This is a genomic window from Rhodopirellula sp. SH410 (assembly GCF_055811895.1).
Map to the genome: position 1 here is coordinate 3,340,692 of NZ_CM147949.1, position 461,373 is coordinate 3,802,064.

The window sequence follows — 461,373 nt, forward strand, 5'->3', positions numbered from 1 at the left end:
AGGCAGAGTCACTACCGGCGGCTGCGGCTGAACTCTAAGTTTCCGCCTCGTCCGATCGACGTGAATACGGCGTCTGACGCTCGATGATGGTGTTGCCGGCCGCCCCGCCCCGTCATTTCGGTCCGGTGTTCGGTCCGGTGTCCGGTCCGGTGTTCGGTCAGAAAGGCATCGAACTCGTCGAACGAAATGGTCGCATCGGCGTCGGCCGCAGAAAGCTGGTTCCAGAATCGATCGCTGACTTCGCTCTCGACCAGCAAACCATCACTGTCCGCGTCCATCTCGTCGAACGCTTCGTGGCGCGCGGTCGTGGAAGCTGCGTCGAGTTCCGCCAGCGTGACCAAACCGTCCGCATCCGTATCGACCTCCATCTCAGTCAACATGGCCCACAATCGCACTGACACTTCGTCTTCGGACAGGGCGGCATCCTCGTCGGTATCAAACCTCGTGATAAAGATCTCCGCGTCTCGGTGCAACAAGCCGACGTTCAAGATGCCCGCAGGGTGTTGACCGTCGTCTTGACAGTCTTCCTCGTCTGATTCATTGACTTCATCAACCGGTGTTTCAGGATCATCCACGCCATCGACGGGATCAACGGATTCGTCAACAACGTCGGTTGGGGCCACATCAACGGGTGCTTCATCAGTGGGGATCTCATTGGCCGGTGCTACATCAACGGGTGTCTCGATGGTCGCGGCAGGATCGGCGGGCGCGTACAGGCCTTGGATCGCTGCTACGTCGACCGCCTCTAGACTGCTGAACGATTGACTGGCCGAAACAGACGGAGTTAGCACGCTGCTGAGCACGCCGGTGTGATCGAGTCCGAGCGAGTGCCCGATTTCGTGAACCGCCACGTAGACGAGATCGAACGCCCGATTGCCCGCCGAATTCCCGACTTCCCAGGCATCCGAGATATCGAACTGAATGTCGCCTGCGATGCGAGCTGAATTCACATCATCAGGAAAGTAGGCTCGAGCGAGCGTTCCACCGACGCCGTCAATGTTAGTAAATGCGATGTCGATCGAATCCCGCAGCCCGGCCTGATTGGTTGGCGTGAAGGTAATGTCCGCGGCACTGGACCAAGCCGCCAACGCCGTTTCGATCGCCGCTGTGGTTTCGGCCAAGGAAAGCGAGTCCGGCGAATTGGCAACGTAATAGGATAACTCCGCACCCCCCAAACCCGGGCCATCCCACCCTAAACTAGCCGCCAGCACCCGGCGAGCCTCCAGTGGTTCGGCCGACAATCGGCGAGGTTTGATCGAACGTTCTCGGTTGTGAATGCTGCGGAACAGTGACATCGGCGTGCTTCCTGCGAATAGGTGACGACTGTGAATTGGTTAGAACCAACGGGGCCTGAACTGACAGGGTGTTTCTGCCCACTCGATGTCACACAAAATCTCAAAAAACTTGCTCGCCACAGAAAAACTTGTGGCAATCTTGTGTCCATGTCTGTCAACAGAATCGGTGGGGATAGCGTCCAGGCAGTACAGCGACGCACGTTGTCGACACCCCGCCCTGCGTGCGTTCGCCAAGCCCGTTACCTGCGGGTGCCTTCGCTCGTACGGGGGTGGAACGCCCTGGGAAGTTCTGAATTCCGTTAGGAAATGCGTGCTGTTGGTATCAACGGCCGTTCAGCTGCGGGGGCAGCTTGCCCCTATCGGCGTGTTGATGTCATGAGCCGATTCGCGTCAGCCTCCAGGTGACTGGCGTCACCCGATGCCTGACGGCATTCGGCTCACGATTGCCGCTCGAACTTCGACCGAATCAGCCGGCTGCTAACCGCCCGCTTGGTTCTGCATCATTTGACGCAGCGCTGTGAGCGCTCTCTGCAACTCGGCTTGGTTCAATTCGCTATTGGCGTCAGCGTCGAAGTTGGCGATCATCATCTGGGCAAGCTGTTCGATCGTCGGCATGGTTTGGATGCCCTTCTCAATCTGCGCCGCTTGATTGCCGAATTGGTTTCCAACGTTTTCTAGGTTGTTGAGGTTCGTTTGATTCATACCCGGTGGTGGGCCGCCACGCCCACCCCGAGGCGGTTGTGCGAAAGCGGTTGCAACGAAACAGAACGCTACGACAATCGTTAGGGAAAAAAGGCGATTCTTCATCAGGACACCGTTCTTGTGAAAATGGGGCGAGTGGGCAGAGGAGCTGACGAGTTCCGCTACGGTCGATATTTCGTTGCGTCGAACTTAGGTTTGAACAGTCCTCTCTTGGCCGTCCTCACGTTGTTCTCTCGGCGATGATGGTTCCGTTCGATCAGCGACCGCAATGCCTTCTCCGGCGAAGGCATTTAGTCCGGTTTGCTCCAGCGTGTCACCGTCTAGGGAACGAGCGGAAAATAAGTGGCCGAACGCTCCGCGGTCGGAGTGGTCGACCGCGGAGTGTTCCACCACAATTTCAGACAGTGAATTTTCACTCGGATGGTGATTCTGACGATCAGCCTCCTCCTCGTCGGAAGTACGCAGGTCGGATCGTTCTGATAGTTCGCCTTCGATGGTTCCGTCAACCGTTAGCGTGTTGTCGCCATCGCCCAGTGATGCTGATACGTTTCCGACCACGATGGCCTCGGCGAGGATGCTCACGGTATCGTCATCGACCCCGGCTTGTAGGTTCAAATCCCTCGCGATTTCAGCGGCGATACCTACCGAATTCTGTCCGTCACCGAGACCGACCCGAACGCCGCCGGACACGACAGATTCCTCACCAAACGCTACGGTGTCGTCGCCATCTCCATTGATGATCGCGACGTTATTGCCAATATCACCGTCGACGGCGATTGTGTTGTCGCCATCACCGAGTGAGAGTTCGAGATTCTCTTGGATGGTGGCGTCGGCAGCGACGTAAACGCTGTCGTTGCCACCTGCGGCGTCAACGACAAGGCTTCCGCTGATGATGCCACCGTCGAGGCTGATTGAATTATCGCCGCCACCCAACGCCGCAAAAATGGAATCCACGGCAACCGTATTGGCCGACAAGTCAATGGAGACAATATCGTTGGCATCCGCGCCGCTGGTATCCAAGTTGATAACGATATCATCATCAACGCCCTCGACGACCTGCACGAAGTCGCCGCCGCCCTCCCCTGCCCCCGATTCGGTGACTTGCAACGTACCATCGCCGAGGTCGACGATCGCGATCTCGCCTGCAGCGTCACCTTCGACGAACAATGATCCGTCGACGACAGAGATCGCTGCGGCGAGAACTCGGCGGTTTTCTAGTTGTTCGATGCCGCGTAGGCGGCGTGTCGTGCGGCGTCTCATGGATCGGCTCCAGTTGAGTGAATGGTTGATGGCGAGTGAGCCTCGTCTCTCACTTTACAAGGGCGATTGGACGTGCAATTTGTCACGTTCCGAGTACGGGAATTCGTTGTTTCCGCATCTTTTGATCGGGCGTCGGTTTGCGAGAACTCCCTTGCGTCATTTCAAACGGAGGGACTCGTGGGGTGGCCCATCATCCCATTCAGCCACGAGAGTCGCGACAAACCCGCCGGCCGAATCGTCCGCCAGTCATGCGGTGGCTTGCTTGATCACCTCAGCAAGTGTTTCCGGTGCCGGGGCGTGTATAGCGGTAGTCACCCATTGACTGACACAACGGACGGGGGACAAACTCTTCGTTGGCAAGTCGCTGTTGCGAGCAAAACCATCGCACAACGGTTAACAAGTTAACGAGCAATAAAACGAATCATGAAGAAACTCTTGTTCCTTTGCACCGGCAACTATTACCGTTCTAGGTTTGCGGAGATGTACTTTCGCCATCTCGCAATCCAACACGGTTTAGACTGGAGTGTCGACTCCCGGGGGCTTCGGATCTCACCTGGAAACGTTGGCCCACTGTCGCATTTCACTCAGCAAGAGTGTGATCTGTTGGGTATCGCTACCGGGCCGATGCGAGACCCACAGCCAGTGAGTGAAGCGGACCTTGCGACCGCCGACTTGACGATCGCCGTGAAAGAAACGGAACATCGCTCGCTGATGAATCTGAATTTCCCAAACTGGGAACATCAGATCGAATACTGGGAAATCCATGATCTGGATTTCGCTACCGCGGACGAGGCTTTGCCAGTACTCAGGCAGCATGTCGACGCACTCGTCCAACGCCTGCTAACAACGCCCTCTTCATCCTGAATTGTGGTCGAACGCTCCGCGGTCGATCATTCCGACCGCGGAGCGTTCGGCCACATACTTTCCACTCGATCCTTAGCACCAAGGCAAACGCGAAATCGAGGCGTCGAGCGGTCCGAAATCATTTGCGGACTCGGTCTATCTGATGAACTGGTCAAAGGAACAGGGCGTTGGTTGAGTTGAACTTCGACCGGCAATCGTGAACCGAATGCCGTGAGGCATCGGGTGAACGCGAGTCACGCAACTCGGCTCACAAAAAACAACATGCCGGTAACGCTCCAGTGCGGCCACCCAGTTGGGGTGATTGAGTCCGTCCGGGGACGAATTTTGCAAGATCAGCGGATACCCGAGTCTTGCGCCGAAAAACCTTCCCACTGTACTCCGACGCACCCGTCCGTCGGAGGGACCAAAATAAATCAACAGCCGACACCCACTCCCTCGTCACGGCTCCCCTGCCTAAGCACCAGCCCATTTTCTCGCAGGGCGAGAGCGAAGCCCATTCGCCTCATCATCATCCAGGAAGGACTGCGTGGCGGGATCGAATGTCAGCTTGCGATTTAGGATCCATGACATCGCAGCGGCATGACATGCAACATGTGAATTTCGCATCACCTCTGCGTTGGCGACAGGCAGGTTTCGCGTCTTGACGCAGTCAAAGAAATTCCGCGAATGGGCTGATACATCGAGCCCCACCACTTTCGCGGCAGCGGCTTGCAACTCACGTTTGAGCGTCGGAGAGGAAACATCCGTACCTCCGCTGTCGCCGGTCTCGATCGATCCTTCATCGCCAACAAACTTGACTGGACAAGTACCCAGTCTGGTGTTCCAGTTCGGGGCGCGATCACCAAACGGCGTAGCCAAAAAGTCGAGGACTAACTTGACTCCGTTTTCGTACATGCAAGTAATCCCCTTTTCAGACGGCTCGTACGTGACGGGTGCCGTCTGATCGGCATGATTGGCCCATTGGCATAGGTCGACCGTATGCGCCCCCCAATCGAGCAGTCGTGCGCCCGAATCGAAATCGTAATAGCCACGCCACCCGCCCGATACGTACTTGCTGTTGTACGGACGCCACGGAGCGGGCCCAAGCCACAAGTTCCAATCGACTACCTCACGCGGTGGCGTCGCTTCGCCGGGAAGCCATGCGTTGCCAAGCGTGGGCATGTAGACCGACGCATACATGGTGTGCAGTTTTCCAATCTTGCCTTGATGCACCAAGCGAACGGCTTGTTCAAAATTTGGAACACTTCGCCGCTGTGTCCCTGCCTGAAAGACGCGTTCGGTCTGTTGCATGGTGTCGGCGAGTTGCTGACACAGTTCAATCGTCAATCCGCAGGGCTTTTCGCTGTAGACATCTTTGCCTGCTTGAGCAGCCATCATGGAAGCGGTCGCATGCCAGCGATCACCTGTTGCAATCAAAACCGCATCAATGTCCTTTCGGTCAAGCAGTTCGCGGAAATCTCGATAGACGGCGCAGTCGGAGTTCGCATAGTGGTTGTCAACCAACTGCTTACCCGCCACACGTCGACTCGCTTGCACATCCGCGATGGCCACCGCTTGCACGTCTTTGAATTTGAGCATCGCTGAAAGGTCATAGGTGCAACGCGGACCAACGCCAATCACACCCAATGTCACTTTGTTGCTCGGGGCGACGGCGCCTGCACGGCCGAGCACATGCGAAGGCAGAATCATCGGCACGACTCCGGCAGCGACCGAAGTTGACAGGAACTGACGTCGAGTAGGGTGGAATGGCTGTTTCATCGGAATGCCTAGACTTCGAGTGTGCATGGCTGTGTGAGTGGTGGGTCGGTGGTCAGAGCATTGTACATCAAACGACGACAGCCTTCATGACATGACCCTCGACAGCCATCCGGTTGAATACAGATCCCTCCGTGCGAACTCGAGTTCTGAGAGTTGAAACTCCAACCGATCGTCGAAGCAGTCGTGTTCGTTGAACGCATGTTGACGGTTGCGGAAACCTGTCGCCTATAGAACCCAAATGCGGTTCAGGACTGGATCGAGGCGAAGGAAGTTGACTTTGCCGGCGAGTCAGCTTCTTTGCCGCTTCCTGAGGATGACGACTCAATCGCAAAAGGGCACGAACCTTCAATCCGACCGGTGAACGGCTACTGTCGGACGCAGTACCGGGAACACGACATCGCTCTGTGGCGTTCTTTCACATATGCATTGAAGTGACGCTTCCATGAGAACTTCATGCATAGGAGCTTTACGGACTCGCACATGCGCATAAGTTCTGAGATAGAACCCCGAGATTACCCGATGGGCGCTGGCCCCGGTTACCGCGTGAAACGCGGAGCGTTTCGAGAACCGGGGCTAGCGCCCATCGGCTAATTCAAAACGGAAACTTCTGCTCAGGTGCTTAAAGCGTTTGCTATCCAAACACTACAAGCATAGGTGACAAAGAATCCGAACCCCGTCGTCGCATAAGGGAACGCAATGAAAGCCAACAATAGCGGAGGGCCCGCGATCAACGCAGGCCAGCCATTCTCATTTCGCATCATTTGCGAATCGAAAAAACGCTTCATTCCGCGATAGAGCATGAATCTTGACGCCGTCACGATACACAATCCGAACGCGAGTCCAGTCACCAAGAACACGGGCGTTAACCATCGGGCATCTGAAACAAACGCTGCGTAGGAAGCAATGATCGGGTACATCGGAACCGATACGAACATCGTACCGTCAGCGTGGTTTACTGCCATCTTGCTACTCCCGCGTGCGAGTTTCTCAGCGTCATGGTTTTGAGCAACGAACCCATTGGCAATGGTATGCAATTCTCGATCGAAGTCTACTATTCGTGGTTCTTCTCGGAATTGAGTGGCTGTCATTCAGGATACGGGATTTTCGAAGGCATGGGCTCCTACGTCCAGTGAGCAAAAAGGAACGCTCGGCAAACGCAAGGTCGCCGAGGGGTGACCGCACCACTGGCTCGCTGTCGACTGGATAATCCCTTCCCAAGCCAGCGTTCCCGCAGAGTTTGAGTCCGTCATTTCCGGCACGTGGATTGTATGCGATTCCAGGATGAATCGCAGAATTGCTGGACGCAGCAGTACGTGCCTTCGGAAATCCACCACGTTGGATCGGTCTGGGCAATCGGTAGCGTGCCACTAAATTCCGTGAAGAACCCTGTTCATTGCCTGTCCCGAACCTCCTGTTCAAGCAACCAATTTTCGATAGCCGGATTTTGCGAATTCAACCACGATCAATACGATCGTACCGGCAATCATCCCGACGATCGCGTTGGAGAGCAAGCCTGAACCCCAGGCCAGTGGGCCGCCGATGGTATCGATCTCGGCGAGGCGTGTGCCGAGATGTTCGATCTGGTGATGTAAGAACGGGATCCCGTGAGTTAAGATGCCGCCGCCGACGAGGAACATTGCCGCGGTTCCGGCGATCGATAAAAAACGCATGAGGTAGGGAGCGGCGGCAATGATACCGTGACCGATCGATTGACGAAGGCTCGTGAGGGAGCGATCTTCGGGCGTCTCGATCAACCACATGCCTGCATCGTCGAGCTTCACGATGCCGGCGACCAAGCCATACACACCAACGGTCATCAATAGACTGATTGCGATCAGGACGGTTAGCTGAGTTGAAAAGGTCGCGGCGCTGACGGATCCAAGGGTGATCACAACAATTTCAGCCGAGAGGATAAAGTCCGTTCCAATCGCACCACGAACCTTCGATTTCTCCATCGCGACGAGATCGATGTTTTCGTCAGCGACATGTACTTCGTGCTCATGTTGATGTTCCTCGGCATCGCGAGGATGGAACCACTTGTGGGCGATCTTTTCACATCCTTCGAAGCACAGATAGGTTCCACCACAGATCATCAGCGGGCCAATCGTCCAAGGGACGAAATGACTCAGCATCAGGGCTGCTGGAACCAAGATCGCTTTGTTGAGCAGTGACCCCTTCGCGACTGCCCAGACCACCGGCAGTTCACGGTTGGCTTTCACACCGGTGACTTGCTGAGCGTTGAGTGCGAGGTCATCGCCGAGAATCCCAGCAGTCTTCTTGGCAGCGATCTTGGTCATCACCGAAACATCGTCCAGGACCGTTGCGATGTCGTCGAGCAATAAAAGGAGGCCGCTGGCCATGAGTCGTCCGGTTTTAGATGGAGAAGAAAGGAGTGATGCTGGGTTCGGCGGGTCGTGCATTCCGTTTGGCACGCCAGCAGGTGACATCGAGAGGGTCGTCATCCTGTCCGAAAGCAATTGTGAATCGGCCATCGTAAACGTAGCGTTCACCGACCGGATGATAGCGGGTAGGGCGTCGCATTGTATGCATCCCACTGAATGACCGCAAGAAATCAGTCATGCATGGATCTTTCCCAGGCTGGGCCGGGTCGTACCAGCGATTCGGTACCAGTTGACACCGGTCGAACGAGAGCAAAGACGCGTCCCCATTTCGAGCGAGAATTGCAGACGCATGACTCAACATCATTCGGATCGGCGAAACCCTATTGAAGTATATGGAATATACCCCGACGGCTAAATGCTCACGGCTCACGGCTCACGGCTCACGGCTCACGGCTCACGGCGATATTGGCGTCATTGGCGTCATTGGCGATCCATCCATTGAGTGATGAACGCGACTGCATTCGCCGTGCCCCGTTCCTCGCGAAGACGCCTGCCCAGCTCAGCGGCTTTGTCTCGCATCGTCGAGTCATTGACAGCGATATCGATGGCGGAACAGAGACGTTCAACGGTCAGATCCTTCTGTGGAATGGGAGTTGGTCCGACTCCTAGGCGTTCGACGTGTCGTCCCCAGAAGGGTTGGTCTCCGAAGAACGGGCAGATAACACTCGGTTTGCCCGCCAGCAGCCCGGCAGATGTCGTGCCGCATCCGCCGTGATGGACCACTGCAGCAACCCGCGAAAAGAGCCAGTCATGGGGAGCAGAGTCGATGAATAGGATCGAGTCAGGTTGTGTCTCATCGACCGGCTCCAAGCCACCCCAGCCGCGGGCGATGATCGCCCGCACTCCGGTGCGCCGAACCGCATCCAGAATCAGTTGTGTTATCCGGTCGGGATCATGGCCAAAGATGCTGCCGAATCCAAAGTATACCGGTGGTTCGCCGCGGGAAAGGAACTCGCTCAAGGTAGACGGAGGTTCCCAGTCCTCAACTCTATCGAGAAACCAGAATCCAGTCACCGTCGCGTTCTTGCGCCAATCGTCCGGTCGCGGGATGATGTGTCGGCTGAATCCATGCAAGGCCGGGATGGGACGCCCATCGGGCAACTGCATCCTGAGTCCGGGGCTGGAGGGACCCAGTCCATTCATCACACGCCACTTTCGAACTCTCTTGGCCGTCACTAATAACACTCCTCGAATGACTTGATAAGTCAGTCGACGATACCAAGGTCCCAATGGCAGAGATGGAAATCCCATTGCCGGAAATGCACGTGTTCCCACGAACATCGGGAGATAGAACGCCAACATGCAGGGCACCCCTAGTTTTTCGGCAAAGTCCGGAGCTCCGATAGCCTTTGGATGGTAGAGAATGAGGTCTGGGGCTGTCGCTTTACATGCCATCCAGACATCTGCGATCTGTCGTTCTTGGAGATCGCCAAACTTTGGAAGCATCCGGACGACGGTGGTAAGCGTTTTCCATAGACTTCCCCCGGTCTCCATGAGAATCTTTCCCTCGGGAGTGTGCATGAACTCAATGATGTCGTCATTGACGTAGGCATACCCGAGCCCATTGTTCCTAACAAACGATTCGAAATGCGCACAGGTGCAAATGGTGATCTCATGACCGGATTCGGCTAACGATCGCCCTAATGCGACATAGGGTTGAACATCACCTCGTGTGCCAATCGTTGTGATCAAAATCTTCATGATGTTACTTCTGGCGGACCGTGCCGTTTTGGGAAAGAGTTTCGGTCTAAGTTTCTGTGCAGAAGCTTTCGTATGGAATGAGGGCTCATCCTGGCCCGCTAAATCGTTAGGGTTGACGCTATTGTCCTGCCTTGCATTTCTATTCCAAGGGAAGCAAAAACGTCCCAGCCTCGCCTTTCCCCCACGAAGCGTTGGGAGAGGGAAGACGGGACAATTGGGTCTGGTCGTCAGGAGGCGGAGATGCAGAAGAAAACTTGCGCAATGCAAGAGCACTGCAACCCCAAGGATTTAGCGGTCCAGGCTAGCGCCCAATCGGCTAGTCTCGGGATTCTATCGCAGAACTTAAACGCAGGTGCTTTTCTGCCATTCCGACCATGGAGCGTTCGGCCACAATATCAGACAGTAACTTTCCGCTCGTTCCTTAGTATCGAGCGGCACGATCATGAATTTCGGCGGAGGAAGGATTCAGGGCGGGAAGGGCGGAGCGTCGACGTGCGAGTTCGCTGGGCGCTCGTGGGCGTTGGACTTCGGAGAATGCCGCCCAGAGCTTCCTGCCATCCCACTCATTCGTGTTGGGTTGGGACGAAAAGAGATCCCGCGAGAGCGCCTGACATTGCTCGCGAAGTGGACGCTGCTGGTCCAGGCTGCAGAGTGTCTCGCCGCGACTCCCATCGTCGCCACGTCGGCACGCGGCAAGCCAGGCCATGAGGGCGGTGTACGCAGCAGGTGCATCGTTGGCAGTGCAGGCCGCTCGCAGTCTTCTCGCGGCAACCGCCTCGGGACGGTTATGGTGCGTTCGCCAGGCTGCAAGCAACAGGGCAATGGGCGTGCGAACGGACCAGGCAATAACGGCAGAGACGAGTAGCCCGATGGCCGCGGAGATCCAGAGGCCCAGCCGTCCGGTCTGTTCCTGGTCGACTCGTTGCATGGCGACCTTGGCTTCAGCCACGTCGATCTCGAGACTGCTCAGGGATTCGCTTTGTAGCATTTCCTGTTCGGGATCCCACCATGTGAAAGTAAGTTCCGGCAGCGTGAAATGCCCGGAACTCTGGAACTGATACTTGATGATGTCAACGCGCAGGGCGTTGGCGTCACCGCGTTGCACGGTGTCCTGGACAACAGGTGCTTCCGAGTAGACTTGCACACCCTCGGGCGCGGTGTCGGGCACCGGGGGCATCAGCATCGCCGTGGTACCCTCGACGTTTCGCGTGATGGTGCGGAGGATGACGTCACCGGCTTCGATCGGATTTTCAGGCAGCGGGTTCCATGACTGCTCAATCTTCATTTCGGTGGCGCTGATCACAACGCCCATCGTGTCGGTGCCCGGTGGGCGTTTCGATTTGAATTGCAGTTGGGATGTCATGCCATCCATCGGTACGGCATCCGAAGTGAATGTCTTCTTGCCGGCGAATCGAACTCGGAACGCGGGGATGACGATTTCGCCGCTGCGCTGTGTGTAGAGCGTGAACTCATGCCGCTGGGTGAGGTACGATTCGCCGTCGATTTCTTGACTCCCAACCAGGGGGGTTCCCGCCTTCACGACAATGGTTTGTGGCAGTTCAGGTATGTCGAAGGCTGCGGTACCACTGAAGGGCCCGGGCGAAAAGAGGGTGATCACGATCGGCACCGCTTGCCCGGTCCAGGCGGTCTCTTTGCCAACTTCGGCTTGGACAGCGTCCAATGCAAACGCCGCAGCACTCGATAGGAAGAAGATGACAAACAGTATCGGGCGAAGAGAAGAGTGGAGGGCCTGCAATCGGGGCCTGGATCGTAAATGCGATTGTCGGCAGGATTGCCTGTCATTTTTGACGTCATTTTCGACGAATTGGCTTTCGGATCGGTTGCGGTTTTTCCCCAACCCGGTTGCCAAAAGTTTTGTCCGTTGCGTGTGTCGGTTGAAATCATGCAGGTGACTTCGGACGTTTTTGATTTTCACTGTCCGGCTCATTGCTGATCATCTGTGGAAAGCTGATACCTGAACTTCGCCTTCAGGAAATCAGCAGGCTTCGTTTGCACGCGGCGGAGCCACAGTGCTTGCATCTGCGAATCGGATAGAGGTTGGTCCCCCTCGACTTCGGTCTCCTGCCCGCCTGACTTTTTCAGTTTGTCGAATACGATTTCGTCTGCGCCAAGTTTCTGGTCCCCCATGTCACCGCCGGTCTTGTCCATCCGTTTCGCACGGGCGGTGGCAATGTCCCGGTTCACGCGGGCATCCTCCATTTCAGGATTGAGTTCCAACGCGCGATCGAATCGTTCGATGGCCGGTTCGTATTTGCCTTGCATGACTAGGCAGTTGCCGCGATTGAACTCTGCCTCGGGCGTCGCGCTGCGTGCGAATGCCTGCGCGGCTTTTTCGAACTCGCCCGCGCGAAACCAGGCGACGCCCTGCCAATTGGGATCCCGAAAGGCGTCAGCGGCAGCTTGGAACTCGCCCCGACCCATCAGCCGTTGTCCCTGCTGGTCCGGCGTGAACCACAGACCCCACCAAGTGAAGGCGCCGATGAAAATCGTCAGTGCGATGGGTTTCATGTGGTTGGCTCGGGGGTTGTGCTGCAGACCCGTCGGAATGAGAGCAACGAAAACAGGGCGAGCAAGGGTACCAGCCACCAGCCCGCTTCTGACCACCGGGTGCCGTCTCCACCGACGTCAACGGCTAGGGGTGCTTTCGCCGTACTTCGGACGAGTGAACGGACGTCTTGGGAATCCGGAGTCAACAACGTGACATGAGAATGAAGCTCGGCGGCGGCTTGTTCGATCGCATCGAACTCCGGTGTATCGTCGCGAGCGATGGCCAGAAAGTAGACCGGCAAACTGCTTGCTGATCGAAACCGATCGAAACTCATTTTGTTTTGGTCAAGGACGGTGTCTGTCATCACGACGATGGAACCGCCCGTGTCGCCGAGGGCACGCGCTGCCGTCCGCAGAGCGTCGGCGAGATCATCGCCCGGTTTCGGCATGATGGCCGGACTGATTTCCGCAGCCATCGTCGCCACCACCGAGGTGTCACGTGTGGGGGGTAACACTAAGTGCGACGATCCGGCATACGTCACCAGTCCTAGCGGTTGCCCTTTGCGTAGGGCGGCAAAGTCCGCAACCTTCAGCCTCGCCCGCTCCATGCGGCTGGGGCTCAGATCGGACAAGTCCATCGTGTCGCCTGCTCGGAGTACGATCATCACGGGGACAGGATCGTCCGCGAACGGTGATGGTTCCGCCCGCCACGTCGGTCCGGACAAGGCCACGATCGACAGCAGCCAGGCAACGAGAAGCCCCCAGCGATACCAAGTCGCGGTCGATACGCGGTGGTGTTGTGAGGAGTTGACGGTTCCACCCACCGTCATTGCGTTGAGCAGTTCGTGATCCATCAGCTCGCGCCAGCCACGTAGCGGGTCTTGCGATTGACGCACCCGCCACCAGATGCCAATGGCGACTGGCAGCAGCAACAGCCATGCGGGACGGATGAAATGGAAGTCACCTAGGAAGTTCATTGCTCGAACGACTCCAGTTCAAAGGTGCGCGGATTGACCCGCAGCCTCACGGTCGACATGCCGGCACGCGAAGGGGCACGCCCGGACCACAGCTTCCACGCGTGGGCTGCGAGCGAAACGAGCAAGCTGGCTGCCAGGGGCCAGAAGTACAAATCACGTCGCGGGCGATAGCTCACCGTTTTCACATCCCGCGTTTCGATTTTGTCGAGACGATCATAGATCCCAGCCAGCTCGTCGCGATTCATCGCTAGAAAAGAGCCGCCTCCGGTTGTCTTGGACACCGATCGCAGCGATTCTTGATCAAGCTTTTCCTCGCCCACGGTTGCCGGATCTCCGACCGCGACGGTGTGAATGGTGATGTCGCGGTCTTTGGCCACGCGGGCGGCTTCGGTAGGCGGCGCACCGCTGCCGGTATCGTTGCCATCGGTTAGGGCGATCATCGTTTTGGTGGGGGCGTCGCTGTTTTCGAACAGACTGATGCCCAGCCCCATGGCGTCGCCCAGTGCGGTACGAGGACCCGCCATGCCGACCTGCGTTTCATCGAGCAGCTGCTGGCAGAGTTTCAGGTCAGTGGTAAAGGGCACCTGCAGGAACGGTGCATTGCCGAACACCACCAGGCCGACACGGTCACCTTCACGGCGAGCGAGGAAGTCGCCGAGGACTTCTTTGACGGCTGTGAGACGATTGACGGGCTGGCCCGCCTGGTTGGTGAAATCCTGCTTGTCCATTGAGGCGGACAGATCGACCAGCAGCAGCAAGTCACGCGTCGGAATCGAACGCTCGATCGGTGGCTCCAACCATTGCGGGCGGGCGAGTGCCGCCAGGATCCACAACCACACGACGCCTCGCAGCACGAGGGACATGCCAAGTTTCCGAGACGTCTCTTCGGATGCACCGGCACCCGCTGCCTGTAGACGTGACAGGAATGGCACACGGACCGCCGGTTGCATCCGCTGACGCGGTGGCATCAGCCACCGAACGATCAATGGCAGCGGCGCGAGCCAGAAAATCCAGGCGTGAGCGAAGGTTAGCATGGGGGCGTTTCTTGAACAGAAGATCGCGAAGAACACGTAGGAGTCATTGAGTTCATGGCTCGTCGCTCCCTTCGCGAACGTCTGTCTGGGAATGGTGATTCAGGATCCAGTGGTTGGCGAACGTGCCCACCTCGTCAACGTTGGCGGAATCGAGTTTCGCATAGACCCCCTTCGTCAGCGCTTCGGCAACTGTCGCGGGCACTGGCGCCCCGCCGGTCTCTTCAAGCCATTGGCACCATTGGGAACCGGAGAGCTGTGCGGTGTCGGTCCGGGGGTAGGCGACCAGCGCGGTACGTTTCAAGATTTCGGCGATCTCGGCAATGGTTGTCGATAACTGCAGCTCGCTGAGTGCAGAACGCCGGTAGGCGTTGTCATTCCATTTTCGGCGGAGCCGTAGAACGGCCGCGACGACCACAACGGCTAGCATGGCCAACACCATCCACCAACCTGCTGCCAGGGGCCACCACGGTACCGGCGGTGGCTCGGCAATGTCTCGCAGGTTGTCGAGGCTGGCGGGATCAGGTTTCATCGGGATCTCCCGAGAGCGGCCATCACCTGCTCAGGCAGAGGGTCATGTGTGCAGATCGGCAGAATTGGAATTCGAACCGCACGCAGCCGCTCACGAATCTGATCACAACGGGCTTGGAATTCCGCCTCGAACCGATTCGCGAACGGGGCACCCACCGGCACCGAAGCTCGTCCGTGGCCGTCCGTCGCCTCCATCTGCGGATGGCCTGTCATGCGTACGCCGAGCGGGTCGTAAACCAGCACGGCAAGAACGTCATTGTGTGCAGCCAGACGCGTGGTCAGCTCGCGCGTTGTATCGTCGTCGCCCTGGTAGTCCGTGATCAAGATTACCAAGCAGTCATGTTTCGCCACGTTGAGAGCCCGGCGCAGGGCTTCGTTGAAGTTGCCCGAGCCGTCGGATTGACGCGAGGCTGACAAACGTCCATTGAGCCGCACGAGCTCGTGACAGATTCGCAAGACATTGCTGCGGCTGCGCTGTGGCTTGATCTCGACAAACTCGTCGTCGTCGAACAGGATCGCGCCGATGCGATCGCCGCGGTCGACGGTTCGCCAGGCGGACATCGCAGCGATTTCTGCGGCTGCGGTTGCTTTGGTGGTCCGGGCGCTACCGAAGAACATCGTCATTCGCTGGTCAACGACCAGCAACACGGGACGATCACGCTCCTCCGAATAGACTCGCACATGAGCCGCGCGGAGCCGCGCGGTCGCCCGCCAGTCGATCGAGCGAACATCGTCGCCCTCACGGTATCGGCGTAGTTCCTCGAACGTCATGCCTCGACCACGCAACCGCGACGCATGCCGCCCGCTCAATAGGCTGTGGACCGGCTGACGCGGAAGTAGCGAGAAGTCGCGAGCCTCATACTGTAACTGAACAAGGTCTTCGAGCGTCGCGTGAATTCGCACAGAAGATTTTTGAGCAGCGGCTCGCGGAGGACGCGGAGAGAAAAATTTCATAGTTCTTTGCTCTCTTGGCAACTACGCAACCGCAACTCGTTCCAGAATCGCATCGACCACGTCCTCCCGAGACTTGCCAGCCGCCTCGGCCTCGTAGGACAAGTGCAGCCGGTGCGCCAAGCAGGCGGGCGCGATTGCTTGAACGTCTTCCGGGGATACGAAATCAACCCCGCGTAACCAGGCCCTGGCTCGCGCTGCGGCGTCCAACGCGATCGTTGCTCGCGGACTGGCACCGACCTGGATCCATTTGGCCAGTTCGTGTCCGTATCGCTGCGGCTCACGCGATGCAATCACCAAATCGACCATGTACTGCTCAGCCGCCTCGGCGACATGCACCGCGCCGACCTCTTTGCGAGCGGCAAAGATCGTCTCTTGCGAGATGGGTTCCACAGGTGGACGACTGCCACCGGTGTTTTCAGCACGTACCAGGCGGAGGATTGACAACTCGTTCTCGGCGGCGGGATACGGAACCTTCACGTAGATCAGGAACCGATCCATTTGTGCTTCGGGCAATGGGTAGGTGCCCTCTTGCTCGATCGGATTCTGCGTGGCCATGACGAGAAACAGTTCCGGCAGCTTGTGTGTTTTACCCGCGACCGTGACTTGCCGTTCCTCCATCGCTTCGAGCAAAGCCGCCTGCACTTTTGCCGGGGCCCGGTTGATCTCGTCCGCGAGAACCAAGTTGCCGAACAGTGGGCCCGGCTGGAACTCGAACGTGCCACTATGCTCGCGGTAAATATCCGATCCGGTCACGTCGGAGGGCAACAGGTCAGGCGTGAATTGGACACGGCTAAACTCGCTTTCGATCAGCTTTGACAAGGTCTTGATCGATCGCGTCTTGGCCGTGCCGGGCAATCCCTCCATCAGCACATTGCCGTTTGCGAGCAGGGCAATCACCAAGCGTTCGATCACGGTCTCTTGCCCGATGATCGCTTCGCCCATCTGTTGCTGGACTTGTAGAATCTGTTCGCGTGAGTTCATCACCTGTGCTCGACTAGAAATGTTTTGCGGCTCTTGATGCGTTGATGTATCGATCGACGGATGGGCAGCGTTTTTTGAAAGGCAAGCCTATGGACGGTAGACCGTCTCGGTGAGTGCTTGGTTGCCGAACATATGATAGATGACGCTTCCCGGCTTGCCTCCGTAGGTAAATCCACGCGCGGTATAGCTTGGGGCATCATGGTGAAAATCGTGCCAAGTTTGACCCGCGTCGGTGCTACGCAGGATGCCTCTGCCGCCATGCAGCGTGCTCATCAACATGATTTCCGGCTTGACGGGATCTATGTACAGCGGCCCGCTGTCGAGCGTGGTCACCTCCTGCCAGTTTTTTCCGGCATCGATGCTCTTGAGGAGTTTGGCAGGTCGGCGTCCTTGGTGGCTCCAATAGTTCTCGTGCTGGCCATCGGAGATGAACAGCGTTTCTTCTTCAAGGGGATGTTGAGCCATGCCGTCGACACCCTCCGCCGCATAGGCAAGCTCCCACGATTCACCTCGATCGTGGCTGGCGTAAAGACCGTTCCGTTTGAGGCACTGTGCATAGATGTGCTGACCGCTCGGACTGGTCATCAGGCTGAGCGCATTTTTTGTTTTCAGCGTATGCTTCCAGCTTGCACCCCCATCGGTGCTCTTGAAGACGCCGAGCTGGTAGTTGGATAGGTACATGATGTTCGCGTTGGAGGGATCGAAGCAGAGATCGCCCATCTCGCTGTCATCCAGCCATTTGCTCCAATCACCACCAAATTGCTCTTTCAAATCGAGTACGAGTTTCCAGTGCTCGCCTCCATCATCGCTACGATACAGGCGTGGATGGCGGGTACCTCCGTGACCATGAATGATGGCGAACCAGGTTCGAGGCATTGTGGGGTGTGCTTTGACGACGCTACCGTCGTGGTTTCGCCAGTCTTCGTCCCACCAGTCGGATTCGATGCGCATGGGTTTCCACGTCGCACCGCCATCGCTGGTCTTGAAGACGCCTTGATCAAGCGCGGCCACCATGGCTTGGTGCGGATCGTGCGGACTGATGGCGGGGCCCTGGAAGTAGCACAGCACCTGCAGTCCCGTTGTGCAACCGGTCCAGCTCGCTCCATCATCCGTGCTCCGGCACATCAGGGAACTGTCGCAGGAGAGCCACGTTTGTCCATCCGCCGTGACTGTCGCCGCACTGCACTTTCCTTCGGGCGAAGCGTAACGATTCATGCCTGGATATGAGCCGCGATCCCAGTTTTTATCGATCCGTTGCCGCGTCCAACTATCGCCCCAGTCTGCACTCACGCTCAGCTCACCGAGTGCCCAGAGCATGATTTTACCTTCGCCACTGACGGCGAGGCCCCCCGCGAACCGCTGTCCCGCCCGCCATTTGTGCGGAGAGGATTTGACGATTTCAAACGTGGCTGCGCGATCGCTGCTGCGATGCAAATCGCCGTTTGAGTCAAACGCGAACAGGCTTCCACTGTGGGGGGCGTTCTTGGATGCGGCCCGAACGCTGAGGATGACGCGATCCTTGAGAACCTGTTTCCACGTGACACCGCCGTCACGCGAAACGGCTAGCCCTTTGGATGGTCGGCTGGCAACGCACAGCGTTCCATCGGACAGTACTATGGGAAATGCGGGTGTCGCGTAGGAATTTTCTGCGATCGGTGGCGACGTCAACTCGCTCCAGGATGCCCCATGATCGTGAGAAGTACGAAGAACGCTCGCGGAGTCCAAGGCATAAACACGGCCATCGGGCGCCACGTCAATCGTGTGTCCAATCCCCGGCGTCATGTCATCGCCGACCGACGGCGGTTCCCCGAAAACCGGCAGCCAACTGACGCCACCATCGTGGCTCGCCCAAATCATCCCACAGGTTCCCCAGTACATGTGTTGCGGGTCCTTGGGGTCAATCGCAAACTGACGATTGTGTGAGACGATTTGTTTCCTCGCTAGCACACCCCGTTCGACATCAGCAGACATCTTGCGCCAGGTCACCCCTGCGTCTTGCGAGCGAAACAGTCCCGACAAATCGGTCATCGCCCAGACCTCTTGAGGATTGGTCGGATGCGCAACAACATCCTCGATCCAACCCCCACCGCCAGGCCCGAAAGGACTCCAAACCGAGTCAGCGCAGGCACTTGATGGCACTAGGCTGATCGCTATCAAGAGAAAGGAAACCAGGCTTGACTTCACGAAAACGCACTCCGGTAGATGTGTTCGGCGAGAATTTGAACTCCTCTCGAATGGACGTTAATGTAACGGCGCAGTACCCCACGGTGTAGCACACGGGGGCCATGTCTTGACGCGACAAGGGGCAGGGGGCAGGACAGGGGCAAGGGGCGCGACGCGGAGGCTGTCGATGGGGCGATGTGAGTGACGACGCCCTTGGGTGACACGATTTAGGCGAGTCGGCACCGGGAATCTCGATGCCTACATCATCGAAGTTTCTGAGCGACAGCGAGACAAAGAATGCGTGGAATCAGATGTATCTCATGCCGCCAGACGCCGGGCATCCACGCTCTGGCGAACGTAGCTACTCGGGTGGTTCATTCGCGGTCGCTTGGGAATTGTCCCGAAGTAACGTCCCGATTTCAGAATGATTCGCGGCTAGCGGTGTCGTTCCATTTTGGGAGGTGTTGATCGAGCTGGATGGTCATCGTCTTCTTGAAATCCTTGGCGTACTTGTGGCCGGTTTCGGAGATTTTGTCCATGATACGAACAATAACGTTAAGCCCCTGCGTGGTTTCTGTCTTTTCGATGTGGTGCTTGGCCACGTCCACGCTTTCGAGCGGCACTCCTTTGCAGGCTCGTCTCACGTGCTGGAAGACGCGGTGTTCGGCCGGATTGTACTTCGAGCAGTACGGCGGGTAGTGGCAGATGCGAATCCGCAGATTCAGCCGATTCGAGAGCGACTGCAAGTCTTCTTTGGAAATGGAATGCGCCGCATTGTTGCTGCCCCCACCGTCGCAAAAGACCAATCGTTCGGTTGCTCCGGGATAGCCTTGCCAACCTTGTTAGCTGAACTACTACTCGGTGCTTTCGCAAGCAAACTCGGAAGTATCCTCGCTGTAATTCAAATGCAACGAAGGTTTGTTCTTGGCAACCTCGTAGATGCCATGCGGGATCACGGTACCACTGCTTGAACTGGTAAAGTCATGATAGTTGACAATTGTTGGTTCGAAACCATCGGTCACTCCTTCACGGTAGGAATTCCTGAGCATTTTCTTCTTTTTCGTATCCATGCTGATTACCGACTGGCCCGCATCGAGATACTGCTACTGCAGTTTGGCAATGTTCTCAAACTGGGCGTTGCCGTCGGCATGCTGGCCCATGGTTCGCTTCTTCTGCGGCTTGCGGTGACGGTAGCCCTCGTTCCAAAGCAGTCGTTTGACGATATCCTTGCTGACTGGCGTGCCAAGATCCGCTATTCGCTTTGCTATCTGACGAAGAGAGAGATTCGTCCACTTCACCTCAGCACGCATCGGGTCGCCAGCGGTGTGGTCCTTCAGGACGATGTAGAGGTTTTCGTTGATTTCAGGCGTGATAACTTCCGCTTTCTAGCGGCCGCCGTTTTTTTCGCTGATGCTTGAGATCCTCCGTTGTGGGAGGATTCTCAAGGTCGGACTTGCCTTGCTGAATCGTCTTGGGATCGCAGCCGAACATTTGGCTGAGGTAGGTGATCCCACAGTGGCCTAACTTGGTCGCCTCGACAGCAGCGTAACGGCGCCGATCCCTCTCTCCGAGCGACTCGAGAAAACTGATCATCCTGACTTCGATTTCGGACGAATAGCCGTCCATGGCAAGGTCCTGGGGAGGTGTGATTTCACCCCAGAGTAGGCGATCCTGCTAGGATCACAAATACGGAATCTGTTTCAGGGCAGTTTCTTACTTCCTGAGAAATCTCCAACGAACGCGGAAGGGAGCAGATGGCATGGACTCAGAGCCTTGCTCGACACCCGCAGCGGCATGCCGGTTATCATTTCTTGTCTACCATGACACACCCTCGAAATGCGGTAACTGAGATGAGATGGTTTTTTCTGATCGCACTGATGTGGTTTTCGCCGACCCTGACTTTCGCGGCGGAACGATTCAATGTGCTGTTCATCATTTCCGACGACCTGACGGCGACGGCGCTCTCGTGCTATGGCAATTCGGTCTGCCAGACGCCCCATATTGATTCCTTGGCAGCTCGGGGAACGAGGTTCACGCACGCGTATTGTCAGGGAACCTACTGTGGTCCGTCCCGGGCCTCGTTCATGTCGGGGTACTATCCGCACGCCACCGGTGTGCTGGGTTACACCAATCCGCGACCGCAGATCGGCGATCGGGCGATGTGGTCGGAGCAATTCAAAAACAGTGGCTACTACTCCGCACGGGTGAGCAAGATTTTTCACATGGGCGTCCCTGGTGGCATCCAGACGCGAGGCGATGGACGTGATCATGATGGCGGCAATGGTGCCGATGACGAACGGTCCTGGACCGAGCGGTTCAATAGTCCTGGCCCTGAATGGATGGCGGCCGGCGACGGCGAGACACTCGAGAACAACCCGGACGGCAAAAGGCCCGTCGTCGGCGGAAATACCTTCGTGGTCGTCGAGGCAGATGGCGACGATGGAGTTCACTCCGACGGCAAGACGGCTGAGAAGGCGTCCGAGCTGATTCTCGAGCACGCTGACGAGCCGTTTTGGCTGGGGGTCGGCTTCGTCCGTCCGCACGTGCCCTTCGTTGCCCCGCGTGCGTATTTCGAACCTTTCCAACCCTACGACCAGCTCGCCTTGCCGCAGCGCATCGCCGACGACTGGGACGATATCCCTGTACCAGGCATCAATTACAAGACCAGCGTGAACATGAAGATGGACCTCCGCCGCCAGCGCAAGGCGATCGGCGGATACTATGCCTCCGTCGCCTACATGGACGCCCAGGTGGGCAAAGTGCTGGACGCCCTGAAGCAGTCCGGTGTCGAGGACCGAACGATTGTTATTTTTACCAGCGATCACGGTTACCATCTCGGCGAACATGACTTTTGGGCCAAAGTCTCTCTGCACGAGGAATCCGCAGCGATTCCGCTGATCATTTGTGTGCCAGGGAAACAGCCGGCGGTTTGTGACAGCCTGGTCGAACTCGTCGATCTCTACCCGACCACCGCCCGTCTGTGTGGGTTGGAGCTGCCACCCCATTTACAAGGCATGGACATTTCATCCATGCTCGACGACCCCGAGGCCGAAGTGCGTGATGCTGCGTTCAGCGTCGCACCCATGCGGAAGGGGTTCCTGATTCGCGAAGACCGCTGGGCATATATTCAATACGGTGACGACGGCTCTCGCGGCCGGGAGCTATTCGATATGCAGGCGGATCCCGAACAGTTCACGAATCTGGCTTCCTCGCCGAAACACAAGGACGTTGTCGCTCGACTTCAAGTCAAACTTGCCCGTAAGCTGGCCGATGTCCGCAACAACGACCTGCCGTCGAAATGAGTAGCAGCGTCTCTTCGAGGCACGGATCCGGACGACTTCGAGACACTGATTCGAGTCTCCGAGAGACTTGACTACTCAATCAAAAGACTCTATTCAGCTTTCTATGTGCACCAACTTCGACTCAACTAGCCAATCCAGCGATCTCGATCCCATCGTCCTGACGACGGATCTGACGAAACGCTATGGAGCCTTTGCGGCGCTGAGCAACTGCAGCCTCGAAGTGCGTCGGGGCGAGATTTTTGGGTTGCTGGGTCCCAACGGAGCCGGCAAGACGACGCTGATCCGACTCTTGCTGGGCTATCTCCATGTGACGTCCGGTGCCGCTCGTGTGGCGGGCTACGATCCCGAATCCGACAGCGTGGAGGTGCGGAGACGGGTGGCCTACCTGCCCGGCGATGCGAGATTACCACGGCACATGCGGGGGCGCGGGGTCTTGGAGTTTTTCGCCCAGATGCACCCCAGTGGCGACTTGACCCGGACGCTCGAAGTGGCCGACCGGTTGGACCTCGATCTGTCGCGGCGAGTCGCGTTCATGTCCACCGGAATGAGACAGAAACTCGCACTAGCCGTCGTCTTTGGTCCCCGCACGCCGCTGTTGATTCTTGATGAACCGACCGCAAACCTTGATCCGAGCGTGCGGGGCGAAGTTCTCGCGTTGGTCTCCAGTGAGCGCGACGCGGGACGCACGGTGATGTTTTCATCGCACGTTTTGTCAGAGATCGAGCAAACCTGTGATCGAGTGGCATTCCTCCGCAAAGGTGAGCTAGCCCGGAAACTCGTTATGGAGGATTTGTTTCAGCGTCATCGGGTGACCGCGACTCTGGACCCCGATGCCATCGTTCCAGGAGAGCAAGAAGTGCCAGCGTTCGGAGACGTTCCCGAGAGTTTGCATGGCCTGATTACCGGCTACGAAATTCGGCCGTTGGGGCCACACGGGCGGCGCGTGCAGATTGACACCGCCGGTGATCTCGCGCCCGCCCTCGCTTGGATCGCCTCTCTGCCGCTGCACCATTTGCGTATTGAACCGCTCGGCCTCCATAGCGTCTACGAAGCCGTCCATCTCGGCCGCTCTGATATTACGACCGGGACGTATGTCGAGACGCCCGCTACCGCAAACGAGGTGTCGTTATGATTCCGCTGCGAGACATCGGCATCGACCGCATGATGGTCCGCAAGAACATCGGCCAATCATCGCTGCTCTTTGTGTTTCTAGGAATTGCGATGTTCTCGTTCGGGTGGGTTCGAGTGTGGGTGGTCAAATTGCTCGACATGGGCAAATTCCAAAACATCATCGAGCAGTTCCGTGACTTTGAGCGGTTCGCGCCCGTTCCCTTCGACGCTTTGTTTACCTACACCGGGCGCGTGGGCATGACGTTCGACGAACCGATTGTGATCCTGTGCACGGTGATCTGGTGCGTTGCACGTGGCAGCGATGTCGTCAGCGGGGAACTGGGCCGAGGTACCCTGGAGATGTTGCTGAGCCAACCGATCAGCCGGACGCGATTTCTGTTGTCCCATGCCGTCGTCAGCATGACCGGCCTGATGGCACTGTGCCTTCTGCTGTGGGCCGGCATGACGGTGGGCATTGAAACCACAACGATCACCGAAACGGTACCGGCGCCCACAATCCAGGTGCCGATCTTTGGATTCCAAATACCACTGTCGACCGATCCGCCGACCGAGGACACATTCGTGTTGGGGCAGCGTGTGAGTCCGGCGACCTACACCGCATCCGTGTTGAATCTATTCGCACTGGGATTCTTCATACTGGGCCTGAGCAGTTGCTTCAGCAGCTTTGATCGCTACCGTTGGCGGACCATCGGCGCGGTGATGACGGTCTATGTCATCCAGCTTGTGATGTTCGGGCTCGGCAAAGCTGCCGAGTCGTTGGCTTGGTTGCAGTCGTGGGCATTTTTCCAGTGTTACCAACCACAGAAAATGACCACGCTTGTCAGAGAAGGCAGCCTCAGCTCACCTTGGAGTTTCACGCAACCGATTGAACCCGGTTGGTATCCACCGCTGTTTTATCCCGGTTTGTTGTTTGCAATGGGCGCTGTCTGTTACCTGATCGCGATGATTCAGTTTCACCGGAGAGACCTGCCTGCACCACTTTAAAAAAGCGGCGGGTAGGGCTCCGGAAACTTCGGTTTCGCGGTGCCGTCGATCGCCACGAAGAGCCACCCCCCAATGAAAGCCTGAGGCAGCGTCTGGTCGACGCAGGTGTTCGGGCCTGGGAAATTCAACGTCCTGGACGCCAGAGCAACGATTCGAAATGTAACGTGACGCACAAGCGAGAAAAGAGCGAAGATGATGACTGAATCTGATTCTAACCCGACGCCGGCTGCCCCCTTGTTCCAGTCCGAAGTCGTCTTGGGACTCTGGCCGATCTCGGGAGTGACCACGATGGGCGTGACGGCACGCGACGCGGAGGCGACGATCGCGACGGCAATTGAGTTAGGGGTTCGCGTATTTGACACTGCGTACAGCTACGGTCTCCATGGCGAAGCAGATCGATATCTGGCGGCGGCGATCCGCGGGGATACCGATCGTTTCCATGTGATCAGCAAAGTGGGGCAACGTTATCTTCCTGATGGAACACGGATCGTCGACAGCCGTCCCGGAACGCTTCGCAGCGACGCCGAGGAGTCGTTACGCCGACTTGGAATCGATTGCTTCGGAACTTTGATGCTGCACAGCATTGATGAGAATGTTGAGATTGAACGTAGCGCCGAGGCGCTCCTCGAGATGCGCGACGCGGGCCTCGCCCAGCGGATCGGGTTGTGCAACGCCGACGTCCAGCAGCGCCGACGCTTTGCCGCGGTGTGTGAGTGTCGAGCGATCCAATGTCCACTCAATCTGCTGCAGCGAGAGAATCTCGAAACTGTGATTGCTGATGCGTCCCAGGCGGGCTGCGATGTGCTCGTGTACTGGACGCTGATGAAGGGACTCCTAGCGGGCAAAATTTCGCCCGATCAAGTTTTCCCACCCGGCGACAGTCGCCCGGGCTATGCCGTTTTTCAAGGAGAGCGTCGCGCCCAAGCACACCGTGTCGTGAATCAACTGCGAGACATTGCCCGGGAAACCGACCGGAGCGTCGCCGACTTGGCCGTTTCCTGGACGCTCTCCCAGGTGGGGGTCACAGCCGCACTTGTTGGCGCACGTCGCCCGGATCAAATTCGCGAAATGGCGTCGGCGCGCCCGCTCGATGCCGCTACGCTCAAACGCATGACCGCTGCGATCGAGGAGCTACGATAGAGACCATGGATTGGGATTGGGAATCGGACGACGAGGACATCCACACGGCGTACCACGAAGCGGGCCATGCGATTATCGGCTGCGCGCTGGGGGCGCAGATTCAATCGGTGTCGCTCTCGCAAGCCTCCGTCTACGACGATGGTGAGGATGGGCTGCCCCGCCGGTTCGGCGATTGCATCGTAAACTGGGGACGCGTGGATCCCGATCATCGCTGGCAACAGCAACGGGAATTGCTGACGATCCTAGCGGGCCCCATCGCCGAGTGGGTTTATCGCGGCGAAGACCTCGACGAATTCGATTCGGCGAGTTGGGCGTTGGACGGGCAGCAAGCCCAGCAGTGTGTGGCGAGAATGGTGGTTGGTCATGAGCAACAACTTCGCCTCCTGCAGGGCGTCGTTGCACGACTGCAACAGGTGATTGCCAGTGAACCGGTGTGGCCTGCCGTCGCAGCACTGGCCGACGAGTTGATGATTGGCGATCCCATTGAAGCGGAGCGGGTGGCCGAGTTGGTGCGATTCTGGTGGCAGGAATAGTGATTGACGCTCAACTCTCCGAATCGAGCGAGAGTCGCGGAACCTCCCCGACCATCCACTTCCATTTCCACTCCGACAGATTGCTCGCGACGGGTCGCATCCAGCGGGAAACCCCAGCGACAACCTAAACGCTGTGCTGCTGCAACTCTTCTAGATTTGCGTACTCGAGTGCTGAAATATGGGTGGCCTCGAGGTGGACCTGGGGGGCTTTTCCCGCTTCGTATGCTTCTTTCCAGCGCGCCGCACAGAGGCACCATCGATCGCCGGGCTGCAAGCCAGGAAACTCATACATCGGCATCGGTGTGCTCAGGTCATTTCCCCGGGCGCGACTGAACTCGAGAAACTCAGCCGTCGCTTCGATGCAGACCACATGCACCCCCACGTCTTGACCACCCGTGTTGCAGCATCCATCGCGATAGAAACCCGTCATCGGGTCGGTACTACACACTTCAAGGTCGGTTCCCAGCACGTTTTTGGCACCGGATTGGTTTTGAGACATAGTGGGCCACAGAGTTTCAAGAATGATGGAGGTAGGACGGGACCATTGTCCCGTCCGAGTAATTCTTCAGGACAATGGCTCGCTTGGGGGCGATGGCTCGCTCGGGGGTGATGCTCGCTCGGGACGATGGTCCCAAGCTACGGCTCCCATCCCAGGCAATACGCTGCCGTCGCGACGCGACGTTTCGCATCAGGCGACCGGCACCCATTTGCCGTTTTCGACGTCGCTGCGACGAAGGGCATCGAGCACGCGTTGAGTTTTTATGGCAATCTCGCTGGCCCGAGCATTGGGTGATCCATTCAAAATGCCGTCCGCAAAGTCGCGGATCATGTTCACTTCCTGAGAGTCCGCTTCGCCCGACGCGTGTTCGCAGACGGCATGCTCGGCGGTATGGCGTCCAAAATTCCAGCGACAATTGTCGATTTGCAGATCGTGCATGTGGCACTGCCATTTCGCTTCCGCATCTACGTACGGCAAGACGAAGTCGTCCATCGTCGCATACCCGCGTTCACCGGAGAAAGTCGCCGTTTGTTGATTGACGCAGCGGAACGAACAGAAGAATCCTGCGGTCAGGTCGTCATCGAACTGCAATTCGCCTTGGAACTCTAACGGCACGCTACCGCCATCGTACGTGGAAATTGCACGCCCGGAGACCGAGTGCGGCATGCGATCGCCTGCCGCCCACAGGCTCAGCCGGATGCAGTACCAACCCAAATCGCCGAGGCAGCCGTGCGGTTCCAGATCGGCATTCGCTCGGATATTTCCTGATTCGAACGAATCATCGGCACAGAACGAAAAGTGACTTTGGATGCGGTGCAGTTTGCCGAATCGTTCGGGATCCTCAAGGGAATGTTTCATTGCAGGCAATCGCGCAGAATGATCAAACATCACACCGTCCATGAAGCCCACGCCGGCCGCGCGACAGGCATCGATCATTTCCTTGGCGTCATCGCTATGAACAGCGATGGGTTTCTCGCACAAGACGTGTTTGCCCGCCTTGGCGGCCGCGATCACCCACTGTTTCCGAATCGTCGTGGGCAGAGCGATGTAGACGGCGTCGATATCGTCACGATCGAGCAATGCTTGATAATCGCCCATGGCTTCGGGCCGAGTCAGGGTCGCCTGACCATCACGACCGACGATCACCGGTGGGGTTTCGATGGAACAATCATGGATGAAGGCTTCGGCACGCGAGGAATCGCGACTGGCGACCGCTGCGACAACACTGTTGCCGCTCATCCGGACCGCCTTCCAATTCTTGCGTGCGATCTGAGCCGCACCGATGAATCCCCAACGGACGATGTTGCTAGTTCTTTTCGGCTGTGTCATGGAGATTTTCATCCGTATCGTTGAGATTTACTTTGGATTGGCTGCCATCGGCGTGGGGCGATGGCCGCGCGTCGTTGGGATTGGTGATCGCATCGTCGGTGCGTTCGATGATAACCATACACATGTCGTCGAACTGCACGGCTTCGCCGATATGTTCGAAAACGCTCTTGATGATCTGCGACTTCACGACCGCTGCAGCAGACTCCCCGCCGCTTGGCGAAACGATCGCGCCGCGAACGATGTCACGTAGTGGATCAGTGCCCCATTCTTCGTCATCGATATCCATCGCTTCGTTGATCCCGTCGGTATACATCACCGCCAGGTCACCTTTCAGGAACGGATAGGTTGTGACGGCATATTCCATGCCTTCGTCGATCGCGATGGGCAGCCCCGACTCTTCTTCGCCCGGCTCATGAATCGAGCCATCCGACGCTGCGCGAATGATGGGGTGCATGTGCCCCGCGTTGACGATCGAGATGGTGTCTCGGTGGGGATCGATCACGACAAGTAGGTAGGTGACGAATCGCTCGACATGCAAGCCACTCATCAAATCGTTCAACCGCTCGATGGCGCGGGCCAGGTCCGGCTCACTGGCTAAACAAAACTTCGTCTCCGCAGCAAGCTTCGCCATGTACATTGCAGCGGCCACACCATGGCCGACAACATCCGCGACGACGACACCGACTCGACCGTCCGACAGATCGATGTAATCGAAATAGTCACCGCCGATATGATTGGCGGCTTGGTAATAGCTCTCTAAAAGATAAGTCGGTACGACGGGAGCTTTCGAGGGCAAGAATGCCTGTTGGACTTCGGTGGCGAGTTTGAGATCGGTTTCCACTTCCCGCTGCCGCAACGATTGTTCGTGCAGTCGTGCGTTATTGATCACCACGCTGGCCTGTGCGGCCACACCGGTGAGCAAGTCAATGTCCTCATCACGAAACTGACCGCGACCTTGGGTCGAGTCAATCTGCAGAGCCCCGATCGCTTTGCCGTCGCCATCATGCAGCGGGGCGCACATCATGGATCGAATTGAGAAGTCGGCGATCGATTCGCTACTGTCAAAGCGGCTGTCGTCCATCGCATCGAGTGACAGAATGGTCTCACCGCTATCCATTGTTTTGCGAATGATCGTGCGGCTGATTCGCAATGTCTCCGACTCGTCCACCTTCGATCGCGTCTTGACCCAGCGCGGTAGTAGCCCACCGTCGGGCGATTCCATCACGACAAACCCACGGTCAGCCGATGGAAAGACTTCGAACAGGCTGCCAAGCACCTTGGGCAAGACTTCGTCTAACGAAATCGCCCCCGTGAGGTTTCGATTAATTGCGATCAAAGCCGCCAATTTCGCTTCGGGTGTCGCAGCCATTTTCAGGCCTTGATCACTACTGCGAAATTCAATCTTCGAGCTCGCGACCACCTGCGTGTCGGAATCTTCGACCATCTGGATACCAAAATTGGCACCGTCGAAAGTCATTTGACTGGTTCCGCTGCGGGCAAACTCCGGAACTTCGTCGAGATGGTAACGCAACTCGACTTCACTGATCCGAATCCGGTCGCCTTCAGCGAGGATGTGCGGGCGAGTGAGCAGTTGTCCGTTGACGAACGTGCCGTTGCGACTGCCGAGATCCTCGACGGACCAATCTTTGCCGACACGAACCATTTTCGCGTGATAGCGACTGACCGCACCCGCATCGACGCCGATGTCGCAATCCGGGTGGCGACCGATTCGCATCTCATCGCGATCGAGATCGAATCGTTCCGAGGGTGCACCATGGATGGTGGACGTTACATAGGCCATGACATAACCCTCGTTGCGTATCGTAGGACAACTGACTGACGTAAACGAACTACTTCTTTGCCCGATAAATTTCCGGGTTCAGCGACGGGTCATTGTACATCTTCATCTGCCGGTAGGTTTTGTGCTGCATCCGGGCGGCAAACAAGTCGTCAATGAGCGTTTGCAGACTGTGAGACAAGTCCGCATGTTGGACTTGGCACAATTCTACACGTGCGCCTACTTTGTTCCGGTGTTCGTCATCGGCATCCGTCCGATCACGCTGCTCGGCATAGTGGTACAACCGCAGCGACATGATCGATAGGCGATCGATGGCACTGCCCGCAGTTTCCGTATTGATGGGAAGTGCGGTCGTGTCACCGACACCTGCCTCGGCCAACAGCGCTGTGATCGCATCATCGATTTGCTCGATCATGTCGTTGCGCTGTTGGTTTAGCTTATCGATCGACCTTTTCACTCCGGCGATGCGTTCATCGTTGACCTCGGGACTGCGCGCGATGTCTTCTTCGTGCCACAGTCGATAGTTGAACTCATGCTGGCGACAGACGAGATGCGCGAATCCGTCGTACGGATTTGCGATCGGTTCGTTGTGCCACTTCTGCACACAGTCGATTTGCAACTGCGTGATTTCAGAAACCGGAGGTAGTCGATTCACGGGATTAAACCTCCTTCTCGTCGATCCAGCTCATCATCCGACGCAGGCCCTTGCCCACTTCTTCGACTTGGTGGAGACGTTCGCGGCGACGAGTTGCCTTGAAGAACGGAGCACCGGCGCGGTTCTCGCTAATCCATTTGCGGGCGAACTCACCGTTTTGAATTTCAGTCAGAATCCGTTTCATTTCTACCTTGGTTTCCGGCGTGATGATCCGCGGGCCCGAAACGTAGTCGCCATATTCGGCGGTGTTGCTGATGCTGTATCGCATGTAGCTCAGGCCACCCTGGTACAGCAGGTCAACGATCAATTTGAGTTCGTGCATGCATTCGAAGTAGGCCATTTCAGGCTGGTAACCAGCTTCTACGAGCGTTTCGAAGCCCGCTTTGACCAACTCGCTGACGCCACCACACAAGACCACTTGTTCGCCGAACAGGTCCGTTTCGGTTTCCTCGGCAAAGCTTGTTTCGATCACACCGCCGCGTGTTCCGCCGATGCCCTTGGCATATGCCAGACCAATTTGCTTGGTCGATTCAGCGGCTCCCTCGCCCAGTGCGATCAGGCACGGCACGCCACCACCCTGTTCGTACTCGCTACGAACCAAGTGGCCGGGGCCCTTCGGGGCGACCAACAGGGTGTCGATACCCTTGGGTGGGTCAATCTGACCGAAATGAATGTTGAAACCGTGCGAACACATCAACACGTTGCCCGGCGACAGGTTTTCGAGGATGTGCTCGCGATAGATGTCACCCTGAACTTCATCGGGCAGCAAAATGTTGATGACATCGGCCGCTTTGGTCGCTTCAGCGATCGACATCGGTTGGAAGCCATGCTCGACGGCGAGATCGTAGTTAGCCGATCCCGGACGTTGCCCGATGATGACGTCGCAGCCGCTGTCACGAAGGTTTTGAGCCTGCGCGTGACCTTGGGATCCGTAGCCCAAAATCGCGACAGTTTTGCCTTTCAAGTGCGAAAGATCAGCATCGTTGTCGTAGTAAATCGTTGCAGCCATCGGTGTGGGGACCTTCTCAGATTTCGAGGAGAGTTATTGGTTGAGTGTTTAGAGAGTGAATTTGGTTTTGAACGATCGCGGTGCGTTGCGACCGCGTGGATCAGGCTTTTGCGTTTTCAGCGGCCGCTCGGGCGGACGCGCCATGCTCGCTATCGCTGCGAACCATTGCGATCCGTCCGGTACGGACGAGTTCGCGAATACCGTAGGGCCGCACGCGTTCGATGAATGCCTGCACTTTGCCTTCGCGACCGCTAATCTCGATCATGATTTCTTCGGGACCGACGTCGACGACTTTGCCACGAAAAATATCCACCAGCTCACGGACTTCTGTGCGAACGCCGCCCGCTGGAGCGTTGATTTTTAACAGCAACAGATCGCGTTCGACAAAATCGTTGGAGCTGATGTCGAGTACGCGGACGACCGTGACAATCTTTTCGAGTTGTTTGCGGACCTGTTCGAGCACGCTGTCGTCGCCGACGACGACGAAGGTCATCCGCGACAGCTTCGGATCTTCGGTCTCGCCGACGGCGAGCGAATCAATGTTGAAACCGCGTGAAGCGAGCATTCCAGAGATGTGAGCCAATACTCCGGGCACGTTTTGCACGAGTGCCGAGAGCAGATGACGGTAGTTCGAATTGGCCATGACGCAAAAACACAACCCCGGCGAGGGGTGTAAAAGAGGGAGCGGGTCGCGACGACGAAGAGCGGCATGATAAATTCGCCACCCGTTGCTGCCAAGGGCGGCACCGCGACACCGCTGGGACGAACCCAGGGCTCGATTTGAAAAAAAAAGGTCTGGAGCGGATGGATTCCGCTCCAGACCTTTCATGTCGTTTGAAACAATACCGAAGGAGGGACTCGAACCCTCACTCCCTTGCGAGAACTGGATTTTGAATCCAGCGCGTCTGCCAATTCCGCCACTTCGGCTTGTGAGGTTGCTAAAATATCGTCTCGGACGATTTTGGGCAAACCCCCATCACGCGAGAATCGGTGAGCTTTCGTCGGTTTCTCGTGCGAGTGCGGTTTCCCCGTCGTTGGCACGCTCTGGTTTGCGGGTTCGGGTGCGCCGCTGTTTCGGTTTGCTCAGCCCCCATTCCTTCGTCAACATCTCAAAAACTTCAGGCGTTTCATAACGCACAATGTCCTTACCTTCGGGCATCGGGCCGATCAGGCCGCGGAATACCGGCATGCCCCGCAGCGCCAAGTCGGTGCTGCAATCGTCGACGCCGATTTGGTCGTAGTGTTCCGCCAGGGGATCGATCGCGGGATAATCTCGCATTTGCAGCGTTCCATCGCGATCGCGGGCCACGATTCGGAAGGTGTTTTTGGTCATGGTGGGTTCCTCTGATTAGAGTTTTTCGGGGGGACGTTGCCGGTCGCTTGCTCTGTCAACGAGAGCGAAGCGTGGGGGGGCCCTTTAACCGCGAGCGAAGCGTTTGGGCAAAGTGTTCGAGTAAACGACCACGATGGCACCGACTGCGATCATCGCAAACGGAAACGTCTCGCCCGGTTGCCACGACTTCGTCGCGGCAACTTGCGAGCCACCCGCATCATCAGCCTTCGATCCTGGGGCGGCATGTAGGTTGGCTGAATCGATAAACATCGACTCCACGCCGATGACTACCAACATGATCCCAATTGCCAGAAATAGACTTCGTAACATTGCTCCACACCTCACGAGACTGAAAAGACGCCTACATGCAGATATCGACGGTTCAGGTGTGGCAGCTCCAGGTGACGGTCGGTCGCCGCGATCATCGGCATAGACCTCACAACGCGTCGTGTCTGAACGACGCGACTCGGATGCTTAGGGGCGGTCTTGATTTAGGAACTGATTCACGGTGGCCACGCGTTCTTCCGGTTCAGGTTCCCCCGGCGAGAACAGCGAGCTAAAAAAGCCAGGTTTGGTGGGTTGGCCTGGTTGCGTTTCGGGCCCTGCAAACAGATTCATGGGGTTCAAACGTGCCGGACTGAAGGTTGTCTTGGTGCGCTGCCACGATTCCGAAGTGGTCGTCTTGATATCGCTGAACAAGGTGTTCTTGCGTTCGACGATCCGTTCTTGATCTTTATTCGGAACGAGGAACTCCGGCATCTGCAAGGTTGGCATCTTCCAGTTCATCGGATTTAATTTTGTCGCCATGGATGGCTGTGTGGTCGCCGGTTCCTCGGCGGAGAGTGTCCCCGCACTGGTAACGGTGGTACTGAGAACTAACAGAGCGAGAGCGGCGATTCGAACGCCACCCGAGCGACGTTTCCCATCGCCCGTTGTCCGGCCAGACTTATTCGATAGAGTCTCCAGGGTCGAATTCGACGTTTGTTGCGAGCGACTCATGGTTGTGATACCTGATTTAGGTGACTTTTGTGGGTATTGAGAACGTCATCAGTCCTGGGATATCGCTCGTGCGAGGACAAGACCGCAAGAGCAAAACCGAAATTACTGATGAAGTTTCTTCGTAATGTGTTGGTATTGATCGGATAGAATGAGTTGTGTGATGAGCTGTGTTGCACCTCGACCGGTCACTTTTGCTAAATCCCCTGGTTTCCCTCCGTTCGCCAGCTGGCTTGCTTTGGTATGACTTGCCCTGATTCTGATCCGACACGGACGACGAACGACGCCATCGGACGGGCCAACCGGGAAGACCTGTGCAGCAACCCGGACGGTGGCGATGCGTCTGGGCCAGTGGGCGAGATCACGCGAGCGGGCGCTACGACGCGCAACGAGACCGTCGCGGGCACGATGCACCGGGGGCTGGAGCCTGGTGAGTCGCTCGATCATTTCGTGTTGATCCGACCGCTCGGCGAAGGGGGCTTTGGACAGGTGTGGCTGGCGACCGATGTGCGGCTGGGACGCGAGGTCGCGATCAAGCTGCCGCATCGCAGGCTAGCTCCGGGCACGGTGGAGGCCCGCCGGTTTCAGCGTGAGGCGGAGATCGCGGCCAAACTTACCCATCCAAATTTGGTTCCGATTCTCGAGGCGGTGCTCGACGATGACCTGGCCTATATCGTTTCGGAATACTGTCCCGGCCCGACGTTGTGCCAGTGGCTTCGCGATCGCAGTTCGCCCGTGCCTCCCCGACTCGCCGTGTCGATCGTGGCGCAACTGGCAGATGGACTACGCGTTGCGCATGAACGCGGCTTGATCCATCGTGACATAAAACCGTCGAATATTATCCTGACCGAATCCGAGACTGAGTTTCCGGTGCCTCGTTTGACCGATTTTGGTCTGGCTCGCATTGGTACGGACGCCAGCGACACGCATGTGGGTGCGTTGATCGGCAGTGGCCCCTATATGTCACCGGAACAGGCCGCCGGGAATACTGATGATCATGGCCCGCATTCGGATGTGCATGCTCTGGGCGTTTTGCTGTACGAATTGCTGACCGGGGAAACGCCGTTCGCCTCGGTCAGTGAGCTTGACACGATTCGACGAATTGTCAGCCAAGATCCACCGTCGGTGCGTCAACGACGGCCGTCTTTGTCGCGAGATATTAGCGCAGTCTGTCAACATTGTCTCGAGAAACAACCCTCGCGTCGGTATCGCAATGCAGGTGAGTTGCTAGACGATCTCCGTCGTGTACTCGGTGGCCACCCTCCCCACGCCAGCCCCGTTGGACACGTTGGTCGCACGTGGCGATGGGCAACGCGGAATCGAGGCCTTGCGGCAATGGCAGGGGCAGCAGTGGGTGGATTGATTATCGGCGTGGTTGGTTTGTCGGCCCTAGCGATCGAGGCGCAGAGAAACGCGACGTCGAGTGAGGCATATTCGATCAAACTGAGCCTCGCCCTGGCGACCGCCCAGGAGCAACGTGCGTTCGCTGAGCGACAACGTGGTAAAGCAGAAGACGCGCAGGCGGATGCCCTCGAGCAACAAAGGCTGGCACATCGAACCCGCGAGCGCTCACGGGCGAAGAGCTATACCAGCGACCTATCCATCGCGTACTCACGCCTCCACCAGGGACACCTAGGCGAAGCGAGAAAACTACTCGATCGCCAAATTCCGCAAGCCGGGGAGGTGGATCATCGAGCGATTGAATGGAAGTTACTCGAAAGCGAAGTCAGCTCACGCTACTCTCTTTGGGGGCGGCACGCCGGCCGCGGCACGGAACTCGCCATTCTGCCGCCAAGCGATGACGCGACTCGCCCCGCGACGGTCGTTTCTGCTGCTCTCGATGGGTTCCTCTCTTTCTGGGACGCCGGCACTGGGCGAAAGATGCACGAGCTGACGGGGTTGGATGGGCGGCTCGATGCGATCGCTGCCATGCCGTCGGGAGAACTAGCGATCTCCGGACCGTCCTGGCTGCTGTTCGGATGGTCGGTCGTCTTGATTGATCCGACGAGCGGTGTGACGCTCAAAGTGCTCCATGCTCACCCGACCACCATCGAGTCCATTCGCGTCAGTTCCGACGCCAGCATCATCGCGTCAGCCTCCCGTTATCAGAACATCCGCTGCTGGTCCAGCGAACACCAACGTAGCATCAGTATCGAGAATGGTACTCGTAACCTTGCGTTTGGGTTGACCAGCGATGGCGCGCGGCTGCTGACTTCGCATCGCAATCCGGATTCATTGCAGCTATGGGATACGAGAACCGGTGCGCTGATCGATCGCTGGAAATCTCGCTCGATTGGACAGGTCACCGTAGCGCACCAGCATCCCTACGCCGCCTACGAAGTTGGTAGTAAAAAGGGCTTTGGGCTGGTGAAGACAGACGATCTGAGTCAGCGTCGCTGGATCAATTCGTCCTCACACCCCAACGCCATTGAGTTTTCAGCGAATGACCAGTTTCTTGCGGTTGCCAATAATGGCGTGGGCGTCGAACTTTTTGAGCGAGTTTCCGACGAGGCCAACGGACACGAAGTCCAATCCGATCAACCACCTGAGTATCGCTCCGTTGCTTATGTCGCAGGACTGGGCGGCCGCATCGAGGATATTAAGTTTATCGGACCGACGGAGTTCGTTACCATTTCGATTGACGGAGCGGTTGAACGCTTTGCACCCTGCCAGTCAACCCATGCAGTCCAAACCATCGCGGCGACGGACTCGCATACGATGCTTGCCGTCGAGGGCCCCACGGGAGTGTTGACTCTTAGCCAGACTGGCGAGTTAGCATATTTTCGCGTGCAACCGGATGCGACCGCACGCACCAACGAAGCCGCTGCCCAATCGCTGTGGCATGGGAAGTCTTCGCTGACGTCCGTCGCGGTAACGGATGACGATGGCATGATCGCCGTCACCGATCGGAACGGAAAATTGCATCTACTGACTCATTGGCGAGATCAGACGAATGTATTGCAGTCCCCCACGGTTCGCACGATTGAGATGCCGTCCCTGCCCTCAACAGACGACCTTGGCATGTCCTGTTTCTCGGTCTCAGGGCGGTATCTTGCGATCATGGGCAACCCATCGGAATTGGTTGTTTATGATTTGCACAGCGATATGAGCGAGCCAACGATTCGTCGATCCTATGAAAACAGGCAATTTTGTCTGGCCTTTTCACCGGACGAACGCTCCTTGTTCATTTGCGGCTTTGCAGGGACCGAGATGATCGATTTGGCCACGGACCGTTCTCGCTTTCGGTTGCCAAGCGAAGATTTCGTTCGCACCGCCTGTTTTTCCCCGCAGGGCGACCGGTTGTTTGTTGGCCTGAGAAATGGTTCCATCGCTTGCCTCGACCAAGAAACGGGCGAGGTGCAATTCACCTTGCACAGCATTGATGTGATGGGGAGCCATTCCGACCAAATCGAATCGATGTGTTTTTTAGACAATTCAAAACTCATGACGGTGGGCCCCGAAGGCACGGCACACTTCTGGAACGTTGATCAACGGGTGCAACAGGGGAGTTTTCCAGTGATCCCTCCCACAATGCAGGGAACGCAATGCAAGTGCCTCGATATTTCTCGTAAGGGCGATGCATTGTTGATCGCGTTAGATCGCAGTACGGTTACCGATGTTCATCGCTGGACCTGGCCAATCGAAAACACGCCAATTGAAAACACGCCAATCGAAAACACGTCCTTTGAAGACGCGCCGAGCGACAGCGAGTGAGCGACCGGTGGCTGGGAGCGGTAGCAGGTTCCCGGTGAGACCAGGAAAGAGGATTTGGCTGAGCCGATATTGATTTACTCAGGTTGGTCGGCAAGTCCGAATTTGTGCCGGCGCTGTCGACGCAGGATCCCACGCAGCGTGTCAATCATCAGCCACTGGACGATGGTGAGACAGATTGGACCGGAGAACAGCACAAACTGGCTGGCTTGCTCATTTCTCACCCATTGGACGCCCGCTGCGGCCATCGCAGCCAGGATTGCCATCACGAGAGCTCCGTCGAGAACGAGCAGGCAACACGTCACCGCGGCGGAGCCATAGGTCATCAAACATCCACCCACCAAACCCGTGAATTTGAAGCGTTTCGCACCGATCCACGGATCACTCTCGATCAACACCGTGCGGGACGAATGGTCGATTCGAGAGGGGGGGTGATCGCGATTCATGACAATCTCGAGGGAACATTGGCAAGCCTGTCGGATCGATTGTACTCTTTCCAGACCCGTTGATCACACCGTAGAATTCGCGATGAGAGTCAATCGGCAGCGGTGCGGCGTGAACGCAGCTCAGATCGGCGCCTCGATCTGGCGGGGCGTAATCGCTTCAATGGGTGCCGCCTGCTATCCGCTGCCACTCGAATGAGAAATGTGACGATCCCTGTGGGAACAAAAATAGTCTCGGTGACCGACGACGCGATTTGTCGCGCCGCACGCTGTCTGCTCGCTGGACAGCTTGTCGGTTTACCGACTGAGACGGTGTATGGGCTGGCGGCGCGTGGGGATGACGCCGACGCGGTCGAACAGATTTTCACAGCCAAGAGCCGGCCGCGAAACAATCCGTTGATCTTGCATGTCGCCACGGCCGCCGATGCATGGGGTCTTTTTACCGAAGAGGATTGCCCACACCTTCAAGAGCGGGCGGAGCGGCTCAGTGTGTTTTGGCCGGGGCCGCTCACATTGATTGGGCCCCGCAATCGATCCGTCTTGGATCACGTCACCGCGGGCGGTGACACCGTTGCCGTTCGAGTTCCCGATCACCCCGTTGCCCTTGCGGTGCTGCGGGAACTCGCCAACATCGCCGGACGCGTTGTGCCGGTTGCGGCCCCCAGCGCAAATCCTGCGAACTACGTCAGCCCGACCACCGCTGGGCACGTTGCCGAGGGATTGGGCGAGCATGTCGCGATGATTCTGGATGGGGGCCCCTGCCGCGTGGGAGTGGAGTCCACCATCCTGTTCCTGCCCGCAGACGCGTCACCGCCACGGGTGCTTCGCAGTGGGGCGATCTCACCGGCGCAGCTCAGCGAGGCGATTGGAGAGCCGGTCGCGGGATTCGCGACGCCTCGTAGCGACGCACCGGAGGTTGCCGCGCCAGGCCAATTCGCCAAACACTACTCGCCACGCACCCCGTTGTATCTCACGACCACCGACACGCTCCCCGTCCAACCTCATCATCGGTCTGGCCGCGTCTTACGAATCGTCTTTGGGCCGCTCGAAGATCGTCGAGGCCGAGACCGGGAAGAGGTTTGGACATTCAATCCCGATGGGCTGCTGGAGACGGCCGCGGCTGAGCTATACGCCACGCTTCGCCGCGCCGATGCCCTCGATTTTGAGCGAATCGAAGTGAGCCAATGCCCAGAGGCGGGACTCGGTATCGCGATCATGGACCGGTTGCGTCGAGCGAGTCAAAGGTAGCGGTGCTCAAAGCAATCGTTGTTTGTTAAATCTCGCGGGCAAAGCCCCAGGCACCATGCCCTCCGCCCTCCGCCCTCCGCCCCGCACGTCGCGAGGTGTACCTCGCGGTCCGCTGGGCAGGCGGTTCCACGACGTTCCACTGAGCTTGTGGGCCGGTGCTCAGAGCCTGTTGATGTCGTCACGTTTGCCGTTTCACCGTTCCGAAATCAATCGCCCGCTTAGACTGAGCCGCCGCTGGCGATTGCTCGATCGAGCCGTTCCATCAAGTCACTAGCGAGCAGAGCGCGCTGGTCCAACACGACGCAACTCGCGCCCATTGTTTGGGCACCGTTCAAAGGCACCGGTTTACGGCTTCGCCGCTCGCTGGTGCCATGCATGCTGCGGAATCCCTCGCCGACCGGGAGGCCAATCGATCGCAATCGCTGCAGCGATACCGCTCTGTCGTGGGTCTCGTCGGCGATCAACGCAAACTTGTAGTGTGCCTGCCGTTGCCCGCTCTCTTCCGCCGTCATCGGTTCAACACCGAGACGCGACCAGTCCCACGCGCGCAGGCGAGTGGCCATGGCGCTGCGGTATTGATTCAGTTCATCGAGTGTCGACCACTGTGGTATCAGTACGGCACACTGCAGTGCCGAGAGTGGCAACGTATCGCTGGGGCGGTCAAGGTACGAGCGTAGACGCGCCGCCAAACGGTCATCGCGTGTTAGGATCGCGCCCCCGTTGCCCGTTGAAAGTAACTTGCTACCACCGAAACTCAGTGTCACACAATCGGCCAAGCATCCAACCGGAAGGAAGCTGGCCGGTCCGTCTGGGCCACTAACTTCCCAGCCCGCTCCCGGGACCTGGCACGCGTCCTCGATCAGCTTCCAATTTCGCTGGTCGCAGATCTTCCGAATCGCGAGCATGTCGGCCAGCTCTCCGTAAAGATGGGAAGCCACCACCGCTTTGATCTTCTCGCCTTCGATCTCTTGCAGCGAATTCGGGTCCATCGTCACGCCACTGAACCGCACGTCGGCAAGCACCGGAGTGGCGCCGAGCAGCTCGATGTTGCGGAAGTTCCCGGGATAGTCGTACGCGGCGATCACCACTTCGTCACCCGTCGCGACGCCGCAGCAACGCAGCGCGAGCTCAACGGCTGCTGTCCCGCTACTGCACAATCGGGCCGTTGGTGATACCTCGATGCGGTCCAGATGATCGCGCCACTGTGAAGGGAGAGCTAAGCCACGCGCGTTCGACGCAGTCATCGCTTGGGCCACCACCTCGACGCACTGTCGGTGTATCAAGGAGTCGTATTTCCCCCACTGGCCGCTGGTCCATACGCGTTGCAATGACTCGGCAATTTCCGCGGTCTGGGGTGGCCACGTGGGCCATCCCTTTTCGCCACCGGCCAGCTCAGTCACAGTCCCATCGTCGCGTCGAGTCCGAACATCACGTTCATGTTTTGAATCGCCGCACTACTGGCGCCCTTGGACAAATTGTCAATGACGCAGACAATGACAGCTCGGCCGGGGGCATCCTTTTCGCCCGACACTCGGACGGTCATTTGAACATGATTTGTCATCACAACATGCTTGGTCGCAGGTAGGTGATCAACCACATGAATGAACGGTTGATCTTGATACGCGTGCCGCAGAGCGTCCATCAAGCGAAATTGGACCGACTGTACCGTGTCGCCTTCATTGAGTTTGGGGTGCACGTAAATCGTCGACAGGATGCCTCGGTCCATCGGCGTCAGGTGTGGCGTGAATAAAACCTGGACAGGTTTGCCAGCGATACGGTGGATCAAGTCCTGCATCTCGGGACCGTGGCGGTGTGCGGCGATCGCGTAGGCGGCGATCGAATCGTTGACCTCGCAGTAAAGTGTTCCGAGTTTAGGTGAACGCCCTGCACCACTGACGCCGCTCTTGGAATCGACGATAATGTCATCGCTCTCGATCAAACCGTCGCGGACCAATGGCGCCAGTGGCATGATCGCCGATGTTGGGTAGCAGCCGGGATTGGCGACAATGTCGGCGGTCGCGATTTCATCGGCATAGAACTCGGGCATCCCATACACAACGCTGCCGATACGTTCGGGCCACGGATGCGTGACCCCATACCAATGCTCATACAGGGGCACGGACGAAAGCCGGAAGTCGGCACTAAAGTCGATCACGCGCATACCCACTGCGGCCAACTCGCGGACCGTCTCGGCAGAGGCCCCATGGGGCAGGCAGCACATCGCCACGTCCGCCTGTTCGGCGATCCGAGCGGGATCGAACGCTTGCAGCGCGACCTCGCAACGTCCCGCCAGCGACGGATGGATTTCAGCTAACGGTTTACCCTCGTCCGAGCGGCTCGTCGCCACCGTCAACTCTGCCTGCGGATGAGCGAGCAATAGCCGAGCGACTTCCAAGGCGGTGTATCCGGTCGATCCGATCAGGGCAACACGTATCATGAGCAGATTTCTTGCGAGGTCGAAACAAAATGGAAAGTGTGATGTCGCTGATCGTAACCGATAGGTGGCAATAGTTTCCAGCCGGTGGGCCCGCTCAGTGTGTTCGTGATCGTCTCCTGTACGGGCGTGGCTCTCGTTGGCTACCCGCAGGGCGATTCAACCATGACACCGCGAATCGACGGCATGTTCTCACCGGCGCACTGAAATTTGTTGACGTCGACCTGCAAAGCGGAAACGGCACCGCAGCTGACCGGGACCTCGGTCCTCGGAACTGCACCGTGCCTCGGAACTGCACCGTGCCCCACTCATTCTCATGACAGGTAGCGGCGGCGGAACCGATCTTGCAAAACCACAAAGCTGGGGACCAACACCGTACGAACATACAGCGTGTCGATCAGCACCCCCAGCGCCAGGGCAAATCCCAATTCCGTGATACCGCGCAGTGTGGTTTGCTGGAATCCAACCGTCGCACTGGGGCTCGCTAACCCCAGCCAAGCGATGATCGGTGGCCACCAGGCTGATGCGGTCATGCTCAGGAAGGTTGCCGCCATGACGATCCCGCACGCGGTGACGATCCCGCCGGTCCTCGCAACGGCCCGTCGGACAGCCGCGAGAGATCCCAAGCGGCGGCGTTCTTCGATGATTCGCGTCACAAGATATACGTTGTAATCCTGCCCCACGGCAACGAGGATCACAAACAGGAACAGTGGCAACTTCCAATCGAGGCCGAGAAACTCAGGGCCATCGATCGCGCGGAAAAACCAGTACGTCAAGCCCAGCGTTGCGTAGTAACTCAACAACACCGTTGCGATCAGGTAGAGCGATAGCACGACCCGGCGGAGCACCACGATCAGGACCGCAAGGACCGCGAGGATGACCGCAATTTTGATTCGCCGCGTGTCCCGCAGCGTCACTTCACGCAGGTCCACGATCGATGCGGTTGTGCCGGTGTAGTATAACTCCCATGACGGACCCGTTTCACTCTGCGAGGTCTGCAGTACGCGCCGAGTTTGATCCTCAATCGCCTTCAATCTCGTCGCCGCGGCTTGCGAGAACGGATCCTCTTGGACAATCACGTCCAACCGGATCAGACGGTTCGTGAACTGGGGTTCATTGGCGACGAAGTGAATTCGAGAAAGCCGGTGATTCTGCAATGTGCGGCGTCGCCAAGCCTCCTTGCTGAGCAGCCCCATTTCTCGATCGGGCGGGAAATCACCCAGAGGATCACTGAGTGAACGTACCCGACGCACGCCGTCGATTTCATAGAGCGTCTCCGTCAACAGTTCCCGTGTTGCAGTCAGGGCCGTGGCGGCCTGATCGTTTTTCGCGAGCGCAAGAACCGAAATGGGTGCGAGTTCGCCCCGACCAAAATTGTGGTCGAGTGTTTGCATTCCCAGGCGGCTTCCGGCCGTGCGGGGCAACTGACCGCTCAGATCGTAGGTTACGTCTTGCTCGTGGATCCGCCCGCCGATGGCAGGCATGATCAGCAACAGCCAACCCGCCGCTAGAGTCCAGATGGGGTACCGCGTCAAGGCGATGGATGCAGCATTCCAGGCTCGGCCACCGCTGCTGATCGTCCGATTGCCGGTCGCTTTTCCACTCTCCAGATCCGAATCGCCCAGGGCGCGATTGGACAACAGTGAGACGACCGGTCGCTGGGTGTCATCGGCAATCCTCGTCGGCCAGAAAACGACTGGTCCCAATAAACACAGACATGCGGGGGTCAAGGTGAGGCACACGAACAAGCCAATGCACAAACAAATGGCGATGATGGGCCCGGTGTGGTGAAACTTTCCGAACTCTGCAAACCACATCATGCCGAGCCCGACGATCGTCGTCAGGGCGCTGCCGAGCAGGGCGCTGCTGACGCTCCCGAGGGCGCGTTGGCAAGCAATCGGCCACGGATGAGTGGCCGCTTCTTCCCGCAGTCGCGAAATCAAGAACAAGCAATAGTCCGTGCCCGCACCAAACAGAATCACGACGACGAAAATTCGACTCGTCGTGTAGACCTTCAAATCCAATCCCAGGGACGGGGTGCTTGCCGAGAGACCGGTGAGGGTCGTCACCACGGCAGTCGCAACCATCACCGCCACGGCGATCGTGACCAGCGGCACGGCGACGAGCAGGGGAGCTCGATACACGACCGCGAGAATGATCAGGATCATGATGATGGTAAATGTTTCGGTGTAGGCGATCGCCGAACGCGCCGCCAGCAGCGTTTCGCCGCCGATCGCTGCCGAACCAGTAATCTGGACCTCAAGATCCTTTGCCTGCGCAAGTTCATCGGCACGCAAGTACTCACGCTGATACTCGATACACTGATCGACGAGCTGCCGCAGTTGGGTGAGCAGCTCGATATTGCCGGTCGCCGCCAGTTCGCTGGCCAAGGGGAGCACCGCGATGCGAGCATGATTTCGCTTGAGCTGGTCACCGATGACGGGTTCCTTCCAACTATACACGTCCAGGAGTACTTGCCATTCATCGAGATTCCGCTCGGTAATGGGAATCGTCGTGGTTTCGATGTTGGGATCGAGCACCTTTGCCGAAGCGAGGTCCTCCGCGATCAATGTTGGATCGGCGCAGCGAGCCCGGGCCAGTTCCCCACGATCCTGATAGGCGATCGCTAATCGCGGCTCGTACGCGGTTGGATCGCGTGAAGGGACACGATCGCCAAGCAGTTTATAAAATTCGGCGTCAATCTCGATTGCTTGATCGAACGCTTCGACGGCCACGCCAAGCCAACGCTGGGCGGAATGGTGGGCGGGATCGTGTATCCCGGGATCCGGTACCATGGAGGTCGCGATCTCTCGCTCGGTAGCGTCGTCCAGAGGGGCGAGTCCGTCGATCCCCGCCACGCTCGGTGCGGAATCGTCCGGCGTCGCATGGGGGATTCGATCGGGCTGCGGTAGCAAGACTTCGTTGGGCAGCACGTCACCACATGTGATCCGCTCGGATCGCTGCCAACAGACTTCGCCCAGTCGGTGGTAGATGCGCCGGAGAACATCCAACCCCAACAGATGGTCTCGCGTTGCAAAAGGTTCACCGTCTTTGGCAAAGACGAGCACCATCTGGCTGCGCGCCCGTGTGCCCTTGAAGGCGCGGTCGAGCAACCGTCCCCCCGCGACGCTGTTCTGCGTCGCGGGCAGATAATCAAAGTCGCCGTCCAGGGCTACCGACTTCCACGAAGGTGCAAGCCCCTTGGCGAACACCGCCACCAGCAGCCAGGCAATGACGACGACGCCAGCGTGTGTAACCACGCGGTGGGCGAATTTCGCCGACAGCGGCTTAGGGTTCAATCGGGTTACCTTCTCGCTTCGAACGGGTTGGGGACGCTACCGATCGCTCGGACGCGGCCTGTCGCCGCCTCGATCTCGCTCGCCACCACGATTTCCTCCTTGGTTCCGATCGCCACCACGGTCCGAACGCCGGTCCCGGTTTCCGCCACCCTCGGTGCGACGCTCGGGGCCGCGATAATCCGAAGTACGGCCTCGTGCTGATTCGCCCATCGTCGTATTGCCCAGTGCAGACATCGCCTGCCTGAGCGTCTCGGCCGAAATGTCACCGGAAAATCGTACAATCTCGATCTCACCGCCAGGCTGAGCCGCTCGATCGAGCTTCTCGATCATCGACACGATCAGTTCCAGTAGCGATTCACCTTCGGCGCTCACCAACAGTGTATTGCCAAGCTCATCAACACCGATCGACAGTTTACCATTAAACGAAAAATCGTTGCCACCACCGCTTCGCCCACTTTCGGAATCCTCTAGCCCGGATCCCTCGGTGCGGTTGCTCGAACGTTTGCCGCCATTGTTACCACCGCCACCACCGCTTGAGAATGCCTTGTCGTTGCTGCTGAGCAGATCGCGATAGGCTTCCTTCACGGTATCGGCAATCTTCTCACTGCGACCATAGCGAACGGTGACGAGTTTCGTAAACCGGCTGAGCTTGGGATTGATCGGTTCGGCAACGTCCCACAGTTCGATCAGCTCGCGAATTGTTTGCAGCTGGGCACCTGTTGCGCCGCTGACGATGATCGTTCCGGTATCCGAGTTGGGCAAGAAACGCAACTTGCCACCCTTGGCTAGCCCCGTGGGGCCTTTATCACTCGAGTCGTCGCCGCCAAAGATCCAGCGATAAAAATTATCGGAGTCACCGTTCTTATTCTCATCCGGGTCCTCGAAGTAGTCCTCCAGATCGAGTGTGAGCAGCGTCACGGACGCGTTCTTGATATGAAAAACCTGGTAGGACCGGCTCGGTGGCTTGATGTCGAGCATCAGATTCTCGAGTTTGTCGAGAGCCTTGGTGTCAGTGCTCGATAGAACCAGATTGCCTTGCGAGTCGAGACGGATTTCGACAGGTGCTGGCTGAGAATCCTCCGCCGCGTCTCCCGCAGTCTGGTCAGCGGTCAACATGACCGCAGCGTGCGAGGCTCGCTCGAGCGGATGCCCGACGGCATCGTTCCAGTTCACGATGGGTTCGTCGTCATCGGCGTCGGTCTCGTCCTGCTTAGGCCGGTCGGGCCCCGGTTCGGGATCCTTTTCCGCGGCGGAGTCTTCTTGGGCCGACGGTTCTGCCTCGTCGTCCGCTGCCGGGTTGCGGAACTGGTCCTCGCTGGGAAGGACCAGCTCATTGGGTGACATCGCCTGCCACTGGGCTTTTAGCTTCTTCAGGTACTCGAGCGTTTCCGGGTTGGCTGAGGCTTCGATGACGCGCACGGTTTGGCCGCTACCGCCGGGCGGTGGCAGTTCGCCGAGTTTGATCAGTAGCGACCGTACCTCTTCCATCTCAATTTCATTCGCCCACAACAGTACCTGCCGGTAACTCGTGTTCGCGGCCACGCGAAACTCATCCTCGTCCTTGTCGTCATCACCGCCACCCCCAAAGCCGTAGTAGGAATACCGGCTGCGCCGACTGTTGCTGTCGTCATCTTCCTTGTTCTTGCCCATCAGGAACGAAATCGATTCGGTAACCGCTGCCGCGTCGAGCCGTCTCAACTGCAGTACTTCAAACCGGCGTTTCCCGCCATCGAGGCGTTCAATCAACGACTTGATGATGAATCGGTCTGCGGCGGCCCCGGATACGATCACAGCCTTGTTGTCTTTGTCGACTCGAATCCGCGTTGTCGGTTCGAGCACGTTCATTTCCTGGGCGATCTCAATCAACTTTTCGGGATCCAAGGACACCAATCGGTAGACTTCGACACGGCTCGTCGCATCCGTCAGAGACTGCAGCGAACCGCCGGGAACATCGATACGTTTGATGAATTCTGTCGCGATCGCCACGCGGTCGATGGGCGCCCGGATGAGCACCGAGTTCTGACGCACGTTGGCGACGATGGAGATCTCGACTTCGCTTTTTGCCGCGGGAGGTTGGCCGCTCTGCTGCTGCTGTTGCTGCATCCGCCGCATCATCTCCATCTGATCGCGGCTCATCGGAGCGGCACTCTTTTCTTTGACCCCGAGAAACTCTTCAAGTAATTTTTTTGCTTCTTCGGCCGGTATGTGACGCAATCGAAACTCAGGTGCCAGTGCATCGCGACTGGCCGCGTCACGTTCTTCTTCCAGCAGTCGAGCGACTTCCCGCAGGTTCACGGCAGCATCCATCGCTTCGAGTCGATTCGTCGTCGCCAGAGCCGTCAGCTTTCCCGATCCGCTGAGCATCGGCGTCAGTTCCAGGGCGAGTTTCTCTGCCGACAGCCAGCCCGCATCGAGCATCGTGCGGACGAAGGAGTGGTTGGGCAGGTTCTGCAGTTCCTCGGGGCTGACCCAGTGCACCATGCCCGGGTTAATCGCATCCGTCTTGACGATCGTAATGCCACCTTCGAGCTCGAGCATCGTGAACCCCCGTGCGAGCAGGTGACGATTGATCAGATCGGCAGTCTCGCTAATCGATAGCCGCCCCGGGCTGACTAGGTTCACCGCGTCGCCGGGCAATTCCTGCCAATCGATCGGTTCGCCCGAAATATCCGACAGCCACCCGACCAGATCAATCCAGCCTTGGTTGCGAAATCGGAACCCGACTTTGCCGTCTTCGCCCACGGTCGCCTTGAGCTCCGCGGGATCTCCCTTGGGCAAATCCAAACCGTCACGACGAACGACCTTTGGTGCCTTGGATTCTTCTCCCGGGGCACCTTCTTTCTTGGCTGCATCCTCGCCTTTGGAAGCGTCTGGTTTGGCGTCTTCCTTTCCCGGTTCGCTGGGGCTGCCCGGCTTGGTCGGGGGCGGACCGCCGCGGGATGGCCTCACCATTCCAGGCGGTCCATTGGCGAACGGCCCTTGAGCCTCGGCGCGGGGACCTACCGTAGTCAGAAACGAAACCCCCATCAGGACGAGGGTGTTGGCAGAAAATATCTTCCAGGAAAGACACATAGTGAAAGCAATCGCCAGCGGAAACTAAAGTCAGAGCGAACAAGACATCCGAGAACTCTGGCCGCCTAGTATGACTGCATCCCGGCTCAAAAACAAACCATTCTCAGGTAGTTAAGGGCAGAGAATTTTCTGGCAGGCCTTATCGGCGCGGTAACCAGCCCGCGACCGATGGCTGCTTCTTCAGCCCAATTTCCGATTCGCATCGCAAATCTCGCTCACCTGACTTGAATCGTGCAAAAAACACGACGGCTTCGCCGTTCGGAATGCGTTCATGCCAACGGATCGGCACCGTGATCGCGAAGCCAGTGGCTGGATTGGCGAGGCTTGAGGTCTCTAGCTGCCGTAGTTTTTCGGTGTCGAAGTCCCAGCGGCCGAGTTGAGCCTCGTCCCCAGTCTTGGACGGATCGAGAGCGATGATCGACAGGTGCGACTTTTTCGGGAGTGGCCGCGGGGCCGCCGTGTCAGGCGATCGCAATGGATCGATAGGGTCATGGGTGCGGCCCAGCACAGCAATGGGGTGGCCATATTGGTCGTCAGCCCGAATCGTCAGGTCCACGCCCTCGGTCAATACGACCGGCGATCCGTCGGCAAGTTGATCTTCTCTCTCTTCAGTGCCCGGGTTTCTGAGCCTCGCTTCTTCTTCAGCACTGATTCGCACTCGACTAGTCGCCGCGTCGATCTTGATTTTGGCGGGTTGGAGTTCGATTTTCGGCGTCGAGCCCGCCACGGGGCCAAGTCCACCAAGCATGCTCACCCCCGGCAACACAATCTTGCTCGGATCATCGTCGGACTCTCCGTCCAATGACCCAGGGGGCATGGGGATACCTGGATCAATCGGTTCAATTTTCAGATCGTCCGTTCCTGGGGGCACCGGTCCGCCCGGTGGAGGAAGCAACTGAAAGTTGGGGGCATCGTCTTTCGTCGTGCCTGACCCATCTGACGAATCTTGGTTCGGTGTCGGTGTCGGGGGCTGCAGCGTTCCCGGATCAACCAGCATCCCGGGGTCGACAAGGTCGCCGGGATCAACCAGCTCGCCAGGCTCGATCAGCGAATCCATGTCTGGCAGATCGTCCTGGTCATCGCCGTCAGAGCGATTGCTGTTGGCATCGGGCACGGCAGTCGCCGAACGCCCCGGAGTGGACGATTTTGGTCCTGCTGGGATCGTCTCAGGCGGGTCCCGCAGCGGCTTGTCGCTATCGGATGAACCACGCGGCGGCGTAATAACGCCGTCCTTGGGCGTGTCTTGGTACCCCTCATCGAAGCGAAACTCGGGCGACTCCGCGGGCACATAGCTGGGGTCCGATTCACGCGGGTCGGCGACTTTGGACGACGACGTTTCTGTCAGACGCTCACGGCGAAGTTTGTCGATCAGAATTCGGTTTTCGTAGTCTGCTTCGTAGAGCTGGTCTTCGAGCTGCCGGACCTCACGCTGGAGAGACTGGCGATAAAAGTCTTCTTGTGCCCGACCGCGACAACCTGCCGCAGCGAACAGCAAGCCCGCGCAGAGAACGCCGGCCACCGGCCAGCGGGACGCAGCGGCGCGAGAATCGGCTCCTTTGTCAGCGGTCGTATGGCGGTTTTGAATGCGTTTCAAGGGATTGTTCGCGAGGGAAGTCAGATGACAGATCACTTGGCTAACCAGCGAACTAACAAATTCCACACCCGGCCGTCAACGTAAATAACGGGTGTCTTCCGACGCGATCAAGAAAAGTGCGTTCACGGCCTTGACGCCCCTGCGGATGACTCGATAAACTCCGCCCCTCACAAGCCAATCAAGTTTACTTGGTTGCAACACCTCCGGGGGATTAGCTCAGTTGGGAGAGCGCCTGCATGGCATGCAGGAGGTCATCGGTTCAAGTCCGTTATCCTCCACTCGATACAAGCCCGTTAAACACGTGATTCAATTTTGAATCCGAGTTTAACGGGCTTTTTTCGTTTTCTGCTTGCTTCTTTGCAGTCCTGGATTTCGTGCCACTTCTGACTCCGTGCGTGCCGGGTTTCATGCCGCGCTGGACGTCCTCTCGAAGTCCTCGTCGGTGACCCGGTTGCAGTGGTCACCTGTTGCCAACCCAGCTCTGATCGCAAATCCCGGTCTGTTTCTGCCGAATTGTTGTCGTAGGCTCGGACTGTTCTCGCACCGGTAATGCGGTAGACAGCAGTCCTGACTTCGTCCGTCGCGAGACATCTTCACAGCGTCTTCCTTCCGCTGACGTCGCCACAACCCGCCGTGGCTGGCGTCGGCCGCGCTGCGAGGGCTCCCCGCCCGGTGACCTCCTGCCGCCGCGTTCAGTTATATGGCGGCATCCAGCCGAAGCAGCCGCGACGCATTTCGTGTGCGTCGCCCAGTCGCTTCGCTCGCCCGGAAGAACCAACGCCGGGGCGGCTTCGTGCCGCAGGTGTGGCGAACTTCGTGTCCCCAAAAATTGGAATGAACTATCGTAGTCTCCGGTGCGACGGTGTGATTCTATTGAAAACTCCCCCCGTCACCTTTTATCGCACGTCACCTTTTATCGCACGCGAATCTTCTTTGGGCGTCACGGAATCGAGGTTGATGAGCGATCTATTTGGGATTGGTGTTGCGAATGGCGGGCCGTTGACGCTGCGACGATGATTGGTGTCCACGAACCCAGGCCGATGGCCGGACTAGGTCAGCAGCTAGGGCTTCGGCTGGGCCGCCAAACCATTGGGGTTGACGCTATTATCCTGCCTTGCATTCTTGTACCGGACACCTTCGTGCTGAATTCCGAGACGCGGTCGTGTCATCTGGTGTGGGCCGGTTCCTGCAGAGTCAGTCTGTGCGGGCGCCATGTGGCTGTGGAATTTCTCGCGTGAGGCGATCGGTGCAACATCGATGCAACGGCGTTTGCTAGACTTGGGGTTGATCAGGGGGATCGCCGCCCCCGCCTTTTCTCGACGTCAGTCCCTTTGCACTCCACAGGACGAGATGATGCCACGTTTGTACTCCACGATATTTCTCCTACTAGTCGGTTTCTGGGTAACCGCCCCGCTGCACGATACGTTTGTTCAATCCGCAGCGGCCCAGGACGCTGCGGCTGACTCTGTGACGAAGTACATTCCCGACGACGCTCTCGCAGCTGTGATCGTGACGCCCAACGAATGGATCAACAGCCCGATGCTGGAAATGTTTCCCATCGAAATCGTGCGTGTGCAGATGACTGAGCAGTTCGGCATCGACCCGTTTGATATCGGGGTGGTGAAAGTTGTCGTGGTACTCGACCCCGCGACGATGCAGCCGAGTGTTGGCGCGATTACAAAGCTCACCGGAGAGATCGATTTCGCGAGAGTTCGTGAGGCGATTGATGCCCGCGATGACATGATCCAGATCGGGGGACATGAGACTTATCCCGTCGACGGTCCCCCGGGGACAGTGATCGCGATGATCGATGATGAGACGTTGTTCTTCGGCACGGCGAATCTACTCGACAGGATGCTCGATGCCGAGCACGGGACTGGGAGACTGCCTACGTTGCTGGGCTCGATGCGAGCTGATTCGGGCGTCAAAATCGCGATGGTGATGGAGCCGATTCGCCCGATCGTCAGTCAAGTCGCGCTGCAGAGCGCCAGCAGTCTTGCGCCCGACTTGCAGCCACTGGCTCAAGTTCCCGGGCTGACCGACGCGATCAAAATTGAGGTTGATCTGATTGACAATTCCGGTCGCCTCCGCGTCGCCTTGGTCGGCACCGACGACGTCGCGGCGCAGCGAATTCAGGCCATTTTAATCGATGCTTTGTCCGCTGCACGGGCACTTGGGATTGCCGAGATGAATCGCAGTCTCGCCAGTTCGGGAGAATCCGCCGCGATGCGGGAGGCCACGAACCGCTACGCCAATCGGATCGCAGACATGGTCATCGCGTCAGTGCAGCCGAAGCTCGATGGGGACGAAGTCTCGATCGAGACGCAGTCGCAGGCCAGCCTCGCGACGACGGGGGTACTCGTCGGTCTGTTGCTGCCCGCCGTTCAAGCTGCTCGGACGGCGGCCCGCCGCATGAGTATGTCCAACAATATGAAACAGGTGGGGCTGGCGCTGCACAACTATCACTCCGCATTCAACCGATTACCGCCATCGGCAATTACGGACGATGATGGCAAACCGCTGTTGAGTTGGCGCGTGGCGATCCTGCCGTTCATCGAAGAGCAAGCGTTGTACCAAGAGTTTCATCTCGACGAACCGTGGGACAGCGAGCACAACCTGCCGTTGTCCAAGAAACTGCCCGCCGTGTACAACGCCCCGAACACGCGGACTCCTGCAGGTAAAACCGTTGTCCAGGCCGTTGTGGGCGATGACATCGGTATGCGACCACTCGAGAAAACTCAGTTTCGTGACTTTCTCGATGGCTTGAGCAACTCGATCTTGGTCATGCAAGTCGATCCTGACAAAGCTGTCATTTGGTCCAAACCAGAGGACCTCGAGATCGATATGGAGAATCCCATGGAGCATCTCGGCAGTGCGGAACTGGGCGGGTTCAACGTCCTGATGGGCGATGGGGCGGTGAAGTTCATCGCCAAGAGCATCGACCCCGATCTCTTCAAGAAGCTGCTGACTCGTGCCGGCCGCGAAGTGGTCGATATCCCGTGAGCGGAGTCGGTCGTCGCTCCGCGATCGGAACTCAGGGGCGCGGAGCGATCTACGATACTCATTGTGACCACGATCCCTAGTTGCTGCGTCAACGAATCGAGGGAGGGTCAATGGTCGAGCGAGACATGATGGCTTAGGATTTGTGGCGGGGACCTGGTCTCTGCCCTGGTCCCGTTTTCTTCTGTTTCCACCATTTTACCCCGATTCGCTTGATGATTCTTGCGCCCGAAGCGCTGCTATTCGTCTACTGCGTGTTCATCATCATGGCCTCGATGATGGGCGGGCGGTTGTCGAAACTGTTTCACATGACCCACCTCCGGACGCAGCTGTTGATGAGCGGCGTCGGTGGTCTGATGCTGGGGATCGCGCTGTTGCACCTCCTCCCCGACGCCACTGAGGTACTCGGGTCATCCTCCAGCGCGGGGGCGGCGGCTCTCACGGGGCTGATCGCGATGTTTCTGTTGATTCGGCTTTTTCACACCCATGATCATGGGGCCAAGGAACACGCGGAAATCGCCACCGCGGAAGGAGTGTCCGATCATGATCATTCGCACGACCATGATCATTCGCATGGCCACGACCATGATCATTCGCACGGGCATCATCATCCGCATGGTCATGCGCACAAGGGTCTGAGCTGGGCGGGCATGTTTTTTGGGCTGGCCCTTCACACGGTGATCGATGGCGTGGCATTGGCGAGCAGCGTGATCGCCGACGCGCACCATGGTGCCTGGTTGGGGCTCGCGGGGTTGGGCACGTTTCTCGCCGTGGCCCTGCACAAACCGCTCGATGCTTTCGCGATCACCTCCGTGATGAGCAAGCAGGGTTGGTCGACGGGTGCTCAAAATATTGCCAACGCGTGTTTCTCTCTGTCCTGCCCAATCGGTGCCCTGTTGATGTACGTCGGTGCGACGCGTTGGACGGACAGCACCGCAATCCTTGGCTGGGGATTGGCCGTCTCGGCAGGCTTTTTTATCTGCATCGCCCTTGCAGACCTATTGCCGGAAGTCGCCTTTCACGATCATGACCGTGGGAAGTTGACCGCGGCGTTGCTGCTGGGAATTGGCATTGCGGTGGCGATCGAGAGCTTGCCCGGCCACCAGCATAGTGCTGATGATGGTCACGATCACACGTTCCCGAGCCTGATCGATGCTGCGACCAGCATCGATCCATCACCCTGAGCGAACGTTCTACTGCGCTCGTGCGAACACCCGCGAGCCCGTCCTAGCGACCCGCTGCTGCGCATGCGGCAGGCGCGGGTCGTCAGCCGAGTGCTGAACGCTAACCGATGCCTCGCCGGCATTCGCGCCACTGTCGCTGTTGGAAAGTCGACCAAATCGACACGCCGGCCGAGCACCGGGAAGCCACCCGATCTCGGCCCCTGGCGCGCATCGGCTCATGACTGCAGGACCTGTTCCAAGCTCCACGTCCATCGAACAACGGGGCTGCTGGATCGACTAGAATGCGGGGCCGTCCTTCCTGCCGCAAATATCTTACGAACCGTTCATGTACCGAACCACCGTCTCGATCGCGTTCTTGATCACCACCGCTGCAGGTGGATTTCAGCTCTCAAACGCAGCGGATGTCGACTTTGTGCGGGACGTGCAACCGATCCTGCAAACGCATTGCTATGCCTGTCATGGGGACACCAAACAGAAGAGCGGCCTGCGGTTAGATATCAAGTCCGAAGCATTCAAGGGAGGCGATGGGTGGGGTGCCAGCATCATCTCAGGAGAGTCCGCCGACAGTCCGCTGGTGGAGTTGGTTAGCAGCGACGACGAATACTCGCGGATGCCTCCCGAAGGTGAGCCGCTCACTGCATCAGAGATCAGCACGCTGTCCGATTGGATTGATCAGGGGGCGATTTGGCCCGACGGCGTCGATCTGGCGGAATTGGAAGATCGGATGGATCACTGGTCGTTTAAGCCGATCGTGCCCCCGGAGGTTCCTGTCGTCGAAGCCGATGATTGGGCGCGTTCGGATCTCGATCGATTCATCGTCGCAAAACTCGAAGAACGCGAGTTGATGCCGTCGCAGCCTGCCGCTGCGGTGACGTGGTTGCGCCGCGTAACACTGGACTTGACGGGCCTGCCACCCACGACGAAGGAAGTGGATGAATTTGTAAAACGCCAGTGCGAGGGTGAGTCGGCCTATGTTGCGGTGGTTGATCGTCTACTTGCCTCACCACGCTATGGTGAACGCTGGGCTCAGCACTGGCTCGACGTTGTCCGATATGCCGATACGCATGGTTTCGAAGTCAACACGGATCGTCCTCATGCATGGCCCTACCGCGACTACGTGATCGAGGCGTTCAATCTCGACACGCCATACGATCAGTTTGTCAAGGAGCAGATTGTCGGCGATGCGATGGGCCAGGATGCAGCCACCGGATTTTTGGTGACGGCGTCCGTGCTCTTGCCCGGTCAGATCGGAAAAGATGCGCCGTCGATTCGCTTGGCCCGCCAGGACGCGCTCGATGAGATCGTCAACAACATCGGGCAGACGTTTCTGGGCCTGAGTGTGGGCTGCGCCCGCTGCCATGACCACAAATTCGATCCCATCAGTGCAAAGGACTATTACTCCATGCAGTCCTTTGTCGCAGGCGTTGAGTATGCCGATCGCGAGATCAAAGTACCCGAGACGGAGCCTACCGCCGAGGAACCTATCGCCGAGGAACCTATCACCGAGGGACTGGCCGCGGAGGAAGCCGTTGCCGAGACGCCCGTTGAAAAGCAGGGCAAAGCCGAGGAACCCAAAGCCGATGAGCCAGCGAAGCTAGTGTTTGCGGGAACGTTTCGTAAACCCGATGACATCCATCTACTCAGCCGTGGCGACCCGGAACAGCCCACCGAACAGGTGGCTCCCGCGGTACTCAGCGCGATCGGCGACTTGACGCTCCCCGTGGAGACTGCTGAGCAGGACCGGCGACGCGCACTCGCCGACTGGATCGTTGCCGCGGATAATCCGATGACGTCTCGAGTGATGGCAAACCGGTTGTGGCAGTGGCATTTTGGCGTTGGGCTGGTCGAAACAGCGAACGACTTTGGACGCAATGGCGCGAAACCAACGCACCCGGAACTATTGGATTGGTTAGCGATCCAGCTCACCGATTCTGGCTGGTCGATCAAGCACATGCACCGCCTGATCGTCTTGTCGGCGACGTACCGGCAAAGCGCTGCCAGTCGTCCGGATGCTGCGGCCGAGGATGCTGACGTGCGATTGCTATGGCGCTATCCGTCCCGCCGGCTCGAAGCGGAGGCGATTCGAGACAGTATTCTCGCTGTGAACGGCCAATTGAATTTAGAGATGGGCGGACGCGGCTACCTCTTGTTCAAGCAGCGTGGCGGCCTGTCGGGCTTCACGCCTATTGAATCGTTCACCGGAGACGGGCTTCGCCGGTTGATCTACGCTCATAAAGTTAGGCGCGAGCGGGATGCGGTCTTTGGCGCATTCGATTGCCCCGACGGAGGCCAGAGTACGGCCCGACGTATCGAATCGACGACGCCTATCCAGGCACTGAATCTGTTCAACAGTCGGTTCACGATCGAACAAGCGGACGCGTTCGCGGCGCAACTGCAAGCACAAGCCGCCGACGACCCCGCTGAACAAATTCGCGAAGCATACAGCCGTGGTCTCAATCGAGCGCCCGAACCGGACGAGCTTGCCGACGCGCTCTCGGTCGTTGGCGACCATGGCCTCAAACCATTTTGCCGGGCGTTGTTTAACTGCAACGAGTTTTTGTTCTTGCCGTGACGTGGTCCGTTCGCAGTGACCACGTTATTGGAACCGACCACCCATTTCATCGCCTCAACCATGAACCCATCAATGACTCACCATCCGCACCGGGATTCAGAATCCACCAGATCCCCACCGAGCCGGCGAGGTTTTCTATCTGACGCCGCATCGGCATTGGGGTCCATCGCCCTGTTGGATCTGTTGGCCGGTGACCGCCTGCTCGCTGAACAGCCGGTCATTGATCCCGCCCGCCCATTTGCTGCCCGATCGCCGCATTTTCCTGCGAAGGCCAAGAATGTGCTGGTGATTTTCTGTGCGGGTGCGGTCAGTCAACTGGAGACATGGGACTACAAACCCGAGCTGATTCGGATGGATGGGAAGGCACTCAAGGGAGGCCCGGCGGTCACCTTCCAGGGCCCTGCTGGAGATCTGGCCCGTCCACAGTACGAGTTTCGTCAGCGTGGTGAGACGGGCAAGTGGGTCAGTGATATGATCCCGCACCTCGCTGAACTGACGGATGATTTTGCGTTTGTCCATTCTCTGACCAGCAAGAGCAACACACACGGGCCGGCGGAGAACTTTTTGTCGACAGGAACGCCACTCGATGGGTTCCCGAGCCTGGGGTCTTGGATCAGCTACGGGTTGGGCAGTGAGAGTCAAGATCTGCCGGCATACGTAGCGATTCCCGATCCGCGTGGAGTCCCTCAGAACGGATCGAATAACTGGGGTGCTGGGTTCCTACCGGCAGCGTTTCAGGGAACACCAATGAGTTCCAAGGAACCGCTCCGGAACCTGAGTGCCCCCGGCGTAACGGCAGGTGCGGATCGGGCGGCACGGTCGCTTCTGCAGCGAATGAATCAGCGCCATCAAGAAATGCATCCGGGTGACAGCAAACTTTCCGCTCGCATCGCCAGCTATGAACTCGCTGCCAGAATGCAGCTGAGTATGCCCCAACTTTCAGATCTGAGTTCCGAGCCCGCTCACGTGATGAAGAGCTATGGAGCAGACGATGAGTCCAATCCCGTTCGCGCTGGCTATGCACGCAACTGTATTCTCGCGCGGCGTCTGATCGAGAGTGGTGTTCGCTTTGTCCAGCTCTTCAACGGCGCCTATGCCAGCGGTGGAGAACTGAATTGGGACGGACACAACAAACTTAAAGAGCAGTACGACAAGCACGCTGCGATTCTGGACCAGCCAACGGCCGCATTGATCAAGGATATGAAAGCCAGAGGGTTGCTCGATGACACTCTCATTGTTTGGTGCACCGAATTCGGTCGCATGCCGTTCTTCCAAAAAGGTTCCCGAGGACGCGATCACAATCCCGACGGCTTCACGTGCTGGATGACGGGCGCGGGGGTCAAGCCGGGTGTCAGTCACGGCATGACAGACGAACTCGGTCAAAAAGCCGTCCAAGATATCCGTCCGCTCTATGACTTCAACGCGACGATCTTGCATCTACTCGGGTTTGACCACGAACGCCTGAACTTCGTGCACAACGGTATCGAACGGCGCTTGACCAACGTCGAGGGCGATGTCATTCACGAAATTCTCGCTTGAACTCGAAGGTGCGGAAGGTGGCCGTCGAGGAGCGAGCCGAAGGTTGCTGACCGGTCGGCGGGGCGGATTTTTCTGATCAGCCATTCTCTCGCCGTTCAGTGGGTATACTGCGGGCCCTACCTCTCCTTCCCGCCCCTCTGTTTCGAGCCTCCTCATGCTTCGAATTTCTTTCCGGCCGCGTATCCTGATTGTGGCGAGCTTGATACTCGCTGGCAGCCTACTGCACCCCTCGCTCGTTCGCGCGAACGATGCAGGTACCGACGCCGACACGGGGGGCCCTGAGGCCACTGCACTTGTTCCCACGGACGCCGAGAAGTTTCATCTTTTCATCTTGGCGGGCCAATCCAACATGGCCGGGCGTGGGACGGTTTCTGATGCTGATCGGGAACCTCATCCTCGTATTCTGTCGTTGGGTGAGGATCGCGCGTGGCAACCCGCCGTGGATCCATTGCACTTCGATAAGCCGGGTATGGTGGGGGTGGGCGTCGGACGGTCGTTTGCACTCGCGTACGCTGAACAGCATCCCGACGTCACGGTCGGGCTGATTCCTTGTGCCGTCGGGGGCTCGGCCATCGACACGTGGCAGCCCGGTGGGTTCCACTCACAAACTAAATCACATCCATGGGACGATATGCAGGCGCGTGTGGAGCACGTTGCTGGGCAAGGCGTCCTGAAGGGAGTGCTATGGCACCAGGGCGAGTCGGATTCGAGCGAGTCCGCCTCAGCACAGTATGAAGCTCGGTTGACCGATTTGATTCAACGCGTTCGAGAGACCTTCGAGGCGCCACAGCTGCCGTTCTTGATCGGACAATTGGGCCAATTCACTGATCGTCCTTGGAATGATGGGCGGCGAGCCGTCGATGCGGCACAACGTCGTACGATCGAGCACGTCGATCAAACCGCGTTCGTTTCATCAGACGGTTTGACCGACAAAGGTGACTTGACGCATTTTGACTCCGCTTCGCTGCGTCAATTTGGCGCTCGATACGCAGCGGCGATGCAGTGGCTCGAGTCATGTGTGCCTGTGAAGACACTGGCGCCCGGCGAAGGGAATCCACGGAACAGCGAGGGCGATTTTGTGCGGCTGGCCGATGGCCGTGTGCTGTACGTCTATACGCGGTTCGAATCGGGAACCAGCGATCATGCTTCGGCAACTTTGGTGAGTCGGATTAGCGATGACGGTGGCACGACTTGGAGTGACGAAGACGTGACCGTCATTGATAAGGAAGGCGACATGAACGTCATGTCAGTGTCCTTGCTGCGATTGGCCGATCAGCGTATCGCACTGTTCTATCTAAAAAAGAACTCCTTGACCGATTGTCGGCCCGTGGTTCGGTTTTCAACGGACGAGGCCGAAACATGGAGCGAACCGACTGAAATCATCCCGGACGAAGAACAGGGGTACTACGTCCTGAATAATGACCGAGTCATCCAGATGGCCAGTGGCCGATTGATTGCACCGATCGCATTGCACGCGACTCCCGATCAGTCCAATCCAGACTGGCAGGGAAAAGTGGGGTGTTATTACTCGGACGATAGCGGGCAGCATTGGCAGCGCTCAGAGTCCCTGTTGATGGGATATAATGCGGACGGCGAGCGGATCACGACGCAGGAGCCGGGGGTGGTTGAACGAATCGATGGAAGTTTACTGATGTGGGTTCGAACCGATCAGCAGACGCAGTATCAGAGTTCGTCAATCGATCAAGGCTGTACGTGGACTCCTCTGGAGCCGCTCGGTCTGTCGTCGCCCGTTTCGCCCGCCTCAATCGAACGTGTCCCCGCAACCGGCGAATTGCTGGCGGTCTGGAACGATCACGAGTATCTCGATGCTCCGTCGTCTGCTCGGACGCCCTTGTCATTGGCGGTCTCGCGTGACGAGGGTCGGACCTGGTCACGCTCGATCCCCATCGCTGCCGATCCCGGCGGTTGGTATTGCTACACAGCAATCGACTGGGTGGACGACTCGTTACTGCTCGCGCACGTTGCCGGCCGTCGAGGACAGGGCCAAGAACTGGCGACTTCGGTCATCCGTCGATTGCCACTGTCGCAGATCGACACTCAGTTACTCAGCAGCCAGAGCGAAAGCCGGCAAGAAACCGCGGATCCTGCCAATGAAGAATCGAGCGGAGAGTAGTCGGCGGCTTTCGTGCCATGAAAGTTGTGTCGCTGCGATCGCCAGAACGGAGGATGTCACTGTCTGGCGATGCTCGTTACGCGATGCTCGTTTGCAGCGAGACCGATTCGCGTTCGACTCGGTGAGCGAAGCAACACCTTTCGCGGCCCGCAAGACAATAAAACGCGTCGAATCAAAAGTCGCTACCGTCGCCAGACGGTGAGGCCCACGTTGTGGCGAACGCAGCTACTCGGGCGGTTCATTCGCGGTCGCTTATCGGCCGCGTGAGTCGTCCGTCTGTCGCGGTGCTGACGCGAGGGGCATCGACCACGCTCGGGCTTTGTACGATCGGTGCCGGTGCATAATGAACTTGTCGCAGGTCGCTGCCCGACGGTGCGCCATCGAGCAGACTTTGCAATTTCATTTTCGCGGTAGGTTCGCCTTGGGCTTCCGAGCCAGGCGGGCTGCCCCAAAACCAGCGTCGATTGTTGGCGCCAGCAATTTCCAATTGAACGACTGGATTTTGGCGTAGATCGCCGTGCACGCCGATGCTGGTAATCTCGAGTTTTTCACGATGGGGGGTCAGTAGGAACGCGAGCAGCGCTGCTGCCTGGACCCGTGAGTCTCCGAATTCCCCTCCCACGCCACCGGTTGGGTACGCACCGGGGACGATGATATGAAGATAGTTCACGGTTTCGGAGCGTGAGAAATCGCCCGGCGGTAGCAACACGCCTTCGCCGTCGATGGCAAAGAAACCGGCTCCGTCATGTTCGGGGTGACGGCTGATCACGTGCACCATCGCCACCGGTTGACGGTACTCCAGCCGCACGTTGAGCCGTCCGCCGGCCATTTTACGCACGCCGACAACGCGGCGGACCCATGCGTTGGAGGCAAACGCGGAGGCTACCTTCGCGCAGGCTTGTTCATCGAGCAGTGAGAGTTGGTCCATCGCCGCATCGCGATAGACGGTCTTAATAATGTCCGAGCGGACATACTTCGGCGGTGCAGTGACGTTGATCGCACTGGCCTGGACGCCATAGTATTTATGCGCAACGTATTCGCTGCCCCATTGCTGCCAGGCAGCGTATCCAGCGATCAACAGAATGGCTGGCCACAATATCGACAGCACAGCGGGCGCAGCAACCAACGTCGCGATCCAGCGGATCTTGGACGGTGTGGCTTCCGCCTCAGAACCTTGACGGCGTTTTGTCGAGGTGCGTTTGGGTGGTGTCGATTCGCTCACGTCGCGGCTCTACATCCTTGCAGGAAAAGCGACTCGGATTGGACGTCAGACTCTCGATTACCAAATCTGCAGGTTCAACCGCAAGTCGATCCCGGTTTGCAAGAGCACCTGCTCTCGCACGCGGTCAATCAAACGCAGGCACTGGTCGCTGGTCGCATTTTCGTGGGCGACGAGGTACTGCGGAGCTGATAGATCCAGCGAAACGTCCCCCTCGCGGAGCCCCGACAGGCCCGTGTTGACAATCAGATCACGTGTCGACATGGAGTCGGGATCGATGAACGGCATCACAATGCGAGCGGTATCGGAGGGGCGTCGTTGGCCTCGATGAATCCAAAGTTTCTGCATTCGCTTGGTGAGCGCCGACACTTCTTTGGGTTCAAGTTCGAACTCCACCGTGAGCACGACGAGCCCATCGAGGGTCGACTTGCGGTGAGAAAAGCCAGCTTCCTCGGAAGACAAGGTTTTTGCCGCCCCGGTCTCGTCGAGCACGTCGATCGAACGCACGACCGAGCCGATGTCCCGTCCTTCGGCAGACGCGTTGCCTACCACCGCACCGCCCACGCTGCCGGGAATGCCGACCAAATGCTCGAGTCCGCCGAGTCCCTCACCGACGGTCTTGATCGCCGCGTGGGTCAGTTTGGCGCCTGCGCCCGCCCGGAGGCAATTACCGGCAATTTCCAGCCCCGATGTGGCCGGTCCGCCGAGCGAAATCACCAAACCGTCAAAGCCCGCCTCGCGGACCAGCACGTTACTGCCGTGGCCGAGTATCCGCACGGCCAGGTCGTGTTGACGGGCGGCTTGGATCAGCTGAGCAATCTGAGCGACTTCGACCGGTTCGGCCAAAAAGCGAGCGGGACCGCCAATTCCCAACCACAGGTGCTCGTTGAGCGGCTGATTCTCGCCTACGAGATGCTGCAATTCCGTGGGAAAGACGTCGGTAAGCGTGAGAGTGGATGAGGCAGACACGTGACAGCAAACTCATGGGGGAAAGGGGGGCAGACAGGCAACCACCGGCTCCTGTCGTGAAACAAGCCTCTCGGCCCGTCTAGTTTGACAGCCTGTAGCAGAATCTGCAATCGAGCCTCGCGATTCGCCTATTTTTTGTCTTTGATTTACAGGAACCCGTGCACGTTGAGTCGCTCGTCGAACGCCACAGCCCCCCGGTCGGTCGAGCTTCGATGCAATCAACTCGCCTGGTCGGCGTGCCTTCTCCGAGAGACGATACCAGATCTCCTAGATACACTCGGTTGCTCATAGCGTGTATATTTTAGTCTTTAATCTTTCTCCTCATTTGGATCCCCACCATGCCAACCCCTCGCCCTTTGGACCGTCGCCGTTTTCTGCAAGCCGCCACCGGCATTGGAGGCGCGGCCATGCTGCCCTCCTGGAGTGGGGCCGCCTCTGCCGCTGATTCACCCAACGACCGACCGGTCTTCGCCACGATCGGGTTGCGGAACCAGGGCTGGGCGATCACCAGCAAATCGACCCCCTTCGCGGATTTCGCTGCATTCGCGGACGTCGACGCGAACGTGTTGGGTGAAAATGTCGAGAAGCTTGAGAAGAAAACGGGCAAGAAACCTGACGGATACAAGGATTACCGTGAGGTACTCGATCGCGACGACATCGATGCTGTCATGATCGGAGCGCCGGATCATTGGCACACAAAGATTTCCGTCGAAGCGATGCTGGCCGGCAAAGACGTCTATTGCGAGAAACCTCTGACGTTGACCATCGACGAAGGCAAACTGATCGAGAAGATTGTCAAGCAAACCGGACGCGTCTTCCAGGTTGGCACGATGCAGCGGACCGAATCGGGGCAGCGGTTCCTCCAAGCGATCGCGATCATCCGAGATGGCCGGATCGGCGACATCCGCCGGGTGACTTGTGGAATCAACGGTGCATCGGGCTCGCCCGTGATCCCGGCGGTCGCTGTCCCCGAAGGCCTCGATTGGGACATGTGGCTCGGCCCTGCTCCCAAGGTCGCCTACCGTGCCTTGCCGGAGATGCGAGTCGGTTACGGCGGAGGGGTGCCGCTGTATACCAATTGTCACTACGCCTGGCGGAACTGGTATGAATACTCAGGCGGCCAAATGAACGATTGGGGGGCTCACCATGTTGACATTGCGACATGGGCGCTGGGTGCGGGGGATACCGGGCCGAACAAGATCACACCGGTGAGCTATTCGCTACCGGTGAAGTATGAGGACGGCTATGCGACTGTCGACGATCAGTACAACTCGCCGACCAAGTTTGAAATCCACGCCAACATGCCCGGCGACATTCCGTTGATCATCACCAGCGAGGGCGACAATGGCATTTTGTTCGAGGGTACGAAGGGACGCATCTTCGTCAACCGCGGCAAATTGACAGGGAAACCGGTCGAGGAACTGAAAACCAATCCGCTACCCGAAGGGGCGGTCGAGGCAGTCTATGGCGGCCCGGTGAGCGCAAATCACACGGCGAACTTCGTCGATGCGATGAGATCTCGCGAGCAACCGATCTCCGACGTGTGGTCCCACAACCGGATGCTCGAGATCTGTCACCTGGCAAACATCTCAATCCGCTTGGGCCGCGAACTGAATTGGAATCCCGACACCCGCCAGATTGTCGGCGACGAGCAGGCCAATGGTTTCCTCAGTCGAGAGAGCCGCAAGGGATATGAGATCAACGTTTAAAACGTAGGGACTCAGCGGCCAAGTGCCTTTCGGATGGGACTCATGTCCCATCCGAGGCCTTGGTTCAGTGAACGGTCGCCCAACTGAGAGCTTGGGACGATCGTCCCAAGCTACTCAGAAATGAAATCGAAATGGTTCACGATTTCAAATGCTCGGTCACCGCCTCATGCCAGGGGGCGGACGACCGACGTGCTGCGGTAGTAATCCATCAGTGTTTCAGGCGAAAGCACGCCGCCGCCTAATCCGCTCTTGTTGACTCCGCCATAGGGCACGCCTTGGGCGAACACATTGTGGGCGTTGATCCAACTGTTACCGGCGACCATGGCCTCAGCGACACGGGCGGCCCGTTTGTCGTCCTGGGTCCAGACACTGTTGGCTAACCCGTAATCGGTGTCGTTGGCCATCGCGATGGCCTGCTCTTCGTTGTCAAACTTAGCGAGATAGGCTACCGGGCCAAAAATTTCTTCCTGAGCAGCAACATTGTCGAGCGTGCCCGCCAACAGGGATGGCTTGATGTAATGCCCTGTGTAGCCTTCGACTTCGGCCTCGCTGCCGCCACAGAGGCATTCGGCGCCGCCGGCTTGGCCCTTGTCGAGATATCCGAGCACGCGGCTGCATTGTTTGGCGTTCACGACCGGACCCATGTCGCTCGTTGGATCGAGCGGGTGACCAACGCGGATTTTGTTCATTCTCGCGGTGCACTCTTTGACGAACTCGTCATAGATCGCACTCTGAACGAACCAGCGGGTTGCGTCACAGCAAACCTGCCCCGAGTGGAACGTGATCGCACCGACTAGTTTCTCCGCGGTATCAGCAACGTCGACGTCATCAAAGACGACCGCTGCGCCCTTGCCACCGAGTTCGAGTTTGACCGGCACGAGATTGCGTCCACAGGCTTCACCCACCATCCGTCCGACTTCTGGAGAACCCGTGAACGACATGCGTTTGATTTGGGTGTTGTTGGACAGGGCCGCGCCAGCGCCAGCCCCACTGCCGGTGACCACGTTGATCACCCCGTCGGGAACGCCGACTTCCTTGGCCAACCGCGCCAGGTAGAGTGCCGACAACGAAGTGTCTTCGGCGGGCTTGATCACAACCGTGTTGCCAGCGGCGAGCGCGGGCGTGACTCCCCAGCCGATCAGCAGGAAGGGGAAGTTCCATGGGAAAATGAACGCACAAGCACCCCATGGCTGACGATATTTCCAGGCATCGTAGCCGGGGGAATCGATCTTTTCACGCAATTCAACTTGGCCCGCGAGCTTCACGAAATACCGCAGCGTGTCGACAAAGTTTTGCACGTCACCGGCCGCTTGCGACTCGATCTTGCCCGCGTCGAGGGCCTCGATTTGAGCGATCACCGGTTTATGTTGCTCAACCGCATCTGCCAACTTGCTTAGGATCTCGCCTCGATCCTCCTGAGAGAGTCCCGCCCAAGCTGGAAAGGCGGCTTCGGCAATCTCAACGGCCCGATCGACTTCGGTACCGCTGAGGTCGTGAATCTCGGCGATCTTCTCACCCGACCCCGGATCGATCGTCGCGATCGTATTCCCGGACGCCGCGGGGAAATCCTTGCCGCCCACGAAACTCGGGAATGGACTCTGGCTCAGAAACGCCTCAACTTCAGGAAGCAGTTTGGTAGGGGTGGCGACAGTCATTTACTTACTCTGACGAGGTTTGGGGAGCGAATACGACAACGTTCAGTATAGCGTTTTTGATGGCAAAGATGAAGATTCCGCATCCCGTGCGGTTGGCAAAACGTGCTTTCCCGACGGACATGCCCGCGAGGGTGCGAAACTAGTTGGATTGCATCGCATCATCGATGTCCGTCGCGGCGATTCCGGCGGCACGACCGGTACTGAACGCGGCTTGAAAATTGTAACCGCCAATCCAACCGTCCACATCCAAGACCTCGCCGGCAATGAATAATCCCGGGCAGTGTCGAGACTGCATCGTCCGTGGATTGACATCGGCCAGCGACACGCCGCCGGCCGTCACTTCGGCTTTGGCGAACCCGCGTGTATCGTGAACCGGTAGCCGCCAACCCTTGAGGTGATCGATCAGTTGGTTCACCGAAGCGGCGGAAAATTCAGCGAGCGTTTTCTCACCACTCGGCGTCTTCGCACCGCATGACTGCGCCAGTTCGTTCGCTAGGCGCGAAGGCAGCCACTGCGCGATCAGATTCGAGATCGTCTGTTTCCCGTTTTGTCCGCTCCGCTGGGCAAAGAGTGCTCGCAGATTCGCCTCGCTGAGTTCCGGGACGAGATCGAGTTGCAGGCGCGTGTCACGAAACGACGGTGCTGCCGTGATCGTCCCGCTGACATCCATCGCGGCCGGTCCTGAAAATCCAAAGTGCGTGAATAGCCACGAGGCTCGACGCCGAACGAGCGGTTTTTTCGAAGATGCTTTGGAAGCGTCGTGGACTTCGGCAATGACATCATCGAGAGTCAATCCCGACAAGGCGCGCGTCGCCTCGGTGCCGCCCACCAACGGAACCAACGCCGGCCGCGTGCGAACGATCGTATGGCCCAGTTCAGACAACCACGCATAGGCATCGCCCGTGGTCCCGCAGCCCGGCCAACTTTGCCCGCCCGCGGTAACGATCACGCGATCAGCAGCGAGTTCATGCTGGCCGTTGGCCGACGCCGTCGTCACCCTCCAGCCACCTTTGCTAGCAGGTCGAACCGACTGCACTGCGGACTGCAGTTCCAGTATCGCGCCCGCTTCGATCATATCGCGATGAAGGGCATCGCGCACGTCGATGGCGCGGTTACTCAGCGGAAAAATCTTGCCGGTTGATTCTCGCTTGGTGGCTACCCCGAGTCGGTGAAAGTGCTCGATCGAGTCACTCGGTGACCACTTCCCCACACTCGGTTGCAACCAACGGGCGGCGTGGCCAAACGCCTTCGTAATCCCCCTCGCATCGGTGTCATGCGTGAGGTTGCAACGCGTGCCGCCCGACATCAAGATTTTGACACCGGTCTTGCTCGATTTCTCCAACACGATGACGTCCACTCCGCGGCGCGCCGCCACGGCCGCCGCCATCATGCCAGCAGCACCTGCTCCGATCACAACGATTCGAGGTCGATCTGATTGCGACACGTTAGCTACACCCGCGCGCACAATTTAGACGCTCGTCAATCCCGCTGGCTCGAGCATGCATCTGCGGCCAACGAAATTCGAGAAACGGGGCCATGCCGGGAAACGGGCTTTTTTTCATTCGTTCATTCTAGAAAACGACTGACGTCGGGGGAGGTGAAATCGAGGGTTCCGAATTTAGTAACGCGTGAACAGCAAGTGAGAATTTATCCCGTCGCCCGTCTCGCCAAACGATGGGGGCCCGCGTTCTGGTGAGCGTACCGACGTCCGATTTTCTTCACGCGATACTTCGTGACGGTGAACAGCGAATCGAGATATCTAAAACAGATTTCGGTCGCTGCTAACCGGAATTCCATTCTACGCACTCACCGAGACGATCGCAGCCTCGCTACTCAAGTGGCAGCACATCGACGCTGACTTTGAGTATCGGTTTCCCGCCGCCCATCACGATCCCACGCATCGGACTGATGTCGTCGTAGTCGCGACCGAGGCACATGGGAATATGATCGGTGCCCGCGCGAACCGCGTTGGTGGGGTCGAAGTCGACCCAACCGATCTCGGGGCCCGCGTAGACGCCAATCCACGCGTGTGATTCGTCGCAGCCGACCAAGCGGGGTTTGCCCGGCGGCGGGTACGTTCGGAGGTAGCCACTGACGTACCTGGCGGCCAGCCCTAGGCTCCGTAGGCAAGCGATCTGCACGTGAGCAAAATCCTGGCACACACCTGCTCTCTGAATGAAGGCCGCTTCGGTCGACGTGTGCACGTCGGTGGCCTGCGTGTCGTACCGGAAATCTTGATGGATGTGCTTCGTCAATGCGTCGACCGCGTCGATGATGCTGATGTAGGGTTGCATGATCGAACGAGCGTAGTCGGCGAACATCGTGTTCAGTTCGATACGGGGCGATGCAAAGATGTACTCACTCGCGTTCCAATCCGCTGTGCAATCGCCACGTCGCAGCATCGCAGCAAGGTCTGCCCAGGCCGGTGCCCGTAAGAGATTATCGGCATCGGGGATCGATACGGTCACGCGACTCGAGACGCGCACCCGCAAGGACTGATGTAACGACTCAATTGCAAACGAATCCACCACATTGCCAAAGTAATCCGTGTGCTGATGGCGGGATGTCGGCTCCGGATCGATGTCAACATCGCAGGAATGGCAGATCAGGTGGCAATGAGCTTTCGGCCGCATGCGAAGTTGGTTTTGACAAAGCGCCACCGGCTCGCTGTAACGATAAGCCGTTTCGTGAACGATCTTGTAATCCGCAGACTGCGTCATAGTGTAAGACCAAAGGGCGAGTGCGGTTTGGCGGGCTCGCCGGTCAACGACTGCGAAACCGAAGTGTGGTTGAGGTAGCGGGCTTCAATCGCATTGGCGAGTTTCGGAATCGCTACGCAAACGTTGTCGAGCAGTTCCGCCAATGCGGCCCGACTCCTGTCCGGTCCGCAACGCGAGAGGTTCGTGACATCGGCGACCAGTAGCCGACGCATCAAATCAGCTGCGATCCGCTCATCCTCTCCGAGTCCCACCTGGGCAGCGGAGGTGGGCAACTCCAGGAGGACCTGTTCGATGTCCTGCATCTGAAAACGCAACGAGCGCGGATTCGATTCATCGGTGACCAGTAGGTCGATCGTCGGCGCAGGCCGCGTGAGCGATAAATAGCGAGAGCGATAAGTCATCAGACTGTCAGTCGCTTCCAGAATCGCTTCGCATAAACTGCTCTCGTTTCCCAGCGGCACCGTCATCGTCGCGAGCAGGAGTTCGGCCGTTTGATGTGCCCGCTCGATCCTCCGCCCCAACAGCACAAAACGCCAACCATGCGTCCGCGTCAGGCTCTCCGCGGCCAGGCCACTGAAGGCGAGCAGTAACGTGATGCAGTGATTCAGTCTTTCGATCGCGGCGATGACGTTGCCGCCTCGCGGGCGACTTTCCACAACCACCTCTTTGTGCAGCGCTCGCAGGATCCGGTAGGCATCGAGCGAAATGCGATCTCGTACCGCCGATGCGTTGCGGAGTGCCCCAACCGCCGCAGATTGCAATCCACGCGACGTACTGCCGTCAAAGACACTGTCAGGCAACATCACGTCGAGTCGCGGCATCGCTCCGTTGAGCCCCTCGATGGCATAGTCCGGTTCCAACTGTCCCATCGCCGCGAGTGCGGCGGTCAAGCGTGGCATTTCCGACAACTCATCGAGTTCGTCTTCACCGGCGAGTCGCGTTAGGGTCGTCCGCAGTAATCTCGCGATCGATTCGCAGCGTTCGGTGTAGCGTCCGAGCCAGAATAAATGTTCGGCCACGCGGCTGGGCAACTCCGCGCCGCTGCGATGGAGCCGGATGGTTTCCGATTCCAGCGGCAGTAGTGTCGCCTCATGGTCCACCGGTTCGTTGGTAACGATCCAACAATCCTGCGTCATCTGGCCGCTGACCGCCGATCCACCGAGCAGTTCCGGTCGGGGGCTGACTCGTGCCAATCCCCCCGGCAAGACTTCCACGCCATCGGCCGTCTGCAGCTGGAATGATCTCAGCGTCAAATGCCACGGCTGCAATTTCCCATCACTCCAAACCGGCGTGAGGCTGTGTGATAATCGCTCCTGGCCGACAAAGCGATGCGGTTGAGCTTTAATCCTGCGAACCAGATCGGCCTTTTCCTCAGTCGTCATCTGTTCGGGAATCAAGGGCTCGAATTCTTTGACCGAAAACGCGCCGCGGATGATGAGTTTGTCTAAATTGTTCAGGACGAATCGGCAGGGTCCCTCATCACCGCACCAGTAGGTCGCAACACTCGGCAGCGTGAGTTCTTCGCCAAGCAGTTTACGCGCCGCGGCGCGCAGGAACGGCAACAGTGCGGGCATTTCTGCGATCGTCGCTCCAATCGAATTGACGACCGCGATGTTGCCGTCGCGAATCGTTTGCAGCAAACCCGTGCACCCTTCGATCGCGGCAGGATCGAGTTCGAGCGGATCGCAGTTCTGATCGGAAACGTGTCGCCAAAGGACATCGATCGGCAGCAGACCGCCGAGCGTCTTCAAATTTAATCGCTCACCGCGCACCGCAAGATCGCGTCCCTGGACCAGGGTATAGCCGAGATAGCGGGCCAGATACGCATCTTCGAATTCACGATAGCTACCCGATCCGGGGGCTAACAACGCGACGCGCGGGTTCTCGTTTGCATGGGGCGCCAGGGCGCGGAAATGCGATCGCAAAGATTCGAAGAAAGGTGCCAGGCGGCGGACGTTGGCGCGGCGGTGGAGATGCGGCAGCGCTCGGCTGAGCACGATCCGGTTTTCCAACAAATGTCCCAGTCCACTCGGGGCACGCGTGCGGTCACCCGTCACCCACCATCGACCGTTGTCCCCACGCACAATATCGAAAGCCGTGACGTGCAATCGTTTCGCACCTGCGGTCGCCGGCGGTAACGAACCATTCTCGCTCGCTAACTGCTGGTCACGTCCCAGTTGGTGATAGGAACGGTAGAAGTGCGGGTTGCCCCACACGATCTCTCTGGGAATGATTCGATCGCGAACGAGAATTTGCGGCCCAAGTAAGTCGTCAAGCACCGCTTCGAGTACCCGGACACGCTGCGCCAGACCGCTGGAAAGACTTTTCCAATCCTGATCTTCCAATGCAACCGGAACCGGCCCGAGTTGCCATGGTTTTTGATCGCCATCAAACTGAAACGTCAAACCGTGCTCACGAACGAGCTGCTCGATCTGCACCGAGCGGTCATTCAAGCCGCTGGCGCCGATCTGATTGAACATGTTCTCTATCGTCGCCCATTGCGGGCGGATGAGTTGCCCCTCCCCACGGCACTCGTCGAACCGACCGATCGCCTTTTCATAACTAGCCAGAGAAAAGGGCGTTGCCATGGAAGTCGACAAAGTGTGCAGGCCTTTGGGATGGGTGTCGATGTGTGATCGGACAGTCTAGAGTCGACGCAAATCCATTGTAAGCGGGTAGGGCTCGGATCCGTGGAAGGTCGGCAGTGGAGGCACCTGGATTTCGCCACCGGTCAGTGTGAAGGCATCAAATCTCGCCGTCCGGCGAGACTCAGCTTCCTTCGCGTTGATCGGAAAGTTATCGCTGCAGATACCACCAGGATGGACGGCGTGGTACGTGCAGCCCCCAACGCTCCGTCTCGCCTTCAGGTCGATCAGATCAAACCGCAACGGCGTCTGAATCCCAATCGTGGGGTGCAAACAACGCGGTGGTTGCCAAGCTCGGTACTTGACGCCCGCAACCGCCTGCCCTGTCACACCCGTTTGATGCAGCGGCACGCGGTGGCCCGCACAGGTCACCGCATAACGCAGGGGATCCATGCCCTCGACTAGAATTTGCATCCGTTCGAGCGACGAATCGACAAACCGAGCTGTGCCTGCAGACCCTGCCTCTTCACCCATCACGTACCAGGGCTCGATGGCGCTACGCAGTTCCATCCGCACGCCATCAACCACGAGCTCGCCCATTACTGGGAAACGAAATTCATGGTGGGGAGCAAACCAATCCGCACGCACGGGGGATCCAGAGCGTTGCAGTTGATCAGTCAAGTTCTGCAAATCCTGCCATACGAAGTACGGCAGGAGATAGCGGTCATACAACATCGGTCCCCAGGGGACCAAGGGATCGGTGCACGGAGACTCCCAAAACGCGGCGACGATCCCACGGATCAATAACTGCTGAGCCAAGCTCATCTGCGCGTGTGGCGGCATCTCGAATCCACGCAGTTCGACCAGCCCGAGCCGTCCGGTCGAGCTGTCGGGGGAATACATCTTATCGATGCAGATTTCCGCTCGGTGGGTATTGCCGGTGGTATCGACGAGTAGGTCGCGAAACAGTCGATCGACCAGCCATGGCGGGACGTCGGTACCGACCGGTGGTAGTTGTGCAAGGGCGATTTCCATCTCATAGACGGAGTCGCTGCGGGCCTCGTCCATCCGCGGCGCCTGGCTGGTCGGCCCAATGAATTTGCCACTGAATAGATACGACAGCGACGGGTGATTGTGCCAGCACCGGATCAAACTGCCCAGCAGATCGGGACGTCTTAGGAATGGGCTGTCAGCCGGTTTAGCACCGCCCATGACAACGTGATTGCCGCCGCCGGTGCCGGTGTGATGGCCGTCGAGGTCGAACTTTTCTGTGCCCAATCGCGATAGTCGCGCCTCTTCGTAGAGCGTCTGCGTCAAGTTCACCAGTGATCGCCAAGTTGGCGATGGCTGCGTGTTGACTTCGATCACGCCGGGGTCCGGGGTGATCTTGAAGTAGTCGATCCGATCGTCCGCCGGAGGCAAATAGCCCTCCACAACAACCGGGGTCTCCGTCATGGCGCACGTCTGCTCGATCGCAGAAATCAAATCGAGATAATCCTCCAGACGCTGAGCTGGCGGCATGAATACGTGCAGTCGACCGTACCGAGCTTCCACGCACAGTGCCGTGTGGACGACGTCATCGTGGGTGGGCAAGTCGTCTTCGTCGACGTCGTCGAGTGTTTGTTCGTTGACGGTCGCCGCTGAGGCTTCATCGCGACCATCGGGGCCAGCGCCACCGGTGCCGCCTTGCCGAGCCGCGACGTAACTATCCATCCCACGAATGTTTCTCACGTCGTCACCCGTACCGCGAGCCGAACTGGGCAAGGGGCCGTGGGTCATCGTTGGATCCAACGGCGTTGAGTAAAACGGTGCCGCGCTGTACGAATCCGTCGGCAGCTTGTCTAACGGCAAACGTAGGCCGATCGGAGATTCACCGGGAATGAGATAGATCTTCCCACTGCGAATCGGCCATTTCCCGCCCATCCAACCTGGAAGGGCTTGCCACCATGCTCGGCGCAGCGGCAGGACGTACCCGACCGGCGTGCCGAGACCGTTGCCGAAGGTTCGCATCAGCATCGCCCGTTCGTTGGGATCCTTCAGCCGTGGGTCGGCGGAGTCGATGTCGACGGGTAACCGGTCCTCTTTCCATAGGTAATGGAAGATGTCTTCATGGACAGGGAACGCCATCTTGGCGCTGATTCCGAGTTCGCGTGACAAGACACGGATGAAACTTTGTGCATCCTCGTGGGTGTGCCCGTAATCTTTTCCTTCATCGGCGAGCCATTGCTCGTCGTGCCAGATCGGTTCACCGTCGCGGCGCCACAAACACGTTAGTGCCCAGCGCGGCAACTGCTCGCCGGGATACCATTTGCCCTGGCCGTAATGCAACAAACTGCCACTGCCGATTTGATCCGACTCGGTGAGTTTATCGCGGAATCGCTTGAGAATCACGTTGCTGAGCACGCGCTTGTCCTCGCCCACCGCATCGGTGTTCCACTGTGGATGGTCCATGTCATCAATGGACACGAACGTTGGTTCACCGCCCATGGTCAGTCGCACATCGCCGGCCTCCAGCTGTTCATCGATTTGATCACCAGCCGCGAGAATCTCCTGCCAGGTCGTATCGGTATACGGCTTCGTCACACGGGGGTCTTCGTGCACCCTCGTGACAGTCATCTCATGTTCAAACGAAACCTCGCAGGGCTCGTGACCGCCGGTGATCGGAGCGGCACCGGAATAGGTCGGCGTGCACGCCAAGGGGATGTGCCCTTCCCCGGCCAGCAGTCCGCTGGTGGGGTCAAGGCCGACCCAGCCGGCACCGGGAAGGAATACTTCCGTCCACGCGTGCAGATCGCAGAAGTCTTCCGTGGGACCGGACGGCCCGTCCAGCGATTCCTGGTCCGTGGCAAGCTGGATCAGGTAACCCGAGACGAATCTCGCGGCCAGCCCCATCTGTCGAAATGTCTCGACGAGCATCCAGGCCGAATCGCGGCACGAACCGCTGCACAGAGTCAGCGTCTGTTCGGGAGATTGCATCCCCGGCTCGAGGCGAATTTTGTAGTCAATCTTTTGCTGGGCAATCCGATTGATATCGACAATGAAATCGATGGTCCGTTCGTTGGACTGCGGCAACGATTCTATCCATTTTTTCAGCTCCGGAGTCAACTCCCCCGGTTCCAAATAACTCGCTAACTGTTGGCGTGTCTCCGCGTCGTACTCAAACGGGAATTTGCCTGCGGCGTCATCAACAAAGAAGTTAAACGGATTGATCACGGTCATGTCCGCGATCAAGTCGACGGTGACGCTGAAGTGATCGGTGGGCTTCTCGAAAATCAGTCTCGCAATCGGGTTTGCGAACGGATCCTGCTGCCAATTGACAAAATGCTCATCCGGCGAGATCGTTAAACTGTACGCCGGGATCGGAGTCCGCCCATGATAGGCCGGACGCAGACGCACCAACTGTGGCCCAAGCATGATCTGGCGGTCGTAGAGATAAGAGGTCTTGTGGTGCAGCGCAACGCGAATCGTCATGAGAAAACCAAGGAGAATGGAGGGAGGTGGGCACGGCTCGCGTGAGCTGGCTACTTGTGAGACGCCTGGAAATAGTATTCAGCAAGTGAGTTGCCGACTTCGTTGAGTTCGCGTTGTAAATCGTCGACAAACTCATGCATGCCACCGGCCAGTACATCCTTGACCTCGGCCGTGGCCAGGCGATGCTGAAGGGCATCCAACATCTCGCTCGCTGGGCTGGTCTGCCGCATGCGGGAACTTTGGTCGATCTCGCTGAGGGACCAACCCGCCGATGCGATGCAGTGGTGGACGCTTCGCGGAAATGTGCGGTTGAACAAAAAGAAATCGACGACGTTCTCAACGTCGATGTCGTGGTGGTCCCGCCGGTAGGCTTCGAACCCGCTAATCGCCAGCAGCAACGCTGACCACTGCAGCTCATCGATCGCCGTGCCGACGTGATCCACGCTCGGCAGTAGATTGAAATACTTGACGTCGAGAATTCGAGAGGTCTTGTCGGATCTTTCTAGCATCCGCCCCACGTTCGCAAAGTGCCATGTGGTGTCCTGGGCCATCGTGCTCGCCAACACGCCGCTCCACAGCAGGGCGTGCTGCCGGATATCGTCGAAGAACTGACTGTTGCGGTCGAGCGATTCGTTCCGCGACGCATCGTTGACAAACAGATAAAACTCGTTGATTTGCTCGAACGCTTCAGAGGAGAGTTTCTCGCGAACCCCGCGTGCGTTTTCACGAGCAGCACGTAGGCAAGTCAACATCGAGTGCGGATAAGCATCGTCAAAAGCCAGGAAGTGAACCACATTTTCCTGGTTCGGTGCGCCGTACTTTTCCTTGAACCATTGCTCGTCACCGGTCACGCGAACCAAGGGATCCCAAGGATCGACGAGATTTTCAGGTTGGTCGAGGACCAAGTGCAAGGTGACTTCGAGGAACCGAGCGATATTCTCAGCACGCTCGATTTGGCGACTCATCCAATAAACCGATTCGGCGACGCGGGACAGCATGACGTTGGGTTTGTAATAAGAAGTGAAAAGAAGGGAACGACTCGTGTGTGTTCCGTGTCGGATCTTGTCAAAAAATCCTACTCAACGGATCTTCAGCAAGATCCATCGCAGACAGAATTGATCAACCGCCGCGCTACGGTTGAGCGACAGTTTGGCCGGGGCTTGCGACGACCCAAGTGTCTTTGCTGCCGCCGCCTTGAGAAGAATTGACGACGAGTGATCCTTTTTTCAACGCAACTCGTGTCAAGCCACCAGGCAAAACCCAGACGTCCTCGGGGCTGCGGCAGAGAATATACGGACGCAAATCGACATGCCGGCCTTCGAGCTTGTCACTCGTCATCGTAGGGACACGCGATAATTGCAGTGTCGGCTGAGCGACATAGTTGCGCGGGTTCTCGCGAATTTTCTCCGCAAACTCCGCGCGTTGCTCAGGGGTCGCGTGTGGGCCAATCAGAATTCCGTAGCCGCCTGATTCACCTGCCGCTTTGACAACCAATTCGTCGAGGTGAGCCAGTACATACTCACGATCCTCAATCCGCTCACACAAGTACGTAGGGACGTTGTTGAGGATTGGTTCTTCGTTGAGATAGAACCGGATCATATCCGGCACAAACGCGTACACCACCTTGTCATCGGCGACGCCGGTTCCCGGTGCGTTCGCCAACGCCAGGTTGCCCGCACGGTATGCTCGCATTAACCCGGGAACGCCCAACACGGAGTCCTTGTTAAAGACCTCGGGGTCGAGAAAAGTATCGTCAACCCGCCGGTAAATGACATCCACTGGCTGCAAACCATCGGTGGTTCGCATGTAGACGCGATCGTTCTCCACCAACAGGTCGCGTCCCTCGACGAGCTCAACGCCCATCTGGTGGGCGAGGAACGAGTGTTCATAGTAAGCGCTGTTGTAGACGCCGGGTGTTAACACGACGACCGTCGGATTGAGCATCCCACCCGGACCCATTTGCCGCAGCGTGTGGTAGAGACGCGATGGATAATCGCTGACCGGACGAACGCTGGAATCCGAAAACGCACGGGGGAAGTTCTTCTTCATCACCGCGCGGTTTTGCAGTACGTAGGAGACACCCGAAGGACATCGCATATTGTCTTCGAGCACGTACACGGCACCCTCGTTGTCTCGCACCAAATCCGTACCGGTGATGTGGCACCATACGCCCGCCGGCGGTTTGAGTCCCATGCACTGGGGGAGATAGTGCGGACAGGAGTCAATGATGCGCGCTGGAATGACGCCCTCATTGATAATCCGTCGTTCGCTGTACACATCAGCGAGGAACTGGTTCAACGCACGGATGCGTTGCTTGAGCCCCGCCTCGATGTCCGCCCAGACGCCTGCCGAAAGAATCCGCGGCACGATGTCGAAGGGCATGATTTTTTCAGTGCCCTCATTGTCGCTGTAGACGGTGAACGTGATGCCCATCTGGTACAACGACCGTTCGATCGCTCGTTGCCGACGCTGCAACTCACCGACGGGAAGTCGATTGATCAGATCGACTAACGCGACCGAATCAGGCCGGGCGACACCGTCGTCACGGACCACTTCGTCGTAAAACCCGTCACTTTGATAGCCACTCAAACGCGGCAATTCGTCGCCCTGCGACTGTGACTGGCCGCCCTGGGACTGGGTTTGGCTGGTTGAGGATTCTGACTGCGATTGCATAGAGGGATCCATCTCTCGCGTCGATCAGTCCGCCTCTGATGAACGTGGAAGTTTGTAGGTATGTGATGATCCCCAGTGTACCGTAACGCAGAATCCACAACAGGCTCGCGTTTAAAATGATCGCTAAGGTGGAATCGAATCACGCAAGGCCAAGATGTGTGGCTAGGTGCACGCCACCCCGGATGGCGACCACCTCGCGAATTCCCGCTGAGCGCTCGTCTACGGGCGAATCATCGTGGATCGGAGGCGTGTTGTTGTCCCAGCAAGCTTAGAGAGCGTTGTTCGAACGGGCTTTCCAGTAGGCGCCCAGGTGATAGATGATCCCGCAACTCGAGTTGTGCAGATAATCCGTGTCCGCGATCAATTCTCGCAGTCGCTCTTTTTGCACGTCCGATATCGCGGGATGATCAACCATTAGTGGCACCATCGCTGCCTCGCCAGCCTCGCGTGTGAGATGCCACACTTTGCGATACGGTCCCCATTGAGGGTTGTCGTAGCCCGGCGCGCTCTTCAAAACACGCACCGTCCGCCAGTCGGGACCCAGCATTCTCATCTCTTCAGCAGTCTTGTGAGAGAGAGCCTGGGCAACATTTTGCGAGCGTGTTTCGGCGATTTCGGCCAAGTGTTGCATGACCTCGTCCATCTGTGCCTTGAGGGCGGCATCCTCCTCTAACTCTGAGAGCAACTCTAGCGAGCATTGCATCTGCAGAATTGCGTACGCGGGCGTGTTCTTGTCCGGGGTGGCGGATTGCTGCACCGCTTCGGCGACGTACGTTCGCCACAGTTGATAGTACTTCTCGTCTCTTGTGACGTCCCAGGCGGCGGCGTAGATCATCGGGAGACGCGCGGCCTCGTGGGCCTGAACATTCCACATGCGGCAAATTCCCAGCGGGCAGCGTTTTCCATCAGCCCGACAAAAATCGTAGTTGTTGCCGGGCGTCGCAAACTCGATCATGCGGTCTGCCACGGCTGCCAAGATGGTCCGGATCTCACCCCGCGTCGCTTCATCGGCGAGCGGGCTCCGGTAGTACTTCCAGAGCCCGTGTACTCCGTGCGTGTACTGGTCTCGCGACGAGTTGATGTACACGCTCTTGCCGTCTTCACGGCAAACATTCCTGGCGAGAAATCCCGGCACACCGTGAACGGTTGCGCACCGTCGCACGCCGCTGAATACCTTTTTGATCTGCTCACCGAGGCGTTCGTCTTTCGTGACGGCGTACCTGTCCGTAATGATGCTGAGCATCGCGCCGCCCAAAATCATGCCGTCCTCCATCCCCGTGCTGTATCCGCATGGGTTGGGATACTGTCTCTGGACCTCCTCCGCAGTGGGCAGGTGTGCCAGTTCCTTTCCCGGTTCATAACTGCTCAGGTAGTCAGCAAACGTATCCACTTCGGACTGAAAAAAACGCTCCCACACAACCTCCCAAGCCTGCTCCATTTTCGCCTCCAGTAAAACGGGCGAGGCCGCCGCTGAGGTCTCGCCAACAACTGTGTCGTCAGCGTTGCCAAACGAGATCCATAGCGAAACGATGATGGCAGGTACGATGAACAATCGATGTGATGTCATTTGGGAATTCTGAATCGCGAATTGGGTTTGAGACAGGAACCGACCAGCGACGAACACCGATGATTCCTCTCGATAAGCTTCCTCGATGAGAACAAAGACACCGTCTCATCACTTCTGCTGGCTTCGTCAATCTTCAGAGATGAATTGCCAGGTGTCGCTTAGCCGAGTGTGTGACCATAAATTAAAGGGTGGATGAACAGGGCCACATTGGACGAATCCGGTGCGACCGGCTGGATCATCATCGGTCCACAGGCAGACGGTACCACTTTGTGCCAGCTCAGCTTTGTCAATGCGAAAGAGACCGGCTGAGCATGGCGTGGAAATCGTTTCTCCGGCGCGGACCTTGTTCGCGATCCTGTCAATCGAGGAAGCTGAAGCCGCGTAGGCCAAATGCAACGGCCAGTTCGTTGTCGCGATCCAGACAACCAGTCCAATCGTGGAAATTCCAAGCAGCCGCTCGGTGCGTGAGCGACGGATCACTAGGACAGACGCGATTGCGAAGGCAAACAGGACACACACGAAACGCAGTGTGATGGATTCGAGAGGCCATAGGGATGCCAGCATTGCGAGTGACGCCACGCCAGCAAATCCAATGGGAATGATTCGGTTCATGCGTTTGCGAAATTGGTTTTGAGGGAGAAGGGATTGCGATCGAGCCGCATGACCGGGCCTGGGGGAATTCTAACTCGGGCGGTGGGCTGCTCGCCTGACGTATGGATCGTTTGTGAGTTGACCGATGTCGCCACACGGGGGCCGCGACGGATCAGGAAATGCAACGCGGGATCGTCCGGTTGAGTCTAACAGATAGGGCTCCGGGCGGGCTGACTAGACTTCCAAGCCGAGCGGTTGTCGTGGTCGCTTGGTCGTTGCCGCTTGGCCGCTTGGTTAGCTGCCGCTTGGTTAGCTGCCCCGTCGTTAGCTGCCCCGTCGTTGGCGGCCGCGGAGCACGATAGGGGCCGAAGCCCTTTGCCGGGCTGTTGGCGTGCCACCGCCAAAATCTCTACTTCATTTCCCCGTCAGGCCAGCCCGCTCCCGAATGGCTGCAAAGATGGCAGTGGCGATGGCCTGCATTCCTCGGTCGCCGGGATGGGCGGCGACGCCAGCGTGTTCAAACTTTTGTTCCGCACTGGCCTGATTTGACTTGTCATGCCCCTGTTCGGAAATGTCGACAAATGTAGCCCCGGCATCAACGATCGCCTGACGCATGATGTCATCCTTCGTTGAATTGGGCCAAAACGAACTGCGAGCGAAGATCACCGGATCACCATGCTGCTGAAACGTCGCAATCAGCTCGGCGAACGCTTTGGCAAACGCTGCCTTGGCTTCATCCGTGGCTGGCGCGGTCACATTTTCTCCAATGGCCACGATCACCAGGTCTGGCTGGAAAGCCAGTTCGTCCTGGAACTCCTTTGCAATATCAAACGTGCCGTACTCACGTTCAAACAACGCGATGTTGCGAACCATTATCTGAGGCTGCACCCCACTCGCTTGAGCGATGTCCGCGGTCAGCAAGTGAACGTAATCCTTCTCCGCCGCGCTGGCGGCCATTCCCCAATTTCCTGTCCAGCCAATCCGTGGCGCCGGTCCGTGGAGGGTGATGCTGTTTCCGAGGTACAGCACCTTACCGGCTGCCAACGAACCGATCTTTGGCTTCGCAACCGGAGGGTCCGTTGCGTTCACGGTTGTGCCGAAAGCGATGGAAAGGATAACGAGCGACAAAACAAATTTCATGGTGAGATTTCGAGGAGGAACTGGAGGCGGGATCGGCGTCCGGCTTGGTACGGGCGGCCGGCGCCGTGAACGTTATGTTGGTTGCTGGTGGTGCGACCGCGAGGTCGTCTGGTTGATTTCGAGGGAACGAGCGGGAAAATACTGTGTGATATTGCGTCCGAACGCTCCGCGGTCGACCACCTATTTGACGCTCGGTCGTAACCACGTCAGGCGAACTCATTCGGCAAAACTGGTTTCACTGCGGCCCCAACGGGCCGTGTTTCGCTAACGCCGGCGGGACGATGCCCACGCGGGTCAACGGACAGACCTGATCGGAGCTGATTAATCATACTTGCTCGCGATCTGCTCCAACAGCGTCGAGGGAAATGAACGCAGGGCAACCATCGACCCCGACGGTGGTCACTGTGTATGATTGACGGTTTTCCCCGATGCCGACAACACATGAACGTTACAAAAACAATTCTCGCTGGTGTTCTGATCACTGGTCTGTTCAATGGCCTCCAGGCGAATGCTCAGCCGGCGGCGGTGAACGAAATCGTGGTCGAGAAGTACGCGCCGCTAAGTGGCTCGTTCCCGGCCTGCACACACATCGACCATAGTAGCCAAACCGAGATCGTGACCAGTGGCGACCGGCTGTTTTATCGGACCGATTCGACATCACCGTTTCGCCAGTCGCCGATCAGTGTCTTGGCCGATGCCCACGCCGTCGTCTTCAACCCCATCGAAAAACGCTATTATGCAACCGATACCGGGAATCATCGGCTGATCACATTCGCCGATCCGGCGAGCGATCAATGGGATGAATTTGCGACATCACTGGCTGGTGTCAAGCTGCAACGCCCGCACGACATCGTGTTCGATGCCGCTACGGGTTGGATGTATACGCTCAATCCCGACAGCGGCCAGGTGTTTCGGTTCAACGGAACCGAGGGCAGCGCGACGGTGTTGGATCTATCCGAGCATTTGGGCTATTCCCGCGCCCTGACGATATCGGATGGGACCCTGTATGTGGTCGGTTCCAGTCATGGTGTGGTGGTCGAAGTCACGGACTTCGAGAAGCAAGAGTTCGAGATCCACAGCAGCTCCGGAAAGAAGAGGAACGCCGTCGCAGGCAGTTGGCAGGGAACGGGTCTGGTCCTCAACGACGTCGATTTCTACCAGGGGTACTGGTACGCGACCAGCTATTTCTGCCCGGCTTACGCGGGCGACAACAACTGCGATGAACACAAATTGATCCGCTTCAAAACCTGGCGTGATTTAGAAGAGGGAACCTGGGATGACCTCAGTCACCTGCTGCCCAGCAAAGTGGTCCCCTACTTCCTCTCGCCGCATTCCGAGGGCCTGGACGTCGGCGTCTTCAGCCACGAGACACGCGGCACATCGGCGTGCATCTACCGCCTCACCACGGCCCCTGCCGCGCAGTAGACCCTTGACCACCGGTCACCGCCGAGTGAGCGACCACGCTGTGGGGGATGAATCGTTCCAGCGGCGGTGCCCCGCGGCACTTCGATGAAGAGCGAAATGGGGGCCACCTAACAAAATGGGGGCTAATCAACTCTCCAACGCAGTTAACGAGACTTGACAAAAAGGGCAGGCCGGATAGCGAATCCAGCGTCCGCTACGGACTCACTCCGCAAAGTCAAATTCAACGGCAATGACTATTGCGTTGACTCGCCGGGGCTGGGACGAACGTCTCCCGCTGATGGTTCTGGAAGCTCTAAAACCATGACCGCCGTGTCAGGATCTTTTCCAGAGTAAAAGGAGACGTAGTGGTTGTCGCCAATCACGGTGGCGTTCGCATTGCCTGAATCCCACGTCACCGGACTACCAGTGGTGACGGCCTCCGAAGCTGGCCAATGAAGCGGATTGTCGAAGACGACGTCTGGATTAACGACTCGACGCCGTACGATTCCCCGGCCACGTTCGTAGTAATAGTTGCTCAATAAACCTGTTTCGGCGTCCAGAATGAGGCTGGGTGTGGAGGCCAAAATGTCGCCGATGTTGGTTTGCTCTCGAGTCCACGTGGCACCGTTGTCCGTCGACACCATCTGGAATTGAGATGGCCCGTTTTCTGTCCTCGCGACGGCAAGGATCTTGCCATCGCCGAGGTATACCGCGGAGGGTTCGGTGGGCCAGTCCGCTTTCATCAGCCCGGACTCGACAGGGGTCTGTGTCCAGGTCGCACCGTCGTCGGTGCTGGTCATCACGCCCCACGAGTGGACCGCTTCGTCACTGTAATTTCCCGCGAACCACAGGGCCATTAACCCAACCTCGGGGACTGCGAAGACGTCTGTAATCTGCATGGGTTGGACGGCAAGTTTCGGTGAGGCGATGAGCGTGAACGTCACCCCATCTGTGGTGCGGTAGAGGTCGTGATTCCAATCCTTTCCGATTCGCCGCACCCAGAGCAACATGGCCCCCGAGGAATCCAGACCCTTCCCGACCGTGACCTCGCCGTAGCCGGGCGTGTTGGCGACGACCGTTTCCGCCGTCCACGTTTTCCCGCCGTCGGTGGAAGTGCGCGCATACACCGCCCGGGCGTCTTCTCCAATCGTATGTTTCGAACCTCGGCTGTAAGTGCAGACCAGCTTCTCGCCGAGGGCCTGAGTCATCGGCCACGAGTTGTAGCCGCTCACGTCCTGCACGACATGAGGCTCGGCAAGAGCGTTCAACGGGGTCACCTTCACGACCGCCAAACCGGTCGGCCGGGTGAACGTGTCACCGGGGAGGCCAGGCTCCCGCTGAATCCGCACCGTCAGCGGCGCGTTGGGAACCACTTCGTAGTACGACTCCAGAACGACCGTTCGAGAATGAAACGGGCCAGCGGGCAGCGGTGTTCGCACAGGCTTGCCCAACGCGTAACGGAAGGTGAACGGAGCATCCTCCACCATCTGCGATAAGTGAACCCGATAAACATCCTCCAAGTCGGGGCTTGTCTCTGCATCGGTTGAGGTCACCACGATCTCGACCTTCACCGCGACGCACTCGCTGGGAAGACCGTTGACAATACCGGCAACCGATTGCCCCACGGTGCCACCGGATAGAGACCACACGGGAATGTGAGTGGAGCCACGCGACATCAGGACGAGCGAAGGATTTCCCGTTGCGATCGACATCTCATTGGCCGTCAGGTAGAGCGGAGACCCCGCCCAGTTGTTGGAAACGGCCTCTTGGACCGTTCGTGTCTCTGCCGCAATAGCGGGCGAGGACTTTTCGCCGGACAGAATGGACACGGCCAGGATCAGAGGGATTCGCGATAAGCGAAGGTATGTAGGTGGGAATTTCATGGTGGGGGACCGGGGGTGACACTGTGTGAATCGCCGTCATCAAGTGTGACGCAGTAAACAGCGGAGCGAATAGGTGGGATCAGCCTGGAGTGATCCATCGCGGTGTCGCTTCAGCCGGATGGATCGTGCGTCGAACTTTGTCGCCACACCGGGCGTGTGTAGCACGCCGACGCCAGGACGATTGATTTGGCAAAGCGATTCTAGCAAATATGACTCCTGGCGTGTTGACTAGGCTTCCATGCCGGGAAGGGGCGGAAACCTTGGAATCGATTCCGTGCACCGGAGCTGAGCAATCCGGCCGAGCAATCCCGCGGATGCGTTCGCTCCATGCCCAGTTCGGACCCGCGAAAGTACCCCTGACTGGGAGCGAAACGGCCGTTTTTTCGCAGACTGAAAGATTCGCCGACTGGTTGCGAGATACACAGTGAATGGCTACCCGATGACACTGAATACAGTGCGCCGCGAACTTCCGCGAGATCCCGACCTCGATGGGTGGACTGTATCGCAAAGAGTGGTGTGAGCTACAATGAGACCATGTCTACCTCGCTCTACTCGCTCGTGATCGATCGCAACCACCACTCGGTCAGCTTCGGCGTGATCGCCGAGCAGGGCACCGGGTACCCCAACTACAACAGCGTCATCGGCAAGATTAAGGAACTACTCGTGAAGAAAGCAATACTTGAAACACTGGCGGTCACCCCGCTCCTGGCCTGGGCCCTGAGTGCCAGCTTCGCCTGCCCGGTAGGAGCTCAGGAAGTCCTGCCGTTTCCGGCCAAACCCTCCGGCAGCACGGCTGCCTACAGCATGCAGCAATCGACCTACAGTCCGTTGCCGCCTGAGAGTTATTTGGACGAGGACGCGCCCAATATCCTCATTGTGCTCATCGACGATGTCGGGCCGGGGCAGACCGACACGTACGGTGGTGAAATCCATACCCCGACTCTGAGCAAGATCGCGAAAGAGGGGGTTTCTTACAATCGCTTTCACACCACGGCGATGTGCTCGCCGACGCGCGCCGCGCTGTTGACCGGACGTAACCACAATCGTGTGGCCAGCGGTCAGATCACGGAACTTGCCAACGACTGGGACGGGTATGCGGGCACCATTCCCAAGAGCAGTGCCACGGTTGCCGAGGTGCTGAAAAACTACGGTTACAGCACCGGAGCCTGGGGCAAGTGGCACAATACACCCGCTCAAGAAGTCACCGCTGCAGGCCCCTTCGATCACTGGCCGACCGGCTATGGATTCGAATACTTTTACGGGTTCCTCGCCGGCGAAGCCTCACAATACGAACCGCAAGTGGTGCGCAACACGGCCTACGTCGAGCATCCGCAGGCATCCGGTGGGCACGATTACTATCATCTCAGCGAAGACTTGGCCGATGATGCGATCCGTTGGCTCGATGAACACAAGGCGTTCGCGCCAGACAAGCCGTTTCTGATGTACTGGGCCAGCGGCGCATCCCATGGACCGCATCAAGTGCCCGCGGAATGGGCGGACAAATACAAGGGCAAGTTCGACGATGGCTGGGACGAATACCGCAAACGCGTGTTCGTGCGGGCTAAGAAGCTTGGCTGGATCCCTCAGAATGCACAGTTGACCCCGCGGCCTGATACCCTGACCGCCTGGGACTCCATCCCCGCAGACGAAATCCCGTTTCAGCGACGTCTGATGGAGGTTTATGCCGGGTTCACCGAGCACGTCGACGCGCAAGTCGGTCGGATCGTGGACGAAATCGACAAACTCGGTTATCGCGACAACACGCTGATCTTCTACATCTGGGGCGATAACGGCGCCTCGGCGGAGGGTCAGAACGGCACCATCAGCGAATTGCTAGCGCAGAACGGTATCCCCACCACGACCCAACAACAGATCAAGGCGCTCGATTCGCTCGGTGGCCTCGAGGTGCTTGGCTCGCCCAAGACCGACAACATGTATCACGCCGGTTGGGCCTGGGCCGGCGGCTCGCCCTATCAGGGCACCAAACTACTCGCCGCCTATTTCGGCGGCACTCGCAACCCGCTGGCCGTGCGCTGGCCGGCGAAAATTAAGCCGGACCGGACACCGCGTTCACAGTTCCTCGATGTCAACGATGTGGTCCCGACGATCTATGACATCCTGGACATCACCCCGCCGCGCGCGGTCAACGGCCTGCCGCAGGACAAAATCGACGGCGCCAGCTTCACCAGCACCTTCAATGACCCCGAGGCCGAGGAAGTGCAAGACACCCAGTATTTTGAGATCATGGGTAGCCGCGCCATCTATCACAACGGCTGGATGGCCTCCGCCGTCGGGCCTCGCCTGCCCTGGACGCCAGGAACCCCTGCGGGAATCAAGGACTGGAACCCAGCCAATGACACCTGGCAGCTTTACAACCTCAATGACGACTGGACGCAAGCCAACGACCTCGCCGACAAATTGCCGGCCAAGCTCGACGAGATGAAGAAGCTGTTTCTGATCCAACTCACCGAGAACCAAGGCTTGCCGGTCGGCGGCGGTCTCTGGGTTCCCGTCTTGCACCCCGAACTTCGGTTAGCGACGCCATACACCTCGTGGACGTTCCCCGGTGCCATCACTCGCATGCCCGAAGTGACCGCGCCGGCGTTGGGCAACAAGGACAATCTCGTGACCGTGGACGTTGACGTGCCAGCCGACGCCAACGGGGTGATCTACGCACTCGGCGGTTTTTCCGGCGGTCTCACCTGCTATGTGAAGGATGGCATTCTGTCCTATGAGTACAACCTGTTCGAGATCATGCGCACGGACATCAAGGCGAAAACAAAACTATCCGCCGGAAAGCACGCGATCGAGGTTGAAACGACCTATGTCCAACCCAAGCCCGCCGGCTCACTCAAGGTCGTGCTGAGAGTGGACGGCAAGGATGTGGCAACCGGGGTCGTGCCCGTCAGCGCACCATTGTTGTTCACCGCCAACGACGCGCTCGATTTCGGTATCGATCTGGGGTCGCCGGTAGGACTGGAATACTACGACGATGCGCCGTTCAAGTTCAACGGTACCATCGAAGGTGCGACCGTGACGTACCTCGGGACGTCGGCGCAGATCAAGAAGGAAAAACTGGATTCGGACAACGCCATCCCTACCGAGGAATGATTCGCCAGTAAACCACACGGGCCGATCCAGTCGCCTGTCCGGCATGGATCGGCCCGCGAATTCACGACCAGCGGAAATGAAATCGGTTTGGAACAGTAGCAATCGGATATCGAACACGGATGCTTTGGTGCCTCCTGATAAAACCGAGGGATACAAAGACCATGGCATCGACGTCCTCGACTTTTGGGGTGCCTGAAAGAAGCTGCTCGCCATCGCTGCTCGCCATCGATGTCGATGTCGCCTGTCCCACGCAGGAAGTCGACGGCCGAGGGACAGTGAAAACGACAATGGCTTTCTCCGGCGAGAACCGGTGCTTGGAACATGACGGAGTATTCCGTGCGGTGCTGTGGCTGAGGAACGAGCGGAAAATAAGTGGCCGAACGCTCCGCGGTCGGAAGGGTCGACCCCAGAGCGTTCGACCCCAATTTCAGACAGTAATTTTCCGCTCGGTCCTGAGATACTTCCGGATACCAGGTTCGACGGGCCGTTCCGGGGCACCGCATACGGTCTGCTCGAAGTCGCCGAACTGCCAATGACCACCTATGTATAGGACATCAAAATGACGAAACTTGCCTGGATGCTGCTGGCCTTGCTGGCCGCAACGAACACCGCCAACTGTAATTGGAACCTGTACGTCGCCGCCGACGCTGCTGCTCAAGGTGACGGAAGTGAGAACCAACCGTTTCAATCGCTGACCGAGGCACGCGACGCCATCCGCGCTGCGAGGAAGTCGGATGCGATGCCAAAGGATACGCCCGTTGTGGTTCATGTCGACGCCGGCGTCTACCATCTGGATCACTCGTTTGAACTAACCAAGGCCGACAGTGGCACAGCAGAATCGCCAGTCGTGTACCGATCCGTCGATAGCGGTTCCGCCCGACTTCATGGCGGCATCGCACTGAAACCTGCGGATTTTCGCCCCGTCACGGACACGAAGGTGGCGGAACGCTTGCCTCCGCCAGCACGCAAACACATTCGGGTTTGCGACTTGCAAAGTTTCCCAGGGAAGTTTCAGGAGTTCAGCGATGCTTTCCGTGGCATGGCCGCCGGGCCATGGCTGTACATCGATGGGCAACCGATGGAACTTGCTCGCTGGCCAAACGCGGGTGCCGTCGATGGTGGTTGGTCGAGTTTCTCGCAAGTCATTGATACCGGCTTGCCACAACCCAATGCCAAAGATGAATCGCTGCGGAAACCTCACCCGGGTTCGTTTCACTTTGAAGATGCACGCCCCGGTTCGTGGGACTTCGATCAAGGCGTGTGGCTGCGCGGTTACTGGACCCACGATTGGTATGACGAAGTCATCCGAGTGGCGTCCTATGACAAGCACGCGAAGGTGATTCACTTAGCCAAACCGCATAACTACGGGATCATGGGCGGCACATGGGGGAAGGCAGAGCGACGGTTTTACGCGATCAATGTTTTCGAGGAACTCGATGCTCCCGGCGAATGGTATCTCGATCGACCCGGGAAGAAACTTTACGTCTATCCGCACGCCGACTTTCAAAATGCTGAGATCGACCTGGCTGTCCTGGCAACCCCGATGGTGACGATGAGCGACACCGAATATGTCACGCTCGAAGGTTTGTCATTGCAGTTTAGCTTTGCCGACGCGATGACCTTGCGGAACACCGCACATGTGACGATCGCGGACTGCACGGTCGCGAATCACGCCCGCTCGGGGATCTCAATCGTTGGCAGTGAAAACGAAGTCCGCTCCTGTCGTCTGTACAACCTGGGGGCGTCGGGGATTTCGGTCAACGGTGGCGATCGCCGAACGTTGACGCCTGCGAATAACCTGGTGGTTAACAACCATATTCATGACTACGCCAAATTCATTCGCACCTACCAACCTGGCGTTAGCGTTCAAGGGTGCGGCCAAATCGTTCGCAACAACTCAATCCACGACGCGCCTCACAATGCCGTGACCTATGGCGGTAACGATCACTTGATTGAGCGGAATGAGGTCTACCGCGTCGTGATGGAAACAGGCGACTCGGGCGCATTCTACACGGGGCGTGATTGGACGAGTCGCGGGAACATGCTGCGACACAACTACATCCATGATCTGGGCGGTGGTGACGACAAACACATCAATACGATGGGGATCTACCTGGATGACTGCGATTGTGGCGACACGATCGAAGGGAACGTGTTCTACCGTGCCGGTCGCGCGATCATGATTGGCGGCGGTCGCGACAATCCGGTCGTCAACAACCTCATCATCGACTGTCCGATCGGCTTGCACGTTGACGCACGTGGGATGACATGGAAGCAGTGGAACAATCCCCAGTACGCGAGTTGGCATCTTGAGGCCAAAGCTGAGAAATTTGACTACCGGCGTCCGCCGTGGAGCGACCGCTACCCGCACTTGGCAAACATCATGCAAGATTCGCCCCAGGAGCCGCTTCACAATCCGATACTTCGGAACGTCTTTGTCGATGTTTCAAAGCAAGTTTGTAGTTTTGACGGAAACGTTAAAAAGTTACTCGATAAGTTCGAGATCGCTGACAATGTTGTCGTCAACACGACGGGCGCTTCCGAAGGGATTGCAACCGTAACTGGAATCGAAGGATTTAGGAGTCTGGGCGGGATCGGCAAGCCATTTCTCCCTGGATTCAAAGACTCCGCGAAACAAAACTTTCAATTGCAACCGGACTCGAAGCTGCTCAAAGAGATGCCGACCTTCGAGCCGATTCCCATGGATCAAATTGGTCTGCAGTCGGATCTCTGATGCTCTCATCACGACCATCCGAGTTGGTTTCACATCGGTGAGTCAGGTGTGCGAGATTTTCCAGCGGAGAGCTTCTGTGTTGGTGCATAATTCAACTGCCTGCACATCTCCATGCACCGCACCGGAGCAATCCGATTAAGTTCAATGGTACCAATCACCCGGCGGCAACGAGCGACAGTCCCGTTGAAAACGCCCGACGTCGCCGATCGGTTATGCGGAATGAATAACCCGAACCTGCTTAGCGGCCGAACATCCTATTTCCCGGTGCCGCGCATGGTGTACTCCAATGAGAATTGGCTTTTGGGACGTGTGAGGTATTCATCCAGTACCGGCGAATAGGTCTGAACCTCAATCTCGTTCTTGCCAGGACGGAACGTCATCATGCGCAAGAAGCCGCTTCCAGCCTTGATCTCTGGAAGGTCCCAGTACCAATAGTCGGCCTGAACCTGATGGACGGTGTTTCCATGCTTACCCTTGCTGGTCAGTCGATTCTCCATGGCGTGCCCCGAGAGAACCAGAAAGATGTTCTTATGACGGCTGACAAATTTCTCCCAGATGGATTCTCCCGAGTTGCCTTGGACCGCGTAATGGTCAACAGTCGCCCGTTGCGCTGTTTTGCTGGTAAGGTAGGCATGTGTGACAACGATAGTTCGGCAGTCAGGATGCTGCGAAACAACCTGGTTTGCCCATTCCAGCGTCTCGTCGCGAGGTTTGAATTCGAGAGCGACAATCAGGAAATTCATCCCGCCTGCTCTTAGAAAGAGGTAATAGTTCTCAATCTTCCCTTCTTTGTGGAAATGGACGCCTTTCTGCTGTCCGAAATGGGGGCGATACAGAGGATTGTCGATGAAACGCGATGGAGCGAAATAGGTGTTAAAACCACTCTCACGCGAATGACTGGTGCTTCGGTGTTGCGGCGAATATCCCATGTCATGATTTCCCGAACACAACACATAGGGGACGTGATCGTCAATCACCTTGAAAGCGGCATCCGCTATCTTCCACTCTTCATCGTGATCGGTCTGAGTAACGTCTCCAACATGCACCGCCATGACGATGTTCATCTTCTGCTGGTTCTGCTTGATCCACTCCGTCTGTTTAAAAAAACAGGAACGTTGATCGCCAATGCTTGGCCAATGTTTCTGAGTTTCCTTATGCCTGACATCAGCATAACCCTGAGTATCAGGCAGAACGATCAGGGTGAAGAAATCAGAATCTCGTTCAGGTCCGTCCTTCGTACGAACGGTCCGCTCTTCCGCGTCAACAGGAGAAAAGCTGGCCTCATTGTCTTGGCCGGACGAGGAAGTGGGCTGGCAACAGGTAAACACCAGTAGGGCGCACACCTGCCATATCGAACGCTTCAAAATATTTCCTTTATTGACGGCCGTTTACGCCAACGAACCGAGGACGACCGTCGGAAGGCGGTCCAGGTAGAGAGAATGGTCTCGCAAGAACGCAGTATACACGGGGGCCATCAAGACGCAGGGAAATTGGGGACCGGCAAGCAGCAGGGGCTTTCGATCGGCAAAAGCAATTGTGGCGATGGTAATGGGCCGAGCATCACCGGTTTCGGCCACAGGTACTCGTCGATGAAGCGAGTTTGGACTCCTTCAGTTCATTTTCATCTGAGTTTGTGGTTTCGGCCCGATGTGGCGGCGATTTGGGGCGATGAAGAGACGCGTCTCGGCATTGGCTGATGCCCTGTCCCCACTGCCGAATGGTCACCATCACCGGCTCCGTCAACAGCAGTGCCACCTGCGCCATTCCGTTCTCGAGTAGGCACGGCGGCTAACATGGCTAAAAGATCGGCACGCGTAATCACTTCGCGGGAGTCGCCCGACACTCCCCGGGCTATGACATCCAAGGTATGGGCCAGCGGCTCAGCGACCTCATCGACAAACGCACGATTGGATCTGGCAAATTCAAATGATGTCGCCAATACTTCGTCGGGGTCCGATTCGAGCGATTTGTATCCCAGCCAACTCGTGTAGATCACTTCCGTCGTTTCGCTGAACTCTAGGAGGAGCTCCTTTGCAACTAGCTGACGCTGCTGGACAGTCGACAGAAACTCGGATTTGTCCGCTTGTTGGCCGCGCCTTTCAACCTCCTTTGTTCTTGGCGGATTGTCGTAGTCGGGGCGCATCGTGGGGCACTCGCGTTCGATCAATCGGTGCAACCAGACTCGCATTCTCTTTATCATCAATTCTTCGAAGTGCATATAGGAGGAAAACGCAAGATTGCACCCTCACTCGCCAGCCATTCTCCGCTAAAGAGAGACTCGCTTTGAAAAGTAGGCATTATGAATATGCCTCACGTGATGTATTCAGGGTGACTAAATGCGGCGATTGGACTTCGCTGATCTGATCGATAGTGATTCCGTTGAGAACGCTCCAAGCTCGTATTGAGTTGAATCCCTGCAGTCGATCCCATTTCATCTGGGCCATCGATTAGTGAAAACAGAGGATGGCACGATGCGACGTCACTCGTATTCGCCGAGGTGCCAGTCTTGCCTGTCGCAGCCGATTCAACGCAAAGCCATTTTCAGGCCTCTCCAGTGGTGACGTCGTAGATCGTGTCGGTGTCGCAGACCCCGTAAACCTCCACCGCGTCAAAGCAAAGTGAAAAATCGTGACAGTGAAAATTGGCAAATTCCAACTTTGATTCCGACACAGAACAGATGGCCTGGGGTGTCTTTCACCAGATCATCTTCAGGATTCTGCAAGCATCTTCACTCGGCAGCGTGCGGCATCATCAATCACATCAGGTCGATCGCTTGGGCGTGTAGTCGAGATCCGCGATGCCAGCCCTCGTCTTTTTCTGAGGTTTTCTTGGTGCTTTCAATCGTCGTCTGGCGAGATATCGTCTGCTGACTGTTTCATGGGCGAGCCTCGTCCGCCTAGCACCTTCGACCTTGTAACGCCGCGAGTCTTCAAATTCCATCACAGGAGCACGCGAGATACAGAACACAGTCGTGACGGTTGTCAAGGTAAAAAACAACGCGACAGACACCACGGAAATCCATCCCCATGATGGTCCAATGAATGCTGGCGAGGACGCCTTGGTGACCCGCTCGTCGGGAAGCAATCGGGAACTCATGTCGATTGAACCAAATCCCAATCCAGGGTCTTCGGCACGCGACAAGTCAAAGTGAATTGAACCATTCGTCGCTGCCGATTCGGCCTTCCGATAGTCAACCACCTCAAGCCGACTTGGTCCCCGCGAGTCTCCCTCGGACGATGCGGAATCAGTCTTGGGCACCTCTCTGGCGATCGTGTTGCTGACAGGCGGAATGCTTGATCCAGACAGCGAGAACACCGGGTTCGCTATTTCTGGCGAGTCAAGCGATCCGTCAATTTCTAAAACCTTAGCGTTGGGGTAAATCGCATCTCCAACACTTGAACTCCAATCTGAAACAGTTAGCACATCATCGACAGAGAGTTCCCGCCCCTTGCTCACCCGTGCGCTCTTACCCAACCCGGTTGCGGCGATTGTTTGTGTTACCGATGATCTTGGCGCAGTGGCCTTATCGCCATCTGAAGCATCGCCTTCGACAGATGCTGCGATGTGAACGACGTTCGGTGTCGAAGCAATCACGTTGCTCGCTGCGATTGCAGGGGCCGCTGCGACTGCGGAACCGTCTGACTGCGACCGAACGAGAGCTCCCTCATCGGCCGAAGACGTCATGTGACTGTTTGGCGAATCAGTCGCGTTTTCGGCGACGGCAGTCTCGCCAGCAAAAGCCTGTGAGAATGCTAGCGTAATGAGAGTGCAGCAAGCCCACTTTTTAATCATGATTGCCTCGCAAGGGGTAAATGGCATGTTGATATCCGCCCACGTCTTATACGATGATGTCAGGTACGATCGACCAACAAGCTAACGCTGACAACGATCGAGGTCAGAAATGATCCTTCGCCTTGGCTGCCACTCCCCGGATGCATCGCTCGTTCGCATCCAGGCCATGGCAAGAATGGGACTGGGAACGCATTCGTCCAGTGCGATTGCACCGTTAGACATGCCACGCACACAATTATTGCTAACTCGCGTGCATCCCCGTCCTATCTCAGCCAACTGTTTTCCAGCCCGCGTCTGGTCTTCTTCTCTTGTTGGAACAAATTCAGGGCTCTCCTGCGAAGCGTACTGAATGAGAATGTTGGTAAGCGGGCACGTACATCGGGATCAGGTATTGACGTCTCGGCCACACTGGCGGCCTTCGAAGGGCTCAAGCCGCATTGGGCGACGCTGCGACCTCGAACATCCCTCTATTACCCATCTCGCTTTACTGGATTCTCTCTCTGGACTCATCTTGGGAATCTTTCCCCTACTATGAAAGACATGACCGCATTTGCGGTGTCACGCAAAAAAGGATGGAATCCTGAGAAAAGGAGAAGTGATGCCCAGTCGACTCTCTCGGTGCTTCGCAGCCATGAGCCATCAGCCAGGCGAGCGGGATTTTCAACGCATCGCGATGGGGGGCGGGAGTTCTCGTTATCCGAATGCCATCCGGGGCGGATTGGAGCGGCCGGAGGAGCGGCAGAACACTCGGTCGGCAAGCAAATTGCAGGGAAATCGTTCGGTCACGCATCAGCCGAAAGGCGACTTCGGCGGGTGGCGGATGCGTCCTCCATCAGCGAGCGATGACGGGCCGGTGGGGCTGGGATCGACCATGATTCAGCGCGCCGCGGCGATGGGGCGCCTCGCGACGAGTCGAGCCGCCGGTCGACATTGGGCAGCAATTGACTCCCACCACCGGCGACGTTACGCGTTGGGATCTTACGTATTACCTACCGCGACGGCTTCAGTGAGCTAGCCCACGGCCGCACAGACGATCCTGCATCGCCAAAGAATGCTCGCTCTGGAAGCGATGCCTTTTCTGGCACCGACTCGAGGGTCGCACGCTAACGCCAAGGAACGAACTGAAAATAAGTGGCCGAACGCTCCGCGGTCGGAATCATCGACCGCGGAGCGTTCGGCCACAATTTCAGACAGTAATTTTCCGCTCGTTCCCAAATCGTTCGCTGTGCGGTTGGTTTCAGCGGGAATCGTGGGCTTCTCGGGCGAAACCGAATCCATTCTCGATTTCCTCCCAAAAAAACTCAAGGTTTTACGTGACATCCCTGAGTTGTCCCTGTCCATCCACAATAGGAGCTGCGGTGCAGCGATGGCCGGCAAAGATGCGCCGACTGCCGGAGGGCTTCAATCATCAACATTCTAAAAGCCGTTCAACCGACGAGGGCCATGCATCACGATTTCTAAACTTAATCTTCGGAAAATGAAGCATTCTTTTCGTCCAAGCGTGGCGTTTGACCACAAGGCCTGTCTAGTTAGATTGGGAAAGAAGAGCCGATCTGTATTTCGACAAAATTGGCGGTCCGTAAGCGAGCTTCTTATTACACGCAAATCTGGAAATGGCGGAAGCAATGGGTAGAGGAAGAAGGATCGGATTCGGTGTGGAGCGACTGAGTGATCGCGTCTTACTAGCGGCGGACGGATGGAGCAGCGAAGTGTTGTACCCAACGAATGACTCGGTTGCGCTGGAGAGTGCTGACTACTTGCGTTCACTTTCAGAGCAGTTCAACGTATGGAAGACGATTCAGGGGTCGAGTTTTAATCCCTTCGGACCACCGGATTTGGTGAAATACAGCGGCTTCAATGCAAGTCTTGATCTGCGCTCACTGGGTGATCAGTGGTCCAACGCTGAGATCTTGGGTGGGGAGTCTTCGTTGGGTTCGACATTGCGAGTCCTCACGATTGAGGGTGACGTCAAAAACGAACGCATCTACTACCGAAGCCCTGAGGGGGTTTCGGGGACCGATGAAGTTTCGGTGGTTGCCCGTGCAACGGATGGTCGTATTCTTGTTGCGTCAGTTCAAGTGTCGGTGAGCGACAAGGTGCTTGGTGGGCTCTTGAGCGACTCACGTGAGCTCAATGGCGAAATCACGACAGCGATTGATTTTTCGGCAGACGTGGAACGCGACACACCGGATGGTTTCAGCTTGGCCGTTGCATACGATGCGTCTGTCGTGCGTCTTGTCGGTGTGACCATTGGTGCTTCCTACGAAACATTGCCGGAGTACCGAGCGGTTCCTCGCGAGGCGGGTTCAAATCTGGCCGCGGTCAAACTCAATGGCAGTTCCATCTACGGTGAGGGAGATGGGAAGATTGCCGAAATTCAGTGGGAGAGGATAGGCGAAGGTGATCCCGCCATTCGTCTTGAACCTTCCGTCAGCTGGCAATTGTATAGCGACGCAGGCGAGCTTACCCCCGAAGTTGTCAACACGGAAAATCGGTTCACCAACTCCGCGGACGTGGATGGCAATGGGGAGATCACCGCATTGGACGCTCTTCGAGTAATCAATTCGCTCACCGAAAACAGCTCGAATAGTTTTCCAGGAACCGAACGGATCAACGATGCGTCAAAGCATTCTTCGGTGAACGACGTGAATCGTGACGGTAAAGTGACGACGTTGGACGCATTGATCATCATCAACATATTGGGCCGAGAAACGACCTTCCAAGTAGGCTCTTCCTTCGCTTTGTCAGCGGGATCGGTTGATAGCGTATTTGCAAATCAAAGTGATCGTGATGATGAGCAAGAGCGGGGCGGACTCTTTTAGACGGTTCGCAGTCGGGGAATAACTCGGTGTTTTGCCAGGAGCAAAATGAAATGGTTCTTCAGTTGGTTCAGTTGTTTTTCATCACCGCATGCTTCGCGTTTAGCGTGTCTGCAGGTGGTCCAGACACGAAGCGGTCATCTGCGGGAGCAGAACCAACCGAACATGAAGTCACCGTCGAAGACGTCAAAAAACTTTTGCTCAGGCAACAACTTCGGTGTCAACCGGGAGCGTTTGGGCGCGTGTCGCTTCTGGCGTTCGACGAGGTTCGGACTGCGATTGGTGTCAGCAAGCCGGCATACGAGAATCTCGCAGAGCAGGTGAAGATACTCAAGGAGAAGTCGCACCAAGAACTATCCAGCTTGACAAAGGATTCAACAGGTCGACGGCGGGAACTTACCGAAGCCGATATCCTCGTCGTCGCGAAACTTGTGGAGGGATGGATGGCTGAGATTGACGTTCAACTGGAATCCACCATTGAAGATAAGCCAAGGAGCGACTTATTGGCGATTCAGTTTGCTTTGCTTGGGGCGGAGGTTTTTACCGATCCGGCGTTCCAAACGCAGATCAAGTGCTCCAAAAAAGAACGTATTGATATCGAAGATGAACGGAACCGATTTCTGAAAGAGCATTTTGCAACAATCGATCCGTTAATCCCCGTACCCATTCCGGAACGGGGACCCCAAACCGCAGTCTCTTTGGCTGCGGAATTAACGGATCGTCTGACATCGTCCTGCGATATGGCGACCAGGCAAGAAATCGAGAAGTTGAAGACACGTGGTAGTGAATTGGTGAGTTTACTCGAAAGGCTGAGAGGTTCAGCTAGCTCGCCAATTGCAACCCCAACTAAGGAATGAAAGTATGAAGGTTTTTGGTTGTGTTTTGGCAGCGTTGCTTTGCTGCGGCTCAGCACTTGGAGATGATATTGATTGTGGCCCGGGTCATGACTACGACGCAAACGGTGATCTGTTTTTCAACTTGAACTCCGATATCAACGCTGTCTTTGCGAAGCTCGGCACCAGTGATTCGCTGGCAGATGTTAACGGTGACGGAACCGTCACGACGCTGGATGCATTGTTGATTATCAATGCCGCAAACCGGAATTTATTCCAGCGCGATGGCAATCGATTCGATTGCAACGGCGACGGATACGTGACGGGACTTGATGCTCTTCATGTGATCAATCTCATGACGCTGTACACCAATGGCGGTTACCCGCCACCAACGAACTTTCTTGTGTTTCATAAGTGCAGCACGAGCTACGTCGATGTCAATGGCGATGAAGTGCTCGAGTATGCTGACTCACTCGAGGTGATCAATGAGTTGAACCGGCTTCAGGCCTTGAGAAGATAGACGCCTGTGGGCGTGGTGGTCCAACTGGGCTACCACGCTTTTTTTAATGCCGCTCCGCTATCGAACGGTCGGTGGCAGTCCGTCTTCTGAAGAAGGGGTGACTGGTTGGTTCATCGCCAGCGGGATGCGTTGATCGGGGAGCTTCTGATTGGCTTCCGCTTGCTTGCTTTGTGGATGTGTATCCGCAGTTCCCGGCAAGGGGCCAATCATCCCCCAATTGATAGCCGGTCCGCGGTATTCTGGCGACGGGGATTCTTGATTGCCAGCGATAGCTTCATCAACGCTATCTTGCCACGGCCTGGTGTGTTGTTTGGGCGTCAAAATTGCAGCGATATCGATAAACCCATCTCGCTGAGGTGTGGCGTGATTGTTGGCATCGGATTCGATTTCGTCAGCGTCCCGTTGCGGGCTGAAGACTTGGAGTTGCAGCCGAAACTTTGATTTGAATGTCTCCACGAGCGCGCCCTCCAAGAACAATGCCTCGTCGTAGAACAAACCTGCGTGCTTGGACTGCCGTTGGTCACGGTCCTCTTCTGCCCCCTCTTCATCAGAGTCCGTGTCATCGACGGACGATGAATCATCTCGGTCCACCGATTTCGCACCCAGCGTTTTGCCGCCTTCGTCGGGCCAATCGATTTCGTTCCAGTCGTCTGTGTGATTTCTCTCGTCTTCGCCGCGTTTCGATCGCCACCAGTCATCCTTGTCTCGCCGTTGCCAATGGGCGTTGGGATCGTCATCACGAAAGAAAGGGGTGTAGGAAACTAGCGCAACGGAATTGTCATCCGACGTTGCCTCGTGGGAACCGTCTCCCGAATTTGGCAATGCATTAGCGGGCGGTGTCGATGCCGGAAGCTCCGCTGAGGAATCGGCGGGCGGATCCAACAACGGAGGGGCTGTGCGGTCACCCGAGTTGACGTTCGTCGCACTGGGCAGATCGAATGCGGGCGAGGTGATGTTTGGAGTGGGAACCGCGTCGCTAGAGCCGAATAGCAAAACCGGGTCACGTTCCCAGGTAGCCGGAACGACTTGGATATGAACCGGCGCGTCCGTGCTGCCCACCACGAAAGGAGCCTCCAAAAAGAATTGCTCAGCACCTCCGAATGGAGTCACGTTCGACGCGACTCCGCCCAGATTTCGCAGGGACGACCCGTCAATTTCCGCGTCGAGTGTCCTGCATGAGAAAGCTTCATTCACTCGAACGCTTCCCGTCGGCTGAAGATTCTCGCTGAACTCCAAATCCACCCAGGCTTGATACAATCCGCCATTGCCAATGTCGGCTGGATTATCGGACGTCAGATCACGCATATCTTGCACGAAAATTTTGGCGAGATACTCGCCTCCGGCTTGTACAGCCTCGACGAGTTGGTCTTGCAAGTCACGAATTTCGACGCGAAATCGAACGACGGGGGTATCGCCCAACTCGTTCATCGGCGGAGTGATTGATTGGATGGCAGAAGTTTCGGCCCGAGATTGGCCGATTTGTTCCAGCATGCCTTGAGCCTGTGCCGTGTCGAGACCATTGGCCGAGGCGTCGCCCTGCATATCCGGGGACAACGCGGACGCGTTGGCGGTCAGCGCGATCCGAGGCTCCATCACCTCGAAACGCAGGATGCGTGTGTGATTCACGGTGCGAACCTTTCTACGTTTTGCTGCATGCCCGCCAATGCCTCGTGATACCGGGGCTCACCGGGACGACGCTGGACGAGCGATTGCATTAGATTGCGGGCTTGGATCATGGCGTGACGAGCTTCTTCGTCGCGTGTCTGCTGGTGCAGCAAGCGACCAAAATTATTATAGGTGATTGCGAGTTCTTCCGCATAGGGAACGGTCATCGGCATCACTTCGATGAGGTCACGGAAATGCTTGACCGATTCCTCGTAGGCGGCGATCGCGTCGTCGGGTCGCTCCAAACGGGTCAGGAGCGAAGCTTGGTTGCTTAGACTCATCGCCAAGGCACGCATGATTTCGTGGAGTAAGCTCCCAGCGTGCTTAGTGTTTTGGCGGGCAAGCGGGACGCTGACGCCACGGAGTGCCTCAATTGCTTTTTGGTTCAGCACGAGTGACTGTTCAAGATCATCGTCTTGCCAGAGATGACTCAGGTTGTTCCAAAGCATTGCCCGAATCAGCGTTATCGATGGATCGCCACCCGCTTCCTCCGGGAGTCCGTCGAGGGCGAGTTCAAGTTCATGTTTTGCGTGTTCGTTACGATTCATTGATGAGAACAGCAATCCGAGATTGCCACGTACGGTCGCCAGGGTTTCGGGACGATCCAGGTCCGTGAGTCGGTGAATCGCGTCCTGATAGATCGATTCCGCCTCAGCGGTTTCTCCGTGTTCGGCGTGCAATATTGCGATGCTGTTCAGGCAGTGTGCAATATCGTGGTCGCTAGACGGCGACGAAGGCAAATCGACCAAGATTTCAAAAGCCCGTTCGTAGGTCGCCAAGGCGCGCCGACCTCCTCGATGATTTTTGCGGCACGAAGATGGGTCTGCGCCAGCTCGTGTTGAAGTTCATCAGCCGATCCGATATCGTCGGCAAACCTTTCATAGTATGTCAGCAAGTCACCGACGAGTTCCTCACGCAATAATTCCGCGCCGGCGATACCCCGCAGTCGTTCGGCTGCCGTCAGCCCAAAGTGATCGAGCACCTCTCGAGTGTGCCGGAAATTGGTATTGGCTCGTTGAAGATTTCGATCGGCGGCAGAAAGATTTCGATCGGACTGCAGCAACGCCGATTCAAGGGCTGTCTTTTGCTGTGCAAACTTGGCCATCGCCAACATTGACATTACCAATGCGAGCATCACCGCGGCGGCGGAAACGGCAACGCTACGGCGGTGGCGCAGCGTCCATTTCGTCATCCGATCGGCGAGCGACGGTCGTCGAGCGAGAATGGGGTGCCCCGCCAGCACACGCCGCAGGTCTTCGGCGAGGTCGCTCGCGGTGAGGTAACGCTCCACCGGTTCGGCCGCCAACGTCTTGATCAGTACGGTTTCCAGGTCACGCGAAACAAGCGGATTGAGACGTCGCACATGGGCGTGATCCCCCCCGTTGAAGCGTTCTCCACGCAACATCTCGCAGAGCGTGACGCCTAGTGAATAAATGTCGCTGCGATGATCCACGAGCGCGGGATTGCCTGTCGCCTGCTCCGGGCTCATGTAGCGAAGCGTGCCGACGATCGCACCACTCCCTGTAATTCCACTCCGGTCACCTTCGCTGGTTTGGCGGCAACGCGCCAATCCGAAATCGGTCACCCAGAGTTTGCTATCTTGGTCAACGATCAAGTTGGAGGGCTTGATGTCTCGATGAATCACACCGTAACGGTGCGCGTGGTCGAGCGCCTCAGCAGCCTGCAGGGTCCAGCGGATGGCACGCGGGATCTCGAGTGGCTCGTCATAAATGAACTCATCGAGCGAGCGTCCATGAATCAACGGCATGCTGTAGCAATGGACCCCCTCCTCGACACCTGCCCCGTAGATCGGCACGATATTCGGATGGTGTAGGCCACCGGCGGCTTGTGCCTCGATCATGAATCGCGCGATCTGTTGCTGATCCAACGTGACCGAAGTCGGCAGGATTTTTAAAGCGACAATTCGATCGAGGGAAATCTGTCGTGCTTCGTAGACGATCCCCATTCCGCCACGACCGATCTCACGCCGGACTTCAAAATCGCCAATTTTCCGGGCGACCAGACTTTCCCAATTCGCCGCGGCAGCCGGGAAATCGCATTCCGGTGAAAATCCATGAAGCGCGTCCAGACTGGCGAGCAACCCCGGTAACCGCTCAGCAACTGAATTGTCTGCGTAGCGATGCTCGCACTCGACGAGGAAGTCGCGGTGCGAGATCGCGCCGGCCGAACGACGCTGCAGATACTCATCGAGAAGGATCAGCAGTCGTTCATCCGTCGTGGCATGCTCCAGAATCATCGTTCCTTCTCCACGTCGAGTGTGTCTCGCAATGCTTCGACCGCCCGCAGCCACAGCATCCGCACCGCTCCATGGGACCGCTCCATCCGCTCGGCGACTTCGGGGAAGTCCAAGCCTTCGATGCTCCGCAGCATCAATACTTCGCGATGGTCCTCACTCAACTGTGCCAACGCATTGGCGACACGAGCGCTACGCTCGTGGTCGGCCAGTTGCGCCCCAACGGAAGGGTCATTTGCGACGAGAACCGTTTCGAGTCGGATGGAGGACTGGTCCATGCAGTTGCCGACGGCCTCGAGAGAAACTTCCCTCCGGACATCACGAACCTGAGCGTCAACATGCGTTTGGATCAACGTCTGGATTCTTCGCGTCAGGATCGCCCTCAGCCAGGTAACAAACTCGCCTCCCGTGGTGCCGCGAAATTCGGAGAAACCGCGAGCCGCGTTCAACAAAGTTTCTTGGACGACATCCGATTCACTCGCCCGCACGCGTAGGCGAGCACGGATCTGCGAGGCCGCCAATAATCTCATGTAGTTTTGGTACAACCCGAACAGCGTGCTCAGAGCCGCCGCGTCACCCGCTTGGGCGGCTTTCAGCAGACTATCGACGTTCGTGTAATCGGAGTTTTTTGGGGGCGTATCCAAAAATAATCCCTGGCACAGTTGGCTTGGCATGAAAAGCGGTTCCCGGTCATCGTAAAAGCCACGTGCTTCACGCAGTCAAAATTGCTGGGCGTCTCGCGACGTTTTGAAAATCCAGAACTCTCGTAACTACTCCCACAGCAATGGGTTGCGTCTCATTGCCAGTGGCAATGTCACCAGGACTGCTTGCGGAGTGAATGCAAAACCTTCTGCATATTAGACTGGATTGACGATGGATTGTCACGCAAAAACTGGGAAAGAATGAGTTGCTGAGCGATACCGAACTGTTTCCTCGTCGTTGCCGACCTGCGATGAAGACGGGGCCGCGTGGAAGATTCGAGTCCTCGGGGAGCTGCGGGGGCTCGTTGGTATCGCCCCCGTTGAAGTGCTATGTCCCCCTGTATCTGCTCTATATCTCTTGAAGTGCTATGTCCCTCTGTATCTGCTCTTTTGAGGCGCACCTCAAATGTCCAATGATTTTGTCATAAGGCGTCCTGGACCGTGTACAGTCCGCCGAAGTTGAAATGGCCCCAGCCTTCCTTGGATTGATCAACGATCCGCAGGAATAGGCGACGTCCGATTAGCTGGTCCGTCTGGATCAAGTGAGATCGAAGGAAATTGGAGTCCGACGCGTTTTGCACCCGCATTACTTCGCTTCCGGTTACGGAATCGATGAGCGCAAGGTAGAGCCTCTTGTCGGCGCCACCGGAAATCGTCACGTAGTAGGACGCCTCAGTCACCTCGAAATCCGGCGACCGAATTTGGCCGATACGCGAGTCGTCGAAACCTTTTTGGAGCTCGGAGGTACTCACGAAGTAGTCATGCAACGAGTTGAAATCACTTCGCTTCGAATTCGTGAAGGGGCCGGGGAGATTTCCCGATTCGATTTTCCACCCTGCACGCACGCTCGCGTCATCAAGCGACCATAGCGGCTCGCCGAGCGTCGGCTTCGGCAACCATTTCAACCGAGCGATCTGCAACCCATCGAGTTCCGGCGTCAACGCGACAATGAAGTCCTCATCGTTATGATGGATAATCTCCGGTGCAGCGACAGCCAAACGCGTTGCCAAGTATCGTTCGTCCTGGTTAATTCCGAACATCTTGGGATCGTCCGAATGATACACCGTGGAAATTCCGTTGGTTCCATAATGCTGAGTACGAAAGAGGTAGAATTGCCCGTTTCGCTGCACAACGTGCGGGCACTCCGCAGAGAACTTCCCCGTTGTCGTGAGACCTCCGAACGAGACGGTCGTCGAGTCGCTCCAGGTTTTGAAGTCTTTCGTGGTCCGAACGTAAACGGCTCCTTGATCATTTGGATATGCCGTGTAGTAGGCATGCCAGACGTCCCCGACTTTCAGCATGGCTACATCACGAGTGTTTGTGCCGTCCCCTTCTGTGAACATGGCGGTCTTCCCCGAGGGTTGGATAACACGTTGGAACAGCTTACCGTCATCACTTACGGCATGACAAATATTGTTCCAGTCTCCGTAGAACATGTGAAACTGTCCCCCTTCGCGGACGACGTGCGGTGCCTGCAGCCCGCCGGAGACTTCGCCGACCGATGGATCCGATTCCATCGCAATGCCCATCGGTTTCCAATCTTGCTGAGTCAGGTTTTTTCCTTCCCAGCGATGAAATAGCCGCGTGTTGCCGCCACACTTCGTGCGTCGAATGCACGACCATGCTTGCCAGGTTCCGTCCGCTGCCTGCCAGACTGCAAAGTCGACCGGCTGTTGATTCGAACCTGTGTATTCACCGAGGTCAGGATTACCCGCAATGCGAATCCACGGGCCCTGCACGGTCGGAACGAGCACATCGTCGGCGATGGTGACGCTGGCCAAAAGCAACGAAACCAATAATGCGGAAAGGTAGTGGGGCATGAGGAATCTCACAGGGGAAGGGAGGTTTGAAAGTGGCTCAGTGCACCACGATTCGATTTGCTGAATCTTTTGGGGTGTGCTGTACCGCAAGGACGATTTCATCTCCACGGGAGCGCGACCAGTGTTCTGCTCACGGTGTCGCTTTAACAATCGGTTCGTGGGCAAGGATTGCTCGTTGACTGCGATTCGAATCATTCCGACATTTTTCCTCCTGCTCAAAACCAACAAATCCCGTCAACGATTCCAGCAGCACCGGAAACAGCGGGGTGTCGGCCGCTCGGGTGATCTCCGGATGAAACTCAAGGCCGATTTGCTGAGCATCACCGTCCGCAGATCTCATCGCTTGGCGACAACGCTACAATACAATATCTAGCTTGCGAGGGTGCGTGTCCCTTCGCCGTCGCGCGGCCAGCGACGCGGGCTGAGACTCCATCGCCAGACAAGAAGTTCCGAAATATTTTATTAAAAACCGTTTCGGTTGACGTCGCCGAGCCGACGATCCCTCATTTCCTGGGGGGGAGCGTTGATCCCGTCGGGACGAGAAATTAGACCGCCCGACCGCACCACATCATACCAGTTCGTCCTTCGGGGTCAACAAAATGCAGAGATGCATGCAGTTGAGCCTAAACGATCCTGATCGGTTGCTCTGATTGGCGGCCAGTTGATTGGCGGCCAAGTTGATTCGGTAGTCGCTGAGCTAGGGCGAGATGGCGATGGGAGGCGTCCGCTTCAGCGAATGCACTGCGTGTTGCCCATGAAATATTCGTTCAAGAAGGCTTGCCGTTGGTCGCTGGGCGTTCTGGAAAACTCCACCATGGCGTAGAGGCGTTGTTGATCACGGCGTGTTTTTTCTTGCAGGACTTCGTCGCCGAAGATTTCTGGCGAGAGTTCGCCGACTAGCTGAAAGCACTGCGGTGTTCGGGGGCCGGCGACGACGTTGTGGCGGTCGAGCATGGCGAGGGCGGTTTCCAGGCGATGGTCATGGGGGCTGACGCGTTGGAGTTTCCGGTTGAGCCAATCGAGCCCATACGCCTGGCAGCGCTCGGCATCCTCGGTGAGGCAATGCAGCAGGCGATCGTAGAAACCGGCGTCCGGGTTTGCCCAGGCGATGAATTGCATCTGAGTCATCAAATCGGCTTGATCGTAGAGCCACACACAACGACTCGGTTGACCATCGCGACCGGCGCGACCGACCTCTTGGTAGTACGACTCGATCGAGCCCGGTGTCTCGGCATGCACGATCAAACGAATGTCTTCCTTGTCCACGCCCATCCCGAAGGCTGGCGTCGCGAGCACCGTGTCGACGTCACCGCGCATGAATGCATTCTGCATGGAGCGGCGTTGATGGCGGGAGAGATCACCGTGGTAATTCACGTGGTCGATGCCGGCCGTCCGCAATCGATCACTGAATCGCTCGAGCGTTTTGATCAGCGAGAAATAGACGATCGTGCCGCCGGATTGGTGGTTCGGTGCGTTCCAAATCTCGGGATCTCGCAGTGCCGAAATCAAATGCTCGAACTTCTCGTCCTCATCGACCACCGACTCGACCTCCATGGATAGATTCGGGCGATCAATACCGTCGTGAAAGAGTTCGATATCGGCGGCATCGATGCCCATTTGCGAGTAGATATCGTCGCGGCATTCCGCCGTTGCCGTGGCGGTCAGTGCAATGGTGGTCGGGTTTCCGAGCCGTTGGCGAATCTCCGCGATGCGACTGTAATCAGGACGAAAATCGTGTCCCCACTGACTGACGCAGTGCGCCTCGTCAATCGCCAGCAAGCGTACGTTTCGCGTCCCGATCATTTCCAGGAACTCGGTCTTGCGAAACCGTTCTGGGGTCACGTAGAGCAACCGGTACTTGCCTGCGGTCAACTCTTGCTGCCGTTGCAAACGAGCCGCGCGATCCAGGGAAGAATTGATCAAGGTCGCGTCCACCCCGCGAGCTCGCAGCGAATCGACTTGGTCCTGCATCAATGCCACCAATGGCGACAATACCAACGTCAGATCACCGTCACCGGGCTTCGCCCTCAGGGCTGGGATTTGGAAGCATAGCGATTTACCACCACCGGTCGGCATCACCACCATTGCATGGCGGCCAGCGGTGACGTGGTCGATGATCTGCGCCTGGCGGGCGCGAAACGACTCGTAACCGAAATACTTGCGCAGAATCTCTTGGGCTTGCTGCATCGGTTGTTCTCTACAGCTTGAAGAAACGCATCGCGTTTTCGCTTGTCACATCCGCGAGATGTTCTGCGGTCACGCCCCGCGTGTTGGCCAGGCAGCGCAGGGTGTGCTCGACTCGCGCGGGCTCATTCGGCCGTCGGCCGCGCAGCGGTTCGGGCGACAAATACGGGGCGTCTGTTTCAACGAGAAGACGATCTTCGGGCACGAAGGCGGCGACTTCGCGTAGATCGTCGCTCTTTTTGAACGTCACCATACCCGCGAAACTAATCATCAGCCCCAAGTCGAGGCACTGCCGCACCTCGTCCATGTTACCGGTGAAGGAATGCATGACGGCGGCGGGTCGTTGAGATTGTTCGCGGAGTTGGCCGATGATTAGGTCCGCACTCTCACGCATATGAATCACGACGGGGAGATCCGCACGCACGGCCAGATCCAGGTGCCGCTGGAAGAACTCATGTTGCATCGCGATCGGTGTATCATCCCAGTAGCAATCCAAGCCCGTTTCGCCGATACCGACGACACCCTGACGCGAGATCAGCTCCTCGATCAGTGCAAAATCATCCGGTGCGGCCTCGGCGGCGGAGTTGGGTTGGATCCCGACGACGGCGTGCAAGTATCCCGGATGCAGCGCTGCGAGCTCGCACGCACGGCGACTCGTCGCGGCGTCAATTCCGATCACAGCAATGTGTTGCACGCCATGCTCGCGAGCACGACCGACAACATCATCGACCGCGCCCTCGAAGATGTCTGAGTTCAGGTGCGCGTGGGTGTCAAACAGGCGGAGGGTCATGTGTAAACTGCGTTGGGCTCGATCGGGAATTGGTGGTGGCCTATCGCTCGGCGAAAGTTGCGAGGAACGATGTTGATCGTGGAGCAGGTCGATGGGATCGAGTTATCACCGCGATCGTATCCATGTGGCGCCGGACCGACGGCGCAAACCGAACTCGCGATCCTCACTCGCTCGATTCGTCCTCGTCGACTGGCGTATCAGACGATTCCAATTTATCCAACAACCTAGCTCGCAGCCGATTGCCGAAATTGGAAACACTTTGATCCGTCTTCAGCGTCGCAATGGCTTCGGCGATGTCGCCATCGGCTTCGCTCGCCCGGGCTGCGTTATAGACGGCGGCATCGTGCCAGTAGGACTGTTGTTCGTCGTCGAGCACACGTTTGGTGAACCAGTTATTGGCGGTCTCGAATCGACCGTCATCGTACTGCAGCAGCGCCAGCCAGTAGGTCGCGGTGCGTTTTCCTAATCGCATGAAGGTCTGCATCTGTTGCAGTCGGGCATCGTACTCGGCGGGGTCCATGCCTAGTTCACGGCGCAGCCCGTATTCATTTTGCAGCTTGACGTTGATCCGCAAGTCATCGATTTCATACTCAGGGGCGCGTTGTTCGAGATAGTGTGTCCGCGCGCCTTCGATACCGGCAATTTCGTCATCCACAAACTGACCGGTGAGATGCCGCCAACGACCGAGCGCGAGATTGTTGTCTTGAGATCCCGAAGCCTCGAGGACTGCGAAACGCGAACGATACCAGAATGCGAAAGCGGGGTCTCGATCAGCCATCATGGCCATTCCCCGCGCGTAGATTTCCGCGAGCGTGGGCATCTCCCAAATCCGCACGTCGGCGATCCCGGGCACGGCATCGAAGCGTTTCGCCCAATTGTCAGCGTCGACCCACAGCACCATGCGACGATCGCCCGTCAAACCTGATTCCAGCTTCTTCATCCGCGCCGAGAGGGTCTCGGGACGCAGGTTCAGCAGCGCCACATTTTGAGCAATATCCGATTGCGACAACGGATAATCGAAGTAGCCAGCAACATTGAGTCGCCGCATCACGGAAGGGTCCTTCCGCGCCTGGGCCAACGTCGCGACACCGACTTGGTCCGGGCCGGGGATAGGCAGGCCCAAGCGAGGTTCGAACAAGAAGATGTGCTCACCGATAAGCGCGCCGACGGACCACGGATCTCGCGTACCGGTCTCATCGGACTGGGTCGCCAGGACAGCCGTTGGGATACCCGCTTGCAGGCATAATTGAGTGAAAACGCCACATCGCTGCAGCCAGTCGCCTCGACCTCGCCACAGCGTCTGATAGTCGGTTTGGCGAAATCCGGGGCCTTCAAACGGTATTCCCGGTGGCATCGCAGGCACGGGAACCTGTGGCGGCACGGGCATCTCGACCGGCTCGAGTGCGATGTTACGGGTTGTCCAGTCGAACAGCCTCATCGCTGTTTGCAATTGGTCAATTTCACTGATCGTCAGCGGGGAGGTGGGCTCGCGATCGCCTGGCTCACCACCAGCGTCGCTCGCCGCCGCTCGCAATCCCGCCAACCATTGCGAATGGATGGGGTCATCCCGCAGCGGTGTATCGATCCAGCCGACGACATGCCGGTAGAGATTCGCATCTCGCAGCAGCGGCACGTCCTCAACGGTGAATTCAGATCGTGAGAGGGCGTCAACGAGCAGTTCTGGATCCATCAACCCATCGAGTGTTTTGGAAATCGCCGGGGCATCGGCGTTGGCCACGGCGTCCTGACCCGCATTCGCCCGGAGCCATTGATTGAGGTGATAGGCGATCTGTTGGCGTGCTCGATCCTCGTTGAGCTCAACGTATTGGTTCAGTAGCGAGACGGTTTCGCCCAAATGGTCCTGCTGCGATTGCTCCTGCACCGCGACTTGACGCTGGGCCAAAACCCGCTGCATCTGCTTCGAATCGTCGTGGCAACCAGTGAGGCAAGCAGCGAGGCAACACGCCACGAACATCATGCATGGGGAGGAAACGGTCGATCGCATCAGCACGCTAAACAAGGTCAGAAGGGAAGCGGTAGGACGCAAGTCCCAAGCCGCTTAATCGGGGAGAAGTCGCTACCGTCGCCAGGCGGTGAGCAAAGATAAAAAGTGTCCATTCGGCCACGCTACCTCGATTCGGCACATCAAAAAATCATTGGGCATGATTCGCCAAACCACATCCCCAAAAGGGCCGCGTTGGGCGAACGTGTACGGGGCCATGCCCACGCGTGTATACGTAATGACTTGATCGATTGTGCTTCTAAGCCATGCTCTGGCGAGCGTAGCTACAAAGCTCGGAGGCTATTCATAGTTCTGCGACTGTCTCTCGCAGCCGCAGCAACCGGTCAACCAACCCGCTGAACTGATCCAGTGGGATCATGTTCGGGCCGTCGCTCGGTGATGTTTCCGGTTGCGGATGGGTCTCAAAAAACAGCGCATCACACCCGATCGCTACGGCTGCACGAGCCAAAGGTTCAACCATTTCCCGATTTCCGCCTGTTGCGCCCCCCAAGCCGCCGGGCTGCTGCACGCTGTGGGTCGCGTCGAAGACGACAGGAACCCCCAGTGCCCGCATGATGGGAATCGACTGCATGTCATTGACCAAGCGTCCGTAGCCGAAAAAGGTGCCGCGTTCGCAAACCAGTATCTTTCCGGCAGTGGCTTGCTCGTCCGTTTTCACGCCCGCTGTTTGCGAAACCCCGCTGCCGCGAAGTTTGTCGACGACGTAGCGCATGTCCGAGGGGGCCATGAATTGGCCCTTTTTCACGTTGACGCACCGTCCCGTCTTGGCAGCGGCGACCAGCAAATCGGTTTGTCGGGCCAGGAACGCAGGGATTTGCAAGAGCTCACAAACCTCCGCCGCCGCCGCCGCTTGCTCGGGAAGGTGAATATCGGTCGTCACGGGCAATCCACTGTCGGCCCTGACCGCTTCGAGCAACCGCAGCCCAGCGTCAATGCCAGGTCCTCGTTGAGCCGCCAAACTGGTGCGGTTCGCTTTATCAAACGATGCCTTGAAAACCACGTTGACATCGGAACGCTCGTTCAGCCGAGCCAATGTCTCGCCAATTTCCAAAGCAATCTCACGGGTCTGCAAGACGCACGGACCCGCAATCAAGAGCAGCGGCTGAGAATCGCCGCACAGGTATTTACCAACCGAAGCAAGCATGGGGGAGCAGAGCAGAGTGGGAGGGAGTGGGTGAGGGTTAGAGAGTCGCTTGTGCTAATCATGTGAGCGAATTATGGGTATCTTAGGCGGCAGGCACGATCGCGTCCGCCCCCCTGAACCCCGAACCCCGAACCCCGAACCCCGAACCCCGAACCCCGAACCCCGAACCCCGAACCCCGAACCCCGAACCCCGAACCCCGAACCCCGAACCCCGAACCCCGAACCCCGAACCCCGAACCCCGAACCCCGAACCCCGAACCCCGAACCCCGAACCCCGAACCCCGAACCCCGAACCCCGAACCCCGAACCCCGAACCCCGAACCCCGAACCCCGAACCCCGAACCCCGAACCCCGAACCCCGAACCCCGAACCCCGAACCCCGAACCCTGAACCCTGAACCCTGAACCCTGAACCCTGAACCCTGAACCCTGAACCCTGAACCCTGAACCCTGAACCCTGAACCCTGAACCCTGAACCCTGAACCCTGAACCCTGAACCCTGAACCCTGAACCCTGAACCCTGAACCCTGAACCCTGAACCCTGAACCCTGAACCCTGAACCCTGAACCCTGAACCCACCGCCTCCCCTCTCGCCTGAATCTCATTTGCATTTCGTCACGGGGCGGCTTGCTGAGATCGCGCTGCGCGGTGTGGCGGGGGAGGTTGCGGAGCGACATGGGTTTGAACACAGCGTGCAGGTGACCCCGATCACCGTCGCGGCGCTGATCACTCCCAAATGGTTGACGAGGCACCTTGCCGTGCCGGACGGGACCACTCACGTGATCTTGCCCGGATTTTGCGAAGCCGTACTCGATGACCCAAGTGACCCCGCCACACCGGATGTCACGTGGCGATCGCGGTTAGCGGAAATCGCGAAACTCGCCCCCGATCGAATTGTTTGTGGGCCGAAAGATTGCCGTGATATCGATGCCTGGCTGGGCGGGAAAATTCGCGAGGTTGATCTCTCGGCATACTCCATCGAGATCATCGCGGAAATCAATCATGCGCCGCGTCTGAGCGTGGACGAAGTCGTCCGCATCGCTGCGGAACTTCGTCGCGACGGATCGGACCGGATCGACGTCGGCTGTGATCCGGGACGGCCCTGCCCCTTGATTGGCGATTATGTTGCCGCCCTTGTCGGCGCGGGGCACCGTGTCAGCATCGACACTTTTGACGGGTGGGAGGCACGCGCTGCGATCGCCGCTGGCGCCTCGCTGGTGCTCTCGGTGAATTCCTCCAATCGCGAAGCGGCAATCGACTGGGGCTGCGAAGTCGTTGCAATTCCCGACACGCCGGATGACTTGCAGTCTCTGGACGACACGGTCGAGTTTCTGGAACGGCACAAGGTCCCGATGCGTCTCGATCCCATTCTCGAACCGATCGGCTCGGGGTTCGGCCAATCCATCATCCGCTATGCCCGGATCCGCGAGCGGTATCCCGATCACGCGATGATGATGGGCATTGGAAATCTAACGGAACTGACGGATGTGGATTCCGCGGGAGTGAACTTGCTCCTGCTTGCACTCTGTGAGGAATGGGGCATTAAGAGTGTGTTGACGACCCAGGTGATCAATTGGGCGCGAACATCAATCAAAGAATGTGATCTTGCCCGCCGGTTGGTGCACCATAGCATTGCCGATGGCACGCCCCCGAAAAACCTTTCGGATCAACTCGTCATGCTCCGCGATGCCAAACTGCGTCCGTACTCGAATGAGGCCATCGAAGCACTGACCGCGGGCATCCGCGACAACAACTACCGCATCTTGGCCCAGGATGGCGTCATTCACATGATCAGTGCGGGCGTGCATCTGCGTGGCGACGACCCCTTCGCCATGATGAGCGAGTTGCTAACACGGCCTCAATCAGACAATGTCGACGTTTCGCATGCGTTCTACCTCGGCTCGGAACTCGCCAAAGCGAAAATCGCGATCCAGTTGGGCAAACAATACGAACAAGATCAGGCGTTGGACTGGGGCCATTTGACGGTCGACGAGCCCCGCCATCGCATCCCGCGAAAATCCCGCCACCAGAAAAAATAGCCCGCGCGACGTCGCATTCGTTCGTTTTACAGCTGCCTATTCGATCGCCGCGACGTGCTCGGTTTGAACGTCGGCCGTCAGGATCGCTTTGGCGGTCATCCCTTCGTCGCCGGCCGTGGTGATCACAAGGGAGGCCCGCTGAGCGCCTTGAGCTGCGGTTGGTTTGAGCGTCATGTTGACGATGTGAACCTTCTTTTCACTACCATCATTTTCAAACTGGACGTCCCAGCCGGCGCAGTCGATCGACTTGATCGCAAAGGGTTCACGGCCCTTGAGAACGAGTCGCTGCGAGATCTCTTGCCCTGAATGGACGCTGCCCAAGGCGATCGATTGCGGGGACACGGTCAGCGCCGTCACGACATTGCCGGAAACCTGTAACGGCACGCGGGGCATGCTGCGATCGTTCGTTTGCACGATCACTTCATCTTGGAAAAACCCCTCTGGAGCATCCTCTCGGACCTGGACCGTCAATTCGTAGGTGGCCTTACCAGCGGCTCGCTCGATCTGTTTGAAGGTCGGAATTAACCAGGGCTGGTTAGCGCGAACATCAACGACCTGCCAATCGCCGCGTCCCGCATAAAAAATCTTAGTGCTGCCGGTTTGGGATTCGCCTTGATGGACCGTGCCGAACTCGACACTTCCAGGATGGAACACCATATCGCTGCGAATGTATCCGTCGACTTTCAACAGAACTTCGCTGTAAACGGGTTTGTCGATGACAACCGTAAGTGTCGCTCCCTTCTTGCCCCGGAACGTCGGCGTATTAAAACGAGCGAGCAACGTCCCCTGGCCACCAGCGGGAATGTAGTTCGAAGACAGGGTCGGTGTCGTGCAACCACAGCTCGTCCGCACCTCGCGAATGTGCATCTCGCTCCCCGTCGTGTTCACGATTGGGAACGAAAACTCCGTCTTCGACGCGACGGCAACCGTACCGAAATCGTGAGACTTGACCGGAAAGGCCTTGTCTGTCCAGTCCGCCTTAGCAGCTAGCGGAGACAGAGCAAAGAAAACAGCAACCGCAGTGCTGGCGAGCGGTCCTGTGCCGGGCAGCGTCTTCGAAAAACGAAACATCACGGGTCTCCTCCGGGAGACTGGGTAAAATAGGTGGCTGGCGGGGCGTTGTACTCGTTCATGATCCAACGTGTAAGTCAATCCTACCGGCGCTTTTTGTAGAGGCAAGTCAGCCCGACCAAAATTGTGCAAATCTCGCAGAATCCTTTGCTTTCCTAATCCGCTAAGTCAGGCCAGCGTGATTCTAGGGGGATGTCGGATTGGATCGGGAGCGACTTGGGGGCGATTCCTCTTGCGAGTCCCTCGCGTGATTGGCTAATCGTGGCACTCACGTGGACCGCTGTTTCTAATCCGATTGCGAGTGCCCGGCTGATCTGGGGTAGATCGTCAGGCCCCGCATAGCCAGGCTCATCGATTGGACGATGGGCGTCAGCGGCCACATGCCGGCAAGGATGCCAATGTGATTAAGTGGTTGTGGTCGACTCTGTTGGGCAGAAAGAGCTCGGGCGGGCGCTCGTCGGGTGTTCCGCTGATTCGATGGTTCACGCCCAGCCTGACGGTGTCGGGCGTGGTCATGGCGATTCTCAGCGCCCTCACGGGCCAGGTCAGTCTGACGTCGCTCGACAAGTTTCGGGGTACGGAGCCACCGGTCTACGACGACCCGATCGCCGCATCGGTCAGTGCGACCCATTCGCCGCTACAACCCGCCGGGTTTGCCGCACCTCGCCCGCCCTTGGAAAACGTCCCGTCGCGAGGCGTCCCGCAAGAGGGGCTGGTCGCCGCACCGGCGCCGACATCGCAGGGAAAGTCCCAGACCGCGATTCGAATCGCCAGCTTCAACATCCAGGTCTTCGGCGAGAGCAAGTCGCGTAAGCCGGAGGTGATGCAGCAACTCGCCACAATCCTCTTGCAGTTTGATGTGATCGCCGTGCAAGAGATTCGCGGAGACCCTCAGGTCCCCATCCAAGGCTTGCTCAGCGAAATCTCGCGTCAGGGCGGGAGGTATCGAGCTATCCATGGGCCGCCGGTGGGCCGAACTTCTCAGAAAGAATGCTATAGCTACTTCTGGGATCAGGATCGCATCGACGTAATCGAGCACTCCGACTACTTGGTGGGTGATCCCGATGACCGGATGCACCGCGAGCCGATGGTGGCGAGCTTCCAGACGCGAGTGGCGCCGGTGGATTCCCGCCTGCCGTTCCGGTTTACCTTGATCAACGTCCACACAGACCCCGATGAAGTGAAAGGGGACACACCCGACAACGAGTTGAACGTGCTCGACGACGTATTTCAAAGCGTGCGCAACTATGGGTACCAAACCGAAGGCGAAGATGACTTCCTCTTGCTGGGTGACCTCAATGTCGATGTCAAAGGTTTGCGTGAACTCGGTCAGATCCCTGGGATGGTTTCGCTGATCGGTGACGTGCCCACAAATACTCGCCAAACGAAGTGCTACGACCACATGTTGATCGACTCACGCGTGACAGAGGAATTCGTGCGTCGCAGCGGCGTGCTCAACCTGGAGCGATTCTTCGGGATCGACCAAGCAACAGCGTTGAAGATCAGCGACCACTATCCCGTATGGGCGGAGTTCAGTGTCTACGAGGCACCGCGCAACTGGTGATCACGCGACGCGCGAGGGGCCCACATCTTCCACCGCACCCCGTTGGAGCGGGCGTTCCCTGCAGGGAGCGTCAGCCCGCGTTCGGGGAGCGTCAGCCCGCGTTCCAATCGGCAATTGCCAGCGCCCTTTGATTGGCAGCACGATGAGGCAATCTCTCAGGCCCAGGCTGGGGGCACTCTCCCCCCACGAGGCGTGCGGGAGAGGGGAGGCTGGGCAATTGGGTCTGGTCTGCAGGAGGCGGAGATGCAGAAGAAAACTGGCGAAATGCAAAAGCATTGCAACCCCAGAGGTTTAGCGGACCAGCATTCGGCTCGGTGTTGCCGGTCGGAGTTGGATCGAATCAGGAGGCCGCTGGCGCCTCAGCGGGCTCATTCAGAGAGCCTGGTTTTGGCGGCAGGCAGCTCACTCGGGGGCGATTGGGCGCAGGCCTGCTGACGGGTTGGCGACTGATTCCCACGTGCGGACTTGGACTTCGTCGATAACCGCTTCGCCTCCACCGATGACTTCCATCATCACATGCAGGGCCGTGTTCGAGCCGACCTGACGAAATAGAGTCACCTGGGTCCATTGTTGCTGGTCCCTAACGAGCACCCCCAGTTCTTGGCTGCCCACTGAGTCATAGACGAGTAGGCCTTGGTGTGGCCCCAGGAAGCCGAGGGTGCGGACCATCACGTCGATCCGCACAACGGCCGGTTCCTGCATTCGCACTGCGGGGCTGCGAATCATCAGGCAGGTTCCCTCGTAGCCTCCGGGCAGCGGATCGCTGTTGCGCGGTGTGACCCGCATCCGCAGTGCGCCCTTGCCCGCGAAGGCTCCTCGCTCGATCTGGGTCGCTTCGACATCGGCCCAGCGGGCGTGTCGGCGGCCGAGTGTCCAGCCTTCGCGGGCTAAGACGTCATCGCCCGAAACGGCGGTCCCACGCTCGAAATCGCCGCCAGCGAGTCGGTTGACGCTCCACCGAGACCGAGTGCCCGTGTGGTTAACGAAGGACGGAGCGACCGAGGCCAGGTCGTTCACAGGTGTCTTCAGCAAGGGCGACCAGGCGATTTGAGTTTCGATGTCACCAGCGATCAACGGTGGGCTGCTGACATGTCGCCCAGGCGCAGTCTGCGAATCGCCGAGCTCGCTATCAGCAGGCGAATCTCCTAGATGGACCCCCGTGAGCAGGCTGCTGTGGAGCATCCAGTTACTCTTGGCGCCCCACGCGTCGGCGCGACGCGACATGCGAAGGGATGATTCGGGCTGGCCGCTGCGGACCAATCGCTCGGCGTTTTCGAGTGACGTCGTAGCGACTTGCAATAGGTCGACCGGCACGGAGCCTGAGACCACGCGTGCCGCCGCGGCGCCGCGCCAGTTGAGTTCACTTCGACGAACCGCTTCGGTCGCTAACTGCCAGCGGTCGAGGGCTGCTTGACGCGCAAAGCGTTTTGCCGAGCCGGCAATCCGACCCGCTTCAGCAATTTCGTCGCTGATCGCAACCACCTCGACAATGTCCGGCGAGACAATGCTCAACGTCGTCCCCGAGGTGCTCGTGTCAGGCGTCAGTCGCTCGGCGGAGAAATCGGTCAATCGCCAAATCAGCTTGCCTTCATCGGCGGGCGGAAGGCGAATTTCGATCGTTTTTCCGTCACCGGCCATCGCCGCGTCCCCGCGTCCCATGGCGGAAGTCATGATCAGCAGAGTGGTTGGGCCCGCGTTCAGGCGATGGGCGATGTAGATCGGCAAGCCTGATTTGGCGTCATGAATCAACTCGCTCGTGCGGGATGCCTCTGCGGCGCTGATCCAGGGTTCGAGGGCTGCGACAAACCGATTGACGAACGAAAATGACATCGCGCGGCTCTGCTGCAGCGGGGTGCCTGACGCGAGCGAATCGGGTGATCGAATCAGTATCGCATCGGGGCGGTCGCCCAACGCGTCGGCGACCTGTCTCCACATTCCATGCCATTGAAAGGAATCTGGTTCAGGCGTGCCAATTTTTGCGGCAATCGCGTAGTCCTGGAGCGAAGCGGCATGGTTCGCTACCCCCGAAACGCCAATGGCCATTGGCTTTCCCGAGCAGCGAGTGATCTGGTCCTGCCGAAGTGCTTTCGCCGCAACGCTGGAGACGTCACGAACACGAGGCGGTGAGTCGAGTACCACGCTGTCGAGCATCGCGGCGTATTGGCGAAACGATTCGACAGGGCTCCCGATCAACGGCCGCTGCCAGCGGGCAGGGAGGTCGCGGAGCCGTGCTGCAGTTTCGGCGTGCATGTCGACATGGTCCGAGTCCAATGCCTCGTGGCCACCGATGATCCACGCGGACACCGGCTCGAGGAGTGGAGCCAGGCTTTCGTCAGGCGACGAGGGAGCGGGCGCGTACACTTTCATGCGTGCAGCGATTGCTTCGGACAAAATTGATGACGTCGGCGGGTTCGACAACCACACCGCGTCAAAGCCGAGGGAGTGAACCCAGGCGAGTGGCTCGCCGTTGTGCTGCAGAATCCGCGTCACGCGATTGCTCGGGAACGCCGAACCGGCGTTGGGGCTCGGGCCGGTCCGCGATTCCAGTGTCTGTCGGCGTGCGTTGTGCCCACGGGGCTCCAGGACCGAATCGCCGCCCGCTGCACGCCGCGACGCGGCCTCGAGGGACGATGCAACCGCCTCGTCGACGAGCGGCACCATGGCGTCAATTCGCAGTGCATCGAGCCGGAGCGTGTGATTCCCGGGGCCGCCGTAGGCATTGATCACAACCGCATCGACGTAGGGCGATGAGACATCAGCGGAAACGCCGAATTCATTGCGCAGCGAGACTCGCTTGAGCTTTAGGCTGCGTTCAATATCGCTCACGCCGAGGTGCTGGAACTCGCCAATGCGTTCATAGGACGAACCATAGACGAGCAGGGAGGCGGGACGCTTGGTATGCGGATCGAGCAGATAGGGGAATCGAACGCGAAAGCCGATGCGAATTCCCCGTGACAGCCCTTTGACCGAAATCGTTGCCGCGAGCGCATCGATCGGCCGCAGCGGTTCGATTGGGTACACCAGCACCGCCTTCGTCCCGTGCCCCGTCACCAGCGTGATGGTTTCACAGCGTCCGCCGTCAGCGCCCGCATCGCTTGCGTGGCCCTGCTCACTCACCCGCGCGTCACAATCGTCTTCGTCGAGCGACCAGCGAGGCGGGTACGCGTCGAGCGGATCTGTTAACTGTCCCACCGCCGGGCTCAAAAAAGCAAAAATCGAGATGGCAGCGACAAACAATTGAAGCAGCCAATCGCAGCCGCACCGGGGGTGCGACTGAACAGTTTTCCTACCCGGTACAGCCATGTCGGCAAAGTCCGCCAAATGCTTAGACAGAGTCATTGAACGTTGACCGCGGCCCACGCGGGCGAAACAATCCACTCGCACCAAGATCGACCGAGCGATTGTTTCGCACCGAATCAATTTCCAATTAAAATAAGACGTCAGTCGATCTGGTACCAAGTTTCAGGGGTGTCCGTCCATAGCGATCGAGCGTTATCGGGAGACCAGGCCCAACCACAGGCAAATCCAGGAACATCGCTGTAAAACATTTCATGGAAATGACTTACAGCAGACATGAAACGTGCCGCAGCGAAGCGGCGCTGACACTGCAAAGGAAAGCTCTCATCCGGATCAACACCACCACCGCCGATGATTCGGCGTTTACTTTCCAACCGAAAGAACTGACCCATGACCAAGATTGCCGCCACCCAGAGGAAAATCAGTGATGAAACGCCGCTGGAGTTACAGGAAATGGCCGCTGCGATCGAGGCGCTCCCACCTCAATACCGTGATGCCGTTGCGCCGGCACTCGCCCGCGTGGTCGAATGCAGCACGCGGCGACGACGTATTTTGAATCTGGTCCAGGAAGCCCTGTCACAGCTGCGGCTCGACATGAAGTATTTGATTTTTGATCTCGAAGCGACCCGCCGTGAGCGCGATCACTTCAAGGACACGCTTGAACGCGATCGTCGGCGATAATGAAACTGTCCAATGAGTGAACCGAGAAGCGTGGACGGCCGGTCGGTCGATGCTACCCAACGTCGTCCCCGGTTGTTGATTTAGAATGCACAGCGAAAGAACTCGGTGACACTTTATACATTTCTGCTCGTCTTCGTTTCGCTCATGAGCGGTGCCGCTACCACGGAGATCGTTCCATCGGCGAGTGCGGTGCTGGCCAGTGTCCTGTTGGTGGCCGGCTGGGTGCTGGTGGCTCACGTCGCGGCCGTTTGGCTGGCGTGGCGAGCCGTTGAGGGCGCTCAGTCCATCACTGACAGCGCCGAGCAGCTGCGGGTGCTGATGGAAGCGGTGCGCTGGCTCGCAATTCCCATCACGTTGCTCTGTCATTTCGGTCTTTCGCTGGCGGCTTGGCTGTCCGTCCAACCGGTACTCGAGCACAGCATGACGATGCAGGCCGTCGGATTGCTCGCCCCGGGGATGATCCTACTGGTGGCGACGTGGTCGGCGGAGTATTGGTATGCCGCGATTTTGAGAATACGGCCTCGATCGCTCGCTGATTACAGCAGCGTCTTGATACGGAATATGCGCGCTGGGCCAGCGTGGTTGATCGTGCCGACCTTGGCATTCCTCGCCCTGGGCGACGTGGCGGAGCTGTTCAAAGTAAAATGGTTGGACTCGTCAACGGGGCCGGCTTCTCAGGCGAACGGATTGACCTGGGGATTGGTCGCGGGCGGCGGTGCCGTCGTGGTGATCGCGCTACCCTGGCTGGTGCGAGCGATTGCGAAAACCGAACCGCTATCCGAGCCGAATCGACGGGAGATCGAAACTTGGCTGCATCGCTGTGGCATTTCGACGCACCCGGTCTTTGGAATGCAAATCGTGAGATGGGATACGGGCCGGAGGATGCTCAACGCAATGGTCGCGGGCGTCGTGCGACCGGGACGTCTGCTGTTACTCTCGGACCGTTTGCTCGACGAGCTGCCCCGTGGCAACCGCCTGATGGTCGTCATGCATGAAATCGCCCATGTGCGGCGTTTTCATTTACCGATCCGAATGGCGGCGATCCTACCGGCATGGTGCGTTTCGAGCGGGGCGAGTTCGCTGTTAATCGACACGGGCCTGCTCAGCAACGCGTGGGCGATAGGCATCGGAGGTGTGCTGGGGTTGGTCACGACGGTCGTGCTGTTAGGGACGGTCAGCCATTTGTCCGAATTGGATGCCGATACGGTCGCCTGTCGTCTGGCCGTCCAAGCGTGCCGCCGTGATCCCAGTATCGGATCGATTGGAAACGGGCAACTCAACGTCGAGGGGGGGCAGACGCCTGCCGCGGAGATGACCGAGGCGTTGGCGGCCGAACTGTTGGCGGAAGCATTGACCCGCGTCACGGCAGACCATCCGGCATCACGTAAATTCAGTTGGCTGCACCCCAGTCTCGCGACGCGGGTGGAGCGATTGCGGCGGATAGCCCGCCCGCTTCCCGATTTCGCCTCGGACAGCCATACTCTAGCGGTCTGAACGAATGGATCGCTCAGGCATCATTTCGAAACCTTCCAACGAGAGTGAATCCAGATGAGTCAGAGCGGCGTGATCACATTCAAAGGCAACCCGATGACCCTGGCCGGTAGCGATCTTTTGATCGGTCAAGCCGCACCGGATTTTCAACTGCACTATGCCCACGAAGGTTTGCAAGTGCTGACTCTCGCTGACCTCAAAGGAAAGCCCACGATTCTATCGATCGTGCCGAGCCTCGATACACCGACCTGTGCGACGCAGACCAAGACCTTCAACGAGAAACTCGGTGAACTCGGCGACAAAGTCAATGCCGTCACGGTCAGTCGCGATCTGCCTTTCGCCCAGGCACGTTTCTGTGGTGCTGAGAACGTGACCATGCGTACGGCGAGCGACTACCAAACCCATGAGTTTGGCGAAGCGTACGGCGTTGAGATCGAAGAGTTAAAGCTGCTCAGCCGCGCCGTGATCGTCCTCGATAGCGATGGCAAGGTCGTCTACAAGCAGATCGTACCGGAAGTCACGCAGGAACCGGATTATGGCCAGGCTCTGCAGGCACTGACTGACCTCGTCGGCTAATGTTAATCGATCGCCTCCGCACCAGTACGCTCTTGATTGGCGTCATCGCCGTACTTCTGTACGTCGATGCAACCTACTCCAGCCCCGGTGCAGCCGGGTTGTACCTGCTGCCGCTGCTGGTGTTTTTTGCTCTCGGCACGGCTTGGGATATCTGTGGGCTGTTGCTTCGGGCTGGATTTCCGATGCATCGCGGGGTCACTTTGCTGGGGACCGGATTGGTCAGTGCCTCTCCCGCGGTGGTACTGGTCTGGAACGCTGCCGCTTTCGCGATGCCCGCGACAGTGGCTCCCTATCCCGAGAATTGCCCCATTGGTTTGATGGGTTGGACGACGGTGGCGGGTGTGATCGCGATGGTTCTATTCTTCCTCGATGAAATCAAGGACTACAGTGTCGCATCGGATCCGGCGGGCGTGCTCCGCCGTCTCTGTGCGAGTCTGTTCATCGCAGCGTATGTGGGACTACCGATGAGTTTGCTGCTCGTGCTTCGAACTCTCGGCAGCGACGACGTTGGCGATCCGGATGCTTCTAGCGGGCTAGGCAACTGGGGATTGGCCGCGGTTTTGACGATGATTGCGACCACGAAGAGTACCGATATCGGTGCGTATTTCACGGGCAAGGCAATTGGACGGCGAAAACTGATCCCTCGCCTCAGTCCGGGGAAAACCGTCGAAGGTTGCATTGGCGGATTGATCTTAGCGACGCTGGTCGCGGCGGCATGTTTGGCGTTCTTGTTTCCTGCGATCTCCTCAGGCAATACCCCACCGCTGGCACTGGCGTTGGTGCTTGGCCCACTTCTGGGGGTTTCCGGCATCGTGGGGGACTTGGCACAGTCGCTGGTCAAGCGAGCCTGTGGTGCCAAAGATTCGGGAAGTTTATTGCCGGGGATGGGGGGCGTTTGGGATGTGACGGACAGCCTGATTTTCGCGTCTTTGCCGGCTTTTCTATGTTTCGCGGCAGTGGCATGACGTGCACCCCAGCATTGGGTTAAAATGCTTCCATTGCATTCAGATGATTCGACGAGATGGCCAGCAAGTGGTTAGAATCTCGGCTGATGTTGCCCCTTCCTCTGTGAGTATGTTTCGATCAACGGTTCCTGTCTCCTTCTTTTAGCCCTGTGAAGCCCGTCATGCACGAAGCCACACTCTCGACGGCGGGCCCCGATGAAGTCTTGGTGTTGTTCGGTCCACGGGATCAACACGTCCGGAAGCTACGTCGACTTTTTGGAGTTGATATCACGCATCGGGACGGTCGCGTACGCGTAGCGGGCGAGGAAGCGAAAGTTGCCGCGGCGATGAGATCGCTGGAGCGACTTCGGGTGATTGCTCGCAAGAAGAACGGGTTGTCCGTCGGAGACATCGAGACCGCTGCGTCGGAGGAGGGTGCGACAATTGAGAACGGTCCGCCAGCTCGCCCCAGCAGCGAGGCGATCAATATCCAACACGCCGGTCGCAAGATCGTGCCGCGGACGCCCGGACAAGCGAAGTACGTCGACACGATCCGCGCACATGACCTCACGTTTGCAACGGGCCCCGCTGGGTGTGGGAAAACCTATCTCGCCGTGGCCACGGCCGTCGAAGCGTACAAGGCCGGCCAGGTGCGGAAGATTGTGCTGGTCCGACCCGCCGTCGAAGCTGGGGAGAGCCTAGGTTTTTTGCCGGGTGATTTGCGAGCCAAGCTGAATCCATATCTGCGTCCGTTAATGGACGCACTGGGCGAAATGGTCGATTACGATCAAGCCCGTGGGTTGATGGAACAGGACCTGATTGAAATCATTCCGCTCGCGTACATGCGCGGCCGCACGCTCAATGATTCATTTATTATTTTGGATGAAGCGCAGAACACGACTGTCGCCCAAATGAAGATGTTTCTCACCCGCCTGGGCGAACGCAGCAAAATGGTCGTCAGTGGTGATACCACACAATTGGACCTTCCACGGGGTGTGCGGAGCGGTCTGCGCGATGCTTTGTATCGGCTCAATAAAATCAATGGGATCGGAGTGATCCGGTTAGGGGCCAGAGATATCGTTCGCCACCGTCTGGTGCAATCGATTGTCGAGGCGTACGAGGCTTCGCAGCGACGCGAGGAACTGGGCGAGGTTCTGACCTTCGACGACGCGGCTGATCACCAGCCTTGAGCGGATTGGAACGACCATCATGAGCACAGCTAAAACCCAGCGCGCGGGTAAAGAACGTATCGAATCGCTCGGTATCCCCAAGCCGAAATGGGCGACGTGGTGGAACAAAAGCGACAAGAGCAATCTAGCGATTCGCTATGCGCTCGCGATTGCCGCAGCGGCGTCGCTGCTGCTGCTCTGCCGCACCTGGCAGCCCGCCTTCGCATACCGTCTCGGTGCCATTCCTGCTCGCGATATGTTAACGCGAGTAACCTTCCAGATCCCTGATCGAGTGGCCACCGATGATCAGCGGGAGCGAAAACGCCGAGAAGTTTTGACGCTGTATCGAAACGATCCCAATCGGCTCGATCAACTCCGTGAAGCGCTTCGCAACCAGTTGTTTTCGATTCTCGGTGCCTCCTCGTACGAACAACTCGGTGACAAAGAGCAAGCCGCCCTGAAGGAATTCCGTGAGGGCAGCGAGGCATTGCCCGCCGGCTCAGCAGCCCCCGCGACGGCCCCAACGGAACCGCAACCCGCCACTGCGCAGTCACCTGCGGAACGATTCGCGTTGCTCAAACGAGTCTTCAGCAAAGACCCGGAATTGAAGGAACTCGACGCCGCTCTCGATATTTCGACGAAAGACCTTTACAAGAACGGTGTCCTACAAGCCCCTCAGCATTCGCCTGAGCAGGGCTCGCAGCGGATGATTCGTGTCTTTGAAGGCACCAAGACCGATAGCGCCGTGCCAGTTGAGCTGAGCAAGGTGCGAATCGCTGAATCCGCCCGAGAACTCAACACACAGCTCAAAGATCAGTTCCGTACCCGTTTCCCTAGCAAAGCGGGCCAAGCCGACGACGGGCAACTCGCTGCTGGGATGATTGGCAATTGGTTGCGAGACAAGCTGCCCGATTATGAGACGCTGTCCTACGATGACGAGCTCAGCCAGGTGGCCAGAGAAAAGGCAGCCGATGCTGTCGAGACGGTGCAGATGACGTTCTATTCAGGCCAGTCGAAACTGGCTGATGCGGGCAAACCGCTGTCGGGTCGGGAACTGGCCCACCTGCGTAGCGAATGGTCCACGCTCGTCGAAAACATGCCACTGTTTGATCAAATTGCACGTGTTTTAGCGTATGCAGGAATGATCATTGCTCTTTATCTGCTGTGTGGCTCGTACATTTGGTTTGTGGACGATCGGACCATCCTGACAGATCTCCGACGGCTTTCACGACTACTCGTTTTGGCCGTTGTCACGATCGTGCTGAGTTACTACGCATCGCGTGACGATTGGCGTGCCGAACTGATCCCCCTGGTACTTGCATCGATCACCGCCGCGGTTGTCTACGGACGCGATTTTGCTTTGTTGTTGATGTCAGCCGCTAGCCTGAGCGTGACTTTGTTGCTGGGGGCGGATCTTTCGAATTTCGTGGTGATGATGGCCGCTTGTACGTCCTGCACGTTGTTGACCGGCCGCATCCACAGTCGCACGCACTTGATCACCGTTGCGATTATCTCAGCCGTCATCACGATGCTGACGACGATCGGGGTTGGCATCGTCGCCGGGCAAACTCTCTCCTCGGGCGGTCCCGGCGATGCGCTCGAGCCGCTGTTGCTGGGCGGACCTTTGCAACTCGTTTTGACGGGGCTGGTGAGCGAAGCGGGCTGGGCGGGTTTGTGTATTGTTGTCTCGGCTCTGGCGATGACGGGACTGCTGCCCTTGGTTGAAAAGGCTTTTGGGGTGCAAACGGATCTATCGCTACTGGAACTCAGTGACGCCAGCCACCCGCTCCTACGGCGGCTCGCTCAGCGCGCTCCGGGCACGTACAACCACTCCATTAACGTCGCATCGATTGCCGAGTCGGCTGCGGACGCGATCGGTGCCAACGGACTGCTCGTGCGTGTGGGCGCCTACTTCCACGACATTGGCAAGATGTTCAAGCCGGAGTATTTTATCGAGAACCAGAGCGCGGGGATCAATCAGCATGACTCATTGCAACCTGCAATGAGTACGCTCGTCATCATCGCACACGTCAAAGACGGTGCCGATCTTGCCCGCAATCACCACCTCCCTGAACCGATCATTGACTTCATCCTGCAGCACCACGGAACGACCCTCGTCGAGTACTTTTATCGCGAAGCCGCCCGGCGCAGTGAAGAGGATCCCAACCGTGAATCGGTTAGTGACAAAGACTTCCGATACCCGGGGCCCAAACCGCAGACGCTCGAAGCCGCCGTGCTGATGCTCGCTGATACGGTCGAGAGCGCTTCTCGCACCCTCGTTGATCCCACGCCGGCTCGAATTTCCAACCTCGTCGACGCTATTGCTCAGAAGAAAGTCGCCGACGGACAATTCGACGAGTGCGGCTTGACGTTCTCGCAACTGCATCGGGTGCGGCAGAGCTTGGTCAAGTCATTGACAGCGATCTATCACGCTCGCGTCAAGTATCCCGGCCAACAATCAGCATGAATTCCATGACGTTGTCGGAAGAGCCCGCGGCATGAGTGCCATTGAAATATCGATTGACCTGAACGTCCGCAACCGCGTGCGAGAATGTTCCTCCGACGATCATCCGCTCGATCGCAATCTGATTGAATCGGCGGTCCGGGCAGCGGCCTCGATAGGCGGATGTCGCGATTGCCGCGTGGGCGTGCGCGTGACCAATGATGACGTCATTCATCAGATCAATTGTGAGTTTCTCCAACACGACTATCCGACGGACGTGATCAGTTTTCCCTATGAATTGGCGGTCCCGATGGTCGAGGGGGAATTGGTCGTCAGTATTGACACGGCAGCCGCTCAGGCGTCCGATGCGGGTTGGTCAATCGCTGAAGAACTCTTGCTGTACGTGATCCATGGAACACTGCACTTAGTCGGATACGACGATGTCGATGATGCTGACCGCGCCGCCATGCGGGAGGCTGAACGCCAAGCAATGTCTCTTCTTTTCCCTCGCTCTGATTTCTTGTCCGCATGACTCATCTTCCTCTCTGGGTCGCAGTGGCTTGGACGATTTTTGGCTTCCTTCTAGGGAGCATCGGTGGCCTGGGCGTTGAGCTGATCGACGGTTTCGCTGGGCGATCGTTCGAAGTCTATTGTCGTGTCAAAAAGAACCGGGACCGGTTCGGCTCGGTGCTTGATCACCAAGATTCCGCGGTTAGCGGCAGCGACTACTTGCGTATGATCGGAACGGTGTTGTTCTTGATGTTTGGCACCATCGCAGTGGTCGACTATTTCGGCGAGGGTGGTCGGACACTCGGTGTGTGGGGGATCGTCGCCGGTTTATTGATGATGTTAACGCATCTGTGGTTACCGGCCGCAGTGACCCGGTTCACCTCGGCACCGCTGCTGTATTACACCTGGCCATTCTGGTTGACGTTGTCGATTGCGATGCGCCCCTTGCAGGCGCCCGGCGAGGTGCTCGAGATCATGACGCGCAGGCTCGCCGGGAAGATCGAAACAGATGATGAGGACGAGGAGCAACTCGAAGATGAGATCAGGACAATCGTGGCCGCGGGCACGCGCGAAGGTTATTTTGGTCCAGGTGTGCGTGAAATGATCCAAGGCGTGATGGAGCTGCACGAGGATACCGTCGGCCACATCATGACACCTCGTGGTGATGTCGAAGCGATTGATGCCACATGCTCTTGGCCGAACGCGTTCGCAAAAATCATCGCCAGCGCTCGGACACGGTACCCGGTCTATCAAGACACCATCGACAATGTCGTTGGGATTCTGTTTGTGAAAGACCTCCTGCCGTTCCTCGTCTCGGAGTCGATGCCCGAACAGCCTATCCAAGAACTATGCCGCAAGCCGTGGTCGGTGCCCAAGGATCGCAGCGTTGAATCGCTATTGCGAGAGTTCCTACACAATCGTTCCCACATGGCAATTGTCGTCGACGAGTTCGGCCAAACAGCCGGTGTCGTTACCATCGAAGATGCCCTGGAGGAGATCGTCGGCGAGATTGTAGATGAATCCGATGAGGAAGAGGAGTACGAAATTCGCATCATCGACGACGATACCATCGAAGTCGATGGTCGGGTGATGATCGACGATCTGAATGAACTGATTCACTGGGATATCCCCGAGAGCGAGGACTACGAAACCATCGCTGGCTGGGTGCTTTACAATACCGGTGCGATCCCCGACGCGGGCAGCAAGCTGTTGCTCGCGGATATGGAAATCGAAATTTTGCGAGCGAGTAATCGCAAGATTGAATCCATGCAACTGCGCCGTGGAGGCCTCTCCTAGCCGGCGGTTGACGGAGTCGAAGCTCGACCGGCAACCCTGAACCCAATGCAGTATGGCATCAGGGAACGCGAGCCACCGGGCCGCTCACGCGACTCGGCTGATGAAATGAGCACGCCGCGAGGGGGGCAGTCGCCAATCGATTGAGAGGAGTTTTGTGCGGATCGCTATTTTCTCATGGAGGTGCGTCGTGAAAGAATGGTTCGCGAGCGTTTCGGTGGATTACAATACCACCCTGTTGAACCACAGCCAAATTTTCGTTGGCAGCCGTTCCCTGCGTGTCGAGCTCGTCACGGCACAGGCCGACCGCTGACCTAGACCCAGTCGCTTGATCAGCATCGTTGTCAGAAATCAAGAGCACCATGGCCCGAGCCGAACTCGAATCGACGGTACCCCGCAGCAAGTGTGATGTCTGTGGTTTGGGAATGCTGGTATTCGCATTCAGCCCCTTCGTCCCGATCCAACGGTTTGCCTGGTTAATGTTCTCGTTGTTATCGATCGCCTTAATCGCTGACTTAATCCTCTTGCCCTGCATGCTCTACAGTCCGCTGGGACGCTTTTTCATGCCGTCTCACGCGAAATCCGCCTGATCCCTGGCTGGAATTGCTGCGACGAGCGTGTTGGTAGGCCATGTCGGGATCAGCCGCTCACCGGCGACCGTGGCCTGCCCACGGCAGTTGAGATCTAGCAATCTTCCGTTCGAAGGAGTGCTCACTTATATTGCCAGACCGTTCGTTGCCGCCCATTCAGGACGCTTTGCATTTGCTCCGATCCATGATCCGCAAGCTGAATCGACTTTTCGAACCGATCTGTGCCGCTGGAATTATCGCGTTGTTGGTCATTAGCGGCTTCGTAACGCTTCACAGCCTCACACGCATGTGGGAGGACGTTGATAAGGTGGGCAGCTCCTACGCCGTTTTGGAGTCCCTCGACTCGCTCTCAATCGCCCTTCGCGAAGCCGAAACGGGCCAACGCGGTTTCCTGGTGACGGGTGACGAAAGTTACCTTGAACCCTACCGGGCCGCCGAAGCGAGTCTGGATGATCTGCTCGTGGAGCTGACACAGCGAACGTCCAATAATCGGTCACAAGACGAGGTCCTAAAACTACTCAAACAATCGATTCAAGCCAAACGCAATGAACTCGCATTCACGATCCAACTGAGTCGGGACGGCAATCAAAGCGACGCGAGCGAAATCGTTAAAACCGATTTCGGAAGAGATCTGATGGATCAAATACGCCTCGACACCGAAGTGATGCGAGGCAACGCGCGAGTGAGAAACGCCGTCCAGCTGGCCGAGACGAAACGCACCTACCAAACCGCATGGCTCACCGGATTGCTGCTGACACTCTCTGGTCTGGCACTCGTTGGCGGCGTCATCTGGGCGGTCTATCGGCAGCGGAAACTGAAAGAAGAGAACCGCGAACTCGACGAGCAAATTCGTCTGTTCTTGGAGCAGATTTCGGATTATGCCATCTTCATGATGGACACCCAGTGTCGCGCCACAACCTGGAACGATGGCGTCAAGCAGGTTCTCGGATTCGACGAACATGAATTTCTACAGCAGGATGTCCGGCCTCTGATCTTTACGCCGGAAGCCCATGCGGCGGGAGTCGTCGATACCGAGTTTGAGAAGGCGGCCAAGAATGGCGCCGCCAGCGATGATCGCTGGATGAAACGCAAGGATCACACCCAGTTCTGGGCGTCCGGAATCACGACCTCCATCCGGGACCGCTCCGGTGCAGTCGTCGGATTCAGTAAAGTCATGCGTGACATGACCGAGCAGAAGCAAAACAGCGATGAACTGAGCCGCCTGGCTGCCGAACTATCCGAGGAGTCTCGTCGCAAAAACGAGTTTCTCGCCACACTCGCTCATGAACTGCGCAATCCACTCTCGCCCATCAAGAGCGCTGTCCAGTTGATGTCGATGATGGACGTCAGCCCTGAGATACAGGAATTGCGAGCGACAATGGAGCTGCAGGTCGAGCAAATTGTTCGTTTGCTCGATGATTTGATGGATGTGTCACGCATCGGACGCGGCAAAATCGAGCTCAAAAAACAAGTCGTCGAGATCTCCACGATCATCGACGCCGCCGTCGAGAACTCCCAAACACACGTCGAAAATAACAATCAACAACTATCGGTTCACGTTTCCCGAACCGGGTTATGTGTTGATGTGGATCCTGCTCGGATCACTCAAGTCGTTTGCAATCTGATCAATAATGCGTCGAAGTACAGTGATGTGGACTGCAAGATTGACGTCTCGGCCGAACGGGTGGACGAATTCGTTGTCTTGCTCGTCAAGGACAACGGCAGCGGAATCTCACCCGAAAGGCTCGACGATATTTTTGAGATGTTCGCTCAAATTGAAGACTCGGTCGAACGTGGGGTGGCTGGATTGGGGATCGGTCTAACACTCGTCCGAACACTCGTCGAACTTCACGGTGGAACAGTCGCTGCGGCCAGTGAAGGGGTCGGCCAAGGCAGTGAGTTTACGATCCGGTTGCCAGCGGCCGTCACCCCGCAACGGCAAGAGCCGGTCGACGCACGATCGGTGCCCAACATCGAGCCCATGAGAGTGCTCGTCGTCGATGATATGCGGGCGTTATCAGTTATTTTGGCACGGCTGCTAACCAAATTAGGACACGATGTTCGGGTCGTCGACAGTGGCATGGCCGCCCTGGAGATGCTCGAAACGTTTCCCGCTGAAGTCGTTTTCTCGGATATCTCCATGCCAGGCATGACGGGCTACGAATTGGCGAAGCGACTGCGGAGCGATCGTCCCAATAACGACATCAAATTGGTCGCAATGACCGGCTACGGCCAAGCCAGTGACCGACAGAAAGCACTCGCCGCTGGTTTCGACGAGCACATGGTCAAACCCGTGGACTTCAAAGTCCTGCAGGCATTCTTCCGGAATCGCTGTTGAACCCACGCATGTTCAACGACACATTTTGAACGAAACAGAGATGGCCGGGCGAAACGCTGTCGATCCGCTTTTTTTCGGCTCATCCGACGCAAGGGTGCGGTGGAGTCCAGTGGAAGGCGATTTTAAGGCATCGCTCCAGTATCCAATCCGTTTTCAAAGAAGCGTTCCTGCCGAACCAATGTTCGGCAGAAACTGGAAACACCATTGGCGTACCCATCGACCGGGATATCCCGTGCCAAGCCCGCACCTCTGCAGAGCTTCGCTCCGTTTTCCCGGCAGGCCCAGCCTAATTTCCCAGCAAACCCAGCCTAACGCTGCCCATTCAATCCCACAAATAAATCATTGGATACTTGAGACATGCCTCCCAGACCTCCGGCGCACGCTTCCGTCGGATGATCCTGTTTTTCAGGGTTGCCCCAAGTGACTTCCCGCGTTGGTGCCAGGCGATTGCGGTTGCATCGGATGAGCGAAAGTAGGGCTGGCAGGACTTGAACCCGCGACCTAGGAATTATGAGTTCCCAGCTCTAACCAACTGAGCTACAGCCCCTGGAGGTTTTTAGGCCGTTCGGTACACCTAGCGGTACACCTCGGGCCAGAAAACCGGTATCATCACGGGAGCGGTACACCTCCGCGACAAAAACAAAGCCCGACAGTGCGGTCACACTGCGGGCAAATCACCTTTGCTTTAAGGGAGCAACGATGACGGTTAAAAGTGTATCAGGTGGCAAGAAAAAAGCTACCAAGCCAGGTAAGCCCCGCAAGGATTACCCTCTTTTCGCTCATGCCAGTGGGCAGTGGGGCAAGAAGATTCACGGGAAGCTGCACTACTTCGGAGTGTGGGCCGATCCCATCGCCGCTGAAGCTAAGTGGGAGCGGGAAAAGCTGGCTCTACTCGAAGGGCGAAACCCTGACGAGTCCATCGCTGGCGAAACCGTTGGATGGCTCTGCAACACCTTCATGGACGCCAAGCAGGCCCAGCATGATCGCGGCGAGTTAGCCAAAGGCACGGTCAACGACTATCACGCTGCGTGCAAGCTGGTTGCGGCCTACTTCGGCAAAGGCCGGAAACTGGACTCACTCAGACCGGCAGACTTCGAGCGATACCGTGGCTCGCTTCCCGAGACATGGGGGCCGACAACCGTGAACAATCATCTTCGGCTGGTTCGCGTGTTGTTCAAATGGGCCAACGACACCGAAGCGACGGAACGAGAGATCCGGTATAGGATCGGATTGAAAGCCGTTCCGAAAAGCGTGGTGACGAAGCACACCCACAGGCAGAGAGAATAGGGACAGGCAATGAATGGTTGCCTTCGATCGCGGCTTGCATACCATTACCGATGGTTTCGCTGCTCAAAACCGTGACGCTGACGGAGGTGATGAAGATGCCCAGGCAAGCTCGTGGGGAAGTGATCGATCCGAATGAGATTCAGATCCTCCACTGTATCGAGAGGTGCGTCCGCAAGGCGTGGCTCTGTGGGACCGATCCCGTTACAGGAGAGTCCTTCGAGCACCGCAGGGGCTGGATCCGCGACCGAATGGAATTCCTCGCCTCCGTGTTCGGGATCGATTGCCTGACCTTTTCGATCATGAGCAATCACCTTCACCTCGTTTTAAGAAGTCGCCCGGACGTCGTCGCGGCGTGGTCGGACGAGGAGGTCGCCCAGCGTTGGCTGCGGCTGTTCCCCGAACGTCGTAACCCTGACGGCAGCCCCGCCGTGCCGACGAGACCGGAACTGAACATGATCCTGAATCAGCCGGAGGTTCTTGCCTCGCGGCGTCAGCGATTGTCGGACGTGAGCTGGTACATGCGCTGTCTCGCCGAGAATATTGCCCGCCGCAGTAACGCCGAGGACGAGGCTCGCGGCCACTTTTGGAAACGTGCGGTGCCATGCGTCGAAACTCTCAATTGGAAGAAGTTGAATTTGTCGTGTGCTTACGCAGTAGCTGCGTGAGTTTCTAGCTTGTCTTTCGGACAGTACGTTGCGGGGTCCGAAGTGATTCTGGTGGTGCAGGGCGACCTTGACCGCTTTGGTGCTCAGATAACCGACGCAATCGCTGTACCTCGTTCTCGTCTGCCCAGAACAACCAGACGCGTCCGAACGGTCGTTGGTCGGCAATCGCCCAACCACGCGTCACCCAGTCTTTCAATTTTTTCTCAGCGACTCCAATCGCGGATGCGAGATCGCTACCAAGCCATTGGTCATCAAGTGGCTCGGGGGCAGTCAGTTGCTGACGACTTGTTGGATCGTCCGCTAGCAGCTTACCGATCATCGACGCTGAAATCGGCTTGGTGTGCCGCGGCGAACGATAGCCTTCTTGCTCAAGTATCTTGGCCACCTCAGGAGTTCGACGCCCTTCCAAAACCAACTCAAGCATACGTGTCATGAGTTCACGATAGTTGTCCATCTGCGGATACAGTGTGACCGTTCGTGTTATCTCGTAGACGCTCTCATATCCACCTCGCCACTGCAATCGAACGTCGACACGCTGAGTGTTGTTCTGGACCGCTACGATCACTTGTTGTAGTAGCAGTCGAATGATCTCTTTACGATCGACAATGCTTAACGATTCGTTCCAAAGTGAATGCACATCGCGAGAACACTGAAGGATCACATCGCGTTGAGCCTGTGCGAGTTTTGTTGAAACTTGGCCTCGTAGCTCGTTCAATTCCTGCTCAGTGGCTTGCAGTTCAATGAGCGACTGCTCCCAATTGTTTTCCAACTGTGCCGCTACCAAACGATTGGCCGGATCAACATGACGATAGCCTCGCTCAGCAACCTCAACTGCATAACGTGCTTGCTCGACGCGATCAACAAACAGTTTCTCCATTTGTTGCCTCCGCGTCTCTTCATTCTCGATCACTTGCAGGCTCAGTTCGACGCCTGCTGGCGAGAGAGCTTCAAGGATTTTACTTTCAACGAAGCTATCCAATATCTCACAACGAATCGAGCTGTGACATGGCGTGGCAGCGGCGACCGTTCGGTGGCGAAAGCAGCCATACATTGAATGAGAATTCTTCGGATAGTTGGCCGACAAGCGACGACCACAATGGCCGCACTTGATGATTCCACCTAACAACGCTGTGCCACCGCGAACCGGACCACTGCGGTCGGGACGACTATCGTTTTCGGCCAGACGTTGTTGGTTATCACAGTACTGCTGCCATGTAATGTAAGCAGGATGTCGATCAAGCAGTAGCACCTTCCACTGTTCGGGCGGAAGATGTTTTTTTGACGTTTTTTGTGGTGATTTAAGACCGTACTTTTTTTTACGTCCATAGCCATACGCGCCAGCGTAGAGCGGGTGTTTGAGCATCTCGTAAACGGTCGTCTTGGCCGCCAAACGCCAGTCGATCTCGTTCGTGACCCCTGCTTGTCGGTTGCGAAACGGAAGTCGAATGTGATGCTCAGACAAATAATGAAATAAGGCGTGAGAGCTACCAATCACTTGAAATTGTTCAAAGAATATTTTCATCACGTGACGTGCGGATTCGTCAGGATCGAGTTGTGGCATTCCACGCGCGTCGAGGACATAGCCAACCGGAACATCGTGAAACAACTCCCCGCGCTGAGCTTTGCTCAAACGCCCTCTTTCCAGTCGGACCTTCATGGTGTGCAGTTCCATCTCACTGATGATTCCCTTGAGGCCCAGGACGAGTCGATCGTTCGGATCATGGGGGTCAAAGACACCATCTTCATCTGCAATCAACGTATTGAAAATCGCACATACTTCAAACAGATCGCTCCAGTCCTTTGAGTTGCGAGCCAAGCGGCTCATTTCGAGTCCCGCGACAAGACCGACTTTTTGATCGGTGATTAATTCGAGCAGTCGGCGAAAACCTTCTCGCTGGTGCTGCCGCTTCCGCTGAGACCAAGATCGTCATCAATGACCATCACTTTGTCGGGCTCCCAGCCCAGTGCAATGACACGATCTTTCATCGCGTACTGACGTGCGGTTGATTCCTGATGATCTCGTAGTTGGGCACAGGTGGACTGTCTGACATACACGGCCGCATCAAGCTCGAGATGCTCCGCCGTCACTTTCGGATGAAGGAAGTTCCTTGGGCTCGCTTCGAGAACTGCCTTCGCGCTAATTGCAAAATTATTCATCACTGTCCTCCTCGCCGCGGGGCGACTTCAGTGATGACTTGGCCGCTGCTTGCGACAGGAGTTGCAGAATTCGATGTTTGGTCTGCGGGTCGATCGCATGCTCCCACACGCGATCGAGAGGAACCGCTTTTACTATCGATGGCGACGATAGGCGCGGGGGGGGACAGCGGCGGGTTTTCCGTCGGGGCGCATGGGAGACCTTCCGTGATTTGTTTGCGGTGGTACCGCTCCAGCCAGCAAACGAGCGATTTGAGTGCGGAAAAGTCAATTATCCCGATTTGGTCAGATCGGCCAATCCCGATTTCCATCGCGTTGCGAGGGATGGTTCTGGGAAGGGCGCTTTCGGGCGCAGGTGCTCCTCGATGAAACGAGTTTGTTGGCGTGTGCGGCCTACGTGGATCTCAACCCGATTCGCGCCGCCATGGCGGAAACGCCTGAATCGAGCAAGTACACCGGAGCCAAGGATCGGATTGACGACTTGACTCAATGCTCCGATCGGACCCGCCAAAGCACCCATGACTGGGAGCGAAGCCGCGGTCGCCAGCACAGTGGCTGGATGAGTCCGATCGAAATTGACGAGCAGCACGATCGCGTCGGGCCGCACCTGGATCATTCGGGCAGGCGAGGCAGCCTGAAGGGGTTCCTAAGTGTCTCGTTGGCGAGCTATCTGGAATTGCTCGACTGGACAGGCCGTCAACTCCGCAGTGACAAGGTCGGTGCGATCCCCTCGCACTTGCAGCCGATCCTCACACGTATGGGCTTGGATACCCATGCCTGGTGCGACGTTGTGAGCCGATTTGGGCGGGTGTTCAAGCGAGCAGCGGGTAGCCCAGAACACCTCGCCGAGGAAGCCAGCCGTCGCGGTCAAGGTTGGCTCTGCGCCCGTGACAACCCACTCGGGATATCTTCGGCCTGACCGTCTTCGGAAAACCTTCCACTTTGATTCCCTCCGGGGTCGCTGCTGCGCCGATATCGGAGAATCGGATCAGAATCAGCCAGATGCTCGGTGGCAGCATTCTGCGAGGCCCCGATCGTAGTTAAATCGGCCGAAATACAAACCGCAGCCCGGACTGAAAAGTGGGTGGCCCTCTTTCTCTCTCTTTCTCTTGCCGAGCCGTTTGAACGCTTCGTTGTGAACGTGATGCCAAGCGAGCTGGTCCATCGATTCGCTCCAAATGATCGCTGTCTTGCGTGAGTGGCTGAGCGTCATCACGAAGCCGTAACGCTTGACCAATTCGACAGCCCCGTCGGCGGCCCGTAATCGGACTTTCATCTCCAGCCAATCGCTTTGGACTTGCGCCGCCGGTGGCGTTTCGATCCGCCGGAACGGACGCTTGATCGGAGTGGGAAAACGATCGCGAGCGAACTTGCGAACCGACTTGTAGGAACCGGTGTAGCCGTATTCATCGACCAGGTGAGACCACAGATTCTGGACGCTCGGCGGACGCGATGATGACAGCGCCGCAAGCTGATCCTGCCACCAGTGATCGACCACTTCGACAAGCCCGAGTTCCTCGATCAACGAAAGCTTCTTGCGTCCATCGCTGGCCGCCTGAGCCTGACGTTTGAGGTGGTAGCGAACGGAGCCTTCAGAGATGCCCAGTCGTGCGGCGATGGCCGCGTTGGTCTCCCCTTTGAGCCTGAGAACTTTGAGAGTCACGATATCCTCCTTGGTTAGCTTCACAGCGAATCCTTTCCAGCCTTCGAAGTCGAAAGCGTGAATCAGATTTGCTTCGACGGCCCGGGGGAACCCACCATGGAAACCCACCCAAACGGGCCGTCTGATCGAAAATTCACAATCGTAAATCTTCGGGTTCGCTAACTCGGTTTCTCATCGGTTCTGTGACAGTGGGCGGCGGCATCCAGCCGAAACAGCCGCGACGCACTTCGTGTGCGTCGCCCGCCTCGCTTCGCTCGCCCGGAAGAACCAACGCCTGGGCGGCTTCGTGCCGCAGGTGTGGCGGACTTCCTGTCCGCCCACGAAAAAGGCCACCTTGCGGTGGCCGGTTGAAGCGTCGTCTCACTCCGGTGCAGAACGTGGTTGACTCATCAAAGAGACCTGACCCATTTGATCGCTCTCATTTGATCGCTCTTTGACCCATTTGATCGCTCTTCACTCATCAAAGAGACCTGACCCATTTGATCTGACCCACACGGGTTCAGTCAGCGCAAAACTGTTTCACGCGTGGGGCGGCTTGACACATCGCTGAATCGACATGGAAAATGTGGGTAAACCTAAGGGCTGGCCCCTGACCACACACCATCATCACAGAAAGGAATTCCAAAATGAATTTGGAATCTGCTATTGACCGAAGTTAAGACCGTCGCTGACCCATTTGGCCGCTTCTGACCCATGCACGCACGCACGCTGGATCAAAGAGGCCTGACCCATTTGGCCGCTTTCGTGTGCGTCGCCCGTCGGAAGAACCAACGCCTGGGCGGCTTCGTGCCGCGAAGATGGCGGACTTCGTGTCCGCCAACAAGAAAGGCCACCTTGCGGTGGCCTCGTTTCACTCGGGCGCAGACGGTGGTTCTCAGGTTAAACGGTACCGGACACCTTAATCTTATTAACACTTAAGTCGCTTTTCTCCGGTGCGTGAACATGTTGCGCAGGCCACCAATGAGAAAGGCCACCTTGCGGTGGCCTCGTTGGGCCTCGTTTCACTCCGGTGCAGTGGCTGCCTTACTCATCTAAGAGACTTGACCCATTAGATGATTCCTAGATGGTCATCTCTCCAAAAGCAAGGAAGCCCTGCGACGCCAATTCGACGGGATGTCATTTATTCCTTGCTTTAGGTAAGTTACAAGCTTTTCGTTCATATAGTCGCATCGTTCTGCGAATTGGACTACGCTCGCATATGGCGAGCGGTCTTCATGATCAACGAGTTCAGTCAGCAAAATGTCGAATCTCTGAAAATGTGGGTCGCGTTCACTGCGGTTTAGCTCCTTTAGTATCGCTCCAATCGAATCAATACAGCGGCACAGAATTTCGCTATTGTCTTTATCGACCCGACCATTTCTACCGCAAGCTCTCATCGCAACGTCGAAAAGAGATGGAATTAATTCGACCGCGTTCCTCCCAAGACCACCCGAAAAAATTACCGCAATTCTGCGATCACGAGTGCGAGGCGAGTGAAGCATGCTGTGAAGTTTGTCTTCCATCGTTCGTGCTTAGTATGGTGGTGGACGAGTCGGATCTTCTTTAGGTTCTTTGTCAGGAAGCTGGTCGGGAGACGCGCACACATCGCCATCGTCCCAGCAATCCACCGTATTCCTGCACCCACATTCCTTAACGCTTCCAGGAAGTTCATCCGGGTATTGCTGGATAGTACAGCACCAGCATTCGCCTTCGTCGCATGGGTGGTCATCTTCCTTTTCCACTGGCGGCCTGCTCGAGTCCACAACACGACGCAGTACCCATCTGCACGAAGGTTCTGTACACTTCTCGCCAAACTTTTCACAGACTTTTATCCAGATCAAAAGCCCTATAGCTTGAGGCCCTGTGGGCCCGATCGGGCCCATGGGTTTTGGTCCACGAAATGGAATTGGACCCTCCGGACTTATCCCTGGCGGCATTGTCCCTGGGTTAATCACTGGACCACTTGGCGGAATTGGAAATCTTGGTGGCGCAGACGGAGCACCCAAACCCAACGGATCTACTGCTAACAACGCCATACCTGAAACGTATTCGTACAGACTCCATGGGCTTCCCCGATACCCGATCGGATCTCTGGAGCTAAACCTGCCCAGTTGAGCGTCGTACCACCGGTTCCGGAAGTAGTACAGCCCGGCATCCGGTGTCCACTCGCGGCTGGTGTAGGTGTAGTGGACCCCGTAGCTGCTGATCGCTCGTGGCGTGAAGTCGGCCTCGAAGATGCTCAGGTTGCCGTAGGGGCCGTATTCGTAGCGTTCTTGAACGCTGCCGGAATCGCTCACCACCGCCGTCGTGTTCCAGTTCGCATCGGCTAGGTAATACAGTCGCTCGGTCAAGAGTCCACCCGACGGCGAGATGTCACGGTCTCGGAGTACGAGATCGTCGATGTACCGCATCCCCCACACGTATTGGCGGCGTGGGGTGCTGGAGGTATCGACGTGTTCTTCGACGCACTGCCAGGCGTCGGTGAAGTAGTAGTCTCGCGTTTGGTCGAGGGTTCCCGAGGTGTATTCTTTGGCAACGATCCGGAAGTTGCGACCGTCATACTGGTTTTCTACAAGGACATTTGAGTTGGAGTCATCGACGAGCTTGGTCATCCGGTTCCAGGCGTCGAACGTTGCCGTCATCGTGGCGTTGGTGCCCAGATCAGGACGTGGGTTCGTGGTCGTATTACCGTTCCTGTCGTAAACGGGTGTCGCCCAGACGTCGCTCGGCGTGTTGCTGATGTCCGTGATCTCGTTGACTTCGTTCGCCGTGCGCGTTTGATTAAAATCCCAGGTACCGTCGCCGTTCTCGTCTTGCCGGAATTCTTTCCAGTTACCTGTCGGATCGAGCGTCCAGCACTGGGCCGTGTCGAGCGATGTGATCGCGGTGTGCGTTGCGTTGAGTTGGCCACGCTGAGCAGACTGCAGGCGATGGAGCCCGTCGTAAGCGTACAGCCAGTCGTACTCCCGGTTGGGGTCCGACGGGTTTTCTCGCCACGTGCGGTTGCTGGCTCGGTCATAGCCGTACTCGATCCGGGACAGGTCGGTGCCTGCCGAGACGTCTCGCCAGCGAACGTCCTTTACCCGACCAAAGCGATCGAGACCGCTGTAGATATCACCAGTGTCGGGGTCAGTCGACAGGGTTGGCGAGATCAGCGTGTAGCGGAGATCGGCCTGGGTGCTGTCCTGTTGGACGAATGTGCCGAGACCCAGGTATTCGTAGTCAGCCAAGACCGTGGAATCGTCATCGATCAGGCTGGACACCTGGTTCAGTTTATCGGTGATCGAGCCACTGCTGCCGTAGTCGAGCGTGACGTCGCGCCCGTTGGGATAGAGCGTGGCGGTGGGACGCAGCACGTTCCCGCTGCCATCGGTGTACGACCGTCCCACGCTGGGCGTGGTGGCGGGATTGACCGCGCCGCTGTGCGATTGGAACGTCTTGGTCACTTGTCCGAACCCATCGAACTGCCGGGTGATTTGATTCTCGATCGATCCGCTGCCGACCGATGCGTTATTATAGCAAGTCACCGCCGAGATATTCCCGCGAACGTTGTACGCCTGCTCTACGCGGCGGATCGCTCCGTCGACGCCTGCACCTAAGGTCGTCACCCAGTCCTGCGTCTGACGACCGAGGGCATCGAAGTCGTACTGGCGAGTCGTGCCGTTTTGATCCGTGAGGCTGGTCCGCTGCGACTGGCGGTTGTACGTGTAGCTGACGCTGTCGGACGTGCCGGTTGAATCAGGGTAGATCTCACGACGAAGCAGACTGCTCGATGCAATCGCGCTGTCTGAAAGCGTGGTCCCGTAGATGTACTGCGTCACCTGATTTCCGGTGGAGGCGTTGACGGCGGTGAGTGTTTTGAGATCACCATCGGGTGTGTAGGTGAACTGCACGGTTTGGTTTTGATCGTCCGATGCCGTACACGCGGTGCTGGTGCTCGAACTGGCCGGTGGATCGACGACGTTATCGATCGTTTCGCTCTGGCGACTGGCGGCATCGTAAATGGTCCGCGAAATCTTGCCGGCAGGGTCGATACTGTCGCGCAGTCGACCCGCGCTATCGTAGACTTGCCGGGAGACCAGGATCGTATCGCTGCTGGAGGGAATCGTGGCCGAGCGGGTCAGGGCCGTGCCACCGTTGGTTCCATTCTCCGCCGAGGCGATCATACGGCCCAGGGCATCGGGGTAGTTGGCTGAATATTGTACGCGGGCATTGGGCGTCGCCGAGGGCGAGCCCAACTCACCGGTCTGGGCGGCCGAAGCATTGTGGTATCGCTGCCGCCTGGAGGCTTGGATCGAGTTTCCCGCATCGTCGTAAGCCATGTCCGTTTGCGAGAGGATCACGTCGCCGGTGACGTTCAAGGCGTCGGCATAGGTCGTGTCGTTGCCGTAACCAGTATACGAGTGGACCATCCAGCCCGTGCTGTCAAAGACTTGTTTGGTAAAGCGGCTCGAACCTCCCGGCATGGATTTGACTGGGTTGCCGACCGCATCGAACCAGGTATTGCCGGTGATCGGGTTGCCGACCGTGCCCGTGTTGGGATCGACTGCATAGCGACTGGACTGGTAAACCCGTCCCAGGTTGTCGCACTTGGTCACATTTCGAGAGACCAGATTACCGCTGGCGGAAGTATCGTAGCGGTCGGACTGGATCACCCGGTTCAGGTTGTCATAGGTAACCCGACCAAAGGCATCGAGTTCCCCATTGGTGTCCACCAGCCGGTTCCGCCAATCGTAGGTGAACGCGGTGGTGCGGGTGTTGACGCCATCGACATAAGCGATTTGACTGGTCAGGTTGTTGTCGCCCCCGTCATTGCCGTTGTCGAAGACAGAGCCGCTGACCTGCACCATGTTGTTGCCCGAGGCACCGCCGCCGGTCGGGTCGGACTCGGTGGCCCCAGTGTCATTGGTGCCCACAAAGATCGCGATGACGTTGTCGCGAACGTCATAAACGCGTTGGCTGATCGTGCCGCCGGGCGAGATCTGCAGGTTCTGCCGCTTCTGGCTATCGTAGCCGTAGGTTGTTTGGTCGTAATGGGTCCCACTGGCCCCCTGGCCGGAGGCCGGGATGGTGTGATAGGCGCGCATCGATGAGACGTGGCAGCAGTCGGTATACTGCCAAGTGGTCCAGCTCGTGAACGACGCTTGCGAGAACGTATCGGTGGGCTGCAAGCGACCCGAGGTCGATCCACGCGGCACTTGGATCTGCTCCAGGGTATTCCCACGTGCATCCCGTTGCTGGATGTTGACCGGGTTGATCAGGGTGTAGGTATAGGCGGGACCGGTTCCTGTTGCGTAACCGCTGGCGGTCCAGGTGGCGTGCTGAGCATCTTTGTAAACGGTCCAGGTGGCACGGCGGACAGCAGTGGCGGTGCCGCCGAGGTCGATGGTGTGAACGGGTCCCAGTTGCTGGGTCGTTCGTCCCTGCGAATCGATCTCGTAATCGAAGATCAAGTGCTTACCACCGCCGCTCGGCGTGCTCCAGCCCGATGGCACGCCCGAGAGCAGCGAGGTGTCGGCATCGTCAATTCGCTGCAGCATCGCTCCGAGCACTTGGTCGTAGAACATCCGCGTGATGAACCCGCGGGCGTCCATTGACCACGTCAAGTTACCCCGTTCGTCATAAACTTGCTCTTGCGTCGTTGCAGTATTGGGGCCGTTTTGCGATGTCGTCACCGCCGGTAAAGTCACTGTGCCCAGCTTGACTTGGACCGTGTCGGTGTACCACTGGTAGGCATAGGTCGTCTCAAGTGGCTCACTGCCCGCATCGTCACGGAACTGAGTCTGCTTGGCGATCGGGTAAATCGTGGCCCCGCCACCGGTTCGCTCGGTGTACTCCAGCTCGCTTTGCAGCACCGGTGTGCCGCCGCTGCCCTTCTTCAGCGATGTTGACTCTAAGTAACCAGCAGCGGCGCCGCTTCCCGTCGTCGCGTAGGAAGGAGATTAGGGACAGGCAATAAATAGTTGCCTTCGGTCGCGGCTTGCGTACCATTGCCGATGGGTTCGCTGCTCAAAACCGTGACGCAGATGGAGGTGATGAAGATGCCCAGGCAAGCTCGTGGGGAAGTGATCGATCCGAATGAGGTTCAGATCCTCCACTGTATCGAGAGGTGCGTCCGCAAGGCGTGGCTCTGCGGAACCGATCCCGCTACTGGAGAGTGTTTTGAACACCGCAGGGGCTGGATCCGCGACCGAATGGAGTTCCTTGCATCGGCGTTCGGTATCGATTGCCTGACCTTTTCGATCATGAGCAATCACCTGCACCTGGTTCTAAGAAGTCGCCCGGACGTCGTGGCGGCGTGGTCGGACGAAGAGGTCGCCCAGCGTTGGCTGCGACTGTTCCCCGCACGTCGCAACCCCGACGGCAGCCCCGCCGTGCCGACGACAGCGGAACTGAATACGGTCCTGAATCAGCCGGAGATTCTAGCCTCACGGCGTCAGCGATTGTCGGACGTGAGTTGGTATATGCGCTGTCTCGCCGAGCATATTGCTCGCCGCAGCAACGCCGAGGACAAGGCTCGCGGCCACTTTTGGGAAGGTCGTTTTCGGGCACAGGTACTCCTCGATGAAGCGAGTTTGCTAGCGTGCGCGGCCTATGTGGATCTCAACCCAATTCGCGCCGCCATGGCGGAAACGCCGGAATCGAGCGAGTACACCGGAGCCAAGGACCGGATTGATGACTTGACTCAATGCTCCGATCGGACCCGCGAAAGTACCCATGACTGGGAGCGAAGCCGCGGTCGGCATCGCAGCGGCTGGATGAGTCCGATGGAAATTGACGAGCAGCACGATCCCGTCGGGCCGCACCTGGACCATTCGGGCAGACGAGGCAGCCTGAAGGGTTTCCTAAGTGTCTCGTTGGCCAGCTATCTGGAATTGCTCGACTGGACGGGCCGTCAACTCCGCAGTGACAAGGTCGGTGCGATCCCCTCGCACTTGCAGCCGATCCTCACACGCATCGGCTTGGATACCCATGCCTGGTGCGACGTCGTGAGCCGATTTGGGCGGGTGTTCAAGCGAGCAGCGGGCAGCCCAGAACACCTCGCCGAGGAAGCCAGCCGTCGCGGTCAAGGTTGGCTCTGCGCCCGTGACAACCCACTCGGGATATCTTCGGCCTGACCGCCTTCGGAAAACCTTCCACTTTGATTCCCTCCGGGGTCGCTGCTGCGCCGATATCGGAGAATCGGATCAGAATCAGCCAGATGCTCGGTGGCAGCATTCTGCGAGGACCGGATCGTAGTTAAATCGGCCGAAATACAAGCCGCAGGCCTGGCTGAAAAGTGGGTGGCTGAAAAGTGGGTGGCCCGAATGGCAGCCCGAATGGCATTGCTCAATGCTCTTTCAGAAAAGCTTCAAGCTGACAGCGAACGCATTGATGCGCTCGAAAATGCTTTGCTCGCATCCATTGCCGACCATCCGATTGGCGACCGACAACCGCGGATTCATCCACGCGAAATAAAACGCAGGCCCAAGCCGTACCCCACGATGAAACAACCACGACACGCCGCCCGAAGGTCAGCGGCGTGAAGGACTTACGGCTAAAACACGCGGCATTCAGACTTGACCCATTAGATGGCTTCACAGCTATATGGCGGGACCGGAACTGTCCTTGATTTTGCCCTTCTCTTTTGATCTCGCCAAGATGGTCAAAAGCCAATACACGCTCCAGAACAGACTCAAAGCCGCAAGCCAATGACCAGGATTTATTGGGTTTGTGTCCTCATCAAGAAGCTCGATATATCGTCTTTGAATAACGAAACCCGTGACGATTAAGGCTAACCCAGCGAGGGAAAGGTGCCGCAATCCGTGCATTGAGGCAACGTCTTGCCAGAGCCGATACCACAGCCGGTGTTGGTCGGAAACTTTATTGTTCATTGAAGGTATTTTCGAGAATAGTCTTGAAGAAGCAGACCCCCTCGATACTAACGCAGATCGAGATCGGTTGTGAAATAACCGACCTTTTTCCTGCAACATTCTTCACAGCTGTCTGTTCGAAAGTAGCTCAAGAAATGGCACGGCGAAATATACGTTTCCAAGCCAACACACATGTTGTTTGATGTCATGTCATCGAAAGAGTCAGCGACCGGATCGCCGTCAACAACTAGATCGAGTCCTTCTTTCGCAAGTTGTGCAATCACTCCAACCATCTGCGAGCACTGGCGCGCAATCGCGCAACTAGTTACGCAATGCTTCCAACTGTCGCCAGCATTCGGATGCGCCTTGTTGATTCGAAATGCACCAGATTGTGTTGCGCACAGTAGAGCTGCTGCTTGCACGGCGGACAGCGCGGCACCAATAACAACTACTCCCTCCCCTGTTGGATCAGTTTTCGTGGGAACGAAATATGATGCGTACAAATTATGACCGTCCACATACCCAATGGGATCTCTGGAGCTAAACCGCCCCAGCTGAGCGTCATACCAGCGGTTACGGAAGTAGTACAGCCCTGCATCCGGTGTCCACTCGCGACTGGTGTAAGTGTAATGCACGCCGTAGCTGCTAACCGCTCGCGGCGTGAAGTTGGCCTCGAAGACGCTCAGGTTGCCGTAGGGGTCGTATTCGTAGCGTTCTTGCACGCTACCCGAATCGCTCACTACCGCAGTTGTGTTCCAGTTCGCATCGGCTAGGTAATATAGTCGCTCGGTCATAAGTCCACCCGAAGGCGAGATATCACGATCGCGGAGTACGAGGTCGTCGATGTACCGCATCCCCCACACGTATTGGCGACGCGGCGTGTTCGAGGTGTCGACGTGTTCTTCGACACACTGCCAGGCGTCGGTGAAGTAGTAGTCACGCGTCCGAGCGAGTGTTCCCGAGGTGTACTCCTTAGCAACGATCCGGAAGTTGCGGCCGTCGAATTGGTTTTCCAGTAACACGTTCGAAGTCGCGTCCTCGACTAGCTTCGTCATCCGGTTCCAGGCGTCGAAGGTGGCCGTCATTGTCGCGTCGGTGCCCAGGTCCGGACGTGGGTTCGTGGTCGTGTTACCGTTCCTGTCGTAAACGGGAGTCGCCCAGATGTCGCTCGGCGTGTTGCTGATGTCGGTGATCTCATTGACTTCGTTCGCAGTACGCGTCTGATTGAAATCCCAGGTACCGTCTCCGTTCTTGTCCTGCCGGAACTCTTTCCAATTACCCGTCGGATCGAGTGTCCAGCACTGGGCGGCATCGAGCGATGTGAGCGCGGTGTGCGTGCCATTGAGCTGGCCACGTTGAGCGGACTGCAAACGATGGAGTCCGTCATACTGATACAGCCAGTCGTGTTCCCTGTTGGGATCCGACGGGTTTTCTCGCCAAGTGCGGTTGCTGGCCCGGTCATAGCCGTACTCGACCCGGGAGAGGTCGGTCGCTGCGGAGATATCTCGCCAGCGAACATCCTTCACCCGACCGAAGCGATCCAGACCGCTGTAGATATCACCTGTATCCGGGTCGGTCGAGAGGCTTGGCGAGATCAGCGTGTAGCGGAGATCGGCCTGTGTGCTGTCCTGTTGGACGAACGTGCCGAGACCCAGGTATTCGTAGGCGGCTAAGACGGTGGAATCGTCATCGACTAGGTTGGACACCTGGTTTAGTTTATCGGTGATCGAGCCACTGCTGCCGTAGTCGAGTGTGACTATTCGCCCGTTGGGATAGAGCGTCGCTGTGGGACGCAGCACGTTTCCACTGCCATCGGTGTAGGAACGTCCGACGCTGGGCGTGGAAGCGGGGTTGACCGCGCCGCTGTGCGACTGGAACGTTTTGGTCACTTGTCCGAACCCATCGAACTGCCGGGTGATTTGATTCTCGATCGATCCACTGCCGACCGACGGGTTATTATAACAGGTCACCGCCGAGACGTTGCCGCGAACATCATAGGTTTGCTCTACTCGGCGGATAGTTCCGTCGACGCCTGCGCCCAAGGCCGTCACCCGGTCCTGCGTCTGACGGCCTAGGGAGTCATAGTGGTACTGGCGGGTCGAACCGTTTTGATCCGTGAGGCTGGTCCGCTGCGACTGGCGGTTGTACGTGTAGCTGACGCTATCAGACGTGCCCGTCGAATCCGGGTAGATCTCACGACGCAGCAGGCTGCTCGACGCGATCGCGCTGTCTGAAAGCGTGGTGCCGTAGATGTACTGAGTCACCTGATTGCCGGTCACGGCGTTGACGGCGGTCAGCGTTTTCAGATCACCATCGGGTGTGTAGGTGAACAGCACGGTTTGGTTTTGGTCGTCTGAGGCCGTGCAGGCAGTGCCGGTGCTCGAACTGGCGGGTGGATCGACCACGTTATCGATCGTTTCGCTCTGGCGACTGGCGGCATCGTAAATGGTCTGTGAGATCTTGCCAGCAGGGTCGATGGTGTCAAGCAGTCGGCCGGCGTTATCGAAGACTTGATGGGAGACGAGGACCGTATCGCTGCTGGCGGGGATCGTGGCCGAACGGGTCAGGGCCGTGCCACCGTTCGTTCCATACTCAGCCGAAGCGATCATTCGCCCCAGGGCATCGGGGTAGCTCGCCGAGTACTGAACGCGGGCGTTCGGCGTCGCCGCCGGAGTGCCCAATGCTCCGGTTTGGGAGGCCGGGGCATTGTGGTAACGCTGCCGCGTGGTGGCTTGGATCGTGTTTCCCGCATCGTCGTAAGCCATGTCGGTCTGCGACAGAATCACGTCGCCGGTGACGTACAAGGCATCGGCATAGGAGGTGTCGTTGCCATAACCAGTATACGAGTGGGCCATCCAGCCCGTGCTGTCAAAGACTTGTTTGGTAAAGCGGCTCGAACCACCGGGCATGGATTTGACGGGGTTGCCGACGGCATCGAACCAGGTATTGCTGGTGATCGGGTTGCCGATAGCGCCCGTCGTGGGATCGACCGCGTATTGAATCGATTGGTAAACCCGTCCCAGGTTGTCGTACTTGGTTGCATTCCGGGAGACGAGATTACCGCTGGCGGAAGTGTCGTAGCGGTCGGACTGGATCACCTGGCTCAGGTTGTCGTAGGTAACCCGCAGGAAGAGATCGAGCTCCCCGTTAGTGTCCACGCGGCGATTGCGCCAATCGTAGGTGAACGCGGTGGTGCGGGTGTTGACGCCATCGACGTAAGCGATCTGGCTGGTCAGGTTGTTATCGCCCCCGTCATTGCCGCTGTCGAAGACGTAGCCGCTGACCTGGACCATGTTGTTACCCGAGGCACCGCCGCCGGTCGGGTCGGACTCAGTGGACCCGGTATCGTTGGTGCCCACGTAGATCGCCACCACGTTGTCGCGAATATCGTGAATGCGTTGGCGAATGGTGCCGCCGGGGGAAATCTGCAGGTTCTGCCGCTTCTGACTGTCATAGCCGTAAGTCGTTTGGTCGTAGTGGGTCCCACTAGATCCTGCACCGGTGGCCGGGATGGTGTGATAGGTGCGAGTCGACGAGACCAAGCAGCAGTCGGTGTACTGCCAAGTGGTCCAGCTCGTGAACGACGCTTGCGAGAACGTATCGCTGGGCTGCAAGCTGCCCGAGGTTGATCCTCGCGGCACTTGGATCTGCTCCAGGACGTTCCCGCGTGCGTCTCGTTGCTGGATGTTGACCGGGTTGATCAGGGTGTAGGTGTAAGCGGGGCCCGTTCCAGTGGCATAGCCGCTGGCGGTCCAGGTCGCGTGCTCAGCATCTTTGTAAACGTTCCAGTGGGCGCGGCGAACCGAAGTGGCCGTGCCACTGAGGTCGATCGTGTGAACTGGGCCCAGTTGCTGGGTCGTTCGTCCCCGCGAATCGATCTCGTAATCGGAAATCAAGTGCTTGCCACCGCCGCTCGGCGTGCTCCAGCCAGACGGCACGCCCGAGAGCAATGATGTGTCGGCATCATTGATGCGCTGTAGCATCGCTCCGAGCACTTGGTCGTAGAACATCCGCGTGATGACCCCACGCGCGTCCATCGACCACGTCTGGTTCCCCCGTTCGTCATACACTTGCTTCTGAGTGGTCGCGGTATTGGGGCCGTTCTGTGCGGTCGTCACCACCGGTAAAGTCACCGTTCGTTGCTTGATCTGGACCGTGTCGGTGTACCACTCGTAGGCGTAGGTCGTTTCAAGTGGCTCGGTGCCGGCATCGTCACGGAACTGAGTTTGCTTAGCGATCGGGTAAATCGTGGCCCCACCGCCCGTTCGTTCGGTGTACCCCAGTTCGCTTTGAGGCACTGGCGTGCCACCATTGCCCTTCTTCAGCGATGTCGACTTCAGATAACCAGCAGCGGCACCACTTCCCGTGGTCGCGTAGTAACTGTACAGGCTGATGAGACCCGCAGCCGATCGCAACGTGATCCCCAGGTCCGCTGCACCCGGATTGTAACTAACAACGGCCGACGGCCAAGCCGTTTGAATGAGACGCCCCGCGTCATCATATGTGTCGGCTGTCAACCACTGATCTGACCCGAACGTGAGCACACTGAGCAGGCCCTGCCCGATGAAGTTGGTGTAAACCGTATTAACCGAACCACCCGGACGAGTCTCGGTGGTCTTGCGGCTCCAGTGATTGTAGCCATCGGCGTTCAGACTTTGCTCGTACGCAAAGCTGTACGTGAGCGAGCCGCGATCGACGATCTCTTTGGTCACGCGGCGCTGCGAATCATACTCAAAGTAGTACTTCGAGTACTGCAAGAGCACGGCGTTGCTGACCGTTGTGGGATCGAGCGAATCGGCCAGTAGATCTTCGTAGCCATCCGGCTCGACGACGTATCGCAAGCCGTGCTGGAAGCCTTGGGGATCACCTGTTTTGTAATAGCGATAGTAACTCTGTTTGACATTAACCCAGGTCGCCCCGGAAGGCTCCTGAACACGAACACGCATCAGGTCACCTGAAGACCCAAAGCTGTTCGAGCCATCATAATACTCGTACGTCACGCGGCGAATGCTGACCCAACCGCTCGCATTGGCCTGACGGCGGTAGGTCACCGAAGTTGTGAGTCCCGTTCCGTTGAATTCGTATGTAAACTGCGTGGTGGTTGTATCGCTTCCTACGACCGTTTGACGTTGGATTGTCTGGATCCGACCCGAGGCGGAATATGCAACGACATCGGTCTGCTGTCCTGATACATCGATCATCCTGGTCAACTGACCTGGCACTGGCTGGGCACCTGAAGCCGCCGACGAGGACGAAGACGAACCACAAGGCTCATCGCCAAAGTCTTTGAAGAACCAGTTCTCACCGGAAGGCTGGGTGAGGACGTATCGACGTGAATCGCAGTCGTGCGTCAGCGAGGACTTACCGCCGTAGCGTGCTACGAACGAGACTTCACCACCGGACTCGACTCGATCAAACCACAACGCATTGCGCGTGCTGCGTACGAACGCGATGGTTCCATCGGGCCCTTTGAGCAAGTACGGCCAAGCTTCGACGAGCCAATTATAGCCCAAACCAACCTCGTTCTGGCCCTGGAGTTGATTACTGTACTGACGCCGCTGTGCCCAGGGACCGCCAGCACCCATGGCTTGCATGTCAGTGACGGCAAGTTGCAATTCACCGTTGGAGTAACGCACGGGACGTTCACTGTCCTCTTTGACACCTCCCGCTGGATACTCACAGGTTTCACCAGGCGGTGTCGGCCAAACCAATGGCCCCGGGCCTCGCCAACTACTTGACGACGAACTGCTCGTCGGCGGACCACCTGAACTACTGGAGGAACCGCCCGCACTCGACGAGGAAGAACCCGTTGAGGAACTGCTACTTGAGTTAACCGAGCTACTTGACGAAGACCCGCCGGACGAGCTGCTGCTTGATTGACCTGGTGACGCCGAGGAGCTACTGCCTGAGACACCCGAACTACTCGACGACGAACCGGCGGATGAACTGCTGCTCAAGCCACTGCTTGATGAAGATCCTGGCCATGAGCTGCTGGACGACATTCGCTGACTTCCCGCGATTGAAGTAAAGGGGCGTAATCGGTCGCAAACCCATTGTTACCGTGTCAATTCCAGAAGACAACCTCAGCGGAGAAGATTTCTGACGATGCCGTCCAGTGATTCCGAATCATGCACCAGAATACGCAGCCAATTCGCCGAAAAAGTTTTTCCAGTCACCCAACGTTGACTCCATCGACCAATGCGACGCGAGCCAGTTGCGGGCTTCACGGATCATCGCGTTCATAGAGGGCTCAACATCGCGTTACCGCGAGAAAGACGCAGAGATAGCGAGCGACGCATCCGCCAATGAAAAACAGTCACCTCTCGGATACCGCGTCAACGCCGTTTCGCTCCGGTGCAGGCGTTGGGCACTGCTTATTGAGTCCTGACACCCTTTCCTCGTCCGGGCTTAAATCATGCGGCGACGTCCTGTCGCCGTCGTTCAGCGATCTATCGGAGGGCGGCGGCCTCCAGCCGAAACAGCCGCGACGCACTTCGTGTGCGTCGCCCGGTCGCTGCGTTCACCGGAAGAACCAACGCCTGGGCGGCTTCGTGCCGCAAGTGTGGCGGACTTCGTGTCCGCCAACGAAAAACGGCAGCCTATCGGCTACCGTTTCAATGCTCAACACCGGTGCAGTTTTTGGTTAATCGGTACCGGACACGAATGGCATTGTCTACGCTTTTTACGAGCATTTCGGCGGACCCGTAGGTGTTACCGACCTCGCTCTGATCGCATTTTACGGTCTTTTCCTGCCGAATTGTTGTCGTAGTCACGGACTGTTCTTACACCGGTAATTCGGTAGGCAGCAGCCCGCCGCCCGCAGACCAGAGCCTTGCCCCCCGCGCCTCGCAACCCGCCCCCTTCAACTAAATCGTACCCCGCCTCTCCCCTCGCCCCCCGACTCACTTTTCAGGCAGTCGGTTCGCGATCATTCGAATCCCTGACTCGACCAACTATCCTGCTGGACTTTTCTACTTCAAGTTCAAAAGCCAGCGCCCGTGCGAGCCAGAATCTTCCGCTCTCAAGCAGAACGTGATGAGTTCCTGCTGGAGCTCAAGCTCACCCAGTGCCCCCACTGCAAGAAAGTCGGCGCGCTCAATCGCCATGGGTCCTTGCGCGGATACGACGAGAACAACTTCCGCCACAAATCTATCCGGGCACGAAGGGTCTTCTGTAGCAACCGAAATCAAGCCGCCGGATGTGGACGCACCTTCAGCGTGTGGATTGCTGACAAAGTCAAACGACTCTTTCTCAGTGCAGAGCAACTCTGGGCATTCCTCAACCAGGCCGCCGCGACCGGCAACAAACGCAAGGCATTCAAAAAGCTCAATAGCAGCATGAGCGATTCGGCACCCTATCGAATTTGGAAACGATTGCAAGATGCACAATCCGCGATTCGGACCGCACTGTCGACCATGTGCCTGCCGCCAAAAATCGATAGCTCACAGCCCAGCAACACGCCCGCTGAGAGCACACTCGCTCATCTGATCAAAGCCTTCGCTGGCCACACGCTCAATCCCATCGCCGCCTTCCAGCTCACACTGCAGACCTTCTTCATCTGACACGCTGCGGCCGCACCTCAGCAGGCCGATTCGGTCCGTGATCACACGGCAACCTGTCGATCCTGGCCAGCATCGTCTGCCTCGGATGGTCGATTTGCCATCGTAGCTCACGCTTGCGAAATTCTTTTTTCTGCTCGACAACACAACCCGACGATAGATCCACCGCCGACCGCACTTAGACTCGCCTGCGAATCGATTTCATGAATCGATTTCGTTCAATCAAAAGTCAAAAACCAGCGGAGCGGTCCATGAAACGACCATCGATCTACGTCAAAATGAAAGTCCTCGGAGCGATCGAAGTCGCCCCCGGAAAAACACGTCACGAGAGAATCCACAACGTCGCGGCGATGACGTTCCTGGACGACCAAGGAGACCCACACCAGTTCACCTGGCGGACCATCCAAACGTGGTACTAAGCACGTCGGGTGAATTTATTCGGCATAATTAAAAAGCGTAGGCATATACGACACTTCTCCAAACTCATTGAGTGTTTTCGTAAGTGTGTTTAGCAGTGTACTGAAGCGCTCCCAGGCGCCAGCGGGGAGCAGTTGGTACTTGAGTTTTTTCCAAAGCATTTCAATTGCATTCAGCTCTGGACTGTATGGCGGCAGATGGTAGATGTAGAGTCCTTTCTCTGCCCAGTCTTCCATGCGAGTTTGAAATGCTCCGCTCGTGTGGACTGAGGCATTGTCAAGGACCACAACAGTTGGACCGTCGATTGTTTGGCAATAATCATCGAAAATTGCAATCACCATTTCGCTGTTCACGTAGCCTTTGTGGAGATAGGTGTGGGTTTCACCGTCTTGACCCTGAAACCCAATCGCTTGAACGTTGCTGCCGTGTGCCCCGGTTACGGGTATTTCGTAGCGTCGACCGATCGGTTGCCATCCGTAGGGAACAACTCCTTTGAGCGAGAAACCCGCCTCGTCAAAGTAAACAACGTTCAAATCCGGTTCTTCGAGAAACTCGGCTAGCTCTTCCTTGGCCAATTGAAATTTCTTTTCATCCCGTTTTTGCCGCAAACTTCGACGATAACGTTTCCAACTCAGCCGAAACCGCCTCGCGTATTCTCGCAGAGTGGGTCGCTTGATTTCCTTGCCGGTTTTTTCTTTCAGCTCTTTCAGCACCTTGGCTGGTCGATTCGGGTATTTTCGAAGTAGTCGCCGGAGAGTTTGCTGCTCTGAGGCGTTGAGTATCGGCGGCGCACCGGGATGCTCGGAGTCTTCAAGTGCGTCGGGGCCGCCTTCTGAAAATCTGTCAATCCAACTGGATACCGAATCTCGATCCACGCCAAAGATATCGACAAGGGAACTTATTTCGTACTGTTGGTCGCTGAGTAAGATTGCGTGCGCACGAACTCGCGTATAGTGGCAATGATGACTTTTCCACATTTCCGTCAGTTGCTGTTTTTGCTCGACTGAGCCAATTTGTGCGAATTTTGTAGAGGGGCGTGCCATTTGAATCTCCCGGTTCGTGAAACAGGGAGAAACATGATGCTTCGCATAATCTCGACCATCGAGCATTTGCTAGCAAATCAGAAAGGATTCCCAACTCAACATGGGTGCAAAAAGCTTGCCAGTTATACCGAAATACTTACCCAGATGTGCTTACCGCTACAAAAACGACGGCATCACCGGCATGAATGCTTCACCGCGAGCCGACAAAGGCAAGCCACGCAAGGTCACGCCCGAAGAAGTTCTCGAAGCGATCAACACCGCGCTGCCGCACTTTGTATCTGCGAAAACGGGGCACAAGAGGACGCCCACCAAGTCAGCCGTCTATCGGTTCTGCATTGAAAAGGGACTCCTGCACGCTAGCCAGATCGCTCTGACCACGTTCTGCCGCTTCGTCCGTGAGTACGAATTACTCAAGGACGATCCAGGCGAAAATCGACGCCGACTCGCCTTCAGCATGCAGTACGCCAACCAACTTTGGCAGGCCGATACCATGTTCGGACCGCACATCGGTGGCCGGCAAGCCAAGCTGATTGGCCTGATCGATGACGCCAGTCGTGTGCTCTGTCATGGCGAATTCTTCTTCGAAGAGAACACCGATTCGATGATCAAGGCGCTTCGCTCGGCCTTCTACAAACGAGGCTTGCCCGAACAGCTATACGTTGACAACGGCTCGATCTACTGCAGCCAAGAGATCACGCTGATCTGCGCCCGCGTGGGCTGCATCCTTCGTCACACCGCCGTTCGAGACGCCGCCGCGAAAGGGAAAATCGAACGCTTCTTTCGTCGCGTGCGTGATCAATTTCTAATCCGCAAACTCGACCTCTCCTCGATCGACGCTCTCAACAAACAGTTCACTCACTGGGTCGAACACGACTACAACGCCACTGTACACACGACCCTCGGTATGAAGCCGATTGATCGCTTTGGTGTGGATCTTTCTCGGATCCGATTTCTCTCGCCATCGGAGGATACCGACGAGTTGTTCTACGCCGAGGCGACTCGCAGTGTCAAAAAGGACAACACGTTCAGCTTCCAAGGCGAGCGTTACGAAACTCCGATCGACTTGCGTGGCAAGAAGGTCACGCTGCGGCATGAGCGACATCACCAAGGTGTGGTCGTCGTCTACGAAAACGATCGACGCATCGGCAAGGCCCGGTTGCTCGATGCCGTCGCCAACGGCATGAAACGCCATAAAGACTCATAAATGCCCGGCAGCCAATCCACCGTGATCCAACTCCTTCTTTTTCCAAAAGTCCACCTCACCATGATCCGTTCTTACTTCGGCTTGTCCGAAAATCCCTTCGCGCTACGCGACATCCAACTACTACAACATCAGCAGGAAATCCATGACACGCTCCGAGTCCACAGCCAACAAGGCGGCCTATGTCTGGTCGTCGGCAGACCCGGCACCGGCAAATCCGTGATCAAAGAATCGCTCAAACGACTTCCCGAGAAAGAGTACTTGGTCGCCACGGTTGCACGCACACTGCACACCTATACCAATACAGTAAAAATCCTCTGTGAAGCGTTTCGGATTGAGTTTGAAAGCTCGGCGTTCAAGTGCGAACGCAAGCTGATCCAGCAAGCCTTCAGCCTCAATCGCAGTGGCAAGATGCTCGTCACGGTGATCGACGATGCCCATCTGATGGCGATGGATAACCTTCGCCGACTACGACTCCTCTTGGAAGATTTCCCGAAGAATCACAACCTGATTCTGGTCGGCCAGCCGGAGTTGCTCGCCGATCTGGACTTGGCGGTCAACCTGGATTTGAAAAGCCGGGTGACGTATTCGGTGATCACCAAGCGGTTGCACGACGATGTGATGCGCGCGTTTATCGAACGTGAACTCGATTCGATCGGTCTAGCGCACAGCACGTTCACTGCTGGAGCAACGGAGTTGATTATCCGCTCTGCCGATGGAGTGTTGCGCAAGTGCCGCAACCTGTGCTTAGCGTCGATGCTCGAAGCGGTCCGAGCCGCCGCTGGAACGACGATCGATATCGACTTGGTCAATCGCGTGTTGCTTCAACCGCACTGGCAAAACGAAGTCGACCTAACAGATTTTTAAGACCCAAAAATGCTCCCTCCCCTCCCTCTAACTCCAGGCTTCTGTTATGAAGATGACGAACGACTTACTCCGCGCGATCCGCAACGATCTACCGATGAAACTGACGATCGTTCGGCTCGGCCAGCACGGTCCGATAGCGAAACAAAGCGACGGCTACTTCCGTTTCCAATGCCCATCGTGCAAAGAACTTCGAGCGACCGTGAACCCGAAGAACAATCTCGCTCATTGTTTTAGCTGCGGCCAGAACTACAACAACATCGATCTGATGATGACGCAGGGCCACGACTTCTTGCCGGCGGTCGACATCCTGAGCAACTGGCTTGTGCAATACCAAAGCGACCTCGGCCAAAGAAAGTCTTCGGCCTAATCAGTCAATCGCATCGGCCCCCAGCCAAAGCTCTTTCAATCAGTGCGACCGCTTTGCCCAAGCGATCGCACTTTTTTAATGCGCTGAGCACACACGGCTCCGAGCACACACGGCTCCGAGCACAACAGGTTCGAGCACAACAGGTTCGAGCACAACAGGTTCGAGCCTCGACTCGGTCGCTCCTATCGCACAGCCCCGAAACACGCTCTCCAGAATTCTCAACAATTCGGCAAAAGGACCATTTCGGGCTTCAAATCCCTACAGTCACAATTCGGCAAAAAGTGCGACCGCAATTCGGTCGGTAACAGTTTGGCTCCGTAAGTGCTCTAAATTCAGCGTGCATTTGATTGATCGAATATCCGGTTCGATCTGCCATCGTCCTTCGTAGAGTGCGCCAATCCAACTCGCGTTGGCGGATTCATGTTCGAGTATTGTCGTGGCTACCGTGAAGCCTTCGCAGCGAGCACCGGGAACTGCCGGAGCAACATCAACAAGTCGTATCGGTAACGCCTCAGGGATTTTTCGATACTCACGCTTGCCCATCCACTTCGGCCGCTTCGGACGGTCCCATACGACGATGCGTTCACTCTCGTTGAGTGCCTGCGCACCTTCCGGATGATCTTCGCGTTTGTGGTGATTTTTCATGACAACTTCGACGCCCATCATTGCACACATCGCGACAAGCCAGTACGTGCAGTAGTAACAGTCAGCAGTCAGGACATCGCCCGCACGCAAGGAACCTTTTATTTGACGAAGCAGAGCAGTTTCGCCGGTTTCCTTTCCACTGTACGGTGCCATTGCCAAATCGCTCAGTAAACCGGTTGTCATTGAAATGAGCGTGACGCAACGTAGAATGGGAAACCCAAGCCCTTCCTCCTGGACCGGATTTTGAGGATATTTCTTTTGATTCTCCGGCGTGTCGGGGGCATCGACTGTGAACCCATCAACACTGATAAAACGTCCCTTGATGGCCATCGACCGGATGCCCGCAATCACCCTCGGACTCATCTGGTCTTCGCACTGATCTGCTTCAAGAGGAACTCCAAGATCATCAAAAGCATTCGTTGCAAGCTCAGCTCGCGAGGCGAGTCTACACGCTAGCTTCTTGATCGCACTGACTGGAATCTTCTGCTTAGCTCGACAGTAGTTGCCAGCGTTCTGCGCAACGACTCGTCCTTCAACTTGCGCATAAAGCGAGACGACTCGCCCAGCAGCAGCCTTCACAGATCGCCCCGTTCCACTGAAGAGGAACTGAGAGATCATCGCCCACAACGTGATCGCAGGCGTGAACACATCTTCGTAGGCATTTCCAAACTCGATTTCTTCTTCGCTAAAAACATCTTTGACGAACGAGTCATCGATGATTTCGGTCAACGGCAACGCCGTCGACTGAATCATTGATCGCTTGAAAATACTGAAGCAATCCTTCGAGTCAACTGATAGAATGGACATGACCCTTCCTTGGTCGATTTCCTGAAAGTCCCCAACCAAGGAAGGTCACGTCATCGCCAAATTATATCGGCCGATCGGGTCACGCCAATCTCAATATTCATTTATCGGTGACAATCCGTTGAAACTTCGAATCGCGAAGGAACGCGATTTTTGGTGCTGCGCGGTGGTCGACCTCCGCTGAGCAAAAGTACTCGAAAACCGCGTAGACAATGCCATTCGTACCGGACACCTTAATCTTGTTCACCTTAATCTTGTTCAGGGGCTTTCTTCGAACGGCGATGCAGTCCTTCCGTTAAACTCGGACGATCACTATGGCATAATCGCTTGTGTTCTTTCTCGATAATATCTTCTATCGCTGAATCAAAACGTTTATTGATGCTGGGAGGGATCATCGGAAACCAATGCCAGGGCTCATCTCCATCCAGGAAACGTGCTGGGCATTTCTCCAAATCGTTGAGCTCTTGACGAATTAAGGTAAACGCATTTAGCAAGCAATCAAACGAATCTGTTCCTTTAGCTTCGTACGCCTGTGCGCTCTCTAATTTGATCACGACCTTCGTGGTCCATAGATGTGCTTTCTGCACTGGTTCGTATAAGGAAACCTCGCCAGTCCGATCGTGATAATGTAAGACACGTGACGCGATTATTTTCGCGGAGGATATTGAATTCATTAATCACCGAATACGTAATAGCAGTAGTTGTCCCAGTTAGTCTGACTCTGGTAGACGTGCCGCCAACACTCCGCTCTCGCTTGCGGGCTAGCAAATCCGTTGCAGAAACCACCGCGAGCGTTCTCGCCAGTTAGACCTTGGCATTTGTCCAGTGAGTTCTTCGGTTTTGTTGGCTCGCGATCGGAATCGCAAAGCCAATAAAAATCATGTGTGTACCCCTCCTTCAATTCGCATTTTCGTGCAAGGCAAGTCCCGGCCGCGAATCCTCCGCAGAACGCGGCCAAATGCGGAATTCGCCTTAAAACTAAGCGGCAAACACCTCCACCTACCACAGGTTTCACTGGTCCACCCGGAGGCACATTCGGAATGTTCGGTGAATAACTCGGCCCGCCCGGAATCGGATGATGGGTCGGAATCGTTGTTGTGCCACCGGGTAACAAGCCTGTTTCTAGACCCCAAGGATCTATAGCTGACAACGCTCTACCTGAAACGTATTCGTATAACCCGTAACGCGACCCCTCGTACCCAATTGGGTCTCTGGAGCTAAACCTGCCCAACTGAGCGTCGTACCAGCGGTTACGGAAGTAATACAGTCCAGCATTGGGTGTCCACTCGCGAGTGGTGTACGTGTAGTGCACGCCGTAGCTACTTGTTACCGACCTCGCTCTGATCGCATTTTACGGTCTTTTCCTGCCGAATTGTTGTCGTAGTCACGGACTGTTCTTACACCGGTAATTCGGTAGGCAGCAGCCCGCCGCCCGCAGACCAGAGCCTTGCCCCCCGCGCCTCGCAACCCGCCCCCTTCAACTAAATCGTACCCCGCCTCTCCCCTCGCCCCCCGACTCACTTTTCAGGCAGTCGGTTCGCGATCATTCGAATCCCTGACTCGACCAACTATCCTGCTGGACTTTTCTACTTCAAGTTCAAAAGCCAGCGCCCGTGCGAGCCAGAATCTTCCGCTCTCAAGCAGAACGTGATGAGTTCCTGCTGGAGCTCAAGCTCACCCAGTGCCCCCACTGCAAGAAAGTCGGCGCGCTCAATCGCCATGGGTCCTTGCGCGGATACGACGAGAACAACTTCCGCCACAAATCTATCCGGGCACGAAGGGTCTTCTGTAGCAACCGAAATCAAGCCGCCGGATGTGGACGCACCTTCAGCGTGTGGATTGCTGACAAAGTCAAACGACTCTTTCTCAGTGCAGAGCAACTCTGGGCATTCCTCAACCAGGCCGCCGCGACCGGCAACAAACGCAAGGCATTCAAAAAGCTCAATAGCAGCATGAGCGATTCGGCACCCTATCGAATTTGGAAACGATTGCAAGATGCACAATCCGCGATTCGGACCGCACTGTCGACCATGTGCCTGCCGCCAAAAATCGATAGCTCACAGCCCAGCAACACGCCCGCTGAGAGCACACTCGCTCATCTGATCAAAGCCTTCGCTGGCCACACGCTCAATCCCATCGCCGCCTTCCAGCTCACACTGCAGACCTTCTTCATCTGACACGCTGCGGCCGCACCTCAGCAGGCCGATTCGGTCCGTGATCACACGGCAACCTGTCGATCCTGGCCAGCATCGTCTGCCTCGGATGGTCGATTTGCCATCGTAGCTCACGCTTGCGAAATTCTTTTTTCTGCTCGACAACACAACCCGACGATAGATCCACCGCCGACCGCACTTAGACTCGCCTGCGAATCGATTTCATGAATCGATTTCGTTCAATCAAAAGTCAAAAACCAGCGGAGCGGTCCATGAAACGACCATCGATCTACGTCAAAATGAAAGTCCTCGGAGCGATCGAAGTCGCCCCCGGAAAAACACGTCACGAGAGAATCCACAACGTCGCGGCGATGACGTTCCTGGACGACCAAGGAGACCCACACCAGTTCACCTGGCGGACCATCCAAACGTGGTACTACCGCTACAAAAACGACGGCATCACCGGCATGAATGCTTCACCGCGAGCCGACAAAGGCAAGCCACGCAAGGTCACGCCCGAAGAAGTTCTCGAAGCGATCAACACCGCGCTGCCGCACTTTGTATCTGCGAAAACGGGGCACAAGAGGACGCCCACCAAGTCAGCCGTCTATCGGTTCTGCATTGAAAAGGGACTCCTGCACGCTAGCCAGATCGCTCTGACCACGTTCTGCCGCTTCGTCCGTGAGTACGAATTACTCAAGGACGATCCAGGCGAAAATCGACGCCGACTCGCCTTCAGCATGCAGTACGCCAACCAACTTTGGCAGGCCGATACCATGTTCGGACCGCACATCGGTGGCCGGCAAGCCAAGCTGATTGGCCTGATCGATGACGCCAGTCGTGTGCTCTGTCATGGCGAATTCTTCTTCGAAGAGAACACCGATTCGATGATCAAGGCGCTTCGCTCGGCCTTCTACAAACGAGGCTTGCCCGAACAGCTATACGTTGACAACGGCTCGATCTACTGCAGCCAAGAGATCACGCTGATCTGCGCCCGCGTGGGCTGCATCCTTCGTCACACCGCCGTTCGAGACGCCGCCGCGAAAGGGAAAATCGAACGCTTCTTTCGTCGCGTGCGTGATCAATTTCTAATCCGCAAACTCGACCTCTCCTCGATCGACGCTCTCAACAAACAGTTCACTCACTGGGTCGAACACGACTACAACGCCACTGTACACACGACCCTCGGTATGAAGCCGATTGATCGCTTTGGTGTGGATCTTTCTCGGATCCGATTTCTCTCGCCATCGGAGGATACCGACGAGTTGTTCTACGCCGAGGCGACTCGCAGTGTCAAAAAGGACAACACGTTCAGCTTCCAAGGCGAGCGTTACGAAACTCCGATCGACTTGCGTGGCAAGAAGGTCACGCTGCGGCATGAGCGACATCACCAAGGTGTGGTCGTCGTCTACGAAAACGATCGACGCATCGGCAAGGCCCGGTTGCTCGATGCCGTCGCCAACGGCATGAAACGCCATAAAGACTCATAAATGCCCGGCAGCCAATCCACCGTGATCCAACTCCTTCTTTTTCCAAAAGTCCACCTCACCATGATCCGTTCTTACTTCGGCTTGTCCGAAAATCCCTTCGCGCTACGCGACATCCAACTACTACAACATCAGCAGGAAATCCATGACACGCTCCGAGTCCACAGCCAACAAGGCGGCCTATGTCTGGTCGTCGGCAGACCCGGCACCGGCAAATCCGTGATCAAAGAATCGCTCAAACGACTTCCCGAGAAAGAGTACTTGGTCGCCACGGTTGCACGCACACTGCACACCTATACCAATACAGTAAAAATCCTCTGTGAAGCGTTTCGGATTGAGTTTGAAAGCTCGGCGTTCAAGTGCGAACGCAAGCTGATCCAGCAAGCCTTCAGCCTCAATCGCAGTGGCAAGATGCTCGTCACGGTGATCGACGATGCCCATCTGATGGCGATGGATAACCTTCGCCGACTACGACTCCTCTTGGAAGATTTCCCGAAGAATCACAACCTGATTCTGGTCGGCCAGCCGGAGTTGCTCGCCGATCTGGACTTGGCGGTCAACCTGGATTTGAAAAGCCGGGTGACGTATTCGGTGATCACCAAGCGGTTGCACGACGATGTGATGCGCGCGTTTATCGAACGTGAACTCGATTCGATCGGTCTAGCGCACAGCACGTTCACTGCTGGAGCAACGGAGTTGATTATCCGCTCTGCCGATGGAGTGTTGCGCAAGTGCCGCAACCTGTGCTTAGCGTCGATGCTCGAAGCGGTCCGAGCCGCCGCTGGAACGACGATCGATATCGACTTGGTCAATCGCGTGTTGCTTCAACCGCACTGGCAAAACGAAGTCGACCTAACAGATTTTTAAGACCCAAAAATGCTCCCTCCCCTCCCTCTAACTCCAGGCTTCTGTTATGAAGATGACGAACGACTTACTCCGCGCGATCCGCAACGATCTACCGATGAAACTGACGATCGTTCGGCTCGGCCAGCACGGTCCGATAGCGAAACAAAGCGACGGCTACTTCCGTTTCCAATGCCCATCGTGCAAAGAACTTCGAGCGACCGTGAACCCGAAGAACAATCTCGCTCATTGTTTTAGCTGCGGCCAGAACTACAACAACATCGATCTGATGATGACGCAGGGCCACGACTTCTTGCCGGCGGTCGACATCCTGAGCAACTGGCTTGTGCAATACCAAAGCGACCTCGGCCAAAGAAAGTCTTCGGCCTAATCAGTCAATCGCATCGGCCCCCAGCCAAAGCTCTTTCAATCAGTGCGACCGCTTTGCCCAAGCGATCGCACTTTTTTAATGCGCTGAGCACACACGGCTCCGAGCACACACGGCTCCGAGCACAACAGGTTCGAGCACAACAGGTTCGAGCACAACAGGTTCGAGCCTCGACTCGGTCGCTCCTATCGCACAGCCCCGAAACACGCTCTCCAGAATTCTCAACAATTCGGCAAAAGGACCATTTCGGGCTTCAAATCCCTACAGTCACAATTCGGCAAAAAGTGCGACCGCAATTCGGTCGGTAACAGCTACTGACCGCTCGCGGCGTGAAGTCGGCTTCGAAAATTCTTAGGTTGCCATACGGGTCGTATTCGTAGCGTTCTTGCACGCTACCCGAATCGCTCGCTACCGCCGACGTATTCCAGTTGGCATCGGCCAAATAATACAGTCGCTCGCCGAGGAGTCCGCCGGAGGGCGAGATGTCGCGGTCTCGGAGGACGAGATCGTCGATGTAACGCATGCCCCACACGTATTGGCGGCGTGGGGTGTTGGAGGTGTCGACGTGTTCTTCGACACACTGCCACGCGTCGGTGAAATAATAGTCACGCGTCTGAGCGAGTGTTCCCGAGTTGTACTCTTTGGCAACGATGCGGAAGTTGCGACCATCGAACTGGTTTTCCAGTAACACGTTCGAAGTCGCGTCATCAACTAGCTTCGTCATCCGGTTCCAGGCGTCGAACGTGGCCGTCATGGTCGCGTTGGTCCCGAGGTCGGGACGCGGGTTGGTCGTCGTGTTGCCGTTCTTGTCGTAGACTGGCGTGGCCCAGATGTCGCTCGGCGTGTTGCTGATATCGGTGATCTCGTTGACTTCGTTCGCAGTGCGCGTTTGATTGAAATCCCAGGTGCCGTCGCCGTTCTTGTCCTGCCGGAACTCTATCCAGTTACCCGTCGGATCGAGCGTCCAGCATTGCGCCGAATCAAGCGAGGTGATCGCGGTGTGCGTGCCATTGAGCTGGCCACGTTGGGTGGACTGCAGGCGATCGAGCCCGTCATAGGCATACAGCCAATCGTGCTCGCGGTTGGGATCGGATGGGTTTTCTCGCCATGTGCGATTGCTGGCTCGATCATAGCCGTACGCGATCCGCGACAGGTCGGTGCCCGCCGAGACGTCTCGCCAACGAACGTCTTTCACCCGACCGAAGCGATCTAAACCGCTGTAGATGTCGCCAGTGTCCGGGTCGGTCGCAAGGGTTGGGGAGATCAGCGTGTAGCGCAGGTCGGGCTGGGGGCTGTCTTGTTGGACGAACGTTCCCAAACCCAGGTATTCGTAAGCGGCCAAGACGGTGGTATCGTCATCGATCAGGCTGGACACTTGGTTTAACTTATCGGTGATCGAACCCGTTGCGCCGTAGTTGCGCGTGATCGTTCGCCCGTTGGGATACGTGATCGATGTAGGGCGAATCGTGTTATTACTGCCATCGGCATAACTCATCGTGAGGTTGGGCGTCGTGCCAGGAGTGACGGTGCCAGCGTGCGATTGGCCGGTATCGATGGATTGATTAAACTCGTTGAACGCGAAGGTCACCTCGTTGACAACGCTGCCGCTGCCCACGGCAGCGTTATCCAGCGACGTGATCCGCGCAAGGTTGCCGCGGACATCGTAAGCCCGCTCGATTCGCCGCACGCTGCCGTCGACGTCCGCACCGAGCGTGGTCACCCGGTCTTGCGTGGGGCGGCCCAGTGCGTCATGGTCGAACTGGTGGACGGTTCCGTTCTGATCGCTGAGCGAGATTTCTTCGGATTGGCGGTTGTAGGTGTGGGTGATTCGGTCGGAAGGGCCAGTTGAATCGGGGTAGATCTCGCGGCGTAGCAGGCTGCTCGACGCGATCGCGCTATCTGAAAGTGTGGTCCCATAAATGTACTGGGTCACCTGATTACCGGTGGAGGCGTTGACGGCGGTCAGCGTTTTCAGATCACCATCGGGTGTGTAGGCGAACTGCACGGTTTGGTTTTGGTCATCCGAGCCCGTACACGCGGTGCCGGTGCTCGAACTTGTCGGTGGATCGACGACGTTATCGATCGTCTCGGTTTGGCGGCTGGCCGCGTCGTAGAGCGTCCGCGAGAGCTTGCCAGCGGGGTCGATGCTGTCGCGCCGTCGGCCCGCGTTATCGTAGACTTGCTGCGAAACCAGGATCGTATCGCTGCTGGCGGGGATCGTGGCCGAACGGGTCAGGTCCGTGCCACCGTTGGTTCCATACGCCGCCGATGCAATCGGGCGACCCAGGGCATCGGGGTAGCTCGCTGAATATTGAACGCGGGCGTTTGGAGTTGCAACCGGAGTGCCCAACGCGCCTGTCTGGGAGGCCGGGGCATTGTGGTAACGCTGCCGCGTGGAGGTCTGGATCGTGTTGCCTCCATCGTCATAAACCATGTCAGCCTGTGAGAGGATCACGTCGCCGTTGACGTTCAATGCGTCGGTATAGGTTGTGTCGTTTCCATACCCAACGTACGAATGGACCATCCAGCCCACACTGTTGTAGGCTTTTTTGGTAAAGCTGTTCGAACCTCCGAAGATGGATTTGATAAGGTTACCCAGCGCATCGAACCAGTTGTTGCTGGGGATCGGGTTGCCGACAGAGCCATCGTCGGGATCGACCGCATAGCGAATGATTTGGTATACCCGTCCCTGGTTGTCGTACTTGGTTTCGGTTCGCGTGACCAAATTGCCACTCGTGGAGGCATTGTAGTGATCGGTCTGAATCACCCGGTTCAGGTTGTCGTAGATGACTCGTTCGAAGGCATCGAGTTCCCCGTCAGTGTCGACCCGCCGGTTGCGCCAGTCACAAGTGAATGTCGTGGTGCGCGTGTTGACGCCATCGACGTAAGCAATCTGACTGGTCAGGTTATTATCGCCCCCGTCATTACCGTTGTCGAAGACAGAGCCGCTGATCTGGACCATGTTGTTGCCCGAGGCACCGCCACCGGTCGGGTCCGACTCGGTGGAGCCAGTATCGTTGGTACCCACGTAGATCGCCACAATGTTGTCGCGAACGTCGTAAACGCGTTGAGACTTCGTGCCGCCGGGCGAGACCTGCAAGTTCTGCCGCTTCTGGCTATCATAGCCGTAGGTCGTCTGGTCGTAGTTCGTCCCACTGGCCCCGTCGCCGGAGGCCGGGATGGTGTGATAGACACGCATTGAGGAGACGAGGCAGCAATCGGTGTACTGCCAAGTGGTCAGGCTCGTGAACGACGCTTGCGAGAACGTATCGGTGGGCTGCAGACGGCCCGAGGTTGATCCGCGCGGCACTTGGATCTGCTCCAAAATATTCCCGCGTGCATCCCGTTGCTGGATGTTGACCGGGTTGATCAGCGTGTAGGTGTAAGCAGGTGCCGTTCCGGTGGCGTAGCCGCTGGCGGTCCACGTCGCGTGCTCAGCATCTTTGTAAACCGTCCAGTGGGCACGTCGCACCGCAGTGGCTGTACCGCCGATGTCGATCGTGTGGACTGGCCCCAGTTGCTGGGTCGTTCGTCCCCGTGAATCGATCTCGTAATCAGAAGTTAAGTGTTTTCCACCGCCGCTCGGTGTGCTCCAGCCCGATGGCACGCCCGAGAGCAACGAGGTGTCGGCATCGACGATCCGTTGCAGCATCGCTCCGAGGACCTGGTCATAAAACATACACGTGATAAACCCGCGCGGGTCCAGCAACCACGTCAAGTTCCCCCGTTCGTCATACACTTGCTGTTGAGTCGTCGCGGTATTGGGGCCATTCTGGGCTGTCGTCACCACAGGTAACGTCACCGTTTGCTGCTTGACTTGGACCGTGTCGATATACCACTGGTAGCTATAGGTCGTATCAAGCCGATCGGTGCCCGCATCGTCAGGGAACTGAGTCTGCTTGGAGATCGGATAGATCGTGGCACCACCGCCCGTTCGCTCGGTGTACTCCAGCTCGCTTTGGAGGATCGGCGTGCCGCCGCTGCCCTGCTTCAGTGACGTCGATTTCAGGTAACCAGCAGCGGCACCACTTCCCGTGGTCGCGTAGTAACTGCGCAGCTTGATGAGACCCTCTGCGGATCGCAGCGTGATCCCCAGGTCCGCCTCACCCGAATCAAAGCTGATCACGGCCGAGGGCAATGCCACTTGGAGGAGACGCCCCGCATCATCATACGCGTTGGCGGTCAGCCACTGATCTGCCCCGGAGGTGAACGCACTGAGCAGCCCCTGTCCGATGAAGTTGGTATAGACCGTATTCACCGAACCGCCTGGACGAGTCTCGGTGGTCTTGCGGCTCCAGTGATTGTAGCCGTCGACGTTCGGACTTTGCTCGTACGCAAAGCTGTACGTGAGCGAACCGCGATCAACGATCTCTTTCGTCACGCGGCGCTGCGAATCATACTCAAAGTAGTACTTCGAGTACTGCAAGAGCACGGCGTTACTAACCGCGTGGGGTCGAGTGAATCGGCCAGCAGATCCTCGTAACCATCTGGCTCGACGACGTATCGCAAGCCGTGCTGGAAGCCTTTGGGATCACCTGTTTTGTAGTAGCGATAGTAACTCTGTTTGACATTGACCCAGGTCGCCCCGGAAGGCTCCTGAATACGAACACGCATCAGGTCACCTGAAGACCCAAAGCTGTTCGAACCGTCATAATACTCGTAAGTCACGCGGCGGATGTTGACCCAGCCGCTTGCATTGACCTGCCGGCGGTAGGTCACCGAGGTGGTGAGTCCCATTGCGTCAAATTTGTATTCGAATTGCGTGGTGGTTGTGTCACTTCCCTCGACCGTCTCACGCTGAATCGTCTGGATTCGACCCGAGGACGAATACGCAACGACATCGGTCTGCTGTCCCGAAACATCGATCATGCCGGTCAACTGACCTGGCAGTGGCTGCGAAGCGGGAGCAGCCGAAGAGGACGAAGTCGAGCCGCAAGGCTCATTGCCAAAGTCTTTGAAGAACCAGACCTCACCGGAGGGCTGGGTGAGGACGTATCGACGCAGATCGCAGTCGTGAGTCAGCGAGGACTTACCGCCGTAGCGTGGCATGAAGGAAACATCTCCACCGGATTCGACGCGGTCAAACCACAATGCGTTGCGCGTACTGCGAACAAACGCGATAGCTCCGTCTGGCCCTTTGAGCAAGTAAGGCCACGCTTCGACGAGCCAATTATAGCCCAAACCAACCTCGTTCTGGCCCTGGAGTTGATTACTGTACTGCCGTCGCTGTGCCCAGGGACCGCCAGCACCCATGGCCTGCATATCAGTGACGGCAAGTTGCAACTCACCGTTGAAGTATCGCACGGGCGCACCACTCTGGCCCGGGACGCCATCAACGTCTGTCGCACAGGGGCTTTCTGGCGGTAGCGGGCATGTACCTGAGTCGTCAGAACCACTACCTACTGATCTCGCCATGCTTCCACCGCCACTGGAAGACTTCAACAAATCACCTGAAGGGAGATCACAAGGCTCGTCTGGCGGAACCGGATCAACCAAAGGCCCTGGGCCCTGCCAATTGCTTGACGACGAACTGCTCGTCGGCGGACCATCTGAACTACTGGAGGAACCACCCGCACTCGACGAGGAAGAGCCCGTGGAGGAACTGCTACTTGAGTTAACCGAGCTACTCGACGAAGTCCCGCCGGACGAGCTACTGTTCCCATGGGATGAGCTGCTCGAAGAAGCTTCCGGGGACGAACTGCTTGAGTTGCTCGAACTGCTCGACACCGAACCGGTGGAAGAGCTACTGCTTGATTGACCTGGTGACGCCGACGAGCTACTGCCTGAGTCAGTCGAACTACTCGACGACGAATCGGCGGAGGAACTGCCGCTCCAGCTACTGCTGCTTGATGAAGATCCTGGCCATGAGCTGCTGGACGACATTCGCTGACTTCCCGCGATTGAAGTAAGGGGCGTAATCGGTCGCAAACCCATTGTTACCGTGTCAATTCCAGAAGACAACCTCAGCGGAGAAGATTTCTGACGATGCCGTCCAGTGATTCCGAATCATGCACCAGAATACGCAGCCAATTCGCCGAAAAAGTTTTTCCAGTCACCCAACGTTGGCTCCATCGACCAATGCGACGCGAGCCAGTTGCGGGCTTCACGGATCATCGCGTTCATAGAGGGCTCAACATCGCGTTACCGCGAGAAAGACGCAGAGATAGCGAGCGACGCATCCGCCAATGAAAAACAGTCACTTCTCGGATACCGCATCAACGCCGTTTTGCTCCGGTGCAGGCGTTGGGCACTGCTTATTGAGTCCTGACACCCTTTCCTCGTTCGGTGCATATAATGGCACTGCTTTTTTTAACTCCCCTCAACCCCTTCGATCGGCGTCCGTGCCGCAAACGTTGGCGGACTTCATGTCCGCCAAAGAGAAACGGCAGCCCATCGGCTACCGTTTGAAACCCGAAACTCGAGCCTGACCCCACGCGAAATGTTTCCCGCTTGAACGTCGTTTCACTCCGGTTCATCTGGCAGTTTCTCCGAAACTACCCCCGTCGCCTTTGATCGGTTGTCGTCGCCTTTGATCGGTCTCTACCCCCCTTCCCCTTTGATCGTGTTCAGCCAGTGAACGGTTACTCCGTCTCCCGAAGCAAGCCAGCTATCTGTGGCCCCTGCGAGGAGACGGACGAATCCGCTTTATCAATTGGACTCCTCCCATGAGAATCACGAGCATGCACGTCGGCACCCGCATGGACAAGCAACCTCACCATATCAAGGTTCTGCTTTGTCACTGCGAGGTGCAATGGCGTAATCTTATGCGGACCATCGACTACAACAGTGGGGAACGAGTCGGCTTTTGCTCCTGATTTAACTAGCAATTGGGCCACCCAAACTGTCGATTCGAGATTTTCGTGTCGCCGCGCTAACAACCACAGCGGCGAGTATCCCTGCAAAGTCGACGCATTGGGATCGGCACCCTTTCCAATCAAGTATGCCGCAAGCATGTCGTTGCCCATGGCAATTGCAACCGTTAATGGGGTCCACTCGTCACCGTTGCGAATCAGTGGGCTCGCATTTAATTCTCGTACCTGATGCCGACTGTCAATAGTCAAATTATCAAGAGCCAAAATCGCCATCGATAGCGATTCTCCGGAAGCGATCGCTCTCACCGCCTTGCCAGCACCTTGATCGGGCGATTCACCAGACACGTTCAACGTGACAACAATTCCTAAAACACCGAGCAATCGAATTCCCATCTGGTACGATTCTCCAGGTTGCTTCAGCGTTAAACAAAGATCAAAAAGCACCGTCAATTGCATCATCCAAATCTTCCTGGAATTCTGGGTCTGCGTTAGGTATTTCGCTAGGACCTAAAGGACTCAAAGGTGGGTAAGGTGTATTGCCTGCTAAAGGCTCAGGCTCAGTATGATCGCGATTGTTCGAGCGAAGGACTTCGAGACGATTCTCAATAAACGTCTCAAATCGCTCTTCTTCTACCCGACAGTCTTCACCATTCATGCACCCCATATCGCTCAACCGTTGATCCGTCAGCGACTTGATGTACGAATTCATTCCATTCACGTAGTTCTGAACATGCCGCTGCTCATGTCCATAAATTTCAGCAGGATTCATACCGAGTGATCGTATGTTGTCGACATCCAAGAAAATGTGAAAGCTCATTTCAACCGAACATTGCAATTGATTGGGGTCACAACAGTCATCGGTACGGTCACACGATGAACATTCACAGTCGAACGAAAACGATTTAGCGGTGTACCCAGTTGCTCGTAAGCCAGGCACCACCTGAATCACTTTATTCGACCAGGGTACACCTTTGGGCGATGATGCTGGCGAATAAGTAGCTGAGATGCTTGAAGAACATGGGGCAAATCCCATCGCATCCATCAAGGATAAAGGCTTACTCCCTGCATACTCATAAATGTTTCTACCGCCCACATACCCGATCGGGTCTCTGGAGCTAAACCGTCCCAATTGCGCGTCGTACCAGCGGTTACGGAAGTAATATAGCCCGGCATCCGGCGTCCAGTCGCGACTGGTGTACGTGTATTGAACGCCGTAACTGCTGGCCGCTCGCGGCGTAAAGTTAGCCGCGAAGATGCTCAGGTTGCCGTACGGGTCGTACTCGTAGCGTTCTTGCACGCTACCTGACTCACTCACTACTGCCGTCGTATTCCAGTTGGCATCGGCTAGGTAGTACAGTCGCTCACTCAAGAGTCCTCCCGATGGCGCGATGTCGCGGTCTCGGAGCACGAGATCGTCGATGTACCGCATCCCCCACACGTATTGGCGACGTGGCGTGTTCGACGTATCGACGTGTTCTTCGACACACTGCCAGGCGTCGGTGAAGTAGTACTCACGCGTCCGAGCGAGTGTTCCCGAAGTGTACTCCTTGGCAGCGACGCGGAAGTTACGGCCGTCATATTGATTTTCGAGCAGCACGTTTGAGCTGGAGCCGTCAACGAGCTTCGTCATCCGGTTCCACGCGTCAAACGTCGCCGTCATGGTCTTGTTCGTGCCAAGATCCGGTCGCGGGTTGGTCGTCGTGTTACCGTTCTTGTCGTAAACGGGTGTCGCCCAGATGTCGCTCGGCGTGTTGCTGATATCGGTGATCTCGTTGACTTCGTTCGCCGTGCGCGTTTGATTGAAATCCCAGGTACCGTCTCCGTTCTCGTCCTGCCGAAACTCTTTCCAATTACCAGTCGGATCGAGCGTCCAGCACTGAGCGGCGTCGAGCGAGGTGATCGCGGTGTGCGTGCCATTGAGCTGCCCACGGTGGGCGGACTGCAGGCGATTGAGCCCGTCATAGGCGTATAGCCAGTCGTGTTGCCGGTTGGGATCCGACGGGTTTTCTCGCCAGATTCGGTTACTGGCTCGGTCATAGCCGTACTCGATCCGGGATAGATCGGTGCCTGCCGAGACATCTCGCCAACGAACGTCTTTTACCCGACCGAAGCGATCCAAACCGCTGTAGATATCACCAGTGTCGGGATCCGTCGATAGTGTCGGTGAGATCAGCGTGTAGCGGAGATCTGCCTGCGTGCTGTCCTGTTGGACGACCGTGCCGAGACCCAGGTATTCGTAGGCGGCTAAGACGGTGGAGTCATCATCGACTAGGCTGGACACCTGGTTCAGTTTATCGGTGATCGAGCCACTGCTGCCGTAGTCGAGCGTGACTTCTCGCCCGTTGGGATAGAGCGTGGCGGTGGGACGCAGCACGTTCCCGCTGCCATCGGTGTACGACCGTCCCACGCTGGGTGTCGAGGCGGGGTTGACCGCGCCGCTATGCGACTGGAACGTTTTCGTCACTTGTCCGAACCCATCGAACTGCCGGGTGATTTGATTGACGATCGAGCCGCTGCCGACCGACGCGTTATTATAACAGGTCACCGCGGACACATTACCGCGAACGTCGTAGGTTTGCTCTACCCGGCGGATGGTTCCGTCGACGCCTGCGCCCAAGGTGGTCACCCGGTCCTGCGTCTGACGACCCAGACCGTCGAAGTCGTACTGGCGGGTCGAGCCATTTTGATCCGTGAGGCTGGTCCGCTGCGACTGGCGGTTGTACGTGTAGCTGACGCTATCAGACGTGCCGGTTGAATCTGGATAAATCTCACGACGCAGAAGGCTGCTCGACGCGATCGCGCTGTCTGAAAGCGTGGTGCCGTAGATGTACTGCGTCACCTGATTGCCGGTAGAGGCGTTGACGGCGGTGAGTGTTTTGAGATCACCATCGGGTGTGTAGGTGAACTGCACGGTTTGGTTTTGATCGTCCGAGGCCGTGCACGCGGTGCTAGTGCTCGAACTGGCCGGAGGATCGACCACGTTATCGATCGTCTCGATTTGACGACTGGCCGCATCGTAAATTGTCCGCGAAATCTTGCCGGCAGGGTCGATGGTGTCGCGCAGTCGACCCGCGTTATCGTAGACTTGCCGGGAGACGAGGACCGTATCGCTACTGGCGGGAATCGTGGCCGAACGGGTCAGGGCCGTGCCACCGTTGGTTCCATACTCCGCCGAGGCGATCATGCGGCCCACGGCGTCCGAGTAGCTCGCTGAGTACTGAACACGTGCATTGGGCGTCGCCGAGGGAGAGCCCAACTCACCGGTCTGGGCGGCCGAAGCATTGTGGTATCGCTGCCGCCTGGAGGCTTGGATCGAGGTTCCCGCATCGTCGTAAGCTGTTACCGACCTCGCTCTGATCGCATTTTACGGTCTTTTCCTGCCGAATTGTTGTCGTAGTCACGGACTGTTCTTACACCGGTAATTCGGTAGGCAGCAGCCCGCCGCCCGCAGACCAGAGCCTTGCCCCCCGCGCCTCGCAACCCGCCCCCTTCAACTAAATCGTACCCCGCCTCTCCCCTCGCCCCCCGACTCACTTTTCAGGCAGTCGGTTCGCGATCATTCGAATCCCTGACTCGACCAACTATCCTGCTGGACTTTTCTACTTCAAGTTCAAAAGCCAGCGCCCGTGCGAGCCAGAATCTTCCGCTCTCAAGCAGAACGTGATGAGTTCCTGCTGGAGCTCAAGCTCACCCAGTGCCCCCACTGCAAGAAAGTCGGCGCGCTCAATCGCCATGGGTCCTTGCGCGGATACGACGAGAACAACTTCCGCCACAAATCTATCCGGGCACGAAGGGTCTTCTGTAGCAACCGAAATCAAGCCGCCGGATGTGGACGCACCTTCAGCGTGTGGATTGCTGACAAAGTCAAACGACTCTTTCTCAGTGCAGAGCAACTCTGGGCATTCCTCAACCAGGCCGCCGCGACCGGCAACAAACGCAAGGCATTCAAAAAGCTCAATAGCAGCATGAGCGATTCGGCACCCTATCGAATTTGGAAACGATTGCAAGATGCACAATCCGCGATTCGGACCGCACTGTCGACCATGTGCCTGCCGCCAAAAATCGATAGCTCACAGCCCAGCAACACGCCCGCTGAGAGCACACTCGCTCATCTGATCAAAGCCTTCGCTGGCCACACGCTCAATCCCATCGCCGCCTTCCAGCTCACACTGCAGACCTTCTTCATCTGACACGCTGCGGCCGCACCTCAGCAGGCCGATTCGGTCCGTGATCACACGGCAACCTGTCGATCCTGGCCAGCATCGTCTGCCTCGGATGGTCGATTTGCCATCGTAGCTCACGCTTGCGAAATTCTTTTTTCTGCTCGACAACACAACCCGACGATAGATCCACCGCCGACCGCACTTAGACTCGCCTGCGAATCGATTTCATGAATCGATTTCGTTCAATCAAAAGTCAAAAACCAGCGGAGCGGTCCATGAAACGACCATCGATCTACGTCAAAATGAAAGTCCTCGGAGCGATCGAAGTCGCCCCCGGAAAAACACGTCACGAGAGAATCCACAACGTCGCGGCGATGACGTTCCTGGACGACCAAGGAGACCCACACCAGTTCACCTGGCGGACCATCCAAACGTGGTACTACCGCTACAAAAACGACGGCATCACCGGCATGAATGCTTCACCGCGAGCCGACAAAGGCAAGCCACGCAAGGTCACGCCCGAAGAAGTTCTCGAAGCGATCAACACCGCGCTGCCGCACTTTGTATCTGCGAAAACGGGGCACAAGAGGACGCCCACCAAGTCAGCCGTCTATCGGTTCTGCATTGAAAAGGGACTCCTGCACGCTAGCCAGATCGCTCTGACCACGTTCTGCCGCTTCGTCCGTGAGTACGAATTACTCAAGGACGATCCAGGCGAAAATCGACGCCGACTCGCCTTCAGCATGCAGTACGCCAACCAACTTTGGCAGGCCGATACCATGTTCGGACCGCACATCGGTGGCCGGCAAGCCAAGCTGATTGGCCTGATCGATGACGCCAGTCGTGTGCTCTGTCATGGCGAATTCTTCTTCGAAGAGAACACCGATTCGATGATCAAGGCGCTTCGCTCGGCCTTCTACAAACGAGGCTTGCCCGAACAGCTATACGTTGACAACGGCTCGATCTACTGCAGCCAAGAGATCACGCTGATCTGCGCCCGCGTGGGCTGCATCCTTCGTCACACCGCCGTTCGAGACGCCGCCGCGAAAGGGAAAATCGAACGCTTCTTTCGTCGCGTGCGTGATCAATTTCTAATCCGCAAACTCGACCTCTCCTCGATCGACGCTCTCAACAAACAGTTCACTCACTGGGTCGAACACGACTACAACGCCACTGTACACACGACCCTCGGTATGAAGCCGATTGATCGCTTTGGTGTGGATCTTTCTCGGATCCGATTTCTCTCGCCATCGGAGGATACCGACGAGTTGTTCTACGCCGAGGCGACTCGCAGTGTCAAAAAGGACAACACGTTCAGCTTCCAAGGCGAGCGTTACGAAACTCCGATCGACTTGCGTGGCAAGAAGGTCACGCTGCGGCATGAGCGACATCACCAAGGTGTGGTCGTCGTCTACGAAAACGATCGACGCATCGGCAAGGCCCGGTTGCTCGATGCCGTCGCCAACGGCATGAAACGCCATAAAGACTCATAAATGCCCGGCAGCCAATCCACCGTGATCCAACTCCTTCTTTTTCCAAAAGTCCACCTCACCATGATCCGTTCTTACTTCGGCTTGTCCGAAAATCCCTTCGCGCTACGCGACATCCAACTACTACAACATCAGCAGGAAATCCATGACACGCTCCGAGTCCACAGCCAACAAGGCGGCCTATGTCTGGTCGTCGGCAGACCCGGCACCGGCAAATCCGTGATCAAAGAATCGCTCAAACGACTTCCCGAGAAAGAGTACTTGGTCGCCACGGTTGCACGCACACTGCACACCTATACCAATACAGTAAAAATCCTCTGTGAAGCGTTTCGGATTGAGTTTGAAAGCTCGGCGTTCAAGTGCGAACGCAAGCTGATCCAGCAAGCCTTCAGCCTCAATCGCAGTGGCAAGATGCTCGTCACGGTGATCGACGATGCCCATCTGATGGCGATGGATAACCTTCGCCGACTACGACTCCTCTTGGAAGATTTCCCGAAGAATCACAACCTGATTCTGGTCGGCCAGCCGGAGTTGCTCGCCGATCTGGACTTGGCGGTCAACCTGGATTTGAAAAGCCGGGTGACGTATTCGGTGATCACCAAGCGGTTGCACGACGATGTGATGCGCGCGTTTATCGAACGTGAACTCGATTCGATCGGTCTAGCGCACAGCACGTTCACTGCTGGAGCAACGGAGTTGATTATCCGCTCTGCCGATGGAGTGTTGCGCAAGTGCCGCAACCTGTGCTTAGCGTCGATGCTCGAAGCGGTCCGAGCCGCCGCTGGAACGACGATCGATATCGACTTGGTCAATCGCGTGTTGCTTCAACCGCACTGGCAAAACGAAGTCGACCTAACAGATTTTTAAGACCCAAAAATGCTCCCTCCCCTCCCTCTAACTCCAGGCTTCTGTTATGAAGATGACGAACGACTTACTCCGCGCGATCCGCAACGATCTACCGATGAAACTGACGATCGTTCGGCTCGGCCAGCACGGTCCGATAGCGAAACAAAGCGACGGCTACTTCCGTTTCCAATGCCCATCGTGCAAAGAACTTCGAGCGACCGTGAACCCGAAGAACAATCTCGCTCATTGTTTTAGCTGCGGCCAGAACTACAACAACATCGATCTGATGATGACGCAGGGCCACGACTTCTTGCCGGCGGTCGACATCCTGAGCAACTGGCTTGTGCAATACCAAAGCGACCTCGGCCAAAGAAAGTCTTCGGCCTAATCAGTCAATCGCATCGGCCCCCAGCCAAAGCTCTTTCAATCAGTGCGACCGCTTTGCCCAAGCGATCGCACTTTTTTAATGCGCTGAGCACACACGGCTCCGAGCACACACGGCTCCGAGCACAACAGGTTCGAGCACAACAGGTTCGAGCACAACAGGTTCGAGCCTCGACTCGGTCGCTCCTATCGCACAGCCCCGAAACACGCTCTCCAGAATTCTCAACAATTCGGCAAAAGGACCATTTCGGGCTTCAAATCCCTACAGTCACAATTCGGCAAAAAGTGCGACCGCAATTCGGTCGGTAACAGTAAGCCATGTCCGTTTGCGAGAGGATCACGTCGCCGGTGACGCTCAGGGCATCGGCATAGGTCGTGTCGTTGCCATAGCCGGTATACGAGTGGACCATCCAGCCCGTGCTGTCGAAGACCTGTTTGGTAAAGCGGCTCGAACCTCCCTGCATGGATTTGACCGGGTTGCCGACCGCATCGAACCAGGTATTGCCGGTGATCGGGTTGCCGACCGTGCCCGTGTTGGGATCGACTGCATAGCGACTGGACTGGTAAACCCGTCCCAGGTTGTCGTACTTGGTCACATTTCGAGAGACCAGATTACCGCTGGCGGAAGTATCGTAGCGGTCGGACTGGATCACCCGGTTCAGGTTGTCATAGGTAACCCGACCAAAGGCATCGAGCTCCCCGTTGGTGTCTACCCGGCGATTGCGCCAGTCATAGGTGAACGCGGTGGTGCGGGTGTTGACGCCATCGATGTAAGCGATCTGGCTGGTGAGGTTGTTATCGCCCCCGTCATTGCCGTTGTCGAAGACAGAGCCGCTGACCTGGACCATGTTATTGCCCGAGGCACCGCCGCCGGTTGGGTCGGACTCGGTAGACCCGGTGTCGTTGGTGCCCACAAAGATCGCGATGACGTTGTCGCGAACGTCGTGAACACGTTGGCTAATGGTGCCGCCGGGGGAAATCTGCAGGTTCTGCCGCTTCTGGCTATCGTAGCCGTAGGTTGTTTGGTCGTAATTGGTCCCACTGGCTGCCGTAATACCAGGCACAGGGGCACCATTGCTCATTGACCTCGTGTTCCCGGAGCCAAATATCGCGTCCGTGCGATTTCGTGTTCTTAGCAAGCAACCACGACAGACTGATCATTCTCTCACGCCAATTTCGGAGCTGTCGGATCCACAGAAAGTGGCTGCATGCCTGTCCTCGGGCAAGGATCCGGTGGTGTCGGCAATCATGCCAACGTTTGGACGCCCTGAGTTAGTCAGCGAATCGGTTGCGATGTTTTTGGCTCAAGACTATCCGCAAAAAGAGCTCATCATCTTGAACGATTGTAACGGACAGATCTTTCGCTTTGACCATCCGAAGGTGCGAGTCGTCAACCAGTCTCAGTGGCTTGCAAATACCGCAGATGGTTTGACGCTGAAGCACTTCAACTTGACGGCAGGCTTTTCCCGGGGGCGTGGTCTCAATATGGCTGCGATGCATGCTTCGAGCGATCGATTGTTATTCCTGGATGCTGACCGCAACGAGTGGGAGTCGCAGTGTGAAGCGACTTCCCTGTCCGAGTGTGCTCTCGCAGGATACGCTTCCGCCGAGTGTCCGAGCGATCCGGCTGGCAATCGCGAGTCCCAGACCGTTTCCTGCAATCCCTTTATTGCGTGCGTCACTGGAGCGAAAGAACGCATCGAACAGGTGCTGTTGATCGGCATCGCTAATTCCATGGCCCGCGTCGGTAACATGCAAAACCGCCTCACCATCGCGTGTCTCCGACGAGACGGTAACCGGTGTCCCGGGATCGCTATACTTGAGCGCGTTCGAAACGAGATTTTCGACGATCTGCGCGAGCAAGGAGGATGTGCACAGGACCTTAGTTCCTGACGTAGCATGATTCTCGATTCTCAGATCGTCCGCCCGAGCCGCGCGCGTCCAGGTTCGCTGGTGCTCCGCCAGCCACGAACGCACCTCAATCGGCTGCAATTGCGGCGGGGCCGCGTCGTCTTCGCTGCGTGCGAGGAACAACAGTGACTCGACAATTTCCTGGAGCGAGTGGGTCTGTTTACGAAGCACACCCAGCGTGCGTTGGTACTCGGTTTCCGAGCGAGGCTTTCTCAACGTGACGTCAATTTCACCCATCAGCACAGTGATCGGCGACCTCAGTTCGTGGGCGGCATCACCGGCGAATCGACGTTGTTGCTCGAAAGCGGCTTGCTGTCGATCGAGCAGTCGATTGAAGGTCGCTCCGAGTTCGGCGAGCTCGTCGCCTGAGTCATCCAGTTTGAGGCGTGTTTGGAAATCAGATCCGGCGATCGAGCGTGCCTGGTGGGACATTGCCGAGACCGGTTGCAGCGCCTGACGGACGAGCCAGCGGCCTAACAACGCCGCAATCAACCACGCCACCATCGGTAGCAGGATCACGAGCACGGTCAGTCGCCCCAGAATGGCATCTCGTTTCACGGTCGACCGGCCGACGACCACCATGACTTCGTCAAACTCGTCGAGTTCGCGTTGAAAGGCGAAGGGCTGGGGAGCCCGCAAACGCTGGTACATCAGCATCATCGGTTCCGACGCGGAAACATCATCGACAATCGTTCCGCTGGAGACTGATGTGTTGGCCAGTTCCATCGCGCGGGCGTGGAATGCGGCATCGGCGCCCCGGGATGTTTCGACAATCAAGTTCTGGTTGCCGACAACGATCCATTGAGCTTCGCCAAACTCATCCAACGAGCCAAATGCAATCGAATGCTCAAGCGGTTGCCACTTGACCTCTGTTTCTTCTACCTCCGCAGCCGCGACAAGAGAATTCAGCGCACCACTCAATTCACGGTCAAACTGAAAGTGAATCTGCCGACTGGAGACCGAGTAGAAGACCACCGAGTAGATCGTCAAAGCGCCTGCGAGGGTGGCGAGAAAGAACGCTGAGACGCGTGTGGTCAATGTCATCTGTCGACAGCCAGTGGAGCGTCGAGGATGTAGCCTTGCCCGCGTCTGGTCTGGATCACTCGCGGTCCAAATTGTTCGAGCTTGCGGCGCAAGTCTTTGATGTGCACTTCCAGCGTATTGGATAGCCCGTCGAAATTTTCATCCCACACCGTTTCATAAATCCGGGTCCGCGTTAACACACGCTGAGGGTTGCGTATGAACATGACCAGCAGCGAGAACTCCTTGGCCGTCAGGTCCAGCATCTCGCCACCCCGTGTGGCACGTTGTTGGGCCAAGTCGATGCGAATGTCACGGTAGTCGAGACTCACGGAATCGGCTTGACTCGGCCGCCGCAGTAACACGCGTATGCGAGCCAACAACTCCTCGAAGGCAAATGGTTTGGTCAAATAGTCGTCCGCGCCTGCGTCCAACCCGGTGACGCGCTCGGTCACGCCGTCACGAGCGGTCAGGAAGAGCACGGGAGTGGCACGATTCTTCTGCCGAAAACGCTGCAGCAGTTGAATGCCGTCTTCCCCAGGCAGCCACCAGTCCAGGATGACGAGATCCCACCTCTCTGCCTGCATCCGCAACCAGGCATGACGACCGTCAGCGACATGCTCGACGACATATCCTTCTTCGGTGAGCCCGCGGACGAGAAAGTCAGCGATGCCTGGATCGTCTTCGACCGCGAGAATGCGCACGCTCATCAGGAGATACCTTTGAACATAAAGAAAAATTTAGACTGCTTTCACGGAGGGTTTCAAGTGGACAGTAAGAATGCTTACGTGGTTGGAAACGAGCCTGTTTCGCTTCCAGCCGAATCACTTTCCGCTTTTACTGGAGAACCGACTATGTCCATGCAAACCATCAGCGCTTCCAACTTCACTCAGTCCCAACGACTCGTTCCAACGTTGGCAAACAGCTTCGCCATGATGGGAGCACCGCGGGAGCCTGAGGTCAAGTCACCCTCCGTATCGGTGACGACCTTCTATTCGTTTCAGAATTTAAGTGAGATCATGAAAATGCTCGACACCCGATTTGGTCGACACTTGGGAGTGGCCATCGAACTGCCTGTTCACTTTGCGCCTGACTGGCATCGCCTTCGTCGCACCGAAGGCAAGGGAGGACAGCTGGCGGTCGTGGTCCCACCCCAATCACGCATCACATTGCCGATGTCGACCGCGCAGGGGGAAGATTTGCATATCACAGGTTGGGATAACGCACGACGCTATGTCACGATCGATCATGCAATCGAAGACCTGTTGTCGGCTGATGTGACCCTCGAACGCTGTTTCATCCTGCGACCGGAGTGGCACGACCCAACCGCGGTGTTTTCCGCGATCGGCCGCAGTGTCGTTACCTGCCGTTAGATCGTTCTTGAGAGCTGGACCCTACGAGCCACGCTTGATCCCTGGTCTCGCAATCGTCGCGTTCATGACTCCGCCCTCGGATTTCATTTGGCCAGCAGATGAAAATACGCACGGGCGGCGCGATGAAAGGCGAGACCTTGCCACTCAGCGGCGTGGTCAGCAGGGATCAGTCCGACCATCGTGGGTGGATGATAGAGCGCGTCGAGTGCGGCGTGAACCAGCGCATCCGAAGCGTCGTGTCGACAGACCAGATACGCAGTGGTGCCTAGCGTTTCGATCGTCGCGTCGTCATCGTTGGCAATCGCTGCTTCATCTTCACGCATTGATGAGGTCGCACTCTCGATCGCCCGGGGTTTCGCTTCGGTGGTGTAGGTGTCTTGATACGTCGAGCGTTGCAGGATCATGGGCCGGAGCGTGGGATGTTGCAGAGAGATCGCGACGCTGCCGGTGAGCGATATCAGCTCCCAGCTTCCATCAGCCAATATTCCGCGGACGAGTTCGCTGCCGGGACCGATGCAGATTATCGCCACGGATACCTGGGCCTGCTCGGGCGAAGCAGGAACGAGCATATTTTTCAATTGCGGCCACTCAACATCAATGCGTGGGCAAGTCCCCGCGTTGAGGTCCAAGGAATCCAGGACCAGATCGGCGGCGCGTCGCGAACCACTGCCTGGTGGCCCGACAGCGATCGCGTGCCCGGGCAGATCCGCGATCGTACGAACGGGGCCATCGCGGCGTACCAGAACATGGACGGCCTCGTAAAAGAGCGGCGCCACAACCGCAAGTTCCTCGCCACCGACAGCCGAAGCCTGGACGGGAGCGAGTTGGACGTGGCCGGCGAGCAGTTGTGCGCGGTTGTCCCACGTGCCGTTGGTCGGAATGACCTGACACGGCACGCCTGTCTCGCGTTGCATCATCTCGGCGAGATGTTCGGCGGTGTCCGTGTACAGCCCACCGACCAACCCGCCTGCAAGACGAACTTGATGTGGCATCGCTGCGATGCGGTGGCGATGCCACCATGACCATGAAAGGACGAGCAGCGGTAGTAAAACCGCGAGGGTCAACATGAGGGTCTGAAACCGCCGCTGGCCGAGGGGCGCATCGGTCGTGTGGTGGCCTGTTAATGCTGCGACAAGAGGCACCTGCCGGGTCCATTCGATGGTTTTCCCGAGTCTACTTTTGGAGCGGGCGGTGATGGACCTGCCGGCAAGGTAACAGTCGAGGTCGTCGGCGAGCTTGCCAGCGGTGGCGTAGCGAAGTTGGGGTTGTTTTTCCAAGCATTTCGCTACGATCGCTTCGATCTCGGGATCGGCATGAGGGCACGCGCTTCGCAGCGCAGGGGCGGGGTGATGGGCCACCCGCATCAGTGTCTGCATCACCGTGTCGCCGACCAGTGGCGGGTGCCCGGCGATGGCTGCGAATAGAATCCCGCCGAGCGAGTAGATGTCGCTCTGCGAGGTCGCCTCGTCGCTATTGCCGACCGCTTGTTCGGGCGCCATGTAGTGCGGCGTGCCGATGGCCGTGCCCTGGCCCGTTAAACTGCTGTCGGCATCAATATGTTTTGCCAACCCGAAATCCGTCACATGAATTTGATCTTGCTCGTCGATCATCACGTTGCCCGGCTTGAGATCCCGGTGCAATACGCCGCGGCTATGGGCGTGTTGGATGGCCCTGGCGACATCGCGTACGATCGCGGCGGCCCGCCGCGGCGGCAGCGGCCCGTTGGCCAGCACTCGTTGCAAGTCCGTGCCGGGGATGTACTGCATCGAAAAGAAGTGGTGCCCGGCTAGGCGACCAAACTGATGGACGGCGACAATGTTCGGGTGCCGCAGACGGCCGGCGGCTTTTGCCTCGGTGTAAAACCGTTTGACTTCGTCCGACCCTGCCAGAATTCCGCTGCGAATCATCTTCACCGCGACGAGACGATCAAGGTCCCGCTGCTTGGCCAGGTACACAACGCCCATGCCCCCCATACCAAGGACTTTTAGGAGCGTGTAGTCCTCCATCTCGAAAGGCAGCGACGGTCCTGGATCACCTTGTGCGCGATGAGAGACCGGCAGCGTCGCGTGAGGATCGAGTCCCGACAGATCACCCGCCGTCTCGTGCGGTCCGAGCGCATCAATACCGATGGTCTCCGCATCGATCGAGTGGCGCATCGAATCGCCATGCAGGAATCGGTCGGCGACGGACTGCGTCGGTGGCTGAACGCTGGTGTGCGTGAAGCTACCGATCAGATCGGCAGCTTCCATCAATTCACGCAGTTGCCCCGACAGGCTGGGGAACTGGTTCAGGAAATCTTCACGCGACTCAACTTCGCCTCGGTCGCAGGCCTGTAGATACGCCGCGAACGCTTGATCGATCTGGCTGTCTTCATCGCTGCCCAACGGTTGCCGCTCGCGTGGGTCCGGTTCACTCATGTCGACCACCACGGACTACTATCGGTGTTCAGCAGGGTTCGCATCTTCTGCAACCCACGTTTGAGCAGGCCTGCAACCGCTGTTTCGCTTTTGCCCATCCGTTCGACAATTTCCTTCAGCGGCAAACCCTCCATGTATCGCAACCGAATCGCCTCGGCTTGAGTCTCGGGAAGCTGATGCATGGCGTTCATCATCGCGAGTACTGCTTCCTCGCGAACGGCCACGCCGCTGGGGCTGGTTTTGCCCCCGGGTAGCTGAGCGATCCAGTTTTCCCGCGACCCGGTATCTCCGCTACCGACGCGTGCGTGAACCTCTTTCTTGGTGCTACGCTTTTGCGTCATCACATGATGCGAGAGCGCTGAGGCAACGTTGTTCTTCAGCATGCCGCGCAGCCAGCCCGCGAATTCCGCAGGCGAATCGCCACGGAACGAACCAAGGTCTCGCTTCGCCTCTAAGAAGGTCACCTGCACGACATCAGCGGGATCGATCCGGCGACGGAGTTGATCGGACAGGTAGCGGTGGGCCAACATCAACAAAAAACCGCGATACCTCAGCAGGAGTGCGCCCAACGCCTCGTTGCTACCACCTTTCGATGCGATCACCAGTGCCGCGGTCGACGAGGGATCGACCGGCAAAGCAAGATCGTCGGAGTCGTGCGTGTCACGGTTCACGGAATAAGCAGGCCTGATAGGAGTCAGCGGAAAACACGTCCATGTTACCATACCCCATGAACTGACGTTTCGACGAAGTGGAAATTCCGAAAACCAGACCTTCTTACCCTGGTCACGTCGGATGGAACTCTTTGAAAACGTCGGCCATGGCAGCTTCGTAATCGGCGGCATCGCCTTGGACGCGTCGCCAGACGTCCACTTTCGCGGCTTCGAACGCGAATGCGTCCTCAGGATGCGTGCGAAGATGATCTCGGAGTTGCATCATGCGGTGCAACAGTGGAGCGCCTTGGGTAACAAAATAAATACGGTGAGTCGCGTCGCCGTGGCGGGGCTTCTTCAGCACGAGCTGTTGACGGCGGCTATCTTCTGCCCAAGCGGGTGAGTCGCCCGGGAGATAGTTCAAACCCTCGGTGAGCAGCACGGCGTCGGGAAAATCCACGGGATCGGCCACCACAGCCACCGCATCGATTATCGGCTGCGCAATGATCCCGCCAATCGCAGTCGAACCGATATGCTCAACGGCGACGACGCGACCCTGGCAGCATTGCAGCAGGCTGCTGCGGGTTTGCTCGAACTCTTGTCGCCATCGGGCGTCGTGGTGCATCAGCCGCACGCGACCGGCGGCGTTGTCGCTGCTTTCTGAAAATTCATCGCGGTCGTTCAAGCGGTCACCTGTGGTCCTCGAATACGGTCTCGATCGCAGGGGCGTCGCCCCTGCGAGAGTCTACTGATTTCGTCTCGATACGCAAAACAACATCCACCGTTGGAAGGGTGGGGGTCAATAATCACGATCAGGAGGTTGTTTCAATGCGAGACTTCGGTCTGATTTCGAAAATGGGCGTTGTCGGCTATAACCGGTGGCCAATCCCGTTTGATTGCCAAGCGTACAAATTCTCAGCTCCTGGAGGCACCCCCACGTGAATTCGACAGCCGCTCATACGCCACCCCAGGAAGATCCAGCTGACGCATTGGTCGGTGTGATCATGGGCAGCCGTAACGACTGGGATACCATGTCGGCGGCATGCGAGATGCTCTCGCTGTTCCGTATCCCATTTGAAAAATCGGTCGTTTCGGCACACCGGACGCCGAGCCGCATGTTTGAGTACGCGAAAACAGCTCGCCAGCGTGGGCTGCGGATCATCATTGCCGGTGCCGGCGGTGCGGCCCACCTGCCTGGGATGGTGGCATCGGAAACGATCTTGCCGGTGATTGGCGTCCCGATTCAAAGTCGGGCGCTGCAGGGGCTTGATTCGCTACTGTCGATCGTGCAAATGCCCGGTGGGATCCCGGTCGCCACGATGGCGATCGGCACCGCGGGCGCCAAGAACGCTGGGATTCTCGCCGCTCGAATGTTGGCAATGTCCGACCCCGAGTTGGCTGAGCGGGTCTCCGCTTTCGTCCAGCAACAGCACGACGACGTGATCGCCGCCGCCGATCTCAGCGACCTCTAAGAACACACGTCACTATCGCAGAACCCCACCGCCAGCGCCGCCAGCTCGCGGGGTGGGAACCCTGGCCCCTTTTTCTTCCTGAACCCATTTTCTACTTATGACATCAACCTCGGGGCCGATCTTGCCCGGTTCCACGATTGGGATGGTCGGTGGCGGCCAGCTCGGACGCATGTTTGCCATTGCCGCGGCGAAGCTGGGCTATCGCGTCGGTGTGTTTTGTGGCAGTAGCGACGAACCGGCAGCGGACGTGGCTTCGTTCACGGTCTGTGGGCCCTTGGAAGATCACTCCGCGATCGAGAATTTTGCCCGCCGCTGCGACGTGATCACGCTCGAGTTCGAGAATATTCCCGCCGAGACCATTGCGGTTTGCGGCCGTCACGCGCCGACCTACCCCGACGCCTCGGTGCTCGCGATCGCCCAGGATCGACTGCTGGAAAAGACGACGCTGCGGCAGGCTGGTTTGCCCGTCACCCCATTCGCGCCCGTGCGAGATGCGCAGCAGACCTGCACCGCCGCCGAATCGTTGGGCTGGCCACTGATCGTGAAAACCCAGCGGAGTGGTTATGACGGCAAAGGCCAGCACCGTCTGGCGGACGCGGGCGAAGCCGAGCGAGTCGATTGGCAGGGCGGTGGCGAATGGGTTGCCGAAGCAATGATCGATCTGCAGCGGGAAGTCTCCGTGATCGTCGCACGTCGCGCCGACGGCGTGACCGATACCTTTCCTGTCTTTGAGAACGTGCACCGCAACCACGTCCTCGATCTAACGACGTTGCCGGCGTCGATTTCGCCGGACATGCAACGGAAGGCCCGCGACATGGCGATCGCTGCGGCGGAGTGTTTGGACGTGGTCGGCTTGCTGTGTGTGGAGATGTTTATCGAGAACACCGAGGGCGGCGAACCCCGGATTTTGATCAATGAAGTTGCTCCACGGCCTCATAACTCAGGACACATTAGTATCGAAGCGTGCCGCACGAGCCAATTCGAGCAGCATGTGCGAGCGATCTGTGGCCTGCCATTGGGCGATACGGCGCAGATCACACCTGCGGCCGCGATGGTCAACCTCCTCGGTGATTGGTGGGACGCCCAAGGCGGACAACCCGACTGGCCCGCCGCTCTGAGCGTCCATGGGGTGTCCTTGCATTTGTATGGCAAGCACGCAGCCCGGCCGGGACGCAAAATGGGGCACCTTTCCGCCGTCGGTGATTCACTCGACGAGGTGACGTCGCGTTTGGAACGGGCGCGCAGCTCGCTCGCAGTTCGAGGCGATCGTGACCAAGCCTGATGACCAGTCACGCTGAACAGAGAGTCCGGTTTGGGCAAAACGACGAGAGTTTGCGCGAACCTGGCCACCCCGCCGTCTCGCGACGGAAACCAGGAATGTCTGACGCGCCGTGTTGTCCGGTTGTGACAACGGAATTCAGTGACGAGGCAAGTGGCTAAGGGATGCACGCGCAGCATCGTGGGGACTCAATGTTGCTGGAGGCCGCCTTTGGGCGACCCCGGGGAATAACTTGCGTTTTTGCTCCTATTGCAATTTCCGGTTCCAGGTTACACTTTCCTGGACGTAAGAGCCGTCGAAGGTTCACAGAACTTCGACCGGTTCGGTCTCTGCCCCAAAATTCACGAGTTGATTGCTTGTTGCGATCGGTTCCAGATCGGGGAGCATGCCGAACTAATTCACGGGCTCGTTTACGCGACAAGTCTTTTATCGATTCAGCTCTGGTGATAGATCATCACAGCGTTTGGGTCGTCCAACGGGTAGGAATGTTCAGCGACTAACGCTGGTTCATCTTCCGGGAAGTGAAAGCAGCGTCGCGATCTGTGTTTCGTCACCTCGGTACGTACCGAAGTGTCCGTTCGCCACGCCATCCTTCCAACCCATCCTCGCTCCTGACCGACCGGTTTCGTGACTCGGTTGTGGGAGTGCCATTGCGCAATCGGTACGTCCATAGCGTGCCCAACCCCCCTACTCTGAGAATTTACTGTTGTCTGAAAACGAACAATCCGGTGGCCCCACCCTGCTCAACCAATCCGAGCTCGCCAACGAGATTTCGATGGAGCCCACCCCCGCTACCAACGACGCTCTACTCGCATGCTACGCGCAGGACGTCAGCGTCGAATGCCTGGCGACGACCGCCACAGCCGAAGTCGAAATGATCTGCCCCACGCCTCCCGCGGACGTCGTGGAATTGTATAGCGAGGAACTCGTCAGCTCGGAACAAGCACAGATCGAGCCAGAACCGGTTGCAGCCCAACCCACCGAAACGCTCGCGGCCACTGAGCAAGTATCCATCGAACCATTGCCCGCCAAAGAACCTGTTGCCGAGCAGGAACCGGTCGCCGAGCAAGAACCGGTCGCCGAGTTGGATCCGGTCGCCGCGAAGGAAATTGTTTCCGAGCAGGAACCCGTCGCCGAGCAGGAACCGGTTGCCAAGCAGGAGCCCGTCGCCAAGCAGGAGCCCGTCGCCGAGCAGGAGCCCGTCGCCGAGCAGGAACCCGTCGCCGAACTGGAACCCGCCGCCAAACAGGAACCTGTCACCGAGCAACAACCGGTTGCGAAGAAGAAACCTGCTGCCAAACCGCAACCCGCCGTCGAGCAGGAACCGGTTGCCGAGCAGGAAGCTGCCGTTGAGGCCCCGCCGGAGCCAGAAGCCGATCCTGGGTTTGCTGCTTTCCCGCTTCGCCGCGAGGTTCTGCAGGCCATTGTGAAGTCTGGATACGTCACACCGACGGCAATTCAAGCGGAGATCATTCCCCATATGCTTGACGGCCGCGACGTGCTGGCACAGTCGCAAACGGGGACGGGCAAGACGGCTGCGTTTGCGTTGCCGATTCTGACGACGATCGATGTCAAGAAATTCCATCCGCAGGTGTTGGTGTTGGCGCCGACGCGGGAACTCGCCATCCAGGTCGCGAAATCATTTTCGACTTACGGAGCAAGCGTTCCCGGCTTCGCCGTCGCTGCGATCTACGGCGGCCAGGACTACGAACCGCAACTCAAGCAACTTCGCCGCGGCGTGCAAGTTGTGGTCGGCACCCCCGGACGCGTGATCGATCATGTTAATCGTGGGACGCTTGATCTGAGCAAGCTCGATTGCCTCGTTCTCGACGAGGCCGACGAGATGCTCAACATGGGGTTCCTCGAGGACGTTCAATTCGTGCTCGAAAAGACCCCACCGACGCGCCAGGTCGCCTTGTTCTCGGCAACGTTGCCAGGACCGATTCGCGATATCGCTGACGAATATCTGCGTGATCCCGCCCGAATCACGATCAAGAAGAAGACCGCGACCGCAGAGTCCATTCGCCAACGGGCCCTGTTTGTTTCACCACGAGACAAAATCGATGTCTTGGTTCGCCTGCTCGAAGTGGAAGAAACCGATGGTGTGATCGTGTTTACCAAAACGAAAGACGCAACGATCAGTGTCGCCGAAGGCCTCTGCCGGGAAGGCCTGTCGGCCGTCGCCCTCAATGGTGACATGCCGCAAAAGGTTCGCGAACGCACGATCAGCCAACTGAAGAACGGCAAGCTCGACATCCTCGTCGCCACCGATGTGGCTGCTCGTGGGCTCGATGTGCCGCGAATCAGTCACGTGTTCAATTTCGATCTTCCCCACGACAGCGAATCGTACATTCACCGCGTGGGCCGCACGGGGCGTGCCGGCCGCGATGGCGAAGCGATCATCTTCCTGACCAATGCCCAGCGAAACAAGCTGCGTCAAATCGAGCGAGCGACCAAGCAACCGATTGAAGTCGTCGGCATCCCAACGGCGAAAGACATCAACGCGATGCGGATCAAACGATTCGGTCAGCAGATCACGGACGTCGCCGCTGACAAGGACCTGAGTCACTTCAAAGAATTGATCGCCAGCTTTGCCGAAGAATCCGGCAAGCCGCTCGATATGATTGCCGCCGCCCTCGCGGAGATTTCCCTGCAAGGGCGTCCGTTCTTGATGAAAGATCGGCCGGTAACAGCACGCTCGTCCCAGCGTGATGATCACTTCGATCGGGGCGATAACTCTGGTCGCGGCGATCGACAAGGTGGATTCCAGGACCGCGGCGGCAAAGCACCTCGCCAACTCGGCCCACCACGCGAAGGAATGGTCCGCTATCGTATCGACGTCGGTTGGCAAGACGGTGTGAAGCCGGGCAACATTGTCGGTGCAGTCGCTAACGAAGCCGGCATCGAAGGCCAGTACATTGGTCCGATCAACATCCGTGACGAGTTCTCGACGATCGATCTGCCCGAAGGCATGCCTTCGGATATCTACCAGAAACTTCGCAAGACCTGGGTTTCCGGCAAGCGATTGAATTTGGAAGTGTCGCGTGACACCGACAACGACGGTGGTTCACGGGGTGGTTATTCCCAGGGTGGCGGACAAGGACGGTTCCAGCCCAAGCATGCCAAAGGTGGAGGCGGTTCGCATCACGGCAAACGCACGTTCGCCGGCAAAGGCAAAAAGAACAAACGCAACGCCTAATCGTCACCCGGTTCGGCCGGCGACCAGCACCGTCGCTCGGGACCATTGTCCCGAGCGAGTCGTTCAGTGATGGTTCTCTGAAACGCCGCCGCAGGCCGCGCGTCGGATGAGCCCACAAAAAAACCACCCTGCTGTTATGAGCAGGGTGGTTTCATCTGTTCTTGAAGAGCCCAGCCGCTTTCGCTGCCGGCTCATTGCGTTGGTGACTACTTCTGTTGCTGTTGCAAGCCGGGACGAACTCGTTTGTTGATGTCCGTTTCAAGCACGCCGAAGACCGATTCGTGACGGGCCACTGACATTTGCAGGGCAGCCAGCAATCGTTTGGCGGTAAAGAAGTTGACGATGATCCGTTGCTTGACTTGGATGGGATCCTTCGGCACACCAATCGGTTGAGGATTCAGACCGAAGTCGATGATCAATTCTTCAGGCGATCCGGTAACCCGGCAAAAGTTTGCGTAGGTCGCCAAGGCGTCGTGGTCGTCGACTTGAACCTGTGCCACTTGTTGTGGAGGCGTTTGGGCCTTCGCTGCTGGCGAAGTCGGTTCCACATTTGCGGTCGCGGTTGCCGCTACGTTTTCTTCCGATTCGGTGGTGTTGTCGTCTGCCATCTAAAATTCTCCAAAAGGTGAGAAGGGAAAGGTAATCTGAGTGACGCGTTATATCTTTTCTTAAAGATCCTCTGAGCTCGCAGCGCGCCGGCGGTTCAGGTGGGACCTGTGAACCAATTCGAAAATCAGTTCATGTTTGTGGCGGATCTTGTTGAAGATCCAATTTATTTACTATGCGGATCTTGCAGAAGATCCGGATCAATGAAGTATTGCACCGTACTAACGATCCGATGCAAAAGTAATCGTCCAGGTTCCTTAAAAATCAAAGTTAAATGTCTTGATAATTACGCGCCATAATCGTTGGCCGAGTGACATCGGGTCGACGTGCACCTTGGCCGCGCCGCGGTATCCAGGACGGAGCAACATGTCGGCGGAATCCAGCGGCACGCGGGCTTGATACGACACGCTGCGGGGCCGGACTTGACCCGTCTTCGGATCGATCTCGGTTTGCAAGTCGCCACCGGTTTGACTGGACATTGACGTGCTCGCCGCATCCATGGGTTTCTTGGATATCTCTTCAATGTTGCCATAAAAGGTTTGTAAACGCAGAGAATCGAGCTTCATGTCGACCGACTGACCTTTACGGACGAGCTGGCGATCGCCCTGATCGATAATCAATGCAGCTTCGAACCCGTCGGGGGCACCGATCTCACAGATCATGTCGTCCGCCGTCAACAGCGCGCCACGATTTTCTACTTGTAGCGGGGTGCCGGTCCAGCCAGGCAATCGCCCATCGCCCGGATCATTGGTGGGGCGTTCGGGCGGCGGCAAGACAAAACCACCTTGCTTGGCCCTGACCGTCAAGCGATCAACTTCTTCTTGCGTCTTTGCTTTGAGCGAACGGATCGACTGCAGCATTTCTTCCTGCGTGTCAATCTGAGCGACGACGGCGGGCTCTTCTTGTGCTCGCAACTTCAGATTCTGGAGTTGGACTGAGGCGAATTTTTCCTCACCATTCAAGTCCGCCAAGCGAATTTTCAGTTCCGGGTCATCGAGGACAGCAATCGCTTCGCCTTGCGACACGCGAGTGCCGACGGGGACCGTCTCGACAATGCGCCCGACGGTGCCGGCATACACCGCCCCCGCGCGACTGGGGCGAATCTCGAAAGCGGCGTCAATGTGGTGGGGCAGCGGGATGTAACACACCGCAGCAACGACCACGCCAGCAACAGCCAGCGACGTCAGGAGTGGGCCACGTTTCACTTTTGCGAGTCTCCCAGGAGTACGGATGAATTTCCAAGTTTGAATCATCGGCTGGGCAACCAATCCCGAAAATCCGATCACGGCGAGAATTCGTCCGAGGGCCTGCAAACCATATGGCTCGAGCACCTGCATCACGAACCATACAATCGAAAATACAACAACCCAGCGATAAATCACGCTGGCGACGGTGAACATACCGAACAAAAATCGATTCCGCTGCGGCAAGAACGGATCATCCTGCAATTCCAGGCCGAGACAGGTTTCTTGGAACCACCGCTTGAGTACTTCGGTGGCCTTTTGACGCAGGTTGGGAATCTCCAAGTAATCCATCAGGATGTAATATCCATCGAATCGCAGGAGCGGATTCCCGTTCACGAGCACGGTGCTGACCACGTTAAGAAACATCATGTTCAAACAAAGGTCGTTGATCGTGGTCCCGGATTCACTGAAGAACCACACATAGGCCGCGATCGACGCCAAAATCATTTCAACATAAATGCCGCCTGCACCAATCCAAATCCGTTTCCATTTGTTCGGCAACATCCACGAGTCGGAAACATTGCAGTACAGGCAGGGCGTGAACACAAGCAGCATGAAACCGATCTCGTGGCACTCGCCACCAAACTTTTTGCAGCTCAAGCCGTGCCCAAACTCGTGAATCACTTTCACGATCGCCATTGTGGCCGCCAAGATGATCCAGCGATCCGCGGCGAAGAATTGGTGGAATGTGGGAAGTTTCGCGTAGACCGTTTGATACTGCGTCGCCAGCAACAACGCTGCCGACAGTAGGAAACAGGCAAAAAAGATCAATGCGGGAATCGTGAAGATCCATCCCGCGATCGGTAGCAGCCGATTGAGTATTTTTTCGGGGTCGATGCCTCGAAATCGCACAGCAAACACATTCGACATTTTGCCGAGCAGTTCTTTGTTCTTCTTTGTCCGCCCGCGTTCACGTAGCGATTTTCCTTGCCCGGGCGAGTTGCTGATCACCAATCCGCTGCGGTGCAACATCCCAATGAACTGTTGCAAATCGCCAAACGTGATTTTTTGTGGCGCGAATCGCTGTTCAAATCCATCCTTGATCTGCTGCAGGCTGACGTGCCCATCGAGCATATTCAGGATGAAGTACTCTTCGTCGTGAAAACGGAAGTACTGCAACCCGACGGGCTCTTTCATCACCCAGAATCCCTGCCCCTGGTAGTGGTGCCGACTCGCGGTCAAGTCAGGACGTCGGCGCACCGTCAGTGCACGTGACGAACTGCTTACCAGTGATTCAGCCAGGGTGGCCATGGGGCGAACAAGGGAGTGTGAGAGAGGGGAGGCGGAGAGCGAGTAGTGGGTCTTCTTGCTGATTCCGCAGCAGGCGGATCTTTCGCAAGATCCTCAGCCGCAGGGCCGAAGTTTCAGTTCTGGCAAAGCAATGTCAACAAATGGCTAGTTGGTCTCAGCGAAGATGATTTCGGCATTCATCCCGGGCTTCATAATCCAGGCGCCACTGCCATCCTTCTGATTGTCGATGTCGACCCAGATCCGTACGCGATGACTCAGATCCAGTTCGCTACCGACGAAACCGATTTGTCCTTCGACCACGGTCGGTGTCTCCTGGTTATTGGATGTAAAGACTCGAACGGTAACGGGCAAACCGGCTCGTACCCGGCCCGGGAACGCCAGCGCGTCGACGACGCCCTCGACGCGAATCCGGTCGAGTTGCACGAGGGTCGCAATGGGAGATCCCCCCTGTACCCATTCGCCCTGCTGAGCAATGCGATTCTCGATGTAGCCGTCGAAGGGCGCGAATACCCGTCTGCGTTTCTCTTCATACTCGGCAATTTCGCGTTCGTTCCGCTTACCAATGTACTGGGCCATGGCGATCTTCTTCTGCATTTCCGCCAGATCAATCTTCAATCCACCACGGACCGCCTCGAGCATTTTTTTCTTGACCTCATAATATGAGATCGCTTGTTTCTCATACAGTTTTTTATGTGACTCCGCTTCTGCTTCGGCAAGTTCCAACGTATTCCTCGCATCTTGCACATTGACGTCGTTGTCAGCATTGAGCATCGCCTCTTTTTCCTGGGCTTGCTTCAGCGCGACGGTCAGCTTGGCCGCAGTGTCGTCGATCACTGCGAGCACGTCACCGGCGACGACATCCATGCCCTCCTCGACATTCATCTCAATCAGCTTGCCTTCCACCTCCGCTGGGATGTTGACGTTGCGGATGAACTTGACTGAGCAACGATCCGCCACGACCTGCTTCCCTGGTACGGTCGAACGCGGAGGACGCTGAGCAGTGGCCGATGTGCACGTCAGCGATGCAGCCATTGCGACGACGAGCACGGTCAGAATTCGATTTCGTAGGTTGGGCGGGTTCATAAGTAACGGGGGTCCGCGAAACGCGTTTGAATTTTAAGGAAGAGGTGATCGACGGTGTGAGGCGTGGTTAGAAAATGAATTTCGCAAACCACTCGTAGACTTCATGCAGAAGCACAAAACCACTCGCCCGACGGCCGACATTGACGTCCGCGGTCAGCTTGGTACCGGGGCTCGGGGAAAGTTTCTGCAGTTCTTCTTGGTTGGGGTAAATCCGCATTTTGATGATCGAGCCGTGCTCCTCACTGGCTTCGGCACGCAGTGAAATATTGTCAACCGGCAATGTTCCGGAGAGCGGTTGGTCGGGGTCTGATGCTAAAATGTAGGTAACCTTGAGCTCCTTGGCTCCCGTTGCATGAATGAACTCGTCCAAATGGCCCTCTCGCTTCTCGGGCATCTCAATTTCGAGATACATTGGCTTGTCTAAGTCAGCGATCTCCATCAAGACTTGGCCGGTCGTGATGGGCCGGTTCAGCAATAGCTTCTCGACTTCCCACGAAACGACGCGTCCGTCGATCGGCGAGCGCACGATCAAGTCATCTGCACGCTTGTTTTTGAGTGCGAGTTTGGCGTTTTGGGCCTCGAGCTTCGTTTCGAGTTCGATTTCCTCGCCCTCGAGCGCCCGTCTTTCAGCCCGCTTTAAGGAGTCCCGCTGATTCAATTGGCCGCGTACACGCTGCATCTCCGCCATCGTCGTGTAGATCTGGCCTTCGAGCTCAGTGATTTCGACCTCGATATCCGGATTGATCATCCGCACCAGAGGCTGCCCCTCGGTGACCAGCGAATTATGATCGACAAGCACCTCGCGGACCTCACCATCAATCCCCGCGAAGATCTCGCGACGGGCTTCCGGTTTGAGCGTCCCATCCGCTTCCAAATCAAAATCGAGCGGGATGAATATGCCAGCGACAATCAAACCCAAAATCAACGCCAAAATGCCCAGCGTTTTCGGCAACGTGCGTGCTCGCAGGACCCATGTCGCGCGGCCGAGTGTCCGCCATACCGGCATCAGGAAGAGGTTCGTATGAGCTTGTGAATTCGCAATCGCACGCGTGCCGTGCTCGTAGACCAAGTCGCAGCGTGTCCGGAAAACGTCGGGCGGCAAATCCGTTTCAATTTGCTCGACAATCAGCGCACCAATCACCTCGCCGCGGTGCGCGTCGTCACGATCGACCTCGCCCGCCGCACCTGTCTCCTTTTCATGGCCCAGTTTGCGTTGCGGTGCCCGCAGTGGTAACACCGCGAGATTGCGGCCGTACGACAAATCGACATAGTCCTCGAGTGCTTCCTCGATTTGAGGCGGCAAATCTTCCGTCGACCCGTCGTGCCATAGCGGCTCACCGGCGGCGACCACGCGAGTCGCCAAAACATTGAGCGCTGAAACAATATTCGATCGGTTTTCAATCGTGTCCTGCCCACTGATCGCCTCGACCGTACACTTCCGGCCCTTCTTGATCGCGACGCTGACGCGGTCGCAACCGATCAGTCGGCGACCCTCGTTGGCAACGATGTAGGCGGTCTCCTTTAAATCGAGCGATTCATGAGCGGCCCGAGCAAACGAGTCCGCTTGCTGCCACAAGGTCTGGCGATCGCCGAGTTTGATCAACTTTTGACTGCGTAGCCACTCGGCAGCGAGTTCGCACATCTGCTGCAGAAACCGCATGTATCCTTTTTGCGTCTCGGGAGCAGTGTCGGGACGCTGGAAAATCTCGATCACGCCGTCTTTGTGCCCGTCGTGCTGGAGAGCACCGAGCACCAAGAGATATCGCGTTGGGTTGCCTTCGGCGTCCCCATCCGTCGTGCCGCTATAGGGCGGTACTAAAACCGATTGCCCCGCATTGGCCGCTCGCTGGACCAATCGCATGTGGCGTGTCGCGTCATCGCTGTTCTCCGCCAAAATCGACGGTTCCGCATTGATTTGATACTGCAGACGCAGATGTCGGTCCTCGTCGAGCAACCACACCGCGCCACCAGCCGCCGCTAACGCGGTGATGATCCGGGAGAGCAGCTCAGGGTAAAACTCCGACGCCGTCGAGCCACTCTTGGCGAGCGCGGCGATTTCGTTGACCAAACCGCGGATCTGTGCCTTGGTTTCTTCGACCGATTGTTGATTGACCGACATAGGGCTGGTGATCTGGAGCGAATGAGGACGCGGGGAAACAAATTTTCTGCGTGAAAGGCAGACGTTAGTGAAAAGTACCTTGTTCTCGCCACAGGAAGTTTTTTTATTCGCGGGACTAGACGAGTTATACATTTCGTATAACTTGATGTCTAGTCACTTCGGACGATTTCTTGCTACTTACTTACCTCCCTGCTCCGCCTGCCGACTCCTTGATCGCATGGATTCCGTCTTGAACGCACCGCTGGAACATCTTGCCGCGCTCGCCCGGGCGACCGCTGAGGAGCCGACAGGCTCGTCGGAGGCGCCCAATACCCTCGTTCCCGCCGCGGAGGTGCTCGGGTTACTGCAGCAGGAGGTCAATCGGATCCAGCGATTGATGCGGCTCACCCTGCAGGGAAAGCTGCAGGATCTCGTGGGCCGCTCGCTGGGGTCAATCGAACACAATCGCGCGTTGGCGGGAGCGGTTCAGGCGATGTTGGACCAGCACGGATTTCGCATCCGCTGTCACCAGTGCGGCCATCCCGCGATTCTCCGCGTCAGTCCCCGCAAGGGAGTCCCCGCGGGGGCATTCGTGTTTGACCATACCGTCAATGGCCGGCGAACCTTCCATGGCGGCACCGCCACCGTGCCGCCCATTCACCTGCTCGCCAAACCCGGGCGGAAGATCAAGGCGTAGATGAATCGAGAGGGCGATGGGAAGTATTTTGTGTTGCCACCGTCGCTGAGCCGGGTAGCATCGTGCGATAGCGATCCACGCTCTGGCGAGCGTCGCTACGTAGGCGGCCCACAAATGGGGCTGAACACAGTGTGAACATTATTCGGACGCTGGTGTTTCACTGCAGCGTTTGATGTGGTTGAGCACGCGGCGATGAATGGCGTGAATCGTCGGGGCCGCCCAGGCTTGCCAGTACAACCGGGGACGGACGTCGATATCATACCAAGTCGTGCCCACCAGACGGGTTCGGTTGTCGGGCAAAGGCTCGAGCAGGAACTGGCCGCGTCGACTAACAAATCCCTCATCCAAATGCGGTGGGTGTAAACCCGAGAAGGGGGTCCATTCCTGCATCGGTTGTGGTTGCTCGGCGACGTCGAACGCGAGACGCCCGCCTTCGCGGCCGGGCGAGGGAGGCTCCCAGGCGGTGATGGGTTCAACAAACGGGCCCGTTGTGAATTCACAGTAGCGACACGCGCCCACACCTACGCCATCGATCCGGGCGCGGATCGGTGCCGCGATCCCTGCGCGAAAGAACCATGCGGGCGTCTCGGTGATCTCGGGGAACGCGATGACCTGGTCCCACACTCGCTCGGGCGGCGCATTGATCACCACCGCCGTATCGACGCGGTGCAAGGCTCGGTCGTTGTCGAGCGGTTCGAGCAGCAGGGCCAGCGGCAACAGCAGCATCGTAGCGATCATGCCGCGTCGTTCGTCGTTGGCTCGCAGTTTGGCAACCGAGATGGCGCGACCAGCGATCCCGCCGAAAAAACTCAGCGGCCATAGCAAGGGGAACGCCATGAAGAGACAGATGGCACCATCGAGACCCACGCACAGCATGGCGACGAACGAAATGATGTTCATCACTGCGATCAGCCCGAACAAACTGCCCCAGCCATATCGCCATTTTCGATTGTAAACCGCACCCGAAATCGCGCCCGCAACAATCGGCGTCGTAAAGAACAGGACAAAACCATACTCGCGAAATACCCACACACTGATCAAACCCACCACGACTTGCACCGCACACCCTGTCGCAATCGCCGCCATCGCGGCGGACAACGCGTCGGGCTGGGCGAGCCGCTGGAATTCAAGAGAACCGCTGTCGGTATCCCGGCCCCCGGGTGGCGCGAACGCCGTGGCAACCTCGCGGACCTCCTGATCGGCAATGGCCTCCAGCTCTCGGTTGCGAGTGGGGACGATGGACAATAACGCCATGAAAATCAAATTGACCAGTGGAACCAGCATCGACAGACCCCACCAGGGGCTCCATCCCGCATCGGCAGCACGACGAACGCTCATCGATACAGCGATCGCAACGAAGGGCAGCGTGAACAGCAACCAACCCACTGCCGCACCGGGATACTCATCCACCATTGCGGCCTTGCTGTTGAGCCACGGGTTCAAAAAATCGACCGGTGAGAAAAATCGCCCCGTCAACATCACGAATGCGGACAGTTCGATTAGATATTTGAGCAGGGCCAGCCCAAAGCCAAGCACGACGTACTCTTGGCGAGAGACCGGACCATCAATGCAAAACCATCGGGTGAAGTGAAAGAGAGCGGAATCATCCTTGCCGGACGTATCAATGACGGTTTCATCCATCGTTACCATGCTTTGCAAAATTTCCGGTAGGATGGGACCATTGTCCCGTCCGAGCTCAACTCAACTCAACTCGCTCGCTCGGGACAATGGTCCCAAGCTACGAAGTGACTCCCCAAACTGTCGACCGCAGACGTAGCCCGGCCCATAACCGTTGGTGCTTCCAAATTGCGAGTTGCTCGACCTCTACCTCAGTCGTTGGAACGCTCGAGCGTCAACAGCAAACGTCCATCACCCGGCTGGGTTTCCAGGTCTCGCGGCGCCGGCTTGCCCGGCGGCAGTGACAGGCAGAGCGTCAGGAATCCGTTTTCAAGAGAGAGGAGACCATTGACCGGCACCTTGGCCTCTGGCGTAAACGACGACATCACGAACCCCATGGGAGTCGTTTGGACGTCCATGGAATAGTCCACTCGCGTCGTTTGATTCTCGATCGAAAAGGACACGTTCCCGCCATCGAACTGGAACTCGCTGATTGGGTTCACCGCAACGTCTTCGCCACTGACCTGCGTGCTCACGACCGTCCATGAACCCGCGAGCTCCTGCCGCATTTGAAACCCACGATCGTCACGCTCTTCCTGCGTCAATTCACGAACTTCAAAAAAATCAAATTGAGCCTCGATCTCATCGGCGACCGACGGACCATTGGTCGCCACGATGCCAAGCCACTTGGGGCTGCCGTTTCCCCACACCGCTTCACCCGCAGAATCAAATTTCTTTCCGTCGGTGCTGTAGGTCCGCTCATAGACGTTGCCTCGTTTGATCAGACGGATCCAGATGCGATCGGCGGGCTTGATTTTTGGATCCGTGTCGAGCAGACGAAACGCATTGATCTCACGCATGTATTTGAAACCGATCTGAGACCCGTTCGACTCGACGTCGCATTTCAAATAGTTGTCATCATCGTCGTAGACCAATAAACCAGCCTGTTGGTATTTCATGGTCGGAGCGAATGCCTCAACGCACACGGTCATGACGAAATCGGCATCGTTCTCGGCCGGGTTCGCGACCAGGTAAAGGTTCTTGGTCAGCGGCGTTTGACGGCCCCGGGCGGCCCCGCCAATCGCCCCGAGCTGAGTCGTCAACGTCAGTTTCCCGGGATGGCTGGTCAGTGACACGTGACTGGGGTCGGGACGCACCGGTTGCCAGTCCACCTCGGCCTGGCCATCGAAATCATCCAACAACAGGCTTTCGGGGGTGTCGCCCAAAGCGGGTATGGGAAAGCTGCTCACACCGAACAGCACAGCCAAGGACACCAGTGATCGAAAGTACGAATTCTCAACAGCCATGCGTAACACCGTCGTCACGAAGGAATGGTTTAAGGAACAATTCATCGTGCCGCCGATCGAGGGCGCCAAGACGCGTACGCGACCGGGCTTGGCGACGCAGCCCGATGCCTACCTGCTCTCGCCGCGCGGCACTCGGCTCACGATGGCGACACAAATGTTGATAGCCCGCCCATCAGTGTACCCTGATCCCCACGGCGCCGTTACGATCTGTGAGAAAGGAATGCCTTCGGCCACGCCCCTTCATGCTCCACGATTTGCTTGATTTGCAAAGAAAATATCCTCATCCGAGGGAAGGGTGCGCGGCAGTACAGTGGAAGGCTTTTTGAAGGCGTCGCTCCAGTATCCAATCTGTCTGCAAAGAAGCGTCCCTGGCGAGCGAATGTTCGGCAGGGACTGGCTACACCATTGGCGTACCATCGACCGGGGTATCCCTTGCCAAGCCCGCACCTCTGCAGAGCTTCGCTCCGTTTTCCCCGGCAGGCCCTGTCGAATTTCCCGGCAAGCGGCCTAGCGCTGTCCATCCAATCCCACAAATAACTCATGGGATACTTGAGACAGTACTCCAAAACCTCCGGCGCACGCTTCTGTCGGATGATCCAAACGTTTTCCCCGGTGAGATAAACGCACGGGGAGGCTAGCGGACGAGCACGCTAACTCAAAATCCCCCGCACCACATGGGCCGGTTCGACCCCGGTGAGCTTGAAGTCGAGTCCTTGGAACTTGTAGGTGAATTTCTCGTGATCGATACCGAGCATGTGCAGCATCGTGGCATGGAAGTCTCGGACGTGAACCCGATCCTCCACCGCGTTGTAGCCAAACTCATCGGTCGCCCCGTGACTGGTTCCCCCGCGTACGCCACCGCCAGCCAGCCACATCGAATAGCCTTTGATGTGATGGTCGCGGCCACTGCCCTGGGCCATCGGGGTCCGTCCAAACTCACCGCCCCACACGACGAGCGTGTCTTTGAGCATGTCGCGTTGTTTCAAGTCGGTCAGCAGTGCCGCGGTGGCTTGATCAACCAACTTCGCGGTGTTCGCGGTTCCTGCCTTGACGCCGCCATGGTGGTCCCAGCCGCGGTGATAGAGCTGGATAAATCGCACCCCTCGCTCGGCCAGGCGGCGAGCCAATAAGCAGTTGCTGGCGAAACTACCATCGCCGGGGCGACATCCATACATGTCCACGACGTGTTGCGGTTCGGCGGACATATCCGTCAATTCGGGTACCGACGCCTGCATCCGAAATGCCATTTCGTAGCCGCTGATGCGAGTCGCGATTTCCGGGTCATCGAGCGTGCCATTGCGGATACGGTTGATCCGGGAAATCGCATCAATGACTTCCTTCTGTTGTTGGCGTGATACGCCTGCAGGGTTCCCGACATAGTTGACAGGATTCCCGCTGGCGTGCATCTGGACTCCCTGAAACCGGCTCGGCAAGAACCCAGAGTGCCACTGCCGTGAACTAATGGGTTGCGCCTGGCCACCGCCCACGCTCGTCAGAACGATGTAGCCGGGGAGGTCTTGCGTTTCTGCGCCGAGGCCATACAGAACCCATGACCCCATCGACGGACGGCCGCTGATTGCGGTGCCGGTGTTGAAGAACGTGTGTGCGGGATCATGATTGATCTGCTCGGTGTACATCGACTTGATGACGCATAGATCATCCGCATGTCGGGCCGTGTGCGGGAGGATGTCGGAAATCTCCAGACCACTGTCGCCGTATTTTGCAAAACCATGTTGCGGGCCCATGACCTTGAGCGTTTGACCCTGCAGCTGAGCGATCTGTTGGCCTTGGGTGATCGATTCCGGCATCGGCTGACCATCCAGTCGGGCGAGCTCGGGCTTGTAGTCGAATGTTTCCAAATGACTCGGCCCGCCCGCCATGCACAAATGGATCACTCGTTTCACGCGAGCAGGTTCCCCCGCAGAATCGACAGAAGCTCCTTGTGCGACAGCCGACTCGAGCAACGACCCCAGCGCCAAACCACCGATCCCGGTCTGTCGGAGAAAAGTGCGGCGAGCGAGTTGACGAGAAATTTCGCTGGGTGAATCGCTAGATGGTTGATTGAAGCGTGACATAGTCTTGCAGCCTCACGAGGGAAGCCGACCTAATAACGGGTGATGGTTTCGTGCAGATTTAGAATCACGCGAGCGATGCTGGTCCATGCGGCGAGCTCAACAACGTCGAGTTCGTCGGCCGGCGGCGTGATTCCCGTCGCGACCAATTGGCTGGCGTCTTCACGCTGCGCCGCGTAGGAGATTTGTTGGTGGGCGAACACCTCTTTTAATTCCGCAGCGATCTCTACTTCCGGCGTGCGGGACAACACCTGGCGATACGCCCATTCAATTCGCTCGTCCGCGGTCGCTCCTCCCTCTCGCATGATCCGCTCTGCGAAGACGCGGGCGGCTTCCACAAATGTGGGATCGTTGAGCAGCGTGAGAGCTTGCAAGGGGGTATTGGATCGCGATCTCGCAGCCGTGCATTCCTCCCGACTCGGTGCGTCGAAGGCTTTCAGCATCGGATGCAGGAACGTTCGCTGCCAGTGCGTGTAAACACCGCGTCGGAATTGATTCGCGTCCGTGTCGGCCGCGTAGGTACGCGAGGGAAAGTTCAGCTGGGCGTAGTAACCTTGCGGTTGATACGGTTTCACACTCCGGCCGCCGACCTGCTCGACCAGCAGACCGCTCACGGCGAGCGCGTTGTCGCGGACCATCTCCGCTTCGATTCGGAAACGACCTTGTCTCGCAAACAGCTCGTTATACGGGTCACTCGCTCGGAGTGCGTCGGTGGGACGGGACGATTGCTGGTACGCCGAACTGCTCACGATCGTACGCATCAGGTGCTTGACGTCCCAGCCCGATTCGACGAATTCAACTGCCAACCAATCCAATAAATCTGGGTATGACGGAAAGGTACCCTGGCCACCGAGATCGTCGACGCTGGCACAGAGGCCTCGTCCAAACATCAGATACCACATGCGATTGGCAAACGTTCGTGCCGTCAATGGATTGTCGCTGCGACACAACCAATCGGCGAGGTCCAGGCGAGTCGCCCGACTTGAACCTGTTTCGAGCGTGCCAAGAAACGCGGGGATCGCCGGTTCGACAATCTCACCAGAATCATCCATCCAATTGCCACGTGGCAAAACGCGAATCGAACGCGGCGTGACGGCTTTGCTGACCATCACCGTGGTAGCGGACTGCTCGACGGATTGCCGAGCGGCTTGTTCCGCGGCGATCCGCCGGTCGAGCTCTTGCATCAACTCGGAATCTTTCACGTAATACTCGGTCAGTTTTTGAGCCTGCTCATTGCTGCGTTGGTCGACCGATATCTTCAGTATGTCGACGATGTCGGTGGGCATTGAGTCCGATTCGATCCACGCGGTGTGATCCCAGTAAGCCAATCCAGCGAACTGGGTCCAGGCTTGGCCCACGACCGTGCTTCCGGGCTTCAATCCGACATCTGCGGCGCGGACCTCCAGCCGAATCCATTGGCCCGTCTGGGGGAGATCGCCAGCACGAAAGTAGCCAGCCCAACTTTTCTCTCGCTTGCCATAGACAATCGCGTCGGAGCCCCACACGGCGCGGTGATCCCACGAACCATCGTTGAACTGCAGCATGACAGCTTGAGGTGGATTGTCTGGATCGAGATAGACCCAGGTATAGAAACGCGTGTTGTCGGTGATCGCGATCGTATGGGTCGCCCCCAGCACAACGTGCTGGACCAAACCGTCGGAGGATTGTCGCCGGGATTGACTGCCACTGTACACCGGGCCTTGATCGCGACCGACAAATTCCCACGCCTCCGTACTTTGACCGCCCGTGTCTTGTGCATCTTCGATCCAGATCGTATCGACGTCTTGGACCAGGTCGTGCCGCTCAAGTGCTGCCGTTTCCCAGTCGGGTTGCACCGCGACCAGTTGCTCACGCAGTTCCGAACGCTCGTCCCGGAGGCTCGCGAGTGTTTGATCGATCTGATCGAGTTGGTTTTGCTCCGCCACACTGAACACAGGCATCTGCGGCGGCCTTTGGCGGGCACCGTAAACACCACGCTCCTCCAGATCGGCGAAGAATGCACCGAGTGAGTAAAAATCTTTGGCGGTGTAGGGATCGTACTTGTGGTCGTGGCACTGCGCGCAGCCGACCGTTGCGCCCATGAACACCTGCGATACATTGCGGACGCGATCGGCAAAATAGATCGCCAGGTATTCCTTGGCTTGGGCACCGCCTTCTTCGGTTGTCTGATTGAGCCGGTTGTAGCCGGACGCGATCAGTTGCTCCGGTGTTGGCTCCGGCAACAAATCGCCCGCCAACTGCTCTCGGACAAATTGATCGAACGGCATGTTGGAGTTGAATGCATTGATGACATAGTCACGGTAGGGCGACTGCGACGCATCTTGATCACCGTGGTAGCCCACCGTATCGGCATAGCGAACGAGGTCGAGCCAGTAGATCGCCATTCGCTCACCGAAACGTGGTGACTCGATCAAGCGATCGACAAGATCGCGATAGGCCGTGTCGGATCGATCTTGGACGAAGGCGTCGACTTCATCCGTTGTCGGTGCGATCCCTGTCAGGTCCAGTGCGAGGCGCCGGATCAGCGTCACCCGATCCGCGGGCGTTGCCGGATCCATGTCCTCACTTTCGAGGCGGGCGGCGATGAAGCGATCAATTTCGTTGCTGCCCCAATTACTATCCGGCGTCGACGGGACCGCCGGACGATGAATCGCGGTGTACGCCCAGTGCGGTTCGTATGGAGCCCCCTCGGTGATCCAACGCTTGAGCAATTCCTGTTCTTCATCCGACAGCGGTTTATGGGTATGCGGTGGAGGCATCACCGTATGGTCATCGAGTGAGAAGATTCGCTCAATCAATAAACTATCGCCAGGGTCTTCGGGCGTGATCGCGCCACTGTCGATGGCCTCGTCAGCCGTGTCCAAACGCACGCCTCCGGCGACGCTCTCGGCATCCGGACCATGACACGCAAAACACTTGTCGCTCAGGATCGGTCGGATATCCCGATTGAATCGCACCGATCGCTCGGCGGCGCACGCCAGTTGCGTGAATCCGATCGGAGCAACGCAAAGAGATAGAAAGACGAGGGTAAGGCTGAGGCGGGAGGTCATGCGTAGGATTCTACGGGCGGGGGCGAATCAGAACACGTCATGTCATCGACTATTAGACCAAAATCTCAAACACCGCGTGGCTATTGCACGGCGCTCACATTAGTGAGTCAATTCTCTCGTCAGTTTCGCCAACTTCGCAAGCGTTTTGGGGCTGACGTGGTGCTCGATTCCCTCCGCGTCATGAGCCGCCGTGGCGGCGTCGACACCGATCGCCAGCAGAAAGTCCTGGACAATCTGGTGCCGCTTGCGAGACTGGACAGCCAGCCGTTTCCCCTTCGCCGTCAGCCGGATAGGACGATAGGGTTCTGTCTCGAGCAGTCCCTCACCAACGAGTCGCGACACAATTCGAGTCACCGTGACGTGGCTGACCCCGAAGAAAGCGGCCAGATCAACGACTCGGCATTCGTTCTTATGAGACAGAATATCATCAACCGCTTCGACGTAATCCTCGGCCTTCTCGCTGGAGTGATCCCGGCGAGTGCGTTCGTGCGACTGGGGACCAGGGAGTTGCCGTGTTTTTTTGTTGCTGGTGCTCATACGGGCGCGATCCGAAGGTTCTGAAGACGACGGGTGTCATTTCGGCCCGCAGCGAGAACCGCAATGTACCGGACGCAGACAATTGCGTAAACGCGAAACGCACGGCATGCCTGCGCGAGTGGATTGGTACCGGGCAGACGCCGCGATGCCCACGAGCCGATTTCGCTGCTGCGCAACCGTTTCGTCAAGCACCCCGGATCGCCGCCTCTGCCACGATAGCTCCGCATTCCAATCAGATAAGGGAACGAGCGGAAAATGGCTGTCTGATATTGTGGCCGAACGCTCCGCGGTCGACCATGCCGACCGCGGAGCGTTCGGCCACCTATTACTTGCACCAAACCATCTGATTCGACTCGCGACCAGTGCACTGATTTCTTCAGCGATCGCGGGACGGTGTCGTCGCCATCGCCATCGCCCGTCGCCATCGCCCGTCGCCATCGCCGTCGCCATCGACGCTCCGCGGATGTGGACAGCGGTGAAAATGGGGCCTTGGCCCTGGACACCAAGTGTAGCACAGGCTACTATCGATCCAGTTTCAGTCGGTGTTCTGTGAAGTCGCGGGCTACCGTTTTGCTGAGTATCCGTGTTATTGCGGCCCCTCGAGGAGTCCATTGTCCGATGCAGCGTCATCTTTCCATCTTTACGGCATTGATGCTGGCGGCACTCGTGGCTGGCTGTCATCGTTCCAATAACTCAGCGACAACGTCGCAATCCGGTACCCAGTCCCTGACGGTGGATCCCGACAAGCCCATCGCCGTCGCGGCAACAGTCGGGATGGTGGGCGACTTGGTGCGAAGCGTGGGTGGCGACCGCGTCGACGTGACGCAGATCATGGGTGCTGGCGTCGACCCACACCTCTACAAGGCTACTCGTGACGACGTGCAGACGATGATGGATGCCGACGTGATCTTTTACTCGGGGCTGATGCTCGAAGGCAAGATGACGGACACGCTGATCAAGATGGCTCGCGGCAAGCCCGTTATCGGGATCACCGAAGCGCTCGACGAAGACATGCTGTTGGAGCCTGCAGACCTTGCGGGGCACTACGATCCTCACGTGTGGATGGACGTCGCGGCGTGGTCAAAATGCGTCGACGTGATTGCGGACGAGTTGTCGGCGATCGATCCGCCCTCGGAAGCGGATTACCGCGAGCGGGCGATGCTACTCGGGGGGCAGTTAGCGGAACTGAACGAGTATGGCAAACGTGTGATCGCGACGATCCCAGCGGACAGTCGTGTGTTGGTGACCTCACACGATGCATTCAACTACTTCGGTCGTGCCTATGGACTGGAGGTGATGGGGGTCCAGGGCATCTCGACCGAATCCGAAGCCGGATTGCAGCGAATCAACGAGTTGGTCGACCTATTGGTTGACAAGAAAGTGAAGTCGGTTTTTGTCGAGAGTAGTGTGTCACGGAAAAACATCGACTCCCTCGTCGAGGGTGCTAGGTCGCGGGGTCATGAAGTCAAAGTGGGTGACCAAGAATTGTTTAGCGATGCGATGGGCAGGCCCGAGACGTATGAAGGGACTTACATTGGTATGCTTGACCACAATATCACGCTCGTCGCCCGCGGTTTGGGCGGCGAAGCTCCCGAGAATGGCTTTCAAGGCAAACTCAATCAATGAGCCACGCAACGCAAAAAACCACCTCATCCATAGGCGATACCTCGATTGCCCTGTCGGTAGATGACTTGACGGTCGCCTACCATCGAAAGCCGGTGATTTGGGACGTGGCGCTCGATTTGCCTGCGGGATCACTGATCGGAATCGTCGGTCCCAATGGTGCCGGCAAGAGCACCTTGCTCAAGGCGATCATGAATTTGGTGCCGCGTGCGTCCGGTCGCGTCAAAGTCTTCGGAGAATCGTATCGCGTCAATCGTCACAGGGTGGGGTATGTGCCCCAGCGTGAAAGCGTTGATTGGGACTTTCCTGTCGATGCGCTCGATGTGGTGACGATGGGTTTATACAGCAGAATCGGATGGTGCCTGCCCGTCCGCAAGAAGCATCGCGAAGCCGGCATGGAAGCACTCCGCCGGGTCGGCATCGCGGATCTTGCTCATCGTCAAATCAGCCAGTTATCGGGCGGCCAGCAGCAGCGCACGTTCTTGGCCCGGGCGTTGGTGCAAGACGCGGATCTTTATTTGATGGACGAACCGTTCGCGGCCGTCGATGCGTCGACGGAAAAGGCAATTGTTGAGTTGTTGCGGGAATTGAAGACACGCGGCAAAACGGTTGTTGTGATTCACCATGATTTGCAGTCGGTGCCGGAGTATTTCGATTACGCCGTATTATTGAATATGCGGGTGGTCGCTCATGGTCCGATCGAGACCGTGTTCACATCGGAGAATCTACAGAAAACGTATGGTGGCCGTCTGACGCTGCTCGACGAGGTCGGCGAGGCGATGCGCCGCCGGGAGCGGTCGCTGTGAATCGCAGAGATAGCTTAGGACCGAGCGGAAAATTACTGTCTGAAATTGTGGTCGAACGCTCCGCGGTCGAAGGCTCCGTGGTCGAACGCTCCGCGGTCGAACAACCCGTGGTCGAACAATCCGACCGCGGAGCGTTCGGCCACTTTGTTTCCGCTCGTTTCTTAGTCGCCCCGCTCCCTCGCGATTCGCGCGTCAAGCAGAATTTGGGTCTGGTGTCGGGCAAGGTTTCCCCGACTCCACGCTCCGATGACGAGATAGGCCGCAGGTTGAAACTCGATATGCCCAATGGAATGGGCCCTTGCGGACGATTCATTCGCCGATGTCCAGGCCGCTTGCCCGGGCTAGGCAGACGACTGAGCCTGCCGCCCTCATCTCTGGTCATGGCAACATGGGTCTTTCTGTTGGTGGCGTTGATTCCTTCAATCGCGACCGCCGCGTCATCGACCAGCTCCATTACCGATCGGAGTGTGAATTGGCCGAGCGCGTCGCAGTGGCAGCGGGTGCTGTTCTTGGAAGATTACAACACCCGCGTGGTCTTGTTCGGCGTTGCGGTGTTGGGGGCGGCTGGCGGATTGGTCGGTAGTTTTACTCTGCTGCGAAAGCGTGCGCTGCTCGCCGATGCTCTCTCGCACGCCAGTTGGCCGGGAATTTGCCTGGCGTTTGTCATTGCCAGCGGGTTGGGATGGAACGCCAAGTCCCTGCCCATCCTGCTGCTCGGTGCGACCGTTACCGGATCGCTGGGTGTGGGGGTCGTGCTGTTGGTGCGATCGAAAACGCGATTGAAGGAAGACGCGGCCCTCGGCATTGCGCTGAGCGTGTTCTTCGGTGCCGGAATGGGATTGTTGGGTGTGGTGCAGCAGATGGATACTGGCCGTGCGGCAGGGTTGGAGGGGTTTATCTACGGTAAGACCGCTTCGATGAACTGGAACGATGCACAGCTGATCACGGTCGCGTCCTTCATTGCGATTTTCAGCTGCCTGTTGTTGTTTAAAGAGTTCAAGCTGCTGTGTTTCGATGAAACTTTTGCAGGCTCGCGGGGAATGCCCGTTCTGGCGTTGGATCTCGCTTTGATGTCATTGGTTGTGCTGGTGACGATCGTCGGTCTCCAAGCGGTCGGGTTGATCTTGGTGGTTGCATTGTTCGTGATCCCTGCGGCGTCGGCTCGCTTCTGGACTGAAAAGATGTGGGTTGTGGCGTGGTTGTCGGCGGTACTCGGCGGTGTCGGTGGCGTGGTCGGCGGGGCGGCCAGTGCGTTATTCCCACGGCTGCCCTCCGGCGCGATGATCGTGCTCGCTTCGACGGCAATATTTGTCTTCAGCATGTTCTTCGGTTCAGCACGAGGAGTGACGATCCGCTGGCTAAGGCGTGCCAGCGTGAACCGTCGCGTTCGGAATCACCACCTGCTGCGTGGCCTGTTTGAACTGCTGGAGCTGGACGAGCCAGGTTCGCTCAAGGGGCGAGCGGGAGCGATGCCAGCCTCGGTGTCGTTGGACCAATTGCTCGCAATCCGGAGCTGGTCTCGTAGCCAATTGCGGCGGACGATCTCGGCGGCCCAGCGAGACGGGTTGGTCAGTCGCCACGAAGATCAGGTCGGATTGACGCTCGCGGGCGTCGCACAGGCGGCCCGTTTGACGCGTGAGCACCGATTGTGGGAGCTGTATTTGATCACTCATGCCGATACGGCCCCGAGCCGTGTTGACCGGGATGCCGATCGCATCGAACACGTGCTGGAACCGGAACTGATCGATGAACTCGAACGACTGCTCGAGCAGCAGCCTGTCGAGATTCCTGTCCCACCGAATCCGCACGCGGCATTGCCGGAAGGAACGCAGCCATGACTTGGAATTGGCAGTTGGATGGTTGGATCATTGCGGCAGGCATGTTATGCGCAGTGGCGTCATCCTTGGTGGGCAATTTTTTGGTGCTCCGTCGCTTGAGCATGCTGGGCGATGCGGTCTCACACGCGATTTTGCCAGGCTTGGCCGTCGCATTTTTCATCAGTAACAGCCGCAGCAGTTTGCCGATGTTTTTTGGCGCCGTGATTGTGGGTGTTTTAACGGCCCTCTTTACCGAATGGATTCGCGGAATCGGCAAGGTCGACGAGGGGGCCTCCATGGGAGTGGTGTTCACATCACTCTTCGCGGCGGGGCTGATCATGATCGTGCAAGCGGCCGACAAGGTCGACTTGGACGCCGGTTGCGTGCTCTACGGCGCGATTGAGATGACACCTCTGGATACCGTAACGCTGTTTGCGAGCAGCGATGAAGCCCCTGTCGACTTTCATTCCGGGAAGCTCGATCCCAACGCATCTTTCGCAGCGCGGAAGGCGACCATGGGCAATTCCGGTTTCCAAGGCATTACGATTCCACGAGCCGTCTTGGTATTGGGATCGGTCACGTTGATCAACCTGCTCTTTGTGACTGTGTTTTTCAAGGAGCTCAAGCTAAGTTCGTTCGACCCCGCACTGGCGACATCAATGGGGTTTTCTTCTGCGATCATGCACTACGCGCTGATGGTATTGGTGGCCGTCACCGCCGTGGCTAGCTTCGAGAGCGTCGGGAATGTTCTGGTTGTGGCGATGTTCATTGTCCCACCAGCGACCGCCTACCTGCTCACCGATCGTCTTGGGCTGATGATTGTTCTGTCGACGATCATCGGTGCCGTCGGTGCCGCCACCGGACACATTGCTGCGGTGGTTGTACCGACCTGGTTCGGTTACCGCAGCACGACGACTGCCGGCATGATGGCGGTGATGGTCGGCGTGCTGTTCGCAATCGCCCTCTTGTTCGCACCGCGTCACGGCATTGTTGTGAAATTTGTGCGGCGACAGTTATTGTCGCTGAGCATCTTGTCGGACGATATCGTTGCGTTGCTGTACCGGTACCAGGAACGCGAACATGAAAACCAGGGGACGCATGGATTCGGATCACTGACGAGCTCTCAACAAATTGCCAGCGAATTGTTTGCATCACGCTTCGCCGTTGCGATTGCGATCTCGCGACTCAAGCGTCAGGGGCAACTTCGCCGCGTCGACGAGGGCTGTGAACTCACCGCCGCAGGCACTCAGCACGCCCGCGGTTTGATTCGCTCGCACCGTTTGTGGGAGCAATACCTCGTCACGGAAGTCGACATGGATGCGTCGCGAATTCATGACAAAGCCGAGCGGTTTGAGCATTTTACGGATGCTCCGATGCAGCGGGATTTAGCTCTGCAAACCGATCATCCCGCGGTCGATCCGCACGGTCGCGAAATCCCTCGGGATCCGAACGCCGCGCAGTGACCAAGAGCCGCCAACGACGACCTCGCGCGGAAGACGATCCGCTAGCGTTCGAGCAATGGTGGCTTGAGGGCTTCCACGTCGGAGAGCTCAATCGCTCGCATGGACGAAAACCTCGGTCGTCCCACCAGCGACCTTCATGGCCGCTCGCTCGTTAGCGGCCGCTAATCTCGGTGGCATGGATCTCAGGGTTAGCACGGCACCTGCGGCACACAACTCGGAGGAAGACTACTGATCGAATGAAAAAATCTGCTTCCAATCATTCTGCATGCTGATCACGGTCCAACCATTTTTCGTCGCCTCGTCGTACAGTTTCTGGGTGAAGGTGCCGACCTTCGTATCCGACAAACCTTGGGCTGGCCCGTAGGCATACTCTCGCACCGGATCATCGTGCAGCACGAGCATCGAGAGTCTCGCGCCACTGCCTGCTGCGGTATATTCAAGCATTTGCTGATCGCCGGTGGAATTGCCAACCGCCATCATCGGACGACGACCGATCATCAAATGAATCCCCTCGGGCTTGCCAGCGTCATTATTGTTGAGCAGGAGATCCGGAACCTTCGCGAGGAACGGCTTGCCCTCTTTGTCATAGCCGTATTTGGTACCCAGTGCCGATCCGACAACCTGCTCAGGCGGGATGCCATAGACCTGCTCGGAGTACTGCCTGACGAAGTCCTGGCCGCCACCGGTCACGATGTAGGTCCGGTAACCATTGTCGCGGAGATATTTCAACACTTCTTGCATCGGGAGATAGGTCAGTTCCGTGTACGGCTTCTTCCATCGCGAATCCTTTGCGGTGGCGAGCCACTGCTTGACTTCAGCGTGAAACGTGTCCACGGGCATCCCCGTAAGGGTCGCCACGGCAATCGTTTCGATGTCGTGCAGGGTTAATTTCTCCATCGCGGCGTGATCACCATGGAGCAACTCCAGCACCGTGCTGAATGGTGCGACTTTGGCCAATTCTGGCTTCGCTTTGACGAGCGTGGGGACACGTTCCAGGCAATACATCACTTGGCAATACATCGGGTGTTCGACCCACAGTGTGCCGTCTTGGTCGAAGGTGGCGATACGTTGTTGCTGCGGCACGAAGTCCAGGGAGTCCGCTTGGGTAGTCTTTGCGACAAACTCAAGGATGGCTTGTTTGCTAGGTCCATCGTTCCATGAAGGAAGTGGGTCTTGAGCTCGGACGTTTGAAGTAAGTCCGGCGATCGTGATCGCTAGCATCGCGGTGGCACTGCGGATAAGGTTCATGGTCAGTTCTCGTTCGGTATTGATTACGTGGTAGTGATGTTGCGGACCGCAGCCGAACTGGAATGCGATCCGCGAAGGTCATCATCAAATGTGTTTCGTGATGGGGTGTCCGCGACGGTGCGCTCCTTGATGGATTTGACTTCCTTGGCATCGGGGATGCCCCTCTTTGAGCAGGTCCGTACGGAAGAGGTTCCAGCCGGTAACGAAGGCCGCCCACCGGCGGCGCAGCTCGTTGGCCATGCCCGTTCGTAAACCGTGCTCCTTCGTTGTCGATGCGGTCAATCAGACGGGTTTTATAGCCCATCGTGCCGGAGTTGTAACAGCTCGGGTGGTTCCCTCCGCCACCGTCGCCAGACGTTGCCCCTCCGCAAGCTCCCGTAGCCACCGTCGCCAGACGGTGGTGACTACGCTCTGGCGAGCGTAGGGAACCTCCGTCTTTCTTCACGCGACGCCTCTCGGCATTCGGCTCACGATTGCCAGTCGAACGTCCATTCAATCAACAGCCTGCTAGTTTAGGCCCGGGGCCATCGCGACGCGGAACGCGACGGATGCCATCCAGGGGAAACGGCATCGAGATCGGTTTTTCGCCATGGCTTCGAACGATCCAATGCTACGATTTTTGCGACTTGCGTGCGTCAATTCGCGGGCCGCGCAGTTCGGTGCGTGGCCCGCGGGGGGCATGATCACAATAACCTTGTGGTCCGGCTATCAGTCGCTCGGATGGCCCGAGGCGCTGATCTTGCGTTTCTGCGCCTGGATCTGTTCCATCACCTGGGCCAGGTTATAGGAAGGCGGAGCCTGCATCGGTGGGAACTCAACGAAGGATTCCAAATGCCGCAGTGCGATGCCTTGGCCGATCGGCAGGAGGTTCCAATCGTAGGCGTATGCTGTGCTCGGCGAAGCCAGTGCGCCCTGCATGGACGCTGCCGACTTCTGCCAAGCGCCGACCGCCTGCTCAAACGGATCTCGCTTGATGTTGTCGATCAGAGTCCAGGAATAGGTTTCGAGGCCCATCAGCCAACCGTCAGGCCCCGGCTTTGCCATCGAGTAGTAGAACTTCCAGTTCTTGTAGCGTACTGCGGAGAGCGTGGCACCCGAGTAGTAAATAAACGTCTCGCGCGCGGACTTGTCTGTCTTGTTCGTCAGGTAGTCGATCTGGTTGATACCCGCGAGCTTGGTCTTGACGAAGTTCGGGTACTTTCCGGCTTGAATCTGCTTGTCGAGACCATCGCCCTTGGGGCCACCTGCAATCTCGGTGAAAGTCGGCATCCAGTCATAGGAGGCGAACATTTCCTTGTAGAGCGTGCCGGGCTTGATGTGGCCGGGCCAGCGGACGACGCAGGGAACGCGATAGCCGCCTTCCCAGGCTTGGCCTTTCTGGCCCTTGAATGGAGTGACGCCTCCGTCGGGGAAAGTGATCGCCTCGGCACCGTTGTCAGTGGTGAAAACGACAATGGTATTGTCCAGTTCGCCCATGTCTTCGAGCTTTTTAAGGACGTAACCGATGTTGTCGTCCATCTGCTTCATGCCAGCCTCATTGGCACCCCAGTCCTTGCCGCCGACTTCGCCAATCATGGCTTCATACTTCGGTGAGAGGACGGTGGTGACGTGCATGCGTGCCGGGTTGTACCAGCAGAAGAATGGTTTGTCTGTCTTCTCGGGATCATTACGGTCGAGCCAGTCGATGACCTTGGAGGAAATCTCTTCGTCGATCGTCTTCGAGCGTTCGAGCGTGAGCGGTCCGTCACCGGTGACCTTCTGGTTCTTGAGCGTGCCGTCCGACGAGGTGCTCGAGATCAGTGGTCGTGGCGGGATCAGCGCGATGTGGGTCTTCGCATCGACCGAACCCGGGGGCGGCGTGAGGCCTTCGATCGGGGTGTTGAGCCCCGGAGGCGTTATGCCCTGCTCGGTGGGCGATTTATTGATGTCGGGGAAACTCACCTGCTGCATCGCATCGAGGTGATAGAGATAACCCCAGTATTCTTGGAAGCCTTGGGCCGTCGGCAGCGATTGGGCGTGGTCGCCGAGGTGATTCTTGCCGAACTGCGCAGTCGTGTAGCCCTGGTTGAGCAGGATCTTGGCGATCGTGGGCGTGCCGTCACGCAGCCATGCCGGACTGCCCGGCAGCTGGGGAACGGTGAGACCGACGCGGATTGGCTCCATGCCCGTGAAGAACGCGCAGCGTCCTGACGTGCAGCTCTGCATGGCATAGTAGTCCATGAAGCGGCCACCTTCGGCGGCGAGGCGGTCGATGTTCGGAGTCTCTCCGACCATCAGTCCCTGGTGATAGGCACCGACATTCATGATGCCGATATCATCGCCCATGATGAACAGGATATTCGGCTTCTTGTCTTGGGAAAACGCTGGTGCGATCAATCCCAATAAAAGGGTCGCGGCCAGGCCAACATGGGCCCAACCAGGCAAATGACGTCGCGTGTTCTTCATGTCAACACTTTCCCTAAGCAAATTGAAACCTGCACGCTCCAAGCGATTCAGAGACGTGATCAGGTCAGCAGTTTACTAACGGACTTCCGCAAAGCTATTGCGTGACCCCCCTTGTTCTTGCAGTGGTCTGTATTTGCCCCGTAAGATGCCGGTATCGTCGATAAAGTCATGCCAAGCACCTGTGTAGAAGTTTTCGTAGGGAATTAGCCGATGGGTGCTAGCCTGGACCGCTAAATCTTTTGGGTTGACGCTATTACCCTGCCTGGCATTTTGATTCCCAGCGAAGCAAAAACGTTCCCGTCTCCCCCTCTGCCCCGCTTCGGGGGTGAGGGGGCTGACGACACGGGAGATCCTCAATGGCGAAACGAGGACGACGCACGCGTAGCGTTTCCGAACGTATTATCTTTGCTCCTCAGCAGCGTCAACAAGCCAACGAGTTTTCACAAGATCTGTGGGAGTTCGTTCGCGGTCGCCGAATTCTTGGTGCGAAATTTCGGCGTGAGCATCCGCTTGGCCCGTACACAGTTGACTTTGTGTGCTTGGCTTGGAAACGGGATATTGAAATCGATGGCAAAAATCATTTCACTGAGCCTGGTCGGCAGCATGGTAAGAACGCGATGCGTACGTTCGCAAACAGGGGGGCGCCGTCTTGAGGTGCAATGGATTTCGGGTAACCCAGGACCGTGACGGTGTGCGAAGAGAAATTGAGCAAGCGATTCGGAATCGACGCGACCAGCTAAGGTGAGCCCCCTCACCCTCGATCCCTGTAGCCCGCGAAAAAAGGGGGGGCTGGGCAATTGGGTCTGGTCTTCAGGAGGCGGAGATGCAGAAGAAAACTTGCGCAATACAAAAGCATTGCAACCCCAAGGATTTAGCGGTCCAGGCTAGCGCCCATCGGCTAAACTCGAGGTTTTATCGCATCACTGATGCGCATCTGCTTATGTCGAGCGACCGTCCTGCCGTTGGAACCGGAGTCACCAATGTTCTCGATCGCCCGATGGACGTCACCGTGCTCGACAGGGCGCGGAACACTCAGCTTGGCGAATGCGAATCGCTCTCGCTGGCACGTTTCAAAACCAGTGGCAATCGCGTTGACGATGCTGGCGTTCGAACAGCGAACGGCTGGGCCACCCCAGTCCGGCGGCGCCAACACGCCTCCCGTTTCGATCCCCCAAAAGTGACCACATGGTGTTACAATTCAGACGTATGGAAATCGAGGCTGCCCCAGTCGAAGTCAGCTGACTTAGGAACGAGCGGAGAATAAGTGTCCGAACGCTCTGCGGTCGGAATGATCGACCGCGGAGCGTTCGGCCATCATCTCAGACCGTCATTTTCCGCTCGTTCCTTACCAACTCCCCCACTCTCCCACGGATGGACACCTGAACGATCCCACTCCCATCGAAAACGCCAGCGACCTTCCGGGGGACGAGAGCGTCGAGCCTGCGGCGACGTTTGAATTCAAGGGGCACGCGCATGCAGCGGCGAAGGTCAAGACGTTTCCCAACGAACCCGGCGTCTATCTCATGAAGGACGCCGCGGGGGTGGTGATCTACATCGGCAAGGCAAAGAATCTGCGCAGCCGAGCGGGCAGCTATTTCCTCAAGGCCGCCGAAGCTGATTCTCGCACGGCCGGCTGGATCGCCGACATCGCGGACATTGACTTCGTCCAGTGCGAGAGTGAAGTCGACGCGTTGCTGATGGAATCCCGATTGATCAAAGACATCCAACCGCGGAACAACAAGGATCTCAAGGACGACAAGTCGTTCCCGTACTTGATGATCACGACGCGTGAGGAGTTTCCGCGTGTCGAGGTCACCCGCGAGCCCAAGACCTCGGGGGTGAAACTATACGGCCCCTTCACCAGCGCGGGGGCATTGCGGGGCGCGATCCAAGTGATGCAGCGGATTTTTAAATTCCGCACCTGCACGCTCGACATCAGCGAATCGGATGAAAAGTGGAAGTGGTTTCGCCCTTGTCTCTTGGCCAGCATCAACCAGTGTACGGCACCCTGTAATTTTCGAATCAGCAAAGAGGACTATCGCCGCGACATCAAGCGATTGCAAACTTTTCTCGAGGGCGGCAAGACAAAACTTCTCAAGGACATGAAAGCCGAAATGGCAACCGCCAGTGCAGGACTCGAATTTGAACGAGCGGCTGTGCTGCGTGACGAAATCAAAATGCTCGAACGGTTATCTGAGCGGGGTGAGCTCGACACCCACGCCCAGCCCGAAGTGTTCTACATCGACCCTAAAAAGGGGCTCGCGGGATTGAAAAAAGTCTTGCACCTGAGCGAGACTCCCCGTGTGATTGAAGGCGTCGACATCGCCCACCTGGGCGGCAACGAAACGGTCGCTTCGCTGGTCCAATTCATTGACGGGTTGCCGTTCAAGCCGGGCTACCGCCGGTACAAAATCCAAGATGTGAAAGGAGTTGACGATTTTCGCAGCATTTACGAAGTCGTGTCGCGGAGATTCCGCCGCCTGAGCGATTCAGGAGACAAATTCCCCGATATTTTGTTGATCGACGGCGGGAAAGGGCAGCTCAGTGCGGCCATGGCTGCCTTCCGCGATCAAGAAATCACTCCACCGACGGTGATTTCGTTGGCAAAACGTGATGAAGAAATTTTTCGTCCCGGAAATCCCGAACCGCTCCGATTGAGCAAAAATGCCTTCGCGTTGCGGCTTTTGCAGTACGTTCGCGACGAATCGCACCGTTTTGCCCAACATTACCACCACATACTGCGAAATCGCTCGACGTTTGATCGCTGAGCCCCACTCGATCTTCGAACCTTTGACCGCGACAGACTGTCTCTCAATCAGCTAAAATAAAAGCTTCCATGTCGCTACCGTCGCCAGACGGTGGATTTTCATGTAGCTACCGTCGCCAGACGGTGGACGGAGCCGTAACCTCACTCACGCTCTGACCGCCGTAGCGACGAACACACACTAGCCTCTTCCGCAATCATCCTCTCCAACTGGAGTCCCCATCCACCTCGTGTCTCATCCACACAATTCTTCGGACCTAATCTCGCTCGTCGATAACGGTCCCGAACGCAGCATTTTGGCGCGTCTAATTCTTCCTGGCGTGGTCGTCGATGACGATCCGCTGGAGGAGCTTCACGGTTTGGCAACGACGGCTGGCACCGAAGTCGTTGACGAGTTGACCCAGCGGCGTGGCACGCCCGACCACTCGACCTATCTCGGGAAAGGCAAGGTCGAAGAGCTCCGGCTGATGGTCGAGCGTCACGAAGCGAACGTGATTTTCTTCGACAACGATCTGACACCGGCGCAGGTCCGTAATTTAGAAAAGGCGACGCACGCCAAGGTGATTGACCGCACCGAGTTAATCCTCGATATCTTTGCCGCCGGGGCCCGGACCCATGAATCGCGACTCGCGGTCGAATTGGCTCAGCTCGAATACTCGTTACCGCGGCTCAAACGGATGTGGACGCACCTGTCCCGCCAGTCGATGGGCGTCGGCATGCGGGGACCGGGTGAAAAGCAACTCGAAGTCGATCGCCGGTTGGCCCAAAAACGCATCCATGATTTGAAAGTGGAGCTTGAGAAAGTCGAGTTGCGGCGAGAACGCCAAGTCGCCAGTCGCAACGAGATCCCCACCATCTCGCTGGTCGGATACACCAATGCTGGCAAGAGCACGTTGATGAATGCGTTGACCGGCGCAGGTGTGCTCGCCGAAGACAAGTTGTTTGCGACATTGGAAACGCGAACTCGCCGTTGGCATTTGCCTAATTGGGGGCACGTCCTGCTCAGCGATACCGTCGGATTCATTCGCGATCTGCCACACTCACTGGTCGCGAGCTTTAAGTCGACGTTGGAGGAGACGCGGCAAGCCGATTTGTTGATGCACGTGGCCGACGCCAGTAGCCCTCAGGTGTTTGAACAGATCACTGCGGTTTATCAGGTGCTCGAGGAACTCGGCATCGAGGAGAAAGACACCCTGCTCGTGCTCAATAAGATCGACTCGATCAATGGTCCGCGGACACTCAATCGCGTTCTTGATCGCTATCCACATGCCATTCCTGTCAGCGCAAAAACCCATAAAGGACTGACTCCGCTCTGCGAATCAGTCGGCTCGGCGCTCGCCAAGGAGTTTCTCGATGTGGAGATCGATGTCGCCCATCATGACGGCAAACTACTTGCGTATTTGTCGGCCAAGGGAAAAGTCGATTCACGTGAGTTTCATGACTCGCACGTCACTGTCCGCGTGCGGATGCCTGCCGGCGCGATGGGCGAAGTGCATCGATCCGCCATTCGCGTGGTCCCGACTCAGTTAACGATTCAAAGCGATGCAGAGCTAGCCGTCGAAGAGGACACTCCTCAAGACCCTCCGATGGATGCATCCTGCGATCCAGCCGACACACCTTCGAGTGAGGTTGCTTGAGGCGGATGTCAGTGTCATGGCCATCCATTGCAGCGTTCGTGTTTCGCAAAAACCGACGCTGGCGTTGGCGAGCGGACAATCGCTTAGCGATCGTCACCGGCGCCAGCAGTGGTATCGGCCGCGAACTGACGTTGCTATTGGCCGCTCAAAATTGTCGTGTGATCGCGGTTGCTCGCCGTGGCGACCGACTTGATGACCTCATTGCCAATGCGGCAAATGGAAAGGTGATCCCAATTGTCGGCGATGTTACCGACGCGGTGACACGAGAGACCGCCATGGACCAGGTCCGCCATCTCACCGGCGGTCGACTCGATCTATTGGTCAACAACGCCGGCATCGGCGGGATCGGTCCATTCGCCGCAGCGGATCCGCAGCGAATGCGTCAGATCATGGAAGTCAACTTTTTCGCGGCGACGGAGTGGACACGCTCTGCCATCCCGCTGATGAAAAGTTCGACCGCGGGCGACTCCCATCCTCCCTGCACACCGGTGATCTGCAATATCGGTAGTGTATTGGGGCATTGTGCCGTACCCGACAAGAGTGAGTACTGTGCGAGCAAGTTTGCGTTGCACGGGTGGAGCGATTCGCTCCGTGCCGAACTCGCCTCCCAAGGTATCGCGGTTGTGCTGGTGAGCCCGAGTACGACGCGGAGCGAGTTTTTCGATTCGCTCGTCGGTACCGCATCTGGTCAAGAGTCGAAAAGCATCGGCAGTTGGCCACCTGACCGAGTCGCCCGGGCTACCTTGGCCGCGATCAAGGCATGTCGTAGCGAAGTCATCCTGAGCTTAGGCGGCAAAGCTCTGGTCTATGGCGAACGGTTGTCACCGCGTCTGATGAACAAAGTACTCACTCAAAAGTAAGGCTCCCGGGACTGGACCTCGCCAGTTGCGAAATCGCAATGACAACGTACTCCACCCCAGCAATCACCGCCGCGGTGAAATCAAATCGCTGGCGGACGGGGGGGTTGAGCGTCGGCGGACACTGACCCCGCAGAGAGCATTCGGCGGCGGTTAGAAATTACACCACAGACATTCCGTTTTCTTCTCCTTGACCTTGCCCCGAGAGGCTTTGTTATCGATCAGGAACTCGTGTCGATTCCAGCTGTTTTTGCGTTCCCACTTCGTGTACAGTTCGCTCGGATAACCGCTGAGCATGAATTTGCCTTGGACCGTCGATAACATCTCGAGCAATTCGATGTGTTCGGCTTCGGTCATCTCAAATGCGTATTCGCCGGTTGTCGCACGGGTTTCGTGAACATAGGGAGGGTCGCAGTAGAACAGCGTCTTGGCGCCATCTTGTTTGCCGATGACGTCAACGGCGTTTTGATTGAGGACGACGACGCCGCGCAATCGCTGATGCACCTCCGGCAAACCTTGGACCACGTTGAGCCACGCGGAGGCTTGTTCGTTGATCCGACTACGTGTGCGATTTCTCGACAGCGTCGCAAAGTCTCTCATTAACCCCTGACGGGACTGTCTCGCCAGAATGAAAAACTGGATCGCACGCTCGACCGGTGATGCTTCGACAGCGGAGTCTTGGGACCGAGAAAGCTCCAGCGCCTGATCAAACGCAGCTTCGCTGAACGGCGTCATCTCAATTTGCTGCCGGAATAATTCGAATGATTCTGGGTCCTGCAGTACGCGCCAGAAATTGATGAGTTCACCGTGCAGGTCGTTGACGACTTCACTGCTCCCCTTCTCCGCAGCGGTTAGTTTCTCATCCCCCACAGCCATCCAGTCGCGATTCGGATCACGAGCCAAGAGGATTCCGCCACCGCCGAAAAAGGGCTCCACGTAGTGCAGGTGCGGCGGCATCAAACCGACGATCCAGTTACGTAGATAGTACTTGCCACCGTGCCATTTGAGGGGCTGAGTTAGTTTTGCCATGAGTCAATCTCGCGTGCGAAGGCATCCGGAGTCAGAGGTGTGAACCGCCTGAAAAGATACCTGCCCGCTGGTTCTGCACCAGACGACTAGAGACGACGTGTCAACGAGTTCTGCCGAACTCCTGGGGAGGGGTTGGCATAATCGCGCCGTTGTACGTCTCAGGGTGTCAGGTGCACAATGGTCGGCCAGAAAACACTCGCTCCGTTGGGACGTCTTTGATTCGACCATGAAATACGCAAACGACACGAGATAGACCCACGCTGACTTTTCGCATTTTCGTGGTTCCAACCTCGTGTCCTCGGCGGGGCCTGCGTTCGCCTCCGCTCGGCGTGACGATGCTTGCCACATCATTGAATTCCTTTGAGTTCATGTGCGTAGAACTCAGCAGGACATTTCGAGACTTAGGAACGAGCGGAAAGTACTGGCCGAACGCTCCACGGTCGGAATGGTCGACCGCGGAGCGTTCGGCCACCATTTCGACAGTGATTTTCCGCTCGTTTCTGAGCGTCGCGTCAACCAAAAGTGACGAGGTTTTTGTCGCTACCGACGCCAGTTCTTCTTCACGCGATGCTTGGGCTCGCGGGCTCGCTTGATCAGCTGATGATGCCATGAGCGACTTGACCATGCACGTCCGTCAAACGAAATTGGCGACCCTGATACCGGAACGTCAGGCGTTCGTGGTCGATACCGCACAGATGCATCATGGTTGCTTGCATGTCGTGAACGTGGACCGGATTTTCGGTGATGTTCCAGCCGAATTCATCAGTCGCGCCGTAGACCGTGCCCGGCTTGATTCCGCCACCGGCCAACCACCAACTGAACGCTTTGCCGAAATGATCGCGTCCGTTGGGCTTGCTCGGATTGCCTTGACCGAACGGTGTTCGTCCAAACTCGCCGCCCCAGACGACCAGCGTATCGTCGAGTAAACCGCGTTCTTTCAAATCGAGAACGAGTGCGGCCGATGGACGCTGCGTGTCAACGCATTGCTGTTCCAACTGCGTGAACAAATTGCTGTGCTGGTCCCAACCCGAGTGCATCAATTGGATGAACCGAACGTCACGCTCGAGCAACCGTCTGGCAATCAAACAGTTGTTTGCGAACGTTCCCTTGACCAATGCATCGGGGCCGTAGCGGTCCAGCGTCGATTGGCTTTCATCACGAAAGTCAACCAATTCCGGAACGCTGGTTTGCATCCGAAATGCCATTTCATACTGCGAAATTCGCGTGTCAATCTCGGGGTCACCGTAGTCTTGCAAATGATCGGCATTGAACGCGGCTAAGTCATCCAATAAAGCGCGTCGCGATGCCGCACTGACGCCTGGGGGATTGGCCAAGTAGGGGACTAAATCGCCCGTATTGCGAAATCGAACACCCTGGAATCGGCTGGGTAGAAAACCGCTGCCCCAGTAGTAGTCAAAGAACAATTGACCGCATGTTTTCCCTTTGTCGCTTGAGGTCATCACGACAAATGTGGGCAGATTATCCGTTTCACTACCGAGTCCGTACGCTAGCCAGGCACCCATGCTCGGCCGACCGGGGACCTGCGATCCCGTCATGAAAAACGTGACGCCCGGCGCATGGTTGACGGCTTCGGTATTCATGCTGCGAACCACACAGAGCTCGTCGGCGATCCCACCGATGTCTGGGATCATCTCGCTGAATCGCCGACCGCTCTGGCCATACGTCTTGAAGGGCTTGATCGCGGGAACGCACGGCCACTTCCCATATCCCGATGACATGGTCGACAACCGCGTCGAACCACGAATCGAATCAGGAATGTCCTTGCCTGCCATCGCTGACAACAAGGGCTTTTCATCAAACAAGTCCACATGCGATGGACCGCCCCCCTGCCACAACATCACGACGCGTTTCGCCTTGGGAGGATGATGCGGCAGACCGGCTAGCCCTGGCATCCGACGCTCGTCGACCGTCGATTCCTCTGCGGCGGAGAGATTCGACTGTTGCAGCAACGAGGCGAGTGCCATCGATCCAATCCCACCGACTGTTTTTCCAAACAGTTGTCGCCGCGTCAGGTGCTGCATCGTTTTGAATGAAAGTTCATGGATCATAGGTTTATTCCCGTGTCACGGCCTCATCCAGATTAAACAGCATCAGACACACCGACGTGACGGATGCGTGGACGACGGGGGAGAGTGATTCGTCTCGCCTGCTCGCGCCGACTGATAACAATTCGATGGCCGCCGCGGGATCGCCACCGAAGAGTGCCACTTGCTTATCATAGGCGATCGCGAGTTGCGACCGTTCCGCGTCCGAAGGGCTTCGGCACAAGATACGCATAAACGCATCCTCCAAACAGGCAGACGTCTCAGGAGTCATTGTCGCTCGGTCATCATCAGACTCCCGAGCGTGACTGGTCCCATTACCGTCAACCTTCATCACGTCTTCCGCCAAGACACGTGCAGCCTCGACCCATGTCGGATCGTTCAGCATCGTCAAAGCATGCAAGGGCGTGCTGGTTGTACCAGCCCGAACCCAACAGGTTTGGCGATTTGCCGCGTCGAACATGTTTGCCGGGGCTACCGTCCGCCGCCAAAACGTGTACAGACTTCGGCGGTAGAGATCCGGTCCGCTGGACGCCGGATAGGTGAAATCGCGTTCTTTGGTGATCGCCAACGATTCCCAAACCGCATCGGGTTGATAGGGATAGACGGGCCGCCCGCCAACACGGTCATCCAACAAACCCGCTACCGCTAGCGCCCAATCTCGCAGGATCAGCGATGGCATCCGAAACCGACTGGAACGTCCATACAGGCGATTTTCAGGATCCGATTTGCGGTGCCACTCCAGCATCCGGCTCGATTGGCGGTACGTCGCGCTGGTCACGATCAAACGGTGCATGTGTTTCCGACTCCAGCCACTTTCGCGAAATTCCACCGCCAACCAATCCAGCAAGTCCCGGTGAATCGGGTACTCACTCTGCACACCGAAATCTTCCGACGTGCGGACGATCCCCAAACCGAAGAATTGCTGCCACATGCGGTTGACCTGCACCCGTGCCGTTAACGGATGCTCCGGCGAGACCAGCCAATGGGCCAAACCCAGCCGATCTCGCGGCGCATCCGGTGGCAGATCCGGCAGAAACTCCGGTGTGTCGAAAGACACTTCCTCACGCGGTTGCAAGTACTCGCCTCGGTCCAAAATATGAGTCGTGCGCTGCTTGGAGTCGTCCATGATCATGACTCGCGGAATCTGATCACCACGATACCCATCGAGCTCACTCTTCTCCGATTGCCAAGACGCCACCGCAGGCAAAGAACCCGCCAATTTAGCGACGACGTCACGATCGAACTCCCGGCGCAGGTCGTCGTCCGGCTTGTCAGACGCCTGACTGATTTTCCAACCTAGAAACGCGGCGTCGATCAGCGGCTGCGCCGCACGATACGCTTCCTCGATCTGCAACTCGAGCTCAGCGATTCGTCGCTGGTTTTCTTCAGTGGGCACCTCGAGGAAAGGACGTCCGACTCGTATCCGAGCTGAAAACCTGTCCGGGCGACCGGTATCGGGTATCTGATTAAACGCATCGAGCAGGCGGTAGTAGTCACGCTGTGTGATCGGGTCATATTTGTGATCGTGGCACTGAGCGCAGGCGACGGTCAAGCCGAGCCATGTGGTCGCCGTTGTATCGACACGGTCGAACAGATTGTTGAAACGTTGCTCTTCGGCGATCGCACCGCCTTCCCCATTGAGAAGGTGATTTCGATTGAACGCGGTCGCAATCTTTTGCTCGTCGGTAGCATCCGGCAGCAGATCGCCAGCAAGTTGCCAAATCGTGAACTGGTCGAACGGCATATCCTCATTAATGGCTTTGACCACCCAGTCTCGCCATATCCACTGCCAGGTGTCCCCGTCTTGTTGGAATCCGTTGCTGTCGGCGTATCGAGCCGCGTCCAGCCACGGAAGTGCCATTCGCTCGCCGTAGTGCTCGCTGCTGAGTAACCGATCGACGAGTGCCTCGTACGCATTCGGGGCCTCGTCCTGGACGAACGCTTGGACCTGTTCGGGTGTCGCGGGCAAGCCGGTCAAATCAATGGATAGCCGTTTGATTAGCGTCTCTCGACTTGCTTGGGGCGACGGTGAGAAGCCGTGCTCGCGAAGCTTGGCCAGCACCATTCGGTCAATGGGACGATCCCACGTGCCTGCTTCCGCATCCTCACCAGTGCTCGGCAGCTCAGGTCGCGTCGGGGCAACGAACGCCCAGTGCGATTGAAACTGGCCGCCGTCGGCAATCCAACGACGCAACAAAGCCTTTTGTGAGTCGGTCAACGTTCGATTGGAATCCGGCGGCGGCATCACCGTGTCGGGATCGTCCGAGAATACGCGTTCGATAATCCCACTCTCGTCTGGCTTTCCGGGGACCACTGCACCGCTATCGAACGCCGCGTCGGCGCGGTCCAATCGCAAGTCCGCTTCGCGATGGTTGGGGTCTTGGCCGTGACAGAAAAGGCAGCTTTCCGATAGGATCGGTCGAATGTCGCGATTGAAATCGATCTCTCCCGCCACAGCCCCAACCGGCCAAACGAAGACGCCAAGAGTGAGTAAAAGAGCCGGTTTCATGGTGACAATGAACAATCTTGGTTCCACATTTTTCGAGACTCGGACAGCGAGTGAAAAAGGATCAACTCCTAGGCGAGGATCTCTTTGACGACTCGGCCGTGGACGTCGGTAAGACGAAAGTCACGACCCGCGTGCCGATACGTTAAGCGTGTGTGATCGATCCCCATCTGATTCAAGATGGTCGCATGGAGATCGTGGACGTCGACCTTGTCCCGCACGATCGATTTGCCGATCTCATCGGTCTCACCATGCACGATGCCTCCTTTGACGCCACCACCGGCGAGCCAGATCGAAAAGCACTCACCGTGATGCCCACGACCAAACGTGCCTTCCTTTGTCGGCGTGCGTCCAAATTCGGTGGCCCAGACCACCAGAGTATCTTCTAGCATGCCGCGTTGCTTCAGATCCGCAATCAAGGCTGCCAAGGGTTGATCGGACGCCTTGGCCAATGGTTCGTGCTCCTTCATATCACCATGAGAGTCCCAGTTGGGGCGAGAGCCGCTATCAATGAGCTCGATGAATCGGACGCCGCGTTCGGCCAGTCGTCGGGCGACGAGGCACTGCCAAGCGAACGGCTTGGTTTCGCCCCGGTTGAGTCCATACATCGCCAATGTTTTGTCATCTTCCTGCTGGACATCAAACGCCTCGGGGCCAGCGGTTTGCATATGGAACGCAGTCTCGTAGCTCTGCATACGCGCCGCCAATTGCGAATCACCGCCACGGCCCCGCAGGTGCCCTCGGTTCAACTCATCGACCAGGCTCAACTCCATTTGCTGGACCTTGTCTCGTATGGTACGCGGTGCCAAGTTAGCGATCGGCTCGGTTCCCGGAATCACCCTCGTCCCCTGGTGGTAGGCGGGCAAGAAGTCGCTGGCGTAAACCTGCGTACCGCCATAGGGCAGATGCGGTGCGATGACAATGAAGGAGGGAAGATTTTGATTCACCGTCCCCAGACCGTAGCTAAGCCAGGAGCCCATGCTCGGGCGTGTGAATGTGGCCGATCCCGTGTGCATGCCGACGGCCGCCTCGGTATGATCGAAGTGTGCCGACTTCATCGAGCGAATTAAACAAATGTCTTCCATCGAATCACGGATGTGCGGAAACAGATCGCTGACCTGCGTGCCACATTGCTTGTTCGCACTGGACGGAAACACACTGCCCATCAATTTGTCTTTGCCGCTCCCGTCACGGCCTTTCCCAGACGACTTGGGGTCGAAGGTGTCGATATGCGAGACACCGCCGGTGGCAAAAATCATGATGACCCGCTTCGCCTTGGCTGGGAACTGCGGCGACTTCGCCGCAAGGGGGTCGGCGGACACGGAGACCGGTTGGTCGGCAGCCATCAATTCTGACAGGATCGCGGGGAACAGAATCGATCCGCCCACCATCGAACGAATCGAATGGCGGCGAGAAATGGGTGTCATGTTCATGGCAGTCAACCGTTTGGTCCTTTCCTAATCAATATACAGAAACTCATTCGTTCGTATCATCGAACGGACAAATGCAGCCCAGGTTTCACGTTCGCGGGCATCTCGATCCAGCCCGGTGTCCTCAAAAAGATCATTTAACTTCTGCATCCACTCGGTCACCCCGCGGTGTTCCGACGCCGTCGCAGGCCGCCCCAAAATTAGTTGGTAGGCAGCCGACAACCGGTCGGCGGGATTGTCGTCGCTCTGGATCAATCTCGCCGCCAACTGGTCAGCGCGAGCGTGAACGAATGCGTCATTCATCAGGTACAGCGACTGCACCGTCGTCACACTGCTATCACGAACCGACGTGCACGCGTTCGGGTCGGCACCGTCAAACGTCGTGAAGAAGGGACGTGCGTTCAGACGAGCCATCATCAAATAGACGCTTCGCTTGTTTGTGTCGTAGCTTTCGCGAAACGGATGATGCTGGGTGTATTTCCACTGGTCCGCCGGTGGAAACGGATGCGGTTGACGCGGCATCTCCATATCCAGTTCACCGCTGAGCCATAGCAACGTGTCTCGCAACGACTCGGCGTCGATCCGCTGACGACTGAACCGTCCATGCAGATCGTTGTCCGGATCGGTCTGCATCGCATGCGACTCCGGTTCGACTTTCGAGCTCAGTTGATAGGTCCGTGAGAGCATGATGCGACGATGCATTGTTTTGATCGACCAACCATCGGCGACAAATCGTGACGCGAGCCAATCGAGAAGTTTGGGATGCGTGGGTGGAAGCCCGCGAATTCCAAAGTCGCTCGGCGTTTTCACCAATCCAGTGCCAAAGTGATACTGCCAAAGGCGATTGACCATGACACGCGCCGTCAACGGGTTCTCACTCGCAGTCAGCCAGTCCGCGAGTTGCAATCGACCACTTTGTTGGTGCTCGTCGCCGGTGAGCATTTGCCCCCCGAGAACTTCGAGGAAACGCCGAGAAATCAGTTCGCCCGGCTGATCGGGATCCCCATGAATCTGTACCACAGCGTCACCGACAGCTCCCTCGGCCATCGCGTAGACAAGCGTCTTGGAAGGTTTGCCCTGCTCAATGAGCGGCACGAAATCTCTCGGCTTCTGGTCGAGTTCGATACCGGGAAAAGGGTATCGCGAACTTTGGAAAATCCCGTACAGTCCGTAGTAGTCGTCTTGTGATATCGGATCGAACTTGTGATCGTGACATCGTGCACAGGTCACCGTCATCCCCAGCAGCGTGCGCCCGATGTTGTCGAGTGAATCTTCGATCGTCAGGTGCTGTGGATACTTGTCGACGACCGATCCAAATCGCCGTGAGATTGCGAGATAGCCTGTGGCGATCGTTTGTTCGTTACGCTGCTCGTCCGAATCGGCGGGCAAGAGATCGCCAGCGATCTGCTCCCTGACAAACTGATCATACGGTTTGTCTGCGTTGAAGGAATCAATGATGTAGTTGCGGTACCGGTACGCCTCCGGGATCGGATAGTCCGAGTTGTCGCCCGCTGTGTCTGCATAGCGGACCAAGTCCATCCAGTGCCGTCCCCATCGCTCGCCATACTGCGGCGACTGCAGTAACCGGTCAACGACCTTGCCAAATGCATCGCGTGAGTCGTCGGCCAGGAATGCACGCACGTCGTCGGGTGACGGTGGCAAGCCCGTTAAATCGTAGGTCGCACGCCGAATCAAAGTGGACTTGTCGGCATCCATCACCGGTTGCAGTGCATGCGCATCGAGTTCCGCAGCAATGAACCGATCGATCTCGTTGAACGCCCACTTTGCATCGTTTGGGGCAGGGACCTTTGGTTCGGTGAGCGTACGCAGTGACCAAAACGCTCTCGCCTTCTCAACGTCGATCTTCTTACGCACGAAATGGGTTGCATCGCTACGCGGATCAGGGGCCCCCTGTTTGACCCAATGTTCCAAGTCAGCAATCTCTGAATCAGACAGTTTCTCATCGGGTGGCATTTCCATCCCGGCCTCGTACCGCACCGCTTGCACGAGCAAACTGTGATCGACATCTCGGGGGATGATCGCTGGTCCGTTGTCGCCTCCACGCCGTAGCGTCGGGCGTGAATCCACCAGCAACCCGCCCTGCAAATCGTCACTCTCGCTGCTGTGACATTCATAGCAGTGCGTCACCAGCAGTGGTCGAATCTTGTTTTCAAAAAACAACAACTGCTCGTCGCTGATGGGCGGCTCATTGATTCCATCATGCTTGCCACTCCACAATTCGATCCCTGAGAAATTTGCAGCGACCCCCTTGCTGGCCAGCGAGATCGAACCGCTGCTGACGTCGGTGTACCACGGCCCGAGTCGCTGCCACTTGCCCGCCGTGCCACTATTGAAACGCGAAACGACCGGTTTGCCATCGAGAAGTATCTCATAGGTCTCGGGCCTATTGTCTTCCCAGACGTAAAGAAAGACAGTGAATGTCCCGTCGGGAATATGATTCAACTCGACCCGGTTGCCATTCCAGCGACTGCTGCGAATCATCTTGGCTCGCTCAGCGTCGGTGGTTGGAACCAGCCTTACGTTTTGCTGCTCGAAAGCACTGTCATTGCACACATAGTTGGCGGAGTCGCGACCCTCCCAAGCGTTGCCGTCAATCACAACGGCGGGACCATTCAGATTCAATCCGCGAAAAAACACTGCGTTCTCTGCAGCCTGACTCAACGATGCACTGACGACCAGTGAAACCAGCAACCCAGGCAAACAGCTACAGCGTTTCACGCGAAGACTCCAACATCAGCAGGATCCGGTGGGAACTCGGCAGCTTTTCGGCCGAGCCAATGAGGCAGAGATTGACTCTGAAACGCTAATTTTGTCGCACAAAGCGCCCTTGGCAATCGAGTCCATTGTATCCATTGCCCCGTATCCGTCTAGCTGGATAGCCTCGCGAATTCACCTTATCCTTCAACGACGGGCCCGTCGACTCGATTCTGCGGCTTGACGGCGGACCTGTATTTGGAGCCACATGCCAACTCATCGGTTCCCTCCATTCGTGTCAGCACAGTGCTTTCTCGACCGAATACCGCTCTGCGTCACAACGCTCCGATCACCCCTATTCTCGGTCGCCAACTCCTGCGGTCAATGCGGATCGTGACCGGTTGGAAATCGTGGTGGGAGAGGTACTCTCAACGAAGGCGATTCAGTGGCCTGAACAAAAATTGCTTTCTAAGACTCTCCTCGCTATTGCAGCTTCCGTCGGCGTACCGCTCTTCTAGATTGTCGCCTGGCGATGGACTACGATTGAGATCACTACCCGACTCTTAAGGGCGGGGAACGGTTACCTTTCTGACGGTCAAAGACGTTTCTATGAGTTTGTTGCCGCAGCGCCTCCGATCCCCGCGTTTGCTCACGACGTTGGGTTTTCTCGTACTTTGCCAGCCGACAATCGGGCAGCTCAAGGCTGAGGATCGGGCGGAGACGGAGGTCAGTTTCAGGCAGCAAATCCAACCACTTCTGGCACAACATTGCTATGCCTGTCATGGCCCCGACGAAGAAACTCGCGAGGCGGATTTAAGGTTGGATGACGAATCGTCGGCCAAGAAATTCGCCGTTGTGCCGGGCGATCCCGTCGGCAGCGCATTGGTTTCTCGGATCTATTCAGAGGACCCCGAGCTGATCATGCCGCCGGCCAAGGCTCTGCATCCACTCTCGGCTGATGACAAACGGCTCCTTCAACGCTGGATCGAGGAGGGGGCTGCATGGCAACAACACTGGGCGTTCGAACCCATCGCGACGCCTGTCGAATCCCTTGGGAATACGGATCGGCCCCAACGGATCATCGATGGATTTGTCCAACAGTTGATCGAGCAGAAAGGATTGTCCCCCTCTCCTCCTGCGGACAGAACAACATTGCTGCGGCGAGCCTATCTTGATCTCGTCGGCGTACCACCTACCCCTGCGCAACTCGCCACGTTTACAAGTGACTCCGGGCCAGACGCGTTCGAGCGTGTCGTCGACGGGCTCCTGGCGTCACCCCACTACGGTGAGCAGATGGCGGTGGAGTGGCTGGACGTGGCGAGGTACGCGGACACGAACGGCTACCAGAACGATTTCGTTCGCAATATGTGGCCCTGGCGTGACTGGGTGATCCAGGCATTCAACGAGAATCTACCGTATGACGAGTTCATTGTTTCTCAGGTCGCTGGCGACATGCTGCCCCATCCGACGACGGAACAGCTCATCGCGAGTGGATTCAATCGCAACAATCCCTCTGTGACGGAAGGGGGCGCGATCAGTGAAGAGTGGCGAATCGAGAACTGTGTCGATCGCGTGGAAACGACATCGGCTGCCTTCTTGGGGCTCACGATGGGCTGCGCTCGCTGTCACGACCATAAATACGACCCGGTCTCACAGAAAGAGTTTTACGAGTTCTTCGCTTTCTTCAACAACATCGACGAGCAAGGCGTGTACAACGAAGCACGCGGAAACGTCGGCCCGCAACTGCACGTGCCCACGCAAGAGGAGGCCGCTCGGTTGGCGGAAATTGCCGCTCAGATCGATGAGTTGCAACAGCAAATCGACGCCCACGCTGCTGATGAAAGCCGTCTGCAACGTACCGTGGAGACTTGGCGGGCATCGCTTTCCGCCCAAGAGTCAATCTCGCTTCCGCAGCCAGTTTATGTATTGAGCGATCTCGTAGGCATGGAACTTCCCGAAAGCGACTCACCCGTCGGGACGTGTTACGTGTTCCCGGGGCAAGCCGACGCGGCCGGCAGTATTGACACGCCCGCCTACTCGTTCGAGCGAGAGGCTCCGTTCTCTTGGTCTGCGTGGGTGAACGGCAATGCGCGCGGAGCGATTTTCGGCCAGATGGATGAAAGTGATGGATATCGTGGCGTCGACGCGTTGATCTTAGCCGACGGTCGCTTGAAAGTTCACCTGATTCACCGCTGGTCCGACAACGCCATCGCAGTGACTACCAACCCACGATTTCAACCCGGTGCATGGACGTTTGTCAGTGTGACGTACGATGGCGGGAGCAAAGCGAGCAGTATACGCATCTATTTCGATGGCAAACCGGTCGAGGTTCAGATCAACGCGGACTCATTAACCCAATCTCTGGCCACGAAAGTGCCATTCCAACTCGGGCAACGCTCGCAGAGCGAATTTCTCAAAGGCGAAATGGCCGATTTTCGTTTGTATGATCGAACACTGTCCCAATCCGACATCGGTGCTCTGCTGCACCGCGCCGTCGTGTCGCATTTCGACCAACTCACCCAGACCGGCAATGAGGCGACGGCGATCGAGGTCTGTAGTCGATATCTTCACCGCATCGATGGCGGCGAAGCGGCCGCGAAGCTCACAGAACTGCAAGTAGAGCGTGATCAGCTAACTGCTCAGACACAAACGACAATGATCATGCGGGAGCGACCAGGCGAGTACCGCGAAACATTTCGGTTGCAGCGTGGACAATACGACCAACCCGATACGAGCGTGGCCTTGGCGCCAAGCATCCCCGCCGCACTTCCCCAACTCAATGCCGACCAACCACGCAACCGGTTAGGGTTGGCTCGCTGGATGGTCGACCCCCGCAATCCGCTCGTTGCCCGCGTCGTCGTTAATCGTGCGTGGTTGAAATTCTTCGGTCGGGGCTTGGTCGAGACCGTCGGGAATTTTGGCTTGCAGGGCAGCCCGCCGTTGAATCCTCCGTTACTCGATTGGCTGGCAGATGATTTTCGCAGCCACGGCTGGGATTTGAAACGACTGCACAAAATGATTGTGATGACGGCGACGTATCAGCAAGCATCCGACATGACCGAGGATTCGCTCGCTCGCGATCCGGCCAATCGATATTTGGCTCGCGGACCACGGTACCGAATGTCCGCCGAACAGATTCGCGATGCATCGTTGCACGCAGCCGGTTTACTGGTCGAACAGGTTGGCGGCCCATCCGTGTTCCCCTACCAGCCCGCAGGGCTGTGGGAAGAACTCGCCGGCGGTGCGAACAATGGTCCCTACGTGCCGTCGCAAGGCGACGACCTATATCGCCGGAGTTTGTATACCTACCGAAAACGCACTGTCTCCCATCCAACATTGGCCACCTTTGACGCACCGAACTGGGAGACCTGCCAACTCCAACGAGCCCGCACCAACACGCCGCTGCAGTCATTGGCACTGCTCAATGATGTGACCTACGTGGAGGCGGCACGCAAGTTAGCCGAGCGGATGCTAAACGAACCCCAGAAAGCGGCAGGCGGTGAAGCTTCCTCGCGTGATTCGATCCGCCACGGGTTTTTCTTGACGACGTTGCGCCAGCCCAGCGAGACCGAATTGGACGTGCTATTGCAGGGGTTTGAAGCCTACTGTCAGTTTTACGCGGAGCATGTCGACGAAGCTGGTGAATTGCTGGCGACCGGCGATTCGAAAGTCGACCCCTCGCTTCGGCAGGACCGCTTGGCGGCCATGACCTCGGTGGCGTCGATCCTCTTGAATCTAGATGAAACAGTTACCAAGGAATAAATGCCATGATCGAAAATCGACGACTGTTTCTCAAATCGTCTGGGCTGAGCTTGGGGGCCATTGCTGCGGCCGCAATGAACGCGCAAGCCGGACCCAAGGCCGCGATTGCTCATCAATTGAATGCGGGCCCAGGCCTGGCCGGGCTGCCGCATCATCCGCCGACGGCCAAACGAGTGATCTATCTGTTCCAGTCCGGAGCGCCGTCACAGTTCGAGTCCTTCGACTACAAGCCGGGGCTGAACAAGCTCGCCAACACGGAATTGCCCAATGAGATTCGGGATGGTCAACGATTGACGGGGATGACCGCGGGACAGTCGAGTTTCCCGATCGCTCCATCGATCTTCAACTTCCGCCAGAGAGGCCAGGCGGGGACCTGGGTGAGCGATCTGCTGCCGCACATCGGTGGCGTCGCTGACAAGTGCTGTGTGATTCGCTCGATGCATACCGAAGCGATCAATCACGATCCCGCGATTACGTTTTTCCAGACAGGGTCACAGTTGTCGGGTCGGCCCAGCATGGGGGCGTGGGTATCGTATGGGTTGGGATCGATTAACGAGAACCTGCCCACCTTCGTCGTCATGGTCTCACGCGGTACCGGCCGCGCCGCCGGGCAACCTCTCTACGACCGCCTGTGGGGCAATGGTGTCCTGCCTGGGAAAACGCAAGGCGTGAAACTTCGCGGCGGAGCGGACCCCATTCTGTATCTGGCCAACCCGGCAGGCTGTCCGCCGCAAATTAGGCGGCGAGTCTTGGACGATCTGAAATCGCTGAACCAGGAAACGTTCGCGCGTACGATGGATCCAGAGATCCAGACTCGGATCGAGCAATACGAGTTGGCGTTTCGCATGCAAGCGTCGGTTCCTGAGTTGATGGACTTCCGCGACGAACCACAATCCACGCTCGATAGCTATGGCCCGGAGGTGTCCAAGCCCGGTACCTATGCGAGAAACTGCTTGTTGGCCCGTCGCCTGGCCGAACGCGACGTGCGATTCATCCAACTGTTTCACATGGGTTGGGACCAGCACGACCACCTGCCTGACCATATGGGCAAACAGTGCCGTGATACCGACCAGCCCACTGCCGCGCTGATCAACGATCTCGATCAGCGCGGACTGCTCGACGACACGCTCGTGGTGTGGGGGGGCGAATTCGGACGGACAGTGTACTGCCAAGGCAAACTGACGGAGACGAACTACGGTCGCGATCACCATCCGCGGTGTTTCTCCGTCTTTCTGGCCGGCGGCGGGGTTAAACCAGGATCGGTCTACGGTGAGACCGATGAGTTCGGGTACAACATTGTCGCCAACCCGGTCCATGTCAACGATTTACACGCCACGATCCTGCACACGCTCGGCATCGACCATCGGCGGCTGACGATACCGTTTCAAGGTCTCGATTTGAAACTTACCGGCGTGGAGGAACGTCACGCAGTGACCGATATCCTGGTCTGATGGATGAGTTCTACTCGTCGTGTCTGAGACGCAACAAACCACCCGCGCGGATGTCACGCTGAGCGCGCGGCTCGGTATTTAACGCCGGACTCACGGGTGGTTCGAGACAGCGATTTTTGAAGAGCTGTGGAGGGATTTTGCTTGGACGCGTACTTCGACGATTCCGCGCTACTGCCCACTCGAGCCAGTTTTTGACTGATCGACTTTCGCAAGAACTCATAAAACTTCACCTCCCCGATCACCCGCTGTTGCCCTGGATCGAGTAACCGGATCTCCGCTCGCCACGCCTCCAATGGCGGAATCGCCAGGGTCCAGAAACCGGGCCGTGGCTCAGTCGCACGAGTGCCTGTCAAAAATACTCGCTGCCTGACTGCGGCAATCTCAATCGTGACGCGTACCGATTCTTCGCCCTCGAATTGCTTGACATGAATCTGAGGCGGCGTGGCAAAACAGTCAAGCCGCTCTGCTGCAGGAGTCGAACCGCTCGGCTGATCGAGCATCGCGTCGGTATTCGCGTTTGCCGGCAGGACATTGCCCGTCATCCTGTCCAACGGACTGGGCATCTGGGCCGGATCAACAGGCTTTGCCACGTGCACATAAATGGTCGTTGTTTCTAACCTGGCGTGACCCAATACTTTCTGGATGCGGCGAATATCACAACCGTCCTCAAAACTGTGGGTGGCGAAAGAGTGACGCAAGCTGTGCGGCGTGGCAGGCTTGGTGATCCCCGCAACGGCGACGGCTCGCTTCATCACTCGCTGGACAGTACGCGTATTGAGATATCGCCCCGCATTGGACGCATGTCGCGTCGCCGACTCACTCGGGAACAAATACGAGTCGCCGCCACATTCATCTTTCAGCGAACGAAACAGCGAACGGTACGTCTCCGGCAACATCACTTGGCGATCGACGTTACCTTTGCCTTGCACGATCGCGATGACGTTGCGGTCCAGATCAACATCGCGCCAACGGACCCGGACCACTTCGCTGACTCGCATCCCCGTCGCATACATGAGTCCCAACAGCAGTTTGTCCCGCAGCGTCACGGCAGCCTCAATCAACTGCCGGACCTCGTCCTTACTCAACACAATTGGTTTCTTTTTGTCTCGCTTGGGTGTCTCAATCCCCAGTGTGATATCGAGAAAGCAAAACTTATCGAACGCATCTCGGATCGCCGATAGATGAACGCCCAGATGAGAAAAGCCGCGGTCTGTCTCGACGAGGTATAGCAAGTATTCCTTGACCGCCTCTCGATCCATTTCATGCGGGAGTCGCCCCGACCAACGCAGAAACGATTTCAGTGCGGCGATGTAGGGCTTCACCGTCCTCCTCTTAAAATTCCGAATCTTCATCTCACGGTACATCAGCCGGACAAATTCCTGCGGGGTTGGCCGCTGTGTTCTCAGATCGACGGCTGCCATCTCACTGCGAAAATCCCGTGTATCGATCACTCGATCGCGCGGCGCATCGCGTCCCATCGCAGCACGGTACGCCGTCGCGTCGCGATAGCGATGAATCGGATCCCGCAGCGGTTTCTCTGTTCGTTCCTGACCAGAGGCCTCATTCGACCTCAGCGTCTCCTGGGAACTGGCACTCCCCAGAGCCACGGGGGAGGAATTACCCATCAGTGAACGCTGCTCCTCGCAGGCTACCGAGACCGCATTTCGCGAGGTGATCTTCGCCGCCTCATCAAACAGATCATTCGGGTCCATCGCATCGCCCCCCCCTACGCGGCCGGCAGTCGTCGGCGGCCGCATCCGATAAAAGCCTTCAGCTCAAATAGCCAAAATATCCATCTCGAATCTAACGCTCGACACTCACCAATCAAGAAAAAAGACGTCGAATCCGTTAGAAAATCAAGAAAAGCAAAAACCAACCTTGCACACCGCTACCCAAACCACCAAAATAGCCCACTTTCCGACACCTTGCGTTTAATGCGACAGGGTGTCGCCTATAAACATGTTGTGCGGCTCAAATGGCTCTCTTCGTTCATCTTGCACCTGAAAACGACAGCGACTCAATGCGCCGCTCCGGCATCAAGACGCGTCGGGTTCGCAACGTCGCGCGAGATGGCTACGACCGCATCGTCTTTGCCATGCCCGTCACCAACGACTTCTACGTTTCACACCAATGGTTGCGTGAACTGAAGCGCAGCGGGCAACGCACGATCGTCGGCGTTTACTTCCGCATCCCGGACGAACAATTGGTTCTCGTCGGACACTATAATCAGGCCCACACCGAGATGACGGCCAGCGAGGCCGTCGGCGTGGTGTTCAACACCGAACAACCTGAGGGTTTCGAGGTTATCATTCCTCGCAAGATCGACGCCAAGGAGATTCACAAGATCAACAATTTGCCACAGGTACTGGGGTGGCGATACTATCCCGGCGCAAAAGGTCGCAAACCATGCGGTTGCCCCTATTGCATCAAGGGCGACATCAAGTCCAAACGCATTCGAGACGAATACGAACGATCGTTCGACGGTTAACTCCGCTTCAAGAGCCGCACAACATGGTTTTTACGCTGGGGCCTTCGGCACACCTTCGTTGTTTGGCAACGCTCGCTGGCCTTGGTAGAATCTTTCATAGTTCAGACATTGCTTGTTTCGTTTAGGGCGGTGTCGTAAAAACCTTCCGTTAGACGATGCTGGGGTTTGGTTGCGCGGACGGGCTGGTTGACGTGGAGCATCGAATCACGGGCTTGAGTATCAACCGCTTTGGCGGCGTCGTGGGACTCGCGACGAGGCACCCGTTCCGCAGTTCGGCGCTCTGACCATGCGTGTAAATCCGTGTCGATCCGTGGCATAAAACGTGTCCGATGTCGTGCCACGAATCCACACCGTTTTGCGCGGTCGGCTTACACATCTTTCGCGAGTGGATACTGTCTTGGCACTTCAACGCATCGTCTAACATGGTTTTGCCGCAGAGGCCCTACGGGCACGCCTAAGTGGTAATTCACCTTCCCCCAGCGTATCATTAGCTGTTCGCAATTCCACGCCGCTCGCTTCGGTCACCACTGGCGTCGGCAAAACCTTCCGTTGCACGACCTCAGGTATTCGATGGTTGACAATCCCATCACCATCGACGATTCGCTTCGACTCGTGTTCGCCCGCCTCGAAGGTGCGCTCGGCGTGTTCTTCCCCGCCGCCGAGATTGACAGCGTTTTCCTTGATGCCCGCGAGAATCAGCGCGACGAAAAACGCTACGTATTCTTTGACTCGCCCAAAATTCGCGTTTCCGGCTACGTCGAGGATTACGAACCAGAGACTATTGAAATCACGGTTAGTGCGTCGCGTCCGCAGATGGCACGCGTGAATTCGATTATCGCGGATGCTTGCAGTCGTGGACTATGATTGCGGCCGTTTTGGCGGCGCGGCGGTCGTGCAACATGGTTTTTACGCTAGGCCTTCGGCACACCTTCTTTGGTTGGTCACGCACGCTTGCCTTGGTACAATCTCTCGTAGTTCAGACATCACTCGCTTCGTTCAGGGCGGTGTCGTAAAAACCTTCCGTTGTACGCCCCAGTCACTCGTTGATGCAGCCATCACCTCCATTTGACGACGCTGTTTCGACGTTTCGCGACTTCCTCCGATCGCAGAACGTGTCGGACACTCTGCGCTGGATTTGGCGTGACTCTATCATCTCGCGCCGCGGTGTTGGCTCCCGCTATCTGGCGACTCGGCCTATCTACATCGACCAATCACAGCTCGCCGCCGAATCCGACATCCGCGACTACTACCAAACTGGCGTTGACCGCAATCTTGGGATTCGACTCGCCGTATTCTGTGTCGCCAACGACGATCCATACTGCTACATCGAACTTCCTGAGGACGAGGCTCATGCCTCGAACATGATGATGTCGTCCCTCAAATGCTCAATTCCCGATCCACCACCAAACGGCACGCTCATTTGGTTTGCGCTTTTCGCGCGGTTTATGCGTGTATTCAATCGCATGCCCGAATCGTCTTGGGCCAACGAATGTGTCCCGCCAAAACCCAGCGAGTAGGGGCGTACAACATGGTTTTTACGCAAGGCCGCGGCTTCGTCGTTGGAACATCGTTTGGTTTGCTATGGCCTTCGCTTCGGTGACGTGTTTTGGTTTTTCCGTGCCGCGGACACCGCCTCTTTGGCAACGTGGTTTCTTTTTGGTAAACTGTTTGGTGTTGCGACGCTTTTTGACTTCAGAGAGAAGCGGTGTCGTAAAAACCTTCCGTTAGACGATGCTGGGGTTTGGTTGCGCGGACGGGCTGGTTGACGTGGAGCATCGAATCACGGGCTTGAGTATCAACCGCTTTGGCGGCGTCGTGGGACTCGCGACGAGGCACCCGTTCCGCAGTTCGGCGCTCTGACCATGCGTGTAAATCCGTGTCGATCCGTGGCATAAAACGTGTCCGATGTCGTGCCACGAATCCACACCGTTTTGCGCGGTCGGCTTACACATCTTTCGCGAGTGGATACTGTCTTGGCACTTCAACGCATCGTCTAACATGGTTTTGCCGCAGAGGCCCTACGGGCACGCCTAAGTGGTAATTCACCTTCCCCCAGCGTATCATTAGCTGTTCGCAATTCCACGCCGCTCGCTTCGGTCACCACTGGCGTCGGCAAAACCTTCCGTTAGACGACCTAGAGTTCACTGATGGCAGCATCCATTACGATCTCCGCCGATGTTGATACTGTCGTTCACGCCGCGTTCTCGCACGACGACGCTGGCCACGTCCTTTTCGGTTTCGCTGGACGGACCGCTGATCCTGCGCCGCTTGACGCCGTTGTCGCCTCGCCGGTCGTGATTCGTGACTACCTGATGGAACGTGGCCTCCAATACACCGTGCAATTGGTGGCTGACGGCGCTGACACATCGCTCATGATTTCGGATGCCCCCGATGATCGCGTTGATTCCGTGATTTGGTTCGCTCGCAAACATCTTCTTGCCGCCGGATTGGTGTTGGCCGACTCTACTGGCCATTCACCGGTCGTCTAACATGGTTTTGCCGCAGAGGCCCTACGGGCACGCCTACGTTGGTAATTCACCTTTCCCCAGCGTATCATTAGCTGTTCGCAATTCCACGCCGCTCGCTTCGGTCACCACCGGCGTCGGCAAAACCTTCCGTTAGACGATGCTGGGGTTTGGTTGCGCGGACGGGCTGGTTGACGTGGAGCATCGAATCACGGGCTTGAGTATCAACCGCTTTGGCGGCGTCGTGGGACTCACGACGAGGCCCCCCTTGCGCAGATCGGTGCTCTGACCATCCGTGTAAATCCGTGCCGATCCGTGGCTTAAAACGTGTCCGATGTCGTGCCACGAATGCACACCGGTTTGCGCGGTCGGCTTGCACATCTTTCGCGAGTTGATACTGTCTTGGCACTTCAACGCATCGTCTAACATGGTTTTGCCGCTGAGGCCCTACGGGCACGCCTACGTTGGTAATTCACCTTCCCCCAGCGTATCATTAGCTGTTCGCAATTCCACGCCGCTCGCTTCGGTCACCACCGGCGTCGGCAAAACCTCCCGTTAGGCGACCTAGATCAATCGTGACTCAACGCCAACCAACTGCTGCGGAACTGACGTCAATGGTGCGTTTGTCCCTCTGGCGCGATTGGGACCCAATCGGAATCAACGACGTGTCACCTGCTGATGACGAATACGACTCTTACGTCGGAGGCGTTTGTTCACTACTGCTTTCCGGCGCAGACGCCGTTAAACTTCGCCAGCATCTCGCACACATCGAGACCGACAACATGGGACTCTCGTCGCCATGCTCGCATCTGGACGCTGTCGTGACCAAACTTTTGGCGATGGTTGGCCGATAACCAGTGGCAACGGTCGCCTAACATGGTTTTTACGCAAGGCCGCGGCTTCGTCGTTGGAGAATCGTTTGGCTTGTCACGTAGCTCGCTTCGATGACGCGTTTAGGTTTGCCACGCCGTGGACACCGCCTCTTTGGCAACGTCCATTCTTTTTGGTAAACTGTTTGGTGTTGCGACGCTTTTTGCCTTCGGAGAGAAGCGGTGTCGTAAAAACCTTCCGTTATGTGACCTACTCGAATCATGCGCATTGCGAAACCGATTCGCAACATCGGTTACATGTCGATCTCTCTCACGCTTTCCGTGCTGACGTACGCGCTGACGAAACCGCACATTGGATTCGGCGGCCTCGTTCTGGCTGTTGTGCTTTGGCCGATCTACAATCTCGTTGGTGGTTCGCCGATTGACGCTTTTGACTTTTGGCTGCGTCGCAAGACGCGCGATCCTGTTTGGCTGATATCGCACGAAGGTCGCGAATGGCTGGAGACACCAGAGGGTCGCCAATGGGCACAGCAAACGCGATACCGAGGCTGACGGTCACATAACATGGTTTTTACGCAAGGCCGCGGCTTCGTCGCTGGAGCGTCGTTTGGTTCGCCACGTCGATCGCTTCGATGACGTGTTTTGGTTTGCCACGCCGCGGACACCGCCTCTTTGGCAACGTGGTTTCTTTTTGGTAAACTGATTGGTGTTGCGACGTTTTTTGGCTTCGGTGAGAAGCGGTGTCGTAAAAACCTTCCGTTAGCGGACATAAACTAAATGGAGTTCGACGCTTTTCGCCAGTTCGTTGAATCCAACGCCGACTGGTTTCGCGGGCGTCTTCCCGAATCCGATTGCACATTGGCGCAATACGAAGCTGACCTCGAATGCCGCTTCCCACCTTCAATCAAGTGGTTGCTCACGACCTACGGCTACTGGCACGCAACGGGCATTCCCAACCTTTCTGAATCGGTTGCCCTTACTCTCGAACTGCGGCATTCAATCTCTCTTCCGCACCATTTTGTGATCCTCAACGACATGGGTGATGGCGGCGTCGTTGTGCTCGATACTTCTTCGCGTACGCTTGGAGATGAATTCGCAATCCATGACGTTGATGCCGCAGAACTGCACAATCTCAATTCGCGCCCCTTCACTCCTGATATCGTGCACGAATCGTTTGGCCTTTACGTCAAATCCGTCTTGGAAACGGAGCGGTCAATCATCGACCCGCCAAATGTTGTGTACGATCCGGATGCTTATGGTGATTGATGCGTCTTCTCCGCTCCCATGTCCGCTAACATGGTTTTTACGCAAGGCCGCGGCTTCGTCGGTGGAGCATCGCTTGGCGTGCAGATTCGTTCGCTTCGTTGTCACGTTTTGATTTGCCATGCCGCGGACACCGCCTCTTTGGCAACGCGGTTTCTTTTTGGTAAACTATTCTGTGTTGCGACGCTTGTTGGCTTCGGTGAGAAGCGGTGTCGTAAAAACCTTCCGTTAGGCGACTCAGCTAATGGCAAAATTCGACGACGAATCCCTCGTGGAACACGGATTGAATATGCCTTCGATGGTCAAACGTGATGAAGATGGCAGGATTGTCGACGCAGACTTTACTTGCGGCCTGTTGACGGATGGCGCCGTCAAATTGCTCGCAGCTCGCAATGATGTGGCTAGTATTCTGATTCTGAATCTCAGCTGGTGTCCAATCTCCGACGATGCACTTGCATCTCTGACCGTTCTCCAGTCCCTTGAAACGCTCGTACTTTGCAATACCCGGGTGACCAACTCCGGCTTGGCCTTCCTCGCAAAGATGCCCAACTTGTCTCACATTGCCCTTGAAGACACCGATGTTACACATGACGGCGTTGCCAAATTACAACAACAGTTGCCAAATTGTGTGATTGGCGCGAGAGTCGCCTAACATGGTTTTTACGCAAGGCCGCGGCTTCGTCTTTGGACAACTATTTGGTTTACCATATTGACCGCTTCGATGACGCGTTTTGGTTTGTCACACCGCGGACACCGCCTCTTTGGCAAACTGGTTTGTTTTTGGTAAACTGCTTGACGCTGCGACGCTTGTTGGCTTCGGTGAGAAGCGGTGTCGTAAAAACCTTCCGTTATTCGCTCGCAGTCATCACGATGGCCGACCATTCCGCATCCGAAGCTGACGTCCTTCGGTGGGGCTATGAATCTGGCCACTTCGACAAACCTCAGATTATCGACTGGGCCGACCGCCAGCTGGAGGCATGCGACAAGGCCTCAGACGCGCTCATTGACCTTTCGCTCTGCCGCGAGACTGACCCGCGTTTCGTGGTTTCCAACCTTCAATCGCTGGGCACCAACAACCCTCAATTTTGCATTGACCTCCGTTTCGCGTTTCTTGGACTTGCCTTCGGTGCCAAACGCATCTCGCTAGAGCAAGCTGCTCGTTCCCTCTACGCTATCTTGCTCGATATCGACAACGAAGATTTGCTGGACGATTCTCAACGCAATAGCATTTACCGCATCGACGACGGTTACGATCTCGCATCATCTGGTGCCTATGGCTCCATCGCTGAGGTCACATCTGACTTCATTGAATTCGTCACCCCATATATTGCACGGCTCAACGAATATCATGCCGAACTGGTGGCGAGCGGCGAATAACATGGTTTTTACGCTGTGGCCTTCGGCACACCTTGGCTCTTTGGCAACGGGCCATGGCATTGGTACAATCTTTCGTAGTTCAGGCATCGCTCGCTTCGTTTAGGGCGGTGTCGTAAAAACCTTCCGTTGTGCGACCTACTCGAATCATGCGCATTGCGAAACCGATTCGCAACATCGGTTACATGTCGATCTCTCTCACGCTTTCCGTGCTGACGTACGCGCTGACGAAACCGCACATTGGATTCGGCGGCCTCGTTCTGGCTGTTGTGCTTTGGCCGATCTACAATCTCGTTGGTGGTTCGCCGATTGACGCTTTTGACTTTTGGCTGCGTCGCAAGACGCGCGATCCTGTTTGGCTGATATCGCACGAAGGTCGCGAATGGCTGGAGACACCAGAGGGTCGCCAATGGGCACAGCAAACGCGATACCGAGGCTGACGGTCACATAACATGGTTTTTACGCAAGGCCGCGGCTTCGTCGCTGGAGCGTCGTTTGGTTCGCCACGTCGATCGCTTCGATGACGTGTTTTGGTTTGCCACGCCGCGGACACCGCCTCTTTGGCAACGTGGTTTCTTTTTGGTAAACTGATTGGTGTTGCGACGTTTTTTGGCTTCGGTGAGAAGCGGTGTCGTAAAAACCTTCCGTTGTGCGGCTCAAATGGCTCTCTTCGTTCATCTTGCACCTGAAAACGACAGCGACTCAATGCGCCGCTCCGGCATCAAGACGCGTCGGGTTCGCAACGTCGCGCGAGATGGCTACGACCGCATCGTCTTTGCCATGCCCGTCACCAACGACTTCTACGTTTCACACCAATGGTTGCGTGAACTGAAGCGCAGCGGGCAACGCACGATCGTCGGCGTTTACTTCCGCATCCCGGACGAACAATTGGTTCTCGTCGGACACTATAATCAGGCCCACACCGAGATGACGGCCAGCGAGGCCGTCGGCGTGGTGTTCAACACCGAACAACCTGAGGGTTTCGAGGTTATCATTCCTCGCAAGATCGACGCCAAGGAGATTCACAAGATCAACAATTTGCCACAGGTACTGGGGTGGCGATACTATCCCGGCGCAAAAGGTCGCAAACCATGCGGTTGCCCCTATTGCATCAAGGGCGACATCAAGTCCAAACGCATTCGAGACGAATACGAACGATCGTTCGACGGTTAACTCCGCTTCAAGAGCCGCACAACATGGTTTTTACGCTGGGGCCTTCGGCACACCTTCGTTGTTTGGCAACGCTCGCTGGCCTTGGTAGAATCTTTCATAGTTCAGACATTGCTTGTTTCGTTTAGGGCGGTGTCGTAAAAACCTTCCGTTAGCCGCCCCAAGATTTCTCCGATGCCATCCGCAATCGAATCTGCTGTCTACGGTGATTGGGCGGATCACGTTTCTCCGGATGGCCATGTCGGTGAATACTGCGTCGTCGAATTTACCGTGCGCCGAAACCCACCCGACGATTCCTCAGATGTTGTTGTGCTCGGAGTCGTCCCCGAGCAGCGTGAATACACCTCGCCAACTGTTATCACGTTTCGCAATGCACATGTGGGGCGCATCCTGCAAACCAACTACGATCCAGAGTTCAACTTTCTTCCGTGGTCGATTGTCGGTTTTCACTGCACGGACCTCGATGATGGGCAATGGTCGTTCCAGCTCAACTGCGATTCCATTCGAATTGAATGGTCGTCTGACTGGCCCTCGATCGACCGGGTCGGCTAACACAGCATGGCCGCAAAGGCCCTTCGGGCACGCCTTCCTTCTTCATTCCACTCGGGATCTGGTTGTATAATCTTCTGGTTGGCCAACGTCTTTCGCTTCGAAGAGGGGCGGCGTCGGCCATGCTCCCCGTTAGCCGCCGCTAGTCGAACCTGATCCCAACTTTCGTGTCCTTCAATAAAACGTACTGGACACCAGCATGGCCAACCAAAATAAGCAACAACTGTTCGATCACTACCGCAAGAGCGCGGACGCTGCCGGGATGTCTCATCCCGAAGGATCGCTCACTTGCCCACTTTGCTGGGAGCCGACGACCTTCGACACACTCTCGATTGAACACATTATTCCGGGGTCCGTTGGTGGCAACCGTGTTGTCCTTACCTGTACAACCTGCAACAACACGCACGGAAGCCTCTATGATTCACACGGGTGCGATCTGGGTGCTGCGCTCATCGAGTCGGTAATTCACAGGGTTCCCGAATTCATAAGTTCGCTGACGGTTGGTTTTGAGTTGAGCCAAGCCCTATAGACAGTATCCCAAATTCCGCTCAGTAGCAGACAGCGTAAGCTCATGGTTCTTTGGCCGCCGGTTTTGTGCCAACGCATGCCGGACAACTTCATCCGTTCGCTGACCACTTGCTTGCAAGCCGATTCCACGACGCCGCTACCGATTGGGTAGCCTCGTGATTTCATCTCAGCATAATTCATAAAACGACTGTAGCGACGAAGGTATCGTTCCGCTTTGACGGCTTCTTCTTTCTCTGACGCCTTGTACTTATGTAGCTCTCGCATTTTCGCGATACTGCGAAGCATCCTTCCGTGTCCGCCGGGCTGCAGCAGCAACCAGCGAGCATGTTCAAGCCACTCCTGCCGCTTGCCTTTGTTCTTGCCAAACTTGAGCGCTTTGGCAATCGTCGTCAGACGCTCCGCCGCATGGTAGTAATCCACGACGCGAGTGATCTTGATCCGCACGCCATCGACGAAGAACTTCCGCAACGTGTTCTTCCAATATGCCGTCTCGACCTTGCCGGCATCGCTGACGTACACGATCTCCGGCACGCAGTCACCGCAGCGACGGATCGTCGATTGAAGCAGGCTGGTCAATTGCGTCGAGAGCGTGACTTGATTGCTTTCGGGAGTGCAGCCCAGGTAGACTGTACCGAGCTTCTTGCCGTCAGCCAACACGCTCACGCAGGCCACGCTCGCCATCTCGAAGAAGCTCCATGGTGCCAAGCCCAAGGCCACACCATCGCGACTAACCGACAGCACCGGCTTCAGTTTCCGCTGCCGGGCTTGCTCGACCAGTTTCATCAACTTGTCCACCTGAGCCTGCTCACGAAAGGGTTCCATGCCACCAGCGAGTGTGCCGACGAGTTTGCGAAGCTTCTCGGTGCCGATTTTCGTACCCATTTGATCCTCGACCAACTCCAGCGTTCGGCCTTGAGAACTTCCTGCGGCAGCAAATTGTTTGCCGACGCGGGTCGCCGCTGCGGGCGTGAATCCGTTCTCCACGCCAAGCAACATTTCGAGCGGAAAAATCGTTCGACCGGATCGACCGCGTCGATAGCGGGCGCGAACAATTGTGACTTTCCCGAACCGCGTGACAACGTCGGTCCGTGGCGTTTTTTCGGCCAAGCGACGATAAGATTTACGTTGGTGCTTGATCGTTCCGGGCATCTGCGAGAGTTCCGGTTCAAGTCGAGAAACGAGCCACTGTATCAACTTGCGTCCGAATTCCCGAAGATGGTCTTGAAGAGCATTTTCCAGGTCAAGCGTTCGCGAAGGTGTCGGGTCGTTCCCGGCGAACAACTCCAGCAGCATGGTGACTTGTTGCCGCAAATCGTCGGCAATTTGGCCAGTGAACTGCGCAATCTCATCAGTTGCGATTGCGTGAATAAGGCTTCCGACGTTAGCTTTGACATCCATGAGGCTTCCTTTCCTGCGGTGTTAGTGTGAGAACCAACATTTTGCAGGAGGAAGCCTCTTTTCATGAATACCTATCCCAGCAAATCAAGGGCGCATTACGTGGATCGCACCCATTCACACTTGTCGCAATTCCAGAAGACAAAAGACGGTTTCAACGGTCACGGAACACTGCCCGTAAAACTGGAAGTGCTTGGCAAACGGGTAACAGCTAACATCGAATGGGGCGACGGATTCAAAAACATCAACATTGTTGGTGAGGCTTCAAACCCCGCTGAAGTCGCGGCGATGCAGGCTGACGCAGAAGCTGGTCGTTTTGGTGAATTGAATCTGACGATCAATTACGGATACATCAAGAACCGTTTTCAGACTGGCTTGCTTCGCTGCGCCTACTTGTCCTTGTACAAGTGTTTCGGCTACGAATACGCTTGCACGGAAATCGTTCAGGTACTGCGACGCCGCATCTGCGACATGAACCGAGAAACCCCTCGTTTGGGATCGCTCATTGGCGAACTGCGAAACGGCGCAGTCCCCTACACGGACCCGTACTTCATCGTTCCGGGAAACGTTAATGGTGTGCAATTCTTTATGGTCGCAATTCGGCTCAAAAAACAAACTGAATCGTATCACTTCGTTTATATGCCGGCTCCCTCTGATCGAAGCGATGAATTCTTCGAGATGATGGAACGATGCTCACGCGACAACGATGGTGTTACACTGACAATCCCGCACGAATTGGTGTTCACCTAGACCGTTAGTGGTCCGCGGCGGCTAACATGGTTTTCACGCTAGGCCTTCGGCACACCGCTGTCGTTTGTTCATGCCTCCCTCTGGTGATAGAATCGTCTGTAGTTCAGGCATCGTTCGCTTCGTTCAGGGCGGTGTCGTAAAAACCTTCCGTTATGTGACCGAGGTGCTCGTTGGATCGTAAACGCGTAATCTACGTTGACGTCGATGACACGTTGATTCGCACTGTTGGCACCACGCAGATTCCCATGCCCGCCAGCGCGGACTTCGTGCGCCGGATGCACGCCGACGGTCACACGCTCTACTGTTGGTCTCGCGGCGGCGGCGACTACTCGCGCGATGTTGCTACGTCGCTTGGTATCGCTGACTGCTTTGCCGGGTTCCTGCCCAAACCTGACATCTGCCTCGACGATCGTGGTGACGAACTCCTTGACTATTGTGACGTGATTCTGCCCGGCAACGCGTCAAACCACTGACCGCAACCAATGCTCGACCCATGCTCGCGGTGACATAACATGGTTTTTACGCTAGGCCGCTCTCCGTTGGAGAATCTTCCGGCCATGAACGTCGTCCGCTTCGGTGACACTTTTCTCCGATGGAGACAGCGGCACACCCTCGCTCGTGGTTCAAGCGGCGAACCGTTGGTACAATGTTCCTTGATTCGACATCTTTCGGTTCCGCAGGGACGGGTGTCGTAAAAACCTTCCGTTGTCGGACCTAAACCAATTGAGCACGCAGCCGTCATTCACGCTTGCCGAAGACCACTGTTTCGGCGGTCATTACACTTGGCAGCTGCAATCCGGCCAACTGCGGTTCACCGGTGACGACGCGTTCCGCCACTTCGACACGTTTCGCAACACGCACTTGACCTGCATCGACGTTAACGACTTGCAATTGGACGCATTTCGCAACGCGCTCGATTTTCTGGACGTTTGGCGCTGGCGGCCTGATTACACACCGATGGACCTTGGATACGACATCGACGATGGTGTCTTGTGGAAATTCACCGCGTCATTCGGTGACAACGAATGCTCCGCTGCTGGGTCCAATGCGTTTCCCTCGTTCGCCGACCCGCTAATCACTGTCGCGTCTCACGGTGCCGGTCGGTACGGGATGCTGCTCGCAACGTTCTGCGGCACTTTTCGCGTTCGCCTTCCCGGGGCCAACTGCTAGATCGACGCGACGGTCCGACAACATGGTTTTTACGCTAGGCCTTCGGCACACCTTCCCTGTTTGGCGACGCGGTCTGGCATTGGTACAATTCTAGTAGTTCAGACTCGCTCGCTTCGTTTTAGGGCGGTGACGTAAAAACCTCCCGTTGTCCGCCCCTAGTCGGTTGCATCCGATGCCAAACTGGCTGCCACGCCGAATTCGTTTGCGAACTTTGTTCGTCTTGGTCGCAATTGCTGCCGTTCTGATGGCATACGCCGGACGCTACGTTCAACTACGACAACGCTCTTACGCCGAGAGCGTCGAGCATGGCATGGTCGGGATACTCTACACGCCTTCCGCCGACGTATTCCGGACTCAAGACTTGTCGCTACACTATCGGCGTTGCGTGATCTTCGCGCCCGCCAACTGGGTTGACCAAACATTCTTTGGCGGTGATGGCCCGATACGTTGCATCATGTTTTCGCTCGAATAGCGATTTGCGCAGTTCAGCCGGGGCGGACAACATGGTTTTTACGCTAGGCCTTCGGCACACCTTCATTGGTTGGTCACGCGGGCTGGCCTTGGTACAATCTCTCTTAGTTCAGGCATCGTTCGCTTCGTTCAGGGCGGTGTCGTAAAAACCTTCCGTTGGCCGACCCAGAAATCACTAATGTCCGTGACAATCTCGATTGCGCCGACCAGCGAGCACACGTGGATCATCCGCAATGCCGTGTACCGATGGCTGGTCGCGCGTGTCGCCGACGTGCATGCTGACCAACCGGACGTCGTCGAACAACTGACGATCAGCGGCTACAACGGCGGAATCTCACTCGACCGCCATCTGCAGGAGTCACCTGAGCTCGCCCGTCGCATCGCGGATGCGCTTCGTTCCACTATCGACCACATTCGCACACATGCTGTTCCGCTAACCGATGATTCCGGTGCACCGTGGCCTGAGCTGCAACCGCAGGTTTACACCGCTCTCGATGACTTGCGGTTGCTGCTTGACCGTTTTCCGGTGGTGACTGATCCGTAGCGCAGGGTCGCACAACATGGTTTTTACGCTAGTCGCGGCTGTCGTCGTTGAAGCGTTTTTTGGTGGGCAAACATCAATCGCTTCGGTCTCGTTCCTTCTGGTGCAAGCCCGCGAACGCCTACGATCTTTGGCAACGTGAGTTCTGTTGGTACAATGTTTGGCGTGCGATGTTTTCCGCTTCGATCAGAACCGGCATCGTAAAAACCTCCCGTTGGGCGGCACCGCTCGAAAGGCAATCCGCTATGTCACTTCAAGAGCTCGAAAACACGATCGAGAAACTACCCCCAGATGAACTCGCGAAATTTCGCGAGTGGTTTCTGAATTTTGATTCCGCGCAGTTTGACAAACGCATCGAAACTGACGCACACGACGGGCGTTTGGATTCGCTTGCTGACGCAGCGCTACGTGATCACGCCGCTGGCAAATCGACGCCGCTATGAATCATTCAGCAAGCCCGGCATTCTGGGATTGCTACAAACAACTCCCGGATGCGATCCGAACGCTGGCCGACAAGAACTTTACACTCCTCAAGGCTGACCCGAATCATCCGTCCCTTCACTTCAAGAAGGTCGGCCGTTACCGATCTGCTCGCGTTGGGCGAGATTTCCGTGCACTCGCTGTCGAGACTGACGACGGTCTTCTTTGGTTTTGGATCGGCAATCATGCAGAGTATGATCGCTTGATTGGCACGTAGGTGCCGCCCAACATGGTTTTTGCGCTAGGCCTTCGGCATACCTTCCATGTTTGGCCACGCGGGCTGGCATTGGTACAATTATTGGTGATTCAAACTCCACCGCTTCGTTTCGGGCGGTGTCGTAAAAACCTTCCGTTGGGCGACCTACTGAATGAGCACTTCTCTTTCGTACGAAACTAATTCTGCGGTTGCTTCCGACATTCGCGCTGCAATTCTGGCTCACATCGAATCCGCTTCCGCCGGCTACGACTGGTGGTGCGAACCTATTCACTTCTACGACGATCCCGACGCACCAGATCGCCTCACCGGTAATACCAAGCTCTTCCTGTTGCACGACGATCCCGCCATCGAGAGCTTCATGGCCCATGCGGACGCCACGAAAATCCTCGATGTTCTTTCGTCGGCGTCACGTGAGTTTGGCGTCAACTGGAACCTGACGCTTGAGGGCGCGGCGGTCGGGACTGTAAACGACGGCCAACCAGATACCGATGCCGTTGAATCGCTTGCGTCACTGCTCGAAATTTGCGAGATAATGGGCATAGATCATTCCGAACTAGACCGTGCCACAATCCTTGCGGACAATCCTGACCGTTAGAGACCGGTCGCGCAACATGGTTTTTACGCTAGGCCTTCGGCACACCTTCCTTGGTTGGTCACGCGGGCTGGCCTTGGTACAATCTCTCGTAGTTCAGACATCGTTCGCTTCGTTTAGGGCGGTTTCGTAAAAACCTTCCCGTTGGGTGTCCCTAGATGAATGTGGTGGTGACCGTTGGTGACGTGCTCGACGCTGCTGCTGACGTCCTGATTTCCACCGCCAACCCTTGGCTCAACATGTCCGGCGGCGTCAATGGCGCGATCCGCGAACGTGCCCCAGACATCCAATCCGAACTACACGCTCACCTTGAATCCATTGGCGAATCGGCCGTTCCCGCTGGCACGGTCGTTCGGACTTCCGCCGGTTCGCTTCCATTTTCGCACATCATTCATGCTGTCGCGATCGACCCGTTTTATGATTCCTCGCACCAAATTGTCGCTGCCACACTCACCACCGCATTCCAACTTGCGGTTTCACTCGAAGCAAAAACCATCGCGATGCCAACGCTTGCGACTGGTTACGGCCCAATGACAATTGACGCATTCGCACGTGCATTCGCGCACTCGGTTATTGGCCGATTCCCGATTGAATCCATTACGATTGTGGTGCGATCTGTCGAGAATGCTGGGACAATCAACTCTGTACTTGCAGCCGAAGCGTAGGTCGCCGGTTCACTTAACATGGTTTTACGCTAGGCCTTCGGCACACCTTCGTTTGTTTGGCAACGGGCGCTGGCCTTGGTACAATTTGTCGTCGTTCAGGCATCGCTCGCTTCGGTCACCACCGGCGTCGGCAAACCCTTCCGTTAGCCGACCCAGATCTATCGAATGGAAGACTCTCTATCGCCAATCCCCAATGCTATCGACGTTCGCGAGTCCCTGCCGCGCCCCAAATGGGAAGTAATCGCTTCGTGGGTCGAGCCCAATGTCGACTCAATTTCACTTGACGATTCCTGGACACAAATTGCTCGTGACTGGCTCGCTCGACTCACTCAATCGCTACCCAGGGGTTACACCGTTCTTGAATCGCCTGAATTCCTGCTGCTCGCTTCGGACGAATCGCTCGGCACGAGATTGCTTCGTTATTCCGAGCGAGCCCGACGAACCATTCTTAAGACGCTCGATGGCGTAGCGAGCGATGAGGGGTGCGGGAAACACGTTGTCTTGCTTTTCGGTGATGTCGACAGCTATTACGACTACGTAACTGACTTCTACCCCGACGAGGGCGAGTTCGCTTTGTCTGGCGGTATGTTTCTCGACGTTGGGTACGGCCACTTCGCGGTCTGCCCTGCTTATGGCGATGACTATGAACGAGTGATTGCTCACGAATTAAATCACGCCCTGTTGCGCCATTTGCCTTTACCTTTGTGGCTCAACGAAGGTGTGACTCAGGTCATGGAGGATGTCGTGCAGGACTCATCGTATTTCATGGTGGATCACGAAGTACGCCGTCGCCATCGTGCATACTGGAATGCCGAAACTATCGACATGTTCTGGTCGGGTGATTCATTTTTCTCTCCTGACGACGGGCAAGAACTCAGCTACCATCTGGCTCAGGTGCTGTTTCGTAATTTAATGTCTGACTACCCCAAGGTTGTAAACGAAATTCTCAACAATGCCACATTTGTTGATGCTGGAAATGCGGCATTCGTTGCCTCGTGCAAAATCCCTCTTGCCGATCGGGTTGCTCAATTTCTGGGTAATGGCCCTTGGGCACCTCGCGACAATTACGTCGTCCCCGATGCGTAGGGTCGCCTAACAAGGTTTTTTGCGTTAGGCCTTCGGCACACCTTCCTCAGTTGGTCACGCAGGCTGGGCAGTCACTCTGTGGTGAGTGGCATTGATTTAACCACGAATGACGCAAATGACACGAATTTAGACAAGACTGGCTATTCGTGTCGTTCGTGTGATTTGTGGTTCAACCGTCTCGCTGGTTGCGTGGCCAGTTCGGCGGTCTCTGACACGGACCGGCCGTCGCTACTTCGACAGGCGGGCCGGCATTCGCTCTGTGGTGAGTGACATTGATTTGACCACGAATGACGCGAATGACACGAATTTAGACAAGACTGGCTATTCGTGTGATTCGTGGTTCAACCGTCTCGCTGGTTGCGTGGCCAGTTCGGCGGTCTCTTACGCGGACCGCCCGTCGCTACTTCGACAGGCGGGTGGGCAGTCGCTCTGTGGTGAGTGGCATTGATTTGACCACGAATGACGCGAATGACACGAATTTAGACAAGACTGGCTATTCGTGTGATTCGTGGTTCAACCGTCTCGCTGGTTGCGTGGCCAGTTCGGCGGTCTCTTACGCGGACCGGCCGTTGTTACTTCGACAGGCGGGCCAGCAGTCGCTCTGTGGTGAGTGGCATTGATTTGACCACGAATGACGCGAATGACACGAATTTAGACAAGACTGGCTATTCGTGTGATTCGTGTGATTCGTGGTTCAACCGTCTCGCTGGTTGGCTGGCCAGTTCGGCGGTCTCTCACACGGACCGGCCGTCGCTACTTCGACAGGCGGGTGGGCAGTCGCTCTGTGGTGAGTGGCATTGATTTGACCACGAATGACGCGAATGACACGAAATTAGACAAGACTGGCTATTCGTGTGATTCGTGGTTCAACCGTCTCGCTGGTTGCGTGGCCAGTTCGGCGGTCTCTTACGCGGACCGGCCGTTGCTACTTCGACAGGCGGGCCAGCAGTCGCTCTGTGGTGAGTGGCATTGATTTGACCACGAATGACGTGAATGACACGAATTTAGACAAGACTGGCTATTCGTGTGATTCGTGGTTTCAACCGTCTCGCTGGTTGCGTGGCCAGTTCGGCGGTCTCTTACACGGACCGTACGTCGCACTTTGATGGGCGTCGCACCAGGATTTTTGTGCTAGTTGGTCTGCGATGACGGCGCTTGTTTTGCGGAGCGGTCACTGGCTGCTAAACTGTCGGGCGACTTAGACTCCATCGCTTCGTTCGCAGCGGCCACGGAAGCAATTTCCGCAATGCGGACCATGCGAGTTGACGCACTCGATTGGCCTCCGATATTCGACCTGCAATATGCTTCCACTTGACCGGAAATGCGACCAAACCCGTATGAACCGACCTGTTTATAGAAAAGAACAAATCATGAAACTCATGCATCAATTCCAACTGATTGCGATTTTGGCGGTAGTGATGTTGGTGCCAGGTCATTCAAATGCCTGGTCGGCTGACTATACCATTGAGTCGCCCGACGGAAATCATGCTATCCGTTTCAAGCTGTCCAACGGAATGATGTACTACGACGTATCGTACCGGGACTGCACCATTCTCTCCGATTCACGACTGTCGCTGACCCTTGACGGTGATGACTTCAGTGAGAACTTTCAAGTCGACGGCACAAGCACCCACGCAACGAACGACAGTTGGATTCCCGTTGTCGGTTCAAAAAGTTCCTATCCGGATTCATACAATGAGCGAATTATCAATCTCAGCAAGGCTACCGGAGACAAGAGACGACTGACGCTGACCTTTCGAGCCTACAATGAAGGTGTGGCCTTTCGTTATACAATCCCTGAACAGGCAAAGCTGAGCAATCTCACTATCTTATCTGAAAACAGCGAGTTTCAGTTCACCGCTGATCACGATGTCTATTGGGATGACTATCCCCAATCAAAGTATTCAAAGGTCAAGCTTTCAGCGATGGGAGACAACTCCATGCGTCCCTTGCTTGTGGAGGCGGGTTCATACTTTGCAGCGATCGCAGAGGCTGGCAGTCTCGAGAACTACGCTCCGATGCAGTTAAGTCGTAACGGCACAAACCGCCTGGTGACATCATTCCGAAGTGGGACAGTTTCGGCAGTGACTCCGGTATCCACCCCATGGAGAGCAATCATGGTTTCCGAGAAGCCTGGTACGCTGGTCGAAAACCACTATCTACTTCAGAATCTTTCGCCGCCCAATGCAATCGGCGATCGATCATGGATCAAGCCGGGCAAATGCTGGCGAAGCGGTCTAACCACCTCAGCAGCCAAAGCCATCATTGATTATGCCGCTGCCAATCATTATCAGTATGTGCATTATGATGCCGGCTGGTACGGACCAGAAAGAGATAGCAAGTCCAATCCAGTAACGTACATAAGCGAAATTGACCTCCCCGAAGTCATTCGGTATGCGGATGCTCGCGGGATCGGATTGATCTGCTACATCAATAAGATCGCGATGTCGCAATACGACTTGGACCACACGTTGAGTACCTATGAGAAATGGGGGATACGTGGTGTCAAGTTCGGATTCGTTGACTGGAAAACGCAGGAGGATATGGGATTCCTGTTCGACGCGATCAGGAAAGCAGCCAAATATCATCTGGTCGTCGATATTCATGACAACTTCCGTCTGACTGGAATTGAAAGAACGTATCCAAATGTATTGACAGTGGAAGGGATCTTAGGCAACGAGGAAAGTGCCACTCGAGGTAATCCTCCCAAGAATGTTTTGACGACTTCGTTTGCACGAATGATCGCAGGAGCGGGTGATTTTACGCCGTGCTATTTGAACGAGAGAGTGGTCAGCCGCTCGTTTCAGTTGGCGTTAGGCGTTGTTTTTTACAGCCCGTTGCAATATCTGCATTGGTATGACCAAGCAGACCGATATGCCGACAAGCCGTTCCCTGAATTGGAATTCTGGAAAGAGATGCCGACCACCTGGGACGATTCAAAAGTGGTTCATGGATCGATAGGCGACTATATGACCGTAGCAAGAAGGAAGGGAGACGATTGGTTCGTTGGCACCATTACCAATGAAGCCCAGAGTCTAGACATCCCAATGTCATTTCTTGGGCCAGGGAAATATAGGGCGAGAATCTATCGAGAAGATCCTTCGGATACGAAACATGTCGAAATTGAGACACGGGAGGTTTCCTCAGCGAGTACCATCACGGCATTCATGAGCAATGGTAGTGGGCATGCCATCTGGATTTCTCCGGAATCATCGCGATAGGCTGTATTGGTTACTTAGCCCCACGAGATAGGTAGGCGTGCAGATCGCGGATTTGTTGGTCAGTGAGTTCGCTGAGTAGATCTGAAGGCATCAACGAGGTCGGTAGTGCCTGGAAGGTTTCGATTTCGTCACGCGCGATCGTCGTGGTTCGATTGTCGGCATTCCGTATCGTCACGGTGGTCGGCGTTTGTTCGGCGATGATGCCATTGATTGCCCGGCCGTCCTCCGTCAGCACCACGTAGGATTGGTACCCTTCACGAATCTCCAGGTTGGGTAATACGATCGAATCGACCCAAAAACCGACCTTGCCCCGTTCGTATCCGTCCAGGGGTGGTCCGATCTCGCCGCCCTCTCCGAACAGTTGGTGGCACACACCACAGGCTTTCACAAAGATCGCCTTGCCTGCTTCGGCGTCGCCTGGTGTGGCGGCGAGCATCTCACGCAAGCGTTTCGTTTCGACGATTTGCTCTGGCGTCGCGATTGTTGAAATAGGACCAAACACCGCTTCAACCTGTTTCGCGATTTCGGGATCCTCGTAGGTGCGGAGTTGCTGAATCACATCGTAGGGAACGTGGTCAGGTTGGATTCGCCACTGCGTCAACTCTGTTAGCAACTGCAAGGCCCACGCCGGGCGTGAGGCGAGGGTCCGGCAAGCGGCCGCTCGCAGACCATGTTCTTCGGATATTCGACTGCCAAATGACGACAATAGCGTCGTGCCAATCGACGGTGTGTCGTACTGACGTAGCGATGCGATCGCGACACGCTGTAACGCCGGTTCGGACGTGCGGCTTCCTGTCGCCAGGGCGAGCAAACGACTCGCCGCGGGAGCGTGATGAATTTCGCCGAATACATTGGCGGCTTCGATCGCCAGCGGCAAATTCGATTGTGGATTGGCGAGCAGTGCGAGCGCGTCGTTAATCGCCTGGGAATCGCCTCGACGGAGGGACAAGATCAAATTGGATTCACCAATGGACGCCTTGTAGTCGGCCAAGGCTTTATCGAGCGATGCGGGCAAGGGAGGAATCGCACGTCCTTGAAACGCGAGGTCGATCCCTTGGATCAATTGCGATCGCGCGGCATCGTTGGGAGCCATCGCGATCAACTGCCCGCAGTGCTGAAGGTTCTCGTCGCCGCCGGCCGACGCATACCGTTGCACGAGACGCTGCAATACGGTTTGCTTGACCATCGTGGAATTCCACAATGTTTCGTCGGCGAACATGGTTTCGATCGCGGGCCAGGCATCCGCGTGGGCTTCAATCGCCCACCAATTCATCAGTGGCATGTGGAGGTCGTGGGCGTCGTCATCATGCCGCAGAAGCTCCGAAACAATGCTCAGCCCGACGGCGGGGGACAGACGTTTCGCGGTCGCGGCCAGTTGGCTACGAACTTGCACGTCCGGTTCCGTCGCCGCCATTGCCGTCAGACCGGTGTGATCTTCGTGACGATCTCCGAGCAACCGCACGACCCAGCGGCGAATATGGGCATCGGAGTGTGATATCCAGCGTGTGGCCAAGGCATGATCGAACTTTCCGATCGAGTTCAATGCCCAGAGCGCCTCGAGCGACGCTTGTTCTTCAACCAATTTGATCAGCGAATCCGCCACTGCCGGGTCGCCTCGCCACCCCAATTCGAGCGAGGCTCGCTGCCGCACCCATTTATTCTCATCGTCAAAGAGGTTCATCAGCGTTTGGTTGTCCGCGCCACTGAGGTCGCCGTGCAGATACGTTGCCGTCTTGTCTGCGGGAACGATGCGGAATACACGCCCGCTCTCTTTGTGCCAATCGTCAACCGGGCTAACATGGCTCAGCCGGCTATCATACCAATCGGCCATATAGACAGCACCGTCGGGGCCGACGCCAGCATAGACGGGACGAAACCAACGATCGGAAGTTTCGAGTAAGTTGGGCAGATCGACGGTTCGATAAGTCGATCCGTCAGGAATTCGCTGGCTATGCCATACGAGGTTATGCAACGAATTTGGTGCGATGATCGTACCGTCAAATTTCGCCGGCAGCAGCCCTCCTTCGTAGACACAGAATGCTTGGGGAAAGCGGCGTCCGTCCCCTTCGAATTTCATGGCGTGAAAATACCCGAAGGCATAGGGATTGGTCAGCGGGCCATGTTTGCCCCAGTTTTTCTCGCTGTAGCTGCCTTGCGGGAAATAGTAGCCACGCGTATTGCCCCCGTTGGTGCCGGTGAACACTCGGCCTTTTGAATCGATTTCGAGACTAAAGTTATTGCCGCCTCCCTCCGCATAGATTTCAAACACTTTGCTGTCGGGATGGTAGCGCCAAACGCACTGGCCTTGAAAACGAACGCCCTTACTAACCGCTGAACTGACGTCGCCGACCGTCGTGCTGCCGTTGCAACCGTACAGCCATCCGTCCGGTCCCCAGGTCATGCTGTTGGCAACTGAGTGAGTATCTTGCAAGCCGAATCCAGAGAGATGAACCTCGGGATCCGAATCGGGCATATCGTCTTGATCCGAATCGGGATAGAACAATAGGTACGGAGGGTTCAATACCCAGACCCCGCCGTGGCCGACTTGGACAGACGAGGCGATGTTCAATCCAGTGATGACATCTTTGTGGGTGTCATAGACGCCGTCGCCATTGGTGTCCTCAAACACCGTGATCTTGTCCGAACCCGGGGTGCCGTGCGGCGGTGGTTCGGGGACGCGGTCAAAGACGGCTCGCAAGTGTTGATCGTAACGGACGATCTTTAGTCCGGCGGGAAACTGGTACTGACGGTATTGGATCACCCACATCCGCCCGCGCGAGTCCCAGGAGACAAATAGCGGTTGGGATACATCCGGCTCGGCCGCCACCGCTTCGATTCCCAGCCCCTCGAGAACGTCGAACTGGGTGACCGCGATATCGACGGGCGTGGGCTGCGAGTCGTCTCGCATCACTCCTCGACCGGGGCGGTTCCGCATAATTTCCGCAACCTCGGCATTGCCCGCAACGGGATTATTCGAGAGCGTGGTGGAGTCGGAATCCTGGGCCACCGCCCCCGTACTCAAACTAGCCACTGCGGTCAGACTGGCCAGTCGGAATAGGAGTGTGAAGTAGGTGAGAAACTCGTTTGCACGAGCAGAAAACGTGCGTTGGGGTTGGGAAGCAAGCATCATCAGTCAAATGTGGGCAGAGAGAGGCAATCGAGGCCTCTCAATCTTAACCCGCCACGCCACGCGAAAGAGGTGTGACCTCCATTTTAGGGTTTATCCGCCGAGTCGATGGGGCAATGACATCAGCGAAGCTCGCCCCCTCCCAGAAACTCGATGTGCTGCGATTGCCGACTCTGGAGATGATTTGATCCACTATTGCTTGGACGGATTGACGTGTTTGAGGAATTTGAAGAGATCACTGCCGGTGGTCATGATCAGCGTGCTGTCGCCACCGAGCATCTCCTGGTAGGTCTCCATCGTTTTGATGAACTCATAAAACGCGACCGAGTCTTCACTTTGGTTGTAGGCGCTCGCATAAATTTCGCTCGCTTTCGCATCAGCTTCCCCTTGGACTTCTTGAACCCGTTTGTATGCTTCGGATTCAATCTTGAGCAAGTCTCGCTCTTTCCTACCGAGAATGACTGCGGCCTCGCCTTCGCCCTCGCTGCGGAACCGCTCCGCAATCTGCTGGCGTTCACTGATCATGCGATCATAGATCCGCTCCCGCACGCTCTCGTTGTAATTGATCCGCTTGAATCGTACGTCGAGCAACTCGATACCAAAATCGGATAATTTGTCGGCAGCCTCGCTGTAGATTTCTTCTTCGATCTTGGCTCGCCCTTTCGTGATTGGGTACAAAACGCCCACGTTTCCGGGGGCGTCGACCAGCACCGCATCGCGGTCGGGCTGGCGGTCCTTGGTTGTTCTGATGACTTCGATCAGCTCATGTTTGGCGATCGCATTGCGAGTTTCGCTGCCAAGAATGTCGTCGAGCCGTGACTGAGCGCTCATCTCGTCCCGCAATCGCAGAAAGAATTGTTTTGCGTCTCTGATCCGCCATCGTCCGAAGGTATCGACGACAATGTACGTCTTGTCTTTGGTTGGCATCTCGTTGGGGCGTCCGTCCCATTCGAGCATGCGTTTTTCAATCCGCGTCACATCTTGTATGAACGGCAGTTTGAAGTGCAGGCCAGCGTCGGTGATGGGGTCGCCAACGGGTTTTCCGAATTGCGTAATGATCACCTGTTCGGTTTCATCAACCGAGTACTTCGTAGCGAAAAACAGAACGAGCAACAGCAGCCCGATTCCGCTCACAATGGTCAGAGGCGTATTTTTCATGAGGGGTTCTTTGTAGATTCGGTGGACAATTGCAACAGCGGCAAAATTTGGCTGGCGCTTTCGTCAATGATGATTTTCTTGCCGAGGTTGGGAACGATCTGGCGCATCGTTTCGATGTAAATGCGTTGCTTGGTAACCTCGGGTGCTTTCAGGTATTCCGTCATCACGGCGTTGAAACGTGCTACGTCACCTTCGGCCTCATTGACGCGTTTGAGTGCGTAACCTTCGGCCGCCTGAATCTTTTGTTGTGCTTCGCCACTGGCTCGCGGGACGACTTTGTTGTACTCGCCGTTGGCAACATTGATTAGCTGCTCACGTTCCTGTTGGGCCTGGTTGACCTCGTTGAAAGAACGCTGAACCGGCAGAGGCGGGTTCACGTTTTTCAATTGCACCTGGTCAATGCTCAACCCCAACTCATACTTGTTGACGAGTTCCTGGAGCTGTGTGAGTGCGTCGGCTTCGATTTCTTGTCGTCCGACTGTGATGACTTCGTCCACGGTGCGATCGCCCACAACGGTACGCATGACCGATTCAGAGAGCGCACGCAGGGTGCTGTCGGGATTGCGGACTTTGAATAAGTAAAGTTCGGGCTCGCGAACCCGGTACTGAATGATCCATTCGACCGTTGCGGCGTTCAGGTCACCGGTCACCATGCCCCGTTCGAGCGTCTGCTCCGCCGAAAACTGGTTGGAGTTAGATGCGCTAGAAGTTCCGAAACCGAATTCTTGCTTCAGTTGGCGTTTCACAGGCACCATGGACACGCGTTCGATGCCGAAGGGCAGTTTGAATCGCAGGCCAGGTTCAGCGTTGCGGACGTATTTGCCGAACCGCTGAACGACGCCCTGGGATTCTGCTTGCACCGTGTAAACCCCCGTATAGAGAACGAGAGCTAGTAGAAACGCCGGAATCAGCCAGAACATCCGCATCTGGCTCCAGTCGATGTCACGCCAGTCAAAGTCGCGCCAGTCGTCAGGATCGAACTTCATGGGAGCTTTCGTTTATTGATGTGGGGAAATGGTCGCGAAATCCGCCAGCCGATCGCTTGCGACAGACTCGCGTAGTCATCTCGATTGCTGAGCTTTCGTAAGTATAGCTTGCTCACGGCGACATACCGAGGCCGTCCTCAAGACATGAGTCATTCGGGGGCATGACCCGACCTACGCTTGCGACTGAGATCTGCTCAAAATCTGGAATAGGGACACTGCCGGGGGGCGGTCGTGTTTTCGGCCCAGCGATGCACCCCCATGTAGCACCCCCGCGTGGGCAGCGCTCCGCATGCGTTTGCGAGAACGTTGCCCATGGGGCACGCGGCTGAGCGGGTGACGCCGAAGGAATTCTCCCGAATGCGTTTGCGCATCCATCGGTTGAGCCGTGTTTCGCCACACGCAAGCAATTCTCAGAGGCAAGGGAACTTAGACGAATCGCCCGAACCGCCAAGCAGCTTTGCCGATGGAAAACCGCGTTTCCGAACGACCGGTCGATCGCGGACGCTCTTAGAATTCATCGCACATCCATTCATCCAGTCGATAAGGGAGCGCAATCGATACAATCTGTTGGCTGTGTCGCGGAATCGTCGCACGGCGGAGCACCGCCATCCTTGCTTCGATCTCATACTCGGCTATCTTTATGAGCGAAGGAACGAGCGGAAAATACGTGGCCGAACGCTCCGCGGTCGGAACGGTCGACCGCGGAGCGTTCGACCACCATTTCAGGCAGTCATCTCCCGCTCGTTCAAAAGCGACAGCGAGACAATAGAACGCGTCAAATCAAATGTCGCTGCCGTCGCCAGACGGTGGAATCCACGTTCTGGCGAACGCAGGTACTCGGTCTATTCATTCGCGGTGTGCTTAGGATACCAGGAACAATAAGTGACGGGTTTACCGTGGTGGATCTTATTAAAGATCCTGTTCTGGATGGATCTTTAACAAGATCCGCTACGCCAGTTATTGATCCCGCGTTGCTTAGGAATCGCGGATTCGTTGGCGCAACCGATACGGTGCAAGCAATCAATATTCAGCCAATAGGGAATCGATGAGCACATCATCTGAACGATCGCCTTCTACCGGCCCTGATGCGGAAGCGTCCTCTCAAACGGTTGTTCCTGCCCAGTACCTCGTTCCCTTTATACTCGTCACCACACTGTTTGCGTTGTGGGGGTTCGCCAACAACTTTACCGACCCGATGGTAAAGGTTTTCAAAGATGTGTTCGCGATCAGCAATGCCCAATCGTCGATTGTTCAAATGGCATTCTATGGCGGTTATGCAACGATGGCGATTCCGGCCGCGCTGTTCATTCGCAGGTTCTCGTATAAGTCGGGGATTCTCGTCGGCCTGGCCCTGTTCGCGACGGGGGCACTGATTTCGATCCCGGCCGCGAGCACCATTAATTTCTGGCTGTTCATCTTTGGGATTTACATTCTGACGTTTGGTTTAGCCTTCCTTGAAACGACTGCCAATCCATTCATCTTGTCCATGGGACCGGCAGAGACCTCGACGCTTCGCCTGAACCTCGCTCAAGCCTTCAACCCGATCGGATCACTCGCAGGGGCTTTCATTGCCGCTTCGTTCGTACTCACCAATGTTCACGTGGCGGACTTCAAAGCGGACATCAAAGGGTTCAAGGAGACGTTCGCTACGGAGGCATCGCGTGAGGTGGAAATGAATGTCTTGCCGATACTCAAAGCCAAAGAACGAAGCCGAAAGGAAGACGCGAACGCGAAAGCCTATGTGATGGCAGGGGGAGCCGATGGCGTGACGGTCGACAAGGCTCTCGTTGATTTCCGCGAAGGGAAGATCGCCTCCTACCAAGGCATGTCGTTTCCAGAACTTCAGAGGCACGACCTGAGCCTCGTGTCGAAGACCTACATGACATTGGGATTCGTCGTCATCGCAACGCTCTTTGTCTTTATTATCAAGAAGATGCCGGATTCATCAGCGCCGCAAGAGAGTGACCACAGTCTCCATGTTCGCGATACGGTTTCGCGATTGTTAAGCAACCCACGCTACGTAGGCGGCGTGCTCGCGCAGATGTTTTACGTGGGGGCACAGATTATGGTGTGGACGTTCATCATCCAGTATGCCGAAGCCGAATTGGGCATGGACAACGCGACGGCCGCCAACCATCAGATTGCCGCACTGGTGATCTTTTTGATCTTCCGTTTCATCTTTACCGCATTTCTGAAGTACGTTTCGCCAGGGAAGCTATTGGCCTCGCTCGCGGTTTGCGGTGTGTTGTGTACGTTGGGCGCGATTCACCTCACGGGAATGAATGGACTTTACAGTTTGATGCTCGTCTCGGCATGCATGTCGCTGATGTTTCCGACAATCTATGGGATCGCGCTCGAAGGCATCGGCGAGGATGCGAAATTGGGTTCCGCTGGCTTAATCCTAGCGATTGTCGGTGCGGTCTGGTTGACGGGGTTCCAAGGTCGAATTCTCGACCTGGAGGGCTTCATGGGAACGACAGCAACCCGGGGCTCATTCTATCTGAGCGTTGGCTGTTTTCTCTTGATAGCGATCTACGGATTCTGCTGCCGAAATCCTCGTGTCAAATCCGCCGCGATCTAGTTACGGTGCGCTGATGGCACGCTAGAATCGAGCGGAAATGGGCCGTCTCGAGACGGGGCGAACGGTCGGATCAGAGTTCTTTGACTTCGATGTCTTTGAACAGAACTCGCATGTTTTGGCCGCCGTGCAATTGCATGCCAAAATAGCCTTTTCGCGGGCTGGGATCCTCTTTGAGAACTGCGGTCTGCACGCCGTTAACGGTGACGGTAACATCGCCACCAAGGGCGGAGATGGTCATTTCGTTCCAATCTTTGCTCTTGAAATACTTCTCAACCTGCTCAGGTTTGGGCTGCACCACCCAGGCTCGCCCGAGGGTCTCGTAAAGACCGCCGATGTCGTTTCCGTTCGCATCGATTTCAGCTTGAAAGCCTTTCACTGAGACGGGGTGGTCCACCCGTTGTGCTCGAAAGTAGAAACCACTGTTCCCCGCGAGAGCCTTGAATTTCAGACGCACGACAAAGTCGCCATATTGTTGATTGGATAGCAACATGCCGTGGCGTTGTTCGCTACTTTCCTGACTGCCGATGATCGCACCGTCGGACACCTGCCAAGTGCCACCCGGTATCGCTGTCCAGCCGTCGAGCGATTTGCCATCGAACAACGACACGAAAGAGTCCTCAGCTTGGGTTGGTGAAACACAAACGAACAGCAAACAGAACAACAGCATCGTCAGTTTGAAACGCATGATCAAGTTTCCCTCGAAATAGAATTGTCATAGCCACCCCATGAATCTTTCAACGATGGCAACTGTAAACCAGGACGCACATTTTTGAAACGCCTCCGGCGCCGAGGGCAGAGGTGCTTGGCCCCCGAACTCGGGGTGGTCAACGCTTCGTCAGCGTTCGCAGAACGCTTCGTCAGCTTCGCAGTCAGAGCCGAAATCAAATCCGAGCGACGCAAATGCCCCGGCCTCCCGCATCGTGTACAATACCGACCACATCATGAACGCTTTCCGTCTAGGTGCATCCTCTTGACTACTGAAAGAACTCGTCGGCGATCCGCGACGAAATCGGCCGTGATACTTCGGCCTTGGACGCGACTGTCGATTGCTTGGGTATCCCTTCGCGGACCCAACAACACAGGCATCCTGTCACGATTTGTCGGCGAACTCGGCGAACTCGGCGAACTCGGCGAACTCGGTGTAGGCAACTTTGACTCCGTGGTATGGAACTGATGACGAAACTATTCAAGTCGATTACTTGCTGGGCAGGCCTGTTGGCGGTTATGAGCACGGTGGCCGCTGCCGCCGAGAACGAGGTGCCGTTCGTTTCAGGTTTCGAAAGGTTCGGTCGTCACGATGAGGTGAACGACTCGCTTGCTGGCGAGGTCCTACTGAGCGAACTGAGCTGCACGGCGTGTCATGCGAGCGAGCGGATCTCTCCCAAGGGCGGCCCTCAACTCAACAGCATTGCGCGGCGCGTCAGTGAAAAATGGCTAGGCGATTACTTGGCCTCGCCGACAACCGTTCACCCGGGCACCACCATGCCCGATATGTTGTCAGGGTTGACGCAGCCGTCCAAGGACGAAGCCATCGAGGCCCTCGTCGCATTTCTTTCGACGTTGCAAGCCGACTACCCAACGGCCAAAGCCGGTGGCGCCAATCCGGTTGAATTCGAGTTTTGGAAGAAGGGAGACTCCGACCATGGCGCGCAGCTCTACCATCAGGTCGGCTGCGTTGCCTGCCATGCGTCCGACGCGAGTTACGAGGTCGCCGAAATCCAGGCTTCTCCGATCGACCAACTGCTCGACGACTTGGATCCCGAGGAGCTCGCCGATATGGGGCTGGCCAGCACCGCTCGAAGAGTCCAATCGGTGCCGCATGGGGATTTGCGTCGGAAGTATTCGCGACGATCCCTGACGCATTTTTTGTTTCAACCCGAACATTTCCGTCCATCCGGGCGGATGCCCAACCTGAAACTGGCACCGCATGAGGCGGCTGATATCGCCGCATATCTACTTCAACGAGGAAATTCGTCACCGGATGATGACCCCGATGACCCGGCGTCGATCGACGATATCAATGACCACGATGTGATCGCGCCATCGACCAACACGGCGCTGGTCGAGACCGGTCGCAAGCTCTTCTCCTCATTGGGATGTGCAAATTGCCATCACGCGGGGAACACAGACCGTCAAGAATACATACCGCTGGCAGATCTGGATTGGGCGAAGACATCAGCATCCTGTCTCGCTGAGGGAACCGGTAGCGGGCCCCATGGCGTCGAGCCGGCCCCGAAATCAGAGGCATTGTCGGCCGGCGACGCCGCCCGGCGGCAGTACGCAAGGTACCCTCTCGATTCGGCACAGATCTCGGCCATCCAAGCAGCGATCGTCGATTTGAAATCGCGCAGACAGTTTAAAGACGATCAACCGGACCAGGCTGATCAAGTCAACCGGACGCTGCTGCAGATGAACTGCTATGGCTGTCACACGCGTGACGGTCTGGGAGGTGTTGGCCGATACCGCAAAGGCTACTTTGAAACCGTCGGGGGGATTGATTTGGGGGATGAAGGTCGCTTGCCGCCACCACTGTCTGGAGTCGGTCGCAAGCTCAAGCCGGATTGGCTCAAGCGGGTGTTTCGCGGGGATCCCAAAACGACGCTACGTCCGCACATGACGATACGAATGCCGACATTTGCACATGGTGATGTCGCGGCTCTCGCTGATCAATTGGGTGGCGTCGATGGAGCGAACTCCGCACCGGCTAGCGAAGTGTTTTCCACTGCGACGACGGGAGCGGAAGCGAAGCCAAGCGGCGAGATTGGGCGTGACCTGATGGGCATCGGCTGCATTGAGTGCCACTCGTTCGACAGCCAAGCGATGCCGGGAGTGGTCGGCGTTGACTTGACTGGCGTGCCCGATCGCGTCTTCCCAACGTGGTTCCACGACTTTGTCATGAACCCGGGACAGATCAAGAACCGAACCCGCATGCCGACTTTTTTCCCAGAGGGCAAAAGCCAAGTTCCCCACGTGCTCGGGGGCAACGCGTCGAATCAGATCGCAGCGATGTGGGACTATCTCGAGCACTCCGACCGTCTCGGCATTCCGCCAAAAATCGAGGCCGAACGCGCCAAGAACTATCAACTGACACCGACAGATCACCCGCTCATGCTGCGGACGTTCATGAATGGTGTCGGGATGCACGCAATCGCGGTCGGGTTCCCCTCGGGCATACACTTTGCAATAGACGCTCGAGAGGCGCGTCTGGCGATCGGTTGGCGGGCGAAATTTCTGGATGCGAGAAGTACTTGGTTTGAACGGTTTTCGCCGCCTATTGATCCGCTTGGCGCCGAGTCGCAGCCCATTGACGCAGGCCCCAACTTTTTCAAAATTGATCCGACCCGCGGCACGCCGGTCGCTGTTCCCACCGAATTTCTTGGCTATCAGCTCGACAGCGATCGTGTTCCCACATTCCGATATCGATGTGGGGGCTATCGGATCGAGGACCGCATCGTGCCCGCGATTAGCGGTGGTCTACGACGCCGGATTCATCTTCGCCCCGATCAAGATGGTGCTACCGAGAAACTCCTGTTCCGTATCATTCAGGGGGACCAAGTGACCCCAGAAGCCACGTATCAGTTTCGCAATGAGTCGGGGCTCTCCGTGGAAGTGCTCAGCCCAAATCAAACGCCTGTGCAGAAAACGGACTGGATGGTCCCGCTGGGTGCCTCTGAAGATTTGGAGCTCATCTACCAATGGTAGTGAACCATCGTCCGGATCGGCATGCACATTTCGACAAGCTCTCGGGACAAACGACCATGCAACTCGGAATGTATCAACCATCAACGTTCAATATCAAAATGCCCTATCAACTCAAACCTCCTTGCCACTCGACCAAACTCAAGGTTGACCAATCGAGAGCCGGGGCGTGCGTCGACTCGCTCGTTGAATCGATCGGCCGATACGCGGCGATCCGATTTGGGTTGTTGATTGCGATCATCGCGTTTTATCTGATGTTCAATTTTGCGGCCGCGGAGGCACCCGCTGTCAGTGCGACTGACAATGCTGGTAGCGAAGCGGACTATTATCGAATTGTTTCCATCGCCACGCCCCAAACCGCGACGGATTCGCGTGACCCGAATTGGAAACCGGCTGAAGATGGTATCGCGTTAGAGGTCAGCGGCATCGCGATCCTGGACGATCATCGCGTGGCGGTCTCGATTCGCAAGGGTGAAGTCTGGATCCTCGACCACGTCTACGATGAATCTCCAGACAAGGTCACGTTTCATCGATTCGCTTCGGCGCTTCATGAACCACTCGGTCTCTTGAAGTGGAAAGATTCGTTGGTCACGGTGCAGCGAACTGAGATGACACGGATGGTCGATCTCGATGGTGACGAAGTCGCTGACCTTTACGAGACACTCGCGACCGGTTGGGGCGTGAGCGGGAACTACCACGAGTACGCCTACGGACCACAGGCCGACCGTGATGGCAATTTGTGGCTGACGCTGAATATCGGCATGGGATTTAAAGGCGACGAGCGGAGCCGGCGTGTTACCGACCCTGTCTTGAATGTGTCGCAATCTCTATGGCGAGGCTGGGCCATGAAGCGAGAGCCCGACGGGAATCTGCGTCCCGTTTGTGCGGGGATGCGTTCACCATCGGGGATCGGTGCCAACGCAGAGGGAGATCTGTTCTACACCGACCAGCAAGGAAACTGGGTCGCGACGAACTCCCTGCATCATCTTCGCGAGGGCGTGTTCTTCCATCACCCCGAGTCGCTGGCGTCGATGACCCAGCCCGGTTCGACGATCCAGGGTGTGACGAACATACCCGACGGGCTGCCCTACCCGGAGGCCTTGAAGCAGTTCCCCGCAATGCGTCCGCCAGCGGTTTGGTTTCCCTACAAAAAGGCAGGCCAATCGACCACCGACATCGTGCTCGACGAGAGCGGCGGCAAGTTTGGTCCATTCGAAAACCAACTTTTCGTGGGCGAGTTCACTCAAGCAGCAATGAATCGCGTCTTCCTGGAGAAGGTCGAGGGGGAATACCAAGGCGCGTGCTTCCCATTCCGTCGTGGCTTCGCCTCCGCGGTCTTGAGGATGGAACAAGGGGTCGACGGAAGTCTCTTTGTCGGATTGACCAACCGGGGATGGAGCAGTTTGGGCACGGCTTCGTACGGACTGCAGCGATTGGTTTGGACCGGAGTAACACCTTTTGAAATTCTCGAGATGCGAGCCAAACCGGACGGTTTTGAGCTGCAGTTCACCCGCCCCGTCGATCCGAGTACCGCCAGCGACCCTAACTCGTACGCGATGAACAGTTACACCTATCTCTATCACAAAAACTACGGTAGCGATGAGATTCAAAAAAAGACCCTGGCGATCGATCGAGCGACCGTTGCGTCAGACGGACTGAGCGTTCGGCTCTATACGAGCGGCCTGCGCCCCCACTTCGTGCACGAACTCGACGCCCGCGGTGTCCGCGACACAGACGGCCAACCACTCTTGCATTCCAACGCGTTCTACACGCTCAACGCGATCCCTAAAAAGGAGTCAAAAACCGTCAATGATTAGCGGACATCGACTTCGATGTGGGAGCCCAAGACGTGAGCGGAGTTCCACGTTCGCTTGAAAGTCGACTCCACCGTCTGGCGACGGCAGCGACCTTTGATTCGACGCGTATCAACGTCTCGTGGTCGCTGAGAAGACGCAGTGCCCCACAATCATTCAACTCATCTCTGACCTGAATCACAACCAAACCTCCAACTCCAGCCACCAGTTTGGTGGGATCAACGAAACAATGCGACTGCCAATCTATCTCACATGGACCCTACTTTCTGTTGCCCTGATGGTCCCAGCGGCAAACACAAACGCTGCAGACGAACTCACCGGTGAGGCGAAAGCACGTTTCCAGCAGGCGGCCAATCGAACCTTCAAACCGTTTGCTCCGGAGCGGGAACAGGCATGGCAAGGCCCGTTCTTCTTTATGCAACTCGCCGATACGCAGTACGGCATGTTCACGGGAAACGAAGGGTTCGAACAGGAAGCCGCTTTGGCTCAGCGGACCGTCGAGCACATCAACCGGCTTCGCCCTCGCTTCGTGATCGTCTGTGGCGATCTCACGAATGCGACTCCGAACCACCCTCGCTATCAAAGTCAGGTCAACCAGTTCCACGGTGACTTCTCGAACGTAGATCCCGAAATTCCGCTTGTCTGCGTGTGTGGTAACCACGACGTTGGCAACCGGCCGAACAGTGGCTCGATCGCGAGCTACCGCGAGAACTTTGGCGATGACTATTTTTCGTTTTGGGTCGGCGGAACCTTCAACATCGTCCTGAATTCCAGCGTCCTGAAGGATCCGAGTGCTGCCCCCGAAGTGCTCGCCGACCAGCAAGAATGGCTCGACCAGCAACTGCGAAATGCCGTCGCCGCCAAAGCACAGCACATTTTTGTGTTCCAACATCACCCGCTGTTTCTTGAGCAAGAAGATGAGCCGGATCAGTACTTCAATATTCCGCTCGAGCGTCGCACGCCGCTGTTGGAGCAACTGAAGCAGGCCGATGTCCGAGCCGTCCTCGCAGGCCACTACCATCGAAATGCGTATGGCCGCGCCGGCGAAATGGAAATGATCACGACCGGCCCCGTTGGCCGCCCACTGGGCAACGATCCTTCCGGTTTTCGGATCGTGATCGTTGATGAAACGAAGATCCAACACCAATACTGGCCAATGGACGACGTGCCCGAAACAGTTGACTTGCCGTGAGCTCGCAGCGACACCGGGACGAGGCCATCCAACACGCGACCGCCAAAGTAGCTACCGTCGCCAGACGGTGGAGTCCACGTTCTGGCGAACGTAGTGACTCGAGTTATTCGCTCGCGTTCGCGACGCCTGTGACAATCCATCAAAATTCACTTCCTACTTTCTATCTCGAGAGAGCCTATCCATGAAGACCATTGTTTCACTATTTGCTGGGGCGATTTGTACACTGGCCTGCTGCAGCGTATCGATCGCTGCGGACAATGAACTCACCAAGCAAGAGCAAGACGCTGGCTGGCAGCTGCTTTTTAATGGCACCGACTACACGGGCTGGAAGTGCAATAACGGAAAGGAAATCGCGTCAGACGTTGTCGATCATGCGATGCAGCCGTACAAGTCGGGCGGGTATATCATCATCTATGACAAGCAATTCGGCGACTTTGTTTTCAAATGCGACGTCAAGATGCCTGAGTCGTGTAACTCTGGAATCTTCTTTCGGGTCGAGAACCCAGCCGATCCCGTGAACACGGGCTTTGAGGCTCAAATCGCGACCGGCAACGGCACAGGCTGCCACGACTTCGGCGCCATCTACGATCTGGTGCCGACCACCCAAAACGCTTCCAAGGGGCCAGGCCAATGGGACAACGTGGAGATTCGATGCGAGGGCGCGGAGTTCTCCGTCAAGGTGAACGGTGAGCTGGTCTGCCAGATGAATGCCGACGAGTTTGATCAGCCAGGCGAACGTGCGATTGATGGCGATCACAAATTCAAACTGAACGGGAAGAGTCGTGCCATCAAGGATTTTTCACGAGTCGGATATCTCGGATTCCAAGACCACGGGCATCCGGTCTGGTACAAAAACGTCAAAGTTCTGCCGCTGAACCAGAAGTAGAACGCAGTTAGGATACCAGGAACAATAAGTGACGGGTTTACCGTAGTGGATCTTGTTAAAGATCCTGTTCTGGATGGATCTTTAACAGACGCAACCGACATTAGGTAGCTTTGCTGCGGGCGACTTTTTTTGGTGGTGCAAAAGTTTTTAGCCGGGGGTCTCTGGAGGCCCTGGTTTGACTGTCGAGGAGTCGCAGGCTCTACATGAACCGTCGTCCTAGTCGCCTATTGCCCCTGTTTTTCCTAGTTAATGGCCAATTGGAGCGAATTCTTTCGCTGGCGGCGCATTGCCACCGCTCGAAGCAGATTCCAACCGGCCAGCTTCAGTAGGATCGAAAGCTTCACCGCATTGTGGCCGCGAACGCGGAGCCGACCCAAGCCCATCATTCGCTTGAGGCAACCGTTGGTCCCTTCGATACCCGACCGCCAACGGTAGCGATCGCGGAACTCGTCGCTCTGCTCGTGGCGACGACGCGCGTCGGCTCGAACCGCACTGCCGGTAAATTGAATGCGGCCGGTCGGCTGCGCGGTGTCCCGATTGCGTTGAACGCGGCAGTGTGCAAGCAGCGGACAGTGCTGGCACTTCTCGGGATCCATCTGTGCGAAAGTGTAGTCGCCTTTGGCGTTGTAGTTGGTCGACTCGGGAGCGTGACCAGCCGGGCAAGACTCCAGTTCACCGGCGCAGTTGAGCTTGAATTGGTCGTAGCCGATTTCATCAGCATCGTACTTCTTCGAGCCTGGCACCGGAGCGACCAATTCGACGCCTTCTTGCTTAGCCGACTCGACGTTGGCGTCGCCACCGTAAGCGGTATCAGCCAGCAGTTCGTCTGGCATGACATCCCGCTTTTTCAAGTCCTCCAACACCGGCGAGACCGCATCGGCGTCGTTGTCCGCAGCGGTTTCGACTTTGGCCGAAGTAATCAAGTTCGGCTCGCCGTCTTCGTTGAACGTCTCGGCGATTTGAACCTGGTATCCGGCTCCTTTGTGACCGCTGTAGGTCGCGTCGGGATCCGACGGATTGACGATCACATGGCCGCCGGTTTTCTTGCGAACTTCGACGAATTCTTCCCGAAGTTCGCACTGCTGGTTAAAGATCGTTTGCAGTTGTTTGAAGGAGTCCCAGTCGCAGATCGGCTTGGTTTCGGTTAATTCATTGAGGATTAAGCAGAGGTCTTCGGCGGCTTGCTGCAACGCAATTTTCCGCTGTTCGGTAGTGCGTGCGTCGCCAAAGATTCGGCTGTCGGATTGCTTGCGGTAGCGGGCCAAAAGCTCGTCGTCAAATCGGTCGATCAGCCTAGCCGAACCAGACTGAGCGTCGTGCTTTTCGACTTTCTTGAAGAACCGCCGCAGGGCCACGCCGATCATTTGGGCGCGTCCCAGGGTAGCCATGTCGCTGAGCACATGGGTGGAATCGAGACGCTGCTTTTTGACTTTGACTTCCATGCTTTGCAGCAGGGTGTCGGTAACGCCTGCGAAGATCTCCTCACTGATCTTCTCGTTGCTTTGCATTCGAGCGATGTAGCGTTCAATGGTTCGCTGAGTGACTTCGGTGCTTGGCTCCAAGTTCAGTGCGTACTGGATGTCGGTTCGGAACAGCAGTGCTTCGTGGGCCTGGGGGACAGTCCAACCTTGAAAGTCACGGATCCAAAGGAGCGCGATGATCGCGTGCAACTCAAAGGTTGGTCGTCCTTGATCGTCACTGAGATGCTCACCGACGAGGCCGATGGGCATCTGCTCCAAGAGCACGTCGCGAAGGAGGCCCTGCCATCCGTTGTCAATCATCTTTCGCCCCATGGGGCCGATGACGCCCTCGAACGGGTCGAAAAGTCTTTGCTGCGTAGGTAGTTCGATGGTTTTCACTGACTAACCGACCACTCGAAGAAAAAAGCTAAATCCATACAGCAAAAGGTAACGCATCTCGCCCACGAAAGAAGCCGGTAGCATGAGACTTTTGTCGGGCGCGTCTTAACAAGATCCACTACGCCAGTTATTGATCCCGCGTTCCTAACGACGATGCTTTTGAGATTGTGCGAGGCTATACTGGGCTCGCCGACCTGCCCAATGGAACAATCCTGCCCATGGAACATTCCTGCCCATGGAACAATCCTGCCAGCGGCCCCCCCACCTCAAAATCCCCCCTCTCCCGCCGCCTTGGTGCCCTATGAAACCGTTGCTCGGTTATCTGTTCATCGTTCTGTCTGTCGGGTCCGTGTCTGCGAACTGTCTAACAGCACGCGAGCCGGCCTGGGTTTTCAATAATGGGCCCGACACCAGCTTGATTTCACTTGGGCAAGGGCAGCTCTACCACGAAGTCGGACTGACGAAGTTCATTCCGACGGGAAGCGATCTTACCCTGACCGTCCCGATGGACGCGGAGGACGCGTTTGCCGCCGACGAACGCCCGTTCTTCGCAGTTCGGTACAAGTACGACACAACCATCACGCAAGCCGGACTGTTTTTCACAACCGATGCGTTGGGCCTTCTTTCGGACAAAAGCTATTCGTCATTTCCTGTCGTCGGGGACAAAACGTGGCGGAACGCGATTGTCGACATGCGGCAACTCAACCATGAGAATTGGAAGGGTACCGTGACTTCGTTCCGGTTCGATCCTACCAACCCGAGCGATACTCAATCGACTTATCAGGTGTCGCGACTCGGCTTCTTCCCGTCGAAGGAGCAGGCCGAACACTTCCTTGACGCAGCCGTGGATGCTCCGGACTATGCCGAGCCGACGTATTTCCTCACGCCCATGACGCGGGTGTTGGTTCCCGGCGGCAGTCTATTTGACGGGTTCGAGCGAGCTGATTTCATGCTGGGGTCGACGAGGGTCGAACATCCATCGGAAACGACCGTGGTCCGCTTTACGCCGAAGCGCGCCCCGGGCGATGGCTCGGTGATCCCGATCTGCCAGACAAACGGACTTGGATACACCCACTTCGTCGCGAGGCAACCGGGAGACTATCGCCTGGTGGATATTGACGTCCCGATGGAAGACATTTCCAGTCTACCGGGGACGGCCCAGAACGCGATTCGATTTGTTGTCGCGCGAGGATTGCTCGACGTAGTGGACGGTCAATCTTTTCGGCCCCACGATCCCCTGACCGCCGCTGACTGGAACCGCGCCGCGGGAGTGTTAAACGAATACGACATCGTCTTGAAGGCCGAGACCAAACCAGCCACCCGCGTCGAGGGCGCGTTTGTACTCAAGGCAGCCATTCAAGATGCGTTGGGAACGACCATTGAATCGCCCTATACGAACGAGTATCTGACCCGCGACCGGATTCGAACCGGAGCCTGGGTCAGCCCCCAGACGCGAGCCATCGGAGCGGATTTCATCGAGACATACCGATCGGGCGGGTTCGACTGGATCATTGCTCACGGTGCATTGGCCGGTCCTGAACACCGGGGAATGCTGCTGCGAGAATGTGACAAACACGGCGTCGAACTCATTCTCGGCGATGGTGCCTACACGAACCCCGCACTGGCGACCGCCGAGTACTTCGACCATCCGTGTTTCGCGGGAACCTATGTGACGGACGAGCCAGGCACGGATCAGTACGACAGCCTCGCGGAGATCTGCAATACCTACTATCAGGCAACCGACGGAAAGATTCCCTACATCAACCTGCTCCCCATGTACGCCAACGCGGCGCAGCTGAAGTACGGGGCGTCTGCCGACGCGATCGAGTACTACGATTCCGATCCCAGCCTGTTCAGGAAATACTGCGATTCGTTCTGCGAGAAGTTCACCGCACCGTATATCTGCACCGACATCTACCCGCTGAACTGGACCAGCGGTCGGCGTACGACTTACAAAGACTATTGCGAATCAATCAATGTCATCGCGACGTCGGCGCGGGAGCATGGCAAGGATTTTTGGTGCTGCATCCAAACGTTTGCCTGGGTTCCCAGCAAACGAACTCCGACGGAATCTGAGTTTCGGTGGCAGTCGTACTGCATGCTGTCCTTTGGCTGCAAGGGACTGCTGTGCTGGACCTATGCCGGGTACACCCCTGAGGCTCCATCGCTGGTCACGATCGACGGGAAGCGAACCAATGCCTGGTATGACGCCGCAACCGTCATGAAGGAAATTCGCAACATTTCCGATGCCTTCGTTCAGTATGAAAATGTTGGGGCGATGACTCACGCATGCACCGACGAGACTCCCTATTTGAAGTTCAGCAACGCACTGGAAAGCTTTCCGACGGTCGAGCGAATTGAATGCGTCGATCCGCTGCTGGTCGGTTGTTTTGAAGAGAAAACTGGCCCCGCAACGGCGCTGACGATTGTCAACATGAGCGAACTGGAAGCGGTGAAAACGACCCAAGTCAAGATCCAACTCCAAGGCGAGAAGGTCATCGCTTGGGCCCGTGGCCAGCGTGAAGTACAACTTCCCGACGCCGACGGCTTCTATCATTTTACGCTGGCCTCGGGCGAAGGGATCTTTGTGGAAGTCGAGTAAGCGTGCCGGGTGAATTCATTCGGCATAATTGAAAAGGGGTAGGCATATAATATACGGCACGTCTCCAAACTCATTGAGTGTTTTCGTAAGCGTGTTTAAGCAGGTTCGGGAATGTCTTTCGGCCTAATTGGCCGTTTTGGCGTTTGCCCCGGTTCTCGCTTCTAACCGGGGCTAACGCTGGCAATCCAATCCACAAAAATAGATCATTGGATACTTGAGACAGTACTCCAAAACCTCCGGCGCACGCTTCTGACGGATGATCCAGCATTTTTCCAGCCCCCGCAGAAATCCCCCCCTTCGAGTATGAAATCGCCAGGAATGGCTTCCACACGACCAAGATACCGATCCCTGAACCCGGTTGGACTTCCTGACCTGCTATCCTGGTTACTGCCTCAGAACATCCGACTGAGTCTTTGCGATCAACCTTCCGCCGCAGACCCTTTCCACCATGAGTTTTTGCAATGCGTTTGCTTGCCTGTTTGTCATTCGCGATCGTTTCGCTGCTTTGGTCCCCTCCCGTCCACGCCGCCGAACGCCCGAACATCGTCTTCATTCTCAGTGACGATCATCGCTTCGATTTCATGAGCTGTGTCGACTCCTGCCCGGACTTTCTGACGACACCGAATCTGGACCGCATGGCCAACGAGGGGGCCCACTTTCGCAACGCATTCGTCAGCACATCGTTGTGTTCGCCCAGTCGCGCGTCGATTTTGACGGGGCGTTACATGCATCATCATGGTGTCGTTGACAACCAACGGCCCATCCCGGCGGGCACCCAGTTCTTTCCGTCGCATCTGCAGCACGCCGGCTACACCACTGCGTTTGTAGGCAAGTGGCACATGGGGCACGATGATGATGCGCCGCGACCGGGGTTCGATTTCTGGGCGAGCTTTCGTGGGCAAGGGGTGTACACCAATCCCGTTCTGAACATCAACGGCACGCAGGAAACGTTCGATGGGTACACGACAGACATTTTGACGGATGTTGCACTGGATTGGTTGAAACAAGATCGCTCTGAGGAGAATCCGTTCCTGCTGTACTTATCCTACAAAGCCGTCCATTATCCGTTCCAGCCGAGTCCGCGGGATGAACATCGCTACCAAGGCGAGACGATTGACTATCCCGAAACGATGGCCAACACGGAGCGGAACTATCGCACGCAGCCTCGCTGGGTACTCGATCGTCGCTACAGCATCCACGGCATTGATCACATGGAAACGGGCGCGTTTGACAAGGATCCCGTGCCAGACTTTGATCAACTGTTCCACCAATACTGTGAAACGGTCCATGGACTCGACGAGAACATCGGCCGCGTACTGACGGCATTGGAAGAGGCGGGAGACATGGACAATACGATCGTCATCTACATGGGCGACAACGGTTTCCACTTAGGCGAGCACGGGTTCTACGACAAACGAGATGCGTTTGAGACATCGATTCGTGTCCCGATGCTGGCTTTGGCACCTGGTCGTATTGCGGCCGGCACGAAGATCGATCAATTGGTACAGAATATCGACATCGCCCCCACTGTACTGGATCTGTGCGGCATCACGCCGACCGAGGAAATGAAGTTTGATGGCCGCTCCATGCAGTCATTATGGCAGCCCCGTTCCAGTTCGACGCCTCCGTGGCGCGACCATATTTTGTACGAGTATCACTGGGAATGGAACTTCCCGGCGACCCCGACAACGCTTGCGATCCGCACCGACCGATTTAAATATGTCTACTACCACGGCGATTGGGATCGAGACAGTTTCTACGACTTGCAAACCGACCCAATCGAACGCCACAATTTGATCGATGTGCCCGCGTACCAGGAGCAAATCGAATCGATGCGCAATCAGCTATTCGCGGAAATGGCAGAGAGCGGCGGATTGAACTTGCCCATTCGCGTTCCCGAGGGCGAACGTCTCGACCAACGCAAACGCCCGTAGGAACGCCTGCAGCACGTCTCCGAGATCCTGTGTATGCTTTTGCGCACGACGACCGTCCCCGCCCCACTTGTTTTTCCTGTCAGTCAATTCCTGTCACTGCAAAAGAGTTTCTTGCTATGCCTCGTCGACCCGTTCTGCTGAATTTCATCTGTTGCATGGTTTTGATCGTGACGACGCCGGTCTCCGGCGAGACGGTATCGGATGCATCGGATGTCAATACGGTACTGAGCGTCGGGATTGCCGAGCAAGATATTACCCCACCGACGGGCTTCCCAATGGCTGGCTACTATCATGAGCGATTGGCCGAGGGAACCGTCAACCCGTTGAAAGCCAAAGCGATCGTCTTTCGAGAAGGCGACACTTCGGCTGCACTGGTGGTCTGTGATTTGATTGGCGTTGGAACCGATCTATCGCGTGAAGTTCGCAAACGGGCATCCGCGGAAACCGGCATTCCCGCAAGCAATATTGTCGTCTCGGCAACACACTCCCACACCGCGCCAGACTACATGAAGGAACTGTATCTCTATCTCGGCCAAGAGGAACAGGAGCCGCTGCGTCGAGGGTACATTGAGAAGCTAATCCAGGGACCGGTCACTGCGATCGTCAACGCGAACGCGAACGCCAAACCGGCTTCGTTGGCCAGTGGCGCGGCCACTCAAGCGACACCGGTTTCCTTCAATCGCCGCTCGGTAATGCAGGACGGCAGCGTCCAAACCTGGCAATCCGAGAGCAATCCGAATCGGATCCGCGCCGCTGGGCCGATCGATCCCGAGATCGGTGTGCTCGCGATCCGCGACGCTGAAGACGGAACGACCCGTGGCATCTTTAGCAATTTCGCGCTGCACTGCGACACCGTCGGTGGAACGAAGTGGAGTGCGGACTACCCCTATTTCATCGAACGAACACTGCGGGAGAAATTCGGCGACGAACTCGTTTCCATGTTCGGTACCGGGTGTTGTGGCGACATCAACCATGCCAACCCTGCTTCACGCGAGCGGAATAAATCGGATTTCATCGGCAATTCCCTTGGCGACTCGATCCGCGCTCAACTCACCGAACTGACGGCGATCGAGCAGACACACTTGTCAGTGTTATCCGAAGTGGTCGAGTTGCCATTGGAAGAGGCGACCGAGGACCAAGTGAAACGCAGTACCGAGACTCTCGAACTCATCAAAGACGGTGGCAAGGTCGAGTTCTTTGACCACGTCATTGCATATAAAAAGCTGATACTCGACCAACTTCGTCACCAACAGCCCGACGGGAACTCCGCGGACTATCTGACTTGGGGCAGGAGTCGCTCGTTGGCTGGGATCGGCGAAACGTTGCCCGTCGATGTGACCGTGATCACCATTGGAGATGATCTGGCCATCGTCACCCTGCCGGGTGAGGTGTTTGTTGATCTGGGGCTCGCCATCAAGCAAGTGTCGCCGTTTCGTACCACGATGATCGTGGAACTATCCAATGCCGTTGAAACCATTTACATCCCGCACCGCGCCGCCTACGCCGGCGGCAGCTATGAGGTCACCAACTCGACCGTGCTGCCCGGCAGTGGCGAGATGTTAGTGGAATCGGCCGTCCGTTTACTGCGACAAGCGGCGAGCGAAAACGAGAAAGTGAAAGCAAATCAACCGGATTCAAACGCGACATCACGGTAACAACAAGTGTTGAATTCTCCCGTATCCCACGAGCCGACAGACGACGAAGCTATTGAGCGAATCGAACACGGCTATTCATCTCTAAAACAAAGATCCGCGATGATTGAACACACCGTCACGTTCCGCCTGAGCCACGCATCGGGTTCAAATGACGAAACAGCTTTCTTGAACGCCGCCGCCGAGCTCGCTGGTATTCCAGGCGTTCAGAATTTTCAAATCCGGCGTCAAACCAACCCCAAGAACTCACACACGTTTGGAATCTCGATGTGGTTCGAATCCGCTGAGGCATGCCAAGCCTACAACGACCATCCGTCGCACGTCGGCTTTGTACAGCAGCGTTGGCTCAAAGAGGTCGTCGATTTCCAAGAAGCTGATTTCGAACCGCTTGGCAACGAGCGGAAGACGACTGTCTGATATGGTGACCGAACGTTTCGCGGTCGACCATTCCGACCGCGGAGCGTTCGGCCACTTATTTTCCGCTCGTTCCTAAATCAATGATCGCGTCCGGAGGACACGCCTGCTTTTTTTTGCGGGGCGGGGGCGTTTTCCGGGGTGGGGGCGTTTGTCGGGGTGAATCAGTGGTTTTCCATTCGCAAAAAATTCGATTTTGGTTGGCGCCACACCTCCGACTTGGTTGGGCACGTCCCGGTGGGGATCGACAACTCGGGAGGCTCGGAGGAATCCTGAAACGTGCGTGCTGCTGCATTGTCGTATAGAATGATGCATCCCTCCTTCGCTTGCCCCGCCTTTCTCCCTCCACAAGTGCCTATGTTCGCCCGTGCCGCCCTACTGATGGTAGGTTGGATTGGATGCGCGATCACAGTTGTCGCCTCCGAACCCCCAACGCTCGCGTCCGACCAGTCACTCGCTGGCGAATTCGAGTACTTCGAGCGAAAAATCCGTCCTTTGCTGAGTGAGCATTGTTTCGAGTGTCACTCCACCCAAGCAAAAACGGTGCAGGGCGGTTTGTGGCTGGACTCGGCGGCGGGGATCGCGACCGGTGGCGATAGCGGCGAACTGCTGGTACCGGGAAAACCCGAGGAGAGTTTGATCATCGAGACGGTCCACTATGAAGGCATGGAGATGCCGCCCAAAGGGAAACTCGCCGCCGCTGAGATCGCTGAGTTGACGCACTGGGTGCAGCGGGGAGCTCATTTCCCGCCTTCTACCGATTCGGTGCCTCGGTCGGAGAGCGGAATCGACTTCGAGGAAGGCCGTCAATTTTGGTCGTTTCAACCGGTTCACGAACAGGCGCTGCCGGAGATCACCGATGCGGCCTGGGCGCGGAACCGTGTGGACTCGTTCGCGAGGGCGGCCATGCAGCGAGAAGGATTGACGCCGTCGCCCCGTGCCGACAGCGCGACGTTGATTCGCCGGCTGAGCTTCGCGTTAACCGGATTGCCTCCGACTCCCGAGCGACTCAATGCATTGGTTGATGACGACTCGGCGGAAGCGTACGAACAGCTCATCGACGAATTGCTTGAATCGCCCCAGTATGGTGAAAAATGGGGCCGATGGTGGTTGGACATGGCGCGGTACACCGACCGCACAGCGAGCTGGTTACCGAAAACGAGTCAGGCACACTTGTACCGCGATTGGGTCGTCGCCGCCTTCAACGAGGACATGCCGTACGATCAGTTCATTCACCGTCAACTCGCTACCGACATGATGCCGGCGACCGGACCGGAAGATCTACCCGCTCTTGGGTTTCTCAGTCTCAGTCCAGCGTATTGGAAGGAACTGAAATTGCCCAGCGAGCTGATCAAGGTGATTGTTGCCGACGAGTGGGAAGAACGCGTCGACGCCGTCTCCCGGACGTTCTTGGGGCTGACGGTTGCGTGTGCCCGATGTCACGATCACAAATTTGATCCGATCAGCGCGGATGACTACTACGCCTTGGCCGGCATTTTCGCCAGTACAAGGCACCTCGAGCGCCCCTTGATTAGCGAGGAAGCCTATCAACCAGTGCGAGCCGCCAAGGAACAGGTCGCCGAGCTGGAGGAGCAGGTGGCGAAGCTGAAAAAGCAGAAGCCGCTGCCGCAGGATCAACTGGATGAACTCGGTGAGAAAATCACGGACCTGAAAGCCTCGACGCCACTTTACGACACTCCCCTGGCCAACGCCTTAGCGGAAGAATCAATGTACGTGGTTCGCGCCGGTGAGAAGCCCGAACAGGGTACCCGCTTGGAGTATCGTGCCGGACCGCGTGACCTGCCCTCGTTTATCCGCGGCAACCCCAATCGTCCCGGACCCATTATCCCACGCCGTTTCCTAACCGTGTTGACGGACGAACCGCCCCGGCCCTACGAGAACGGCAGCGGTCGCTTGGAACTGGCGCAATCGATCACGAACGAGGCCAAGGCACTGACCGCGCGAGTGCTGGTCAATCGCATTTGGATGGCTCATTTTGGCCAAGGGATCGTTGCCACACCGAGCAACTTGGGCCAACAAGGAGAACGCCCCACCCACCCTGAACTGCTCGATGATTTGGCCGCGCGTTTTATCGCAGGGGGGTGGTCGATCAAGCGGCTGCATCGTGAGATTCTATGCTCGGCGACGTGGCAACAAGCCTCGGCGGTGACGCTCGATTCGGAACATCCCGACCCCGAGAACCAGTGGCTCTCACACAGCAATCGCCGCCGGCTTTCCTTTGAGGAGTGGAGGGATGCGATGCTGGTCGCCAGCGGTGAACTGGACTCAACGATGGGCGGTCCGTCCACGGCCTTGGACACGGCGAGTAACCATCGCCGTACCTTGTACGCAACCATTGACCGACGAGATATGTCGCAGACGTTCATGGTGCACGATTTCCCTGACCCGAATCAGCATAGCCCGATGCGGATGTCAACCGTGACGCCGCTGCAGGGGCTCTTCGCAATCAACAGTCCACTTCTGCGAGAACAAGCACAAGGCTTAGTAGCCCGCCTGCATCAACCGCCGTTTGAGGACGACGCCAGTCGGATCCGACAAGCGTACCGGTTGCTGTTTTCTCGCGCCCCCAGCGATCGCGAGCTCGCACTCGCAATGGTTTACCTGAGGTCGCCACCGGATACCGAGAACGCGGACACCGAGGACGCAGACACCGACGCGTCTTTGGCACGCTGGCATCAATACGCTCACGTGCTGTTGGCTTCGAACGAATTCATTTTCATCGATTGAGATTCCTATGAATACGCAACCTGCATCCCATGATGCACAATGCTCGCCCATCGCGGTCGACCATTTACCTTCTGCTCGCTCTTACGATCGTCGCGAAATGCTGCGGCACTTGGGCAGCGGAATGGGAATGGGAATGGGAGTGGTTGGGGGCGCCAGCCTACTGGGGGCGGGACAACCGGTTTCGGCGGCAGCGTCAAACCTGATCCAGACGCCTCATTTCCCGCCTCGCGCCAAACGCGTCATTCATTTGTTCATGAATGGTGGTCCGTATCAGGGTGATTTGTTTGATCCCAAGCCGGCTCTCGAAAAATTTGCCGGCAGCAAACCACCCGGCGCCGACCTTGTCACCGAACGCCCCACCGGTGGCTTGATGCCGTCGCCGTTTAAGTTTCGTCCCCGCGGCGAAAGCGGCATCCCGGTCAGCGATTTGCTGCCGCATTTGAGTCAGCATATCGATGATATCTGTGTCCTGAATTCAATGCATGTCGACAACCCGAACCACGGCCCCGCATTGCTGCAGATGAACAATGGCACAATCATCCCGACGCGGCCCAGCATGGGGGCCTGGTTTTTGTATGGACTGGGCACCGAAAATCAGAATCTCCCAGGCTATGTGGTGCTCTGCCCCGGACGGCCCGTCCGTTTTTCGATCCTATGGAACAGCGCCTTTTTACCGTCAAAATACCAAGGCACGTACATCAATCACTCGACCGTCGATCCGGAGAAGATGCTGCCGCATTTGAGCAACCCGCAGTGGGACCATGAGACCCAACGCGGCCAACTCGATCTGTTGAAACAGCTCAATGCCGATCACATGGCCGCCCGAGGAGGCGACTCACAACTCACCGCTCGCAGCGAAGCGATGGAAACAGCATACCGGATGCAGTTCGAGGCGAGCGAAACGTTTGATCTCGAGCGAGAAACCAAGCAAACCCGTGAAGCGTATGGTCCGGGACACTTCGCCAACGGTTGTCTGTTGGCGCGGCGAATGGTCGAGCGCGGAGTCCGCTTTGTCCAGGTCTACTATGGCAATGGCCAGCCCTGGGATACCCATAGCAAGCACAACGAAACGGTACCCAAACTTTGCCAAGCGATCGACCAACCGATCGCAGCCTTGATGGCCGATCTGAAGCAGCGAGGGCTACTGGAAGATACGCTGGTGATTTGGGGCGGCGAGTTTGGCCGCACGCCCACGTCCGAAAGCGGCACGGGACGCGACCATAATCACCACGGCTTCTCGATGTGGATGGCCGGCGGAGGGGTCAAAGGTGGCATGACCTACGGACAAACCGATGACTTTGGTTTCAAAGCGATCGAGAACAAAATGCACGTGCATGATCTGCACGCGACGATCCTGCATCTACTGGGACTCGATCACGAACGACTGACCTACCGGCACGCCGGACGCGACTTCCGCCTGACCGACGTCCACGGACGCGTCGTCCAGGACATCATCAGCTGACAATTTCATTCGCGTCGGGATGCACCCTCGCAAGATTCCAGCGATGTGCTCGCGAGCCATTGAGTTTTGAGTCGCGTTGTCGACCCACTGAGGCAACACGCCGGCATCCCATTTCCACAACAGAACCCCGCTGGCCGCTTTGGTTCGCGGCTAGATGACTTGCATGACCGATGCCGACAGAACACCACGCGGGGAGTTCCCGAGCAAAGAAACGAGCTCTTCGACGGCTGGGTCGATCGTGGTGGGGATCCTTGTTGGTACCGAAGCATGGACGGACGATCAGTCCTCGCGGCTGGTGATTTCGATCAAGTGATAACCGAATTGTGTTTTCACGGGGCCATGCACTGTGTTCAGGTCGCCGCTGAAGACGACTTTGTCAAACTCGGGGACCATTTGACCGGGGCGGAACGATCCCAACGCTCCACCAGATTTGCCCGACGGGCACGCCGAGAACTCTGCCGCGATGGCTCCGAAGTCCTTACCGCCTTCAATCTGCTCCTTCAAATCGGTACAGACTTCTTCGGTTTCAACGAGAATGTGTCGAGCGCTTGCTTGGGCCATCGGTTTCGCTTTGTAAAATGAAATTTGAGAGTGGGGTGCAACGGTGGCAAAAAGTTTCCAACCGTCGTCGGGCGATATCGTTGCCGAAAAAGATCGTTTCGAAAACCCAGGCGGTCGGAACTGAGCCGTTTTCATGCTCAGCGTGTTGCCGCGCGGACAACCAGCGTGTTGCTGGGCGGGCAACCCGATACCTGATTTCACGCCGCTGCGCCCGCAAATCGTGAATGTCATCGACAGTCGCCCGATCGCTTGGTGCTACAATTTGGGTGATTGGAACGCCGAAATTCCCTGCCATCGTTCCGCAGCACGAAGCTGCCAACGCGAGACAGTGAAGATCGAGCACGAACGCCCGCAAGTACCAACGAGTTACCTGATGTCCTCGAACAGATTGCTGTTAACAGCGTTTGTCCTCTCCACGCTGTTCACCACCATCACCTCTGCCGCGGAAGGCATCCAACCCTGGAAGGAAAACCCATGGTATTGGAGCTTCCACGGACAACCCGTCCTGCTGCTCGGTGGCAGCGATGATGACAACCTGTTTCAGTGGCCCGAGGAGAAACTTCTGCCACAGCTGGACCGACTCGCCGGTGCCGGTGGAAACGTCATTCGCAACACCATGAGCGACCGGAAGGACAAAGACTTTGAGCTGTATCCTTTCCAACAACTGGATAACGGCAAGTACGATCTCAACCAATGGAACGACGCGTACTGGGCTCGATTCGAACGGATGCTGAGTGAGACTGCCGAACGCAATATCTTTGTGCAGATTGAGATTTGGGACCGCTTCGACTATGTCGACCAGAACGGACCCGATCGCTGGCAAATTCACCCGTACAACCCTCGCAACAACGTGAACTATACGTACGAAGAATCCGGATTCGCCAAACGCTATCCTGACCATCCCGGAGCCAACAAGCAGCCCTTCTTCTTCACGACTCCGAAACAACGCAATAACGCCACGGTGCTAAAGTTCCAGCAGCGGTTTGTGAACAAACTGCTCGACCATGCTCTGAAGTTTGATCATGTGCTGTATTGCATGGACAACGAAACCAATGGCGACGAGCAATGGAGTCGCTACTGGGCTGAGTTTGTCAAACAGCGGGCAGCCCAAGAGAACAAGATCGTCTACGTCACCGAGATGTGGGATGACTGGAACCTCGCAGCCGAGCGGCATAAACGGACTTTTGATCATCCCGAACTGTATGAGTTCGTCGATGTCTCGCAGAACAACCACAACCAAGGTCAGAAGCACTGGGACAATTTCCTGCATGTTCGGAAATATCTTGGCGGCCATCCGCGCCCCATGAATACGACGAAGACCTATGGAGCGACTGGCAATAAGTTCGGCCACAGCGATCAAGATGCGATCGAACGCTTCTGGCGACATCTACTGGCCGGGGCCGCCTCCGTGCGTTTTCACCGACCGGATTCGGGCCTAGGCCTGAACGACAAAGCAGTTGCCTGCATCAAAGCCGCACGCAAGCTGGAGACTTTGATTCCGCTGTGGTCCGTCGAACCCGCAGATGAATTGCTCGCACGACGCGATGCGAATGAGGCCTATGTTGCCGCCAACCAGGGAGGGTCGTATGCCGTGTTTTTCCCCGCCGGCGGGGAAGTTGAACTGGACGTGACGGCGGCGCAAGGCCCGCTGACCGTGCACTGGATCAATATCAACAGCGGCGAATTCGGGGAGAAAGAAGAGATCGCTGGCGGCGGCAGCGTCACGCTTTCACCGCCCAGTTCTGAAAACTGGGCCGCTGCGATCGTTTCTCCGTGACACCGTGAAAGTCTGATTTTCTTCCTGTCACCGACCTTGCGGTCGAAGATCGACACCGCACAGGGGCCCGGAAGATTGCTGCGTTTGCGTCCGATTTCAAAATGTTTGCGATTTCGGATACTGCTATTCGACGCCCACCGGCGAGCTTTTCGGTTCCCGATTTGCACGGACTCGCCAGTCTCGGTCTAATGATTTGCGGAGCGTCCGAGACGCCGCGTTGCACACCGCTTGCTGTCGGAAAGAAATGCTCCCCAGAAGATCTATCCAAATGTCATGGGTCCATCCGAGAGGCCTCCAAATTGAGTCGATTCATGAAGCCATCGATGCCCCTGGTCCTTCTGCTTTTGCTGGCATCGGCCTGTGCGCCTCCCTCAGCTCGAAGCATCCCTGCCCTCGATAAGCTTCTGGATTCTCTGCATCAAGAGTATGTGCCGGATGACCGTGTCGAGTTGTGGGACGTTCATGTTCGTACCGACGAGGGGGCGATGAAAGTCCTCGGCAATCTATCCAGCGAGAAGGCTTTTCGTGCGGTTGAGAAAGTCCTTGAGCAAGAGTTTCCCGAAGTGGATAATCAGCTGAAGCTACTTCCAGAGGATGAGACTGGATCGCTCGTCAATGCACTGGTGAATAATTCAGTGATCCAATTGCGCCGCGAGCCCGGCAGCACCAAGGAACTCGTGACCCAAGCCCTCTTGGGGGCCCCGGTTCGGATCCTGAAAACGCAGCGAGGGGTCAGTCTGATCCAGGTTCCAGACGGATACCTTGGCTGGGCGAAGAACGCTGAGGTGCACCCCATCAACCACGAGGAACTGGCGGCCTACCGGGACGCCGAAAAGGTCATCTTCACGCCGCAGTATGGATTGGCCTACAGCAGCCCGGACGTCGAATCCATGCCGGTGACCGACCTGGTCATCGGGAACATTCTTTGCAAAGTCTCGGAGGAGTCTGGATTCACTCAGATCCGATATCCCGATGGACGCCAAGGTTGGGTTAAGAGCAGCGAACTTCTGCCGATGGGTGAAATCTTTCACCAAACCACCTCGCAGGAAAAGCTCGTTAAGACGGCCCTGAAGTTTCACGGAATTCCCTATCTGTGGGGTGGGACTTCGTCCAAGAACATCGATTGCAGCGGACTGATCTGCAATATCTATTTCATGAATGGGATACAGCTTCCCAGAGACGCAAACATGCAAGCCCAGATCGGCAGGGAACTGACGACCGACTTCGTTCCGGACGGACTGGAACCGGGTGACCTCCTATTCTTCGGTAGGAAGGCATCGCGAGAAGACGCGGAGCGAGTAACTCATGTGGCCATGTATATTGGAAATGGAGAATATATCCATGCAGCCGGATACAGGGAGCGTGTCAGCATCAACAGCATGGATAGCACGCAGTCAAATTTCATTGCGAGCTACCCCCGTATTTTTGTGCGAGCAGTCAGGATTCTTGGCGAGGACTACGAGGGTTTCCGGCCCATCCCGGAGAATGCTTTTTACAACGAGATCATCGGTAGCACAGAATGAGAAACGAAAGAAGGAATTTTTTAAAAGCCGTGGGTGCCGCTTCCCTGGGTACCGCTTTGCCCTGGACCCCGTGTGGCGCAGAGGAACGCCCCGCACCGCCGTCTGTACCGGTCGCTCCAGCTCTCATTGGAAGCGGGAAAATGAAGCTCAGCTTCAGACCATATGAATTGCAGCTGAAACACACCTTTACCGTCGCGGGGAACTCCCGGAACACCACCCCCGTGGTGCTTACCGAGATCGAGTACGAGGGACAGACCGGTTATGGGGAAGCATCCATGCCTCCCTATCTGGGAGAGTCGCAAGAATCGGTGCTTCAATTCCTGAGCAAGGTGAATCTCGGGCAGTTTAACGATCCGTTTATGCTGGATGATATTCTCTCGTATGTGGACTCGCTCGATGAAGGAAATCGTGCAGCAAAAGCCTGTGTGGATATCGCGCTGCATGATCTCCTTGGCAAGCTAGTGGACATGCCGCTCTACCGGCTCTGGGGGATTAACCCGGACAACGCACCGATGACCTCGTTCACCATCGGAATCGACACTCCCGAAATGGTGCGAATCAAAACCAAGGAAGCGGATCGATTCAAGGTGTTGAAGGTGAAGTTAGGGGGAGGGAATGACCGGGAGATGATCGAGACGGTGCGTTCGGTAACCGATGTGCCGATCTATGTGGACGTGAACCAGGGATGGAGTGATAAGCACCAAGCGTTGGACATGATCCACTGGCTCGCAGAACAGGGCATTGAGTTCGTTGAGCAGCCCCTGCCCAAGACTGCCGTGGATGATTCAGCCTGGTTAACAGCCAACAGCCCGCTTCCCATCATTGCCGATGAGGCGTTTCAGCGACTTGGCGATGTGGCCGCCTTCAAAGGGGTGTATTCAGGAATCAATATTAAATTGATGAAGAGCACCGGGTTGCGTGAGGCCCACAAGATGATCACGGTGGCCCGAGCAATGGACATGAAGGTCATGCTAGGTTGCATGACGGAAACCTCCTGCGCGATATCGGCGGCCGCGCAGTTGTCACCGCTGGTGGATTGGGCCGATCTGGATGGCAACCTCCTGATCAGCAACGATGTCTTCGCCGGAGTACAGGTTGTCGATGGCAAACTAACCCTGAATGACTTACCCGGTATCGGCATCCGCAAACTGAACGTTTGAGCCCGAGAGGCTCGAACCTTCAGCGCCCTACCGACTCACTCAGCCTGTTTTTCACGCAGGTGCTTGGCAAGATACTTGGCCGTTTCGTCCGCGATCACATTGTACCCCGCCAAATTGGGGTGCCGATCTGAATACCAGCCTGGTAAGTCGCCCAGGATCGCATCGAGCTCATTGTCCATCACCTCCACATTCGAACCATGCACATACGGCGCAACGAGTTCGTGATACTTCGCCGGAACTTTACTCAGTGGATAGCGCCGATAGTTGAGCGAGTTGGCCCCTTTGCTTAATTCGTCAGCGTAACGCGGATAGATATCGAAAACCTCTAAGGACTCATCCGCAGCGGCTTGCCGGATGAGCGTGTTGATCTCATCGCTGGCGGCTTCACCGGAGAACGGGATTACGGTCATGGCGATCAGTTGGGCACCGGGATGATCCCGCCGTAGTCGCTCACACAGTTCAGAGAAGTGTTTGGGGAAGTTCTCGACAAAGTTATCGATTTTCGCTCGATCGTTTAACCCGTAGCGAATGAAGATGTAATCCAGGCCCGGCAAATCTGCCCCGTTGCTCTCGTAGCGACCGGAATCCAAAAGACGGCGGATCGTTTCGCCGCCTTGGCTCGAATTGATCACTTGGCAGGCCGGCAAATCATCTTCGGCAGCCAAGAGTTGTTCCAACGCATCTTCGAGATGGGGCCCCGACGGCTTCAATCGCCGCGGCACGCTGCCTTCGGTGGTGCTATCGCCGAGCAAGAGAATTTGAAGTTTCCCCTCGTGTTCGGCTTGAACGTTCAGAGGAGATCCCGCGATGGCAATCGCGATCCCACCAACGAGCAGACGAGCGACGAGTGACTTCCACTGAAAATGACTAAGAACCATCGGCAATCTTCCTATTCGCTGTGATTGAAATGCATGCAGGATCGAGCGGAAAACAACAATCGAAAGTTACAGTCCAACGCCCCGCCGTCGAGACTTCCCAGCGTGCAGCGTCAGCAGACGCATGCCCCGCTCTTCCCAAATCTAGATGGAAAGAGCTTGGTTGGGACAAAGCCTCTTGTCAACTAACTCGACGCTGCCTCACTTGGCCAAAACAGATATCCGAACGGACTCAACGTAGTCGGTTTTGCCATCCACGGGACGGAAACCGTAATGCAGGCTACGATTTACAACCGTGGCTTTTCTGGCTTCACTGCGGCCTGCCACGGTGCAATGCCTTTCATGTTCGTTTTGCGACGATAAACACTTGTGCCGCTGGTCGCGTAAACCGTTTTCATGTCATCACCGGCAAATACGACGTTGGAAAGTCGCCCGCCATGTTTTGGACGTGACAGAATTACATGAGCACGTCCCGGCTGATCAAAAATTTGCACGCCAAGCTTCGTGGCAACAATCAACTCGCCACTCTCGGTCATTGTGCAACCATCCGCGCCCGTGTTCATCTCATCCTGCGGCGCATGCACGTAGAAATACGGTTGCCCGTTTTTCAAACTACCATCATCCTCAATCTGGTAGCTCCAGACATATCGTCCCATCGCATCGACAACCTGCAAGAACCGGCGATCCGGGGTGACGATCAAGCCATTGGGCTTTTCAGGACCGCTGCCCACCTTTCTCGGTTGGGTTTGACCTTCCGCCAAATACCAAACGCACTTTTCGTCGGGGCCCGTGAAATAGATGCCATGCTCCAAGACCACGAGATCGTTGCATGACATCCCGCTCGCGAGATCAGTTCGAGCGCCGTCAGAATCGACTCGTGTGATCGTCTTGGCTTGATTACGAGCGCAGTACATGCGGCCGCTGCCGTCGAACATCAACGCACTAACGCCCGGCATATCGTCGATGAACTTCGTTGCTCCTTGGCCGTGCTCATTGACCTTCCAAATTTCGCCCCTTGGACCGTCGACAAAATAAACGCTCCCGTCGGGTGCCACGGCAGGCCCTTCGGTGTACTTGTGTCCGTCGCTGACCAACTCCCAAGCCTGATCGGCGATAATCCGGTCTTTCAACTCTGGATGCTCAGTCGTATCCGCGGCAATCGGGTTTTCAAAGCCATCCCAAAGCCAGCGCATCGCCTCGGGGAAGATCGCGCCACCATGCTTGCCGTTGTGTCCGCCGTCGCCCCATTCATTCTTGACTTCATAGCCAGCCCACTGCAGGGCTGAGAGCATGGTCAAGTTGGCGTTCCACCAGCTGCCCCCGTAAATGTCGAGGTCATTGCGACCGTCCTGCAAGAATACTCGGAGCGGTTTCGGCTCGGACTTCCGGATCAACGTTGGATATTCGTTGCCGCCCCGGAGTCCGACGAACGTTCCGACAGTACTGAAAACGCGTCGAAACTGGTCCGGACGGTTCCAGGCAACTCCGAAGGCCGCGATCGCGCCGCTGCTGCTGCCCGCGATACCTCGTAAGTTGGGGTCATCGGTGATCGTGTAACTTTTGCGTAGCAGCGGCAGCATTTCATCGACGATGAATTGCGAATATCGATCACTGACAGTGTCGTACTCAAAGCTGCGGTTGAAACGATCCTGAGCTCCATCGCCACCCGGCACCACGCCCGGATTGATGAACAGCCCGATGGTGACCGGCATTTTGCCCTGATGGATCAAATTGTCAAAAACGACCGGAACACGCCATTGACCGTTCTCGCCAACGTAATTTTTCCCGTCTTGAAAAACCATCACAGCAGCCGGCTGGTCAGCCTTGTACTGCGCCGGCACATAAAGGAAGTAGTCACGCTGAGTGCCCGGGTAGACCTTGCTCTTTGCAAAATGATGCGAGGTGACCGTTCCTCGCGGAACACCGTCAACACGCTGGGCATCGGGATGAATCGGATAACTTTCGTCAGCACCATCCACGACGGATGAACAGACGAAAGCGAAACAAACGGCGATGGCAATTGACTTGACGAAGTGCATTGGCGTTGTGAATAGGTGGGAATGTTGGCGGGACATGCGACGATACCGATCTGCCGCAGAGAGCATGAGCGTTCTCAGCCTGAGTATAGTCCCCATCCGTCGCCAAGCGGGTAGAGGGAAGCATTTCAGTATCGTAGCCGTTTTGACCCTAGCCCGAGATGTTGAATCTTTGGGCATGCACAGAAGTTGACTTGCGCAATGTTTGTTCTTCATAGTGGCGAAGCCGCGACATGATGTAGCCCCGTACGCGAGTCCGGGGATCGGGTTGCAACGTGTGATCGCCAAGTCCTGAAGGGACGACAGGGATTGGAATAGGGACAGGCAATGAAGTGGAATAGGGACAGGCAATGAATAGTTGCCTTCGCTCGTGGATTGCGTACCATTGCCGATGGGTTCGCTGCTCAAAACCGTGACGGGAGTGGAATAGGGACAGGCAATGAATAGTTGCCTTCGCTCGTGGATTGCGTACCATTGCCGATGGGTTCGCTGCTCAAAACCGTGACGCAGATGGAGGTGATGAAGATGCCCAGGCAAGCTCGTGGGGAAGTGATCGATCCGAATGAGGTTCAGATCCTCCACTGTATCGAGAGGTGCGTCCGCAAGGCGTGGCTCTGCGGAACCGATCCCGCTACGGGAGAGTGTTTTGAACACCGCAGGGGCTGGATCCGCGACCGAATGGAGTTCCTTGCATCGGCGTTCGGTATCGATTGCCTGACCTTTTCGATCATGAGCAATCACCTGCATCTTGTTCTAAGAAGTCGCCCGGACGTCGTGGCGGCGTGGTCGGACGAGGAGGTCGCCCAGCGTTGGCTGCGGCTGTTCCCCGCACGCCGTAACCCCGACGGCAGCCCCGCCGTGCCGACGAGACCGGAACTGAATACGGTCCTGAATCAGCCGGAGATTCTAGCCTCACGGCGTCAGCGATTGTCGGACGTGAGTTGGTATATGCGCTGTCTCGCCGAGCATATTGCTCGCCGCAGCAACGCCGAGGACAAGGCTCGCGGCCACTTTTGGAAACGTGCGGTGCCATGCGTCGAAACTCTCAATTGGAAGAAGTTGAATTTGTCGTGTGCTTACGCAGTAGCTGCGTGAGTTTCTAGCTTGTCTTTCGGACAGTACGTTGCGGGGTCCGAAGTGATTCTGGTGGTGCAGGGCGACCTTGACCGCTTTGGTGCTCAGATAACCGACGCAATCGCTGTACCTCGTTCTCGTCTGCCCAGAACAACCAGACGCGTCCGAACGGTCGTTGGTCGGCAATCGCCCAACCACGCGTCACCCAGTCTTTCAATTTTTTCTCAGCGACTCCAATCGCGGATGCGAGATCGCTACCAAGCCATTGGTCATCAAGTGGCTCGGGGGCAGTCAGTTGCTGACGACTTGTTGGATCGTCCGCTAGCAGCTTACCGATCATCGACGCTGAAATCGGCTTGGTGTGCCGCGGCGAACGATAGCCTTCTTGCTCAAGTATCTTGGCCACCTCAGGAGTTCGACGCCCTTCCAAAACCAACTCAAGCATACGTGTCATGAGTTCACGATAGTTGTCCATCTGCGGATACAGTGTGACCGTTCGTGTCATCTCGTAAACGCTCTCATATCCACCTCGCCACTGCAATCGAACGTCGACACGCTGAGTGTTGTTCTGGACCGCTACGATCACTTGTTGTAGTAGCAGTCGAATGATCTCTTTACGATCGACAATGCTTAACGATTCGTTCCAAAGTGAATGCACATCGCGAGAACACTGAAGGATCACATCGCGTTGAGCCTGTGCGAGTTTTGTTGAAACTTGGCCTCGTAGCTCGTTCAATTCCTGCTCAGTGGCTTGCAGTTCAATGAGCGACTGCTCCCAATTGTTTTCCAACTGTGCCGCTACCAAACGATTGGCCGGATCAACATGACGATAGCCTCGCTCAGCAACCTCAACTGCATAACGTGCTTGCTCGACGCGATCAACAAACAGTTTCTCCATTTGTTGCCTCCGCGTCTCTTCATTCTCGATCACTTGCAGGCTCAGTTCGACGCCTGCTGGCGAGAGAGCTTCAAGGATTTTACTTTCAACGAAGCTATCCAATATCTCACAACGAATCGAGCTGTGACATGGCGTGGCAGCGGCGACCGTTCGGTGGCGAAAGCAGCCATACATTGAATGAGAATTCTTCGGATAGTTGGCCGACAAGCGACGACCACAATGGCCGCACTTGATGATTCCACCTAACAACGCTGTGCCACCGCGAACCGGACCACTGCGGTCGGGACGACTATCGTTTTCGGCCAGACGTTGTTGGTTATCACAGTACTGCTGCCATGTAATGTAAGCAGGATGTCGATCAAGCAGTAGCACCTTCCACTGTTCGGGCGGAAGATGTTTTTTTGACGTTTTTTGTGGTGATTTAAGACCGTACTTTTTTTTACGTCCATAGCCATACGCGCCAGCGTAGAGCGGGTGTTTGAGCATCTCGTAAACGGTCGTCTTGGCCGCCAAACGCCAGTCGATCTCGTTCGTGACCCCTGCTTGTCGGTTGCGAAACGGAAGTCGAATGTGATGCTCAGACAAATAATGAAATAAGGCGTGAGAGCTACCAATCACTTGAAATTGTTCAAAGAATATTTTCATCACGTGACGTGCGGATTCGTCAGGATCGAGTTGTGGCATTCCACGCGCGTCGAGGACATAGCCAACCGGAACATCGTGAAACAACTCCCCGCGCTGAGCTTTGCTCAAACGCCCTCTTTCCAGTCGGACCTTCATGGTGTGCAGTTCCATCTCACTGATGATTCCCTTGAGGCCCAGGACGAGTCGATCGTTCGGATCATGGGGGTCAAAGACACCATCTTCATCTGCAATCAACGTATTGAAAATCGCACATACTTCAAACAGATCGCTCCAGTCCTTTGAGTTGCGAGCCAAGCGGCTCATTTCGAGTCCCGCGACAAGACCGACTTTTTGATCGGTGATTAATTCGAGCAGTCGGCGAAAACCTTCTCGCTGGGCGCTGCCGCTTCCGCTGAGACCAAGATCGTCATCAATGACCATCACTTTGTCGGGCTCCCAGCCCAGTGCAATGACACGATCTTTCATCGCGTACTGACGTGCGGTTGATTCCTGATGATCTCGTAGTTGGGCACAGGTGGACTGTCTGACATACACGGCCGCATCAAGCTCGAGATGCTCCGCCGTCACTTTCGGATGAAGGAAGTTCCTTGGGCTCGCTTCGAGAACTGCCTTCGCGCTAATTGCAAAATTATTCATCACTGTCCTCCTCGCCGCGGGGCGACTTCAGTGATGACTTGGCCGCTGCTTGCGACAGGAGTTGCAGAATTCGATGTTTGGTCTGCGGGTCGATCGCATGCTCCCACACGCGATCGAGAGGAACCGCTTTTACTATCGATGGCGACGATAGGCGCGGGGGGGGACAGCGGCGGGTTTTCCGTCGGGGCGCATGGGAGACCTTCCGTGATTTGTTTGCGGTGGTACCGCTCCAGCCAGCAAACGAGCGATTTGAGTGCGGAAAAGTCAATTATCCCGATTTGGTCAGATCGGCCAATCCCGATTTCCATCGCGTTGCGAGGGATGGTTCTGGGAAGGTCGTTTTCGGGCACAGGTACTCCTCGATGAAGCGAGTTTGCTAGCGTGCGCGGCCTATGTGGATCTCAACCCAATTCGCGCCGCCATGGCGGAAACGCCGGAATCGAGCGAGTACACCGGAGCCAAGGACCGGATTGATGACTTGACTCAATGCTCCGATCGGACCCGCGAAAGTACCCATGACTGGGAGCGAAGCCGCGGTCGGCATCGCAGCGGCTGGATGAGTCCGATGGAAATTGACGAGCAGCACGATCCCGTCGGGCCGCACCTGGACCATTCGGGCAGACGAGGCAGCCTGAAGGGTTTCCTAAGTGTCTCGTTGGCCAGCTATCTGGAATTGCTCGACTGGACAGGACGTCAACTCCGCAGTGACAAGGTCGGTGCGATCCCCTCGCACTTGCAGCCGATCCTCACACGTATCGGCTTGGATACCCATGCCTGGTGCTGCGTCGTGAGCCGATTTGGGCGGGTGTTCAAGCGAGCAGCGGGCAGCCCAGAACACCTCGCCGAGGAAGCCAGCCGTCGCGGTCAAGGTTGGCTCTGCGCCCGTGACAACCCACTCGGGATATCTTCGGCCTGACCGCCTTCGGAAAACCCCGTTTTGATCCCATCCGAGGTCGCTGCTGCGCCGATATCGGAGAATCAGATGAAAACCAGCCAGATGCTCGGTGGCAGCGTTCTGCGAGGACCGGATCGTAGTTAAATCGGCCGAAAGACAAGCCGCAGCCCGAGCTGAAAAGTGGGTGGCCCTCTTTCTCTTCCTATTTCTCTTCGTGTGCGCACGCTCGCCATTGGCAAGCCAAGCCCGAATCGTTCTTACATTCCCGTTCGTCTGATGCATTACCAGGAGAACCCAGGGGAACCCCATATCGATGACGATCCGTTGCTCACCTATTTCGAGGGCACCAATGGACGTATCAGTCATAGTTTCGACCGCAAACTGCTCTACAACTTCGAAGGCAGGAAGAGAGTGACTTCATTTGGCAACGAATCGGTCGGGTATAGCTTGCCTGCTTTTCAGCTAGACCCATTTGTCCGTCTATTCGTCAATGATCGGAACGCAATTGTTGGGGTAGAACCACCTGATGACTTCGAGTTTGTCTCGATGGGCGACAAGCTTCAGACCGAGTGGTTCGAACACGAGGCAGATCCTGGCGCGATTCGCATGTCGGCAACCGACCCCAATAATCCGTTCTACGCGGTCTACACGTCAGGACCTGAATACCTGCCCCTTGAACGGTTAGCACGGCCGCCCCATGGTCCACTGCTAATTGATGTCTCCAAACTGATGACTTTCGACGGATTTCGATACCCCAAAAAGGCAACCTATCAATCTCTCACACCGGATGGAACATCCGGATACATCTGCACCATTGAATTGCTCGACATCCGCGAGATCGACGTCCACAATTTTGAGTGGATGCCACCCTGGCCCGCTGGCACCGAGTGGATGCGTGAAAAGGACAGGAAACGAACTCATGTTCCTTACTCTGATGCACAACTTGCATCGATTCAGCAACACGCTTTGGCCAATGCTCGTGCCGATGCACCGCAGCCGAAGTCGTCTTGGTTCTTCTATCTCAACCTTGGCTTGATAGGTCTCATTATTGCAATGGCGGTGTACCGCTTTTGGCCACGATCCAGTTAGACAGATGATTTCAACAATGCCCCCGCCTCCTGTGATTCCTCGCGAGGGCCCCATCGCCAACTCGCGAGTCAAATACAACATCGAACGCGCGGGCTTTGAAAATTATTTTCGCAAAATTCGAATAAATGAGTTGCCCCCCCCCCTTTCTGCTACGATTTCAATGAGCAGACGTTACCCATAATCACTACTGTAAAGGAAAGCAAGATGACAAAAGCACCTTTTTTGTTTATGGCCATTGCTACGGCAGCACTCTTCACACCTTCTCTGTTGGAGAGTGCCGCTTCCACGTCCAGGAATTCGGGCATCCAACTCGAGTTCTTAGAAAAGATTGGGGGATGGAACGATAAAAGGTGTTTCGAGGACACCGAGGACGCATGTCCAATCGACCAACAAGGAGGGATGGTAGCTGGGGACCCATGCACCAAAATCGACGACGCACGGGCGCAATGTGATCGCAACGAACTATGGAACGAGAAGTGCTACCCGGCCGTCGAGCAATACTGTCAGTGGGGTGCGATCCACGTAATGCGCCCTTGATTTGCTGGGATAGGTATTCATGAAAAGAGGCTTCCTCCTGCAAAATGTTGGTTCTCACACTAACACCGCAGGAAAGGAAGCCTCATGGATGTCAAAGCTAACGTCGGAAGCCTTATTCACGCAATCGCAACTGATGAGATTGCGCAGTTCACTGGCCAAATTGCCGACGATTTGCGGCAACAAGTCACCATGCTGCTGGAGTTGTTCGCCGGGAACGACCCGACACCTTCGCGAACGCTTGACCTGGAAAATGCTCTTCAAGACCATCTTCGGGAATTCGGACGCAAGTTGATACAGTGGCTCGTTTCTCGACTTGAACCGGAACTCTCGCAGATGCCCGGAACGATCAAGCACCAACGTAAATCTTATCGTCGCTTGGCCGAAAAAACGCCACGGACCGACGTTGTCACGCGGTTCGGGAAAGTCACAATTGTTCGCGCCCGCTATCGACGCGGTCGATCCGGTCGAACGATTTTTCCGCTCGAAATGTTGCTTGGCGTGGAGAACGGATTCACGCCCGCAGCGGCGACCCGCGTCGGCAAACAATTTGCTGCCGCAGGAAGTTCTCAAGGCCGAACGCTGGAGTTGGTCGAGGATCAAATGGGTACGAAAATCGGCACCGAGAAGCTTCGCAAACTCGTCGGCACACTCGCTGGTGGCATGGAACCCTTTCGTGAGCAGGCTCAGGTGGACAAGTTGATGAAACTGGTCGAGCAAGCCCGGCAGCGGAAACTGAAGCCGGTGCTGTCGGTTAGTCGCGATGGTGTGGCCTTGGGCTTGGCACCATGGAGCTTCTTCGAGATGGCGAGCGTGGCCTGCGTGAGCGTGTTGGCTGACGGCAAGAAGCTCGGTACAGTCTACCTGGGCTGCACTCCCGAAAGCAATCAAGTCACGCTCTCGACGCAATTGACCAGCCTGCTTCAATCGACGATCCGTCGCTGCGGTGACTGCGTGCCGGAGATCGTGTACGTCAGCGATGCCGGCAAGGTCGAGACGGCATATTGGAAGAACACGTTGCGGAAGTTCTTCGTCGATGGCGTGCGGATCAAGATCACTCGCGTCGTGGATTACTACCATGCGGCGGAGCGTCTGACGACGATTGCCAAAGCGCTCAAGTTTGGCAAGAACAAAGGCAAGCGGCAGGAGTGGCTTGAACATGCTCGCTGGTTGCTGCTGCAGCCCGGCGGACACGGAAGGATGCTTCGCAGTATCGCGAAAATGCGAGAGCTACATAAGTACAAGGCGTCAGAGAAAGAAGAAGCCGTCAAAGCGGAACGATACCTTCGTCGCTACAGTCGTTTTATGAATTATGCTGAGATGAAATCACGAGGCTACCCAATCGGTAGCGGCGTCGTGGAATCGGCTTGCAAGCAAGTGGTCAGCGAACGGATGAAGTTGTCCGGCATGCGTTGGCACAAAACCGGCGGCCAAAGAACCATGAGCTTACGCTGTCTGCTACTGAGCGGAATTTGGGATACTGTCTATAGGGCTTGGCTCAACTCAAAACCAACCGTCAGCGAACTTATGAATTCGGGAACCCTGTGAATTACCGACTCGATGAGCGCAGCACCCAGATCGCACCCTGTCAGTGGCACATGCCTGACATTTGCCCGGGCAGGGTTTTTGTCTGCGAGGCAGATTTAGCTAGTCCAACAGGGGCAAGCTGGCAACTCGATCATGAAGGTGGATGCGGAGCTCGCTCTGATTGCAGCTAAGCACGTCCAGACAAGTCATTGGGTTGTATCAGCCGTCGACCGCTAGCTCACGCGGTTTGCGTTAACCGGATGCTAGCGCATTTCGGCTGATTGAGTGATGCCGAGATAGTTCACCGGATGCGCTTAACTCGTCAGAGCTCCAAAAATTCATCGCATCACCCGAGTTTCATCTAAACAACTCTGTCACGCTACAAATATGATGGTCTTTCGAGCAGTTACCAGAGCGGTTCGCCCCGTGGTCGATTTGGGCGTTATGCGATGCAGTATCAGCCTCATGCTGCTCGTGTCGTGGTGCCTCCACCCCACCGGCTCGCTGGCTCAGTCGCACAGTAACGCCGAAAACGAGTTGTTGAGTGCAGACGATCTTCGTCGAACCCAGATGGTGCCGCGCACATACTTTTACGGCAAAGAGTTTCGATACAAGATCGAAACCGAAAGCCGTACTGGAGACGGTGGCGCAACCTTTTACTCGGGGCACTTGGATACGGGTGCCAACGGTGTGCGCACGCTCGCCATTGGTAAACCGAGTCCGCATCGCTCTTACATTCCCGTTCGGCTGATGCATTACCAGGAAAATCCAGGGGAACCTCACATTGATGATGATCCGTTGCTCACCTATTTCGAGGGAACCAATGGACGTATCAGTCATAGTTTCGACCGCAAACTACTCTACAACTTCGAAGGCAGGAAGAGAGTGACTTCATTTGGCAATGAGTCGGTTGGCTATGGCTTGTCTGCTTTTCCACTCGACCCACTTGTCTTCCTACTTGTTGACGATCTCTGCGCAATCATTGGGTGCGAATCACCTGATGACATTAAGTTTGTCGCAATGGGCGACAAGCTTCAAACGGAGTGGTTCGAACACAAAGCAGATCCTAAGGCGATTCGCATGTCGACAACCGACCCCGATGATCCATTCTATGCGGTCTTCACCTCAGGACCTGAATACCTGCCCCTGGAGACAACGCGACCACCCCATGGTCCATTGCAAACTGATATCTCAGAATTGATGATCTTCGACGGCTTTCGATACCCCAAGAAGGCAACCCATCAAGCCGTCACACCGGATGGAACATTCGGATACATCTGCTCGATCGAAATGCTCGACATCCGCGAGATCGACGTCCACAATTTTGAATGGATCCCACCCTGGCCTGCTGGCACGGAGTGGATGCGTGAAAAGGATAGGAAACGTTTTCATGTTCCTTACTCGGATGCGCAACTGGCATCGATTCAGCAACACGCTTTGGCCAATGCTCGTGCCGATGCGCCGCAGCCGAAGTCGTCTTGGTTCTTCTATCTCAACCTTGGCTTGATAGGTCTCATCATTGCAATGGCGGTGTACCGCTTTTGGCCACGATCGGAGCCAGTCTAATGACCGTTTTCGGAAAAGCCGTCTCTACCTTGATTTTCGGTCTGTGGCTGGCCTGCACGACGGCGTGGGCCTCGAACGACAACGCACAGAACGATAACTCGCAACGCGAGCGAGATCAAAACCACAATTCAAGTGTGAACGAAGAGCCATACCGCAACAACGCGTCTGAGGAGGACGGCTTCTGCGGCTTGGAAACTGCCCTGCGATGTGCGGAGAAATTGCAGGCAGCGTGGCGTGAAACTGACGCGACTCGTCAATTGGAGGCATTGCCGTTTGCGTCAATGGCGAAAGTCAAGGCTGGCCTGGACTCCTTGGACTTGAAGACGCGGGTTCTTGCGTTGACGCCAGCCAACCGCGAATTTATATGGCGAAAGCTAGGTGAAGGCGCTGTCGGCATTGCATGGATGCCGCCCGCCAAACGCGGACCTTACCGTGAATTCGACATAGGTCATTTTGCCCTACTCGAACACCTGGAACCAACAGGCGACGTGACACTGCTCGACGCTGCTTCTGCGCAGATCTTCAAACGAAGTCTTGAGCCTGGCACAGAAATTCCATTGCTCTTGGTGGGTTCCAAGCCGCTTCATGACAGCCATGGTGAAATAGCGAATCGATTCATCAAAGCTTTCTTAACGTCGCCATGGCTCGTTGGGGCATTGGTGATGGCATTTGCGGGGCAACTGGTTCATGCCAGCCGGCTACGATGGCATTACAAGACACTTTTGTTCAGTTGCCTAGCACTGCTCTTTTTAGTGGCCTTTGTTCTCTCGCGGTCTTCAAACGTCAGCACCATCGCTTCACAGTCCGATGCCCCGCCCAAACCTAAACCCGACAGTTCCATTGTATTCGAACGCGCGAGATACGACTTCGGCGTACTGACGAAGGGAAGCGATCAGCCACGCAGCCTGACAATACTTAACAAATCAAATGCGCCCGTGCAACTCAGTGAGATTCGAACCTCTTGCTCCTGTGTTGCTGGAACTCCCCATCCGAGTCTGATCCCACCGAACGGATCGGGGGAGATCAAGCTACAATTCTTCACCTTCAATGACGGTGCCAATGAGTATCAAATCCGCGCTACGTCTGTCGATCAGCAGGTTGCCGAATGCCAGATTCAGTTCACAGGCAAGAGTCCGGTCAAGGTCTTTCCCAGCGAACACCTGTTGGGTTCAGTTTCCTACACACGATATGATGGTGAAAACTGGTCAATTCCTTTGGAGTTCGTCCACCAGGACGGCAAGCCAATCTATGGAGTCAAAGTTGGAGATATCGAAGGGAGTCAGCCGTTGTTGGTTGACGTGGAGACGAACCATCCCGCTGCTGACTTCGCACTCACCGTCCGGCTCAATGACCAAGTGCGACGGAGAGGTTTCGTTTTTCAGGAGGTCCCTCTTGTAATAGCATTGGGAGCAGAAACGGTTACCGCATCCTTGAAGGTAGGGGCGGATTTTGTGGAATAGGGCTCTGCTCGGGAGGACGTCTTGGTTCACCACGATCGAGTTCGCCAACCGCAACCACTTGATCATCTTGATGGTTATGATAGCGATCCAGTCGATCTTGCTGGGATGGCATGCCTATCGGTCTTCGCCTGTTAGTGATGAATACGGCCATTTTTATGCTGGAATCCGATACTGGCATCACGGGGACTTACACTCGTTCAACGTCAACCCTCCCTTGGTTCGTGCTCTTGGAACTTTCCCTGCCTATTTGAATTGGGACGAACTGGCATATTTCACGCCCTCCTTTGACATGATTGATACCCTGAGGTCGGGCGCCCTGAGCCGGGTTTCAGTGCGGAGTGAGTTTCCGTATGGCCGTGAGCTCTATGCCAGTTCTCCCAAGCAGTTTCAACAGCAGCTATTTTGGGGACGACTGCTTGTCAGCCTGTTCGCCGTCGCCGCAACGGTGGCGATTTTTCGTTGGAGCCAAACGTTGTACGGGGTAACACCGCACAATCCGAGTGCGCGCAAGCTGAGTTCGTACGGGTCGGCGATCGGGCTGGTTGCGGCCGGCTTCTGGGCATTCCAGCCACAAGTCTTGGCGCATGGATCGCTGATCACCAATGACATTGCGGTGACGGCAGCGATGCTGGTTAGCAGCCTATGCTTTTGCCGTTGGATCAGGTCGCTCCATTGGCAAGATGCAGCTTTGGGCGGTGCAACACTCGGGCTGGCACTGTCTTGTAAATTCACAGCACTGTTACTTTGCCCGATCTATCTCGCCTTCGTGATTTGGAGATATTGCAGCACCAGGCAGCCGCGCATCATCGGCCAAGCGTCACTGACGCTGGCAATCACCTTGCTGGTGATCGCATTGCCCTATGGCTTCGATGGTGTGGGAAGGCCGCTTGGAGAATTGAAATTCTCCGAAGATGCCCTGTATGGGCAAACAAATGATGAAATCGCGTCCCGATTCGAGAACGCTTGGTTCGGGGGGATCCCCTGCCCGGTTCCCGAACAGTATCTCAACGGCATGGACCGTCAACAGAGTGACTTTCGTGAAGGGATCATCAGCTACGCCGCAGGGATGAACACGACACACGGATGGTGGTGGTTCTATCTGTATTCCATGTTAGTAAAATTGCCAACGGGAACGCTCTTTGCGATAGCCGCCAGCCTGCTCTACCTGATCGGTCGCATCTTCGATCGTGACCATCGTTGGTCCATTTCCTTGGATCAAGTACTTATCGGCTGTATCGCCGCCGCGATGATTGAGATCACCGCCTACAAAAGTGGATTTGCACAACAACACCGATACATTTTTCCATTGTATCCTTTCCTCTTCCTGTTGATCGTCGCGCCGCTGGCAGGTCATCACGAGTCAAAGCCAGGCCAGATCGTCAACGCTGGCATCCTCGTGGGACTCCTGGTCACGTTTATTGCATCCATTGGCATCGCACCCCATTGGCTAGGCGCTTTCAATACCGTTTCAGGTGGTACTGAAAATGGCCATTTTCATCTTTTCAACGACGCCACCGACTGGGGCCAAGACAATGATTTGGTCGCGCATTGGATCGCGACCCATCCGCAACATCGCCCACTCAAATTGATCTCCAGTACAGGGCTCGGAATGGGGATCCGAGAGGCCTATCCAGAATTTGCAACGCTGGGCCGGTACAATGATCCCAACCAAAAGTGGTTGATCGTCAGCAAGTCAGACCTTTCTCGCAATCCCAGCCTTCTGCACTCACTTCCAAACGAGCCCATCGAACCGATCGGCGCAAGCCACCTTCTTTTCCGAGTCAACAACGCAGCAGTGCCACCCATCCGATAGGACTCCCATGAACCAATCTCATTCGAAATCGGGAAGCATCAGGCCGCTTCGCTACGGCATGACCTTGATTGAACTGCTGATCGTATTTGCCATCATGGCGCTGCTGGCGTCGTTGCTCACCGGTGCCGTCCAGAATGCACGTGAGTCAGCTCGACGCACCCAATGCATGAATCAACAACGACAATTGGCGTTGGGCATTCAAATGCACGCTGGCAAGCATAACTACCTACCCAGCAATGGCGGCAACGATGGCACGTCCACGGTGAGGTCGGCGTCTGGCGATCAAGTCCGAATCGGAACTTATACGTTGGCGGCTGATCGACAATTTTGGTGGGGAGTCGGCCTACCCGGAGCCGCGCCGCCGCAACAAACGGGCAGTTGGGCTTACGCAATTTTGCCATCACTGGAACAAACCGAAGCGTATCAGTCCATCCAGGTCGAATCCGCCGGGCCGCTCTTTCGTTGCCCGAGCCGTACGCGAGCAAATCCGATGGTTCCACGGGATGATTCCTACGGCAAGTACTCTGCGGGCGATCGAGCATGGGCCAAGACGGACTACGCGGGCAACCGCCGAGTCATGCTGAACTTCCCAGACGCTCAACGTCTCAGCGCGATCGCAGACGGACTCAGCAATACCTTGGGGACGGGCGAGAAGGCGTTTGACCCGATCATTCAAACAGAAACAAGTTGGTACTACGACGAACCGATCTTCAGTGGCGGCAGCAACGGGACCGTTCGCAGTGGTTTGTTGATCGAGCGAGATGGCCCCGGCGCACGTTATCAAGATAACTGGGGATCCGCCCATCCGGGTGGCGCCCTGTTTTCTAGACTAGATGGATCGACGGTATTCCTCACATCCAGCGTGGATGGCGAGCTGTTTCGTAGCCTGATCGACCCCAAAGACGGCGCGCGCTGAATTTCGACAGAACGACGGACTAGCGGCGATGGGGACAGAGCATCAGCCACCGCCGCGCCACCTCTTGATCGTCCCAAGTCGCCACCACATCGGGCCGGGACCTCAAAATCAGATGGAAATGATTCGAGAGAATTGAGAACGCCAGCAGATCGATCCCGAAACAGGCCGCGAATTGCTGCAAATACTGCTCGATCCAGACCTTGCGGTGGTCGAAGTTTTTCCCGGAAAACTCATCGTCTCCCAGTAGGAAGCAGCGACGGCATGTCCGGGAAATGACATGCGCGATGACCACCTCATCAGGATCAAACACTTCACTCCGCGCCAAGCGAACCATCACACCTCTCCAGGGAATAGAACCGGCAAAGTCATCTATTTCAGGATATGCCTCGCATTAGGGGAAGTCAAACACCTCACAGTCATGCTCTGTCCCTAATTCTCCTAATTCTCTCTAATTCTCTCGGCAATGAATAGTTGCCTTCGCTCGTGGATTACGTACCATTATCGATGGAGTCACTGCTCAAGACCGTGACGCTGACGGAGGTGATGAAGATGCCCAGACAAGCTCGTGGGCAAGTGATCGATCCCAATGAGATTCAGATCCTCCACCGTATCGAGAGGTGCGTCCGCAAGGCGTGGCTCTGGGGGAACGATCCCGCTACTGGAGAGTGTTTCGAGCACCGCAGGGGCTGGATCCGCGACCGAATGGAATTACTCGCCTCCGTGTTCGCGATCGATTGTCTGACGTTTTCGATCATGAGCAACCACCTACACCTGGTTTTATGAAGTCGCCCGGACGTCGTCGCGGCGTGGTCGGACGAGGAGGTCGCCCAGCGTTGGCTGCGGCTGTTCCCCGCACGTCGTAACCCTGCCGGCCCGACGAGACCGGAACTGAACATGATCCTGAATCAGCCGGAGGTTCTAGCCTCGCGGCGTCAGCGATTGTCTGACATGCGCTGTCTCGCCGAGAATATTGCCCACCGCAGTAACGCCGAGGGCGAGGCTCGCGGCCACTTTTGGGAAGGGCGGTGCCATGCGTCGAAACTCTCAATTGGAAGAAGTTGAATTTGTCGTGTGCTTACGCAGTAGCTGCGTGAGTTTCTAGCTTGTCTTTCGGACAGTACGTTGCGGGGTCCGAAGTGATTCTGGTGGTGCAGGGCGACCTTGACCGCTTTGGTGCTCAGATATCGTCCCCCTGACCCGCTCGCAAACCTTCCACTTTGATTCCATCCGGGGTTGCTGCTGCGCTGAAATTGGAGAATCGGATAAAAGTCCGCCCGATGCTCGGTGGCAGCATTTTGCGAGGAACGGATGAAAGCCAAATCGGCCGAAAACAAAGCCGCGGTTCTCGTGAAAAGTGAGTGGCCTTTTTTCCTCTCATTGGCTATCACGCCATGAGCAGGAACTGCTTTGCAGCGGCGGACCCCGCAGCAAACATCCCAAAACAACCTCGAAAGCTGCGGGCTTGCTTTGCAGTCAAACCGTCGAGAGACTCTGCGGATTCTCTCGAGCATAGAACCGGTCCTGACCGCGACGGCACGCTTCGCCCGCAAGGCTCTCGTGCGTGCAGACTGCACGCTTGACGATGCGTCCAGATTTACGCACCACGTCGCACCAAACGTGCATGTCTAAACCAAGCCGCTGCAAGATCGGCTGCCGAACGCTTGGAGCGTCGATGGCCTATGGATCAACTCCTGGAGCGATGAAGTATCCATTTTGAGCATCGCCCGAGATATTAATGAAGATGCGAGGCTGGCTTGGAGAGAACTGAATCTCTCCGTGAGTTAGGATTCGCTGGTTTGAGTTGTTGTATATAATAATACCACGATGGCCAAACGTGAGACTATTGCTGGCCTGCATGGCTGCCCTAGTTCTAAATGCGTCAAGACACAAGCCGATGTTCGGGTCATGATGAAGAAGAAGCAATCTAATACTTTGAACATCAGTCGTGTTGTTGATGAAGCGAACATGCCTATTCATCGCCTATTCCTTTCAGTGAATAGCGTCAGTAAACGTGCAGGACATCCCCTGAGGAGCAGATGCCATCGAGAACTTTGCCTGCGCGGCAGAACCCAACAATCATTGCCGAGCGTGAATTGTTCGTGTTGGGCGTAAATAGCGAAATTTACTTGCTGCACGACGAAGGTTACTGTAGCGATGCGTCCCTGCTGAGGCCGTCAGATTATTTAATACCCCTCGATAGCATAGCATAACATAGAACAGCATCGCATTGGGTTCAGGGAACACAAGTTTCGTTTGCGAGGAGTTTTGCGGGCACGTCGCTGATGCGACTCGAACGTGAGGTGCTGTTGTCAATTTGCATCCAAACAGTACCAGTGACTTTCGTCCCAAACGGAAACGGTTCATTGCATTTCCCCCGCCAAGCACGTCGGGTGAATTCATTCGGCATAAATAGAAAGGGGTCGGCATGAATGGCACAGTCATTTGAATTTTGCGCAGTTCATCTATTGGCGTTCTGCGTTTTTCCGTAAATTTTGCAGATCGCCTGGACGCTGATCTTGCTTCGATACGCTCTCGGCCTCGATGATGTGAATGCCCTCTCTGGTCAATGCTGCTACGCGAGAGCAGGGAGGGTTTTCTATGTCCGTGATACCGAACATCGCACCTCGTCGCAGCTTCAACTTGGGCAACGCGGTTGCTGAGTTTCTTTTGCACCCCGAACTTCCCTTTTCGCAAATCCTCACGCAAGAGCGGATCGCACGAGTCTTTGCTCGGCACGGTGGAACCTTTGGACGCACCTACACCACGGCCATCGGTAACCGTACACCAGAACCATTGTAAGCGCGAGGTTTAGCTTGGTGGGTTTTGTTTCGTTTCACTTGAGCGGAGAAACCCCATGTCCAAGTCCGAGACCGCCCGACTCTGGGCTGAACGCTTGCAGTACAGTTCGGAGGGACATAGCACTTCCTCAAGCGAACTCGTGATCGCCCCTCTCCATCGGCGACGCCAACCAAGGTTCAATATCCTACGTGGGAACGGGACTGAATCGTCTGTGGCTGTCAGACGCTCACAGGCACGCTGGCGAAGATGGTATCGAAGAAGTGTTCGATGACAACACATCGAGTGCAGATCGTATACAGTGTGTTTACCGCTCGACTGGGACGTTCGAATCGTTATCAGTCAGAAACTGAAAAAGCGGACCGCTCCCATCGCCTTGATGATTCGCTTCACCTATCCGCATCTTTGCCAAATTGATCTCCACCATCCCTCTCCGTCTGACGACCCCGATGCCATCGCGTCGTTGGAAGATCAGCCGTATCGTTATCGCATCAACGCTGAAATATTTTACGACGATCTTTGCCTTACTTTTCCTGACTGCGGTCACGGCCGTCGCGGCAGACCCGTCACTGGTGGCCCGCTGGGACTTCGATGGTAATGATCCGATCGAACTCGTTCCGCATGGCGGTGTGAGGTCCGGCGAAGCGGGTCCGGCAGCGCCGGAGTTCCCGGATCTGCCGAAGGGAAACAAGGCGATTCGACTGGATGGGAACGGTGCCCGGCTGATGCTGCCGGTTACTGGGAAGGACACGCGCTTCCAATTCCGCAAGGGCGATCCAATCACCTTGGAGGCGTGGGTGAAGCTCGATGGGAGTTAACCCCGTTCACCCATTTATCTCATCGGCAAAGGGCGGACCGGTGATCCAAAGTTCGGCAAGGACAATCAGAACTGGTCGCTGCGTGTGGTTTCTGGCGGCGGTGGCGCTGCGCAGTTGAGCTTCCTTTATGCGGCCGAGCCGGGCAACGGTGCCTCGGCGTGGCATCGGTGGACTTCCACCGCCGGGTTCGCCGCGAACGACGGCTGGCATCATGTGGCAATCGCCTATCGTTTTGGGGATCCGGAATCCATCCGTGGTTGGATCGACGGCAAGCCGTGCGATGGGCGTTGGGATTTAGGCGGTGAGGCCAACGTGAAACCGTTGGTCGACGAGGACGCGGTCTGGATCGGATCAGCTCAAAATGGAGCCCGTAGCAACAGCTTTCAGGGATGGCTCGATGCGGTGGCGGTGCATCGGGCGGTGTTGGATGACAAGACAATGGGAACGCGATTCAAACGCGTCGGTGGTCCGCGAGTGGTCACGCCAACACCGCAGACCACGCCAGCTCCGGAAGCAATGCCTCGGATTGCCGGTGTACCTGCTGATCGCGTGTTGCTCACCCTGACGGAAGGATTGCCTTCGGAGACGCGGTGGATGAAGGAAGGCGAGACCGATGACGGAGAGTGGATGCGTTTCGTCGGCGATGAATTCATTTTACCCCGTATTCCCTTGCGGCACGACGAATGGGGCATTCGCCAGAGTTGGAAGGTGCCGATGCTCGTGCGAATGGTCGCGGACGTCCAGCTGCCGCCCGGAAAACAGCGCATCATGCTACGAGCACGGGCTTTAGGGCGATTGTGGATTGACGGTAGAGTGGTGGCCCGGACCGAAGCAATCACGGAGCAGCCGCCCAATGGGGAGGAACCTGTCACGCCGGTTCGGGAACCACTGCTGCCGGGTCTGCGCATCGCCGGCTACCATCAACAGGAAGTGTTTGGCGAAGTAACCGTTGAGCCTGGGAAAATGTCCCGGGTGGTTTTGGAATTGGTGGTTGGCGGAGCCCAACTGCGGCCGGAGACGGGGGAATTCTGCGTGGCCATTGAGACGGCAGACGGTGAATCCTATGCGGTCCTGCGGGCGGGAGCCCGCGATCGATTGCCCCTGACCGACGAGGCCGTGGAGCCCGTCTTAGCCGACATTCAGAAATCGCTTGATGAGTTTGATGACAGCAACCGTCGCCGGGCGGCGGCCAGTCAAGATGATTTCTGGGAACAGCGACACGCCGCGGCGAGAGAATGGACCCGCGTGAATCCCGCACCTCCCGTGCCGGAGATCGAGGGTGTCCATCATCCGATCGACGCGTTCGTAAGAGCAAAGATCGAGCGGGCGGTGACGGCAAGTGCGGGAACCAATCGAAAGCAGGCCGAGGAGTTTCATGGAAAGATCCTGCCGCTCTTGCGAGAGAACTGCTTCCGCTGCCATGGCGAGAAGGCGAAGGGGGGATTGCAGCTGGATTCCCGCGAACGCTTGCTGGAAGCGGTGATGCCTGGCGATCCAGGAGCGAGTGAGCTGATTGCCCGCTTGAACAGCGATGATGAGGACGAACGGATGCCACCGACGGGTGATCCGCTGGCCGACAGCGAGATCGCATTGTTGGAAGACTGGATTGAGCAGGGCGCGGCGTGGCCCAGTCCTCCGGTCGATGCGGTCGAGATTGCCGAACGACCTTTGATCCATGATGCCGCTTTTCTGCGGCGGGTATATCTTGATACGCTGGGAGTCCCGCCGACATGGGCCGCCGCGAACGCATTTCTCGCCGACGAAGGTAAAGATAAACGCGAACGCCTGATCGAGCGTCTGCTGAGCGATGAGCGGGGCGCTGATAACTGGGTCGGTTATTGGCAGGACATGTTGGCCGAAAACCCCGCTTTGCTGAATCAATCCCAAGGATCGACCGGGCCATTTCGCTGGTTCATTTATGATTCTCTCCGGGACAACAAACCGCTGGATCGGATGGTCACGGAACTGATCCTGTTACGGGGCGGAAAGTATGAGGGCGGCAGTGCCGGGTTCGGCATGGCGGCTGAGAACGATGCTCCGTTTGCGGCAAAGGGCCACATCGTGGCGTCTGCCTTTCTCGGTATCGAACTGCAATGTGCGCGCTGTCACGACTCGCCTTATCACAGCACCACCCAGCGTGATCTATTTTCGTTGGCGGCCATGTTCGAACGCAAACCTGTCGGCGCGCCCAAGACGAGTACGGTTCCGGCCGGCTTCTTTGAGAATCTGGAACGCAAGCCCCTGATTCAGGTGACACTCCAACCCGGTGAACAGGTTCCGCCAGAATGGCGGTTCGCCGAAGCGACAGGGATGACTGACGGAGATGCCGTCGATCGATTGATGCAGGATCCGAACGACACCCGCGAACGGTTGGCGACGTTGATCACGGCGCCCGGGAATCGTCGCTTTGCCCAGGTTGCGGTCAACCGAATCTGGAAACGGCTCATGGGTGCGGGGTTGGTGGAGCCCATTCACGACTGGGAAGGCCGCCAGGCCAGTCATCCTGATTTGCTGGATTGGTTGGCAAACCAGTTTGTCGCCAACGGTTTCAATGCCAATGCCATCATTCGTTTGATCCTTACTTCCAATGCCTATCAGCGGCAGGCCATCGAAGGCAATCTCGCTGCGTCGACCGAACTGCGATTCTTCAGCGGTCCGGAGCGGCGCCGACTGAGTGCCGAACAGGTTGTCGACTCGCTCTTTGTGGCGACCGGGAATCAAATGAATATCGGCGAGCTGACTTTTGTTCACGACGGCCGGCGACCGCTCAGTAATCGGCAGACGCTGGGCTTTCCCCAGCGTGCCTGGATGATGGCGGATCTCAACAACGAACGGGATCGTCCGAGCCTTTCTCTGCCCGAGGCGCGTGCGATCACCGATGTCCTCGCGGCTTTCGGATGGACGGGTGCCCGCCAGCAACCGATCATGCAACGCGACCTTGATCCAAACGTTCTTCAGCCTGGCATTCTCGCCAACGGCACCCTCGTCACCACCTTGTCTCGTGCTGCGAACGAAAGTGCTTTGGCCGAGCTCGCGATCAACGCCACTTCACCTGAGGAATGGGTTGAAACGATGTTTTTACGCGTTCTCGCACGACGACCGACCGCTGGAGAACAGCAGCAGTTCTCCGCGGCTCTGCGGGAGGGATTTGCCGATCGGGTGATTCCAGCCGCCCAGGTCCAGCCACTCGAGGATTCCGAACCATTGCCGCTGATCACGTGGTTCAATCACCAGCGGCACGAGGCGACCGAAACTCAGAGTGCCGTGGAACGCAGGGTGCTCAAAGGTCCGCCCGCGGATCCTCGTTTGCGCCCGGAATGGCGGAAGAAATCAGAAGACATGGTGTGGAGTTTGATCAATCATCGGGAGTTTGTATGGATACCCTAAATGGGAATCGTCGTCAATTTATCGGTAGCACGACCGCCGCTGCGGGAGCACTCGCGCTTCCCGCTTTCGCCGAACAGACGGAATCGCTGATTCAGGGCAAGGCGGAGCATGTCATCTCGATCTGGCTGGGCGGCGGGATGGGGCAAATCGATACCTTTGACCCTAAACGGAAAGGGGATCCCAAAACACGGAAACCCGGGAGCTACTACGACTCGATTGAGACAGCCGTTCCGGGCGTCCGGTTGTCCGAACATCTCTCCGGGCTGGCTCCGCTGATGGAGCACGTGACGGCCGTTCGAACGGTGAATCACACCGTCATCGACGAGCACGCCGCAGCGACGAACCGGATGCACACAGGGCGTCCGATCAGTGGCACGGTCACCTATCCCTCAATCGGATCGATCATTTCCCACGAGCGTGGCGCGGCCGACGAAGGGGCGCCACCCTATGTGCTGATCGGCTACCCCAATATCACCCGCGGTCCGGGCTTCCTGGGGCCGAAGGCGGGCTACCTCTATACGACCGATACCAGCCAGGGGCCGGCGGGATTGTCCCGCCCGGACGGTATCACACCGCTGCGTCAATCGAGACGTGAGGAATTTCTCTCGATCCTGCAGAACAACACGCTCCCGACGGAAGAATCCCGCCTGCTGGATTACGATGCCGCCATTGAGCAAAGCCTCAGGCTCAGCGGTCCTGAATTCAATCGTGCCTTCCAAGTCGGCGAAGAGCCGGCGGATCTACGGAACCTGTATGGCGGCGAATTCGGTCAGCGTTGTTTGCTCAGTCGTCGGTTGGTCGAGCGAGGTGTGCGGTTTATCGAGGTCTCGCATAATCTGAATTTTATGAATGGCGCGGGATGGGACGTCCATCACGAAGGAATCCTGGATCAGCACGAACTGATTCGGGAATTGGACACGGCCGTCTCAGCATTGATCACAGATCTGAAAGCGAAGCGTCTCCTCGACAAGACACTCATCATGATTACGACTGAGTTTGGTCGACCCCCAGAGTTCGATGTGCGCGGCGGACGTGCACACCAAGGCAAAACATTCAGCTGCGTTTTGGCTGGCGGAGGCCTGTCACACCAAGGAGCCTATGGAGTGACGGACGAACTTTCAAAACAACCGGTTGCAGATCCAGTCAGCGTGCCCGATTTCTTTGCGACTATCTGTGCCGCGGTGGGAGTGAACTATCGCAAGCATCTCTATGATGGCGACCGCCCTGTGCCGATCACCGATCGCGGGACCCCGATCGGCGCGTTGTTTGCCTAGTTGCGCACGGGGGTTCATGACCGCAATCTGCCTCCTCGCCCTCGCCCCACAAGCCCCCACCACCGAAACCGAAACCGAAACCGAAACCCATAAAACACCCCCCGGATCCCAAACCGACGTCATCATCATCGTCGGCGCCCCCGGCACACCCGCCGCGAGGTTCCGCGGCACCCGCCCGATCGCCCAAGCCAAAGACAACGTCTCCTCGACGGCCCCACCGCCGCCCGCCAAACCCTCACCGCCACCCGACTCCCCTTCACTCCCGCCGAACTCACCCAACGCACCGACCTGGAAACCCAACTCGAACCCCTCACGCTCCAACTAGCCAAACTTTATCAAGCCGCCGAGCAGCGTCAGAGCGATGCGAAGTAACGTTCACTGAAAAACCGGACGCACTTCCATATAAGCAACCACTCGCAACCCGAGAGCAAGCAATAAACAGCATGTGGCATGGTGAGTGGTCCCTACAACGTTTTCCAGATGTACTCTCACACCGCCCCACCGAATCGGACGGCTCGATGATCGACAAAGGCAACAAAAGCCCGTCGCCACTCATTGTCGACCGACGGCTCCTCCCGTCGCGAGAACCCAGCGTGAAGCTGCTCATACGGACGGAGCCGTCTGGCTACAATCGTCGACCGACCACTACGGCCGTCGTGAGTCTCCCCACTGCATCAGTTTCCGCTGACTCCTGATGTCCCCCTCGGACTACCGCGCCACCTTCTCCGGGCGGAGCTAACCACCCCGATCATCGCCCGAGTACCTGGAGCGTCCCGCTACGAGATCCGAGGGGGAAGCGAAACAGTCTCGCCCGCCACATCGAATGCGACTTTGCCGCGGAGCGAATACGACCGCCCGTTCTCCACCAGCTCATGAGCCACGCCCATTCGAGCGAGCGGAAGAGTCGCGCCGATGATCGGCTTCACGAGACCGCGCTCGACCAGCGTGGTGAGCGAGTCCAGCTTTCCTCGGTTCTGGCGTGTGAAGACAAAGTGATAGGCGACGTTCCTGCCCCACGCCTCGATGAGATTCCGCGGCTGCGCGATGTCGACGATACTGACGACGCGTCCAAAGTCGGGTAAGCGTTCTATCTTCCCATGTTGACTGGGCCGATAGCCTGGTGGGTTTCTTTCCAATTTCAGGAGAAACCCGATGGTTCGCTTGCCCAATCCCCAACTTGCCGATCAATGGCGACGCCGACTCAGGCGATTCCACAACGCCGACACCACTGTCGCTTGGTTCTGTCGTCAGGAACAATGCTCGGTCGCATCGTTTTATCAATGGCGACGCAAGCTCCAAGACGATCAGCACGAGACCGCTGCAGGCGAGTTTGTTGCTGTCGACCTGACGCCCCCACTGACTCCCGAGATGTCACACGCGATGTTCGGATTGAATTGCCCGGAGGCGCGATCGTTCACTTGGACGCGGAGTCCGGGCAAGGCCTTCTACACAATGTGGTCGCTGCGATTGTCCAAGCCACCACCACTGGGAGAGCATTATGATCTCAGTCGCCCCAGGATATCGCATCTTCGTCTACACCCAGCCCACGGACATGCGAAAAAGTTTCAACGGTCTCTCCGGGATCGTCACGCAGCACTTCGAGGTCGATCTGTTTGCAGGACACTTATTCGTGTTCTTCACTCGCAAGCGTGACTTTGTCAAGATCCTGATGTGGGATCAAGACGGCCTTTCCCTGTGGTCCAAACGACTCGAAAGCGGAACGTTCGAAAAGCTCAATCGAAACACAGAAGGCAATCTGGAGATCGATTCCGCTGAGCTAGTCATGATGCTTCGCGGCGTTCAGATTGAAGGTTCCAGGCGACGAAAACGATACTCGATCAACGATCGAAAAGCAGCTTGAATAGTAGATTAGGGACAGTAGTAGATTAGGGACAGGCAGTGAATAGTTGCCTACGATCGCGGATTGCATACCATTGCCGACGGTTTCGCTGCTCAAAACCGTAGTAGATTAGGGACAGGCAGTGAATAGTTGCCTACGATCGCGGATTGCATACCATTGCCGACGGTTTCGCTGCTCAAAACCGTGACGCTGACGGAGGTGATGAAGATGCCCAGGCAAGCTCGTGGGGAAGTGATCGATCCGAATGAGGTTCAGATCCTCCACTGTATCGAGAGGTGCGTCCGCAAGGCGTGGCTCTGCGGAACCGATCCCGCTACTGGAGAGTGTTTTGAACACCGCAGGGGCTGGATCCGCGACCGAATGGAGTTCCTTGCATCGGCGTTCGGTATCGATTGCCTGACCTTTTCGATCATGAGCAATCACCTGCATCTTGTTCTAAGAAGTCGCCCGGACGTCGTCGCGGCGTGGTCGGACGAGGAGGTCGCCCAGCGTTGGCTGCGGCTGTTCCCCGAACGTCGTAACCCTGACGGCAGCCCCGCCGTGCCGACGAGACCGGAACTGAACATGATCCTGAATCAGCCGGCGGTTCTAGCCTCGCGGCGTCAGCGATTGTCTGACGTGAGTTGGTATACGCGCTGTCTCGCCGAGCATATTGCTCGCCGCAGCAACGCCGAGGACAAAGCTCGCGGCCACTTTTGGAAACGTGCGGTGCCATGCGTCGAAACTCTCAATTGGAAGAAGTTGAATTTGTCGTGTGCTTACGCAGTAGCTGCGTGAGTTTCTAGCTTGTCTTTCGGACAGTACGTTGCGGGGTCCGAAGTGATTCTGGTGGTGCAGGGCGACCTTGACCGCTTTGGTGCTCAGATAACCGACGCAATCGCTGTACCTCGTTCTCGTCTGCCCAGAACAACCAGACGCGTCCGAACGGTCGTTGGTCGGCAATCGCCCAACCACGCGTCACCCAGTCTTTCAATTTTTTCTCAGCGACTCCAATCGCGGATGCGAGATCGCTACCAAGCCATTGGTCATCAAGTGGCTCGGGGGCAGTCAGTTGCTGACGACTTGTTGGATCGTCCGCTAGCAGCTTACCGATCATCGACGCTGAAATCGGCTTGGTGTGCCGCGGCGAACGATAGCCTTCTTGCTCAAGTATCTTGGCCACCTCAGGAGTTCGACGCCCTTCCAAAACCAACTCAAGCATACGTGTCATGAGTTCACGATAGTTGTCCATCTGCGGATACAGTGTGACCGTTCGTGTCATCTCGTAAACGCTCTCATATCCACCTCGCCACTGCAATCGAACGTCGACACGCTGAGTGTTGTTCTGGACCGCTACGATCACTTGTTGTAGTAGCAGTCGAATGATCTCTTTACGATCGACAATGCTTAACGATTCGTTCCAAAGTGAATGCACATCGCGAGAACACTGAAGGATCACATCGCGTTGAGCCTGTGCGAGTTTTGTTGAAACTTGGCCTCGTAGCTCGTTCAATTCCTGCTCAGTGGCTTGCAGTTCAATGAGCGACTGCTCCCAATTGTTTTCCAACTGTGCCGCTACCAAACGATTGGCCGGATCAACATGACGATAGCCTCGCTCAGCAACCTCAACTGCATAACGTGCTTGCTCGACGCGATCAACAAACAGTTTCTCCATTTGTTGCCTCCGCGTCTCTTCATTCTCGATCACTTGCAGGCTCAGTTCGACGCCTGCTGGCGAGAGAGCTTCAAGGATTTTACTTTCAACGAAGCTATCCAATATCTCACAACGAATCGAGCTGTGACATGGCGTGGCAGCGGCGACCGTTCGGTGGCGAAAGCAGCCATACATTGAATGAGAATTCTTCGGATAGTTGGCCGACAAGCGACGACCACAATGGCCGCACTTGATGATTCCACCTAACAACGCTGTGCCACCGCGAACCGGACCACTGCGGTCGGGACGACTATCGTTTTCGGCCAGACGTTGTTGGTTATCACAGTACTGCTGCCATGTAATGTAAGCAGGATGTCGATCAAGCAGTAGCACCTTCCACTGTTCGGGCGGAAGATGTTTTTTTGACGTTTTTTGTGGTGATTTAAGACCGTACTTTTTTTTACGTCCATAGCCATACGCGCCAGCGTAGAGCGGGTGTTTGAGCATCTCGTAAACGGTCGTCTTGGCCGCCAAACGCCAGTCGATCTCGTTCGTGACCCCTGCTTGTCGGTTGCGAAACGGAAGTCGAATGTGATGCTCAGACAAATAATGAAATAAGGCGTGAGAGCTACCAATCACTTGAAATTGTTCAAAGAATATTTTCATCACGTGACGTGCGGATTCGTCAGGATCGAGTTGTGGCATTCCACGCGCGTCGAGGACATAGCCAACCGGAACATCGTGAAACAACTCCCCGCGCTGAGCTTTGCTCAAACGCCCTCTTTCCAGTCGGACCTTCATGGTGTGCAGTTCCATCTCACTGATGATTCCCTTGAGGCCCAGGACGAGTCGATCGTTCGGATCATGGGGGTCAAAGACACCATCTTCATCTGCAATCAACGTATTGAAAATCGCACATACTTCAAACAGATCGCTCCAGTCCTTTGAGTTGCGAGCCAAGCGGCTCATTTCGAGTCCCGCGACAAGACCGACTTTTTGATCGGTGATTAATTCGAGCAGTCGGCGAAAACCTTCTCGCTGGGCGCTGCCGCTTCCGCTGAGACCAAGATCGTCATCAATGACCATCACTTTGTCGGGCTCCCAGCCCAGTGCAATGACACGATCTTTCATCGCGTACTGACGTGCGGTTGATTCCTGATGATCTCGTAGTTGGGCACAGGTGGACTGTCTGACATACACGGCCGCATCAAGCTCGAGATGCTCCGCCGTCACTTTCGGATGAAGGAAGTTCCTTGGGCTCGCTTCGAGAACTGCCTTCGCGCTAATTGCAAAATTATTCATCACTGTCCTCCTCGCCGCGGGGCGACTTCAGTGATGACTTGGCCGCTGCTTGCGACAGGAGTTGCAGAATTCGATGTTTGGTCTGCGGGTCGATCGCATGCTCCCACACGCGATCGAGAGGAACCGCTTTTACTATCGATGGCGACGATAGGCGCGGGGGGGGACAGCGGCGGGTTTTCCGTCGGGGCGCATGGGAGACCTTCCGTGATTTGTTTGCGGTGGTACCGCTCCAGCCAGCAAACGAGCGATTTGAGTGCGGAAAAGTCAATTATCCCGATTTGGTCAGATCGGCCAATCCCGATTTCCATCGCGTTGCGAGGGATGGTTCTGGGAAGGTCGTTTTCGGGCGCAGGTACTCCTCGATGAAGCGAGTTTATTGGCGTGTGCAGCCTACGTTGATCTCAACCCGATTCGTGCCGCCATGGCGGAAACGCCTGAATCGAGCGAGTACACCGGAGCCAAGGACCGGATTGATGACTTGACTCAATGCTCCGATCGGACCCGCCAAAGTACCCATGACTGGGAGCGAAGCCGCGGCCGGCATCGCAGCGGCTGGATGAGTTCGATGGAAATTGACGAGCAGAACGATCCCGTCGGGCCGCACCTGGACCATTCGGGCAGACGAGGCAGCCTGAAGGGTTTCCTAAGTGTCTCGTTGGCCAGCTATCTGGAATTGCTCGACTGGACAGGCCGTCAACTCCGCAGTGACAAGGTCGGTGCGATCCCCTCGAACTTGCAGCCGATCCTAACTCGCCTAGGCTTGGATACCCATGCCTGGTGTGACGTCGTAAGCCGATTTGGGCGGGTGTTCAAGCGAGCAGCGGGTAGCCCAGAGCATCTCGCCGAGGAAGCCAGCCGTCGCGGTCAAGGTTGGCTCTGCGCCCGTGACAACCCACTCGGGATATCTTCGGCCTGACCGCCTTCGGAAAACCCCGTTTTATCCCATCCGAGGCCGCTGCTGCGCCGATATCGGAGAATCAGATGAAAACCAGCCCGATGCTCGGTGGCAGCGTTGTGCGAGGACCGGATCGTAGTTAAATCGGCCGAAAGACAAGCCGCAGCCCGAGCTGAAAAGTGGGTGGCCCTCTTTCTCTCCTCTTTCTCCCGCCCTCTTTCTCCCTCCACAACGCAGTGTCGCCACCGTGTGAGGGATCATATTTTCCCTTGGTACGTGATTCTTGGGAACGTTCATGGGAGGGACTCCCTAATTATGTCCGCATCGTAAATTGGCTTCCAAAGGATGATTCGTTGGATCACTTCGCAGAACTCGGTCACTGGCAATTAGTGGCCGGGTTCTACGACCAGGACGATTGGGAAGCCCAAACCGAGCGGTGGAAGAGCAAGACGGCAGGAATGTCACAAGTTGATGGAATCATGTACTCAACTTATGAACGAGACTACACGCGTCTTGACGCGTTTTATCAAGTTGGTTATGGAGCAGTGAGATATTCCTACACGAAAACCAGTCAACTCCACCCAACGTTGTGAGTGGAGTTGGTCAAGCGCTGCTCACGGCAGATTGCCGACTAATTACACGGCAGCTTGTCGCGGCAGTTTCGCCATTGCTCACCACAAGAAACGTGGAGACGATGGAGCAGTGGATACTCTTTACAATCAAAGAGCGTCGGCGCGGTCTCCGATTTAACGGGTTCGGGGTAGCGAACGTTCACGGCGATTCCCGACAGCGTGCTGGGCATGCTGACCGCATCCAGCTTCGCCTCAATTTTATTCAACTGAGTCGTCAAAGCGAGTATCTGTTCCTGCTCGCTCGAGTCCTGGAGCATGCTCGCGATGCGAACCGGTGTCGATTCCACACGGTGAACGCTCGGCTGGACGGCCAAACGACCCACATCGAATTGCTGTGACGACGCGTGCTGATCGCGGATGGAAACCGTCGTCAGTGTCGGAGCCAAGGTCGGCTGCATGCTCTGCGTCACACCCGATGGCGAGCATCCACTCGACGTTGGGTTCGCCGTCACGGTTGGGCTCGCCATCACGGGCACATGCAGGTGATTCGTCACGCCGTAGGGTGTCGCGACGTAGACGGCAACGTAGGACTGGTTTTTGCCATTCTCACATAACGTCACCGTATTGACACAACGCGGGATCGTGACCTGCATCAGTTCGCGGCTGATCAGCCGAACGTGTGGGATACAGGTCCCACCGGCAATCACCTTCGTGTCGTGCACGCTGAAATTGTCTCCGACCAGGAACAGCGTCGTTCCGTCACCTTCGCACGCCGGTAACGGTGAAGCGGCGACGGTTGCGTTATAGGCACGCAACTGATCGGTGAGCTCCTTGCACGTCGCGGGGTCAGCGCAAGTTCCGTTCGAATCGGGAACGCAACCTTGAAAGCAACCACATTTGTCACCGAACGTTCTGACGCCCGGTGCGCCGTACCAGCCAATCAACTCGGGAGACAGGTCGGTCACGCCAGTATTGAACATTTCAAAACCGCCCAGCGTGTTTTCATAAGGCACCAAAGACCGGTAGGTTTGGAGTGGCAGTTCGCGTTCCAGTTGGTCGACCCGTTTAAACAGCCGTCCGAGCTCGCCTTCGCGGTACAGGTGCTGGCATTGGGCACAATTGGCCCGCGAGTTTCGCATGGCAGTTACCGCGCGACTCAGTTCCAGACTATCTTTCATCGTCAGTGCAGTGTTTTTCGGATTAGTCAGTTTGAACCAGTCCGTTCGAACGTCGAAGTCTGCGTAGGGCACGAACGAAGGCATCAGCACCACGGCGACGCACTCCCGCTGTCCCGGCTCAATCTGGCGATGTTTGAGGTCGTAATCTCGCGAGGTCCCCATCAGCGTTTCACGTAGAGTACCGAGCGTGCCCGGCACATCCAACGCCTGCACTCGGGGATAGAACCGCCATCCAAACGTGTCCGCCCCATGGCCGAAGCCGACGACGGTCCGGTTCAGGCTGATCGTTTCGATTTGTGTCGCGATCTTCCGCGAGTACTGGGTCAGCGAGTTGACACCGATTTGACCGGTTGCGAACCCAAGGGCCAATGCAAATTGCATTTCACGACTTCGTTGAGAGACATCGGCGACGTTCTGGTCTTGGTTCGTGGGGTCGACCGCGAAAACGTGAATGGGCCAGCGAGCACTGACGTACCGTTTGAAGACTTCGTTGGCGAGCGAGAACTCGGTTTGAAGTGGTTCCAGGCCCGCGCCCGGCGCCATCACCGAATCGGGCAGAAAGAATCGGTAATCGCGATCAGTGTTCAGTTCGTAGACTTCCTTGGACTTGGCCAATTTGCGAACATCCTGATTCAGCCGCTCGTTCAGTAACGCTGACTCAACCACGATCGCCCAGGCGAGTGCGTCGACACTCGACTTAGCCTCATCAACAATCTGAAATGCCGCGATTTGGCTGAGCAACAGTTCGTCCGCGACACCATAGCATGCGTCTGCCATCAGTTCGATTTCCACTTCCGTCTCGACATGGCTAGTAGGCGAGTGAAGCTGGTTAAAGAAGTAGTGTCGATATTGTTCCACACGTGGAACTTGGGAACCATCGAATTTGAAATGCCCACTGCGAATTTGGCTTGCCAACTTCGAACTGGGCGACGCTAGACTAGCAAACAGCTTGACATGCTCAGGTTCGCTTAGCAGTTCGTATGCGGCCTGTAATTCTGCTTCTAAAAACTTTCTCGCGTCGAGCAGGTCGACTCGGTGTTCAATGCAGCTTTCTTGAACGGCGTTTTTCAATCTTGGATCAGATCCACCATTCCAGCGAATGTATTTTCCGTAGTAGGCTTTCTCAAAGAAACCTGCAATGGTCTCGAGATTATCGGCCCCGATCACTGGCTCGAGCGACGAAGGGTTCAACGGGTTGAGTGCTCGCCTCGCTCGACCTGACGGCGTGACAGTTGAAATAATATCCCTCACATTTCCCGTCGCACTCTCTGTCATGACCTGACTCACGCTGTACAGAACGCTGGTGATTCCGTCTAGAGTGGCTGGGTTTATCAAACGAATTGAGTACATGCTCTCGAATATATCATTTGCAGACTTGTCAGTAAATGCTTTAATAAGCTTAGTGATATATGCTTCATTATTGGTTGCTGAAGATTCTTCAAATGCACTAATTTGAAAATGTTCAAATACATTAGAAGGAAGGGATTCAATACCTCTGAAAATTCGCTCTTGACGCGGTGTTGGTGCGGCACTCGTCTGAGTGGTTTTGGACTCCGCTGTCAAATCACTCTGTCCGTTTTCGGGATCCGACGTAATGAATTTAAAGTGTTTAAGAGCATCAGTTATATCAGTAACAAACTGCTCGTTGTCCATCAACTTGGCAATATATGGACGCATTTCCAATCTAAGAATGTCCGCTGGCTGTGTGGGGTATTTTAGAAAAAGCGTTTGGATATTCGCAGTCGCATCCTTTGCTTCCATCGCATTTCCCAAATCCGTCCGCGCATTCCGAATTCCGACTAGCGACTCCGTCACGCGAACGACGGGCAGCCCCAGGAGATCGACCACGTCGTTAACGGCCAAGTTTCGGAAGGTGGTCGGCATCAGGTCGTCGCTGATTACGGCTTCGGCGGTGACGGTTACTTCGGCACCAAAACCTTCACGAGTTAGCTTTCCGGGTAGGATGGAGACTGGGATTCGGACCAAGTTCATCGAGTAGCCCGGTGAATCGCTGGTGTCGTCGCCTTCGTTGATGCGCCGTAATTCATGCAGATGGTCGAGATACCGCGACATCTGGTCCAGGTGAAGAGTCGGTTCGAGCGCAACGGATGGCGTTTCAGGATTCGTACCGATCCCGAATTTTGCATAGCTCGGGGCAAATTCGGGGGCATCCTTCAGTGTCGCTGTGACATTGCCAACCTGGACGCCCGCCGGTGGGTCTGTCGGAGTCACTGCAGTTGTGGGTACTGTCGTGCCCGATGCAGCTGCGGAAAGCGCGAGTGCTTGTGATAGAAAGGCTCCGTCGCTTTGCGAGATCGCAGCGTTGATCGTATTGTCAAACTTCCCCAGCTCACCGAACATAATGCGTTCGTACTCATCGCGATGTTTGGTTAGCCGCGCTTCGCCCCAAATGTCGGGCTGTTTGGCGACGACGGAACCGTAGGTGTCGATGTGGTGCTCGAGCCAATCGATGTTTTCGGCCAAGCACTCCATGGAACCGTCTTCGCCCATGCACGGCTCGGTGCCTTTGTAGTGGGTTTCACTGAATAGACGTTTGATCCGGCCCAGGATCTCACCCGCGCTGGCCGCCTGCGGCATGAACGCCTGGACCAGCACGAAAAGCGTTAACACGACTTTGGTAACGGGAGAATTCTCTCGCATGGGGTTCATCCTTGAACGTGGATAGCGATCGGTTGATGGGAGCCTGCGATGCGCCGCTGCACTCACCTGTGCAAGCGTGGATCGGGTTAGCACTCCGCTGGCGGCCCCACCGATAGTGGTGCGACGCCCTGTCTACGTGGGTATCGTCGTTCTACCCCCCCGGTGATCTTGCGTATATGGGAGATTTTGCGGCGAAATCGTCTGGCAAACGGCTTTTTGACGCAACTGTGTCGGTTATGCCGGTTCTGAGGCTGGGAAACGGCAGGACAATCGTGCTAGGTAACCATTCGACACCTCATTTCAGTTCGACGTAGGTGAGGAACCCGGGAACAACAGCGGAGCGAGCTCTGCAATCGCTTTCGCTTGATCGCACTCGGCAAGCTCAATTTCACCATTGATCTGGGCCAGCCGATCACGAAAGCATTTCTTCCGATCGGGATCGTCATCATCGGAACATTCGTCCAGTAGCTTTTTGATTGCTGTTTTGGTGGCCCCCAAAGCAGCGAGTTTCGTTTCCGCGTCGAGAATCTGTTGTTGGTGGTCCTGAATGCTCTTTATTGTCGACGGAGGGGCTGCATCGGAGAATTTACGAAATTCAGACAGTCTCTGAATGTGAAGCTGTAACTTCTCAATGGATAGATCAAACAAGTTCACAGTGTACGGTTTGCCTTCCACCAGTTGCACCTTCTCGATTGCCTTGATGTCTTCGATCACGCCGATTTTCTCGCCGCCCTGTTCGATTGGCAGAACGTGCGGAATCATGGAATCTTCCTGAAAAATGCGGATCGTAGAACCGGATTTATTGCGGATTGTTGTTACTGTCACTTTCCATGGCTCGTACGTCAGGATGCCGTTCGTGATGGACACTGTCTTATACCAGCGTTTCTCCTGAGTCTCGGTCTTGACGACGATTACCTTGGGATCGACCGGCGTGGTGCGTAGATCCGTCGTTTCGTTCGACGATAGATTCTTGGTTAAGACGGTGCCGTATTGGAACACACCGCCCTCCATCACCCGCACGTTGCCTGCCAGAATCGTTTCTTTGCCACGGTTGGTTAACTCTGCAACGTTGTAGGCCCGATTCGACTGAGTGCGAAAGTGAGCGGCTTCCTTCCATTCAATTGGATAGTCCGCCAAGGCGGTTAACGGCAAGGTGCTCGCTTGTCCGGCGTCCATCGTGAGCTTCAGGCACATGTCGCCGGTGGGCAGCAAAATTCGCAATTCTGTATCGGCCCAATTGGCGTCGGATCCCGAGCGATCGAAGACCTGAAAATACCCATCCAACTGATTCGTTTTTAGCTCAATCCCATACTTAAAGTTGATGGTGTTGGCCACCTTATTCATAAAAGTGATTCCCACGTTGGCGATTTTGTCGCTGTGAATGAGGACATCAATGGTGGTTGAGTCTTCTGAAATCGATATTTTTGCTGGCAGACTGGTGTGAATCGACCCCAACACGTTCTTGGCGTTATCCGCGGATACCTTCAACGTAAGCCTTGCCTCTTCACCTGCGGCGAGCTTGGTCTCGCAACGGTAGAAGGCATCGGCGACTGAATAGGTGACCTGCTTCATTGAAAAGTTCTTGGGAGTCGACTGAGCCGCCAAATGCTCTGTCGGGAAACAAGCAAACGCGGCGATCAACGCCAAACTGGACAGGAACGGACGCATCGGGATTCTCTTGGTGTTCCGGGGAATTGCGGTATACCCCTGAGATACTAGTTGGCCACCGTCCGGCATTCAATCTTTTTTTGAGTCCGGCCGCATCACGCCTCGACTCGATTTGATTCTCCTACAACGGCACTGGTCTTCATTTCGCTCAGAAATCTTTCACGTTGACGTTCATCCACAACATTTTGCTGGCACACTTTGGCCGATGACGAGTCACGCTTTCAGGTCTGGCATGACAACACATGGAACCAGGGTGCTGCTAGACACCCCCTCTGCGGTTGCATGTCGCTGTTGCTAGCGATATGTTCAAGGCGATCTCGTGATGCTCGTGTCGAGAGCACGATCTCGGTTATCTCAATTTGGGGAACGAAGAAATGGATCTGTTAGCGCATGTGTTGAAGAATGATCCTCAGGTCCGCGAGGAATTGGCGGCGAGAAACGCCGAATTGGGGCTGCCGCTGGCGACCGCGTCTGGAATCGAATCGAGCATGGTTGAGAGTGTCATGCGGAACGCCGAGAGCTTCGCATCGAGGTCCAGCGCAGAATCGATGGCAGACGGCTTGGGTCAGACCGAAGCCGTGGTTCTGTTTGAGGGCCGACCTTCGCTGCTGATCCGAAATAACAGTTTCGCCCTGCCGGATCTGGCGACTTGGCGCGAGCGTCTTCACGTATCCACCGGATTGTTGGAGCGAGTCATCCCGTCGGTGTGCCGAATCGAGTTGGCGAGGCACCCGCTGAGCACGTTCTATCCGATGATTGGAACCGCCTGGCTGGTCGCTGAAAACGTGTTGGTCACGAATCGTCACGTCGCCGTCTTCTTCGGTTTCAAGTCCGGTGATCGGTTCTATTTTCGACAGCATCCGGCCGGTGGTAGCGTGGACATCCGCGCCGACTTTGTCGCCGAGCATGGTGTGTCGCGGGCTAACGAATTCGATGTTGCCGAAATTCTGCATATCGAAGACGACGCCGGACTCGACATTGCTTTCCTGAAAGTTCGAGCTGATCGGCCGATGGGGCAACCGATCATGCTTGGCCAGCCGACGCCTGGTGAATTAGTTGCCACGATTGGCTATCCCGGTCCCGACGCGCGCGTCCCGGCGGCGAAGATCCAGCACATTTTCGAGGATGTCTACATGGTCAAGCGATTGGCACCGGGCATGATCATGGGTAGCCCCAATGAGCGTCTGTTGGAGCATGACTGCAGTACGCTGAAGGGAAGTTCCGGTTCGGTCGTGCTGTCGCTGGACACTGGCCGCGCGGTGGGGCTTCACTTTTCGGGGGAGTTTGGCACAGCGAACTCCGCCGTCAATTCCACCCAGCTGAAGTCATTGTTGTCTCGGATGAATATCTCGGTGCCGAGCGCGTGGATCGAGCCGAGCCAGGACGAATCTTCCGATCGAGAAGAGGCACCTGAGAATCGGGACGGATATCAAGCTAATTTTCTGGGCCCCGGCAACGAGGTGCCGATGCCTGGTTTGGATCACACCAATGCACTCGAAATCCCCGCTCCCACCGGCGGAAAGGAACTGAAGTACCGCCACTTCTCAGTGGTAATGCATAACGATCGGGGCTTGGCGATCTGTGCGGCGGCGAATGTTGATGGCAACTCGTTGCGGTTCATTCCCCGCGACAATCGTTGGAGCCGCGACTCACGTCTGAACCCTGACCAGCAGCACGACAACGCACTCTATCATCACAATGATTTGGATCGCGGTCACATGGTTCGCCGTCTCGATCCGGTCTGGGGAGATAACGCAGAGGCCCAGCAAGCCAACGATGACACGTTTTTCTATACCAATGCGGCGCCGCAGCATAAAAATCTAAACCAAAAGATGTGGGTTCGCTTGGAGGAGCATGTGCTCGACAGCGCCGACATACACGATCTGCAGATTTCCGTTTTCACTGGCCCTGTCTTTGACGCTGGCGACCCACGACACCGCGACGTACAGATTCCACGCCAGTTCTGGAAAATCGTTGCGTTTCGCGACCAGGACAGCGGTGAACTGCGGTCGACTGGATACCTTTTGGACCAGTCGCACCTGCTCGTCGACGTGTCCGAAGAGTTCGCCTTTGGAGCCTTTAAAACGTTTCAGGTGTCGGTCGACTTGATTTCTCGGCTAACCAACTTGAAGATGGATGAACTGGTCTCCGCAGATGTGTTGTCGACCTTCGAGAGCATTCAGAAACTGCCTTTGACCGGTCTGCAAGACATCGTCCTGAAACGACCGGGCGGCCGCAAAACGGGTGGCGAGCCAGCCGGTGGTGTGAGCGGCGACAAAATCAGCACCAGCGAGTTGCAGCGGATGCTGAGCGACATTGACGTGCCGGAGTCGACGTTGCGGAAATACATACGCGTGGATGAACTCCAATCCGAGGCGTTTCACGCCGTGGTCACGATCGACGAAAGTAGGGTCGTGGCGCCGGCCGAAGAAGCCGCTGTGCTGATGAGCAACTTTAACGGGATCTCGCGTTGGCGACGTCAACGGCGCTACCGCCGAAAGATCAATGACTGGAATGGCTTGCGAGTCGTTTCCGAAGGTGACTCTTGGTTTCAGTACCCAGTGCTTCTCGAGGACGTGATCGATCACTTGTTCGATGACTATGCGATCCTCTCCCTGGGAGCTGCAGGGGATCTGTTGCAGGATATTTTGCGACAAGACGAAATGGTCGATGCGATCAGGGAAGAACATGCTGACGTTTGCCTGATCAGCGGCGGCGGCAACGACCTGCTTGGCGGCGGTCGGCTGCAAGAATATCTGAAGTCGTTCACACCGGGACTGCCACCTGGCGAATACCTAAATGATCGATTCCCCGGGTTCTTGGGAGGAATCATTGACCGCTACGAACTGATTTTCGAGAAGTTGACGTCGCAGTTCAGCGATTTGCACATCTTCTGTCACGGCTACGATCACGTGATCCCCAATGGCGGTCGTTGGCTGGGAAGGCCGATGAAGGAGGTCGGATACGAGGATTCCGGTCTGCAACGCCGCATCGTTGCCGAGATCATTGACCGCTTCCACGAAGCCATGACGAACTTGGTCAATGAATATGACAAGGTTCATCATGTGGATTGCCGCGGCGCCGTTCACGAGACGCTCTGGCACGACGAGCTCCATCCAAACAACGAAGGGTATCGCGCCGTCGCGGCGCGGTTCCGAGCCGCCATCAACGCCCATGTGTCTTAGCCCAATGATGACACAACTAACGGCTCGCAATAAAATACTACAGCGACTCGAATCCAGCCTTTCTGCATTCTCAGTGTTGGGACATCACGCTGCGCATTTCAGCCGGCGATGGCGAACACAATACTGGAATGGAAAGAGTTTCATGCAGTCGGCGGAGACACAGCATGCTTAGCGATGAGCAGAGGCGTATGTTGGTGGAACTGATATGGAAGAGTCTTGGCACCAAACCTGAGATTGCTGATAGATGGAATCTTTCAAGAACGCCTGCCCGATATCCCGCGATACGGGTTCGACTTCATTTCGCGGGTTTTAAAGATTGTGTTCCCGCCCAGGGAACCTGGACGCTACTGGCCAGTCGGAACTGTGCGTCTGCAAGGCTAAATTCTCAACGCCAGGCGTTGCGGGTGCCTCGCCAGCCGTCTATGGTGGGGGGGGGGCATGAAGAACCTTCCGCATTCTCCCCGCTCACAGGACGGCTACCATGGCTCAAGACAATCAACCCGCTCAACCAGAGCGTAAGTTCGCGGAGATCGTTCGCCCGCAACCCGTCCAGGAGGAGCGTCTGGCCAATCGCGGGGCTCCGCCGGCCGAAGACTTTGGGCCGCTCGAACAACTGATGGGAGAATGGATCGCCACGGGCACCGGGTGGAACATGATCGCCCTACCGTTTCAGCAGGCTCCGAATAAATTCCGCCTGCTGATGAATCAATACAACGAGAGACTGAGATTCGACTTCGCCGACGCCAATGTCAAAAACCGAGGCCTGTTGCGTGCCGGGGAGTGCATCACGGATCAACTCGTCGCCGTCCTCGATTACCAGCAGGTTACCCATCAGGTCGTGGCCGAGGATCGGCCTTGCAGCGGACTGGCGGGCGATCCGGATCTTGGGATCCATCACGAACCCGGGTTGTGGCTGTTTGAGAAGAATCGCACAGTCAAAGATGACCAAATCGCGGCGGGCGCTGTGTCCGAGGAGACACTCGACGTCGCGCGGCTGGTGTCGGTTCCGCACGGCAACTCTGTGATGGCGATCGGCAAGTCTCAGTGCCACGAGGGCATGCCGGTGATCCCGCCCGTGAGCGGATTGCCCTCAGGCCGGTTTGAGGACACGAGCACGCCGGGCTACGACTTCAAGATAGACCCTTATCTTGAACCGTATAACCACTATATCGAGAACCCGTTCATGGGAGGTGTCACGGACGCAGGGTTTCCGGGGTTCAGCCCGGCGGACATGAACGCGATCCTGCGTTTCGCCAACGAGGGAGTGAACATCGTCAAGACGACCACTCTGACCGTGGACACGGACCGCAAAAGCGGCGGCATCACCAACCTTCCGTTCGTGGTCCGCGAGGCTGACCCCGTCAGCATGAAGTCGACATTTTGGATTCAACAACTCGATGAACAGGACGCCCAAGGCAAACCAAAGTTAAGGCTGCAATACTCGCAAGTGGTGATGATGCACTTCTTCCATCCTCGGCAGGACGAAGCTCCTGGCCGAGCCGTCTGGCCGCATATCAGCATCGCCACGCTAGAGAAGCAGCCAGCAGGCTACCAGCTTGCGCTGGCCTAAGCTTTGATCAAACGACGCGAGAGTCTCGTTGTATCTAAAATGCTCAAAGCCCCTCCTCGTTTCACTTCCGTGCTAGAGGTGAATTTCACTTCCATTCACGGGCGTAAGCGAGGGTTTCGAGTGAACGCCGAGCTACGTCGCCAAGCTACGACGCCACGCGAAAGGACATGAGCTGAGAACGAGACGTGGGATCGATAACTTTGAGCGCTCGAGGTCCTCGCCAATGATCGCTACCAGCCATCGGCTAAGACCTCGACTGCGCTATTCCTTTTTTCCTTGCTCGATCCACTTACGGAACAGTTCTACATTGGCTGAGGACCATGGCACGTCGCAGGGCATGCTGCCGTCGCTCAGCCGGCTAAAGATCGCATCGGCGTGCTTGCTAACATCAGCGTGTTTGCGGAGATCGAACACGGATCGCATCGAATCGGCATCTTTTTGGCGAAACAGAGGTTGAATGTGCTCGGAAAATGTCACCTCTTCAGGAATTGGGCCGCTAGATTTTCGTTGCGCTCGCATCAACGACCACACAAAGTCTAGTTGCACAAACCGCAAGTTTCCCGTAATCGGATTGTCGAATGTTCGCTGTACGAAAACATCTGGCTGCAACGCGCCAACATTTCCGATCGGGACGAACGTCCCGTCTGGAACGGGCTGTAACGACTTGAAAATGGAAAGTCTATTCGCACCGAGTTGACTATCGATACGAGGTCCGATAGTCGCTCGGGCGTGACACGTGATGCACGAGGATGTGTGTTGAAAACCTGATTCGATTTGCGAATTCGACAAAATCGTTGGCTCGCCAAGCGAATCGACGAAGTCTAACTGTGTACCACGAAGGCGATAATTTTCCCAGCGTGTGCCCTTGATCCCAAAGCCTTCGGGATATCCGTCGTCTCCCGCCGCAGAGTCGACCGTTGGGGTCTCCCACTGCCTCGCATTTTCGCGTTTCGGATTGTCAACATGCTCAAACGTGGCCCAAAACCAATTGGGCACATCTTTGGTCGTGATGTGGAGTGCAGTTAGTCCGTAGAGTAGCTTCGAGCCATCGCTGTCAGTGAATTCGACCCAGTGGTAGCGAGATTCTTCTTCCGCCGAGATTGGTCGCCACTGAGCCTTGACTTCCTTGGCACCCACGGGAAAGTGTAACTTGTATTCGTACGGTGCAACGGTTCTGTTCTCGCCTTGTGCTTGTTTGAACAATGCGGCTGCATCAGAAAATAGCTTCTCTTGGCCTTCAATGTTATAGAGTTCGCGATCACGGATGAATTCGAATGCATCCTTGTTGAGATGGTTTTCATTCAGTCCGTCAACGGAAGTGGACGGATCAAATTGCAGGTGAGCATCCTGTGGCAAACCCGCTTGTAATTGGAAAGGAAGTTTCTCAAAATCTTTCGCATTGCGTTTCATCTCGTTGGCGTCAATACCAGCGAACCAATCACCGGGGTCAGTTCCAGTCGACAGGAATACTTCATCATTTGCTCCCGACGAGAATTTCCACGATTCCCAAACTGTCGTTGCATTGTCGCCGAAGTCGCGACTGGAATCGGCCCTACGTTGCGCGGTATCAGCAGGCCAATTCAAAGCTACAAATAGTTGCCACGCATAGTTGTCCGGATCATTGATCGCCGACACGGAATCTTGCGGTTCCTCCCACGGTCCAGCGGTAATATTTGAGCCCTCCGAAGCATGCTGGACGGTTGGAATGCTCTCCAATCCGTTTGTCGCTTGCGTCATCCGTTGATCGGCTGCAGCTAATATACTCCGCGATTGACGAACCGGGTCAAATTCAAGAAACTCGAACCCACTTGACTGCCCATCAGGGGGATAGACGAGCCGCGTGCCTTGCTTGTCGATGTCTGTGAGGAGTAGTTTGCGTCGTTGCGCGTTCAGAGTGTGTTGTCCTGGATTGTTGAAGCCACGACAGAAATAGTGCATCACGGAGACGGGGTCATAGTCACCCAGTGGAATCACGTCTTCGTCAAATACTTCCAAAGTGCCGCAGACCAGCGGGGCTTCACTACGAGGATGCTCATGACGAAATCCCAGCGTGTGTCCGAGCTCGTGGCGGAGGACGCCCACGCGGTCGAATTGCAATCCATCGCCGAAATAGGCATCAGGATCAACGAGGACGTGCCAATTCTCCTGAGGATCGTTTGGAAAGAACGCGGACGCGATCACGGTGCCCGGTAAATCGAGCGACCAAACAGCAAACGTGACGTCCGCATGAGTCGCGTCAAGCGGACTATCGTCAAGTTCCGCGACGTGCGTAAACGTTGGAACGGACGCATCAGGAATGTTGGTCCACGCTTCAGCAGCCTGTTTGATCTCTCTTACGACTTGGGCGTATCTTGCCTCTGCCACCTGTCCAGTGCCAAAGCTCTTCTTCATGACACAGTACTTAAGGTTCGCCCCCGGCTTCCATCGGACGATCTTCCCGCCCTCTTTTTCGGCAACCAGTTCCGCGAACTGTTGCCCCATCACCATCTCTCGAACAGCACTGGGCATCGACTGCATCGCCCGCCATTTTGCGTATTGATGATTCAGTTCTTCGGCATATAGAAGAAGCTGATCCTCATTGATTCGCAGGTCGCCTTCGACAAAGTAATAGGTTGTCTCGGCGATCTTGCGGCTCGGAAGACTGCGTTTTAGCTCTCTAAAAAGCGCCGAATTGAGTTCGCCACGAAGCTTTGGGACGGACTCGATCAACTCCGCTGCCCGTGTCTGACTACGGGATACACGAGCAGTCGATTGCGAAAAAAGGCGATTTGCGTCACAGAAGAAAGTAGTGCAAACAGCGACAGTGAATGTAAGAACCCACTTGTTTTTCGACACGGTGTGCCTCCAAGATAACCATATTATAAAAGTATTTGTTCGGGGTAATGTGTGATCTCCTTGGAGGCGACGTCCTACGCCAAGGCGATGGTGTATGTATATCAGCTAAAATTGTGAGAGCAAGTTTTTCTTTGCTTTTACTCAAAGTGATTCTTCGGGGAATTCGGCGGTATGCATGATGCGTCAAGTCGAGTGTCGACAGCTGTTAGGAAATAAGCCACTTTGAGGGTCGCCGTGGCGGCGTGAATTGACAGATGGCGATCGTTCCATAATCCCGCGAAACGCAGCACGACGCACACAGCACGCGCGAGCGATCCCTTCGATCAGATGCGATTTGCCGAGGCCGCTCGTGCCAACGAATGCGATGTTGTCTCCCCGGGCTAAGAACTCGCGGGTCGCAAGTTCTTCGAACGGGCCGCGCGGGATCGTCGCGGCATTGAACGACCAGTCGAATGACTCCAGCGTGGCATTCGCGGGGAACTTGGCCGTGCGGATGCGTCGTTCGATTGAACGCTCGCGAGCGGACATCGCCGGAATGGCAAGGAACCGTTCATGGAGTTGCCACGAAGTGTGATTGTTCTGCGTCGCATCGCGAACGATGCTGTTGAGTTCTTCTTCACTGAGTCGAATCTTCAACGTTTGTAGATGCTGGAGGATCGAATGTCGCAGCGTTGTTTGCATCGCCGTCGGCTGGGGCCGTTTGTTGCTTGGGCTGGGTTTCTTGTTCGCTTCGCTCATCGGATGCTTCGTCTATCGAGGAGGTGCCGTAAAGAAGGTCTTGATATTCTTGGCTATGACGTACACTGATTGGCTCGCTGTCGGAGAGTCGTTGCAACGCCGCTTGATCTCGCTCGCCCAACTGCTGCCAGGCTGGTTTCGGTGTCGCTTGATGCGCTGAGATGGGTTAGTCCTTTGAGCGAGCGGGCGGCTCGCAAGCGTTTGAGGCCATCGACGAGTACCGTTTGTCCTTCCAGTTGACAGACGATGATGGGCGATACCTGTCCGTAGTCCTTGAGTGACTGCGTCATCTGCTTTTCCAGCTTGGGCTAGACGAGCCGATAGCGTTGCAGCCGCTCATCGAGCTACTTCAGAGCAAGCATGCAATCCTGGTCACCGCGATCGAATTTTTGAATTTCGATTGGCATCTATTGAGATTTTGGCATCGCCGATGGCTTCTCAGCATTTGAAACCCGTATCCACACCTAAACCGGAGTGGCCGCTGGTGTGGATGCTTGAAGTGACAGGTTTGAGAGCGCAAGTGGATTGGCGTTGGATGCGATATGCGTCACATGAAAAAGTGAACAGAACCTTTGTAATGGCGATCGTGGCGGCGGCGTGAAACGTTGGTAACAGCCCGGTCGATCGCAGCAAGATTTTTCTTCAGCCTGGTCTTTGTGATAGCCCTCGCACGGCAGCTCAGGGGCGTCAATTCGTTCATTTTAGCCGTTAGCCAGCTGCTGTTCAGCGGCTTTTAGTTCTTTGCGGCGGACACGATGGCGACTGGCCTGGGCACGTCGAGCCTGCTTCCCTCCGTTCGGATGCCCGGTATTTCAAGTTGGCCCGTGCAAGCTGCCATCGCCGGGCGGCAGCCTTGCAATCATCGCCGCAGTAGCGATCCAGGTAGTGATTGGGCGAGAAAGAACGATCGCCCCCTTGAGCAGACACTTTCTGGGAGTAAGTCAGGGTTGTTCGCCTTGCGATCGGGGCGGCGGGAGAGGATTCTGAATCAGGGCCAAGGGGAGCGGAAACTCCCATGAGGTCAAGTCTCACCGCTGGAGCGTCAACTCCACGGTGAGGCGATTTTTGAAACTTCGCTCCAGCCACAGCCAGCAATCGACGACAGCCTCTGCCGTATAATCCGAGAACGCCCGCTCACCGCCAACAGCCCTCAGCAGCCACTCTCTGCCAAACCGCCAAAGTGGCTCAATCTCAAACCACTGTCGACACTCACACCAACCAATCTCTTGTCGCACCCTACAGGCCTCCAGCACTCGCATGTTGAACGGCGGAACGCCGGTCACACCAGTTTGAAGCCCTTCACCCAAGCAATCTAGCAAGCGAAAACGCGATCTCAGATCTACCCCAGTCGTGCTCTAACGCAAATGTCAGTTTTCAAACCGTGAATAGGTTCTCCCAACTAAGCCTTCGGGAAATCAATCTTCTGAGATTCTCCATTAGCCCAGAAAACCTCAACACCGCATTTGCCCAGATGGGATGTCACATCAAGTGATTCAGTGTAAGGAGCAATTCTCGGAAGCACGATATCGCTGCGACGACAATCGATGATGTCAAAGCCCCAGTATTCCGGTTGCTGGACGTATATTCTTGGTTGAATCTTTACGACAGTGTTAAGATTTGGTTTTTTGCCCGCAGCTATCAAAAACCATGTGTTATTGACAAACCCAGGACGTAGATCAGCTTCCGCTGTTGTATCGTCTACAGTGCGCTTCAGCGGCAAGCAGACCAAGTCATCATCTCCATAGCCCAAGACCGCGTTGAATACAGGTTCCATGCTCACGACGCGACGCTGTCCATTCCGTAGAATATGAATAAGCCTGAAGTCGCCTGAGCTTCCGTGATGGGAGACCAAGTTCAGTTCATTGTGGAGAGGATGTCCAGCAATACTGAACAACCATCGCTCCTGCCCACTTGGATCAGCGACCCGTAATGGTGCGAGTGTAACGTTCGCTGACTGAGGCGCCATTAACGTGCAAATTTGACGATCGCCAAAAGGACCAACTGAACAAGAGTTGGGATCGCAAATTATCCGACCTGTGCCACCGGCGAAATCCACGTCGAAGTTAATCTGGTGAAAGTCTTCAATCGGATGTACTAGGTACGGCGTCTGGATCAAAGTTGCCATATCGTTACTCAACCTTGGTTAAAAAACGGACTTGTGGAAAAAACTAGGAACGGAGATGCCTCCATTCCTCCGAGTAGCAAGAAGTCTAACGACCTACCTTCTTCGTGCAAGCCTTTTACTTAAAACACATTAAGACTCCTCAGCACCGCAATATAATAAACTTCGATAACAGGGTGAGCGCATTTAATTTACGACGGGCACCGAGTTCAGAATTTCAAGCAAGAACTCGAAGTCGTATCCCGCGCGAAGTCGCTTTTGACGGATGCTGGCCTTGCGTGTTGTATTGTGCTTGATCAGAGTGATTGCTAGCCGACGAAGCCAGCTCACATTCTCCGCGCCGTGGTCTTTACGTATCCGTGAATCGTCTTCTCGGAATGTCACGTCCATTACCCAGTGGAGTGAGTTCTCGATGCCCCAGTGCTGGCGAACCGCTGATTCAAATCGCTCTGCGTCGCTGCCAAAACTCATGATGAAATATCGCACTTCTCCATCACCCCAATCTTTCGGATCATCGCTGCGGTAGGTAATCGTTAGACCAATGCTGCGGAGCTTCTTCCAATCGCCACTTTCCTTGAGTCCTTTGGGGGCTGGCATGCTGTAGTACGTTCTTCGCTCATAGCGACCATGCGGTTCCTTCTCGGCATCACTGACCTCATGCGTCGACAAGCGCTTGGGAACGCGATCAAGCGACATCACCTTTTCGAACTCGGCTTTCAATTGTTCGTGCAGCTTTTCTTGATTACCTTTGACCGCCAAACAGTAGTGACCCTTGCGATCGATAATCTTCGCCGCAATCTCTCGCTGGCACCCCATCGCGTCGATCGTCACGATCGCTCCGGAGAGTGTCAGTGAATCAAGAAGCTTCGGAATTGCCGTGATTTCGTTGGATTTCTTGTTAACAGTCGTTTGTCCGAGCGTTAGATGTTGGTCGCTCGCCCAGGCACTGACAATGTGCAGCGGTTTGACGCCTCCGGCTTTGGAACCGCGAAGCATTTTCCCATCGATCGCGATGACGTTACCAAGTTCTTTGCGAAGACCCTTGAGCCATTTTAGGAAGGCTTGTTGGAACGCCTGGGGGTCGAGTCGCGAGAGAGTTCGTCGCAGGGTGTCACGCGACGGAAGGCCACCTGGAAGTTCAAGAAACTGCTGGAGCCATTGCCGATGCGTTTCAGCCCACGTACACATGTCGGCCCATCCGTCGGCATTGCAAATCACTGAGCAGATCGCGATGACGATCATATCAATGAGATTGTGAACGCGCCGCCGATTGATTCTGGGGTCTTCAATTTCGTCAAAGCACTGGACCAGCGAAAGGATTGCGGAATAGTCGTCCGCTGGCACCGCCTTCGGCTGCACGACTTGCGCCACGGTCTTCGCCGTTGATTCGAGGGGTTCTCCCGAGAGCACCTTCTTCTTGTCGTCCTTGTTGTTACAAAGTGCTTCCCAGTGCCGGTTGTTGTCCAACGCAGGCTGCTTCTTATTACCCATGGCCGCGACTCCATTCGCTCGTTCCGGATCAGTGAAAACCGCCCAGGATTTTAGCGAACCCAGCGAGCATGAGCTACCGTGAATGAGACTCGAGCATCGAAAGGCTCGCCGATTTTGCCAGGGAATGACCCAGAATATCGCTGAAACACGAGGATTTAAATGCGCTCACCCTGGGTGTCACGCGAAGGAAGGCCACCTGCGAGTTCAAGAAATTTCTGGAGCCATTGTCGATGCGTTTCAGTCTGCCATATCAGGCGATCAGTCACGGAAAAATCACAGAAGAACCGAAGAAATGCCAAAAATGCGATGAATTAAGAACGAACCCGTCAGCATGGGACGTAAATCTAAAACCCATTCTGGATGCTCTTCATTAAGTCTCTCGCGTCAGATGCATCAAGTCTGAAACCGTCATCATCCGAGGCATGAACGCGCACAACCGCCCCTACCATCCTTTCCGGATTCATGAGGGTAGCAGTGAACGCAAAAGGCTTTTTCTTGCTTGCTGTGCCTCTGGCAAAGCTGGCCCCCACGTGAAGTTTCAATTCATGCTTGTTTTGCGAGGTCCAAATTGTGTTTCCTTTCACGTCGAGAAAATCAATTACAGCAGTCGAATATCCCTTTCCCGAGATCCCCGATTTCCGGACCTCAAGTATAATTTGAACGACGATTTCTTCGTTATGGCCTCGACTGACTTTCCCTGACACCCACGCGGTTGTCGATCCGTCTTTGACTTCAATTCGATTCAGCTCGATTGGATCATCCAGGATTTGATTCACCATGAACAACGCGCGTTGATCCCGCAGGAAATTAAGATGCTGAACGTCAACGTCCGCAACCGGCTTGAGATCGATTGCGGTGATTGGTATTGCCCAACCAATCAGTTGCCCCCTCCCACCTGTAGCGCCGGACAGTCCTCCGTTGCCGATTCCAATTACACGCTTTTTGTCATCCAGAACAGCTGCCCCGGAATGCCCAGGCAAAATTTCTCCTTCGATGCTCAAAATGTTCTGAGTAGGGTCCGGGCTGCCGCGGAAACGTAAGCCGCTAAAGAGTGTCTCAGTAAGTAAGGACTTCATGGGTGTTTGCGGTGGTTCTCGCAGTTTAATCTGTGTCGTCAATTCTTGAAACTCAATATTGAGCGGGTATCCCACCAACTCCAACGCCAAGCCCGCTTGCGGCTTGGCACTCGAAATCGCAAATCCCTTGTTTGCAGCGAACAAGGGCTCCTGGCGATTTCCGATTAACGCCACGTCGTGCGTGATGTCTACTTTCAAAATCTTAAGATCGGTGAATACATGGTCAGTCGCACTTGATTTAGCCCTTATCTTGCTCGCACCAACTACGCCGTGTAGCGCTGTGATAATACCTGCCTCACCCCTCAATTCAAAACCGCTTTGTCGTCCAGTATCGGCATATACCTTGAAGACGCTTGGGTGATCCGCATTGGATGTTCCAGCGGTCAAAACACATGTGTAAAATATCAATGGAAACAGAGTTGAACGATTGCGGCGGGAGAACCTTTTCAAAGTCATCATTGTCCACCTTCAGAGATCCATCCGTTAATATCCTGCATAACCGAATCAGTTATGCGAGTCGCTTTGTTGCTACAACCTCCGTAGTTGTGAATCCCAATACACCCTATACCGGACTCGCTTAGGAGAAGAGGACTTCCGCTTTGGCCCCCGGCAGTGTCGGTCATGTAGCGAATGCGTTTCGGCTGAAAACTAGAGACTGGGTCGCTATCCTTCCACAGTGTTCCAAACGGCATGTCGCCTGGGTATCCACAGACCCATACAGTAGCGTTCGACAGTTCGCGATCCGTAGCAATTACTGGGCGAAACTCGAACGGAGTCGTCCCATTAACCGTGGGGGCAAAAGCGTCATCTAAGATGATCGCTCCGTAGTCGTCTGAGTACGCACCTGAGTTCGTCCAGCCGTTTGAGGCTCGAAGCGTTGAGCTCGTTTGCTCGCGAAATGGACGTTCCGCGGCGCGACAAGCTGGAATTACGGTGACAGACTGAAAGAAGTTCCCGCCGTCTCCTTCGTGGACGCAGTGGCCTGCCGTGATGACTACCGTCGGGCTAACCATGAAACCCGTTGCAATAGCGCGATTACCGTGGCCCATGTCTATAACCAGTTGGCACAAACCACTCCACGGTGCACCGAGGTTGTTTCGTTCAGGTTCTCGCTCGTCAGGTTGGCAGACGCTCTCTTCGTATTCAAAAAAGTATGCGTCAATAGGAAGTAATGCTCCTAAACTTTCAAGTTCCTGCCTAGTTTTCACAGATTGCTTGTTAGGATCTACATTGAAAAGTGCCCATTCTCCACGGCTCTCCGCAAAATCAACGGATTGCTCTTGCCAACCAGGTTTGGCTTCCTGCGAGAAGCGGATCCCGTTCTCGGGTTGCTCAGCTTGCAGACTTGAGACATTAAGAAGTAGAAGGACGAAAGGAATTGAAGAATACTGTTTCAACATTTTAATGACTCCGACTGATTGGTAGTGACTGCGTAAAAAGGGGCGAATAGCTCACCTTGACCGAGAAACGAATTTACCAGACTGGTCCGGAATGTCGACTGTATTCTTGAAGGAATACTGATTTGCATTTTGCTGCCGTATTAGAATTTACATTTGCGTGAAATGATCCGCGTTATAACCGCGTCTGGGGCTTTGCATCGCTTGGTCGTATCCCTTTTGAGCAACGCCGTGACACTGCTTGGCGACTGTCCTTGGGGTGACTCCAGACGCGATCTGCGGCTTTTGCGAAGGCGGCTGTGTATTGGTCGTTTCGTTTGGTTGTGTAGTAGCAGACCGCAGTGACGTTTGCGTTGGATTTTGCCAGGCTGAATCGAATGAGGGCTCGGTTAAACGGGTCTATTTGTTTCGCACATTCAGTTTTGCCGTCTAACGAGTCATAGAATCCCAGCACCACTTGCTTCGCTTTGACTTTTTTATCGAAATGCCGTAGCGAGCAGACCCAATCGGCTAGGGCGTGTTCCGTGTAGGGACTGCTACCGAGTTGCCAGTTCAAGATAGTGATGCCGCAGGGCAAGTAGTTCCAAGAGTCGACAAACGTTCCGTTGACGAACGGAAAATACGATTTTTTATTCTCGGCGTCGACTGCATTGTGGTGCGGGTCGTACATGTCGCTGAATACCATCGCTTCGTCACCGGGAGCGACTTCTTCTACGATTGCCAGGCAGCGTTTCATGCATTCGCCAAGCATGACATGCGGCGAATCACCCTTGGCCAATGGATCGTGGCCTGCCGAGCGCACTTCGTCATGGTTGATCAGCCAGCGTTTCGGATCAAGAATCGCATCAATACGTTCAACCTGCTGTCGAAACATGGCGTCGACGGATGGGTGTCGGAGGCTGACGCAGGCATATTGCGTCTGAGAATCTGGCAGCGAGGCATGGTAGTACGAAACGGCAAGTTCTTGGCCCACTTCGATCGAGGAGGAAAGAATTCTCAGTGCTGTTCCCGGGTGATCGTGTCGAAATTGCTTGTCTTCTGCAATGAACGAGTCTTCCCATCGCTCGAAGTCTTGGCATTCTTTCAACGCAATATCCTGCCCACAGATGCGGACCGAAATTGGGAGTGCTTCGCAGAGTCCAGGCGTTGTTGGATCGTCATCGCGGCGGAGGAGATTGGCACCTCCGACCATCTCGAGACCAATGCCGCTGACTTTCGCAGTACCCGATGTTGCTCCACCGATCCCCACCCAAAGTTTTCCCGCTTTGGCGTCGTGAGAGTTGAGAACCACAGAATAGGCCGTCCATTCCTGATCAGCACCGATCTCGTGGTTGGCTCGTTCGAGATCGCGGAATCCGTAACCCGGAATCTTGCCCGAAACACGCGCATAGAATTCAGGCGATGCGACTCCCGATTGAAACCGCAAGTTCTCGGTTTTGATCGAAAACGTCAAGCGATACTGCGTCCAGGGACGAAGGTCGATGTCTTTCCCGAACTCTACTGGGTGGGCCTCGGGTTTCTTGGCGAAATTGATCTTCAGTGATTGGGTTGAACCGGTCGGTGCATCGTCAGACTGCGATAGTTCCGGAGCGTCTGGAGCGAGGTTCCAGGTTTCAAGAACGTCCTCCCAGGTTGCGGAGTCTGAGTCGGCGGCAAAATCGAAGTCACCGTGGCTGACGAGATTGTTCTGTTCAGGTGCCGCGATCAGTCGGTCGCTATCCCTGTACACCCGAAAAACGCAATCGCGGACAGGTGTGCCTTCGGCCAAGTTTAGGTCGTTGACGAGAATGCTCGCCGAAGGCCCGACGGGCATGACTTCTGGAATGACTTCGATGCAAGCCTTTTTGGCAAGGTCGCGGATCTTACGCATTCGACATTGGACGGCTTGGGCCGTTTCATCTTGATTGGTCGGGTCGAGAAACCGCAGGTTCTGAAGTTCATAGCTGGCCAGGACAATCGCATCGTAGCCTTCCGCTTGCAGTCGCGGGAGCATTTCCAGCAACTGATCCGTACTGTAATTGGTTACATCGCCGGCGCGTTGTTCGTCGCTGTGTAGATTCACGTAGGCGTAGAACCATTTTCCGGGGGGCGCTGCTAGAGCAGAACTGCAATGCGACAAGAAGATCACGAAGACGACTAGCAAGACGGGTGTCACGATCGCCTGAGCAATACTCCGGGTTGGCATGTTTGTCGAGCAGCACGTAAAGTTGTGTTGTGCGCCGCGTTTCGTGACCAGTCGAGCTCGGTACATTACGGACCACCGCTCGCCTTTTCTGGCGCTGAGCCAACAGGGACTTGTCCACGATGTCAAACGTCGCGGGTTGTCGGCTGCGGCGGTGCGCTTAACGCGAGCAATGGCGCCTCGATCGTTCGTTCGGCGTTGAATCATGCTGGCCACTACATCTCATCGCAATCTGAGGTATCGTCCATGCTCCCGCAGCAGAATTACAGCTCGATAGGGGAGTTCGATAATGCATCTGCAGCATAAGTGTCGAACGGACCAATTGAAAGCAATTAGAGAGGGAATTGTCGTTTTTCTAGTCCCGGGTATGATGACTTTCATTGCACACCCTCTTCGACGGATGGTGAAGAACTACGTATAGGTACGCATGAGGAAGTCATTCGGCGTAGAGTAACAGACGGGGGACGGTATCCCTGGTTGTCTCCGGTCCAACGCGAAGTTGCGTAGCAACCGGGGCAGGCGCTGGGCTGCTTTAAGATTGGCTATTGACGTCACGTTGGATCGCGTGGCTTTTGTTCCGTATCCGTGAAACGAGGGCAGGTTGTAGCACTGAACGCATGTCCGGCGTCAACCGACGATACCGCAAGCAATCGCAAAACGCTGGCAGGTTTAGCTGAGCGAGTGGAGCACCTGTCGTCCCTTTAGGACTTTGCGATTACGTGTTGCAACCCGGTCCCCGGACTCGCGTCCGGGGCTGCATCATGCCGTGGCTTCGCCACTAAGAAGAACAAACATTGCGTAAGTCATTTTCTGTGCAAGCCCAAAGATTGAACAGCCCAGGCTAACGCCCACCGGCTAATGCACCTAAAACACTTTCCTTACTGCGTTCGATGAACTCAGTGATTTCGTAGGCAGTTGAAACGAGGACTTCGGCGCAGCGTCCAGAGCCTCGCTGAGCACAGGTCACCATGCCGTAGCCCATCAAACTATTCCTCGGAACCCATGAGCTTGATCTCGCTGAGAAGGTGATCGACTTCCATGAAGGGTTCGTCCGAAATTTCACGCCAGCGGACGCGTCCGTTGTCATCTAGGATGAACGTACCATGCAGCGGAGACTGATGCGCCGCGAGGTAACATTCGTAGTCGCGAAACACGTCACGTTGATCGGATGCGTCAAATACCACCTGGTGTGGAAACATCGGCTCGGGGAAGCCGCCCTCTTTCTCATCCGGAGCTACGAAGACAACCTTGACGCCGTCGGGAATACTAGCGTTGCGGAAGTTCTGCATCTGCTCATTGCACGCCGAGCAGCCTTGGCTTTCCAGAAACACCAGAATGGTGAACTCGTCGCCCATCAAGTCGGTGAGTGTCTGATTCGTCCCATCCACGTCCGGCAGCGTCCAGGGATTGGCCACGTATGGCTTCGCCAGTTTCGTGCCCACCTCGTAGTTGTCATTCACGACCCGAACCACTTTCATCATGCCCTGGTCTTCGTGGTCAAGGATATGACAGTGCAAAACGAAGTCACCGATGTACCGGCGATAGCGAGTACGAACGTTGTAGGTGGTGCCCGAGCGAACCAGCAGCGTGTCTCGCCAGACTCCTTGCGGCGTGGTAATACCGGCGGAATTGGTTTCCGAGACGAAATAAAACGGATTGACGTGGATGTGGAATGGATGATTTCCCCGGTCTGCGGTAAGGTTCCATCGATCGGCACGCCCTAGTTGTAAGGTGATGGGGCGTCCATCAGGATCAAAGGGTTCGTCGTTAATACTGGGCGACGGCCCCAACTGCAGCTTCACCGTTTGCAGACCGAACACCTCTCCGTCTGGAATCGGAGCGGGCCTGCGAACTTTGGAAAAATCGTGTGCTAACGGCCATGCATCGGCACCCTTTCCTTTACTGGGCAGGACCTCAATGATCGCTAAGATGGCCGGATCTTTTTCGGCATCTGGGGCGGAGGGATCGAGACTGACGTTGCCGATGCCGTCCCACATCAGGTACCGCTGGGTTCGTGATGTGTCGTTGGTCAGCCGCACGAGGACATCGCTGCGATAGCCTGGGAACAACGAGATGGTTTCTGTTTTTCGCATGCGTTCCAGAGGAATGCCATCGACTGCGATCTCTCGCATTCCTTCCTCGTTTAATGCTTCCACATCGTATGGAAGATGCACCTCGTCGAGCGCGGACACAGAAGGTAAAGGGGCCAGTTGGACCCGGATTTCGTCTCGCACACCGCCGTGGATGAACCGGAAACGCTGCATCCGCCCCGATTCGATTTCGATCACCGGCTGCACCTGACCGTTGATTGTGGTCCGCCATCCATCTTCAAGCTTGCCTTTGGGCCAGCGTCCGCGGGCAAATGCGGCGTCAAAATTTTCGAGCGTGTAGGTCGTCAGTCCGAGAATGGAACCAACAGCAGCCACCACTTCTGCTGCCTGTTCCTTCGAGATTGGATCGGAAGGCCAAGCCGCGAGCAGGGTTTGTTGAAGCCCTTTGATTTCGTCGAATTTTTCAGTCAGCTTACTTTCGCCAAGATCGGCAGTCATCAACCCCGAGTCGTCGAACACCCGGAAATGCAGGTTGTCGTTAATCTTCGCGACAACCACGAGGCCGTTCCCCTGACTCGGTAGGCTATCGATATCGGGCGCAATGGGGAGCAGTTGCAATTCGTAGCCCAGCGGTTCAGGAAGATACGACACCTGCTGAAGCAAGCAGATTCGTTCTTCAGCATCCGCTATTCCTGGAACCGAATCGAGAGACGTCTGGTCCCCTTCGCGGGGTTCGATAATTAACGCTCCGGCCATTCCACTTGAAACTTGGATGGCGGTCGCTCCGTGTACGTGTGCGTGATACCAAAAGGTCCCGGGTATATGGTCCGTCGGAATCACGATTTCGCTTTCAAACTCCTCTCCCGGATTCACTTCCAGCAGCACGTTGTCAGAGTTCGCCGCAGGAGAGACGTGAAGGCCGTGCGTGTGCAGGTTGGTGCGGTTGAAACCATGTGGCGTATTGAGGGTTGCCGAATGATCTTCTGGTTTTTCTACAGGCAACTGGTTTTTTAGGTGAACGCTGAGAACGTCACCCGCCCGAACTCGCAGCGTCGGACCGACCGGCAACTGGTCGTAGGACCGCATTCGCAGATTGACAACGCCAGCATTGTTCTTGAGCACGAGATCGTCGTTGTCGTCCCGTAGATAGGTCGTGGGACGCCAGCCCTTGCGGTTGCCATAAACGATCGAAAGCGATGTGTCCAAGATCCCGTTTTCAGAGAGACGCTCTTCCCCGGAGCGAAACTCCGGGTGTTCATATTCCGACTGCTCGCGTTGCTTCTGAATCTCGCGAACTGATTCGACGCGAAGAGCTCCTTCGCTTGGAGCAGGTACTTCGCGTGCAGGGGCCAGAATCCCCTCCAGGTCCGAACGATTGACTTGTTCCGCAACGCGGGAGCCGATGTGACTAAACACCTCCGGAGGTGCTGCTGATACAGTCAGCTCTGCAGAGATGCCCACCATCAACCCAAGCGAAAGCGACCCAAGCAAGCGAGTGTGTTTCCAGATCTTCACTGTAGCGTCTCCCTGAAGCCATTGAACAATTAGTTTTCCAGCAGGGGGGTGAGCGTATGGCCAATGCGGGCTGACTGCAAGGGAAATCAGTTGGAAATTCCGTTGTGTCAAGCCCGTCGCGAAAACGGGCTGTGGATAGGCGACACTCTCTCTCGGCAAGCGGCAGATCGGTTCGGACCGAGTAGGCTTGCCTCTCCGAGACACGCGTCCGAGACTCGGCGACTCACGGTGGGGCTTTTTATATCTGCCGTTCGTCCTAAAGGAACTCGGTGAATCGAGGCGAGGTCCGTGGCAAGCCCTTCCGGTCTTGTGGATGGGGGGCGTGGCTGGATTACCGATCTCGGGATTGTCGCTGTTGGATTTCGCCGATTGGTAAGCACGGCAGTTGCTTGCACCGGAGAACGCGTTTGCATTCGATCGCTTGGTGGATAAAAAGTCAGCGGTTTCTTACTGGACCAAACTGTCCATTGCGAGAATTCTCTTGACGACTCACACGAAGTATCTATGCAAGAGTATTTCGATAAACCTCCTTGTGAGATACGTCGTACCGAACCAATTGAGTTTGGTCCGGGTGGGGAGGAAAGGTAGAAAGATGGGAGGCAAAATAATCGAGTAAGAGTCCACGTGGATATTTTTCTGTCTATTGCAACGGCGCTGATGTCACGGGGTGCTTCAAAGTCCCGCACTGTTACAGCAAGTTTACGCAGGGGGGCTTGGCTCTCCATTTGCCGTCTGCAGCAACATTTGCACTTCGGATAGGAGATAGAGTACTGCGCGCTTCTCGCCTTTCGACAAGCCATTTGTCTCTCCATTCGCGTAGGGAGTGAGGACTTGCTGTAATAGGTTGATGTGGTTGCTTGCCTCTTGGAGGTGTTCTGTTGATGGGGCGCAGGTGTTGGGGGTGTCGGTCTTGATCTCGGGGATTTCGAAATGGCGATGGGGTGGGTCGGGGTCGGCGTATTTGAGCGGGCGGGTAGTTGTGGTGTCGGATTGTTTGCTGGGGCGTGGTGTGGCTAGGCGGAGGAGGCCGGCGCCGGTGATCTCCTCGCCTAGGGTGGAGGAGCGTTTGACGTATTCGGTAAATTGTTGGTCGGAGATGGTTGCTGCTCGCTGCCAGCGTTTGGACTGGTTTTGGGTGATTCCTAGGTCGCTGAGTTTCAAACGGTTGTCGTGACCGTTTGATTTTCGGTCGCCGCCTTTGAGTCCCATCTGTGAAAGCATCTTGCCGGCTTTGCGTTCAGCCAACAGTCGTAGCTCGGCGGCCCGATTTTGGACCTCCAGGCTTTCGTTGGCGCTCTTGGCCCAGACCCGGATGGCTTCCGCTCGACTTCGTAGGTCGGACAGTTGATCGAGATCGTCTGCCTCGGCGATCGCTCTGCGGCAATCGTCGAGAATAGTGATCTCACGTGAATTCTCGGCAATCATGGTGTCTCCTGCGTCTTGTCACCGGCTCAGAATCTAAACGCACCGCTTGCGTTAGCTCGAACGGCACGCGGTGCCTTCAGGGGATGCTAATCGTATACTCCGCAGGAGGGGTTGTCAAAAATTCGAGTTGTGAATTTTTGTACAGAGGTTTGGCGATGCCGAATTGGGCGATTCGGGCGAGGATTAGAAGATCCTGGAGTGATCTATGCGCTGGCGGAGTTTAGGGCGGAGTGATTCAACGGAGAGCATCGATTAGAGATTATTCTAGACACGCGGGCCAGTATTAGAACGGCTAATGTGGCGTTGGCGATTTTGAATGGTTTTTATGCGGGCGTCCACCGTCTGGCGACGGTGGCGACAAGAAATTGGCAGCACTTGACTACGGTCGTGCGTTGTGAAAACCGCGCTCGACAGAGTCGTTTGGATCGGTGCTGGTGCCATGATCGCGCCACAGCCAGCGCATCATGTCGGGCAGGATCGCTCCGCCGTGTCGTGGGCTGTGTTTGCCGATGCCCCATGTGTAGTTGATGTCGTAGTCTTTCTCGGTCATCGCTTCGACCAAACGGACGTTCTGTTTGTACCAGTCCCACTGCTCATCGTACTCGCCCCTTCGCTGGCCACGGTTGTCGTTTCGGCCATCTTGAAAGAAGACGCGGATGTCTTTGGGGTCATTTTCGCGAATGATGTCGGCGTAGGCATGTCCGCCGCGGATATTGGTGAAACTCCCGATCAGACTCAGCACCTTATGGAACTGGTCAGGGCGGTGCCAGGCTACCGTGAAAGCTGCGATTGCGCCGGAGCTGGCTCCACCGATCCCACGCTGCTTGGGATCCTCGGAGATGTTGTAGTCGGCAGCGAGAGCTGGTAGGAGTTCATCGACGATCACCCGAGCGTAGCGATCATCCAGCGAATTGTACTCCGTTGGTCGATTGGTATTTTTGTCACCCCAATTGCTGGGCGAGGGTTCGGGCTGCTCGGGGGTTCGGCCGGGGTTGATGAACACGCCCAACATGACGGGAATTTCGCGGCGAAAGATCAGGTTGTCCAGGACGTGCTGCGCGCGAATCGAACCATCGACTTGCATGAAGGCTTGACCATCGTTGAAGATCATCAGGCTGGTCGCCACATCGGGATCATACTGGGCCGGGACATACACCCAGTACGTGTGCTGCGTCCCCGGGTAGGCTTCCGAAGCGATCACGTGCGGCCCGGTAATTTGACCCTGGGGGACGCCTTCCTGCTCCAGCGAGTCGGGGCCTAACTTGTAAAACGCATCCACATTCGGTGTCGCCGCGGATGGATTTTGTGCTGACGCGAGTTGTGCAAGCGACAACAACACGATGCAACTAGTAAAGCAGTGCCACATTCGAATTTGGGTCCTGGGAGTCGAGGTTTTTGTTCGTCAGTTTAGTGAACATCTGCGTGCCAAGCTATCTGGCGGTGGTTTGATTTCAGCTGACTGCCCAGGTAAGTTGTGCCGCCGACTTGGCTCCCACATTATATTTCCGCTCAGCCGGTTTGAACGCATGCTCGCGATGAAGACACTTCTTGCTACGTTGTTGATCAGTAGCGCGTTACTCGCGGCGGAGCTGCCGGGAGCCGAGCGGGCATCGATCTCGCTCGATGCGGCGTCTCGGCAGCGTTGTCTCGACATCCTTCGATCGGGGATGCGTAGCGACGAGTTTTGGCCGTCGATGCATGCTGCTGAGGGCTTGACTCTGGGTGGCCACGGCGACGAAGTCATCGACTATTTGACAGATAAACTCGCCACAGAAACTGATGATCAGCGGCGCTGCGGGATCGCTCGTGAACTGGTGCGAGCTGGTGATCGAGGTCACGCCCGTGTGATGCTCGATATCCTGGCGAGTGATAATCCCCACGGTCATGTCCACGCTGCCGAGAGTCTGTACAAAGTGGTCGAAGTTGGCGATGGAACGGCCCTGCGAAACGCGTTCGCGAGTACCGACAACGTGCGGCTGAAATTGATGGCCGCTGCCGCTCTGGGGCGTTGTGGCAACATGGATGCCATGCAGTTCATTCGAGAATCGTTGCGTAGCAGGGACACGGATGTGTTGCAAATCGCGGTTTGGATTCTGGGACGAATCGGAGACGCGTCCGACATTCCCAGAATCAAGGCAGAACTTCCGCGGTGCGAAGATCCGTTGCTGAAGGCATATGTGAATCATTCCTTGGCGGCGTTGGGTGATGCCGACGGGCTCAGTGCACTGGCGGCGAACCTACACGACCAAGACCCCGCTGTGCGAACCTATGCCGCGACGTTTGCCGGGGACGCCTGGGCCATCGGCACGACGGATTCCTTGAAACAACTTCTGGACGACGAGAACGCCGACACGGCGTATCGAGCAGCTCAGTCGCTATTGTTTTTGAGCGGCGCCGTGCCAGAATCGGCTGACGAAGACATTTCGATCGTGGTGTATCCAGCGACTCCCGAGCATCCTCGATATACCGAAGGGTCCATCATTGCGTTGAATGATGGTTCGCTGTTGTTTGCGGTCACAGAGTTTCATGGCAGCGGCAGCGACTTCGCGAAGGCTCGTATTGTCGGACGCCAGTCCATCGATGGTGGTCGGACCTGGTCGACCTCTCGCGTGCTACAGGAGAACACGGGCGGCATGAATGTGATGAGCGCCACGTTACGCCGTTTGACCGATGGTTCGATTGCGATGTTCTATCTACGGAAGAACAGTCACAGCGACCTGGCCCCATACCTGCGAATTTCGACCGATGAAGCGGTGACGTTCGGAGATCCGGTGCGAGTGTCTTCCGAAACCGGTTACCACGTTGTCAACAATGATCGCGTGACGGAATTGTCGACGGGACGTCTCTTGATGCCCGCTGCGTCGACCCCTGATGTGACCACCGACAATCACTTTCGATCGCATTGCTTTTTCTCCGATGACGGGGGAAGCACGTGGCGAGACGGCGAAGGCAACGTCGATGCGGCCAAACGTGGAGCCATGGAACCAGAGGTCATCGAGTTACAGGACGGCCGAGTCATGATGCTGGTGAGGACCCAGTTGGGCTATCCGGGCAAAGCGTACTCGGAGGATAGAGGGGAAACCTGGGGGCCGTTGACGTCGTTGGGGATTCAGGGACCAGAAGCTCCAGCAACCGTACGGCGAATTCCCTCGACCGGAGACTTGCTATTGATTTGGAACAACACCTACACCGCTGGCGCGGGCCACGGCGGCAAACGAACCCCGTTGACCGCGGCGATCTCGCGTGACGAGGGCGAAACGTGGACGGTGGTTGGCAATCTCGAGTCGGATGCGAGCCGCACGTTCTCTTACATTAGCCTGACGTTTGTCGGCGACCGGGCGGTGATGAGTTATTGGGACGAAGACAAAACCGGGTACTCGTGCCGATTTCGATCGCTGGACATTGGCTGGTTTTATCGCTGAGGGTACCAACGAGGCCGTTTGCAGCCAGGGTTCCCTTGGCGGCATCGCCGAAACCGACGGGAAGCCGGTATCGATGCCGTTTGATTGTTCGGTGGGAACGTTCTTCGCTGTGTCCCCCGTTTCTCCATCGCTCGCAGCCCACGTCCGGTGCTCGAGCAGTTACGATGATGTCCCCTTGGGAAGGAGCGGAAAGCTGCTGTCGAAAACGGGGTCGCACGCTCCGCAGTCGACTGTTCCGAGCGTGGAGCGACCGACCAACGGTTTCCCGCATTTTCGCGATCGATCGGCAGGTTAAAACATGCCGCGACGGAATCGCTCGACGGTTCACCTTCCTCGATCGAAGAATCTGGGCATCCACTGCGTCCTGAAATGTCATCAAGTTCAAGTAATCTAGGAATAGAAATGCGTCGTTTAGTCCTTCTCATGTGCAGTCTTCTTGGCGCCGCCGCACCGGCCACCGCCGGTGAACCGGTGGTGTTTGCGTCGACGTTCAAAACAGGTGAGGAGGGGGCCATCCAGGCATTTCGGTTCGAGACGGAAACAGGAACGCTCAAGCCACTCCGGCAAACCACTGGAATCGGTCAACCGTTCTTCATGGCGGTCTCGCCCAACAGTCAGTTTTTGTACGCCATCGATACGGATGAGTTTGGCGGCGAGGCGGATGAGTTCATCGCGGCGTACGCGATCGCCCCGGACACGGCAGAGTTGACTCGCTTGAACCGACAATCCGCACGTGGTACTGCGTCATGCTATCTCGATGTCGACGCCAGTGGAAAGTCGGTAGTGGTCGCCAACTATGCATCTGGCAGCGTTGCGGCGCTGCCGGTACGCGAGGATGGATCGCTGGAAGAAGCCGTTTCGTTTGTGCAGCACGAAGGATCCAGTGTCGATCCAGAGCGTCAAACGAGACCGTTCGCCCATAGCATCGTGATCAGTCCTGACAACCGCTTCGCACTGGCTGCCGATCTGGGAATCGACAAGGTGCTGATCTACCGACTCGATGCCGCCACCAGCAAATTGGTGGTAAGCGATGCTCAACCGTTCGCGAGTCTGCCGGCGGGTTCGGGGCCTCGCCACCTAACCTTTGATCCGAGCGGGGAACACGTGTATGTCGTCAACGAGTTGGCAAATACGGTCACGCTTTTCGCGTACGCCGCGGACTCGGGCACCCTGACGCTTCAGCAAACCATTTCCACGTTGCCTGCGGATTTCTCGGGGACGAGCCATTGCGCGGACCTGAAAATCACGCCGGATGGTCAGTTTCTGTACGCAACGAATCGTGGCCACGATAGCATCGCGAGCTACCGCATCGCTTCGGATGGACGGTTGAGTCTGGTCGGTATCGAACCGAGTTTGGGTGGCGGTCCGCAGAATCTGTTGATCACCCCAGATGGTCGCTGGTTGCTGTGTGCGAATATGACGGGAAACAATTTGAGCGTGTTTCGAATCGATTCCAAGACCGGTGAATTGGCGGCAAGTGGCGATCCGGTCTCGATTCCCATGCCCTCCTGTCTACGCTGGCTGCCGTAATCGCGATCGTTGGCGACGTCAAACACGATCGCCACTTGGCCTCCAGTCACCCTACGATTTTTCCTTCTCGACCAACATCTCAAGAACTGTTTAGGAACCACAACATGACACGCAATTCCGCATCGGTGTTGACGATGGCGATCATCGTCACTCTCACGCCCCTGGTTACACGCGCCGCCGATTCTGAACTCGGCCCCAAAGCCCCCGAAGGGTTTCGGGCGATCTTTAATGCAGCGGACCTCACCGGTTGGTACGGTTTGAACCCACATTCGGGAGCCAATTTGACGGGTGAGAAAAAAGAGGCGAATCTGAAGTCACAACGGGACGCCTTCTCACAGCACTGGCGGATTGAGAACGGCGAACTCGTCAACGATGGACACGGTCCCTACGCGACCAGCGAAGAGGAGTTTGGCGACATCGAGTTCCTCGTTGAATACCAGACGGTGGCCAAGGCGGACAGCGGTATCTATTTACGAGGCACGCCGCAGGTCCAAATTTGGGACTGGCATCAAATTTTCGATCCCAAGCGACCCACTCGAAAACCACACCTCGGTTCCGGTGCATTGTTCAACAACACGCCAGGAAACTCGGGGCGCGACCCGATGGTGTTTGCCGATCGACCGCTCGGTGAGTGGAATCAGGTTCGGATCCGTCAAATTGGTGACCGCACCTGGGTTTGGTTGAACGATGCCTTGGTCGTCGATGACGCCGTGATGGAGAATTTCTGGGATCGCAACGAAACGCTGCCAGCAACCGGACCGATTATGCTGCAAACCCACGGCGGCGAAATTCGTTGGCGTAATCTCTTTGTACACGATATCTCCGCGGAGGAAGCGGCGCAGATCCTGCAAGCGGCTGACGAGCGAAAGCCCGATCTTTCCAACTCACTCACGTTACACGCCTCCTTTGACAGCGGTTTGGACGCAGATTTCTCACGCGGCGATCGAACGTGTTACGTGCGTGCTGGAAAAGAGCTACACCACGCTGAACCCACCGACGATGGCCAAATTGAGCCTGAGTCGGGTCGGTACGGAGGATCACTTCATTTTACGAAGAAGAGCGGTTTCCAACCGATTTTCAAGAACTCCGGAGTTCTCGACTACAACGCGAAGGACTGGAGTTCAACGGTATCGCTCTGGTTGAGACTCAATCCAGACGAAGACCTCGAACCGGGGTACTGTGATCCAATCCAAATCGTCGGGGATAGCGGCGACAAAGGTTTCATTTTCTTGGAGTTCTCCAAAGATGAAGTGCCCCGCTACTTCCGTTATGCGATTCGTCCGCTGGCTTCGATCTGGAATCCCAACGGAGTTTCGTGGGCCGACATCCCATTCAAGGAACGGCCGATGGTTCAAGTTGAAAAGCCGGATTTCTCAGATGAATCGTGGACACACGTTGTTTTCACGCTCGAGAACATCAACGACGAGAACAACAAACCATCAGGTCGTTTATATATGAACGGCCAGTTGATGGGGTCGATCGAAGATTGGGACTTAACGTTCGACTGGAACCCGGCTTCGGTGTTGATGGTTTTGGGAGCCTCGTACGTCGGACACATGGACGACTTAGCCGTCTTTGATCGTGCACTGAGCGGCGATGAAGTCGAGCAACTCTACGGATTGAAAGACGGCGTCAAGGAACTCTACGAGCCAGCTTCGCAGTCAGCCAAGTAGAGCACCGGCAGACACGGTTAGCAACGCGGGATCAATAACTGGCGTAGTGGATCTTGTCAAAGATCCATCCAGAACAGGGTCTTTAACAAGATCCACTATGGTAAACCCGTCACTTATTGTTCCTGGTATCCTTAATTTGAATTTGTGGTCGAACGCTCCGCGGTCAAACATCGCGACGCGGAGTGTTCGACAAATCCCACCGGCCTACCCTCGGCCAGCGCTCGGCCAGCGTTCGGCTACCCTCCACCACATTGAATCGATCACGTGGCGGTCTGGTATGATGGACGCTCGCTCTTGGTCGCATCGTTCGATCCGATGGTGTGCATGCGGATGAGAATTCGCCGGCAGGGTGGAGGGCAGAGACTTCACGCCTAGAGGTTCGCCCTGAGCCCGTTTCCACTATTTCGTTTGCATCTTGAAAGTGAAATGAATTGCGTATGAGCCAGCATCCTCCCACACGACGCCAGTTTTGCGCCACCGTTGCCGGCAGTGCGATCGCGGGTCTCTGCTCGCCTTCCCTGGCCGGTTTGGGACAGGAGCATTCCACCGATGTGGTGATTATCGGCGGTGGCTTGGGGGGGTGTGCGGCGGCGATTGCCGCGCTGCGAAACGGACTCAAGGTTGTGATGACCGAGGAGACGGACTGGATCGGCGGACAACTTACCAGCCAGGGCGTTCCGCCGGACGAACACGCTCTGATTGAAACAACTGGTGCGAATCAGTCCTACCGTGAACTGCGATCTCGGATCCGGCGATATTATCGTGACAACTTTCCGCTGACCGACACCGCGCGTCAGAGTTCGCACCTGAACCCCGGCAACGGGAGTGTCTCGCGGCTATGTGCTCAGCCGCGTGTCTCGCTGGCTGTTCTGGAACAGTGGCTGGCGCCATTCGAAGCATCCGGGCAGCTTGTGCTGCTGCGTGAACACATCGCGACGGCGGCGGATGTGGACGGCGATCAGGTTCGCGCCATCACCGTTCGTTCCAAGAAAACTGGGGATTCACGGGTACTGCGGGGCAAGTACTTCGTCGACGCCACGGAACTCGGTGACCTGCTGCCACTCACACAGACCGAGTATGTCACCGGTTCGGAAGCTCGTAGCGTGACCAACGAGCTGCACGCGGGTGAGACAGCGAATCTGGAAAACCATCAGGCGTTCACCATGTGTTTCGCCGTTGATCACCTCAGCGGCGAGAACCACACCATCGACCGACCGGAGGCATATGGATTCTGGCGGGACTTCGTTCCCCAGCTCACGCCGCCCTGGCCCGGCCGGTTGCTGGATTTCACGTACACGCATCCGCGATCCAAGACGCCCAAGCGACTCGGCTTCGACCCGAGTGGCGGCCACTCCGTCGACGGAGCGTTGAACCTCTGGACGTATCGTCGGATCATCGACCGATCACTGTTTGAGCCGGGCCGGTTCGCAGGCGACATCAGTCTGATCAACTGGCCACAGAACGATTATGTGCTCGGCAATTTAGTCGGTGTGTCAGAGGAGGAGGCGTCGCGTCATATCGCGAGCGCGAAACAGCTGAGCCTCTCATTGTTGTATTGGTTGCAGACAGACGCACCTCGACCAGACGGCGGAACCGGCTTTCCCGGCCTGCGGCTTCGCCCTGATCTGATGGGCACGACGGACGGTCTGGCAAAAACACCGTACGTCCGTGAGTCACGCCGCATCCAAGCACAGTTCACCGTACTCGAAGAACATGTCGGCCGCGAGAATCGCAGCATCGTGACCGGCAAACCCAGCTCGGAAAACCGGGCCGCAGCGTTCGCAGATTCCGTGGGCGTGGGCAATTATGCGATCGACCTGCATCCGACCTCGAGTGGCGATAATTACATCGACTTTCAGACCTTTCCTTTTCAGGTTCCGCTCGGATCGCTACTGCCTGTTCGAATGCGGAATCTGCTCCCTGCCTGCAAGAACATTGGGACCACGCATTTGACCAGCGGCTGTTACCGACTGCATCCTGTCGAGTGGGGAATCGGCGAGGCCGTCGGATGTCTGGTGAGCTATGCGTTGAAGCATCATCAAACGCCCGACACCGTTCGCGCGGACGAGCAAGTCTTGAGCGACTTCCAGAGATTCATTCACGAGCAGGGTGTCCAGACGGACTGGGCATGAGAAGAAGCAAGCGATGGGGCGTGTTCACGCAACGCGAGAACTGACACTACGAACCCGGGAAGATAAACGATGAGCGATACGAAACGAGATCCAATCACACGGCGAGAAGTGCTCAAGAGCGCAGCGGCCTTGGCGGGGGCTGGCACCGCTGGGCTGGCCGCTCCCCGCGCTGCGGCTGCAGAGCCAACGAGCCGGCTGAACCTGATCCAGCAGGAAAACGCCCGTCCGGGCTCGACCGACTGGCAACTCACGCGGGTCCGCATCGACAAACCGAATGGTTGCCGCTCGACAACGATCGAGGGTTATTGTTCGAAGCAGAGCGTCGCTGCGGGTGAGAAAATCCAAATCATGGTCTCCACCGAGCCCGCCGAAAAGTTTCAAATTGAAATCTTCCGCACCGGCTATTACGGCGGACGTGGAGCCAGGCTGATGACGACGCTGGGGCCCTTTGATGGCCACCTCCAGCCGACCCCCGAGCCGGACGAGCGGACGATGCACGAGTGTAACTGGGAGCCGACCACCGAGTTGACGATTCCAGACGACTGGCCCAGCGGCGTTTATCTCGGCCGGCTGACCACACTGGTGCCCGCCGACCAGCGTCCGTATTGGCAAAGCTACGTGGTCTTCATTGTCCGGGACGACCGGCCTGCCGATATCCTATTCCAGTGCAGCGACAATACCTGGCAGGCCTACAACGGATGGCCGTACAGGTCGTCGCTCTACACGCATCCCAAGGGCAACGGCCCCTGGGCAGACGTGAGTTTCGACCGCCCCTATGGGCGGGAGGCCCAGAATACGAGCATCGTGAACGATCCGCTCTCGGTGGGCTCGGGGGCCTGGTTAACATTTGAGTTCCCCCTCGCGTATTGGCTCGAGCAGCAGGGCTACGATGTGAGCTACTGCTCCAACAGCGATCTGCTGACCCCCGATCGGGCGAGCAAGTGCAAAACCTTTTTAAGCGTGGGGCATGACGAGTACTGGGACATTCGCCAATACCGAAGTGTGGAGGCCCTCCGCGATGCGGGCGTGAACGTGCTGTTCCTCTCGGGCAATTCCGTTTGCTGGGTCACGCCCTTCCAACCCAGTACCGACGGCCGCGACAATCGAGTGATCTTCCGCAACGGGCCCTACGGTGGGACGCATCGTTGGGCAGAAGAACGCATCGAGGAGGACGGTCCGTTCGCGGAACGCGGCCCCGACGAGGGGTACTTGATAGGGGCTCGGAACTCGCGTCCCGTTAACGGCGGCGGTGACTGGATCTGCACGCAGCCCGACCATTGGATGTTTGCCGGTACCGGGATGAAAAAAGGCGACTCGGTACCCGGACTGATCGGCTGGGAGTTCCACGGTGATCCACCTGCGGACCTGCCGGGCTTGGAAATCGTCGGCCAGGGGACAGCGTGGTCAGGAGGCGTGCTTCCCTCGCCTTGGACGGCCACGATCTATCCTGGTCCGCAGGGGAACTATGTGTTCAACGCCGCCACGATTTTCTGGGCGCAGGGTATGAGCATGCCACCGGGCCATACTCTCCCGTGGAGCCACTGGAGCCGGCCCCACGGACCTGACCCGCGGGTGCAGCAGATCACCGCCAACCTGCTTCGACGGGCTGGCTGCAGTGTCTGATCCCGTTCGGCGACATCGAGAGCGACGCCAAGCCAGCCGGCCGCGTCACTGCGGTTGAGTAAAGTCCAATAAGCACCTGCACTTCAGTTCTTGGATAGAACCCCGAAATTAGCCGACGGCGTTAGTCCCGGTTACCGTATGAAACGCGGAGCGTTTCGAGAACTGGGGCTAGCGCTGGACCGCTAAACCTTTAGAGTTGCAATGCTTTTGCATTTCGCAAGTATTTCTCTGCATCTCCGCCTCCTGATGACCAGACCCAATTGTCCAGTCTCCCCTCGCCCCCACGCTTCGTGGAGGTGAGGGGAGACTGGGACGTTTTTGCTTCGCTTGGAATCAAAATGCAAGGCAGGATCATAGCGTCAGCCCCAAAGATTTAGCGGACCAGGCTAGCGCCGAATGGCCAGTTCAAAACGGGAACTTCGGCACAGCTGTTTAGACGACCGGAAACAAGTCACCGGGCAAAACGTCGGTGAACCTCGCGTCCCTCGGGCTGCGGTACCCACGCTGCCAGCGTGTGGGCGTTGCCCACGCGCTTTCAACGAAAACGCTTCCGTACGGGTGCTCAAGTACGGAAGCTTCCACATCTCCCTCCCATTCATTTGGAACCAACATGCGAATGAACTACTTCGTCCTCCCCATCCTCCTCGCTGGCTGCACAGCGGTCGTTCTGGCAGACGACGCAAAGTTTACTCATGCCCCGGCCGGTTCGTTTACGATTGCCGTGATTCCAGATACGCAGGCGTATCGAGGGCCGAAAGCGGGGTCCGACCCAAACCTTCAGAATCCGATCTTCCAAAAGATCACTGAATGGATCGCGAAGAATCGTGAACCGCAGAACATCGTCTTCGTCAGCCACGTGGGCGACATTGTGGACAAAAATGTTCCGGAGCAATGGGCGATCGCTCGCCGGTGCATGGATCAGATCCACGGAGTCATCCCGTACGGCCTGACGGTAGGGAATCACGACATGGTCAGTAGCGGTGACTCATCATTGTTTCAGAACGTTTTCCCCGAGTCACGTTTCGAGGAATTTGACTGGTATGGAGGTTCATTTCACCCAGAGCGCCCCGGGTCAGAAATCTCAGGGAACAACGCCAATAGCTTTCAGCGGATTCGTGCCGGAGATGTCGACCTGCTGTTTCTGCATCTGGAATGCAACGCACCCAATGATGTGTTGGCGTGGGCCAACCAAACTATCGAAAACCATCCCATGCACCGGGTGATCGTCACCACGCACATGGACCTCGGCCCCATGGAGCGGCCGAAGACGAATCAAGGCTACATCACCGATCCAAAGGGACGCATGCAATGGAAGAAGTGTCATGGGAAACGCGGCAACACGTCGGTGCAAATGTGGGACAAGTGCTTCAAACGACACAAAAATCTGTTTCTGATTTGTTCGGGTGATCAGCGACGCAGCCAAGCGATGCATGTCTCGGCGGAGGGAGATCACGGGAATATTGTGCATTCGTGCCTGTCTGACTACAGCAGCGATGGGTCGGTGCGTCTCTACCGTTTCACGCCCGCGGAAGACCGCGTGGACGTGATTACGTACAACACGGACCAAGAACAGTTGACTCGCAGCACGAAGCTCGTTCCGAACGAAAGTGAGCACCAGTTCTCGTTTGAGTACTCCATGTAACGACATGAGGACCGATGCCCTCCGCCGGACCCCTGGACGAACGGACTCGGCATGTGGCATCTCGATGCTCACGAGTCTTGATGATGGGCGACTTTTGCCGTCGTCAATGCCTCACTGGGTGCGGTGAAGAAGTATACAATGCTGTGAACCTGAAACTCATTCCCAGACAGTTTCCCTGAAGAGTCTTCCATGAAACCGATATCGAGTGTTTGCTTTTTTTGTGCATTGCTGTTCACGTGCACGACCAACGCGGTGGCTGAATTCAGAGCCGGGGCAGCGGTGGTGGATGCGTCGCCGACGCAGTTTCCTGTGCTCGTCAATGGCGGCATGACGAGTCGAAGTGCGGATAAGGTGTTCACTCCGATCACCGCGCGAGCGATCGTGCTCGATGACGGCGATGAGCGCATCGGGATCGTCGTCGTCGACAGTTGCATGATGTCACGGCCCCTACTGGACGAGGCAAAAGCATTGGCGGCTCAACGGACCAAGCTCCGTCCCGACCGCATCCTTATCTCCGCGACGCATACCCACACCGCTCCGGCGTCGATGGGATGTTTGGGAACCGATGCCGACCCCAGTTACGTACCGGTACTTCGCGAGCAGATCGTGGCGGCGCTGGTGGCGGCGGAGGCGAACCTCGAACCAGCTCAAGTGGGCTGGGGCGTCGGAAACGCCGCTCCATTCACAGCGCTGCGACGTTGGATTCGCCGCCCCGACCGCATCGCCGAGGATCCGTTTGGCAACCCGACCGTACGAGCGAGCATGCATGCTGGCAGCAATTGGGACGATGTGACGGGCGAATCCGGGCCGGAGGATCCTGACCTGTCGCTGATCTCGGTGCAAGCAAAAGATGGACGCCCGATCGCCGTCCTGGCAAACTTCTCGATGCATTACTTCAGTGGCCCGCCAGCATTGAGCTCAGACTACTTCGGGCTGTTCTGCGAAGGATTGCAATCACGCCTTGCCGCGTCGCAGGAAGACAGCGATCCGCCGTTCGTCGCGATCATGTCTCATGGCTGCAGTGGAGACATTTGGCGGCGCGACTACACCGAACCGGCGGCCTCCCGACAAGAGCCCACGATCGAGAGCTACACCGACGGTTTGCTGGATATCGCGATGGCGACCTACGCCGCGATCGACCACCGCGTGCCCGAGGATCTGGCCATGGCGGAGACGAGGTTTCCGCTGAACTATCGAGTTCCCAGCAAACAGCGACTCGAGTGGGCACAGCGAATCGTTGACGAGATGGGCGATCGACTGCCCAAGACCTCGCAAGAGATCTACGCGCGAGAACAGGTTCTTTTGCATGAGCGGCAATCAACCGAAGTCGTCGTTCAGGCTCTGCGTATTGACGACATCGGGATCGCCAGCACACCCACCGAAACCTATGCACTGACGGGCCTAAAACTGAAACTGCATAGCCCATTGAAGAACACCATGGTGATCGAGTTGGCCAATGGTGGCGACGGATACATCCCACCTCCCGAACAACATGTGCTAGGCGGATACAACACCTGGGCGGCACGGTCAGCGGGGCTGGAGGTCCAGGCGGAACCGAAAATCGCCGCCGCCGCGCTCGGACTGTTGGAGAAGGTAGCCGGCCAATCACGACGCGATTTCAAACAGAGTAGTGGGCCAGCCTCTGAAGCGATCCTGAACGCCCAACCTGCCGCCTATTGGCGAATGGATGAAATGGCGGGCCCGCGGGCGGTTGACGCCAGCGGCCAGAATCGCGATGCGATCTATGAACGTGCGGTGGCGTTTTTCCTGGAAGGTGCCCGCTCCGATGCCTTCTGCAACGAACCGGAAGAGACGAATCGAGCCGCACACTTTGCGGGCGAACGAATGCGAGCGAGGATTGCCGATCTGGGGGACCAATACACCGTCTCGCTCTGGTTCTGGAACGGCATGCCTGTCGAGGGCCGCGAAGTAGCCGGTTGGATGTTCTCACGAGACCATGACAACGGAATCGGCCCCGATGGCGATCATGTTGGCGTCGGCGGCAAAGGAAATGACCCCGGGCGAATTATTTTCCTGCATGGCGACGATGGCGAAGGGGCCAAAACGGTCGCTGGGAACACTGACATTGATCGTTGGAGTTGGCATCAGTTGGTGTTCGTTCGGGATCGAGAACGGGTGCGGATCTACTTGAACGGGAACCCACAGCCGGAGATTGATATCGAGTCGCCCGCAGATTTCCCGAGCGGCTTTGACCGTCTGTTTCTCGGTGGTCGCTGTGACAACGACTCGAACTGGGAAGGCCGCCTGGATGAGATTGCCGTCTTCGACCGGGCACTTTCAGCCGACGAAGCCGCCGCGTTGTCCCCCAACTGACGTCCATCGAAACGCAGTAGGTTGGGCAGAACGCTCTGCAGAGCGTTCTGCCCAAATGAGCGGGCATCAGTTGAAGTATCTTGCACACGCTGGTGCTCGCGTTTTTGCCATCAAACATCACGCTTCGCTCTCGGCACAAAGCCGTTGTCATGCAGATGTCAACGGCTTCGCGACTTCCATGGCGATCGTACTTGATCGCCAGCGATCGACCGCTGCGAGTGTAGCCGTCGACACACCGACCAACCTCCTAAACAATCGACCTACCATGATTCCTCGTATCCTCTTTGCCTCACTGATCATTGCCTGGCAGGTCTCCGCCTCCAGCGTGTGCCTGGCCGCTGAGCGACTGGCCGTCGTTGCCGATTTTGAAGGGGCATCGGTCCGGAATATCGAGATCAACGAGCAAGAGCGTACGGTCAGCTTCATGCCGGGAGGGGATCCCACACGGGGATGGCCGTGCTGGTGGTTCTTCCGGATCGATGGAATCACACCCGATGAGGAAATCACGTTGCGATTGCACGGTTCGGACGCGACCGTCGGTCAGGAGAAACCGTTGGGAGCGTCTTGGGCGATGCCGGCTCGAGCGAACTATTCGACGGATGGTGAGACGTGGCAACCGACAGCCCCTGGGGAACGTCAAGGCGAGTGGATGGTTTATCGGGTCACCCCACATGCCTCGTCTCTTTATGTTGCCTGGGGCCCGCCGTACACTCCTCAGACAGCGGAGAAGTTCATGAGTGAGTTAGGCAGTCGATCACCGTACGCCACTGCCACCGAACTCTGTCGTTCGCGAGCAGGCCGCGCCGTGCCCATGCTCCATGTGCGAGAGGGTGATCGGGAGACGAAAGATCGCTTCGGTGTCTGGGTGCAGGCTCGCCAGCATGCCTGGGAGAGTGGATCCAGCTGGGTGGCGCAAGGGTTCGCGGAATGGATCGTTAGTGACGATCCGCACGCGGCGTGGCTCCGCCAGCATGCTGAGATTTTTGTCGTTCCTATCATGGATGTGGACAACGTCGCGACCGGCAACGGGGGCAAGAATGCGATCCCACATGACCACAATCGCGACTGGTCACCGAAACCTCATTGGAACGAAACCATGGCCGCACAGCGGATGGTTGCCGACATGGTCGCTGAGAACCGGATGAGCGTCTTTCTAGACCTGCACAATCCGGCTCCAGGCGATCCCACGTTCTTCTATACCCTTCCCGAAGAACTCTTGCAGGAGCCCATGATTGGCCTTCGTGACCGATTCATTGACTTGGCCTATGCAAAGATAAGTAAGATCAAACCCATGATCCCGATGAGCAACCGCCCCAAGGAGACGGGGGCGAGCTATCATCCTTTATGGCGGCAGATCAGTGCCAATTGGGTCTGCATGAATGGGAATCCGGACACCGTGAGTTTATGCCTCGAGACGATTTGGAACTCGCCGAACAGCACCACGACAGGCTACCGAGCGGTTGGCGCTAACCTAGCCGCTGCGGTGGAAGAGTACCTGTCCGAGCGTCCCGATTTACCACAACGGTAACCGATTTGGCGTGGACCAACGAATCCGAGCCAGTAGCACGTCGCCCCGGTAACCGTCCCGCGGCATCCACTCGCCGACGGTCACCCAAGACTCCTCAGGACTCGCATGGGTGACATGGAAGTTGCCCATCAGCGCCACTTGATTGGGGTCATCGATTCCATCCCCAACCAGCGGCAGGACGACTTGTTCGGTTGCCTTGATCAGACAGCGTTTGTTGGTATCAACCTGAGCCACCCAGAGCGGTGAACGCCAACGCATCACATTCTCATTGGAGTCATCTTTACGCGTATAGACCAAGAACAGTCCATCGCTATGCGTTAACCAATGTTGCTGCGTGGTCGACATTTCAATCGGTGTTCCATCGTCCCAAACCCAAGGCTGTTTCTCGGCGTAGTGCAGCCCATCGTTGCTGACGCTGACATAACCGCGGCCATCTTCCGCTCGCAGCGTGATCCAGAATTTCCTGTCGAATTGAGTCACGCTCGGTTCCAATAGTCCCCGCCCCTTGTCGTTGTGGATCGCGGGTCCCACTTCTTTGACTTTCAACCATTCACCGTCAAACGAGGCGAGTACTCCTGAGGCCATGCGATTGACCGATTCGGGCCCGAACGTGAATGACATCGCGACGTCTCCGTCGGGCAGAACCACTCGTTGGCCACAACCGTTGGAATAAATATTGGTAGTCCGTGGATCGTCCCATTGCAGGATTTTGCGTTGCGACCACGTCCCATCTTGGTCGCGGGTTGCGTAGATGGGATATCGCGAGAGCTGTTCTTTTCTCGCAAAATATTCGCCTTTGTAAAACACGACGTGCCCCATCGCGAGCAGCGAGTTTGAGACGGGGTCATATTGCGGCACGACATCGCACACTGCTGCTTTTAGATCATCCTCACGTCCAGGAACCGGATCGCGACCGAATGCCGCTATCGGTTCGGGATCGCTCCATGTTTTGCCGAGGTCTTTCGACATCGACCAATGGACTTGCCCAAAATAGTCGGAGCCTCCGATTTCTTGCAGCGTCATCATCGCCACCGGTTGCCCGTCTTCACCCGGCATCATGCAGACTCTCGGATGAAACCAGGTCTGACTCTTGCCATCGCGGTTTTCCCATAGGGTGTCCTTGGAAATCGAAGCGATGATGGGAGCCTCCTGTGAGATCGACGCTGTCGGCGGGTCGTCAGCAGTGGGCTCGGGAGCCGATAGGACCTCGATCTGTCGGTGGACCTCATTGACGATGTCGTTTTCGATTTTGGGCGACCACACGGTCGGCATGCCATAGTAAACCATCGCCCCGCCCCCTTCGTATCCGCCCTCGCCGAGAACTCGGCGTGAGGGGATATAGGCCATCACGTCGTTCGCGTAGCCGGCGACCCAGGTTTGCGTCCCCGCCAACTCGCTCTTGAGGCGAAGGGCGTAGTCAACGACGACTTCACCACCGAGCGTTACAAACTGAAGGTCATCGCCAATGGACCAGGCGCTCACGGGATAGGGGTATGTTTGACTCAGTGGCATACCATTGTCGAGTTGCTCGAGCAGCAACTCCGCTCGGGCGACCTCGTACTGATTCTCTGACTTAGAATTCAATTCGATTTCCTCGCGTGTGGGCAACGTGTCCAACGGCAAATCGATCTCCGCGAAGGTCGTCCGTAGGGTGCCCTCGACGGGGTGCATCTCCGACGTCAACAAAACTGAATCGACAGCCGTCGCCAGTCGACGACCGTAGTGCATCGCCAATTTCTCGGTGCCACGTGGCAGCGGATTTTGGTCAGCACCACACCCGGCAAAAAACAACGCGACACAGTCGGGATGCTCCGCCTCCAAGTCAATTTGAGCGTATCCGGGATAGTCACCCGACCATTGATACCCGTTCAGCGTCGTCGCGTGGCAGGCGTAACCGAACAAGACCGCCGTGAGGTGATGCTCAGCGTCTCGGATGGCGAGGACGGGCACGTCGTAATCGCTGGGACCTTGCAGCTTGCCTTCGGTTCGCCAGAGCGGCGCGGTCGCCGGTGGATTCTCGCGGCGATTGACCGCCAACGTCGTCGTGCCGCTTCCCCAGCTCACGTCGCTCGGGGAGAGCTTGTCGATCGCTTCGCCGACCACGGACACCACTTGTTTTTGAAACGTGGAAACCCAGTTATCCACTGCTTGGCGCTGCGACTCCTCGAGCCGCCGATAATGCAGCGGGTCAAGATTGCGGCCGACCACGGGACCGCTATGAGTGTGTGAACAGCAGATCGCAATCTGGTCGCGTTGGAGACCGTAACGCTCACGCAGTGAGTCGCAGAGCGATTGCGAGAGTTCGCGGCCGATGCCGACTAAATCAAACGTCAGCACAACCCCGCGATGGCCGTCGCGGTCCTCCAACACAACGGCTTTGGCCCACAGATCCGTCAGTTTCTCGTCGGCGGGACGCGTCCGAGAGGCATAGCCTGCCATCCACATCGGCTCGGTAGGCGTGATCGCTACCTTCGCTGCGCCCGCCTTCCACGCAAGGTCGTCGCTGACCGCCACGGAGGCCAGCAACAAAAAAGTTGTCGCGGAAAAAAGTAGTCTTCGGTACATCAAGTCATTCCTAATTATTGAAGTTCTGTTGAGCAACTGTGCTGCAAAACGCGATCGATCACATCGTAGGTCTGTCGTCGAATCTCTGTCGGAAAGTCATGCTCAGAGTCAGGGGTGATCAGGATCAGTTCATCCGGCACGCCCCACAACGAATACACGGAACCCGCGACGGGTATCGCTTTGCGCACACCTGCAATGTCAAAGTTCGCATCATGCAAGGGCGATGCTGAAACAAAGGTGCGCGGCGCTAACGCGGCAATCAACTCATAGAAGTCGAAAGGAACTTCATCAGGATTCAAGTGAAAGCGATCTCGAAGTCGAGGCATGTAGCGGTCACTCGCCCAGCCCTTCAGATCACCGCCATAGTAATCATGAAATGGACACCACCCACAACTGGAGACGACCACTTTCACGCGTTGATCAAAGACGCCAAGAAAGATTGCGTTATGCCCGCCGAGTGAATGACCGATCGCTCCGATTCGATCGCCATCGACAAACGCTAATTGTGAAAGTAGATCGACGCAGCGGCGGTGATTGACGATTCCTTTCATCGTGCCGGAGGCATATGGGTCGCCTGCGAAATCGTAGTCTGCGTATTCGCCAAAGGAAGGATAGTCCGGCGCGATCACGACGTAGCCTCGCTGTGCGAGTTCAATCGCGTATTGACGCCCGGGGCGTCCTCCCTCCCCAGCGACGATGCGCTTGCCAGCAGCACCGGTCGGATGCAACGCCACGATCGCCGCGAGCTTGGCCGTTGACCCGCCCTCAAAAATATCGCTGACATCAACGCTATCGGCGACGGATTTCGGAAGATACAAGTCCAGGGGTAGCCGATCGGAGCTCCCCACTGCAATCGTCATCGTCAGCCGCCGAACGTCGCCGATGGAAACGTCTTCACTGACCTGGATATCGAACTTTGCCTGTGCATCCATTGCCGGCAACTTTCCCATCGCGGCCTCGGCCCCGGCAATGATCTGGGCACGCCGCTTACCCCAGTCGTCAAGGGACTCAATGGGCTTGATCGTCCCATCCGCAGCCTGATAGACCGATAACTCTGAGTGCCCGACTTTCGGCGTTTGAGCAACGTCGTCTTGGCCGCGGGTCGGTAGCGGATTGACGACACACAAACTAGCCAGCAGCAGTAGCCTGCAGCACCAAGGCCGAACGCACCGCCGGGGAAGGAACCGGCGCCGATCCAGCTCGCTGTGTATGCGACGACCTGAAGCGACCGCGTTCACTCTGCAGGCGACCAGAGGCTTGGTCTTGAAGTTGACATCGGAGTCCGTCATGGCAGATTTCTCTCGAGAGGATGAACCGATTGATCGACCTTCAGCCGATCACGTCATGGACGACTCGGGCGGGACGATGTGCAGTGATGATTTGTTCCTGGTTGCCGTGCGGGTAGACGACTTGTTCATGGTTCAATCCGAACAGATGCATTACCGTGGCTTGGAAGTCGTTGGGGGTCACAACATTTTCGATCGCATGGTGTCCAAAGTCGTCTGTTTTCCCAAACGTCATGCCGCCACGAACGCCGCCGCCGGCGAGCCAGATGCTAAAGCCTTGACCATTATGATCGCGGCCCGCCTTCTCGGCGCTGCCATGGTCTTGAGTCACCGGCAGGCGTCCGATTTCGCCGCCCCAATGGACCAGGGTCGAATCCAGCAATCCGCGTTGTCGCAGATCGGCGACCAGTGCCGCAGTCGGCTGGTCCGTCTTGCGACAGATCGATGTTAGACCGGTTTTGATGCTGCTGTGATTGTCCCAGGGCTGGCCGTTGTGGAAGAGTTGGACGAAGCGAACGCCCCGCTCGACCAATCGCCGTGCCAATAAGCAACGCGTGCCATACTCGCGAGTGTCGGGATGATCCAAACCGTACATCGAGTGCGTGGCGGCGGTCTCTTGTGAGATATCCAGAGCATCCGTCGCCGCCGTTTGCATGCGGGCGGCCAGTTCGTAGCTGGCGATGCGCGCCTCGAGGTCGGATTCGCCCGGATGTGACTCGAGATGCTGGCGGTTGAGTTCTTGTAAGAGATCGAGGTTCTGACGTTGGTACTCACCCGCTAAGTGCGGCGGCGGTTGGAGGTTAAAGATTCTCGGCTCTTTGGGCCGGAGCACAGTCCCTTGGAACATCGAGGGCATGAACCCATTGCTCCAGTTCGTCGCGCCGTCAACGGGTGGTCCTCCCGGATCTGCCAAGACCATGAACGCCGGTAGCTCTTGCGACTCGCTGCCGAGTGCATACGTCAACCAGGAGCCCAACGTTGGCCGCCCCAATACTGCTGGGATACCACCGTGAAAGTAGCGGATTGAGACCTCGTGACCGTTCGCGCCCGTGTGCATGCTGCGAATCAGACAAAGGTCGTCGACAACGCCCGCAGTGTGTGGCAACAGTTCAGATAACTCGGTCCCACATTTCCCGTGTTTTTGAAACTGAAAGGGACTGCCGAGCAGCTTCTTGCTGGCTTCGTTGACAAAAGAAAATTGAATGTCGCCGGAGTATTCCGTCCCATCGTACCGCGTCAACTCGGGTTTGGGATCGGTCAGGTCCATGTGTGAGGGCCCGCCATGCTGGAACAACGAGATCATCGCCTTGGCACGGGGCTCAAAATGCGGCGCTCGTGGAACCAGGTCGCTCGCCGGCTTCGCCTTCAAGATCGGAGGCTTTGCCATCGCGGACTCTTGAGCGAGCATCCACTGCAGCGCCAAAGCTCCCACGCCCATTCCGGTTTGTTGCAGGAATCGGCGGCGCGTATCAGCGGGTTGAGGGGAATCCATATTAGATCGCTCCAGAATCATTCGATGTAGAGGAATTCGTTGGAATTGAGCAGCATTTGACAGATGTTGACGAGGACCTGCTGTCCCCGCGATCGGCCCGGCAGCGTACCCCGTCCATCGCGGGACATCAGTACCAATTGATCGCCCGCAAACTGCAGTGACAAATCCAGTTCAGCAGTGTTGGCGGGGCGAGATAAAACGATTTCCCAGGCCGCGTTGATTTGTGCCGGCAACAGAGCGAGATCGGTTTCAGGACCATGAAACCCAGTCACGGAATCATGGATCACGGGTTCTCCATCGGTCCGCGTGAACGTCAATTTCAACGGCCACGTGAAGGAGTCTGATGATTCATTTGCCAAGCAGTCGGTGACAAAGTCGATCGACTCGCCAGCCTGGACGGGCCAAGAGCTCACGGGCGTATCGAGCGAGCCATTTTTGATCTGCCATGCGCCGCGCAGACCATTCGCCGAATAGACCCGGCCGCGAACGCCATCACCATTGTCGCTACCGTGTTGCAGCGTTCCCGCAATGGTGAGTTGACCGTCCGCGGGTGCTGTCCAGCGCCGGATCGCAGGATGCGTGGGGTTCCCCGGATGACCACCACTGGCGTTCAAAATCACCCAGCCAAACTTTGGATCCGGCGCCGTCGGGCCGCCCTGCCAGGAAGTTCCCGTGAAGTGGGGCAGCTCAACCCACTCGCCGATCAACCCGGTTTCGTCATCCACCGTGCCTGAGCCGTAATACCACGTCGGAGCGGGCATCTTCGGCAACCATGCTGCGGCGTCCTCGGCCGGCACAGGAGCATTTCCCGCGGCGCGTTCAACGGCCCGCTCCGCGACAAGATTGGCATGCTCTAAGACAAAGTCACCGTTGAGCATCATCAATGATTGCGGCGCGACGGTCGATACGGTTCGTACGTCACAGTTGACCCCCATCACCGGCGCGTCAAACGCCTGCAGCATGCCGACCGGCTGGCTCCGCCGCACTCGCGCATAAACGCTGCGTCGCGGTTGGCTTGCGTCCACACGGACTTGGCCGGTTTCATCTTCGGCAACACTCACCGGTGGCCCAAACAATTTCGAATCGAGCGTCCCTGCCACGGCCAGCATTGAGTCACGTAAAATTTCGGCGTCAACGCGTTGCAGTGACTTTCGCCAGTAAAATCGATTTTCTGAATCGAGCGTTTCGCCCTCCGGTCGACGTAGCGAGCTTTGCCGCCAAGTCGAGGAAGTCAGAATTTGTCGGTGTAGGTGTTTCAAACTCCAGCCATGATCGACGAAATCTCGCGCCAACCAATCGAGCAATTCGGGATGCGAGGGCTCGCTTCCCAAACGCCCAAACTCTCCCGGTGTCGCGACGATGCCGCGACCAAAGTGGTGCATCCAAACGCGGTTGACGATTGCCCGTGCGGTCAGGGGATTGCCGCCATCGGTCAAATAGTTGGCGAACGCCAACCGACGCCCCGTCGTGGGTAACTCGGGATCATCGACCGGAAACGTGACCCGCGCGCCCTCGGCAGCGGCAACCGTCAATGCCGCAGGCTGAATCTCCTGTTTCGGCTGGTTGAAATCACCGCGGTGAAAGAGGTGGGTTACCGGCACATGCCCCGGTGGCTCGACGAAGGCCTGGATAAACTGCTCGACCGGCTTGCCTGCTCGCAATTCAGCGATCTTGGCGTCGAATTCTTTCAACTTAGCCGCGGCATCCGGACGGTATTGATACAGCACGCCGGGCGTGATGTGGATACTCGGGTGACTGGCCAAAAGCGCCTTTTGGTGGGCATCACGTTCGGCGCTGGCCGTCTGATAGGCCGTTTGCAGTTGTGTGCGAAGTGGTTCGTCGAACTTCATCAACTCCTGCTCGAACACTTCCTGAATGAACGCAGATTGTTGACTCGCCCGCTCCGCTGCGACGATGCCAACCTCGCTCTCAATCTTCGCTGCATCCGCGAGATCCTGTTCGGTTGCCAGTGAAACCAAACGAGCCGCCGGCGGCTTCCATGCTTGCCAATCCAATCCCGGCTCGAAGACCGCCCGCAATGCGAAGTAGTCAGCGTGTGAGATCGGGTCATAGCGGTGGTCGTGGCACTGAGCGCAGTGAACACTCGAACCCAGCAAAGTCGAACATACAATTTGCAGCGTGTCCGCGATCACCTTGTTTCGAGCCTCGGGACTGTTGTCGCCGCTGCCCGTACCGTCGGCAGCCATACGCAGAAATCCAGTCGCGCTCAGCAACTCGATCTGGTGGTCCGTCCAATCACCGTGTTTGGGGCCGGCGAGTTCATCGCCGGCCAGTTGCTCGACGATAAACTGGTTGAAGGGCTTGTCTTCATTGAGCGATTCGATCACGTAGTCCCGGTAACGCCACGCCCAATCGCGGTTGCTATCGGCCGCCGTGTAACCATCACTGTCAGCGTACCCGGCTGCGTCGAGCCAGTGTCGCGCCCAACGCTCGCCGTAGTGCGGCGAGCCCAGCAGTTGATCGATCAAGTGTTCGAACCACTGAGGGTCCGCATCGTGCAGCCAGGGTTCAATCTGTTCGATCGTCGGTGGCAGTCCCAGCAAATCGTCATACGCACGCTGAATCAGCGTGAATCGATCTGCATCAACCGAAAACGACAAACCCGCAGGCATCTCGGCAGCAATCAACGCGTCAATTGGCGTGCGGATGCCCGCATCGTTAACATCGGTGGGAACGACCACCTCTGCGACCGGTTGATACGCCCAATAGTTTCGCTCCTCCTCGGTGATCGGAATGCCCGGCCCAAGTTCTTTGGGCTCATCGCGGAGGGTTGCTGCCCCCCGCTGAATCCAATTTTCCAGAATGGCAATCTTCGCTTCGGGAACATGCGCTTCGCCGGGCGGCATGTCACCGTCTCGCACACGGCTGAGTAACAAACTCGCGTCGGGGTCACCGGGGACGACCGCCTCGCCCGAGTCGCCACCGGAAACCATCAGATGAACCAACCGCAAGTCCAATCCGCCCTCGAGTTCCTCCACCGCCCCATGGCAATCGAAGCAGTATTCACGCAAGATCGGTCGGATCTCGGTCTCGAAATATGGCGGCTCGGTGGCGAACGCCGAGCCGCTCGTGAACGCTAGCAGCACGACTGCCGAGGCAAAGCGAGGTGCGCATCGTGAGGACAACCAAAAGTACATGGCGTCAGTACCGATTCGACAGAGGTGGGATATTGAGGCGGGGCTGGCGCGGCACGCGAACCAGAACACGACAGTATGACGGCCCGCACGGCAGATAGCAATCATGGTCAGCGCAGACGCCTCGGGCCGCCGGCAGTGAGGACGCACCACGCTTCCGTCAAACGTAGCGAAACGACCGTCGCCTTCACCGCACAGGCAGGTTCGGGACGCGCGGAAAAGAAGTGGCCGAACGCTCCGCGGTCGGGATGATCGAGCGCGGAGCGTTCGACCACAATTTCAGACAGTAATTTTTCGGTCGTGCTGGCCCCCCCAGGCTCAACCCTTCGTATTCAATTCGACTCGCTGGCTAAAATCAGAACTCCAATAATGGCCGTCGGAAGCAAAAATCCCGACTGCCATTGCTTGATTCCCTCGACTGGGTAGAGCAGCATGATCACGTTGAGTAGCAGGGAATCGCGGATCGTGAGCAACAGGATTGCTTCTGTGAGCAGAATGAATCCCAGTGACCATCGAAACCGGAATTGCGACGCGAGCAAATACCCGATCAGGCAGGCGATGATATCGCTGATGGAGTTGGCGATCGAGTCACCGTCGTAGTCAAGCGAAATGGTGGACTCGCGATAGCGATTAATAATCCATGGCGAGTTCTCGAGGACCTCCCATGCAGCTTCCATGAACACTGCAATTTGCAGTCGGGTCGGCGCTGAAAGACCCCTCTTAAAAAACCGGTCTGGCAACCATGTCAGCACCCAGAAAAAGATGATTCCGTGCAACACATGCGTGAAGGAATAGGGATCAAGTAGATGCTGCGAATTGTGGCTGGTCTGTGTATCCCATGACCAGGGAATCCAACTTCCGCAACGACACCACCATTGCCGGCCCATCATGCGAAGACAGGTTGCCATCACAACGATGATCAAGGCAATCTGCAGATGACGTGTGATCCTTTGTCTTTGCTCATGGGCGTAATGTTGCCACGCGTTTTGGCAATGCGATGCAATTCAGGACACGACAGGCAGTCGGGGTGGGACTACTTACTGCCTGCAATTTTCAAAAACAAACGCTTGACGATCAACCGTCTCAGCTGTACTATGTGAGGTAGTGCAGAAGGGCGTCCGATTTCCGCGGAGGGTGGTTGATGCAAATTCGAGTGATCCCAGGCAGTGGTGCCGCGATCTATCGACAGATTGCCGACCAGGTTCGCCGGGCCGTGATGGCAGGGGAATTGTCGGTTGGCGATCCGCTGCCGAGCGTTCGGGCGCTGGCCAAGGAATTGGTTATCAATCCCAACACGGTGGCCAAGGCCTACGCGGAGTTGGTCGGTGACGGGGTGCTGGAAACCCAGCCCGGCCGCGGCGCGTTTGTGGCCGAGCGGCGGACCGTGTACTCGCAAACCGAGCGATTGCGGCGGCTCGATGAAGCTCTCGAGACCGCGATCAACGAGTCGATCCGGCTGGATTTTTCTAGCGAGGAGATTCTCGACCGGATGCGAGGCAAACTCGATCAGTTTAATTCTCGAGGTAACGAAAATGTCTGAGACTGACGTTATTCGCACGCACCGGTTGACCCGTTACTTCGGCAGCAAGCCCGTTGTTCACGATCTCGACTTCGCCGTGCCTCGTGGCAAGATCGTCGGCCTACTCGGGCTCAACGGGGCCGGAAAAACGACGACGATTCGGATGCTGCTCGGACTACTCGAGCCCACGCGAGGATCCAGCGTCGTTCTCGGCACCGATAGTCGCGAGTTGACCCCGGAACTGCGTGCAAGAATCGGGTACACCGTTGAGGGGCATTTCCTCTATCCATGGATGCGAGTCCGGGAGTGCGAGCGGTTCGGCCGCGACACCCACCCGCACTGGGACGGCGCCTTGTTCGAGCGTTCGGTGCATCGCTTTGGCATCGATAGCGATGCCAAAGTCGCTTGGCTGAGCCGTGGCCAAAGGGCGGGCGTTTCGCTAGCGTCGACGCTAGCGAGCAATCCCGAGCTGCTGATTCTCGATGACCCCGCCTTGGGATTGGATCCGGTGAGCCGGCGGGCGCTCAACGAAACTATTCTGGAGTTCTGCGAATCGGGCGAACGTTCGGTACTGCTGAGCAGTCACTTGCTCGACGACATCGAACGAGTTGCCGACCGCGTCGCGCTGATGGTCGACGGCATGATGGTGGTCAATACGACGATCGATGACTTCCGCAACCGGATCGCATCTTGGGTCATTGATGCGCCGTCTTCGCCAACGACAGGCGAGACCCTGTCCATGCCGATACCGATCCCACGATTTGTCAATTGCCGTCCCGTCGGAGAGCGCTGGCAACTGACGGCGGTCGACCCTGACGACGACACCCGTGCGGCTTTGGCAGCCATTGACAGTAGCGGCATCGAATCGGTCGACGTGACGTTTGAGGACGCTGTGCTCGCTTACCTATCCCGCTCCCGAGTCTATCACTCGTTCTATACCGAGGATGCATCATGAAACCCCTTCTCTGGAAAGAACTGAGAGAGAACCTCCGCTGGCTACCCATCGGCTTGATCGTGGTCACCGCGTCTTGCTGGATGGCCTATCCCGATTTGGACAACCCCAGTGGTTTACTCGCGAACGTTCTGCTGACGCAGCTCGCGATCGTGACCCCGTTACTCGCCTTTGCGTTGGGCGTCGTGCAGTCGTATCGCGATCTGCAACCGGGGGCTGCCGCTTACTTGAACCACCGCAGCGTCACATCGAGCCAGATCTTTCTCGCCAAAACGTTTTCTGGCTTTGTCCTCTATGCGATCTCGGTCATCGTTCCTGTAGCGATATTGGCGGCCTGGGTTTGGTACGAAGGGATGACCCGGTATCCAATGCGCCCGGCCCAAGTGGTCCCAGCATTCGTGTTTGCTTTAGCATCTTTGCTGATGCACCCCGCCGCGATGTTGATGATGTCGCGCAGTGCGTCTTGGTGGGGGACGCGGGTGTTTCCGCTCTTGCCTGCCGCTGGGGTTTTGTTCGTGTTCTTCCAGGTGCTGAAGGGGGGCGGACTAAAGGGGGCAGCAACAATCTCGGTGATAATGCTACCGCTGATGGCGTGGCTGATCGTGATCTCGCGACAGAGTTGGCATGACTTGTCAGCCGAACCGCCTGCCGCACGCACCAACCGAAGCCTGCGCGGTCGCTGGCTGCTGCCCTTGTATTTACTCATCGCTGCAGCGGTGTGTTGCTCGGCGGGACTCACATTTCTTTTCTCGATTTTAGAAGACCATGAGCGTTCTCGCGGATACGTGCCGGTGCCAACATCACGACTGGCTATCAATGAGCAAACGAATGCCCCTTGGCTGGTAACTTACATGCGAGATGTACGGACACAATACGGAGGATACGAAGACCGAGCTATTGGTGGAACAGCCATTGGAAACGGCGGGGACCTGGACGCAATGAAGTCGCTCGGCGACACCGACGAATTCAGGGACTTCGCAACGATGATACCGATGCGGAATACATACCGTCAGTCTGACGGATTCTACGCTGGGCCAAGCAATCTCGATCAGAGTTCCCGGTGGTATTACTACGACACTCGGGGCTACCTGATCGGTTACGATCGAAGTCAGGGAAACCGTTGGAGCCAAACGATTGCGTCGGACGGAGTCCATCCGGCAGGAGAGATCACTGGCGTGCCGTTCACCACCGACCCGGAGAATGGCAGCTCACTATTCTACAATTTTCGTGGTGCGGGATACGTCGCACCATTGATTGATAGCCAAGGTGTATATGTGATCGACGGTTCGCAAATGTCGATCAAGCGGATCGTTGACCAGCGGATCGACTCAGCGGCATTGGTAAAGACGGGTAAAATGCATGCCCCACGCCTATTGCTACGCGATGCGAACAAAATCGTCGAGTACGAGTTCGTCGACGAGTCGGGGGAAGACACTTGGTACAAGGAGCCGGGTGAGGACGAGCCTATGCGAACTTACAACATACTCAAACCGCTCACTGAAGGCCGAATCAGGGCAAAGCTGGTCAATAAATACGCCGTGCCTCAACCACTGGCGTCGACGGCCAGCCTACAAGTGGGACTGGCCGACAACGTCTTGTATTTGTCTACCTATGCGCTCAAACCGCAGGAAATCTACCGTATTCCAGCCGAAGGAGATTTTGCAGCCATTACTTTCCATCCGCAGTCGCTGGCCTTCCAAGATAGCGATCACGATCGCTTTCAGTGGCTGTTTGTATTCCTTGGCTTGATGCCTGGCGTCTTGGGAGTGGTGACTGCGGGACTGGCAACCTGGATTTCGATTTTTGGCGGGGGCTTCGGTCCAACGTGGAGTGACCTCCTCTCGTATCCGATACAGTTCACGACGCTAGCGGTCAGCTTCGCGTTGGTGACGGCGTTGGCGATTTGGCTCACCCGACGAGTGGCCGATCGGCGGGGGCTATCACGGAGGCAGGCGGCCGTCTGGTCGGTGTCTGTCCTGCTGTTGGGTTTAATCGCTCCCCTGGCGATGGTGGCGATCTACCGCCGCGTGCATCGGCGAATGTGCGATCACTGCGGAAAGCAACGCCGCGTCGACATGCCCGTTTGCGAGCACTGTGGCGAAGATTGGCAGCGACCGATCCAAGACGAGATCATGATCCTGGACGACGCCGCCTAAACGCTCGACGTGCGATTCGAAAGAATCTTAATCCAATCTTCTCTCCCCACGCTTGAGGTTGGGCTGCGTTTCAGTTACATGTTGGCACGTGTTTATTAGACTTTACCCTCCCCAGGCGCAACCAGGGGAGAGCCGAACCAAGCGAAGCATGGTTCGGGGAGGCGCGACCACGCTGGTTTGGGACCTCGATTGACGCGGTCGGCCCTCCCCTGAAATCTCGCTGGGGCTCGAGTCCCGACCCTTCCAGCTTCGCCGGGAGGGTGAAGTAAATCGTTAACTTACGCGCACTTGAGAGCCTCGCAACCTTCTTCGCTAAGCAGGGAGGGGAGACTGGATGGTGCTCCTGCAGCGACCCACCGGAGTCCATCGATGCGTCCTTACTTCTGTCTACTCGCAGTATTCATTGCCGCGACGTTCGTATCAGCCGAGACGATTCGTCTACCGGTCACGCGAGACAACTCGATCGTGATGGTGGATGGCGAATGGAATGTGAACGCGGGTGGGCAAGGCCGCATTCGTATCAAGGGGAACCAGCACATCGTTGCGATGGCATTCGATACTCGCGCGATCGTGGGTAAACACATTGACAAAGCGACACTCGTTTGCGTTCAGGGACAGAATGTTATCTCGGGGGTGACGATTTCGACGATCGCAGCCCCCTGGGACGAAGCTGGGTCGACGGGACTGACCGCGGGCATGCCGGGTCTCCAGGGCTGGGGATACGCGGGAGCGAGGTTTCCAGCGGTGATCGGCGGCAATAGCTTTACACTGGTGCAGCATTCAGGATCGGATCTACAGGACGGCGTCTATCGCTGGAACGTGCCTGCCGACGCGGTGCATGCGATGGCCATCGGCGCCGCTTATGGACTCGCCATCCACGAAGACGATGCAGACTACGGACGCAATCCCACGATCTTCAGCCGTGAACAAGGTGGCAAAAAACCCTACCTGGAAGTGGAGTGCCATGATGTCGCGGGTGACACGCCAGCACGTCCGGTAGCGGTGAAACAAGTGCGCAGTGAAGACGACGTGATGCGCGTCTCCGTGACGGCACCTGAGCACGCTTTTGCATACGATGTTTCAATCGATGGCAAACCACTGGACCGACACAACATTCCGCTGGCCGTGCAGGGCGAGTCGCAGACGATCTTGATTCGAGATCTGCCGGAAGGCAGTTTGGAGCGTGATCATCTGGACGTGAAGGTTATCGCACGCAGTCGTACGGGCCAGTCCAGCGAAGCGGAGGTCGTGCGGATAGTTGTGCGCCGGATGAGCGGACGGATCAGCGACGCTGCCGAGCCGGCGATATTGGACGCGCCTATCCCACAGGTGAGCGTCATTCCGGTTGCGGACAAGTATGACATCGACGGACGGGCAGTTGGTGAGCTGCCTGAGGGGTACCGTGATGCTAATTCGATCTACGATGGACGTCGGATTCGCTTGTCGGCCGCGGCGGGTGAAGTCACTGGTTTTCAGTTACTGCTACGTGGAGAGAACGCTGTCTCGGTAGAAGTCGCATTTGACTCATTCCAACCGCGTATCGATCGGTTCCAGACCGTTTACGTACCCGCCAATGGCCGCCGCATTCCCGATCCGTTGTTACCGCTGGACGCTTCGCTCCAGTTACGGCCTGACCAGGATCGGTCCGTCGTGGCCGATATCTACATCCCGTTCGATGCCGAGCCAGGTCTGCGGCGAGGAGCGGTGCAGGTTTCCGATGGTCGTCGCATTCCGATCGAGATCGAGATCCTGCCGTTTGCTTTACCACGCGAGGCAACATTCTTTTGCGAGATGAATGGATATGGGTTGCCCGATACCGTTGAGCAATATGAGGCACTGCAACAGATTGCGTACGACCATCGGGTGCATGCCAATATCCTGCACTACTCGCATCACACCGCCGCACCGGGCGCCCGCAAAACGAACCTCGATATGCGACTTCGCTCAGGCCGGCGAATGGATAATCGACGCTACGACGATATCGAGCCTGGAACCCAACACGCGTACTGGGACGACTTCGCCGCCGCATTCGGGCCTTATCTCGATGGCTCGCTCTTCGAGCATGGACATCGCGGCCCGATCCCCGCACCCGGTTTCTATCTCAGTTTCCACGAGAGCTGGCCGCTGAATTGTCGGGCATACTACGACGGCGACCCCGACGCTTTTCGTGCGTTTAAGGCAACACCGGAGTACGCCGATACCTATGTGAATGTGCTTCGTGACTTTGTCGCGTTGGCCAAATCGAATGGCTGGAACCAAACCGGATTCCAGGTCTATTTCAACAACAAGGGATCGCATGACGAACAGACCAAAGCACCTTGGGTGTTGGACGAGCCAGTCAGCTACTGGGACTATCGGGCACTGAAGTATTATGGCGAGCTAACCGATCGCGGACACGAGATGGCCGGCAGCGGTCCGGCGGTGAATATCGATTTTCGCATCGATATCTCCCGCCCCGAGTATTGCCGGGGGCAACTCGACGGACGAAGCGATTTCTGGGTGGTGGCCGCCTCGGCATTCCAAAACTACCGGCGTCTGGTGACTGATCAGATGCAGCGTGATGGGCTGCGAGTTTGGGTGTACGGCAGCGCCAACCCTGTTCGACAAAGCAATCGGGATGTCCAAGCTTGGGCACTCGATGCGTGGAGCGGGGGCGCCAGCGGGATCGTGCCATGGCAGACCATCAACAAAGATGGCAAGGCTCTAGTCGAGGCAGACCAATTGGGACTGTTCATTTTCGACAAGGATGCCCAGGGTGAAACAGCGATCCGTCATTCGATGCGTTTGAAAGCGTTTCGGGATGCCCAGCAGTTGATCGAGTACTTGAACTTGCTTCAGGCGAGAAAAGGCTGGTCGCAGGCTCAGATGAACCAGTTCGTCCAGCAATATGTACGTTTAGACGCCACCGTGGATAAGACCCACGAGGCCGACGCGGGCACATCGCGTTACGCGGCTGCGACCTCGCCTGGTTTGGAACGACTACGACTGGCGGCGGCGAAGCTGCTCAGCGAATAGCGGACGGGCTCGCACCCGGGACCACGGAAGGAGTCGAGCGGGAAACGCAAAGATCTGCTCCTGGAACGCCCTTCAACAAGAGTGAGGGAGCGATGGGGGACAGACCGTCGCGTTCATGCAATTGATTTCCGCGTGCCGATCGAGGGAATCAGTGTTCGTCCAACGCGAACTGGACTTCAGTACTGACGATCGCGTCACGCTCGTCGGATACGGTGAAGAACCATGTATTGGCATCTGCGGGTGGTCGTGGTGCCGTGATCGTGCCACCAGCGATGGTTGCGGCGCTACTTTTCCAGTCTCGACCGGATCGCAGCCCACTGTCGCTTGTGTAGTGAAGCGTCGCTGACTTCAGCTCGGTTTGGCTGTCAAACGCCAGCGAAATATTGTCGTCGCCGATCTGAGGTGTTCCCAGCGACGGCAGTGGCGTTGCATGGGCACAAAACGAGTCGATGAACATGCCAATTTCCGGACGGACCCATCCATCGACGTGGCTATGCGGCATCTTTACCGTTACGCACAGCATTTTCTCACCCGGAACGACATCGTAACTTTTCATATAGCTATCCAGGCAGTAATGCACGTCGTTGGTGCCGTTAACGAACAGGATGGGCACACGACATTGATTCAACCAGCTGCCGGGGTCGTACTGCCGCACCCATTCATCGCGACGCTCGCCCAGCCGATCGATACTCGGCTTCTGAACGGATTCGCCTTCGTGCAGAAAACCGCAACCGTAGACGGGCACTGCAGCTTTGAACCGGTCGTCGAGCGAAGCAACCAGGCACGTTGTATAGCCGCCCCAGCTGATTCCCGTTACCGCGGTATGGTCGGCATCGACCTCTGGAAAACTTCGCAACAGCGTATGGGCTCGCATCACATTGGCCACGGCATGCATCGGCCAGTCATCGCTGGCATCGCCACCGATCGAATCGAACTTTTCAGCGTTCCCTTGCATCGGCCCCCCGTTTGCGAGTCGAGTCCGCAGCTTGCGATCGGTTTGGTGCCCGATCGGCGCGCCGGTCTGTGCATCGAACTTGGGATCCGGCGGCTGCATGCCGGAAAGGTCCATCGCGATGGCGGCATATCCGCGTCTGGCCCATAGGTACGCCCACTCAGCAAACGCCGTGCCGCCTCCGCCATGGATAAGCACGACGCCCGGAAACTTCTTTCCCGTTTGGTCAACTCCGAGGGTAGCTGGCGAAGCATAAAACGCGAACACGTCGGTGGGGTGCGATTCGAACGCTTCGCCTTCATACACAAGCGAATGCACCGGAGAATCCTGGCCGATCCATTTCATCGGCGGAACGTCTCCCTGCAGCTTTTCGATGTCCCACGGTCCCGTCCGAACGCCTGGATCGTCCGCAAATAAGTGGACCTGGCTGAGGACCAGGAAGATCAAACTAAAACAAAATCGGTGCATGAAATGTCTCAACGGTGGTGGGGGACAGGGGGGGGGGGCAATGCACGAGGATCGTGCGTTGGATAGCAAATCCGACTGATTCGACCGGCAATGTTGAACCGAATGCCGCCGGGCATCGGGTAACACGAGCTGCTCGGCCGTTCACGCGGCTCATTGACTCGACACGCCGTCAACAATTCTCACGAGAGGGGCGTCTTGAAACTGCGAAGACGCTATGTCAGGCGATGATTTCCGTCACCACGCGGCTGGGGTTCACACCGGTAAGTTTTTGATCGAGTCCCTGATAGGGGAACGTCAAACGCGCGTGGTCGATGCCCAGCAGGGATAGCATGGTGGCATGCAAGTCACGAACATGGACCGGATTCTCAACAACGTTGTAGCTGAACTCGTCCGTCTTGCCATATCGCATCCCACCTCGCACACCGCCACCGGCGATCCAGGCAGTGAAGCAGCGTGGGTGATGGTCACGACCGTAATCATCATGCGTGAGCGTTCCCTGGCAATAGATGGTGCGTCCGAATTCACCCGCGAAGACGACCATGGTGTCCTCCAGCAGTCCATGTCGTTCCAGATCGGCCAACAGTGCACTGGTCGGTTGATCAACGTCGCGGCACTGGGCGACCAAGTTCGACGGCAGTTTGCTGTGGTGATCCCAGCCGCGGTGGAACAACTGGATGAATCGCACGTCACGCTCGGCCATACGCCGGGCGAGTAAACAGTTCCTCGCGTACGAGCCGGGCTTGTCGACGTCCGGGCCGTACATTGCGAGCGTCTCTGCCGACTCGTCGGAGATATCCGTCAGTTCCGGTACCGAGGTCTGCATGCGAAACGCCATCTCCTGTTGCGCGATCGTCGTTTGGATTTCCGGGTCTCCAATCTCAGCGAAATGTTTCTGGTTGAGTGCGCCGAGACTGTCGAGCATCCGGCGGCGCACGTCTGCGTCGACGCCGCGTGGATTGGACAGAAAGAGGACCGGATCGCCCGCCGTTTGGAAGCTGGTGCCCTGGTGTTTGGAGGGCAAGAATCCACTGCCCCACAAGCGTGAATACAGTCCTTGCACGTTCACTCTGCCGCCCCAAAACGCAGAGGGCATGACAACGTAGTCGGGTAGGTCCTTATTGAGCGTCCCCAACCCGTAGCTCAGCCAGGCCCCCATGCTCGGCTTGCCTGGGATCTCTGAACCCGTGCTGAACAACGTTTTGCCGGGATCATGGTTAATCGAGTCGGTATTCATCGAGTCGATAAAGCAGAGCTTATCGGCCTGTTTGGAGAGATGCGGCAGCAACTCGCTCATCCACAACCCAGACTCCCCCGCCCGTGCGAACTTGAACTTCGTCGATGCGATCAACTGGGTTCGCCCCTTGGTCATCGCTGTCACACGTTGTCCTTGGCTGACGGACTTCGGGAGTTCCTGCCTATATAGCTTGTCCAAATTCGGTTTGTAATCGAACAAATCCATCTGGCTCGGACCGCCCGCCATGAACAGAAAGATGACCCGTTTTGCCTTCGGGGCGTGGTGACAACCCCGTGGGAGATTCCCCTCCCCTGTCGCCGAGAGGTCCCGGGCGACCGCCGACTGAGACAGCAGCGAGGCCATCGCGACGGTGCCCAGTCCCATGCCGGTGTTGGTGAGGAAGCGACGTCGGTTATCCAGCGAGGCCAAGTCTTGGGACGTGATCATGGTTCAATCCTTGGTCTTGGTGATGTCGAGGTTGTAGAGTGTGCTGGCAAGCATCGTCCATGCTGCCAGTTCGGCTTTCGCGTCTGCCTCCGTGCCCCATTCGCTCGGCGAATCCAGCGTCACGTCACGGCACACTTCGTCAGCCAGGTTGGGGGCGGCTCGATACTTCGTCCTCAAATCGGTGAGCAGCGACTGCATGACCGATTTCTCTTCCTCGTCCGCTAGCCGCGACGTGACCGTCTCCCACAAGTAGTCGAGTCGGACGTCGCTGGGTTGATCGAGCGTTCTCGCAGCGAGTTGCCCGGCCGCCTTGAGATACTCCGGCTCGTTGAGCAGCAACAACGCTTGCAACGGCGTGTTGGTTCGCTCGCGGCGCGCGATGCATGCGTCCCGGTTCGGTGCGTTCAGGATCGTCATCTGCGGTGGCGGCATCGCACGTTTCCAAAACGTGTAGACGCTGCGACGGTAAATGGCATCACCCTGGTCCGGACGATAGACTTCACCGGTCATCGACACGGCTCTCCACAAACCCTCGGGTTGTGGAGGTTTGACCGCGGGCCCGTACATCTTGTCGTTCAACAAACCGCTGGTCGCGAGGATCTGATCGCGAATGATTTCGGCATCAAGGCGATATCGCGATCCCCGAGCTAACAATCGATTCTCGGGGTCGGCGTTGAAAATCTCCGGTGTAGCCGCGGATGCTTGGCGATAAGCATTGGACATCACAATCTGTTTGACGAGCGTTTTCACGTCCCAGCCCGAATCGGTGAATGAAACGGTGAGGTAGTCGAGTAACTCAGGATGGCTGGGGACTCCGCCTTGATTTCCAAAATCTTCGGAGGTCTTGACGAGCCCGACCCCGAAGAACTGTTGCCAGAATCGATTGACAGCAACTCGAGCGGTCAGTGGGTTTCCGGGATCGACAAACCACTCAGCCAAGTCCATCCGGCTGGCCACGTCGCCGGATTTTTTCAGTGGCGGTAGGAACTCTGGTGTGTTTCTCGCGACCTCTTCGCCCAATGCATCGTACAGTCCACGATTGCGGATAAACGTGGGTCGAACCTCGCTGCGTTCTTTCATCACCATCGCTTGGGTGACGTCCCTGGATATCAGACCACGTTGTTTGCGGAGCGTTTCCAGTTCGTGTTCGAGAGACTTCTTCTGCTCTGGATCGACGGTCTCGACAGCCTGTTTTTGTAGCGAGGCGATTTTTTCATCGCACTGATCGAGTTCCCGTTTTTGCTCCGGCGTCGGCAGCGAAACAAACGGCGGCTGCAAGCCGTTTTTGGGGTTCGCTTTCGTTTCCGGGGTGGCATCGATGTTATCGAAGAACGCGAAGAGCGAGTAAAAATCCTTCTGTGTGATCGGATCGAACTTGTGGTCGTGGCATTGGGCACACTGCACCGTCAATCCCATGAATGCCGTGCTGACGGCGGTGATGCGGTCGACAACGTTTTTAAATTGGCTCTCTTCGGGAAGAGCGGTGCCGACGTCGATGATGAGGTGTAAACGGTTGAAAGCCGACGCGATCAGCTGGTCAGCGGTCGGATCGGGGAACAAATCGCCTGCGATCTGATAACGAACAAAATCATCGTAAGGAAGGGCTTCGTTGAATGCGCGGATCACCCAGTCGCGATAGGCCACGTTGTTGCGGTAAAAATCCTTGTGCATGCCGTTGGTATCCGCGAAGCGGACCAAGTCGAGCCAGTACCTTGCCATGTGCTCGCCGTATTCTGGGCGACGGATCAACCGATCGACGCAATCCTCCCACGCTCGTTCGGGCGAGATTTTGTAGGCAGCTAGAAATTCATCGATTTCCGCGAGCGTCGGCGGCAAACCGGTTAAATCAAACGTCACGCGGCGGAGCAGCGTCCGTGGATCGGCTGGCGCGGTCGGCGACAACCCTTCCTGTTCGAGTCGACGGAGGACAAAGGCGTCGATCGGACGGTCGCTCCACGCGGAGTTCTGCGGCGTGGGAATCTCGGGCGGCGCCGGCGGCGAGAATGCCCAGAACTGCTCGTATTGTCCGCCTTGCTCAATCCAGCGACGGATCAGCGACTGCTCCTCCTCGGTGAGCGGTTTCAAGTGCGAATCGGCCGGTGGCATTCGCAAGTCGTCATCACTGCTGCTGATCCGCATCCAGACCTCGCTATCGTCAGGCGAGCCGGGACTGATCGCATGGTTCAACGCACCTTCATCCCCGTCCGGAAGGTCCATTCTCAGTCCGGCTTCACGAGATTCCTCATCCGGTCCATGACAGGCGAAGCACTTCTCGGAGATTAGAGGGCGGATGTCTCGGCCGAAAGAGACTTCATCGGCCGGAAGATCGCTCGCAGCGGTCGCAAACACGATCGCTACGAAGGCAGATATCAGCCACTTAGTGACGGAGCTCTTCCGTCGCATTAGGGTAGTTTTCATGACGCTATTGTAGCGATAGAGAAGTGCATGTCCATGCAATAAGAATTGCCGTGTGCGGCCACCCAAGGACAACCGTGCCATTCGGGTGGATCACGACCACTGTCCGCCGCGTGTCAAGCGACTCGGCGCGGGCCCCTCAAACCGCCCAGCCGAGCCCATACCACCAGGTGAGCGTCACCATGGTGGTTGCAAAAACAATCAAACTGAGAGGGGATCCGAAGACCAGGTAGTCGCGTAGTTCGTATCCACCGACGCTGTAGACCATCGTATTGGTTTGGTAGCCGAATGGCGTCAGGAAACTGGCCGATGCCGCGATCATGACACACAGCACCAGCGGTGTCGGATCCATGTGCAGCCCCGTTGCAGCCGACCAGGCGATTTGAAACATGATCACGGCTGCCGCGCTATTGGTGATCAACTCCGTGCAGATCACCGTTGCCAGATAGACCGCCGCCAGCATTTTCACGGGGCCGCCACCGGCGAGTTGCAGCAGTCCGTTAGCGATCATGTCCGCCGCTCCGCTTTTCTGCATCGCTTCGCCGATGCCGATGGCCGCGCCGATAATAATCAACACGGACCAATCCACACTCCGCCGGGCCTCCCCCGAGGTGCAGCAGCGGAACGCGATCATGGCGATGGCCGCAAGCATCGCGGCGGTGAGAATTTCCATCCACCCCAGAGCAGCGACGATCACCATGGCGGCGGTGATCGAGATCGCAAGAATGGCCTTTTCATGGCGGCGGACTTCGCCGCGTTCGACACGACTGACCAGATAGAAATCACTCGAACCTCGCTGTCGGTGCACGAACGAGGGCGACGCCTCGAGCAGCAACACGTCACCGGGCTCGATTCTGACGTCTCCCAGTTTACCCATCAGCCTTCGTCCACCGCGTGCCACCGCAACCACGGCGGCGTTGTAGTTGGAACGAAATTTACCCTGGCGAATTGTTTTGCCGATCAGGGAGCATTGCGTACTCACGACGGCCTCGATCAGAGTCCGTTGCCACGCGGGAACTTCGAGTTTTCGGGATTGGCCATCGGGTGTGGTGAGACCGCGAATTTTTCGCAGATCGACAACACTCTCGAGGGCGCCGACCAGAATCAAAATATCATCGCCGTAGATCCGCTGTTCGGGCTTGGCCGCTTCGATGCGTCCGTCGGCCCGTTGGACTTCCGCAACGTACAAGCCCGGAAGTGCGCGAAGGCCCGCTTGTTGAATGGTCTTGCCAACAAGGGGGCCGAGCGGCACGACTTGCATTTCGACCGTGTACTTCTGCGGGTCGTCGCTGGCACTGACAGGCGGCTTGCGCTCGGGCAGCAACCGCGGCGAGGCATAGATAATGTACGCCAGGCCCAGGATCGTCGCGGGCACGCCGGCAATCGCGGGCGCAAAGAACCCCAGGGCTTCACCACCGACCTGTTTCGCCATGAACAAGTCTCGCACGATCAGGTTGGTGCTCGTGCCCATCAGTGTGCACATCCCACCCAAAATCGCGGTGTAGGACAGGGGCAACAGCAATTGGCTGGGGCTCACCCCGATTCGTTTACTGACATCATGGACGACCGGCAACAGCGCTGCGACGACAGGCGTGTTGTTCAAAAAACCCGACAGAGCCGCAACGGGCATGAGAATCCGCAACAGCGCACTGCGCAACCCCTTCACGCCCCCCAACAGCCATCCGGTGGCGTATTCGGTGCCACCGGTCAGTTCCAGACCTGATACGATGGCAAACAACAATGCGATCGTGACTAGGCCCTTGTTGCCAAATCCAGCGACAGCCTCCGTTGGTGTGGGCAACTTGATTGTGCCGCTGAGGTCTTGGGCCAGGACGAGAACGGCCAAGCCAGCCAGCGCGAGCAGATCCGTAGCAGCGATGCGCATTGCCAAGCTCAACAACAAACCGGCTGCGACGGCAAGCGTCAACCACATCTGCCAATCGGCCGGGAGCATCAACCAAATCTGCCAATCGGCCGGGAGCATCATGAAACGAGAATCTAATGAGTGTAGGGGTTGGGCAGGCTGTAACGAGATCGCTCAGACTAATTCAAAAGCCCGATATCGTCGCCCCTGAATTGCCATTAAACTAGCCCCCGTCGGTTCCGACCCCCACTCCTCTCCGTGCCACCCACCCGTCGACATCTCCCGTCCCCCATCTCTCCCGTCTCCGCGTTCCCCATCTCCCGCCTAATGCCTGCCACACCTCAGCCGCCTGCGTCGGCTCCTCCGCTCGCTTCGAATGCGGCTCATGCCTCCCGGCCCGGTCCTTGGATCATCACCGCACTCGTCGTTTTGTTGTTGATTTTGCATCAGGACAACTGGTTCTGGACCGACGGTCACCTGGTGTTCGGCTTCATGCCGATCGGCTTGTTGTGGCACGCTTGTATCTCGATTGCCGCAGCGTTCACCTGGTTCCTCTCGACCAAGATCGCATGGCCGATTGAGCCTGAGTTGGATGCGGCGATCGCCGCCGAAGCTGACTCGCATAACCAGGCTGATGCAGGGGAGGTGGTCAAATGACATCTTCTGATTTGTTTCTATCATTGGTGGCCCAGGCCCCCGCTCCGGCCGCTGATGGCGGCTGGTTGAATCACCCTGGGTTGCCGCAGTTCGTCATCATTCTGATCTATCTCTCGCTACTACTTCTGCTCGGAGTTTTTTCGAGCCGTTTGTTCCGAGGAACGAGAGAGGACTACCAGGTCGCGAGTCACTCGATCGGCCCGTTCCTGTTGTTGATGAGTATTTTCGGCACCACGATGACTGCCTTCGCGCTCGTCGGCAGCAGCAGCGAGGCGTTCAAGGAAGGCATCGGCGTGTATGGGATGCTGGCCAGTAGCAGCGGAATCATCCACTCGTTGTGTTTCTTTGTGATCGGGGTGAAGGTCTGGAAAGTCGCCCGGGTGAGGGGCTACACGACCCAGATCGAATTTTTCCGAGATCGCCTCGATAGCGACTTCATCGGCTTGCTGCTCTTTCCCATTTTGGTTGGGCTGGTCATTCCTTACTTGCTCGTCGGAGTAATCGGCGGCGGTACCGTGGTGCAAACGCTAACGGCGGGACTGTCACCGGATTGGTTCCCGGTATTGCTCCCCGATGGGGCACCCAACCGTGGGTTGCACGGTGGGATACCGCCTTGGCTCGGGGCACTGATGATTTGCAGCGTGGTGCTGGTCTATGTCTTCATGGGCGGGATGCGTGGGACGACGTGGGCGAACACCTTTCAAACGCTCGTGTTCATGATTCTCGGCGTCGTCACCTTTGTGATGATTGCCAATCGACTGGGCGGACAGGTCAGTCTGCTCGACAACCTACGCGTTCTCGGTGAATCGATTCCCGAGAACCGGGCGACGCGAGTCGACATGAGCAAGAGTTTGTTCTTTACCTACCTGTTGATCCCGCTATCGGTCGGGATGTTTCCGCACCTTTTCCAACACTGGATGACCGCCAAGAGTGCGGCATCGTTCAAAATCCCCGTGATCTGCCACCCGCTTTTCATCATGATCGTGTGGGTGCCCTGCGTGCTCGTGGGCGTGTGGGCGACGGGCGAGTTTGCACCGAAACTGCCACTGATTCCGGGAACGGACAGGGTCAACGCGAACGCGGTGTTGCCGTTTTTGGTTAAGACCCAGACCGGCCCCGTACTCGGCGGCCTACTGGCGGCTGGGATTTTGGCGGCAATTATGTCGAGTTTGGACAGTCAATTTCTGTGCATCGGTACGATCTTTAGCAACGACATTTACACGCACTATCTCGGCGAAGAAAATGTCAGCGACAAGCAACAAGTGTTTACGACGCGAATGTTCATCATCGCGATCGTGGCGGTTACGTACTTCTTGAGTCTCGACAATCCGACGAGTGTGTTCGCGCTGGGGGTGTGGTGTTTCAGCGGCTTTAGTGCCCTGTTCCCGATTGTGTTCCTGGCGTTGTATTGGCGTGGCCTGAGTGCGGCCGGGGCGATCAGCGGCGTGTTCGCGGCGATCACGAGTTGGAGTGTTTTGTTCTACTACGGCATCAACTCCCCCGAGGGACTGCGCGAGTTCAACCTCCATTTAGATCTCGCCGGCGAAGAGTATTTGATCATGCCCGTGGTCGTGATGTTCTTCAGCTGCCTGATCACGACCGTCGTGGTCTCGTTGGTGACACCGAAACCGAAGCCCGAAACGTTGGCGAAGTTCTTTTAGTTTCGGCTTGCAAATCAACCCCCTTCGCTTTTCCCGGGCCCGTCTCGGAAAGGCGCAGGTTGTTGTGCTGCGGCGGGGCGGATTCGTAGCTTGGGACCATTGTTCCGAGCGAGCGTTTTGGCGACGATTCCCCATAAGAAGGTCGCCGACGGGACCGTGGTCCCCTCCGGCGAATGTGGGCCTACTGGCCGGTTTTCCATTCAGCGGGTAGATTTTCGCCCTACTTCAACCGCTGCTCAACCGACCGGGAATACTACTGGTGAATTACGAAACGATCGTCTCCGCCGAACAGCTCGCTGATTTTTGCGAGCGAATTGCGAAGGAGCCGGTGATCGGATTCGATACTGAGTTTGTATCCGAAGACTGTTATCGTCCCGAGTTGTGTTTGATCCAAGTGGCCGCTGGCGAGCACCTCGCGATCATCGACCCCTATCCGGTGGGTGATACCCAGCCGTTCTGGGATCTGTTGGTGACACCTGGACGTACGGTGGTCGCGCATGCTGCGCGCGAAGAAATCCGGTTTGCCTACCGCTACACCGGCAAGCCGATCGTGGGATTGTTCGACACCCAGCTCGCCGCCGGATTTGTGGGGCTGGAGTATCCTGCGTCGTTGGGCACACTCGTCCAGAAACTGGTGGGGCTGACCTTACCCAAGGGTGAGACGCGAACGAATTGGCGGAATCGGCCGTTGACGAGCGAACAACTGACCTACGCTCTGCACGACGTGACGAATCTGTACGAGATGTACGAGAAACTCTGCGGCGATATCGCTCAGCTCGATCGGATGTCATGGGTCGAAGAGGAAACGCAGCGGTTGCAGCAGAAGGTGATGGATGCCGAGGAAGCGGAAAATTGGCAGCGTGTCAGCGGCAGTGCAGGCCTGAAACCGCGGCAACTGGAAATCGTCCGCCGGATTTGGCGCTGGCGTGAAGCGATCGCAAAGAACAAGGACCGTTTGCCACGGCGCGTGATGCGCGATGACTTGATCGTTGAACTCGCCAAACGCGGATCAGCCGACGCTGGCAAAATTCGCAGTATCCGGGGACTCGAGCGCCGGAATTATCACGACCAGTACGATGACATCGCCGCCGCGATCCAGGCGGGACTCGACACCCCCGAAGATGATCTGCCTCGTCGTTCGCGGGGCCGCTCGCGAGCTGCCTCCCACATGCTAAGTCAGTTCCTGTCGACTGCGATTGCCTGCATCAGTCGCCAGCACAAAATCGCACCGGCGATCGTCGGCAACTCGGACGATGTCAAGGATCTGCTCGCTTATGAAATGATGCCGCGCCGCGGCGCGGCCACACCTGCGCTGCTCGAAGGCTGGCGAGGCGATATCGTGGGCAAGAACTTCCGCAAGATTCTTGCCGGCAAGTTGGCGATTCGCGTCGCCGACCTGAGCGAAGATCAGCCGCTCGAATTCTTTGACTGCGAAACGTTGCAGTAGACGCCATCACTCCGGCAGAAAGATCTCGTCCGGGTAGTTCACGCGGACGAGCGTCAATCCGTTTGCGGGCGCGGTAGCGCCGGCGAGTTTGCGATCGCGTGATTGCAGGACCTCGTCCATCCAGCTCAATGGGCGGCGACCGCGGGCAACTTCCAGCATCGTGCCAACGATGTTGCGGACCATGTTGTACAAAAATCCGTTGCCTTCGACTTCGTAGTACCAGCGTTGGCCGAGACCGCAGGCACCATCGTACGAGTCGACCGCGTCGCTGGCCGTTTCCGCGAACCACGCACTGTGGGTAATCGTGCGCACGGTGCTGGCACGCGGCGCACCGGTGGCCTGAAAGGCAGCGAAGTCATGTTCACCAATGAGTGCGCCGGCCGCCGCTCGGAGTTGATCCGTGTCGATGGCGGCATGGATGCGATGGCGCGTGCGAATGGCAAAAGGGTCACGCTGACCACCGAGTTGAACCTGGTAGCGATACCGCTTGCCGACTGCATTGGCGATCGGGTGGAAAGAGGGGCTCGTTTCGCGAACGGCCAAGACCGTGATGTCGGGCGGCAATCGGGAGTTCAACCCACGTAGCACTGCCGTCGTGCCGGCCCGCCAGCCCGGCAGCACGCAGCGGGCCACTTGGCCCCACGCGTGCACGCCAGCATCGGTCCGCCCGCTGCCGAGGATCCGTAGTCGTGACGGTGAATCGGCATCCGTTACCCCGTCCGGCGGCTTGCCGATGAGGGTGGCAGCGGCCTGTTCGAGCTCCCCCTGGATCGTGCGTCTTCCCGGTTGCACCTGCCACCCCGAATATTCCGTTCCATCGTAAGCGATTGTCAAATGGAATGTGCGAGACATAGAGCTGAGGAAGGAGAGATAGAGAGCCAACGCCGAAGTAGAAATATGTGAGCACACGATACATTCTCCTAGCGCGAGCGTGTATCCTAGCAGGCTGTCGCGATGTCTTTTTTGAGGTGCGAATTACGACTCAATCGATGCCGCGACTGCCCAGGCTCACCGGAACTCCAAGAGCGTCCCTCTCCCATCCTTCCTCTCTCGATTTCACCCCCAAAGAGCTATGCCCACACTGCCACGCCGTCATTTCCTGCAAACACTCGCCGCCACAGCTGCCGCGGTGAGCCTTTCCACCCGGTCTGCGATCGCACACGAGGGTGGACATGATCACGATCATGCACCATTCAAGATCTCGTTGGCCGAATGGTCCTTGCACAAGGCTCTATTCAATGCGAAGTCTGGAATTACGAATCTGGATTTCCCGCGGATTGCCAAAGAGGAGTTTGGAATTGACGGAGTGGAATACGTCAATCAATTCTTCAAAGACAAAGCACGTGACCAGAACTACCTCACGGATTTGAAGAAGCGTTGCGATGATCACGGAGTGACAAGTGTGTTGATCATGGTCGACGGCGAAGGCCAGATCGGCAATCCAGACAAAGCCAAACGCAAGCAGTCGGTGGAGAATCATCATCAATGGGTGGATGCTGCCAAGTTCCTCGGTTGCCATTCCATTCGTGTCAATGCCGCCAGTGGTGGTAGCTATTCCGAGCAGCTCAACTACGCGGCCGACGGACTGCGTCAACTCAGTGAATATGCTGCCAAGCAAAACATTAACGTGCTCGTGGAGAATCACGGGGGACTGAGCAGCAACGCGGCTTGGTTGGCCGTCGTGATGGAGCGAGTGGGCATGGACAATTGCGGCACGCTGCCTGACTTTGGAAATTTCAACATCAGCCGCGGAGACAATCCACAATCTTTCGATCGCTACATGGGCGTGCAAGCGCTGATGCCCTACGCGAAAGCTGCCAGTGCTAAATCGTATGACTTCAATGCGGCCGGTGACGAAACGACCATCGACTACTTCAAGATGATGAAGATCGTGACGGACTTCGGCTATCACGGTTACGTCGGAATCGAATACGAAGGCAGCCGGCTCGACGAGTACGCAGGTATTCGGGCGACGAAGGCGTTGCTCGAACGCGTCCGTGAAAAGCTGGCATGAGCTCCACGTCCTGCGAGCCCCCGCCGAAGAAGATTCTGCTCGGTATCGCCGGTGGGATCGCTGCGTACAAAGCAGCGGATCTGTGCAGCAAACTCGCCCAAGCCGGTCATGAGGTACAGGTGGTCATGACCCGGGGGGCATCGGAATTCATCGGCGAAGCAACGCTTGCCGCTCTGTCAGGGCGGCCTGTCGCGACGCAGAGTTTCGATGCGAGATTCCCGCTTGGGCCACATATCGAATTGGCGCGGGGAGTCGACGTGTTCGTCGTCGCTCCCGCCACGGCGGCGACGCTGGCCCGCATGGCCAACGGGCTGGCAAACGATTTGCTCAGCACGCTGTATCTGCAGAATACCGCGCCGGTGGTGCTGGCCCCGGCCATGAGCGATCCGATGTGGAATCAGCCGAGCGTGCAAAGAAATGTGGAAATTCTGCGTGGTGACGGTTGTCAGATCGTCGGTCCGGAAAAAGGTTGGCTGAGTTGCCGTGTCCAGGGTACCGGTCGGATGAGTGAACCGGCTAAGATTATCGCTGAAATCCATGCACTCATTCTGTCACGCCAGAGTCTCTCATGACCGTCCACGTTTTCGGACACCGTAATCCCGATACCGATGCAATTTGCAGCGCGATCGCTTACGCTGATTTTTTACGGCGAACGACTCGCCCCGACGCGATTGCAGCATGCTGCGGAGCGCCAAATGAACGGACCGAGTTTGTTCTCCGGCAAGCCAAGATCGGCATGCCGCGAATCATCATGGATGTTCGCCCCGAATTGAAAGACATCTGCAACCGCGAGATGGTGTACGCGCGGCCAACGGACGTTTTCTATGACGTCTACACACGGATGACCAAGCATGGATTGCGCTCGATACCGGTACTCGACGAGAATGATTGTCTGATCGGGTTAGCGACGCTGCTCGATTTGCTCGACCTCGTTTTTCGCGGTGGGATGGAATCGAGCCAATCGCGAGGTGTCCGCTCGACGCTCCGCAATGTCGTCTCGGTACTCGGCGGCGAGTTCCAGCATGAAGTCGATCCCGATCGCACCGAAGACATGATCGTCACCGTCGGCGCGATGAGTGCGAGTGGGTTCACCGAACGGCTCAGCCAATTCCCACCCGAACGATTGCTCGTCGTCAGTGGCGATCGACCGACGATTCAGCTGCCCGCGCTCGAAATGGGCGTCCGGGCATTGGTCGTAACGGGCGGCTTTGAGCTTTCGAGCGGACTGGTGGAACTGGCACGCAACCGCGGTGTGGCGGTGATCCGCAGCAATTTCGATACGGCATCGACGACGACGCGCATCAAAGCGGCTCAGGTGATTGAAGATGCGATTGATCACAACTGCGAAACACTGCCTGCCAAAATGCCAGTGACGACAGCAAAACAACAGATCTATCGCTCTGCGCAGCCCGTTTTCCCCGTTGTCGAAGGGAAAAAACTGGTGGGGGTGCTGAGTAAGAGTGACCTCATCCATCCGCCCCGCCCACAGCTCATACTCGTCGATCACAACGAGCTCGGACAAGCCGTTGAAGGGGCCGAAGAAGCGGACATTATTGAGGTGCTCGACCATCACCGACTCGGCGGCTCACTGAAATCGACCGGCCCGATGCGTTTTACAATGGATCCAGTCGGTTCGACCTGCACGCTCGTGGCCCGGATGTTCCGACAAGCGGGCATCGATCCAGAGCCAGGCATGGCGTTGTGCATGGCGTCGGGTGTGATCAGCGACACGTTATACCTGCGGTCACCGACGACGACGGACGTCGATCGCAGCATTCTGGAATGGTTGCAGACATTTTGCCAATTTCCGTTGGAGCAATTTGCCACGGATTTCTTCCAGATCGGCTCGGCGCTGCGATCCTGCCCACCCGACAAGGTCGTCCGCGAGGACTGCAAACAGTTTGAAGAGGGCGGCAAACGGTTTTCAATCTCGCAGATTGAGGAAATCGGTTTCGATCTGTTCTGGCAGCGTCAACATGAACTGGCCAAGGCCCTCGATGGCTTGGCGACTGAATACTCACTCGATTTCTCCGCGCTGATGGTGACAGATATCTCCAGTAACGGGAGTTTGCTGTTAATGAGCAGCGAACCGGACGGTTGGGATGAGATCAACTATCCACAGCTCGAAGACAAACTCTACAAACTCGACAACGTCGTCAGCCGCAAGAAGCAGCTGCTGCCGCTGATCAGTAGCTTGCTCGAATCGGCAGCCCTGCCACAATGACCCCGTGACGCGAAACTGGCAAGATCGCGAATCATTCGAACTAACCACTGCCTCACTCTAGGACCGACCTCATGAAAACAACTTATGACTGCGTCGTTATCGGCGGGGGCCCCGCGGGCAGCTCCGCGGCGGCCATCGTGGCCGCGGGTGGGCGGAGCGTCTTGCTCGTCGAACGCGAACCGATGCCGCGGTTTCATGTCGGCGAATCAATGATGCCGGAGACGTACTGGCCGCTGCAACGACTTGGCTTGATCGACCAGATGAAGCAGTCCGGATGGCAGCAGAAAAAGAGCGTGCAGTTTGTCTCGCATTCTGGAAGAGAGTCGGAGCCGTTTTTCTTCCGCCAACACGACGACCGCGAGTGCAGCACGACATGGCAAGTCGAACGCAGCGAGTTCGACAAAATGTTGTTTGATCGAGCCGCCGAACTGGGGGCAGATTGCCACGATAACACACGCCTGATTGACGTCGTCTTCGAGCCCGCGAGCTCGGCGGACGAGCAACCGCGGGCGAGCGCTGTGATCGTTCGTGACCGGGACGGCAACGATCAGCGTATTGATTGCCGAGTGGTCGTCGACGCAACCGGCCAACAAAGTTTCATCGCTGGAAAACTGGGGCTCCGGGAGGTCAATCCGCTGCTCAAGAAAGCCGCGATTTGGACGTATTACAAAGACGCCAAGCGGGGTGAGGGCGACAATGAAGGCGCCACGATTGTGTTGAATTCGGAGAACAAGAATTCGTGGTTTTGGTTCATCCCGCAGTCACGCGGTATCACCAGTGTCGGTTGCGTTGCCGATCACAAGTATCTGCTCACCGCGCGAGGCACGCCCGAGGATATTTTCAACGACGAGCTGACGCGTTGCGCCGGACTGCTGCCGCGCCTCGAGGGAGCGACACGGGTGGGAGAGTACCGCACCGCGAAGGAGTTTTCCTACATGACGAAAGAGCATGTCGGCCCGGGCTGGGTGTTGATCGGTGATGCGTTCGGTTTTCTCGACCCCGTTTATTCGTCGGGCGTGTATTTCGCACTCGAGATGGGCGTGCGAGCGGGTGATGCGATCGTTGCAGGCTTCGAAAAAGATGATCTATCGGCCCAGCAACTGGGACATTGGTCCCCCGATTTCAAAGCCGGTGTCGATCGGTTGCGCCAGCTTGTCAATGCATTCTACGACAATGATTTTAGCATCGGGCGATTCATGCGTGAGTACCCGCAATACCGCGGGAACGTGACGGATCTCTTGATCGGTCGAATATTCAACGAGGAAGCAGGCCGAATGTTTCCCGATCTCCAGCGTAGCATCGAAAGCACGCGTCAACAAAAAATGGCTGCCGCCAACGAGATGAGCACTTGAACGAATTTGCAGACTTGCAGTGGTGGGATGACAATCTTGCCGACCGTTTCGACGGGTTAATTTTCGATTGCGACGGCACCCTCTCCGACTCCATGCCGCTGCACTATCTCGCCTGGCGTGACACGATGTCGGAGCGCGGGATCGAGTTTACGGAACAGCGGTTTTACTCAATGGGGGGGATGCCCACCGAGAAAATCATATCGCTGCTCTGCGAAGAGCAGGGTGTCCGTGTCGATGTCGACGCGACTGCCCTGGCCAAAGAGAACGCATTCGAAGCTTTGATGCACGACCTGCAACCGCTCGAAATCGTTTGCAACGTCGCGGCCAGGCATCGAGGACGTGTGGCGATGGCGGTGGCCAGTGGTGGCATTCGGCCAATTGTCACGCGGCAACTCGAACAGCTCGGGATCGCTGAGTGGTTTGCGACGATCGTGACGAGCGAGGACACGGTTGGACACAAGCCTGAACCGGACGCGTTTTTGCGGGCTGCGGAACTACTCGATGTCGCGCCCCAGCGATGCCTGGTGTTCGAGGATTCCCCCTTGGGTTTTGAAGCTGCCGTGAGGGCGGGAATGCAATTTGTGGACGTCCGCACACAGATTGGCTGAATCGATCAATCCCACCCATTGAAGGTGGTGTTTCGCCCCTTGTTTTCGTCCACTTTGGCGACCAGGACACACCGTCAATGGCGTGCGGATGCCGTTTCGCTACAATGACTTGGTGAAGGCCAACCATTTCTTGACGTTGGTTTTAGCGTCACCCGAGGAGAACCCATGAAGAACATGATGACGATCGCATCGATCTCGCTGGTCGCTTGCCTGACGGTGATGCCCGGCTATGCTGCGGAACCTCAGTTACTTTGGCCCGGCGGTGCGCCAGGAGAACAGGGCGAGATCGGTGAGGAACACGACACGACCAGCCCCGATGAAACAACCAACCGCGTGATCCGGCTGGGTAATGTTTCCAGGCCCACCATCACGCTCTACCGAGCGCCCGCTGACAAAGAGACAGGTGCGACGGTCGTTGTTTGCCCAGGTGGCGGTTACAACATTCTTGCCATGGATTTAGAGGGCACTGAGGTTTGCGAGTGGCTGAACTCGATCGGCGTCCATGCGGTCTTACTAAAGTACCGTGTGCCGCGACGCAAAGGCGTACCACCTCATGCCGCTCCGTTACAGGACGTGCAGCGTGCCTTGGGATTGGTCCGTGCGCAGGCGGAGCAGTGGAAAATAGATCCAGATCGCGTCGGTGTGATGGGCTTCTCCGCGGGCGGTCATCTTTCGGCTGCCGCGAGCACCCACTTTTCCGAGCGGACCTATGAACCGATCGATGACGCGGATCAAGTCAGTTGCCGTCCAGATTTCACAATGTTGATCTATCCAGCTTACTTGGTTCAGAAACAGGGACCGCAACTTTCGCCCGAACTTGTGGTGACCGAAGATACGCCCCCTACATTCCTGTTTCAAACCGAGGATGATGGTGTGCACGTCGAGGGTAGTTTGTTTTATTATCTCGCCCTGAAGCAGGCCAAGGTTCCCGCCGAGATGCATATTCTCGCCAGCGGCGGCCATGGCTACGGGTTGCGTGGAGCGAATCGGGCACCGGCGTCCTGGCCGCGATACGCGGAGGACTGGATGCGTTCTCTAGGTGTGCTGGATTAAGGCGCCGATCGTCATGCTCTTACTTGTTACCGCTGTTGTCACGGCCAGTCTTCTGGGCAGCATGCACTGCGTCGGGATGTGTGGGCCGTTAGCGATCTGGGCCAGTGGTGCAGGGGAACGTGCGTCCCGGCGTCAGATCGTGGTTTCGACGTCACTGTATCACCTCGGCCGTTTCACGACGTACACAATCGCTGGATTGATCGCTGGCGGCATCGGTAGTTTGGTGGATGTGGGTGGTCGCACTCTCGGATTCCAATTGGCTGCGGCCCGCGTCGTCGGTGTCGCGATGGTGTTGATCGGTATCTGGAAACTCGGCAAGCTGACGCTTGCCAGCGGCGGTTCGGTGAGTGCAGGACCGAAGCCGTCACGCATTGGTGGACTATTGGCCAAGCTGCGACCGTACGTCTTTGGACTGCCCCCAAGTGGTCGAGCGTTATCGGTCGGCATGCTCACAACGCTACTACCTTGCGGGTGGCTGTATCTATTTGCATTGATCGCTGCCGGGACGGGCAGTGTGGTGATGGGTGGGATCACGATGGCCGCGTTTTGGGTGGGCACGGTCCCCGCGCTGACAGCGTTGATCGCTGGGACGCAGACCCTTTCGCGTGAGTTTGTCCGCGTCGTGCCGGTGGCTACGGCGGTGTTATTGATTGTCGCGGGCGGATTCACCGCTACTGGCCGGGGCTTCGCGGGGTTGAATTCCATGTCGGATCTTGGCGGTGGCGGTGCCATTGACTTCACCGGTGACAGCGGCGGTCAAATCCCGACCGGCTTTTGTGATGGTGGGGCGATGCAGTACGAAACGAAATCGATCAAGCAATCGCTTGGCGACCCCAGCATGCCACCGGCCGACGGGGGCACATCGAGCAGATGATTTGATGCCATGACGCCAATCACATCGACTTCACCCCACTCACCAACGCGGCTTTCGCGGCCCTGCATTCATTGTGGTGAGCCCACCGACAGCAACGCTGACCAGCCCGCTGATGAGATCTTTTGCTGCCACGGCTGCCGCGGCGCCTACGAACTCATCCACGGCTGGGGGTTGGAGTCCTATTATGGGCTGCGCGATCAACTTGGTCGGAGTACGGCGCCGCGTGTACAGGAAAAATCGTCCCGCTACGACTGTTTTGATAGCGACGAGTTCCTCGGCCCGTCCACGCCACGAAGCTCCGATGACGGGTTGTTGAGCAGCGAACTGGCGGTGCATGGGTTGCACTGTGCCGCATGTGCATGGTTGATCGAAAACGCGGCTCTGCATACGCCCGGATGGCAGGCAGCGCGGATCAAGATGAGCGATCACACCTTGCGCGTGGTGTTTGATCCAGCCACGACCAAGCTCAGCCAGATCGCTCGCCTGCTCGATCGACTCGGCTATGAACTTGCACCTCTTTCGGCCGAACGGGACTCACATTTTCGAGACGAGAATAGACGCCATTTAATTCGGATTGCTGTCGCCGGCTTCTGTGCCACCAACGCGATGTGGATTGCTGTCGCCTTGTACGCGGGCGATCTGCAAGGTGTCGCAGTGGAACATCGCTCGTTCCTTGGAATGATCGGTACCGGACTCGGGGTGGCGGCGGTGCTGTTTCCTGGGCGAACCTTCTTCGTCGGCGCGTTGGCGTCTCTGAAAACCCGTGTGCCGCACATGGACCTGCCGGTCGCCTTGGGTTTGTCGGTCGGCACGGTGGCCGGAGTCGTCAATGCAATTTCAGGCCGCGGGCAACTGTATTTCGACTCGCTCGCGGTGTTGGTGTTTCTACTGTTGATCGGTCGCTGGATTCAGTTCCACCAACAACATCGCGCTGCTAAGGCCGTGGATCTCTTGCTGCGTATTACCCCGCGACATGCCGCGCGCGTGAATTCCGATAACACCACCGATACGGTGTTGGTGGATATTCTCAAAAGCGGCGACTGCGTTCGCGTGGATGCGGGCGAAAATATCCCCGTCGATGGCGAAGTCGTCCACGGCCAATCCTTGATTGATCGATCGCTGTTAACCGGCGAAAGTGTCCCGGTCTCGATCCTCGAAGGTGACCAGGTCGCGGCGGGCACGTTGAACCTGCAACGCCCGCTCGACATTCGCGTGAGCGCCACGGGACGGGAAAGCCGGATCGGTCGCGTCATGCAATCGGTCGAGGAGGCGATGAGCGATAAGATCCCTATCGTGCAGTTCGCTGATTCCATCGGCGGCGTATTTGTGGTGACGGTCACGATCCTCGCGATCGCAACATTCCTATGGTGGCTGCCACAGGGTGGCTCGACGGCGGCGTCGACAGCGACGGCGTTATTGATCGTGGCCTGTCCCTGTGCGCTGGCGTTGGCGACACCGTTGGCGATTGCGGTTTCTCTCGGTCGGGCAGCAAAGCACAAGGTCTTGATTCGCGATGGTGCCACCCTACAACAGCTCGCACGCGGTGGTCGAATCTGGTTCGACAAGACGGGCACGCTGACGACGGGACGACCAGACGCCTGGGTCGTCTGGGGATCGTCCGATGTGATCGCTGCCGCAGCAGCGGTGGAACAACACTGTCGCCATCCGGTTGCCGCCGCATTGGTGCGACTGATGCAACGTACCGGCGTGGACTCGCTGCCCGATGCGGTGCTCGATGCGGTGCATCGGCAAGGTGTGCTCGGCCATGCTGATGGCCAGGAAATTATCGTCGGCAGCCCCGCATTCATGCGGGACCAAGGCTTTGGGCTAGGGCAGGTGGTCGTCGACGCGATTGACGAATGCACAGCGAAAGCGGCCAGCCCGATCGTTATTGCCTGCGACGGCATCGTTGAAGCCGTGGTCGCAATTTCCGATTCGATTAAGCCCCAGGCCGCTGAGACCATCAGACGTTTACAGAATCGTGGCTGGGAGGTCGGTATCCTCTCTGGCGATCATCCTGAGATCGTCCGTCATGTCGCTGAACTTGTCGGTGTCGAGCAGACGCATGCGTTTGGCGGCCTCAGTCCCGAGGAGAAACTCGCGGCGGTGCGCGGTGACCAGCGTTTCTCGATCGGTACCCACGCAACGACGACCGTGATGGTGGGCGATGGAGCCAACGATGCCGCCGCATTGGCAGCGGCCGACGTGGGGATCGCTGTTCGCGGTGGCGTGGAGGTAAGTTTGCAAGCAGCGCCGGTGTTCATTGCCGACGATCACCTCAGCAGCGTGGATGATTTGGTCGATGCGGCTCGACGGACGGAATGGTTGATTCGAACTGCCCTCGCGGTCTCACTGCTGTACAATGTTGTTGCCGTCGCACTGGCGATGTGCGGAAAAATCAGTCCGCTTGTCGCAGCGATCTTGATGCCTCTAAGCAGCGTTAGTGTCCTGGCGGTCACCCTGCTGTGGCCCACATACCCGCCTCAACCACCACCAATGCCAAGGGAACCATCGCCGTGAGCGTTCTTTATGTTGCACTTCCGATCGCACTGCTACTCGGCGGCGGCGGTTTGGTAGCCTGCGTTTTGTGCATTCGCAGCGGTCAGTACGATGACCTCGACACCCCCGCGGTGCGAATGCTGATCGATGATGACGACCGGAAACGATAAGCCACAGCGAATCAATAACCCGAGTAGTGGATCTTGTCAAAGATCCTATGCCACCCGAGTAGTGGATCTTGTTAAGACGCGCCCGACAAAAGTCTCATGCTACCGGCTTCTTTCGTGGGCGAGATGCGTTACCTTTTGCTGTCTGGATTTAGCTTTTTTCTTCGAGTGGTCGGTTAGTCAGTGAAAACCATCGAACTACCTACGCAGCAAAGACTTTTCGACCCGTTCGAGGGCGTCATCGGCCCCATGGGGCGAAAGATGATTGACAACGGATGGCAGGGCCTCCTTCGCGACGTGCTCTTGGAGCAGATGCCCATCGGCCTCGTCGGTGAGCATTTCAGTGACGATCAAGGACGACCAACCTTTGAGTTGCACGCGATCATCGCGCTCCTCTGGATCCGTGACTTTCAAGGTTGGACGGTCCCCCAGGCCCACGAAGCACTGCTGTTCCGAACCGACATTCAGTACGCACTGAACTTGGAGCCAAGCACCGAAGTCACTCAGCGAACCATTGAACGCTACATCGCTCGAATGCAAAGCAACGAGAAGATCAGTGAGGAGATCTTCGCAGGCGTTACCGACACCCTGCTGCAAAGCATGGAAGTCAAAGTCAAAAAGCAGCGTCTCGATTCCACCCATGTGCTTAGAATACCAGGAACAATAAGTGACGGGTTTACCGTAGTGGATCTTGTTAAAGATCCTGTTCTGGATAGATCTTTAACAAGATCCACTACGCCAGTTATTGATCACGCGTTGCTTAGCGAGATGGCCAACTGCGCCGGTGAACTGGAGTCTTGCCCGGCTGGTCACGCTCCCGAGTCGACCAACTACAACGCCAAAGGCGACTACACTTTCGCACAGATGGATCCCGAGAAGTGCCAGCACTGTCCGCTGCTTGCACGCTGCCGCGTCCAACGCAATCGGGACACCGAGCAGCCGACCGGCCGCATTCAATTTACCGGCAGTGCGGTTCGAGCCGACGCGCGTCGTCGCCACGAGCAGAGCGACGAGTTCCGCGGTACGTACCGTTGGCGGTCGGGTATCGAAGGGACCAACGGTTGCCTCAAGGGAACGATGGGCTTGGGTCGGCTCCGCGTTCGCGGCCACAATGCGGTGAAGCTTTCGATCCTACTGAAGCTGGTCGGTTGGAATCTGCTTCGAGCGGTGGCAATGCGCCGCCAGAGAGAGAATTCGCTCCAATTGGCCATTAACTAGGAAAACAGGGGCAATAGGCGACTAGGACGACGGTTCATGTAGAGCCTGCGTCTCCTCGACAGTCAAACCAGGGCCTCCAGAGAGGCCCCGGCTAAAAAATTTTGCACCACCAAAAAAGTCGCCCGCAGCAAAGCCACCTAATGTCGGTCGCGTCTGTTAAAGATCCTGTTCTGGATGGATCTTTAACAAGATCCACTACGCCAGTTATTGTTTCGCTGTCGCTAACGGTACATCGAAGGCTTGCTTTGCGACCGTTGGGATATGGACAGAGCGACGTTCGAATGGCCCTTGCGGGACTCACCCGTCAGCAGATTGACGACAGGCACCATACTGCGACACCCGTCACGGCGCATCGCAGGACTCCCTATCAGCGAGCCCGTCGATGACGGATCTCGCCAAAGCGGACGAGGGGATCACTTTCAGCGGACTTTTCGATTATCCAATAAGAATCGAACACAGTCATTGCCGAGGATCGATCCACGCAGCGTCAGCTGACAGCTGAACTGACTCGCCAATTCGCCGCACGACACCCCCAGTCCGCCATAGCCAGCCTCGCTGACGACGACCTGGTTAGCACCGAACGCGATATTGCGAATTCCTGAGATCGCGGCGGCAGAGAGGCACATGGGACAAGGCTCGGCGGTCGCCAAAAGCCAGTACCCCGCCAGATTCGATTGCCCCAGCGTGCGACTTGCCTCCGAAATGGCGTTGACCTCGGCGTGAGCTGCGGGGTTATTCGTCGACACAACGGTATTATGAGCGACCGCGATTTGGCTTCCGTCCGGTCGGTAAATCGCCGCGCCAAACGGATTCTCACCCGCCTGCACGCCCGCTTCGCCAGCGTCCAAGGCCGCCCTCATCCAACGCGTCAACTGCTGCGTGCTTACCTCGCCCGGCTGGCTCGTCGTTCGTCCTCGGATCATCATTTACTTTCGATTCGGCGTTCGCTGGCGGCAGAGGCCCCTGTCCATCCCGCGTCCGCGCGACCACGCACTGACGAGCGCGGCCATCGGCCTCAGGTCAGAACCACCCGGGACTAGGAGGCATCCTGAGAGTAGATCAGCATCGTATAGGGCGGTAGCTCGATTTGACCACTATGCGGCTTGCCATCGTACGCATGAGACATCGCTTCGATATCTCCGCTAGCCTGGCCGCCGAAATCTTCGCTGTAGTTCTTGCGATCACTACTGAATCGCCGATGCCACTTCCCACTCGCAGGCAACCCCACCTCGTACTGGGCATGATGCTGATTCGCGAAGTTGGCGATGACCACGACATCATCACCTGGACCGCCGTCAAAGCTTCGTTGGAAACCAACGACCTTATCATGATGATTGACATGGAAAACTTCGATTCGCTGCCCGGTTAGTCCCTTCGTGTTGCCATCGAGGTTGCGGCGTAGGCGAATCAATTTCTCGGTCAGCTTGATGATGCCGTCATGATCGGCGGCATGATCCCAATCGAGTCCGTCCGCGTCCTGGAACCACCCGTCCACCAAGAATTCTTGACCTTGGAACAGCATTGGGATCCCGGGTGCGGTCAACACCAAAGCCAATCCGAGCGTCGATCGCTTTTGTGCAAACCAGTCATCGGGTTCGACGGAATTCACTTCGCTGGGCACGCGAGATTTACCATTGGCGACCTCATCGTGCGATTCCGTGTAAATCACGCGACGAAACGCGTCGCCGTCGTAGGCGTGATGGAGGGCGTCACGCACTTTATTCATGTCGCGTCCTGCATCGTCCGACTGCGTGATCACGTCACGGACCGGATGCACGAACGCAGCGTCCCACTGGGTCGAGAATCCCGCGCCACCTTCACTGTCCGGTTTCGTCAGGTAGGCGTTATCCTGTAGGTCCTCCGCGATCGTGATCGCAGACGGTTTGTACGCGTGCACCTCTCGGTTGACCCACTGCGTCAGTCCCCATCCATCGGGAATCTCCTTCTGACCGCTGGCATCGACACTGCGAATATACAGTGTCATATCGTATCGCAGCCCATCGACATGGAAATCCTCGAGCCACATCAAGGCGTTATCACGAATATAGGAACGGACTTCTCCGCGTCCGTAGTCCGGCCGGGTATCACCCCACGGTGTGGACGAGCGATAGTCATTGTAGAAGTAGATCCCACCTTTATTGTTTTCGCTCCACCCATCAAACTGCCACAGATCGAGATCACTGGGGCCGAAGTGGTTGTACACGACATCGAGAATGACAGCAAAACCCGCCTTGTGGGCGTCACGCACGAAGGTCTTGAATCCGACCGGACCACCATATGCGGTTTCAATTGCATACGGGTGCGCTGGATTGTACCCCCAGGAATAGTCGCCGGCGAATTCAGCAAGAGGCATGATTTGCAATGCGTTCACACCGAGCTGCTTTAGATAGTCAAACTTGGTCTGATAGTCCTCAAAAGTGCCAACCGTGTCATCGTCGCGACGGCAGTAGGTGCCGATGTGCGTCTCGTAGATGACCAGCTCGTTCCAAGGTGGCATTTCGAAGTCATCGTCATGCCAGTCAAAATGCGGATCATGAATGATGCCGTTGCCGACCGAGTTGGTGACCTGTCGGACACGCGGATCGATGCGTTGGAACGTCTTTGAACCGTTCTTAATCTCGTACTTGTATTGATCACCGGGTTTGGCATTCTCGACAAATGCATACCAATTGCCTCCCGAATCTCGCTCCATGGGAGCGGCATCGGAAGTCCAATCGTTAAAGTCTCCCACGACAGCAACGTGATCCGCGTGCGGCGCCCACACACGAAAGGCGACACCGTGGTCGAATACGATCGGCCCCATTCCGGTGACTTGAGGAGCGTCTGCAGCGACGGTGGTAGACTCGAGCGTGCAAGGTGCTGGCATTTGATTCAATTCTTAAATGAATGCGAAAAGATTAACTGATTTCAGAACACGACTCTAATTGACTTTATCCACGTCGACCGAAACGGCCCCCGTGTCGACATTCCGCTCGACTTCGACGCCACCGCCATTCGGTGTGTTGATGTCCAGGACTTTCTCCTTGCGTTCACAACCGCTGACAAGCGATCCAAACACTATCAAGGCTGCCATCAGCGAAACACTTCTCAGTGAACTCCTGAGGGACATCATCATTGAACCTGACATTTCTATAATTCCTTGAATTTGATTGAATCGCCCGTCGCTATCGCACATAGGCTGCGGCTCCATCGACATGCAGTCGCAGCCAACGGAGCCTAGCAGCTCACCCCGCATGCCCGCCTTAAGCAACGGGACCACGCCGCCCCATGATCAGTCCGATCACAAAGAGCACGAGGAACACGACAAAGAGAATCTTCGCGATGCTGGCGGCGGTTCCTGCCACACCGAGAAATCCAAACGCGCCTGCAATCAACGCAATGATCAAAAAAGTTAACGCCCAGCCTAACATGGCTATCTCCCAATAGTTGTAGTGGATTCCGCGTAGCAGTGGACATCACCACTCACGCGTTCGAGAGATCACTGTTCGCATTTGGTGTGCCAATATGAAGCGAGGGCAGTCGAATTGATCGCAAAAACATCCTGCAGCATCAATTTACTCTCGGCAAAACCATCAGATCGGCTCCCGAACGTAGGACCACCGTCAAATCAAGGCGCGACGTGCTCGGTAGGACTGTGGGGCTGATCGAATTCGCGTCAAACTGTTTGCCGGGGCACCAACATCGTCGAGATAAGAACTTTGTAGGACGACATCCGTTCGTTAACAGGCTGTTGATCTAGCCGAAGTTTAAACGGAAATAGTGAGCTGAATTCCGCGAGGCACCAGGTGACACGAGGCGCCCGGTTGCTCACATGCATCGGCTCGATACATCAACACGCGATTAGGACTCCTGGGCAACATCACGCCGCCAGCGGGCGAGACGCCGCTGCATGAATCCGCGATTCGACGAATCAGCTGCATTGCCCTGCGGCCTGCCGCCCATGCTCGAACGCTTCCTCGAATAACGCAATGCCACTCAAATCGGTGCAGGCAAAGTGGATATTGCCGATCGACTTTCGCGCGTTCTCGCGGGCGGGATGAAAAATGGAACCGACTCGCGGTTGTGGCATCGCATGCCCCCAAATCATGGCATCGAGACGCGTGATCATCGGTCGAATATCGGCATGTGCGAGCTCGAGGTCCATGATCACCGTCTCGGCAACCTCGGCCCAAGTCCGTGTGAGTAGTTGATCTCGAACCGCCGCTGGTTGGCCATCCGCCAACGCCTGGTACCACGTCAGCACCGTCGGCCCATGGTCCAGGCCCAGCTGGTGAGTTGCATTGACATATCCCAAAGACCCGGAGGACATGATCACGTTGTCCCAGCTCATTGGAAAGCTTGCTTCACGGGGCCGCTCGGACAAGTGTACATTCGCGACCACCCACGACCCGTAGGAGAATACTTCGGCGGGGATGTCACGTTGCACGTTTCGTGATTCCATCCATTTCGCATCGAGCATGCGTGACGCGATGAATTGTGGCACTGCGACGATCACGTGCTCCGCTTCGATTGTTGATCTCGCCGAGGTGTCGCTGTCCATGACATCGAGCAGTAGTGATGAATGCTCGGCATGCGGATCCGTCGGTGTGATTCGCGTGACGGCTTGGCCGAGTCGCAGGCGATCACCCAACGACGCAACCAATTTTTCGACCAGGAAGCCATTGCCAGTGGGCCAGGTCATCACACCTTGGGATGCTCCGGATTCACCATCGATCCGCGCCGCAAAATAGAATAGCCCCGCCCAAGCGCTCGTTTGGTCGGCGCGCAGTCCGTAGTCGTCTCGGCAGGCGTAGTCGACGAGCCACCGTAGCGGCGGCGAATCGAAACCCTGATCGTCCATCCACTGCGACATCGATCGCTGATCAAATCGGCGCGCCTCGCGACCCGATGAACTTTGACGTGTCGGCAGGGCGAACATCCGTCGCCCATCGTCACCACGTTCGAGGGCTAGCCGCTTCATCTCGTCGAGGAATCGTTGTAGTTCCAACTGATCATCTCGAGACGCTACCGCCTCGGGATACAATCCGCCCCACCACTGATCACGCGCAAAGATTCGCTCTTCGGGATCGCGACAGAGATACTGCTCACCAACCTCAACGGCTCCATTGGTGTCCACGTGCAGCACACCGCACTGAGTCAAAAACTCAATCAACGGTTCATTGTCACGTTGGGGAACCGGCAGGTAGTGAGCTCCCCACGGAAACTGAAAACCATCGGCTCTGCCGCAGCGTGAGGTACCACCCGGAACCGCTTCCAACTCGAGCACCAATAGGTCGTCGATACCGAGCCGAGCCGCGTGCCATGCGGCAGACAACCCCGCCACACCAGCGCCAATGATGACACATTGATGGCTCTCGGTCGGCCGCTGAGCCGATCGTGGCACGGCCGCAAGATCTCGGATTTTGTGACCGGTGCGGCGATTCTGCGACAGCAACTCACCGGCAGTCGGCAGCGGATCGGAAACCATTCGAGCGAGCTGATCGCATCCGATCGAAGACGCAAATAAGCCAGCGGCCGCTGAGCCGAACGCCATCTCGACTAATTCTCGCCGGGAGTACCGCAGCGAATGAGTGCTCATCTCAAGCTGCGTCCATCAATAGGTAGGTCACGTAGCTCACGTAGATTAAAACCAGCACGATGCCCTCGATGCGAGAGACCGTCTGATGCGTTCGCAGTACGAACCAAGTCACGATCGCTGCACCAATCATGACGGGAATGTCTAGGAATTCAAGCGATCGCAAAACGTTCAGGCCGACTGGCGAAACAACCGCCGAGACACCGAGCACTGCCAGGATGTTCAGAATCGTACTACCGACCGCATTGCCAATCGCGATCCCACGCTCGCCTTTGAGCGTGGCCGCTACGGACGTGACGAGTTCCGGTAGTGACGTGCCGACTGAAATGATGGTCAATCCAATCACGGCTTCGGACAATCCAAAGTAGCGGGCAAAAGTAACAGCCCCTGCGACGAACCATTCGCATCCCAAGATCAACGCGCCGATACCGACAGCCAAAATAATGAACTGCAATAGCACCGCTCCGGCGGTACGCACCCACGATCCGGTGGGCATCGGTTCGCCAGCAACATCCTCGACGAACTCTTTGATCGCTTCGGGAGCATTGCGTTTGCCAAGCTTGTACGAGATCCCGAAATACACGAGCAACGCGATCAACAGCCCAATTCCGTCAAACCGGTCGATATTGCCGTCGTATCCGAGCACCCCCATCGCGATACACGTTGCAACCATGAAAGGTGCATCGAAGGACGTGATCTGGCGATCGACCGGTAGCGTCGCGACAATCGCGCTCACCCCCACGATCACCAACATATTGAACAGATTGCTGCCAACGACATTACCGATCGTAATATCAGCCTGACCCTGCATGGCTGTCGCCACGCTCACGGCCATCTCCGGGGCACTGGTGCCAAGCGACACCACGGTCAATCCAATGAATAACGGACTCAGCCTCGCCAGAATCGCTAGCCGTGACGCACCACGTACTACCCCCTCGCCGCCCACGAGCAATAACAGCGAACCGGCCACAAGTTGTCCGACAGCAAAAAGCATGAGAGGTGGCTACAAAGAGAGTAAGGGGAAGGGGCAATTCACACACGTTGATCCAATCAGCGGTGAGATTACCAGAGCCGATTCCCCTCGTCACCAGTCGAGGTGGAGTTTCGGCGAGGCGACAACGTCGCAGGCAAATAAAAAAGCCACGCTATCTCGGATAGCGTGGCTTTTTGAACCGTAGGTAAATGTCCCAGCGGTCGAACTTGATCGACGCAGCACTAACTGGGGTCGTGCGAATCGTCCCAGAATCCGCCCAGCTGATGAATCGCGGAGTGCAGGCGACTCTTAACGGTGCCCACTGGAATCCCCAGTACATCGGCGGCTTCGCGGTATTTCAATCCTCGGTAATAAACCAGTTCGACGACCTGTTGCATCGGTTTGCCCAGTTGGGCAACCGCGTCGTGCACCCACCGCCCATTCTCTTCACGGGCAGCTTCCGCCAGCGGATCGGCACTGGCGCCGACAAGTTTCTCGGACCAGCTTCCACCCCGATCGTCGTCCTGCCATCCACCCGGGCGATCCAAGCTAACCATGCGATGGCGTTTGTTTCGCCGCTGGACATCGATCGCCTGATTTGTGGCGATCGCATACAACCACGGTCGGAAACGGCGGGTCAAATCGAATTGTTGACACTTCAGGTGCACCTGCAAAAAAGTACCCTGGAAAGCGTCTTCGGCCATCTCTGCGTTACCCATGTACCGACGTAGGTAAGCGTAGATCTCACGCTCATAACGTCGCATCAAGGTCTCGTAGATTGCGCGGTCCGCCGTTTCGCGATACCGTGCGATGAGTTCTTCGTCTGTGATCTCGTTGTCCGAAGAAGCCGATTCTGTTCCGCTGCGCAAAGACTCCGATTTTCGCGGCGAGACGTTGATCGGCTTTTCCGGAGCGAGTGTGCTCGTTGAAAAGTTCATGGGTTCCGTCTGCTTAATAAATAAGGAATGAAAACAGCCATCACCGCCAGCTCGTAATAATCACTAGCTCGCGAGAAATGTCCGAAGAAGGCTTGCCTCTCAATCAATAAATGCACATAAGGCGAAATTATCCGCCAAAAAAACCTTCTTGCGAACCATTTTGACACAAGATTCGTTAAAAGACGATGCAACTCGCATCAAAAAACTTCCAATGAACCCGCGAACCTGATTTGCGGCGGGGGCCACCCAACATTATCGCGTGCTGGTATGGGTAAGTCAACCTTTGCCACCGGAAACCATCCTCTTCACGATGGTGCGTGGAGGCCGATTACGATCCCCACAAACAGTGTTTCTTCCCGAACCGTTGGGAATCGCCGCTGTGCCGAGAGGCTCCCGTTCGGCGGGTACCTGTCCCTGATCACACACAGCGGAGTCGGCAGGCGGGCCCGTTCGCCGGCGACACGTCCATTCACGAGCGGTCCGCTCACGCCCCGAGAGGCGACGACCCGTTCGCCCACGAGCCGTTCGCCCACGAAAAGATACCCCATAAAAAAGGGAGCGGCTGCGAACAGACGCAGTCGCTCCCATGGAAGTTGTTTCAGCGCGTGAGCATCATCAAGGTCCTCGGTAGGATGCACCCACTTCAGATGACCCTACTCGCCTTGGTCAGTGAGTTTGCCTGCGAGTAACTCGGTGGCCTCCGCGGACGCCGTTTTCATGACGTCGGCGATCTCAATGGACTTACCCCCGGCCTGCTTGCTCGCAAAGGCGGCCTGCATGAACGCATAGATTTCGATTGTTTCTTGTGGGGCTACCGGCGACTCGTGGGTGCGAAAGAATTTTGCGATTTCAACGAACAGCGGTTCATAGCCGGCATAGGAGCCCACTTCGCTGATGGCCTTCTCGCCAAACGCGGTGCCACCATATCCCGAACGACCTGATTGGATCCCGCGGAACGTCCCCACACGGCCTTCGTCCCACGTGCCTACTGAGAACTGACACGTTTTGGTTTCCGTGTGCTGCACCGAAAGACACCCGGGGCCCATGCAGGTAAAGAGCGTTTCGACGCCATGGATGCCGTACCAGAACAGGTCAACATGCGATGGCTCGAGCGAGCAGGGACTGTAGCTGCTACAGCCGAGCACACGACCAACCTTGCCCGCCCGAATCGCTTGAGCACCCGCGGTGTATCGCAGCGATGATGCGGAAAATACCGGCACCTGGAAATGCTCCGCAGCCCGAAAGATCGCAACCGTCTCCGCCAGATTCGATCCGGTCGGCTTGTCAATGAAGACTGGCTTGGAAGCTCGAAACACCTTCAACGCCTGCTCCAAGTGCAGCTGGCCATCGTTGGTTTCCAGGAATACACAATCGACCTTGGTGAGCAGTTCGTCGATCGAATCAACAATCTCAACGCCTTGCTCTTGGACGTCCGCGGTGTACTTGGGAATCCGACTGGCGCTGGACTCAATCGTCTGACTGCCAAACGGATAGGCCGCAACCACCCGAAACCCCGCGAAAGCCTCATTAGCAGGCTGTGGGTCATTAAAAGTTTTGACGATTGCCGGTGAATGCGAGGTGTCCAGTCCAATGATCCCCAACCGAATCACCGGGGCTGTCGGTGCCGGCTCGGATCCGACAGCGTGCTGAGCGGTCGATGGGAGCCCGACCGCGGCAAACGTACAAAGAATCAAGCTGACACGGGATAGGGCAGGGAACACCAAATGCATGTTGAGACCATCAATGAAGGAGGGAAACGAAAACGCACGGCGAGTGCCCTTCCGTTATTGGGGAAACGGTGCGGCGAGTCCGCCCGAGGTGGGCATCGTAATCTCAAGAGCTTCCGATGATAACACGGGCCTGCTCGCGGTAATCAAGGGCCTTAGGCCGCTGCTGCGAATCGCCAGTATACACGTCGACGCCGAACGAACCGGCACCGACAGACTTTTCGTGGCAGCTGCATCCACGGTAACAGCGCGGGGCATTGCCCGCGCCGTTAGGCGACACCATCACTCTGGCGGTGCCAGCTCCATCGCCAAGCTTCGCCCTCGCCTCAATCAGACGACCGCCAAGGAAGTTCCCAGCGTGACACCCGGTGCTGGCAAAAGACTCGAACCCTGCAGGTACGTATCGATCGCACGTGCCGCACCGCGGCCCTCGTTGATCGCCCACACGACGAGACTCTGACCACGACGGCAATCGCCTGCGGCAAAGACGCCATCGATGCTCGTTGCGAACTTCCCGTACTCAGCTTGGAAATTACTGCGTCCGTCGGTCTTCATACCGAGTGATTCGGCCACGTATTGTTCTGGGCCTAGGAATCCCATGGCCAGCAGAATCAACTGGGCGGGCCAATCTTTCTCACTGCCGGCGACTTCACTCATCTGCCAGCCACCTTCATCGTTCTTGGTCCATTCGACCGCAACGGTCTGAATGCCTTGCAGTTTGCCAGCATCGTCGACCAAAAACTTTTTACTCAGAATTTGGTACTCGCGAGGGTCCTTGCCAAATTTGGTCTCGGCTTCTTCATGCCCATAATCGACACGGAAAACACGCGGCCATTCAGGCCACGGATTATCAGGCGAGCGATCTTCAGCGGGCTTGGGCAACAGTTCGAAGTTGACCAGTGAGCGGCAACCATGGCGAATACTCGTACCGATACAATCCGTACCGGTGTCACCGCCCCCAATCACGATCACATCCTTGCCTTCGGCACTGATGAAATCATCGTTGAGCTTGTCACCGTGAACGCTTTGCTTGGTATTGGCGGTCAAGAATTCCATGGCAAAATGCACACCGCTGCCGTCGCGGCCGTCGATGGGCAGATCGCGAGGTTTGGTCGCACCACAGGCGAGCAATACCGCATCGTATTGATCCCGCAGCTCGTCCGTCGTGATGTCCTTGCCAATATTGACACTGGTACGAAACTCGATGCCCTCGGCGGCCAATTTGTCAACACGCCGCTGCAGCACCTTCTTCGACAATTTCATATTGGGGATGCCGTACTGCAACAATCCACCGACACGGTCGGACCGCTCGAACACCGTCACCAAGTGCCCAGCCTTATTGAGCTGGTCAGCGGCGGCCAATCCGGAGGGACCACTGCCGACGATTGCAACTTTCTTGCCTGTTCGCGACTGCGGCGGTTCCGGTTTAATCCAACCTTCTTCCCACGCCCGATCGACGATCGCGTTCTCAATATTCTTGATCGTGACCGGCGGATTCGTAATCCCCAGCACACACGCACCCTCGCAGGGAGCGGGACAGGTCCGACCGGTGAATTCGGGGAAATTGTTCGTCTTATGCAGACGCTCAATCGCCTCTTTCCAACGGTTGTTGTAAACGAGGTCGTTCCATTCCGGAATCAAATTATCCACCGGACATCCACTGGCCGATTGGCAGAAGGGGACGCCACAGTCCATGCACCGCGCACCTTGGGTGCGCAGCTGATCGGTCTTATGCTCGGTGTAGATTTCGTCGTAATCGTTGATCCGCACAACTGGCAGACGCCATGGCACTTTTTCGCGGTCGAACTCGGTAAACCCGGTGATCTTGCCCATGGTATTGATCCTGTGAAGTTGAAGAGAATGTAAGGTGTGGTGGTCGCCTTTCGCTCGGCGAAAGTTGCGAGTGAGGTTGCTTTCGCGGTGCAAAGACAACCTCACTTAAAAATTAAACGTCGTTAAACGGCTGCCGGAACAGAGCCAGCGGCTTGCTTTTTCTCGCGTTCCTGCAAAACCCGCTTGTAATCGGTCGGCATGACTTTGACACATTGACTGAGGAAGGTGTCCCAGTTTGCGATCGCCTCAGCGGCCACATCGCTCGACGTGAAATCCACGTGCTGCTGAATCATGTCCTTGACGATCGCTTCCTCTTCACCAGGTTGGATCTTTTCGAGCTCCACGGTGGCGAGGTTGCAATTCAAGTTGAAATCACCTGCGCGATCCCAGACATAAGCGATCCCGCCCGACATCCCGGCGGCGAAGTTGCGGCCTGTCCATCCGAGGACAACAACCCGTCCACCGGTCATGTACTCACAGCCATGATCACCCACGCCTTCAACGACGGCGTTGGCACCGCTGTTGCGGACGCAGAATCGTTCAGCAGCGCGACCGCTAAAGAAGGCATCACCACTGGTGGCACCGTACAAGCAAACATTGCCAACAATGACATTCTCAGCCGACGAAAAAGTTCGTTCGCGTGGCGGATAGACAACAATTCGTCCACCCGAGAGTCCCTTGCCAACATAATCGTTGGCGTCACCCTCGAGTTCAATGGTCACACCGTGCGCCAAAAACGCACCGAGACTCTGCCCCGCTGAACCGGTCAGATCAATATGGATCGTATCGTCCGGCAGTCCCTTTTGGCCGTGCACTTTAGCGATTTCGTGGGACAAAATGGTGCCCACGGTGCGGTTGATATTAATGATTGGCGAAACAATCCGAACCGGCTCGCCGGTATCAATTGCCGAGCGGGCTTCCCCGAGCAACTTGGTCATGTCCAATGATTTTTCCAAGCCATGGTCCTGCTTCCGCGAGCAGATGACGCCCACGTTCTCGTGCGGCTTCGCGGCCGGTTTGAGCACTTGGGTTAGATCCAATCCGTCGCTCTTCCAGTGTTTGATCGCGTCGTCCGTCATCAACACGTCACTGCGTCCGACCATTTCATCGATGGTACGAAAACCGAGTTTCGCCATCAATCGTCGAGCGTCTTCGGCGACCATGAACAAGTAATTGACAACGTGCTCGGGCTTGCCTGTGAACTTCTTACGCAGTTCGCGGTCCTGTGTCGCGATGCCGACGGGGCAGGTATTCAAGTGACACTTCCGCATCATGATGCAGCCGAGTGTGATCAGAGGAGCGGTTGCAAAACCAAATTCCTCGGCACCGAGCAGTGCCGCAATCACCACGTCGCGACCCGTCTTCAGGCCACCATCGGTCTGCAGAACCACACGGCTGCGCAGATCGTTAAGAACGAGCACCTGATGTGTCTCGGCAATCCCCAATTCCCACGGTAAACCCGCGTGTTTGATACTTGTCAGCGGTGAGGCACCCGTACCACCGGTGTCACCGGAGATCAGGATGTGGTCGGCATGTGCCTTGGCAACACCCGATGCGATCACACCCACACCCACCTCGCTAACGAGTTTGACACTCACTCGCGCTGACGGGTTGCTGTTTTTTAGATCGTGGATCAGCTGCGCCAAATCCTCGATCGAATAGATATCGTGGTGCGGCGGCGGGCTAATCAAACCGACACCGGGAGTGCTGTAGCGAATTCCCGCGATGTAGTCATCGACCTTCTTACCCGGCAACTCACCGCCTTCGCCAGGCTTTGCACCCTGGGAGACTTTGATCTGCAGTTCATCCGCGTTAGCGAGATATTCAATGGTGACACCGAACCGCCCCGAGGCGATCTGTTTGATGCTCGACCGCTTCGAGTCACCGTTCTCCATTGCCTTGAAACGAACGGGATCCTCGCCACCCTCGCCGGTGTTGCTCTTTCCACCCATGCGGTTCATTGCGATCGCCAACGCTTCGTGCGACTCAGCACTGATGCTGCCCAGGCTCATCGCCCCGGTACAAAATCGTTTCACGATGTCTTTTGCACTCTGCACTTCGTCCAGCGGAATCGATGGGCCAGCGACGCCTTCCCGGAAACCGAGCAACCCACGCAAGGTGCAACGATTGCGGTTTTCTTCGTTGATCACATGTGCGAACTGCCAATAGGCGTCCTCGTTGTTGTTACGAGCGGCGAGCTGCAAACTGGAGATGGACTGTGGACTCCACGCATGCTTTTCACCTTCCGCACGCCAGTGGTACTCGCCGAGATTGGGTAATGAAGGAAGCCGATCGTTGGCTCGTTCGGGATAGCCGAGCCCATGGCGACGCAACGTTTCTTCGGCCAGAATGTCAAAGGTGACCCCCTGGATACGACTGGCCGTACCGACAAAGCAGCGTTGGATAATTTCGTCGCGTAGTCCGAGGGCCTCAAAGATTTGCGCGCCCTTGTAACTTTGCAACGTGCTGATGCCCATTTTGGCCATCACCTTCAACATGCCCTTGCCGACCGATTTTCGGTATGCCGAAACAATCGAGTCGTCGTCAAATTCAGGCGGGAGCAGCCCGTCACGGTGAGCCTGCCATAGCGATTCAAAGGCGAGATACGGGTTGATCGCATCGGCACCGTAGCCAATCAGCAGACAGTGGTGGTGCACCTCACGGGCCTCGCCGGTCTCGAGCACCAACCCAACGCGGGTCCGTTTGGCTTGGGCGATCAAGTGATGATGGACGGCACCTGTGGCCATGAGCACACTGACAGGCACGCGATCATGGGATACCGCGCGATCGGTCAAAACGATCAATTGAATGTTGTCGTCACATGCCGCTTCGGCTTCGGCACAGATTCGGTCGAGCGTATTTTGCAGGCCCGCCTTGCCTTCACTACGATCGAATGTGATATCGATCGTGCGGCTTTGCCAACCCTCGTAGTTGATGTGCTTGAGCGTGGCAATTTCTTCGTTGGTCAAGATCGGATGATCCACGAGCAAACGATGGCAGTGATGCTTCGTCGCGGCGAGCAAGTTCTGCTCGGGGCCGATATAACACTCCAACGACATGATCACTTCCTCGCGAATCGAATCGATTGCGGGATTGGTGACTTGCGCGAACAGCTGTTTGAAATAATCGTAGATCAGCCGTGGCTTGTCTGACAAACAAGCCAGCGCGGAGTCGTTACCCATCGAACCCACTGGATCACGGGCTTGCTCGACGAGCGGGCGGAGCATGAAGTTCATCGTTTCGGAGGTGTATCCAAACGCCTGCATCCGTGGCAGCAACGTCTCACCATCAAAACCGTGCGGTTCCTGTTCCGGGTGCAAATCGGACAAGCGGATTCGCTGTTCCTTGAGCCACTTGCCATACGGCTTGCGAATCGCAAATTCGCGTTTGAGTTCCTCGTCGGGAATCAGACGTCCCTGTTCAAAATCGATCAGAAACATCTTGCCCGGTTGCAGTCGCCCCTTCTCGCGAACGATCGATGGATCGACTGGCAGCACGCCGACTTCACTCGCCATGATCACACGATCATCGTGCGTGATGTAATACCGACTCGGACGCAAACCATTGCGGTCGAGCGTGGCACCGATGTAATGCCCATCGGTAAATACAATGGACGCCGGACCGTCCCACGGTTCCATCAAACAACTGAAGTACTCGTAGAAGGCCCGTTTTTCCTCGGGCATCGTCTGATGCATCTGCCATGCTTCGGGCACCATCATCATGATCGCTTCCTGCAGCGTGCGCCCGTTCATCAACAGGAACTCCAGCACATTGTCGAACGTGCCGGAATCACTCAGGTGCGGTTCGATAACCGGAAATAGCTTCTTCAGCTCGTCACCGAAAATCTCACTCTCAGCCATCCCCTCACGGGCACGCATCCAGTTCCGGTTACCGCGCAACGTGTTGATCTCGCCATTGTGGCTCATGAATCGCAACGGCTGGGCGCGGTCCCAACTCGGGAACGTGTTGGTCGAAAAACGGCTATGGACCATTGCCAAATGTGTCTCAAAGTCATCATCACGGAGATCAGGGAAATACGGCATGACCTGCGCGGGTGTGAGCATCCCCTTGTAAATGATGACCTTCGTCGACAGCGAACAAACGTAAAACACGAGCGCTTGCTCAAGTGTTTCACTGCCCCGCAGCAGATGCGAAGCCTGTTTGCGAACGAGGTACAGCTTCCGCTCGAATTCCTCTTCAGAGAGCCCATCGGCGGCGGCGACGAACAGCTGTTCAATCACCGGTTCGCTGAGACGTGCCGTCGGACCAATATCCGCTGCGTCGGCCTGTTGAGGGACCTCACGCCAACCGATTAACCGCTGTCCCGTTTCGGCGATCAGCTTCTCAACGGTGTCTTTGCAAATTTTCCGCTCGGCGTCATCGGGCGGTAAAAAGATCAGTCCCGCTGCGAACTTGCCCGCTTCGGGTAAATCCACCCCCAAGTCAGCCTTGGCAACTTTACGCAAGAACTTGTGCGGCAATCCACATAGGATCCCCGAACCGTCGCCTGTGTTCGGTTCGCACCCGCAGGCACCACGGTGATCCATATTTTGCAGAATCGTGTCCGCATCGATCACGGTTTGGTGACTGGCGACGCCTTTGATATGCGCGACGAAGCCGACCCCACAGGCATCCTTTTCCATTTCTGGATCGTAGAGACCTTGGGCCGGTGGTAAATGATATCGATTGAGTGGATTCATCGTCGTTTGATTGCTGGCTAGAGTGAAGAGATTTTGATAGGAACGAACTAGATCAGCACGGATGCGGCTCGATCATTCGATTCACATTTGTCGCGGTCCGCCTTGGCCGCTTCGGTTTTGGTGAGCAGGTCATGCTCCATTTCGTGGCCCAGCAACAGCGAGCCGAACTCGATCGCCGCGCGGCTCAATGTGCCTCGTTTGCGAAAGATGATCCCCAAGGGACGAACCATCTGGACCTCGCGACAGGCGATGACACGAAGCGTGCCGTTGGCCGTTTCCCGTCGCACGGCCGCCTCCGGGACAATCCCCAGTCCCCGGTTGGCCTGAATGGCACGCACGATCGAGTCGCAGTTGTCGAACTCCATCGTGGTCATCACCGAGATGCCCGCCGCTTTCAAGCATTGATCGATGGCCTGACGCAGGACGAGCCCACGCTCAAACCCAATCATATCAACACCCTTCAATCGCGACGCCGGAATCTCCGTCTCACTGGCGAAGGCATGCTCCGCTGAACAAACCAATCGCATCGGTTCGGCCTGCCACGGAATCGTGCCGAGAATCTTGGTTGCCCGGGGGAAACTGACCAGTCCGAAATCAACCTTGTTCTCGAGCACCAGCTCGACAACCCGCTGGCTCGAGCCGAATTCCGTTTTCACGTGAACGTTGGGGTGATTTTCCTCAAATGCCTTCGTCGCCTCAGGCATGTAGCTCAGACCCACCGAATACACGGTCCCCACCGTCACGGTGTCACTACGCCGACGGTCGTGGTTCTGTACCTGCTCGACGAGCTCTTTGTACTGACACACGATCTCCCGAACGCCACGCAGAAAAATCTGGCCGGCCTCCGTCAACGCCAAAGGGCGTTTCGAACGATCGAACAACTTCGAACCTAATGATTCTTCCAGGTGCCCGATCGATTGACTGACCGCACTCTGGGTAACGCCCGCCGCCTCGGCAGCTTTCGAGAAGCTCCGTTGGTCGGAAACGTGACAGAAAAGTTCAAAGGTTCGGAGCTGCAAACGTGTACTCTATTAGAAAAGGTGATACCTGTGGCGTCAATCGTAAGAACGGCTAATGAGAGAAGGTTAGCTAGCCGATCGACTGCCGTCAAGAGCGGGGAGCCAGGGCGGTAGAGAGCGACGCGTGGGGGCACGGCACCCGCGCGGGGAACGCGGGGAAATTGCCCCGAGCGAAACAGAGGACCTGCGGGTGCCCCCGATGGGCACACTCACCACTGCCGTTTTTCCGTTCCAAAATCTCGACGACTCCGGCGACGCCCCCAGGCTCAATGTGCTATAAGATATTTCGTCCGTGTTTTTGAACGCACTGGGGAAAATCAGTCCGCGTTCCTCAGATGGGCTCTGCATGTGACGATGAGCACCCTCACGCATGCATCGGTGCGGCGGCGGGTCGAACGAGCGAAATCGTCAAAACCACCGGACGGCGGATGATGGTGGCGCGGTCCGATGCCCCGAGAGTATCACCATAGGATGCCAAACCTGCAGTGCGCGGCGTCGACCTGCATCCCAACGGGCGCGATTCCAATGGGTTCGATTCCAACGGGCGCGTTGTGATGCGCCTGAAGGGGTGACAAAACCAGTCCACTAACACCACAAAACACGACTCGAAACCATCATGGGCGAAAATAGCACCGACCGTTTTGATGACTCCCAACGGCGAGTGGACGAGCATCCATCGGAGGCCTTCGGAGAGACGATGGATGGCGGTGGCGATACGACCTTCCACGCTGCGGGGGCTGCGCGGTCCAACCCGCGAGCCTGGGTGGGACGTCGCATCGGAAAATACATGATCACGGAGCTCCTGGGAGTAGGGGGCATGGGCGTCGTCCTGAAGGGACACGACGCGTCGATTGAACGCGATGTCGCAATCAAAGTGCTCCCCGCCGAACTGTCGGCCAACCCACAAGCCCTGAACCGTTTCCTGGCCGAGGCGAAGAGCGCTGGTAAACTGAACCATCCCAATGCGGTCACGATCTTCGAGATCGCCCAAGATGGAGAGGACTACTTCCTGGCCATGGAAGTCGTCTCGGGTGGGAGCGCCGACGATCACATCAACGCCTCGGGCGCTTACTCCGTTGGCGAAGCCACTCGTATCGCCATCGAGTCCTGCCGAGGGCTCGCCGCCGCGCATAAGGCAGGCTTGATTCATCGCGACGTCAAACCAGCGAACCTGCTGCTCACGGAGGAGGGTACGGTGAAGGTTTCCGATTTCGGATTAGCCAAACGCACCCAAAGCCAGTCATTGGAGTTAACCCAAGCGGGGCAGGTGCTGGGCACCCCCTACTACATGAGCCCCGAGCAATGGGAATCAGGCGATGTTGATGCGCGGAGCGACATCTATTCACTCGGGGCAACCTACTACGGATTGTTAACGGGCCAGAGTCCATTCCAAGATACCGGCAGTGTCGTTCAGGTGATGTACGCGCATTGCAATGCGTCCCGCCCCGACCCGTGCGAGGTCAACCAGCGGGTTCCGGCCGCGTGCGGCCAGATCATTGCGCGGGCGATGGCAACCAATCCAGACGACCGGTACCAGTCGATGGAGGAGATGGAGCGAGATTTGAATTCGGTCTACGCGGCAATTTCAGGCGTTGGCATCGCTCTTCCGAGCCAATCGGGTGTGTTTTCAAAGCCGTCTGCACAGTCCGCAAAGCATGGAACGGGCAACCCGATCGGGCGTCGAGCCCCGGTCCTGCCGGCGGCTATCGCGATCGCGCTGCTGGGGCTTGCCTGCGTGGGCGGCTTTCTGTGGCTCCGAGGAACCGACAGCGACGAGCCTGACCCCTTGTCGACGGGGAAAGTGTCCACAGCCACGGTGGACACGGCCACGGTGGCTCCGAGCGGGGAGCCGATTAAGGTGGGCATCTTGCACTCGCTATCGGGAACGATGAGCGATAGCGAGTCACCCATCGTTGACGCCGCTCTATTAGCGATTGAGGAACTCAATCACGAGGGCGGCTTGCTCGGCCGCCCGATCGAGGCGGTCGTCGCAGACGGTCGCTCGGATTCTCAGACGTTTGCCCGCGAAGCCGAACGGTTAATTGTCCAGGAACACGTCTGCACCGTATTCGGTTGCTGGACGTCGGCGAGTCGCAAGACCGTCGTGCCGGTGTTCGAGGAATTTGACAACCTGTTGGTGTACCCCGTTCAATACGAGGGCATCGAAGAGTCGCCCAATGTGTTTTACACCGGCGCCACTCCCAATCAACAAGCCATCCCGGCTGTGAAGTGGGCGTACGCCTTCGAGGGCAAGCGTCGCTTCTTTCTCGTCGGCAGCGACTACGTCTTCCCTCGCGTGATGCACGAAATCATCAAGGACCAGCTCAGCGAACTCGGTGCGGAATTCGTCGGCGAAGAGTTCCTGCCGCTGGGCAGCACGAATGTTCAGGCGGCGATCGATAAAATCAAGGAAGCCAAGCCGGATGTTATCCTCAATTCGATCAACGGCGATAGCAACCAGGCATTTTTTGCCAAACTACGCAAAGCTGGGATTACGCCGGAGAACGTGACCACAATCTCCTTCAGCATCGGAGAGGAAGAACTCAGGCATTTGGACGTCGATGCCATGGCGGGCGACTACGCCGCATCAACCTACTTCCAAAGCATCGACACGCCTGAGAATGCCGATTTCATTGCTCGGTTCCATCAGAAATACGGGCCTCAACGCGTGGTAACCGACCCGATGGAAGCCGCCTACTTCGGCGTCAAACTTTGGGCGTCGGCTGTGCGTGACGCGGGGACCACCAACACTCCGGAAATCCGTCGCTCCATGCGAAACCAACGTATGCGTTCGCCCGGAGGTGATGTGCGAATCGATGCCACCACGCAGCATACGTTCAGAAAGCCGCGAATCGGTCGCGTCACCCGCGATGGACAATTCGAAGTTGTCTGGACGGCTGCCAAGCCCGCGATGCCAAGTCCCTACCCAGCATCGAGGACGACCGAACAGTGGCGAGCCCTGCTGCACGACCTATACTCGGGGTGGGGTGACCAGTGGGAAGCACCATCGGACGATTGAGACTCGCCCCACATCGACAGGGTTCGTTAGGAACGAGCGGAACATATGTGGCCGAACGCTCCGCGGTCGGAACGGTCGACCGCGGAGCGTTCGGCCACAATCTCAAACAGTAATTCTCCGCCCGTTCCTCAGAACTTCGCATCGCGTGAACAACAGGTGACGGATTTCTCCCGTTGCTACCGTCGCCAGAGCGTGGGTTCTCTGACGCTGGCGAGCGAAGCTATGTCCGATTTTCTTCACGCGATGCTTCAATCGCAGTCGCCCCATCGCAGCAGGGTCGGACTTCCCTTGCCTTTGTTGATGGCAAATTGGCTACGGGTCAAAATCGCGAATGCACCCCATTGAGCCATGCCGCATGCCACCGCAACCATGCAAAGCCTGGTGGGTATCCTTAGGCCCTCTTTAAGGGAAGGAACGTCGCCCGTAGCCGTTCCGCGGTAAACAATCACCTGGCAATGGTGTTATGATGGCGCCGTCCAAACCTGTTCTTGCGAATCAGATGTCGGGTTGCCTCATTCGGCGTCCGCGCACTGGTAGAGGCGTGTTTGGATCCCGCCTGCATCATCCGACCTGACTCAATAGGTCTGCCCACCTCATGCCGTTATCCTTCCAGAAAACGCGACGCGCTTCGTTCGTACTCTGCACCGTTGCCCTCGTTGTGACAGTGCTGAACGCTAACGAACCAGATCGTTCCGCGCAATCACCGACAGTTCCTTCGACCTCGGGAGCGGCTGACAAGCCTCCGACTCTCACCGAATTGAAGGCAACGGGGTCCGAGCGTTCGCGATTCAAAAATTTTCCTGAACGCCAACACCATCAGGAGAGCGGCGGCGAGAACGCGGCATCACCAATCGCAAATTTGGCGGAGTTTGAATCGACGATCAAACCGCTAATCGAGCAGCACTGCATCGACTGCCACGGTGAGTACACGAGCGAAGGGAATTTCAGAATCGATACGCTGGATCCGAATCTCCTATCGGGTAGCGATACGGACTGGTGGTCGGAAGTGTTTGCAGTGTTAACCAAAGGTGAAATGCCACCGCCAGACGACAGTGCACTGGAGGAAGCGGATCGACTGCAAATGATCGATTGGTTAGCGGCCGAACTGCAGACTGCGTCGACGTTTCGTCGCAACTCCGGTGCACATTCTGCATTTCGCCGCATGACGCGGTACGAGTACAACTACGCGCTGCAAGACCTGCTCGGATTGCCCTGGGACTTTGCCAAAGACCTGCCGCCAGAATCACATTCGGAGGATGGCTTCCAAAACAGTTCCGAACTGCTGCATCTGACGGTATCGCAGTTCGAGACATACCATCGGATTGCGCGGAGTGCGTTGGATCGGGCAACTGTTTCGGGTGAGCGCCCCCCGACACGTTACTGGGGCGTCACGATGAAGGATGCCGCTGATCGAGAGTGGCCCAAACAGGACGAGCAGCTGAAGAAGGCGAAGAAGGAGTTCAAGGACGATCCCGAGAAGCTGAAGGCTGAATTGGATCGCTTGGAGAAGAGTTTTCGACAACCGCACCGCACCGCCTACTTTAAAGAGCTTTCAAGCGGACGGACAGCGTTAGCCCGATGGCAGTACAACGGTGCAAAATATGCATTTGCACCGACAGATACGCCGCCTGAGTTACCCGACAGCTATGATTATGTCGCCATCCTGCCAGCGGTGCGCCAACAACAGCTCGTTGTCGAGCTGGGGAACCAATTGCCCGACGAAGGCACCATGCGTGTGACGGTGCAGGCCTCACGCGTCAATACAGATACCGATCGATTCCCAAGCCTACAGCTGCTGTTTGGGTGGCAGGCGAGCAACGAGGGACGCGCGTTGCTACGCGTCAGTGAAGCAGACACGCAGGTAACCGCTGACCATGATCAACCTCAATTGATCGAGTGGGAGGTGCCTTTGGGCGAGATCTACCCTCGCAATTCAGTCCGTAAAACATCTCCGATGGGCGTGACGCCGAGCCCGTCAGAATACATCCGCCTTGCCAATAGCTCGGCGTCGTCGAACGACATTCAGATTGACTATGTACGGGTCGCCGCTCCGGTCTACGATCAGTGGCCGCCCCAATCGCACCAGCGGATCTTCATTGAGAGTGAGCATGCCGATGACGAGTTGGCGTATGCAAGGGAGATCGTGACGTCGTTCATGTCCCGTGCCTGGCGTCGCCCATTGAGCGATGATGAAATCGATCGCAAACTGAATCTCTTCTCCGACCTACGGCCACAGTGCGAAAGCTTTGAAGAAGCGATCGTCGAAGTCTTGGCGACGGTGCTGTCATCCCCCCAGTTTTTGTACGTTACCAATACCACCGAACCACTGCCGACGGCCGAGGCCGCTGAGCGATCCGCGCTGACGCCCTACGCGTTGGCGACCCGGTTGTCGATGTTTCTGTGGTGCAGTGTCCCCGATGACACCTTGTTGGAGCTGGCTGAAAGCGGACAGTTGACCGACCCGAGTGTGCTCGCATCGCAGGTGGATCGGATGCTGGCGGACCCACGCAGCTCGCGATTCTCAGAGCACTTTGTGCATCAGTGGCTCGACATGCAGTTGCTGGATTTCATGAATTTCAACCAGCACATCAAGCATTTTGATCCGCTATTGAAAGAAGCGATGCAGCAGGAGCCGATCGCTTTGTTCGACGAGATGCTGCGGACGGACGCCAGCATCTTGGATTTCATCCACTCCGACTACACGATGGCCAACGAGCGACTCGCCGGCCACTACGGACTCAGGGGCGTCCACGGAAATCAATTTCAACGCGTCGATCTGGATGGCACGTTTCAGCGTGGCGGTCTGTTGACGCAGGCCGGTCTGCTGGCGATGAATTCCGATTGGCCAGACTCCCATCCATTGAAACGCGCGATCTGGGTGCTGGAGAGCCTCCTTAATGATCCCCCTCCGCCACCGCCACCCGCGGTGCCGCAGATCGACCTGGCGGATCCGGAAATTGCAAAGATGACCCTGAAGGAGCGAATCGAAGATCATCGCAATCACGCGGCGTGCATGTCATGCCATGTGAAAATTGATCCCTGGGGAGTTGCCTTCGAGAACTACGATGCTCTGGGGCTATGGCGTGATGAGATTCAGGGCAAACCGGTCGACGCCTCCAGCGAGTTGTTTAACCACCAGACACTTGATGGAATGGAAGGGCTCAAACGGTTTTTGTTGGAGAATCGGCAGGATCAGTTCGTGCGTGCCATGGTGCACAAACTTGCCACCTATGCCCTGGGGCGTCCATTGGCGTTTGCCGACCATGCGGACATTGATGCCATCACCGCCGAGGTTCGTGGCGAGGGCGACGGACTCCGGACCGTGATTCGAGAAGTGGTGACCAGTGATCTGTTTCAATCCAGATAGTTTCAGAGGGTGCCGTGCCGCTCTGAGCGAGATCCTAAACTGAGGATAGTTTTATGCAATCGAATATGAATCATATCGACCGGCGGAGATTCCTGCGTGGGAGCGGGATCGCCTTGGCGCTGCCGATGTTCGGATCCTTGTCGACCGCGACGGCACGCGGGGCCGAAGCGACCGCGAATCCCAAGCGGCTCGCCTGCTTCTATTTCCCCGATGGCGTCCCCATGCCACTGCCCGAAGATCCCGCCTACCAGGACTGGGCTTGGTTTCCTCACGGGGATGGTAGCGATTTCAAATTCACCAAGTGCATGGAGTCCCTGGAACCGCTCAAGGGCGACCTGACGGTGCTGTCAGGGTTCTCGCATATTAACGCGAGAGACGTCCATGGGCACAACAATGCCGACCAGTTTCTAACTGCCGCGGCAACCGGTGGCGGGGATCGCGAGTACCAGAATACGATTTCTCTGGATCAAGAATACGCCCGGCATGTGGGTGAGCAAACGCGTTTTGCATCGTTGGTCATGTCGACTGATGGGGGAACGGGGACAGCCCGCGGCACGCACACGCTCTCGTTTGACCGCAACGGTCGCCCGATTCCTGCCGAGCATCGGCCCAAGCAGATCTTCGATCAACTATTCGTCAAAAGCGATGGCGATTCCGCTCGCCGATTGGCACTCAGCCGCAGCGCACTGGACGACATGCTCTCCGATGCACGCTCGCTACGGCAAACCCTGTCGACCCACGATCGAAAGAGCTTGGACGAATACTTGGATTCAGTGCGGCAGGCAGAAGTCAAAGTTGAGAAGGCCAAACGATGGCTCGATGCGCCCCTGCCTCAATTGGATGGCGATCCACTGAACCTTGAACTGACCACCGATGAGCCACGCGAGTATCTGCGAACCATGTTCGATCTGATTTACCTCGCATTCAAAACCGACTCGACGCGCGTGGCGACGTACCAGATCGGTCGCGAAAACGGTGTCGGCCGTAGCGATCACCTCGCTCGTGCGGTGGGCTTTAATCTGGCTCACCAATTGTCGCATGAGACCAAGAATCCGGGCGGCTGGAAGAATTTCGGCACCTATTGCCAGTTTCTCAATGAGGAGTACGGGCGATTGCTCGGCAAGCTCAAAGAGACGGCTGAACCGGCAGGAACAGGCAGCATGTTGGACAACACCCTGCTGCTCTTCGGATCGGCTTCGAGCGCCTTTCACCTTTCTCGAAACTATCCCTTGATCCTTGCCGGTGGCAGTCACATGGGATTCCAGCATGGGCAGTACATCAACCACGCTGGCATGAATTTCCAAGGTGGCCCGTGGCTCGGCAAGGGAGAGCCCTGGCAAGACAAAGCCAAAGGAGAGGACGTGCCGCTGTCGAACCTGTACGCCACCATGCTGCAACGGCTCGGCGTCAGCACCGATTCCTTCGCCGACAGCACCGGCATCGTCGAAACCGTCTAACCGGCATCCGTTGTCACGCAGAAACGTCACTCAATCGGACGCGTCAACAGGTCATTGTTGACGCGATCAAACCGCCATCATCGATGCCAGGATTGCGATTCGGAACACGACGCGCAATTCAAAAACTTGCGTCGCGAAGCACCTCCGATCCAGTCCGGCCGTTTGACCGCGTGGGCATCGCCCGGCGCGCGTTCACAGTCCGCGGCCGGTCGGGCACGCGGTGAATCGAGTGACGCCGAACGATTTCCCCCTGTTGAGTTGAGATGACATCGAGTGATTCGCACAGGGAGGAGACCGTGGAAAGTCCCTTCGCGTCACATCGTCTGCAAAAACGTCTTCCACGATTCATATCGCGGATCGTCGCACGACAAGGTCATCAGCGGATTAAAGCGTGGCTTCACAGGATGCGACAATAGTTTCATGCGAGCCTGTTGTGGGGTGCGGCCACCTTTCCGGCTATTGCACCTCATGCAACTGCAAACAATGTTCTCCCATGTCGTGGCGCCGCCATGGGAACGGGGCACGACGTGGTCGAGACTAAGTTTGGCCAACGGCTCTGACTTGCCGCAGTATTGACAGCGATACTCGTCTCGGGCGAATAGATTGCGGCGATTGAAGCGTACCGATTGCGCGGGCATCCGATCGAATCGCGTCAAACGAGCGATGCGTGGAACCTTGATCTCGAAATCGACCGCTTGCAAGTACTCCTCGTCGGGCTGTTTTTCCAACGCCGCCAATTGACTCAATTCGCACCACGAATCGAAATCGTAACTGACGTACTGGCCATCATCGCAATCGATCACCTCGGCGCAGTCACGATATAGCAACGTCATTGCCCGACGGACGTTCACAACTCGAATCGGCATGTAAAACCGATTCAAAACCAGCACGTTGGTGTCTAGAACCCTAGCGTTCATGGATACTGCTGTCCTCTCGCCTGGCGAAACTGGGATCACGTATTCGTTACGTCTATACTAGCGGGTGGCACAGCGCCGTTCCACATCCAGTGCCGGATTGTTAAAAAGCGGTCTGAATGGACTCGCTAATCTTACTGTTCCAAAGAGACGACATCCGGTGAAATCGGGTTCGCCGTAAATAGAGACTTCATCGAACCATGATCGAACCGACCGATTTTCTTCACACTCTGCTGGCAGTGCTCGGCAATTCGCTAGTTGCCGAGAGCGCGTCGGTCCCTGCAGAGAGTCCAGGCTGGTTTTCCGGCCTGCAAGATTCGGTGTGGCCGGTGGTCAGTTCGGGGGGGACATTCCTGATCGCATCGCTGCTCGTTTTGACCTGTCTGGCGGCTTGGTTGCTCAATCTGGTCGCCTTGCCGGGCAATTGGATCGCGGTTTTAGCGATGGTCATTTACGCCTGGTTAGGACCCGATTCAGGACGCGGGCAGATTGGGCTGGTGCCGCTGGGGCTGGCGTTTTTGGCTGCGATCATCGGTGAAATCGTTGAATTCGCTGCCGGTGCGGTCGGCGCCAGTCGTGCCGGAGCGAGTCGTCGGGGAACGATCATGGCCATTGTTGGATCCATGATCGGTGCCATCGCCGGCGGCATCATCGGGTTGCCAGTCCCGGTGATTGGGCCCGTCTTGGCTGCCCTGCTCTTTGGCGGTTTGGGGGCCACTGCGGGCGCAATGCTTGCCGAATGGAACGACGGGAAACCTTGGCGTGAGAATTGGCGTATCGGTCACGCCGCGTTCTGGGGTCGAACCACGGGCACGGCCGGCAAAATGATGGTCGGATTGCTGATCATATTGATTTGCCTGATCGCTGTGCTGACCTAGGATTTGCCGACGATTTTGGCTAATCTGACGATGGTTTCCGTGTTTTTCTGTTTTCCCACTCTCGGCCTGCTGCCTCTTCTTTATGCTCAAAGCGCTCGAGCTGGCCGGATTCAAGAGTTTTGCGGATCGCACCCGCTTTGATTTCCCTGATGGGATCACAGTGGTGGTGGGGCCTAACGGGTCTGGGAAATCGAATATCGTCGACGCGATGAAGTGGGTCTTAGGCAGCCAGAGCGCCAAGAGCCTGCGCGGCAAGGACATGTCCGATGTGATCTTCAAGGGCTCGCAAACGCGTGGCCCCGCCGGTGCTGCTGAGGCGACGATCATCTTCGACAACACCGGTGGGCAGCTGCCCGTCGACGCTCCCGAGGTCCATGTCACCCGCCGCGTTTACCGTAGCGGTGAGGGCGAATATCTGATCAATAACCAAGCGGTGCGTTTGAAGGACATCCGCGCGCTCATTCGCGGTACCGGGATCGGCATCGATGCGTACAGCTTGATCGAGCAGGGCAAGGTCGATCGGATGCTCCAGGCGAACGCAAAAGACCGCCGGGCGATCTTTGAAGAAGCCGCTGGAATCAGCCGCTTCAAAGCAAAAAAAGTAGAGGCGGAGCGGCGGTTGGCCCGTGTCCAGCAGAACCTCACCCGGCTCGGCGACATCGTCGACGAAGTCGCCACGCGGCTGAAGACGCTCAAAAGCCAGGCTGGTAAGGCGGAACGCTACCGCCAAGCAAGCGATCGCTTGAAAGAACTGCGAACGGTCGTCGCTTGGACGGACTGGTTGGCGCTATGCGATGAGTTGGAGTCCGCCCAGCAACGCTTTAACGATGCGACGGCCGAACACACCCGGCTTGAACTCGAGCGTGAGTCACTCGAGGAACAGCGTCAAACCGCTGAAATGGGTTTGCAGGCGATTGCGGAGGAAGCCCGCGAGGCGGAGCGGACACGTGGCGAACTGTCCGGCGAAGTCGCGCGGCTGCAGGGTCGCCGTGAGTCCGATCAAACCACCCTGAGCGAGCAGCGCCGCACCCTTGCGGGCCATTACCGCCGGTTGCGAGTCACACGGACGGCGGCGGGAAGTGCCACCGCGGATTTACAGAAAGCCATCACGGACTGGGAAGCCGCCAAGACCCACGCCGCCGAGGTGCTGGCAACGAAACAGCGGATTACCGCCGATCGCGACCGTTACCAAAGCGAAGTCCATCGGATCGCCGATCGCCGTGACGAGTTGCAACGCGAACACTTGGCATCGGTCCGACGCGTCGCCGATCACGAAGCCAACCGGCAGCGCGTCGCACAACAGATCGTCGAAGCCAGACGCGCGATCGCCGAAACGCAGCGCAGCCTGGGGGTCGCTCAAGAAAACTTCCGATCCGCCCAGGATGAGCATGAGGCTGCCACGGCTCATGTGTCCCAGCTCGTTGCCAAGATCGCCGCCTCACAAAAATTCGTGGAGATCGCCGACGCAAAACTTGCCGAAACACGCCGGGTATTCGAACGCCGACGTGATGAGGTGGGTTCGCTAAAAATTCGCCTGCAAGGCATCTCCGAGCGTGCCAAGGTGCTCGGCGAACTCGAAGCACGACATGACGGCGTCAGTGGCGGCGTCCGCGCAATCCTACAGCTACCTGAGGGACCACTCCGCGCCCAACTCGTCGGCCTCGTCGCCGAGAGCCTGAATGTCGATCGACAGCTCGCCATGCTGATCGATGCCGCCCTCGGCCCACGCAGCCAATACGTGATTGTTCGCGGCTCTGCGATCAGCGATGCGATTGCTAGCGGTGAAATCAAAATTCCCAGCCGCGTGGGCATCATCCGCATGGACGAACTGCCCACCCGCCGCCCCGGCGACCAAATCAGACTCGATGGACTCGCTGGCGTGATCGGCCGGGCCGATCGAATGGTTCAGTGCGACGAGGACCTCCAACCACTCGTTCGCCATCTATTGGGCAATACCTGGCTGGTCGATTCGATCACGACCGCGATGGGATTACGAAAACTCTCCGGGGCCGGACTACGATTTGTCACTGCCGCAGGCGACCTTCTCGATAACGACGGATCGAGTGTGCTCGGACCTCCCGGCGGCGAGAGTGGATTGATCAGCCGCCGCAGCGAACTGCAGGCCGCGCGTTCGGAGATGCAGCACTATGGCTTCCAAATCAGCGAAGGCGAAAAAGAACTCGCTCGACTCGCCGATGAAATTGACGAACATGCAGCAGAGTTCGGACGCCATGAACAATCACAACGCAACTGGATCACCGCCCATGCCGCCGCCGAGGCCCGCAGCCATCACGTTGCCGAGCGGCTAGCAGGACGGCAGGCGTCGGTCGATCAATTGAGCGGTGCCAATCGCGAGCATGAACAGTCGTACGGACTCGCCCAAGAACAAGACGGTAAACTCAGTGCAGCGATTATCGCCGGAAAGTCAGCGATCGAATCACTCGAACAAGAGCGTTCGGCCATCGAGTCCGAACTCAGCGACGCGACCGCGAAATTACAGGCCGTGCAAAGCGAAGCGATGAATGTCTCCGTCGAGTCGGCAAGACTAGAACAACAAGTCGAATCGCTCGCCACGGCCGCCGAAGTTGCACGCCGCGACCAAACCCAACGGGAAGCAGCCAAGCAAGAACTACGTGATGCGATTACCCACACGCGGTCGCGCCTTGCCCAAGTCGAAGCCAGCATCGTCAGCGCGGACGATCGCTTGGCCGAACGATTGATTGCCATGGAACTCGTGGACGAACAACTTCGCGAATTCGCACGCCGAGCCGAGACGCAGCGCGCCGCGGCGAAGTCCGTGCAAACATTGTCGAAGGCCGGAGCCAAGGCCGTGACGGCCGCCACCGAAGCGATGGCGGCGATCTCATCGGCGCGCGATGCCGCCGAACTCAAACGCAACACGCTCGCCGAACGGATTGCCGAAGACTACAGCATCGACCTACGCAACGACGAACCGCCCGAAGAACTCGCCGAGATTGACGATCGCGATGAGGTCGACGCCGAAATCAGCAAGCTTCGCTCAGCGGTCCAAAATGTTGGCTCGGTCAACATGGAAGCGCTCGAGGAACTCAATGAGTTGCAGGTCCGCTACGACGAATTACACGGGCAATACCAAGACCTGACGGCGGCCAAAGATTCCCTGCAACGGGTCATCGCTCGCATCAATGCAGACTCGCGGCGACTGTTCCTCGATACGCTCGAAGCGATCCGGCAAAACTTCCAAAAACTCTATCGGAAGTCATTCGGTGGCGGCCACGCGGACTTGGTCTTGGAAGAGTGCGACGATCCGCTCGAGGCCGGTGTGGAGATTGTCGCCACGCCGCCAGGCAAACCGACCTTCAGTAATTCGCTGTTGTCCGGCGGCGAGAAAGCACTCACGGCCGTCGCCCTGTTGATGTCGATCTTCCAGTATCGCCCCAGCCCGTTCTGTGTGCTCGACGAAGTCGACGCCCCATTTGATGAAGCCAACATTGGTCGATTCGTCACCGTCCTCAACGAGTTTCTCGACCAATCCAAGTTCGTCGTCGTCACACACAGCAAGAAGACGATGACCGCAGCGACGACCCTGTATGGCGTCACGATGCAGGAATCCGGCGTCAGTAAACAGGTCTCGATCCGCTTTGAAGACGTCAGCGAAGACGGCCAAATCAACGCCGCGTAAACGTACAGTGCAAAGACTCGCCCCGCTGTTCCCAAACGGCGATCGCCCTGTCGGATGCCCACCACTCAAATGCCAGCGAAGACGCTTCAGCGATTAGTGGCCTGTTGTTTTCATGAGCCGAGTCGCGTGAGCGGCCGGGTGCCGTCCGTGCCCCGATACCTTACGGTTCTCCGCTCACCAATGCCAGCGAAGACGCTTCAGCGATCAGTGGCCTGTTGTTTTCATGAGCCGAGTCGCGTGAGCGGCCGGGTGCCGATCACTTACGGTTCTCCGCTCACCAAATGCCAGCGAAGACGCTTCAGCGATTAGTGGCCTGTTGTCTTCGTAAGCCGAGTCGCGTGAGCGGCCGGGTGCCGTCCGTGCCCCGATACCTTACGGTTCTCCGCTCACCATTGCCTGCGAAAATTTGATTCAATCAACAGGCCGCTAGCCGGTGATGGGGCGTCGCGAACGCCACCGGTAAAGTAAGCCGACGCGATGAAGAATCATGGGCGGTGCGCTGCCTGGACGCTCGCTGCGGGTTTTGCACGGCGTTTCTTGCCTACGATCCCCGCGGCCAGCGCTGTCGACTCACATCACAACGGCACCCGGCCAAACTCGACTCATCCGTGCTACCGACCAAATGTCGATGGAGTCCGCTGGCGAGCGAAACGCACGGCTCATCTTGTCGTCGCGACTAAAACATCCCACCACCACCTCCTCCTCCGCCACCGCCCCAACCACCCTGGATCGGTGGGCCGCTCGGGGCCGGCGGGCGACCGCTCCAGATTGGATCGGGGCCAACGTGGGATTCTCGCAGCGATCGCATCAGGTCGGCAACTTGCTCATGGATCCCGAGTGTCGTGCTGACGAGCAAGCTGGGGCGAGCCGACTCACCATTGCCCACCGAGACCATGGTTCCGACACCGCCGAGTGCCTCCCAACTACCGGGCTCGATGGTTGTTTGAATCATCGACATCGTTGAACCCTGATCACCTCGTGGCAACCCGGTGCCTTCGAGAAAATAGAGCCGCGTCAGCAGACGGCTCTCCGCATCTTCCCTCGTCATCACTAAGATCATGCCGTCGCCGATGGTGTAAACTAAATCGAGGTCGTGCAGCATGAAATTCAAGGCCGCACCGAGCGGCAGCTTTTGCACATGCGACTTCTTATGGGACGCCTCTGATTCCGCTTCCTCCTTTTCAGCGTCGGGATCATCTGAAGTCGTGCGCTGCGGGGAGCCCCTGACGGGAACATCTTCTGTCAGTCCAATCGCCTCGAGCGAGATGCGACTAATATTCATCGGAAAGCCGACGGCGTTGGAGAAATCTGCGATCGCACGGTTGAGTGGGGTTCGATCGATTGCCAACACCACCTCCGTCGCCAGCACTGCGTCAACGCGAGCGACCAGCTCATCAGACATCCCCACCCATTTGTCGGTCAGGATGCCCCGTCGTGTCAGTTCCGAAAAATCGGCAGTGATCACGAGTCCTTCGTCTTGGACCTCTGCCCGCAAGCCGAGAGGTTGCAGAATTTTCCGCAAGGAACTTCGCAGCGGTTGATTATCGCTGGAGAACGTCACGTTGGTCTGCGACGATTCCAGTCCAGCGTATTCGATCGCGCCAACATCGACGAGCACGGGGACGCCGATCTGTTCGGAGAGCTCGTCGGCTAACGTATCCAATCCCGTCTCCAACTGCATACTCACCTCGACATCCAATTTCGCAGCAGCCTGCTTTGCGACATGCGTGCGATACTTCGGTTTTCCGGGCCCTGTTTTCTCCGCCGCTTTCGATGGGGCGAATGGTGCCGCCGCGTGCTGGCGTTGATGCTGATTCGGTGTGGGGGCTGCGTCCAACTGTCCGACAAGCCCCTCGCTACCGGCGCCGCCCGGCCCAGCAACTCGCAGCGTCATCGGTTGCTCGCCATCGCCACCGATCGCGGGGGCTTCGGATAAACACAAACCAGTCACCGTTGCCGCGGCGAGGCACGCCGCAGCAATCCATGAAGAGCTACGTAACATCGAACATCCTGAACTGAGGAGAGAAGATAGATTGACAGGCGATGTGGTCGGGGCGGATGAGGAGCCGCCATGGGGTGACGAGCAGCGCGGGCTTCCACTGCGGACGGCGCGTTGGTGTTCTGGGGGGGGACTTTCTTCATGGCGCCCCCTACGAATAGATAAGCGAGTCTACCCGACGCCGCGTTGAAAATCAACAAACAGGGGGGGGGGAGAGAACCTGTCCCGTTCGCGAGTTCTACATTTTGAGCAATTGTTCAACTTATTTCCCGAGATCGTCGATAATGACTCCATGGGCTACCGAAGTTGACGGTTATGCAGCTTCCCAGCCTTACCGAGACTCTCGGGGATGTGCCAAACGTGCCGCTTAATGGGGTGAAAGCCCCCAAAACGACGTATCAATCCTTTCCTCGATGGGATTCGGAACGATCGATACGAGCCGTACAATAGGTCACGACTTGGACTCACTTCGCCCCACTTTTACTCATAAATGCCAAACGCCATGACGCCGCACGTTCATCTCTGCTTGGTCCTTCACAACCACCAGCCCATCGGTAACTTCGACGGCGTCTTTGAGCAAGCCTATCAGGACAGCTACCTACCGTTCCTAGACGTTTTCGAGCCCTACGAAGCGTTGCAGATCTCACTGCACACATCGGGCCCATTGATGATGTGGCTAGCTGACAGGCATCCCGAGTATCTCGATCGGTTGCGTTTACTCGTTGACGCGGGACGTGTTGAAATTGTCGGTGGCCCGCAATACGAGCCCATTCTGACAATGCTTCCAAGCCGCGATCGGATTGGTCAGATCCAATCCTACAGCCGCTGGCTCAAACGAAACGTCGGCGTCACGCCTGGCGGAATGTGGACACCGGAGCGAGTGTGGGAATCGAGTCTGACGACCGACGTTGTCGACGCAGGCATTCATTACACGGTGCTGGACGACTATCACTTCAAGGCCGCGGGTTTGAAGGATGACGACTTGACGAGCTATTACCTCGTCGAGGACCAAGGCCGTCTGCTTCGGATTTTTCCCGGCAGCGAGCATTTGCGATACACGATCCCGTTCCGCCCCGCGAGCGAGACGATCTCGTATCTGCGCGGCGTCGCCGAGCGTCATCCCGGCGCGGTCATGACATTTGGTGACGACGGCGAGAAGTTCGGGACGTGGCCCGATACGAAGGTGCACGTGTACGACGAGGGTTGGCTCCGTTCGTTCTTCGACTCGCTCTGCGAGAATCAGGAATGGCTGCACACGATCACGATGGCCGAGGCAATTCGCAGGGCACCGGCAGCCGGCAAAACCTACCTGCCCGATGGCAGCTATCGCGAAATGACGGAGTGGTCGCTGCCTGTGGAGTCGCAAGAGACGTTGGAAGACGTCAGCCATGCGTTGGAGAAAAGCTCCGAATGGCCACGACTGAAAACGTTCATCCGCGGCGGGTTTTGGCGCAACTTCAAAACTAAGTACGATGAAACGAATGAGATGTACGCACGCATGATGTACGTCAGCAAGCGTTTAGCGAAAGCCGAGGCGGCAGGATGCGACGGTGGCGTGCTCGCGGAAGCTCGCGACCATCTTTATCGCGGTCAGTGCAACTGCCCGTACTGGCACGGCGCCTTTGGTGGCGTTTACCTGCCGCACTTACGCAATGCGATCTACGAACACTTGATCGCTGCCGATACGCTGCTCGCCCAAGCCGAGGGGACGCTCGGCACACCTCAAGCCGCCGCCGATGACTATGACTTCGACGGCCAGCAAGAAGTCCGTTTGTCGAACGAACACATGGTTTTGTGGCTCGACCCCGCCCGCGGTGGCCGGATGTACGAATGGGACGTTCGAGAAATCAATCACAATCTATTGGCAACGTTGCAGCGGCGACCTGAGGCCTATCACCGTAAAGTTTTGGCCGGTCCAGGCGCCGGCGACGGTGATGTCGCCAGCATCCACGACCGGGTCGTGTTCAAACAAGAGGGCCTCGACGAGTGTGTGCAATACGATCGGTATGCACGCAAAAGCCTCATGGATCACTTCTTTGACAACGAAGCGACCTTGGAATCGGTCATGGCGGGCGATTCGCTCGAACGCGGTGATTTTGTTGACCTTCCGTTCGAAGCCAAACTGCGCCGTGGCAGTGACCGCGTGCAAGTGCAAATGCGCCGAGATGGTAACGCATGGGGGATCCCCATCACACTGACCAAAGCGGTCACGATCGATCAAGACAGTGACACGTTGTCGGTCACCTACCTGTTGGAGAACCTGCCGCCCGGTCGCCCGCTGCATTTCGCGATTGAGTGGAATTTCGCGGGTTTGCCCTCCGGCGCCGACGATCGGTACTTCAGCGATGCCGATGGAAATCGGCTCGGACAACTCGGCGACACAATCGATCTCAACGGCGCCTCGTCGCTGTGCCTTTCGGATCGCTGGCTCGACATCGATGTCGAACTGAAGTGCGATCGAGAAAGCGGCATTTGGGCATTCCCCATCGCCACCGTTAGCCAGAGTGAAGCGGGCTTTGAGCTGGTCCATCAAAGCGTGTGCGTGATGCCACATTGGATCATCCAGGCGGATGCAAATGGTCGCTGGTCGGTCCGCATCGATGTGCAAACTCGCTGCGGCTCGCCGGCCGACCCGATCATTCAGAACCGACTATTTCCCGAAGAACTGAGTCATACCCATCGCTAGGGAACGAGCGAAATGAGTGCCCGAGCGCTCGGCGGACGGAATCGTCGACCGCGGAACGTTCGACCACAAATTCAGACTGTAATTTCCTGCTCGTTCCTAGGCATCTGATCGGTCCCCGATAGATGCTTCGACCTTTGTATAAAGAGAAACCGCGAGTGACTGCAAAGCTACGATTGGTGATGGCCGACCCCGAGCCAACTCGGCGACTGCGTGTAGGCGCACGGCTGGACAAGTACCGTTTGGTGCGTCGGTTGGGCGAAGGCGGTTTCGCCGTCGTTTTCCAGGCCCACGACTCAATCGAAGATCGTTCGGTGGCATTGAAACTGCCGGACCTGTCAAGCGAAGCTTTGTCTCAATCGTTCGACGATGTGCAGCGCGAGGTGCGGATCATGGCGAGATTGACGCATCCAAACGTGTTGCCACTCAAAGACGCCCGCTACATCGATGGCCAGTTCGTGATGGTGTTCCCGCTCGGGGATGAGAGCCTGAACGACCGCTTGAGCCGGCGGTTGGCACGCAGTACCGCGGTGGGTTATGTCCGTCAAATGACCGCAGCGCTCGCCCACGCACATGAAAACCGTGTGCTTCATAGGGACATCAAGCCTGAGAATTTCATCCTGTTTCCCGAAAACCGCATTTGCCTGACCGACTTTGGATTGGCGCGGAATCAATCACGTCGACATCAGATCTCCGCCTCGGGAACTCTCGGATACATCGCGCCGGAACAGGCGATGGGAAAACCCACGTATCGCAGTGATGTGTTTTCGCTCGGGTTGATCGTGTATCGCATGCTCTCGGGGATCCTGCCGGAGTACCCATTTGAAGCTCCGCTGCCATCGTACGCGAAATTTCGCAAAGGACTGCATCCGGACTTCGTCGATTGGGCACGAAAAGCCCTCGATCCGACGCCCTCGAAGCGTTTTCGCGATGGTGTCGCAATGCACAACGCACTCGAACGCATCCGCCAAATCATCACCGATAAATCCGCGACGGGCAAATCGAATCGCAAGTCGGCACAGCGAGCGGCGTGATCATTCAGGGCTCCCATCGAGCGTTCTGGTAGCGGCTCTCGATAAAGCCGCTCACCCACCGCCCCCTGCCACCGACGCGGCAACTCAACCAACTCGTCCCCCCCTTTGAGCCGAGTGCCGTAAGGCACCGGGTACCACCCCCGCACTCTCACCCCCGCACTCTCACCCCCGCACTCTCACCCCCTCCCTCTCACCTGCCCACGCACACCCCGCCCTCGCGACTCCGCTCCACCAGCCATCCGCCGGTATGTTGCGAGTGCGACGGACGACCGCAGCGATTCTCAAAGGAATCGAATTTACAACCGTGACAGCGTCGACTAAAGTCTCCATCTGTGAGGAGCGAGCCTTTTTAGGGCCCGTGTTGAGGCTTTGTCCCCAGTTTGTTTTCGGTTTTGTCGTTCTATCGAGCGCGGTCGCTACCGCTTCGCCAATTCATCAGCGTGCTGCTGTTGGCGGTGGTTTCGTGTAGTGTCATCGGTGTGCCTTTCATGGCGCCCGGTCCCAAAAAAACGGGACGTTTTCCTTGCGAGAACTGTGCGTGCGGCTGTGCGACGGCAGATTTTTGTTGGGACAAGTGCTGTTGCCACTCCGACGCCGAGAAACTTCAGTGGGCAGCCGATAACAACGTTACTCCTCCCGCGTTCCTAGTCGCTCGCGTTTCCTCCTCTGGCACGCAGCCGACGCTAGCGGTGAATCGATCGGCGAAGCCTTCGATCGCGTCGAAATGTGGCTGTTGTTGTGGCCCCAAGGCCGCGGTCTGCGAGACGGTGACGTGCGAGAGCGTCGACTCCGTCAAACCGTCCGCAGTGGACTCGCCAGAACCCGCGGAAGCGGTCTCCCGGATGCGTCTGGTCAGGCTTGAAGATGCTGCGAAATGCCGTGGCGTCACCTGGCTGTGGTCGCTCCTTTCCGAAGTGGTTGTCACGCCGTCGGACCAACCGTTGATTGGGTCGGAACCGCGGTTGCTGTTTTGCTTAGCGATCGTCAACGATCACGCTATGTCTCGGGCGATCTGCCCCGATCCGCCCGTACCCTAGCTCACGGCGGCGGAAGTCGACCCATTCGTCTCTGAACATCGTTAATCGCGAACACTCCCTGGGAGTGCGGTCGTCGATGGGACGTGGCTGATGTGGGTTGCCTTCTCTTCATCATTGACGGCATTCCGATTCGTTGCTGCGCACGTCGTTGCGTAGCAAAAACACCGCTGCCGCGCGGGTGATACGAGGTCTTGCTCCTCACACCAGCGTGGTCTTCGCCGCCGGCGCGGTAGCGTCCTTCGAATCTTCCTGCCCAATCCCCGTTAAACGGCACCGCATCAAAACTCAATCCAATGCGTTGCTCAGGATCGCTGCGCGCCGTCACGAACACGGTTTTTCAGCGGCCTAGGGTTTTTTCGTAATCCAGCATCGCCTCCCTTCCCATATCAATATTTCAGCAAGATGAATTCACCGTACTACCGCCTTTCTCATCGACGGGCATTTACACTCGTCGAACTCCTCGTTGTGATCGCCATCATTGGCGTCCTGGTCGGCTTGTTGCTGCCCGCCGTGCAGTCGGCTCGCGAAGCAGCACGGCGCATGCAGTGCAGCAATAACTTGAAACAGGTCACCCTGGCGATGCATAACTATGAAAGCACGCATCGCAAGATGCCGACGAATTACACGACAGGCGCGGGCACATCCGGCAACTTTTCAGTGTTTGCACAGATGGCCCCGTTCTATGAACAGGGCAACATGCTCAGCATGATTCACTTCGATCAACCGCTCACGGTTGGTTGCTGTCCCGGGCAACTGGTGGCTCCGCACGACACCGCAGCGGCCACAGCGATGCCGACATTGACCTGTCCGAGTGAAAACCAAGACCGTACGTACTACGTGACATCGCTGAGCGGAGCGGGCCCAACACAGGCCTATTCAGCCACCAATTATGCGATGAACAACGGCACCGGTGTGGGGACACAATACGATACCCGCGTTGCCACCAACGGAATCAACTGGATCAACGCCCATGTCGGCTTCGAGGCGGTCACCGATGGCCTGAGCAATACCGCGGCGTTCTCTGAGCATCTGCTCGGCGTACTCGAGCAGTCGCCGGCCGAACCCACCATGGATGCGATGCGACGACGCACGATGTTCAACGTCACCTGCGCATTCATCAGCCGCACGATGCCCCCGAGCACGCCTGGGATGGCCGGTTTTGTTTTGCCGGAGGATCCCAATCAGATGGAGGCCTACACGCGTGCCAGTAGCCTGCACCGGGGATGGTCAGGCCAGCGGGGAGCGGGCTGGATCAGCGGGCGTGAATACTGGACAGGCTATACCCACTACCATCCGCCCCAAAGCGGTATCCCCGACATCCAGAGTTGTGGCTGGGGCGTATTTGGTGCCCGCAGCAATCATCCCGGTGGAGTGCATGTTGCCCGCTGCGATGGCAGCGTCGGCTTTGTCAACGAGAGCATCGACCTGAGCGTCTGGCGATCTCTTGCGACTCGCAATGGCCACGAAGTGATGGAGGGACTGTGATCATGAGAAACCGACGACTCCCCTTCCTGCTCACGATCGCGATGGCCTACGGGATCCTCGACAATCAGGTTGATGCGCAAGCGGTCTGGCCATCATTCCTCGGACAAGGCCGTACCGAGGTCCTGCAGGCCTCAACTCTACCGTTGACGTGGAGCCCCAGTGAAGGCAGACGATGGAAAGCCAGCCTTGTCGGCAAAGGGCAATCCAGCCCGATCGTCTGGGGCGACACGGTTTTTGTCACCAGCATCGAGGGTGACATGAAAGAGACATGCATTGTCACGGCTTTGGATCTGCAATCCGGCGACGAGAAATGGCGGCAGACTTTCGATTCTGCGATGCCGCTGCGTGCGAACTATTTCCAAAGCCGCTCGGCGCCGACGCCTCTGGTCGACGATGAGCAGGTGGTCGCGTTCTTCGAAACTGGGAACCTCGTCGGGCTCGACGCGGCAACTGGCGAGATCCAGTGGCAGCGGTCGCTCGTGGCGGATTACGGAGCGTTTGAATCGGTCATTGGTCTGGCATCGTCCCCCGTCGGCTTGGGTGCACGCGTCTTCGTGATGATCGATCACGAGGGTGAATCCTATTTGCTGGCTGTCGAGAAGACGTCTGGCAAGACATTGTGGCGAACCCCACGTTTCAGTCGCAAGAGCTACGCGTCTCCTGCGATCATTCGCATCGGTGGTGCTGACCAGATCGTCTGCAGTAGTGATGGCTCGGTTGACGGCTACGATCCCGAGACCGGAGAACAACTCTGGACGTTTGAGGAGATCGGCGCGAACACCTCCAACACGCCGCAACAAGTCGCGGAAAACACCGTCTTGATCGGTGCCTCGGCGGGCATGCAGGATGCGAATCTGAGCGATGCCATCGAGTCCAATTTGTGCCTGCGCATCGACCCCACCGACGATGGTTTCGAACCGCATGTTTGTTGGAAGACTCAGAAAGCGACCACGACGTTTGCCTCGCCCATGGCCCATCGCGGCTACGCATACTGGATTACGAACGCCGGCGTGCTTTACTGCTACGAACTGGAAAGCGGTAAGACTGTCTATCGCAAACGCGCCGGCGAGCAATGCTGGATAACGCCCGTTGGCATTGACGATCGGGTGTACCTGTTTGGCAAAGGCGGGACGACGACCGTCATCGCTGCGGGGCCCGAGTTCCGTGTGTTGGCGGAGAACGAATTGTGGGACTTGGAATCGATTCCGAGCACCGATCCAGGTGCGTTCTCTCGTCCTGGCGCGCCGCGAGACCAAGAGGCTTCCCATGCCAAGGCGTCCACTGCCGCTCGCAAACCCATGAGTGAAGAAGACATGGAGTCGGCGCGTGCGAACGGTGAGAGCCGATTCGCCGATCCGGTTCAGTATGGTGTTGCCTTCACCAACGACGCGATCTTGATTCGAACCGGTAGCGAAATCCACTGCCTGGCACGGGAGGTATCGCAATGATCCGCACGGTGACAATGCTAAGCCTGCTCATGCTCGCCGATGGCGTGCAGGGACAAATGGTGAACTGGGAGGCCGAGCCGATCCGCTACAGCGAATCCCCCGCGACGCGAAACCCCGTGGCCCGACTTCAACATGCGATGGACAAGGGCGAAATCCAGATGGAGCGCAACGACGCGCTGCCCCGACTGCGGTGGCTGCTCGAGCAATTGGAGATACCGTCCTCCTCGCAGGTGTTGGTGTTCTCCAAAACGAGTATGCAAAAGCCGCAAGTTGCCCCCAGCACACCTCGCGCGATCTACTTCAATGATGAGGTGTTTGTGGGCTATGTGCAGAACGGCTTGATCGAGATCGCGACCGCCGACCCCGATTTGGGCGTTGTGTTCTACACCCTGGACCCTCATCTTGAGGAGCCACCAACGCTGCAGCGACAAGTAAACCGCTGCCTGAGTTGCCACGGTGGAGCGCGGACCGCGGGGGTGCCAGGGTTTCAAGTTCGCTCGGTGTTTCCCGATCCAAACGGTCAACCGGTGCTTCGAGCTGGCAGCTCACTATCGAGCCACCGCAGTCCGATCGCTGATCGCTGGGGTGGTTGGTACGTGACCGGAACCCATGGGTCGCAGCACCATCGCGGCGGCTACATCCTCGAGGGCAGTCGCCGACCGGTAGAGATGATCAATGTCGATGGCGAGAACCAATCGACTCTCCCCGCCCATGTCGATCTGTCTGCCTACGTGGGAGCGACGAGTGATATCACCGCACTGATGGTCATGGAGCATCAGGTGGAAGCCTACAATTTGCTCACGCACGCAAACTTCGTCGTTCAACATGCCCTCTGGCAAGCCGACGGCGGTTCGCTGAGCACGCCACAGAACCAGCGCATCGCGACCGCGGTCGAGCCGCTCGCGGAGTACTTGTGCTTCCATGACGAGGCCCCACTGGTCGCTCCGATCGCCGGCGTGGGAACCTTCACCGAGGACTTCACGGGCGTCTATCGCGGGGACCACGACCGTGCACTACGCCAATTCGATTTGCAGACGCGATTGTTCCGGTATCCAGTGAGCTATTTGATCAACTCGGACACGTTCGCGAAGCTACATCCCGTCCTGCAGTCCGCAATCGCGACAGCGATATGGGATCGTATCGACGAAGCGAGCGAACTGGGGGCCGTTCTCTCCGAGTCGGGGCCTCAGTGGCTAACCGCCCACAGGCCGGAAAAAACCTCCGCGTCTCCCTAGCGCAAAGACGGGCCCTTCGGGCCTAATCACGATTGAGCGACATGCAGGAAGCAGGTCGCTCGTTCAACCCCGGGCAGGCTGCCTTTTCCCATTCCCAATTTCTCCTAACTAAGAAGTATGATGCTCCGCTACACACTCTCGGTCACGTTGATGATCGCCCTACAAACTTGCCATTTCGCTGCCGCTCACGATGTTTGGCTGCAAACCAGCAGTCCAGTCGTCCGCACCGGAGAAATCGCACATGTTGACTTAAAACTGGGGAACCATGGCAACCACCATCGCGACTTCAAACTGGCGGGACGGATCGATCTCGACTGGGTATCCGTCGACCACCTCACCCCGGACGGCGTCCGCACTGACATCAAAGACAAAATGTTTACGACAGCATCCGCCGACAAGGAGGGATACTGGACAACACCGTTGGTAGCCACTCAGCCTGGCATGCACTGCGTCGTCGAGCAACTCGATCGTGTCATGCAACATGGCAAGTCCGTTCGTGGCATCCGTACCGCGAAATCTTATTTCCTGGTCGCCGACTCGCTCGACAATCCGGTCTTGAACGAACATGTTCATGAACAACCACTCGGGCTGCCCTTTGAGCTCGTGCTGCAGACATGCCCGCTGAGCGAGGTTGTCGTCGGACAACCGATCACCGTGCAGGCTCTGCATCAGGGCAAGCCCCTTTCGGACGTCGTCGTTAGCTTCATTCCCGAAGGCACTCACCTCGCGGGTGAGTTTGATCCCGCGTACGAATTTCGCACCGATCGAGAAGGACGGGCCACGTTCGTCCCCAATGCTGCCAATCGGTACTTGGTCGTTGCACACTACACTGCCGATGACGAGCGGAGCGACGAATACGAATTCACGAGCTACGCGTCAACGATCACCTTGCATGTGCCGCGTCAGCGTCCGTTCGTAAGCGGCAACTAACCAACGAATTCCCCACGGGCGTACTTGCCCATGGTTTCTTGGTATCGGCGTTTGCCTTCCTCGACACTTTTGCGGATCGCCTTGGTGCTCTCATCACTTTCCTTGCGCAGCTCGGCGATCATTTGCAGCGATTCGATCTGGAATCCACTGATGGAATCAACCAGCTTTTGGACGGATTCCGGATCGACCGTGCTGCCGTATCCCGCTTTGAGCGCAGCCCGTTCGAGCTTGCGTCCCAAGTTCGCGATATCTTCAAGGCCTTTGTTCACGCCGTCTTTCATGGCCTCGGTGGCCTGCGTGACTTCGTGCAGGCCGTGCTGACTGGTGTAGACCGTGCCGAGAATCGTAAACACATGCTCGTTCGTTGTGAAAAACGTCACCGCGCGACGGAACACACGTTCTTTGACGTCGTGTGTTTGCTTGAGTTTGGTGATCAGCGTCTCCCCGACGTCGTAGCCAATCGAGAGGTTCTCAGCGATGTCCTTGAGCAGTTGATACGTCTTGTCTTCCTCCTCGAAACGGTGCCGCGCCTCGTCGCGTCGAAGTTCTAACTGGCTCTTGCCACCCTCATCGGCGCCCGCGTACTGATCGACGGCTTTTTGCGCATCGGCGAGTTCCTGCTTCGCTGCGTCGAGTATCGGCAAATCCTCGTCGAGAAGTTCGCGGGCGAGCACCTCCGCTTCTTTCAATGCAAAGCGAAAGTCGATGTAGGCATCCATGATCTGTTCTTCCGACTTCAACGCTGCCTTCGTGTCCTTGGCAACATCCCCGTAGACTTCGACTATTTTCTCAAAGCGATCACTGGGCGTGCCCCGCCGCATATTCATCCACCAATTCGAGACTTTCTCGGTGCCCGAAATCTTGCCGTCGTCGAGCTGCGCGATCAGCCGCTTGCTGTCGTCGCGGACCGAATCGAACATCTGAGCGATGTCCATGTAACGATTGCCAACCTCGACGCTCTCTACGTTCTCGCGAACGAGTGCGTTGAACGAGCTCATGTGCTTGATGACCTCGGCGATCGCGAGCACCTTCGATTCGTCGATATGCTTGACCTCCTCGAGCAGCGTCAGCAATTCCTGCGGCGCCTGGTTTTCTGCGGTCCCAAACTTCTTAAGCGTGTCCAGTGCCCGGTCGAGATAATCACGCATCGACGTCGAGCGAGTGTCGAGATCCTGCGTCCGATCGGTGGTCTGCAACTCGGACTCAGACTTGGGTGCGGCAGGCTCGTTGGCTCGTGCTTGTTGGCTCATGACCGGGAACTCGTGAAAAGCGGAAGTGAACGAAGAGTCTTGCCACTAGGCTATCGTTCTGCCAACCGAGCGGCAATCATCCTCCGAAATTTCGCCGAGTGCCGTGATTTTGGCCAGGGACACGATTCTGGCTCGCCAACGCTGCCTGTACTCCCTGCAACGAAGGGTGTCAGCGTAGAATGAGCTGTAGGGTCAGCGATTCGCAAATTGTCGCTGAAAAATCAACTAGATTCTGGAGCTCGCTTCTTCTCCAGGAAACCACGACGTTTGAGATTGATCGATGACTTCCAGTGCCAACGCTCAGGTGCAAGCCCCGGCTCCTGCCGCCTTCTCGCCGGATGAGCTCCACCGCCGACGCGCTGAAACGAAGCTGCCTGGCGAAGACATGACGATTGCCGAAACGCTGCGGGTGATGGATGTCGCCCGCGAAATGCGACAACAGCGTGAGACCGCTGAGGAGATGTTCCGCCACGACGAGGTCCGCGTGCGACTGCGTCAGAAATTGATGCGGACCGCGGCAATGTCGGGAGACCGGGTCACCGAATCCGAAATTGATGCCGCCATCGATCAGTACCTCGCCAATCTGCATACCTACGCGGCCCCCAAACCAGGTATGAAAAAGTTTTTCGCCTACTGTTGGATCTGGCGGTACCGTCTGTCCGCGGCCGCTGCCGTGGTCGCCGCCACGGGAGCCTGGCTCTTCCTGTAGGCTGGCCGTCGTGCCGACTTCTCTTCTGCCCTTTTCTCATCATTCTCTCTTCTCCATGCCGATTTCTGGACCTCAAGCTCACCAGCAGCTGATTGCCGCCTACAACCGAGCTGCCGCGAAGCTGGAACAGCTGCGTGGGCAGATGGGGCAAATTGAACAGCAGCGTGACCAACTCGCAGACGACCGAGACGAGACGCTGCGAAAACTCGCCGAACACTATCTACCGGACCTAACGGTCGAGTCGGTGCAGAAAACGTGGGCTGAAATCCGCCCGGCCATGCGCGAAATCCTGCTTCGCAAAGAGGGACGCGTGCGGGAACTGAAGCTGCAACTCGATGACGAAAATCAACTCCGAGGCAACCTCGAAACGGGACTGGATGAGCTCAATGAGCGACTCGATGCCGCTGAGAATCGTCAAAACGAGATCGCCGCTCAGGTAGAGCAGTATCTCACTGACCAGCCCGCGTTTGTCGATCTGTCCCATCGCGCCGCAATGGCCGAAGTGGCCTTGCAGCGTGCCCAGGACAATCTCGACGAAGTCAGCCAGGACGCGGCACGCAAACTCCCCGCCTATGACGAGGACCACCTGTTCACCTACCTGAAGGATCGCGATTTCGGCACGTCGAAATACCAGCATCGCGGCATAACCCGACGGATGGACCGGTTTGTTGCGAAATTGGTCGATTACAACAAAACGAAGCGCAATTACGACTACCTGACCAATACGCCCACCGCGATGCGAAGAATCATCGCCGAGGATAGTGCCGCGCTCGACATGGTGATGGCTGAGATCCAAGGTTATCGCGACCATGCGGCAGACAAGTTCGGCTTGCCCGCACAACTCACCCTTGTCGAATCACTCGTCGCAGAACGCAATTCGGCCATTGAGGGGCTGGGGACGCAAACCTCCGCTTGCGAGGCGATCCAGGCTGAGCTCAACGCGATCGAGGGCCCTCGCTGCGAATTTTATCGCGATGCGATCGAGCTGTTTCGCAAGATGCTCGCCGACAAACAATCCAGTGAACTGCGACAGGAGGCTCGCCACACCCCTGAGGTGACCGACGATCAAATTGTCGCATCATTGCGTGGTATCGAAAACAAAATGGAAAACTCGGAGCAATCAACGTTGCATCATCAAGACGCCCTGCAACAGGGCCAGGAAACCTATCAAGACATTGGGCGGCTGATCCAGCGGTTTCGGGCATCGGGATACGATCGTCCACGTTGCCAGTTTTCCGACTCTTTCGATTTGCCTGGCTCGCTCGATCGTATCAACTGTTCCGCAGACGTCGATGCCTTGTGGGATGCCATCCGACGTGCCCAGGGATGGGGGCCCACCGCCCTGGATCGCGTGACCGCAGCGGCGACTCATCCGATGGCACAGATTCTAGTTAACGCGATGGCACACGCGACGGCAGGTGCGATGAGCGATCACGCCCGCCGAGCAGGCCAACGTTCCAATCGGCGAGGCTCATAATCAAATGACCGTTATCCTTTCTCGCCCCTACAACTTCGTACCGCCGCATCGTGGCAATACTTGGCCGACCGTTATCCAAAAACTGCGGCTGATTGATCGACACCTGCGGAAGCGTGAATGTGTCTTGCACTACGAACTACGGTATCCCGATCGTCTCGCCGACTCGATTGCCGCCGGCCACGGCGTGCTGCTGGCGCCGAATCACTGTCGCTATGCAGACCCGATTGTGCTGGGATGGCTGGCCCGCGAAGTCAACACACACCTCTACGCCATGGCGTCGTGGCACCTTTTCAACACGAACGGATTCGAAGCGTTTGCGCTCCGGCGAATGGGGGCGTTTAGCATCAACCGCGAAGGCAACGATCGGCAAGCGATTGAGACCGCCATTGAGATGCTCGTGGCCGCCGAACGACCGCTCGTGCTGTTCCCCGAAGGCACCACCAATCGCACCAACGATTTGCTCAAACCGCTGCTCGATGGAGTCAGCTTCATCGCCCGCGCCGCAGCGAAGAAACGCGAGAAAGCGGGCCTCGGCAAAGTCGTCATGCATCCCGTCGCCCTGAAGTACCTGTGCTTGGGAGATGCCTGGCAATGGGCCGATGTACAACTCCGGCAACTGGAGTCGGCATTGAGCTGGCACCCCGGACCGACGACGCAAGACCCCTCACTATTGCTGCCGCGACTGCTGCGCGTGTCCGAAGCCTACCTCGCGTTGAAGGAGATCGAACATGTTGGGCAAGCGTCAGCGGGAGATCTTCGGCCGCGCCGGGACGCCCTGATCGAATTCCTGCTCTCACGCTGCGAGAATCGCTACCGCCTCTCGGGGAACTCCAACGAAGGGGTGCGCGAACGTGTCCGCAGGATCCGCACCGCAGTCACGGCCGCGTATTTTGCTGAGGCCCCCACGTCCGCAGAGCCGGCGGTTCGTGACCCCGCCCCATTCCTCGCCGATGCCGAAGCTGCCGACCTGGCACAGTTCCTCCTGTCCTTTCCAGACGAGTATCTGATGCCAGGGCAAATCACTGATACTCGAGTTGTCGAGACGATTCAGCGGATCCAGGAAGCTATTTACGGCAAGGCCAAAGAAACGATGCCGATGAAGGTCGTCGTCGAAGTCGACGATGCCATCGAAGTCTCCCCACAGCGAGGACCGCGAGGCCAACCCGATCCGCTACTCTGCCAACTCGACGAAAGATTGCGTACAATGATGGAAGCCTTATCGAAGGAAGCTCGCGATTTCGAAAAGACCTGATTTTTATTATTGCTGAACTCCCCGCTGCCCGCTGCAGATTGAACCATGACTATCCGCACTGCCGATCCCGACCCCTCTTTGTCACCCGCCCATTCAGTTCTGGCCGGTTGCAATTCAGTTCCTTGCCGCGGTCAATTGTCACATCGAAGTGCGAAAAGCACTGCGATGGCCATGGCGAAATCGACGATTGGGGCCTTGGCGACACCATGCGTTATCGTCGCAACGTGTCTTCTTGCGGGCTGCCACAGCGAACCACCACCGCTGGAGTTTGAGCCAAACTTGGTACACACCATGAAGTACCAAATCAAGGAAGGCATCCCCATGGAACAGGCCGGTGAGGATGCGTTCTGGGTCACCACGGAAATGTTTGGCACTCCCGAAGATCCTAAACTGCCCGCGATCGTGACCGAAGATGAAGACCTCGCGGCGGTTGTCTCGCTGGAAAACCTCCAGCGCGCCTCCGGACGAATCGGGCAAGAAGGTCGTGGTCTGTTTCAGACCCACTGCGTTACCTGCCACGGCACAACCGGCAACGGTCGCGGTGAACTGTCCTCGACCATGAGCCCCTACCCACGCGACTATCGCAAAGGCATTTTCAAGTACAAGTCCACGGAGCGGGGGGCGAAACCAACCCGCGAGGATCTCGCCGGTCTGATCAAGAACGGCATCAACGGCACACGCATGGTCGCCATTCCTAACCTCACCGATGAAGATGTCGATGCTCTCGTCGATTACGTCATCTACCTGTCATGGCGAGGCGAACTGGAACGGCAACTAATCGACGACGCCGTTTATGAATTGGATCTTGAATCCGGCGACCGGATCATCGACCCAGCCGCTCGGAACGCTACCGGTGAATCCAAAGAGACCTTCGACGAATCCTGGGAACTCGCCGAAGACTTTGCCGCCGAAATCGGTGAAGCTTGGATGGAAGCACCCGATGAAGTGGTCGAGCTCCCCAATCCACCCGAAGGCTTTGTGGTCCCAGATTCACATGAGGAATTCCTTGCCGCGATGCAGGATGACCGCGCCGAAACTCTGCAGGCGTCGGTGGAACGCGGTGGCATGCTGTTCAAAGGCAAAATTGCCTCATGCAGCAAGTGCCATGGCGAGCAAGGACGGGGCGATGGCCAAAACACCGACTACGACGATTGGACCAAAGAATGGACGCTCAGCATCGGTATCAAACCCGAGGACCGCGAATCTCTCATCAAATTGCTAGCTCGCGGGGCGCTGCCACCGATCAATGCGACCCCGCGTAACTTCTCGCTCGGTGCCTTCCACGGTGGCTCCAAAGCCCAAGAACTCTACTTGAGAATTACCCAAGGCATCGAAGGCACCCCGATGCCAGCGGTCACATTCGTCCCCGGCGAGTTCGAAGAAGACGATGTGTGGCACCTCATCAACTTCATCCGCTCCCTCCAAGTCGAAACCGAGAACGACACAGAGGGAACCCCCGACCCAGCACCCCAGCAAGCCACTTGAGTAGGCAAAAGAGAGCCGTAGGGCCGGTTCCACCGGCCGCACGCGTAGGTTTTTCGACTCACAAGCTCGAAACCGTCCCCCAAGCCAGCGAGATTAAAGACCGAGCCGTAGGGCCGGTTCCACCGGCCACACGCGTAGGTTTTTCGACTCAAAAGCTCGAAACCGTCCCCCAAAACCAGCGAGATCAAAGACCGAGCCGTAGGGCCGGTTCCACCGGCCACATGCGTAGGTTTTTCGACTCACAAGCTCGAAACCGTCCCCCAAGCCAGCGAGATCAAAGACCGAGCCGAACCGCCGGTTCCACCGGCCACACGCGTAGGTTTTTCGATTCACAAGCTCGAAACCGCCGTCCAAAACCACTTAGGGGCGTCTGATTGACGCACTGAGCAAACGCCGGCGATACCTCGCATTGGGACAAGTCGCGAACCTCGCAGTCAAGCTCTGCCCTTGGTCGCTGCCGAAAAGACTCTTCCATCGACCCAAGCACCGAGTCGAGGGGAGACAGCTAGCGAAAGACGACTGAACTGGCACCACCGGGCCCCTCTTGTGAATATTTGACACACCCCCTCAAGGTGCGTATCATCACTGGTGTATTAGCGATCACGCTTATTACCAACCGGTTCGACCGGTATCAACCGAGTTCGTCGCATGAGCAATTTCCATTTCGCGAACTCACCTTTACCGATCGCTTCAAGGTTGCATTCCCTCTCTACCTAAGGATTCTCCAATGCGACGCTTGACTCGAATATCATTGCTGCTGCCTTTCGCAATCATCTGCTCGTTCGCGGCGAGTAATTCCGTCGCCGCGGCTGAAGATGATCGCAAGGCCGATGCGAGTGGGGTTTTTCCTGCCGTGTACAGGTTCTACGATCTTCCAGTCTTCACAGCTGACGGCGAATTTGCCCCCAAGGTATTGATGCATCTAATTCGTGCGAAGACTTCACCAGCGGATTGGGAAGAAGGCGAAGGCAAATCAACCTATGTCTCCTACCCGCAGAACCTAAGTCTCGTCATATCGACTCACCGTCAAAACCACGACAAGATCACAAAACTGTTGAACGATATTCGCAGCGAACACGCGAACGACTGATCCGCGTCAAAACGGCTGGAGCGGCGAGGCCGTTTCTGCCCGGCTTGAGTCAGCTAATTTCGATTGCAACCAGCAATAGATCGTTGCACCGATCTGTTTGTAGCCATCTCCGTTGGGGTGCACACCGTTGTTCGCGGGGTAGCCATCGATCGGATCGATGTTCAATTGAGTCGGCACCACGCTGAGATGGGAATCCGACTTTGCAGCGACGTACTGCAATTCTCTCTCAACCAGTCGATGCTGAATGCGCTTCCAACCCCAGCGGCTATAACGATCTTGGTAGTTCGCTTGAAATGCTTCTTGGCGTGCATTGGGCGGAGTGGTCAAGCAGAAACCGATTTGCGCCTCCGGAGCCGTCTTGCGAATCGCGTCCAACAACTCGTCGGCGTTCGCGAGCATTCTGTCGATCCGAGCGTCAATGCCGGATGCGTTATCCGCTGGGGCGCTGAAGCAATCGTTGATACCTAGCAAGATCACCACGTAGTCGGGAACGTGACCATCGCAGTTTTCCTGAAAGTACCGGTGCAGGTTCAATTGCGGTTGGGATCCATCGCTTGCGAAGACAAACGGACTGCTGCGTTTTCCCTTGCCATCGGGGTTGGGCTCAAACCTAGAAACAAAGTGACTCCACGTCCAACCACCATATCCCTCGTGAGCGACACCATCGGCGGCGGAGCTTGGTTTGTGCGTGCCCAGCATCTCCCAGTTGAGGTGTTCCTGCTGGGAAAGCAGGCGAGCGATTTCGTTTGGATAAGCCGAAGCGTTTGTCAAACTATCACCAATGATGAGCAGCCGAATGGGGTCAGCCGAATGCGTCGATTCACTTTTTACTTCCTCGCCGACAACCCGCAGAACACTCGACGCGGACGCAATCAAGTTGTCGTCTGCTCCAAAAACATCGATGCGAATCGGATGGTTTCCCAGGTCATCGTTTGTGGGTTGGACTGCCCAACTGCGCCGAAGCGACTGGCCAATGTCACAGGTCACTTCGAACCGATACCGATCCAAATGTTGCGTCAGAACGATGTTGTCGAAATAGATATGGGTCGAGACGTCGGTCGCGGCAAAAATCGTCGGCGGAAGCGTCAACTTCAACGCCTCGGTTTTCTGTTGCCCGGGTTTCCGCGGCTCGGAGTTCTTTTGACCTTGGGCAGGAGCAAGGCATGCGAACAGCAAAATGGCAAAAGTGGTGGTCCGAATCATTCATTGAACTCGTAGTTGGGATTTCGACCGGCGGATTGCTGTCGTCAAGTGTAGTCATTCGCGAATCACAGCGGGACCTACGATCAACTCCGCCTTGAAACAGCCTTCAAAAACATGTGCCATGTCACACCGCAGGCCTGATGAACGAAGCACTGAACGCTCCCGGGCATCGTCACGTCCAGACGAAATCCATGCCCCCCAACCGAAGCGAGGCTCGCAAGATATTTGCATCAGCTACGAGCGAGTACCACTGCTACACTGTGTATTCCGACACGCGAGCCTTCATCGACGGGACATGGCGTCACTCCAGCATGGATTGACCACCAGGGCAACGTCGCGGGGATCTACAACAGCCACCATCCGACGAGCATTCCAATGCGGCCTACCTCACTTGTCCTGCTATTCTTTGTCCTCACGATGATCGCTCCAGCAAGGGGTGAGCAGTCCGATTGGGCAGAAGGTTCCTTGCAGCACAACGACGGTGCGAATCGCGAACACTACAACACGGGTGCAGATTTGCCATGGAAACACTTCATGGGCGACTGGCGTGATGTGAACAATACGGAGCAAGGAGAGGCAGCCTATGTCGTTACGCAGGTCGAGGACGATGATACGCGTAAGCCCGTACGCTGGGATGTCACGGCGCTGGTGAAAGAGTGGATCGATGGAACACAACCGAATCAGGGGATGTTTCTGCGGATCACCGATGGCCGTGGCCCGATTATGTTCGGGAGTCGCGAGAGCACGGACGCGACACTGCGTCCCAAGCTAGAACTGACGGGTGAAACAGGATCCGTCAGTCTTGAGCCCGTCGCAGACACGTATCTGACCAAGTCGACATACCGCTGTCAGGGCCACGCTGACGAGATACGCGTCTCCGCTGCGCCGGATCATCTTTTGATTCGATTCGATCTGAAACAGGCCGCGAGAGTCGGAGCGATCTTGAAAGCCACGTTGGTTCTTCAAACGACCAAGCAATACGGTACAGCCAGTATTGGAGTTTTTCGCTGCCGTCACGGGCACGACGAACCGACGTCGCCGCCCGTTTTAGGGATTGCTTCAAAATACATAAATGACCAGCGGATTGGCGACGACCCTGATGTGATTTTTGCCACCGGTTTCGAACAGCCGAACTGGCAAAGCGAATGGACGCGGGCCGAACCCCAAGACAGGATCGACACAGTCCATGCCGAGACACGATTCCAAAACTTCTTGCCATTGCACGGACGGGCATTGCGTTCGCGAACGGCCGAAGGCGAGTTCACCGGGCTGAATACGCTTTTCAAATTTGACGAACAAATCGGGGAGGAACCAGAAGAGATTTACTTCCGCTACTATCTGCGATTGGCAGACGACTGGAACCAAACCGTCCAAGGCGGCAAGCTGCCTGGCATCAGTGGGACATATGGCCGAGCCGGATGGGGTGGACGAAAAAGCAACGGCAACGACGGCTGGTCGGCGCGTGGTCTTTTCAAGATGACCGTCCCTCCAGGAAACCCATTGGCGGGGAAAACACCGATTGGTTTTTACTGCTATCACGCCGACATGGAGGGTTCGTATGGAGCGAATTGGATTTGGAGTCAAGGTTATCGCGGGTATCTAGCGACGAATCGGTGGTATGCCATCGAACAGCACTGTCGTTTGAATACTCCCGGTGAAAACAACGGAGTTCTCCGATCCTGGGTCGATGGCCACCTTGCATTTGAGAAGACAGACATACGTTTTCGTCTGACCGACACGCTCCGGATCGAGCAAGTTTGGATGAATATCTACCATGGTGGGAAGACTCCATCGCCTCATGACCAGCACGTGTTCATTGACAACGTCGTGATCGCGAAAAAGTATATTGGACCGATCGCTTCGCAGCCAATAAAATCAACGCTGCCGGTTACCGAATGAACTGGACACGGGGGCCAACGAAGAGAAGAAGCGAGGGAAGAAGAGGGCACACGCTTTACCAGGAGAAATCATTGAAGGCTGCGGCTTATCCTTTGGCGAATTTCATTTTCATCCGCATCTTCTAGAATGCCGCCCCCGCGCATCGCGTTGATGTTGGTCCGCTTCACCAATGTCCACGCAGCGGCAACCACGGATAGAATGAAACACGGCTCATCCGACGGAACCGCACTTCGGTCGCAGCGCCGACTCCGAGTAGTGGGTCTTGTTCAAGATCCTGTGCAGGTGGGATCTTTAACAAGATCCACTACGCTATCTCCTCCATTTGACTTTTGTCGCACGTTGCAAACCGCGGCAGAGGCGGAGGGACCGATGTTAAGGTTCGACTATTCCGCAGCAGTGTCAGCAGCTTTCAAACTGTCAATATCCTCGAAGACCTTGTCGAGTTCGGGTTTAAACAAGTCGCCAATGAGCAAGTCCGTAATGCTACCTCGATGATGGGGGAACCGGCGTATGAAGTTTCCGAAGCTGAAGCCGTCGTAGTATTCGCAGACCAGCCGACGCATCCGGTTCATGCCTTCGACGTAGCCTCGCTCCCACTTGCCCAACTGGTTCTGCGACGTGTCCCCGATCTGTAGCCCCTCAATAATCGCATCGGCAGCTAGCTGGCCGGACGTCAGGGCCAACAGGACCCCAGAAGAATAGAGCGGATCAAGGAATCCGAACGCATCGCCAACCAACACCCAGCCATCCCCGGCAGCTCGACTGGCTCGGTAGGTGAAATCCTTCGTCGCCTTGACCGGCGCCAGTTTCTCACCCATCGAGACACGTTCGATTACCGCGGGGCAGTTCTGCATCTCTTCGGCATAGGTGGCTTCATGATCATTTCGTCCTTTGAAAAGGTAGTCAAAATCCGCGACGACTCCCACGCTAACCGTGTCATCCTGCATGGGGATGTACCAGAACCACCCTTGTTTGTTCTGGAGGCTCAGCACCATCGTCGCGCCGGCGTTCTTTCCCTGATCTCGATAGGCTCCTTTAAAATACGACCAGAGTACTCCCTTGTTGAGAACGGGGTCGGGAACCCGCAGCTTGAACTTGTTGATCAGTAAAGAACTTTGCCCACTGGCATCGACAACCACGTCAGCGCGGACGTCTCTGGACTCCCCGTCGTCGGTGGCAATCCGAACTCCAACGGCTCGCTCCCCCTCAAAGAGCACATCGAGGACACGTGCGCCCTCGTGCACTCTAACCCCCTGTTCCTCGGCATTTCGCAGCATCATGGTGTCGAATTCACTACGGCGAACCTGCCACGTCTGAGAGCATTCGTGTGGTTTGTTATCGTGGAAGTAAAACGGAGCGGATTGCTTTCCCGTTGCGTTCACAAATTGAACGCTGTACTTCTCAACAAACGGGCTTTGTTTCATCTTGTCGAGCATCCCCAGCCGCTTCAGGACCCAGTACGTCTCGGGAATTAGGGACTCGCCAATATGGTAGCGAGGAAATGTCTCTCGCTCGAATAGCTCGACATCGTAGCCCTGCTGGGCGATCAGTGTGGAAGCGGTCGCACCGGCAGGACCACCCCCGATGACGACAACACGTGGATTTTGACCAACAGACATTTCTGGAATCCTATCAAAATGGGTGCGTTAAATTCAGTTGGCCAGGATCACCCATCGACAAACGATGGATTCTCAGGGTCCTCATGGGGGCGACGTGCGGTTCTCAACAACTCAGCAAGCTGCCGCAACGATTCCCTACTCATGTGTCCAAATTGACGAGTGTGACACTCCTGGACTTTCGCCTGCATTTCATCGAGCAGTTGCCTACCGTCTGCAGTGATGCTGACATCGACAACACGGCGGTTGTCAGATCGGCGGTGACGGCTGAGAAGCCCCCGTTTTTCCAGACGATCAAGCAAACGCGTCATGTCGGGAGCACGGGAAATCAAGCGGCTCCCCAATTCGAGTGTCGGCACGGACTTCGGGTGGGACGACTGCAACAGTCGCAGGGTGTTGTACTGCTGAGCAGAGAGTCCTCGCTGTCCAAACATGTCGTCCTCGATCGACTTCAGCCGATCGTAGGTTCGCCAGAGATTGAGAAACGCTTCCTGCTCTAACGAGTCGAACTTCGGGTTCTCGACGGGCAGAGCAAGTGGTGGCTGAGACTGGTTCATATCCGAGATAATATTCGCCCCCAAAACACTCGTCAAGACAACTGTTGTTTCGACGTGCATCCGAAGTCGCCATGGAAACCTAAGTTGCCAACGCTTTGCGTAGCGATCGCGATAAAGTTGGCTGTCCCTTTCTGTCAGTCCAGTTTCGTTGTGGTATCCTGCGAAAAATTCCTGTCACAATCGAAGGTAAAACATGCACCCCATGCTTTCTGAATTCATCGGTACCGCGCTGCTGGTCTTGTTCGGCAACGGCGTTGTCGCGAACGTCTCTCTGAAGAAAACGAAAGGCAACGATAGCGGTTGGATTGTGATCGCTGCGGGGTGGGGGATCGCGGTCTACATTGGCGCGTTTTGTTCCGACACATTTAGCGGTGCCCATCTCAACCCGGCCGTCAGCATCGCAATGTTCGTGGGAGGAAAGCTCAGTCTTGTCGAAACGATCATTTACATCGTGGGCCAGTTCGGTGGCGCCATGCTGGGTGCGGTCATGGTGTATTTGTTCTATCGCGATCACTTTCGAGCCACCGATGACGGCGACGCGAAGCTAGGATGTTTCTGCACGGCCCCGGCAATCCGCGACAACAAGCAATCATTTTTCTGTGAAGCGGTGGGTACGTTCGCACTGATCTTTCCGATCTTCCTGATGGTCACGCCAAGTCTGATATCGGCTCATGCGCCCGTTGACCCCACACCTGTTCTCGGCCTCGGTTCGCTCGGCCTGCTGCCCGTCGGACTGTTGGTATTCGGCATCGGTTTGTCGCTCGGCGGCACGACAGGGTATGCCATCAATCCCGCCCGTGATTTGGGGCCCCGCATCGTTCACGCGTTGATTCCAATGGGCAGCAAACGTGACAGTGACTGGAGTTACTCATGGGTACCGGTCGCCGGACCGATCGTGGGTGCGGTTATCGCCGCGGTCCTGTATCGCTTGATCGCTTGATCGTTCCAGACACGCCGACGTGATTGTCGTGGGCAGTCTCGAACTCGAGTCTGTGGCGTCCAGAATGTGCAACGATCGCGTCGGGCATGAGGTTTTGGCGGGCAACACCGCCTGATCGCTTGTGTTATGCTGATAGGTCCCACCTCACCTCCCACCCTATCTGCTTGCCAGGAATGCCTTGTGCGTCAGGCCTTTCGTCGATGGTCGATCATCACGCTGACCGGTTTGTCGGCGACATCCGATGCATCGAGCGCCGAGAGCTTTGCTCAGTCAGCACCGGTTTTCTTCCAGGATGCGATCGCACCGACTTTTCAAGACCACTGGCTCGAACGACATCGTGATACCCTGGCTGAAGCCGGGGGAACACGCGTCATCGCACAGGACCTTTGGGACGTGGGCTACATCGAGCCAAGTGATCCCGAATTCGGCGAACGGATCGCATCAGTGTCTCCACTGGGTGCACCCGAAATGCGAAGGGATAAGCAACTGCTCAACCCGAGGCACGTTCGCGTTGTGTCGCCATGGATCCAAGAAGAAGCCGTCGAGCACGCAACGTACTCGCCGAAACAGACTTCGTCTGCCTCAAAAGCCACCTCGCGAGGCGACTCTTAGAACGGGGCGTCACTCACCTTTCCACAGAACGTTTACTCTTCTCCGGGATGAACTCATGTCGGGCAGTATTGAGCATTGCTATGAAATCACCTTTATCTTGTTCGCTTTTCGCTTTCGTTTTCGCCATGACCCTCTCGTCAGGTGATTTGTCTGCGGGCGAGTTCGAATCAATCTTTGACGGGAAAACATTGAGTGGCTGGAAAGCCCTTGAGATGAAGTATTGGTCGGTACGTGACGGAGCGATTACAGGGCAATCGACTCCCGAGATCCCCTGCACTTCGAACCAATTCCTGGTATGGCAGGGTGGTGAGGTCCGCGATTTTGAAGTGAAACTGAAATTCCGCGTTGCTGGGAACGGAGGCAACTCAGGCGTGCAGTTTCGCAGCAAAATCGCCCCCAACGGATTGGCGATCGGGTATCAAGCCGACATCTATGAGAGTGGCCCCTACTTGGGCGGCGTCTGTGATGAGATGCACTCACGAACCGGGCCCGAACTGCTTACGGCAAACGGCACAAGGACCGTCATCGATCAGTCAGGCAAGCGCACGCGCGACGACCTTCACACTGTCGCTGAAATGAAACCACCAGGCGAATGGAATGAATATCACGTTTCGGCGAAAGGCCAACACATCATCCTGCGAATCAATGGTCAGGTATGCTCCGAACTGATCGACGAGGAGGAGGGGCATTTCGACCTTGAGGGCATTCTCGGATTGCAGTTGCGATCGGGGAGGCCGATGACCGTCCAGTTCAAGGATATTTTTCTCAAGCAGCTTTGAGTCGTAAGTTGCTGACGGTTCCGATGACGACGTCGGTACTCTGTCCCCTCTCCCTTCTAATTGAGTGACCTATGTTGCGATCCATCTTGATATCCCTTGGGTTGATGACCGCCTGCGCTGCGTTCGCAGCCGAACCTGCGGACACGAATTACGACGAAAGCAAGGTCCCCCAGTTCACATTGCCGGATCCGTTGATTGACAACGCCGGGCATGCTGTCGGTCCAGACGAATGGATTGAGCATCGCCGATCAGAAGTACTGGAGCTATTTGAGGATTCAGTGTTCGGAAAGACTCCTGATAAGACGCTGGCCGTTCGATACGAAGTGATTGAGACCGATTCGGAAGCGTTCGATGGAAAGGCGACTCGAACTCAGATCGCTGCATATTTTGGACCGGAGCAGTACCGCATCGACCTGCTCATCTACGTCCCCAACGGTTTGGAGGAGCCCGCCCCTGCGTTTCTGGGCATGAATTTCAATGGGAATCACACGGTCAGTTCAGATCCCGCCATTTTGCTAGGAGGCGGCGGGTTTGATCGCGGCTCATCGTCCGAACGATGGCAGTTGGAGACGGTGATCGATCGTGGGTATGCCGTGGCAACTCTGGCGCGGCATCAAGTGGACCCCGACCGCTACCGTATCGACTTCACCGATGGCGTCCATCCGCTGTTCTATCGAGAGGGGCAAACTTCACCGGATGATGATCAGTGGGGATCGATCGGAGCCTGGGCTTGGGCGTTATCACGAGCACTTGACTATTTGGAAACCGAACCCCGGGTCGATGCAACACGTGTGGCGGTGATTGGTCATTCGCGACTGGGGAAAGCCGCATTGTGGGCGGGGGCTCGTGACCCACGATTCGCAATGGTGGTCAGCAATTGCTCGGGATGTGGTGGAGCGGCACTTTACCGGCGATGCTATGGAGAGCGGATCCACCACATGATGAAGCCCATCTCTTATTGGTTTTGTGCGAACCACCGCCAGTTCCAACATCGGGAAAATGAATTGCCGATCGATCAGCACATGTTGTTGGCGTTGATCGCGCCCCGACCGCTGTACGTGGCCAGCGCCACCAACGATCGCTGGGCGGATCCCAAAGGCGAGTTCCTCGCGGCGAAGGAGGCGAGCCCGGTGTACGAGTTGCTCCGCAAACAGGCGTTATCGCAGCACTCGATGCCTGACCCTGATCACCCGATCCATACGGCAATCGGATACCATTTGCGGACGGGCGATCATGCCATCACGGCCTACGATTGGGAACAGTATCTAGCATTTGCCGACGAGCAACTGCGGGCGAAATAATTGTCGGTGGCGGCCCCATCGCTCACGCAAACGTTTTAGCTGCTCCGGCGAAGCGGTGCACCGGAGCCTACCCGGGATTTGCCGGGAGAAACGGAGCGAAGCTCTGCAGAGGTGCGGGCTTATCCCGGTCGATGGTACGCCAATGGTGTTGCCAGTCCCTGCCGAACATTCGTTCGGCAGGGACGCTTCTTTGAAAACAGATTGGATACTGGATTTATGCCCTAAAAAATACTTCCACTGTACTCCCACGCACCTTACCGTCGGATGAGCCGACAAGCCGCTTCCTCTGCGTCCTGCCGCCCGCGAGTGTTCTGCGACGGACCAAGGGCTTCGCGACGCCTCATTGCAAACGTTATTTTGCGAGATCAAGAAACACGATACTCGATGGGTTGCCGACGGGGGTGTAGTCCCCGGTAAAGTCCAGCAAACCGGTTCGTCGGTCCACATTGAATATGGTGACGTTGTCGGCCCGTTGATTGCAGACATAGAGGAACTGACCGCTGGGGTCGAAATTGAAACTTCGAGGGTAGTCGCCACGAGTCCATTCGTTGCCCACTGCGGTGAGTTCGCCGTCCGGTCCAATTGCAAAGATGCCTACGCTATCGTGCAGACGATTGCCGGCATACAGAAACTTCCCATCGTTGGACACCAGGATTTCGGAGCAAAAATTACTGCCCGCAAAGTTTGGCGGCAGTGATGAGATGGTTTGACGACTGTGCAGACGTCCGGTCGCGTCGTAGTCAAATAACACGATCGTCGACCCCTCTTCTTGGATAGAGTACAGCCAGCGACCGTTAGGGTGAAAATCAAAATGTCGGGGCCCGTCGCCTGGCGGTAGCGCAACGCTGGCCGGATCGTTTGGCGTCAGCGTGCCATCCTGATCATTGAACTTCCAGACATAGATTTTATCGAGTCCTAGATCCACATGCAGCACGTACCGCCCAGAGGGATCGGAACGGACCATGTGCGCATGTGTGCGATCGTGTCCGCTGATGGCGAAGCTGCCTGGCGGCGCATGCGTCGCCTTCGTCGGGCCGATCGTTCCCGTATCCTGTTTGACATCTGTCGCCTGGCCCAAGCGACCGTCGGGCAGAATGGGGAATACGGCGATCGAACCGCTAAAGTAGTTCGCCACGAACAAAAATTGACCCGCGGGGTGGATGCTGACATAGGTAGGCCCGTCACCCTCGGACGCGACGGTGTTGAGCAGCGTTAGCTGGCCATTGATGGGATCGATCGCGAAGGCGCTAATCGATCCCTGCTTGGCTTCGCCAAATCGATCGGTCTCGTTACTACTGTAAAGCCGATTTCCTGCAGCATTAATCACCAAACAATCTGGACTCGTGCCAATATCAACCGTCCCCGCAGCACGCAGGGCGCCTGTATCACGATTGACCTCAAAGAGGTGAATGCCACGACCGTTGCCCGGCGGCAGATCAACCTGAGTCGGCAGAACATCGCCCAGCGGTGAACTGAACGTGCCCACGTACGCCATTAGCGGTCGTGCCGCAGGAGAGTTGTCCTGACCAGTTTCCGCCCGTAGCATGCCACCCCAAGCAACCGTCGCCATCGCGATGACTGTCGAGAGACAACAGGCAAATCGGCGAATCAGCTCGGGTTGCGTCGTAGAAAAAGTCACTGGAGATCTCTCGATTCGAGAAGAGTTTAGGGATACCGATCGACACCGAAGTTTAGATTACTAGCGTCACGTTGAGAACGCGTCGCATCGAATCGGGGCGAAACTCGGATTTCGTGTTCACGACGGATTGCGGGCTCCGCTTGACGCTGCCCTCCCCTGCCCCCAATCTACCCGGCCAGCCTCTACGCAGCCGGCAACCTGACGTGGATCAGACAACGTCCATTCGCTACAATCACCCGCGATCGTCGATGGAATGACGCGAGGAGCCGAGAGACACTCGGTATTGGCGTCTAGGAGTGTTCCGCCAATTGACGCAGCGGTTGGGAATTGCATTGCCGCCACAGTCACCGCGTCCCCCGAGTCAAACGATGGTTGCTGAGAGATCATCACCCCCAATCAGTTTGTGCGTCACTGGACTGTTGCCATGTGCGGTATTTCGATTCGAAGGTTGATTGCAGCAATCGCCCTGTTCTTTGTTGCGATTCATGTTCCGGGCAATTTCGCATTGGGCCAAGAGACTGCCTCTGGAACCGCCGGCGTAGAAGAGGCTGAGCACATCGTACTGAAAGTCGGCACAAAGCAGAGTCCACCTTTCGCACTCAAACAGCCGGATGGATCGTGGACGGGAATCAGCATCGAACTATGGAAGCACTTGGCCCATGAGTTAGATCTTGATTTCCAGTTTGAGGAGTTGACTCTCGACGAAATGCTGACCGGGCTGGAGACGGGGCAACTCGATGCCGCGGTAGCTGCGATCAGTGTGACAGCAGACCGTCACGAACGCGTCGGGTTTTGCCATCCACATTTTTCTACCGGCCTCGGCATTGCAGTCAGCGCGCGGAAGCGATCCAACTTGGGTGCGTTGTTGC

The 461,373-nt window shown here is 56.9% G+C and carries 329 protein-coding genes, 3 tRNA genes and 3 pseudogenes (1 of these 335 cut by a window edge); 180 read left to right on the top strand and 155 right to left on the bottom strand.

Annotated features, from left to right (window positions below):
* Positions 1–11 precede the first annotated feature (11 nt).
* The 3 genes from SH410x_RS12260 to SH410x_RS12270 form a co-directional block, all read right to left on the bottom strand.
* Complete coding sequence (locus SH410x_RS12260; RefSeq protein WP_473676777.1) at positions 12–1,295, bottom strand: matrixin family metalloprotease; 1,284 nt, start codon at positions 1,293–1,295, stop codon at positions 12–14.
* A gap of 477 nt (positions 1,296–1,772) precedes the next feature.
* Positions 1,773–2,102, bottom strand: coding sequence for a hypothetical protein (locus SH410x_RS12265; protein WP_473676778.1), 330 nt, complete (start codon positions 2,100–2,102; stop codon positions 1,773–1,775).
* 84 nt (positions 2,103–2,186) lie between these two features.
* Positions 2,187–3,257, bottom strand: coding sequence for an autotransporter outer membrane beta-barrel domain-containing protein (locus SH410x_RS12270; protein WP_473676779.1), 1,071 nt, complete (start codon positions 3,255–3,257; stop codon positions 2,187–2,189).
* Between the two features lie 423 nt (positions 3,258–3,680).
* Here SH410x_RS12270 and SH410x_RS12275 point away from each other — a divergent pair, with 423 nt between their 5' ends.
* Positions 3,681–4,121: an arsenate-mycothiol transferase ArsC gene (locus tag SH410x_RS12275; protein ID WP_473676780.1), complete on the top strand. Its 441-nt coding sequence runs from the start codon at positions 3,681–3,683 to the stop codon at positions 4,119–4,121.
* A 453-nt stretch (positions 4,122–4,574) separates the two neighbouring features.
* Here the strand turns inward: SH410x_RS12275 and SH410x_RS12280 are convergent, their stop codons facing one another.
* The 14 genes and pseudogenes from SH410x_RS12280 to SH410x_RS12345 form a co-directional block, all read right to left on the bottom strand.
* Entirely contained in the window at positions 4,575–5,879 is a 1,305-nt protein-coding gene (locus tag SH410x_RS12280) for a Gfo/Idh/MocA family protein (protein ID WP_473676781.1), read from the bottom strand.
* Positions 5,880–6,490: 611 nt separating this feature from the next.
* Entirely contained in the window at positions 6,491–6,967 is a 477-nt protein-coding gene (locus SH410x_RS12285) for a hypothetical protein (RefSeq protein WP_473676782.1), read from the bottom strand.
* A gap of 327 nt (positions 6,968–7,294) precedes the next feature.
* Positions 7,295–8,239 carry a DUF808 domain-containing protein gene (locus SH410x_RS12290; RefSeq protein WP_473676783.1) on the bottom strand — a complete coding sequence of 315 codons (945 nt, stop codon included), beginning with the start codon at positions 8,237–8,239 and terminating at the stop codon, positions 7,295–7,297.
* Between the two features lie 462 nt (positions 8,240–8,701).
* Positions 8,702–9,982, bottom strand: a complete 1,281-nt coding sequence (locus SH410x_RS12295; RefSeq protein ID WP_473676784.1) for a glycosyltransferase — start codon at positions 9,980–9,982, stop codon at positions 8,702–8,704.
* A gap of 421 nt (positions 9,983–10,403) precedes the next feature.
* Positions 10,404–11,663 (bottom strand): BatD family protein, encoded by a 1,260-nt coding sequence (locus SH410x_RS12300; protein ID WP_473676785.1) that lies wholly within the window; start codon positions 11,661–11,663, stop codon positions 10,404–10,406.
* Between the two features lie 263 nt (positions 11,664–11,926).
* Positions 11,927–12,511 carry a tetratricopeptide repeat protein gene (locus tag SH410x_RS12305; RefSeq protein ID WP_473676786.1) on the bottom strand — a complete coding sequence of 195 codons (585 nt, stop codon included), beginning with the start codon at positions 12,509–12,511 and terminating at the stop codon, positions 11,927–11,929.
* On the bottom strand, positions 12,508–13,467 hold the full coding sequence (locus SH410x_RS12310) for a vWA domain-containing protein (protein ID WP_473676787.1): 960 nt from the start codon (positions 13,465–13,467) through the stop codon (positions 12,508–12,510). Before SH410x_RS12310 ends, SH410x_RS12305 begins: the two co-directional genes overlap by 4 nt.
* Entirely contained in the window at positions 13,464–14,501 is a 1,038-nt protein-coding gene (locus SH410x_RS12315; RefSeq protein ID WP_473676788.1) for a VWA domain-containing protein, read from the bottom strand. Before SH410x_RS12315 ends, SH410x_RS12310 begins: the two co-directional genes overlap by 4 nt.
* 52 nt (positions 14,502–14,553) lie before the next feature.
* Positions 14,554–15,030, bottom strand: a complete 477-nt coding sequence (locus SH410x_RS12320) for a DUF4381 domain-containing protein (protein ID WP_473676789.1) — start codon at positions 15,028–15,030, stop codon at positions 14,554–14,556.
* Positions 15,027–15,983 (bottom strand): DUF58 domain-containing protein, encoded by a 957-nt coding sequence (locus SH410x_RS12325; protein ID WP_473676790.1) that lies wholly within the window; start codon positions 15,981–15,983, stop codon positions 15,027–15,029. The genes SH410x_RS12320 and SH410x_RS12325 overlap by 4 nt, the downstream gene beginning before the upstream one ends.
* Positions 15,984–16,004: 21 nt before the next feature.
* Positions 16,005–16,964, bottom strand: coding sequence for an AAA family ATPase (locus tag SH410x_RS12330; protein ID WP_473676791.1), 960 nt, complete (start codon positions 16,962–16,964; stop codon positions 16,005–16,007).
* 87 nt (positions 16,965–17,051) lie between these two features.
* Complete coding sequence (locus SH410x_RS12335) at positions 17,052–18,992, bottom strand: WD40/YVTN/BNR-like repeat-containing protein (RefSeq protein WP_473676792.1); 1,941 nt, start codon at positions 18,990–18,992, stop codon at positions 17,052–17,054.
* A gap of 554 nt (positions 18,993–19,546) precedes the next feature.
* A pseudogene (locus SH410x_RS12340) lies at positions 19,547–20,437 on the bottom strand (ISAzo13 family transposase).
* A gap of 52 nt (positions 20,438–20,489) precedes the next feature.
* Positions 20,490–20,753 carry a hypothetical protein gene (locus SH410x_RS12345; RefSeq protein ID WP_473676793.1) on the bottom strand — a complete coding sequence of 88 codons (264 nt, stop codon included), beginning with the start codon at positions 20,751–20,753 and terminating at the stop codon, positions 20,490–20,492.
* 224 nt (positions 20,754–20,977) lie between these two features.
* Here SH410x_RS12345 and SH410x_RS12350 point away from each other — a divergent pair, with 224 nt between their 5' ends.
* The 5 genes from SH410x_RS12350 to SH410x_RS12370 all read left to right on the top strand — a co-directional run bounded on the left by SH410x_RS12350 (position 20,978) and on the right by SH410x_RS12370 (position 26,217).
* Positions 20,978–22,429 (top strand): sulfatase, encoded by a 1,452-nt coding sequence (locus SH410x_RS12350; protein WP_473676794.1) that lies wholly within the window; start codon positions 20,978–20,980, stop codon positions 22,427–22,429.
* A 103-nt stretch (positions 22,430–22,532) separates the two neighbouring features.
* On the top strand, positions 22,533–23,561 hold the full coding sequence (locus SH410x_RS12355) for an ABC transporter ATP-binding protein (RefSeq protein WP_473676795.1): 1,029 nt from the start codon (positions 22,533–22,535) through the stop codon (positions 23,559–23,561).
* Complete coding sequence (locus tag SH410x_RS12360; RefSeq protein ID WP_473676796.1) at positions 23,558–24,544, top strand: ABC transporter permease subunit; 987 nt, start codon at positions 23,558–23,560, stop codon at positions 24,542–24,544. Before SH410x_RS12355 ends, SH410x_RS12360 begins: the two co-directional genes overlap by 4 nt.
* 192 nt (positions 24,545–24,736) lie before the next feature.
* Positions 24,737–25,684: an aldo/keto reductase gene (locus SH410x_RS12365; RefSeq protein ID WP_473676797.1), complete on the top strand. Its 948-nt coding sequence runs from the start codon at positions 24,737–24,739 to the stop codon at positions 25,682–25,684.
* Between the two features lie 5 nt (positions 25,685–25,689).
* Positions 25,690–26,217: a cell division protein FtsH gene (locus SH410x_RS12370; RefSeq protein ID WP_473676798.1), complete on the top strand. Its 528-nt coding sequence runs from the start codon at positions 25,690–25,692 to the stop codon at positions 26,215–26,217.
* 124 nt (positions 26,218–26,341) lie between these two features.
* On the opposite strand, the gene SH410x_RS12375 is transcribed toward SH410x_RS12370, so the two are convergent.
* The 10 genes from SH410x_RS12375 to SH410x_RS12420 all read right to left on the bottom strand — a co-directional run bounded on the left by SH410x_RS12375 (position 26,342) and on the right by SH410x_RS12420 (position 33,839).
* Positions 26,342–26,716 (bottom strand): DUF2237 family protein, encoded by a 375-nt coding sequence (locus SH410x_RS12375; RefSeq protein ID WP_473676799.1) that lies wholly within the window; start codon positions 26,714–26,716, stop codon positions 26,342–26,344.
* Positions 26,717–26,905: 189 nt separating this feature from the next.
* Positions 26,906–28,045, bottom strand: coding sequence for a Gfo/Idh/MocA family protein (locus tag SH410x_RS12380; protein ID WP_473676800.1), 1,140 nt, complete (start codon positions 28,043–28,045; stop codon positions 26,906–26,908).
* Complete coding sequence (locus SH410x_RS12385; protein ID WP_473676801.1) at positions 28,023–29,846, bottom strand: SpoIIE family protein phosphatase; 1,824 nt, start codon at positions 29,844–29,846, stop codon at positions 28,023–28,025. The genes SH410x_RS12380 and SH410x_RS12385 overlap by 23 nt, the downstream gene beginning before the upstream one ends.
* 49 nt (positions 29,847–29,895) lie before the next feature.
* On the bottom strand, positions 29,896–30,498 hold the full coding sequence (locus SH410x_RS12390; RefSeq protein ID WP_473676802.1) for a DUF4254 domain-containing protein: 603 nt from the start codon (positions 30,496–30,498) through the stop codon (positions 29,896–29,898).
* A 4-nt stretch (positions 30,499–30,502) separates the two neighbouring features.
* Positions 30,503–31,507: a ketol-acid reductoisomerase gene (gene ilvC / locus SH410x_RS12395; protein ID WP_473676803.1), complete on the bottom strand. Its 1,005-nt coding sequence runs from the start codon at positions 31,505–31,507 to the stop codon at positions 30,503–30,505.
* A 100-nt stretch (positions 31,508–31,607) separates the two neighbouring features.
* A complete protein-coding gene (ilvN, locus tag SH410x_RS12400; protein ID WP_473676804.1) occupies positions 31,608–32,150 on the bottom strand; it encodes an acetolactate synthase small subunit in 543 nt (180 codons plus the stop codon).
* Between the two features lie 200 nt (positions 32,151–32,350).
* Positions 32,351–32,434, bottom strand: a tRNA-Leu gene (locus SH410x_RS12405).
* Between the two features lie 49 nt (positions 32,435–32,483).
* Entirely contained in the window at positions 32,484–32,840 is a 357-nt protein-coding gene (locus SH410x_RS12410; RefSeq protein ID WP_473676805.1) for a hypothetical protein, read from the bottom strand.
* 84 nt (positions 32,841–32,924) lie between these two features.
* Positions 32,925–33,170: a hypothetical protein gene (locus SH410x_RS12415; RefSeq protein ID WP_473676806.1), complete on the bottom strand. Its 246-nt coding sequence runs from the start codon at positions 33,168–33,170 to the stop codon at positions 32,925–32,927.
* A 144-nt stretch (positions 33,171–33,314) separates the two neighbouring features.
* Positions 33,315–33,839 (bottom strand): hypothetical protein, encoded by a 525-nt coding sequence (locus SH410x_RS12420; protein WP_473676807.1) that lies wholly within the window; start codon positions 33,837–33,839, stop codon positions 33,315–33,317.
* Positions 33,840–34,079: 240 nt separating this feature from the next.
* Between SH410x_RS12420 and SH410x_RS12425 the strand changes: the two genes are divergently transcribed.
* Positions 34,080–37,550 (top strand): protein kinase domain-containing protein, encoded by a 3,471-nt coding sequence (locus tag SH410x_RS12425; protein WP_473676808.1) that lies wholly within the window; start codon positions 34,080–34,082, stop codon positions 37,548–37,550.
* 74 nt (positions 37,551–37,624) lie between these two features.
* Here SH410x_RS12425 and SH410x_RS12430 read toward each other — a convergent pair whose 3' ends face one another.
* Positions 37,625–37,993, bottom strand: a complete 369-nt coding sequence (locus SH410x_RS12430) for a hypothetical protein (RefSeq protein WP_473676809.1) — start codon at positions 37,991–37,993, stop codon at positions 37,625–37,627.
* Between the two features lie 201 nt (positions 37,994–38,194).
* Between SH410x_RS12430 and SH410x_RS12435 the strand changes: the two genes are divergently transcribed.
* On the top strand, positions 38,195–39,238 hold the full coding sequence (locus tag SH410x_RS12435; RefSeq protein ID WP_473676810.1) for an L-threonylcarbamoyladenylate synthase: 1,044 nt from the start codon (positions 38,195–38,197) through the stop codon (positions 39,236–39,238).
* A 218-nt stretch (positions 39,239–39,456) separates the two neighbouring features.
* Here SH410x_RS12435 and SH410x_RS12440 read toward each other — a convergent pair whose 3' ends face one another.
* The 5 genes from SH410x_RS12440 to SH410x_RS12460 all read right to left on the bottom strand — a co-directional run bounded on the left by SH410x_RS12440 (position 39,457) and on the right by SH410x_RS12460 (position 49,637).
* A complete protein-coding gene (locus SH410x_RS12440) occupies positions 39,457–40,638 on the bottom strand; it encodes a DegT/DnrJ/EryC1/StrS family aminotransferase (protein WP_473676811.1) in 1,182 nt (393 codons plus the stop codon).
* Positions 40,635–41,675, bottom strand: a complete 1,041-nt coding sequence (argC, locus tag SH410x_RS12445; RefSeq protein ID WP_473676812.1) for an N-acetyl-gamma-glutamyl-phosphate reductase — start codon at positions 41,673–41,675, stop codon at positions 40,635–40,637. Before argC ends, SH410x_RS12440 begins: the two co-directional genes overlap by 4 nt.
* 311 nt (positions 41,676–41,986) lie before the next feature.
* On the bottom strand, positions 41,987–44,971 hold the full coding sequence (locus SH410x_RS12450) for an MMPL family transporter (protein ID WP_473676813.1): 2,985 nt from the start codon (positions 44,969–44,971) through the stop codon (positions 41,987–41,989).
* Between the two features lie 36 nt (positions 44,972–45,007).
* Positions 45,008–47,998, bottom strand: a complete 2,991-nt coding sequence (locus SH410x_RS12455; RefSeq protein ID WP_473676814.1) for a secretin N-terminal domain-containing protein — start codon at positions 47,996–47,998, stop codon at positions 45,008–45,010.
* 184 nt (positions 47,999–48,182) lie between these two features.
* On the bottom strand, positions 48,183–49,637 hold the full coding sequence (locus SH410x_RS12460) for a hypothetical protein (RefSeq protein ID WP_473676815.1): 1,455 nt from the start codon (positions 49,635–49,637) through the stop codon (positions 48,183–48,185).
* A 205-nt stretch (positions 49,638–49,842) separates the two neighbouring features.
* Here SH410x_RS12460 and SH410x_RS12465 point away from each other — a divergent pair.
* From SH410x_RS12465 to SH410x_RS12490, 6 genes are all read left to right on the top strand, one after another.
* A tRNA-Ala gene (locus SH410x_RS12465) sits at positions 49,843–49,915 on the top strand.
* A gap of 1,075 nt (positions 49,916–50,990) precedes the next feature.
* Positions 50,991–52,640: a DUF1559 domain-containing protein gene (locus SH410x_RS12470; protein ID WP_473676816.1), complete on the top strand. Its 1,650-nt coding sequence runs from the start codon at positions 50,991–50,993 to the stop codon at positions 52,638–52,640.
* 212 nt (positions 52,641–52,852) lie between these two features.
* Positions 52,853–53,821 (top strand): ZIP family metal transporter, encoded by a 969-nt coding sequence (locus SH410x_RS12475; protein ID WP_473676817.1) that lies wholly within the window; start codon positions 52,853–52,855, stop codon positions 53,819–53,821.
* A gap of 325 nt (positions 53,822–54,146) precedes the next feature.
* A complete protein-coding gene (locus tag SH410x_RS12480; protein ID WP_473676818.1) occupies positions 54,147–56,393 on the top strand; it encodes a PSD1 and planctomycete cytochrome C domain-containing protein in 2,247 nt (748 codons plus the stop codon).
* Positions 56,394–56,465: 72 nt separating this feature from the next.
* A complete protein-coding gene (locus SH410x_RS12485; protein ID WP_473676819.1) occupies positions 56,466–57,932 on the top strand; it encodes a DUF1501 domain-containing protein in 1,467 nt (488 codons plus the stop codon).
* Positions 57,933–58,086: 154 nt separating this feature from the next.
* A complete protein-coding gene (locus SH410x_RS12490; protein ID WP_473676820.1) occupies positions 58,087–60,066 on the top strand; it encodes a sialate O-acetylesterase in 1,980 nt (659 codons plus the stop codon).
* Positions 60,067–60,304: 238 nt separating this feature from the next.
* Here the strand turns inward: SH410x_RS12490 and SH410x_RS12495 are convergent, their stop codons facing one another.
* Together SH410x_RS12495 and SH410x_RS12500 are read right to left on the bottom strand one after the other, a co-directional pair.
* Complete coding sequence (locus SH410x_RS12495; protein WP_473676821.1) at positions 60,305–61,288, bottom strand: cell division protein FtsQ/DivIB; 984 nt, start codon at positions 61,286–61,288, stop codon at positions 60,305–60,307.
* A gap of 57 nt (positions 61,289–61,345) precedes the next feature.
* The gene (locus SH410x_RS12500) at positions 61,346–62,254 is read right to left on the bottom strand and encodes a UDP-N-acetylmuramate dehydrogenase (protein WP_473676822.1); all 909 of its coding nucleotides are present in this window, start codon (positions 62,252–62,254) and stop codon (positions 61,346–61,348) included.
* A gap of 338 nt (positions 62,255–62,592) precedes the next feature.
* Here SH410x_RS12500 and SH410x_RS12505 point away from each other — a divergent pair, with 338 nt between their 5' ends.
* Positions 62,593–63,963: a Gfo/Idh/MocA family protein gene (locus SH410x_RS12505; RefSeq protein ID WP_473676823.1), complete on the top strand. Its 1,371-nt coding sequence runs from the start codon at positions 62,593–62,595 to the stop codon at positions 63,961–63,963.
* 164 nt (positions 63,964–64,127) lie between these two features.
* On the opposite strand, the gene SH410x_RS12510 is transcribed toward SH410x_RS12505, so the two are convergent.
* The 11 genes from SH410x_RS12510 to SH410x_RS12560 form a co-directional block, all read right to left on the bottom strand.
* The gene (locus SH410x_RS12510; protein ID WP_473676824.1) at positions 64,128–65,618 is read right to left on the bottom strand and encodes an aldehyde dehydrogenase family protein; all 1,491 of its coding nucleotides are present in this window, start codon (positions 65,616–65,618) and stop codon (positions 64,128–64,130) included.
* A 139-nt stretch (positions 65,619–65,757) separates the two neighbouring features.
* A complete protein-coding gene (locus SH410x_RS12515; RefSeq protein ID WP_473676825.1) occupies positions 65,758–67,062 on the bottom strand; it encodes a BaiN/RdsA family NAD(P)/FAD-dependent oxidoreductase in 1,305 nt (434 codons plus the stop codon).
* Between the two features lie 203 nt (positions 67,063–67,265).
* Positions 67,266–67,415, bottom strand: coding sequence for a hypothetical protein (locus tag SH410x_RS12520; RefSeq protein WP_473676826.1), 150 nt, complete (start codon positions 67,413–67,415; stop codon positions 67,266–67,268).
* A 32-nt stretch (positions 67,416–67,447) separates the two neighbouring features.
* A complete protein-coding gene (locus SH410x_RS12525; RefSeq protein WP_473676827.1) occupies positions 67,448–68,338 on the bottom strand; it encodes a transglutaminase family protein in 891 nt (296 codons plus the stop codon).
* Positions 68,335–70,926, bottom strand: a complete 2,592-nt coding sequence (locus tag SH410x_RS12530) for a circularly permuted type 2 ATP-grasp protein (RefSeq protein WP_473676828.1) — start codon at positions 70,924–70,926, stop codon at positions 68,335–68,337. The genes SH410x_RS12525 and SH410x_RS12530 overlap by 4 nt, the downstream gene beginning before the upstream one ends.
* 57 nt (positions 70,927–70,983) lie before the next feature.
* Positions 70,984–74,394, bottom strand: coding sequence for a transglutaminase family protein (locus SH410x_RS12535; RefSeq protein ID WP_473676829.1), 3,411 nt, complete (start codon positions 74,392–74,394; stop codon positions 70,984–70,986).
* Positions 74,395–74,444: 50 nt separating this feature from the next.
* On the bottom strand, positions 74,445–75,392 hold the full coding sequence (locus tag SH410x_RS12540; RefSeq protein ID WP_473676830.1) for an alpha-E domain-containing protein: 948 nt from the start codon (positions 75,390–75,392) through the stop codon (positions 74,445–74,447).
* A 133-nt stretch (positions 75,393–75,525) separates the two neighbouring features.
* Positions 75,526–77,067 (bottom strand): circularly permuted type 2 ATP-grasp protein, encoded by a 1,542-nt coding sequence (locus SH410x_RS12545; RefSeq protein ID WP_473676831.1) that lies wholly within the window; start codon positions 77,065–77,067, stop codon positions 75,526–75,528.
* Positions 77,068–77,335: 268 nt separating this feature from the next.
* Positions 77,336–78,634 (bottom strand): hypothetical protein, encoded by a 1,299-nt coding sequence (locus SH410x_RS12550; RefSeq protein ID WP_473676832.1) that lies wholly within the window; start codon positions 78,632–78,634, stop codon positions 77,336–77,338.
* Between the two features lie 126 nt (positions 78,635–78,760).
* On the bottom strand, positions 78,761–79,246 hold the full coding sequence (locus tag SH410x_RS12555) for a hypothetical protein (RefSeq protein ID WP_473676833.1): 486 nt from the start codon (positions 79,244–79,246) through the stop codon (positions 78,761–78,763).
* 393 nt (positions 79,247–79,639) lie between these two features.
* Complete coding sequence (locus tag SH410x_RS12560; RefSeq protein WP_473676834.1) at positions 79,640–80,365, bottom strand: GDSL-type esterase/lipase family protein; 726 nt, start codon at positions 80,363–80,365, stop codon at positions 79,640–79,642.
* 441 nt (positions 80,366–80,806) lie between these two features.
* On the opposite strand from SH410x_RS12560, the gene SH410x_RS12565 reads away from it, so the two are divergent.
* Positions 80,807–81,790, top strand: a complete 984-nt coding sequence (locus tag SH410x_RS12565) for an NHL repeat-containing protein (protein ID WP_473676835.1) — start codon at positions 80,807–80,809, stop codon at positions 81,788–81,790.
* Between the two features lie 233 nt (positions 81,791–82,023).
* Here SH410x_RS12565 and SH410x_RS12570 read toward each other — a convergent pair whose 3' ends face one another.
* Positions 82,024–83,652, bottom strand: a complete 1,629-nt coding sequence (locus SH410x_RS12570; RefSeq protein ID WP_473676836.1) for a sialidase family protein — start codon at positions 83,650–83,652, stop codon at positions 82,024–82,026.
* 534 nt (positions 83,653–84,186) lie between these two features.
* Between SH410x_RS12570 and SH410x_RS12575 the strand changes: the two genes are divergently transcribed.
* Entirely contained in the window at positions 84,187–86,763 is a 2,577-nt protein-coding gene (locus SH410x_RS12575) for an arylsulfatase (protein WP_473676837.1), read from the top strand.
* A gap of 559 nt (positions 86,764–87,322) precedes the next feature.
* Positions 87,323–89,497, top strand: coding sequence for a right-handed parallel beta-helix repeat-containing protein (locus SH410x_RS12580; protein ID WP_473676838.1), 2,175 nt, complete (start codon positions 87,323–87,325; stop codon positions 89,495–89,497).
* Between the two features lie 254 nt (positions 89,498–89,751).
* On the opposite strand, the gene SH410x_RS12585 is transcribed toward SH410x_RS12580, so the two are convergent.
* The 3 genes from SH410x_RS12585 to SH410x_RS12595 form a co-directional block, all read right to left on the bottom strand.
* Positions 89,752–90,861 carry a metallophosphoesterase gene (locus SH410x_RS12585; RefSeq protein ID WP_473676839.1) on the bottom strand — a complete coding sequence of 370 codons (1,110 nt, stop codon included), beginning with the start codon at positions 90,859–90,861 and terminating at the stop codon, positions 89,752–89,754.
* A gap of 257 nt (positions 90,862–91,118) precedes the next feature.
* Positions 91,119–91,685 carry a hypothetical protein gene (locus SH410x_RS12590; RefSeq protein ID WP_473676840.1) on the bottom strand — a complete coding sequence of 189 codons (567 nt, stop codon included), beginning with the start codon at positions 91,683–91,685 and terminating at the stop codon, positions 91,119–91,121.
* Between the two features lie 572 nt (positions 91,686–92,257).
* Entirely contained in the window at positions 92,258–93,316 is a 1,059-nt protein-coding gene (locus SH410x_RS12595; RefSeq protein WP_473676841.1) for a hypothetical protein, read from the bottom strand.
* 1,586 nt (positions 93,317–94,902) lie between these two features.
* Between SH410x_RS12595 and SH410x_RS12600 the strand changes: the two genes are divergently transcribed.
* The 3 genes from SH410x_RS12600 to SH410x_RS12610 all read left to right on the top strand — a co-directional run bounded on the left by SH410x_RS12600 (position 94,903) and on the right by SH410x_RS12610 (position 97,461).
* Positions 94,903–96,111, top strand: coding sequence for a dockerin type I domain-containing protein (locus tag SH410x_RS12600; protein ID WP_473676842.1), 1,209 nt, complete (start codon positions 94,903–94,905; stop codon positions 96,109–96,111).
* Positions 96,112–96,182: 71 nt separating this feature from the next.
* Positions 96,183–96,965: a hypothetical protein gene (locus SH410x_RS12605; RefSeq protein ID WP_473676843.1), complete on the top strand. Its 783-nt coding sequence runs from the start codon at positions 96,183–96,185 to the stop codon at positions 96,963–96,965.
* A gap of 4 nt (positions 96,966–96,969) precedes the next feature.
* Positions 96,970–97,461, top strand: a complete 492-nt coding sequence (locus SH410x_RS12610; RefSeq protein WP_473676844.1) for a dockerin type I domain-containing protein — start codon at positions 96,970–96,972, stop codon at positions 97,459–97,461.
* A gap of 57 nt (positions 97,462–97,518) precedes the next feature.
* Here the strand turns inward: SH410x_RS12610 and SH410x_RS12615 are convergent, their stop codons facing one another.
* The 10 genes from SH410x_RS12615 to kdsA form a co-directional block, all read right to left on the bottom strand.
* Complete coding sequence (locus SH410x_RS12615; RefSeq protein ID WP_473676845.1) at positions 97,519–99,087, bottom strand: hypothetical protein; 1,569 nt, start codon at positions 99,085–99,087, stop codon at positions 97,519–97,521.
* Positions 99,084–99,905, bottom strand: a complete 822-nt coding sequence (locus tag SH410x_RS12620) for a tetratricopeptide repeat protein (protein ID WP_473676846.1) — start codon at positions 99,903–99,905, stop codon at positions 99,084–99,086. The genes SH410x_RS12615 and SH410x_RS12620 overlap by 4 nt, the downstream gene beginning before the upstream one ends.
* Complete coding sequence (locus SH410x_RS12625; RefSeq protein ID WP_473676847.1) at positions 99,821–101,383, bottom strand: serine/threonine-protein kinase; 1,563 nt, start codon at positions 101,381–101,383, stop codon at positions 99,821–99,823. Before SH410x_RS12625 ends, SH410x_RS12620 begins: the two co-directional genes overlap by 85 nt.
* The gene (locus tag SH410x_RS12630; RefSeq protein ID WP_473676848.1) at positions 101,380–102,024 is read right to left on the bottom strand and encodes a sigma-70 family RNA polymerase sigma factor; all 645 of its coding nucleotides are present in this window, start codon (positions 102,022–102,024) and stop codon (positions 101,380–101,382) included. Before SH410x_RS12630 ends, SH410x_RS12625 begins: the two co-directional genes overlap by 4 nt.
* A 479-nt stretch (positions 102,025–102,503) precedes the next feature.
* On the bottom strand, positions 102,504–103,901 hold the full coding sequence (locus SH410x_RS12635; RefSeq protein ID WP_473676849.1) for a glycoside hydrolase family protein: 1,398 nt from the start codon (positions 103,899–103,901) through the stop codon (positions 102,504–102,506).
* Between the two features lie 130 nt (positions 103,902–104,031).
* The gene (locus SH410x_RS12640) at positions 104,032–104,241 is read right to left on the bottom strand and encodes a hypothetical protein (protein ID WP_473676850.1); all 210 of its coding nucleotides are present in this window, start codon (positions 104,239–104,241) and stop codon (positions 104,032–104,034) included.
* 389 nt (positions 104,242–104,630) lie between these two features.
* On the bottom strand, positions 104,631–106,088 hold the full coding sequence (locus SH410x_RS12645) for a RecQ family ATP-dependent DNA helicase (RefSeq protein WP_473676851.1): 1,458 nt from the start codon (positions 106,086–106,088) through the stop codon (positions 104,631–104,633).
* A 10-nt stretch (positions 106,089–106,098) separates the two neighbouring features.
* The gene (locus tag SH410x_RS12650; protein WP_473676852.1) at positions 106,099–106,875 is read right to left on the bottom strand and encodes a TatD family hydrolase; all 777 of its coding nucleotides are present in this window, start codon (positions 106,873–106,875) and stop codon (positions 106,099–106,101) included.
* 163 nt (positions 106,876–107,038) lie between these two features.
* Positions 107,039–108,880 carry a tetratricopeptide repeat protein gene (locus SH410x_RS12655; protein ID WP_473676853.1) on the bottom strand — a complete coding sequence of 614 codons (1,842 nt, stop codon included), beginning with the start codon at positions 108,878–108,880 and terminating at the stop codon, positions 107,039–107,041.
* Between the two features lie 301 nt (positions 108,881–109,181).
* On the bottom strand, positions 109,182–110,042 hold the full coding sequence (kdsA, locus tag SH410x_RS12660) for a 3-deoxy-8-phosphooctulonate synthase (protein ID WP_473676854.1): 861 nt from the start codon (positions 110,040–110,042) through the stop codon (positions 109,182–109,184).
* 604 nt (positions 110,043–110,646) lie between these two features.
* Between kdsA and SH410x_RS12665 the strand changes: the two genes are divergently transcribed.
* On the top strand, positions 110,647–112,080 hold the full coding sequence (locus SH410x_RS12665; RefSeq protein ID WP_473676855.1) for a DUF6513 domain-containing protein: 1,434 nt from the start codon (positions 110,647–110,649) through the stop codon (positions 112,078–112,080).
* Positions 112,081–112,116: 36 nt separating this feature from the next.
* Here SH410x_RS12665 and SH410x_RS12670 read toward each other — a convergent pair whose 3' ends face one another.
* Positions 112,117–113,151, bottom strand: coding sequence for a DUF1573 domain-containing protein (locus SH410x_RS12670; protein WP_473676856.1), 1,035 nt, complete (start codon positions 113,149–113,151; stop codon positions 112,117–112,119).
* 355 nt (positions 113,152–113,506) lie between these two features.
* Here SH410x_RS12670 and SH410x_RS12675 point away from each other — a divergent pair, with 355 nt between their 5' ends.
* Entirely contained in the window at positions 113,507–114,715 is a 1,209-nt protein-coding gene (locus SH410x_RS12675) for an endonuclease/exonuclease/phosphatase family protein (RefSeq protein WP_473676857.1), read from the top strand.
* A 402-nt stretch (positions 114,716–115,117) separates the two neighbouring features.
* Here the strand turns inward: SH410x_RS12675 and SH410x_RS12680 are convergent, their stop codons facing one another.
* Together SH410x_RS12680 and SH410x_RS12685 are read right to left on the bottom strand one after the other, a co-directional pair.
* On the bottom strand, positions 115,118–118,054 hold the full coding sequence (locus SH410x_RS12680; protein ID WP_473676858.1) for a hypothetical protein: 2,937 nt from the start codon (positions 118,052–118,054) through the stop codon (positions 115,118–115,120).
* A 101-nt stretch (positions 118,055–118,155) separates the two neighbouring features.
* Entirely contained in the window at positions 118,156–118,290 is a 135-nt protein-coding gene (locus tag SH410x_RS12685) for a hypothetical protein (protein ID WP_473676859.1), read from the bottom strand.
* 112 nt (positions 118,291–118,402) lie between these two features.
* On the opposite strand from SH410x_RS12685, the gene SH410x_RS12690 reads away from it, so the two are divergent.
* From SH410x_RS12690 to SH410x_RS12740, 11 genes are all read left to right on the top strand, one after another.
* Positions 118,403–118,693 carry a transcriptional regulator gene (locus SH410x_RS12690; RefSeq protein WP_473676860.1) on the top strand — a complete coding sequence of 97 codons (291 nt, stop codon included), beginning with the start codon at positions 118,403–118,405 and terminating at the stop codon, positions 118,691–118,693.
* Between the two features lie 105 nt (positions 118,694–118,798).
* Positions 118,799–120,187: a M48 family metalloprotease gene (locus SH410x_RS12695; protein WP_473676861.1), complete on the top strand. Its 1,389-nt coding sequence runs from the start codon at positions 118,799–118,801 to the stop codon at positions 120,185–120,187.
* A 54-nt stretch (positions 120,188–120,241) separates the two neighbouring features.
* Positions 120,242–120,760, top strand: coding sequence for a thiol peroxidase (gene tpx / locus SH410x_RS12700; protein WP_473676862.1), 519 nt, complete (start codon positions 120,242–120,244; stop codon positions 120,758–120,760).
* Entirely contained in the window at positions 120,760–121,725 is a 966-nt protein-coding gene (locus SH410x_RS12705) for a phosphatidate cytidylyltransferase (protein WP_473676863.1), read from the top strand. The genes tpx and SH410x_RS12705 overlap by 1 nt, the downstream gene beginning before the upstream one ends.
* A gap of 161 nt (positions 121,726–121,886) precedes the next feature.
* A complete protein-coding gene (locus tag SH410x_RS12710) occupies positions 121,887–122,894 on the top strand; it encodes a PhoH family protein (protein ID WP_473676864.1) in 1,008 nt (335 codons plus the stop codon).
* A 19-nt stretch (positions 122,895–122,913) separates the two neighbouring features.
* Positions 122,914–125,340, top strand: coding sequence for an HD family phosphohydrolase (locus SH410x_RS12715; protein ID WP_473676865.1), 2,427 nt, complete (start codon positions 122,914–122,916; stop codon positions 125,338–125,340).
* Positions 125,341–125,371: 31 nt separating this feature from the next.
* A complete protein-coding gene (ybeY, locus tag SH410x_RS12720; RefSeq protein ID WP_473676866.1) occupies positions 125,372–125,848 on the top strand; it encodes an rRNA maturation RNase YbeY in 477 nt (158 codons plus the stop codon).
* Entirely contained in the window at positions 125,845–127,122 is a 1,278-nt protein-coding gene (locus SH410x_RS12725; protein ID WP_473676867.1) for a hemolysin family protein, read from the top strand. Before ybeY ends, SH410x_RS12725 begins: the two co-directional genes overlap by 4 nt.
* Positions 127,123–127,309: 187 nt before the next feature.
* On the top strand, positions 127,310–127,432 hold the full coding sequence (locus SH410x_RS12730) for a hypothetical protein (protein ID WP_473676868.1): 123 nt from the start codon (positions 127,310–127,312) through the stop codon (positions 127,430–127,432).
* Between the two features lie 49 nt (positions 127,433–127,481).
* Positions 127,482–127,709, top strand: a complete 228-nt coding sequence (locus SH410x_RS12735) for a hypothetical protein (RefSeq protein ID WP_473676869.1) — start codon at positions 127,482–127,484, stop codon at positions 127,707–127,709.
* 184 nt (positions 127,710–127,893) lie between these two features.
* Positions 127,894–130,047 carry a CHASE3 domain-containing protein gene (locus SH410x_RS12740; RefSeq protein ID WP_473676870.1) on the top strand — a complete coding sequence of 718 codons (2,154 nt, stop codon included), beginning with the start codon at positions 127,894–127,896 and terminating at the stop codon, positions 130,045–130,047.
* Between the two features lie 473 nt (positions 130,048–130,520).
* Here the strand turns inward: SH410x_RS12740 and SH410x_RS12745 are convergent.
* Positions 130,521–130,594: transfer RNA gene (locus SH410x_RS12745), tRNA-Ile, on the bottom strand.
* A 152-nt stretch (positions 130,595–130,746) separates the two neighbouring features.
* On the opposite strand from SH410x_RS12745, the gene SH410x_RS12750 reads away from it, so the two are divergent.
* Together SH410x_RS12750 and SH410x_RS12755 are read left to right on the top strand one after the other, a co-directional pair.
* Complete coding sequence (locus SH410x_RS12750) at positions 130,747–131,334, top strand: hypothetical protein (protein WP_473676871.1); 588 nt, start codon at positions 130,747–130,749, stop codon at positions 131,332–131,334.
* A 50-nt stretch (positions 131,335–131,384) separates the two neighbouring features.
* Positions 131,385–131,999 (top strand): transposase, encoded by a 615-nt coding sequence (locus SH410x_RS12755; protein WP_473676872.1) that lies wholly within the window; start codon positions 131,385–131,387, stop codon positions 131,997–131,999.
* 4 nt (positions 132,000–132,003) lie between these two features.
* Here SH410x_RS12755 and SH410x_RS12760 read toward each other — a convergent pair whose 3' ends face one another.
* Both SH410x_RS12760 and SH410x_RS12765 read right to left on the bottom strand, forming a co-directional pair.
* On the bottom strand, positions 132,004–133,875 hold the full coding sequence (locus SH410x_RS12760) for a recombinase family protein (protein ID WP_473677305.1): 1,872 nt from the start codon (positions 133,873–133,875) through the stop codon (positions 132,004–132,006).
* Positions 133,863–134,156: a hypothetical protein gene (locus tag SH410x_RS12765; RefSeq protein WP_473676873.1), complete on the bottom strand. Its 294-nt coding sequence runs from the start codon at positions 134,154–134,156 to the stop codon at positions 133,863–133,865. The genes SH410x_RS12760 and SH410x_RS12765 overlap by 13 nt, the downstream gene beginning before the upstream one ends.
* A 253-nt stretch (positions 134,157–134,409) precedes the next feature.
* Between SH410x_RS12765 and SH410x_RS12770 the strand changes: the two genes are divergently transcribed.
* Complete coding sequence (locus SH410x_RS12770) at positions 134,410–135,072, top strand: hypothetical protein (RefSeq protein ID WP_473676874.1); 663 nt, start codon at positions 134,410–134,412, stop codon at positions 135,070–135,072.
* A 75-nt stretch (positions 135,073–135,147) separates the two neighbouring features.
* On the opposite strand, the gene SH410x_RS12775 is transcribed toward SH410x_RS12770, so the two are convergent.
* Together SH410x_RS12775 and SH410x_RS12780 are read right to left on the bottom strand one after the other, a co-directional pair.
* On the bottom strand, positions 135,148–135,816 hold the full coding sequence (locus SH410x_RS12775) for a transposase (protein ID WP_473676875.1): 669 nt from the start codon (positions 135,814–135,816) through the stop codon (positions 135,148–135,150).
* 1,511 nt (positions 135,817–137,327) lie between these two features.
* Positions 137,328–141,650 (bottom strand): RHS repeat domain-containing protein, encoded by a 4,323-nt coding sequence (locus SH410x_RS12780; RefSeq protein ID WP_473676876.1) that lies wholly within the window; start codon positions 141,648–141,650, stop codon positions 137,328–137,330.
* Between the two features lie 141 nt (positions 141,651–141,791).
* Here SH410x_RS12780 and SH410x_RS12785 point away from each other — a divergent pair, with 141 nt between their 5' ends.
* Positions 141,792–142,913, top strand: coding sequence for a transposase (locus SH410x_RS12785; protein ID WP_473676877.1), 1,122 nt, complete (start codon positions 141,792–141,794; stop codon positions 142,911–142,913).
* Between the two features lie 803 nt (positions 142,914–143,716).
* Here the strand turns inward: SH410x_RS12785 and SH410x_RS12790 are convergent.
* The gene (locus SH410x_RS12790) at positions 143,717–149,284 is read right to left on the bottom strand and encodes an RHS repeat-associated core domain-containing protein (RefSeq protein ID WP_473676878.1); all 5,568 of its coding nucleotides are present in this window, start codon (positions 149,282–149,284) and stop codon (positions 143,717–143,719) included.
* A 19-nt stretch (positions 149,285–149,303) separates the two neighbouring features.
* On the opposite strand from SH410x_RS12790, the gene SH410x_RS12795 reads away from it, so the two are divergent.
* Positions 149,304–149,528: a hypothetical protein gene (locus SH410x_RS12795; protein ID WP_473676879.1), complete on the top strand. Its 225-nt coding sequence runs from the start codon at positions 149,304–149,306 to the stop codon at positions 149,526–149,528.
* A 39-nt stretch (positions 149,529–149,567) separates the two neighbouring features.
* On the opposite strand, the gene SH410x_RS12800 is transcribed toward SH410x_RS12795, so the two are convergent.
* A complete protein-coding gene (locus tag SH410x_RS12800) occupies positions 149,568–149,702 on the bottom strand; it encodes a hypothetical protein (RefSeq protein ID WP_473676880.1) in 135 nt (44 codons plus the stop codon).
* Positions 149,703–150,646: 944 nt separating this feature from the next.
* Between SH410x_RS12800 and SH410x_RS12805 the strand changes: the two genes are divergently transcribed.
* On the top strand, positions 150,647–151,210 hold the full coding sequence (locus tag SH410x_RS12805; protein WP_473670638.1) for a hypothetical protein: 564 nt from the start codon (positions 150,647–150,649) through the stop codon (positions 151,208–151,210).
* Positions 151,211–151,458: 248 nt separating this feature from the next.
* Entirely contained in the window at positions 151,459–151,626 is a 168-nt protein-coding gene (locus tag SH410x_RS12810) for a hypothetical protein (RefSeq protein WP_473676881.1), read from the top strand.
* Between the two features lie 15 nt (positions 151,627–151,641).
* Here the strand turns inward: SH410x_RS12810 and SH410x_RS12815 are convergent, their stop codons facing one another.
* Positions 151,642–152,733: an IS630 family transposase gene (locus tag SH410x_RS12815; protein ID WP_473668492.1), complete on the bottom strand. Its 1,092-nt coding sequence runs from the start codon at positions 152,731–152,733 to the stop codon at positions 151,642–151,644.
* Positions 152,734–152,848: 115 nt separating this feature from the next.
* Between SH410x_RS12815 and SH410x_RS12820 the strand changes: the two genes are divergently transcribed.
* From SH410x_RS12820 to SH410x_RS12830, 3 genes are read left to right on the top strand one after another with little or no spacing between them, the layout of a single operon-like run.
* Positions 152,849–153,871, top strand: a complete 1,023-nt coding sequence (locus tag SH410x_RS12820) for a DDE-type integrase/transposase/recombinase (protein ID WP_473676882.1) — start codon at positions 152,849–152,851, stop codon at positions 153,869–153,871.
* Between the two features lie 60 nt (positions 153,872–153,931).
* Positions 153,932–154,735, top strand: a complete 804-nt coding sequence (locus SH410x_RS12825; protein ID WP_473670642.1) for an AAA family ATPase — start codon at positions 153,932–153,934, stop codon at positions 154,733–154,735.
* A gap of 46 nt (positions 154,736–154,781) precedes the next feature.
* Complete coding sequence (locus SH410x_RS12830) at positions 154,782–155,102, top strand: hypothetical protein (protein WP_473670643.1); 321 nt, start codon at positions 154,782–154,784, stop codon at positions 155,100–155,102.
* A 264-nt stretch (positions 155,103–155,366) separates the two neighbouring features.
* Here the strand turns inward: SH410x_RS12830 and SH410x_RS12835 are convergent, their stop codons facing one another.
* The 3 genes from SH410x_RS12835 to SH410x_RS12845 all read right to left on the bottom strand — a co-directional run bounded on the left by SH410x_RS12835 (position 155,367) and on the right by SH410x_RS12845 (position 157,863).
* Positions 155,367–156,554 (bottom strand): transposase, encoded by a 1,188-nt coding sequence (locus tag SH410x_RS12835; RefSeq protein WP_473676883.1) that lies wholly within the window; start codon positions 156,552–156,554, stop codon positions 155,367–155,369.
* Positions 156,555–156,799: 245 nt separating this feature from the next.
* Positions 156,800–157,105: a hypothetical protein gene (locus SH410x_RS12840; protein ID WP_473676884.1), complete on the bottom strand. Its 306-nt coding sequence runs from the start codon at positions 157,103–157,105 to the stop codon at positions 156,800–156,802.
* Positions 157,106–157,224: 119 nt separating this feature from the next.
* On the bottom strand, positions 157,225–157,863 hold the full coding sequence (locus SH410x_RS12845) for an RHS repeat-associated core domain-containing protein (protein WP_473676885.1): 639 nt from the start codon (positions 157,861–157,863) through the stop codon (positions 157,225–157,227).
* 301 nt (positions 157,864–158,164) lie between these two features.
* Here SH410x_RS12845 and SH410x_RS12850 point away from each other — a divergent pair, with 301 nt between their 5' ends.
* The 4 genes from SH410x_RS12850 to SH410x_RS12865 all read left to right on the top strand — a co-directional run bounded on the left by SH410x_RS12850 (position 158,165) and on the right by SH410x_RS12865 (position 161,425).
* On the top strand, positions 158,165–158,728 hold the full coding sequence (locus tag SH410x_RS12850; RefSeq protein WP_473670638.1) for a hypothetical protein: 564 nt from the start codon (positions 158,165–158,167) through the stop codon (positions 158,726–158,728).
* Between the two features lie 248 nt (positions 158,729–158,976).
* Positions 158,977–160,194 carry a DDE-type integrase/transposase/recombinase gene (locus tag SH410x_RS12855; protein WP_473670640.1) on the top strand — a complete coding sequence of 406 codons (1,218 nt, stop codon included), beginning with the start codon at positions 158,977–158,979 and terminating at the stop codon, positions 160,192–160,194.
* 60 nt (positions 160,195–160,254) lie between these two features.
* Entirely contained in the window at positions 160,255–161,058 is an 804-nt protein-coding gene (locus tag SH410x_RS12860; protein WP_473670642.1) for an AAA family ATPase, read from the top strand.
* A 46-nt stretch (positions 161,059–161,104) separates the two neighbouring features.
* Positions 161,105–161,425 (top strand): hypothetical protein, encoded by a 321-nt coding sequence (locus tag SH410x_RS12865; protein ID WP_473670643.1) that lies wholly within the window; start codon positions 161,105–161,107, stop codon positions 161,423–161,425.
* 250 nt (positions 161,426–161,675) lie between these two features.
* Here the strand turns inward: SH410x_RS12865 and SH410x_RS12870 are convergent, their stop codons facing one another.
* Both SH410x_RS12870 and SH410x_RS12875 read right to left on the bottom strand, forming a co-directional pair.
* Entirely contained in the window at positions 161,676–165,854 is a 4,179-nt protein-coding gene (locus SH410x_RS12870) for an RHS repeat domain-containing protein (protein WP_473676886.1), read from the bottom strand.
* Positions 165,800–166,726 carry a hypothetical protein gene (locus SH410x_RS12875; protein ID WP_473676887.1) on the bottom strand — a complete coding sequence of 309 codons (927 nt, stop codon included), beginning with the start codon at positions 166,724–166,726 and terminating at the stop codon, positions 165,800–165,802. The genes SH410x_RS12870 and SH410x_RS12875 overlap by 55 nt, the downstream gene beginning before the upstream one ends.
* A 109-nt stretch (positions 166,727–166,835) precedes the next feature.
* On the opposite strand from SH410x_RS12875, the gene SH410x_RS12880 reads away from it, so the two are divergent.
* Complete coding sequence (locus SH410x_RS12880) at positions 166,836–167,180, top strand: hypothetical protein (protein WP_473676888.1); 345 nt, start codon at positions 166,836–166,838, stop codon at positions 167,178–167,180.
* An 823-nt stretch (positions 167,181–168,003) separates the two neighbouring features.
* Here the strand turns inward: SH410x_RS12880 and SH410x_RS12885 are convergent.
* Together SH410x_RS12885 and SH410x_RS12890 are read right to left on the bottom strand one after the other, a co-directional pair.
* A complete protein-coding gene (locus SH410x_RS12885) occupies positions 168,004–168,693 on the bottom strand; it encodes an ankyrin repeat domain-containing protein (RefSeq protein ID WP_473676889.1) in 690 nt (229 codons plus the stop codon).
* The gene (locus tag SH410x_RS12890; RefSeq protein ID WP_473676890.1) at positions 168,668–171,490 is read right to left on the bottom strand and encodes an RHS repeat domain-containing protein; all 2,823 of its coding nucleotides are present in this window, start codon (positions 171,488–171,490) and stop codon (positions 168,668–168,670) included. The genes SH410x_RS12885 and SH410x_RS12890 overlap by 26 nt, the downstream gene beginning before the upstream one ends.
* Positions 171,491–171,860: 370 nt before the next feature.
* Here SH410x_RS12890 and SH410x_RS12895 point away from each other — a divergent pair, with 370 nt between their 5' ends.
* The 4 genes from SH410x_RS12895 (at position 171,861) to SH410x_RS12910 (ending at position 175,121) form a co-directional block, all read left to right on the top strand.
* Positions 171,861–172,424 carry a hypothetical protein gene (locus SH410x_RS12895; RefSeq protein WP_473670638.1) on the top strand — a complete coding sequence of 188 codons (564 nt, stop codon included), beginning with the start codon at positions 171,861–171,863 and terminating at the stop codon, positions 172,422–172,424.
* Positions 172,425–172,672: 248 nt separating this feature from the next.
* Entirely contained in the window at positions 172,673–173,890 is a 1,218-nt protein-coding gene (locus SH410x_RS12900; protein WP_473670640.1) for a DDE-type integrase/transposase/recombinase, read from the top strand.
* 60 nt (positions 173,891–173,950) lie between these two features.
* Positions 173,951–174,754 (top strand): AAA family ATPase, encoded by an 804-nt coding sequence (locus tag SH410x_RS12905; protein WP_473670642.1) that lies wholly within the window; start codon positions 173,951–173,953, stop codon positions 174,752–174,754.
* A gap of 46 nt (positions 174,755–174,800) precedes the next feature.
* The gene (locus SH410x_RS12910; RefSeq protein ID WP_473670643.1) at positions 174,801–175,121 is read left to right on the top strand and encodes a hypothetical protein; all 321 of its coding nucleotides are present in this window, start codon (positions 174,801–174,803) and stop codon (positions 175,119–175,121) included.
* A 250-nt stretch (positions 175,122–175,371) separates the two neighbouring features.
* On the opposite strand, the gene SH410x_RS12915 is transcribed toward SH410x_RS12910, so the two are convergent.
* On the bottom strand, positions 175,372–176,199 hold the full coding sequence (locus SH410x_RS12915) for a hypothetical protein (protein WP_473676891.1): 828 nt from the start codon (positions 176,197–176,199) through the stop codon (positions 175,372–175,374).
* 211 nt (positions 176,200–176,410) lie between these two features.
* On the opposite strand from SH410x_RS12915, the pseudogene SH410x_RS12920 reads away from it, so the two are divergent.
* Positions 176,411–176,593, top strand: a pseudogene (locus tag SH410x_RS12920) (hypothetical protein); the annotation flags it as partial.
* Between the two features lie 42 nt (positions 176,594–176,635).
* On the opposite strand, the gene SH410x_RS12925 reads toward SH410x_RS12920, so the two are convergent.
* Positions 176,636–178,072 carry a sensor histidine kinase gene (locus SH410x_RS12925; protein ID WP_473676892.1) on the bottom strand — a complete coding sequence of 479 codons (1,437 nt, stop codon included), beginning with the start codon at positions 178,070–178,072 and terminating at the stop codon, positions 176,636–176,638.
* Complete coding sequence (locus SH410x_RS12930; RefSeq protein WP_473676893.1) at positions 178,069–178,758, bottom strand: response regulator transcription factor; 690 nt, start codon at positions 178,756–178,758, stop codon at positions 178,069–178,071. Before SH410x_RS12930 ends, SH410x_RS12925 begins: the two co-directional genes overlap by 4 nt.
* Positions 178,759–178,902: 144 nt before the next feature.
* On the opposite strand from SH410x_RS12930, the gene SH410x_RS12935 reads away from it, so the two are divergent.
* The gene (locus SH410x_RS12935) at positions 178,903–179,421 is read left to right on the top strand and encodes a hypothetical protein (RefSeq protein ID WP_473676894.1); all 519 of its coding nucleotides are present in this window, start codon (positions 178,903–178,905) and stop codon (positions 179,419–179,421) included.
* An 83-nt stretch (positions 179,422–179,504) separates the two neighbouring features.
* Here SH410x_RS12935 and SH410x_RS12940 read toward each other — a convergent pair whose 3' ends face one another.
* The 3 genes from SH410x_RS12940 to SH410x_RS12950 form a co-directional block, all read right to left on the bottom strand.
* The gene (locus SH410x_RS12940; protein WP_473676895.1) at positions 179,505–181,838 is read right to left on the bottom strand and encodes a serine/threonine-protein kinase; all 2,334 of its coding nucleotides are present in this window, start codon (positions 181,836–181,838) and stop codon (positions 179,505–179,507) included.
* Complete coding sequence (locus SH410x_RS12945) at positions 181,835–182,509, bottom strand: sigma-70 family RNA polymerase sigma factor (RefSeq protein WP_473676896.1); 675 nt, start codon at positions 182,507–182,509, stop codon at positions 181,835–181,837. Before SH410x_RS12945 ends, SH410x_RS12940 begins: the two co-directional genes overlap by 4 nt.
* Positions 182,510–182,621: 112 nt before the next feature.
* Positions 182,622–183,173, bottom strand: a complete 552-nt coding sequence (locus SH410x_RS12950) for a GrpB family protein (RefSeq protein ID WP_473676897.1) — start codon at positions 183,171–183,173, stop codon at positions 182,622–182,624.
* 319 nt (positions 183,174–183,492) lie between these two features.
* On the opposite strand from SH410x_RS12950, the gene purE reads away from it, so the two are divergent.
* From purE to SH410x_RS12965, 3 genes are all read left to right on the top strand, one after another.
* Positions 183,493–183,960: a 5-(carboxyamino)imidazole ribonucleotide mutase gene (gene purE / locus SH410x_RS12955; RefSeq protein ID WP_473677306.1), complete on the top strand. Its 468-nt coding sequence runs from the start codon at positions 183,493–183,495 to the stop codon at positions 183,958–183,960.
* 97 nt (positions 183,961–184,057) lie between these two features.
* Positions 184,058–185,242: a 5-(carboxyamino)imidazole ribonucleotide synthase gene (locus tag SH410x_RS12960; protein ID WP_473676898.1), complete on the top strand. Its 1,185-nt coding sequence runs from the start codon at positions 184,058–184,060 to the stop codon at positions 185,240–185,242.
* 703 nt (positions 185,243–185,945) lie between these two features.
* Positions 185,946–188,438 carry a DEAD/DEAH box helicase gene (locus SH410x_RS12965; protein WP_473676899.1) on the top strand — a complete coding sequence of 831 codons (2,493 nt, stop codon included), beginning with the start codon at positions 185,946–185,948 and terminating at the stop codon, positions 188,436–188,438.
* A gap of 206 nt (positions 188,439–188,644) precedes the next feature.
* Here SH410x_RS12965 and SH410x_RS12970 read toward each other — a convergent pair whose 3' ends face one another.
* The 4 genes from SH410x_RS12970 to SH410x_RS12985 form a co-directional block, all read right to left on the bottom strand.
* Positions 188,645–189,046, bottom strand: a complete 402-nt coding sequence (locus SH410x_RS12970; protein WP_473676900.1) for a DUF3467 domain-containing protein — start codon at positions 189,044–189,046, stop codon at positions 188,645–188,647.
* A 255-nt stretch (positions 189,047–189,301) separates the two neighbouring features.
* Positions 189,302–191,539, bottom strand: coding sequence for a hemolysin D (locus SH410x_RS12975; protein ID WP_473676901.1), 2,238 nt, complete (start codon positions 191,537–191,539; stop codon positions 189,302–189,304).
* Between the two features lie 144 nt (positions 191,540–191,683).
* Positions 191,684–192,622: an HlyD family secretion protein gene (locus tag SH410x_RS12980; RefSeq protein WP_473676902.1), complete on the bottom strand. Its 939-nt coding sequence runs from the start codon at positions 192,620–192,622 to the stop codon at positions 191,684–191,686.
* A 67-nt stretch (positions 192,623–192,689) separates the two neighbouring features.
* Positions 192,690–194,741 (bottom strand): efflux RND transporter periplasmic adaptor subunit, encoded by a 2,052-nt coding sequence (locus SH410x_RS12985; protein WP_473676903.1) that lies wholly within the window; start codon positions 194,739–194,741, stop codon positions 192,690–192,692.
* A 217-nt stretch (positions 194,742–194,958) separates the two neighbouring features.
* Here SH410x_RS12985 and SH410x_RS12990 point away from each other — a divergent pair, with 217 nt between their 5' ends.
* Positions 194,959–195,417, top strand: coding sequence for a hypothetical protein (locus SH410x_RS12990; RefSeq protein WP_473676904.1), 459 nt, complete (start codon positions 194,959–194,961; stop codon positions 195,415–195,417).
* A gap of 138 nt (positions 195,418–195,555) precedes the next feature.
* On the opposite strand, the gene SH410x_RS12995 is transcribed toward SH410x_RS12990, so the two are convergent.
* Complete coding sequence (locus SH410x_RS12995) at positions 195,556–197,058, bottom strand: DUF805 domain-containing protein (protein WP_473676905.1); 1,503 nt, start codon at positions 197,056–197,058, stop codon at positions 195,556–195,558.
* A 188-nt stretch (positions 197,059–197,246) separates the two neighbouring features.
* Positions 197,247–198,341, bottom strand: coding sequence for a DUF1349 domain-containing protein (locus tag SH410x_RS13000; protein ID WP_473676906.1), 1,095 nt, complete (start codon positions 198,339–198,341; stop codon positions 197,247–197,249).
* Between SH410x_RS13000 and SH410x_RS13005 the strand changes: the two genes are divergently transcribed.
* Positions 198,340–198,603 (top strand): hypothetical protein, encoded by a 264-nt coding sequence (locus SH410x_RS13005; RefSeq protein WP_473676907.1) that lies wholly within the window; start codon positions 198,340–198,342, stop codon positions 198,601–198,603. The two genes, SH410x_RS13000 and SH410x_RS13005, sit on opposite strands and share 2 nt — an antisense overlap.
* Positions 198,604–198,991: 388 nt before the next feature.
* Here the strand turns inward: SH410x_RS13005 and SH410x_RS13010 are convergent, their stop codons facing one another.
* The 3 genes from SH410x_RS13010 to mntR form a co-directional block, all read right to left on the bottom strand.
* On the bottom strand, positions 198,992–200,416 hold the full coding sequence (locus tag SH410x_RS13010) for a DUF1501 domain-containing protein (protein ID WP_473676908.1): 1,425 nt from the start codon (positions 200,414–200,416) through the stop codon (positions 198,992–198,994).
* Between the two features lie 29 nt (positions 200,417–200,445).
* Positions 200,446–203,463 (bottom strand): PSD1 and planctomycete cytochrome C domain-containing protein, encoded by a 3,018-nt coding sequence (locus tag SH410x_RS13015; RefSeq protein WP_473676909.1) that lies wholly within the window; start codon positions 203,461–203,463, stop codon positions 200,446–200,448.
* Between the two features lie 99 nt (positions 203,464–203,562).
* Positions 203,563–204,000, bottom strand: a complete 438-nt coding sequence (gene mntR / locus SH410x_RS13020; protein WP_473676910.1) for a manganese-binding transcriptional regulator MntR — start codon at positions 203,998–204,000, stop codon at positions 203,563–203,565.
* Between the two features lie 618 nt (positions 204,001–204,618).
* Between mntR and SH410x_RS13025 the strand changes: the two genes are divergently transcribed.
* From SH410x_RS13025 to SH410x_RS13040, 4 genes are read left to right on the top strand one after another with little or no spacing between them, the layout of a single operon-like run.
* Complete coding sequence (locus SH410x_RS13025; RefSeq protein WP_473676911.1) at positions 204,619–205,626, top strand: metal ABC transporter solute-binding protein, Zn/Mn family; 1,008 nt, start codon at positions 204,619–204,621, stop codon at positions 205,624–205,626.
* Positions 205,623–206,429, top strand: coding sequence for a metal ABC transporter ATP-binding protein (locus tag SH410x_RS13030; RefSeq protein WP_473676912.1), 807 nt, complete (start codon positions 205,623–205,625; stop codon positions 206,427–206,429). Before SH410x_RS13025 ends, SH410x_RS13030 begins: the two co-directional genes overlap by 4 nt.
* Positions 206,426–208,267 carry a metal ABC transporter permease gene (locus SH410x_RS13035; protein ID WP_473676913.1) on the top strand — a complete coding sequence of 614 codons (1,842 nt, stop codon included), beginning with the start codon at positions 206,426–206,428 and terminating at the stop codon, positions 208,265–208,267. The genes SH410x_RS13030 and SH410x_RS13035 overlap by 4 nt, the downstream gene beginning before the upstream one ends.
* Positions 208,264–209,709, top strand: a complete 1,446-nt coding sequence (locus SH410x_RS13040; RefSeq protein WP_473676914.1) for a metal ABC transporter permease — start codon at positions 208,264–208,266, stop codon at positions 209,707–209,709. Before SH410x_RS13035 ends, SH410x_RS13040 begins: the two co-directional genes overlap by 4 nt.
* Before the next feature lie 225 nt (positions 209,710–209,934).
* On the opposite strand, the gene SH410x_RS13045 is transcribed toward SH410x_RS13040, so the two are convergent.
* Both SH410x_RS13045 and SH410x_RS13050 read right to left on the bottom strand, forming a co-directional pair.
* Positions 209,935–210,957 (bottom strand): HAD family hydrolase, encoded by a 1,023-nt coding sequence (locus SH410x_RS13045; protein WP_473676915.1) that lies wholly within the window; start codon positions 210,955–210,957, stop codon positions 209,935–209,937.
* 708 nt (positions 210,958–211,665) lie between these two features.
* Complete coding sequence (locus tag SH410x_RS13050; RefSeq protein WP_473676916.1) at positions 211,666–213,402, bottom strand: arylsulfatase; 1,737 nt, start codon at positions 213,400–213,402, stop codon at positions 211,666–211,668.
* Positions 213,403–213,758: 356 nt separating this feature from the next.
* On the opposite strand from SH410x_RS13050, the gene SH410x_RS13055 reads away from it, so the two are divergent.
* The 4 genes from SH410x_RS13055 (at position 213,759) to SH410x_RS13070 (ending at position 218,663) form a co-directional block, all read left to right on the top strand.
* On the top strand, positions 213,759–214,055 hold the full coding sequence (locus SH410x_RS13055) for an endonuclease domain-containing protein (protein ID WP_473676917.1): 297 nt from the start codon (positions 213,759–213,761) through the stop codon (positions 214,053–214,055).
* Positions 214,056–214,799: 744 nt separating this feature from the next.
* The gene (locus tag SH410x_RS13060; protein WP_473677307.1) at positions 214,800–216,170 is read left to right on the top strand and encodes an excinuclease ABC subunit UvrC; all 1,371 of its coding nucleotides are present in this window, start codon (positions 214,800–214,802) and stop codon (positions 216,168–216,170) included.
* 226 nt (positions 216,171–216,396) lie between these two features.
* Entirely contained in the window at positions 216,397–217,803 is a 1,407-nt protein-coding gene (gene hflX / locus SH410x_RS13065; protein WP_473676918.1) for a GTPase HflX, read from the top strand.
* A gap of 11 nt (positions 217,804–217,814) precedes the next feature.
* Positions 217,815–218,663, top strand: a complete 849-nt coding sequence (locus SH410x_RS13070) for an SDR family NAD(P)-dependent oxidoreductase (protein WP_473676919.1) — start codon at positions 217,815–217,817, stop codon at positions 218,661–218,663.
* Positions 218,664–218,813: 150 nt separating this feature from the next.
* On the opposite strand, the gene SH410x_RS13075 is transcribed toward SH410x_RS13070, so the two are convergent.
* The 5 genes from SH410x_RS13075 to SH410x_RS13095 all read right to left on the bottom strand — a co-directional run bounded on the left by SH410x_RS13075 (position 218,814) and on the right by SH410x_RS13095 (position 228,430).
* Positions 218,814–219,689: a DNA adenine methylase gene (locus SH410x_RS13075; protein ID WP_473676920.1), complete on the bottom strand. Its 876-nt coding sequence runs from the start codon at positions 219,687–219,689 to the stop codon at positions 218,814–218,816.
* A gap of 593 nt (positions 219,690–220,282) precedes the next feature.
* A complete protein-coding gene (locus SH410x_RS13080; RefSeq protein WP_473676921.1) occupies positions 220,283–221,758 on the bottom strand; it encodes a DUF1501 domain-containing protein in 1,476 nt (491 codons plus the stop codon).
* Positions 221,759–221,762: 4 nt separating this feature from the next.
* Positions 221,763–224,264, bottom strand: a complete 2,502-nt coding sequence (locus SH410x_RS13085; protein WP_473676922.1) for a PSD1 and planctomycete cytochrome C domain-containing protein — start codon at positions 224,262–224,264, stop codon at positions 221,763–221,765.
* A 68-nt stretch (positions 224,265–224,332) separates the two neighbouring features.
* Positions 224,333–225,694, bottom strand: a complete 1,362-nt coding sequence (locus SH410x_RS13090; protein ID WP_473676923.1) for a DUF1501 domain-containing protein — start codon at positions 225,692–225,694, stop codon at positions 224,333–224,335.
* A 24-nt stretch (positions 225,695–225,718) separates the two neighbouring features.
* On the bottom strand, positions 225,719–228,430 hold the full coding sequence (locus SH410x_RS13095; protein WP_473676924.1) for a PSD1 and planctomycete cytochrome C domain-containing protein: 2,712 nt from the start codon (positions 228,428–228,430) through the stop codon (positions 225,719–225,721).
* A gap of 585 nt (positions 228,431–229,015) precedes the next feature.
* Here SH410x_RS13095 and SH410x_RS13100 point away from each other — a divergent pair.
* Complete coding sequence (locus tag SH410x_RS13100) at positions 229,016–232,168, top strand: DUF1553 domain-containing protein (RefSeq protein ID WP_473676925.1); 3,153 nt, start codon at positions 229,016–229,018, stop codon at positions 232,166–232,168.
* 5 nt (positions 232,169–232,173) lie between these two features.
* Positions 232,174–233,619 carry a DUF1501 domain-containing protein gene (locus SH410x_RS13105; protein ID WP_473676926.1) on the top strand — a complete coding sequence of 482 codons (1,446 nt, stop codon included), beginning with the start codon at positions 232,174–232,176 and terminating at the stop codon, positions 233,617–233,619.
* 53 nt (positions 233,620–233,672) lie between these two features.
* On the opposite strand, the gene SH410x_RS13110 is transcribed toward SH410x_RS13105, so the two are convergent.
* Positions 233,673–235,331 carry a tyrosine-type recombinase/integrase gene (locus SH410x_RS13110; protein WP_473676927.1) on the bottom strand — a complete coding sequence of 553 codons (1,659 nt, stop codon included), beginning with the start codon at positions 235,329–235,331 and terminating at the stop codon, positions 233,673–233,675.
* A gap of 263 nt (positions 235,332–235,594) precedes the next feature.
* Here SH410x_RS13110 and SH410x_RS13115 point away from each other — a divergent pair, with 263 nt between their 5' ends.
* The 13 genes from SH410x_RS13115 to SH410x_RS13175 all read left to right on the top strand — a co-directional run bounded on the left by SH410x_RS13115 (position 235,595) and on the right by SH410x_RS13175 (position 244,287).
* On the top strand, positions 235,595–236,107 hold the full coding sequence (locus tag SH410x_RS13115; RefSeq protein ID WP_473676928.1) for a hypothetical protein: 513 nt from the start codon (positions 235,595–235,597) through the stop codon (positions 236,105–236,107).
* Positions 236,108–236,677: 570 nt separating this feature from the next.
* On the top strand, positions 236,678–236,971 hold the full coding sequence (locus SH410x_RS13120; protein WP_473671954.1) for a hypothetical protein: 294 nt from the start codon (positions 236,678–236,680) through the stop codon (positions 236,969–236,971).
* Between the two features lie 182 nt (positions 236,972–237,153).
* Positions 237,154–237,624 carry a hypothetical protein gene (locus tag SH410x_RS13125; protein WP_473671969.1) on the top strand — a complete coding sequence of 157 codons (471 nt, stop codon included), beginning with the start codon at positions 237,154–237,156 and terminating at the stop codon, positions 237,622–237,624.
* Positions 237,625–238,254: 630 nt separating this feature from the next.
* Positions 238,255–238,596 (top strand): hypothetical protein, encoded by a 342-nt coding sequence (locus tag SH410x_RS13130; RefSeq protein WP_473676929.1) that lies wholly within the window; start codon positions 238,255–238,257, stop codon positions 238,594–238,596.
* Between the two features lie 551 nt (positions 238,597–239,147).
* A complete protein-coding gene (locus SH410x_RS13135; protein ID WP_473671952.1) occupies positions 239,148–239,426 on the top strand; it encodes a hypothetical protein in 279 nt (92 codons plus the stop codon).
* Between the two features lie 237 nt (positions 239,427–239,663).
* On the top strand, positions 239,664–239,954 hold the full coding sequence (locus SH410x_RS13140) for a hypothetical protein (RefSeq protein ID WP_473676930.1): 291 nt from the start codon (positions 239,664–239,666) through the stop codon (positions 239,952–239,954).
* 225 nt (positions 239,955–240,179) lie between these two features.
* Positions 240,180–240,668 (top strand): SMI1/KNR4 family protein, encoded by a 489-nt coding sequence (locus SH410x_RS13145; RefSeq protein ID WP_473671977.1) that lies wholly within the window; start codon positions 240,180–240,182, stop codon positions 240,666–240,668.
* Between the two features lie 241 nt (positions 240,669–240,909).
* Entirely contained in the window at positions 240,910–241,317 is a 408-nt protein-coding gene (locus tag SH410x_RS13150; protein ID WP_473671961.1) for a leucine-rich repeat domain-containing protein, read from the top strand.
* A gap of 140 nt (positions 241,318–241,457) precedes the next feature.
* On the top strand, positions 241,458–242,042 hold the full coding sequence (locus SH410x_RS13155; RefSeq protein WP_473676931.1) for a hypothetical protein: 585 nt from the start codon (positions 241,458–241,460) through the stop codon (positions 242,040–242,042).
* Between the two features lie 146 nt (positions 242,043–242,188).
* Positions 242,189–242,479 carry a hypothetical protein gene (locus SH410x_RS13160; RefSeq protein ID WP_473676930.1) on the top strand — a complete coding sequence of 97 codons (291 nt, stop codon included), beginning with the start codon at positions 242,189–242,191 and terminating at the stop codon, positions 242,477–242,479.
* Between the two features lie 220 nt (positions 242,480–242,699).
* On the top strand, positions 242,700–243,212 hold the full coding sequence (locus SH410x_RS13165; RefSeq protein ID WP_473676928.1) for a hypothetical protein: 513 nt from the start codon (positions 242,700–242,702) through the stop codon (positions 243,210–243,212).
* 171 nt (positions 243,213–243,383) lie between these two features.
* Complete coding sequence (locus SH410x_RS13170; protein ID WP_473676932.1) at positions 243,384–243,761, top strand: hypothetical protein; 378 nt, start codon at positions 243,384–243,386, stop codon at positions 243,759–243,761.
* Between the two features lie 259 nt (positions 243,762–244,020).
* Positions 244,021–244,287: an HNH endonuclease gene (locus SH410x_RS13175; RefSeq protein ID WP_473677308.1), complete on the top strand. Its 267-nt coding sequence runs from the start codon at positions 244,021–244,023 to the stop codon at positions 244,285–244,287.
* Here SH410x_RS13175 and SH410x_RS13180 read toward each other — a convergent pair.
* On the bottom strand, positions 244,224–245,684 hold the full coding sequence (locus SH410x_RS13180) for a hypothetical protein (protein ID WP_473673834.1): 1,461 nt from the start codon (positions 245,682–245,684) through the stop codon (positions 244,224–244,226). The two genes, SH410x_RS13175 and SH410x_RS13180, sit on opposite strands and share 64 nt — an antisense overlap.
* A 63-nt stretch (positions 245,685–245,747) precedes the next feature.
* On the opposite strand from SH410x_RS13180, the gene SH410x_RS13185 reads away from it, so the two are divergent.
* The 11 genes from SH410x_RS13185 to SH410x_RS13235 all read left to right on the top strand — a co-directional run bounded on the left by SH410x_RS13185 (position 245,748) and on the right by SH410x_RS13235 (position 254,874).
* A complete protein-coding gene (locus tag SH410x_RS13185; RefSeq protein ID WP_473676933.1) occupies positions 245,748–246,431 on the top strand; it encodes a hypothetical protein in 684 nt (227 codons plus the stop codon).
* Positions 246,432–246,601: 170 nt separating this feature from the next.
* On the top strand, positions 246,602–246,904 hold the full coding sequence (locus SH410x_RS13190; protein WP_473676934.1) for a hydrolase: 303 nt from the start codon (positions 246,602–246,604) through the stop codon (positions 246,902–246,904).
* Positions 246,905–247,136: 232 nt separating this feature from the next.
* Positions 247,137–247,601: a hypothetical protein gene (locus tag SH410x_RS13195; RefSeq protein WP_473676935.1), complete on the top strand. Its 465-nt coding sequence runs from the start codon at positions 247,137–247,139 to the stop codon at positions 247,599–247,601.
* A 172-nt stretch (positions 247,602–247,773) separates the two neighbouring features.
* Entirely contained in the window at positions 247,774–248,073 is a 300-nt protein-coding gene (locus SH410x_RS13200; RefSeq protein WP_473671958.1) for a hypothetical protein, read from the top strand.
* 177 nt (positions 248,074–248,250) lie between these two features.
* Positions 248,251–248,616 carry a hypothetical protein gene (locus SH410x_RS13205; protein ID WP_473676936.1) on the top strand — a complete coding sequence of 122 codons (366 nt, stop codon included), beginning with the start codon at positions 248,251–248,253 and terminating at the stop codon, positions 248,614–248,616.
* A gap of 242 nt (positions 248,617–248,858) precedes the next feature.
* Positions 248,859–249,056: a hypothetical protein gene (locus tag SH410x_RS13210; RefSeq protein WP_473676937.1), complete on the top strand. Its 198-nt coding sequence runs from the start codon at positions 248,859–248,861 to the stop codon at positions 249,054–249,056.
* Positions 249,053–249,310 carry a hypothetical protein gene (locus SH410x_RS13215; protein WP_473676938.1) on the top strand — a complete coding sequence of 86 codons (258 nt, stop codon included), beginning with the start codon at positions 249,053–249,055 and terminating at the stop codon, positions 249,308–249,310. The genes SH410x_RS13210 and SH410x_RS13215 overlap by 4 nt, the downstream gene beginning before the upstream one ends.
* 151 nt (positions 249,311–249,461) lie before the next feature.
* A complete protein-coding gene (locus SH410x_RS13220; protein WP_473676939.1) occupies positions 249,462–249,905 on the top strand; it encodes a hypothetical protein in 444 nt (147 codons plus the stop codon).
* A 167-nt stretch (positions 249,906–250,072) separates the two neighbouring features.
* Entirely contained in the window at positions 250,073–250,567 is a 495-nt protein-coding gene (locus SH410x_RS13225) for a macro domain-containing protein (RefSeq protein WP_473676940.1), read from the top strand.
* Between the two features lie 165 nt (positions 250,568–250,732).
* A complete protein-coding gene (locus SH410x_RS13230) occupies positions 250,733–251,653 on the top strand; it encodes a hypothetical protein (protein WP_473676941.1) in 921 nt (306 codons plus the stop codon).
* Positions 251,654–253,023: 1,370 nt separating this feature from the next.
* Positions 253,024–254,874, top strand: coding sequence for a glycoside hydrolase family 97 protein (locus SH410x_RS13235; protein WP_473676942.1), 1,851 nt, complete (start codon positions 253,024–253,026; stop codon positions 254,872–254,874).
* 10 nt (positions 254,875–254,884) lie between these two features.
* On the opposite strand, the gene SH410x_RS13240 is transcribed toward SH410x_RS13235, so the two are convergent.
* The 3 genes from SH410x_RS13240 to hflK all read right to left on the bottom strand — a co-directional run bounded on the left by SH410x_RS13240 (position 254,885) and on the right by hflK (position 260,145).
* Positions 254,885–258,004 carry a DUF7133 domain-containing protein gene (locus SH410x_RS13240; RefSeq protein WP_473676943.1) on the bottom strand — a complete coding sequence of 1,040 codons (3,120 nt, stop codon included), beginning with the start codon at positions 258,002–258,004 and terminating at the stop codon, positions 254,885–254,887.
* A 189-nt stretch (positions 258,005–258,193) separates the two neighbouring features.
* On the bottom strand, positions 258,194–259,159 hold the full coding sequence (gene hflC / locus SH410x_RS13245; RefSeq protein ID WP_473676944.1) for a protease modulator HflC: 966 nt from the start codon (positions 259,157–259,159) through the stop codon (positions 258,194–258,196).
* Positions 259,156–260,145 carry an FtsH protease activity modulator HflK gene (gene hflK / locus SH410x_RS13250; protein WP_473676945.1) on the bottom strand — a complete coding sequence of 330 codons (990 nt, stop codon included), beginning with the start codon at positions 260,143–260,145 and terminating at the stop codon, positions 259,156–259,158. Before hflK ends, hflC begins: the two co-directional genes overlap by 4 nt.
* A 1,045-nt stretch (positions 260,146–261,190) precedes the next feature.
* Between hflK and SH410x_RS13255 the strand changes: the two genes are divergently transcribed.
* The gene (locus SH410x_RS13255) at positions 261,191–262,726 is read left to right on the top strand and encodes an MFS transporter (RefSeq protein ID WP_473676946.1); all 1,536 of its coding nucleotides are present in this window, start codon (positions 261,191–261,193) and stop codon (positions 262,724–262,726) included.
* A gap of 70 nt (positions 262,727–262,796) precedes the next feature.
* Here SH410x_RS13255 and SH410x_RS13260 read toward each other — a convergent pair whose 3' ends face one another.
* A complete protein-coding gene (locus SH410x_RS13260; protein WP_473676947.1) occupies positions 262,797–263,411 on the bottom strand; it encodes a 3-keto-disaccharide hydrolase in 615 nt (204 codons plus the stop codon).
* A 330-nt stretch (positions 263,412–263,741) separates the two neighbouring features.
* Between SH410x_RS13260 and SH410x_RS13265 the strand changes: the two genes are divergently transcribed.
* The 5 genes from SH410x_RS13265 (at position 263,742) to SH410x_RS13285 (ending at position 270,317) form a co-directional block, all read left to right on the top strand.
* A complete protein-coding gene (locus tag SH410x_RS13265; RefSeq protein ID WP_473676948.1) occupies positions 263,742–263,900 on the top strand; it encodes a hypothetical protein in 159 nt (52 codons plus the stop codon).
* Positions 263,900–266,428: a c-type cytochrome gene (locus SH410x_RS13270; protein WP_473676949.1), complete on the top strand. Its 2,529-nt coding sequence runs from the start codon at positions 263,900–263,902 to the stop codon at positions 266,426–266,428. Before SH410x_RS13265 ends, SH410x_RS13270 begins: the two co-directional genes overlap by 1 nt.
* Before the next feature lie 251 nt (positions 266,429–266,679).
* Positions 266,680–268,242 carry a DUF7133 domain-containing protein gene (locus SH410x_RS13275; RefSeq protein WP_473677309.1) on the top strand — a complete coding sequence of 521 codons (1,563 nt, stop codon included), beginning with the start codon at positions 266,680–266,682 and terminating at the stop codon, positions 268,240–268,242.
* A gap of 226 nt (positions 268,243–268,468) precedes the next feature.
* A complete protein-coding gene (locus SH410x_RS13280) occupies positions 268,469–269,431 on the top strand; it encodes a serine/threonine-protein phosphatase CPPED1 (RefSeq protein WP_473676950.1) in 963 nt (320 codons plus the stop codon).
* A 181-nt stretch (positions 269,432–269,612) separates the two neighbouring features.
* Entirely contained in the window at positions 269,613–270,317 is a 705-nt protein-coding gene (locus SH410x_RS13285; RefSeq protein WP_473676951.1) for a 3-keto-disaccharide hydrolase, read from the top strand.
* A 242-nt stretch (positions 270,318–270,559) separates the two neighbouring features.
* On the opposite strand, the gene SH410x_RS13290 is transcribed toward SH410x_RS13285, so the two are convergent.
* A complete protein-coding gene (locus tag SH410x_RS13290) occupies positions 270,560–272,176 on the bottom strand; it encodes a transposase (protein WP_473676517.1) in 1,617 nt (538 codons plus the stop codon).
* A gap of 301 nt (positions 272,177–272,477) precedes the next feature.
* Between SH410x_RS13290 and SH410x_RS13295 the strand changes: the two genes are divergently transcribed.
* From SH410x_RS13295 to SH410x_RS13320, 6 genes are all read left to right on the top strand, one after another.
* A complete protein-coding gene (locus tag SH410x_RS13295) occupies positions 272,478–274,778 on the top strand; it encodes a hypothetical protein (protein ID WP_473676952.1) in 2,301 nt (766 codons plus the stop codon).
* A gap of 461 nt (positions 274,779–275,239) precedes the next feature.
* Entirely contained in the window at positions 275,240–276,712 is a 1,473-nt protein-coding gene (locus SH410x_RS13300) for a sulfatase family protein (RefSeq protein ID WP_473676953.1), read from the top strand.
* A 116-nt stretch (positions 276,713–276,828) separates the two neighbouring features.
* Complete coding sequence (locus tag SH410x_RS13305; RefSeq protein WP_473676954.1) at positions 276,829–278,367, top strand: neutral/alkaline non-lysosomal ceramidase N-terminal domain-containing protein; 1,539 nt, start codon at positions 276,829–276,831, stop codon at positions 278,365–278,367.
* Positions 278,368–278,466: 99 nt separating this feature from the next.
* The gene (locus SH410x_RS13310; RefSeq protein ID WP_473676955.1) at positions 278,467–278,781 is read left to right on the top strand and encodes a Dabb family protein; all 315 of its coding nucleotides are present in this window, start codon (positions 278,467–278,469) and stop codon (positions 278,779–278,781) included.
* 354 nt (positions 278,782–279,135) lie between these two features.
* Positions 279,136–281,526, top strand: a complete 2,391-nt coding sequence (locus SH410x_RS13315; RefSeq protein WP_473676956.1) for a PSD1 and planctomycete cytochrome C domain-containing protein — start codon at positions 279,136–279,138, stop codon at positions 281,524–281,526.
* A 97-nt stretch (positions 281,527–281,623) separates the two neighbouring features.
* The gene (locus SH410x_RS13320) at positions 281,624–282,988 is read left to right on the top strand and encodes a DUF1501 domain-containing protein (RefSeq protein ID WP_473677310.1); all 1,365 of its coding nucleotides are present in this window, start codon (positions 281,624–281,626) and stop codon (positions 282,986–282,988) included.
* Between the two features lie 279 nt (positions 282,989–283,267).
* Here SH410x_RS13320 and SH410x_RS13325 read toward each other — a convergent pair whose 3' ends face one another.
* Positions 283,268–283,780 carry a peptidylprolyl isomerase gene (locus tag SH410x_RS13325; protein ID WP_473676957.1) on the bottom strand — a complete coding sequence of 171 codons (513 nt, stop codon included), beginning with the start codon at positions 283,778–283,780 and terminating at the stop codon, positions 283,268–283,270.
* Positions 283,781–283,922: 142 nt separating this feature from the next.
* Between SH410x_RS13325 and SH410x_RS13330 the strand changes: the two genes are divergently transcribed.
* The 3 genes from SH410x_RS13330 (at position 283,923) to SH410x_RS13340 (ending at position 288,009) form a co-directional block, all read left to right on the top strand.
* Positions 283,923–285,326, top strand: coding sequence for a hypothetical protein (locus SH410x_RS13330; RefSeq protein WP_473676958.1), 1,404 nt, complete (start codon positions 283,923–283,925; stop codon positions 285,324–285,326).
* Between the two features lie 311 nt (positions 285,327–285,637).
* A complete protein-coding gene (locus tag SH410x_RS13335; protein ID WP_473676959.1) occupies positions 285,638–286,849 on the top strand; it encodes a C40 family peptidase in 1,212 nt (403 codons plus the stop codon).
* Positions 286,846–288,009 carry a dipeptide epimerase gene (locus tag SH410x_RS13340; RefSeq protein ID WP_473676960.1) on the top strand — a complete coding sequence of 388 codons (1,164 nt, stop codon included), beginning with the start codon at positions 286,846–286,848 and terminating at the stop codon, positions 288,007–288,009. Before SH410x_RS13335 ends, SH410x_RS13340 begins: the two co-directional genes overlap by 4 nt.
* A gap of 35 nt (positions 288,010–288,044) precedes the next feature.
* Here SH410x_RS13340 and SH410x_RS13345 read toward each other — a convergent pair whose 3' ends face one another.
* Together SH410x_RS13345 and SH410x_RS13350 are read right to left on the bottom strand one after the other, a co-directional pair.
* Positions 288,045–288,887, bottom strand: coding sequence for an SGNH/GDSL hydrolase family protein (locus tag SH410x_RS13345; RefSeq protein ID WP_473676961.1), 843 nt, complete (start codon positions 288,885–288,887; stop codon positions 288,045–288,047).
* A 284-nt stretch (positions 288,888–289,171) separates the two neighbouring features.
* Complete coding sequence (locus tag SH410x_RS13350) at positions 289,172–290,989, bottom strand: SMP-30/gluconolactonase/LRE family protein (RefSeq protein ID WP_473676962.1); 1,818 nt, start codon at positions 290,987–290,989, stop codon at positions 289,172–289,174.
* Positions 290,990–291,400: 411 nt separating this feature from the next.
* Here SH410x_RS13350 and SH410x_RS13355 point away from each other — a divergent pair, with 411 nt between their 5' ends.
* Positions 291,401–292,015 carry a transposase gene (locus SH410x_RS13355; RefSeq protein ID WP_473676963.1) on the top strand — a complete coding sequence of 205 codons (615 nt, stop codon included), beginning with the start codon at positions 291,401–291,403 and terminating at the stop codon, positions 292,013–292,015.
* A gap of 4 nt (positions 292,016–292,019) precedes the next feature.
* Here SH410x_RS13355 and SH410x_RS13360 read toward each other — a convergent pair whose 3' ends face one another.
* Positions 292,020–294,173, bottom strand: coding sequence for a recombinase family protein (locus SH410x_RS13360; protein WP_473669771.1), 2,154 nt, complete (start codon positions 294,171–294,173; stop codon positions 292,020–292,022).
* Positions 294,174–294,426: 253 nt separating this feature from the next.
* On the opposite strand from SH410x_RS13360, the gene SH410x_RS13365 reads away from it, so the two are divergent.
* From SH410x_RS13365 to SH410x_RS13395, 7 genes are all read left to right on the top strand, one after another.
* The gene (locus SH410x_RS13365; protein WP_473676964.1) at positions 294,427–295,089 is read left to right on the top strand and encodes a hypothetical protein; all 663 of its coding nucleotides are present in this window, start codon (positions 294,427–294,429) and stop codon (positions 295,087–295,089) included.
* A 195-nt stretch (positions 295,090–295,284) separates the two neighbouring features.
* Entirely contained in the window at positions 295,285–296,157 is an 873-nt protein-coding gene (locus SH410x_RS13370; RefSeq protein ID WP_473676965.1) for a hypothetical protein, read from the top strand.
* 621 nt (positions 296,158–296,778) lie between these two features.
* Positions 296,779–298,239 (top strand): hypothetical protein, encoded by a 1,461-nt coding sequence (locus tag SH410x_RS13375; protein ID WP_473673834.1) that lies wholly within the window; start codon positions 296,779–296,781, stop codon positions 298,237–298,239.
* A gap of 423 nt (positions 298,240–298,662) precedes the next feature.
* Complete coding sequence (locus tag SH410x_RS13380; RefSeq protein ID WP_473676966.1) at positions 298,663–299,784, top strand: hypothetical protein; 1,122 nt, start codon at positions 298,663–298,665, stop codon at positions 299,782–299,784.
* Positions 299,785–300,095: 311 nt separating this feature from the next.
* A complete protein-coding gene (locus SH410x_RS13385) occupies positions 300,096–301,244 on the top strand; it encodes a DUF1573 domain-containing protein (RefSeq protein WP_473676967.1) in 1,149 nt (382 codons plus the stop codon).
* Between the two features lie 70 nt (positions 301,245–301,314).
* Positions 301,315–303,057, top strand: a complete 1,743-nt coding sequence (locus tag SH410x_RS13390) for a glycosyltransferase family 39 protein (protein WP_473677311.1) — start codon at positions 301,315–301,317, stop codon at positions 303,055–303,057.
* A 7-nt stretch (positions 303,058–303,064) separates the two neighbouring features.
* Positions 303,065–303,973: a DUF1559 family PulG-like putative transporter gene (locus SH410x_RS13395; protein ID WP_473676968.1), complete on the top strand. Its 909-nt coding sequence runs from the start codon at positions 303,065–303,067 to the stop codon at positions 303,971–303,973.
* Positions 303,974–303,992: 19 nt separating this feature from the next.
* On the opposite strand, the gene SH410x_RS13400 is transcribed toward SH410x_RS13395, so the two are convergent.
* Positions 303,993–304,307, bottom strand: coding sequence for a transposase (locus SH410x_RS13400; RefSeq protein WP_473676969.1), 315 nt, complete (start codon positions 304,305–304,307; stop codon positions 303,993–303,995).
* Positions 304,308–304,477: 170 nt separating this feature from the next.
* Between SH410x_RS13400 and SH410x_RS13405 the strand changes: the two genes are divergently transcribed.
* The 7 genes from SH410x_RS13405 (at position 304,478) to SH410x_RS13435 (ending at position 312,573) form a co-directional block, all read left to right on the top strand.
* Positions 304,478–304,756, top strand: a complete 279-nt coding sequence (locus SH410x_RS13405; protein WP_473676970.1) for a hypothetical protein — start codon at positions 304,478–304,480, stop codon at positions 304,754–304,756.
* A 111-nt stretch (positions 304,757–304,867) separates the two neighbouring features.
* Positions 304,868–305,035 (top strand): hypothetical protein, encoded by a 168-nt coding sequence (locus SH410x_RS13410; RefSeq protein ID WP_473676971.1) that lies wholly within the window; start codon positions 304,868–304,870, stop codon positions 305,033–305,035.
* Positions 305,036–306,571: 1,536 nt separating this feature from the next.
* Positions 306,572–306,772, top strand: a complete 201-nt coding sequence (locus SH410x_RS13415) for a hypothetical protein (RefSeq protein ID WP_473676972.1) — start codon at positions 306,572–306,574, stop codon at positions 306,770–306,772.
* A gap of 446 nt (positions 306,773–307,218) precedes the next feature.
* Entirely contained in the window at positions 307,219–307,587 is a 369-nt protein-coding gene (locus tag SH410x_RS13420) for a hypothetical protein (RefSeq protein WP_473676973.1), read from the top strand.
* Positions 307,588–307,608: 21 nt separating this feature from the next.
* On the top strand, positions 307,609–310,974 hold the full coding sequence (locus tag SH410x_RS13425) for a DUF1553 domain-containing protein (protein WP_473677312.1): 3,366 nt from the start codon (positions 307,609–307,611) through the stop codon (positions 310,972–310,974).
* Entirely contained in the window at positions 310,962–312,248 is a 1,287-nt protein-coding gene (locus tag SH410x_RS13430) for a DUF1501 domain-containing protein (RefSeq protein ID WP_473676974.1), read from the top strand. The genes SH410x_RS13425 and SH410x_RS13430 overlap by 13 nt, the downstream gene beginning before the upstream one ends.
* Before the next feature lie 16 nt (positions 312,249–312,264).
* Complete coding sequence (locus tag SH410x_RS13435; protein WP_473676975.1) at positions 312,265–312,573, top strand: hypothetical protein; 309 nt, start codon at positions 312,265–312,267, stop codon at positions 312,571–312,573.
* A gap of 451 nt (positions 312,574–313,024) precedes the next feature.
* Here SH410x_RS13435 and SH410x_RS13440 read toward each other — a convergent pair whose 3' ends face one another.
* On the bottom strand, positions 313,025–313,417 hold the full coding sequence (locus tag SH410x_RS13440) for a zinc-binding dehydrogenase (RefSeq protein WP_473676976.1): 393 nt from the start codon (positions 313,415–313,417) through the stop codon (positions 313,025–313,027).
* Between SH410x_RS13440 and tnpA the strand changes: the two are divergent.
* The 3 genes and pseudogenes from tnpA to SH410x_RS13455 all read left to right on the top strand — a co-directional run.
* Positions 313,401–313,601 (top strand): annotated as a pseudogene (tnpA, locus tag SH410x_RS13445) (IS66 family insertion sequence element accessory protein TnpA); the annotation flags it as partial. The gene SH410x_RS13440 and the pseudogene tnpA overlap by 17 nt on opposite strands.
* A 145-nt stretch (positions 313,602–313,746) precedes the next feature.
* A complete protein-coding gene (tnpB, locus tag SH410x_RS13450; RefSeq protein WP_473676977.1) occupies positions 313,747–314,109 on the top strand; it encodes an IS66 family insertion sequence element accessory protein TnpB in 363 nt (120 codons plus the stop codon).
* A gap of 156 nt (positions 314,110–314,265) precedes the next feature.
* Entirely contained in the window at positions 314,266–314,886 is a 621-nt protein-coding gene (locus SH410x_RS13455; RefSeq protein WP_473676978.1) for a transposase, read from the top strand.
* Positions 314,887–314,890: 4 nt separating this feature from the next.
* Here SH410x_RS13455 and SH410x_RS13460 read toward each other — a convergent pair whose 3' ends face one another.
* On the bottom strand, positions 314,891–317,044 hold the full coding sequence (locus SH410x_RS13460) for a recombinase family protein (protein WP_473669771.1): 2,154 nt from the start codon (positions 317,042–317,044) through the stop codon (positions 314,891–314,893).
* A 253-nt stretch (positions 317,045–317,297) separates the two neighbouring features.
* Between SH410x_RS13460 and SH410x_RS13465 the strand changes: the two genes are divergently transcribed.
* The gene (locus SH410x_RS13465; RefSeq protein WP_473676979.1) at positions 317,298–317,960 is read left to right on the top strand and encodes a hypothetical protein; all 663 of its coding nucleotides are present in this window, start codon (positions 317,298–317,300) and stop codon (positions 317,958–317,960) included.
* Between the two features lie 332 nt (positions 317,961–318,292).
* On the top strand, positions 318,293–318,532 hold the full coding sequence (locus tag SH410x_RS13470; protein ID WP_473676980.1) for a hypothetical protein: 240 nt from the start codon (positions 318,293–318,295) through the stop codon (positions 318,530–318,532).
* Between the two features lie 38 nt (positions 318,533–318,570).
* Here SH410x_RS13470 and SH410x_RS13475 read toward each other — a convergent pair whose 3' ends face one another.
* Together SH410x_RS13475 and SH410x_RS13480 are read right to left on the bottom strand one after the other, a co-directional pair.
* Positions 318,571–322,350 (bottom strand): hypothetical protein, encoded by a 3,780-nt coding sequence (locus tag SH410x_RS13475; RefSeq protein WP_473676981.1) that lies wholly within the window; start codon positions 322,348–322,350, stop codon positions 318,571–318,573.
* A 300-nt stretch (positions 322,351–322,650) separates the two neighbouring features.
* Positions 322,651–324,018, bottom strand: a complete 1,368-nt coding sequence (locus SH410x_RS13480) for a hypothetical protein (protein ID WP_473676982.1) — start codon at positions 324,016–324,018, stop codon at positions 322,651–322,653.
* 374 nt (positions 324,019–324,392) lie between these two features.
* Between SH410x_RS13480 and SH410x_RS13485 the strand changes: the two genes are divergently transcribed.
* A complete protein-coding gene (locus SH410x_RS13485; protein WP_473676983.1) occupies positions 324,393–327,203 on the top strand; it encodes a DNA/RNA non-specific endonuclease in 2,811 nt (936 codons plus the stop codon).
* 481 nt (positions 327,204–327,684) lie between these two features.
* Positions 327,685–328,773 carry a heme-binding protein gene (locus tag SH410x_RS13490; RefSeq protein WP_473676984.1) on the top strand — a complete coding sequence of 363 codons (1,089 nt, stop codon included), beginning with the start codon at positions 327,685–327,687 and terminating at the stop codon, positions 328,771–328,773.
* A gap of 261 nt (positions 328,774–329,034) precedes the next feature.
* Here the strand turns inward: SH410x_RS13490 and SH410x_RS13495 are convergent, their stop codons facing one another.
* The 3 genes from SH410x_RS13495 to SH410x_RS13505 form a co-directional block, all read right to left on the bottom strand.
* Positions 329,035–331,482 carry a matrixin family metalloprotease gene (locus tag SH410x_RS13495; RefSeq protein WP_473676985.1) on the bottom strand — a complete coding sequence of 816 codons (2,448 nt, stop codon included), beginning with the start codon at positions 331,480–331,482 and terminating at the stop codon, positions 329,035–329,037.
* A gap of 309 nt (positions 331,483–331,791) precedes the next feature.
* Positions 331,792–332,346: an ATP-binding protein gene (locus tag SH410x_RS13500; protein ID WP_473676986.1), complete on the bottom strand. Its 555-nt coding sequence runs from the start codon at positions 332,344–332,346 to the stop codon at positions 331,792–331,794.
* Positions 332,347–332,399: 53 nt separating this feature from the next.
* A complete protein-coding gene (locus tag SH410x_RS13505; protein WP_473676987.1) occupies positions 332,400–332,636 on the bottom strand; it encodes a hypothetical protein in 237 nt (78 codons plus the stop codon).
* A 110-nt stretch (positions 332,637–332,746) separates the two neighbouring features.
* On the opposite strand from SH410x_RS13505, the gene SH410x_RS13510 reads away from it, so the two are divergent.
* Entirely contained in the window at positions 332,747–332,947 is a 201-nt protein-coding gene (locus SH410x_RS13510; RefSeq protein ID WP_473676988.1) for a hypothetical protein, read from the top strand.
* Between the two features lie 798 nt (positions 332,948–333,745).
* Here SH410x_RS13510 and SH410x_RS13515 read toward each other — a convergent pair.
* The 8 genes from SH410x_RS13515 to SH410x_RS13550 form a co-directional block, all read right to left on the bottom strand.
* The gene (locus SH410x_RS13515; protein ID WP_473676989.1) at positions 333,746–334,471 is read right to left on the bottom strand and encodes a hypothetical protein; all 726 of its coding nucleotides are present in this window, start codon (positions 334,469–334,471) and stop codon (positions 333,746–333,748) included.
* A 183-nt stretch (positions 334,472–334,654) separates the two neighbouring features.
* Positions 334,655–335,959: an ISAs1 family transposase gene (locus SH410x_RS13520; RefSeq protein WP_473676990.1), complete on the bottom strand. Its 1,305-nt coding sequence runs from the start codon at positions 335,957–335,959 to the stop codon at positions 334,655–334,657.
* A gap of 344 nt (positions 335,960–336,303) precedes the next feature.
* Positions 336,304–337,494 carry a S1 family peptidase gene (locus SH410x_RS13525; protein ID WP_473676991.1) on the bottom strand — a complete coding sequence of 397 codons (1,191 nt, stop codon included), beginning with the start codon at positions 337,492–337,494 and terminating at the stop codon, positions 336,304–336,306.
* Positions 337,491–338,435: a trypsin-like serine peptidase gene (locus SH410x_RS13530; RefSeq protein WP_473676992.1), complete on the bottom strand. Its 945-nt coding sequence runs from the start codon at positions 338,433–338,435 to the stop codon at positions 337,491–337,493. Before SH410x_RS13530 ends, SH410x_RS13525 begins: the two co-directional genes overlap by 4 nt.
* Positions 338,436–338,607: 172 nt before the next feature.
* The gene (locus SH410x_RS13535; protein WP_473676993.1) at positions 338,608–340,617 is read right to left on the bottom strand and encodes a hypothetical protein; all 2,010 of its coding nucleotides are present in this window, start codon (positions 340,615–340,617) and stop codon (positions 338,608–338,610) included.
* A gap of 983 nt (positions 340,618–341,600) precedes the next feature.
* The gene (locus tag SH410x_RS13540; RefSeq protein ID WP_473676994.1) at positions 341,601–344,180 is read right to left on the bottom strand and encodes a multicopper oxidase domain-containing protein; all 2,580 of its coding nucleotides are present in this window, start codon (positions 344,178–344,180) and stop codon (positions 341,601–341,603) included.
* 699 nt (positions 344,181–344,879) lie between these two features.
* Entirely contained in the window at positions 344,880–345,605 is a 726-nt protein-coding gene (locus SH410x_RS13545; RefSeq protein ID WP_473676995.1) for a hypothetical protein, read from the bottom strand.
* Between the two features lie 379 nt (positions 345,606–345,984).
* Positions 345,985–346,941, bottom strand: coding sequence for an alpha/beta hydrolase (locus SH410x_RS13550; RefSeq protein WP_473676996.1), 957 nt, complete (start codon positions 346,939–346,941; stop codon positions 345,985–345,987).
* A 199-nt stretch (positions 346,942–347,140) separates the two neighbouring features.
* On the opposite strand from SH410x_RS13550, the gene SH410x_RS13555 reads away from it, so the two are divergent.
* The 8 genes from SH410x_RS13555 to SH410x_RS13590 all read left to right on the top strand — a co-directional run bounded on the left by SH410x_RS13555 (position 347,141) and on the right by SH410x_RS13590 (position 361,489).
* On the top strand, positions 347,141–349,027 hold the full coding sequence (locus SH410x_RS13555; protein ID WP_473676997.1) for an exo-alpha-sialidase: 1,887 nt from the start codon (positions 347,141–347,143) through the stop codon (positions 349,025–349,027).
* A 402-nt stretch (positions 349,028–349,429) separates the two neighbouring features.
* Entirely contained in the window at positions 349,430–350,557 is a 1,128-nt protein-coding gene (locus tag SH410x_RS13560; protein ID WP_473676998.1) for a lactonase family protein, read from the top strand.
* Positions 350,558–350,661: 104 nt separating this feature from the next.
* Positions 350,662–352,230 carry a 3-keto-alpha-glucoside-1,2-lyase-like domain-containing protein gene (locus SH410x_RS13565; protein WP_473676999.1) on the top strand — a complete coding sequence of 523 codons (1,569 nt, stop codon included), beginning with the start codon at positions 350,662–350,664 and terminating at the stop codon, positions 352,228–352,230.
* A gap of 437 nt (positions 352,231–352,667) precedes the next feature.
* Positions 352,668–354,362, top strand: a complete 1,695-nt coding sequence (locus SH410x_RS13570) for an FAD-dependent oxidoreductase (RefSeq protein WP_473677000.1) — start codon at positions 352,668–352,670, stop codon at positions 354,360–354,362.
* A gap of 69 nt (positions 354,363–354,431) precedes the next feature.
* A complete protein-coding gene (locus SH410x_RS13575; RefSeq protein WP_473677001.1) occupies positions 354,432–355,985 on the top strand; it encodes a N,N-dimethylformamidase beta subunit family domain-containing protein in 1,554 nt (517 codons plus the stop codon).
* Positions 355,986–356,601: 616 nt separating this feature from the next.
* Positions 356,602–357,627 (top strand): metallophosphoesterase, encoded by a 1,026-nt coding sequence (locus tag SH410x_RS13580; RefSeq protein ID WP_473677002.1) that lies wholly within the window; start codon positions 356,602–356,604, stop codon positions 357,625–357,627.
* A 189-nt stretch (positions 357,628–357,816) separates the two neighbouring features.
* The gene (locus SH410x_RS13585) at positions 357,817–359,961 is read left to right on the top strand and encodes a LamG domain-containing protein (protein ID WP_473677003.1); all 2,145 of its coding nucleotides are present in this window, start codon (positions 357,817–357,819) and stop codon (positions 359,959–359,961) included.
* Between the two features lie 265 nt (positions 359,962–360,226).
* Positions 360,227–361,489, top strand: a complete 1,263-nt coding sequence (locus SH410x_RS13590) for a M14 family zinc carboxypeptidase (protein WP_473677004.1) — start codon at positions 360,227–360,229, stop codon at positions 361,487–361,489.
* Here SH410x_RS13590 and SH410x_RS13595 read toward each other — a convergent pair.
* From SH410x_RS13595 to SH410x_RS13615, 5 genes are all read right to left on the bottom strand, one after another.
* The gene (locus tag SH410x_RS13595; RefSeq protein WP_473677005.1) at positions 361,475–364,054 is read right to left on the bottom strand and encodes a sialidase family protein; all 2,580 of its coding nucleotides are present in this window, start codon (positions 364,052–364,054) and stop codon (positions 361,475–361,477) included. The two genes, SH410x_RS13590 and SH410x_RS13595, sit on opposite strands and share 15 nt — an antisense overlap.
* A 14-nt stretch (positions 364,055–364,068) precedes the next feature.
* Positions 364,069–365,343 (bottom strand): alpha/beta hydrolase, encoded by a 1,275-nt coding sequence (locus SH410x_RS13600; protein WP_473677006.1) that lies wholly within the window; start codon positions 365,341–365,343, stop codon positions 364,069–364,071.
* Positions 365,344–365,383: 40 nt separating this feature from the next.
* The gene (locus tag SH410x_RS13605; protein WP_473677007.1) at positions 365,384–366,832 is read right to left on the bottom strand and encodes a DUF1501 domain-containing protein; all 1,449 of its coding nucleotides are present in this window, start codon (positions 366,830–366,832) and stop codon (positions 365,384–365,386) included.
* A 17-nt stretch (positions 366,833–366,849) separates the two neighbouring features.
* The gene (locus SH410x_RS13610; RefSeq protein WP_473677008.1) at positions 366,850–369,990 is read right to left on the bottom strand and encodes a PSD1 and planctomycete cytochrome C domain-containing protein; all 3,141 of its coding nucleotides are present in this window, start codon (positions 369,988–369,990) and stop codon (positions 366,850–366,852) included.
* Positions 369,991–370,319: 329 nt separating this feature from the next.
* Positions 370,320–370,895: a DUF2585 family protein gene (locus SH410x_RS13615; protein WP_473677009.1), complete on the bottom strand. Its 576-nt coding sequence runs from the start codon at positions 370,893–370,895 to the stop codon at positions 370,320–370,322.
* Between the two features lie 233 nt (positions 370,896–371,128).
* On the opposite strand from SH410x_RS13615, the gene SH410x_RS13620 reads away from it, so the two are divergent.
* The 4 genes from SH410x_RS13620 to SH410x_RS13635 all read left to right on the top strand — a co-directional run bounded on the left by SH410x_RS13620 (position 371,129) and on the right by SH410x_RS13635 (position 377,629).
* Positions 371,129–371,527 (top strand): GntR family transcriptional regulator, encoded by a 399-nt coding sequence (locus tag SH410x_RS13620; RefSeq protein WP_473677010.1) that lies wholly within the window; start codon positions 371,129–371,131, stop codon positions 371,525–371,527.
* Positions 371,520–372,461 (top strand): ABC transporter ATP-binding protein, encoded by a 942-nt coding sequence (locus tag SH410x_RS13625; RefSeq protein WP_473677011.1) that lies wholly within the window; start codon positions 371,520–371,522, stop codon positions 372,459–372,461. Before SH410x_RS13620 ends, SH410x_RS13625 begins: the two co-directional genes overlap by 8 nt.
* The gene (locus SH410x_RS13630; RefSeq protein ID WP_473677012.1) at positions 372,458–374,614 is read left to right on the top strand and encodes a hypothetical protein; all 2,157 of its coding nucleotides are present in this window, start codon (positions 372,458–372,460) and stop codon (positions 374,612–374,614) included. Before SH410x_RS13625 ends, SH410x_RS13630 begins: the two co-directional genes overlap by 4 nt.
* A gap of 369 nt (positions 374,615–374,983) precedes the next feature.
* The gene (locus tag SH410x_RS13635) at positions 374,984–377,629 is read left to right on the top strand and encodes a hypothetical protein (protein ID WP_473677013.1); all 2,646 of its coding nucleotides are present in this window, start codon (positions 374,984–374,986) and stop codon (positions 377,627–377,629) included.
* A gap of 148 nt (positions 377,630–377,777) precedes the next feature.
* Here the strand turns inward: SH410x_RS13635 and SH410x_RS13640 are convergent, their stop codons facing one another.
* The 4 genes from SH410x_RS13640 to SH410x_RS13655 all read right to left on the bottom strand — a co-directional run bounded on the left by SH410x_RS13640 (position 377,778) and on the right by SH410x_RS13655 (position 385,132).
* The gene (locus SH410x_RS13640) at positions 377,778–379,049 is read right to left on the bottom strand and encodes a PhoPQ-activated protein PqaA family protein (RefSeq protein ID WP_473677014.1); all 1,272 of its coding nucleotides are present in this window, start codon (positions 379,047–379,049) and stop codon (positions 377,778–377,780) included.
* A gap of 217 nt (positions 379,050–379,266) precedes the next feature.
* Positions 379,267–380,730 carry a DUF1501 domain-containing protein gene (locus SH410x_RS13645; RefSeq protein ID WP_473677015.1) on the bottom strand — a complete coding sequence of 488 codons (1,464 nt, stop codon included), beginning with the start codon at positions 380,728–380,730 and terminating at the stop codon, positions 379,267–379,269.
* 3 nt (positions 380,731–380,733) lie between these two features.
* Positions 380,734–383,148 (bottom strand): PSD1 and planctomycete cytochrome C domain-containing protein, encoded by a 2,415-nt coding sequence (locus SH410x_RS13650; RefSeq protein ID WP_473677016.1) that lies wholly within the window; start codon positions 383,146–383,148, stop codon positions 380,734–380,736.
* A gap of 136 nt (positions 383,149–383,284) precedes the next feature.
* Positions 383,285–385,132, bottom strand: a complete 1,848-nt coding sequence (locus SH410x_RS13655; protein ID WP_473677017.1) for an SLC13 family permease — start codon at positions 385,130–385,132, stop codon at positions 383,285–383,287.
* A gap of 204 nt (positions 385,133–385,336) precedes the next feature.
* Between SH410x_RS13655 and SH410x_RS13660 the strand changes: the two genes are divergently transcribed.
* The 3 genes from SH410x_RS13660 to SH410x_RS13670 all read left to right on the top strand — a co-directional run bounded on the left by SH410x_RS13660 (position 385,337) and on the right by SH410x_RS13670 (position 388,774).
* Positions 385,337–385,666: a DUF3311 domain-containing protein gene (locus tag SH410x_RS13660; protein WP_473677018.1), complete on the top strand. Its 330-nt coding sequence runs from the start codon at positions 385,337–385,339 to the stop codon at positions 385,664–385,666.
* Positions 385,663–387,327: a sodium:solute symporter family protein gene (locus tag SH410x_RS13665; protein WP_473677019.1), complete on the top strand. Its 1,665-nt coding sequence runs from the start codon at positions 385,663–385,665 to the stop codon at positions 387,325–387,327. Before SH410x_RS13660 ends, SH410x_RS13665 begins: the two co-directional genes overlap by 4 nt.
* A 259-nt stretch (positions 387,328–387,586) precedes the next feature.
* The gene (locus tag SH410x_RS13670; RefSeq protein ID WP_473677020.1) at positions 387,587–388,774 is read left to right on the top strand and encodes a ribonuclease D; all 1,188 of its coding nucleotides are present in this window, start codon (positions 387,587–387,589) and stop codon (positions 388,772–388,774) included.
* A 6-nt stretch (positions 388,775–388,780) separates the two neighbouring features.
* Here the strand turns inward: SH410x_RS13670 and truA are convergent, their stop codons facing one another.
* Positions 388,781–389,626: a tRNA pseudouridine(38-40) synthase TruA gene (gene truA / locus SH410x_RS13675; RefSeq protein ID WP_473677021.1), complete on the bottom strand. Its 846-nt coding sequence runs from the start codon at positions 389,624–389,626 to the stop codon at positions 388,781–388,783.
* Between the two features lie 220 nt (positions 389,627–389,846).
* Between truA and SH410x_RS13680 the strand changes: the two genes are divergently transcribed.
* The 10 genes from SH410x_RS13680 (at position 389,847) to SH410x_RS13725 (ending at position 400,783) form a co-directional block, all read left to right on the top strand.
* Positions 389,847–390,788 carry a sugar phosphate isomerase/epimerase family protein gene (locus tag SH410x_RS13680; protein WP_473677022.1) on the top strand — a complete coding sequence of 314 codons (942 nt, stop codon included), beginning with the start codon at positions 389,847–389,849 and terminating at the stop codon, positions 390,786–390,788.
* On the top strand, positions 390,785–391,360 hold the full coding sequence (locus SH410x_RS13685; RefSeq protein ID WP_473677023.1) for a flavoprotein: 576 nt from the start codon (positions 390,785–390,787) through the stop codon (positions 391,358–391,360). Before SH410x_RS13680 ends, SH410x_RS13685 begins: the two co-directional genes overlap by 4 nt.
* Complete coding sequence (locus SH410x_RS13690; RefSeq protein ID WP_473677024.1) at positions 391,357–393,012, top strand: putative manganese-dependent inorganic diphosphatase; 1,656 nt, start codon at positions 391,357–391,359, stop codon at positions 393,010–393,012. The genes SH410x_RS13685 and SH410x_RS13690 overlap by 4 nt, the downstream gene beginning before the upstream one ends.
* Positions 393,013–393,083: 71 nt before the next feature.
* The gene (locus SH410x_RS13695; RefSeq protein ID WP_473677025.1) at positions 393,084–394,364 is read left to right on the top strand and encodes an NAD(P)/FAD-dependent oxidoreductase; all 1,281 of its coding nucleotides are present in this window, start codon (positions 393,084–393,086) and stop codon (positions 394,362–394,364) included.
* On the top strand, positions 394,361–394,972 hold the full coding sequence (locus tag SH410x_RS13700; protein WP_473677026.1) for an HAD family hydrolase: 612 nt from the start codon (positions 394,361–394,363) through the stop codon (positions 394,970–394,972). The genes SH410x_RS13695 and SH410x_RS13700 overlap by 4 nt, the downstream gene beginning before the upstream one ends.
* A 165-nt stretch (positions 394,973–395,137) precedes the next feature.
* Positions 395,138–396,025, top strand: coding sequence for an alpha/beta hydrolase (locus SH410x_RS13705; RefSeq protein ID WP_473677027.1), 888 nt, complete (start codon positions 395,138–395,140; stop codon positions 396,023–396,025).
* A gap of 13 nt (positions 396,026–396,038) precedes the next feature.
* Positions 396,039–396,899, top strand: coding sequence for a sulfite exporter TauE/SafE family protein (locus SH410x_RS13710; protein ID WP_473677028.1), 861 nt, complete (start codon positions 396,039–396,041; stop codon positions 396,897–396,899).
* A gap of 9 nt (positions 396,900–396,908) precedes the next feature.
* Entirely contained in the window at positions 396,909–399,419 is a 2,511-nt protein-coding gene (locus tag SH410x_RS13715; RefSeq protein WP_473677029.1) for a heavy metal translocating P-type ATPase, read from the top strand.
* Positions 399,416–399,568 carry a cbb3-type cytochrome oxidase assembly protein CcoS gene (ccoS, locus tag SH410x_RS13720; RefSeq protein WP_473677030.1) on the top strand — a complete coding sequence of 51 codons (153 nt, stop codon included), beginning with the start codon at positions 399,416–399,418 and terminating at the stop codon, positions 399,566–399,568. The genes SH410x_RS13715 and ccoS overlap by 4 nt, the downstream gene beginning before the upstream one ends.
* Positions 399,569–399,748: 180 nt before the next feature.
* Complete coding sequence (locus SH410x_RS13725; RefSeq protein ID WP_473677031.1) at positions 399,749–400,783, top strand: transposase; 1,035 nt, start codon at positions 399,749–399,751, stop codon at positions 400,781–400,783.
* Positions 400,784–401,202: 419 nt separating this feature from the next.
* Here SH410x_RS13725 and SH410x_RS13730 read toward each other — a convergent pair whose 3' ends face one another.
* The 11 genes from SH410x_RS13730 to SH410x_RS13780 form a co-directional block, all read right to left on the bottom strand.
* Positions 401,203–401,706, bottom strand: a complete 504-nt coding sequence (locus SH410x_RS13730; protein WP_473677032.1) for a nucleoside deaminase — start codon at positions 401,704–401,706, stop codon at positions 401,203–401,205.
* Between the two features lie 113 nt (positions 401,707–401,819).
* Entirely contained in the window at positions 401,820–403,649 is a 1,830-nt protein-coding gene (locus SH410x_RS13735) for an alpha-amylase family glycosyl hydrolase (protein WP_473677033.1), read from the bottom strand.
* 54 nt (positions 403,650–403,703) lie between these two features.
* Positions 403,704–403,856, bottom strand: a complete 153-nt coding sequence (locus SH410x_RS13740; protein WP_473677034.1) for a hypothetical protein — start codon at positions 403,854–403,856, stop codon at positions 403,704–403,706.
* A gap of 169 nt (positions 403,857–404,025) precedes the next feature.
* Positions 404,026–404,193, bottom strand: coding sequence for a DUF1328 domain-containing protein (locus tag SH410x_RS13745; RefSeq protein WP_473677035.1), 168 nt, complete (start codon positions 404,191–404,193; stop codon positions 404,026–404,028).
* Between the two features lie 500 nt (positions 404,194–404,693).
* Complete coding sequence (locus SH410x_RS13750) at positions 404,694–406,361, bottom strand: flavin monoamine oxidase family protein (RefSeq protein WP_473677036.1); 1,668 nt, start codon at positions 406,359–406,361, stop codon at positions 404,694–404,696.
* Position 406,362: 1 nt separating this feature from the next.
* Positions 406,363–407,352, bottom strand: coding sequence for a calcium/sodium antiporter (locus tag SH410x_RS13755; RefSeq protein ID WP_473677037.1), 990 nt, complete (start codon positions 407,350–407,352; stop codon positions 406,363–406,365).
* A 221-nt stretch (positions 407,353–407,573) separates the two neighbouring features.
* The gene (locus tag SH410x_RS13760) at positions 407,574–408,269 is read right to left on the bottom strand and encodes an RNA polymerase sigma factor (protein ID WP_473677038.1); all 696 of its coding nucleotides are present in this window, start codon (positions 408,267–408,269) and stop codon (positions 407,574–407,576) included.
* A 653-nt stretch (positions 408,270–408,922) separates the two neighbouring features.
* Positions 408,923–409,999 carry a Gfo/Idh/MocA family protein gene (locus SH410x_RS13765; protein WP_473677039.1) on the bottom strand — a complete coding sequence of 359 codons (1,077 nt, stop codon included), beginning with the start codon at positions 409,997–409,999 and terminating at the stop codon, positions 408,923–408,925.
* A 327-nt stretch (positions 410,000–410,326) separates the two neighbouring features.
* Complete coding sequence (locus SH410x_RS13770; RefSeq protein ID WP_473677040.1) at positions 410,327–411,829, bottom strand: glutamate synthase subunit beta; 1,503 nt, start codon at positions 411,827–411,829, stop codon at positions 410,327–410,329.
* A 122-nt stretch (positions 411,830–411,951) separates the two neighbouring features.
* Complete coding sequence (gene gltB / locus SH410x_RS13775) at positions 411,952–416,529, bottom strand: glutamate synthase large subunit (protein ID WP_473677041.1); 4,578 nt, start codon at positions 416,527–416,529, stop codon at positions 411,952–411,954.
* Positions 416,530–416,576: 47 nt separating this feature from the next.
* Positions 416,577–417,548 (bottom strand): LysR family transcriptional regulator, encoded by a 972-nt coding sequence (locus SH410x_RS13780; protein ID WP_473677042.1) that lies wholly within the window; start codon positions 417,546–417,548, stop codon positions 416,577–416,579.
* Positions 417,549–418,164: 616 nt separating this feature from the next.
* Between SH410x_RS13780 and SH410x_RS13785 the strand changes: the two genes are divergently transcribed.
* The 3 genes from SH410x_RS13785 (at position 418,165) to SH410x_RS13795 (ending at position 425,391) form a co-directional block, all read left to right on the top strand.
* Positions 418,165–420,567, top strand: coding sequence for a transporter substrate-binding protein (locus tag SH410x_RS13785; protein ID WP_473677043.1), 2,403 nt, complete (start codon positions 418,165–418,167; stop codon positions 420,565–420,567).
* Between the two features lie 859 nt (positions 420,568–421,426).
* Positions 421,427–423,934 (top strand): DUF1592 domain-containing protein, encoded by a 2,508-nt coding sequence (locus SH410x_RS13790; protein WP_473677044.1) that lies wholly within the window; start codon positions 421,427–421,429, stop codon positions 423,932–423,934.
* Between the two features lie 53 nt (positions 423,935–423,987).
* Positions 423,988–425,391: a DUF1552 domain-containing protein gene (locus SH410x_RS13795; protein WP_473677045.1), complete on the top strand. Its 1,404-nt coding sequence runs from the start codon at positions 423,988–423,990 to the stop codon at positions 425,389–425,391.
* A 314-nt stretch (positions 425,392–425,705) separates the two neighbouring features.
* Here the strand turns inward: SH410x_RS13795 and SH410x_RS13800 are convergent, their stop codons facing one another.
* The gene (locus SH410x_RS13800) at positions 425,706–426,308 is read right to left on the bottom strand and encodes an HNH endonuclease (protein WP_473677046.1); all 603 of its coding nucleotides are present in this window, start codon (positions 426,306–426,308) and stop codon (positions 425,706–425,708) included.
* Between the two features lie 197 nt (positions 426,309–426,505).
* Between SH410x_RS13800 and SH410x_RS13805 the strand changes: the two genes are divergently transcribed.
* On the top strand, positions 426,506–427,183 hold the full coding sequence (locus SH410x_RS13805; protein ID WP_473677047.1) for a DUF456 family protein: 678 nt from the start codon (positions 426,506–426,508) through the stop codon (positions 427,181–427,183).
* Between the two features lie 82 nt (positions 427,184–427,265).
* Complete coding sequence (gene smc / locus SH410x_RS13810) at positions 427,266–430,844, top strand: chromosome segregation protein SMC (protein ID WP_473677048.1); 3,579 nt, start codon at positions 427,266–427,268, stop codon at positions 430,842–430,844.
* A gap of 676 nt (positions 430,845–431,520) precedes the next feature.
* Here the strand turns inward: smc and SH410x_RS13815 are convergent.
* Positions 431,521–432,846, bottom strand: coding sequence for a hypothetical protein (locus tag SH410x_RS13815; protein ID WP_473677049.1), 1,326 nt, complete (start codon positions 432,844–432,846; stop codon positions 431,521–431,523).
* A 499-nt stretch (positions 432,847–433,345) separates the two neighbouring features.
* Here SH410x_RS13815 and SH410x_RS13820 point away from each other — a divergent pair, with 499 nt between their 5' ends.
* The 7 genes from SH410x_RS13820 to SH410x_RS13850 all read left to right on the top strand — a co-directional run bounded on the left by SH410x_RS13820 (position 433,346) and on the right by SH410x_RS13850 (position 442,695).
* Positions 433,346–435,529 (top strand): alpha-amylase/4-alpha-glucanotransferase domain-containing protein, encoded by a 2,184-nt coding sequence (locus SH410x_RS13820; RefSeq protein ID WP_473677050.1) that lies wholly within the window; start codon positions 433,346–433,348, stop codon positions 435,527–435,529.
* 155 nt (positions 435,530–435,684) lie between these two features.
* The gene (locus tag SH410x_RS13825; protein ID WP_473677051.1) at positions 435,685–436,560 is read left to right on the top strand and encodes a serine/threonine-protein kinase; all 876 of its coding nucleotides are present in this window, start codon (positions 435,685–435,687) and stop codon (positions 436,558–436,560) included.
* Between the two features lie 392 nt (positions 436,561–436,952).
* Positions 436,953–437,597 carry a hypothetical protein gene (locus SH410x_RS13830; protein WP_473677052.1) on the top strand — a complete coding sequence of 215 codons (645 nt, stop codon included), beginning with the start codon at positions 436,953–436,955 and terminating at the stop codon, positions 437,595–437,597.
* Between the two features lie 402 nt (positions 437,598–437,999).
* Positions 438,000–439,082: a DUF1559 family PulG-like putative transporter gene (locus tag SH410x_RS13835; protein WP_473677053.1), complete on the top strand. Its 1,083-nt coding sequence runs from the start codon at positions 438,000–438,002 to the stop codon at positions 439,080–439,082.
* 2 nt (positions 439,083–439,084) lie between these two features.
* Positions 439,085–440,530 carry a PQQ-binding-like beta-propeller repeat protein gene (locus tag SH410x_RS13840; RefSeq protein WP_473677054.1) on the top strand — a complete coding sequence of 482 codons (1,446 nt, stop codon included), beginning with the start codon at positions 439,085–439,087 and terminating at the stop codon, positions 440,528–440,530.
* Positions 440,527–441,765 carry a hypothetical protein gene (locus tag SH410x_RS13845; RefSeq protein ID WP_473677055.1) on the top strand — a complete coding sequence of 413 codons (1,239 nt, stop codon included), beginning with the start codon at positions 440,527–440,529 and terminating at the stop codon, positions 441,763–441,765. The genes SH410x_RS13840 and SH410x_RS13845 overlap by 4 nt, the downstream gene beginning before the upstream one ends.
* A gap of 120 nt (positions 441,766–441,885) precedes the next feature.
* Entirely contained in the window at positions 441,886–442,695 is an 810-nt protein-coding gene (locus tag SH410x_RS13850) for a DUF4198 domain-containing protein (RefSeq protein ID WP_473677056.1), read from the top strand.
* On the opposite strand, the gene SH410x_RS13855 is transcribed toward SH410x_RS13850, so the two are convergent.
* Complete coding sequence (locus tag SH410x_RS13855; protein WP_473677057.1) at positions 442,692–443,945, bottom strand: cell surface protein; 1,254 nt, start codon at positions 443,943–443,945, stop codon at positions 442,692–442,694. The two genes, SH410x_RS13850 and SH410x_RS13855, sit on opposite strands and share 4 nt — an antisense overlap.
* Positions 443,946–444,225: 280 nt before the next feature.
* Here SH410x_RS13855 and SH410x_RS13860 point away from each other — a divergent pair, with 280 nt between their 5' ends.
* The 5 genes from SH410x_RS13860 to SH410x_RS13880 all read left to right on the top strand — a co-directional run bounded on the left by SH410x_RS13860 (position 444,226) and on the right by SH410x_RS13880 (position 449,958).
* The gene (locus tag SH410x_RS13860; RefSeq protein WP_473677058.1) at positions 444,226–444,654 is read left to right on the top strand and encodes a DUF6384 family protein; all 429 of its coding nucleotides are present in this window, start codon (positions 444,226–444,228) and stop codon (positions 444,652–444,654) included.
* A 55-nt stretch (positions 444,655–444,709) separates the two neighbouring features.
* Positions 444,710–446,131, top strand: coding sequence for a coiled-coil domain-containing protein (locus SH410x_RS13865; protein WP_473677059.1), 1,422 nt, complete (start codon positions 444,710–444,712; stop codon positions 446,129–446,131).
* A 4-nt stretch (positions 446,132–446,135) separates the two neighbouring features.
* On the top strand, positions 446,136–447,383 hold the full coding sequence (locus SH410x_RS13870; protein ID WP_473677060.1) for a 1-acyl-sn-glycerol-3-phosphate acyltransferase: 1,248 nt from the start codon (positions 446,136–446,138) through the stop codon (positions 447,381–447,383).
* A 165-nt stretch (positions 447,384–447,548) separates the two neighbouring features.
* Positions 447,549–448,868 carry a cytochrome c gene (locus SH410x_RS13875; protein WP_473677061.1) on the top strand — a complete coding sequence of 440 codons (1,320 nt, stop codon included), beginning with the start codon at positions 447,549–447,551 and terminating at the stop codon, positions 448,866–448,868.
* Between the two features lie 727 nt (positions 448,869–449,595).
* Positions 449,596–449,958, top strand: coding sequence for a hypothetical protein (locus SH410x_RS13880; protein WP_473677062.1), 363 nt, complete (start codon positions 449,596–449,598; stop codon positions 449,956–449,958).
* A 6-nt stretch (positions 449,959–449,964) separates the two neighbouring features.
* Here SH410x_RS13880 and SH410x_RS13885 read toward each other — a convergent pair whose 3' ends face one another.
* A complete protein-coding gene (locus SH410x_RS13885) occupies positions 449,965–451,161 on the bottom strand; it encodes an SGNH/GDSL hydrolase family protein (protein WP_473677063.1) in 1,197 nt (398 codons plus the stop codon).
* Positions 451,162–451,536: 375 nt separating this feature from the next.
* Here SH410x_RS13885 and SH410x_RS13890 point away from each other — a divergent pair, with 375 nt between their 5' ends.
* Complete coding sequence (locus SH410x_RS13890) at positions 451,537–453,060, top strand: polysaccharide lyase (protein ID WP_473677064.1); 1,524 nt, start codon at positions 451,537–451,539, stop codon at positions 453,058–453,060.
* Positions 453,061–453,443: 383 nt separating this feature from the next.
* Here SH410x_RS13890 and SH410x_RS13895 read toward each other — a convergent pair whose 3' ends face one another.
* The gene (locus tag SH410x_RS13895) at positions 453,444–454,679 is read right to left on the bottom strand and encodes an NAD(P)/FAD-dependent oxidoreductase (RefSeq protein WP_473677065.1); all 1,236 of its coding nucleotides are present in this window, start codon (positions 454,677–454,679) and stop codon (positions 453,444–453,446) included.
* A gap of 47 nt (positions 454,680–454,726) precedes the next feature.
* Positions 454,727–455,233: a MarR family winged helix-turn-helix transcriptional regulator gene (locus tag SH410x_RS13900; protein ID WP_473677066.1), complete on the bottom strand. Its 507-nt coding sequence runs from the start codon at positions 455,231–455,233 to the stop codon at positions 454,727–454,729.
* 193 nt (positions 455,234–455,426) lie between these two features.
* On the opposite strand from SH410x_RS13900, the gene SH410x_RS13905 reads away from it, so the two are divergent.
* From SH410x_RS13905 to SH410x_RS13920, 4 genes are all read left to right on the top strand, one after another.
* Entirely contained in the window at positions 455,427–456,173 is a 747-nt protein-coding gene (locus SH410x_RS13905) for an MIP/aquaporin family protein (RefSeq protein ID WP_473677067.1), read from the top strand.
* 180 nt (positions 456,174–456,353) lie between these two features.
* The gene (locus tag SH410x_RS13910; protein ID WP_473677068.1) at positions 456,354–456,785 is read left to right on the top strand and encodes a hypothetical protein; all 432 of its coding nucleotides are present in this window, start codon (positions 456,354–456,356) and stop codon (positions 456,783–456,785) included.
* Between the two features lie 125 nt (positions 456,786–456,910).
* On the top strand, positions 456,911–457,564 hold the full coding sequence (locus tag SH410x_RS13915) for a 3-keto-disaccharide hydrolase (protein WP_473677069.1): 654 nt from the start codon (positions 456,911–456,913) through the stop codon (positions 457,562–457,564).
* A 71-nt stretch (positions 457,565–457,635) separates the two neighbouring features.
* Complete coding sequence (locus SH410x_RS13920; protein WP_473677070.1) at positions 457,636–458,865, top strand: alpha/beta hydrolase family protein; 1,230 nt, start codon at positions 457,636–457,638, stop codon at positions 458,863–458,865.
* Between the two features lie 352 nt (positions 458,866–459,217).
* Here the strand turns inward: SH410x_RS13920 and SH410x_RS13925 are convergent, their stop codons facing one another.
* On the bottom strand, positions 459,218–460,504 hold the full coding sequence (locus SH410x_RS13925) for a lactonase family protein (RefSeq protein ID WP_473677071.1): 1,287 nt from the start codon (positions 460,502–460,504) through the stop codon (positions 459,218–459,220).
* A 424-nt stretch (positions 460,505–460,928) separates the two neighbouring features.
* Here SH410x_RS13925 and SH410x_RS13930 point away from each other — a divergent pair, with 424 nt between their 5' ends.
* Positions 460,929–461,373, top strand: the beginning of a protein-coding gene (locus SH410x_RS13930; RefSeq protein ID WP_473677072.1) for a transporter substrate-binding domain-containing protein. Its footprint extends 680 nt past the window's final position; 445 of the gene's 1,125 nt are visible here — the first part of the coding sequence; the start codon lies at positions 460,929–460,931; the stop codon falls past the right edge of the window.

Coding starts and splice junctions, on each gene's coding strand:
- SH410x_RS13315 (WP_473676956.1), top strand. CDS start 279,136: ATGTTCGCCCGTGCCGCCCTACTGATGGTAGGTTGGATTGGATGCGCG.
- SH410x_RS12475 (WP_473676817.1), top strand. CDS start 52,853: ATGATTCTTGCGCCCGAAGCGCTGCTATTCGTCTACTGCGTGTTCATC.
- SH410x_RS12380 (WP_473676800.1), bottom strand. CDS start 28,045: ATGACACAGCCGAAAAGAACTAGCAACATCGTCCGTTGGGGATTCATC.
- SH410x_RS12425 (WP_473676808.1), top strand. CDS start 34,080: ATGACTTGCCCTGATTCTGATCCGACACGGACGACGAACGACGCCATC.
- SH410x_RS12740 (WP_473676870.1), top strand. CDS start 127,894: ATGATCCGCAAGCTGAATCGACTTTTCGAACCGATCTGTGCCGCTGGA.
- SH410x_RS13885 (WP_473677063.1), bottom strand. CDS start 451,161: ATGATTCGGACCACCACTTTTGCCATTTTGCTGTTCGCATGCCTTGCT.
- SH410x_RS13275 (WP_473677309.1), top strand. CDS start 266,680: ATGTTCAATTTTGCGGCCGCGGAGGCACCCGCTGTCAGTGCGACTGAC.
- SH410x_RS13595 (WP_473677005.1), bottom strand. CDS start 364,054: ATGTACCGAAGACTACTTTTTTCCGCGACAACTTTTTTGTTGCTGGCC.
- SH410x_RS13535 (WP_473676993.1), bottom strand. CDS start 340,617: ATGCCAACCCGGAGTATTGCTCAGGCGATCGTGACACCCGTCTTGCTA.
- SH410x_RS12800 (WP_473676880.1), bottom strand. CDS start 149,702: ATGGGTTTGCGACCGATTACGCCCCTTTACTTCAATCGCGGGAAGTCA.
- SH410x_RS13505 (WP_473676987.1), bottom strand. CDS start 332,636: ATGACGCAGTCACTCAAGGACTACGGACAGGTATCGCCCATCATCGTC.
- SH410x_RS13655 (WP_473677017.1), bottom strand. CDS start 385,132: ATGATGCTCCCGGCCGATTGGCAGATTTGGTTGATGCTCCCGGCCGAT.
- SH410x_RS13705 (WP_473677027.1), top strand. CDS start 395,138: ATGAAGAACATGATGACGATCGCATCGATCTCGCTGGTCGCTTGCCTG.
- SH410x_RS12705 (WP_473676863.1), top strand. CDS start 120,760: ATGTTAATCGATCGCCTCCGCACCAGTACGCTCTTGATTGGCGTCATC.
- ilvC (WP_473676803.1), bottom strand. CDS start 31,507: ATGGCTGCAACGATTTACTACGACAACGATGCTGATCTTTCGCACTTG.
- SH410x_RS13650 (WP_473677016.1), bottom strand. CDS start 383,148: ATGAAAACTACCCTAATGCGACGGAAGAGCTCCGTCACTAAGTGGCTG.
- SH410x_RS13740 (WP_473677034.1), bottom strand. CDS start 403,856: ATGGCAGCCTTGATAGTGTTTGGATCGCTTGTCAGCGGTTGTGAACGC.
- SH410x_RS12470 (WP_473676816.1), top strand. CDS start 50,991: ATGCCACGTTTGTACTCCACGATATTTCTCCTACTAGTCGGTTTCTGG.
- SH410x_RS12885 (WP_473676889.1), bottom strand. CDS start 168,693: ATGATGCAATTGACGGTGCTTTTTGATCTTTGTTTAACGCTGAAGCAA.
- SH410x_RS12750 (WP_473676871.1), top strand. CDS start 130,747: ATGACGGTTAAAAGTGTATCAGGTGGCAAGAAAAAAGCTACCAAGCCA.
- SH410x_RS13715 (WP_473677029.1), top strand. CDS start 396,909: ATGACGCCAATCACATCGACTTCACCCCACTCACCAACGCGGCTTTCG.
- SH410x_RS12755 (WP_473676872.1), top strand. CDS start 131,385: ATGGTTTCGCTGCTCAAAACCGTGACGCTGACGGAGGTGATGAAGATG.
- SH410x_RS13475 (WP_473676981.1), bottom strand. CDS start 322,350: ATGCGAGAGAATTCTCCCGTTACCAAAGTCGTGTTAACGCTTTTCGTG.
- SH410x_RS12520 (WP_473676826.1), bottom strand. CDS start 67,415: ATGGAATTCCGGTTAGCAGCGACCGAAATCTGTTTTAGATATCTCGAT.
- SH410x_RS12765 (WP_473676873.1), bottom strand. CDS start 134,156: ATGAATAATTTTGCAATTAGCGCGAAGGCAGTTCTCGAAGCGAGCCCA.
- SH410x_RS12260 (WP_473676777.1), bottom strand. CDS start 1,295: ATGTCACTGTTCCGCAGCATTCACAACCGAGAACGTTCGATCAAACCT.
- SH410x_RS12865 (WP_473670643.1), top strand. CDS start 161,105: ATGAAGATGACGAACGACTTACTCCGCGCGATCCGCAACGATCTACCG.
- SH410x_RS13380 (WP_473676966.1), top strand. CDS start 298,663: ATGCGATGCAGTATCAGCCTCATGCTGCTCGTGTCGTGGTGCCTCCAC.
- SH410x_RS12485 (WP_473676819.1), top strand. CDS start 56,466: ATGACTCACCATCCGCACCGGGATTCAGAATCCACCAGATCCCCACCG.
- SH410x_RS13090 (WP_473676923.1), bottom strand. CDS start 225,694: ATGAACATGACACCCATTTCTCGCCGCCATTCGATTCGTTCGATGGTG.
- SH410x_RS12970 (WP_473676900.1), bottom strand. CDS start 189,046: ATGGCAGACGACAACACCACCGAATCGGAAGAAAACGTAGCGGCAACC.
- SH410x_RS12505 (WP_473676823.1), top strand. CDS start 62,593: ATGCCAACCCCTCGCCCTTTGGACCGTCGCCGTTTTCTGCAAGCCGCC.
- SH410x_RS13640 (WP_473677014.1), bottom strand. CDS start 379,049: ATGCACCGATTTTGTTTTAGTTTGATCTTCCTGGTCCTCAGCCAGGTC.
- SH410x_RS13405 (WP_473676970.1), top strand. CDS start 304,478: ATGGAGTCACTGCTCAAGACCGTGACGCTGACGGAGGTGATGAAGATG.
- SH410x_RS13430 (WP_473676974.1), top strand. CDS start 310,962: ATGGATACCCTAAATGGGAATCGTCGTCAATTTATCGGTAGCACGACC.
- SH410x_RS12610 (WP_473676844.1), top strand. CDS start 96,970: ATGAAGGTTTTTGGTTGTGTTTTGGCAGCGTTGCTTTGCTGCGGCTCA.
- SH410x_RS13340 (WP_473676960.1), top strand. CDS start 286,846: ATGAGAAACGAAAGAAGGAATTTTTTAAAAGCCGTGGGTGCCGCTTCC.
- SH410x_RS13860 (WP_473677058.1), top strand. CDS start 444,226: ATGACTTCCAGTGCCAACGCTCAGGTGCAAGCCCCGGCTCCTGCCGCC.
- SH410x_RS13255 (WP_473676946.1), top strand. CDS start 261,191: ATGAGCACATCATCTGAACGATCGCCTTCTACCGGCCCTGATGCGGAA.
- SH410x_RS13770 (WP_473677040.1), bottom strand. CDS start 411,829: ATGGGCAAGATCACCGGGTTTACCGAGTTCGACCGCGAAAAAGTGCCA.
- SH410x_RS13710 (WP_473677028.1), top strand. CDS start 396,039: ATGCTCTTACTTGTTACCGCTGTTGTCACGGCCAGTCTTCTGGGCAGC.
- SH410x_RS13185 (WP_473676933.1), top strand. CDS start 245,748: ATGAATACCTATCCCAGCAAATCAAGGGCGCATTACGTGGATCGCACC.
- hflK (WP_473676945.1), bottom strand. CDS start 260,145: ATGAAGTTCGATCCTGACGACTGGCGCGACTTTGACTGGCGTGACATC.
- SH410x_RS13545 (WP_473676995.1), bottom strand. CDS start 345,605: ATGATTGCCGAGAATTCACGTGAGATCACTATTCTCGACGATTGCCGC.
- SH410x_RS13555 (WP_473676997.1), top strand. CDS start 347,141: ATGAAGACACTTCTTGCTACGTTGTTGATCAGTAGCGCGTTACTCGCG.
- SH410x_RS12995 (WP_473676905.1), bottom strand. CDS start 197,058: ATGGATGAAACCGTCATTGATACGTCCGGCAAGGATGATTCCGCTCTC.
- SH410x_RS12325 (WP_473676790.1), bottom strand. CDS start 15,983: ATGAAATTTTTCTCTCCGCGTCCTCCGCGAGCCGCTGCTCAAAAATCT.
- SH410x_RS12960 (WP_473676898.1), top strand. CDS start 184,058: ATGACATCAACCTCGGGGCCGATCTTGCCCGGTTCCACGATTGGGATG.
- SH410x_RS13765 (WP_473677039.1), bottom strand. CDS start 409,999: ATGCATTTGGTGTTCCCTGCCCTATCCCGTGTCAGCTTGATTCTTTGT.
- SH410x_RS12810 (WP_473676881.1), top strand. CDS start 151,459: ATGAAACGACCATCGATCTACGTCAAAATGAAAGTCCTCGGAGCGATC.
- tnpB (WP_473676977.1), top strand. CDS start 313,747: ATGATCTCAGTCGCCCCAGGATATCGCATCTTCGTCTACACCCAGCCC.
- SH410x_RS12975 (WP_473676901.1), bottom strand. CDS start 191,539: ATGGCCACCCTGGCTGAATCACTGGTAAGCAGTTCGTCACGTGCACTG.
- SH410x_RS13105 (WP_473676926.1), top strand. CDS start 232,174: ATGATCGAAAATCGACGACTGTTTCTCAAATCGTCTGGGCTGAGCTTG.
- SH410x_RS12420 (WP_473676807.1), bottom strand. CDS start 33,839: ATGAGTCGCTCGCAACAAACGTCGAATTCGACCCTGGAGACTCTATCG.
- SH410x_RS13805 (WP_473677047.1), top strand. CDS start 426,506: ATGATCGAACCGACCGATTTTCTTCACACTCTGCTGGCAGTGCTCGGC.
- SH410x_RS13865 (WP_473677059.1), top strand. CDS start 444,710: ATGCCGATTTCTGGACCTCAAGCTCACCAGCAGCTGATTGCCGCCTAC.
- SH410x_RS12635 (WP_473676849.1), bottom strand. CDS start 103,901: ATGCCCCACTACCTTTCCGCATTATTGGTTTCGTTGCTTTTGGCCAGC.
- SH410x_RS13045 (WP_473676915.1), bottom strand. CDS start 210,957: ATGAACCTTATCCGCAGTGCCACCGCGATGCTAGCGATCACGATCGCC.
- SH410x_RS12570 (WP_473676836.1), bottom strand. CDS start 83,652: ATGAAATTCCCACCTACATACCTTCGCTTATCGCGAATCCCTCTGATC.
- SH410x_RS13050 (WP_473676916.1), bottom strand. CDS start 213,402: ATGAAGAACACGCGACGTCATTTGCCTGGTTGGGCCCATGTTGGCCTG.
- SH410x_RS12655 (WP_473676853.1), bottom strand. CDS start 108,880: ATGCGATCGACCGTTTCCTCCCCATGCATGATGTTCGTGGCGTGTTGC.
- SH410x_RS13110 (WP_473676927.1), bottom strand. CDS start 235,331: ATGGACCCGAATGATCTGTTTGATGAGGCGGCGAAGATCACCTCGCGA.
- SH410x_RS12350 (WP_473676794.1), top strand. CDS start 20,978: ATGAGATGGTTTTTTCTGATCGCACTGATGTGGTTTTCGCCGACCCTG.
- SH410x_RS12905 (WP_473670642.1), top strand. CDS start 173,951: ATGATCCGTTCTTACTTCGGCTTGTCCGAAAATCCCTTCGCGCTACGC.
- SH410x_RS12530 (WP_473676828.1), bottom strand. CDS start 70,926: ATGGCAACGCCCTTTTCTCTGGCTAGTTATGAAAAGGCGATCGGTCGG.
- SH410x_RS13130 (WP_473676929.1), top strand. CDS start 238,255: ATGGCAGCATCCATTACGATCTCCGCCGATGTTGATACTGTCGTTCAC.
- SH410x_RS13260 (WP_473676947.1), bottom strand. CDS start 263,411: ATGCGTTTCAAACTGACGATGCTGTTGTTCTGTTTGCTGTTCGTTTGT.
- SH410x_RS13235 (WP_473676942.1), top strand. CDS start 253,024: ATGAAACTCATGCATCAATTCCAACTGATTGCGATTTTGGCGGTAGTG.
- SH410x_RS12365 (WP_473676797.1), top strand. CDS start 24,737: ATGATGACTGAATCTGATTCTAACCCGACGCCGGCTGCCCCCTTGTTC.
- SH410x_RS12690 (WP_473676860.1), top strand. CDS start 118,403: ATGACCAAGATTGCCGCCACCCAGAGGAAAATCAGTGATGAAACGCCG.
- SH410x_RS13870 (WP_473677060.1), top strand. CDS start 446,136: ATGACCGTTATCCTTTCTCGCCCCTACAACTTCGTACCGCCGCATCGT.
- SH410x_RS13580 (WP_473677002.1), top strand. CDS start 356,602: ATGAACTACTTCGTCCTCCCCATCCTCCTCGCTGGCTGCACAGCGGTC.
- SH410x_RS12900 (WP_473670640.1), top strand. CDS start 172,673: ATGAAACGACCATCGATCTACGTCAAAATGAAAGTCCTCGGAGCGATC.
- SH410x_RS12410 (WP_473676805.1), bottom strand. CDS start 32,840: ATGACCAAAAACACCTTCCGAATCGTGGCCCGCGATCGCGATGGAACG.
- SH410x_RS12940 (WP_473676895.1), bottom strand. CDS start 181,838: ATGAGTGAACCGGACCCACGCGAGCGGCAACCGTTGGGCAGCGATGAA.
- SH410x_RS12670 (WP_473676856.1), bottom strand. CDS start 113,151: ATGTTTCGTTTTTCGAAGACGCTGCCCGGCACAGGACCGCTCGCCAGC.
- hflC (WP_473676944.1), bottom strand. CDS start 259,159: ATGAAAAATACGCCTCTGACCATTGTGAGCGGAATCGGGCTGCTGTTG.
- SH410x_RS12375 (WP_473676799.1), bottom strand. CDS start 26,716: ATGTCTCAAAACCAATCCGGTGCCAAAAACGTGCTGGGAACCGACCTT.
- SH410x_RS12415 (WP_473676806.1), bottom strand. CDS start 33,170: ATGTTACGAAGTCTATTTCTGGCAATTGGGATCATGTTGGTAGTCATC.
- SH410x_RS12980 (WP_473676902.1), bottom strand. CDS start 192,622: ATGAACCCGCCCAACCTACGAAATCGAATTCTGACCGTGCTCGTCGTC.
- SH410x_RS12285 (WP_473676782.1), bottom strand. CDS start 6,967: ATGACAGCCACTCAATTCCGAGAAGAACCACGAATAGTAGACTTCGAT.
- SH410x_RS13325 (WP_473676957.1), bottom strand. CDS start 283,780: ATGACATTCACGATTTGCGGGCGCAGCGGCGTGAAATCAGGTATCGGG.
- SH410x_RS13415 (WP_473676972.1), top strand. CDS start 306,572: ATGTCCGTGATACCGAACATCGCACCTCGTCGCAGCTTCAACTTGGGC.
- SH410x_RS13785 (WP_473677043.1), top strand. CDS start 418,165: ATGGGCGAAAATAGCACCGACCGTTTTGATGACTCCCAACGGCGAGTG.
- SH410x_RS13080 (WP_473676921.1), bottom strand. CDS start 221,758: ATGATCCATGAACTTTCATTCAAAACGATGCAGCACCTGACGCGGCGA.
- SH410x_RS12855 (WP_473670640.1), top strand. CDS start 158,977: ATGAAACGACCATCGATCTACGTCAAAATGAAAGTCCTCGGAGCGATC.
- SH410x_RS13735 (WP_473677033.1), bottom strand. CDS start 403,649: ATGCCAGCACCTTGCACGCTCGAGTCTACCACCGTCGCTGCAGACGCT.
- SH410x_RS13295 (WP_473676952.1), top strand. CDS start 272,478: ATGAAACCGTTGCTCGGTTATCTGTTCATCGTTCTGTCTGTCGGGTCC.
- SH410x_RS12510 (WP_473676824.1), bottom strand. CDS start 65,618: ATGACTGTCGCCACCCCTACCAAACTGCTTCCTGAAGTTGAGGCGTTT.
- SH410x_RS13850 (WP_473677056.1), top strand. CDS start 441,886: ATGCTCCGCTACACACTCTCGGTCACGTTGATGATCGCCCTACAAACT.
- SH410x_RS12860 (WP_473670642.1), top strand. CDS start 160,255: ATGATCCGTTCTTACTTCGGCTTGTCCGAAAATCCCTTCGCGCTACGC.
- SH410x_RS12535 (WP_473676829.1), bottom strand. CDS start 74,394: ATGACGATTCGCGTTGCGCTGCACCACAAGACCTCTTATCTCTACGAC.
- SH410x_RS12330 (WP_473676791.1), bottom strand. CDS start 16,964: ATGAACTCACGCGAACAGATTCTACAAGTCCAGCAACAGATGGGCGAA.
- SH410x_RS12830 (WP_473670643.1), top strand. CDS start 154,782: ATGAAGATGACGAACGACTTACTCCGCGCGATCCGCAACGATCTACCG.
- SH410x_RS13120 (WP_473671954.1), top strand. CDS start 236,678: ATGGTTGACAATCCCATCACCATCGACGATTCGCTTCGACTCGTGTTC.
- SH410x_RS13345 (WP_473676961.1), bottom strand. CDS start 288,887: ATGGTTCTTAGTCATTTTCAGTGGAAGTCACTCGTCGCTCGTCTGCTC.
- SH410x_RS12710 (WP_473676864.1), top strand. CDS start 121,887: ATGCACGAAGCCACACTCTCGACGGCGGGCCCCGATGAAGTCTTGGTG.
- SH410x_RS13745 (WP_473677035.1), bottom strand. CDS start 404,193: ATGTTAGGCTGGGCGTTAACTTTTTTGATCATTGCGTTGATTGCAGGC.
- SH410x_RS13150 (WP_473671961.1), top strand. CDS start 240,910: ATGGCAAAATTCGACGACGAATCCCTCGTGGAACACGGATTGAATATG.
- SH410x_RS13170 (WP_473676932.1), top strand. CDS start 243,384: ATGCCATCCGCAATCGAATCTGCTGTCTACGGTGATTGGGCGGATCAC.
- SH410x_RS13400 (WP_473676969.1), bottom strand. CDS start 304,307: ATGGTTCGCTTGGCGCGGAGTGAAGTGTTTGATCCTGATGAGGTGGTC.
- SH410x_RS13040 (WP_473676914.1), top strand. CDS start 208,264: ATGACTTGGAATTGGCAGTTGGATGGTTGGATCATTGCGGCAGGCATG.
- SH410x_RS13160 (WP_473676930.1), top strand. CDS start 242,189: ATGCGCATTGCGAAACCGATTCGCAACATCGGTTACATGTCGATCTCT.
- SH410x_RS13310 (WP_473676955.1), top strand. CDS start 278,467: ATGATTGAACACACCGTCACGTTCCGCCTGAGCCACGCATCGGGTTCA.
- SH410x_RS13575 (WP_473677001.1), top strand. CDS start 354,432: ATGAGCGATACGAAACGAGATCCAATCACACGGCGAGAAGTGCTCAAG.
- SH410x_RS13815 (WP_473677049.1), bottom strand. CDS start 432,846: ATGTTACGTAGCTCTTCATGGATTGCTGCGGCGTGCCTCGCCGCGGCA.
- SH410x_RS13230 (WP_473676941.1), top strand. CDS start 250,733: ATGGAAGACTCTCTATCGCCAATCCCCAATGCTATCGACGTTCGCGAG.
- SH410x_RS12540 (WP_473676830.1), bottom strand. CDS start 75,392: ATGCTGTCCCGCGTCGCCGAATCGGTTTATTGGATGAGTCGCCAAATC.
- SH410x_RS13530 (WP_473676992.1), bottom strand. CDS start 338,435: ATGTTGAAACAGTATTCTTCAATTCCTTTCGTCCTTCTACTTCTTAAT.
- SH410x_RS13820 (WP_473677050.1), top strand. CDS start 433,346: ATGACGCCGCACGTTCATCTCTGCTTGGTCCTTCACAACCACCAGCCC.
- SH410x_RS13180 (WP_473673834.1), bottom strand. CDS start 245,684: ATGGATGTCAAAGCTAACGTCGGAAGCCTTATTCACGCAATCGCAACT.
- SH410x_RS12645 (WP_473676851.1), bottom strand. CDS start 106,088: ATGCAGCAAGCCCAAGAGATTCTGCGCAAGTATTTCGGTTACGAGTCG.
- SH410x_RS13690 (WP_473677024.1), top strand. CDS start 391,357: ATGACCGTCCACGTTTTCGGACACCGTAATCCCGATACCGATGCAATT.
- ybeY (WP_473676866.1), top strand. CDS start 125,372: ATGAGTGCCATTGAAATATCGATTGACCTGAACGTCCGCAACCGCGTG.
- SH410x_RS13350 (WP_473676962.1), bottom strand. CDS start 290,989: ATGCTCTCTGCGGCAGATCGGTATCGTCGCATGTCCCGCCAACATTCC.
- SH410x_RS12640 (WP_473676850.1), bottom strand. CDS start 104,241: ATGAGATCTGCGGACGGTGATGCTCAGCAAATCGGCCTTGAGTTTCAT.
- SH410x_RS13075 (WP_473676920.1), bottom strand. CDS start 219,689: ATGGCAAAACTAACTCAGCCCCTCAAATGGCACGGTGGCAAGTACTAT.
- SH410x_RS13895 (WP_473677065.1), bottom strand. CDS start 454,679: ATGTCTGTTGGTCAAAATCCACGTGTTGTCGTCATCGGGGGTGGTCCT.
- SH410x_RS12650 (WP_473676852.1), bottom strand. CDS start 106,875: ATGACCCTCCGCCTGTTTGACACCCACGCGCACCTGAACTCAGACATC.
- SH410x_RS12575 (WP_473676837.1), top strand. CDS start 84,187: ATGTCTACCTCGCTCTACTCGCTCGTGATCGATCGCAACCACCACTCG.
- SH410x_RS12820 (WP_473676882.1), top strand. CDS start 152,849: ATGAATGCTTCACCGCGAGCCGACAAAGGCAAGCCACGCAAGGTCACG.
- SH410x_RS13145 (WP_473671977.1), top strand. CDS start 240,180: ATGGAGTTCGACGCTTTTCGCCAGTTCGTTGAATCCAACGCCGACTGG.
- SH410x_RS13335 (WP_473676959.1), top strand. CDS start 285,638: ATGAAGCCATCGATGCCCCTGGTCCTTCTGCTTTTGCTGGCATCGGCC.
- SH410x_RS12725 (WP_473676867.1), top strand. CDS start 125,845: ATGACTCATCTTCCTCTCTGGGTCGCAGTGGCTTGGACGATTTTTGGC.
- SH410x_RS12835 (WP_473676883.1), bottom strand. CDS start 156,554: ATGTCCATTCTATCAGTTGACTCGAAGGATTGCTTCAGTATTTTCAAG.
- SH410x_RS12910 (WP_473670643.1), top strand. CDS start 174,801: ATGAAGATGACGAACGACTTACTCCGCGCGATCCGCAACGATCTACCG.
- SH410x_RS12935 (WP_473676894.1), top strand. CDS start 178,903: ATGTCCATGCAAACCATCAGCGCTTCCAACTTCACTCAGTCCCAACGA.
- SH410x_RS13500 (WP_473676986.1), bottom strand. CDS start 332,346: ATGAGCGAAGCGAACAAGAAACCCAGCCCAAGCAACAAACGGCCCCAG.
- SH410x_RS13460 (WP_473669771.1), bottom strand. CDS start 317,044: ATGAATAATTTTGCAATTAGCGCGAAGGCAGTTCTCGAAGCGAGCCCA.
- SH410x_RS13525 (WP_473676991.1), bottom strand. CDS start 337,494: ATGATGACTTTGAAAAGGTTCTCCCGCCGCAATCGTTCAACTCTGTTT.
- SH410x_RS12320 (WP_473676789.1), bottom strand. CDS start 15,030: ATGAAACCTGATCCCGCCAGCCTCGACAACCTGCGAGACATTGCCGAG.
- SH410x_RS13435 (WP_473676975.1), top strand. CDS start 312,265: ATGACCGCAATCTGCCTCCTCGCCCTCGCCCCACAAGCCCCCACCACC.
- SH410x_RS13840 (WP_473677054.1), top strand. CDS start 439,085: ATGAGAAACCGACGACTCCCCTTCCTGCTCACGATCGCGATGGCCTAC.
- SH410x_RS12270 (WP_473676779.1), bottom strand. CDS start 3,257: ATGAGACGCCGCACGACACGCCGCCTACGCGGCATCGAACAACTAGAA.
- SH410x_RS12560 (WP_473676834.1), bottom strand. CDS start 80,365: ATGAAATTTGTTTTGTCGCTCGTTATCCTTTCCATCGCTTTCGGCACA.
- SH410x_RS13795 (WP_473677045.1), top strand. CDS start 423,988: ATGCAATCGAATATGAATCATATCGACCGGCGGAGATTCCTGCGTGGG.
- SH410x_RS13420 (WP_473676973.1), top strand. CDS start 307,219: ATGCCATCGCGTCGTTGGAAGATCAGCCGTATCGTTATCGCATCAACG.
- SH410x_RS13490 (WP_473676984.1), top strand. CDS start 327,685: ATGGCTCAAGACAATCAACCCGCTCAACCAGAGCGTAAGTTCGCGGAG.
- SH410x_RS13010 (WP_473676908.1), bottom strand. CDS start 200,416: ATGTCACGCTTCAATCAACCATCTAGCGATTCACCCAGCGAAATTTCT.
- SH410x_RS13205 (WP_473676936.1), top strand. CDS start 248,251: ATGTCCGTGACAATCTCGATTGCGCCGACCAGCGAGCACACGTGGATC.
- SH410x_RS13125 (WP_473671969.1), top strand. CDS start 237,154: ATGCAGCCATCACCTCCATTTGACGACGCTGTTTCGACGTTTCGCGAC.
- SH410x_RS12565 (WP_473676835.1), top strand. CDS start 80,807: ATGAACGTTACAAAAACAATTCTCGCTGGTGTTCTGATCACTGGTCTG.
- SH410x_RS12715 (WP_473676865.1), top strand. CDS start 122,914: ATGAGCACAGCTAAAACCCAGCGCGCGGGTAAAGAACGTATCGAATCG.
- SH410x_RS13355 (WP_473676963.1), top strand. CDS start 291,401: ATGGGTTCGCTGCTCAAAACCGTGACGCAGATGGAGGTGATGAAGATG.
- SH410x_RS12430 (WP_473676809.1), bottom strand. CDS start 37,993: ATGAATCGCGATCACCCCCCCTCTCGAATCGACCATTCGTCCCGCACG.
- SH410x_RS13845 (WP_473677055.1), top strand. CDS start 440,527: ATGATCCGCACGGTGACAATGCTAAGCCTGCTCATGCTCGCCGATGGC.
- SH410x_RS13730 (WP_473677032.1), bottom strand. CDS start 401,706: ATGATCCGAGGACGAACGACGAGCCAGCCGGGCGAGGTAAGCACGCAG.
- SH410x_RS13760 (WP_473677038.1), bottom strand. CDS start 408,269: ATGAACTTTTCAACGAGCACACTCGCTCCGGAAAAGCCGATCAACGTC.
- SH410x_RS13645 (WP_473677015.1), bottom strand. CDS start 380,730: ATGATCACGTCCCAAGACTTGGCCTCGCTGGATAACCGACGTCGCTTC.
- tpx (WP_473676862.1), top strand. CDS start 120,242: ATGAGTCAGAGCGGCGTGATCACATTCAAAGGCAACCCGATGACCCTG.
- SH410x_RS12545 (WP_473676831.1), bottom strand. CDS start 77,067: ATGCAATCGCAGTCAGAATCCTCAACCAGCCAAACCCAGTCCCAGGGC.
- SH410x_RS13320 (WP_473677310.1), top strand. CDS start 281,624: ATGCTGCGGCACTTGGGCAGCGGAATGGGAATGGGAATGGGAGTGGTT.
- truA (WP_473677021.1), bottom strand. CDS start 389,626: ATGTCTCGCACATTCCATTTGACAATCGCTTACGATGGAACGGAATAT.
- SH410x_RS13270 (WP_473676949.1), top strand. CDS start 263,900: ATGACGAAACTATTCAAGTCGATTACTTGCTGGGCAGGCCTGTTGGCG.
- SH410x_RS13855 (WP_473677057.1), bottom strand. CDS start 443,945: ATGAGCCAACAAGCACGAGCCAACGAGCCTGCCGCACCCAAGTCTGAG.
- SH410x_RS13920 (WP_473677070.1), top strand. CDS start 457,636: ATGTTGCGATCCATCTTGATATCCCTTGGGTTGATGACCGCCTGCGCT.
- SH410x_RS13665 (WP_473677019.1), top strand. CDS start 385,663: ATGACATCTTCTGATTTGTTTCTATCATTGGTGGCCCAGGCCCCCGCT.
- SH410x_RS13305 (WP_473676954.1), top strand. CDS start 276,829: ATGCCTCGTCGACCCGTTCTGCTGAATTTCATCTGTTGCATGGTTTTG.
- SH410x_RS13285 (WP_473676951.1), top strand. CDS start 269,613: ATGAAGACCATTGTTTCACTATTTGCTGGGGCGATTTGTACACTGGCC.
- SH410x_RS13410 (WP_473676971.1), top strand. CDS start 304,868: ATGATCCTGAATCAGCCGGAGGTTCTAGCCTCGCGGCGTCAGCGATTG.
- SH410x_RS13005 (WP_473676907.1), top strand. CDS start 198,340: ATGCGTAACACCGTCGTCACGAAGGAATGGTTTAAGGAACAATTCATC.
- SH410x_RS13485 (WP_473676983.1), top strand. CDS start 324,393: ATGGATCTGTTAGCGCATGTGTTGAAGAATGATCCTCAGGTCCGCGAG.
- SH410x_RS12915 (WP_473676891.1), bottom strand. CDS start 176,199: ATGAGCAATGGTGCCCCTGTGCCTGGTATTACGGCAGCCAGTGGGACC.
- SH410x_RS13115 (WP_473676928.1), top strand. CDS start 235,595: ATGGCTCTCTTCGTTCATCTTGCACCTGAAAACGACAGCGACTCAATG.
- SH410x_RS13625 (WP_473677011.1), top strand. CDS start 371,520: ATGTCTGAGACTGACGTTATTCGCACGCACCGGTTGACCCGTTACTTC.
- SH410x_RS12815 (WP_473668492.1), bottom strand. CDS start 152,733: ATGCTCGATGGTCGAGATTATGCGAAGCATCATGTTTCTCCCTGTTTC.
- kdsA (WP_473676854.1), bottom strand. CDS start 110,042: ATGCTTGCTTCGGTTGGTAAATACCTGTGCGGCGATTCTCAGCCGCTG.
- SH410x_RS13210 (WP_473676937.1), top strand. CDS start 248,859: ATGTCACTTCAAGAGCTCGAAAACACGATCGAGAAACTACCCCCAGAT.
- SH410x_RS13585 (WP_473677003.1), top strand. CDS start 357,817: ATGAAACCGATATCGAGTGTTTGCTTTTTTTGTGCATTGCTGTTCACG.
- SH410x_RS12625 (WP_473676847.1), bottom strand. CDS start 101,383: ATGATTCTGGAGCATGCCACGACGGATGAACGACTGCTGATCCTTCTC.
- SH410x_RS12555 (WP_473676833.1), bottom strand. CDS start 79,246: ATGAACCGAATCATTCCCATTGGATTTGCTGGCGTGGCGTCACTCGCA.
- SH410x_RS13615 (WP_473677009.1), bottom strand. CDS start 370,895: ATGGCAACCTGTCTTCGCATGATGGGCCGGCAATGGTGGTGTCGTTGC.
- gltB (WP_473677041.1), bottom strand. CDS start 416,529: ATGAATCCACTCAATCGATATCATTTACCACCGGCCCAAGGTCTCTAC.
- SH410x_RS12480 (WP_473676818.1), top strand. CDS start 54,147: ATGTACCGAACCACCGTCTCGATCGCGTTCTTGATCACCACCGCTGCA.
- SH410x_RS13480 (WP_473676982.1), bottom strand. CDS start 324,018: ATGCGTCCGTTCCTGTCCAGTTTGGCGTTGATCGCCGCGTTTGCTTGT.
- SH410x_RS13140 (WP_473676930.1), top strand. CDS start 239,664: ATGCGCATTGCGAAACCGATTCGCAACATCGGTTACATGTCGATCTCT.
- SH410x_RS12595 (WP_473676841.1), bottom strand. CDS start 93,316: ATGCCATTTACCCCTTGCGAGGCAATCATGATTAAAAAGTGGGCTTGC.
- purE (WP_473677306.1), top strand. CDS start 183,493: ATGGGCAGCCGTAACGACTGGGATACCATGTCGGCGGCATGCGAGATG.
- SH410x_RS12590 (WP_473676840.1), bottom strand. CDS start 91,685: ATGCGAGTCTGGTTGCACCGATTGATCGAACGCGAGTGCCCCACGATG.
- SH410x_RS12345 (WP_473676793.1), bottom strand. CDS start 20,753: ATGGACGGCTATTCGTCCGAAATCGAAGTCAGGATGATCAGTTTTCTC.
- SH410x_RS12385 (WP_473676801.1), bottom strand. CDS start 29,846: ATGGCCTATGTAACGTCCACCATCCATGGTGCACCCTCGGAACGATTC.
- SH410x_RS13280 (WP_473676950.1), top strand. CDS start 268,469: ATGCGACTGCCAATCTATCTCACATGGACCCTACTTTCTGTTGCCCTG.
- SH410x_RS13635 (WP_473677013.1), top strand. CDS start 374,984: ATGCGTCCTTACTTCTGTCTACTCGCAGTATTCATTGCCGCGACGTTC.
- SH410x_RS12680 (WP_473676858.1), bottom strand. CDS start 118,054: ATGACTCTGTCTAAGCATTTGGCGGACTTTGCCGACATGGCTGTACCG.
- SH410x_RS13630 (WP_473677012.1), top strand. CDS start 372,458: ATGAAACCCCTTCTCTGGAAAGAACTGAGAGAGAACCTCCGCTGGCTA.
- SH410x_RS13375 (WP_473673834.1), top strand. CDS start 296,779: ATGGATGTCAAAGCTAACGTCGGAAGCCTTATTCACGCAATCGCAACT.
- SH410x_RS13030 (WP_473676912.1), top strand. CDS start 205,623: ATGAGCCACGCAACGCAAAAAACCACCTCATCCATAGGCGATACCTCG.
- SH410x_RS13620 (WP_473677010.1), top strand. CDS start 371,129: ATGCAAATTCGAGTGATCCCAGGCAGTGGTGCCGCGATCTATCGACAG.
- SH410x_RS12455 (WP_473676814.1), bottom strand. CDS start 47,998: ATGGGGGTTTCGTTTCTGACTACGGTAGGTCCCCGCGCCGAGGCTCAA.
- SH410x_RS13800 (WP_473677046.1), bottom strand. CDS start 426,308: ATGAACGCTAGGGTTCTAGACACCAACGTGCTGGTTTTGAATCGGTTT.
- SH410x_RS13915 (WP_473677069.1), top strand. CDS start 456,911: ATGACCCTCTCGTCAGGTGATTTGTCTGCGGGCGAGTTCGAATCAATC.
- SH410x_RS13610 (WP_473677008.1), bottom strand. CDS start 369,990: ATGTACTTTTGGTTGTCCTCACGATGCGCACCTCGCTTTGCCTCGGCA.
- SH410x_RS13900 (WP_473677066.1), bottom strand. CDS start 455,233: ATGAACCAGTCTCAGCCACCACTTGCTCTGCCCGTCGAGAACCCGAAG.
- SH410x_RS13685 (WP_473677023.1), top strand. CDS start 390,785: ATGAGCTCCACGTCCTGCGAGCCCCCGCCGAAGAAGATTCTGCTCGGT.
- SH410x_RS13220 (WP_473676939.1), top strand. CDS start 249,462: ATGAGCACTTCTCTTTCGTACGAAACTAATTCTGCGGTTGCTTCCGAC.
- SH410x_RS13055 (WP_473676917.1), top strand. CDS start 213,759: ATGGCGAAACGAGGACGACGCACGCGTAGCGTTTCCGAACGTATTATC.
- SH410x_RS12580 (WP_473676838.1), top strand. CDS start 87,323: ATGACGAAACTTGCCTGGATGCTGCTGGCCTTGCTGGCCGCAACGAAC.
- SH410x_RS12315 (WP_473676788.1), bottom strand. CDS start 14,501: ATGCTAACCTTCGCTCACGCCTGGATTTTCTGGCTCGCGCCGCTGCCA.
- SH410x_RS13300 (WP_473676953.1), top strand. CDS start 275,240: ATGCGTTTGCTTGCCTGTTTGTCATTCGCGATCGTTTCGCTGCTTTGG.
- SH410x_RS13515 (WP_473676989.1), bottom strand. CDS start 334,471: ATGGCAACTTTGATCCAGACGCCGTACCTAGTACATCCGATTGAAGAC.
- SH410x_RS12370 (WP_473676798.1), top strand. CDS start 25,690: ATGGATTGGGATTGGGAATCGGACGACGAGGACATCCACACGGCGTAC.
- SH410x_RS12280 (WP_473676781.1), bottom strand. CDS start 5,879: ATGAAACAGCCATTCCACCCTACTCGACGTCAGTTCCTGTCAACTTCG.
- SH410x_RS13165 (WP_473676928.1), top strand. CDS start 242,700: ATGGCTCTCTTCGTTCATCTTGCACCTGAAAACGACAGCGACTCAATG.
- SH410x_RS13025 (WP_473676911.1), top strand. CDS start 204,619: ATGCAGCGTCATCTTTCCATCTTTACGGCATTGATGCTGGCGGCACTC.
- SH410x_RS12735 (WP_473676869.1), top strand. CDS start 127,482: ATGGCCCGAGCCGAACTCGAATCGACGGTACCCCGCAGCAAGTGTGAT.
- SH410x_RS12295 (WP_473676784.1), bottom strand. CDS start 9,982: ATGAAGATTTTGATCACAACGATTGGCACACGAGGTGATGTTCAACCC.
- SH410x_RS13570 (WP_473677000.1), top strand. CDS start 352,668: ATGAGCCAGCATCCTCCCACACGACGCCAGTTTTGCGCCACCGTTGCC.
- SH410x_RS13360 (WP_473669771.1), bottom strand. CDS start 294,173: ATGAATAATTTTGCAATTAGCGCGAAGGCAGTTCTCGAAGCGAGCCCA.
- SH410x_RS12785 (WP_473676877.1), top strand. CDS start 141,792: ATGGGTTCGCTGCTCAAAACCGTGACGCAGATGGAGGTGATGAAGATG.
- SH410x_RS13680 (WP_473677022.1), top strand. CDS start 389,847: ATGCCCACACTGCCACGCCGTCATTTCCTGCAAACACTCGCCGCCACA.
- SH410x_RS13520 (WP_473676990.1), bottom strand. CDS start 335,959: ATGGGTAATAAGAAGCAGCCTGCGTTGGACAACAACCGGCACTGGGAA.
- SH410x_RS12290 (WP_473676783.1), bottom strand. CDS start 8,239: ATGGCCAGCGGCCTCCTTTTATTGCTCGACGACATCGCAACGGTCCTG.
- SH410x_RS12525 (WP_473676827.1), bottom strand. CDS start 68,338: ATGACGCAGTCTGCGGATTACAAGATCGTTCACGAAACGGCTTATCGT.
- mntR (WP_473676910.1), bottom strand. CDS start 204,000: ATGAGCACCAGCAACAAAAAAACACGGCAACTCCCTGGTCCCCAGTCG.
- SH410x_RS13660 (WP_473677018.1), top strand. CDS start 385,337: ATGCCTGCCACACCTCAGCCGCCTGCGTCGGCTCCTCCGCTCGCTTCG.
- SH410x_RS13330 (WP_473676958.1), top strand. CDS start 283,923: ATGTCCTCGAACAGATTGCTGTTAACAGCGTTTGTCCTCTCCACGCTG.
- SH410x_RS13880 (WP_473677062.1), top strand. CDS start 449,596: ATGCGACGCTTGACTCGAATATCATTGCTGCTGCCTTTCGCAATCATC.
- SH410x_RS13695 (WP_473677025.1), top strand. CDS start 393,084: ATGAAAACAACTTATGACTGCGTCGTTATCGGCGGGGGCCCCGCGGGC.
- SH410x_RS12355 (WP_473676795.1), top strand. CDS start 22,533: ATGTGCACCAACTTCGACTCAACTAGCCAATCCAGCGATCTCGATCCC.
- SH410x_RS12550 (WP_473676832.1), bottom strand. CDS start 78,634: ATGACATCACATCGATTGTTCATCGTACCTGCCATCATCGTTTCGCTA.
- SH410x_RS12600 (WP_473676842.1), top strand. CDS start 94,903: ATGGCGGAAGCAATGGGTAGAGGAAGAAGGATCGGATTCGGTGTGGAG.
- SH410x_RS12275 (WP_473676780.1), top strand. CDS start 3,681: ATGAAGAAACTCTTGTTCCTTTGCACCGGCAACTATTACCGTTCTAGG.
- SH410x_RS12685 (WP_473676859.1), bottom strand. CDS start 118,290: ATGTCTGCTGTAAGTCATTTCCATGAAATGTTTTACAGCGATGTTCCT.
- SH410x_RS13750 (WP_473677036.1), bottom strand. CDS start 406,361: ATGAGCACTCATTCGCTGCGGTACTCCCGGCGAGAATTAGTCGAGATG.
- SH410x_RS13590 (WP_473677004.1), top strand. CDS start 360,227: ATGATTCCTCGTATCCTCTTTGCCTCACTGATCATTGCCTGGCAGGTC.
- SH410x_RS13240 (WP_473676943.1), bottom strand. CDS start 258,004: ATGATGCTTGCTTCCCAACCCCAACGCACGTTTTCTGCTCGTGCAAAC.
- SH410x_RS12305 (WP_473676786.1), bottom strand. CDS start 12,511: ATGAAACCCATCGCACTGACGATTTTCATCGGCGCCTTCACTTGGTGG.
- SH410x_RS13215 (WP_473676938.1), top strand. CDS start 249,053: ATGAATCATTCAGCAAGCCCGGCATTCTGGGATTGCTACAAACAACTC.
- SH410x_RS13390 (WP_473677311.1), top strand. CDS start 301,315: ATGGTTATGATAGCGATCCAGTCGATCTTGCTGGGATGGCATGCCTAT.
- SH410x_RS12360 (WP_473676796.1), top strand. CDS start 23,558: ATGATTCCGCTGCGAGACATCGGCATCGACCGCATGATGGTCCGCAAG.
- SH410x_RS12930 (WP_473676893.1), bottom strand. CDS start 178,758: ATGAGCGTGCGCATTCTCGCGGTCGAAGACGATCCAGGCATCGCTGAC.
- SH410x_RS12925 (WP_473676892.1), bottom strand. CDS start 178,072: ATGACATTGACCACACGCGTCTCAGCGTTCTTTCTCGCCACCCTCGCA.
- SH410x_RS13100 (WP_473676925.1), top strand. CDS start 229,016: ATGAGTTTGTTGCCGCAGCGCCTCCGATCCCCGCGTTTGCTCACGACG.
- SH410x_RS13200 (WP_473671958.1), top strand. CDS start 247,774: ATGCCAAACTGGCTGCCACGCCGAATTCGTTTGCGAACTTTGTTCGTC.
- SH410x_RS13875 (WP_473677061.1), top strand. CDS start 447,549: ATGGCCATGGCGAAATCGACGATTGGGGCCTTGGCGACACCATGCGTT.
- SH410x_RS13395 (WP_473676968.1), top strand. CDS start 303,065: ATGAACCAATCTCATTCGAAATCGGGAAGCATCAGGCCGCTTCGCTAC.
- SH410x_RS13600 (WP_473677006.1), bottom strand. CDS start 365,343: ATGACGGACTCCGATGTCAACTTCAAGACCAAGCCTCTGGTCGCCTGC.
- SH410x_RS13890 (WP_473677064.1), top strand. CDS start 451,537: ATGCGGCCTACCTCACTTGTCCTGCTATTCTTTGTCCTCACGATGATC.
- argC (WP_473676812.1), bottom strand. CDS start 41,675: ATGATACGTGTTGCCCTGATCGGATCGACCGGATACACCGCCTTGGAA.
- SH410x_RS13565 (WP_473676999.1), top strand. CDS start 350,662: ATGACACGCAATTCCGCATCGGTGTTGACGATGGCGATCATCGTCACT.
- SH410x_RS13000 (WP_473676906.1), bottom strand. CDS start 198,341: ATGGCTGTTGAGAATTCGTACTTTCGATCACTGGTGTCCTTGGCTGTG.
- SH410x_RS13015 (WP_473676909.1), bottom strand. CDS start 203,463: ATGACCTCCCGCCTCAGCCTTACCCTCGTCTTTCTATCTCTTTGCGTT.
- SH410x_RS12490 (WP_473676820.1), top strand. CDS start 58,087: ATGCTTCGAATTTCTTTCCGGCCGCGTATCCTGATTGTGGCGAGCTTG.
- SH410x_RS12880 (WP_473676888.1), top strand. CDS start 166,836: ATGCTTCCACCGCCACTGGAAGACTTCAACAAATCACCTGAAGGGAGA.
- SH410x_RS12335 (WP_473676792.1), bottom strand. CDS start 18,992: ATGACCGATTTGTCGGGACTGTTTCGCTCGCAAGACGCAGGGGTGACC.
- SH410x_RS12825 (WP_473670642.1), top strand. CDS start 153,932: ATGATCCGTTCTTACTTCGGCTTGTCCGAAAATCCCTTCGCGCTACGC.
- SH410x_RS13835 (WP_473677053.1), top strand. CDS start 438,000: ATGAATTCACCGTACTACCGCCTTTCTCATCGACGGGCATTTACACTC.
- SH410x_RS13560 (WP_473676998.1), top strand. CDS start 349,430: ATGCGTCGTTTAGTCCTTCTCATGTGCAGTCTTCTTGGCGCCGCCGCA.
- SH410x_RS12265 (WP_473676778.1), bottom strand. CDS start 2,102: ATGAAGAATCGCCTTTTTTCCCTAACGATTGTCGTAGCGTTCTGTTTC.
- SH410x_RS12310 (WP_473676787.1), bottom strand. CDS start 13,467: ATGAACTTCCTAGGTGACTTCCATTTCATCCGTCCCGCATGGCTGTTG.
- SH410x_RS13755 (WP_473677037.1), bottom strand. CDS start 407,352: ATGCTTTTTGCTGTCGGACAACTTGTGGCCGGTTCGCTGTTATTGCTC.
- SH410x_RS12985 (WP_473676903.1), bottom strand. CDS start 194,741: ATGTCGGTCAATCAACAATCGGTCGAAGAAACCAAGGCACAGATCCGC.
- SH410x_RS13085 (WP_473676922.1), bottom strand. CDS start 224,264: ATGAAACCGGCTCTTTTACTCACTCTTGGCGTCTTCGTTTGGCCGGTT.
- SH410x_RS12990 (WP_473676904.1), top strand. CDS start 194,959: ATGGATTCCGTCTTGAACGCACCGCTGGAACATCTTGCCGCGCTCGCC.
- SH410x_RS13605 (WP_473677007.1), bottom strand. CDS start 366,832: ATGGATTCCCCTCAACCCGCTGATACGCGCCGCCGATTCCTGCAACAA.
- smc (WP_473677048.1), top strand. CDS start 427,266: ATGCTCAAAGCGCTCGAGCTGGCCGGATTCAAGAGTTTTGCGGATCGC.
- SH410x_RS13905 (WP_473677067.1), top strand. CDS start 455,427: ATGCACCCCATGCTTTCTGAATTCATCGGTACCGCGCTGCTGGTCTTG.
- SH410x_RS13175 (WP_473677308.1), top strand. CDS start 244,021: ATGTCTCATCCCGAAGGATCGCTCACTTGCCCACTTTGCTGGGAGCCG.
- ilvN (WP_473676804.1), bottom strand. CDS start 32,150: ATGGCCAATTCGAACTACCGTCATCTGCTCTCGGCACTCGTGCAAAAC.